Genomic DNA, 453,686 nt, shown 5'->3' with positions numbered 1-453,686 from the left:
TGGCGCCTTCACCTGGGGCCTCAATCCCGCTGGCGGCAACAAGGCCTATAACCAGTCGGTCATCTGGAATTTCTACGAAGCATCGAGCATCAACTTCACCACCATGTTCAACGGTTCGGTGCTGGCGCCTTATGCGACCATCTCCAACAACACGCCGATCGAAGGTTCGGTTGCGGTTCTCGGCTTCAACCAGGGCGGCGAAGTCCATCTCGGCACCTATGCCCTTGGCGAATCGTTCCTGACGTCGACGACGCCGGGTACCGTGCCCGAGCCGACGGTCTGGGCCATGCTGATCGGCGGGTTCGGGCTGGTCGGCGCGGCAATGCGCAAGCGCCGCGCCGCCATCGCCTGAAACGGGGTGCGCTGCTCTGGCGCACTGGTGTCGGGGCTGACGATGTGAAACAAATCTCCCCAACGGCAGCAAAAATGCCGGTGGGGAGATTTCGATGCGGGTTCTGATTGCAGTTGCAGCGGCTGTTGTCGCGTCGTTCGGCAGCCTGGCGGCGCCGGCACAGGCGACCAACGTCTATGTGTTCGGCGATTCGTTGGTCGATGCCGGCAATGTCAGCATCGCGACCGGCGGCGCCAACCCCAATCCGGCACAGGGCTATTATCAGGGTCGCTTCACCAACGGCCTCAACTATGTCGACTATCTCAACCAGCGTTTCGCCGGGGCGAACACGGCGCCCTCGCTGGCAGGCGGCAGCAACTATGCCTGGGGCGGTGCGCGCGCCATCGGGCCGGCCTATGGCGGATTTCCGGTCCCGGGCCTGCCGCAGCAGCTTGGCAGCTATCTTGCGGCAAGCGGCGGCACCGCGGACGGCAATGGCTTGTACGTCATCAACTTCGGCGGCAACGACTTGTTTGGCATCGGCGGGAACGACATCGGTGCATTGACGCCGGCACAGGCAGCCGGCCTGCTGATCAGCAACACCGTCACGGCGGTGCAGACGTTGAGCGCTGCCGGGGCCGGCAAGATCCTGGTGACGGGGATTCCCGTTGGCGGCGCCGCCGGGCTGGCGATCGAATCGCAGCTGCAATCCGCGCTGACCGCGGTCGAGCCGACGTTGCAAGCCGAGCTTTATCGCTTCTCCTATCTGGACTTCTACACGCGCTTTGCCGCGGATCCGACCGCCTATAATTTTCCGGCCACGGTCGATTTCGACACGCCGTGCGTTGCCGCCAACCCCGTGGTCAATGGCGGGATCAACTGCACCGGCTATTTCAGTTTCGACGGCACGCACTTCACCGCACAGGTCCAGCGCGGCATCGCACGCGACATCGTCCAGGTTCTCGGTGTTCCCGAACCGGCGAACTGGGCGATGCTCATTGCCGGATTCGGGCTAGTCGGTGCGTCGATGCGGCAGCGTCGTATGGTCCAGGATCACGCTGCGCGCTGAGGCCCGGCTGTCACGGCGCAGGCTATTGTCAGGCCAGGCGATCCATGAGACCTTTTCGTTAAAGGTTCTGGGGAGAATCGGCATGCGGTTGGGGGCAGGGTTTCTGGCAATGGCTGTCATGGCCATTGCGGTTCCGGCGGCGGCGCTGACACCGTCGACCTTTTACGTCTTTGGTGACAGTTTCACCGACGCCGGCAATATTGCCGCCGCGACCGGAAACACCATTCCCGATGCGTCCCAGGGTTTCTGGTACGGTCGCTTTGCCGATGGCCCGACCTGGGTCGACCGGTTGAGCTATGCGCAATATGGCGCGCCGACGGTGGCGTCGCTCAATGGCGGAAACAATTTCTCCTTTGGCGGCGCCCGTGCCGCGCAGGACGATATCATCAGCGCCGGACCGCCGGTGGTCGCAATTCCCGGCCTTGCGAGCCAGGCGGGGCTGTATTTTTCCCAGGTGGGTTTCGTCGACCCAAACGCGCTCTACATCGTCAATTTTGGCAACAACGACGTCAATGCCATCCAGGGGACCGATGCGGACCGCGAAGGGTTGACGGTGGCGCAGTATCAGGCGGCCTATGTCAACAACATGGTCGGTGCGGTTTCGACGCTGAGCGCCTTCGGCGCCCAGAACATCCTTGTGCTCGGCGTGCCGAATCCGCTCGAGGTCGAAGGGTTGGCGCTGCAGGGGCTGCTCGATACCGCGCTGGATGCAGTCGAACCCGGGCTGTCTGCCAACCTGTACCGCTACAGCTATTTCAGCTTTTTCACGCGGTTGCAGGCCGACCCCACGCAATTCGGCCTGCCGCAGAATCTCGATTTCAACACCCCCTGCCTCGCGGCGGTGACGCCTGGCCCCGGCATCGATTGCACCGGCTATCTCAGCTTCGACGGCATTCATGTCACCAGCAAGGTCCAGCAGGCGCTGGCGCGCGACATCGGCGGCTTCGTCGGGCTCAACGACGTTCCTGAGCCATCGACCTGGGCCATGCTCATCGCCGGCTTCGGCCTGGTCGGGACGGCGATGCGCCGCAAGGGGGCCGCTGCGAACGCCTGAGCCGCGCTCCCCAGCATTTCCAATCCGATCAGGCGCAGTTTTTGTAGTTTTATTGCGTCGAAACGGTTTGACAGCGCAACTAAACGCTCCTATGTCGCGACCCTTCCAAGTGTTGCGGTAAAGGATATCAACGTGGGCGCGGAGCTGACAGGCGCTGAAATCGTCGTACAGGCATTGGCCGACCTTGGTGTCGAGGTCGTGTTCGGTTATCCGGGCGGTGCCGTGCTGCCGATTTACGACGCCATTTTCGCGCAGGATCGCATTCGCCATATCCTCGTGCGCCACGAACAGGCGGCGGTGCACGCTGCGGAAGGCTATGCCCGGTCGACCGGAAAGGTCGGCGTGGTGCTGGTGACATCGGGCCCTGGCGCCACCAACGCCGTCACCGGCATTACCGACGCACTGATGGATTCGATCCCGCTGCTCGTGCTGACCGGGCAGGTGCCGACGCACCTGATCGGCACCGATGCCTTTCAGGAATGCGACACCGTCGGCATCACCCGGCATTGTTCGAAGCACAATTATCTCGTCAAGGACACGGCGCGGTTGGGGCCGGTGCTGCACGAGGCCTTTTACATCGCGCGCTCGGGTCGCCCCGGGCCGGTGGTCATCGATATTCCCAAGGATGTGCAGATCCTGAAGGCGCGGTACGACAAGCCGGGCGTGACGGGGCACAAGACCTACAAGCCGCAGGTGAAGGGCGACCGCGCCGCCATCGAGGCGGCGGTGGAGATGATCGCGGCGGCCGAGCGGCCGATCTTCTACACCGGCGGCGGCATCATCAATTCGGGGCCGGTGGCGACGCAGTTGCTGCGCGAATTGGCGAAGCTGACCGGCGCGCCGGTGACATCGACGCTGATGGGGCTGGGCACCATGCCCGATGACCATCCGCAGTTCCTCGGCATGCTGGGCATGCACGGGTCGTATGAAGCCAATATGGCGATGAACCGGTCGGACCTGATGGTGTGCCTGGGGGCGCGGTTCGATGATCGGGTGACGGGGCGGCTCGATGCCTTTTCGCCCGATTCCCGGAAGATCCATGTCGATATCGACCGCTCGTCGATCAACAAGACGGTGCGTGTCGACCTGGGCATCATCGGTGATGTCGGCGGCGTCATCGAGGACATGATCAAGATCTGGCGTGCGCGCGGCCACCGTGCGGCCGACCTGGCGGCGTGGTGGTCCGACATCGCCGGGTGGCGCGCGCGCGATTCCTTCGGCTATCGCCAGACCGGGCCCGAACTGATGCCGCAGCACGCCATCAAGCGGCTCTACGAGCTGACGCGGGCGCAAAAGCCGATCATTTCCACCGAAGTCGGCCAGCACCAGATGTGGGCGGCGCAGCATTTCGGCTTTCACGATCCCAACAAATGGCTGACCAGCGGCGGGCTCGGCACGATGGGCTATGGCCTGCCGGCGGCGATCGGCGCGCAGGTGGCGAACCCCGGTGCGCTGGTGATCGACATTGCCGGCGAGGCGAGCATCCAGATGAACATCCAGGAGCTCGGCACGGCGACGCAATATCGCCTGCCGGTGAAGATCTTCATCATCAACAACCAGTATATGGGGATGGTGCGCCAGTGGCAGGAGTTGAACCACGGCGGGCGCTATTCCGAAAGCTATTCGGACTCGCTTCCCGACTTTGTGATGCTGGCGCAGGCCTATGGCTGGAAGGGTATCGTCATCGAAGGGCCGGACGATCTCGACGCCGGGATTGCAGCCATGCTGGCGCATGATGGCCCGGTGATCGTCGATTGCCGGGTGTCGCAGACGGCGAACTGTTTTCCGATGATCCCGTCGGGGGCATCGCACACCGACATGATTCTCCACGCCAGCGAAACGCGCGGCGAGGCGGACGAAGATGCGAAGGCGCTGGTGTGATGGCAGGCCATTTCGAAACCGCCGTCCCGCACGCCGACGAGTTGATTTCGATGCGTGTCGCCTTCCTAACCGCACAGCGTTTTCTGGAGATGTTCTGGGAGCGCGGCCTGAAGCAGAATGAAGAAATGGGCATGTTGCTCAGTGCAATGGACATGTCGTTCTTCTCTGATGGCAGCCCGATCGACCCCGCCCAGTGGCATGATTTTGTCTTGGCGCGCGACGATGTGGTCGGGCGCCTCGTGCAATGAAACACCTTCCCTCGGAACGGCACACGCTCTCCATCCTGGTCGACAATGAAGCCGGAGTGCTGGCGCGCATCGTCGGGCTGTTCTCGGCGCGGGGCTACAATATCGACTCGTTGACCGTCGCAGATGTGTCGGGAGATCATGAAGTCAGCCGGATCACGGTGGTGACCACCGGGCCGCCGCCGGTGATCGAACAGATCATCGCCCAGCTCGACCGGATCGTGCCGGTGCACCGGGTGCTGGACCTGACGGCGCTTGGGCCCCATGTCGAACGCGAGATGGCGCTGGTCAAGGTGGCGGGCAAGGCGGGGCTGCGCGACGAGGCACTGCGGATTGCCGACATTTTCCGGGCGCGGCCGGTGGACACCACGACAGGCAGTTTCGTGTTCGAAGTGTCGGGGCCGACGTCGAAGGTCGACCAGTTCATCGCGCTGATGCGGGAAGTCGGGCTGGTCGAGGTGGCGCGGACCGGCGTGGTGGCGATCGCGCGCGGCGCGGACGCGGTGTGACGTCTCCCCTCCCGGGGCGGGAGGGTGTGGTGGGGTTTCAGCAATCAGGGATTTGGGCGTGGGGCATTTCCCACCCCCGACCCCTCCCGCTCCGGGAGGGGAGCAGAAAGAGGGACGAGAATGCGCGTTTACTATGATGCCGATGCCGATCTCGGCCTGATCAAGGGCAAGAAGGTCGCCATCGTCGGCTATGGTTCGCAAGGCCATGCCCATGCCCAGAACCTGCGCGACAGCGGTGTCGCCGATGTCGGCGTCGCGCTGCGCAAGGGTTCCGCCACCGCCGCCAAGGCCGAAGGCGCCGGCTTCAAGGTCATGACCAACGCCGAAGCCGCCGCCTGGGCCGATGTCATCATGGTGCTGGCGCCCGACGAGCATCAGGCCGCTATCTATGCCGACGACTTGCATGCCAACATGAAGCCCGGCGCCGCGCTGGCCTTCGCGCACGGCCTCAACGTGCATTTCCAGCTGATCGAGCCCCGCGCCGACATCGACGTGTTCATGATCGCCCCGAAGGGGCCCGGCCACACGGTGCGCAGCGAATATGCCCGCGGCGGCGGCGTGCCCTGCCTGATCGCCATCCACCAGGATGCCAGCGGCAATGCCCATGACGTGGCGCTGTCCTATGCCTCCGCCATCGGCGGCGGGCGTTCGGGGGTCATCGAAACCACCTTCAAGGAAGAGTGCGAAACCGATCTGTTCGGCGAGCAAGCCGTCCTGTGCGGCGGCCTCACCCACCTCATCCAGGCCGGGTTCGAGACGCTGACCGAGGCCGGCTATGCGCCCGAAATGGCCTATTTCGAATGCCTCCACGAAGTGAAGCTGATCGTCGACCTGATGTACGAAGGCGGCATTGCCAACATGCGCTATTCGATCAGCAACACGGCCGAATATGGCGACATCACCACCGGCCCGCGGATTATCACGGCCGATACCAAGGCCGAGATGAAGCGGGTGCTCGCCGATATCCAGGGCGGGCGGTTCGTGAAGAACTTCATCCTCGACAATCGCGCCGGCCAGCCCGAGCTGAAGGCGGCGCGGATCGCGGCGAAGGCGCATCCGATCGAGGAAGTCGGCGCGCAGCTGCGGGCGATGATGCCGTGGATCGGCAAGAACGCCCTGGTCGACAAGGCAAGGAACTGAGCGCCGCCGCGGCGGCGCGCTGATGACCGGCTGGCGGGGCAATCGCCCGCCAGCCGCCACCGGCTATTTCAGATCCTCGCCATCGACGAAAAAGGCGGCGCGGATGCGCACCGACCGCAACGCCACCTGGACTTCGAACAGGAACAGCATCAGCCCGGCGATGAGCAGCGTCATCGCGGCGATGAACAGCACCGGCACCGCCGCCGTGCCGCGCATCGGCACGAGTTCCCCGACGAACAAAACGGCGACGACGATGCAGACGAGCAGCGCCGAGCAAGTGCACAGCGCGATTGCCCAGTGCGACGCGGCCATGCGCCGGTCCAGGATCGCCAGCTCGGCGATCGCCATCCGCCGCCGTTCCGACGGATAGCCCGAGATATCGCCTTCGATCTTGCGGGCACGATCGGTGATGCGGCCGAGCCGGGTCGCCAGCACGTTGAGCATCGAACCGATGCCGGTGAGCAGGAAGACCGGCGCGACCGCAAGCTGGATGCTTTGCGCGATCGAATCGACTTGGAGCGGTTCGACCATGCCGGCTATTGCTGCGTTGCCCAGAAGGCGTTGCCCTTGGCGATGTTGCCCGGCACGTCGGCCAGCCACTTCTTTTCAGCCTCGTCGCTGCAGTTGAGATACAGCTTGGCGTCGACGATCTTCCACAGCCTGGGGTCGGGGGTCGCCAGCCGGCCCTGGGACGCGGCCCAGGCGCAATGGCCGCCGAATTGCGGTGTGTAGCGGGCCGGGTCGGCGATGAACGCATCGCGATTGGCGGCGCTGGCGAAGCGGAAGCTGGCTGTTCCGATGGTCGCGGTGAAGGCGGTATCGCCTGGCGCCGGCGTGCCGGTGAAATAGCTGACCGGATCCCAACCGCCGATGGCCGGCGCCTCGGCTTCGGTGCCGGGCCACGCCGGCACCGCCAGCAGCGGCGCCGGGACCGAAAGCGCCAGGGCAATGGCAAAGACGAGGGGGCGGTGCATATAGCGAACCTTCATACGGGTCTGTCGAACGGGTCTGTCGAACCGCACGGAACCGACGATAGGGCGAGAGTCGATACGATGAAAGGCCGCGCGTCGGCCGAAGTTCCCGGCGCGGGCGCGGTTTGCGCCAGATCAAAGTCCCTGGGTGCAAACGCGCCCATGCCGGCGCCACCTATAATGACGAACATGACCAAGGACCTCCCCATGACGCTTTCGCCACGCCTGCGCATCGCCAGCCTTTCGGCGGCGACCCTGTTGGCTGCCCTGGCAGCGACGCCGGCCACGGCGAAGGCCGGCGACGTGCTGGTGCGGCTGCGGGCGATCGCGGTGGTGCCCAACGAACGTTCGGGGCCGGTGCTGCCGACTTTTCCCGGCGGCAGCGTCGGAGTCGGCAACAGCTTCATGCCCGAAATCGATTTCACCTATATGGCCACTGATCATCTCGGGCTGGAACTGATCGCCGCGACCACTCGGCACGGCCTCAGCGGCCGCGGCAGCCTGTCGGGACTGTCCGATCTCGGCCACACCTGGGTGCTGCCGCCGACGCTGACGCTGCAATATCATCTTGCACCGGCCGCCAAGGTTCGTCCCTATCTCGGCGCCGGGATCAACTACACGATCTTCTATGGCGCCGGCACGTCGGACGCGCTCGACACGGCAATCGGCCGCACCGACCTCAGCCTGAAAAACAGCTTCGGCTGGGCCGCGCAGGCCGGGGTCGATTTCGACCTGACGGAGACGTTGTTCGTCAATCTCGACATCAAATATATCGACATGACCACGACCGCGCGGCTGACGACAGGAGCGCTGGTCAACAGTGTCGACGTCAAGATCAATCCGATCGTCGTCGGTGTGGGGCTCGGCATGCGTTTCTGAACCTTGGCGGGCGGTGCGTGACGGAACGCGCCGCCCCGATTTCCGGACCGTTGCGCGGCGCGGCTGGACAGCCGCGCCCGAAATGTGCATGATCCGGCCATGTTCAGGAACAGCCTGCCCCTGCTTCGACTTACGCGCCCTTAGGCGCGACGTTTCCGCTCGCCCACCGGGCTTGAGCCACCGCGCCTGAGGGACCTTCCGCCAAGCTCGAGATGCTTAATCCGGAACCCGATTGAAGGCAGGCCAATCCCATGAACGACCATATCATGATTTTCGACACGACCTTGCGCGATGGCGAGCAATCGCCCGGCTGTTCGATGAATCTCGAAGAAAAGCTGAAAGTCGCGGCGCAACTGGAGGCGCTGGGGGTCGACGTCATTGAAGCCGGCTTCGCCATTGCCAGCGAAGGCGATTTCGAAGCGACCACCGCGGTTGCCAAACAGTGCGAGACGGCGATCGTCGCCAGCCTGGCGCGGGCCGCTTTCCCCGATATCGACCGCGCCTGGGCGGCGGTGCGCCATGCGCGACGGCCGCGCATCCACACGTTCATCGCGACGTCGCCGCTGCACATGCGCGCCAAGCTCAACAAGACGCCGGAAGACGTGCTCGACGCCATCGCCGCGTCAGTCGGCCGGGCGCGCAACCTGTGCGAGGATGTCGAATGGTCGGCGGAGGACGCGACACGCAGCGACCCGGACTTTCTGTGCCGCGCCGTCGAAATCGCCATCAAGGCGGGTGCGACGACGATCAACCTGCCCGACACGGTCGGCTATGCGACGCCGGAAACCTATGGCGCCATGTTCCGCGACGTCATCAACCGGGTGCCGGGCGCCGACAAGGCGATCCTTTCCACCCATTGCCACAACGACCTGGGGCTGGCGGTGGCCAATACGCTGGCGGCGATCATGGCCGGCGCGCGCCAGTGCGAGGCGACGATCAACGGCATCGGCGAGCGCGCCGGCAATGCCGCGATCGAGGAGATCGCGATGGCGATCCGGGTCCGGCACGATGTGCTGCCGGTGCGCACCGGCATCGTTTCCACCGAAATCACCAAGGCGTCGCGGCTGGTCAGCGGCATTACCGGCATGGCGGTGCAAGCCAACAAGGCGATCGTCGGCGCCAATGCCTTTGCGCATGAAAGCGGTATCCACCAGGACGGCATGCTCAAGGATTCGAGCACCTATGAGATCATGACGCCGGAAAGCGTCGGCATGGGCGCGACGAATCTGGTCCTCGGCAAGCATTCGGGCCGCGCGGCGTTCCGGCAGAAGTTGGCGGAAATGGGCTATGACCTGTCGGACAACGAGTTCGGTGACGCCTTCAAGCGCTTCAAGGATCTCGCCGACGCCAAGAAGCAGGTGTTCGACGAGGATATCGTCGCGCTGGTCGATGACCAGGTGCTGCGCGGCCATGATCGCATCCAGGTGACCGAAGTCGAAGTCTATTGCGGCAGCAACGGCCCGCAGCGGGCGATCCTGACGCTGAACATCGACGGCGCGGAGGCAACCGCGGCGGTGCGCGGCAACGGGCCGGTCGACGCGCTGTTCAACGCGGTGCGCAAGCTGGTGCCGCACGACGGCGCGACGCTGCAACTGTACCAGGTCCATGCCGTGACCGCCGGCACCGATGCGCAGGCGGAGGTCAGCGTGGTCTTGTCCGAGGACGGCCGCACCGCGCGTGGCACCGGTGCCCACACCGACACGCTGGTGGCGAGCGCCCGCGCCTATGTGAACGCGCTCAACAAGCTGGTGGTCAAGCGCGGGCGCAGCGCACTGGTGGCGGCAGGCTAGGGGTCGTCTTGTTTGCCGGAGCCGACTCCACTTGAATCAAAGGAACGCTAGGGCTTCATCGCCTTGGTCACGGCGCTGACCAACTGGCCGCGCTGGCGGTTGGCCTTGCGGTTGCCGGCCATGTGCGCCAGCGCGTCGAGATAGGCGCTGTCCCACGCCGTCAGCGGCTTTACGGTCTCGGTCGGCGGCGACGTGAACAGCGCCAGGATGCTCGGTACCGCGGGCGGAGTCACCGTCAGCGGCGTCGGCGCCAGCGTCACCATGGCAACATAATTTGCCACCGAATCGAGCGAATGGCCGGTGGTCAGGGGAATATCCACTGCCGCAGCGGCATAGATGATGCCGATGCTGAGGTGCGTATCGATAAGGCTGGAAGAATAGCTGTTGGTCGAGTCGGTCTGCGGGCCGCCGACGCCGGTGCCGGTACCATCGGCATTGACGAACTGCGCACCGGCAGTGGCGCTGGCGGTGCGGGTCATGCCGCTGCCATCGCTGCTGCCTGCCTGGGTTGCGTGCCACCAACGCACCGGCATCGGCGCTTCAAGCAGGCGCTTGCGATCCTCCGGGCTCACGCCTTCGGCGCTTAGCGGCTTCTTGCCGAGGATCGCGGCGACATCGCGGCGGGCGTCCTGCGAGAACCACACGATCAGATTGGGGGTGCAGCCGTTCGGCGCAACGGCGATCCTGGCTTCCTGCGCAACGGCTGCGATCCGGCGCGTGACGCGGGCCGCGACGGCATCTTCCACGCCGATGATCTTCGGGCAGATCGGTGCCTGCCAGCGCGCATATTGGCCTTGCACGGGCACCGGCAGCATATTGTCGACAAAGGCGCGTGCGGCGGGCGCAATCGCTTCCGGCGGCAATTTGTCGGCAGTGACGGTAACGTCGTCGGACGGTGCCGCCGCGGCGGCGAGCAAGGTCAACATGGACAGGATCATGGCGTCTCTCCCCGTTCGCGATCATGCCATCGACGGCGCAAGACTGGCAAGTTCACTCCGTCATTGCGTCGGCCAACCGCTTCGCCATCTCGCCGCGCTGGCCCTCGCCCTTGCGGTTCATCGGAATGCGGTAAAGTGCCGCCAGCCAGGCGCGGTCCCAGCCGCTGAGCGTTTCGGTGGCGCGTGCGGGGTTGCTGAATAGTGCCAGAATGCTTGGCACGCCCGGGGCAGGCGGGGGCAGTTGCATCGGCGCCAGCGCCGCGAGCGCCGCATAATCGGCGACAGCGTCGAGTGGCTTGCCGGTTGCCAGCGTCACATCGATGACGACGACGCCGCTGGTGACCCAGACCGCGGTGTTGGTATCGATAAGGCTGCTGCTGCGACTGTCGGTCATCACTGCATCGGGGCCGACGGGCAGTGCACTGCTGAGGGGAACGCCGCCGTCCGAAAGCGCCGACATCAGCGCGGCGCTGCCATTGGCGCTGGCGCGCTGGCCGTCGCGGTCGCGCAGTTCGTAACCATGCCACCAGCGCACCGGCAGCGTTGCACCGCGCAGTGTCGCCCGCTGGTCCGCATCCAGGCGCGCGATCTGGCGCGGCTGGCGCGCGGTGATGACGCGGGTGGTAGTGGCGGCATCTTCGGTGAAGACGATCTCGAGATTGGGCTTGCAGCCGGGCTTGGCGAGTTTGACCGCCGCTTCGGTGGCGACCGCGCTGATGCGGCGCGTCACGCGCGCGGCAAGGGCGTCGTCGACGCCGGCGACGCGGATACAGACCGGGTCGGCCCAGCGGCCATATTGGCCATGGACAGGCGTTGGCAGGACGTTGCGGACATAGGCGCGCGCCGCGGGTTCGATCGCTTCGGGAGCAAGCCGATCGGCGGTGACGGTGATCGTGTCGCTCGCCGGCGCAGCAGCGGTAAGCGCCAGCGCGAGCGCCACCCAGGTCATGCGCCAGCTTTGCCCGATAGCAGCGTCGCCACCCATCGGCTGCCCGGCAGCTGGTCGCAGACGGTGATCAGCAGGATGACGATCGGGACGCCCAGAAAGGCGCCGGGGATGCCCCAGAGCAAGCCCCAGAAGAACACCGCCAGCAGCACGACAAACGGCGACATCGACAATGCCGCACCGGCGAGGATGGGTTCCAGATAGCTGCCGATGACGAATTGTGCCGCGGTGACGGTGACCAGCACCAGCGCAGGCACCTGCCAGGCGCCGAACTGCGCCGCCGCAAAAATCGTCATCAGCACGACGACGATCAGCGGGCCGATGAAGGGCAGGAAGTTGAAGGCGAAGGCCATTACCCCCCAGGCGAGGGGCAGTTCGACGCCGAAAAAGGCCGCGAGCCCGGCCGTCGCGGCGCCGGTCAACACGCTCGCCAATGCCCGCACGGCCATGTAGCGACGGAACTTGGCGATGATGAGATGGCCGGTGGCGACCGCATCCCAACTGGCAGCGGGACCCTGGATCCGGGTGATTCGGCCCGGAATCTGGTCGGTTTCCTTCAATCCCAGCACGATGAAGACGAAGGCCAGCATGATGAAGCCGATGACCGTCTGCAAGCTGGCCGCACCCGCCCGCAGCGGCCCGGTGATCCAGGCGATTTCGAAGCGCTGCGCGAAGATGCCCGGCACGAAGATGTCATGGGTTTCCAGCCATATCCGCAAAGCCGTGTAGCTCGCCTGAAAGCGGCCGACATTGAGGATGACCCAGTGGCCGATCTCGCCGATGCTCCAGACGATCGCCAGCACCAGCAGGCCGAGCACGCCGAGGGTGACGACGATGGTGGCGAGCAGCGCCAGCCCGGCGGGCATGACGCGCCGCAACCGCGTCTGGAACGGCGCCGCCAGGGCGACGATGAACAGGGCAAAAGCGACCGGTTCCATGACCGACCGGGTCAGGAACAGCGCGGCGACGACGAGCAGCAGCGCGATGATGACCGGCGAGGCGCTGCGCGTCACGATGCGGCGCCGGCTGTGGGGGCAACGCGATCGGCGAGATAGGGGAAGAAGGGATTCCAGGACAGCCGCAGCAAGGTGTCGAGGCTGATCGACAGGGTGCCGCGTTCGCCGCGGGCCGCCAGGGTGCCGAGGTGGACGCCAAAGGCATCGCCGGGGTCGGGCGCGGCCCCGTAAAGGCCGTCGCTGGCGGGGAACGGCAGGGCGATATGGGTCAGCGAATAGATCTGCGGGGGAAATGCCAGGTCAAGCGGGCGAGTCACTGCTGTGGTGGCGCCGGCCGCCGTGGTGCGCTCCACCACGGCATCGACATCGGGGGCAGCGTTGGTGAGGATGGTGACGCGATAAGGGCGAGCTTTGGTCGGCAGCATCGTCGCCAGCCGCCCGGCCACGGCGGGGCGCAGCATCGGGCCGAAATCGGCATGGCGATTGATGTCGAAGATCACCAGCTCGCTGCCATTGGCGGGGAGATGATCGTAGAGATCATGGACCACCGCAGGCGTGCTGACCGTGCTGTCGACCAGCGACTGGAAGGTCAGCACCGGCGGCAGGCGCCGAATGCTGCCATCGGCGATGGCGCTGTCGATCGTATCCCTGAGGGCAGCGGTAAGGGCGAAGGACTCGCGCGCGGCATTGACCGGGAAACTATTGTATTTGAACGGATTATACTCAGGGACGATGTCGAGCCAAGCGGCCTTGGCAAAGGCCGGGAACACTGCCGGCCAGCCGGCGACACCGGCGAAGCGGGCGAATTCGGTCAGGCCGATCATCGGTGACAGCAGCACGATGCGCCGGGCCTGGGGCACGCTGGGGTCGGCGGCTGCCGCCAGCGCATGGTGCATCGCCAAGGCGCCGCCGTTCGAATAGCCAATGATGTCGATGGGCGCGGTGCCGGCGCGGCGCCGGGCTTCGCGCATGGCGAGACGGGTCGCCGCGGTCCACTCCTGCCACCGCGCCTTGGTCAGCGCGGCGGGCACCGTGCCATGGGCGGGCATGCGGATGCCGATCGCGGTCCAGCCGCGCGCCTGGTAAAGCAGGGCGACGTGGCGCAGGCTGTATGGCGCGTCGGTCAGGCCGTGGAGGAGAACGACAACGCCCGCCGATGGACCCGCGGGTTCCAGCACGAACGAGCGGTTCCAGTTGCGGACGAGGCGGGGCGGGTAGATCGGACTGCCGCGGAAATAGCGGTTGATCGGCAAGCGGTCGCCGGGCGGCAGACGTTGCGTGACCTCGGCGTCCACGAAGGCGAAGGCGCGATCCTCGGCGGCGAGATAGCCTTTCCAGTCGGTCGCGTCGATCGCCGCCGCGTCGAGCTCCGGCGGCACGCGCGTGTGCCAGGCGGCGATCGGCGCGGCAGGCGCCATCAGCCAGGCGTGGGTGAAGGTGCCGCCGATGACGAGCAGCAGGACCGCGGCCGCTGCCACGGCAACCCAGCGCAGCAGCCGTGCCGGCAGCGATCGCCGCGTTGCCATTGCAGGTGCGCCCGGCGCCGGCGATCAGCCGACGAGGCGCGCGCGCAGGCTGGCGTGTTCGTCCGCCGAAATGCTTCCGGCCGCCTTCAACCGGTCCAGCTTTTCAAGTTCGTCAGCGGCGCTGAAGCCGACGATCGAGCGCAGCTCGTCGCGCGCCTTTTCGGCCTGCGCCATGTTGCGCCTGGCCATGCCCGAACCCTGCGTCAGCAGATAGGCGAAGACGCCGAGATATGGCAGCAACACCAGGAAGATGACCCAGATGACCTTGGCAAAGCCGCCGACGTCATGGCGCCGGAACAGGTCACCCATCACCGTGATGAGCAACCAGAACCACATGATGAAGACAAAGATGATCAGGACATCGAGAAGAAACGTCATGAAGTCCATCGTGACATCACCTTGAAATGCAACACATCCCGATGGTCCCCCTTGGACCGGGATCGTAACGCATCTGTTCCATAACATAGGGGGTTGGTAAGTCAATTGCGCGCCGCCGCAGTCGTCAGAACGTCATTTTCGGCGGCCACGAGTCATCGGATCGGGTTTCTTGGGGCGCTGCCAGCCTTCGGGCGGCAGCGGCCGCGGATGCTGGGTGCCGATGCCCATGGCGCCGGGCACCTGGGCATGGATTTCCGACGGATCGAAGGCGAGGGCACGCAATTCGTCCCGCAGCTTGGCCGCGCGTTCGAAGTCGTTGGCGGCGGCGGCTGCCTGCATTTCGGCTTCCAGTCGTTCGCGGTTCGTCGCCATCAATTGCTCCTGCCCTGGTCCAGGGTGTGCAACGCCCGGAACCGGCGGGGCGATGCATGGCCAGGCGCAGTCCCGGCCTATTTGGCGTCCGGCATGGCGTGGCCCATCGCGTCATGGTCGACCGGCGTGGTGACGGTGGCAGGCGCGCCGCTGGCGGGCATTTCCGCCAGCCAGGCCTGCATCTGGTCGATTTCGGCGCGCTGGGCGGCGATAATCGCCTTGGCCAGTTCGCGCGCGCGCGGATCCTTGCCATGCTCCAGCTCGATCCGTGCCATGTCGATGGCACCTTCGTGGTGGGGGATCATGCCGGTCAGGAAGGCACGGTCGGGGTCGGCCGGGATCGCGCCCATCGCCTGGTGCATCCGATCGTTGGCGGCCTTGTAGGCGGTCTGCGCCGGGTTGAGCGCAGGTGGCCCGGCAGTGGTCTTGGTCTCGGTAGGCGCCTTGCTGCCGCAGGCAGCCACAAGGACAGCGATGGTCAGGACAAGCATGGAGCGCATCAAGACATCCGGCGCTTGAGATCGGGGGGCGTGGCTTCGGCGACAAGCAGCGCAACCGCCTCGTCGAGGCGCATGACACGCTGTTCGCCGCCGGCGAGCGAGCGCAGCGCGACGGTGCCTTCCTCGGCCTCGCGGCGACCAAGGACGAGCATGTAGCCGGCCTTGGACAGGCTGTGCTCCCGCACCTTCAGATTGATCTTCTCGTTGCGCAGGTCGGTTTCGGTGCGAATGCCGGCCTTTTGCAGCGCCGCCGCCACCGTCCCGGCATAGTCGTCGGCATCGGACACGATCGTCGCCACCACCGCCTGTACCGGTGTCAGCCACAGCGGGAAGCGGCCGGCGTGATGCTCGATGAGGATGCCGATGAAGCGTTCGAAGGTGCCGAGGATGGCGCGGTGGAGCATGATCGGCCGGTGGCGGTTGCCGTCCTCCGCGATATAGCTGGCGTCGAGCCGGTCGGGCAGGACGCGGTCGGACTGGATGGTGCCGACCTGCCACGTCCGCCCAATGGCGTCGGTCAGGTGGAATTCGAGCTTGGGGGCATAAAATGCGCCTTCGCCGGGCAGTTCCTCGAACCTGTCCTTGATCGACTGGCTGAGGCCTGAGAGCATCACCGCCTGGCGCAGCTCGTCCTCGGCCTGGTCCCACATCGCATCGCTGCCGAAGCGCTTGTCGGGGCGCAGCGCCAGCTTGACGGCGTAATCGTCGAAGCCGAGGTCGCGGTAGACACTGTCGAGCAGTTCGCAGAACCCCTGCACCTCGGCGATCAGCTGGTCTTCGCGGACGAAGATATGGGCATCGTCCTGGGTGAACTGGCGGACGCGCATGATGCCGTGGAGGGCGCCGTGCGGCTCGTTGCGGTGGCAGCAGCCGAATTCGGCCATGCGGATCGGCAGGTCGCGGTAGGATTTGATGCCCTGGCGGAAGATCAGCACATGGGCCGGGCAGTTCATCGGCTTCAGCGCCATCAGGTCGGCGGTGCCGCTGAACACCGCTGCATCGTCGTCGGTGTTGGGGATTTCGTCGGGAACGACGAACATGTTCTCGCGATATTTGCCCCAATGGCCCGATTGTTCCCACTGGCGGGCATCCATCAACTGCGGCGTCTTGACCTCGTCATAGCCGGCGGCGTCGAGCCGGCGGCGCATATAGGCCTCCAGCTGGCGCCACAGGATGAAGCCGCGCGGGTGCCAGAATACACTGCCCTGCGCCTCGGGCTGGAGGTGGAACAGGTCCATCTCCTGGCCGATCTTGCGATGGTCGCGCTTGGCGGCTTCCTCGATGCGCAGCAGATGCGCGTCGAGCTGCTTTTTGTTCAGCCAGCCGGTGCCGTAGATGCGGCTGAGCATCGCGTTGTTCTGGTCGCCGCGCCAATAGGCGCCCGACACGCGCGTCAGCTTGAAGCCGTTGGGGTCGAGCTTGCCCGTCGACGGCAGATGCGGGCCGCGGCACATGTCGAGCCACGCATCGGGCTGGTTGCCGGCGCGATAGATCGTCAGCGCCTCGCCATCGGGAAGCTCCGCCGCCCATTCGGCCTTGAAGGTTTCGCCATGGGCGTTGAAGTGGGCGATCAGCGCGTCGCGGGTCCATTCCTCGCGCACCAGCGGTTCATTGCGCGCGATGATGGCGCGCATTTCGGCCTCGATTCCGGGCAGGTCTTCCTCGGTGAACGGCCGGTCCTTCGGCGCAAAGTCATAATAGAAGCCGTCGTCGGTCGACGGTCCGAAAGTGATCTGCGTGCCCGGAAACAGGTGCTGGACGGCTTCGGCGAGCACATGGGCATAGTCGTGGCGGGCAAGTTCGAGCGCTTCGGCCTCGTCCTTTGCCGTCACCAGTGAAAGCCGGGCATCGGCGAGAATGGGGCGCGACAGGTCGACGAGTTCGTCGTTGACGCGGGCGGCGAGGGCCGCCTTCAACAGGCCGGGGCCGATGCTGGCCGCCACATCGGCGCCGGTGGTGCCGCGCGGCAGGTCGCGCACGGAACCGTCGGGAAGCGTCAGCTGGATGAGATCGGACATTGAAAACGGGCCTGTGGCGCCGGAAGTGGCGCGGGCGCCACCTGCGGCAAGGCAGGGCGCGAAGTCAATCGGCGATGGCGCGCGCGTCAGCGCTCCACGGCGCGGGAATAGAGGTGCCAGGTGGCGTAGCCAAGCACCGGCAGGGCGATCATCAATCCGACGAACAGCGGCACCGCCGCGGCAAGCAGGATGACCCCGACGCGAATGCCCCAGCCGATCATCACGACCGGGCTGCGCAGAAAGGCGCGCACCGAGGTGGCGACGGCGGCGCTGGCGTCGACGCCGGTGGTCGATTTGTCGACGACCATCGGGAAGCTGAAGGCACTGAGCGCCAGGGTCACGACGGCGAACAGCGCACCGACCATGTTGCCGACGACGATCAGCGTCAGGCCCTGCGGCGTGCCGAACAGATCGCGCAGGAAGGCAGTGGTGTCGGCAGGCGCAAGCGTGCCGAGCGTGGCGCTGTAGATGGCCTGCGCCGCGCCCATCCAGGCGAGGAAGATCGCCGCCAGCATGAAGGTCAGCATGGCGATCGGTAGCCGCGACCGACCCTTCAGCGGATCGAGGAAATGCCACCAGCTGGCGTCGAGCCGGGCTTCGCGGCGGCGGGCGATTTCATAGAATCCGGCGGCTGCGATCGGCCCGACGAGCGCGAACCCGGCCGCGAGCGGGAAGATCAACGGCATCAGGTTGGTGTTGAAGGCAAATACCGAGGCGAGCACGCCGACGAGCGGATAGATGAACGGCAACAGGATAAGGTCGCCGCGTTTGGCCTTGAAGTCTGACCAGCCTTCGGCAAGCGCCCAGGACAGGTCATCGGTGGTCAGGCTGCGCACCGGTGCGGTATCCGGTGGTGACATTGTGAGGTCCATTGCGTGCTCCTTCGGGAAGGCCAGCGGGACTCGACGGTCAGTGACGCGATGATACGCCGATCGGACGCGGGTGCAATGGCAGTGGGTTATGCGCTAACAGCTGGGCCATGACGATGATGCAGATGATGGACCACCAGGGTGTGCAACTGGCATTCCGGCATGTCGCGGGGGCGGGGCCGCTGCTGGTGTTCCTGCCCGGCTATATGTCCGACATGACGGGATCGAAGGCGCAGGCGCTGGCGGACTGGGCGACGGCGGCGGGTCGGGCGTCCCTGCGGCTCGACTATTCGGGGTGCGGTGCCAGCGGCGGCGACTTTCTCGACGGGTCGATCGGGCGCTGGACGGGTGACGCGGCGGCGGTCATCGACCATGTTGCGCCCGGCCTGCCGGTGGTGCTGGTCGGGTCGTCGATGGGCGGATGGGTGGCGTTGCGGCTTGGCGAAAGGCTCCGGCACCGGCTGGCGGGGCTGGTCGGGGTGGCGGCCGCGCCCGATTTCACCGACTGGGGGCTGGACATGACCGACGCCGACCGCGCGGCGCTGGCGGCGCAGGGCTGGTTCGCCCGGCCTAGCGACTATGACGGCGACGGCTATCGCTATTCCCGGGCGTTGATCGCCGATGCACCGACGCAGCGCGTGCTGGGCGGTGCCATCGCCATCGATGCACCGGTGACGCTGCTCCATGGCCAGCGCGACGATGCGGTGCCGTGGCGGTTGAGCCTCGATATCGCCGAGCGGCTGCGTTCGGACCGGGTTAAGGTCACTTTGGTCAAGGATGGCGACCATCGGTTGTCGCGCCCGCAGGACATCGCCCTGCTGATCGCCGCCGTTGCCGAAATGACCGGAGAGACAGCGTGATCCTGCTGACACTGATGTTGATGGCTGCACCGCCGGAAGGCGTGACGGCGGGGCCGATGGCCGGTGATCGCAGCCGCTACAATGCCTGTCTGGCGCTCGCCAAATCGGCACCGGAACGCGCCATCGAAACGGCGCAGGCCTGGCGGATCGAAAACGGCGGCACCGGGGCGGTGCACTGCCTCGCCCTGGCGCAGTTTCAACGCAAGGATTACACGGCGGCGTTCCGCAGTTTCGAAGCAGCGGCGCAGGCGTCGCAGCGCGCCGGCGACGGCCAGGCGGTTGTCCTGCTGAGCCAGGGCGCCGATGCGGCGCTGCTTGCCGGGCAACCCGAAGCCGCCGTCAAATTCCTGGGTGAAGCGATCGACGGTGCCGGAACCGCGATCAGTCCGCGAGTCGAAGCGGCGCTGCGCGTCACCCGCGCCGAAGCCCTCGTTGACCTCAAGCGCGACAAGGAAGCCGCGGCCGACCTCGATCGCGCGACGGCGATCGACGGCCAGGTGGCCGATGGCTGGCTGTTGAAGGCCACGCTGGCGCGGCGCATGGGCGACCTGAAAACGGCCGAGGCAGCGATCCTGGCGGCGGCAGGGCAAAGCCCCGACAGCGCCGAAGTCCAGTATGAGGCAGGCAATATCGCCGCGGCACAGGGCAATATGGAGCTGGCGAAAACCGCGTGGACGGCGGCGGCGAGCGCAGGGGCCGATTCGATGGCCGGCGCCGCGGCTGCAAAGGCGCTGCAGGCAGCGGCGCGTCCCTGACACCCTGCGGGTGGTCGCAATTTGGCGCAAGGGTTGTTAGATTGCCCGCGAACGGTTTGCCCTTCCCGTGACGTCTTTCCGGGTTCGTGCAGTCCGGATCGAGGTCTTGAAGGAACGACGATGAAATATCTCCACACCATGATCCGCGTGTCGGACGTGCCGGCAACGCTGCATTTCTTCGACCTGCTGGGGCTGAAGGAGGTGCGGCGTATCGATAATGAAGGCGGGCGCTTTACGCTGATCTTCCTGGCGGCGCCGGGGGACGAAAGCGCCCAGGTCGAACTGACCCACAATTGGGATGAAAGCGGCTATACCGGCGGGCGCAACTTCGGCCATCTGGCCTATGCGGTCGACGACATCTACGCCACATGCCAGCGGCTGCAGGACGGCGGCGTCACCATCAACCGGCCGCCGCGCGACGGGCACATGGCGTTCGTGCGGTCGCCCGACGGCATTTCGGTCGAGCTGCTGCAGGCGGGCCCCCGCCTCGCGCCGGCCGAGCCCTGGGCATCGATGGCCAACACCGGCAGCTGGTGATGACGAGCGACCTGTCCATCGTCACGCAGGGTGCCGTCGCCACCGGCGCCACCGCCACCGGTGCAACGGCGACGGGGGCGAGCGCCACGGGCAGTTCGGCGCTGGGCGCGGCGGCGGTCGGGGCGCTGGCGGTGGGCGCTTTTGCCATCGGAGCGCTGGCGATCGGGCGGCTGGTCGTCGGGCGCCTGCGGGTGCGGCGGGCGCGCATCGATGACCTCGCCATCGGCACGCTGCGCGTCGATCGGCTGGTGGTCGGCGGAAGGGAATGGCCATGACGCTGGAGATCGTCCAGATTCCCGTGCTCAGCGACAATTATGTCTATCTGGCGCATGATGCGGCAAGCGGCGACACCGCCGTCATCGATCCGGCCGTTGCCGAACCGGTGCTGGCGGCCGCTGCCGAACGCGGCTGGACAATCAGCCAGATCCTCAACACCCACTGGCACCCCGATCATGTCGGCGGCAACCTGGCCATTGTCGCTGCCACCGGCGCGAAGGTGACGGGTCCGCGCGGCGAGGCAGCGCGGATTCCCGGCATCGACCGGGCCGTGGGTGACGGTGACACGGTGGCGGTCGGTGCTTCCGTGGCGCGGGTGTTCGATGTCGGGGCGCATACCGCCGGGCATATCGCCTATGCCTTCGACCGTGACGGCGTGCTGTTTCCGGGCGACACGCTGTTCGCCATGGGATGCGGACGGTTGTTCGAGGGCACGCCCGCCGACATGTTCGCGGCGCTGGGCAAGCTGATGGCGCTGCCCGATGCGACCCGGGTGTATTGCGCGCACGAATACACCCAGAGCAATGCGCGATTTGCCGTGACTGTGGAGCCTGAAAATGCGGCGCTTGCGGCGCGCGCCGTGTCAGTCGGCGCGCGCCGCGCACGCGCTTTGCCAACGGTCCCGTTCACCATTGGCGAAGAGCGTGCAACCAATCCCTTCGTCCGCGCCCGCGATGCGACCGAGCTCGGTCTGCGGCGTGCGGCGAAGGACAGCTTCGCAAGCTGAATATTTCTCCACGGTTAACGCGTACTGCCTGTTCGCGTGCCGCACGCTGCGTTCTCTGCAGGGTCCGACGGGATGGCTCGGGTGCGTCAAACCACATCGCCTTGCACCTGTTTCCTCGACGTGACGGCGTTATCCGGATTTCGACCGTGCCGTTACCCCCGTTCGGGGGGTATGCGCGCTTGGGTTATCCGGCCCATGCTGACCGAATCTGAGCGCGCAAAGGACCCTGATGCGCCGCACAGCGCGCGTCCGCCCGCGCGAGGCCGCCGGCCGGTGGGCTTTACGGCATTGGCGCAGGCGGCCGCGCGGTGATACGCTGTCAGGGGGGCAGAAAAGGATTGCGATGCAACGACTCGACCGCCTGCTGATTGTCGCGCTGGGCTGCGCTGTGGCGGCACCCGCCTTGAGCGCGCCGGCCCCGGCGCCGGCTCAGGCTGGGCAAGCGCGTGCCGATGCCGCGCCCGAAACGCAGCTGTGCCTGGAAAACAGGGCGTTGCGGGCCAAGGAACTGTCCGCCACCCACGGCTATTATGTGCGCACGTCGCAGGGTTGGTGGCGCAATACCGGGCCAGCCTGTCCGGCCTATGGCCCAAATCGCGCGCTGGCGACGCAATCGACGCAGAATCGCCAGTGCCGGGGCGATGTCGTCAATGTGTTCGACCCCTTCAGCCGCATCCAGTTCGGCGGCTGTGTGCTGGGGGCGTGGGAACGCGTGTCAGGGCCGCCCAAGAACTGACTGCCGCGGCGCAGCCGTCAGGTCCGGGCGGCGTGGCGCGCTTCGATGGCGTCCCAGATGCGCGCCGGCGTGTTGGTGCCGTTGAAGCGGTCGATCGCGACGATCCCGGTGGGCGAAGTGACGTTGATCTCGGTCAGATGGCCGGCGATGACGTCGATGCCGACGAAGACCAGCCCGCGGGCCTTCAGCTCCGGCCCGATACGCGCGCAGATCTCGGCTTCGCGGGGTGTCAGCTCGGTGGCGTGCGCCGCGCCGCCGGCGGCGAGGTTGGAGCGGATTTCCCCCGATTTGGGCAGGCGATTGATGGCGCCGGCGGGTTCGCCATCGACAAGGACGATGCGCTTGTCGCCCGCGCTGACCTGCGGGATGAAAGCCTGGACCATGAAGGGTTCGTTCCAAACCGTGCCGAACAATTCGACGAGCGCCGGCAAATTGCCGTCGGCCGTGTCGATGAGGAACACCGCGGTTCCGGCATTGCCGTAGAGCGGCTTGACGACGACGGCGCCGTGGCGGGCGCGAAAGTCCATCGCTTCATCGAGGCTGCGGGTGACGAGCGTCGGCGGCATCAGGTCGGGATAGCGCAGCACGAACAGCTTTTCGGGGGCGTTGCGGACCTCGGCCGGATCATTGACCACCAGCGTTTCGGGCTGGACCATCTCCAGCAGGTGGGTGGCGGTGATATAGCCCATGTCGAACGGCGGGTCCTGCCGCATCAGGACGACATCGGCATCCTCGCCCAGGTCGAGCGTGGCGGTGTCGCCGGCCCAGGCGAAATGCGCGCCCTTTTCGGGGCGCACGGTGAGCGGCCGGGCGCGGGCGCGGACACGGCCGTTTTCGGCGGACAGCGCCGTGGCGAGATAATGATGAAGGCTGTGGCCGCGCTTTTGCGCCTCCAGCATCAGCGCGAAGGTCGAATCACCGCCAATGTTGACGGCTTCGATGGGGTCCATCTGGACGGCGATGCGAAGAGACATGGAGCTTCCTGAACAGCGGCGTGCGGCTGCGGTAGCGCCTGGCGCCGGCGCCCGCCACCCCTGGCGGCAGCGCTGTCAGCTTTCGGAGCGGGCGAGCGCTGCCAGCGCGGCCTGGATGCGGCGCGACATGGCGGTGTCGTGGGTGGTTTCCAGCATCGCCGTCAGGCTGCCCCGCGCCGCGTTGTTGTGGCCGAGCAACTGTTCGAGCCGGGCGCGCTCCCACCACAGGCTCGACAGACGCGGCGCGATGGCGGTCATCCGTTCATACAGCCGCAGGGCGCGGACGGTGTCGCCGCCGCTGCGAGCGCGACTGGCCTGGTTGGTGATGAGGCGGATGAGCAGCTGACGGTTGGTCATCGGTTCGAACCGGGCCGTTGCGGCGTCGCCGCCGCCGTGGCGGGCGATTTCGACGGCGCGGTCGCGGGATATCCCCATGCCATGGTCGAACGGGTCGATCAGCGCGGTGTCGACGCCGCCCTTGATCTCGACGATGACATGGCCCGGCAGGTTGAGCGCGTTGGCGCGCCAGCCTACGCGGCGGGCGAGCGCGACATAGAGGATCGACAGAGCGACCGGCAGGCCGCGGCCGCGCTCGACCACGGCAATGAGATCGGCATTGAGCGGATTGTCGTAATCGTCGCTGGCGCCGGTCAGTCCCGCCTCGCTGGCGATGAGGTTGGAAAGGCGGCGGGCGCGGCCGGAGCCCGACACGGGGGGCGTGTCGCGCTGGAGGGCGATCGCCCAGCCGCTGACCAGCCGCCGCAGCCGCGACGCATCGGCTTCGGGCCGGTCGGCGCGGGCCAGGGCAATGCCGGCTTCGACGAGGTCGATATCGCCATCGTCGAGCAAGCCCAGATCGTTCAACTCCATCACATACGCTCCCGCCAGATCGCCACCATATGGACTGGCCACCCCCATGGCCGCACCAGCACCGCATCGATCCGCGTAGTGGTGCAGCCAGCGCCGAAACGGGGGGCAAGCACGCGCGACGCGGCTTCGATCCGCCGCAATGCAGCAGGATGCAGCGCAAATATCGCGCTGTCGAGTGTTCGCCGCGCCTTGACCTCGACAAATACCAGCGAGTCCCGTTGGCGGGCAACGATATCAATCTCTCCGGCCGGGGTGCGCACGCGCCGCGCAACAATATGATAGCCCTTGGCGCGCAAAAACCAGGCGGCGATGGTTTCGGCGCGGCGGCCACGCCGGTCGTTGCGCCGGCGCGCGGCCGAATCGGGGCGCTTCATGGGTGTTCAGTTCCGTTTCAACGCCAGTGCGCGCGCGTAAACGGTCGCCCGCGGCAGTTTCAGAGCGGCGCTGACACTAGCGACGGCCGTCTTCACGCTGGCGTCGGCGAGCGCTGCAAGCAGCGCCGCATCAAGTGTTTCGGCGTCCGCTGCCGGGGCGGCGCCGGGTGGTGCGATGGTGATGACGATTTCCCCGCGCGGCGGTGCGTCGACATAGCGGGTGGCAAGCTCGCTCAGGCGGCCGGTGACGGTCTCCTCGAAGCGCTTGGTAAGCTCGCGGCCCACGGCGGCGTCACGATCCCCAAGGCCCTGGGCCAGCGCCGCAAGGCTGGCGGCGAGGCGGGGCCCCGATTCGTACAACACGAGCGTGGCGCGGATCTCGGCAAGCTCGGCGATAGCGGTGGCGCGGGCGCCGGCCTTGGCCGGCAGGAATCCGGCGAACAGGAAACGGTCGGTCGGCAGGCCGGCAAGGGTCAGCGCGGCGATCGCGGCGCAGGGACCGGGGACGGTGACAATGTTGACGCCGGCGGCCCGGGCATCGCGCACCAGCTTGAAGCCGGGGTCGGAGATCAGCGGCGTGCCGGCATCCGATGTCAGGGCCACGGGTTCCTGCAGGGCGCGCGCGACGATGGCGCGCCGGACGCCGTCGTCGCTATGGTCGTGATAGGCGAGCATGGGGACGCGCGCGCCGATGTGGTGGAGCAAGCGCGCCGTTACCCGGCTGTCTTCGGCGGCGATCAATGCCACCCGCGCCAGCGTGGCAGCGGCGCGGGGCGACAGGTCGCCAAGATTGCCGATCGGCGTGGCGACGATGTAAAGCCCCGCGTCAAGAGCCGCTGGTGATTCGATGGACGGTTCGGGAGAGTGCAAATGGTGTTCCTGAATAGCGGCGTGGCCACCGGCTCGGGTGGCGGCGACGCCCGCAACATAATGAACGCGCAAGGTCGGCACACGCAAGCATCGCGGCGGGGTGCCGCCCTTGCCATCACGCTGGCGCTGCTCGCATCCGCCTGCGCGACACCCCGGAAAACCGGGGTGCAGACGCCGCCGCCGCCCGCCGCGGCGCCTGACAAGGCCGCCCCGGCGCCGCTGCCGGAGGCGGCGCAGAACCGCGTCGCGCTGCTGGTGCCGTTGACCGGGTCGAACGCACCGGTGGGCCAGTCGATTGCCAATGCCGCCAACATGGCGCTGCTCGATGCCGGCAACGCCCGCGTCAACCTGCGGGTCTATGATACCGCCCAGGGGGCGGAAGCAGCGGCAGCGCGGGCATTGGCGGAAGGCGCCGGGCTGTTTCTGGGGCCGTTGCTGGCCGGCGATGTGCGCGCCGTGCAGGCGGTGGCGGCGACCAAGGCAATCCCGGTCATCAGCTTTTCCAACGATGCCAGCGTTGCCGGCGGCGATGTCTATGTGATGGGGTTCCAGCCGGCACAATCGATCGCCCGGTCGGTCAGCTATGCGCGCAGCCGCGGCATCGACCGATTCGCGGCGTTGGTGCCGGCCGGTGTCTATGGCCAGCGGGCGCAGACCGCCTTCGTGCGCGCGGTGGAAGCGGCAGGTGGCCGCTCGACCGCTGTCGCAAGCTATCCGCGCGACCCGGCCAAGATGCTGGCGGCGGCACGCAGCGTCACTGCCTATGACGCGCGCACCAAGGCCGGCAAGCCGGTGATCCGTCCCGATGGCACGGTGGCGGCGGCAACGCCGGCACCGCTGCCGTTCCAGGCGCTGCTGATCGCCGACAGCGGCAGCGTGGCGGCGCAATTGATGCCGGCGCTGAACAAGATGGGCGTGACGCCGGGCGTCGCAATCGTCATGGGCACCGAATTGTGGAACAACGAACCGGCGCTGGCCAATGTCGGCTCGCTGCGCGGGGCGCTGTTCGCGTCGGTGTCCGACGAACGGTTCCGCAAGCTGGCGGAACGCTATCGCGCCAAATTCGGCAGCAATCCGTCGCGGCTGGCGAGTTTCGGCTATGATTCGGTGCTGCTGGTCAACAGCCTTGCCGGCAATTGGGTGCTCGACACGCCATTCCCGCGCGCCGCGCTGGGCAGCCGCGATGGCTTTGCGGGGATCGACGGTGCATTCCGCTTTGGCGCCGGCAACGTCGCGGAACGGATGCTGGAGGTCCAGCAGGTCGGCACCGGAGTGATCAACACGGTGTCGCCGGCGCCGAAGGGATTCGGGTCTTAACGCCGGCGTGACGCCGTGGGGAGGCAGGAATTGCGATGACCGGTCAAGCCCGAGAACGTGCCTGCAAGCCAGTGCCGACGCCGGCGAGCATCACCACCGCCGTCGACGGCTATCGCTGGGCGCGGGACACCGTCGGTGCGGCGGGTGCCGCCGTCTATCGATTGCATGGCAAGGCCGGGGCGCCGGACCTTTACCTCAAGCACGGCCATGGAACGCTGGCGGGCGATGTGACGGACGAGATGGTGCGGCTGCGCTGGCTGGCGGATCACCTGCCGGTGCCGAGGCTGGTGCAGTTTGTCGGCACCCCGGACGATGCCTGGCTGTTGATGACGGCCGTCGCCGGAGAGACGGCGTACCAGCAGCTGTGCGCCGGCGGTGGTGGCGAGATCGTCGACGCCCTGGCGCGCTTCCTGCGGCGGCTGCATGCGATCCCGCCTGTCGACTGTCCGTTCAATGCCGACCATCGCCTGCGGATGGCGCAGGCGCGGGTGCGGATCGACGCCGGATCGGTCGACCTGGACGACTTCGACGACGCGCGGCAGGGTTGGAGCGCCGAACGGGTGTGGGACGCGATGCAGGCGCTGCTGCCGCTGCACTCCGACCTGGTGGTGACACACGGCGATTTCTCGCTCGACAATCTGGTGATGGCCGGCGGCGAGGTCGTCGGGATGATCGACGTCGGGCGGGCCGGCCTCGCCGACCGCTGGCAGGACCTGGCGATCTTGTGGAACTGCCTCGACGATTTCGATGCGTCGCTGCAGGCGCGATTGTTGACGGCCTATGGCATCGCGCCCGATGCCGACAAGCTGACGTTCCATCTGCTGCTCGACGAGCTGTTCTGATCAGGCCGCGATCTGCTTGAGCACGGCGTCGACGAACGGCTGGCCGGCGGCCGTCAGCCGCAGGCCCTGTGTATCCTGTTCGAGCAGGCCCTGGTCGACCAGCCGGACGACACGGTCGGGGCGCAGGACGGCGGCTAGCGGCAGGCCGGTGCGGGCCTGGAAGCGCGCCGCGTCGATGCCGGCGGCGAGGCGCAGGCCCATGACCAGTGCCTCGGTGGCGCGCTCGTCGGGCGTCAGCAGGGTTTCGCTGCGGCCGCTGCCGGCAGCAACGCCCGCCAGCCAGGCTTCGGGCTTCTTCAGCCGTGCGGTGGCGACGCCCTGCCGGCGGCCATGGGCACCGGGGCCGATGCCGGCATAGTCGCCATAGGTCCAATAGGCGAGGTTGTGGCGGCTTTCGGCGCCGGGGCGGGCGTGGTTCGACACTTCATAGGCAAACAGGCCGGCGTCGGCGGTCATGGCGCGGGTCAGGTCGAACAGATCGGCCGAGGTGTCCGAATCGGGCATGTCGAGCTGGCCGCGGGCGTGAAGCGCGGTGAAGCGCGTGCCGGGCTCCAGGGTCAGCTGGTAGAGCGACAGGTGCGACGTGCCGAAGGCGATGGCGCGGGCAAGCTCGGGCGCCCAGCTGTCGGGCGTCATGCCGGGGCGATCGTAGATGAGGTCGAAGCTGACGCGGGCGAAATTCGCCTGGGCGATGTCCAGCGCGGCGAGGCCCTGGGCGAGGTCGTGCGGGCGGCCAAGGGCCTTCAGATCTGCGTCGTTCAGCGCCTGCAGGCCGAGGCTGAGGCGGTTGACGCCGGCGGCGGCGAAGCCGGCGAAGCGCGCGGCTTCGACCGAACTGGGATTGGCTTCCAGCGTGATTTCGATGTCGGGCGCGGCGGGCCAGTGGTGCGTGGCGGCGTCGATGATCGCCGCGACTGTGGCCGGCGGCATCAGGCTCGGGGTGCCGCCGCCGAAGAAGATGCTGGCGAGACGGCGGCCGGGCAGGCGCGCGGCTTCATGGGCGAGGTCGGCGAGCAGGGCGGTGCGCCAGGCATTGTCGTCGATGCTGGCGCGGACATGGCTGTTGAAATCGCAATAGGGGCATTTGGTGACGCAGAACGGCCAGTGGACGTAGAGGGCGATGGGGTCCGGCGCGGCTGGGATGGGGTTTCCCATTAGCGGGGGGGAAGAAGCGGCAGCAGCTGCGCAAACGCCCTTGCGCGGTGGTTGTCGGCTTCCTTTTCCGCCCGCGAGATTTCGCCGAAGCTGCGCGACTTGCCGTCCATGACGAACATCGGGTCATAGCCGAAGCCCTTGTCGCCGCGCGGCGGCCAGACGAGGCGGCCGTCGCAGCGGCCTTCCACGCTTTCGGTATGGCCGTCGGGCCAGGCGATGGTCAGCGCGCAGATGAAATGCGCGGTGCGCGGGCCGTCCTGGCCCATGGCGTCGTGAACGCGCGCCATGGCGATGGCGAAGTCCTTGCCAGGGCCGGCCCAGCGCGCCGAATAGATGCCGGGGGCGCCGCCGAGCGCATCGACGCACAGCCCCGAATCATCGGCGAGCGCCGGCAGGCCGGACGCCGTGGCAGCGGCAAGCGCCTTCAGTTCGGCATTGGCGATGAAGGTCTCGCCGGTCTCCTCGGGCTCCGCCAGGCCGAGGTCGCCGGCGGACACGATGTCGAGGCCGTGGGGCCCGAGCAATTCGGCGAGTTCCACCACCTTGCCGGGGTTGTGGGTGGCCAGCACCAGCCGACCGGGCGCAAGCTGGCGGCGCATCTACCGGCCGGTAGCCTTCAGCTGCGCGGCGAAGACCTCGTTGCAGCCGATGCGGGCCAGGCGGAGCAAGCGCAGCAGGGTTTCCTCGTCGAAGGGGGCGCCTTCGGCCGTCGCCTGGACTTCGACCATGCCGCCGCTGCTGGTCAGCACGAAATTGGCGTCGGTGCCGGCATCGCTGTCCTCGACATAGTCGAGATCGAGCACCGGCTGGCCGTTGTGGACGCCGCAGCTGATCGCGGCGACCTGGGTGGCGAGCGGATCACCGGCGAGCGGCGTCCCTTTTGCCGCGGCCTGGGCCATAATGCCGTCGATGGCGAGGCGCAGCGCCACCCAGGCACCGGAGATCGACGCCGTGCGGGTGCCGCCATCGGCCTGGATGACGTCGCAATCGAGGGTGATCTGGCGTTCGCCGAGCAGCTTCAGGTCGGTGACGGCGCGCAAGGACCGCCCGATCAGCCGCTGTATTTCCTGGGTGCGGCCCGACTGCTTGCCCTTGGCGGCCTCGCGGCTGCCGCGGGTGTGGGTGGCGCGCGGCAACATGCCATATTCGGCCGTCACCCAGCCGCTGCCCTTGCCGCGCAACCACGGCGGCAGGCGATCCTCGACACTGGCGGTGACAAGGACATGGGTCTGGCCGAACTTGACGAGGCACGATCCTTCGGCATGCGCCGAAAAACCGGGGATCATCTCGATGGTGCGCATCTGGTCGGGGGCGCGGCCGCTGGGGCGCATGGGCTTTCCTTTGGATATATGGGCGGTCGGTAGCGGGTTCGGCGGCGGGTCGCAACGGCAGCGCTCGGGTTCGGCGTTGCGGGGATGGGGGCGAGCGCCTACATTCCCGCCATGCAATCTCCTTCCGTGGCCGAGCTGAACGACCGCGCGCGTGAGGTCTTTCGGCAGATCGTCGATTCCTATCTCGCCACCGGCGCGCCGGTCGGGTCGCGCACCCTGTCGAAACTGGGCGCCCTGGGGTTGTCGCCGGCGTCGATCCGCAACACCATGCAGGACCTTGAAGAGCTGGGGCTGCTGGCAGCGCCGCACACGTCGGCTGGACGGTTGCCGACCCAGCTGGGGCTGCGGATGTTCGTCGACGGCATGATGCAGGCTTCCGAGCCGTCCGAGGACGAGCGCAACCTGCTCGATTCGGGGCTGTCCGGCGGCGCCGCGATCGAGGATGTGCTGGCACGCACCACCACCGTATTGTCGGGCCTGTCGCAATGTGCCGGGCTGGTGCTGGTGCCGCGCCGCGAAATGCTGATCCGGCAAGTGAGTTTCGTTGCGCTGTCGCCGCAGCGTGCGCTGGTCATCCTCGTCGGCGCCGATGGCAGTGTCGAGAACCGTGTCGTCGAGCTGCCGGAAGGCGTGCCGCCGATGGCGCTGGAGGCGGCGGCCAATTACATCAACGCGCGGCTGGCGGGGTTGACGCTGGCCGGCGCCAGCGATCGGCTGGCGACGGAGATTGCCGCCGACCGTGCCATGCTCGATGCGATGACGGCGCAGGCGGTGGCGACGGGGCTGGCAGCCTGGTCGTCGGATGGCGCGGCGCGGCCCGTGCTGATCGTGCGCGGCCAGGCCAATCTGGTCGAATCGAGCGTCGATCTCGACCGCGTGCGCCAGCTGCTCGGTGATCTCGAGGACAAGGAGGAACTGATCCGCGTTCTCGAACTGGCACGCAATGCCGACGCGACCAAGATTTTCATCGGCGCCGAATCGCAACTGTTCTCGCTTTCGGGGTCGAGCGTCATCGCGGCGCCCTATCGCGGGCCGGGCGGACAGGTGGTCGGCATTGTCGGCGTTATCGGCCCGACACGGTTGAACTATGCGCGGGTGATACCCATGGTGGATTATACCGCACGAACATTGAGCAGGTTGGTAGCATGAATGACATGAACGACGCGCCGGAAATGACCCCCGATATCGAAGCCGACGCGGTGCCCGAAGCAGCCGAGGCGAACCATGCCGAACTGCTGGACGCCAAGGACAAGGAAATTGCCGAGCTGAAAGATCGCCTGCTGCGCCAGGCGGCCGAGACCGAGAATACACGCCGCCGGCTGGAGCGCGACAAGGCCGACACCGCGGCCTATGCGATGACCGGCTTTGCCCGCGACCTGCTGGCGGTGGCGGACAATCTGCGTCGGGCCGTGGCGGCGTTGCCCGCCGAGGGCTTCGACGCGGTGCGGTCCGGAATCGAAGCGACCGAACGCGAACTGACCGCGATTTTCGGTCGTCACGGCATCACCAAGGTCGAGACGGCGGGCCAGAAGCTCGACCCCAATCGCCACCAGGCGATGATCGAGGTCGAGCATGAAACGCATGCGCCGGGCGCCATCGTCGATGAACTGCAGGCCGGCTATGTCATCAAGGACCGGTTGCTGCGGCCGGCGCTGGTCAGCGTCGCGAAGGCAAAAGCGTAGGATCGGTCGCGCGGCCGGCGTCGATGGTGACGCCGGTTGCTGCGGCAGCGTCTTTTTCGGCCTGTTCCTTCAGAATGCGGCCGATCGCCCAGGCACCGACAGCCATTCCGACCATGCCGAGCGGCCCGAAGCGCGGGGCAATGAACGGCAGGGCAAGCCCGACCAGGGCACCGGCGGGCCCCGCTGCGGCGCCGCCGAACTGGCGGGCAATCAAAGTCGTCGCGGTCGTGCCCATCAATTGTCGCAGCATTCTTCCGTCCTTGTCCTGATCATCGGGTTGGGATTTGCGCCTTAACGCCCGGCAATCAAGATCGGTCCCGAACCAAATTTGCAACGGCTGGCATCGTCGTCGGGTGGTGTGACGCGGACACTGGCTTTTCGCCTGAGCGCGGCGCCGACAAGGCCGAATCCGGCGATGAGCATCGCCCAGCTGGCGGGCTCCGGCACGGCGCCGGCAATGTGACTGTCCGAAATTGTCAGCGTGATCGGTGATGTGCCGGCGACGCGGATCTGGAACTGCGGCGGGTCGACATAGTGGAGCGTGGCGCAGACCACGTCGAAAACCCCGTTGAACGGGATGCAGTTGTTGTAGCTTGTCGGCGCCCGATAGAGGAGCCGGGCGGCATTGTTCTGCAGGCCGCCGTCGAGATTGACATGCTGGCAGCTGGTCGCGTCGAGGCGCAGATCGCAGCTGGGATCATAGGGGTAGGTGTTGCCGTTCAGGATGATCTCCTGATTGCCGAATTCGTCCTCGTCGATCAATTCCCACCAATAGCGAACGAATTGCGCCGCGATCCGCCAGTCGACTTCGCTCAAAATGCCCGATCCGACGCTGATATAGGTCCGGTGGTCACGATAACCCGACACGCTGGCGAGCGTGCCGGAGAAGGTTGCGCTGCCGTTGGTGGGCGACAGTGTCTGCTGGAACAGAATGGCCGATTGTGCCGAGGCGCTTCCCAGCAGCGCGGCCGCAAAGACGACCAGATTTTTCACAGATGCCCCTCCTCGATGAAGATTTGTTTACCACAGTGTCAGCTTCCTGCGGAGTCTCGCCGAAATGTCGCATTGCGCGGGAGAACAATGGAACATAGAAAGAACGGATGGCGCATCTGGACACACGCGAGAAGCTTGCCATTCTTGCCGATGCGGCCAAATACGATGCCTCCTGTGCGTCGTCGGGAACGGCGAAGCGGTCATCGGTGGGTGGCAAGGGCGTCGGGTCGACCGAGGGCATGGGCATATGCCACAGCTATGCGCCGGATGGGCGCTGTATCTCGTTGCTGAAGATCCTGCTGACCAACAGTTGCATCTTCGATTGCCATTATTGCATCAACCGGCGCTCGTCGAATGTGCGGCGGGCGCGCTTTACCGTCGATGAGGTGGTGCGGCTGACCCTGGCTTTCTACAAGCGCAACTATATCGAGGGGCTGTTCCTGTCGTCGGGGATCATCGGGTCGTCGGACCACACGATGGAGGCGATGGTGCGCGTGGCGCGGACGCTGCGACTGGAGCATGATTTCCGCGGCTATATCCATCTCAAGACCATTCCCGACGCCGCGCCGGAACTGCTCGAGGAGGCGGGACTGTACGCCGACCGGCTCTCGATCAACATCGAACTGCCGACCGAAACCGGCCTGGCGCGGCTGGCGCCCGAAAAGAACGGCGTGCGCATCCGCGGCGCCATGACCGGGTTGAAGACGGCGATCGACGACAACAAGGACGCGCGCAAACATTACCGATCGGCGCCGAAATTCGCGCCGGCGGGGCAATCGACGCAGATGATCGTGGGCGCGGATGGCGCCGACGACAGCGCCATCATGGGCACGGCGCAGGGTCTTTACGGGCGGTTCGGGATGCGGCGGGTCTATTATTCCGCCTTCTCGCCGATTCCCGATGCCAGCGCTGTGCTGCCGCTGGTGTCGCCGCCGCTGATCCGCGAGCACCGGTTGTACCAGGCCGACTGGTTGATGCGGTTCTACGGCTTCGGCGTGGCCGAGGTGCAGGATGCCACCGATGCCGGCCATCTGCCACTCGATATCGACCCCAAGACTGCCTGGGCGTTGAAGCAACGCGGCCAGTTTCCGGTCGATATCAACCGGGCGCCGCGCGAGATGTTGCTGCGCATCCCCGGGCTGGGAGTGAAATCGGTCAATGCGGTGCTGCGGGTTCGGCGGCAGCGGCGGCTCGATCTTGCCGACCTGGGGCGGCTGGTGCGCGGGATCGACAAGCTGCGGCCGTTCGTGATCGCGGCGGACTGGCGGCCGGTGGCGCTGGCCGATGCCGGCGGCCTGCGGGCGACCCTGGTCAAGCCGGAACGGGCGCAGCTGGAGTTGTTCTAAGGGCTGCCGGCGCCTCGATGGCTGGCACCGAACCGCCGTGGGCGTGTTTATCAAATGGGTCTGGGCCAATGGCCCAGCCGCCGGAGGCCCTGTTCTTGACAACCGTCACCCTCGCTTCTCCCGATGATTTCGACGGCTTCCGTACGGCCGCGCGGAGTTTGATCGCGGGCGGCATCGGGCCGGAGACGGTGTCGTGGCGGGTCGCAGGGGATGCGGGCGACCTGCTCGGCGGGGGTGATGCGGGGGCAGGCGGGGCGGAGTTGCGGGTGCCCAAGGCGTTCCCGGACCTGGCGCGGCGGGTGATCTGCCATTCGGACCCGGAGCGGTTCGCGTTGCTGCACGCGGCGCTGGTGGCGCTGCAGGCGCGGCCGAAGTTGCTGGAGGACAGTGCCGATCCGCTCGTTCGCCGGCTCGACATGCTGGCCAAGGCCGTCGGGCGCGATGTCCACAAGATGCGCGCGTTCGTGCGGTTTCGCGAGGTTCCTGACGATACCGGCGAGCGGTTTGCGGCCTGGTTCGAGCCGGAACATCATATCGTGCGGCTCAATGCCGGCTTTTTCACGCGGCGCTTCACGACGATGCGCTTTTCGATCCTGACGCCCGAGCTCTGCATGCACTGGGATGGGGAGGCGGTGGCCTTCAGCCCCGGCGCGGTCAAGGCCGATGTGCCGGGCGACGATCCGCTCGAGGCGACGTGGAAAACCTATTATGCCAGCATCTTCAACCCGGCGCGGCTGAAGATCAACGCGATGACCAGCGAGATGCCGAAGAAATACTGGAAGAACCTCCCCGAAGCAGCGCTGATCCCCGACCTGATCGCCGGCGCGGCGAAGCGAACGCGGACGATGATCGATGATGGCGGCTTGCCGAAGCCGGCCTCCCTCGATGGGGGTCCGGGGCCTCAGGCCTTGGCCGGCATCGACGCCCTGCGCGCTGACGCCGCCACCTGCCAGCGCTGCCCCCTGTGGGCGCCGGCGACCCAGACGGTGTTCGGCGAGGGTCCGGCGGATGCGGTGCTGATGTTCGTCGGCGAACAGCCGGGCGACCAGGAGGATCTGGCCGGGCGGTCGTTCGTGGGGCCGGCGGGGCAGGTGTTCGATGCGGCGCTGGCAGCGGCCGGGATCGACCGGGCCCGCGCCTATGTCACCAACGCCGTCAAGCATTTCAAGTTCGAACCGCGCGGCAAGCGCCGCATCCATGCCAAGCCCGGCGCGGGGGAAATCACCGCGTGCCGCTGGTGGCTGGATGCCGAACGCGCGGCGCTGAAGCCGCGGGTCATCGTGGCGCTGGGGGCGACGGCGGCGCGGGGCGTGACCGGGCGGGTGGTGACGATTTCGCGCGAACGCGGGCGGGCGATCGTGCAGCCGGACGGATCGGAGCTGTGGATCACCGTCCACCCGAGCTATCTGCTGCGTATCGAGGACCCGGCGGCGGCGGCAGCGGAGCGCGCCGCGTTCATCGCGGATCTGCGCGCCGTGGCGGCGCGGGTGACAGCGCTCAGCTGACCCCGGCCGCGATGGCGGCGACCTCGGCCTCGCGGGTGGCCAGGCGGCCGGCCATGGCGGCGCGGACCTGCGCCAGGATTTCCGGGCGGGCCGTCGCCGGGGTGCCGCCGCCGATCGGCTCCGGATCATATTCGAGCGCCAGCTGGATGGCTTCGGCGACGTCGCGGCCATGGGTCTGTTCGATGATGCGGAAGGCGAAGTCGATACCCGAAGTGACGCCGCCGGCGGTAATGCGGTCGCGGTCGATGACGACGCGATCGGCGACGAATGTCGCGCCGAACAGGACAAGTTGTTCGCCCGCAGCCCAATGGCAGCCGGCGCGATAGCCGCGCAGCAGCCCGGCAGCGGCAAGGATCAGCGAGCCCGTGCAGACGCTGGTGACGAGTTTCGCGGTTTCCGCCTGGCGGCGCAGCCAGGCCAGGACCTCGGCATCGCGCATGACGGGGGCGATGCCGACGCCGCCGGGGATGCACAGGATGTCGAGCGGCGGGCAATCGGCGAAGGTTGTCGTCGGCACCAGCGCGAGGCCGCAGTCGCTCATCACGGGGTCGCGGCTTTTCCAGACATAATGGAGCCGGGCGCCGGGCATGCGGCTGAGCACCTGCGCCGGGCCGGTCATGTCGAGCTGGGTCAGGTCGGGCCAGAGAAGGAAGCCGATGTGGGTGGGCTGGGGCATGGCGGTCTCCATCATCTGGCTTCCCTCCCGGCGGTGGAGGGAAGGCGGGGGTCAGGCAACGAACGGCAGGTCGAGCGCCTCGGCGACGGCCTTGTGGCGGATATGCCCGCCGGCGACGTTGAGGCCGGCGGCGAGATGCGGGTCGGCGGCCATGGCGGCGGCGGCCCCGGCGTCGGCGAGGCGCAGGACGAAGGGCAGGGTGGCATTGCCGAGCGCGAAGGTCGAGGTGCGGGCGACAGCGCCGGGCATGTTGGCGACGCAATAATGGATGATGCCGTCGATGACATAGACCGGGTCGTCGTGCGTCGTGGCGCGGCTGGTTTCGAAACAGCCGCCCTGGTCGATGGCGATGTCGACAAGCACGCTGCCGCGCTTCATCTTGGACAACATGCTGCGGCTGACCAGCTTGGGCGCCGCCGCGCCCGGCACCAGCACGGCGCCGATGACGACATGGGCGCTTTCAACCGCTGCGGCGATAGCGGCCCGTGACGCGAACACGGTCTTTACCCGGCCGTCGAACATCTGGTCGATTTCCGCCAGGCGTGCGGTCGAGATGTCGTAGATCGTCACATCGGCGCGCAGGCCCACCGCCATCTGCGCGGCGTTGACCCCCGAGACGCCGCCGCCCAGGATGGCGACGCGGCCGGGCGCCACGCCGGGGACGCCGCCGAGCAGGATGCCGCGGCCGCCGGCTTCCTTTTCCAGATAATGCGCGCCGACCTGGACGCTCATGCGGCCCGCGACTTCCGACATCGGGCGCAGCAGCGGCAGGCCGCCATTGGCATCCGTGACGGTTTCATAGGCGATGCAGGTGGCGTGCGAGGCCATCAGCGCCATCGCCTGCGGCTTGTCGGCGGCGAGGTGGAGGTAGGTGAACAGCACATGGTGCGGTTTCAGCCAGGCACATTCGTGCAGCTGGGGTTCCTTGACCTTGACGATCATGTCGCTGCCCGCGAACACCGCTTCCGGCGTGGCGAGGATGCGCGCGCCGGCGGCGATGTAATCCGCATCGCTGAAATCGATGCCGCCGCCGGCGCCGGTTTCGACCAGCACCGTGTGGCCACGCGCCGCCAGTTCCGCGACGGCGGCAGGGGTCAGTCCGACGCGATATTCGTGGACCTTGATTTCCTTGGGCACACCGATGTGCATGGCGACGTCCTTCATTGTGGAATTGTGCCTGCAATAGCGGGTCGCACGCCGCGACAACAGCCGTCATGGCCGCGACGTTGCCGCGAGATGGATGCTGCATTGCGGCAGCAATGGGGCTGTGGTAACGCCCGCGCCGCTTCCCTGCAGGGCCAATCCGACCATGTCGAGCGATTCGACCGCGACGACTTCCTCTTCTGCTGTCCATGGTCACCACGCGCCGCAGGGAACGGTTCGTCTCGCGGTCGGCGCCATCGGCGTGGTGTTCGGCGATATCGGCACCAGCCCGCTTTACGCGCTGAAGGAAACCTTCACCGGCCATCACAAGCTGGCGGTCGACGCCTTGCACGTCTTCGGCATCATGAGCCTGGTGTTCTGGACGATGACGCTGATCGTCACCGTCAAATATGTGCTGGTCATCCTGCGTGCCGACAACCGCGGCGAAGGCGGCAGCCTGTCGCTTTTGGCGATGATCTCCCGCCTGTCGCCCAACAACACGCGGGCGCGCTACCTGACGCTGCTCGGGGTGCTGGCGACGGCGCTGTTCTTCGGCGACTGCATCATCACCCCGGCGATCTCGGTGCTGTCGGCGGTGGAGGGGCTGACCGTGGTCGGGCCGGGCATGGACCGGCTGGTGCTGCCGATCTCCATCGTCATCCTGATCGCGCTGTTCCTCATCCAGGCACGCGGGTCGGACAAGGTCGGGCGGCTGTTCGCGCCGATCATGCTGGTCTATTTCGCCGTCATCTCGGTGATGGGGCTCAACCAGCTCATCGCCAATCCGGTCATCCTGCAGGCGATCAACCCGATCTGGGCGTGGCGGTTCTTCATGGTCGATCCGACGCTGGGGTTCCTGGCGCTGGGGTCGGTGGTGCTGTCGGTCACCGGCGCGGAGGCGCTCTATGCCGATATGGGGCATTTCGGGCGGCGGCCGATCCAGCTGTCCTGGCTGTGGTTCGTGATGCCGGCGTTGCTGCTCAATTATTTCGGCCAGTCGGCGATGCTGTTGCGGGCGCCGGAAACGGTGGAAAACCCGTTCTTCCTGATGGTGCCCGAATGGGGCCGGCTGCCGCTGGTCGGGCTGGCGACCTGCGCGACGATCATCGCCAGCCAGGCGGTGATCTCCGGGGCGTTCTCGGTCACGCACCAGGCGGTCCAGCTGGGCTTCCTGCCGCGGCTGAAGATCACCCACACATCGGCGTCGGCGGCGGGGCAGATCTATATCCCGCTGGTCAACTGGGGCCTGCTGGTCATGGTCATCCTGCTCGTCGTCAGCTTTCGCAATTCCTCGGCGCTGGCATCGGCCTATGGCATCGCCGTCACCGGCACGATGATCATCACGACGTTGATGATGGCGGTGCTGGTGCTGACGGTGTGGAAGTGGAATCGCTGGCTGGCCTATGGCTTTGTCGCGACCTTCCTGATCATCGACACCGCCTATTTCGCCTCCAACCTGACCAAGATTCCCGATGGCGGCTGGTTCCCGTTGCTGGTCGGCGCGATCGCCTTCACCTTCCTGACGACCTGGGCCAAGGGACGGTCGCTGATGCAGGAGCGGTTGCGCGAAAGCGCCATGCCGATGGAGGTGTTCATCAAGTCCGCTGCCAGTGCCGCGACGCGGGTGGCCGGTACGGCGGTGTTCATGACGACGGCGCCCAAGGGCGTGCCACCGGCGCTGCTCCACAACCTAAAGCACAACAAGGTGCTGCACGACCGTATCATGATCCTGACCGTGGTCGTCGATGAAGTTCCCTATGTGTCCGACGAGGACCGCATCGGCACCCACGACCTCGGCAACAATTTCTACCGCATCTTCGTCCGCTATGGCTTCATGCAGGAAATCGACATTCCGGCGGTGCTGAAGAAGGTGGAAAATTGCGGGCCCAAGCTCAAGATGATGGAAACCAGCTTTTTCCTGTCACGCCAGACACTGCTGGCAAGCGACCGCCCGGGGATGGCGCTGTGGCGCGAGCATCTGTTCAGCTGGATGATGCGCAACGCCGAAAGCGCGATGGATTTCTTCAAGCTGCCGACGAACCGGGTGGTCGAACTGGGGTCGCAGGTCGAAATCTAGCGTGTCCCGAACGCGCGATCCCGCTGGACTGTCGATGGACGATTCAGCATTGTGCCAGGGGGCAATGGGGGATTTCGGAATGCGCCAGATTTTGATTTCGGTGGCTATGGTCGCGATCGTGGCAACGCCGGCGCTGGCCGCAGGCGTTCACAAATCCACGGTGCCGCCCAAGGGCAACCCGGCAACCTGGGTCACTGCCGATGATGCCGACGGCGCCGTCCTCCAACTTGGCGGCGGCGTCGCGACCGTCGCATATGACATCACGCCGGAGGGGCGTGCCACCAACTGCCAGGTCACAAAACCAGCGCAGAGCGCGAAAATCGGCGATTACATCTGCAGGCTGGTGGTGCGGCGGGCGCGTTACCTGCCCGGCAGTGCCGGTACGGGAAGCTATACGATGGGCTGGGCCGACTGATGTCGTCCACTCCTGCAGCAACCTAGACTTCGAACAAGGCGGCCGCGCCCATGCCGCCGCCGACGCACATGGTGACGACGATGCGCCGGGCGCCGCGCCGCCGCCCTTCGATCAGCGCGTGGCCGGTCAGGCGCGACCCCGACATGCCGAAGGGGTGGCCGATCGAAATGGCACCGCCATCGACATTGATCTTTTCAGGGTCGATGCCGAGCTTGTCGCGGCAGTAAAGCACCTGCACCGCAAAGGCCTCGTTGAGCTCCCACAGGTCGATGTCGTTGACCGTCAGGCCGTGGCGGGCGAGGAGCTTTGGCACCGCGAACACCGGCCCGATGCCCATTTCCTCCGGCCCGCAGCCGGCGACGGCGAAACCGCGGAAGCTGCCGAGCGGGGCCAGGCCGCGCCGCGCCGCCTCCGCATCCGACATCACCACGCAGACGCTGGCGCCGTCGGACAACTGGCTGGCGTTGCCGGCGGTAATGAAGCCCTGGTCGCGCACCGGCTTGAGCGCGGCGAGGCCAGCCAGCGCCGTGTCGGGACGGTTGCCTTCGTCCCGGGCCAGGGTGATGGTCTCGAAGCTCACGGCGTCGTCGCGGCCGGTGATGCGCTTGCGGACGGTGATCGGGACGATCTCGGCGTCGAAGCGGCCGGCGTCCTGGCCGGCGGCGGTGCGGCGCTGGCTTTCGAGCGCATAGGCGTCCTGCGCGTCGCGGCCGATGCCGTATTTGGTCGCGACATGATCGGCGGTTTCGATCATCGGCCAGTAGAGCGCCGGCATGGTTTCGGCGATTCCGTCGGATCGATAGCGCGTCAGATTCTTGTGCGGCAGCACCAGCGACACCGAATCGAGCCCGCCGGCGACATAGATGCCATCCTCCCCCGCCTTCAGCCGCTGCGCCGCAAAGGCGATGGTCTGCAGGCCGGATGCGCATTTGCGATCGATGGTGGTGCCGGCGACGCTGACCGGAAGGCCGGCGGCCATGGCCGCGACGCGGGCGACATTGTTGCCGGTGGCGCCTTCGGGATGGGCGCTGCCGAGCATCACGTCCTCCACCTCGGCGCCGTCGACCCCGGCGCGGTCGAGCGCGGCGCGGATGACATGGGCGCCGAGCACCGCGCCCTCGGTATCGTTGAGCGTGCCCTTGTAGGCGCGGCCGATCGGCGTGCGCGCGGTCGATACGATGACGGCGTCCATGGTGATCGTTCCCCGATATTGTTTTGCCTATCGATAATGGGGCCTTGGCATTTGTGCCAGCAGGCTTGACGCCAGCGCCTGTCAGCCGCCACCAACGCCGCCATGATGGATGTTGCACCCGCGGAAATCGTCGTCACCGGCCAGGCGCTGCCGGCGCCATCGGGGGCGGCGGCCTATTCGACCGTCACCATCGATTCGGCGCGGCTGGCGACGACCGCCAGCGGGCGCATCGAGGATGCGTTGAAGGACGTGGCGGGGCTGGTGGCGTTCCGGCGCACCGACAGCCGCTCGGCGAACCCGACATCGCAGGGGGTGACGCTGCGCGCACTGGGCGGCAATGCCGCGTCGCGGGCGCTGGTGCTGCTCGATGGCGTGCCGGTGGCCGATCCGTTTGCCGGCTATATCCCGTGGAGCGCCATCGACCCGTCGCGACTGGCGAGTGTCAGCGTCGTGCGCGGCGGCGGTGCAGGGGCCTTCGGCGCCGGTGCGGTGGCAGGCACGCTCAACCTCAGCAGCGGCACGCCGGCGACGCTGGCACCGGTCAGCCTGGGGATCGCCGGGGGCTCGCGCGGGTCGTGGGAAGCGGCGGGCGGGGTCACGGCGCAGTTGGGGCAGGGGTTCGTTTCGGTCAGCGGACGGTATGACGAAGGCGATGGCTATGTGCTGCTGCCCGAAAACCAGCGCGGGCCGATCGACATTCCGGCGCGGTACAAGAGCTGGGGCGCCAGCATCCGCGCAGTGGTGCCGGTCAGCGATGCGACCGAAGTCCAGGTGACGGGGCGGGCGTTCGATGACGAGCGCGTGCGCGGGATCGAACTGGTCAATTCGCGGACCCGCGGTGCCGATGCCAGCGTGCGGGTGGTGCATCGCGGCGACTGGGGCGCGGAGGCGCTGGCCTATGTGCAGACGCGCGATTTCGCCGCCGGCTTTGCTTCGGTCAACGCCGCCCGCACCACGGCGACGCCGACGCTCGACCAGTATCGCACCCCGGCGACGGGCATCGGCGGCAAGATCGAGCTGCGGCCGCCGCTGGGCGCGGCGCACGACCTGCAGATCGGCATCGATGCGCGGCGCGGCGATGGCGCCAGCCATGAACGCTTCCGTCTGGTGAACGGGTTTTATACCCGGCTGCGCGAGGCGGGCGGCGCGACATCGACCGTCGGCGTCTATGCCGAGGACAGCTGGAAGCTGAACGACCTGCTGACCCTGACCGGCGGCGTCCGCGCCGACCGCTGGGCGATCGCGCAGGGTCGGTTGATCGAACGCGATTCGGATACGGGCGCCGTGACGCAATCGTTGCTGACTCCGGCGCGCGATGGCTGGCGGGCAACGGCGCGGGGCGGGGCGGTGGTGACGCTGGCGCCGGCGCTGGCGCTGCGTGGTGCCGCCTATACCGGCTTCCGGTTGCCGACGCCCAACGAGCTGTACCGCCCCTTTCGCGTCGGCGCCGATGCGACCGCGGCGAACCCGGCGCTGGATCTGGAACGCGCGCGGGGTGTGGAGGCCGGTTTCGACTGGCGGCCGATTCCGACGGCGCGCCTGTCGGTGACCGCCTATGCCAATGAACTGGCCGGCGCGATCGCCAATGTCACGCTGGGGCGCGGCCCGGGCAATTTTCCGCAAGTCGGCTTTGTGGCGGCAAACGGATCGTTCCGCCAGCGGCTCAACCTCGACCGGGTGGTGGTCCATGGCGTGGAGGCCGATGCGTCGGTCAGCGCGGGGCCGTGGAGCGCACAGGGGTCATTGGCGTGGGCCGACCCGCAGGTGCGGGCGAGCGGGCCGGCGGCGGGGCTCGACGGGCTGCGACCGGCGGCGTCCCCGCAGCTGAGCGCGTCGGGGACGTTGGCGTGGACCGGGACGCGGCTGGGCGCGGGGGTGACGTTGCGCCATTTCGGTGCGCAGTTCGACGACGACCAGAATCTGCGCCGGATCGCGCCGGCGACGACGCTCGATGCGAGCGCCCGGCTGGGGCTGTGGCAGGGCGTTTCCGTCGAGGTGCGCGCCGAGAATATCACCGATGCGACGGTGGTGTCGGGCGTGGGGGCGGACGGGCTGATCGACCGGGCGCAGCCGCGCACGCTCTGGCTGGGGCTGCGCTGGCAGGGGTAATGCCGCCCGTATCGGTGATCCGGCGCCCAGCGCGCGACCACCGATGGCCCCATTGCAGCAGTTCATCCCGTCGCATGCAAATCCGGTTGACTAGGAAACTTTAGCCAGATAGTTTCCTAGTCAACCAGAGGGGTTGCCGTGTCTTGCGATATTCCCGAACTCACTGCGCATCTTGGATACCGGCTGCGCCAGCTGTCCAACCACGTGTCCCAGGCCTTTTCCCGCAAGCTGGCGGCAAAGGACGTGACCGTCGCCGAATGGACGGTGATGCGCCGCCTCTACCCGGTGGAGTCGGTCGCGCCGAGCCAGCTCGCCGATGCAATGGGCATGACACGCGGCGCGATCTCCAAGCTGGCCGATCGCCTCGTCGCCAAGTCCCTGGTTGTGCGCGATGCCAGCGCCACCGACGGGCGCGCCCATTTTCTGCGGCTGACAGCGCACGGGGCGGAAATGGTGCCCGCGCTCGCGGCGCTGGCCGAACAGAATGAAGCGGAATGCTTCGCCCACCTCAGCAGCGCGGATCGCGCCGTTCTGGAGCGCATCCTGGCAAACGCGGTGGTGCAGTTGCGCATAACGGCCACGCCGGTCGAATGACGACGAAAGGACCGCATGATGGACCCACACCTGATCGACATCGCCACGGCCTGCCTGCGCGGCGCCGAGGACCATGCGATGACCTTCCCGCAGATTGTCGACACGCTGATGGCGGCAGGCTTTGAAAGCTATGCGGTCGACTATCGGCGCGCCACCGCGATCTATTACCACCCCGACGGCGACAGCTTGGCGTTGGCCGCGCACCGGCTCGACACGCCGGTTGCGGCGCAGTTCGACACGGCGGCGATCACGGCCGCCATCCGCGAAGCGCAGCAACTGGTGCCGGGTTATAGCTATGAAGGCTTTTGCCGAAAGGTCATGGATGCGGGGTGCGCTGGCTATATCGTGTCGTTCAGCGGACGTCGCGCCGTCTATTTCGGCCGCACCGCCGAGACGCATGTCGAGCATTTTCCGCAATAGCCTGCACCTTGCGGGGACGTGCGATGTCGATGTCGACGGGCCTGGCGTCCCGGCTTGCTGCGGCGGCGTTTGCCCGGCCCTATGCCCGATGCGCCGCCGTCAGATTCCGGCATACCATTCGTAACCGCGGTCTTCCCAATAGCCGCCATGGCCGCTGCCATAGCCCGCCAGGCTGTCGACCACATCGATCGCCATCAGATATTTGGCGTGCTTGTAGCCGAGCTGGCGTTCGACGCGCAGCCGCAGCGGGGCGCCATGGCCGATGCTGAGCGGGGCACCGTTCATCATGGTGGCGAGGATCGTCTGGGGGTGAAAGGCGTCGATCATGTCGATGCTTTCGTAATAGCGCGCGGTCGACTGGGGGCCGCCTTTGGAAACCTCCCCACCATAATCGTCGGCGCAGCGAAAAACGATGTAGCGCGCGCGGGTCTGCATGCCGGCGGCCATCAACACGCTGGCGAGTTGCGGTCCGGTCCATTCGCCGATCGCGCTCCAGCCTTCGACACAGTCGTGCCGGGTGATCTGGGTCCGCGCCGGCATGGCGCGGAGTTGCGCAAGGCTGAGCGAGAGCGGGTTGGCGACCAGCCCGTTCACGGTCAATCGCCAGTCGGCAAAGTTGCCGGCCTTGAGCGCCTGGTAATCGGCGTCGACCGGCTCGCGCGTGCCATTGACCTTGAACACCGGCGACATGTCGGCGCGGCTGAATTCGCGCGCCAGTGCGTCGCGGCCGGCAAAACGCTGGAAGCCGCGCGACGCATCCTCGGCCGACCGGACGATTCGCGCGAGTTTGTCATCGCTGGCAAGGTTGTCGCAGCCCGCGAGCAGCAGGCCACCGGCCGCGGCGCCGCCGACGCCGATCAGCCGGCGGCGCGACATCAGGATCATGGTGCGACCTCGGGCTTGGCAGGATCGATGCGGAAGCGGCCGGTGATCATCGATCGGATCTCGTTCCAGGGTCCGGCCAGCAGCACCATCAGCAGATGGACGATGATGAACAGGATCAGCAGATTGGCGAAGATCCAGTGCAGCGATCGCGCCGAGGCGCGGCCGCCGGTGGCTTCGATCAGCAGCGGCCAGGCGGCGTTCATGCCCGGCGACATGGCAAGGCCGGTGAAGATCATCCCCGGGATGAGCAGGAAGATGACGCCGCCATAGGCGAGCTTTTGCAGGATGTGATAATGCCGCGCGTCCTCGCCCCTGGGAAATCGCAGCCGGGCATGGGCGGCGACATCATTGGCGATATTGGCCGGCGCCAGTTCGGCGGCGCTGGGCGCCAGGTCGCGGCGGAAATGGCCGCTGAACAGGCCGTAGGCGAGATAGACCAGCCCGTTGACGACCAGCACCCAGGCGAAGAAGAAATGGAAATTGCGCGCCGTCGCCAGGTCGCGATAGCTGGGGAAGGTCGCCCAGTGCGGATAGGCGATGGCCTGCGGCGCGCCGGCCTTGCTGTCCGACAGGCCCAGGATGCCGGTGGTGGTGATGCGCAGGTCACCGATGCGGACGAAGCCGGCATCGCCGCTGCTGCCGATCTGCAGCCAGGCCTGTGCCGCATCGGGCGACGCGCCATATTGGCCCCATTGCAGCATCGGATAGGCGTTGAAGATGTTGAGCCCGGTCATCAGCAGGAAAAAGATCGCGATCGCGTTGATCCAATGGGTGACGCGCACGGCCAGCGCGTGACGGTGGAACAGATAGGGCGCACCGGGGGCGACCGCGGGCGGCGTATCGGCAGGTTGCATCAAGGCCATGGTATCGCTGCTCCCCCGCACGCGCATCAACGGACATTCGGGCCGGCAGCGTCACAGGTTACAAATGTTTTGCGATGCATATTGCCGATTGCCGTCATAAAAGCGGCGGCTGCCGACCGCACCTGTTCCAGTGTCGCAGAATGAAGGGCCCGAGCTGAATGTTGCGTGTCTTTGTCCCGGGCCAGCCCAAGCCGCTGACCGAAATCGATGCCAGGGGCGCGCTGCCATCGGGCGCGGTCTGGATCGACATGTTCAATCCGACGCATGACGAGGAAGCCTTTGTCGAAGCCGCAACCGGCATCGGCGTGCCGACCCGCGACGAAATGGCGGAGATCGAAACGTCCAGCCGCCTCTACACCGAGGATGGTGCGATCTACATGACCGCGACGCTGGCGACCGGCATCATGCGCGGCGCGGCGGAAAGCCATGCCGTCAGCTTCGTGCTGACACCGGCGCATCTGATCACCGTCCGCTATGCCGAAATCGTGTCGTTCGACCGCTTCGCCGGCCATGCCGAACGCGCCCCGGCGATGTGCGCGACACCGCCGATGGCGCTGGTCAATCTGCTCGATGGCGTCGTCGACCGGTTGGCCGACAGCATCGAGCATATCGGCCGCGACGTCGATGCGATCTCGCGCAAGGCCTTCGGGCGGGCGCGGGGCAATGGCTCGCAACGCCTGTCGAACCTGGTGCTGCAGACCCTGCTCGTGCGGCTGGGGTCGGCCCAGGATTCGCTGTCGAAGGCGCGCGATTCGGCGGTCAGCCTGTCGCGCGCGCTGGGCTATCTGGCGTTCGCGGCACCCAAGAATGCCGACCTGGGGCCGCACATCAAGAGCCTGACGCGCGACCTGGCATCGCTGACCGATCATGCGACCTATATGAACGGCAACATCACCTTCCTGCTCGATGCGGCGCTGGGGTTCATTTCCATTGAACAGAATGCGGTGCTGAAGATCTTTTCGGTCGGCGCGATCGTGTTTCTGCCGCCGACGCTGATCGCCGGCATTTATGGCATGAACTTCGATTTCATTCCCGAACTCCATTGGCATTTCGGCTATCCATGGGCGCTGATGCTGATGGTCGCATCGGCGGTGCTGCCCTATGTGTTCTTCCGCTGGCGGGGGTGGCTGTAGCGCTGTCGCAGCCGCTGCTAAGTTCGGTGATAGGGGTGGCCGGCCATGATCGTCGTGGCCCGATAGATTTGTTCAGCGAGCATGGCGCGGACGAGCATGTGCGGCCAGGTGGCGCGGCCGAAGCCGAGCAGCAGGTCGGCCGCGGCCCGAGTCGCGGCGTCATGGCCGTCGGCGGCGCCGATCAGGAAGCGCACTTCGCGGGCGCCACCGTCCTGCCACTGCCGCAGCCGCTCGGCGAGCGCGGGGGACGGCAGGTCGGCGCCGGTTTCATCGAGCACCACGGTGCGGCCGCCGGCAAAGCGCGGCCAGGGCGCCAGTTCCCCGATTTCGACGACGGACAGGTCACGCACGCGCGCGCGATAGCGATCGACAAGGTCGGCTTCGGGGGACTGGCCGATTCGGCCGCGGGCGACGATCGTCAGCCGCACGGGTTACGGCCGGGCGAGATTGCCGATGCGCGGTTCGCCGGGGTTGGCGTCGTCGCCGAACGCCCACATCTTTTCCAGATTGTAGAAGGCGCGGACTTCGGGGCGAAACAGGTGGACGATGACATCGCCGGCGTCGATCAACACCCAGTCGGCGGTCGGCAGGCCCTGGACTCGCGCCGGGCGGCCGAAATCCTGCTTGCACTTGTCGGCAATCTTGGCCGCCATCGATGCGACCTGCCGGCCCGACTTGCCGCTGGCGATGACCATGTAATCGGCGATGCTGGTCTTGCCGGCGAGCGGGATCGAAACGACTTCCACCGCCTGGTCGTCGTCGAGCGATTGCATGACCATGGCATGCAGCGCCTCGATATGGGCGTCGATTTCGGCAGCGCGGGTCTTGGTGGTGGTGTCAGTCAAAAAACGTCCGATCATCAGTCAGTGCCTGTGGTCCATCCGGCGTGGCCAATCCGGATCGCGGGCGCGAATCGCCGTCGCCGACACCGGGGTCGCCCGGATATCGAGCACCACGATTGCCGGCAAAGTCCAGCCCGGCCAGTCGGCGGCGGTGCCCTGGCGACGGCGCCAGCGCCGTGCCCAGGCCATTGCCGGGGAACGCAAGGCATCCCCCATGTAGCGCGGTCGCGCCAAAACGGCAATCGGCAGCCGTCGAAGCAGATCGCGCCAACGGTGCCAGCGGTGAAGTTCGGGCAGGATATCGGCGCCGGCGAGCCAGATGAACCGGCAGTCGGGGTGGCGATGCTGCAGCGCGGCTACGGTATCGATGGCAAAGCGCGTGCCGAGCCGGGCTTCGATGGCGCTGGCGCGGATCCGCGGATGACGGGCGGTGCGGCGGGCGGAGGCGAGGCGCGCCGGCAACGGTGCCATGTCGCTGCTGGACTTGAGCGGGTTCTGCGGGCTGACCAGCCACCAGACTTCATCGAGCCGCAGCCGCCGCATGGCTTCGATGCTGATGTGGCGATGGCCGGCATGCGCCGGGTTGAACGAGCCGCCCAGAAGCCCGATTCGCTTCAAGCGCGCACCTGCCCCGTGCCGCGGACCAGCGTCTTGTAGGTGGTCAGCCCTTCGAGGCCGACGGGACCACGGGCATGGAGGCGACCGGTGGCGATGCCGATTTCGGCGCCGAAGCCGAATTCGCCGCCATCGGCGAACTGGGTGGAGGCATTCCACAGCACGATGGCGCTGTCGACGGCGGCGAGAAAGCGCTCCGCCACCCCAGGGTCCTCGGCGACGATGGCATCGGTGTGCGAGGAGCCATGGCGGGCGATGTGGGCGATGGCACCTTCGACGCCATCGACCAGCGCCGCCGAAGCGATCGCGTCGAGATATTCGGTGTTCCAGTCCTGGTCGCCGGCAGGGCCGATGCGGGCATCGAGGCCGAGCACGTCGGGATCGCCGCGAACCTCGCAGCCGCCATCGACCAGCGCGGCGATGACGGCGTGCTGCAGGCCGGCGGGCGCGGCGCGGTCGATCAGCAGCGTTTCCATGGCGCCGCAGACGGCGGTGCGGCGCAGCTTGGAATTGACGGTGATGGCGACGGCCGTGGCGCGGTCGGCGGAGGCATCGACATAGACATGGTTGATGCCATCGAGGTGCGCGAGCACCGGCACCCGTGCCTCGGCCGCGACACGCGCCACCAGCCCCTTGCCGCCGCGCGGGATGATGACGTCGATCAGCCCCTGGGCGGCGAGCATGGCGCCGACCAGCGCGCGGTCACCGGCGGGGACCAGCTGGACGGCAGCGGCCGGCAGCCCGGCGCTGGCCAGCCCGGCGGCGACGCATTGCAGCAGGACGGCGTTGGACCGCCCCGCCTCCGACCCGCCGCGCAACAGGCAGGCGTTGCCCGCCATCAGGCACAGTGCGGCAGCGTCGGCGGTGACGCCCGGGCGGCTTTCGTAGATGATGCCGATGACGCCCAGCGGCACGCGGACACGTTCGAAGGCGAGGCCGTTGGGCTGCGTCCACGTCCTGATCGATTCGCCGACCGGGTCGGGCAGGGCGGCAACGGTGTCGAGGCCGGCGGCAATGGCCTGTACGCGCCCGGCGTCGAGGGCGAGCCGGTCGATGAGGGCCGCCGAAATGCCGGCGGTGCGGGCGTCCGTCACATCGGCGGCGTTGGCGGCGAGAAGATCGCCCGCCCGGGCGCGGATGGCAGCGGCAGCGGCGGTGATCGCGGCGGCCTTTTGCGCCGTCGGCGCGGCAGCGAGGTCCGAAAGTGCGGCGCGGGCGGCGGCGGCCATCGTGTGGATCGTCTGCACAGCGGTCACAGCAGCACCAGATGGTCGGCGTGGACGATGGCGGCGCGCGGCGCATAGCCGAGCACGGCGGCCTGGACGTCGCCGCGCAGCCCCTTGATGGCATCGGCATCGGCCGCGTCATAGCCGGCCAGGCCATGGGCGATCGTGCCATCGGGGCCGGTGATGGCAACGACATCCCCGCGCGCGAAATTGCCCGCGACCTGGGTGACGCCGGCGGCAAGCAGGCTCTTGCCGCGCGCCAGTGCGGCGGCGGCGCCGGCATCGATGGTCAGCGTGCCGGCGACGGTCAACCGCCCGGCGAGCCAGGCCTTGCGGGCGCGGGCGCCCTCGCCGGCGACGAACACCGTGCCATGGCCGGTGGCGGCGAAGCGGGCGAGCGGGTTGGCGATGCGGCCGTCGGCGATGGCGAGGGGGATGCCGGCAGCTGCGGCGATGCGGGCAGCCGCGATCTTGGCCGCCATACCGCCGGTGCCAAGGCCCGATCCGCTGCCGCCATCGGCCATCGCGGCGATTTCGGGGGTGATGCGGTCGACGATCGGAATCAAGCTTGCCGACGCGTCGCGGGCCGGGTTGGCGGTGTAGAGGCCATCGACATCGCTGAGAAGGATCACACCCGACGCGCCGGCGGCCTGGGCCGCGCGTGCGGCGAGCCGATCATTGTCGCCGAAGCGAATTTCGGTGGTCGCCACCGTGTCGTTTTCGTTGAGCACCGGCACCGCGCCCAGCGCCAGCAGCCGGTCAATGGTGGCGGCGACGTTGAGGTAACGGCGGCGGTCCTCGAGATCGCCCAATGTCAGCAGCACCTGCGCCATGGTCAGGCCGGCAGCGGACAGCAGCGCCTCCCAGACGGCGCTCAGCGCCACCTGGCCGACAGCGGCGGCGGCCTGGGCGTCCTCCAGGCTGGCGCGGCCGCCCTTTTCAAGGCCGAGGCGCCGGGCGCCGAGCGCAATGGCGCCCGACGAGACGACGACGATCTGTTGGCCGGCGGCGCGGCGTGCTGCAAGGTCGGCGACGACGCTCGCCAGCCACGCCCGCCGCACGGCGCCGGCCTCGATCAGCAGCGAGGAGCCGATCTTGACGACGAGGCGCGGGCAGGCGACCGGGTCGAAGCGGGCGGCGGACGCCATCGTTGCCATCAGAGCATCCTCCGCTCAATCCGCTCGGGATGAGCGAGGACCGGGCGCCCGCGCACAGCCCAGCGTCAAAGCGGGGTCCACGCCATTCCCTCCGCCTTGACGGCTTCGAGGTCGCGCCCGGCGAGGGTGATCAGCGCATCGAGAACGCCATCGACCCCCTGGCGCGTCGCCGCCGAGAGGACATGCACCGGCTGGCCGCTGGCCTTTTCCAGCGCGCGGCGCTTGGCCGACAGGCTGGCGGCGCTGACGAGGTCCGACTTGGACAGCGCCAGAACCTCGGGCTTGTCGATGAGGCCGCCGCCATAGGCGTCGAGCTCGTCGCGCACGGTGCGCCAGGCCTTGACCGGCGCCGGCGCGCTGGCGTCGACGAGGTGGAGGAGAACGCGGCAGCGCTCGATATGGCCGAGAAAGCGATCGCCGATGCCGACGCCATCGGCCGCGCCGGCGATCAGCCCGGGAATATCCGCCATCACCAGTTCGCGGTTCTTGTGGGCGACGACGCCCAGCTGCGGCTTCAGCGTCGTGAACGGATAGGCGCCGACCTTCGCGGCGGCGTTCGAGACGGCGTTGATGAAGGTCGACTTGCCGGCGTTGGGCGCGCCGAGCAGCCCGGCGTCGGCGAGCAGCTTCAACCGCAGCCAGATCCACATTTCGCCGCCTTCGAAGCCGGGCTGGAACTGGCGCGGGGCGCGGTTGGTGCTGGTCTTGTAATGGCTGTTGCCCTTGCCGCCATCACCGCCGCGCAGCAGCACGACGCGCTGGCCGGGGCGGGTCATGTCGGCGATCAGGCTGCGCTCGTCGTCGTCGGCGAGGATCTGGGTGCCGATCGGGACACGGATGATCGCGTCGTCGGCGCCGGCGCCGGTGCGGTTGCGGCCCATGCCGTGCTGGCCGCGCCCGGCCTTGAAATGCTGCGAATAGCGAAAATCGATGAGCGTGTTGAGGCCTGCGACGGTTTCGAAGATCACATCGCCGCCCTTGCCGCCGTCGCCGCCATCGGGCCCGCCGAATTCGACGAATTTTTCCCGCCGGAACGACACGCTGCCATCCCCGCCGCGGCCCGACGAAACGAAGATCTTGGCCTGGTCGAGAAACTGCATGAACGGTTCAATTCAAAGAAAAAGGGGGAGCCAGTTGCCCGGCTCCCCCCTTGAATGTCGCAAAAGGCGAAGGCCGGTTGGGCCTATTCGGCCGCGATCGCGAGGCTGGGAGCGACCGGCGACGGATCGACGCTGACGTACTTGCGGCCCAGCTTGCCTTCATGGAAGACGACGACGCCGTCCGACGTGGCATAGATGGTGTGGTCCTTGCCCAGGCCGACGTTGCGGCCGGGGTGGACGCGGGTGCCGCGCTGGCGAATGATGATCGTGCCGGCGAGCAGTTCCTGCCCTCCGAAGCGCTTCACACCAAGGCGACGACCTTCCGAATCACGACCGTTGCGCGAACTGCCGCCTGCTTTCTTATGTGCCATTGTCTCTTACCCGACAGAAGTGATCTTGAGGACGGTCAGCTGCTGGCGATGACCGTTCTTGCGGCGATAATTGTGGCGACGGCGCTTCTTGAAGATGATGACCTTGTCACCCTTCGTCTGCGCGACGATTTCAGCCGTGACGCTGCCGCCGGTGGTGATCGCACCGGCATCACCGAACATCAGCGTTTCGAGCGTGACGTTCGTGCCGGCTTCCCCGTCGATCTTTTCGACGAGGATCTTGTCATCGGTGGCGACCCGATATTGTTTGCCGCCGGTGCGCACAACTGCGAACATCGCTTAAACCCTGGCTTCAATTCATGTGAGCGGCGAGACTCGAAAGCCGTGCCGATGCGAAGGCGGGGCGATAGTCGAAGGCGGCGACCATGTCAACGAACGTGTCGCGGGCACAGGGATCGCAAGCCGGTGAAAATGCCGCGCCGCCACGGGTGCCGGCCCCTCGCCACGCGCGTTCGGCGTGTCTAGAAGTGGCGGGCATGGCTTTCAACGCGCATCCCGGCCGCATGTGGCCAACGGCCCCCGCCGACCATGGCTGACGTTGCGGGTCCGCCGCGTCGCCGCCGGCTCCTGCTGATCGGGGTCGCCATCGGCCTCGCCTTTTGCGCGGTGGTGCTGCTGTGGCGACGTGACATCGATGCGCCCACCGCCGCACGCCTCGCCGACCGGCTGCGGGCACAATATAGCCATGGCAGCGGCGAAGGGCTGGCGATGTTCGCCCCGCGCGAGGACGCGCGCTGGGCGGATGGCTGGGAGTTTCGCTGGCGCTATCGGCCCTGCCCGGAACGGGCCTCGTTGCGCATCTGGATCAGTCGCGATGGCCGCCGGGCGAGTTATGCCGAGCTGCCGGCGTGCGACGACGGCTTCGGCACCGGGCGGGCGCCCTTGAAGGTTTGAAAGGCCGGTCTAGCCGGCGCTCTGACCGTTGCGCGCAAGCGCGTGGCCGGCGAGGTGGAGCGAGCCGGCGATGAGCACCAGGGGCGGCTGCGCCGGATCGGCAGCGGCCGCGATCGCATCGAGGGCGGCGGGCAGATCGGCGGCGGCGCGGGCGCGAAATCCACAGTCACGGGCGGCGGCGGCAAGCGCATCGGGATCGTGATGGGCGTGGCCCGGAATGGGGACGGTATAGACCGCCGCGACGCGCCCGGTGAAGGCCTTCAGAAAGCCCCGGGCATCCTTGGGCGCCAGCATGCCGACGACGAGCGTGACGGGGCGGCCGCCGACCAGGTCCGGCGACAGGCTTTCGGCGAGCGCCCGGCCCGCGGCCGGATTGTGGCCGCCATCGAGCCATACGGGTGTTTCGGGCGGCAGCAGCCGTGTCAGCGGGCCGGGTTCCAGGCGTTGCAGCCGCGCCGGCCATTCGGCCCAGCCCATGCCGGCGCGCAGCGCCGCTTCGGCGACGGGCAACGCCGTCTGCGCACGCAGCATGGCGATGGCGAGGCCGGCGTTGTCGACCTGATGCGCGCCGGCAAGGCGTGGCAGCGGCACCGTCAGCCGGCCTTCGGCATCGCGGAAGTGGAGCGCGCCTTCATAGGCGGCGACGTCCCAATCTTCCCCTCGCACCCGCAGCGGTGCACCGGTGACACCGGCGACTTCGGCGATGCGCCCGCAGACGGCCTTGGGATAGCGCGAGACGATCATCGGCACGCCGCGCTTGGCGATGCCGGCCTTTTCGCGGGCGATGTCGAGGATGGTGGCGCCGAGCCATTGCTGGTGGTCGAGGCCGAGCGCGGCGATGCCGGTGACCAGCGGTGCCGCGATGACGTTGGTGGCGTCCATGCGGCCGCCCATGCCGACTTCGATGATGCAGGCGTCGGCGGGGATGCGGGCAAAGGCCAGGAAGGCCAGCGCCGTCGTCAGTTCGAAGAAGGTGATCGGCTGGCCGGCGTTGCGGGCCAGGATCTCGCGGAGCAGCTCGGACAGTGCTTCGTCGCTGATGACATGGCCGGCGATGCGGATGCGCTCGTTGAAGCGGATGAGGTGCGGGGAGGTATAGACATGAACGCGCCGGCCCGAGGCTTCGAGGCAGGCGCGCAGGAAGGCGACGGTCGAACCCTTGCCGTTGGTGCCGGCGACATGGAACACCGGCGGCAGCTTCTGGTGCGGGTTGCCGAGCCGCGCCAACAGGCGTTCGAGGCGGCCGAGGCTGAGCTCGATTTCCTGCGGGTGGAGCGCGAACGCCGCCTGCAGCAGCGCATCGAGAACGGCGTCGTCGGAGCGGGCGCGTTCCATGCGGGCGCCGGCTGCGGTTTCGGTATCGGCCGCTCCCGGCATCAGGCGGCGTGCGCCACGCGCCGCGCCATCAGCATTCCGAGCAGCCGGGCCAGCGTGTCCTTCAGCTCCGACCGGTGGACGACCATGTCGAGCATGCCATGGTCGAGCAGATATTCGGCGCGCTGGAAGCCTTCGGGCAGCTTTTCGCGGATCGTCTGTTCGATGACCCGCTGGCCGGCAAAACCGATCAGCGCCTTGGGCTCGGCAATCTGGATGTCGCCGAGCATGGCATAGCTGGCCGTGACGCCGCCGGTGGTCGGATCGGTGAGGACGACGACATAGGGCAGGCCGGCCTCCTTCAATTCGGCGATGCCGACCGTGGTGCGCGGCATCTGCATCAGGCTGAGAATGCCTTCCTGCATGCGCGCGCCGCCGGCGGCCGTGAAGACGACGAACGGCGCCTGGGCTTCGACAGCGGCGCGTGCGCCGGCGAGAAAGGCCTCGCCGACGCCCATTCCCATCGACCCGCCCATGAAGGCGAAATTCTGGATGGCGACAATGGCGCGCACGCCATTGATGCGGCCGTCGCCGACCGTCATCGCCTCGGGCTCGCCGGTGGCGGTCTTGGCGGCGCGCAGCCGGTCGACATAGCGTTTCTGGTCGCGGAACTTCAGCGGATCCTCGGGCACCCGGGGGACGGCGACGGAGGCGAATTCCCCGTCGAAGACCTGCGCGAAACGTTCGCGTGGCCCGATCCGGTCATGATGGTCGCAGCGTGGGCAGACCGAAAGATTTTCGTCCCATTCCTTCGTGTAGACCATCGTCCCGCAGTTGCGGCACTTGGTCCACAGATTGTCGGGGGTTTCGCGGCGCGACATGAACCCCGTCAGCTGCTGGCGGGTGCGGGTGATCCAGCTCATGCCGCTTGCTCCTTGGTTGGCCGGGCGCCGCGGACGGCGGCGGCAAGGTCGGCGACCAGCGCGCCGACGCGGGCGGGAATATCGTTGGCGCGCGCCTCGGCGGCAGCGCCGATGGTGTCGACGATCGCCGACCCGACGACGACGGCATCGGCATGGGCGGCGATGGCGGCGGCCTGGTCGGGGGTGCGGACGCCGAAGCCGACGGCGATCGGCAGGTCGGTCGATCGCTTCAACCGGGTCACGGCGTCGGCGATGTCGGTCGCGGCGGCGGCATTGGCGCCGGTGACGCCGGCGACGGCGACATAATAGAGAAAGCCCGAGGCGCCATCGAGAACGCGCGGCAGGCGGGCGGAATCGGTGGTCGGCGTCGCCAGCCGGATCAGGTGAAGGCCATGGGCGGACAGGTCGGGGACCAGTTCGGCAGCTTCTTCGGGCGGCAGGTCGACGACGATGGTGCCATCGAGGCCGGCGGCGCGGGCGTCGGCGGCGAAGCGTGACGGACCATAGGCGAGGATGGGGTTGAAATAGCCCATCAGGATGATCGGGGTGGCGTCGTCGCTGCGCCGGAAATCGGCGACCATGGCGAGGACGTCGCGCAATTTGGTGCCGCTGCACAGGCTGCGGATATTGCCGAGCTGGATGGCGGCGCCATCGGCCATCGGATCGGTAAACGGCATCCCGAGTTCGACGATGTCGGCGCCGCTGGCAACGAGCGCGCGCAGAATGGCGGCCGAGGTGGCCAGATCGGGGTCACCGGCGGTAACGAAGGTGACGAGCGCCGCGCGGCCCTGGGCGGCGCAAGCGGCGAAACGGGTGGACACCCGGTCCATCATGCAACCCTCCGCTCGCAGGCCGTCACAGCGTCACACCCAGCGCTTCGGCGACGGTGAAGATGTCCTTGTCGCCGCGGCCGCAGAGGTTGGCGATGATCAGCTTGTCAGCAGCCAGCGTCGGCGCGACGCGCATGACGGCGGCGAGGGCATGGGCCGGTTCGAGCGCCGGGATGATGCCTTCGACCTTGCAGAGCAGCTTGAACGCCTCGATCGCGTCGTCGTCGGTCGCCGACTGGTATTCGACGCGGCCGATGGCGTGCAGCCAGCTGTGTTCGGGGCCGATGCCGGGATAGTCGAGCCCGGCCGAAATGCTGTGCGCCTCGGTGATCTGGCCATCGTCGTCCTGCAGCAGCATCGTCTTGTTGCCGTGGAGGACGCCGGGGCGGCCACCGGCAAGCGAAGCGGCGTGTTCGCTGGTATCGAGACCGCGGCCCGACGCCTCGACGCCGATCATCCGTACCGAGGGTTCGTCGAGAAAGGGGTGGAACAGGCCGATGGCGTTGGAACCGCCGCCGATCGACGCCACCAGCACATCGGGCAGGCGCCCTTCGGCGGCCTGCATCTGGGCGCGGGCTTCGTGGCCGATGACGCTCTGGAAGTCGCGGACCAGCTCGGGATAGGGGTGCGGGCCGGCGGCGGTGCCGATGATGTAAAAGGTATCGCCCACATTGGTAACCCAGTCGCGCAGTGCCTCGTTCATCGCGTCCTTGAGCGTTCGCGATCCCGACTCGACGGCCCGGACCTCGGCCCCGAGCAGTTTCATGCGGAAGACATTGGGCGCCTGGCGGGCAATGTCGCGGGCGCCCATGTAGATGACGCAGGGCAGGCCGAAGCGCGCCGCGACAGTGGCAGTGGCGACGCCGTGCTGGCCGGCGCCGGTTTCGGCGATGATGCGGGTCTTGCCCATGCGCTTGGCGAGCAGGATCTGGCCAATGCAATTGTTGATCTTGTGGGCGCCGGTGTGGTTGAGCTCGTCGCGCTTGAGATAGACTTTGGCGCCGCCAAGCGTTTCGGTCAGGCGTTCGGCGAAATACAAGGGGCTGGGGCGCCCGACATAATGGGTCAGCAGGTCGTCGAACTGCGCCTTGAACGCCGGGTCGGCCTGGGCGGCGCGATAGGCCTTTTCAAGGTCGAGGATCAGCGGCATCAGGGTTTCAGCGACATAGCGGCCGCCGAACTGGCCGAAATGGCCATCGGCATCCGGCCCGGCCCGGAGCGACCGCGGCGGGGTCTGGATGTTCATCGGCCGTGCACCGCTGCGGCGAAGGCCCTGATCTTGGAGACTGATTTCACGCCGGGTTGATCCTCGATACCTGATGATACATCGACAAAGGCGGGGCGCAAAAGCGCAAGCGCATCCCCGACATTGCCGGCATCCAGCCCACCCGACAGTCCCCAGCCCGGCGGCAGATGCATTCCGTCGAGCAACCGCCAGTCGAACGCCTGGCCATTGCCTCCGGGAAGGGTCGCTTCCCTAGGCGCTTTGGCATCGAGGAGCAACCGGTCGGCAGGGCCGGCAGCGGCAATCGCCGCGGTGATATCGGCGCGGGTGGCAACCCCGGCGGCACGCCAGACCGGCCGGCCGGTGCGGGCTCGGACGGCGGCGATGCGGTCGGGCGTTTCGCGGCCGTGCAGCTGCAGCGTGTCGATCCCGGCGGCGAGGACGGCGTCTATGGTTTCGTCGTCGGCGTCGACGAGGACGGCGACCCTGGCCGTGGCGGGCGGCACGCGCGCGATCAGGCCGGCGGCGCGGTCGAGCGTCAGGTGGCGCGGCGAGGGCGGGAAGAAGACAAAGCCGAGATAGGCGGCGCCGGCGCCGATGGCGGCATCGACGCTGTCGGGCGTCGAAAGGCCGCAGAATTTGATCCGGGTCACGACAGGTCGCGCGCGATCGCGGCGGCTGCTGCCACCGGGTCGGCGGCGGCGGTGATCGGGCGGCCGATGACCAGCACCGAGGCCCCGGCGGCGCGGGCCTCGCGCGGCGTCATGACACGTTTCTGGTCGCCGACCGCGCTGCCCGCCGGGCGGACGCCGGGGACGACGATCAGCGCCTCGCTCCAGGCAGCGCGCACCGCTGCGGTTTCGTGCGGACTGGCCACGACGCCATCGAGCCCGGCAGCGCGCACCAGCGCCGCCAGCCGGGCGACTTGCGTGGCGGTGCCGCCAGCGACACCGATGGCGGACAGGTCGCCGTCATCGAGGCTGGTCAGCACCGTCACCGCGACGACCTTTGTGGCTGCCGGTGCTGCGGCGCGTGCCGCGGCCAGCATGGCGTGGCCACCGGCGGCGTGGACGGTGACGATGGCGGGCGCGAGGCCGGCGAGCGAATGGAGCGCGCCGGCGACCGTGTTGGGGATGTCGTGCAACTTGAGGTCGAGGAAAAGCGGCAGGCCCAGTGCGGCCATGGCGGCGACACCCGCCGGGCCCTGCGCGCAAAAGAACTCCAGCCCCAGCTTGAGGCCGCCGACATGCGGCGCGACGGCGGCGGCCAGGGTGCGGGCGGCGGCAAGGTCGGGCAGGTCGATGGCGACGAAAACGGGGTTGGTCATGCCCCGGTCAGGCCCCGGCAGGGGGCACGATGGTCGGCTGTGCCTGCGACGGCAGCGGCGACGGCCGCGGTTCCGCCGGCGCGACCCCGGTCTTGGCGAGCTTGCGCTTCCATTGTGCCTTGGCGCCGATGTGGACGAGCCAGGTCGGCAGCCAGCCGGCGACAAAGGCGGCGGCGAGCAACAGCGGCAGGCGGATGTTGACCATGGCCCCGTCCGGCAGGCGAAACGGCACCGGCGTCCAGTTGGCGACGGCCAGCAGCAGGAAGGCCACCGCCAGCGCCGTCACCAATATCCATCGCAGGACCGTCATTGCCGCTCCCCCTGTTCATATATGCCGGAGGTGTTAACACAGATGGCGACCGTCATGGCAAGTCAGAGTTCACCATCGACGGGATCGATGCCGATCGCTTGCAGCGCTGCCATCAAGGCGCTGGCGACGGTGGCAAGCATCGCCGGGTCGGTGGCGCGGATGACGAAATTGGCACCGGTGCGGCCATCCCGCCAGAACGGGTAGCTGCCGATCTGGACACCGTCATGCGCCTTTTCGACCGCGCCCAGCGTCGCGGCGACGGTGCTTTCCTGCGTCCAGGCGGCGATGGTGCGCGACAGCACGGGGGCACCGCCCGGCAGCACGCCATCGAGCGCGGCGAGCATGCCCTGGGTGATGGCGGGAACGCCGGCCATGATGAAGATGTTGCCGACGCGGATCCCGGGGGCCTTGGTGCGCGGGTTTTCGATGAGGCTCGCGCCCTGGGGTGTGCGGGCCATGCGCAGCCGGGCATCGGTCAGCTTGTCGCCATAATAGCCGGCAAGGATCGCCTGGGCGTCGGGGTGGACGATGACCGGCACGCCCAGCGCCGCGGCGATGGCATCGACGGTGATGTCGTCATGGGTCGGGCCGATACCGCCGGTCGTGAACAGATAGTCGTATGATGTTCGCAGCGCGTTCACGGCATCGCCGATCGCCGCCATGTCGTCGGAGACGACACGGACCTCCTTCAGGCGGATGCCCTGCACCCCCAGCCATTTGGCGAGATAGGCGAGGTTGGCGTCCTGGGTGCGACCGGACAGGATTTCGTCGCCGATGATCAGCAGGGCCGCGGTATAGATGCGTGAGGAATCGGGACCGGTCATGCCGCTTCGTTAGACGACCCGGCCGCCCGCGCAAAGTGGGGGAGCGCCGCACCGGCGGCGCAAGGTCGCCTGCACGGTCGCATGCGGGGTCGCATCCGGGGTCCGCGTCATGGACAGGCGCGGCGCGAGCGCCTATTTGTCGGGAACCATGACCATGACCGCCACCCAGGACTTCGTTACCGTTTCCGACCCGGGCGAAGGCACGATCCGCCTGCACACGCCGGCGGCGTTCGAAGGCATGCGCAAGGCCGGGCGGCTGGCCGCCGAAGTGCTCGACATGCTGACGCCGCATGTCGTGCCCGATGCCGTGACGATCGATCTCGACAAGCTCGCTTATGATTATGTCCGCGCGGCCGGGCACCATTCGGCGACGATCTTCTATCGCGGCTACAGCCATTCGCTGTGCATCAGCGTCAATCATGTCGTCTGCCACGGCATTCCGTCGGCGCGCAAGTTGAAGGATGGCGACATCGTCAACATCGATGTCACGGTGGTTGTCGATGGCTGGCACGGCGACACCAGCCGCATGTACCTGGTCGGCGATGTGCCGCTGAAGGCCCGGCGGCTCGTCGAGGTGACCTATGAATGTCTGATGCGCGGCATTGCCGCGGCGAAACCCGGCAACACGCTGGGCGATGTCGGCCATGCCATCCAGAGCCATGCCGAGGCCAATCGCTTTTCCGTGGTGCGCGACTTTTGCGGCCATGGCGTCGGCCGGCTGTTCCATGACGCGCCGAACGTCGTCCACCTCGGCAAACCGGGCAAGGGCGTGCTGCTGCGCCCGGGGATGTTCTTCACCATCGAACCGATGATCAACAGCGGCCGGCCGGATGTGAAGCTGCTCGATGATGGCTGGACGGCGGTGACGCGCGACCGGTCGCTGTCGGCGCAGTTCGAACATTCGATCGGCATCACCGACGATGGCGCCGAGATCTTCACCGGCTCGCCGATGGGCTTCACGGCGCCGCCGTACGGCGCCTGACCGGCTGCTACTGCCGACGCTGCCGGTGCGGCCGGCAAGGGTTGCGGCGGCGACATGCAGCCCGCAAAGTGACCGGCATGCGGTGCGGGGGCAAGGCGTGAGCGACGACAGCGGCGATATCGGGCACCGCCAGCGGCTGCGCGCGCGCCTGCTGGCCGGCGGCGGCGATGCGTTTCAAGACTATGAGTTGCTGGAATATCTTCTCGGCCTCGCGATACCGCGTCGCGATACCAAGCCGCTGGCGAAGCGCCTGCTGGCCGAGTTCGGCAGCCTGCCGGTGGTGATGGCGGCCACGCCGGCAGAACTGGCGCGGGTCGAAGGGCTGGGCGAGGGCGCCGCCGCCGCCATCAAGTTCGTCGAGGCGGCGTCGCTGCGATCGCTGCGCACGGCAGCGCTTGATCGGCCGGTGCTGAGCGGCTGGCAGGCGCTGACCGATTATCTCCACGCGGCGATGGCCCACCGGGTCACCGAAGAGTTCCGGGTGATCTTTCTCAACAATCGCAATGTGATGATCCGCGACGAAAGCATGTCGGAAGGGACGATCAACCAGGCGGCGGTCTATCCGCGCGAGATCGTCAAGCGCGCGCTGGAACTGGGTGCTGCGGGAATGGTGCTGGTGCACAACCATCCGTCGGGTGACCCGCAGCCGTCGCGGGACGATATCGTGATGACGAAGGCGATCATCGAAGCCGGACGACATCTTGCGCTGGTCGTACACGATCATGTCATCGTCGGGCGCGGCGGCCATGTCTCGATGCGGGCACAGGGCCTCATCTAGCGCGGTACGTCAGGCAATAAAAAGGGCCGCAGCACCGGCTGCGGCCCTTGGTAACCCGCTTACTGCGGACGATTGCGCTGATATTCAGCGATTTCGGCCTTGGAAGCCTCGCGGTCGCCGTTCCACCACTTGCCGTTCTTCTGGACCAGCGCCGGCGCTTCGGCGATCTTGTTGGCCGACGAGGCCGACGGCGGCGTGCCGGTCGTGGACGTCATCGGTTCCGTCGCCGTCGGCGAACCCGGCGACATCGATCCCGTCGCGCCCGGCGTCATCGCGCCCGGCTGCGACGCCGACGGAGTCATGGGGTCGGTCGTCGTCGCCGTCTGGGCGAAGGCGGCCGTGGCAAACATCATTGCGGCAATGCCGCCAAAAACAGTCTTCATCGGTCTTCTCCTAAGCAACGGGGTGCAAAACGAAGTCAATGTCTTGACCACACGTCATGTGCCGGTCGAAACGAAAGACGCGCCACCGACGGACCGGTTCCGGCGCTGCGGCGAACCGGGCAAGGTCAGCGACCAGCGGATGACATGCCGCTCGCTGCCTGCTACGCCGCGTCGGATGACAATCTATCTTCACGAAGGCGACCTTCCGCACGACGTTTTTGCGCCCGGCGCGATCGCCGTCGACAGCGAAACCATGGGGCTGCATCCGCACCGCGACCGGCTTTGCCTGTTGCAACTTGCCGATGGCCAGGGCGATGAGCACCTCGTCCGTTTCACCAAGGGCGTCTATGCAGCGCCGGTGCTGACATCGGTGCTCGCCGACCCCAGCCGGGTGAAGTTGTTCCATTTTGCGCGTTTCGACCTCGCCGTGATCAAACATTATCTCGGCATCGATGCGACTCCGGTGTTCTGCACCAAGATCGCGTCCAAACTGGTGCGCACCTACACCGACCGCCATGGCCTGAAGGACGTGCTGCGGGAAACCATCGGGGTCGATATCTCCAAGGCGCAGCAGTCGTCCGACTGGGGTGCGGCCGAACTGACCGAGGCGCAGAAGGACTATGCGGCGTCCGATGTGCGCTATCTGCACCGCGCCCATGCCGTGCTTGCCGAACGCCTGGCACGCGAGGGGCGCACCGAAATGGCGCAGGCCTGTTTCGATTTCCTGCCGACGCGCGCCGATCTCGATCTCGCCGGCTGGGACGAAACCGATATTTTCGCGCATATGTAGCCGATGGCGACGGCAAGTCTTCCCTATGGCGCGGCAGACGGCGCGCATGCGCTGACGGCGCGGCAGCGTGCGGCACGGCCGGGCGGGGCGCATGACACGCGCGTGCGGCTGCTGAAATGGTTGTTGCCGGTGCTGGCCTTTGCCGTGCTCGCAGCGATCGTCATCGTGCCGATGACCAAGGTCAGCGAGTTCAGCTTCCTGCTGGCCAAGGACAAGGTCGGCGTCGCTGCCGAGCGGCTGCGGATCGACAACGCCGTCTATCGCGGCGAAACCGAAAAGGGTGAAGCCTTCACCATCTCGGCACAGGGCGCCGTGCAGCGCAGCAGCGCGGTGGCGATCGTCGAGCTGACCGGGCTGAAGGCGAAGCTGGCGATGGCCGACGGCCCGGCGACGGTCACGGCCCCGGCGGGGCGCTACTTCATCGAGAATGACAGGCTGCAGGTCACGGGGCCGGTGCGGCTCGATTCGACCGCAGGCTATACGCTCGATTCGGACACGGTGGACATCGATCTCAACACGCGCCGCGTCTCCACGGAAACGCCGGTGACCGGCACGCTGCCCATCGGCAACTTCAGCGCCGCGCGCATGTCGGGCGATATCCAGGGGCGCACCCTGGTGATGGACGGCGGCGCCCACTTGCGAATCCGGGGTCGGACGGGCAGAGCGGGGCGATGAAACGCATCCTTCTCGCCGCCGCTCTGCTCGCCGCGCCGGTGCTGGCGCAGGTGTCGGCGCTCAAGGGGCTCGACAGCAGCGCGCCGGTCGACGTCGATGCAGCGCGGATCGAGGTGCAGGATGCTGCCAACCAGGCGGTGTTTTCCGGAGATGTCGTCATCCGCCAGGGCCAGCTGACGCTTTATGCCGACAATGTGAAAATCCTGTACACGCGCAAGACCGGCGACCCCGAGATGCAGCGGCTCGATGCGCGGGGCAATGTCCGGCTGATCAGCCCGTCGGAACGCGCCACCGCCAACAACGGCATCTATGACGTCGCGGGGCGGATCATCACCATGACCGGCAATGTGACGCTCGATCGCGGCGGCTCGATGCTCAAGGGGCAGCGGCTGGTGCTCAACCTCGACACCGGCCTGTCGAGCTTCGATTCGCGCGGGCCCGGCACGACGGGGACACCGGGGCGGGTGACCGGGCGCTTCGTGGTCCCGCAACGCAAATAGCCGGCGACAAGGTCATGCCACGTCCAATGGCATGACCGTGACGGATCAGAAGGGGCGGATCAGAAGAACGCCTGCAACCCCGTCTGGGCGCGGCCCAGGATCAGGGCGTGGACGTCGTGGGTGCCTTCATAGGTGTTGACGGCTTCCAGGTTCATGACGTGGCGGATAACGTGATATTCGTCCGAAATGCCGTTGCCGCCGTGCATGTCGCGGGCCTCGCGGGCGATGGCGAGCGCCTTGCCGCAGTTGTTGCGCTTCAACAGGCTGATCGCTTCGGGGGCAAGCCGGTGGTCGTCCATCAGGCGGCCGGCGGCGAGCGCCAGCGTCAGGCCCAGGGTGATCTCCGTCTGCATGTCCGCCAGCTTCTTCTGGATCAGCTGGGTCGCCGCCAGCGGCCGGCCGAACTGCTTGCGATCGAGCGTATATTGCCTGGCAGCGTGCCAGCAGAATTCGGCGGCACCCATTGCGCCCCAGCCGATGCCGTAGCGCGCATTGTTGAGGCAGCCGAAGGGCCCGGCGAGGCCGGTGACGCCGGCGAGGATGCGGTCGGCGGGCAGATGGACGTCGGCGAGGACGATTTCACCGGTGACGCCGGCGCGAAGCGAGAATTTGCCCTCGATCTTGGGGGTGGTGAAGCCCGCGTCGCCGCGTTCGACAACGAAACCGCGGATCTTGTCGTCATCGCACTTCGCCCAGACCACCGCGACGTCGGCCAGCGGGGAATTGGTGATCCACATCTTGGCGCCGTTGAGCACCCAGCCGCCGGGAACCTGGCGGGCGCGGGTCTTCATGCCGCCGGGGTCCGACCCTGCATCGGGCTCGGTCAGGCCGAAGCAGCCGATGAGGTCGCCCGACGCCAGCCCGGGCAGATATTTCTCGCGCTGCGCCTCCGAGCCGTACGCCCAGATCGGGTACATGACGAGGCTCGACTGGACGCTCATCGCGGAACGATAGGCCGAATCGACGCGCTCCACCTCGCGGGCGATGAGGCCATAGGCGACATAGGAGGCGCCGGCACCGCCATAGCCGTCGATGGTCGGGCCGAGCAGGCCGGCGGCGCCGAACTTGCGCATCAGGTCGGGGTCGAAGCTTTCGGTGCGGTTGGCCATCTTGACCACCGGCATCAGCTCCGCCTCGCAAAAGCCGCGGGCGCTGTCGCGGATCAGCCGTTCCTCGTCGGTCAGCTGGGCATCGAGCAGCAGCGGGTCCTGCCAGTCGAAGGCCGGCCACTTCGGCGCCATGTGCTGGGTATCGGGGGCGATCGGTTGATGGACGTTCATGGTGCAACACTCCCTGCCGGTGCGGCGTTCGCCGCCGTCACCCGCCACACCCTGTTGCCAGCGTCGTCGGCGACGAGCAAGGCGCCGGCAGCATCGAAGGCGACTCCGACCGGGCGGCCCTGCGCCTGGCCATCCTTGTTCAGAAAGCCGGTCAGCACATCGACCGGCAGGCCCTGCGGCTTGCCATCGGCGAACGGCACGAAGACGACGCGATAACCCGATGCCGGCTTGCGGTTCCACGATCCGTGCTGGCCGATGAAGGCGCCACTGGCGAATTGCGGGCCCAGCGCGGCCGTGGCCGGCGCAAAGGCCAGCCCCAGGCTGGCGGTATGCGGCCCCAGCGCATAATCGGGGGCGATCGCTTTCGCCACCATGTCGGGGCGTTCGGGTTTGACGCGGACATCGACATGGTTGCCGTACCAGCTCCACGGCCAGCCATAATGGGCGCCGGGCTTCACGCTCGTCATGTAGTCGGGAACCAGGTCGGAGCCGATTTCGTCGCGTTCGTTGACGCTGGTCCACAGCGCGCCGGTGACGGGGTTCCACGCCAGCCCGACCGGGTTGCGCAGGCCGGTGGCGAAGACGGCGGCGCCGCCGGTCGCCGGGTCGATGGCGAGAATGGCGGCTCGGTCCTTTTCGGCAGCGAGGCCGTTTTCAGCGACGTTGGAATTGGAGCCGACCGCGACGAACAAGGTCTTGCCGTCTGCCGATGCGACGACATTCTTGGTCCAATGGTGGTTGCGCGGGCCGCCGGGCAGGTCGGCGACCCTGGTTCCGGGGGTGGTGATGGCAGTGGCGCCGGGCACATAGGCGAAGCGGGTCAGCCTGTCGGCTTCCGCCACGAACAGCTGATCGCCGACCAGCACCATGCCGAAGGGCGAATGCAGCCCGGTCAGGAAGGGGGCCTGGACATCGGCGACGCCATCGCCATCGGTGTCGCGCAGCAGGGTGATGCGATCGGCCGATGGCACGGTGGCACCGGCGAGGCCCATGACCAGCTTCTGCACCTTGCCCTTGATGCCGGTCTCCTCCTCGGGTCGGGCCGGGCCGTTGGTTTCGGCCACCAATATGTCGCCATTGGGCAGGGCATAGAGCCAGCGCGGATGGGCCAGCCCGGCGGCAAAGGCGTTGACCGCAAGGCCGGGAGCGGCTGTCGGCGCCGCGCCATCCGGCCAGCCGACGCGCTTGGCGATGTTGACCGTCGGCAGCAGCGACGATGCGGGTGCCGGCAGCGTCGGGCTGGTGCCCTGGCCGGCGGTGATCGGCAGGGTGGCGGTGTCGCCGCAGGCAGCGAGGAGGATGGGAGCGAACAGGGTGAGACGGCGCATGTGAATCCTTTTGCCTCCGGCGGCTGGGGCCTTGGCCCCAGACCCCGATTGCGGAAGTGTAGCGCATAATCGAAGAATCGAGGTCTGGGGCCAATGGCCCCAGTCTTACCCCGCAACCGCCAGGATCGCCGCTCGTACCGCATCGCCGCGTTCCAGCGGCACGAAATGCGTCGTTCCCGCCAGCCGCTCTGCGGACCGGCAGCGGGGATGCGCGGCGAATATGGCGAACTCCGCGGGCGGCACGGTCGATCCGGTTTCCCCGGCGATGAGCGCGAACGGGCGGTCGAGCGCGGCAAGGGCGGCTTCGATGCCGTGACTGACGCCGCGAAAGGTTGCCGCTTCCCAGGCCGGGGCACAGGCAAGCGTGACGCCATCGGCCGTCGGGCGCAGGCCATCGGCGAGATAGGCGTCGAGGTCCGCGTCGCTCCAGCTGCGGAAAACGCCGCGGCCGGCATAGGCCGCGCGCGCGGTGGCGACATCGGGAAAGTCGGCACGGCGTTTCGCCGCCTGATCGGCCATCGGGTTGGCAACGATCGCATCTCCGGCGGCGCGGGCGATTGCGAACGGCACGAAGGGCGGATCGACGAGGACGAGGCCCGCGACGCGATCCGAATGCGCGGCAGCGGCGAGCAGCGAAACGGCGCCGCCCATCGAATGGCCGGCGAGCAGCCATGGCGCGGCGGGAGCGACCGCATCGGTGACGGCAACCAGGTCGGCGGCGACATCATCCCAGCGGACGTGGTCACCGACGGGGCCGCCCGGTGAATGGCCATGGCCGCGCGAATCGCTGGCGACGATGTGGAAGTGGTCCGCCAGCGGCGCGAGCAGACGCGCGTACAGCCCGCTGTGCATCCCGGTGGCATGGGCGAAATGCAGCCAGGGGGCGCCGGCGGGCGCGATATCCCAGACCAGTGCGGAGCGCGGGCCGGCCGCGGTGGCGAGTTCGATGCGGTGCATGGGCGTCCTCAGCAGCGCGAAACACGCGCCAATATGGCGTCGAGGCGGGCGATGGCGGCGGGGTCGCGGGCGTCGGGCGCGGTGATGATGGCGGTGTCGAGGATGGTGTCGATCGGCGAGGCCGGGCGTTCCGCCGGCAGGTTGCGGACCAGGTTGACGATGGCGGCGCGGGCGGTGTCGGCGTTGCCGGCCATGACGCGGAGTATCTCCGACACATCGACATCGCCGCCATCGTGCCAGCAGTCATAATCGGTGACCATGGCGAGCAGGGCGTAGGGCAGTTCGGCCTCGCGGGCCAATTTGGCCTCGGGCATCGCGGTCATGCCGATGACGCCGGCGCCCCACGACCGGTAGAGCCGACTTTCGGCGCGGGTGGAAAATTGCGGGCCTTCCATGGTGAGGTAGGTCGCCGGGCTGTGGACGGTGGCACCGGCGGCGCGCGCCGCAGCGAGGGCGAGGCCGGTCAGGCGCGGGCAGACCGGGTCCGCCATCGGCACATGGGCGACGAGGCCGGATTCGAAAAAGGTCGAGGGGCGGGCGCGGGTGCGATCGATGATCTGGTCGACGGCGACGAACTCGCCGGGCGCAAAAACTTCGCTGAGCGAGCCGACCGCCGAGACGGCGAGCACGTCCGTGCAGCCGAGGCGTTTGAGCGTGTCGATATTGGCGCGGGCATTGACCAGGTGCGGCGGCACGCGGTGGCCGCGGCCATGGCGAGGCAGGAAGGCGAGGGGGATGCCGGCAATGCTGCCGGTCAGCACGGCGTCGGACGGGGCACCCCAGGGGGTTTCGACGGTCACCCAGCGGGGGTTTTCCAGGGCATCGAGGGCGTAGAGGCCCGAGCCGCCGATGATGCCGAGATGCCAATGTGTCATGAAGTCCTCCGGGCGTCGATGGCCCAGCGTTGGAGATGGCCGGCCTCGTCGGCGACCCAATAGGCGTCGTGGAGGGCGACGGTGGGATCGACATGGCCGGGTTGCAGCCACACGATGGCGCCTTCGCGCGGGGTATCGGCGGGGCGGCCGCTTGTCGCGTCGATGCTGGCAACGCTTTCGCCGGCGGCGAGGCGGTCGGCGAAGCCGGGGTGGGTGATGGCGCCATGTTCGTCGCCCATGCTGCGCCAGCGGCTGCCGGGGGCGGCGCCGGCGACGACGCGGGGCGGCGGGCCGTCGCTGTGAAATGCCTTCAGCCCGGCGTCGCAGGTGACCAGCGGCACATGGTTGGCCGAAACGACCGTGGCGGCGAGGAACAATGCCGGCTGGAACGGCCATTCGCCTTCGCCGGCACCGGCGTTCGTATAGTCGACGTCCATCAGCGCATAGCTGCCGGCCTGGATTTCGGTGAAGACGCCGCCGGCGATATCGAGGCTGTAGGTGCCGGTGCCGCCGCCGCTGACCTGCGGCGGCGGCAGGCCCGCGGCGCCCAGTTCGGCGACGAGCGCCCGCAGCTGCGCGGTGAAGGCGGCGTTGGCGGCGGCGCGGCCGTTGTCGTGGTTGGGGGCGTGCTGCAAATGGCCGGCATAGCCCTGGATGCCGCCGAAGCGCATGTTCGGTGCGTTGGCAATGGCGGCGGCGAGCGCCGGGGCGTCGGCAATCGCGACACCGGCGCGGTGGAAGCCGGGGTCGATATCGACGAACAGGTCGAACCGGCCACCGCTGGCGACGGCGTTGGCGAGCTGCTGGTGCGAATCGATGACGGCGCTGATGCGGGTGGCGCTGGCCAGCGCGGCGAGACGCGGCCAGCCCCAGGGCGGGGTGGGCGCCGTGATCATCAGGTCGGCGATACCCGTAGCAGCATAAATTTCCGCTTCCCCCACCGTCTGGCAGCACAGGCCGATGGCGCCATGGGCAACCTGCAACTGCCCGAGCGCGGCGCATTTGTGCATCTTGCCATGGGAACGGAGGCGAACGCCGCCGGCGCTGCAGGCCGCCTGCATGGCGGCAAGGTTGGCATCGAGCGCGGCGCGGCGGATGACGAGGGCCGGGGTCTGGGGCGGCGTGACCCGGGCAAGAAAATCGGCGAGCGGCTGCATCGGGCCAGCGTTCGGGCAGCGCGCGGCGCGCGTCAAGCCGTAGGGTTGCGGAGGAGAAATGGTTGCGCCATGCGTGCGCCATGGACAGAACCGAGCCGAAAACCGTCATCGTCACCGGTGCCTCGTCGGGCGTCGGGCTGTGGAGCGCCAAGGCGCTGGCCGATCTTGGCTGGCATGTGGTGATGGCGTGCCGTGACCTGGCCAAGGCAGAAGCGGCGGCGGACGCGACCGGCATCGCCACGGACCGGCGGAGCCTGTTGCCTATCGACCTTGCCAGCATGGACAGCGTGCGCGGCTTCGTGGCGGATTTTCGCAAGACGGGCCGGCGGCTCGACGCGCTGCTGTGCAATGCCGCCGTCTATCTGCCGCGGCTGACCGAGCCGATGCGATCCCCCGAAGGTTATGAGATCAGCGTCGCCACCAATTATTTCGGCCATTTCCTGCTCGCCAACCTGCTGCTGCCCGATCTGCAGCGGGGGGTGGCGCCGCGGCTGATCACGCTCGGCACGGTCACGGCGAATTCGGAGGAGTTCGGCGGCAAGGTGCCGATCCCCGCGCCCGCCGACCTCGGCGACCTGGCCGGTCTGGAGGCCGGTTTTCGCGCCCCTGTGGCGATGATCGACGGCAAGGCCTTCAAGCCCGGCAAGGCGTACAAGGACTCCAAGCTGTGCACGATGATCATGAGCCGCGAACTGCACCGGCGGTTTCATGCCGACACCGGCATCGTCTTCAACACGCTCTACCCCGGCTGTGTTGCCGACACGCCGCTTTTCCGCCACGCGCCGGCGGCCTTCCGGACGATTTTTCCGTGGTTCCAGAAGAACATCACCAAGGGCTATGTCAGCCAGCCGCTGTCCGGCGAACGCGCCGCGCAGGTGGTGGCGGATGCCGGCTTTGCAGCATCCGGGGTGCACTGGAGCTGGGGCAACCGGCAGCGCGCCGGGCGCGAGGCATTTTCGCAGCCGCTGAGCGCGCGGGCAAGCGACGCGGCCCGCAACGCACGGCTGTGGGACCTGACGGCGAAGCTCACTGGGCTGGCATGACCATGTTGCGCCGCACAATGCGGACTGGATTTGTTCCACAGGGTCACCTATGCCGTGCGGGCCATTTGTAATGGCCGTTGAGGGTGAATGGTTCGTTTCGCGCAAATAGGCAGATATGTTCGCCGGGGTGCGGGATTTCGCTATGGTTTCGGCGTGGCGGCTTTTGCCATTGCCCTGGCGCTTCGGCTGAGCCTCGATCACGCGCTGCCACCGGGATTTCCGTTCCTCACCTTCTTCCCGGCGGTGATCGTCACGGCGTTTCTGGCCGGCACGCGGCCGGCAATCGTCTGCGCTGTGCTGTCGGGATTGGCGGCCTGGTATTTCTTCATCCCGCCGATCGCCAGCGTGGCGCTCGACAGGTCGACGGCGTTCGCGTTGGGATTTTATATCTTCATCGTCAGCGTCGATATCGCATTGTTTCACTTCGTGGCGCTTGCCGCCGACGAACTGCGCCGCGAACGCGAAGTCACGGCGCGGCTGTACGACCGCCAGCGGACGATGTTCCAGGAATTGCAGCACCGCGTCGCCAACAACATGAATTTCGTCGTCTCGCTGCTGCAACTGCAGAAGCGCATGGTGGCTGCCGATCCCGCCAATGCGTCGGTGGCACTGGAAGAAGCCACGTTGCGCATTGCGATCATGTCGCGCGTCCACCGGCGCCTTTACGACCCGGTGTCGAACGAGCTTCCCATCGGCCAGTATTTCCAGGACCTGTGCGCCGACCTGCTGGAGATGACCGGCACTCCGCATGTCGATTGCCGCGTCGAAATGGTGCCGGTGACGCTCGACATCGACCGGATGATGACCCTGTCGCTGCTGGTCACGGAGGTGGTGACCAACAGCCTGAAACATGCCTTTGGCGGCCGGTCGGACGGTACGATTCGGCTGTCGCTGGCGCATGGCGATCCTGGCTGGCTTGTCCTGACGATCGTCGACGATGGCTGCGGTCTGCCGCCGGGCAAAGAACTTGCCACGCGCAAGGGCCTGGGGACACTGATCGTCGCGGGTTTTGTCGGTCAGCTCGGCGGCACGCTCGATGTCGATGGCAGCCGGGGGATGACGACGCGACTGGTGTTTCCCGCCTGAGGTCTTGGCGCCCGGGGAGTTATCGCGCCGCCTTGTAGCGTGTGCGGACGATCTCCATTTGCGCCCGAGACATCAACGTGCCGTTGACGATCACGCGTTTTGCGAACGGCCACGACAGGGTCCATAATGACGAATTCTGCGTGATCTCGACCCGGTGGTCGCGTCCGGCGGCGTATGCGCTGCATGCACTGTTGACAGCCTCGACAAAGGCCGGGGCGGTTGGTGCCGCGACGCAAAGGCCCGGCAGGTCCGACCGTTCGACCTGCCACATGCCTGTTGGAATGTCGTAGCGTCCGGTGACCTTGTAGGTTTCCATGGCTCGCCCTCGCTGCTGGCAGGACAGGAAACGATATCCCATTGCGAAATGCAATCGCGTTGCCGGCGAGACCAATGGCACCGGAACACAGCCATTGCTTACGCGGTTTCGACGTTGCTCTGGATGCCAGCCGGCGCTGGCATGACTTCAGGCGGCGGGACGTGCCGTTCGGCTTCGGTCGGCACCAGCCCGTAGGGCGACACCAGCGCCCAGACGTGGTCGGGGACCATGTTCTTCACCATCGCCGGCTTTTCGCGGCGCAGGTGGAGGATGGTTTCGATCGCCTTCATCTCCACCCGGGCGCGGCCAAATTCGAGGCCCTTGGGGCCGACGATCGGCATCAGCCAGCCGACGATCGGCCGCACCCATTTCGGCATGCGGCGCAGCGGCAGGCCGCCGGCGGCACGCTCGGTGTTGGCCATGAAGCCCTTCACCGGCCCGGCGCGCTTGCCCGAATCGGCCGGGGCTTCGGTCTTGAGCTCGTCGCCGAGCAGCGCCACGAGTTCGGCGCCGCGGTCGTTGCGGACGACCAGCCATTGTTCGCCGGTGCCGGCCATATAGCCGACGGTGATGTCGGCCAGCGTGTTGGTGTAATCGACGCAGGTGCGGCAGGTCAGGGGGAAGAAGTCGGGGCGCAGGTCCGACAGCGGCAGCATCAGGAAGGGGATGGCCTTCACCCGGCCATCGCTGAAGCGCAGCTCGACATGATAATCGGCGCGAAATTCGAGATAGGTGATGCTGTCCGGATCGTCGGAGAGCAGCGCGAGGAATTCGTGGAAGTTGGCGGTGGTGGTGTTGTCCGAACAGGGCGTGCCGATGACGTAGATCCGGTCGAAGCCCAGGCTGGCCTCCAGCCGGCGCAGGGCGTGGACCTGGCAGGGGATGCCGATGATCGCGACGCGCTTGTGGCCGGCGGCGCGGGCGGGTTCGAGCAGGGCTAGCAGCGGCGCATAGCCCATGCGCATGCCGCGGACCTGCGCCATCCCTTCGGCCCTGGTGACGATGACGGGGACGGGCTTCCATTTGTCGTGCGGGTCCGGGGCCATGGTGAGGACGGCATCGACGGCGCCCGATTCGAGCAGTTTTTCGGCGATGCGGGTGGTGATGCCGGTCCATTGCGCGCCGGGGATGGGCGCCTTGAGCGAGGCGCGGAACATGGCCTGATAGGGGCCGAAAAAGGCCTCGTCGGGGCGCTGCGGGTCGCGCGTGCGCCCGTGGATGCGGGCCTCCAGCGCGGGATAGTCGGGCTTGATGAACTGGCAGGCGGCGCCGCAATCCTGCGGGGTGGCGGTGCGCGAGACGCCGCAATCGGTGCACAAGCCGCGCGGGGCGGGCGGGGCGAGGGGCGGGGTCCAAAGGGGTTCGGTCGGGGTCATGGGTGCCTTGTTCACATTTTCAGCGGCGCCGCATAGCCGGTCATTTCAAGATAGCCGCGGCCACCGGGAACGGTGACGGCGCCTTCCCAATAGACGGGGCCGCCGCCGCGGCGGCTGTCGAGCTCCTGGTCGTCGAACAGCGGCGTGATGGCGAGGACGCGATCGCTGCCGTTCAGCCGCACGACGACCTGCGGCGCCACCGGGTAGAGTGCGCCGGTGCGCGGCGAGCGCCAGCGGCGGCCGGGGCGGAAGCGGACGTCCGCTGGCCGCAATTTGGTCTGGCGTCCGGCCTTGTCGCGATAGGAGCCGCCGGCCCAGACATCCGCGCCCGCCTTGTCGCGGACGCGGAACAGCGTCAGCGCGCCGCCATCGTCCATGTTGAGGCCCAGCCAGTCCCAGCCCACGGCGCGCGGGTTGAGCAGGGTGGAGGACCATTCGCGGTCGAGCCAGGCGGTGCCGGTGACGGTGGCCGGCGTGCCATCGCGCGTCAGCGTGCCGCCGACGCCCAGGTGGGGCAGGCTGTAATAATGGCTGGCCTCGCGCGGGTCGGGGCCTTTCTGGCTATAGCCGGCGTCGCCTTGGAGGATCGCGGCCTGGCCGGGGGTGAAGACGAGGTCGAGCGCGAAACCGTCGCCGGCGACATGGGTGGTGAAATTGCCATCGGCGCGGCGTCTCAGCGTCCAGTCGTCGAGGACGAGGTCGGTGTCGGTGGTGCTGGCCTGCGCCAGGCCGAACCCGGCGCGGGCGATGCGCTGGGCGTGGCGCAGCTTGCCCGCTTTGGGGTCGGACAGGGCGGCATGGGCAAACAGGATCTGGCGCGGCGCGAATCGGCTGGGGTTGGCGGGGTCGGTCGCCAGCTTGCTGCGGAAGAAGGTGACCTGGAAGCCGAGGTTTTCGCCGGCATCGGTTTTCAGCCAGCCAGTGACATACCACCATTCGGTACGGAAATCCGGGTGGGCGCCGTGATCGCGGGGGAAGGAGATGGGCGTGGCCGGGGTCACGGGGGTGTAGGTCGGGGCGGCAGCGCCCAGCAGCATGGCGAAAAGCGCGAGAAACATGCGGATCGCCATCACCAATCGTCCCGTACTGCCCGAACCGCGTCGGCGGACAGGGCGCGGCGACCGGCAATGACCGCCGTGCCGGCGGCGGCAGCGACGAGGGCCATGACGAGCGCGCCGAACAGCCCCCAGGGCAGTTGCGTGTCCATCGTCCAGTGGAACGACTGCGGGTTGACGACATGGATAAGGACCTGCGCCATCACCAGTCCCAGCCCCAGCCCGGCGATGACGCCGACCAGGCCGAGCGCGGCGCCTTCGGTGGCGAGCATCGCCATGATCTGGCGGCGGCGGACGCCGATGTGGCGCAGCATGCCGAATTCCCGCTTGCGCGCCAGCGTCTGCGCCGAAAAGGTCGCGGCGACGCCGATCAGGCCGATGACGATGGCGATGGCTTCCAGCGCATAGGTAACGGCAAAGCTGCGGTCGAAGATCGCCAGCGCCATGGTCCGCATCTGGCGCGGTTCGGCGAACAAGGTCTGCGGCGCCAGCGCTGGCGGCAGGTGGCGGCGCAGCGCGGCGATGGTGGCCGCCGCGTCGGCACCGGGGGCGAGGGTGACGGCGGCTTCGGAGGTGCTGGCGTCGCCGGTCAGGCGCGCAAAGTCGGTATCGGCGATGGCGATGGCGCCGAACTGCCGGGCATAGTCGCGCCAGACGCCGGCCACGAACACCGGGCGCGCGGCGCCGCCGAGTGGCAGGCTGGTGCGGTCGCCGGGCTTCAGGCCATAGAGCCAGCCCATCGGTTCCGACACCCAGATGGCGGTGGCGCCGGCGGGAACGGCGACGCCGGGTCCGATCAGCGGCATCGATGCACCGGGGTCGGCCGGGTCGATCGGCTGGGCGCTGAGCATCACCGCGGGGCGGTCGGGGGCGAGGCGCAGCGGCAATTGGCGGACGAAGGCGATGCGGGCGACGCCGGGGGTGGCGGCAAGCCGGGCCTGTGCGGCGCGATCGAGCCCCCCGGCCTCCGCACCTTCGACATGGAGATAGATGTCGGACGGCAGCACCGCCGTCAGCCAGGCATCGACCGAACCGCGAAAGCTGGTCACCATGACCGCCATGGCGACCATCAGGCTGGTCGAGGCGACGATCCCGCACAGCGCCACCGCGGCCTGTTCCGGCGCGCCCCACAGACGCCGCACGGCAAGGTCGATGGCGGGTGGCCAGCTGGCGCCCTGCAGCGGCGACAGCAGGGCACGCGCCAGCGCCGGCATCACGGCGATGCCGCCGGCGAGGATGAGCGCCATGGCGGCATAGCCGAGCAATGGCAGCCCCCAGAGCGGCGGCCCGAGCGCCGCGAGCCCGCCGGCGGCGATGAGGGCGACGCCCGGCAATGCGCGTGGGCGGTGGCGCGGGTCGGTCAGGTCGCCGGCGGCCTTCAGCGCCACCGCCGGCTGGGCGCGGCCGGCGGCACGGGCGGGAACGAGGCTGCTGGCGACCGCCACCGCAATGCCGAGGCCGGTATAGGCCAGTGCGGCGAGCGGTGCGAAGGCGAGGTGGGCGGTCGCGCCGCGGAAATAGCCGCCGCCAAGATCGCCGCCCAACCGGGTGACGGCAAGGTCGGCAAGGCCATAGCCGAGCAGGATACCAGCGAGTGCGCCGACAAGGCCGATGAGGGCGCCTTCGATGACCAGTTGCGCCACCAGCGCGCGGCGCTGCAGCCCGAGAACGCGCAGCAGCGCGAACTGCGACCGGCGGCGGGCGACGGCGAGCGATTGCGCCGAATAGACCAGGAAGCCGCCGGTGAGCAGCGCCACCATCGCCAGCATCTCGAGGTTGACGCGATAGGCGCGCGACAGCGATTCGCTGCGCTGGCCCTCGCTGGCGGCGGAGACGAGCTCGGCGTCGGCGGGCAGGACGCGGGCGATGGCGGCAGCGGCGGCGCCGCGGTCGACACCGGCCTTCAGCTTGATGTCGATGCGCTGGAGGCGGCCAAGCTGCCCGAAGCGCCATTGTGCGTCGGCGATGTCGATGACCGCCAGCGCCTGGTCGTCTCCTGCACCGGACAGCAGGCCGGCGATGGTGAAATGCCGTTGCCGGCCGGCGGCGACGAGGCTGGTGCGGTCCCCGACCTTGGCGCCGAGGCTGGCGAGCGCCGCGCGCGAGACGAACAGGGCATCGGGGTCGAACGGACGCGGCGCGCCGACGCTGCCGAGCGGTGCGCCGACGAGACTGGGAGTGACGGTGACGGCGCGCAGCACGTCGAGCCCGAGCAGGGTGATGCGGCCGCTGCGATCCGCGACGGTGCGCTCGCGACCGCCGGCGCTGGCGGCCAATTCCACCACCGGGCTGGCGGCGGCGACTCCGGGCAGGCGGGCAACGCGCGGGTACAGGCCTTCATCGAAGCCGGCGGGGGTGGCGGCGTGGACCTGCAGGTCGGCGGCGCCGTTGACCGTGCTGACGGCGCTGGCGAAACTGTCGAGGGCCGAACGATTGACGAGATGGACGGCAAAGCCGAGCGCCACCCCGACGGCGATCGCCAGCGCGCCGATGATGGCGCGGCCGGGATGGGCACGCCATTCCCCGGTGACCATCCAGCGCGCCGCGACGGGCAGAAGCGCGGTCAACGCGGCGTCAGCCCCGCGGCCCCCAGCGCCAGCACGCGGTCGGCGACGGCGGCGGCGCGGTCGCTGTGCGTGACGATGACGGTGCCGGCGCCCGATGCCCGGGTTTCGGCGATGAACAACGCCAGCACGCGTTCTGCGGTTTCGGGATCGAGGTTGCCGGTGGGTTCGTCGGCGAGGATCAGCGACGGGGTGTGGATTAGGGCGCGCGCGATGGCGATGCGCTGCAGCTCGCCGCCCGAAAGCTGGGCCGGAAAGTCGCCGCCACGGTCCCCGAGCCCGACCTTGGCCATCATCGCCTGGGCGCGCGGCAGGGCGGCGGCGGCGGGACTATCGGCAAGCACCAACGGCAGCGCGACATTCTGGGCAAGGGTGAGGTGGGGCAGGATATGAAAGGCCTGGAAGACGAAGCCGATATGGTCACGGCGCAGCCGCGTGCGGGCGTCGTCGCCCAAGGCGGCGAAGTCGTGGCCGGCGATGGCGATGCGTCCGGAATCGGCGGTGTCGAGCCCCGCGACAAGGTTGAGCAGGGTCGATTTGCCGACGCCCGATTCGCCCATGATGGCGACGATTTCCCCAGGCGCGACGGCGAGCGACAGCCCGGTGAACAGCTGGCGGCCGCCGGGCACCGCCTTGCCGAGGCCGGTGACCGACAGCACGGGCGCGGAGGACACGGGCGCTGGGAACACGGGCGCGGAAGACTTTGGTGTCATGGCAGGGAGATAGCGCAGCCGCGCCGGCTTCGCATCAGGGTGTGGCAACATGGTTGCTGGCGCGATGGTCGATGGCGCGTGTTGTAGGCCTTGGGCGCTGTGCCCGTTTTGCGTCACCCATGGCAAAATGCGCAGGCCACCTTTCGAAATGCGCGATAAAGCGTTACATCGCGTTCAGCAACGCCACAGGAGACACTGCCATACCAACCCCCCCACGCCGCATGATGAACGCTCCCGCGCCGATGAACGGTCCGCGTTATGACGAGTTCATCACCGTTCCCAAGGTTCGGGTCATCGACCAGGACGGGGAAAATCTGGGTGTGCTCTACACCAAGGAAGCCATTGCGACGGCGCATGAGGCGGGGTTGAACCTCGTTGAAGTGTCCCCCGGTGCCGATCCGCCGGTGTGCAAGATTCTCGATGTCGGCAAGTTCAAGTACGAAGCGCAGAAAAAGGCCGCTGCCGCGCGCAAGAACCAGAAGACGCAGGAGATCAAGGAGATCAAGATGCGTCCGAACATCGACGACCATGATTATGATACCAAGATGAAGGCGGTTCAGCGCTTCATCGAGGAAGGCGACAAGGTCAAGTTGACGCTGCGCTTCCGCGGCCGCGAGCTTTCGCATGGCGAACTCGGGCTGGCGCTGCTGGAGCGGGTGCGCGACGATTCGGCCGAATATGCCAAGGTCGAGCAGACGCCGAAGATGGAAGGTCGGCAGATGTTGATGGTGATAGCTCCTCGCTAAAGCGAGGAGCGGGCGCGGCCGAGCGCAAGGCTTCTTGCGCGCGGACTCGCGCATCACCCGGCCGGCGGGGCGGCGGCGCCTTCCGCCGCCGAACCCGTCCGACGCCAGCACGGGCTTTGCCCGTGCCCCTTCCCTTCCCTCGCTCCCTAAAACACAATCCGAAACCGCAGCGCCTCGCCGCCGCCATAGGCCGGCAGCTTTTCGAAGCGATCGACCAATCGCCCGCTATTGGCCACTACGACCTGCTGGCACGCCAGGTTGTCGACATTCGTCGTCAGATCGACATGCGCCAGGCCGTGCCGGCGCGGTTCATCGAGAAACAGCGCCAGCGCGCGGGTGGCGTGACCTTGCCCGCGCCGCCACGGCACCACGGCAAAGCCGACATGACCCAGCACATGGTCCGGCAGCGCCGCCGTTCCCGGCTGCCAGCGAAAACCGATGCTGCCGCAAAAGCCATCGGACCAGATCCAGCGCGTAAGGCTGGGCAGGCGCGGCACCGTGCTGCCATCGGGCAGGCGGATCGGCGGGCCGGCGGCCCCGGGATCGTCGAGCAAGGCAAGAAAGGCCGCGGGGTCCGCAGCGATGGCCGCCAGCTGTTCCGCGGCGGCGGCGGCGCGGGTGTTGTCGGGCGACCAGCCGCGTTCGAGTGCGGCGGAATATTCGGGCAGGTCTGTCGCCGCGGGCACGCGCAGCGACGTCGCCGTCAGACCCATTCGGCTTCCTTGGCGGCCGCGCGCCGGGCCAGTTCGGCGCGGCTGACGATCTCGCTCGCCGATTTGAGCTGGCCGCAGGCTGCCATGATGTCGCGCCCGCGCGGACGGCGGATGGGGGCGGAGATGCCGGCGGCGAAGATGATGTCCGAAAAGGCCGCCACGCGTTCGGGGGTGGAGGTTTCGTAGATCGAACCCGGCCAGGGGTTGAAGGGGATCAGGTTGACCTTGGCCGGCAGGCGATATTTGCGGATCAGCCGGACGAGTTCATGGGCGTCCTCGTCCCGGTCGTTCTTGTCCTTCAGCATGATATATTCAAAGGTAATGCGCCGGGCGTTGTTGGCGCCGGGATAGGCGGCGCAGGCGGTCAACAGCTCCTCGATGCCATAGCGCTTGTTGATCGGCACGATCTCGTCGCGGATTTCCTTGGTGACGGCGTGGAGCGAGACGGCGAGGTTGACGCCGATCTCGGTGCCCGCCCGCGCCATCATCGGCACCACGCCCGAGGTCGACAGGGTGATGCGGCGCTTCGACAGGCCGAGGCCGTCGCCGTCCATGACGATGGCCAGCGCGTCGCGGACATTGTCGAAATTGCACAGCGGCTCGCCCATGCCCATCATGACGATGTTGGTCAGCATGCGGCCTTCGGAGGTATAGTTGCTGCCCGGCTGGTTGTGGCCGGGGATCCACGGCCGCTCGTCGTCATCGTCGTCGGTATCGGGCAGCGCCGGCAGCGAGGCGGTGCCGTTCGGCCATTCGCCAAGGGCATCACGGGCGAGCATGACCTGGCCGACGATTTCCGCCGGCGTCAGGTTGCGCACCAGCCGCATCGTGCCGGTGAAGCAGAAGCGGCAGTTGAGGGTGCAGCCGACCTGGCTGGAGACGCAGAGCGTGCCGCGATAGGCGTCGGGGATGAAGACGCATTCGGCTTCCTCGCCATCGTCGAAGCGCAGCAGCCATTTGCGGGTGCCGTCGACCGACACCTGGGCGGTGACGATTTCCGGGCGGCCGACGACGAAATGCTGGTCGAGGAGCGCGCGGGTATCCTTGGAGATATTGGCAAAGGCCGAAACCTGCGTGGCACCGCGCTGGTAGATCCAGTTCCAGACCTGCGACACGCGCATGTTCGCCTGTTTTTCGGGGATGCCGACGCCGATCAGCGCCTCGCGCAGCTTCGGCCGCGACAGGCCGAGCAGGACGCGCTTGCCATCGGGCCGCGGCGGTGCCTGCCGACGCGGGACGGTGTGGGGGTCGAACTGGCCGGGGATCTGCATGGTGCAGCATATAGGGGAGGAGGACGGCGGAAGAAAGGCGGGCGGGCGGGAGCGCCGGCGCGGGCGGGGCGTTGCGAAGGCATGACGATGATGACCCTGATGCTGGCAATCGCGGCGGCGGCCGCACCGCTGCCGCCGCTGGACGCGCTGCGCTGGCAGCAGCGGGTGCTGCTCGTCTGTGCGCCGACGGCCGATGATCCGGCGCTGGCGCGGCAGCAGGAGATTGTCGCCGGCATGGCCGGTGACGCGGCGGAACGCGACCTGGTGCTGGTGACCGTCGCCGGCGACCGGGTGACGGGTGCGGGCGATACGGCAGCGGCGTTGCGGCGGCGGTGCGGGGCGGCGCGCGGCTTTTCGGCGGCGCTGATCGGCAAGGACGGCGGGACGAAACTGCGCGCCCGGGGGCCGATTGCAGCGGCGCAGCTGGTGGCGGTCATCGATGCGATGCCGATGCGGCGGGGTGGTGGGGGCTGATCTGTCGGCAAGACGCGCGGGCCGAACCGCCCATCGGCCTCACATCGCCGATATGCCGCCATCCACATACAGCCCATGCCCTGTCACCATCTTGGCTTCGTCCGACGCCAGATAGACGGCGGCCCAGGCGATGTCGTCGGGCTCGCCGACTGCGCCGAGCGGGATCTGCCGGCCGAGCTTGGCAAGACCCTCTTCGCGGCCGAGGTGGCCGGTGAGGGCATCGAGGATCGGCGTGTCGATGAAGACCGGGTGGATGCTGTTGCAGGTGATGCCATAGCGTTGCTTGGCGCAGTGCAGCGCGACCGATTTGGTCAGGTGGCGGACGGCCGCCTTGGCGCTGTTGTAGGGGGCGCTGTTGTGACCGGCGATGACACCGGCGATCGACGAGATGTTGACGATCGACCCGCGCACGCCGGTGTCCCGGACCGTGCGCGCCATCAGCGGCAGCGCCAGCTTGCAGCCGAAGAAGACACTGTCGAGGTCGATGGCATGGACACGGCGCCAGTCTTCGAAGCTGGTCGCCTCGACGGTACTGCCCGCCGCGATGCCGGCGTTGTTGACAAGGATGTGGAGGCCGCCGAAGCGGTCCTCGGTAAAGGCCAGCGCCGCCTCCCACGCGGCGATGTCGGTGACGTCATGACCGATGCTGGCGGCGGCGTCGCCGATCTGCGCGGCCTGTGCGGCGGCGCCGGCGGCGTTGATGTCGGTCAGCACGACGCGGGCGCCTTCGGCGGCGAACTTGTGCGCCATGGCGGCGCCCAGTCCCTGCGCCGCACCGGTGATGAGGGCGATCTTGCCGGCCAGGCGGTTCATGTCATGGGCTCCCGTTTGTTGCGGGCACCATGGCGGCGCCGGCGGCCAGCGGCAAGTCCCGGCCGGTGTGGTGGCAAAAGCACAGACGCGGAATTCTTGATGGTGGCGCCGGGCGGCTCCATTGGCGACCGGGAATGATTGTTCTACCCATGAGGCCAACAAATAATCGTGCCGAAATCGGCGCGAAAACAAGCGCGAAAACTCTGGGGAGTCATCGATGAAGAGCATCTGGTTGGTGTCGGTTGCGTCCCTTGCGATTCCGGCGGCCATGGCGCCTGTCGCCGTGCAGGCGCGCCAGGCAGCCAACACCACCGCGGCCGCCCCCGTCGATGCCAACGAGATCATCATTTCGGCGACGCGGCGCAACCAGGTGCTGTCGGACGTGCCGATCGCGGTCAGCGCCATCAGCGCCGAACAGCTGCAGAATTCGGGCGGCACCGATATCCGCCAGCTCAACCAGCTGGCACCGTCGCTGCTGGTGTCATCGGCGACCAATGAATCAAACGGCGCGGCGCGCATTCGCGGCGTCGGCACGGTCGGCGAGAATGCCGGGCTCGAATCGTCGGTCGCGGTGTTCATCGATGGCGTCTATCGCAGCCGCACCGGCGTCGGCCTGACCGACCTTGGCCCGCTGGAGGGCATCGAAGTGCTGCGCGGGCCGCAGGGCACGTTGTTCGGCCGCAATGCGTCGGCGGGCCTCATCAACATCACCACGGCGCTGCCGCAGTTCGATGCCGGCGGCCAGGCCGAGGCGACCTATGGCAATTTCAACAACATCCGGTTGATGGGCAGCCTGACCGGACCGATCAACGACAAGGTCGCCTTTCGCATCGACGGCGTCTTCAACAAGCGCGACGGTTTTCTGACCGATGTGGTGTCGGGGCGCGACCTCAACAACCGCGACCGTTTCCTCGTTCGCGGCCAGTTGCTGCTGAAGCCCAATGACGACCTGACGGTCCGGCTGATCGGCGATTACAACCAGAAGAACGAGGAATGTTGCGGCGCCGCGATCATTTCCCCCATCCGCGGCCTGTCGCGCAACCCGGCCACCGGCGAAGTCATCATCGGCGCCAACGGTATCGCCAATCTGGTCACCAGCCTGGGCGGCATCTACCGCACCGCCACCAATGGCGATGCCTATGTCTATGAAACCTCGATCACGCCGGGCGTGAACTTCAACCAGCGCACGCGCGACTGGGGCGGGTCGGCCGAGATCAACTATGATTTCGGCGGCGCGACGCTGACGTCGATCACCGGCTATCGCGAGTTCAAGAACCGTGCCGGGCAGGATGGCGACTTCAACCGGATCGACCTGCTGGCGCGCAGCGACCAGAACCGCAAGTTCCAGACCTTCAGCCAGGAACTGCGCCTGCAGGGCAATGCCTTCAATGACCGCCTCGATTACCTGATCGGCGGCTATTATTCGAAGGAAACGCTGCGCACCGACGACGACCTGAAATATGGCGCCGATTTCGAACGCTATTACAACGCCCAGCTCGCGGCATCGACGGGCCTGCCGAACACCCTGCAGACCTTCGCCAATGCCATCGGCTATGTGACGCCCGCCGGGCAGAGCCTGCTGAACGGCACCGGCATCGTCCAGGGCGGCTATTTCAAGCAGAAGAGCACCAACTATGCCTTCTTCACGCATAACGTCGTCAGCCTGGTGCCCGACAAGGTCCTGCTGACGCTCGGGCTGCGCTACACCAACGAAAAGAAGGACCTGGAAAGCGTTTTCCTGTCCAACAACAATTTCTGCGGCGCCGTGCGGCGCTTCAACGGCAATCTGGGCGGCCTGGCGGCGTTGCGGCCGACGGTGACCAGCGTCGCCTGCGTCATCAACAACACCGCCGGCCCCGGTTTTGCCGCCGGCAGCGACGGCACCCAGCGCCGGGAGAACAAGCTGACCGGCACCGCCGTGCTGTCGGTTAAGCCGATCGACGAGGTGCTGGTCTATGGCAGCTATTCGCGCGGCTACAAGGCGGGCGGGTTCAACCTCGACACCTCGGCGCTCAACGCGCTGGCGCCATCGGCGCAGACGTTGCAGTTCGCGCCGGAAACGGTCGATGCCTTCGAACTCGGGGCCAAGCTCGACCTGCGCGAATTCAAGCTCAACGCGGCGCTGTTCTACCAGAAGTTCGATGACTTCCAGCTCAACACCTTCAACGGCGTCAATTTCGAAGTTGCCAATATCGAAGGCTGCAGCGTCGACCTGGGCGGCCGCGATCGTGACCTGATCGCCGGCAATTCGCAGTGCACCGGGAAGCGCAAGGCAGGGCTGATTTCCAAGGGTGTCGAGCTCGAAGCCTTCATGTTCCCGACCGACGACATCACCTTTGCCGCCGGCATGACCTATACCGACACGCGCTATGCCGACCAGCTGGCCGGTTTCAACGGGCTGTCGCTGGCACCGACGCTGTTCCAGCTGCCCGGCCAGCGCCTGTCGAACTCATCGGCCTATGTGGTGACGGGCAGCGCGTCATGGACGCCCAAGATCAACGAAACGCTGTCGGCGCTACTGTATTTCGACATGCGGTACAGCTCGGCGCTCAACACCGGGTCCGATCTCGACATCGAGAAGGTCCAGCCCGGCTTTGCGGTCGCCAATGCCCGTATCGGCCTTTATGGTCGGGACCGGATCTGGGGCATCGAGCTGTGGTCGCAGAACCTGTTCGACGCCGTCTACCAGCAGGTCGCGGCGGATGCGCCACTGCAGGGCAGCGGCACCTTCAACGCCGTGGCCCGCGGCCTGTCGGCGACGGCGAACCAGGTGTTCGTGACCTTCCCCGCCGAACCGCGGACGTTCGGGGTTACGGTCAGGACGAAGTTTTAAGCGCAGCGCCGCGCGCGCGTAGCGCGTCGCGACGCGCCGACAGGCGCAAGCTCGGCCAGCGCGGCGGACAGCCTTGCTGGCCGATAGCGTCTGACGTCAGCATGGGCTTTGCCCATGCCCCTTGCCTTGCTTGCTCACCCATCAAAGAAAATGCGCGGACAAAGCCCGCCGTCCGGCTTTGCGCCTGTCGGCGCGTAGCGCCCGCGCGGCGCTTCAGCTCACCCTGCCCTCGGTTTTGCGCATCGCCCCCGTCACCTCCGGCGGCATATATTTCTCGTCATGCTTCGCCAAGATCGTCTCGGCGGTGAACATGCCCGACGCCGGGTCGATCTTGCCTTCGGCGATCACGCCCTGGCCTTCGCGGAACAGGTCGGGGAGGATGCCGGTATAGGTAACCGGCAGCGTCCGGGCATTGTCGGTGACGACGAAGGTCACCGTCTGGCCATTGCGGACCAGCGAGCCCTTCTCGACCATGCCGCCCAGGCGAATGGCGCTGGTCGGCGCGGGGATGCCGGCAAGGTCCGACGGGGCATAGAAATAGGTCGCCTTGTCGCCCAGCGTGGAGAACGCCAGCGCGCCGGCGCCGCCGAGTGCCACCATGGCACCCACGACCAGCCACAGCCGCTGGGTCTTGGCCCTGATCCTCATTGGTCGCCTTTCACTTCGGTCACCGACGTTTCATCGTGTCGGCGCGCTTTTCCGCGCTGCGCATGCTGGTCCAGGCCCAGACCAGCAACGCCGCCATGCCACCGATGGTCAGGATGTAGGACGGCCAGATGTAGGATGCCCACAGATCGGCCTGGTGGACGACGCCGTCGATCATGCCCGTTTCCTCATGCGATCGCTTCCGCCAGCCGGCGCGAGCGCGCCTCGACGCGCTGTTCGGCGATCATGGCGCGCATCCGCATCAGCACGATGGCGGCAAACAGGAAGGTGAAGCCGGCGACCGACAGCAGCAGCGGCCGCAGCATCTCCGGCGCCATGGCGGATTTCGCCGACAGCACGCTGATGCTCGACCCCTGGTGAAGCGTGTTCCACCATTCGACCGAATATTTGATCACCGGCAGGTTGATGGCACCGACCAGCGCCAGGATGGCAGCGCCCTTGCGCTCGCCGCCCCGCTCCCCCTCCGACGCCGACAGCGCCAGATAGCCGAGATAAAGGAACAGCAGGACGAGCATCGAGGTCAGCCGGGCATCCCATACCCAATAGGTGCCCCAGGTCGGCTTGCCCCAGAGTGAACCCGACATCAGGCAGATGGCGGCGAAGGCCGCGCCGGCCGGCGCGATGGCGCGCGCGGCGATGGTGGCGAGCGGGTGGCGCCAGATCAGCGCGGTTGCCGAGGCGATGGCGAGCCCGAGATAGCCCCCCGACGCCAGCCAGGCCGCGGGCACATGGACGTACATGATGCGCACGCTTTCGCCCTGCTGATAGTCGGGCGGCGAGGCGAACAGGCCGATATAGAGACCGGCACCGGTGAGGATGAGGCCGAGCACCAGCGCCAGCGGCGTCGCCACGCGAGCGATGCGCAGGAACCGCGCGGGGTTGGCAAAGCGATGCATGTCGCCGCGCTTTTAGCATGCAGCGCGCGTGGGGGAAGGGGGCGCGTTGGCGCGGTCTAGTCGATGCCCGCAACCTCGTCGGTGTGGACGTCGAAGCGGACGAGCGAGGCGCGGCCGAACGCGTTGGTCAATGCCGTGTCGGTGGCGTCGCGGCCGCGTGCCATCAGGATGCGGCCGATGCGCGGACGGTTGTGGCGGGCGTCGAACGTATACCATTCGCCGCCCAGATAGACGTCGAACCACGCGGAAAAGTCCATCGGCGCGTCGACGGGGGGGATACCGATGTCGCCGAGATAGCCGGTGCAATAGCGTGCCGGAATGTTCATGCAGCGGCACAGGGTCACCGCCAGATGGGCGAAGTCGCGGCAGACGCCGGCGCCTTCCTGATAGGCGTCCCACGCCGTCTTGGTCGAGCGGGCGTGACCGTAGCCGAACTCGATATGGTTGTGGACATAGTCGACGATGGCCTGGACCCGCGCCCAGCCGGGGGCAATGCCGCCGAACAGGCTCCACGCCACATCGGAAAGCCGGTCGGTCTCGCAATAGCGGCTGCCGAGCAGGTAGACGAGGATATCGTCGGGCAGGTCCTCTACCAGGACCTGCGGGGCGTCGGGCGCCTGGGTGTCGGGCAGGCCCGAATCCTCGATGACGAAATCGCACGACAGGGTGACGCCGCCGGCGGGAATGACGAAGCGGGTGGTGTTGTTCCCGAAGGCATCGACATAATCGTACATCGGCACATCGGGGCTGGCGATGATGCGGTGGGGAGTCTTCAGATCCTTGTTGCGCGACGGGTGGATATTGAGCATCGCCAGCATGGGAGTGGTCGTTTCGCTGCTGAAGCTGATGTCATAACCGGCGCGGATCAACATGGGATGGGTTCTCCTTCGGTGGGGTCCAACGCGCGAGATTGCAAAATGATATCAACCGAAACGGTCATATCGAGAACGCTGTCGGGAAAGCCGGCCCAGGTGCCGGACAGCGGCACCGCCTGATAGGGATCGCGCGCCACGCCGACGCGGATCAGCCCGCGGTTGCCGACGATGCCGTTGGTGGGGTCGAATTCGACCCATCCCGATCCCGGCAGGAAGATGCGGACCCAGGCATGGGTGTTGCCGCCGCCGACGCGGCGCTCGCGCGTCGACGGGCTGTAGACATAGCCCGAGACGAAGCGCGCGGCGAAGCCCAGCGCACGCACCGCCTCGATCATCAGCACGGCGAAATCGCGGCAGGTGCCCTGGCGCCGTTCGAGCGTTTCGATGGGGCTTTGCGTGCCCTTTTCGCTGCGCGAGACATAGGCGAAGTCGCGGCGGATCGCCTGGGTCATGGCGGTGAGCAACGCCATGGTCTCGATCGTCGCCGCCTCCGGAACGAACTGCCGGGCCCAGCTGTCGATGATGCGTGCCGGATCATGGTGCTGGCGTTCGATGCTGCGGAGCAGGTCGGGCATGTCCTCCGACGAATAGGTGAAGGGGTAGCAGCGGGCATAATCCTCGATCTCGATCTCGGCGATCGACAGCGGCAGATGCTCGACGGTGGCGCGGCTGTGGAAGCGCAGCGTCGCGGCGCGCGTGTCGAAGGTGGCGATGGCAACCGAATTGCCGAACACGTCCTGCACCCAGCGCAGCGCGGTCGGCGGCGGATCGATGACGAGTTGGGAGTCGATCAGCCGCTGGTCGTGGCTTTCGCGCGGCCGCGTCATGATGCGATGCTCGCCGAAGGAAACCTTGCGCCGATAGCTGTAGGTGGTCACATGATCTATGGTCAGAACGATCATTCCGAAAGAATTGACGCGTGGCAGGCGATTTGCAACGACTATTGCTTTCCCGTGACTTGGACCCGGTTGAAATCGTCAACCCGGGCGGCCAGGCGGCGCTGCTGCTGATCGGCGATCATGCGGGCAATCTGGTGCCGGCGGCGCTGGGCGATCTGGGCGTTTCGGACGCCGACCGGGCGCGGCATATCGGCTGGGATATCGGGGTCGATGCGCTGGGGCGGCAGCTCGCCGACCGGCTCGACGCGGTCTTCGTGCGGCAGCGCTATTCGCGCCTGGTGATCGATTGCAACCGCGACCCGATGTCGGCGGAGGCGGTGCCCGATGCAAGCGACGGGACGCCGGTACCGGGCAATATGGGCGCCGACAGGGGGCCACGGGTGGCCGAAATCCACATACCCTACCAGGCGGCCATCGCGGCGGCGCTGGCGGGCAGGCCGACCGACCATGCGCTGGTATCGCTGCACAGCTTCACGCCGGTCATGGCCGGGGTGGTGCGGCCGTGGCAGATCGGCGTGCTGCACGCTGGTGGCAATGATCGGCTGGCGCTGCGGCTGCTGGCATGGCTGACGGCGCGCGGTGACCTGGTGGTGGGCGACAATGAACCCTATCGCATGGATGGCACCGACCATAGCGTGCCGCGTCACTGTTTTCCGGCCGGGCGCCCCTATGTCGAGCTGGAAGTCCGGCAGGATCTGATCGGCGATACGGCCGGGGTGGCGGCAATGGCGGCGGTGCTGGCCGAGGGGTTGCTGGCGGCCTTGTGATGAGGGGCGTCAGCCCCGCGCCAACCGCACCAGCGCCGCGTCGATCGCCTGGAGGAACCGCGCCCGGTCGGCCTTGGAAAAGGTGCCGGGGCCGCCCGGCACCACATCGCCGCCGGCGCGCAGGTCGGCCATGATGGCGCGGGTGGCGATCGCGGCGCCGATCGAGCTTGCCGTGAACGGCCGGCCGTTATGGGCGATGACCGTTGCCCCGGCCTTGAGCGCGCGGTCGGCAAGCAGGATATCGCCGGTGATGACCAGCGTGTCGGGCCCGGCCTGTGCGGCGATCCAGTCATCGGCGGCGTCGAAGCCGTCGCTGACGACCATCTGGGTGACAAGCGGATGGCCGGGCAGGCGCATGCCGCTGTTCGACACCACCACGGCGGGCACATTGTGGCGAACGGCAACCCGGTAGATGTCGTCCTTCACCGGACAGGCGTCGGCGTCGACAAGGATGCGGGGCATGCCCGGCGTCAGCCCTGGCGGAATTTGCCGCGCTGGGTCGGGTTGGCCGGGCCGGGGCGGGGGCCGCGCGGGCCGGTGTGCGTCGGGCGGCCTTCCGGGCCCAGGGGGCGGACGAGGACGGGGCGGTTCGGGCGGGCGCCACCTGGCCGCGGGCCGCTGCGCTGCGGCGCCGGCGGGCCATCGGCGGGGATGATGCGGATGCCACCTTCCGGGCTGCGGTCTTCGCCTTCGGTGCGGTGCAGCGCCTCGGAGAAGCGGTTGGCGAGGCCGCGGGGAATTTCGAACATGGTTTCTTCCGGCCCGATGCGGATGGCGCCGATCTCGTTCTTGGTCACATGGCCACGGCGGCAGATCAACGGCAGCAGCCAGCGCGGATCGGCGTTGAGGCGGCGGCCGACATCCATGCGGAACCAGACGGTGTCTTCGAAGCCGTCGCGCGGCGCGTCGCTGCGGGCGGCGCGCGGTGCCGGGGTGCTGTTGTCGAGCAGTTCTTCGACGGCAGGCATCTTGGAGCGGTGCATGCGGACGAGCGCGGCGGCGATGTCTTGCGGGCTGCGCTCGGCGAGCAGGCGATCGGCCAGCGCGCGATCCTCGTCATCGATTTCCGCCGGCACTTCCAGCAGCGCGCTGAGCAGGCGTTCATGGTCGTTGCGGCGGATGTCGTTCGTGCTCGGCACCGGCAGCCATTCGGCGTTGATCCGGGCGCCGCGCAGCATGGCATCGACGCGGCGGCGGGCGGGATAGGGGACGATGAGGACGGCGGTGCCCTTTTTGCCGGCGCGACCGGTCCGCCCAGACCGATGCTGGAGGATCTCGGCGTCGCGCGGCAGCTCGACATGGATGACGAGCGAGAGGTTGGGCAGATCGATGCCGCGGCTGGCGACGTCGGTGGCGACGCAGATGCGCGCACGGCGATCGCGCAGGGCCTGCAGCGCCTGGTTGCGTTCCGACTGCGAATGTTCGCCCGAGAGGGCGACGGCGTCGAAGCCGCGCTCGATCAGGCTGGCGTGGAGGTGGCGGACATTGTCGCGGGTGGCGCAGAACAGCATCGCCGTCGGGGCTTCGTGGAAGCGCAGCAGGTTGACGACGGCATTCTCGATATCGGCGGGTGCCACGGTGACAGCCTGATAGGCGATATCGCCGTGGCCGCGGTCTTCGCCCACCGTCGAGATGCGCAGCGCATCCTTCTGATAGCGTTTGGCCAGCGCGACGATCGGCTTGGGCAGGGTCGCGGAGAACATGAAGGTGCGGCGGGCGTCGGGGGTGGCATCGAGAATCTGCTCGAGGTCCTCGCGAAAGCCCATGTCGAGCATTTCGTCGGCTTCATCGAGCACGGCGACGCGGATCTGGCCGAGGTTGAGGGCGCCGCGCTCGAGATGGTCGCGCAGCCGGCCCGGCGTGCCGACGACGATATGGGCGCCTTGGCCGAGCATCTTGCGTTCCTTCGACGCATCCATGCCGCCGACGCAGGTGGCGATGCGCGCGCCGGTCTTGGCGTAGAGCCAGATCAGCTCCCGGCTGACCTGCAAGGCCAGCTCGCGGGTGGGCGCGATGACGATGACAAGCGGCGCGCCGGGGCGATCGGTGCGGCCATCGTCGCCGAGCAACTGGGCGGCCATGGCCATGCCGAAAGCAACGGTCTTGCCGGAGCCGGTCTGGGCGGACACGAGCAGGTCGCGGCCCTCGGCTTCGGGCTGGATAACGGCAGCCTGTACAGGCGTGGGCGCGGCATAGCCACGGGCGGTAAGCGCTTCGGTGAGAAGCGGCGGCAAGGTTTCAAAAGGCATAGACGAGTCGCTATGCCCGATATGCCCGAAAAAAGCGAATGCCGCGTTGCAGCATCGCCGGACGCGAGGAAGTGACTCGCGTCCGGCGGCCGATCAATAGACCTCGAACAGCCCGGCTGCGCCCATGCCGCCGCCGACGCACATCGTCACCACGACATATTTGGCACCGCGGCGCTTGCCTTCGATGAGGGCGTGGCCGGTGCAGCGGGCGCCGGTCATGCCATAGGGGTGGCCGATCGAGATGGCGCCGCCGTTGACGTTGAGCAGGTCGTGATCGATGCCCAGGACATCGGCACAGTGCAGCACCTGGACGGCAAAGGCTTCATTCAATTCCCACAGGCCGATGTCGTTCATCGTCAGGCCATTGGCCTTGAGCAGCTTGGGAATGGCGTAGATCGGGCCGATGCCCATCTCGTCGGGCTCCAGGCCGGCCACGGCCATGCCGCGGTAGGCGCCAAGCGGGGTGAGGCCCTTGCGCGACGCGACGCCGGCTTCCATCAGCACGCTCGCCGAAGCACCGTCCGACAGTTGCGAGGCGTTGCCGGCGGTGATGACGCCATCGGCGATGACCGGCTTCAGGCCCTTGAGGCCGTCCAGCGTGGTTTCCGGCCGGTTGCCTTCGTCCTTCGACGTGGTGACCTCGTGAAAGCTGACCTCCTTGGTCTCCTTGTTGACCATCGCCATGCGGCTGGTCATCGGCACGATCTCGTCGTCGAACTTGCCGGCCTGCTGGGCGGCGGCGGTGCGCATCTGCGAGCGATAGCTGTATTCGTCCTGGCGATCGCGGCTGATGTTGTAGCGCTTGGCGACGATCTCGGCGGTCTGCAGCATCGGCATGTAGATGTTGGGGTGCATGGCGACGAGGCTGGGATCACCCTCCACCCGCATCTTGTCGTTCTGGACCATCGAGATCGAATCGACGCCGCCGCCGATGGCGATGTCCATGCCGTCGACGATGATCTGCTTGGCCGCCGTGGCGATCGACATGACGCCCGACGAACATTGCCGGTCCATCGACTGGCCCGAAACGGTGACGGGCAGGCCGGCGCGCAGCAATGCGGTGCGGGCAATGTTGCCGCCCTGGACGCCCTGTTGCAGCGCCGCGCCCATGACGACGTCGTCGACTTCGGCGCCATCAATGCCGGCACGCTTCACCGCATGGGCGATGGCATGGCCGGCGAGCGTCGGCGACGGGGTGGCGTTGAACGCACCGCGATAGGCCTTGCCGATCGGCGTGCGGGCGGTGGAAACGATGACGGCTTCACGCATGAGAAAGTCCTTTTTTGGAGAATCAGGCTGCCGGAAACCGCGGCATGCCGGGTTCGCTGGGCAGCGCGATGGCGCCGGTGAACAGCGCGACGCCATGGTAGAAGGCGACGAGCTGGATGATCTCGATCAGCTGTTCGGTATCGAAATGCGCCGTGATGCGGGCAAATTCGTCGTCGCTGAGCTTCTTGTTGGCGAGCAGGGCGTCGACGGTGGCGATGACCGCTGCATCCTTTTCGTCCCAGTTGCCGTCGTTGGCGGCGCCGCTGTAGGTCGATTGGACCTGTTCGGGCGACAGGCCGGCCTTGGCGGCGAAGACCTTGGTGTGGATGCCCCATTCATATTCGCAGCCGGTCTGGGCCGCCGTGCGCTCGATGACGATTTCGCGGGTGTGGAGGTCGAGCGCGCCCTTGCCCGGGACGGCACCGGCGAGGAAGCGGTCCAGCGCCTTCTGGCTGTGGCCCATGGCGGTGAACAGCGACAGGGGCTCGGCGCCTGGCGCGGCGACCTTGGCGACGGTCGCTGCGAAGGCGTCGGGCCAGGGCTTCTGGAGCAGTCCGATACGGCTCATGGTCGGTCCCTTCAAAGATATTGCAGCGTGACCCATTCGGCGGCGAGCGCCGGCTTGGTTTCGCCGTCGATCTCGACGGTGACGTTCACCGTTGACTGCCAGGCGCCGTCGGGACGCTGGGTGACGTCGAGCAGCTTGAAACGGCCGCGCACGCTGCTGCCGCTTTTGACCGGGGCCATGAAACGGACTTTGTTGAGGCCGTAGTTGACGCCCATCTTGGTGCCCTTGATCCCGGGCATGACGCCATAGGCCATGACCGAGCAGAGGCTGAGCGTCAGATAGCCATGGGCGATGGTGGTGCCGAACGGCGTCTGCTTCGCCAGCTCGGGATTGACGTGGATGAACTGGTGGTCGCCGGTGACTTCGGCGAAGGCGTCGATTTTCGCCTGGTCGACAAGAATCCAGTCAGAAACGCCAAGCTCGCTGCCGACCAGCGCCTGATATTCCTCGATCGCAAGTGCCATGCGCTCCGTCCCCATCTGCCGTTTTTGTTGTCGGCAACCTAGGCGCCGGGTGACGCGAGCGTCAACCGCACACATGGAACAGGTGGGCATGCCGGGGAACCGGGATTCCGGCCGATCCGCCGACATTGCGCAAATGTGCGCCATATAGCGCCTGAAGTGACGGCCTGGTTTACACTTCCGAAATGATTAACCATCTAAACGATTGATTAACAAATGTGACACTTGTTGGCACGGTTCTTGCTACATTCTTAACGTCCGTACGGACGGTTAACGAATGGCTTGTGGGAGTTGAGAATGCGAACAAATCTGGCAAAATTGGGCGTTGCGGTTGCCGCGATGCTGGCGGCGTCGGGGGCGAATGCCGTGTCGTTCACAAGTGCAGCCGGGGCGCCCGATCCGGCCTTTGCAGCCGGTGAAACGGCCGTGGTGACTTTCGACGCGCCCAATGCCGCGGGCTATAGCTTTACCGCCGGCACTATCGGCACCGCCACCGGTACCTCGGGCGCGGCCGCCGCGCCGGCCGGCGATGCCACCACCTATGGCTATGTGTCGAGCAGCTTCGCGCCCAATTTCGCGACCCTGTCGACCCCTGGCCTTCGGTCGATCAGCTTCTACTGGGGTTCGATCGATGCCTATAATGAAGTCGATGTGCTCGGCGCCGGCGGGTCGTTGTTGACGACCATCGGTGGCAGCGCGCTGCCGCCGGCGAATGGCGACCAGGGTGACGCGATCACCAACCGCCGCATCTATATCACGGCCGGCGTCGGCGAGACCATTACCGGGCTGACCTTCCGGTCGACCGGCGTGGCATTCGAATTCGACACCATCGCCGCTGCGGCGGTTCCGGAGCCGCAGACCTGGGCGATGCTGATCGCCGGCTTCGGCTTCGTCGGCATTGCCGCGCGCCGTCGCCGCGCGCGGTACGTCACGGCGTAACGGGGGGGCCGCAGCGGCTGCCTTATTCGGTGGCCGCTGCGATCTGCCGATCGAGCCTTTGCAGGGCGGCGTCGAGGCCGGCGATGGCGTGGCGGCGCTCGTCGTCGGCCCAGGCGCCGTCGGTTATCATGGTGGCCCGCGCGGAATGGAGCGAGGCGCGCACCGACGTCCGGATCTGCTGCTGCGTTTCCGGGTTGCACGCCGCCAGCTTCGCCAGGTCCGCATCGACCACAACCGGCACGCCGGCCTTGTCGCACTCTGCCGCCATCTCGGCGCGGGCCTTGGCGAGGCCCTGCCGGGCTGCAGCCATGCTCAGCCGGGCGGCAGCTACGCCCTGCCGGGCGGCATCCGAAGCCAGTGCGGCGCGCTCCGCGGCAGCAGCCGCCTGGTCTGCGGCGGCATCGGCCCAGGCAGCGTCTGCAGCGGCGGCCGACGGGGCGACAGGCCGCGCCGGGGCCGGGGCTGCGGGCCATTCGGCCGCGGCCGGCGGGGCAACGGGTGCCGGTGCGGCGGCGGGGGCCGGTGGCGCAGGCGGAGCAACCGGAGCAGGCGGCGCGGGCGGCGCGGGCGGTGCCGCACTTGCGGTCAGCAGCAGCCCGCCGCCGACAAGGAATGCCGCCAGCAGGGCACCGATGGCATGGCGCAACAGGCCGATCGGGCGATGTTTCATCATCGCGATCCGCTGTTTCAGCTGCGCCTTGTGGTTCATCGCGCAGGCCGCCGTCGGCACGCGGCTGCACGCCGATTTGAGCACCGCGATGCCATAGGCTTGCCGGTCATCGGCATCGGTGCCGGCCAGCACGGTCGCGTCGCACGCCAGTTCCTGGTCGGCGCGAAAGGCGCGCCACGCGATGTGCGCCAGCGGGTTCCACCAATGGACCGCGACCACGGCGAGCCCGACAAGATTGGCGACAAGATCGCCGCGATCATGGTGCGCGCCTTCGTGGAGCAGCGCCAGGCGCCGCTCGGCCGGGGCATAGCGGGTCTTGAAATCCGCCGGCAGCAAGATGTGCCGGCGCAGGACGCCGGCCGCCATCGGGCCTGCCACGGCCGGAGTCAGCCAGATCTCCGTGCCGCCTTCGCGCGCCAGGAGCCGCGCCGGCGCCAGTGCCTGCTGCAGGAAACGCCGGTGGCGCAGCAACTGCCAGCCGATCCAGAGTACCGCGCCCGCGGCCCAAAGGCCCAGCATGGGCAGCGCCCAATCGACGCCGGCCGTGGCGGTGGCAGGAAGCTGTGCCGCGGTCGCCGGGTCCACCAGGCCGACCCTCACCGGGTCACCGACCTCGGCGACCGGCACGTAGAAGGTGGTCCAGCCCGGAAGCGCCGGCAGCACCAGCCGCAGCGGCGGCAGCAGCCACAGCGCATAGGCAACATGGGCGCCGAACAGCCGCGCCACCGGGCGGCGCACCGCCAGGACCAGCAGCATCAGCAGCGACGACCCGACAAGCGCTTCGACCAGCCAGCTCATTTGCGCAGTTCCTTCACCAGAGCTTCGAGTTCGGCGATATCGGCGTCCGACAGCGCATGATTTTCGGCCAGATGCGCCACCAGCGGCGCCGCGCGGCCGCCGAACAACCGGTCGACCAGGCGGCGGGTTGACCCGGCGACATGCGCGGCACGGGCGACCAGCGGGCGATACAGGTACCGCCGGCCATCTTCTTCATAGGCCAGCACGCCCTTGGCGAGCAGCCGGCCGAGCATGGTCTTGACGGTCCGGTCGCTCCAGCCCCGCGCCGGATCGATGCGTTCGGCAACGTCCATCGCCGTCAGCGGCGATTCGGCCCACAGGATTTCCATGACGGCAAGTTCCGCCTCGCTGATCCGTTCGCCCGTGTGGTCACTCATGCGATTCGCCTCTGATTACAGGCGTAGTCCTATGCGATTACGCCCGTAATCGTCAAGTGGCGATTCCGGGCGGGCCGTGTGGCGATTGGCGCCGCTTTCTTCGCATCGGCGTCGGCGGTAAGGACCGGCGATGACCAGCCTCGATACCGCGCGCACCATGATGCGCAGCCTCCACCGTGCCCCCGAACCGCAGGTTCTCGCCGGGCTGTTGCCGGCCGCGACGCTGGCGGCGCCAACGCGCGACGCCGTCGTCGGCCGCGCCCTCGGGCTGCTCGCCGACCTGCGCGCGGCGCAGGGCGATGGCTGGGTCAACCGCTTCCTCCATCAGTATCGCCTCAACACCGCCGAAGGCGTGGCACTGCTCAGCCTTGCCGAGGCATTCCTGCGCGTGCCCGATTCCGAAACCGCCGATGCGCTCATCCGCGACAAGATCGGCACCGCCGATTGGGCGCAGCACAAGGGCGAATCGGATTCGGCACTGGTCAATTCGGCGACTTGGGGCCTGGTGATGACGCGCGCGCTGATGGCCGATGACGGCAAGGCATCGGTGCTGAAGCGCCTTGTCGCACGCGCCGGCGAGCCGTTCGTACGGCAGGCGGTGGGCGCCGCGATGCGGATGATGGGCCAGGTCTTCGTGATGGGACGCACCATCGACGAAGCGCTGGAACGCGCGGGTGACAAGGACAATCGCGGCTTCACCGCCAGCTTCGACATGCTCGGCGAGGCAGCGCGCACCCATGACGATGGCGCCCGCTATTTCGAAAGCTACAAGGCTGCCATCCGCGACACCGCCAAGGCGGCGAAAGCCAACCACATCACCGATCGTCATTCCGTCAGCGTCAAGCTTTCGGCGCTGCACCCGCGCTATGAAACCGCCCATGCCGCTACCGCCGTGCCGGCACTGATCGACATGGTCGCCGAGCTGGCGCGGTCGGCAGCGGCCTCGGGGATCGGCCTGACCGTCGATGCCGAGGAATCGGAGCGGCTGATGATGAGCCTCGACATCATCGAAGCGGTGGCGCGGCTGCCCGAGCTGAACGGCTGGGACGGTTTCGGCATGGCAGTGCAGGGCTATGGCAAGCGCGCCCGGGCCGTCGTCGCCTGGGCCCAGGCGCTGGGTGCGGAGACCGGCCAGCGGTTGACGGTGCGGCTGGTCAAGGGCGCCTATTGGGACAGCGAGATCAAGCGCACGCAGGAAAGCGGGCTGGCGGATTATCCATTGTTCACGCGCAAGGCGGCAACCGACGTGTCGTACCTTGCCTGCGCCCGCGACATGTTGGCGGCGCCCAACATCTACCCGGCGTTCGCCAGCCACAATGCGTTGACGGTGGCAACGATCCTCGAATGGGCGGGCCCGTCGCGCGATTTCGAGTTCCAGCGGCTGCACGGCATGGGCGAAGGCCTGTTCGAGCGGCTGGTGCGCGAAGAGGGGTACAAGTGCCGGACCTATGCGCCGGTCGGCGGCCATCGTGACCTGCTCGCCTATCTGGTGCGGCGACTGCTGGAAAATGGCGCCAATTCGAGCTTTGTCCACCAGCTCGCCGACGCCAATGTCAGCGATGCGACGCTGCTCGCCGACCCCGCCGAGAAGATCGCGGCGGTCGGCGGTGCGGCGCATCCATCGATTCCGTTGCCGATCCGGCTTTATGGCGACACCCGGTCCAACTCGGCGGGGATCGACCTTGCGGATGAGCAGGTGCTGGCGCGGGTGGCGGGGGGGATCGCTGCCGCTGCACCCCCGGCCCCAATCGCGGTCGACGCGGCGCGCGATGTCGCCGCTGCCGTGGCGGCGGCGGCGAAGGCGTTTCCGGCCTGGGCGGCGACGCCGGTGGACGTGCGGGCCGCGGCGCTCGACCGTCTTGCCGACCTGCTGGAACGCGATTGCGAGGCGCTGATGGCGATTTGCGTCCGCGAAGCGCGCAAGACGATTCCCGATGCGCTCGGCGAAGTCCGAGAGGCGGTGGATTTCTGCCGCTATTATGCAGCGGAAGCGCGCGGCAAGTTCGGCACTTTGGTGCTGCCGGGGCCGACGGGGGAGCGCAACGAACTGCGGCTGGAAGGGCGCGGCGTCTTCGCCTGCATCGCGCCGTGGAATTTTCCGCTGGCGATCTTCATCGGCCAGGTCGCAGCGGCGCTGGTCGCCGGCAACAGCGTTGTCGCCAAGCCCGCGCCGCAGACGCCGGCCATCGCCGCGGCGGCGGTGCGGCTGGCGTACGAAGCCGGCATTCCGGCCGATGCGCTGCGGCTGGTGACCGGCGGCGGCGAGGTCGGCGACGCGCTGGTGCGCGACCCCCGCGTCATGGGCGTGGCGTTCACCGGCAGCACGGCGACGGCGCGGCGGATCGCCCGGGCCCTGCTGGATGACGAAACGCGGCCGCTGGTGCCGTTGATCGCGGAGACCGGCGGCATCAACGCGATGATCGTCGATTCGACGGCGCTGACCGAACAGGTCGTGCACGACGTCATCACCTCGGCCTTCCGCAGCGCCGGGCAGCGCTGTTCGGCGTTGCGGCTGCTGCTGGTGCAGGAGGATGTGGCGGAGCGGACGCTCGCCATGCTGAAGGGCGCGATGGATACGCTGACGATGGGGGATCCCGCCGACCCTGCCACCGATATCGGCCCGGTGATCGACGCCGCGGCGTTCGACCGCCTCGAAAGCTATCGCCAGAGCCAGCGGCCGCGCTGGGTGTATGCCCTGCCGGCGCCGGATGGCGAATATATCGCCCCGACGGTGATCCGGCTCGGGTCGGTCGCCGAGCTGACGCAGGAATGGTTCGGACCGATCCTCCACGTCGTCACCTGGCGCGCCGGCGACCTGCCGGCGACGATCGCGGCGGTCAACGCACTGGGCTATGGCCTGACCATGGGGCTGCACAGCCGCATCGCCAGCGTGGCGACGCTGGTGACCGAAACCGCGCATGTCGGCAATCTGTACATCAACCGGTCGATGATCGGTGCGGTCGTCGGGTCACAGCCGTTCGGCGGCGAGGGGCGGTCGGGGACGGGGTTCAAGGCCGGCGGGCCGCATTATCTGTTACGGTTTGTCCATGAGCGCACGGTGTCGACCGACACGACGAGCGCCGGCGGCAATGCGTCGCTGCTGAGCATCGAGGATGTTGCCGGAATCTGACAATGCGTTACGATTATTGTGCAGCTTGAGGAGTTGGTGATGCGGGCGATCGTGATCCTGGCGTTGGGCATCGGCCTGTCCGGCTGTGCAACCACCTACAGCGCGTCGAACGAATGCGCGCGGACCGCGGGCTGCACGTCAAGCTTTGCCAGCTCGGGCTATGGGCCGATCCAGGCGCAGGCGGCGGAACCGCTGGCGCCGTCGCGGTGGCAGCCGCAGCGCTGACTGCCGACGCCGGCTCAGCGTGCCGGCGGTGACGCCTTTTCCTCGTCCTCCTGCGCGGCCAATGACTGGCGTTCGCGCGGGTCGATCATCCGCCCATCGGGGGCCGCCGTGAAGCTGGTTTGCGTCGGATAGGCAAAATCGACGCCCATTTCGGCAAAACGGCGGACCAGGCCGAGGCAGATCGCCTGGCGGGCATCCATCATCAGCGCGAAATCGGGCTCTTCGACATGAAAGACGAATTCGATGTCGATCGATGACGCGGCGAAGTTGAAGACATGGGCGCGGTCGAACCGGCAATGCGGTGCCGCCCGGACAATCTCGCCGATGACCCCCGGAATCGCCTCGAGCACGTCGGGCGGCGTCTGGTAGATCACGCCGATCTGCATCACGACACGTCGTTCGACGATGCGCCGCATGTTCGAAACCTGTTGTTCGAGCAGCTTGGTATTGCCCATCACCAGCTGTTCGCCGGACAATGCCCGGATGCGCGTCGTCTTGAGCCCGATTGCTTCGACCGTACCGGTGTTGCCGCCATAGGAAATCGTGTCGCCGACGCGAAACGGCCGGTCGAACAGGATAGACAATGCCGCGAACAGGTCGCTGAAAATGCCCTGGGCGGCAAGGCCGATGGCGATGCCGCCGACACCGAGGCCGGCGACCAGGGCCGTGACATTGACCCCCAGATTGTCGAGGACGAGGATGATCGCCAGCGCCCAGACAACGACGTTGACCAGCACGGTGATGACGCCCATGGCGCTGGCGAGCGCGCTATGGTCCTCGCTGCCCGGCCCGGCGCGGCGCTCGACCAGCGCAAGGATGATCTCGCGCAGCCACAGCGCGCCCTGGATCGCGCAGGCGATGGTGAAGAAGAAGGTGACGAACGCCTGCAACGGGCGCGGCGTGTCGAACAGCTGCGCCGCGATATAGGCGGCACTGACCGCGATGAACGGGCCTTTCGTGCGCCGGACGATGCGCCCGACGAACCCCTGCCAGTTGGTGACCGCGTGGTGGGCGCCGAGCACGCGGCCGGCGCCCCAGCGCAGGCCGGTGAGAATGGCCCAGATCGCGACGGCGACGGCGACGGCCATCAGGGCGGTGCCGCTGTCCTCGGTGATCCATTTGTAGGTGTCGACGGTCAGCGCCTCGACCTGATGGCCGATGTCCTTTGCCGGCAGGGTTGCCGGCTTGGTGGCGGCCTGGGCGGCGGATTGCGCGGGCGGGGCCATCAGGCGGCACTCGCGGCGGCGATGGCGCCGGCCAGCCAGGCGGGACGGAGCGCGGTGGCGGGCACGCCACCGATGCTCAGCGTGCCACCGGCCGCTTCGAGGCGGAGATGGGCGATACCGGTGGCGCCGTGGCGGCTGCGCAGCGTCCCGGCGCTGCGGCCGGCGGCATCGAGGATTGCGCCCGTGTCGGTCGCGGCCTCGATGTGCAGCGGCACCAGCCGGCGGCGAACCTTGTCACGATGGTGCATGCGCGCGGTATTTTCCTGGCCGACATAGCAACCCTTGGTGAAGCTGACGCCGTTCAGCAGATCGGCACCGGTTTCGAGCCACAACAGCTGATCCTCGCCGATGTCGGCACTGTCGGGAACGCCGTGCTCAAGGCGGTGTTCGGTGTAACCATCCGCGAGCGGCCCCGATTCGGCGATCCAGCGGGCACCGAGAGCGGCAAGGCGCGGGTCGCGGGTGTGGCCTTCGCCCTCGCCGTCCCACGCAGCAATGACAACAAGGTCCGTCGGCGCGATCGTGACGGCCTTGCGCAGGCGGTACATGGTGAGGCGGCGCATCAGCGCTTCGGCGCGATCGGCGGCGACGTCGACAAGGACGTCGTCGCCATCGGCGAACAGCATCATGTCGAACAGCGCCTTGCCTTGCGGTGACAGCAAGCCGGCATAAAGCGGGTGGTCGGGCGTCAGCGTGTCGATGTCGCTGGTCAGCAGACCCTGAAGGAAACCGCGGGCGTCGGGGCCGGCGACGCGCACCACGGCGCGGTCTGGAAGGGTGGTGATGGTCATGGGGGCATGAGATAGGGCGGTGTCGCCCGCTTGCCAATCGCGCGCCGCAGCTTGACTTTTGGTGGCAGCGCCGCCATTGGACGCCGCTTCCCGTGCCCGGCCTGCCGCGCGCGTCAACACCGTCTTACTTCGGGACCTGTCATGGCCAAGCCGACAACCATCAAGATCAAGCTCGTGTCGACTGCCGACACCGGCTATTATTATGTCACCAAGAAGAACCCGCGGACCCAGACCGAAAAGCTGAACTTCCGCAAATATGACCCGGTCGTGCGCAAGCATGTCGAGTTCAAGGAAGCGAAGATCAAGTAGGTCGCCGCGCCGCGCGCGCAGCGAGACGTTGCGCGCCGACAGGCGCAAGACCGGCCAGCGGGGCGGTTGGCTGTGCCAATCCGAAGCCGTCTGACGCGAGCATGGGCTTTGCCCATGCTTTCTTTTTGCCTGCTTCTCCACAGTTTTGGGAAACGGTACGGGCGTCCGCAGCGATTCGCGCGTCCCGCCTGCGCCTGCCGGCACTCCATGCGCAGCGCGCGCCGCGCTGCGATCAGGCGGCCTCCGCCACCCGGTTCCGGCCATTTTGCTTGGCATGGTACAATGCCGTGTCGGCGCGGAGCAGCAGCGTTTCGGCATCGTCGGTGGCTTCGACCAGCGTCGTCATGCCGACGCTGATGGTGATGGCGACATTGTCCTTGCCGAGTTTCAGCGCGGCGACGACCGTGACCAGCCTGGCTGCGATTCGCCGAGCCGTTTCGATATCGGTATCGGGCATCACCACGGCCATTTCATCGCCGCCCAGACGCGCCACGGTATCGCTGGCGCGCAGGTTCGCCGTCAGGGCATCGGCAACGTTGCGCAGCATCCGGTCACCCGCGGCATGGCCCCACCGATCGTTGAACGGCTTCAGCGAATCGAGGTCGACCATCAGCACCGCCAGGGGCCGGTCCCCCGCGCGGGCACTGTCGATGGCGGCGGGCAATATCGTTTCCAGATGCTGCCGGTTGAACAGCCCGGTCAGCGGATCGATCACCGCCAGCCGCCAGGCGGCGCGCATTTCGGCGGCGCGGGCGGCGGCGACCATGCGGCGGCGGACCAGCGCCGCCAGCCGGGCGCGAACCTCGTGCGTGCAGATCGGCATGGCCGCGACATCGGCGACGCCCAGGTCGAACGCCCTGACCAGTGCCGCCGGGTCGTCGCGCGGCACGAGGCCGAAGACCACGGCACCGCATCGTTGCCCGACGGCGTGAAGATCGGTCATCATCGTCACGCTGTCGCGCCAGCAGCCGCTGTCGAGCGCGACGATCACCAGCGTCAGGCAACCGGCCTCCACCATTTCCAGCGCTTCGGGAATCGTCATCAGCACAAGATCGCAGCCGACCGGGATCAGCGGGCGCAGCGATTCGCCCAGGTCGAAGCTGTCGGTGCCGCGACAACCGACAAAGCCGATCCGGATCGTCATGTGACCGTTCCCGTCCGACGTCTCGTCATGTGATCGCATCCTGCCCCCAAGATTTGCACGCCTTCATCGTCACAGGCGCGACGCAACGCTTGGCAAGGCCCCCTCCGCCAGCCTAGGTCGGAAAGGCAGTAGCCAGGACGTTATACACGTGCATCCCAACCAAAGTGTTAACGCGTTTAACGACCCGTTTGTAATTGGTTTGCGTTTGCTTGCCCATGTCGTGGCGGATGACGATCTTGGCAGCCGATTCCTCGCATTGACGGGGCTCAGCGCGGATGATCTTCGCGCGCGCGCCGATGATCCCGGCGTTCTGGCGGCGCTTATTGAATTTGTTGCGGCACGGGAGAGCGACCTGGTCGCGGCCGCCGATGCGTTGGCCCTGCGACCGCAGACCATTGTCGCCGCCGGCGACGCGCTGGCGGGGGGACGCGCATGAGCCGGCCGCTGGTAATTTCGGACTGCGATGGCGTTCTGCTGGAATTCGTGGCGCCGTTCGTCGCCTATCTCGACAGCGTCCACGACCTGACGCTGCGGCTCGACACCTTTGCATTGACCGGCAATGTCCGCCGGCGCGACGGCAGCGCGGTGGCGCCGGCGGAGTTTCCGCCGCTGCTGGATGGTTTCTTTACCACCCATATGTCCACCCAGCGGCCGGTGGCCGGCGCGGCGGCGGCGCTCGCCGATCTGGCGACCTGGTGCGATGTCGTCGTGCTGACCAATATCGCCGACCATCATGCGCTGCGCCGCACCGATGAGCTTGCGCTTGTCGGCATGCCGTATCGCGTCATCGGCAATCACGGCACCAAGGGTGGCCCGATCAAGGCGCTGATCGACGAATACGGGCCGTCGGCGACGGTCTTCATCGACGACCTGCCGCCCAACCACAGCTCGGCACGCGACCATGCCCCCGAGGTCCACCGCGTCCACATGGTTGCCGAAACGTCGCTGCGCAGCCTGCTGCCGGCGGCGCCCGACGCCGATGTGCGCATCGACGACTGGCATCTCGCGCTGCCGCACATCACTTCCATCTTGAAAGGCCCGTCATGACCGATACGCCCGCTTCGCGCCTCGCCGCGCTCGGAATCACCTTGCCCGTCGCCGCGGCGCCCGCCGCCAATTATGTGCCGACGGTTGCGGTCGACGGGTTGTTGCACATTTCCGGGCAGATCCCCTTTGCCGAGGATGGCAGCCTGGTGCGCGGCCGGCTGGGCGATGGCATGGATGTCGCCGGCGGCCAGGCGGCGGCGAAGCGCTGCGCGATCGGTGTCATGGCGCAGATCCAGGCAGCGCTGGGCGACCTCGGCCGGGTGCGGCGCATCGTCAAGCTGGGGGTGTTCGTCGCCTCCCACCCCGATTTCACCGACCAGCCCGAAGTCGCCAATGGTGCGTCGGACCTGATGGTGGCGGTGTTCGGCGAGGCCGGCCGCCATGCCCGGTCGGCGGTCGGCGTCGCCGTGCTGCCGCGCGGCGTGGCCGTGGAGATCGACGCGATCGTGGCGTTCCAGGACTGATGTCCGGCCGCGTCGCGCGTATCCTCAGCGCCGCCGCCGATATGCCGGCGGCGCAGTGGGACGCCTGCGCCGGCGACGACAACCCCTTCACCCGCCATGCCTTTTTTGCAGCGCTCGAAGCCTCGGGCAGCGCCGTGGCGCGTACCGGCTGGCAGGCGGCGCACATCGTGGTCGATGACGCAGCGGGTGTGCCGGCGGGGATTTTGCCCGCCTATCTAAAATCGCACAGCCAGGGCGAATATGTCTTCGACCAGGGTTGGGCGGATGCCTGGGAGCGGGCGGGCGGGCGCTATTATCCCAAGCTGCAATGTTCGGTGCCGTTCACCCCGGCAACCGGGCCAAGGCTGTTGCTGCGCGACCCGGCGGCGGCGCCGGTCCTGCTCGCGGCAGCGGAGACTTTGGCGGTCCAGAACGGCTTTTCGTCGGTGCACGCGACCTTCCTGACCCCCGAGCAGCAGGCGCTGTTCGCCGCACAGGGTTGGCTGATGCGCACGGGCGAGCAGTTCCACTGGGCGAACGACGGCTATGGTGACTTTGGTGACTTTCTGGCGGCGCTGTCGTCGCGCAAGCGCAAGGCGATCCGCAAGGAACGCGAGGGCGCGCTCGCCGATGGCCTGGAGATTGTCCACCTGACCGGCGCCGCGATCACCGAAGCCCATTGGGATGCCTTCTGGCGCTTTTACCAGGACACCGGGCAGCGCAAATGGGGCCGGCCGTATCTGACACGGGCGTTCTTCACGCAGGTTGGTGCCACGATGGGCGACCGGGTGCTGCTGATGCTGGCGCTGCGTGACGGCCGGCCGATCGCCGGGGCGCTCAACTTCATCGGCGGTGACTGCCTTTACGGCCGCTATTGGGGTGCAACCGAAGATGTGCCGTTCCTGCACTTCGAGCTTTGCTATTATCAGGCGATCGATTGGGCGATCGCGCACGGTCTGGCGCGGGTCGAGGCGGGGGCGCAGGGGGCGCACAAGCTGGCGCGCGGCTATCGCCCGGTGGCGACGGTGTCGGCGCATTTCATCCCGGATCGTGGCTTTCGGGCGGCGGTGGCGGATTTCGTGGCGCGCGAGGGCGAGATGGTCGCCGCTGACATCGATGCCATGGACATGGCCACGCCGTTCAGGCGCGGCTAAGGTCTTGGGGTGAAAGCTGACCAGATGATCCGTTTCCTTGCCCTTGCCACCGTCCTGTGTGCCGCGGGGTCCGCCCTGGCCGCCGAACCGGTGACCGGCCCGCCGGCGCCGCAGGTTTACGGGCTGACGCCCGAACAGAAGGCGGCCGTCCTCGAAACGGCATCGCGGCGACCCGATGCCGATGATCCGGCGCTGTTGCCGGGGCTGCCCGACCGGCGGCCGCACGGTGAAGTCGGGATGATGGTCGGCACCGGCGGCGCACGCGGCATCTATGGTGTCGTCGGCGTCCCGCTCAGCGACAATGCCAGCGCGACCTTCGCCTTTTCGAACAGCCGGCTGCCGGGCTATTACGGCTATGGCCCCTATGGCGGCGGCAATGTGCTGGCGCAGCGCAATATGAGCATGGGGCTCGGGATGGGGATGGGCCTCGGATCGACCTTCGGATCGAGCCTGGGGCGCCAGCCGGCCTGGTAAGCGTCAGATCGCCAGATTGTCGATCAGCCGCGTCGTGCCCATCACCGCGGCCGCCATGATGCGGGCGCCGGGTACGGGCGCGTCGAGAGCGCCGAGCGTTTCGCCATCGACCAGTTCTACATAGTCGACCCTGGCAAAGCCGGCGGCGGCGAGTGCCGTCGATGCCGCGGCGAGCGTGGCTGCGACAGGCTCCCCGGTGCGCAGGGTCGCTTGTGCCGTTGCCAGCGCCCGCGGCAGGGCCAGCGCGCGTTGCCGTTCATCGGGGGTCAGGTAGAGGTTGCGCGATGACAGGGCGAGGCCATCGCTGTCGCGGACGATCCCGGCCCCGATGATCTGCGTGCCGAGGTCGAGATCGGCTGCCATGCGGCGGATGATCGCCAGCTGCTGCCAGTCCTTTTCCCCGAAAACCGCGACATCGGCGCGCGCCGCCGCCAGCAGCTTGGAAACCACGGTGGCGACGCCGTCGAAATGGCCGGGCCGGACGCGGCCGCACAACAGGTCGGGCAGGCCGGCGACGCGAACAAAGCTGGCGAACCCCGGCGGATACATGGTTTCGACGCTGGGGGCGTAGAGCAAGGTGCAGCCGGCGCCGACCAGCTTGGCCGCATCGCCGGCTTCGTCGCGCGGATAGCGATCGAGGTCTTCGGCGGGGCCGAACTGTTTGGGATTGACGAAGATCGAGGCGACGACGCGGTCGGCGTGGCGCAAGCCTTCGGTGACCAGCGCCAGGTGACCGGCGTGCAGCGCCCCCATTGTAGGCACGAAGGCGACGCGCAGCCCGTCGCGCTGCCAGGCGGCGACGGCGGCGGTAAGCGCGGCCGGCGTCCGCACGATCGCCATTGGCGCGGGAACGACGGGTGCGGCCATGATACGCCTTGCGATTGACATAGGCGCGCGGCTGTGTGCGAAACCGCCGCAGTTGGCAAGGCCATCAGGCAAGCACGGCGGGGCATCAATAGTGACAGGCAAGCGCGCGCACCTCATCGTGCTCGGCAATGAAAAGGGCGGATCGGGCAAATCGACGACCGCGGTCCACATCGCCGTGGCGCTGGCGCATGCCGGTTTCAGCGTTGCCATGCTCGATCTCGATTCGCGCCAGCGCACCGTGGCGCGCTATCTGGAAAACCGCGTGGCCTTTGCCCGCAAGCGCGACCTGGCGTTGCCGACGCCCGATGTCGCGGTGATCGCCGACGGGGACGGCGACGTGGCCGAACTGGCGCTGCGGCTTGAGCAGGCCCAGCCGCTCGACTTCCTCGTCATCGACACGCCGGGGCGCGATTCGGCACTGGCGCGCGCGGCGCTGGCGGCGGCCGACACGATCATCACCCCGATCAACGACAGCTTCGTCGATTTCGACCTGATCGGCCAGGTCGACCCCGAAACCTTCGCCGTCCGCCGGCCGAGTTTCTATGCCGAGCTGATCTGGGATGCGCGGCGGGCGCGGGCCAAGGCCGATGGCGTGACGGTCGATTGGGTGGTGCTGCGCAACCGCCTGTCGAGCCTGGAAGCCCGCAATCGCAAAAGAGTGGGCGCGGCGCTGGAGGCGCTGTCCGGCCGCGTCGGCTTCCGCGTTGTCGGCGGGCTGACCGAACGTGTCATCTACCGCGAGTTCTTCCCGCGCGGGCTGACGCTGCTCGACCGTGCGGCGCTGGAGGATTTCAGCCTCAGCCACGTCGGTGCGCGCACCGAATTGCGGGCGTTGCTGGCCGCGCTCAACTTGCCGGGGTGGGACCCGTCGCGGTTGCCGGCCGCATGAGCATCGCCCTGCTGCTGGCGGCAGCACTTGCCTGGTGGCTGCACAAGAAGGGCGAACTGGTCCCCAATCTGCTCCGCTTGCTCGGCACCGGGGCAGCGATGCGGGTGGCGGTGAAGATGCTGGAGGGCGGCAAGATCGTGCCGGCGCTGGTGGCGGCCGCCGTCGCCTGGGGCTGGTGGCGCTATAACCGGCCGGCCGACCCGGCCATCGCCGCGCGCCACACACTCGGGGTGGGGGAAAATGCCGACGCGGCGATCATCCAGGCGGCGTGGCGGGCCCGGATGGCAGCGGCGCACCCCGATGCCGGCGGCAGCGATGCCGCGGCACAGGCGGTGACGGAGGCGCGCGATCTGCTGCTGGCGCGGCTGGCGAAATAGATGAGCCGATGATGATGCACTGCAACATCGGCTTGGCAAGCCGGGGCCTGCCGGGCTAACGAAGCGGCGGCGAGGTGGGGCGCCGGAAACGTCATAACGGAGACCGAACTCGTGGCCCATATTTTCGATCCGACGACCCTGCGCGAATATGACATTCGCGGGCTGGTCGGCGACACCCTGACCGGCGCCGATGCGCTGGCGATCGGCCGCAGCTTCGGCACCATCGTCCGCCGCGCCGGCGGCAGCCGCGTCGCCGTGGGCTATGACGGCCGCGAATCGTCGCCGGGGTTCGAAGCCGAACTGGTCAAGGGGTTGAACGCTGCCGGCGTCGATGCGGTGCGGGTCGGCGTCGGGCCGACGCCGATGCTCTATTATGCAGTCTATGAACTCGGCTGCGACGGCGGCGTGATGATCACCGGCAGCCACAACCCGCCGGCATACAATGGCTTCAAGATGCTGTTGTCCGACCGTCCGTTCTTCGGCAGCGACATCCGCGCGCTCGGCGAAATGTCGGCCGCGGGCGATTGGGACAGCGGCGAGGGCAGCCACGAAACGGTGCCGATCATGGATCGCTATGTCGATCGGCTGCTGCAGGATTTCGATGCGACGACACCGTTCACCATCGCCTGGGATTGCGGCAACGGCGTCGCCGGCCCGGTGGTCGAAAAGCTGGTGAAGCGGCTGCCCGGCACCCATTATGTGCTGTTTCCCGAAGTCGATGGCACTTTCCCCAACCATCACCCGGACCCGACCGAGGAAAAGAACCTTGTCGATCTGAAGGCTTGCGTGGCCGAAAAGGGTTGCGACTTCGGCCTGGCGTTCGATGGCGATGCCGATCGCCTGGGCGCGGTCGATGGCCAGGGCCGCGTCGTCTGGGGCGACCAGCTGCTGGGTATCCTTGCCGAGCCGGTGCTGAAGGACCTGCCCGGTGGCACGATCATCGCCGATGTGAAGGCCAGCCAGGCGTTGTACGACCGCATTGCCGAACTGGGCGGCACGCCGCTGATGTGGAAGACCGGGCACAGCCTGATCAAGGCCAAGATGAAGGAAGTCGATTCGCCGCTCGCCGGGGAAATGAGCGGCCACATCTTCTTCAAGCACCAATGGTATGGCTTTGATGATGGCATCTATGCCGGCATCCGGCTGATCCGCGCCGTCGACCAGTTGGGCGGCTCGCTGACGGCACTGAAGGATGCCATGCCGGTGATGGTCAACACCCCCGAACTGCGCTTCCAGTCGAGCGAGGACCGCAAGTTCGCGGTGGTCACCGAAGTTCTGGCGCGGCTGAAGGCGGCGGGCGCGACGGTCAACGAAACCGATGGTGCGCGCGTGACGACGCCCGATGGCTGGTGGCTGCTGCGCGCATCGAACACCCAGGACGTGCTGGTGGCGCGGGTCGAGGCGCACGACCAGGCGGCGCTGGAGCGGCTGCAGGGCGAACTGAACGCGCAGCTGGCGGAATCGGGTGTCGAACCGACGGTGGTCGGGCACTGAGCGCCTGACGGAGCGGGGTCTGGACCGGATCCCGCTCGGTCAGCGGTCCGAGGGTCCCTCGACTTCGCTCGGGATGAGCGGGATTGTCATGGTTGCGGCGGGTTGCCGCCGTCACCCCCCGCCAACGCCTGCAGTTCCGCGAGCAGGTCGAGCGCCTCGCGCGGCGTGACCGAATCGATGTCGATGCCCGCCAGCCGGTCGCGCAGCGCGTCGCCGGCGGGCGCCGCGGGCGCTGCGCCGAACAGCGGCAGGTCGGACAGGCCGGCCGCTAGGCCGCCCGTGCGGTCGCGGTTGGCCTCCAGCCGGGCCAGCACGCTGCGGGCGCGGGCGAGCACCGGGGCAGGCACGCCCGCCAGGCGGGCGACGGCGAGGCCATAGCTTTTGTCGGCGGCGCCCGGACGAACCTGGTGGAGGAAGACGAGATCGCCCTTCCACTCGCGTGCCGCGACGCTGACCGTGGCGAGGCTGCGCAGCCGGTCCTTCAGCGCTACCAGCTCGTGATAATGGGTGGCGAACAGGCAGCGGCACTGCAGGTCGTCGTGGACCGCCTCCAGCACCGCCCAGGCGATGGCGAGGCCGTCATAGGTCGACGTCCCGCGCCCGACTTCATCGAGGATGACGAGGCTGCGCGGGCCGGCCCCGGACAGGATGGCGGCGGTTTCGACCATTTCGACCATGAAGGTGCTGCGGCCCTGCGCCAGGTCGTCGGCGGCGCCGACCCGGCTGAACAGGCGGTCGACGACGCCGATGTGCGCCGCGCGGGCAGGCACGAAGCTGCCGGCCTGGGCAAGGACGGCGATAAGGGCATTCTGACGCAGGAAGGTCGATTTGCCGGCCATGTTGGGGCCGGTGACGAGCCACAGCCGGGCGTCGGCGCTGAGATCGCAATCATTGGCGACGAACTGCCCGCGGTTGGCCTTGACGGCGGCTTCCACCACCGGGTGGCGGCCGGACTCGATGTGAAAGGCGGTGGTGGCGTCGACGCGCGGGCGGACCCAGGCTTCGGTCATCGCCAGTTCGGCAAGCCCGGCGGCAACATCGATCCGGGCCAGCGCGGCGGCGGTTTCGGTGATGGCGGCGGCCTGGGCGAGCACCTGGTCGCGCAGTTCCTCCAGATGCGCCGTTTCGGCGGCCAGCGCATGGTCGCCGGCCTGGGCGATGGCGGCCGCGAGCGCCGACAGGTCCATGCTGCCGAAACGGACGACCCCGGCGAGCGTCTGGCGGTGGATCAGGCCGGAATCGGCGCGCAGCAGCGGGTCGGCGAACTTGGCGGCGACCTCGATGTGATAGCCAAGGATCCCGTTGTGGCGGATCTTCAGCGCGGCGACGCCGGTTTCGGCGCGCAGCCGGGTTTCGAGCGCGACCACGGCGCTGCGGCCGTCGCGGGCGGTTTCGCGCAGCGTGTCGAGCGCGGCGTCATGGCCGGCGGCGATGCTGCCGCCGGCCCCGGCATCGACCGGCGGTTCGGCGACAAGTGCGCGGCGCAGGGCTTCGACAAGGCCGCCATGGGGGCCGATGCGGGCGAGGGTGGCGGTGAGCAGGGGTGGGGTGGTCAGGCTGGGCGCACCCAGGGCTGACTTCAGCGCCAGTGCCAGCGCCAGCCCGTCGCGCGTCGCGGCAAGGTCGCGCGGTCCCCAGCGGCCGACGGCGAGCCGGCCCAGCGCGCGGGCGACATCGGGCATGGCGGCGAGCGCATCGCGGCTGCGCGTGCGGACGCTGCCGGAGTCGGCGAACCAGGCAACAAGGTCGAGCCGTTCGCCGATGGCGGCGGCATCTGTCAGCGGTGCCGACAGGTCGGCGGCAAGCAGGCGGGCGCCGCCGGCGGTGACGGTCCGATCGATGGCGGCCTCCAAGCTGCCGGCGCGGCTGCCGCCAGCGCCGCGCGCCAGTTCCAGGCTGGTGCGGGTGGCGGCGTCGATCGCCATGGTGCTGCCGGGCACTTCGGGGCGCGGCGGGGCGAGCAGCGGCACGGCGCCCTTTGCGGTCGCCTCGACATAGGCGAGCAGCGCGCCGGCGGCGGCGATCTCGGCCGGCGTGAACTTGCCGAAGCCATCGAGGGTGAGGACGCCGAAGCGGGATTTCAGCAGGGTTTCGCCGCGTGCGGGATGAAAGTCGGCTGGCGGTCTGGGCGTTCCCCGGCTTCGCTCGGCATGAGCGAGCTGGGTATCGGTTGTGCCCTCCGGGTAGATCAGTTCGGCGGCGTTGAGCCGCGCCAGCTCTGCGGCGACTTCGCCCGGGGCGCAGGCCCGGGTTGCGAAAGCGCCGGTCGAAAGGTCGCACCACGCGAGGCCGGTGCAGGGCCCCGTGACCGGTCCGGGCGCGATTGCCGCCAGCCAGTTGGCGCGGCGCGGGTCGAGCAGGTTGCTTTCGGTCAGCGTGCCGGGGGTGACGATGCGGGTGATGGCGCGGGCGACGATGGTCTTGCCGGGGCGCTTGCGGGCTTCGGCCGGATCCTCGATCTGCTCGGCGATGGCGACGCGGTGACCACCCTTGATCAGCCGCGCCAGATAGGCATCGGCGGCATGAACCGGGACGCCGCACATCGGGATCGGCACGCCCTGATGCTCGCCGCGCTTCGTCAGCGCGATGTCGAGCGTGGCAGCGGCAGCGACGGCATCGTCGAAGAACAGTTCGTAGAAATCGCCCATGCGGAAGAACAACAGGCAGTCGGGCGCGGTCTCCTTCAGCGCCAGGAACTGGGCGATCATCGGCGAGGCGGTGGCGCTGGCGGCTGTCATTGCCCCGCTGTTACCGCGATCCCCGGCGGGCGCAAAGCCGCGCCCGGGCTGCTTTCGCTTGCCGGTGCAGGGGTCCACCCCCTATCACACGGGCGAGTTTGGAGACCCTGATGTCAGACGATACCGATCCCACCCTCGGCGCCCCCGATTTCGGCGACCGCGAGGCGCTGGCCTTCCACCGTATCGGCGGGCGGCCGGGCAAGCTGGAAATCATCGCATCAAAGCCGATGGCGACGGCGCGCGACCTGGCGCTGGCCTATTCGCCGGGCGTTGCCGCACCGGTGCGGGCGATCGCCGCCGATCCGGATGCCGCCTATGATTATACCATCAAGGGCAACCTTGTTGCCGTCATTTCCAACGGCACCGCCATCCTGGGGCTGGGCAACCTCGGCGCGCTGGCGTCGAAGCCGGTGATGGAAGGCAAGTCGGTGCTGTTCAAGCGCTTTGCCGACATCGATTCGATCGACATCGAACTCGCCACCGAGGACGTGAATCGCTTCATCGATGCCGTCGAACTGATGGAGCCGAGCTTTGGCGGCATCAACCTCGAGGACATCAAGGCGCCCGAGTGCTTCATCATCGAAACGACGTTGAAGGAGCGGATGAACATCCCGGTTTTTCACGATGACCAGCATGGCACCGCCATCGTCGCTGCCGCGGGCGTCATCAACGCGCTGCATCTGACCGGTCGCCGGCCGGAGGACGTCAAGATGGTCGTCAACGGCGCCGGCGCTTCGGCGATCGCCTGCACCGAGCTGATCAAGGCCTATGGCGTCCGCGACGTCATCATGTGCGACACCAGCGGCGTGATCTGGAAGGGCCGCGAAAAGGGCATGAACCAGTGGAAATCGGCGCATGCGTCCGATACCGCGGCGCGCACGCTGGCGGAAGCCGTGGTCGGCGCCGACCTGTTGCTCGGGCTGAGCCAGAAGGGCGCCGTCAGCGAGGCGATGGTCGCCAGCATGGCGCCCAACCCGATCATCTTCGCCATGGCCAACCCCGATCCCGAAATCACGCCGGAAGACGTCGCCAAGGTCCGGTCCGACGCGATCGTGGCTACGGGGCGCAGCGATTACCCGAACCAGGTCAACAACGTCCTGTGCTTCCCGTATCTGTTTCGCGGCGCGCTCGATGTGCGCGCGACGCAGATCAACGAGGCGATGAAGCTGGCCGCCGCCAATGCCATCGCGGCGCTGGCGCGGATGCAGGTGCCCGACGAAGTCGCCGCCGCCTATGGTGGCAAGGCGCGGATGTTCGGGCCGGAATATATCATCCCGGCGCCGTTCGACCCGCGGCTGATCGAGGAAATTCCGACGGCGGTCGCCAAGGCGGCGATGGCATCGGGCGTGGCGCGCAAGCCGTTCTTCGACGAAGCCGCCTATCGGCAGCAGCTGCGGTCGCGCCTCAACCCGACGACGTCGATCCTGGCCGGCGCGGTGGAAGCCGCGCGCGCCCGGCCGCGGCGGTGTGTGTTCGCCGAAGGCGAGCAGGACGTCGTGCTGCGTGCCGCCGTCAACTATCGCAACCAGGGCTATGGCGAGCCGGTGCTGGTCGGCCGCGAAGGGCCGATCCGCGAAGGACTGGCGCGGATCGGGGTGCCCGACATCGACGCCTATGAAATCCACAACAGTGCCAACAGTCCGTTGGTGCCCCGCATGGTCGAACGGCTTTACGCCCGGCTGCAGCGGCGCGGCCAGTTGCTCCGCGATGTCCAGCGGATGGTCAATCACGAACGCAACATCTTCGGCGCCATGCTGGTCGAACTGGGCGAGGCCGATGTCATGCTGACCGGCGTGACGCGCAATTTTGCCACCACCTACCGCCAGGTGCGCGCGGTCATCGACCCGGTGCCGGGGCGCCGGCCGTTCGGCGTCCATCTGTATGTCGGCAAGTCGGAAACCATCTTCATCGCCGACACGACCGTCAACGAACGCCCCGACGCGGCGATGCTCGCCGATATCGCCGAGCGCACCGCCGGCGTGGCGCGGCGCATGGGGCAGGAACCGCGCGTCGCCTTCATCAGCTATTCCAACTTCGGCAACCCGCCAGGCGAAATCATCGGCGACCTGCGCGCGGCCGTGAAACTGCTCGACGCGCGCGGTGTCGGCTTCGAATATGAAGGCGAAATGTCGGCGGATGTGGCGCTCAATCCGGCGATGCGGAGCCTCTATCCGTTCAGCCGGCTTTCGGGGCCGGCGAATGTGCTGATCATGCCGGGGCTGCATTCGGCCAATATCGCGGCCAAGCTGCTCAAGGAAGTCGCCACCGGCCGGGTCATCGGGCCCTTGCTGGTCGGCATGAGCCGGCCGGTGCAGATCGCGCCGATGACGGCGACAGCGTCCGACCTGGTGACGATGGCCGTGCTGGCATCGACCGACGTGGTTGGCTGATGCCGCTGGTCCTGGCCTTTGCGATGGACGCGGCGGGCTGATGGCCCGGGCGCTGTTCTTCATCCATGGCATGTGGTCGACGCCGGCGACGTTCGACCGGCTGCGTGCCCGGCTAGAGGCGGCAGGCCATGTCACGCGCGCGCCGGTGCTGCCTTGGCATGACCGCGATGCAACGCTGCCGCCGCCGGCCGAGATGGGCCGGTTGACGGTGGAGGATTATGTCCGGTTCCTGGTCGCCGAAGTGGCGGCGATGCCCGGCCCGCCGGTGATCATCGGCCATTCGATGGGCGGGATGCTGGCGCAGATCGTGGCGGCGCGAGTGCCGCACGCCGGGCTGGTGCTGCTGTCCACCGCGGCGACGGCGGCGACGGCGAAGCCGGCATTTTCGACGCTGCGCACGGTCGCCGGGGTGGTGACGAAATGGGGATGGTGGCGCGAGCCGACCTTGTGCGACGCCGACCAGGCGCGCTGGGGCATTTTCAACGGCGTTCCCGCCGATATCGCCGATGCCGAGATCGCGCAGCTGGTGTGGGATTCGGGACGGGTGCTGGCCGAAATGACGCTTCCGACCCTTTCGGCAACCGGCGCGACCAAGGTCGACTATGCGCGGCTGGGCCAGCCGGCGCTGGTCATCGTCGGTTCGGAGGACCGGACCACGGTGCCGGCCATTTCGCGGGCAACGGCGCGCAAACTGACGGGCCCCATTGATTATCACGAGATCGCCGGCGCCGGGCATTGGTTGTTCTGGGGCGCAACCGAGCTGCGCGTCGGCGCGCTGATCGCCGAGTGGCTGGGGCAGTTTGACCGATAACGCGGCACTGCGCCTCGGCCTTGCCGCCGAGGCCGAACGACTGGGCTTTGCCGCCTTCGGGATCGCACCCGCCGATGCGGCGCCGCTGGCCGGCGCGCGGTTGCGGCAATGGCTGGCGGATGGCTGCCATGGCGACATGCACTGGATGGCGGAAACCGTCGACCGCCGCGCCTCCACGACCGGGCTGTGGCCGGAGGTCAGGTCGGTGGTCATGCTCGGCACACGCTATGCGCCGGGGCTCGACCCGTTGCGCCATGCGGCGCATCCGGAAACCGGGGTCATCTCCATCTATGCGCTCGGCAGCGATTATCATGACGCCATCAAGAAGCGGCTGAAGGCGCTGGCGCGCTGGCTGGTGGCGGCGGTGCCGGACCAGCCGCTGAAGGTGTTCGTCGACACGGCGCCGGTGATGGAAAAGCCGCTGGCGGCGGCGGCAGGGCTGGGCTGGCAGGGCAAGCATACCAATCTGGTCAGCCGCAGCGAGGGATCCTGGCTGTTCCTGGGTGCATTGATGACGACGATCGCCCTGCCCGTCGATGCCCCGCACAAGGACCATTGCGGGTCGTGCGACCGTTGCCAGCAGGCGTGTCCTACCGGCGCCTTTCCGGCGCCCTATCGGCTCGATGCCCGGCGGTGCATTTCCTACCTGACCATCGAGCACAAGGGGCCGGTGCCGGACGAATTCCGGGCGGCGATGGGCAACCGCATCTATGGTTGCGACGATTGCCTGGCGGCCTGCCCGTGGAACCGTTTCGCCCGGGCGGCGCGGGACATGGCATTCCGGCCACGCGCGGAGCTGGTGGCGCCGCGGCTTGCCGACCTGCTGCTGCTTGATGATGCAGGGTTCCGGCAGCTGTTTTCAGGGTCGCCGATCAAACGCATCGGCCGCGACCGGATGGTGCGCAATTGCCTCTATGCCGCGGGCAGTTCGGGCAATGCGGGGCTGTTGCCGCAGGTCCTGGCACTGTGCGGCGATGCGGACGCCGGCGTCGCCGATGCGGCGGCATGGGCTGCGGCACGCCTGTCCGCGCCGCAGCCATCGGCACTCACGGCATCGGCCATTTCGACATGATCGTGTTGAGGTCGAAATAGTCGCGCCACAGGGTGATCAGCCCGTCGTGGACTTCGAAAACGCCGGTGACCGGCAGTTCGACCCAGCCGCTCTCCAGCTGGTGACGATCGAGGCGCTCCAGAAACACCAGCGGGCCATCGGCGAGGCTGCGCAGGATGTGGAATTCATTGGCGATCGTCGGCGCGAAGAAGGGCTGGAGCACGGCGCGGACGCCGTCTGGGCCGACGACCTTGCCCATCGGCACATTGTCATATTCGCAGGTCGGCGCGATGTACCGCAGCGCCGTGTCGTAATCCTTGACCGCGACCGCGGCCATGAAGGCGTTGATGGTTTCGATCGGCGTCGTCATTGCTGCTGCCTCCCGTTTATGTAGCGACTGCTACATTCGGCGCGCGCGGCGTTGGAGTCAAGATCGCAGCCTTTGCCGCTATTGCGGCGGGGGCGGCAGCGGTTCGGCGAGTTTCTCGTCGAGCCAGCGGTCGTCGATCCCCGACCGCACGTCCGACCGCTGCGGCGACGGCGGCGGCCGCAGGTCCTCGATGACCGGCGGCGCGCCGTCGGCGGTGTCGTTGACGCCGGGGGCGGTGGCATCGTCGGTGATGCCATAGACCTGGTCGTCGGGCTCGATGATCGCGGCATCGGTGCCGGTATCGGTCACCAGCGGTGCCGGCGGCGTGCCGCCGACGGCCCGGGCCATATAGGCGGCGAAGGCGCGCGCCGGGGCGCGGCCACCGGCAAGGCCGCCGACGGCGCGCGCGTCGTCACGGCCCATCCAGACGCCGGTCGTCAGCTCGTTGGTGAAGCCCAGGAACCAGCCGTCCTTGTTCGAACTGGTAGTACCGGTCTTGCCGGCCAGCGGGCGGCCGATCTGGGCGGCGCGTCCGGTGCCGGTTTCCACCGCCGCCTGCATCAGTTCGGTCATCTTGGCGGCCACATAGGGCGCGACGATGACGCGCGGGGCATCGGCCTCGCGCTCGTACAGCACCTTGCCCGACCCGGTGGTGATGCGGGTGATGGCATAGGGCCGCGCTTCCACCCCGCCGGCGGCGACGGCGGCGTAAGCCTGGGTCATTTCCAGCAGCGTGACGTCCGATGCGCCAAGGACCATCGCCGGGCGGCGGTCGATGGGCGTGGTGATGCCGAAGCGACGCGCCATGTCGGCCACCGTATCGAAGCCGACGCGCTGGCCGAGCTGGACCGCGACGGTGTTGATCGACTGGGCAAAGGCGTTGCGCACGGTGACGGTGCCGACGAAGCGGCCGTTGCTGTTGCGGGGGCTCCAGTTGCCGATCCGCGTCGGCCGGTCGACAAGCGTGTCGTCGGGGCCGATGCCATCTTCGATCGCCGCGGCATAGACGAAGAATTTGAACGCCGAGCCGGGCTGGCGGCGGGCGGCGACGGCGCGGTTGTAGTTGGAGGTGACATAATCGCGCCCGCCGACCATCGCCTTGACGGCGCCGTCGCGTGCCATCGCGACCAACGCGCCTTGCGCACCGGGCGGGGTTTCCGCGGCAATCGCGGCTTCGGCGGCGCGCTGGCCATCGGGATTGAGCGTGGTGGCGATCTGGAGCGATTCGACCGCCTCGTCGGTCAGGTTCTCGACTTCGGAGAGCACCCAGTCGGTGAAATAGCGGGCGCCGTTCTGGCGCGGCTGGGCGGCGAAGCGGACGACGTCCATTTCGGCCCCAGCGGCTTCGGCCGGGGTGATGGCGCCCGAATCGACCATGGTGGCAATGACGGTGTCGGCGCGGCGGCGCGCGGCCTCGGCATCGGCCGAAGGGGCGTAGCGCGACGGTGCCTTGACGAGGCCGGCGATGATCGCGGCCTCTTCGAGGCTGAGCGATGCTGCCGAATGACCGAAGAACTTGCGCGATGCGGCGTCGATGCCATAGGCGCCGCCGCCGAAATAGACGCGGTTGAGATAGAGTTCGAGCAAGGCCTCCTTGGTGAACTTGCGTTCCAGCGCCAGCGCCAGGATCAGCTCGCGCCCCTTGCGCGCATAGGTCTTGTTCGACGTCAGGAAGATGTTGCGCGCCAGCTGCTGGCTGATCGTCGAGGCACCCTGGACGCTGCGGCCGGCGCGGCTGTTGACGACGAAGGCGCGCGCCATGCCGATGGGATCGACGCCCGGGTGCATCCAGAAGCGGCGATCCTCCACGGCGATCATGGCGCCGGTCATCGTCTCGGGAATGCGGGCATAGGGCAGCCATTCGCCATAGCTGGGGCCCAAGGAGACGAGCACGCTGTTGTCGTCACCGCGAATTTCGACCGATTGCCCGTTGGGCGACCGCATCATCTCGTCAAAGCCCGGCAGCGTCGTATAGGCGATGGCGACGGCCACGACGAGCGCCAGCGCGCCGGCAACCGCAGCGAGCAGCACCGCCTTGGCGATGAACGCGAAAAATCGGATCACGGGTCCCTTTTGCGGCTTTGGACGGCGGGGAGAATGAGGGGCCACTGGCGCGCCAGATAAGGGGCGTTGCGATGGGCCACAAGGGCCAGTGCCGGGGATTTACGCCAGGCCGCAGCCCGGACACGCCGGATCCTTGGGCAGCCGGACCGTGCGCATGCGCGCGCCCATGGCGTCGTAGAGCAGCAGGCGGCCGGCAAGGCTTTCGCCAAAGCCGGTGATTTCGCGGATGACCTCCAGCGCCATCATCGCGCCGATGACGCCGGTGAGCGCGCCGATGACGCCGGTGTCGGCGCAGCTGAGCCCGTCGCGATCGACAGCGGCACCGACGAGGCAGCGATAGCAGGGCAAATCGGGTTCATGGCCCCTGAAGGTGGCGACCTGGCCGTCGAACGGGCCGACGGCGCCCGAGACGAGCGGGATGGCGAGCGCCTGCGCCGCGTCGGCGACCGCCAGGCGGGTGGCAAAGCTGTCGCAGCCATCGGCGGCATGGCTGTGACCCGACAGCAGGGTGCGGGCGTTGGCGGCGTCGAGCCGAACAGGCCTTGCGGAGACGGTGACATGCGGGTTGAGCGCTGCCAGGTGGGCCGCGGCGGTCGCGGCCTTGGGCTGTCCGACATCGGCGGTGGTGAACAGGACCTGGCGCTGCAGGTTGCTGAGCGCGACATCATCATCGTCGATCACGGTCAGCCGGCCGACGCCGGCGGCGGCAAGATAGAGAAGGCAAGGGCTGCCGAGGCCGCCGGCGCCGATGACCGCGACATTGGCGGCCCTGAGCAGCGCCTGGCCGCGACCACCGACTTCGCGCAGCACGAGGTGGCGCGCGTAACGGTCGAGTTCGTCGTCGGAAAGGCTGTTCACACGCCGGTGGAGCCGAAGCCGCCGGTGCCGCGGCTGGTGTCTTCGAGGCTGGCGACGGGAGTGAGCGCAGCGCGGGTGACGGCCGCCGGGACAAGCTGGCAGATGCGCATGCCGCGTTCGATGACAAAGGCTTCCGACCCCAGGTTGACGAGCAACGCCTTCACTTCGCCGCGGTAATCGCTGTCGATGGTCCCCGGCGCATTGGGAACGGTGAGGCCGTGCTTGAGCGCCAGGCCGGAGCGCGGGCGGACCTGCACCTCATAGCCGGCCGGAATCGCCATCGCAAAGCCAAGCGGGACGGCAAAGCGATCGCCAGGCGCGAGACGATAGGGGTCGGTGACGGCAGCGACAGCGTCCAGCCCGGCAGCGCCGGGGGTGGCATAGTCCGGCAGCGGCAGGCCTTCGCCGTGGGGCAGAATGTGGATGGGGATGGCGATCATGACAATTCCTGACGGCGGCGATCAGAAGGCAGCGGCGATCCGCTGCACAAGCTGTTCGGCGATGGCGGTCTTGCTGGCGGCGCCCCAGTCCTCGGTGCCGGCAGCTGTGACCAGATGGACATGGTTGGCGTCGGTACCAAAGACGCCGGTGCGGACATCATTGGCGAGGATCCAGTCGGCGCCCTTCCGTGCCAGCTTGGCGGCGGCATGGGCGAGCAGGTCATCGGTTTCGGCGGCAAATCCGATGACGAGCCGGGGCCGGTTGGCGGCATGGCCGATGGTGGCCAGAATGTCGGGGTTTTCGACCAGCGCGAGCACCGGCGGTGCGTCGCCGGACTTCTTCAGCTTGGCGGCTGCTGCGTCCACCCGCCAGTCGGCGACGGCGGCGACCATGACGGCGATGTCGGCGGGCAGGGCCGCCTCGGTGGCGGCGAGCATGTCGCGGGCGCTGGTAACGTCGATACGGGTGACGCCGGCGGGCGTCGGCAGCCCGACCGGGCCGGCAACGAGCGTGACGCGCGCGCCGGCGGCGGCGAGCGCGTCGGCGATTGCGAAGCCCTGCTTGCCCGAGGAGTTGTTGCCGATGAAGCGCACCGGATCGATCGCTTCGTGCGTCGGCCCGGCGGTGACGAGTGCGTGGCGGCCGGCAAGCGGCCGGGTGCCGAACTGCGCGGCGATTTCGGCCATGACCGCTGCAATGGTCGGCAGCCGTCCGGGGCCGAACTCGCCGCACGCCATTTCGCCGTCATCGGGGTCCATGACGCGCACGCCATCGGCGCGCAGGGTGCCCATATTGCGGCGCGTGGCATGGTGAAGCCACATGCGCACATTCATCGCGGGCACCATCAGCACCGGCGTGTCGGTGGCGAGCAGCAGCGTCGACGCCAGGTCATCGGCCTGGCCGGTGGCAGCGCGCGCCATCAGATCGGCGGTGGCCGGGCAGACGACGACGAGGTCGGCAGCGCGGCTGAGCTGGATATGGCCCATGGTCGATTCGGCCTCCAGATCCCACAGCGAGGTGCGGACATGCGCCTCGGCAAGGGCGCCGAGGGACAGCGGGGTGACGAACCGCGCGCCGTTTTCGGTCAGGACAGGGATGACGCGGGCCCCGGCGCGGCGCAGCTCGCGGACCAGTTCGAGCGCCTTGAAGGCAGCGATGCCGCCGCCGACGATGAGGAGGATGGTCTTGCCGTGCACGGCACGTCCTTAGCCGGGTTTGCCGGGTCGGGCATAGAGCGACGTCGCTTGGCAGGCCTCCCCGCGCTGTATTTACTGGCAGGCCAAAGCCGGCTAGCCTGCGACAAAATGTACACTTCAGGCGCCCGGCGGCATGGCTGGCATGGCGGCGGCGACCGAGTCGGGGGGAGGAACGGCACATGGCCGAAGATTGGGCGAGCGACGTCAAAATTTACTCACCCGACGCTGATGACGGCGTCATCGCCGCGATCGTGCGATATTGCGGCATCGCGTTGCAGAGCACCGACGGTTCGCTGGTGTCGTTCAGCGACCCCGCCGAAACCGACCGGGTCCGCGAAAACTATCTGAAGAAGAAGCTGGCGTTGACCGACAGCGATGCAGCGCTCGATGCGGCCATCGCCGCCGTCGGCCAGCGCATGAACGGCGACCGCACCCGCAATCGCGTCACCGTCTATTATCTGCTTGCCGAGCATTTCGGCCGGTCGGGGGTGTTCGGAGCCGACGCCGGCATCGCCGCTGCGGCGACCCGTTCGACCGCGCCGCTGGCCTTTGCCGCAATTCCGCCGGTGGCCACCGCCGGCGACCATGATCATCGCGGCGTCGCTGTGACGGGCTGGGGGGATTATGTGCCGCTTGCGGTCCTGGTCGTCGGCGGGGCGCTGCTGCTGTCCTATCTCGGCCGCCCGGAGCCGGTGATTGTTGCCGAGGCGATCGTGCCCGTGGCGGCGCCGCTGGCTACCGGCGTCCCCGAAGGCGCCGGACTGGTCAGCGAGAATGTCGACGGCAAGCCGTTCGTTTCGGTCTATTTCGAAACTGCCAAGACCGATGTGACGCCGGAAATCGCGCCCGCGGCGGCCGCGCTCAAGGCCTATGTCGACAGCCATCCGGGCAGCACGCTCGCCGTGTCGGGATACAATGACCCGCGCGGCGATGCGGCGATGAACGCCGAATTGTCGAAGAACCGCGCCATCGCGGTGCGCACCGTGCTGGTGCGATCGGGGCTGCCCGAAGCCGCCGTCACGCTCGAAAAGCCGGCAGAGACCACCGACGCCGGCACCACCCTGACCAATGCCCGCCGGGTCGATGTGCGGGTCATCGACACGCTGATCGGGACGGCACCGGGGGCTGCGCCCCCGGCGGCGCCGTCACCCCAATAGCCAGACCGCCGCAGCGCCGGCGCCGCTGGCGAGCAACAGCCACGGCGTTGACCAGCCGGTGCCGCGGCGCCGTGTCGGCAGCGGCGGCAACGCCGGGCCTTCGGGCGCTGCCCCCGGCACGGGGTGCGCAGCGACATATTGGCGAAACAGCCGCGGCAATTGCACCAGGGCGCGGACATTTTCGACAATCGAATCGGCGATGATTGCTTCGGGCCCCATTTCGTCGCGGACCCAGTCGCGGACATAGGGTTCGGCGACCTCCCACATGTTGACATGGGGGTCGAGCGTCAACGCCACGCCTTCGACCATCACCATGGTCTTTTGCAGCAGCAGCAGGTGCGGTTGGACCTGCATGTCGAAACTGCGGGTGATGGCGAACAGGCCGTCGAGCAACTGGGTGATGTTGACGTCCTTTGCGCGCTTGCCGCGGATCGGCTCACCGACAGCCCGCAGCGCGGTCGCGAAGGCGCCGACATTATGGTGCGGCGGCACATAGCCGGCTTCGAAATGAATTTCCGCGACCCGGGCATAATTGCCGGTGACGAGGCCATGCAGGATTTCGGCAAGGTACATGCGGGCGCGGCGGTTGATCCGGCCCATGATGCCGAAGTCGATCACGGCGAGCTTGGCGTGGTCGCTGCCATCGGCCGGGGGAATGACGAACAGATTGCCCTGGTGCATGTCGGCATGGAAGAACCCTTGCGCGATCGCCTGGGCAAGAAAGCCGTTGACCAGCACCATGGCGAGCCGGCGGCGGTCGAAATCGAGCGCTGCCAGTGCCGCCGAATCGTTCATCTTGATACCGTCGATCCAGTCGATGACAAGGATGCGGCGCGAGGAGCGCGACCAGTCGATCCCCGGCACGACGAAATCGGGTTCGGCCTGGACGGCCTCGGCAAGTTCGGACGCCGAGGCGGCTTCACGGCGCAGGTCGAGCTCGGCCTCGGTCCAGCCCTTGAAGGTGGCGATGACAGCGCGGGGACGCAGCCGTTCGAATTCCCCGCCGAGCAGCTCGATATGGCCAGCCGCCCATTCATAGGTGTCGATGGCGCGCGCCAGATCGGCGTCGATCCCCGGGCGCAACATCTTGATGGCGACGCGGCGGCCTTCGGTCGTGACACCGCGGTGAACCTGCGCCATCGACGCGGCGCCGACAGGCACCGGCTCGATCGCCTGGAAACGGGTGCGCCAGTCGCCATCATAGGCGGCGTTGAGCACCGCCTCCATCGTGCTGAACGGCAGGGGTGGCAGGGAATCCTGCAGGCGGACGAGATCGAGCGCCGCTTCGGGGCCGATGAGATCGGGCCGGGTCGCCAGCGCCTGGCCGAGCTTGACTGCGGCCGGGCCGACGGCGGCAAGGCCGGCGGCGAAATCGGGGGTAACGGGCGCCCGGGTGCCGACCCGGGCAATGCGCGCGACAGCGCGAATGCCGAGCGGGACCTTCGGCGATTCAAAGGGCCGCAGCGCGCCGTGGCGGGCCAGCGCCCGGCCCCAGACCAGCATGCGCCACAAATGGGTGACGGTGGCGGTCACAGCGCTTCCGGACATCCGGATCGAGCGCCGCGCGGGCAACGCACGTGGTCCCTGGCCCCAAGGGCTGGTGCTGGCACCTCAGACTTTCCAGCCGCTGTGGATGGCGACGGCGCCGCCCAGGATGGGCCGGTATTTGACGTTCCGAAAGCCTGCGGCTTCGATCATCGCGGCAAAGTCGGGCATGCGCGGGAAACGGCGGATCGATTCGATGAGGTAGCGATAGCTGTCGGCGTCGCCGGCCACCGCCTTGCCGATGCGCGGCACAAGCTTTTCGGAATAAAGGTCATAGGCCTCGCCGAAGCCCGGCCATTCGGTGGTGGAAAATTCGAGGCAGAAGAACCGCCCGCCGAAGCCGAGAACGCGATGGGCTTCGCTGAGCGCTGCCGGAATATCGGTGACGTTGCGGATGCCAAAGGCGATCGTATAGGCATCGAAGCTGCGATCGGGGAATGACAGGGTTTCGGCATTTTCCTCGCGCCAGACGAGGCTGGTGATGCCCTTTTTGGCGGCGCGTTCAATACCGACTTCGAGCATGTGCGGGTTGATGTCGGCCACCGTCACATCGGCGCCCGATCGGGCGATGCGGAAGGCGATGTCGCCGGTGCCGCCGGCCATGTCGAGGATGCGTTCTCCGGCGCGCGGCTTCAACGCGCGAACGAAATCGTCCTTCCAGACGCGGTGCATGCCCGCCGACATCAGGTCGTTCATGATGTCGTAGCGCTTGGCGACCGACGCGAAGACCTCCCCGACCCGGCGAGTCTTTTCCTGGGGGGCGACCTGGGTATAGCCGAAGCTGACGGTATCGGGGGTGTCGATCATGTCACGCCTCCTAGCTTGGCCTTGGCGCCACCGCAAACGCGCCCTATGTCGCGTGCCGCTGATTTGTCGCAGAAATGTCGCGGTGTTGGCCCGCACCTGACGGAACGAGACCGCCATGCCCGAACTGCCCGAAGTCGAAACGGTGATGCGCGGGCTGGCGCCGGTGTGGATGGGGCAGCGCTTTGCCCGCATCACGCTCAACCGCGCAGATCTGCGGCGGCCGTTCCCCGACGGCCTGGGGCAGCGGTTGACCGGCGCCGTGGTGACCGGCTGTCGGCGCCGCGCCAAATACGGGCTGGTGGATACCGACCGCGGCGACACGATGATCGTGCATCTGGGCATGTCGGGGCGGATGCGGGTCGATCCGGAGGCGATCGGCAAGCACGACCATGTGGTGTTCGAAACCGGCAACGGCCGGCAGGTGGCGTTCAACGACGCCCGCCGTTTCGGCTCGATCGACCTTGTCGAGACATCGGCAGTGGCGGCCCACCCCTTGCTGGCGGGGCTGGGGCCGGAGCCGCTGGGGCCCGATTTCGGCGCGGCGATGCTCGCGGCGGCGTTCCGGGGGCGAATGGCGCCGGCCAAGGCGCTGCTGCTCGATCAGCGTATCGTTGCCGGCCTCGGCAATATCTATGTCTGCGAGGCGCTATTCCGCGCCGGCATCCACCCGGGGCGGGCTGGCGGGCAGGTGGCGGCGCGGCGCATCAGTCTGCTGGTCGATTCGGTGCGCGCGGTGCTGCTGGAAGCGATCGCCGCGGGCGGATCGAGCCTGCGCGACCATGCGGCGCCCGACGGCACGCTCGGCTATTTCCAGAAGGGCTTTCAGGTCTATGGGCAGGAAGGCAAACCCTGCCCGGTGTGCGCGCGGCCGGTGCAGCGCATCGTCCAGTCGGGGCGGTCGAGCTTCTTCTGCGCGCGCTGCCAACGCTGATCCGGGCGGCGCGGGTCTTGACCCTGTGCCGGTCTGGGCTTATGCGGCTCCACTTCCGGTGCGGGTCGAGTCCCGCGCCGATACCGGTCATGTGCCGGGACAACCGGCAACATCAGACGAGAGTTCAAGGACACAATGGCCAATACGCCCCAGGCTGAAAAGCGCATTCGTCGCAACGCTCGCCGCGCCGAGGTCAACAAGGCGCGGGTCAGCCGCATCCGCACCTTCGTGAAGCGCGCCGAGTCGACGATTGGCGCGGGTGATCTGGCAGCCGCCGCTGCCGCACTCGCGGCGGCGCAGCCGGAAATGATGCGCGGCGTGTCGAAGGGCGTTCTTCACAAGAACACCGTGGCGCGCAAGATTTCGCGCCTCGCCAAGCGCGTCAAGGCGCTCGAAGCAGCACCTGCCCAGGGCTGATCGCGCCACCGGCTGCTGTTTTCCGGGCAGTCGTAACTATTAAGATTTGGTGAAGAGGCGCTGCGGTTGCGGCGCCTTTTTGCTGTCTGCCGCGCGGCGGTCCGATGACCTGCGGCGGTCGTCCGATTCGGCTCATGTGACAGGATGTTGCAGCGCACGCGCGCCCGGGGGGTGGCGTGATCGCCTGCCATGGCGCGGCGGAGGACGCTGAAGGCGCATTGCGCGGTGCCGAATCGGGTCGTCTGGCGCCACCAGAATTGTTATTAGAAATCAGCCTGTTAACATTTCAAGCTGCGCGAACCGTCATCCAATCGTCACGCCGATGTCACGAAAAATCAGCGCGTTGTCGTGGGTTGTCGGCGAATTGGCCCTTCTGCGTGTCAATGGAATTATTTGCACTTGGGGACAATTGTGACGCTTGCTTGGACGGCGTGTCCTTGCTTAATTCAGGCCCTGTCTGGCGCCACCGATGCAGTCTCTGCGTCTCCGGTTCGGTCAATACATCGTTCATATTGTCGTCGACCCCTGGTCAGACGTCGGGGACGCTTTGTCTTTGCATCGACCGCGGAAAAGCGACGCCAGAGCGGAAGGGTCGAAAGCCGAAACTGGCCGCCGCCGATACTTTGGGAGGAAGACGAGCGTGTCGGTTTTGGCGGTACCAACGAAGCAGCAGACGACCGTCAATCGCGCGGTGCCGGCACAGGCAGGCATGGCTGCGCCTGCGCGTGCAGCCGGCTGGGCGCCGGCGCTGCGGGCAGGTGATGCCGGCGCGCGCGACGCCGGTGCCCAGCAGGATGGACTTTTGCATGCCTGGGCGCGTGTGCGCGCGGCGCTGCGGGCCGAATCGGGGGACCATCATTTCGATGCCTGGCTGGCGCCGCTGGCGTTCCTAGGCTGCGACGGCGACACCGTGCGCCTGGCCGCGCCGAGCGCCTTTGTGGCGGATTGGGTCGGCGGCCATTATGCCGAGGCGCTTCGCCACCACTGGACCGTGCAGCGGCCGGGAACCCGGCAGGTGACGCTGACCGTGCAGGCCGCCGCCGCGCACGCCACCGCACCGACAATCGCCGCTACCGCGTCGGCGCCCGATACGGCGTCACCGCCGGTGGAAAACCGATATACGTTCGACAGCTTCATCGTCGGCAAGTCGAACGAGCTTGCCTATAATGCGGCGCTCGCCGTTGCCGAGCCGGGACCGGTGGGTTTCAATCCGCTGTTTCTTCACGGCACCACCGGGTTGGGCAAGACCCATCTGATGCACGCCATCGGCAACGCCTTGCACCAGCGGCAGCCCGACGCGCGCATCACCTATATGTCGGCCGAGCGCTTCATGGTCGAGTTTCTCGCCGCGCTGCGCGCCAAGGATACCATCGCCTTCAAGCAGAAGCTGCGCGCCGTCGACCTGCTGATGATCGACGATGTCCAGTTCATCGCCGGCAAGGAATCGACCCAGGAAGAATTCTTCCACACGATGAACGAGATCATCAGCGCCGGGAAGCGGCTGGTGATCACCGCCGACCGCAGCCCGCAGAACCTCGAGGGCATCCAGGAGCGGATCCTGTCGCGCATGGCCTGGGGGCTGGTCGCCGACATCAACCCGGCCGATTACGAGCTGCGTCTCAACATCCTCCACGCCAAGCTGGCGGGGATGACGCAGAATGTCACCGTTCCGGCCGATGTGATCGAGTTTCTGGCGCGCAAGATCACCGCCAACGTCCGAGAGCTGGAAGGCGCGCTCAACCGCGTCGTCGCCTATGCCGGGCTGGTCAATGCGCCGGTGACGCTGGAATTCACCCGCGAGACACTCGCCGACCTGCTCCGCGCGCACGAAAAGAAGCTGACGATCGACGAGATCCAGCGCAAGGTTGCCGAACATTATCACCTGAAGCTGTCGGACCTGATGTCCGCCCGCCGGGCCCGCGAAGTCGCCCGGCCGCGCCAGGTGGCGATGTATCTCGCCAAGAAGCTGACACCGCGCTCGCTGCCCGAGATCGGACGCCGCTTTGGCGGGCGCGACCACACCACGGTGATGCACGCCGTCAAGCGCATCGAGGAACTGCGCGCGTCCGACCGCGAGATCGATGCCGATGTGGTGCGGCTGACGCGGCTGCTCGACGCCTAGGCTAGAACTGGGGCGTTACGCCCCAGACCCCTTTTTCATTTCGTCGGCCGACTCTAAGGTCGGTGCATGACCAATTCTCCGATCGTTGCTGTCGATGCCGATGCGCTCGCCGGGCGGCAGCTGCGCTATTATGATTTCTGCATGGCGGCGTTCGCCGTCATCCTGATCTGCTCCAACCTGATCGGGGCGGGCAAGCCGGCGCAGGTGACGCTGCCGCTGTTCGGCCCGTTGACCTTCGGTGCCGGGATATTGTTCTTTCCGCTGGGCTATGTGCTCGGCGATGTGATGACCGAGGTCTATGGCTATGCGCGCGCCCGGCGTGTCGTCTGGGTGGGCTTTGCGGCATCGGTGTTCGCCGCCGGCATGGCGTTCGTGGTCGTCACCTTGCCGCCGTCGCCGGACTGGGCCGGGCAGGCGGCGCTGGCGGCGGTGTTCGGCCAGGTGCCGCGGATCTTCCTCGCATCGGTGCTGGCGTTCTGGGCGGGCGAGATGGCCAATGCCTTTGTGCTGGCGCGGATGAAGGTGATGACCGGGGGGCGGCATCTGTGGATGCGCACGATCGGGTCGACCATTGTCGGGCAGGGGGTGGACAGCCTGATCTTCTATCCGCTTGCCTTCCTGGGCGTGTGGGAGACGCGGCTGGTGTTCGTGGTGCTGTTCACCAACTATCTGCTCAAGGTGCTGTGGGAGGTCATCCTGACGCCGGTCACCTATCGCGTCGTGGCGTTCTTCAAGGCGGCGGAAGGCCTTGACGTGTTCGATACGCGAACAGATTTCACCCCGTTCAAGACCGGGGTCTAGCGCGGATTTCGTTCGATCGGCATCGACCCCGCACGCTGGATCGCTGTTTGCCGAATTGTCCTGCACCGTACGACCGGCGACCCTTCAGCCCAGCGCTGCCGCCAGTGCCTCGAACATGCGGCGGCCGTCGGTGCCGCCCTGTTCGGCCTCGATCAGCCGTTCGGGATGCGGCATCAGCCCCAGCACATTGCCCTGGTCGTTGACGATGCCGGCAATGTCGCGCGCCGAGCCGTTGACGGGCTCGGCGTAGCGCAGGACGACCCGGCCTTCGCCCTCCAACCGGTGGAGCGTGGCGGCATCGGCGACATAATTGCCGTCGTGATGGGCAACGGGAATGCGGATGGTCTCGCCGGCGTCATAGCGGCCGGTGAACATCGTCTGGCTGTTGGCGACGGTCAACGCCACGTCGCGGCAGACGAAGTCCAGCCCGGCGTTGCGCATCAGCGCGCCGGGCAGCAGGCCGGCTTCGGTGAGCACCTGGAAGCCGTTGCAGACGCCAAGGACGGCACGGCCCTGGCCGGCAGCGGCGATGACCGCCTGCATGACCGGCGACCGCGCGCTCATGGCGCCGGAGCGCAGATAGTCGCCATAGGAAAAGCCGCCGGGCAGGGCGATGAGGTCGAGCCCGTCCGGAAGGTCGGTGTCGCGATGCCAGACCATGGTCGGTGCCGTGCCGGTGATGGTCTCGATCGCCACCGCAAGATCCCGGTCGCAGTTGCTGCCGGGAAAGACGACCACGGCGGCCTTCACAGCAGCTCGATCCGGTAATTTTCGATGACCGTATTGGCGAGCAGCTTTCGCGCCATGTCGTCGATGACGGCTTCGGAGGTGCCGTCGGCGAGATCGAGTTCGATGACCTTGCCCTGGCGGACGCCGGCAACGCCGGTGAAGCCCAGCCCGTCGAGGGCATTGTGGATGGCGCGGCCCTGCGGGTCGAGCACGCCGGGCTTGAGGGTGATGGTGACGCGGGCTTTCATGCAGCAGGCTTTAGTTGCGGCGGCTGCGCAGGGCAAGCCGGTGCGCGGGAGCCGTGGCTCAGGCGTTGCCGGTCAACTGCAGCGGCAGCCGCTTGTTGAACAACACCACCGACGAACGCGGCATGGGCAAGGCATTGCCGCCGGCCGCGCAGGCGGCCAGCGCTTCCTCCGGCGGCAAGGCGCGCGACAGGAAATAGCCTTGCAGCTTCTGGACGCCCAATGCGCACAGCAAGTCATGCTGGGCCTGGGTTTCCACCATCTCGGCAGTGACCGGCGCGCCGATGGCGCGGCACAGGTGGAGGACGCCGACCAGCAGGTCATGGGCGGTATCGCTTTCCATCAGCGGCGTGATCAGGCTGCCATCGAGCTTGATGCCGTCGAAGTGCATTTCGCGCAGATAGCCGATCGAGGCATAGCCGGCGCCAAAGTCGTCGAGAAGGACGCGGACGCCGCCTTCCTGCAGGGCGCAAACGGCGGTGCGCGCCGCCGCAAAGTCGCTGAGCAACGCGGTTTCGGTGACTTCGATCGACAGCCGGCCAGGGTCGAAGCCATGGTCGGCGACCAGCTTCAGGATGCGCCGGGCAATCGACGGCGAGGCGAGTTCCTGCGCGCTGACATTGAACGACAGCCCGATATGGGCGGGCCAGGCGGATGCGGTGCGCAGCGCCATCGACAGCAGCTGGGTGGTCAGCAGCGTCGTCATTCCGGCCTGTTCGGCGAGCGGGATGAACTCGACAGGCGGGATCACCCCCAGTTTCGGGTGGGTCCAGCGCGCCAGTGCCTCGAAAACCGAAATGCGGCCGGTTGCGGCGTCGATTACCGGCTGGAAATATAGCGTGATCAATGCGCTGTCGGCGGGATTGGCGAGAGCGCGTTCGATCATCAGGCGGCGGCGGGTGCGCACCTCCATGCTCGGTTCGAACAGGCAGACGGTTGCGCCCTGGCGGCGCTTGGCCTCGTACATCGCCAGGTCGGCGCGGTTGATCAGGCCCATCGTCGTTGCGGATTCGGTCACATTATGTGCAAGGCCGATCGACGCCTTGAGCCGGAACGACTGGTCCCCGACTCGAAAAGGCTGGGCGAAGACGCCGGCAAGTTGCGCCAGCCGGAGCTGGGCATCGTCGATTCGCTCGATGTCGCGCAGGAGGACGGCAAACTCGTCGCCGCCCAGCCGCGCGATGACGGCATCGCCGATGCTGAGGTGGCGCAGCCGTTGTGCGGTCTCGACGAGCAGCGCGTCGCCGGTCTGATGGCCATAGGTGTCGTTGATGAGCTTGAAGCCATCGAGGTCGATCATCGCGATCGCCAGCGTCGACCGTTTCAGCGACACCGAAGCGACGCGCAATTCGTCGAGAAAGGCGCGGCGGTTGGCAAGGCCGGTCAGCGAATCGCTGTGCGCCAGGACACTTGCCTTCATCTGTTCGGCAGCGATCTCGCTGCGCGACGCCACCATGCGCCGCAATTGCTTGTGCTGGCGGTTGATCATGCCGACGACCAGCGGTGACACCAGCAGCATGTTGACCCCCATGGTGGCGAGGACCAGGTCGTCGGTCAGCAACAGCGAGATCGACACCGGCACCGTGCCGACGGCGACGACGATATAGGCCGCCAGCGGCAGGCTGGACAGGCAGGCCGCACAACAGATCGTGCACAAGGCCATGAACAGGCCGACATAGGCGCGCGGCTCGGATCCGCCCGACGCCAGGACCTGCTCGCTCCAGATGCTGAGTCCGACCGAGACCAGGCACGCGGTCACCAGCGTGCTGGTCATCGAACTGCGAATCTGGGCGATGCTGGGGCCGGCGTCGGGCGCGCGGGTGAACCACCAGAAGATCACGCGGCAGAGAATCAGGATGGCCACGAAGATCGGGACGATGAACGCATCGGGGCCGACCGTCCGCGACGAAACAAAGGCCAGCAGGATGATATTGATCAGGACCGCGAGGTACATCGTCGGGACCTGCGGCCGCAGGGCGCGATATTGTTCCTTGATCAGACTGTCGCTCGATTTCCAGTGCGACAGGCTTTTGAGAAAGTTCGGACACAAGCGTGGACGGTACATGCGCGTGACCCTCACTCCCGGACAAATCCGGCGCGCGAGATTGCCGATCTGGCCTCCCCGAAACGGATTATACCCGAAAAGTCTTGACCGTCGCTTTATGTGGATTCTACGGTTGTCGTTTCACCAATATTGCCAATATGTTAACGGTGAAACAATGACAGCGGGATAGAGTCGGCCATGGCACGGTAACCGGCCGCCGACGGGTGCAAACCATCGCCGGAATCATAGTCCTTGCGCATGCGTCGCGGGTCCGCCGGGTCGCGGGTCAGCGCGTCGAAATCGATGACGGCATCGAAATTGCCCGGCGTGCGGATCCAGGCGTTGACCGCTGCGCGGTCGGCTTCGTTCAGCGCATCGGGGTGGTAATAGCTCGACCCGCCGTCTGGCAGGATGGTGGCGCCATACGCCTTGATGCCGGCGGCGCGGGCGCGCGAAACGACCTGCGCGTAGGCGCCGGTGATGCGTGCGACGAGACGGTCATGCGCCGCCTGGTCGACCGGCGCCTCGCGGGTCAGCCCGCCGAGATCGTTGATGCCTTCGAGAAGGATGACATAGCGAACCCCGGGCTGTGCCAGCACATCGCGATCGAACCGGGCAAGAAGATTGGGTCCAAGGCCATCCTGCAGCACGCGATTGCCGCCGATGCCATGGTTGAGGACGCTGACGCTGCGCAACGCAGGTGCCGCCTGCAACCGTTCGGCGAGGCGGTCGGTCCAGCGGTCGTTGCCGTTGGTGGTGGCGCCATGGCCATCGGTGATCGAATCGCCGATGGCGACGATGGCGCGGGCGTCCCTGGGGGCGTCGACGGCGACGCTGGCGAGCTGATACCAGTGATCGACCGTGCGGGCGCCCGCGAGGTCGGCGGCGCCGACATGATTGCCCGCCAGCAGGTAGCTGGTGGCGCGCGACCCCGGATGGCTGGTCTGGCGCGCCGGCGGCTTGGGCAGATGCAGCGTGATTGCCAGCGTCGACAGCGGCGCGGCATCGATCGCGACCGGGTCGGACCAATAGCTGGCACCGGCGGGAATGGTGACGCCGGGGGCGCCGTCGAAGGTCAGCGCGCGGTCGCTTGCAGGGTCGATCCGGGCACTGTCGGGGGCGGGCGCGCGGGCGACATGGGCGGCGCCGATGTCGAGCGCTTCGGTGCCGAAGGCGTTGCTGACCAGCACGCGGACGCGGCGGCCGCCGGTCGACAGATGGACGAGCTGGCGCAGCGTCGTGTCGGTAAGGTCGGCCGGGGCGAGGGCATTGCGGTCTTCGGGGATCTGCTGCGAAGCGGCCCAGCTGGCGACCCAATTGCCCGGCGGCGGTGCCGCAGCGACAAGCAGCCCCGCGCCGGCGGCGAAGAGCAGAGCGCGCAATCCTGTCGTCAGGCGGTTCGTCATCATCGTCTCTCCCCAGCATCGCGCCGCGTCATCGATGCCTTGACAGCACGACCGCGCTGGTGTTGGTAGCGCTATCAAAACAAGAAGTCGAGTGGGGGGATGATGGCGGACGCGCGGCCTTTGGACGTTTCGGCGTTGCCGGCGGATTGGCAGTCGGGAACGTTTCTCGGTCGCATGCTGACCGATGCCGGGCCCAGCCCCATTCTCGTCATCAAGGGCCAGCTGATCGATATGGCGGGCGTCGCGCCGACCGTGGCGGCGCTTGTCGCCGGCGGTGATTTTTCGGGCGCCGGCGGCGCGGCGCTGGGACCGTTCGACATGGCGTCGGTGCGCCTGCTCAGCCCGGTCGACCTGCAATGCGTCAAGGCGTGCGGCGTGACCTTTGCCGTGTCGGCGATCGAGCGGGTCATCGAGGAAGGCGCCCGCGGCGACGCTTCGGCGGCGGCGGCGATCCGCGACCGGCTGGAAACGCGGGTCGGCGGCTCGATCCGGTCGGTGGTGCCGGGGTCGCCGGAAGCAGCGGCGTTGAAGTCGGCGCTGATCGACGACGGCCTGTGGTCGCAATATCTGGAGGTCGCGATCGGCCCCGATGCCGAGGTTTTCACCAAAGCGCCGGTGCTGGCCAGCGTCGGCCCCGATGCGCCGATCGGCATAAGGTCCGATTCGACCTGGAACAACCCCGAGCCCGAGGTGGCGCTGCTTGTCGATCCTGCCGGCAAGGCGGTGGGCGCGATGCTGGGCAATGACGTCAACCTGCGTGATTTCGAAGGCCGGTCGGCGTTGCTGCTCGGCAAGGCCAAGGACAATAATGCGTCATGTGCGCTGGGGCCGCTGATACGGCTGTTCGACGGCGGGTTCACCATCGACGATGTCCGCGCGGCCGAGATCAGCCTGCGCATCGAAGGTCCCGAAGGCTATGTGCTGCACGGTGTCAGCAACATGGCGGCGATCAGCCGTGATCCGCTCGACCTGGTCCGCCAGACCTTGAGCGAGCATCAATATCCCGATGGCTTTGCGTTGTTCCTCGGCACGTTGTTCGCCCCGGTGCAGGACCGCGACGACCCGGGCCGCGGCTTCACTCACAAGGTCGGCGACCGGGTCAGCATCGAAAGCGCCCGGTTGGGGCGGCTGGTCAACACGGTCACCACGTCGCGCGACGCCGCCCCCTGGGATTTCGGCATCGGCGCCTTGATGGCCAATCTGGCACGCCGCGGGTTGCTGGCGTGAGCGGACGCGCGGTTTACCCAAGTCTTGCCGGCAAGCGCGTGCTGGTCACCGGCGGCGCCACCGGCATCGGTGCCGGGCTGGTCGAGGCCTTTGCGGCGCAGGGCGCCCGGGTGGCCTTCATCGACATCGATGAAGCCGGTGGTGCCGCGACGGCGGCGCGTTTCGCGCCCGGTGCTTTCCATGCCTGCGACCTGCGCGACATCGACGCGTTGCAGGGCGTGATCGGCCGGATCGGCGACGAACTTGGCGGGATCGACGTGCTGGTCAACAACGCGGCCAATGACGATCGCCACAGCATCGAAGCGGTGACCCCGGCCTATTGGGACGACCGGATGGCGACCAATCTGCGCCACCTGTTCTTTGCAGCGCAGGCGGTGGTGCCGGCGATGCGGGCGGCCGGCGGCGGCGCGATCATCAATTTCGGGTCGATCAGCTGGCATCTGGGGCTGCCCGACCTCGTGGTCTACCAGACGGCGAAGGCCGCGATCGAAGGCATGACCCGGGCGCTGGCCCGCGATCTTGGCGGCCACAATATCCGCGTCACCACCATCGTTCCCGGCAATGTCGAAACGCCGCGCCAGGCGCTGTGGCACACGCCGGCCGATGCCGCCGAAATCGTCGCGGCCCAATGCGTCGATGGACGCATCCAGCCGGCGGACGTGGCGGCAATGGCGCTGTTCCTGGCCTCCGACGATGCCCGCATGTGCACGGGCCATGAGTATTTCGTCGATGCCGGCTGGCGCTGACATGGCAGGCACCGTGCAATCGGTCCTGGGCGTCGGCGCGACGCTGGGGGAAGGGCCGATCTGGTTCGAGGACGCGGTCTGGTTCGTCGATATCAAGGGCCGGCGCGTCCACCGCTTCGTCCCTGCCACCGGCGCCGCCCGGAGCTGGGACATGGGCGCCGAAGTCGGCTGGATATTGCCGGCGGCAACCGGCGGCATGATCGTCGGGCTGCAGACCGGACTGCACCGCTTTGATCCGGCCAGCGGCGCGTTGCAATTGCTGCACCGGCCCGAACCCGGGCTACCCGGCAACCGGCTCAATGACGCCACGACCGATGCGCAGGGGCGGCTGTGGTTCGGCAGCATGGACAATGGCGAGACGGCGGCGACCGGGCGGCTGCACCGCTGCGCCGATGGCCATTGCAGCGATGCCGGCCTGCCACCGGTGGTCATCACCAACGGCCCGGCGATCAGCGTCGATGGCAGGACGCTGTATCATGTCGATACGCTTGGGCGCACGATCTGGCGGGTGCCGATCCATGACGACGCCTCGCTGGGGACGCCGGTCCGCCATGTGACGATCGAGGACGGCGCCGGCTACCCGGATGGACCGACGATCGACGCCGAGGACCATTTGTGGATCGGGCTGTTCGGCGGCTGGGGCGTGCGGCGCTATGACCAGGCCGGCAAGCTGGTTGGCAGCATGCGCTTCCCGGTTGCCAATGTGACCAAGATGACCTTTGGCGGTGCCGACCTGCGCACCGCCTATGCGACGACGGCGGCCAAGGGGTTGCGCGCGGCGGAGCGCGCGGCGCAGCCACAGGCGGGCGACCTGTTCGCCTTCGATCCGGGCGTGCAGGGTATCAGGATCACGGCTGCAAAAATATAAAAAGCCAGGGGCGGAGTTGAGCATGACCGACGCAGCATATTCGAGTGACCATCCGGCCGACGACAGCCAGGTCAACATGGCCTTCATCACCGCGATCGTCGCCGTGGCCACGATTGGCGGCTTCATGTTCGGCTATGATTCGGGGGTCATCAACGGCACCCAGAAGGGCCTGGAATCGGCGTTCGACCTCGGCAAGTTCGGCATCGGCGTCAATGTCGGCGCGATCCTCGTCGGTTCGGCGATCGGTGCCTTTGCCGCCGGCCGGCTGGCGGACGGGATCGGCCGGCGCAGCGTCATGATGCTGGCGGCGGTGCTGTTCCTTGCCAGCGCGTTGATGGCCGGGGCGGCGAGCAGTTCGACGATCTTCATCATCGCGCGGATCATCGGCGGCTTCGGCGTCGGCGCCGCCAGCGTCATCTCGCCGGTCTATATTTCCGAGGTGACACCCGCGTCCATCCGCGGGCGGCTGTCGAGCGTCCAGCAGGTGATGATCATCAGCGGGCTGACGGGCGCCTTTGTCGCCAATTTCGCGCTCGCGCGCTATGCGGGCGGATCGACCGCGGCGCTGTGGCTCGGCCAGCCGGCTTGGCGCTGGATGTTCTGGTTGCAGGCCATCCCGGCGGCGATCTATTTCCTGGCGCTGCTGGCGATCCCCGAAAGCCCGCGCTACCTCGTCGTCAAGGGCCAGACCGAGCGCGCCCGCGCCGTGCTGACGCGGCTGTTCGGCGCCGTCGAGGCCGATCGCAAGGTTGCCGAAATCGGCGCCAGCCTCGCCAAGGACCATCACAAGCCCAAGCTGTCCGACCTCATCGACAAGTCCACCGGCAAGATCCGGCCTATCCTGTGGACCGGAATCGGCCTGGCGGTGTTCCAGCAGTTCGTCGGCATCAACGTCGTCTTCTACTATGGCGCGACGCTGTGGGAAGCGGTCGGCTTTTCCGAAGACAATGCCTTGCAGATCAACATCCTGTCGGGCGTGCTGTCGATTGCCGCATGCCTGGTCGCCATCGCGCTGATCGACAAGATCGGCCGCAAGCCGCTGCTGCTCATCGGCTCCGCCGGAATGGCCGTGACGCTGGCGGTGGTCGCCTATGCCTTTTCGACGGCGGTCACCGGACCATCGGGGGTCAGCCTGCCGGGCAACAACGGGCTGTTCGCGCTGATCGCCGCCAATCTGTACGTTATCTTCTTCAACGTCAGTTGGGGCCCGGTGATGTGGGTGATGCTCGGCGAAATGTTCCCCAACCAGATCCGCGGGTCGGGGCTGGCGGTCGCCGGCTTTGCGCAGTGGATGGCGAATGCGGCGGTGTCGGTCAGCTTCCCGACGCTGGCCGTGTCGCCGGGGCTGGCGGCGACCTACACCGGCTTTGCCACGTTCGCGGTCATCTCGTTCTTCTTCGTCAAGGCCATGGTCAACGAAACGCGCGGCCGCGAGCTGGAGGACATGGAAGGCTGATCCCGTATCAGCCTTGTGGGGCGGCGTCCGAATCGCGCCGGATCAGCGCATAGGCGGCGAGTACATGCGGTTCGGCGGCCTCGGCGACCCGGCCGGCGCGCGCATCGCGGATGGCATTGACCAGAAGCTCGACAGCGATGCGCGACATTTCGAGCACCGGCTGGCGGATGGTGGTCAGTTCGGGCCAGATCGTGGTGGCAAGCGCGGTGTCGTCAAAACCGCAGATCGTCAGGTCGCGCGGCACATCGAGCCCGCGGCGATGGGCGATCGAAACCGTCGCGGCCGCCATGTCGTCATTGGCGGCAAAGATCGCCGTCGGCGGTTCGGGCCGGTCGAGCAGCAGGTCGGCGGCGGCAAGGCCGGACCGGTAGGTGAACAGCCCGGGCGCCACCAGATCAGGCGCCGCGGGCAGCCCCAGGTCGGCCAGTGCCGCCTGATAGCCGGCGAGCCGCTCTGCACTGGCGGCCTGGTCGGGGTTGCCGGTGATGAAGCCGATACGGCGATGGCCGAGCGCCCCGAGATGGCGCGTCATTTCATAGGCGGCGGCACGATCATCGATGCTGACCGACATCGCCCAGCCGGGGGCGCCGCCGGTGGCGACGGCGACCACCGGCAGGCCGACCCGTTCGATCGCGGCGAGGACGGCGGGATCGTCGCTGAGCGGCGGCGGCAGCAGGATGCCGTCGACGCGGCCGGCGACGAGATGATCGATGGCGGCCGTTGCCTGATCGGCATCGTCGCATTTTTCGACGACAAGCTGGACGTTGCTGCGGCTGGCCTGGTCGAGACTGCCCATCAGCAAGGCGCTGAGATAGGCGAAGCTGGGATTATAGTGGAGCAGGCCGATCCGGATGTCCTCGCCGCCGGCCAGCGACTGGGCGGCGGCATTGGGAGCATAGTTGAGCGCGGCGATGGCGGCTTCGACACGGTCGCGCGTTTCGGGTCGCACGCTGGTCTTGGCGTTGATGACGCGCGACACGGTCATCGGCGACACGCCGGCGTGCGCCGCGACATCGCTGATTGTCGGCACGTTGCGCTGCCGACGCGACCCCCTTGGTTCTTTCATTCCAGCCCCTTTCGGGCGTCAGCTAGCGTTGATCACCACATGGCGGCAAGACCGGGATTGACCGGATGCAGCGGAGCGGCAGCGGCGAAAGGGGGAAGACCCGTGCCGTGCCATCGATGCTTGCCGATCAGCCGGGGTGGCCGGGCGCGCGCGGATAGGATTGCGCCTTGTACCATGCCAGGTCGTGCGCCGGCGGCGCGGCACCGGCGGGCAGCGGCAGGCCGTTGACCGACATCCAATAGGCGATGCTGGCATCGCGCCACCAGCGTGCCTCGCGCTCCTGGACAGCCAGGAAGGTGGCGGTCTTGGCAAAGCGGTCGGCGTCGATCTGCGGCTGCAGCGCCGCCCAGTCGCGGCGCATGGCGGCAACGGTGGTGACGCCGGCATTGTACCGGGTCACCAGTTCCTCCCACAATGTCCGACCCGACGCCATCCGATGCGTCCATGGCACATGGTGGAACCACAGCAGGTCGCGCGCCGGCGTTGTTGCCGGGTCGGCGAGCGGGCGAGCGAAAGCGGGGGCATATTGGGCGATGGCGTTGCTGCCGCTGGCAGTGCGATCGAAGCCGATGCCCTGGCGGTCGGCGCGGGCGTAATAGACCGGGTTCCATTCGGGACGCTTCAGGTCCGACACCCAGGGGCCGGGGCCATAATGATGGCCGGTGGCCATCTGGTGGGTCAAGCCGAGCGGCGACGTATAGTCGACGACCGCCTCGCGCGACCCGGCCATGATCCCCACGATCTTGTCGACCAGCGCCGGATCGGGACCGAAGGTCATGGCCGCCCATTCGCCGGCAACCGTGTCCGAATCGGCCGCGGGGTTCCAGGCGAACCGGCCGAAGGCGAACCAGTTGGCCTGGTTGAAGGTCGACCCGGCCCAATCGCGATCGCGCCCGACATTGGCGACGCCGGCCATGCCGGTCAGCGCATGGCCGTGCAGCGAGCCATCGACCACACGGGCGACGGTCGATCCCTTGCCCTTCTGCAGCGTGTCGCTGCGCAGGGTTTCCTCGAACATCGGCCCCAGCCAGGCGAGATGGGTCGCCATGCCGAGATATTCCTTGGTGATCTGGAATTCCATCATCAGCGGCGTCTGGGGCATGGCGCCGAACAGCGGGTGGAAGGGTTCGCGCGGCTGGAAATCGATGGCGCCGTTCTTGACCTGGACGATGACATTGGCCGCGAACTTGCCGTCGAGCGGTTTGAAATCGGCATAGGCCTGTTTGGCGCGGTCATCGGGATTGTCGTCGGCATAGACAAAGGCCCGCCACATGATGAGGCCCTTGTGCGGCGCGATGGCGGCGGCGAGCATGTTGGCGCCATCGGCATGGCTGCGCTGGTAATCGCGCGGCCCCGGTTGGCCTTCGGAATTGGCCTTGACCAGGAAGCCGCCGAAATCCGGGATGGCGGCATAGACCTCGTCGGTCTTGGCGCGCCACCAGGCGGCGACCGCCGGGTCGAGCGGGTCGGCGGTCTTCAGCCCGCCGATCTCGACGGGCGCGGAAAAGCGCACCGACAGATAGACCTTGATGCCATAGCGCCGGAACACATCGGCGAGCGCCGCCGCCTTGGCGAGATAGGGCGCGGTCAGGCTGTCGGCGCTGGCGTTGACGTTGTTGAGGACGGTTCCGTTGATGCCGATGGAGGCATTGGCGCGGGCGTAATCGGTATAGCGCGGGTCGGCGAAGTCCGGCAGCATCCACCAGTCCCATAGCGATTGGCCGGCGTATCCGCGCTCGACACTGCCGTCGAGATTGTCCCAATGGTTGAGCAGGCGCAGCCTGACCTTGGGCGCCGACGTCTCGGCGACATCGCTGCCGGTCTGCAGCCGGCGCAGCAGCGCAAAGCTGCCATAGAGCAACCCGCGGTCGCTGTTGGCGGTGACGAGCGTGACCGGGATGCCGGAAAGGCGGACGGCGCGGACCAGATAGCCTTCCTCCCCCAGCGCCGCCGTCGGGAGCTTGAGCGCGGTGACGGCGGGATCGCGCGCGCCGGCGACGACGATGCCGCCGGCGACAGCGGTCGGGGCCAGCGCGACACGCGTGCCCGACAGGCCCGACAGGCCGCGTTGCAGTTCGGTTGCGGCCGCCTGCAGCATCGGCGAATCGCCCTTGACGGTAATCGCGCCGACCCGCGGCGCCTGGGCGGCGGGCAATGGGCGGTAACGCAGCCAGAGGTCATAACCGTCCTCGGCGCGCGCCGGCCCGGCAAGGGCGAACGCCGCCAGGATCAGCGTCATCAGCCAGTGCAACATCCGCATCATATCATCCACCCCGGCGAATTGATTCGCATGCGATCGGCCACACGGTCGTTGACAAGCCGCGAGCGCCTCCGCATGTTAACGCTAACACGACGACGGCATCGACAGCAATGCCGCGTTGCGCGTGACGATCCGGGGAGGGAAAATCAGATGGTCCGGCCTGCCGACAGCGCAATCGCGCATGCAATGCCGCCGGTGGCGGCATGATCGACCGGCGCGCGCTGCTGCGGCTGAGCGGCACGGTGTCGGCGATGGCGATGTTGCCGGGTGCCGCCCTTTCGGCGACGGGCATGGTCTACCGAGACGCCAAGGCGCCGGTGGCGGTGCGCGTCAAGGACCTGCTCGGGCGGATGACGCTCGATGAAAAGGTCGCGCAGCTCATCACTTTGTCGACGACCAAGCGCGACATCATGGACGATCGGCTGGCATTCGACCCGCGGCGCGCCGACGCCGCCTATCCGCACGGCATCGGCCAGATCGCGCGGCCGTCCGATCGCGGCGGTGCCGCCACCGCCAATGACACCACTGCCGATGTCACCGGGCGCTGGCGGCCGCCGGCCGACACCATCGCCTTTGTCAACGCCGGCCAGCAATGGGCGCGCCGGACCCGGCTGGGCATTCCGATCCTGTTTCATGAAGAGGCGCTGCACGGGCTGATGGCGCCCGAGGCAACCAGCTTTCCGCAGGCGATCGCGCTGGCCAGCGCCTTCGACCGCGATCTGGTGCAGCGGGTCAACGCCGTCATCGCGCGCGAAACCCGCGCCCATGGCACGGTGCTGGCGCTGTCGCCGGTGGTCGATATTGCGCGCGACCCGCGCTGGGGGCGGATCGAGGAAACCTTCGGCGAGGATCCGTATTTGTGCGGCGAACTCGGCGTTGCCGCGGTGCTGGGGTTGCAGGGCACGGGCAAAACGCTGGCGCCGGGCAAGGTGTTCGCAACGCTGAAGCACATGACCGGCCATGGCCAGCCGATGGCGGGCAACAATGTCGCGCCGGCGTCGATGGGCGAGCGCGAACTGCGATCGGCGTTCTTTCCGCCGTTCCGCGATGTCGTCCGCCGCACGGGGATTGCTGCGGTGATGCCATCGTACAACGAGATCGACGGCGTCCCCAGCCACGCCAACCGCTGGCTGCTGGGCGATGTGCTGCGCGGCGAATGGGGCTTTGATGGCGCCATCGTCAGCGACTATGCCGCGATCGGCGAGCTCGACTATTTCCACCATGTCGCGGCCGATATCGATGATGCCGCGCATCTGGCGCTGGCGGCCGGCGTCGACAGCGACCTGCCCGACGGCAAGGCCTATCGCGGGCTGGCGGCGGCCGTGCGCGCCGGCAAGGTGCCGGTGGCGCTGGTCGATGCCGCCTGCGCGCGGATGCTGACGCTGAAGTTCCGCGCCGGGCTGTTCGAAGCCGGCGACAGCGACCCGGCAGCCGCGGCGGCGCTGACCGCCAATGCCGAGGCGCGGGCGCTGGCACTGGAGGCCGCACGGCGGTCGATCGTGTTGTTGAAGAACGACGGCCTGCTGCCGCTGGCGCCGGGGGCGCATCGCCGGGTCGCGGTCATCGGCCCCAATGCCGCGGTGGCGCGGCTGGGCGGTTATTCGTCCATCCCGCGCCAGACCGTTTCGCTGCTCGATGGCGTCAAGGCGCGGCTCGCCGGCAAGGCGGAGGTCGTCCATGCGCAGGGCGTGTTCATCACCCGGAGCGAGGATCGCTCGGCGAACGAGATCCTGCTCGCCGACCCGGCCACCAACCGCCGGCTGATCGCCGAGGCAGTGGCCGTGGCGAAGACCGCCGATGTCATTTTGCTGGCGATCGGCGATACCGAACAGACCAGTCGCGAAGGCTATGCCCGCACCCATCTCGGCGATCGCACCGATCTCGACCTGCTCGGCGAACAGAATGCGCTGTTCGAAGCGATGCAGGCGACCGGCAAGCCGGTGGTGGTCGTCGCCATCAACGGCCGGCCGCCGTCGTGGCCGCAGGTGTCGGCACAGGCGCGGGCGCTGCTCGAATGCTGGTATGTCGGGCAGGAAGGCGGCACCGCGATCGCTGAAGTGCTGTTCGGCGATGTCAATCCGGGCGGCAAGCTGCCGGTGACAGTGGTGCGCGACGTCGGCCAGGTGCCGTTTTACTACAACCACAAGCCGTCGGCGCGGCGCGGCTATCTGTTTGCCGACAATGCGCCGCTGTTCCCGTTCGGCCATGGCCTCAGCTACACGCGCTTCACGATTTCGCCGCCGCGGCTGTCCAGGCCGCGCATCGGGGTGGCGGACAGCGTCACGGTCGATGTCGATGTCACCAACAGCGGCGACCGCGCCGGCGACGAGGTGGTGCAGCTCTATATTCGCGACCAGGTGTCGTCGGTGACGCGGCCGGTGCTCGAATTGAAGGGCTTCGAGCGGGTGACGCTGCGACCCGGCGAGCGCCGCACCCTGCGCTTCACGCTGGGGCCGGACACCTTTGCGCTGTGGAACCTCGCCATGAAGGAAGTCGTCGAGCCGGGCCTGTTCGATATAAAGGTCGGCGCCAGTTCGGCGCGCCTGCAAACCGCCATTCTCGAAATCGTCTGAAGGGAGCATCATGCCCAGGATCGTTTCCGCCCGTGTCATCATCACCAGCCCGGGGCGCAACTTCGTCACGCTCAAGATCGAATGCGACGACGGCACCACCGGGGTCGGCGATGCGACGCTCAACGGCCGCGAGCTGGCGGTTGCCGCCTATCTGACGGAGCATGTCATCCCCTGCCTGATCGGCCGCGACGCGCACCGCATCGAGGATATCTGGCAGTATCTGTACAAGGGCGCCTATTGGCGTCGCGGCCCGGTGACGATGAGCGCGATTGCTGCGGTCGATACGGCGCTGTGGGACATCAAGGGCAAGCTGGCGGGGCTGCCGGTGTATCAGCTGCTGGGCGGTGCGGCGCGCGAAGGCGTGATGGTCTATGGCCATGCCAATGGCGTGTCGATCGAGGACACGGTGGCGGTGGCGCGCGATTACCAGCAGCAGGGCTACAAGGCGATCCGCATCCAGTGCGGCGTGCCGGGCATGGCCTCCACCTATGGCGTGTCGAAGGACCGTTATTTCTATGAGCCCGCCGATGCCGACCTGCCGACCGAAAATGTCTGGTCGACGAGCAAATATCTGCGCGTCGTGCCCGAACTGTTTGCGGCGGCACGCGAAGCGCTCGGCTGGGATGTCCACCTGCTCCACGACGTGCACCACCGGCTGACGCCGATCGAGGCAGGGCGGCTGGGCAAGGACCTGGAGCCCTATCGGCCATTCTGGCTGGAAGATGCGACGCCGGCCGAAAACCAGGATGGCTTCCGCCTGATCCGCCAGCACACGACGACGCCGCTGGCGGTGGGGGAGATCTTCAATTCGATCTGGGACGCCAAGCATCTGATCGAAAACCAGCTGATCGACTATATCCGCGCGACCGTGGTCCACGCCGGCGGCATCACGCATCTGCGGCGGATCGCGGCGCTGGCCGATCTCTACCAAGTCCGCACCGGCTGCCATGGCGCCACCGACCTGTCGCCGGTGTGCATGGCGGCGGCGCTGCATTTCGACCTGTCGGTGCCCAACTTCGGCGTGCAGGAATATATGCGGCACACGCCGGAAACCGATGCCGTGTTCCCGCATGCCTATAGCTTCGCCGATGGCATGATGCACCCGGGCGACGCGCCGGGGCTGGGCGTCGATATCGATGAGGAACTGGCGGCGGGGTACGAATACAGCCGCGCCTTCCTGCCGGTGAACCGGCTCGAGGACGGGACGCTGTGGAGCTGGTGACGCGGTGAGCGACACCGGCGCCACCGCGGTGACGACCAAGCCGCGCGGGCGCGTGCGCTGGGTGATCTGCGCGCTGCTGTTTTCGGCGGTGACCTTGTCCTACATCGACCGGCTGGTGCTCGGCGTGCTGAAGCCGCAGCTGACCGACCTCTATGGCTGGACCAACGCCGGCTATGGCGACATCACCGGCTATTTCCAGGTCTTCTACGGTTTCGGCTTCCTGGCATTCGGCTGGCTGGTCGATCGCATCGGGCCGCGGCTGGGCTATCTGATCGCGGTCGGCACCTGGACGCTGGGGCATTTCGCGCAGGTGCTGGTCACCTCCACGACCGGCTTCGCGCTCGCCCGCATCCCGCTGGCACTGGGCGAGGCGGGGACCTTCCCATCGGCGCTGGCGGCGATCTCGCAATGGTTTCCCCGCGCCGAACGCGCGCTGGCCATCGGCATCGTCAACGCCGGTGCCAATGTCGGCGCCATCGTCACGCCGTTGCTCATCGCCTTTCTGATCGCCGGGATGCAGTTCGACTGGCGCTGGGCGTTCGTCATCACCGGGTTGTTCAATCTGGTCTGGCTGGCAGCGTGGTGGAAATTCTATCGCAAGCCCGCCGACCACCCGACCGTCACGCGCGCGGAACGCGCCTGGATCGAGGCGGAGCCGCAGATCGACGCCGGCCGTGCCACCTTCCGGCAGGTGCTCGGCCATCGCCAGACCTGGGCCTATATGGCCGGTCGCTTCCTGATCGATCCGGTGTGGTGGACCTTCCTGTTCTGGCTCCCGGATTTCTTCAACAAGCAATATGGCTATGATCTGAAGAACTTCGGGCCGCCGCTGGTGGCGATCTATATTCTTGCCGATCTGGGGGCGGTCGCCGGCGGCTGGTATTCCTCGCATCTGATCGGGCGCGGCGGTGCCACCGGGCCGGCGCGCAAGCGGGCGATGTTCATCTGCGCACTGTTCGCGCTGCCGGTGATGTTCGCCATCCGCGCCGACGACATCTGGATCGCGGTCGGCTGCATCGGCCTCGCCTGCGCCGCGCACCAGGGGTTTTCGACCAATTTGTTCGCGATGCCGGGGGATTTGTTCCCGCGCTATGCGCAAGGGACGCTGATCGGCCTTGGCGGCTTTGCCGGGGCGGCAGGGGGCTTCATCGCATCGAAGTCGCTGGGGGCGCTGCTCGACCGGGTCGGCAGCTACGAACCGTTTTTCATCGCGTGCGGGCTGGCGTATCTGCTCGCCCTGCTCGTTACCCATGTGATCAACCCGCGCTATGCGCCCGTCAATATGAGTGCTCCTGCATGACCCGACCGCTCCGCCTCGACCCCGACCGGTTGTTCCCCGCCGATCCCGGCACCCGCGCTATCGCCCGGACGCTGTATGAAAAAATCGCGGGGTTGCCGATCATCAGCCCGCACGGCCACACCGACCCGTCGTGGTTTGCCAGCGATGCGCCGTTCACCGATGCCGCCAATCTGCTGATCGTTCCCGACCATTATGTGCTGCGCATGTTGATGAGCCAGGGCATCGGGCTCGACGCGCTCGGGGTGCCGACGGTCGATGGCAGCCCGACCGAAACCGACCCCCGCGCCATCTGGTCGCTTTTCGCCGCCAACTACCATTTGTTCCGCGGTACGCCGTCACGGATGTGGCTCGACTGGGTGTTCGCCGAAGTCTTCGGGCTTGACGTCCGGCTCGACGCCGCCACGGCCGACCATTATTTCGATGTCATCGGTGCGGCGCTGCAGACCGATGCCTTCCGCCCGCGCGCGTTGTTCGAACGCTTCAACATCGAAGCGATCGCGACCACCGAAAGCCCGCTCGATCCGCTCGCCCATCACGCCGCGATCCGCAACAGCGGCTGGTCCGGCCGTGTCATCACCGCCTATCGCCCCGATCCCGTGGTCGACCCCGAAGCCGCCAATTTTGCCGCCAATGTCGCGCGGTTCGGGCAGACCGCCGGGACCGACACGGCGACCTTTTCCGGTTACCTTGCGGCGCATCGCTTCCACCGCGCGCGCTTTCGCGAGGCCGGCGCCACCTCGACCGACCATGGCCACCCTTCGGCCGCCACCGCCGACCTGTCGTTCGACGACGCAGCGGCGCTGTATGACCGGGTGCTGGCCGGCAGCACGCCTGCGGATGCCGAGCTGTTCCGTGCCCAGATGCTGACCGAAATGGCGCGCATGGCGATCGACGACGGCATGGTGATGCAGCTGCATCCCGGCGTGCTGCGCAATCACAATCCCGAGGTGCTGGCGCGCTTCGGCCGCGACAAGGGTGCCGATATCCCCCTGGCCGGCGAATTCGTACGGTCGCTGAAGCCGCTGCTCGACCGCTTCGGCAATGATCCGCGGCTGACGCTGATACTCTTCACGCTCGATGAAGACGTCTACAGCCGCGAACTTGCGCCGCTGGCCGGCCATTATCCGGCGCTCCGGCTGGGGCCGCCGTGGTGGTTTCACGACAGCCCCGAAGGCATGCGGCGCTTCCGCGAGCGGGCCACGGAGACCGGCGGCTTCTACAACACCGTCGGCTTCAATGACGATACTCGCGCGTTCCTGTCGATTCCGGCGCGGCACGACGTGGCGCGGCGCATGGACTGCACCTGGCTGGCGCAGCTCGTCGCCGAAGGGCGGCTGGAGATCGACGAGGCGCATGAGGTGGCACGGGCGCTGGCCTATGACCTCGCCAAGGCGGCGTACAAGCTGTGAGGCTTTCGCGCGAGACCGCTGCCACGCTGCCGGACACCGTCGCCCGTCCGCCCTATGACCGGTCGGCGGCGCGCCGCGGCGTCGTCCATTTCGGCATCGGCGCCTTCCATCGCGCCCATCAGGCGGTGGTCTTCGACGATGCGCTGGCCGCGGGCGATCTGCGCTGGGGCATCACCGGCGTGTCGCTGCGATCGGCCGGCGTGCGGGACCAGCTGGCGCCGCAGGACGGGCTGTACACGGTGCTGGTGCGCGACGGCGCGGCGACGGCGATGCGGCTGGTCGGGTCGGTGCACGAGGTGCTGGTCGCACCCGAAAATCCGGCGGCGGTAATTGCGGCGCTGGCTGCGCCTGACACCCATATCGTCACGCTGACGATTACCGAGAAAGGCTACAAGCTCGACCGGGCGACGGGGTCGCTGGTGACCGGCGACGCCGATGTCGCGCGCGACGTGGCATCGCTGGCGGCGCCGGTGACCGCGCCGGGGTTCATCGTCGCCGGGCTGGCGGCGCGGCGCGCTGCCGGGCTGCCGCCGTTCACCGTCATTTCGTGCGACAACCTGCCCGACAATGGCCTGCTGCTGCGCGGCGCGGTGCTGGCGATGGCACGCGCGCATGATGCCGGCCTCGCCGACTGGATCGCGGACCACGGCGCCTTTCCGGCGACGATGGTCGATCGCATCGTTCCGGCAACGACGGCGGACGACGTCGCTGCGCTGGCGACGCAGCTGGGCGTCGAGGACGCAGCGATGGTCAAGACCGAGCCGTTCACGCAATGGGTGATCGAGGATCATTTCGCCGGACCGCGACCCGATTTCGCAACGCTGGGCGTGCAGCTGACCGCCGATGTGGCGCCTTGGGAGGCGGCCAAGCTGCGCCTGCTCAATGGGGCCCATTCGGGAATCGCCTATCTCGGCGGGCTCGCCGGGCTGGATTTCGTCCATCAGGTCGTGGCGCTGCCGGCCGGCCGAGGGTTTGTCGAGGCACTGTGGGACGAGGCGGCGCCGACGCTGTCCCCGCCGCCCGGCCTCGATGTGCCGGCCTATCGCGACGCGCTGATGGCGCGGTTTGCCAACCCGGCGCTGCAGCACCGGACGCGGCAGATCGCCATGGACGGGTCGCAGAAACTGCCGCAGCGGTTGCTCGCGCCGATCGCCGACCGCCGGGCCGCCGGACTGCCTGTCGACGCCCTGGCGCTGGCGGTCGCGGCGTGGATGCGCTGGCAGCGCGGCGTTGCCGATGATGGCGGCAGGTTCACCGTCGACGATCCGCTGGCCGCGGCCACGGCGGCGGCGTTGCGCGACGATGCCGCTGCCACCGTGGCGGCGCTGATGGCGATCGCCGCGATCTTTCCGCCGGCGCTCGCCGTCGATGCCGGGCTTCGCGACCTGCTCACCCGCCAGCTGGCTATGCTCGAACAGGATGGCGCGGCGGCAGCACTGGCGACCTTTCAAAGGAACTGATGTGATCCGTGCCCTGCTCCTCGCTGCGGCCCTGTCGGCGCCGGCGCTCGCCGATGTGCCGGCGTTGCGCAAACAGGGTACCGCGACGCAGCTGATCGTGGGGGGAAAGCCGCTGCTGATCCTCGGTGGCGAACTCGGCAATTCGAGTGCGTCGAGCGCCGCCTATATGGCGCCGCACTGGCCCCGGTTGAAGGCGATGCACCTCAACACCGTTCTGGCGCCGGTGGCCTGGGAACTGATCGAGCCGCGCGAAGGGCAGTATGACTGGTCGTCGGTCGACCAGATGGTCAAGGCGGCGCGGGCCAACGACCTGAAGCTGGTGATCCTGTGGTTCGGGGCGTGGAAGAATTCGATGTCGACCTATGTCCCGGCATGGGTGAAGCGCGACCAGGCGCGGTTTCCGCGCGCGCAGCAGCCCAACGGCCAGGGTGTCGACATCCTGTCGGCGATGGCACCGGAGACGCTGGCGGCCGATTCGCGTGCCTATGCGGCGCTGATGGCGCATCTGAAGGCGACCGACGGCACGGACAACACCGTCGTCATGGTCCAGGTCGAAAACGAGATCGGCATGTTGCCGGTGGCGCGCGACCATGGCCCGCTCGCCGAAGCCGCGTTCCGCCAGCCGGTTCCCAAGCAACTGATCGACTATCTGGTGGCGCATCGTGCCACGCTGGTTCCCGAAATGCAGCGGATGTGGGCCGATCGCGGTGCGCCTGTCGAAGGGTCGTGGGAAGCGGTGTTCGGACCGGGCGACGCGGCGGCGGAAGTGTTCACTGCCTGGCATTATGCGCGCTTTGCCGATGCGCTGACGGCGGCCGGCAAGGCGGCCTATCCGCTGCCGATGTATGTCAATGTCGCGCTCAACCGCCCCGGGCGCGAACCCGGCGTCGGTTATCCCAGCGGCGGGCCGCTGCCCCAGCTGATCGATGTCTGGAAGGCCGGGGCGCCGAGCCTCGACCTGATCGCACCCGACATCTACTTTCCGAACTTCGTCGACATCGTCGGTCGCTACAAGCGCAGCGACAATCCGCTCTTCATCCCGGAAGCCAACAATGCCGACCGTGCCGATGGCCCGGCCAACGCCATCTATGCGATCGGCAAGCATGACGCGATCGGCTTTTCGCCCTTCTCGATCGAATCGATCGACGGCGGTCCGAACCGCCTGGCGGACACCTATGCCGGGCTGGAACAGCTGGCACCGGCGATCCTGGCGGCCCAGGGGCTCGGCCGGATGTCGGCGTTCAAGCCGCGGGCGCTGTACGACGAGACCGTGGTGGCCGAGCCGGCCAGCGAGACGATCGGCGACTATCGCTTCACCGTGTCGTTCGCCGATATCCAGAAGCCGGTGATCACGCCCGAAACCGGCGGCTATGGCGGCATGATCATCCAGACCGGGCCGGAGGATTATCTCATCGCCGGGCAGGGGATAACGGTCACCTTTGCGCCTGTCGGCGACGGGCCGCCGCTCGCCGGAATCGATTCGGCTTACGAAGGCAAGTTCGTCGATGGGCGCTGGGTGGCAGGGCGGCTGCTCAACGGCGACCAGACCCACCAGGGACGGCATATCCGGCTGGCGCCGGGGCCCTTCCAGATCCAGAAAATTCGTCTTTACCGCTATCGTTGAGCCGGCTTGACAAGAATAACTCGTAGTAATAATCTCCCATGATAGCGCTAACAAAGCGCATGACCGACCAGCCGACAATGAAGCGGTGGTCGTACAGGGGGAGGCATCATGAATCGCATTTTGCACGCGCATTCCGTCCGCGCTTCGCTGCTCGCTGCAGTTTCGGTCGCCGGACTGTCGGCATCCACGGCAAAGGCAGCACCCACGCCGGTGCCGATGCCCGCAGCTTCCGGCGGCGTCACGACACCGGCGCCGGTCATCCTCAACGCCAAGGCCTATCCGGTGCTTGCCCAGGCAACCACGACCCAGGCGGCCCCGGCCAGCGGCCCGGGTGATTCCGCACCGACCGATCCGACCGCTGCAACGGCGGACGATACCGAAATCGTCGTGTCCGGCTTTCGCGCGTCGCTGGAACGCCAGACCGACGCCAAGCGCAACGCCGTCGGCTTCGTCGACACCATCTTTGCAGAAGACATCGGCAAGTTCCCCGACACCAACATCGCCGAATCGCTCAACCGCATTCCCGGCGTCACCATCAGCCGCGAAGTGACCGGCGAAGGCTCCAACGTCGCCATCCGCGGGCTCGGCACCAACTTCACCCGCGTGCTGCTCAACGGCGCGCCGGTGGCGATCGCATCGGTGCGCTTCGATGCGCAGAGCACCAATCGCGAAGTCGATCTCGACATGCTGCCGACCGAGCTGTTCACCCAGCTGACGGTCAGCAAGTCGCCGGTCGCCAGCCAGATCGAAGGCGGCGCCGCCGGCACCGTCAACCTGCGCACGGCGCGCCCGTTCGACAATCCCAAACCTTATGTCAGCTATGGCTTTCAGGGTTCCAAGGTCAGCGGTGCCGACAAATGGGGCTATCGCGGCCATGTCCTGGCCAGCGCCACCTTCGGCAATTTCGGCATCCTTGGCGGCGTTTCGGTGTCGAAGAGCCAGTTTGCCGTCGACGGCTTCGAAACCATCGGCTGGACCAACCCCAACCTGACCGCGGCGCAGAGCAGCAGCGCCACGCGCAACGCGACGGGTGGCGGCAACTTCACCATCCCGGCGACCGTGCCCGTCAACGCCGGCAACGGCCTTGTCACCGGCGCCGTCATCGACCAGGCATTCCTGCTGCGCAACAATCCCGGCGCCACCATCGATCAGATCGACAACGGCCTGATCCCGCGTCTTGGCCGGCCGCGCACCGAAGTCGGCTCGCGCGACCGCCAGAGCTATATCGCGTCGGCCGAATGGCGGCCGAGCGACGATCTGCATTTCTACCTCGATGGCATGTACGGAAAACGCACCACCGAATTCACCCGGACGGCAATGAACTGGGTCGGCCGCAACGGTGCCGTCATCCCGCTCAACACCAAATACGACCGAACCGATTGCGCCGCCGGGTGCGTGGTCACCGAGGGCACCTACGCCAATTCGCAGTTCTTCCTCGAATATCGGCCCTATCGCGACACCCAGGACTATTGGGGGATCAACCCGGGGCTGGAATTCAAGGTCAACGACTGGATCAGTGGTGATCTGCAGGCCAATTATACCAAGAGCAATTTCCGCCGCGAGAGCCCGACGGTGCTGGTCATCACGCCGGAACGCGCCGGTACCACGGTCAACTACACCAACGATGGCGGCATCCCGCAGATCCTGACCAATGTCGACCTCAACAACCCGGCCAATTTCGGCTGGGCGGGCGGTGGCCGGGTCAATCTGAACGGCGAGGAGCGCGCGACCGAAACCAAGGGCGTGCGCGGCAGCGTGCTGTTCGGCGACGCCAACCGGTTCAGCGTCCGCGTCGGCGGCGCCTATGATGATACCCAGCGGCGCATCACGCCGTTCGACAACACGGGCCCCTGGCAGAACGCCATTTGCGGCAACGGGCCCAATGTTTCGTTGCTGGCGCCCAACACCGGCACGACACCGTGCACCGGCCTGTTCCAGCCCGGCACGACGCCGCCCGCCGGCTTCCCGACCTTCCCCGGCTATGGCACCAACGCCACCGCGGGCGGACCGCCGATCGTCTATGCCGGCTCGCTGGTCCCCACCGCGCAGGTGCCGAGCTATCTCATGCCCGGCAGCAATGGCTACATCACCGTCGATTGGGAAAAGTTCAAGGCCGCCACCGGCTATGACGCGCTGCTGGCCAACGCGACCGAGATCGGCGCCGGCAGCAGCGGTGCCAATGGCGGCCTGATCCAGGAAAAGGTGACGGGTGCCTATGCCGAAGCCAATGGCGTCATCGATGTCGGCGACAACACGCTGCGGCTGAACGGCGGCCTGCGCTATGTCCACACCATCCAGATCGTCGGCGGCCGGGTCAGCGTTCCCGACCCGCGCAACACCCTGGCCAATGGCCAGCAGATCCCGGACGGCGGTCGCTATCCCAACACCAACACCTTCCCGACGACCCGCAGCTCGTACAACAACTGGCTGCCGTCGGCGAGCGTGGCGTTCGATTTCAACGGCCTCGCCGTGGCGCGCGCTTCGCTGTCGCGGACGATGTCGCGGCCCGATCCGAACGCGCTGCTGCCTGGCGCCAGCTTCGTCCAGCCGTCGGCGGATATCGGCACGGTCGGCAACCAGGAGCTCGATCCGTACATCTCCACCAACATCGACGTCGGTTTCGAATTCTACACCGGCGGCGAAGGCGTCATCGGCTTTGCCGCCTTCCGCAAGTCGATCACGGGCTTCACGGTCAACGGCCTGCGCACCGTGCCCTTCTCGTTCCTGGAACCCTATGGCATTTCGATCGACTCGCTGACCCAGGCGCAGCGCGACGCACTGGCGACGCGCGCCGCCCCGGGCCAGGCGCTCAGCGATGTACCGATCGTCATCCAGCAGCAGGTCAATTCGGACGGCAAGCTCAAGGTCAACGGGCTCGAATTCCAGCTGACCCAGCCGTTCGACTTCCTGACCAGCCGGTTCGGCGTCCGCGGCTTCGGCATCCAGGCCAATCTGACCTTGATCGACCAGAAGGGCGATGGCGCAGGGGCCCCGGCAATCGCCATCGGCGTTGCACCGACGACCTATGTGCTGACCGGCTATTACGACAACAACGGCATCTCGGCACGCCTCGCCTATACCTACAACCAAGGCTCGCAGGGGTCGGGGACAAACCAGAACGGCATCCCCGCTGCCGCCATCTTCGGCCGCGACTATGCGCAGCTCGACTTTTCGGGAAATCTCGATCTCGCCCGCCTGTTCGGCAAGGATTATCTGCCGACCGTGGTGCTCAACGTCATCAACATCACCAAGGAATCGCAGGGCGCCTACTTCCAGTTCCCCAATGCGACGTTCAATCAATACAATCCCGGCCGTACCGTTCTCGTCGGGTTGCGCGGCCGCTTCTGAGGCTTCCCAAAGTTACTCCCCAAATCGGGTCGGCTGGAAACAGCCGGCCCATTTTTTTGCCTGTCAGACGCAGCACACCGCATTGATCTTCCATTTGTCTGAGTTTATCCAATCGCCTTCGAAGCCGCGGAGTGCCAACAATGTCCAATACGAAGCCCAAGCTCCGCAGCCGCGCCTGGTTCGACAATCCCGACAACATCGACATGACGGCGCTGTATCTCGAACGCTATCTCAATTTCGGGTTGAGCCTTGAAGAGCTCCAGTCGGGCAAGCCGATCATCGGCATCGCGCAGACGGGATCGGACCTGTCGCCGTGCAATCGCCACCATCTCGTTCTTGCCGAACGTGTCCGCGAAGGCATCCGCGAAGCCGGCGGCATCGCCATCGAATTTCCCGTTCATCCGATCCAGGAGACCGGCAAGCGGCCGACCGCCGGGCTCGATCGCAACCTTGCCTATCTGGGCCTGGTCGAAACGCTGTACGGCTATCCGCTCGATGGCGTCGTCCTCACCATCGGCTGCGACAAGACCACGCCGGCGTGCCTGATGGCGGCGGCGACGGTCAATATCCCGGCCATCGCGCTGTCGGTGGGGCCGATGCTCAACGGCTGGCACAAGGGGGACCGCACCGGATCGGGGACGATCGTCTGGAAGGCGCGCGAATTGCTCGCCGCCGGCGAGATCGACGATGCCGAATTCATCCGGCTGGTGGCGTCGTCGGCGCCCTCGACGGGCTATTGCAACACCATGGGCACGGCGACGACGATGAACTCGCTGGCGGAGGCGCTGGGCATGTCGCTGCCCGGGTCGGCCGCGATCCCGGCGCCCTATCGCGACCGGCAGGAAGTCGCCTGGCGCACCGGCAAGCGCATCGTCGCCATGGTCGCTGACGATCTGAAGCCGTCGGACATCCTGACAGAAGACGCCTTTCGCAACGCCATCGCGGTCAATTCGGCGATCGGCGGGTCGACCAACGCACCCATCCATATAACGGCGATTGCCCGCCACATCGGCGTCGACCTGCCGTTGCAGACCTGGCAATCGCACGGCCTCGACATTCCGCTGCTGGTCAATCTCCAGCCGGCGGGCGAATATCTGGGCGAGGATTTCTACCGGGCCGGCGGCGTGCCGGCGGTCGTCGGCCAGCTCATCGGCCAGGGCCTGATCGCCGAAGGCGCGATGACCGTGAATGGCAAGACCATCGGCGAAAATTGCCGCGGCGTCGCCATCGAGGACGAAAAGGTCATCCGCCCGTTCGATGCGCCATTGATGGCGGCGGCAGGCTTTGTCGTTTTTTCGGGCAATCTGTTCGACAGCGCCATCATGAAGACCAGCGTCATCTCGCCGGAATTCCGCGAACGCTATCTGTCCGATCCCGCCGACCCCGACGCCTTTGAAGGACCGGTGGTGGTGTTCGACGGGCCGGAGGATTATCACGCGCGCATCGACGACCCCGCAACCGGGATCACCGACCGCACCCTGCTGGTCATGCGCGGCGCCGGGCCCATCGGCTATCCGGGCGCTGCCGAGGTCGTCAACATGCGCGCGCCGGCGCATCTCATCCTCGACGGCGTCCATGCGTTGCCGTGCATCGGCGATGGCCGCCAGTCGGGCACCAGCGGCAGCCCGTCGATCCTCAACGCCGCTCCCGAAGCGGCGGCCGGCGGCGCGCTGGCGGTGCTGGAAACCGGCGACCGGGTCCGCATCGACCTGCGGCGCGGCAGTGCCGATGTGCTGATCGACGCCGAAACGCTGGCGGCGCGGCAGGCGGCGCTGGCAGCGAAGGGTGGCTATCGCTTTCCGGCCTCGCAAACGCCCTGGCAGGAAATCCAGCGTGCCGTCGTCGGCCAGCTCGGCAACGGCGCGATCCTGGAGGGTGCGGAGGCCTATCAGCGCATCGCCCAGACGCGCGGACTGCCGCGCGACAACCACTGAGTGGTGGCGGACCGGGTTTCACAGCAGTGAAACCCGGTCCTTCATCAGCTTCGCAGCGCCAGCCCCATGTCGGCGAGCGCAAGCCTGAGCAGTTCGGCCATTGCCGCGCGCGCGGCGGCACCGTCCCGGTCGCGGATGGCGTCGAAGACGACAATATGGTCGGGCAGCGGGTCCCGGGGCAGGGCGCGTTCGCGCTGCTTGAACTGGGTCGTCCAGCGCACGGCGGCGCCGACGCTGCTCGCCAGCGCCGCCAGCGGCTCGTTGTCGGCAGCCGCGAGGATGGCGCGGTGGAAGCGCTGGTCGGCGTCGCGGCCGCGTGGGTCGGCAAGGCCATGCCGCTGCATTTCGTCGAGCGCCATGCCCATCGCGGCGACGTCCCCGTCGCTGCGCCGTCCCGCCGCCAGGGCGGCGGCGGCGGGCTCGATCAGGCTGCGCAGCTCGAACAGGTCGAGGATGAAGCGCGGGTCGGGCGCGCCTTCGAACGTCCAGGCGAGGACATCGGGATCGAGCAGGTTCCAGCGATGGCGCGGGTTGACGCTGGTGCCGGCCTTTGGCCGGCTCTCGATCAGTCCCTTGGCGGCGAGGATGCGGATCGCCTCGCGATAGGCCGTGCGCGACACGCCCAGGGCTTCGCTGGCTTCGATCTCGCCGCCGAAAATGTCGCCGGGCTTGCGCAGCCCGCTGACGATCTCGACGCCGATATCATGCGCGATGGTGCCGTGAATGCGCGGCAGCGGACGTTCCCTTGCCGCCACGCCTCAGCTCGACGGCTTCGATGCTTCGCGAACGCCGTCGATGCGCCGGGCGACGCGCCAGGGGTTGGCGTCGTGGAGCGCCGCCGGCAGCAGCGCCTGGGGCAGGTTCTGGAAGCAGACCGGGCGCAGGAAACGGAGCATTGCCAGCGTGCCGACCGAGGTGGTGCGGTTGTCGCTGGTGGCGGGGAAGGGGCCGCCATGGACCATGGCATGGCAGACTTCGACGCCGGTCGGCCAGCCATTGGCAAGGATGCGCCCCACCCGGTCGGCAATCGCCGGCACCAGCGTCGCCGCCTCCGCCTCGTCGGCGGGATCGACGTGCAGCGTCGCGGTCAGCTGGCCTTCGAGCCCGGCGATCACATGGGAGACTTCGCCGAGGTCGCGGCAGCGGACGATCACGGCCGAGGATCCGAAGACTTCGTCGCCCAGCGCGCGATCGGCCAGGAAGCTCGCCGCGTCGGTTTCGAACAGCGCCGCGACGGCTTGGTTCGGGCCGGTGTCCGGGCAACCGCGGGCCACGGTGCGAACGGCCCGGTGGCCGGCGAGCGCGTCCACGCCCTTTTCGTAATGGGCATGGATGGCGGGTGACAGCATCGTCGTGGCGGCACTTGTGCCCATGGTGGCGGCGGCAGCGGCGATGAAGCCGTCGAGCGCCGGGGTGTCGAGCGCCAGCACCAGGCCGGGGTTGGTGCAGAATTGCCCTGACCCCATGGTCAGCGACTGGACGAAGGCGGTCGCCAGCGCCGGGCCGCGCGCGGCAAGCGCCGCCGGGAACAGGATGACGGGATTGATGCTCGACATTTCGGCATAGACCGGAATCGGTTCCGGGCGCGCCGCCGCGATCCGCACCAACGCCAGCCCGCCGCCGCGCGAACCGGTGAAGCCGACTGCCTTGATGGCGGGATGCGCAACAAGGGCGCCGCCGAGCTCGTTGGTTTCGCCGGGCAGGTAGGAAAAGATGCCGGCCGGCAGGCCCGATGCAGCGATGGCGCCGGCGATGGCGCGCGCGACCAGTTCGCCGGTGCCGGGGTGCGATGGATGGCCCTTGACGACCACCGGACAGCCGGCGGCAAGCGCCGAGGCGGTGTCGCCGCCGGCAACCGAGAAGGCGAGCGGGAAGTTCGACGCGCCGAATACGGCGACCGGGCCGATCGCCATGTTGATGCGGCGCAGGTCGGGGCGCGGCAGCGGCGCGCGGTCGGGCAGCGCGGGATCGATGGTCGCGTCGAGCCAGTCACCCTGGCGGACGAACTGCGCGAACAGGCGCAGTTGGCCGGTGGTGCGGCCGCGCTCGCCTCCCAGCCGCGCGCGCGGCAGGCCGCTTTCGGCCATGGCGCGGACGATCAGGTCGTCGCCGACAGCCATGATCGCGTCGGCGATGGCTTCGAGCAGCGCGGCGCGCGTTTCGAGATCGGTCGCGGCATAGACGGGGAATGCAGCCGCCGCCGCGGCTGCAGCGGCATCGACCGCATCGCCGCGCGCGGAGGAAAAGCTGGGTGCGAGAACCTGGCCGGTGGCGGGGTCGATCGCGGTGAAGCGGTCGCTGGCCTGGCGCGTTTCGGCGCCGATCAATATTGCTCCGTCGATCACGAAATCACCTTCCAAAATAACTCAGACTTAATAGGATGGTGGCACGGCGACCGCAAGGCGGCGCAGGCGTGGGGAGCAACGATCTTGGCCAGAAGCGCGATCATCCTGGCGCTCGCGGCGCTGCTGGCGGCACCGGTCGTGGCGGCACCCGCCCGCTTCGCCTGGTTCGAATATCGCGGCACCGACGGGCCGCCGGCGGCATCCGGCCAATACCGCAACCCGATCCTTGCCGGCTTCTACCCCGATCCCAGCATCACCCGTGTCGGATCCGATTTCTACCTGGTCAATTCGACCTTCAGTTGGTTTCCCGGCATTCCGGTCTTCCACAGCCGTGACCTTGTTCACTGGCGCCAGATCGGCAACGCCATCGACCGGCCCGGGCAACTCGACTTCAAATCGCTGGCCATATCGCGCGGCGTCTTCGCGCCCGACATTGCCCATCACGACGGCCGTTTCTTCATCGTCAACACCTGCGTCGATTGCGGTGGCAACTTCGTCATCACCGCCACCGATCCGGCCGGCCCCTGGTCCGACCCGGCGTGGTTGCCGACCGTGGAAGGCATCGACCCGGGGCTGTTCTTCGACGATGACGGCAGCGCCTGGCTGGTCAACAATCGTGAACCCGTCGGCGGGTCGAAATATGCGGGGCACCGCGCCATCTGGATCGAAGGCTTCGACCCCAAAACGCTCAAGATGCGCGGCAATCCCAGGATGATCGTCGATGGCGGCGTCGACCCCTCCAAAAAGCCGATCTGGATCGAGGGTCCGCACATCTACAAGAAGAACGGCGCTTATTTCCTCGTTGCGGCGGAAGGCGGCACCAGCGTCAACCACAGCCAGGTGGTCCTGCGCGCCGACACGGTGACCGGCCCCTATGTCCCGGCCCCCGCCGGCATCAACCCCATCCTGACGCAGCGCGACCTGCCTGCCGATCGGCCCGATCCGGTCAGCGCCGCGGGCCATGCCGGGCTGGTCGACCTGCCGGATGGCGGCTGGTGGTCGGTGTTTCTCGGCACCCGGCCCTATGCCGCGGATTTCTACAACATCGGCCGCGAAACCTTCCTGCTGCCCGTCGACTGGTCGGGCACATGGCCGATCATCCTGCCGCGCGGCACGGCGGTACCGCGCCTGGCGCCGGTACCGCCGCTGCCGCCAGCGCCCGGCGCGCCGCCGACGACGGGTACGTTCACCGCGCGGGACGATTTCGACGGCCCCGGTCTCGGCCGCGAATGGATGTCGATGCGCGCGCCGAACCATCGGCTGGGCGGCGGCGACTTGCTCCTCGAACCAACCAGCACCGGCATCGGCGACTTCGGGCGGCCGGCGTTCGTCGCGCGGCGCCAGCAGCACAGCAACGCCGTCGCCACGACCGAAATCCGCTTCACGCCGGGCGAAGGGCAAGCGGCGGGTCTGGCGGCCCTGCAGAACGACGAATTCTTCCTGACCGTCGCGGTGACCCGTCAGGGTGGCCGGCCACTGGTGCGGGTGGCGCGGCGCGCCGGCGCGTCCGATCCGCGCGACGGTGTCACCATCGGCGCGGTGCCGCTGGCGGCGGCCGGCCCCGTCCAACTGCGCATCACGGCGCGCGGCGGCCGCTATGACTTTGCCTATCGCAGCGGCAAGGACTGGGTTGATGTCGCCCGCGACGTCGATGCCACCAACCTCAGCACCGCCAGGGCAGGCGGCTTTGTCGGCACGATGATCGGCCCGTTCGCGGTCGGACGCTGACGATCGCTCAGCGGGCGACGGGCTGCCCGAACATGTCGCCGAGATCGAGCGGCGGCTGCGCGCGCGCCCGCGTGCCATCGTCGAGGCCGGACAGGGTGACGCCGAGCAGGCGGATGCCCTGATCGACCGGCAGCAGCGATCGCAACAGGGCGTGCGCCGCGACCGCGATGGCGTCGCGGTCGGCCATCGGCAGCACCGTTGTCCGTGACCGCGCCACCAGCCGGAAATCGGCGAACTTGGCCTTGAGCGTCAGCGTGCGCCCCGACGCGCCGGCCCGGGCGATGCGGGCCCAGGCGGCGTCGATCACCGGTTCGAGCGCCCGTTCCAGATCGGCACGACCGGCGAGGTCGGTGCCGAACGTCCGCTCGGCGCCGATCGATTTCGATGGCCGGTCGGGCCGGACCGGGCGATCGTCCTCGCCATGGGCGGCGCGGTGGAAATAGCCGGCGCTGCTGCCGAAGTGCCGGGCCAGCTCGGCGATGCTGCGATCGCGCAGGTCGGCGCCGGTGTGGATGCCGAGGCGTTCCATCTTCGCCGCCGTGACCGGGCCGACCCCGTGGAATCGCTTCACCGGCAACGCGGCAACGAAGGCGGGCCCCTGCGCCGGCTTGATGACGCAAAGGCCATCGGGCTTGTTCTGGTCGGACGCGAGCTTGGCGATGAACTTGTTGTAGGAAACGCCAGCGGAGGCGGTGAGCCCGGTGTCGGCCTTGATCCGGGCGCGGATTTCGGCGGCGATCGCGGTCGCCGAGCCGATGCCGCGACGATCCTCCGTCACATCGAGATAGGCCTCGTCGAGCGACAGCGGCTCGATGAGGTCGGTATAGTCCGCGAATATGGCGCGGATCTGCTGCGATACGGCGCGATAGACATCGAAGCGCGGCGGCACGAACACCAGTGCTGGGCAGCGGCGCAGCGCCGTGACCGACGCCATCGCCGATCGGACCCCGAACACGCGCGCCTCGTAACTGGCGGCCGCGACCACGCCGCGGGCCCGGGCGCTGCCGACGGCCACCGGCTGCCGGCGCAGGGCCGGATCGTCGCGCTGCTCGACCGATGCGTAGAACGCATCCATGTCGATATGAACGATCTTGCGCAGCGACATGAGGTGGGGCGGGCCAGATTAATGCGCCGATCGGAAGCGGTGCCGGGACCGACGTTCACGACATGTTCTGATCGACTGCCGCAGCAACGTCAACCGGTTTTGGCGCGGCGCGCCTTGCGCCGCGGTGATGCAGCTGCGCCATCCGCGTTCAGCTCGATCCAGGCGGGCGCGTGGTCGCTGGGATGGTCCCAGCCGCGGACATCGCGGTCGACGCCGGCGCCGGTCAGACGGGGGACCAGCGCGGGGCTGAGCAGCAGATGGTCGAGCCGCAGGCCCGCATCACGGGCATAGGCGTTGCGGAAATAATCCCAGAATGTGTAGATCGTCTCGCCCGGGTGCAGATGCCGGATCGCATCGGTCCACCCCTGGGCAAGCAGCGCGGCAAAGGCCGCCCGCACCTCGGGCGCGAACAGCGCGTCGTCGTGCCAACGCTCGGGCTTGTAGACATCCGCCTCGGTCGGCATGACATTGAAATCGCCGGCGATCACCACAGGTGCGCCGCTGTCCATCAGCATTGTCGCATGATCGCGCAGCCGTGCCAGCCAGGCCATCTTGTAGTCGAACTTGGGGCCGGGGCGCGGATTGCCGTTGGGGAGATACAGCCCTGCCACCAGGACACCGTTGACGGCGGCTTCGATATAGCGGCTCTGGACGTCGCTCGCATCGCCGGGGAGTCCGCGGCGGGTCTCGATCGGGTCGCAGCCGCGTGCCAGCAGGGCGACACCGTTCCAGCTTTTCTGCCCCAGCCAGACGGCGCCATAGCCGGCGTCGCTGATCGCGGCTTCGGGAAAGCGCTCCTGCGGCGCTTTCAGCTCCTGCAGGCAGACGACGTCGGGCGTGGTCGCGGCCAGCCAGCGAAGCAGGATTTCGATGCGGCCGTTGATGCCGTTGATGTTGAATGTGGCGATGCGCACGGTCGTTATTCGCTTTTCCAGGGTTCGCGATTCCGACAACGTTCCGCGCGGCGTCGGCGCTCCGCTATGGCTTTCCGCAGCGACCGGCAGCGGCGCGGAAATTTACCATGGACTTCGCGCCGCCGGCGCGGATGATGGCGCGATGATCCAGACCGCGATGACCCGAACGACTCCGTTGCAGTGCCTCGTCATCCTTGCCTTCGCAGGCGCGGTTCCGGCGGCGGCCGCCCCGGTCGCATTGGTGCCCGAACAGACCGAAAGCGACGCCTACACCCGCTACGAACTGCTGGCGCCGGGGTCGGGGCGTTTTCGCATCCTGTACGATGTGACCGCCACGACACCGGGTGCGCGCTTCTACTTCAACCCGATCCGCAAGGGCAGCATCGCCACCGACGAACATGTCACCGACAGCGCGACCGGAAAGCCGCTGCGCTTCGCGGTGGTCGGCGCCGACATCGCCCGCGCCGGCGGCCTGCCGCGTGCCGAGGCGGGCAGCGCGTATATCCGCGTCGCGCTGGCGCGCCCGGTGCCCCCCGATGGCGAGGCGCGTATCCGGATCGACAAGACCTATACCGACCCCAAAAGCTATTTCGTCGACGGTGACACCATCACCTTCGACCGTCCGCTCGGCATCAAGCGCAATGCGATCGTGTTGCCGCCGGGCTATGAGCCGGTTTCGGTCAACTACCCCTCGCAGGTGCTGCAAGAGGCCGACGGGCGGATCAAGCTGAGCTTCTGGAACATCGGCCCGGCGGCGGCCCCGCTGGTGGTCAAGGCGCGCCGCACGCCCGCATCGGGCGCGACCCCAGCGGCGCTGGCCGGCCGGCTGCAGGAGCGCAGCAGCCAGTCGCGCGAGATCGTCTATTATCTGCGTGACCCCGAAACGCACAGTTTCGACCTGACGCATGACTATACCGAAACGCGCCCCGGCGTCGGTGTCTATACGAACGTCGTGCGGGCCGGCAGCCGGGTGTCCAACCCGTCGGCGCGCGATCTCGACACCGGCGCGGCCCTGCCGACCGAAACCTTGCGCGGCGCGGCGATCGCTGCGGCCGGCGGTGACGCGCCCGGCGCCACGGCCGATACCGAGGCCGTGCTGTTCCGCTTCCCGGCGCCCGCGCCGGGCGAGAGCCGTCGCCTCCGCATTGCCGAGACCTATACCGATCCCGATCGCTACAAGCTGGTCGGCGACACGCTGGTGTGGGAACGCGCCTTCGGGCGGCCGCTTAACGCCATCGTGCTGCCGGCCGGCTGGACGCTGACCAACAGTTCGGTGCCGGCGACGATCAGCCGGTCCGCCGACGGGCGGGTGCGGCTCGACTTCATCAACCCGCGCACCGACGAATTGTCCGTCCTGGTGACCGCCCGGCGCCGGTGAGGCCGGCGCCGCTGCCATCGGCTAGACGAAGCGGTTGACCAGATTTTCCAGCCGCTCCTGCTGGCCCGACCGCGGCTGCGGATCGATGGCGCTGCTGACGGCGAGATCGGCAATGCCCGCCAGGTCGAGCCCGGCGACCTGCTGGCCGAAGGCGCCGTCCCACCCGGCATAGCGTTCGGCGCGGGCGGCATCGATGCGGCCGTCCTCGATCAGCGCGGCGGCGTTGAGCAGGCCGCGCGCGACGGTGTCGATGCCGCCGATATGGCCGTGGAACAGGTCGACGGGTGCCATCGACTGGCGGCGGACCTTGGCGTCGAAGTTGAAGCCGCCGGTGGTGAAGCCGCCCGCGCGCAGGATTTCCACCATCGCCAGCGTCAGTTCGGGGACCGAATTGGGGAACTGGTCGGTGTCCCAGCCATTTTGCGGGTCGCCGCGATTGGCGTCGATCGACCCGAAGATGCCCAGCGCCGCCGCGGTGGCGATCTCATGCTCGAAGGTGTGGCCGGACAATGTGGCGTGGTTGGCCTCGATGTTGACCTTGACTTCGTTTTCAAGGCCATAGCGCTTGAGGAAGCCATAAACCGTCGCCGTGTCGAAATCATATTGGTGCTTGGTCGGTTCGTGCGGCTTGGGCTCGATCAGGATGGCGCCGGTGAAGCCGATCTTGTGCTTGTGCGCGACGACGAGCGACAGGAAGCGGCCGAAATTGTCGAGCTCGCGGCCGAGGTTGGTGTTGAGCAACGTCTCATAGCCTTCGCGGCCGCCCCACAGCACATAATTGGCGCCGCCGAGGCGATGCGTGGCTTCGATGGCGTCGCGCACCTGCATGGCGGCGAAGGCGAAGACTTCGGGGTCGGGGTTGGTCGCGGCGCCGGCGGCGAAGCGCGGGTGGCCGAACATGTTGGCGGTGCCCCACAGCAGCTTGCGGCCCGATGCGGCCTGGAGGCGTTCGAGGTCGTCGACGGCTTCGGCGAAGTTGCGGCGATGCTCGGCGACATTGTGCGCCTCTGCCATCACATCGACGTCGTGAAAGGCATAGAAGGGGATGTCGAGCCGGGTGAAGAAGTCGAAGGCGACGGCGCGCTTGTCGGCAGCGGCGGCGGCATCATTGGCGCCGCGATGCCAGGGGCGGTTGAAGGTGCCGGCGCCGAACACGTCCGAACCCGGCCAGCAGAATGTGTGCCAGAAACAGGCGGCGAAACGCAGATGATCCTCCATGCGCTTGCCGAGGACAACGCGGTCCTTGTCGTAGAAGCGATAGGCGAGTTCGTTGGTGCTGTCCGGGCCTTCGAAGGCGATCGGCGGGATATTGGCGAAGTAATCGGTGGCCATCGAAGGGCTCCTTACGGGTGATGCGGGGCAATGCGGGGGTAGGCGGCGCGGAACGCCTGGCGCTTGGGGGCGAGGCGGGCGGCGAGGTCGGGATCGGGGTCGATGACGTGCGCGGTCGGCGGCGGCGTGCAGATATCGGCGGCGCTGCCGCCGTCGACCGCCAGCTGCGCCAGCCGTGCCGCGCCAAGGGCCGGGCCGGCCTCCCCGCCGCGCAGGTAAACCAGCGGCGTGTCCATGGCGGCGGCGATGGTTTCCCCCCAATAGCGCGACCGCGCGCCGCCGCCGATGACGGCGAGCTCGCTGACCGTCGTGCCGGCTTCGCGCAGCACGTCGAGGCCGTCCGCGAGCGCAAAGGCAACGCCTTCGAGAACGGCCTGGGCAAGGCGGTTGGGGTTGGTGTCGTTGTCGAGTTGCAGGAAGGCACCGCGGACCTGGGGGTCGTTGTGCGGGGTGCGTTCGCCCGACAGATAGGGCAGGAACAGTTCGGGGCCGCTGGCGGGGCCAGCAAGTTCGGCGCGGGCGAAGAGTTCGGCGGCACCGCTGGCCCCCGTCAGCCGGGCCACCCAGTCGATGCAGGCAGCGGCGCTGAGGTGCACCGACATTTGGTGCCACAGATCGGGCAGGCAGTGGCAAAAGGCATGGACGGCGCGCGCCGGATTGGGCGTGAACCGGTCGTTGGCGACGAAGATGACGCCAGACGTGCCGAGCGACAGCAGCGCCTTGCCGTCGCGCACGACACCCACCCCGGCGGCGCCGGCGGCATTGTCGCCACCACCCGCAGCAACCGGCACCTGCGCCATGCCCCAGCGTTCGGCGACGTCGGCGCGCAGCGTGCCGCTGATGTCACTCCCTTCGAGCAGGCGCGGCATATGCGCCGTGGTTAGCGAGCAGGTCGCCAGCAGCGCGTCGCTCCACCGCCGCGCGGCGACGTCGAGCCACAGGGTGCCGGCGGAATCGGACATGTCCGACGCTTTTTCGCCGGTCATGCACAGCCGCACATAGTCCTTGGGCAACAGCACGGTGCGGATTTTGGCAAAGGTCGCGGGCGCATGGTCGCGGACCCAGCGCAGCTTGGGCGCGGTGAAGCCCGGCATGGCGATATTGCCCGAAATGGCGCGCAGTTTGGGAAGTTCGGCCTCCATCGCGGCACATTCGGCGAAGGAGCGGCCGTCGTTCCACAGGATGGCCGGCCCGAGCGGGCGGTCGTCGTCACCGAGCAGCGTGGCGCCGTGCATCTGGCCGGCCAGGCCAACAGCGCGCACGGCGCGGCGCATGGCAGGATCGATCGAGCCGATGGCGGCATTGGTCGCCGCCCACCAGTCGTCGGGGTCCTGTTCCGACCATGAGGGCTGCGGCCGCTGGACGGTCAGCGCCGCCGTGCCCTGGCCGACGATGGCGCCGTGGCTGTCGAGGACGATCGCCTTGACGCCCGACGTGCCGATATCGATGCCGAGGAACATGGCCTATTTGACGAACGGATCGATAAGCTTGATCGTGCCGTCGGCGTTATAGGACAGCTCGGTCATCTTGACATTGCGCAGCCGCGTCTGGCCCGACAATTGCGTATCGGCATACAGCAGCCAGGTCTTGCCCTGCCAGTCGACGATCGAATGGTGCGTCGTCCAGCCATCGACCGGCAGCAGGAAATGGCCCTTGTAGGTAAAGGGGCCATAGGGATTGTCGCCGACGGCATAGTTGAGGAAATGCGTGTCGCCGGTCGAATAGCTGAAATAATATTTGCCGTCGTGCTTGTGCATCCATGACGCTTCGAAGAAGCGCCGGTCATGGTCGCCGCCGGTCAGCGGCTTGCCGTTTTCGTCGAGGATGACGACGTCGCGCGGCGTTTCGGCGAATTCGGTCATGCCCGGCGCCATGGCGGCGACCTTGGCGGTCAGCGCCGGCTTGTCGTCGGCGCCAAGGTCGGTCTTGGAACCGTTGGGGTCATAGGTGCCGCTGGTGTTGCGCTGCAACTGGCCGCCCCAGATGCCGCCGAAATACATGTAGCTCTTGCCGTCGGTGTCGGTGAACACGGCGGGGTCGATCGAAAAACTGCCCTTGATCGGCTGCGGATTGGCCTTGAAAGGGCCCATCGGGTCCTTCGACGTGGCGATACCGATGCGGAAGGCGCCGGCTTTGTCCTTGGCCGGGAAATACAGGTAATAGGTGCCGTCCTTGAAGGCGGCGTCGGGGGCCCACATCTGCCGGTCGGCCCAGGGCACGTCCTTCACATCGAGTGCCACCGGGCCGATGACGGTCTTGCCGCCCGGCGTGTCCACGCGCAGCACGCGATAGTCACGCATTTCGAAGTGCGCGCCCAGATCGTCCTCGGCTGTCGGACCGTCGATATCGTGGCTCGGATAGATATAGAGCTTGCCGTCGAAGACATGGCCCGACGGGTCGGCAGTGTAGATTTCGCTGACCAGCGGCTGCGACAGATATGTCTTCGGCGGTGACGTCGGCTGGGCGAGCGCCCCGGTCGACACCGACACTAAGGCGGCCGCAGCGATGGCGCTGATCTTCATTCGTCTCTCCCAAGCCAATCCGCGATCTCCTGGTCGCTTGGGGTGAAAGGTAGCGCTAACAACAATGTTCCACAAGCGCTAAAGCCGTTGCGATCCGACCATGGCGAGATCGAGATCCTTGATCGTCCGGTGCCCGCTGCTGCGAAGGTCGCGGACATTTTCCAGCGCGAAGACCGTTCCCGGGGGCGTGCGCAGGCGGGCGATATCGATGGCGGCGACGTCCTTCAGATACAGTGCCGGGCGCGGATCGGTCCTGGCGACGGCGATCTCGACATTGCTGATGCTGACCCCGCGCGCGTCGCGGATGAAAAAGCCCGTGGCCGGCAGGTCGCCGAACATCGACGGTTCGGGATAGGCGAGCTCGTTGAGCGGCGGCTGCAGCGAGGCCCAGGCGGCGGGGGCGCCGCCGCGCTGGTGCAGGAAGACGTCGCTGATGTTGACGTCCTCGACCGGGTGGCCCGGCAGGCCGGCGATGATCGACGGCAATTGCGCGGCGTCCGAACTGGTAACGTTGGTGATGAGGACACGCTTCATCGTGCCGATGCGGGCACCGGCGGGCCCGCGCATGCGGCGACCGAGGCGCAGGAAGAAGGGTGAGCTGAAGTTGCCGCGCATGGCGATATTGCTGATGGTGATGTCCTCGAAATCGGCGCCATCGACGGTTTCCAGCGCCAGTCCCTGGCTGTCTTCGAACACGCAATTGGTGATGGTGATGTTCTTGAAGCCGCCGTTGGATTCGGTGCCGAACTTGATGCGGCCGTGGACAGAGGGCGCGAAACTGTCGGGCATTTTCTTGCGGGTGCCGTCGAGCAAGGTGCCAAGCTGATAATTGCCGGTGACGAAGCAGTTGGAAATCATCAGATTTTCGGTCGCCCGGGGGTAACCGAGGGCATAGCTGCTTTTCGGGCAGATGGCGTCGTCCCAGGGCGAATTGACGGCGCAGTTGGTGATGCGGACGTTGCGGCAGCAATCGAAGTCAAAGCCGTCGCGGTTGGTGTCGACGAGCAGATTGTCGATGGTGATGTTGTCGGTGCCGGTGGCGAGCAGTGCGAACCAGCCGCCTTCCAGCACCTTGAAATCGCGCAGCAGGACGTTGCGGCAATTCTTCAGTGCGATCGCCTTGTTGCCGGTGCCGGGGCCGTTGGGGTCCTTCAACCAGGCGTCCTTACCGTCGCCGCGACCAAGCCCCTTGCCCCAGATGAGGCCAGAGCCGGTGATGGCGATGTCGTGGAGGCCGTCGCCCCAGATCAGGCTGTTCTGCCAGTGGTTGTGGCCGAAATCCTGAAAGGGTTCGATCGCCGGGTCCTGCGGTTCGGCAAGGTCATAGCCGCCCCTGCCATCGGCGGGCGCGGGCGCGGCGAGGATGGTGGCGGCGATATCGAGGTGAAGTTCGATCTTGCTGCGCAGGTGGATGGAATGACAGGCATAGGTGCCGGGGGGGAAATGGATGGTGCCGCCGCCGCGCGCGGCGGCATGTTCGATCGCGCGGTTGACGGCCGGGGTGTCGAGGGTGTGGCCGTCGCCCTTGGCGCCGAAGTCGCGGACATTGAGCCAGCCGGCGCCGCCAGGGGTGACGGCAAACGCCGGGCGGCCGATCGATGCGGCGGCGAAGCCGGCACCGACGAGGAGCGAGCGGCGATCAAGCATTGGAAGCTCCAAGGGTTTGCACGTCGAACATGTCGACGTCGATGCTGCCGCCGGCGGTGCCGCGGGTGAAGCTGAACAGCGCCGGGCGCGCGCCCTTCCACCACGAGAATTTGGCCAGCGCAATGGGGTCGCCAAGGCGCTGGAAGCTGGCGCCGCCATCGGTGCTATAGGCATATTGCACCGTCTGGTCGCTGCCGACCTCGGCGCGCAGGTCGATGCTGGTCCCGGCCAGCACCGGCCCTGGGGTTTCCGCGCCTTCGATTCCCAGCGTCACGCGGGTCTGGCCGTTTTCGCGCACCAGCCCGATCCAGCTCGGGCGCACGCCGAACAGCGCCAGCCCGGCACGCTGGCCGTCCGCCATGCGCGACGCGTCGATGCGAGTCGTGATGCGGCTGGCGGGGCCTTGCAGGATCTGGGTCAGCGTGTTGCGCGCGGTGACGAGATGCTCGGCGGGAAGGGCGCGCAGCCGCAGGAAACCAGGGCGTTCGGTCAGGCTCCAGCCACTGTCATCGGGGTTGTGGTTCCATTCCCATTGCAGCCCGAGCGTACGGCCGGCGAAACTGTCTGATGCCTGGAGACGGTCGCGCGTCGGTGGGCTGCCGGTATCGGGCATGGCGTGGGTCGCCACCGGCTGGCCTGCGCTGGTGCCCGGGATGGGCGTGCCGATCACCGGCCAGTCATCGACCCATTTGACTGGTTGCAGATGGACGATGCGGCCGAAGGCGCCGGTGGAATTGAAATGCGCGAACCAGCCCTCGCCGGACGGCGTTTCGACCCAGCCGCCCTGGTGCGGGCCTTCCAATGCCGTGCTGCCCTGTTGCAGCACGACGCGGTGTTCGTACGGCCCTTCGATGTTGCGGGCGCGCAAGGCGACTTGCGCACCTTTTTCGACACCGCCGATGGGAGCGAAGATGTAATAATAGCCGTTGCGCTTGTAGAGCTTGGGGCCTTCAAGGATGGGCAGCCTGGCCTTGTCTTCGACGATGACCTTGCCGGCGTCGAGAACGCGGGTGCCGTCGGCGCTCATGCGGTGGAGGATCAGCGGTCCGGCGCCGTGGCGCGAATGGACAAGCCAGGCGCGGCCGTCGTCGTCCCAGAATGGCGCCGGGTCTTCGAGCATCGGCTGGTCGATGACCTTGACCGGCGCGCTCCACGGTCCTTCGGCGTGCCTGGCGGTGGCCATGAAGACGCCTTCGTCGGGCGTTGCCCAGTAAACGTAGAACTTGCCCTTGTGGTGGCGGATCGACGGTGCCCAGACGCCGCCGGCGTAGCGGGTGCCGCCGACGGGTTTGGAGACTCTATCGGTCAGGCTGTGCGGGCCGGGCATGTCATATTGCGGCGCGAAGGGCAGTTTCGGAAGCACATGGCCGATGATCTTCCAGTGCACCAGGTCGCGCGAGCGCAGGACCGGGATGCCGGGCGAAAAGTGAAAGCTGGAGGCGATCAGGTAGTAATCGCGTCCGACGCGGGTGATGTCGGGGTCCGAATAGTCGGCGTGGAGGATCGGGTTGGTATAGGTTGCGGGTGCAGCGGCAGCCAGCAACAGCGCCAGCAGGGGCAGGAAGCGTCGCATGGTCAGACCGCCATCGCATTGCCACGACCGGTGACGATCGTCGCTGTCACGCACGGACCGAGCCCGCGCCGCGCCAAGCGCCGTCCGCGCCGCGCCCCCGCCGGCGAAGGCGCCGAATTTTCAGGGCGTTTCCTGCGGCGCTTCCCCGAACGCGCGGGACTTGAGCACAGGCACCGCAATGCGATAATCGCTTCGTACCAGATGTTGGTACGGCTGGTCGTTGTCGCTGCGGGCAACCGTCGCGCCTCCCCGGGGCTCTTGTTTGCTTGTTTGTTCCATACTATGGGAAGGCATACTACGCAATGGGAAAAGCCAGCTTGGACAAGGACGCCGATGGCGGCGCGGATGGCAAGCCGAAGGCGGTCAGCCAGACGCTGTTGCGCGGGCTCGACGTGATCGATGCTGTCGTCGACGGGCCGCTGACGCTGGCGGCGCTGGCGGCCAAGCTGCAGCTGACGCGATCGACGACCCATCGCCTCGCGGCGGCGCTGATCGACCGGCGCTACCTCGTCTTCACGCCGCGCACCGGTTACCAGTTCGGGCCGAAGCTGCTCGAGCTGGGCTTTGCGGCGCAGCGGCAGACCGACATCATTCAGGTGGCGCGGCCGCATCTGGAAGCGCTTGCTGCCGATACCGAGGACACGGTGCATTTCGGCATCTCCGATGGCGACCGCGCCCTGTATCTCGACAAGATTCCGGGACGCCGGCGGGTGGAGATCAGCAGCCGCGTCGGCGATCGCCAGCCGTTGACGGCGACTGGCCTTGGCAAGGCGCTGCTGCTCGACGATGTGCCGGCGCGCTGGCGGACGCTGTTCGATGCTGACCGCGCCAATGGCGCGCCGGCGGCCGATTACGATATCTGGCTGCAGCGCATGGAAGCCTATGTCGCCGCCGGGCGCGCCTATGACCTTGAGGAGAACGAGGACCAGATTCGCTGCGTCGCGGCGCCGGTGCGCGATGTGAAGGGCCGCATCGTCGCCGCCATCAGCGTGTCGAGCGCAGCGCAATATATGGCCGATGGCCGGATGGCGGCGCTGTCGGACGATGTGCGCGGCGTGGCGGCGGCGATCAGTGCCGATCTGGGCTGGACCGGCCGCAAGCGATGAGCCCTGCTTGCCGCGTCAGATCCGGCTGACGGGCCTGCCATTGACGCGGACATTGTTCAGCCCGAGCCGGTCGATATGCGCGACGACGCTCGGCCGGGTCACCCCCGCAAAGCGACAGTCGCGCAGGGTGATGTCGGACACGGGCGCGCCGGGCAGGCCCTGGATGTCGGCGACCTGCGGTGCCCTGGCCACGTCCATCCGCTCGATCAGCAGGTTGGACAGCGACGGTCGAAAGCCGCCGTTGGCGCCTTCCTCATAGTTAAAGTCGCAGGTGATCGCGGCGCGCGCCACCTGGCCGACGCGGATGTCGCGGCAATGGACCTGGTCGACCGCACCGCCGCGCATGGCGTTGTTCTTGATGCGCACGGCATACCAGAGGTCGGGGCTGTCCATCGTGCAGCGTTCCATGAAGACGCGGCGGACATCGCCCGAGATTTCGCTGCCGATGACCAGCCCGCCATGGCCGGCGCGCATCCGGCAGTCGCGGATGACAATGTCCTGCGCCGGCCGCGCGACGCGCCGGCCATTGGCGTTGCGCCCCGATTTGATGGCGATGCAATCATCGCCGGTGTCGAAGGTGCAACGCTCGATCAACATGCGATCGACCGATTCGGGGTTGCAGCCATCATTGTTGGGGCCATGGCCGCGCACGGCGACGCCGCGCATGACGACATCGCGGCAGAGCACGGCATGGCAGTTCCAAAGCGGCGAATCGCGCAGCGTGACGCCTTCGACCAGCACGCGCGCGCAGTTCTGGAACTGCACCAGCGGCGGGCGCAGGTAGCCGCCCGCACCGAAGCGCCGCTCGGCGACGGGCACGCCGGCTTCGGCCATGGCGAACAGCCGGGTGCGGGCGGCGCGCTGGTCGGGCATGCCGGGTTTCCAGCCGAATTGCGGCCCGCTGCTCCACGGCCACCAGGCCGCCCCCTGGCCGTCGAGCGTGCCGGTGCCGGTGATGGCGACATCGGTTTCGCCGTCGGCAAAGACCAGTGGCGCATAGTTGACGCATTCGACACCTTCCCAGCGGGTCGCCACCATCGGATAATCGGCAGGATCGGTGCTGAACACCAGGGTGGCGCCGGCGGACAGGTGCAGCGCCATGTTTGACCCCAGCCGGATGGCGCCGGTGTGGAACCTGCCCGGCGGGACGACGACGCGGCCCCCGCCCGCCGCGGCGCAGGCAGCGATGGCGGCGGCGATCGCGGCGGTCGCCGGCGGGCCGCCCGCGACCGCGCCATGACGGGTGATCGGGACGTCGCGCCGGGGAATGGCCGGGGCGGGGATGGTGTCGGCGATGCGGCGCGCGGCCTGCCAAGGTGACGCGGGCGCGGCCGCCGTGGCCACGGGCCAAAGCGCGGCGGCGCCGAGCATGGTGCGCCGGTCGATTGTCGTCAGTGTGACTTTTCTGCCGCGCTGCATCGCCATTTTGCCCCTTCTACTGTCCCGCAAGCGCACGGCCACCGGGCGCAACCTATTGAAACATATACGTCGGCCCAAGTAGGGATAGCGCTAACATTTTTGGTTTCACAATATGCTGCGGCGTTGTATATGATGAGACGACGCCGCAGAGAAGCGGCGAACCGGACAGAGATCCGGCTTTTCGAGGGGGACGATCATGATACGCCAGCATCTTCTTGCGAGCCGCGCCAAGGCCGGTACCGCGCTCGCCCTCAGCCTTTTCGTCTGCCCGGCGATCGCGCTCGCGCAGGTCGCACCGGCAACGCCGGCTGCCGAAGCGCCTGCGGCTGCCGATGACGGCGCCGGCGAAATCGTCGTCACCGGCTCGCGTCTCGCGGCGCGCGGTTTCGAGGCGCCGACGCCGGTGACGGTGATCGGTGCGCAGGAATTCCGGCTTTCGGGTACGGCCAATGTCGAAACCCTGCTCAACGATACGCCGCAGTTCCTCGGCTCGCAGAACAATGGTCCGACCGCCAACACCGTTCCCGGCGGCACCGCGACGCTCAACCTTCGCGGCTTCGGCGCGCAGCGCAATTTGGTCCTGGTCAACGGCCGGCGCTTCACCATCACCGGGCCTGACCAGACGACCGATATCAACACGGTGCCGGCGGCGCTGATCGAACGGGTGGAGACCGTCACCGGCGGCTCGTCGGCGGTCTATGGATCCGACGCCATCACCGGCGTCGTCAACTTCATCCTGAAGAACAATTTCGACGGCATCGAGCTGACGGGCGGCATTCGCGCCGACCAGCATACCGGCACGCCGACCTACAATGCCTCGCTGACCTTCGGCACCAATTTTTCCGGCGACCGCGGCAACATCGTCGCGTCGTTCGACTACCTCAACCGCGGCGGCTTTTCGCGCGGCGACCGCGGCGGCTGGGCGACGCCGAACATGGCCGATGGCTGCGTGACCTCGGCCAGCTTCAGCGAGACGCGCCCCGGCACGCCGCTGGCGGTGCCGGCCGGCCAGACCTGCCTGACGGCGGGCGGTCGCCCCGGGCTGATCTTCGGTGGCAGCGGCACCATCCCCAACGGCCGCTTCGCCAATATCCCGTCGGTCGGCTCGGCCCAGTCGAATCCCGGGCTCGATGCCGCGCTGGTCGCCGCCGGTCTCGGCGGCATCGGTGGCCGCGGGTTCACCTTCAACGATGCCGGCACCGTGGCGCGCCCGGCGTTGACGCCGCAGGACGATTACGACCTGGGGCCGGCCGGCTATCTGGTCATCCCGCAGCGCCGCGTTGCGCTCAACCTGATGGCGCATTACGACTTTTCGCCGGCGCTGACTGCCTATGCCGAGGGCAATTTCAGCAACAACATCGTCGATGTCCAGCTCGCCCCCAGCGGCATCGGCGGCAACTTCCTCGTCAACACCAACAATCCCTATCTGACCCCGCAGCTCCGCGAGGTGATGCGCCAGCTCGACCTGCGCGAAACCGGCACGACGACGGTGACCAACGGCACCTCGCGGCTCAGCACGACGCCGGGGGATGGGCTTGCCGTCCTCAACGTCAACCGCCGCCTGCCCGATGTCGGCCTGCGCACCAACCGCAGCGACCGCACCGCCTATCGCGCCGCGCTCGGTTTCCGCGGCGACATCGGCAGCGTGTCCGAAGGCTTCATGCGCAACCTCGCCTATGATGTGTACGGCACCTACACGCGGACCACCGACACCAGCATCTCCACCGGCGCGGCGTCGCTCAGCAAGTTCCAGGCCGGGCTGCTGTCGGTCAACGGCGCAGCGCCACTGCTCAACATCTTCGGGCAAAATCTGTCGGCGGCCGGTGCGCAATCGATCGCGGTGGCATCGACCAACTATACCGAGGCCGACCAATATGTGATCGCCGCCAACCTGCGCGGCGAATTGTTCGACCTGCCGGCCGGCCCCGTCGACTTCAACACCGGCGCCGAATATCGCCGGGCTTCGGCGAACTTCGTTCCCGACAGCTTTCTGGCGTCGGGCGATGTGTCGGGGTTCAACGCCGCGCTGCCGACCAGCGGATCGTCGGCGGTGAAGGAGCTGTATGCCGAGCTGCGGGCGCCGATCCTGCGCGATTCGGCGTTCGGCAAAAGGTTCGGAATCAACGGCGCGGTGCGCTATTCCGACTATAATCTGAAGGGCGTCGGCAGCGTCTGGACCTATTCGGTCGGCGCCGAATATGCGCCGATTTCGGACATCACCATCCGCGGCCAGTTCCAGCGCGCCATCCGCGCGCCGAACGTCGGCGAATTGTTCGGCGGCAACACCGTCAGCGGCCCGTCGGCGACCGATCCCTGCTCCAGCCGCCAGCCGCTGGCGCAGCAGACCGCCGCCGTGCGCGCCGTCTGCGTCGCCACCGGGGTTCCGGCCGCCGCGGTGTTCACCCAGAATGTCCAGCCCAACGTCTTCATCAGCCAGGTGTCCGGCGGCAACCCCAATGTCGGCCCCGAAACCTCCAACACCAAGACGGTCGGCGTGGTGCTGGCGCCGCGTTTCATCCCCGGCCTGACCGCCAGCATCGATTATTACAACATCAACCTCGACGGCGCGATCGCCCCGCTGGGCGGCGGCATCTCCAACACGCTCAACCTTTGCTACAACGTCATCCAGAGCGCGACGAGCGAGTTCTGCCAGGCGATCACCCGTGACCCGTTGACCGGCCAGATCGCGGCGCCGGGCTTTGTCACCACCACCAACGGCAACACCGGCGGGCTGAAGACTTCGGGCATCGATTTCGAAGCCGGCTACCGGGTCAATTTCGACTGGACGCTGCTGGGTGACGAAGGCAGCACGCTCGATTTCGGCACCAATCTCAACTGGACCAACGAATTCACCGCGACGCCGGTGCAGGCGATCCCGACGATCAAGAACAATTGCGTCGGGTCGTTCGGGCCGACCTGCGGCCAGCCGATCCCCGAATGGAAGGGCATCACCCGCGTCACCTGGAAGACCGGGCCGCTGGCGCTCAGCCTGCGCCACCGCTTCATCGGCGCCGTGACCGTCGACACCTATGTCCTGCCGACCCGCGCCGGGACGACCGCACCCGCGCTCGATTCGCTGACGACGCCGCGGATCGGCACCCAGCATTATTTCGATCTGTCGGGCTCGTACGACTTCTCGCGCAAGCTCATCCTGACCGCCGGCATCCGCAACCTGTTCGACCGCGATCCGCCGATCCTCGGATCCTCGGCGCCGGCCAACAACACCTATGCCGCGACCTATGACATCGAAGGCCGGGTGTTCTATGCCAGCCTGACGGCCCGCTTCTAAAGGCCATTGCAACCACACGGCCGTGTCGTTCGCCCGGCCGGGTGCGCCATGAGGTGCCGCGTGTTCCGGAAAGCCATCACAGCCGCGATTGCCGCCGTGCTGGGCCTGGCGAGCGCGACGGTTGCGGCGGCGCCGATCGATCGTCCGGCGCTGGTGGCGCGGCACGACCCGGTGTTCACGGCCATCGACCGCCATGCGCCGGTGATGCTGGGCAATGGCGCGCTGGGCTTTACCGCCGACATCACCGGGCTGCAGACGTTTCCGGAGCAATATGCGCCGACGTCGCCATTGCTGACGATGGCGCAATGGGCGTGGCACAGCTTTCCCAACCCCAGGGGCTATACCGCCGCCGATGGCGAGGTTCTCGTGCCGGTGCCCGGGCGCGGCCGCCAACCCTATGCCTATATGCGCGATTTTGCCGAGGCGGCGCAGCGGCCGGCGCTGGCGTGGCTGCGCGAGAATCCGCACCGCATCTCGCTGGGCCGCGTCGCGCTGGCGCTGACGCTGCCGGACGGCACGCCGGCGACCTTTGCGGCGATTTCGGACACGCGCCAGCGGCTCGACCTGTGGACCGGGACGCTGCACAGCGACTTCCGTTTTGCCGGGGCGCCGGTGTCGGTCGTGACCCGCGTCGATGCCGGGCGCGATGCCGTGCTGGTGGAGATCCGGTCGCCGCTGGTCGCCACCGGCCAAGTCGGCATCGATGTCCGCTACCCCGGAGTCGCCGCCGGCCTGAACCCCGACCCTTCGGACTGGAACCACCCCGATGCCCACCGCACCATCGTCACCGGGCGGGTGCCGGGGGGGCTGACCGTCCGCCGCCAGATCGACGGCACGACCTATTATTCGGCGCTGGCCGCGGCGGGCGCGGTGATCCGGCCGGCCGGACCGCACGGGTTCCGCATCCTGGCGCGGTCGGGCGACCGGCTGGTGGCGTCGATCAGCTTTGAACAGACGGCGTTGCCGGCGCGGTTCGACGAAGCCGCGCGTGCTGCCGCCACGACCGAACATTGGCGCGATTACTGGACAAAGGGCGGCATGATCGACCTGTCGGGCAGCACCGACCGCCGCGCGCCCGAACTGGAACGGCGCATCGTGCTGTCGCAATATCTGGCGGCGATCAACCAGGCCGGCGCCGTGCCGCCGCAGGAGGAGGGGCTGTTTTCGAACAGCTGGAACGGCAAGTTCCATCTGGAGATGCACCCCTGGCACGCGGCGCATTTCGCCATCTGGGGCCGGCCGGAGCTGCTGGAGCGCAGCCTTGGCTGGTATCGCGCTGCACTGCCCGGCGCGATGGCGGACGCGCGGCGCCACCGGGTCGATGGCGCCTGGTGGCCCAAGATGTCGGGCCCCGAAGGCCGCAGCAGCCCCAGCCCGATCAACCCGTTCATCATGTGGCAGCAGCCGCACCCGATCTATCTGGCCGAACTGGCTTGGCGGGCGCAGCCGGACAAGGCGACGCTGGCACGCCATGCCGAAATCGTCGAGCAGACGGCGCGGTTGCTGGCCAGCTGGCCGCGGCTGGACCCGGCAACCGGCCGCTATTCGCTGGGCCCGCCGATCATCCCGGTGCAGGAAAACCATGATCCGATGACGACGGTCGATCCGGCGTTCGAGCTGGCCTATTTTCGCTGGGGGCTGGAAACGGCGCAGGCATGGCGCGTGCGGCGCGGGCTGGCGCGCGACGCCGGCTGGGACCGGGTAATCGCCGGGCTGGCGCCGCTGCCCGTGCGCGACGGCCTGTATCTGCCGGTGGCGACGGCGCCGGATTTCTGGCGGGTTTCGGCCAGCGCCGCCTGCCGACGCAACGCGGTGCTGCCGCAATGCCTCAACCGCGATCATCCGTCGTTTCTGATGGCGCATGGGCTGATCGCGGGGGCGGGTGTGGACGCCGCTGCCATGCGCGCGACGCTGGCGGCGACCGATGCCGATTGGGACCTGCGCCAGACCTGGGGCTGGGATTTTCCGATGATTGCGATGACGGCGGCGCGGCTCGGCGATCCGGAGGCGGCGATCGACTGGCTGCTGCGGGCCGAGGTCAACAACCAATGGGGGCCGACAGGGATGACGCCGCGTGTCGCGCTCGACCCCGCAGCGCGGGGCGGCCCCGACGGGCCGGGGTTCGTGCGCGTTGCCGACACCTATTTCCCATCAAACGGCGCGTTGCTGCTCGCCGTCGGCATGATGGCGGCGGGCTGGGATGGCGCCGAGGGGCCGGCACCCGGATTTCCGCGTGCGGGGTGGCAGGTGCGCAGCGAAAACATCCGACCGTTGCCATGAGGACGGCAGCCATCCTGTGCGCGATGCTGGCGACGGCAGCCGGGGCGCGGCCGGTGATCGCGCCCACCTTCGATGATCTCCCGGCGCACGGGGCGCTGCCGCCGGGCGAAACCCGCGCCGGGGTGGCGGGCGCGATCATCGCGGCGCTGAAGCAGGCGCGGGTGCCCGGGCCGCATGGCTTCGTTAATGGCGCGCTGGTCGGGGCCGATCCGGCGCCGCTGGCGATGTGGCGGGCGGCGGGGTTCCCGATCGGCAACCATGGCTGGTCGCATGCCAATCTCGATGTGACGCCGGTTGCCGATTATGTCGCCGACATCGATCGCAACGCGGTGCCGGGTGACGGGCGCTGGTTCCGCTTTCCGTTCCTCGCCGAGGGCAAGGACCCCAAGGTGCGGCAGGCGGTGCGGACGGCGCTGGCCGAGCGCGGCTACAGGATCGCTGCGGTGACGATGAGTTTCGGCGACTTCCTGTGGAACGATGCCTATGCGCGGTGCGCCGGCGACCCGGCGGCGGTCGCGGTCCTGGAACGCAGCTATCTTGCTGCCGCGTCGGAAGCGGCGGCGGCGTCGCGGGCGGCGGCGCGCCAGCGCCATGGCCGCGATATTCCCTATGTGCTGCTGCTGCATGTCGGCGCCTTCGATGCGCGGCTGCTGCCGCGGCTGCTGGCGCAATATCGCCGCGAAGGCTTTGGCTTCACGACGCTGGCCAGGGCGCAGCGCGACCCGGCCTATGCCAGCGACACCGATCCGGCGCGGCCGCCGGTGCCGGCGTTGCCCTTGCCGCAGGTGCATAATTATGGCCCGATGCTGGCGGCCCTGTGCCGCCCTGAGGAGAGTGCGCGATGATCGATCGGCGAGGCGTCTTGAAGGGTGCAGCGGCGGCGGCCGCGCTGCCGCTGCTGGGGGCGGCGACGGCGGCGGACTCGCTGGCGGCGGTGGCGGCATCGAAGGGCCTGCGCTTCGGCAGCACCGTCGGCGGCAAGAATTTCGAGGACCCGGCCTATCGCGCGCTCAATGTCGCGCAATGCGGGCTGATCGTTCCCGAAAATGCGATGAAATGGGTGGCGCTGCGCCCCGACGCCAAAAGCTTCGATTTCCGCGCGGCGGACGCGATCGTCAGATGGGCGGTCGACAATCGCATGGGCGTGCGCGGGCATACGCTGCTGTGGCATTCGCCGCAGTGGATGCCCGACTGGGTGACGCGCCATGACTACGGCGCCCAGCCGGCGCGCGAGGCGGCGCGGCTGCTCGCCGATCATGTCGGCACCGTCGCCGCGCGCTATGCCGGGGTGATCGACAGTTTCGACGTCGTCAACGAGGCAGTCGATTCGGACACCGGCGGGCTTCGCGAAACCGCGCTGTCGAAGGCGATGGGTGCCGAAAACGCCATCGACCTGGCGTTCCGCACCGCCCGGCAGGCGGCGCCCGGCGCGCAGCTGGTCTATAATGATTACATGAGCTGGCAGGACGATGGCGGCAAGCATCGCGACGGCGTCCTGCGGCTGCTCGAGGCATTGAAGAAGCGCGGTACTCCAGTCGATGCGCTGGGGGTGCAGGGCCATCTCGGCAGCAAGTACAGCGACACGCCAACGGGGCTGGGGTCGCTCGACGTGCGCGCCTGGCGGCGCTTTCTCGACGATGCGACCGGCATGGGGCTCGACCTGCTGGTCACCGAACTCGATGTCCATGACAATCCGCTGCCGGCGGACTTTGCCGTGCGCGACAAGCTCGTTGCCGATCACACACGCGCCTATCTCGACCTGATGCTGTCCTACCCGCAATTGAAGACGATCATGTGCTGGGGGTTGAGCGACAAATACAGCTGGCTGCAGGGCTTGCGCCCACGCCCCGACGGCCTGCCGAAACGGCCGCTGCCGTTCGACGCCGATTTTGCGCCCAAGCCGATGCGCGATGCGATCGCGGCGGCGATCAAGGCGGCGGCACCGCGCTGACGACGGGAAAACAGCGACTGTGTTGGTTAACGGATCTTCAGAAAGTCTCGAAAGTCACAGTGAATCGCTTGGGTGGCCTTGCACATGCGGGCTGTTCGGCCGGCAAGGCAGAATCGGCACGCGCGGCGCAGTGTAACCTATCTGGATCGTGTAGGACAGGCCTATCGGCTGTTCGCCATCTTGACCTGCAACGCGGGGCGTTCAGCGTGCCAAACCTGCGCCTTGAAGACGCCTGCTTTGTGAAAAAATGTTCACCAGTGTTGACCCGTTTCGACCGGAAACCGCGCCTTAGCTTCTGAACCCGGTCGGCGTCGTGCGGACCGGACAAAGAGGAGGGCATGTGATGCAGCGTGGACCGGTGGGCAATCTCTTGTTGGTGGCGGGTGTGTGTCTGGGGGCGGCAGGTGCGGCGCAGGCGGCGCCGACCAATCTTTCGACCTGGACCGCGGAAGGGTCGGGGGGCAATTGGGTCAGGGCCGCCGACAACAATTCGGTTACCCAGACGATCAACGGCACGCCGACGGTGTTCTACAGCGACTTCGACGGGCAGGGCGTGCGGCTGTCGGGCACGATCAGGGTCAATACATCCGGCGACGATGATTTCATCGGCTTCGTGCTGGGCTTCAACGGCGGCGACCTGGCCAGCACGGCCACCGATTTCCTGTTGATCGACTGGAAGCAGACGTCGCAGAATTACAACGGCTTCGCGCCCGCCGGGCTTGCGCTGTCGCGGGTGACCGGGGGCCTGCGCGACAATGCGGGGGCCTGGGCGCACAATCCCGCACTGGGCGTGACCGAGCTGGCACGCGCCAACACGCTGGGGGCGACAGGCTGGGCCGACTTCCAGACCTATACCTTCGACATTGCGTTCACGGCGAACAATGTCCGGGTGCTGGTCGACGACGTCCTGCAGTTCGACGTCAACGGGACTTTCGCCAACGGCAGCTTCGGCTTCTACAACTACAGCCAGTCCAATGTGACCTATGCCGGCATCACCGACGAAATCCTGCCGCCCCCCGCGTCGGCGGTTCCGGAGCCGGGTTCATGGGCGATGATGATCGCGGGCTTCGGCCTGGTCGGCGCGGCGGCACGCCGGCGCACGGCGGCGTCGGTCGTCGCCTGAGCCTTTGCAGCGCGGCCGCCTGGCCCCCGGCCAGGCGGGTCGCGCTGCGACGCGCGCGCGGATGCAGGCGGCGCGTTGACATTGCCACGGCTTGTGCCAGCTTTCGCTGATGGCATCCCGATCGCATTCCGCCCCCGGTCCGTCACTGGCGCTGATCGTCATGGTCGGGCTGGTGATCATGCTCAACTATATCGATCGCGGCGCGGTGAGCATCGCGGCACCGCTGATCAAGGACGAGATGGGACTGTCGGCGACGGGCTATGGCCTTGTCGTTTCGGCCTTTTTCTGGACCTATGTGCCGATCCTGGTGCTGGCGGGGTGGCTGGCGGACCGGATGTCGGTGTGGTGGCTGATGACTGGCGGCGTCGCGATCTGGGCGTTGGCGACGCTCTTGATGGGGTTTGCCGGCGGGCTGGCGACGCTGGTGGTGCTGCGGCTGCTGATGGGTGTGGGCGAAGGCGTCGCCTTTCCCTGCGCGTCGAAGCTGATGGCGCGCGCGCCGGAGGCACGGCGCGGGGTGGCGAACATCTCGCTGTCGGCAGGGCTCGCCATCGGCCCGCTGGTCGGCACGCTGATGGGCGGGCTGATCCTCGAACATTATGGCTGGCGGCCGATGTTCGTGGTGTTCGGGGTGATGACGCTGGCGTGGCTGGTGCCGTGGCTGTGGCGGCGGCGCGAGGTCGATGCGCCGCTGGCCGATGATGCGGCAGGGGCGGTGGGCTATGGCCGGCTATTGCGGACGCCGGCGCTGTGGGCGCTGTCGCTCTACCATTTTTCGGGCACCTATGTGCTGTACTTCGTCATCGCCTGGCTGCCGCTCTATCTCGTCAAGGCGCGCGGCTATGACATCGGCGACATGGCGCTGCTGACGGCGTTCTTTTACCTCGGCCAGGCGGCGGGCGCAGCCTTTTCGGGCGGCATCGGCGACCGGCTGATCGCGGCCGGGCGCACGCCGTGCCAGGTGCGGCGCGGCATCGGGCTGCTGGCCTCGGGCGTGTCGGCGGTGGGCATCCTGGCGATCGCGCAGACCGAGACGACATTGGCGCTGATGGTGTGGCTGGTGCCGACGAGCATCGCCATCGGGACGATCACCGGCATCCTGTTCGTCGTCGGCCAGACGCTGGCCGGGCCGGAATCGGCAGGGCGCTGGGTGGGGACGCAGACCGGCTTCGGCAATCTGTCGGGGGTGGTGGGTCCGGTCATCACCGGCGCGATCGTCGATGCCGCGGGCTATGGGCCGGCGTTCGTGGTGACGGCGGTGATCGTGGTGCTGGGGGCGATCGTGTTTGCGGTCGGGGTGCCGCGGGTCGTGGCGGTGGACTGGGGGCGAGCGACCTGAATCCGCTCGGGATGAGCGAGAACTCGGGAAGGGGCGTTTGCGGGTGAGGTTTGCCCCGCACGACGCGCCGCACACCCTCACCCGTGGCCGGCTTCGCCGTCTCTCGACCTCTCCCGCAAGCGGGAGAGGGGAGTCAGCGCCCCCGCGTCTTGCGGTGCTCCGCGAGGTTGAGGACTTCGGGTTCGTCTTCCGGCGTCAGGCCGAGGCGGCGGGCGACTTCCTGATAGGCTTCGGCCTCGCCGCCGAGGTCGCGGCGGAAGCGGTCCTTGTCGAGCTTTTCGTTGGTCTTCATGTCCCACAGGCGGCAGCCATCGGGGCTGATTTCGTCGGCGAGGATGATGCGGCTGAAATCGCCATCGAACAGGCGACCGAATTCGAGCTTGAAGTCGACGAGGCGGATGCCGACGCCGGCGAACAGCCCGGCCATGAAGTCGTTCACGCGGATCGCCATGTCGGCGATGTCGTGCATTTCTTCCTGAGTGGCCCAGCCGAAGGCGGCGATATGCTCCTCGGTGATCAGCGGATCATTGAGGGCATCGTCCTTGTAATAATATTCGAGGATGGTGCGCGGCAGGGTGGTGCCTTCCTCCAGCCCGAAGCGCTTGGCCAGCGAACCGGCGACGACGTTGCGGACGACGACCTCGATCGGCACGATCTCGACCTGGCGCACCAGCTGCTCGCGCATGTTGAGGCGGCGGATGAAATGCGTCGGGATGCCGATCGTCGCGAGCATGGTGAACAGATGCTCGGAGATGCGGTTGTTGAGCACGCCCTTGCCGCTGATCGTGCCCTTTTTCTGGGCATTGAAAGCGGTGGCGTCATCCTTGAAATACTGAATGATCGTGCCGGGTTCGGGCCCCTCGTAGAGGATCTTGGCCTTGCCCTCGTAGATCTGGCGGCGGCGCGACATGCCTGTCCTCCTCGGCGGGTCCAGCGCCAGGGCTGCGCGGGACCGATGGAAAGCAAATGCCCCGGAAAACAGCTGGTCGACAGCCGCGCCCGGGGCGAAGGGCGTCCATAGCGCGGGGGCGGCGATGCTGCAATGCTGACGATGGCGGGTCAAAACAGTGTTGGCGATTGAACCGGCGGGCGCGCGGCTCTATCTGGGGCAACGACACCTTGCGAGAAAGCCCGCTGCATGACGACGTTCGACGACCGCCAGACCGCCTTCGAGAACAAGTTCGCGCATGATGCCGACCTGCAGTTCAAGGTGGCGGCGCGCCGCGACAAGCTGGTCGGCCTGTGGGCGGCGACGCAGCTGGGCCATGACGGCGAGGCGGCGGACGCCTATGCCCGCAGCATCGTCATTGCCGACCTGGAAGAGGCCGGTGACGAGGATGTGGTGCGCAAGCTGGTCGCCGACCTGGCCGGCGCCGGCATCGACGAGGCGGCGATTCGCGCCCAGCTGGCGCTGGCGGCGACCGAGGCGCGGCGCCAGATCATGGATTCGATGTAACATGGCGATGGCGGCGAGCGAGATCGAAACGGCCATCGTCGCGGCGTTGCCCGGCGCGGTGGTGGAAATCACCGACCTTGCCGGCGACGGCGACCATTATGCGGCGCGGGTGACGGCGGCGCAGTTTGCCGGCCTGTCGCGGGTCAAGCAGCACCAGCTGGTGTACAACGCGCTCGGCGGGCGCATGGGCGGCGCGCTGCACGCCCTGCAATTGACGACGATTTCGGCCTGAGGAGGCATAGATGACCACAACGACCGTGCACGATCGTATCGAAACCCTGGTGTCGAACAACGACATCGTGCTGTTCATGAAGGGCACGCCGATGTTCCCGCAATGCGGCTTTTCCAGCCAGGCGGTGGCGATCCTGGAGCGGCTGGGAGTCGGCTTCGAGAGCGTCGACGTCCTCGCCGACCCGGAAATCCGCGCCGGGGTGAAGGAATATTCGGAATGGCCGACGGTGCCGCAGCTTTACGTGAAGGGCGAATTCGTCGGCGGGTCGGACATCATGATGGAGATGTACCAGGCCGGCGAACTGACGGCGATGATCGAGGCGGCCGGAATTTCGCGCCAGCCGTCCTGATCCGGTGTCCAGGGCGGGGCCACTGACGGTCGGTGCCATCTGGCAGGGCATGATCGACGCCCTGCGCCCGGATTTCGGCGTGTTGTTCGCGGTCGCGGCGCCGTTCACACTGCTGGTTTCGATGGCGCTGGCGCTGTTCGGCCCGGCGCCGCCGACAACGATGGCGGCGTTGACGCCGCGTGTCGTGATCCTGCTGCTGGTCCTGCCGAGCATCGTCGGCGCCATCGGCCAGCTGGCGGTGACCTGGCTGGTGGCCAATCCGGGCGGCACGCCGCGGCAGGCGCTTGCGGTGGCGGCCCGCGTCTTGCCGGCCTATCTCGGCGCGCTGCTGCTGGCCACGCCGGCGACGTCGCTGGGGCTGATCGCGCTCATCCTGCCGGGGCTGTACATCTTTGCGCGGGTCTTCCTGATCGGCCCGGCGGCGGTGATCGAAGGGCTCGGCCCGGTCGCGGCGCTGCGGCGCAGCTGGGCGATGACGGCGACCAGCGCCTGGACGATCCTGGCGTTCATCATCGTCGGGCTGTTGTTCATGTTCGGCGCCGCCGTGCTGTCGAGCGGGGTCGGCGCCGCGCTGGGGCTGTTGCTGACGACGCTGGGGTTGAAATCGGTCGGCGGCTTTGTCGGCGCGCTGATCGGCGCGGTCGTGTCGACGCTGTTCGCCATGGGCAGCGCGGCGGCCGGCGCGGTGGTGTTCCAGCGGTTGCGATAGCGCGCGCGTCCGCTTTGCCCGCGATGCAGGCGTCAGAGCAGCGGAATTCCGGGCGCGACGTCGCGGGCGTAAAGGCCGGTGGCGCGCGGATCGGGGTAGATTTCCACGGCGCGTTCGAAAGGCACGAAACCGTGGCGCTGGTAGAAGCCGAGCGCTGCCGGGTGATCGAGGTCGCAGGTGTGGACCCAGACGCGCTTGACCGCCGGCACCCAGGCCATGCGCAATGCATGCGCCATCAGCCAGGCGCCATGGCCGTTGCCGGTCATTCCCGGGACGAGGCCGAAATAGGCGATCTCGCAGGTGTGGGCGACGGAGAAATCGAGTTCCAGCAGGCCGACGGGCGTGCCGTCGCGGCGGGTGGCGACATGGACGGTGGTGGTGCGGGAATCGAGCACGGCGGCCAGCGCATCGGCGTCCATGACCAGCCGGCCACGCCACAGCCAGGGAGCGCCGATCTGGCGGAACAGCCAGAGGTAGCGGGTGCGGTCGACCGGCGCCGGCCAGTGTTCGAGACGCAACGCCGATTTGCGCGGTTCGCCGATGGGCAGCGGCGCCAGCATCTCGAGGCTGGTGACGATGGTGGCGATATGCCCGGTGGGCACGGGCGTGAAGCTGTGCCCTGCGGGCACGATATCTTGTCTGTGCCCTCCGGGCACGGGTGGCGGGACGATCAAGCTCAGTCCCAGCGTGCTTCGGGCGGCAGGCTCATCAGGATGGCGTCGACATTGCCGCCGGTCTTCAGGCCGAAGGTGGTGCCGCGGTCGTAGACGAGGTTGAATTCGGCATAGACGCCGCGATAGCGCAGTTGCGCCAGCCGCTGTTCGGCGGTGAACGGCGTGTGCATCCGCTCGCGGACCAGCCGCGGGTAGATATCGACGAAGGTGTTGCCGACATCGCGGGTGAAGGCGAAATCCTTGTCCCAGTCGCTGCTGAGATGGTCGTAGAAAATGCCGCCGACGCCGCGATGCCGGTTGCGGTGGGGCACCCAGAAATATTCCTCCGCCCATTTCTTGAAGGCGGGGTAATGCGCCGGGTCGTGGCTGTCGCACATCGCCTTGACGGCGGCGTGGAAGGCGGCGGTCTGCGCGTCGTCGGGGAGCGCCGGGTTGAGATCGACCCCGCCGCCGAACCAGCGCTTGGTGGTCACCAGGAACCGCGTGTTCATGTGGATAGCGGGAACGAGCGGGTTGCAGGGGTGGATGACGAGGCTGATGCCGGTGGCGAAGAAGCGCGGATCTTCGCCGGCGCCATTGATCTGCTTGGCGAAATCGGGCGAGAATTCGCCATGGACGGTGGAAATGTTGACCCCGGCCTTTTCGAACACCCGGCCCTTCAGCACCGACATGACGCCACCGCCGCCATGGCCGCCGCTGGCATCGGGCCGGTCCCAGGCGGTGCGCTGGAAGCGGCCGGCGGGGCCGGGGCCGGTGCCTTCGTCCTCCAGCGTCTCGAGGGCGGAGCAGATGGTGTCGCGCAGGGTGCGGAACCAGGTCTGGGCGGCGGTCTGCTGGTCATCGAGTGTGTACATGCGCGGTGTTTAACCGCATCGCCGCCGGCAGCGGAACCCTGATATTGCAAAGGGGTCGTGGAGACGGTGAAATTGGCGTGTCGGCACCGCCGCGCCAATTTGTCCGCCAAAAACATCGTTGCGTTGGCGGGCGCGACGCGTCTATTGCGGCACAATTGTCGGTACTGCGAAGGGGCACGCCGGCGCCAGATCGACGTGACATGTTTTCGGAAGGTTTCTGATGGCTAGCCAGACGCAGCGTCCTGCCGCTGCCGCGCTCCCCCCGGAGGGTGAGCGCCGCCGCGATTTCCTCTACATCGCCACCGGTGCCTTTGCCGCTGTCGGCGGCGCCGCGGTCGTGTGGCCGATGATCAACCAGATGAACCCGTCGGCCGACGTGCTGGCGCTGGCATCGATCGATGTCGACCTGGCGGCGGTGCAGCCGGGCCAGGCGATTAAGGTCAGCTGGCGCGGCAAGCCGGTGTTCGCACGCCGGCTGACGCCGGCCGAGATCGACGCCGCCAACAAGGTTGATGTGTCGACGCTGCGCGACCCGCAGACGCTGGCCGAGCGCACCAAGCCCGGCAAGCAGGAATGGCTGATCACCCTGGGCGTCTGCACCCACCTCGGCTGCGTGCCGCTGGGCGCCGGCACCGGTGAGAACCGCGGCGATTATGGCGGCTATTTCTGCCCCTGCCACGGGTCGCAGTATGACACGGCGGCACGCATCCGGTCCGGCCCGGCGCCGACGAACCTGGTCGTGCCGGACTATACGTTCCGGTCAGACACCGCCGTGACGATCGGCTGAGGAGGATCAGATGAGCTTTCCCTGGGCCAAGCAGTACGAGCCGACGACCGGCATCGGCAAATTTTTCGACCAGCAGCTGCCGCTGCCGCGGTTTGTCTATGGTGCCCTGGGCGCCGGCTATCCGACGCCGAAAAACCTCAATTATTTCTATAACTTCGGCGTTCTGGCCGGAGTTGCGCTGGTCATCCAGATCATCACCGGCGTCATCCTGGCGATGCACTATGCCGCCAATGTGACGGTCGCCTTCGACAGCGTCGAGCACATCATGCGCGACGTCAACGGCGGCTGGATGTTCCGTTACATGCACGCCGTCGGCGCGAGCTTCTTCTTTGCCGTCGTCTATATCCACATGTTCCGCGGTTTGTATTACGGATCGTACAAGCCGCCGCGCGAAGTGCTGTGGATGCTCGGGCTCGTCATCTTCCTGCTGATGATGGCGACAGCGTTCATGGGCTATGTGCTGGTCTGGGGGCAGATGAGCTTCTGGGGTGCGACGGTCATCACCGGGCTGTTCTCGGCCATTCCGATCGTCGGCGACTATATCCAGACGCTGCTGCTCGGCGGCTTCGCCCCCGACAATGCGACGCTCAACCGCTTCTTCTCGCTCCATTACCTGCTGCCGTTCGTGATCTTCGGGGTCATCATCCTGCACGTCTGGGCGCTGCACATCCCGGGGTCGAACAACCCGACCGGCGTCGCGGTGAAGACCGAAGCCGACACGGTGCCGTTCCACCCCTATTACACCGCCAAGGATTTCTTCGGCCTCGGCGTTTACCTGACGCTGTTTGCCGCCGTGGTGTTCTTCGCGCCGAACGCGCTGGGCGAGCCCGACAACTATATCCCGGCCAATGCGCTGTCGACGCCGGCACACATTGTCCCCGAATGGTATTTCTGGCCCTTCTACGCGATCCTGCGTGCCTTCACCGTCGACTTCCTGTTCATCCCGGCCAAGCTGATGGGCGTGCTGGCGATGTTCGCGGCGATCCTGCTGCTGTTCTTCCTGCCCTGGCTCGACACGTCGCCGGTGCGCTCGAACAGCTATCGTCCGCTCAACCGGATCCTGTTCTGGGTGTTCGTGGCGGTCTGCCTTGTCCTCGGGGTCGCGGGCGGCAAGCCGGCCGAAGAACCCTGGGTGCGGCTGAGCCAGGTGCTGACGGCCTATTATTTCGCGCATTTCCTCATCATCACGCCGCTGGTCGCGCGCTTTGAAAAGACGCTGCCGCTGCCCCGGTCGATTTCGGAGGCCGTGCTGGCGAAGTACGGCAGCGGCCCGAGCGGCACGCCGGGCGCTGGCCCGGCCGCCGTCGCGCAGCCGGCTGAATAAGGGTCAATCACATGGTTCGTCTTGGCGCTCTGGTCGTTGGCCTGTTCTTCTGCATCGCCGTCCTGTGGGGCGCTGTGCAGCCGCGCGAGGCCGTCGCGCCCGATCCGGTGAAGGAGGTTGTCCAGCACCCGGAAAAGATGGTGTGGGCACACAACGGTATCGGCAATCTGGGCATCACCGGCACCTTTGACCGCAAGCAGCTGCAGCGCGGCTTCCAGGTCTATCGCGAAGTCTGCTCGGCCTGCCATTCGATCAACCGCGTCGCGTTCCGCGATCTCGCCGCGCTCGGCTTTTCGGAAGCGGAGATCAAGGCGATCGCCGTCAGCTACGACATTCCGAGCATCGACGATGCCGGTGAGCCGACGACGCGCAAGGGGACGCCGGCGGACAAGTTCCCGCTGGTCTATCCGAACGAAGCTGCGGCGCGCGCGGCACAGAACGGCGCCTACCCGCCCGACCTGTCGCTGATGACCAAGGCACGCGAGGATGGCACCAACTATGTCCATTCGCTGCTGCTCGGCTATCGTGACGAAGTGCCGAAGACGCTGACGGCGCCGGAAGGGCTGTATTACAACCCCTGGTTCCATTCGGCCTTCATCGCCATGCCGCCGCCGCTCGCCGCCGACGAACAGGTGACCTATGCCGACGGCACCAAGGGCACCCGCGCGCAATATGCCGCCGATGTGTCGACCTTCCTGACCTGGACCGCCGAGCCCAAGCTGGAAGCCCGCAAGTCGACGGGTGTTGCAGCGGTCATTTACCTGCTCATCCTGACCGCGCTGGGTTATCTCAGCTACAAGAAGGTCTGGGCCGATGTGAAGGGCGACGCCCGTCGCAAGGGCGCGCACAGCAACGTCGTCGACAAGGTCTGACCTGCCGACGCGCATCCTGCCGGTGCCCTGCGGCATCGGCGGGACGCGCGGCACGGCATTTCCCCCTGGCAATGGCGGTCACCCGAGGTTAGCCTCCGACGCGACATCGGGGAGCGGGTGATGATCGGGAAAATGAGCATGGTGGCGGCGCTGGCCGTCGCAATCGGCGGGCTTTCGGCGCCCTTGGCGGCGGCGCCGTGCAAGGATGCCAAGGGCAAATTCGTCAAATGCCCGCCCGTCACCACCCCGGTCCGATGCAAGGACGCCAAGGGCAAGTTCACCAAGTGCAGCGCACCGGGTGCGGTGCCGATCAAATAGGACGGGTTGATGGCGAACGAGGATCTGTACGCACTCGTCCGCACCATCGCCGATTATCCCAAGCCCGGGATCCAGTTCCGCGACATCACCACCCTGCTGCTCGACGGCCGCGGCTTCGGCCTGGCGATCGAGCGGATGGCTGCTGCGGTCGGGCCGGCGCCCGATCTCGTGGCCGGCGTGGAGGCGCGCGGGTTCATCTTCGGCGCCGCGCTGGCGCACCGGCTCGGCTGCGGCATGGTCCTGCTGCGCAAGTCGAACAAGCTGCCGGGGCGCGTCACCGGGATCAACTACGCCCTTGAATATGGCCAGGACCGGCTGGAAATGCACAGCGACGCGGTGACACCGGAACAGCGCGTGCTGCTTGTCGATGATCTGATCGCCACCGGCGGCACGGCGTTGGCGGGCGTCGACCTGCTGCGCGGGGCCGGCGCGGTGGTCAGCGGCGCGTCGTTCGTGATCGACCTGCCGGACTTGGGCGGGGCGGAACGGCTGCGCCGTGCGGGCGTGGCTGTGTCGGCGCTGCTGGAATATGCGGGGGACTGAGAGCCTCCGGCGGGCAGGGCGTTACGCCCTGCACCCGATCATCGGGTAGCGCATAATCCTGAAAATCGAGGCACCATCGACGGGTGCAGGGCCGCCGGCCCTGCCCGCCGGAGGCTCTTGCCTGACGGCGTCAGCGGCCCTTCTTGCGGGCGGCGTAGCGGGCGTCGCGCGCGGCCTTCTGGGCGGCTTCGCGCGCAATGGCTTCAAGCCGGGCCTGTTCGGCCTTGACGATCGCTTCGGCTTCCTTGGCCAGCCGGGCTTCCTCGGCGCGCACGGCGGCTTCGGCGCGTTCACGCTTGCGCTGTTCTTCACGTTCGGCACGCTTTTCGGCGGCGCGAGCGCGGGCGGCCAGTGCCTCTTCGTTCGGCGGCGGCGCGCTCTTGAACTTGTCGAGGGCGGCCTTGCGGGCTTCAGCCGCGGCCTTGGCGCGGTCGGTGTGGTCGGGGAGTTTGAATGCCATATGGCGCGCTCTGTAGCCGCGACTTCATTCGGCTGCAACAGCGCTGCGCACCGGCGCGACATCGACGGGCGTGCCGACCAGCGCCGCATTGCCCGACAGGGGGTCGATGCGGTGGCGTTCGGTCAGGTCGTTGACCGAGGCGCCGGGGTGCGCCTGCGCCACGGCAAGGCGGACGCCGGGGCGGTGGTGGCCAAAGCCGTGCGGCATCGACACGACCCCCGGCATGACCGAATCGGTGATTTCGGCGGCAACTTCGACCGTGCCGGCGCCGCTGCGGACGACGACGCGATCGCCGTCGGCAATGTCGCGCGGCGCGGCGTCGCCCGGGTGGATCATCAGCGTGCAGCGCGGCGGGCCCTTGGCGAGCCGGTGCGAATTGCCCAGCCAGCTGTTGTTGTTGCGGACATGGCGGCGGCCGATGAGCACCAGGCCATCGGCGGGTGGCGCCGACAGCCAGTCCGCGAATCGCGCGGCTAGGTCGGCGATGAGCTCGGCCGGCGCGCAGGCGATGGTCTTGTCCGGCGTGCGCAGCCGGTCGGGCAGGCGCGGTTCGAGCGCGCCGAGGTCGAGGCCATGGGGGTGCGCCTCGACGTCGGCGAGGGTGAGGCCGCGCGGGGCGTTGCGCAGCATCCGATCGAGGCTGTCGCGCGGGGGGACGATGTTGGGCAGCGGCTGGCCCTGCGCGCCGGCGATGGCGCGGGCGAGTTCGGCAACGATTTCCCAGTCGCTCTTGCTGCCCGGCGTCGGCGGGAAGGTGGGCGGCGAATATTTGGCAAAATTGCGCACCGCGATCGGCGCCAGGAAAAGCGGGTAATGGTCCTTTTCCAGCGGTCCGCACGGCGGCAGGATGTAATCGGCATGGGCGCTGGTCGCGGTCACGTACATGTCGATGCTGACCATCAGGTCGAGCGTGGCGAGTGCCGCATCGAGCGCATTGCCATCGGGCACCGACAGCACCGGATTGCCGGCGATGGTGAAGAACGCCTTGATCTGGCCGGCGCCGGGGGTGGCAATTTCCTCCGCCATGGCAACGGCGGGAAATTCGCCGAGCACTTCCGGGTGGCCCGAGACGCGGCTGTGGAAGCGGCCGCGCGACCCCGACCCGGTCTGCCCGACGATATCGACGGCGGGGGTGGAGAACATCGCGCCGCCGATGCGATCGAGGTTGCCGGTGGCGATGTTGAGCAGGTTGATCAGCCAGTGGTTGAGCGTGCCGAAGGCGGCGGTGGACACGCCGATGCGGCCATAGACGATGGCGGGGCTGCCATCGCCGAGCTGCGCCGCGAGGTCGCGGATGACGGCGGCGTCGATACCGCAGGCGGCGGCGAGGCGGGTGATGTCGAAGCGGCGCAGCGCTGCCCAGGCGGCATCCCAGCCGGCGAGCATGGCGGCAAGGCGGCCGGGGGCGACCAGCCCGGCCTCGTCGAGCGCCAGCAGCAGCGCGATGAGCAGGGCGGGGTCGCTGCCGGGCCGGATGAAGTGGTGGGCGTCGGCGACGGCGGCGGTTTCGGTGCGGCGCGGGTCGATGACGGTCAGGCGGCCGCCGCGCGCCTGCAGCGCGGCGATGCGTGTGCGCACATCGGGAACGGTCCAGACGCTGCCGTTCGACGCCAGCGGGTTGCCGCCGATGATGACCATGTGCCGGGTGCGGTCGATATCGGGAATGGGGAACAGCGCGTTGTGGCCGTACATCCACAGCTGGACGAGCTGGTGGGGCACCTGATCGACGCTGGAGGCGGAGAACATCGCCTTGGCGCCCAGCGCCTTGCGCAGCAGCGGCAGTTGCGGGGCGATGCTGTAATTGTGTGCGTTGGGGTTGCCGGCGTAGATCGCCGTTTCGCCGCCGGCGGCGCGGATGGCGGCGACGCGGGCGGCGATTTCGGCGAAGGCCGTGTCCCAGGCGATCGGGTGCCAGGCGCCGCCGACGCGCTTGACCGGGGTGCGCAGCCGGTCGGGGTCGCTTTCCAGGTCGGCGATGGCGGTCGCCTTGGGGCAGATATGGCCGCGGCTGAGCGGGTCGTCGGAGTCGCCCCTGATCGACAGGACGCTGCGGCCATCGACGGTGACGATGATGCCGCAATTGGCTTCGCACAGGTGGCAGGTGCGCAGGTGCGTGGTGGGCATGGGGCGTCCCCTGATTGTGGATCAGATTACCCGGGTGCGCGGTCGGGGGGAAGCTGGTGGTTTTGCGTTGTGGCGGGGTGATTGAGAGTCGGCGTCGCAACGACTAAGCACCATCCATGCGCCGTATCCTCATCATCCTGCTGCTGGTCGTGGTCGCCGTGACGGTCGCGCTGTCCTTCTACCAGCCGCCGATGCGGTTGATGCCGACGCCGAAGCTGTTTCTGGATGGCGCGCCCGATGCCTTTGCCGCCAACCCGGCGCTGGCGAAGACCAATGGTATCGAGATCTTCTATGCCACCAACCGGTTGCCGGTCGGGCCGCGGACCAGCCGCACCTATGCGGTGGTGCCCGGGCGCGAGCTGAAACTGGGGGTGGCGACGATTCGCATCGGCGGGCCGGAAACCAGCTGGGAGACGATCTATGCCATGTCGACCAATGTCGTCGATGACCAGCGGCCGCGGCTGAACCTGCAGACGCTGGCGGAGATGGCGTCCGTCGACGAGGATGACCGGCGGCTGTCGCCCGGCACCCGCGCCTGGCTGGCGTTGGTCAACGCCGCCATCGACCGGTCGCCGGACAAGGACATCATCATCTATGTCCATGGCGCCAATTCGACGGTGGAGCGGGCGGCGGGGCAGGCGGCGCAGTTGCGGCACTTCACCGGGCAGAATTCGGTGGTGCTGCTGTTCGCCTGGCCGACGGCGGAAAACTTCCTGCGCTACCCGCGCGACATGGTGACGGCGTTCGGCGCGGCGCCGCAGCTGGCACGGCTGGTCGGCCTGCTGGCGCGGCAGACGCGCGCGCGGAACATCGACGTGCTGACCTACAGCGCCGGCGGCACGGTGGGCAGCGAGGGGCTGGCGCTGGTCGGGCGGCAGGCGCGGCTGGCGGGCGCCGCCGACCCGCGGCTGGGCGAAGTCTATCACGCCGCGCCCGATGCCGACACGCGCGGGTTTGTCGACGACCTTCGCGATTATGCCGGGGTGGCGCGGCGGGTGACGGTCGCGGCCAACATGGGCGATGTGACGCTGCGGCTGTCGCAGGCGGCCAATCGCGGCTCGCGCGCCGGGCGGCCCGACATCGCCGAGCTGAGCGCCAACCAGACGCGCTTCCTGCTCGATGCGACGCAGGCCAAGGGGGTTGAGCTGCTGCGGGTACGGCCCGAGGACATTCCCGACCTGTCGGACCGGTCGCACAGTTTCTGGTACAACGACCCCTGGGTCAGCAGCGACGTGCTGATCACCTTCCTGTTCCACCTGCCGCCGGGCGAACGCGGGCTGGTGGCGGGCGACGCCGGCGGCGCGGTTTACTGGGGCTTTCCGCCCGATTATCCGGCGCGGCTGCCGGGCGTGCTGGCCGGGTTGCGCGCGACGGTCGCCGATCAGCGGGCAAAGGCGCCGGTCGCCAGATAGGCGCGGACCTGGTCGATGACGGCGGCGTCATGGACCATGAAGGTGTGCTGGACCGGCAGCACGATATGGTCGCGCATGCCGTCGATGCGGGTGGCGGCGACCGAGACCTTGCCGTCATTGGCGCCGGGCAGCAGCCGCGGCGCGATGATCGGGTCGAACGGCCGGTCGCCGGCGATGATGCCGAGGTCGAAATCGACGGCACCCAATTGGGCCTGGTGATCGTCGGGGCGCAGGGTGCGCAGGTGCGGGCCGACCGGGCCGAAGATCAACGTGTCGAGGCCGAGGTCGAAGACGAAATCGGCAAGCTCGCTGCCGGCGTTGGGCGGCGCCAGCATGACCACCCGGCCCAGCGCCGGCGGGCGATGCGCGGTGATATAGGCGCGCGCCACCAGCCCGCCGAGCGAATGGGTGACGAAGTGGAGGGGACCGGGGTTGGCCGCGGCAAAGGCGGTGATGCGCGGGTGGAGGAAGGCGATGATCTCCGCCATCGACCGGCGCAGGCCATAGGAGGGCGACAATGTCGGGGTGCCGCCGCGGCGCAGGGCGGCGGCGATGCTGCGCAGCGAAAACCCGGTGCGGCCCATGCCGTGGAGGAGAACGACGCCGCCGCTGCCCTGGAACCTGTCGGTGCCGTTGCTATCGGCCGCTGGATCGGGAGTGGACGCCATGATGCGATGATGCGCGATGCCGGCGCCGGCGGCAACATCGCCGGACCGACACCACCGTTTCGAACGCAGATCAGGGCCATTACGGTTCCGGTTCGTCTTGCTTGCGGCTTTTGACAGGTCGATCTCGAAGGGGTGGAGGACGCGCTACGGACGGGCATTCCGGATGCGGCCATCCACAACAGCAGCGCGCAGCCGCGCGGTTGGGGGTCGTCCATGCAGAACATACGCGCGTCGGAAATCTGTCTCGGTGGACACGCCGCGGCGTCGGACACCGGCGCGTCGGGCCGCCGCCGAACACTCTGGTACCGGTTGCGCCTGGGGTGGCGCTGGTACCGGCGCAGCATCCGCAAGCCGATGAGCGAGGACGAGCGCATCCAGAGCCAGTGGTGACGCAATCGGCCCCGTGCTGATCAATAGTGCGGGGTAGGCGGCGGGGATCGCAGTGCCTAATCCGGCACGGTGCGTTCGACCGGCGGGCCGCGGGGGCAACCGCGCGGGGCATGGCCAGCGAATGCCCGATCGCCGGGGAGACATGATGCATCCGTTCGTCCACGCCGCCGCCACGCCCGACAAGCCGGCCATCATCATGGCTGGGACCGGCGAGACCATGACCTATGGCGCGCTCGAGGCGCGATCGAACCGGGTGGCGCAGCTGATGCGGGCGCAGGGACTGGTGCGCGGCGACACGATCGCCGTGCTGATGACCAATTGCGCCGATTACCTCGCCGTGTGCTGGGGGGCGCAGCGATCGGGGCTGGTCTATGTGGCGATGTCCACCAAGCTGACCGCCGAGGAAGCGGGCTATATCCTCGCCGATTCGGGCGCCAAGCTGATCGTCGCTTCGGCCTCGCTCGGCGCGGTTGCCGCGGGTGCGGCGGCGGGGCTGACGGCGCGCTATGCCAGCGGCGGCGCGATCGACGGCTTCGACGATCTCGACACGGCGCTGGCGGCCCAGCCGGCGACGCCGATCGCCGATGAAAGCTGCGGCCGCGACATGCTCTATTCGAGCGGCACCACCGGGCGGCCCAAGGGCGTGCGCGGGCCGTTGCCCGAAGGCGCGCTCGATGCCGGCGACGCGCTGACCGGGCTGGTGGCGATGCTGTACCAGTTCGGGCCGGACATGGTCTATCTGTCGCCGGCGCCGCTCTATCACGCGGCACCCTTGCGCTATTGCATGGCGGTACAGCGCTTCGGCGGCACCGTGGTGGTGATGGAACGGTTCGATCCCGAAACCTATCTGGCGCTGGTCGAGACATACCGCATCACCCACAGCCAGCTGGTGCCGACGATGTTCGTGCGGATGCTGAAGCTGGACGAGGACGTGCGCACACGCCACGACCTGTCGAGTTTGAAGGCCGCCATCCATGCCGCGGCGCCGTGCCCGGTCGATGTCAAGCACGCCATGCTCGCCTGGTGGGGCCCGGTCATCTACGAATATTATTCGGCGACCGAAGGCGCCGGCTTCACCACCATCAGCCCGCAGGAGTGGCTGGCGCGGCCGGGGTCGGTCGGCAAGGCGATCCTGGGCGAAATCCGCGTGCTCGGCGACGATGACGAATTGCTGCCGCCGGGGCAGACGGGGCGCATCTATTTCGCCGGCGGGCCGGGATTTTCTTATCACAACGACGCGGAAAAGACCGCGAGCGTGATGGGGACGCACGGCGCCACCTTCGGCGATATCGGCCATGTCGACGAGGATGGCTATCTGTTCCTGACCGACCGCGCCGCGTTCATGATCATTTCGGGCGGCGTCAACGTCTATCCGCAGGAGGCGGAAAATGCGCTGACGCTGCATCCTGAAGTCGCCGATGTCGCAGTGTTCGGGGTGCCCGATGCCGAAATGGGGGAGGCGGTGAAGGCGGTGGTGCAACCGCGTGACATGGCCCGCGCCGGGCCGGAGCTGGAGGCAGAACTGATCGCCTTCGTCCGGTCGCGATTGAGCCATGTCAAATGCCCCAAGAGCATCGATTTCCTGCCCGAGCTGCCGCGTCACGACACCGGCAAATTGTACAAGCGCCTGTTGAAGGACCGGTATTGGGCGGAGGCGGCGGCCTGAGGGCGCGGGTGGACAGGTGACATTCAGCGGGTGACGATTATACCCGCGGCCATGCGAATCCCTGCCTTTTTCCTCGCCGCCGTCCTTGCGTGGCTGTTGCTCGCCGTCCCTGCGACGGCCGCGCCCAAGGCCTGGGTGGTGCGCGACGGCGATACCGAAATCACCCTGTTCGGCACAATCCATGCGCTGCCCAAGGGCACCGAATGGCTCAGCCCCGCGGTGGCGCAGCGGCTGGATACCGCCGACACGCTGGTGCTGGAGGCGGTGCTGCCCGACGACCCGCAGGCGTTGATGCCGCTGATCGCGCGCGTCGGCATGCGGCCCGGGCTGAAGCCGCTGGCACAGCGGGTGCCGGCCGATGCGCTGCCCAAGCTCACCGCGGCAGCGGTCGCGGCCGGGGTGCCGATGGCAACGCTCGACCGGATGGAAAGCTGGCTGGCAGCGGTCACGCTGGGCGATGCGGCGTTGGCCGGAATCGGCGTGTCGTCGGACAGCGGGGTGGAGCCGGTGCTGACAGCGCGGGTGAAGAAGCGCGGCCGGCCGGTGATCGGGCTGGAAACGGTCGAGGAGCAGCTGCATTTCTTCGATGGCCTGTCGCAGGCCGACCAGACCGCGATGCTGCTGTCGACGATCGACGAGGTGGCGACGGCGAAGGCCAACATGGCGAGCGTCACCGGCCTGTGGCAGGCGGGTGACGTCGATGCCATCGCCCGCGATTTCGACACCGAGACGCGGGGGTCGCCGCTGCTGCGCCAGCGGCTGCTGGTCGGGCGCAACACGCGCTGGGCGGACTGGATCGTCGGCCTGATGCGACAGCCGGGCAAGACCTTCATTGCCGTGGGGGCCGGGCATCTGGGCGGGCCCGATGGCTTGCTGGCACTGCTGCGCGCGCGCGGGTTGGCGGTAGAGGCGGTCGGCTGATGCGCGGGGCTTGCTGACGCTTTTTTGCGCTTCCCGGGCGTCCCGCGACTTCGCTCGGGATGCGCAGGAATTATGGGCGCGGGTGAGCGCCATTGTGCCGGGCGCGACGCACGGGATCATGTCGCCCGGGACGCGCGGTTGCATGGCCGTGGCGCGGCGGGCATAGAGCCAGCGTCGACGCCATGTGAGATGCCATGCTGCCCTTGCGCTATCGCCTCCGCACCAAGCTTTACAATGCGTCGAGCTGGATGTTGCGGACCTGGTATGTCAGCGTGCTGGGCATGACGATCGGCGTCGATTGCCGGATCTCGCGATCGGCCAAGCTCGATCGCACCAACCCGCGCGGCGTCCATATCGGCGACCATACGCTGATCTCCTTCGACGCGGCGATCCTGACGCATGATTTCGTCGGGGGCCGGCATGTCGATACCTTCGTCGGCAGCAACTGCTTCATCGGCGCGCGGTCGCTGATCATGCCCGGCGTGCGGATCGGCAACCATTGCATCATCGGGTCGGGATCGGTGGTGACGAGCGACATTCCCGACAATTGCGTGGCGGTGGGCAATCCGGCGCGGATCCTCCACCGCAACATCGTCACCGGGCGCTGGGGCATCCGCAACCCCAAGTTCCTGGTCAAGGAAGGCATCATCGCGGCGCCGGCGGCGGACGGATTTTCCGCCGGCTAAGGGCTTTGCCTTGCATTTCGGGGACGCTTCGCCTATGCGCCACCGCTTCGCGTCGTCCCCGATTCTGCATCCCTGGAGGCCTGGGGGGCGCGAGCCATTATCTGGAGATGCGAGCAAATGAGCGAAACACTGAAGCTCGCGGCCGAGATGCGTGAACGGGCAGGCAAGGGAGCCTCTCGGGCAATGCGTCGTACGGGCCGCGTTCCGGCTGTCATCTATGGCGCCGGCGAAGCTGCTACCCCCATCCATGTCGAGGAAAAGCTGCTGGTCCGCCAGCTGTCGTCCGGGCATTTCATGAACTCGGTCGTCGAGATCGCCGTCGGTGACGGCAAGGCGATCCGCACGTTGCCGCGCGACGTGCAGTTCCACCCGGTCACCGACCGGCCGATCCATGTCGACTTCTTCCGCCTGCAGGGCAATGCGTCGATCACCGTCGAAGTGCCGGTGCATTTCAGCGGCGAAGAGGAATCGCCCGGCATGAAGCGCGGCGCGGTGCTCAACATCGTCCGTCACGAGCTGCAGCTCGATTGCCCGTCGAACGCCATTCCCGACCAGATCGCGATCAGCCTGTCCGGTCTCGATATCGGTGATTCGATCCACATCAGCGCCGTCACCCTGCCCAAGGGCGTGACGTCGCACATCACCGACCGCGATTTCACCATCGCGACGCTGGTCGCACCGTCGGCGCTGAAGAGCGAAGACGATGCCGCCGAAGCTGCGGCCGCCGAAACCGCCGCGGCCTGATGTCCTGAGACCGGCGAAGTGAAAATCTTCGCCGGGCCTCGTCTGGTTGGGCCGGCAAGATGAAGATTTTTGCCGGGCTGGGCAACCCGGGCGCGGCGTATGCGCTCAACCGGCACAATATCGGCTTCATGGCGGTCGACGCCATTGCCGCGGCGCATGGCTTCGGCCCCTGGAAGTCCCGCTTCCTCGGGCTGGCCAGCGACGGGCGGATCGGCGCCGACAAGGTGACGTTGCTCAAGCCGGCGACCTTCATGAACGACAGCGGCCGTTCGGTTGGCGAGGCAGTGCGCTTTTTCAAACTCGACGCCGCCGAGGCGCTGACGGTGTTCTACGACGAGCTCGACCTCGAACCGTTCCGCATCAAGGTCAAGCATGGCGGCGGCGCCGCCGGGCACAATGGCATCCGATCGATCGACGCGCATCTGGGGCCGGATTACCGCCGGGTGCGGATGGGCATCGGCCATCCGGGGCACAAGGACCGGGTGTCGCCATATGTGCTCGGCAATTTCGCCAGGGCAGAGATGGACCCGCTTGCCGATGTGCTGGGGGCGGTGGCGGCGGAGGTGCCGTGGCTGCTCGCTGGCGACGAGGCGCGGTTCATGAGCGAGGTCGCGCGGCGCTGACGCCTTCGCCTTCTCCCCTCCCGCTTGCGGGAGGGGTCGGGGGTGGGTAGTGGCAGCTTCGTTCGCCCCGAAAACCCACCCCCGACCCCTCCCGTGCCGGGAGGGGAGAAGAAAGACGTTTATGGCCATTCGCTGCGGGATTGTCGGGCTGCCCAATGTCGGCAAGTCGACGCTGTTCAACGCGCTGACGGAAACCGCCAGCGCGGCGGCGGCGAATTACCCCTTTTGCACGATCGAGCCCAATGTCGGCAATGTGCCGGTGCCCGACAGCCGGCTGGACGATCTGGCGCGGATCGGCGGGTCGGCGAAGATCATCGAGGCGCAGCTGGGGTTCACCGATATCGCCGGGCTGGTGCGCGGCGCGTCGAAGGGCGAAGGGCTGGGCAACCAGTTCCTCGCCAATATCCGCGAAACCGACGCCATCGTCCATGTCCTGCGCTGCTTCGAGGACGACGATGTCACCCATGTCGAAGGCCGCGTCGACCCGGTGTCGGATGCCGAGACGGTGGAAACCGAGCTGATGCTCGCCGACCTCGAGAGCCTGGAAAAGCGCGTGCCGGCGTTGCTGAAAAAGGCGACGCAGGGCGACAAGGACGCCAAGGTCCAGGGCCGCGTGCTCGGCGAGGCGCTCGATCTGTTGCGCGATGGCAAGCCGGCGCGGCTGGTGGTCCCCAAGGACGAGGAGGAAGCCCGCGCGCTGCACCAGGCGCAGCTGCTGACGACCAAGCCCGTCCTCTACGTCTGCAATGTCGAGGAAGCCTCGGCCGCCAGCGGCAATGCCCATAGCGCGGCAGTGCAGGCGATGGCGGCCAAGGTGGGTGCCGGCGCGGTGATCATTTCCGCCGCGATCGAAGCCGAAGTGGCGATGATGGAACCGGCCGACCGGCCCGACTATCTGGAAGCGCTTGGGCTGACCGAAACCGGGCTGACGCGGGTGGTGCGCGCGGCGTACGAACTGCTCGGGCTGATCACCTTCTTCACCGTCGGGCCGAAGGAAGCCCGGGCGTGGACGGTGACGCGCGGATCGAGGGCGCCCCAGGCGGCGGGTGCGATCCATGGCGATTTCGAAAAGGGCTTCATCCGCGCCGAAACGATGGCGTTTGCGGATTATGTGAAGTTCAACGGCGAGGCCGGCGCGCGCGAGGCGGGGAAATATCGGTCGGAGGGCAAGGATTATGTCGTGCACGATGGCGATGTGATGTTGTTCCGGTTCAACGTGTAGCGCCGCGAGCGCGCGTGCTGCGCGCCGACAGGCGCAAGCGCGGCCGGCGGGGCGGCGCGGCCTTCGCGCGCCGAACCCGTCCGACGGCGCGGCTTTGCCGTGACGCTGCCTTTTCCACGCAACTGGCGCGGTTCCGGACCCCCGCCTGCGCGGGGGTGACGGCGTTGGGCAGGCGGGCTACACCCCGCCCATGATCGCCCGTCGTCGCTTTCTCGCGCTGTCCGCTATGGCCGGGCCGGCATTTGCGCAGTCGGTCGACCTCCACCTGCCCGGCGGGCCGAGCTTGCGGCCGCTGACGACCGATTTTCCCGGCAAGGGACCGATGATCGTGCAGCGGACGATGGCGCCGCTGCTCGAAACGCCGATGGCGGTGTTCGATGGCGATATCCTGACCCCCAATGACCGGCATTATGTGCGCTGGCACTGGCCGTTCCCGACCGAGGTCGACCCGGTGGCGTTTCGGCTGACCGTGGGTGGCCGGGTAGCGCGGCCGCTGTCGTTGTCGCTCGCCGAATTGCAGCGGCTGCCGCAGGGCGAGATCACCGCGGTCAACCAATGTTCGGGCAATTCGCGCGGGCTGGTGACGCCGCGTGTTGCCGGTGCGCAATGGGGGCATGGCGCGATGGCCAATGCGCGCTGGACGGGGGTGCGGCTGCGCGATGTGCTGGCGCGCGCCGGGGTGCGGCCGGGGGCGGTGGTGGTGCGGTTCGGCGGGCTGGATGTGCCGCCGGTCGCGGGCGCCCCGCAGTTCCTCAAATCGCTCGCCATCGACCATGCGCAGGATGGCGAGGTGATGATCGCCTGGGCGATGAACGGCGCGCCGCTGCCGATCGTCAACGGCTTTCCGCTGCGGCTGGTGGTGCCGGGGTGGTTCGCGACCTATTGGGTCAAGGCGCTCGACCGGATCGAGGTGCTCGACCGGCCCGACGACACTTACTGGATGGCCAAGGCGTACAAGGTGCCGGCCAACCCCGCCGCCGATGTGGCGCCGGGGACGAAGGATTTCCCCGCCGAGCCGATCGGCCGGATGCCGCCGCGATCCTTCATCACCAGCATCGCCGACGGCGCGGTGCGGGCGTGGACACCGCGGCTGGCGGTCGGCGGGGTCGCCTTCGGGGGCGATTCGGGGGTGCGCGGGGTGGAGGTTTCGGGCGATGGCGGGGCGAATTGGGTGCCGGCGCGGCTGGGCGTGGACGCGGGGCGCTACAGCTTCCGGCGCTTCGATGCCGAGGTCGCGGTGGCGCGGGCCGGCGCCGTGCTGATGGCGCGCGCGACCAGTGACGCCGGGCGGGTGCAGCCGATGACGGCGAACTGGAACCCCGGCGGCTATGCCCGCAATGTGGTGGAGACGGTGCGGGTGGGGTTCGCATGATGCGGGCGATCGCCCTGTTCGTGCTGCTCGGCGCGGCGGCGCCGGTGCGGATCGACCTGCCCGATGCCTTTGTGCCCTTCGTCGACATTCCCGGCGGGCCGGCCGCCGATGCAGTCAACGCCAATTGCCTCGGCTGTCATTCGGCCGAGATGGTGCTGACCCAGCCCCGGCTGTCGCCGATCGCCTGGCAGGGCGAGATCGACAAGATGCGGGCCGCCTACAAGGCGCCGGTCGATCCCGGCGACGATGCCGCGATCCTCGCCTGGCTGGTGGCGATGCAGGCGCGTGATAACCGGACAGACTCTGGCGGTTGACCCGTTCGGCTTCGCGCCGCTACACGCGGGGCATATTTTGCACCTGCGAAGGGCCGTTCCGCTGAAGCCGCTGTCGTTCCAGAACATCATCCTGACGCTCCAGAATTATTGGGGCGCGAACGGCTGCGTCATCCTGCAACCCTATGACCTGGAAATGGGCGCCGGCACCTTCCACCCGGCGACGACGCTGCGCGCGCTGGGGCCGGACAGCTGGAACGCCGCCTTTGTGCAGCCGTGCCGGCGGCCGAGCGACGGGCGCTATGGCGAAAACCCCAACCGGCTGCAGCATTATTACCAGTTCCAGGTGATCCTGAAGCCGTCGCCGGACGACCTGATCGACCTGTATCTGGGGTCGCTCGACGCCATCGGCATCGACCGGCGGGTGCACGATATCCGCTTTGTCGAGGACGACTGGGAATCGCCGACGCTTGGCGCCTGGGGGCTGGGCTGGGAAGTCTGGTGCGACGGCATGGAGGTGACGCAGTTCACCTATTTCCAGCAGGTCGGCGGCCATGAATGTGCGCCGGTGGCGGGCGAGCTGACCTATGGGCTCGAACGGCTGGCGATGTATGTGCAGGGCGTCGAGAGCGTCTATGACCTCAGGTACAACGATGCCGGCGTCAGCTATGGCGATGTGTTCCTGAAACAGGAGCAGCAGTTTTCGGCGTATAATTTCGAGCATGCCAATACCGAGCGGCTGTTCCAGCATTTCAAGGATGTGTCGGACGAATGCCGGGCGCTGGTGGAGGCGGGGCTGCCGCTGCCGGCTTATGACCAGGCGATCAAGGCGAGCCATATCTTCAACTTGCTCGGCGCGCGCGGGGTGATTTCGGTCGCCGAGCGCCAGGCCTATATCGGGCGGGTGCGCGATCTGGTGAAGGCCGTCGCGGACGTGTGGGTGGCGCAGGCATGAGCGATTTCCTGCTCGAACTCGCCAGCGAGGAAATCCCGGCGCGGATGCAGGCGGCCGCTGCCGAGCAGCTGCGCACGCGCCTTGTCGACGGGTTGAAGGCGGCAGGCCTTCCGCACGGCGACGTTATTGCCGATGTGACGCCGCGGCGGCTGTGGCTGATCGCGCGCGATGTGGCCGACGCCAGCGCGGCGGCGAGCGAGGAGCGCAAGGGGCCGTCGGCGAGTGCGCCCGAGGCGGCGATCGCGGGGTTCTTGCGCTCCACCGGGTTGACCCGCGACCAGCTCGAGGAGCGGCAGACGCCCAAGGGCGTGGTGCTGTTCGCGCATATCCGCACCGAGGGCCGCCCGGCGGCGGCGATTCTGGCCGAACTGGTGCCGGCCATCGTGCGCGATTTCGCCTGGCCGAAGTCGATGCGCTGGGGGGCCGCATCGGCAGTGGCGGGCAGCCCGCGCTGGGTGCGGCCCTTGACCGGGATCGTGGCGCTGCTCGATGGTGAAGTGGTGCCGTGCGCGGTCCATGGCGTCACCAGCGGGCGGGTGACGCGCGGCCACCGGATCCATGCGCCGGAACCGATCGAAATTGCGGGTGCCGACAGCTATGCGGCGCAGCTGCGCGACGGCAAGGTGATCGTCGCATCGGCGGAGCGGCGGGCGGTGATCGAGGCGGGCGCGGCGGCCGTGGCGGCAGCGCGCGGGCTGGTGGTGCGCGCCGATGCCGGGCTGGTGGCGGAAAATGCCGGGCTGACCGAATGGCCGGTGCCGATGCTGGGGGCGTTCGACGCGGCGTTCCTCGCCGTGCCGCCCGAAGTCATCCAGCTGACGATGCGGACCAACCAGAAATATTTCGCCTGCGAGGATGCCGGCGGCGTGCTGGCGCCGGCATTCGTCTGCGTTGCCAATCTGGAAGCGACCGACGGCGGCACGGCGATCGTGGCGGGCAACGAGCGGGTGCTGAGCGCGCGGCTGGCCGATGCGAAATTCTTCTGGGACCAGGATTTGAAGGCGGAGCTGGAATCCTTCCTGCCCCGGCTGGGCGACATCGTCTTTCACGAGAAACTGGGGACGGTGGCCGACAAGGTCGCGCGGGTGGCGAAGCTGGCGCGCTGGCTGGTGGAAAGTGGCGCGATCACCTCTCCCCTTGCGGGAGAGGTCGGACTCGGCGCAGCCGAGCCGGGTGAGGGGGGTGCGGGCGACGACCCCTCACCCCGCTCGCCTTCGGCGAGTCGCCCTCTCCCGCAAGGGGAGAGGGAGGAACTGGCCGACCTTGCCGAACAGGCAGCACGGCTGTGCAAGGCCGACCTCGTCTCGGCGACGGTTGGGGAATTTCCCGAAGTCCAGGGCATCGCCGGGGCCTATCTGGCGCGGGCGCAGGGGCTGGACGCGCGCGTCGCCGACGCCATCCGCGATCATTACAAGCCGGTCGGGCAGGGGGATGATGTTCCGACGGCACCGGTGAGTGTGGCGGTGGCGTTGGCGGACAAGCTTGATACGTTGGTCGAGTTTTTCGAGGTTGGCGAGTTTCCGACTGGATCTAGAGATCCTTTTGCGCTGCGCAGGGCAGCGCTTGGTGTCATCGCCATCGTTGTGAAGAATGAACTTCGATTGCCGCTTTGGGATGTTGTGCTTGAACGCTTCGGCGCGGTTCACGCAGACTTGGTTACCCTGTCGAAGGTGGAAGTAGGCAGTGCTCCAGCGGATGAGGTTTCCCCAGCGGTCGCACTGGTGGCCACTAAAGCAGTCAGAAACGGACGTCTGTTGTCCTTCTTTGCCGACCGACTAAAAGTTCAACAGCGTGACGCGGGCGTACGGCACGATTTGATTGATGCGGTACTCGCAAATGGCATCGACGATTTGGTTCTTGCGCTCGCACGGGTGCGGGCGCTGCAGTTGGTGTTGGCGACCGAGGATGGGGCCAATCTGCTCGCCGGGGTGAAGCGCGCGGCGAACATTTTGCGTATCGAGGAAGGCAAGGAGGAGGCGTTCGCACCGCAGTCCGACGCTGCGCTGTTCGCCGAACCCGCCGAAACCGCCCTCGCCACGGCGCTCGACACCGCCGTCCCGGCCATCGCTGACGCCGTAGCCCGCGAGGACTTCACCGCTGCCATGGCGGCGCTCGCCGGCTTGCGTCCGGCCGTCGATGCGTTTTTCGATTCTGTCATCGTCAATGCACCCGATCCTGCTATCCGGGCCAATCGGTTGGGATTGCTCGCGCGGTTGCGCGCGGCGGCGAACAGTGTGGCGGACTTTTCGAAGGTCGAAGGGTGAATAGACGCCGTTATGGCATCAGTATCCCTCTCCCGCTTGCGGGAGAGGCGAGAGACGCGCGAAGCGCGGCCCGGGTGAGGGTGTTTCCTCGTCTTCGGCGCGTGGGTACACCCTCACCCGGCGCGCTGGCGCGCGTCTCGCCTCTCCCGCAAGCGGGAGAGGGAATATGGAGCAACAGATGACCAAGTCGGTGTTTCGTTTCGGTGGTGGCAGCGCGGATGGCGATGCGTCGCAGCGTGACCTGCTCGGCGGCAAGGGGGCCAATCTTGCCGAAATGGCGGGGATCGGGCTGCCCGTCCCGCCCGGCCTCACGATCGCGACGTCGGTCTGCGCTGCCTTTTACGATGCCGGCGGCAAGCTGCCCGATGATGTGAAGGCCGATACGCTGGCGGCACTGGCGCATGTCGAGCAGGTCACCGGCAAGACCTTCGGCGATGCCGCCGACCCGCTGCTGGTCTCGGTCCGCTCGGGTGCGCGCGTTTCCATGCCGGGGATGATGGACACCGTCCTCAACCTGGGGCTCAACGATGTCACCGTCGAAGGGCTGGCCAGGGCGTCGGGAAATCCGCGCTTTGCCTGGGACAGCTATCGCCGCTTCATCCAGATGTACGGCGATGTCGTTCTCGAGCTCGATCATTATCTGTTCGAAGATGCGCTGGAAATCGCCAAGGAGGACCGCGGCGTCACGCTCGACACCGAATTGACGGCCGAGGATCTGCAGGGGCTGGTGGCGCGCTACAAGGCGATCGTTGCCGAAAACTGGGGCGATGCCTTTCCGCAGGACCCGCACGAGCAATTGTGGGGCGCCATCGGCGCGGTGTTCGGATCGTGGCGGTCGGACCGGGCGCGGACCTATCGCCGGCTCAACGACATTCCCGAAAGCTGGGGCACCGCCGTCACCGTGCAGGCGATGGTATTCGGCAACCGCGGCGACACTTCGGCGACCGGTGTCGCGTTCACCCGCGATCCGGCCAATGGCGAGCGCGTCACCTATGGCGAATATCTGATCAACGCCCAGGGCGAGGATGTCGTCGCCGGCATCCGCACGCCGCAATATCTGACCAAGGCCGCCCGTGAACGGGCCGGCGCGCGGGCGGCGTCGATGGAAGAGGCGATGCCGGTGGTGTTCGCCGAACTCGCCAAGGTCTTCGCGTTGCTCGAAACCCACTACCGCGACATGCAGGACATCGAATTCACCGTCGAGGACGGGCGGTTGTGGATGCTGCAGACGCGCAGCGGCAAGCGCACCGCCAAGGCGGCGTTGAAGATCGCCGTCGACATGGCGAGCGAAGGGCTGATCACCGAGGCCGAGGCAGTGCTGCGGGTGGAGGCCGGCGCGCTCGACCAGCTGCTGCACCCGACGCTCGACCCCCATGCACCGCGCGACGTCATCACCCGCGGGCTGCCGGCGTCGCCCGGCGCCGCGTCGGGGGCGGTGGTGTTCGACAGCGACACGGCGGAGGCGCGCGCCAAGATGGGCGATGCCGTCATCCTGGTCCGCACCGAAACCTCGCCCGAGGACATTCACGGCATGCACGCGGCGCGTGGCATCCTGACGGCGCGCGGCGGCATGACCAGCCATGCGGCGGTGGTGGCGCGCGGCATGGGGCGGCCGTGCGTTTCGGGCGCCGGCAGCATCAGCATCGACCTGACGGCGCGCACCATGCGCGTCGGCAACCGCATGATCGGCGAAGGCGACCGCATCACTTTGGACGGCACCACCGGCGAGGTGATGGTCGGCGAAGTGGCGACGGTGGAGCCCGAACTGGCGGGCGATTTCGGCCTGCTGATGGAATGGGCCGACAAGCATCGCCGGCTGAAGGTGCGCACCAATGCCGAAACGCCGGCGGACTGCCGCACGGCGCGCGGCTTCGGCGCCGAAGGCATCGGCCTGTGCCGCACCGAGCATATGTTCTTCGAGCCGAGCCGCATCACCAGCGTGCGCCGGATGATCCTGGCGGAAGACGGCGCCGGGCGGGCATCGGCGCTGGCCGAACTGCTGCCCGAGCAGCGCGCTGACTTTGCCCGTATTTTCCGTGAGATGGCCGGGTTGCCGGTGACGATCCGCCTGCTCGACCCGCCGCTGCACGAGTTCCTGCCGCACGACGAGGCGGGCTTTGCCGATGTGGCGGAAGCGACCGGGCTGAGCGTCGGCACGGTGCGGCGGCGGATCGCCGAGCTGCACGAGTTCAACCCGATGCTGGGGCATCGCGGTTGCCGGCTGGGCATCACCTATCCCGAAATCTATGCGATGCAGGCGCGGGCGATCTTCGAGGCCGCGGTGGCGGTGGCGAAGGACACCGGCGAAGCCGTGGTGCCCGAAGTGATGGTGCCGCTGGTGGCGACGGCGCGCGAGCTGGAAATCACCAAGGCGGCGATCGATGCCGAAGCGCGTGCGGTGTTTGCCGAAACCGGCCGCACGCTCGATTACATGGTCGGCACGATGATCGAATTGCCGCGCGCGGCGCTGCGGGCGGCGGAAATCGCCGAATTCGCGGAGTTCTTCAGCTTCGGCACCAACGACCTGACGCAGACCGCGCTCGGCATCAGCCGCGATGACGCATCGCGCTTCCTCGGCGTCTATGTCGAACAGGGCATTTACCCGCGCGACCCGTTCGTCGGCATCGACGAGGAAGGCGTCGGCGAACTGGTGCAGATCGCCACCGATCGCGGCCGCGCGGCGCGTCCGGGGTTGAAGCTGGGCATCTGCGGCGAACATGGCGGCGACCCGGCGAGCATCGCCTTTTGCGAGCGGCTGGGCCTCGATTATGTCAGCTGCTCGCCGTATCGCGTGCCGATCGCGCGGCTGGCGGCGGCGCAGGCGGCGTTGCGCGCGAAGGGGTGAACGACCCCCGGGGAAGGCTATGAACCTCCGCTCGGGATGAGCGGGGGGATGATCGGCTGACCGGGCAGCCCGACCCGCTTCACCCGATCGCGTTGGCCTGTTCGACCCAGTTGTCGCGGGCGATGCGGCCCTTGAAGGCGCCGAGGCGGGCATCGACTTCGGCGACGTCCTCCTCTGACCAGGCGGCGATCTGGCGGACGTGGAAGATGCCGATATCGTTGAGCAAGGTCGCCAGCCGCGGGCCGATGCCGCTGATGACGGTCAGGTCGTCGGGTTCGCCGTCGGGCTCCGCCAGGAACAGTTGCGGCACCGGGCGGCCGGCGGCGGCGAGGCTGGCCTCCAGGGCCTTGATGCGGTTGCCGGCGGCGGCGATGTCGCTTTCGGCGCGGGCGAGCGCGCCGGCGCAGGAATCGAGTTCGCTGCGCAGGCGGGCGACGGTGCTGCCATCGACCGCGACCGGCGCCGGGGTGCGCGCCCAGGCCCACCAGCCGACAAGGACGCCGAGCAGGAAGCCGGCGAAGATCCACGCCCAGATTTCACCGAACAGCCAGATCATGTCGTCTCCTCGGCGCGCAGCCCGGCAGGGCCCTTGCTGATGCGGATGTCGATGGCAGGGGGCATGGCGGTGTCGCCGACGCCGGTTTCGCCGCGGCCGATGGCCTCGATCCGGCGGCGGTCGATGCCGCGATCGGCGAGCGCCACCGCGACAGCTTCGGCGCGCGCCTGCGACAGCGCCAGGTTGCTGGCGGCGGTGCCGGTGACCGGGGTAGCGCCGGTCACGGTGACGCGGTTGCCGGCGCAGGTCGAAAGGATGCGGGCGACAGCGGCAAGGGTGGCGTCGGCGGCGGCCGCGGGGCGGGGGTCGCCGGCGGCAAAGGCGATCGGCTGGGCGGCGAGCAGGGCCGATACCTGCGCCTGGCAGGTGTCGATGGTGGTGCGCACCGGCGCGCGGGGGGCGGCGGCGGGCGCGTCCTCCCACACGGCCCGGCCGACACCGGGCAGGTCGGCGACGGCGGCAAGGGTGCGGGCCCGGGTGGCGGCGTCGGCGGTGCCCGACAGGCGCGCGATGCGCCACGTCCAGCCGTCATCGGTCACCCAGGCGGCGCGGCCATCGGTGATGCCGTTGGCGGCCATGACCGCGGCCGTGCGGCTGCCGAGATCGGACAGCAGCGGCGACCGCACCAGCCGATAGGCGGCCGACGCCAGCAGCGCCGTGCCGGCGACTCCGACGACGAGCTTGACTAGCGGCGCCATGCGGCCGGTTTTCGCAATCGGTGCGTCATGCCGGGCCGAGTTTGCCGAACAGGGTTTCATATTCGGTGTAGCGGCCGCTGCTCAGCAGCACGGCCTGTTCGACCAGCCGGTCGCCGGCGATGCGGCCACGGAAATCCCCCATCTGGGCGTCCATGACCGCCACATCGGCGGCGCTCCAGCCGGCGATCTGGTCGATGCGGGTGATGCCGGCGGCGCGCAGCCGGTCGGCGAACTTGGGGCCGACGCCCTTCAACTGGTGCAGGTCGAGCGGGTCGATGTTGCGGTTTTCGATCGGCGTCGCGGCGGCTTCGCTGCCGGCGCGGGCGCGGGCGAAATCGCGGCGCAGCTTGTCGACTTCGTCGGCGAGCGGGCGAATCTGCGCCTCGCGCGCCTTCAGTTCGACGGCCAGCCGATCGCGTTCGGCGTGGGCGGCGTCGCGTTCGCGCGTCAGCCCGTCGCCGCGTTCCTGCAGGACGGCGACCTTGCGCTTCAGCGGTGCGCGCACGGCCAGGCCGATGAACAGGCCGAGCACCAGCGCCACGATGGCAATGGTGAGCAACAGCGGATCGATGGTGTAGGTCATGACGCAGAACTCCGCTGGAAACAGTCGTTGCGTTTCCATGCCCCGTCCGGGCCGCCTGTTGCAAGCCGCAGTGTCCAAGACGTCTCGACCGGAGCCCTGCTGCACGCTATCGCGGCGGCGACAATGTCGGTCCCCCATGTCTATACGGCGCCGGAAAGGCGCATGGCGCTGGGCGCAGTGCTGATCGTGCTGTTCCTGTCGGCGCTCGACCAGACCATCGTCGCCACGGCGATGCCGCGCATCATCAAGGAACTGTCGGGGCTCGATCGCATTGCCTGGGTGGGGACGGCGTATCTGCTGACCTCCACCGTCACCGTGCCGATCTATGGCAAGCTGGGCGACATCTATGGCCGACGGCCGGTGCTGGTGTTCGGCGTCATCATGTTCCTCGCCGGATCGATGCTGTGCGGGCTGGCCGGGGAGTTCGGCGATCTGGGTGTCATCGGGGACGGCATGAACCAGCTGATTGCCTGTCGGGCGCTGCAGGGGCTGGGGGCAGGTGCCTTGACCACCGGCGCCTTTGCCGTCGTCGCCGACATCGCTCCGCCGGCCGAACGCGGCAAATACACCGGCTATTTCGGCGCCATGTTCGGCTTTGCCGGGCTGCTGGGGCCGGTCGTCGGCGGTTTTCTGACCGACCATGCGACGACGAACGTGCTCGGCCATGTCGTCAGCGGCTGGCGCTTCATCTTCTATGTCAATCTGCCGCTGGGGCTGGTGGCGCTGTACATATTGCTGACCCGCCTGCCGGCCGGATCGCGCGGCGCCGATGCGCGGATCGACTGGGCGGGCAGCGGGTTGATCGTGGCGGCAACGGTGCCGCTGCTGCTCGCCTTGACCTGGGGCGGGCAGGGCGCCGGGCTGGCGGCGTGGACGTCGCCGCAGGTGCTCGGCGGGCTGGGCGTGTCTGTCGTGGCGCTGGTCGCCTTCCTCATGGTGTCGCGCGGCAAGAGCTGGGCGGTGGTGCCGCTCGACCTGTTCGACGATGCCGTGGTCGCGCGCGCCAACATCGCGCTGTTCCTTGTCAACCTGGGCTATATCGGCGTGCCGATATTTCTGCCGCTATACCTGCAGGTCGTGCGCGGGCTGTCGGCGAGCCAGAGCGGATTTGCCATGCTGCCGCTGCTCGGCGGCATCCTGACCGGGTCGGTCATCGCCGGGCGCACGGCGCGCAAGACGAAATTGTACAAGCCGGTGCTGATCGCCGGCGGCATCACCGCGCTGCTGGCGTGCGCGGCGATGACGCAGCTGACCGCTGCGACCCCGCGCTGGATGCTGAGCCTGACGCTGGCGGCGCTGGGGCTGGGGCTGGGACCGGCGCAGGGGATGTTCACCCTGGCGATCCAGAGCGCCGTCGACCATGCCCGCGTCGGCGTGGCGACGGCATCGGCACAATTCTGCCGGCAGATCGGCGCCACCATCGGCGTCGCCATGTTCGGCGCGTTGCTGACGCATCATCTGGCCGGGGAGCTGGACGTGCGCGTGCCCGAACTGGCGGTCGCCGGACAATCGGTGTCGCTGTCGCAGGCGCAGACGCTGGCGATGGACGGCGCCGCGCTCGATGCCACGCTGGCGCGGCGGGGCATCGCCGACCCGGCGGCGGCGGCGCGGGTGGCGGCCGGGCTGCAGACCAGCTTTGCCGGGGCGATCGAGGCGCTGTTCCCGGTCAGCCTGGTGCTGATGCTGGCGGCGTTCGGCTTCACCCTGGCGATCCCGGCGCGCGAACTGCGCGGCCGGGTCGAAGCCGAGCCGGCGGACGGCACGCCGGCGGCAGCGTGACCGATAGTGCCACCCGCCGGCGGACGTTGCCGGCCGGCGGCGCCACCGGGCTTCAGGTGATGGCCGATGGCGCGCGGTTGCGGACGATGGTCTGGCCGGGGCGCGCCGGCGGGCCGGGGTCGCTGCTGGTCCTGACCGGGCGTGCCGATTTCATCGAAAAATATGCCGAGACCCTCCATGACCTGGTCGATGCCGGCTGGGGCGTGGCGAGTTTCGACTGGCGCGGCCAGGGCCTGTCCGGCCGGGTCGGCGACACGGCGATGAAGGGCGCGGCGCCGGCGGGCGGGTTCGGCACCTGGCTCGCCGATCTCGATGCCATGGTCGGCTGGTTCCGCAGCGTCCTGCCGCCGCCTTGGAGCGCGATCGGCCATTCGATGGGCGGGCATCTGCTGTTGCGGCATCTGGCGGGTGAGAATGCCGAGTTCGCGGCGGCGGTGCTGACGGCGCCGATGATGGGCGTTTCGGCGCGGCCGCTGGGGGCGCCTTTGGCGCGGCGGCTGGCGCGGCTGATGACGATGCTGGGGCGCGGCGGCGACTATGTCTGGCGCGGCGGGGATTATGTGCCGGGCACCGCAGGGTCGGTGCGCCAGCGGCTGCTGACCAGCGATGCCGATCGCTACCTCGACGAGGCGTGGTGGATTGCGCAGAACCCGGCGCTGGCGCTGGGCAGCGCGACCTGGGGCTGGCTGGATGCGGCGTTCGCGTCGCTCGATGCACTGCTGGTGCCGCCGCCGGGGCTGCGCGGCACCGGCGAGGGGGCGCGGTCGGTGCCGGCGTTGCAGCGCATCACGACGCCGGTGCTGGTGCTGGTGCCGGAAAGCGACGGGCTGGTCGATGGCGACATCACCCGCACCGCGGTGGCGCGGATGGCGACCGGGCAGCTGGAGGTGGTGGCGGCCACGGGGCATGAGTTGCTGCGCGAAGCCAGCGACATCCGGGCGCGGGTGCTGGCGCGGGCGACGCAATTTCTGCAGGGTGCGGCATGACCTTCGATATCGCCATCATCGGTGCCGGCATCGCCGGGGCAAGCCTGGCCTGGTCGCTGGGCCGGCAATCGGGCGGCCGGCTGCGCGTCGCGTTGATCGAGATGGAATCGGCGCCGGGTTACCACACCACCGGGCGGTCGGCGGCGTTCTGGGTGGAGAGCTATGGCGGGCCGGGGGTGGTGCCGCTCAGCCGGGCGTCGCGGGCGTTTTTCATGGAGCCGCCGCCGGGATTCGCCGCAGCGCCGCTGCTGTCCCCGCGCCCGGGGCTGACGGTGGCGCCGCCCGATGATGCCGGTGACCTCGATACGCTGGCGGCCGCGTTCGACGCCGGCGGCACGGTATATCGCCGGCTCGATGCCGAAGCGCTCACGGCCTGGCCGATCCTGAAGCCCGAATGGCGGACGCGCGGGCTGTTCGAGCCCGACAGCTACGATATCGACGTGGCGGCGCTGCACCAGGGCTATCTGCGCGGCGTGGACGGGTGGAAACCGGCGGTGATTACCGATGCCGCGGTGTCGGCAATCGCGCGGGATGGCGATGGCTGGACGCTGGCGACCAGGGCCGGGCCGATCACCGCGACAATTGTGGTCAACGCCGCCGGCGCTTGGGCCGATGGCGTGGCGGCGCTGGCGGGGGCGCGGCCGCTCGGGCTGCAGCCGCTGCGGCGGACGATGGCGGTGCTGGCGATCGACCCGCCGCCGCCCGCCGACCTGCCGGTGGTGTTCGACGCCCGGGGACGGTTCTACTGCAAGCCCGATGGCGGCCGGCTGTGGTTGAGCCCGCACGACGAAACCCCCGATGTGCCGCACGACGTGCGCCCCGACGAGATGGACCTTGCCGTCGTCATCGACCAGTTCGAACAGGCGAGCACGGCGCGGGTGGTGCGGCTCGATTCGAGCTGGGCGGGGCTGCGCACCTTTGCCCCCGACCGTCTGCCGGTGTTCGGCTGGGACGGCGCGGTCGCGGGGCTGTTCTGGTGCGCCGGGCAGGGCGGCTTCGGCATCCAGACAGCGCCGGCGGCGGGGCAGCTGTGCGCGGCGTTGCTGCTGGGGGAAGCGCCGGCGGTCGATCCCGCGCCCTACCGGGCGACACGCTTCGAAAGAATTGATTAAGCATTTCGGTTCAAAAGGTTTTTTGCCACCGGCAAGGTTTTGCCGGTTGCCTTTTCGGCCGAATCCGTTACGGGTACGGACAACCTGCTAAGATTGGAAGAACGATGGTGGCTGTCCTCCGACCGGCTCTGATGTGCCTTGCCATGCTGTTGGCAGCCCCGGCTGCGGCCAAACAGGATTTCACCGACACGGCGATGGTCGTCACCGACCTCGGCGGGGGCCTTTATGGCTTTCGGCAGGGCGGCTGGTTTCAGAACGCGGTCGTTTCCGGCACATTTTATGGCGAGGATGCCAATGGCGACGGGCTGTTGCGCTATTCCGACTGGGAAATTCTCGACTTTTCGATGCGCTTTACCGGCAATGACAATGCCAAGGCGTTCACGCTGGGGTTCAATGACCTGTTCGGCCTCGACTATCGCCTCGATGGTTTTGGCGGCTTTGAGGGCCAGTCGTTCGACGGCGCTTTCGACGGGGCGCCGATCGGCGGGATTGCCGCTGGCAAGCGCAACCAGCGCTATTTGACCGGTGCCGGCATGTTCCAGGCTTGCGGCGATATCCAGTTGTGCGGGGCAGTGGCCAATGTGCCCGAGCCGTCGACCTGGCTGATGTTGATCGCCGGCTTCGGGTTGACCGGCGCGGTGCTGCGCCGCCGTTCCTATCGCGCGGCGTAACGCGCCAGGAAATCGGCGGCGAACCGGGCCAAGCTGCGCTCGGCGATCGCCGCCCGCAACCCGGCCATGAGCGCCTGGTAGAAGCCGATATTATGCTCGGTCATCAGCATGGCGCCGAGCATTTCCCCCGATTTGACGAGATGGTGGAGATAGGCGCGGCTGACCGCGGCCGGCCCGGTGCAGACCGGGCAGGGGCAATCCGCGTCGAGCGGCGCCAGATCCTCGGCATGGCGGGCGTTGCGCAGGTTGATCGGGCCGTCATGGGTGAAGGCCTGGCCGTTGCGACCCGACCGCGTGGGCAGCACGCAATCGAACATGTCGACACCACGCAGCACGGCGCCGACGATATCGTCGGGCTTGCCGACGCCCATCAGGTAGCGCGGCGCAGCTTCGGGCAGTTGTGCGGTGGCGTAGTCGAGGACGCCGAACATGGCGGGCTGGCCTTCGCCGACCGCGAGCCCGCCGATGGCATAGCCGTCGAAGCCGATCGCCTGCAGCGCGCCGGCGGATTCGGCGCGCAGGCGTTCGTCGAGCCCGCCCTGCTGAATGCCGAACAGCGCGGCGCGCGTCGCGTGGTCCGGGGCGGAATCGAAGGCGGCGCGGCTGCGGGCGGCCCAGCGCATCGATCGCGCCATGGCGGCTTCGACCACGTCGCGCGGCGCCGGCAGGGCGACGAGCTCGTCGAACGCCATGACGATGTCGGAGCCGAGCAGCCGCTGGATCTCGATCGAGCGTTCGGGGCTCATCATGTGGCGGGTGCCGTCGAGATGGCTGGCGAAGGCGACGCCGTCCTCACTGCGCTTGGTCAGCGCCGACAGGCTCATCACCTGGTAACCGCCGCTGTCGGTGAGGATCGGCCGGTCCCAGCCCATGAAGGCGTGGAGGCCGCCCAGTCGCGCGATGCGCTCGGCGCCGGGGCGCAGCATCAGGTGGTAGGTGTTGCCGAGGATGATGTCGGCGCCGGCGGCGCGGACTTCGGCGGGGCGCAGGCCTTTGACGGTGGCGGCGGTGCCGACCGGCATGAAGGCGGGGGTGCGGATGGTCCCGCGCGCCATGGTGATGGTGCCGGTGCGGGCGGCGCCGTCGGTAGCGGCGATGTGGAAGGCGAAACGGGGCATGGGGCGCGTCTAGCGGGGGGCGGGGGGGAAAGGAAGAACCACCCCCGGCCCCGCCTTGAAGAAAGGCGGGGAGAGGATAAGGGAAGGGGATGAAGACCCGGATCGATCAACTGCTGGCGGAGCGCGGGCTGGCGGAGAGCCGGACGCGGGCACAGGCGCTGATCCTGGCTGGGCTGGTGTACGTCGGCACGCGTAAGGTGGCCAAGGCCGGCGAGATGGTCGCTGCGGACGCCGAAGTGACGGTGAAGGGGCGGGACCACCCCTGGGTGTCGCGCGGCGGGGTCAAGCTGGCGCATGGGCTTGACCATTTCGGCTGGGAGGTGGCGGGCGCGGTGGCGATCGACGTGGGGTCGTCCACGGGGGGGTTTACGGATGTGCTGCTGTCGCGCGGCGCGGCGCGGGTCTTTGCGGTCGATTCGGGGACCAACCAGCTGGCGTGGAAGCTGCGCAGCGATCCGCGGGTGGTCGTGCTGGAGCAATTGAGCGCGCGGCTGCTGACGCCCGAGCATATCCCCGAGCCGGTCGACCTGATCGTCTGCGATGCCAGTTTCATCGGGCTGGCCAAGGTGCTGGCGGTGCCGATGGGGTTCGCCAGACCCGGGGCGCGGCTGCTGGCGCTGATCAAGCCGCAGTTCGAGGCCGGCAAGGCCGAGGTCGGCAAGGGCGGGGTGGTGCGCGACCCGGCGGTGCATGACCGCGTCTGCGCCGAGGTGGCGGCATGGCTGGGCGCGCAGGACGGCTGGCGGGTGCTGGGGGTGGAACGCAGCCCGATCACCGGGCCCGAGGGCAATGTCGAGTTCCTGATCGCGGGCGAACGCGGCTAGCGAAGGGTTTTGCGGCGGCGCAATATCGGCTATGCTCGCACCGATGGTAGCTGCCGCCCTTCCCCTTACCGGCCAGCGTGGGTCGATGTGGCGGGCCGGCATCGTGCTGGCGCCGCTGCTGTTGCTGCTCGGCGGCCTGTCGGCGCGGATCGCCGGGTCGACGGAGGACAATGGCTGGTACCAGACGCTGGTGCTGCCGGCGTTGCAGCCGCCGGGGCCGGTGTTCGGCATCGCCTGGTCGATCCTGTACACGACCATCGCCATCGCCGCGGCGATCGTCTGGGGGCACAAGCGTGCCGAGGGGCGCGGATTGGCGCTCGGGCTGTTCGCACTGGGCTTTGTCATCAACCTGGCGTGGTCGCCGGTGTTCTTCCGGATGCACCTGATCCTGCCGGCAATGGTCATCATCGCGGTGATGCTGATTGTCGCGGTGGCGACGACCTCCGCCTTTGCGCGGGTCAGCCGGGTGGCGGCGTGGCTGATGCTGCCCTATCTTGTGTGGCTGGGCTTTGCGCTGTCGCTCAATGCCAGTATCTGGCGGCTCAACCAGGCCGCCGACGCCACACAACTCGGGATTTGACCATGCAGACCGAAAACAAGCTGTTCGAGGATTTTTCCAAGGTTGCCACCGCCGCCATGGGCACGCTCGCCGGGGTGACCCGCGAAGTCAGCGAGGACGCCCGCCGCCGGGCGCGCGATTTCGTCGGCACCGCCGACGCCGTGGACCGCGATGAATTCGAAGCGGCGAAGGCCAATGCCGTCGCGGCGCGCGAAGCCGTGGAAACGCTGCGGACCGAGATCGCATCGCTGCGCACCGAAATCGCGTCGCTGAAGGCCGAGATCCGGTCGGCGCGCGTCGAGATCGCCGCGCCGGCCGTCGACAGCCCGCCGGCCGCATGATTATCCACAGCTTGTTCGCTGCGAAACGAATCGGCGGCTTGCCGAATCATCGGGGGGTTGCGAGCGTTCGGGCAAGCGCCGTGGACAGGAGACCGCATGGCCCTCGTTGACATCGATTACACGCCGGCGCCGGCAGCGCCGATCGACATGCTCGAACATGTGTTCGACGCCAATGGCTGGGCGTTCGAACGGTCGGGCGATGAGGAGATCAGCACCTCGATCAAGGCCGGCTGGGCGACCTATGAGCTGCGGGCCCTGTGGCGCGACGACGAGCGCGTGCTGCAGATCATTGCCCGCGCCGACCTGGTGGCGCCCGACGAACGGCGCCCGGCGGTCTATGAGGCGCTGGGCCGGATCAACGAACAGCTGTGGATGGGCCATTTCGAGCTGTGGTCGGCCGATGGCACGGTGATCTTCCGTCATGCGACGCTGCTCGACAATGACGACGACGAACATGCGCCCGACCTGACGATCGGCCAGGCCGAAGTGCTCGTCGAAGCCGCGGTCGACGAGTTCGAGCGTTTTTACCCGGTGTTCCAGCTGGTGATGTTCGCCGACCACAGCCCCGTCGATGCGCTGGCGGCGGCGCTGCTGGAAACCGTCGGAGAGGCATGACGGCGCCGATCTGGCTGCTCGGTTGTGGCCATATGGGCGGCGCACTGCTGGCGCGCTGGCTGGCCGAGGACATGGGGCCAGTGGCGGTGATCGACCCGAACCCGCGGTTGCTGCCCGATGGCGTCGAGGCGAGCGCGGTGCCGCCGGACGGCCGTCCCGATGTGCTGGTGCTGGCGGTCAAGCCGCAGGTCTGGCGCGCGGCGGCGGCGCCGCTGCTGGCGCAGATCGGTCCGATGACGCTGGTCGTGTCGGTGATGGCCGGGGTCACGACGGCCGATCTTGCGGCGGCCTTTCCGGGTGCCGCGATCATCCGTGCCATGCCCAACACGCCATCGGCGATCGGCCAGGGGGTGACGGCGCTGTTCACCACGGCCGGCGACCTGGCGGAAGGCGCCGGCGAGGCGTTGTTCAGCGCGGCGGGCGCGACGGTCTGGCTGGCCGACGAAGGGGATTTCGATGCGGTGACGGCGGTGTCCGGGTCGGGCCCGGCCTATGTCTTTGCCTTCATCGAGGCGTTGGCGGCAGCAGGGGTTGCGGCCGGGCTGGCGCCGGTTCTCGCGGACCGGCTGGCGCGCGCGACGGTGACCGGGGCGGCGGCGCTGGCGGCGGCCGAGGCGGCGGTGCCGGCGGCGGAATTGCGGACGCGGGTGACATCGCCCGGCGGCACGACGGCGGCGGGGCTGGCGGTGTTGCAGCCGGGCCTCGCGCCGCTGGTCGCGGCAACGGTATCGGCAGCGGCGGCGCGATCCCGGGCGCTCGGGTAGCCGGCTTTGGAAATCGTTTCGATCGTCCTGATCCTGCTGGTTGCGGTCGTTGTCAGCGGGGCGATTTCGCGGATGCTGCCGTTTTCGGCGCCGGCGCCGCTGGTGCAGATCGCGCTGGGGGCGATGGTCGGGCTGGTCGCCGATGTGCGGGTGGAACTGAACCCCGAACTCTTTCTGCTGCTGTTCCTGCCGCCGTTGCTGTTCCTCGATGGCTGGCGGATTCCCAAGGACGAATTGTTCCAGGACCTTGCCGCGGTCACCGGGCTGGCGCTGGGGCTGGTGCTGCTGACCGTCATCGGCATGGGCTTTTTCATCAACTGGATGATCCCGGCGATGCCGCTGGCGGTGGCATTCGCGCTGGCGGCGGTGGTGTCCCCCACCGATCCGATCGCGGTGTCCGCCATCGCGGCGCGGGTGCCGATCCCGAAGCGGATGATGCACATATTGGAAGGCGAATCGCTGCTCAACGATGCGTCGGGGCTGGTCTGCCTGCGCTTTGCCGTGGCGGCGGCGCTGACCGGCAGTTTTTCACCGTCCGCGGCGGCGGCCAGTTTTCTGTGGACAGCGGGCGCCGGACTGGCGGTCGGCGTGTTCGTGACGCTGGCGGTGACGCAGACCAAGGCCTGGGTGTCGCGGATTTATGGCGAGGACACCGGGTCGCAGGTGCTTGTCAGCCTGCTGATTCCCTTTGCCGCCTATCTGCTTGCCGAGGAAGTCCATGCATCGGGCATCCTGGCAGCGGTCGCGGCGGGGGTGACGATGTCCTTTGCCGATGTGGCGAGCGAGGCGATGGCGGCCACCCGGATGCGGCGCAATTCGGTGTGGGACATGATCCAGTTCACCCTCAACGGCATCATCTTCGTGTTGCTGGGCGAGCAGTTGCCGCGGATCCTGGCGAGCGCGCGGGCCACGGTGCAGTTGACCGACCATGTCGAGCCCTGGTGGTTGAGCGTCTATGTCCTGGCCATTGTCGCGGGGCTGGTCGTGTTGCGCTTTGCCTGGGTGTGGGTGTCGTTCCGGCTGACGCTGCTGCGGCGCCGGCGTGACGGCACGGCGGACGTGCCGCACAGCCCGGACTGGCGGCTGTTCGCGGCGATGTCGGCGGCCGGGGTGCGCGGCGCGATCACGCTCGCCGGCGTGCTGACGCTGCCGCTGGCCATGGCCGATGGCGCCGCCTTTCCGGCGCGCGACCTGGCGATCTTCCTGGCAACGGGCGTCATCATCGTGTCGCTGGTGCTGGCCAGCGTGGTGCTGCCACTGCTGCTGCGCGGGCTGACGATGCCCGCCGAGCCGTCGAAACAGGCCGAGGAGGACCGGGCCCGGGTGCTGGCGGCGGAAGCGGCGATCCGCGCCATCGAAAGCACCCAGCACCGGCTGGCCGAAGGGCGGAGCGACGCCGACATCTTCGCGGCGGCCGGCGCGCGGATCATGGGCATTTACCGCCAGCGGATCGAAAGCCGCAGCCGGCAGGGCCAGGCCGGCCGCGACGCCGCCCAGCAGGAGCGCATCGAGCGCGAGCTGCTGCTGGCCGCCGTTGCCGCCGAGCGCGGGGTGATCGCCGAGCACCTGCGCGAACGCCGGATCGGCAGCGCCGCCGGACACAAGCTGATCCGCGAGCTTGACCTGATCGAGGTCCGTTTCAAGGGCTGATCGGTCGGCGGTAATGGCGCCACGGGGTCGCGTTGGCAGACCCGCCTGTGAAATTTGCAATTTTCCCAATATGTTACGGATGTGGGACGATTGTCGGCAGGGTTTACACTGTCCTAACCCGTAACGATCTTTACGACCATGAAGGAAAGGATAATTTCACCATACTTTCATAGGTTTGCATCGACCATTACCGATACGTAACCAAGCTGGCATATTGCTTGCATAGATATGAATGCGGGGGACATTCGCAACAATCGGAGATCACATGAAGCGCGTACTGGTTAGCATTGCAGCACTTTTGGCAGCGACGACGGCGCACGCCAGCATCACGCCGACGCTCGTCGGCGGCCCGGTCGATGTCGGCAACGGCACCTATCGTTACACCTACAACGCCCTTCTGGCCTCTGACCAGGCTCTGGAAACCGGCAGCTACTTCACCCTTTATGACGTCGGCGGCTTCGTCGGCTTCGGCAACCTCGGCACCGGCTTCAGCGGCACGACGCAGCTGCTCGGCCTGACGCCCGGCAACACCATCCCGAACGACAGCGCTTCGATGCTGAACGTCAGCTTCATCTACAGCGGCCCGACGTTCAACTTCGATGGCCCGACGTCGGAGCGGGATCTCGGCAATTTCGAGATCTTCTCGACCCAGCTCGGCACGCGTTTCGATGACTTCACCTCGGAAGCCATGCGCAACGCCGGCCCGACGCGCGGTTCGCTGGTCGCCACCATCGGCACCAACGCCGTCACCGTTCCCGGCGCCGTGCCGGAACCGGCGATGTGGGGCATGATGATCGTCGGCTTCGGCATGGTCGGCCTGCAGATGCGCGGCCGCAAGGCCCGCGGCGCCGCCGTCTCCGCCTGAGACGATTGCGTTGCGAGATGGGGAGCCGGCCGGAAGGCCGGCTCCCTTTTTCATGGCGTCAAGGTTTGCGCAGGCTTTCCACCAGGGCCCGGTCTTCGGGCGCGATCAGGCCGATCAGCACCGACCAGAAGCCGGTGACGGCGGTTTGTCCGGCCTCGCCATAGGCGCGCGCCATGCCCTGCTCCAGTTCGGCGAACAGCGCCGCCTCCAGCTCGGCGCCGGCAGCGGTCAGCCGCAGCAACCGCTGCCGGCGGTCCTGGGTGCCGACCGTCAGTTCGACCAGCCCCCTTGCCTGCAACTCGTTGAGAACGCGGCCCAGCGACTGTTTGGTGATGGCAAGCAGCCGCAGCAGGTCGCCGACGGCAAGCCCCGGGCTGCGCGCAATGAAATACAGCGCCCGGTGATGGGCACGCCCGAAGCCTTCGGCCGCCAGGATGGTGTCGGCGCCGCGCACCATCGCCTGATAGCCGAAATAGAGAAGCTCGATACCGCGGCGGATTTCATCTTCGCGCAGGTAGAGCGGCGAGGCCGGCGCCATCGGCAGCGGCGCGATCAGGCGATCGGAGGCGCGATTTGGGACAGTCATGTTGACATATCTTGCACATTTCCCTAGCGCGAGGCAAGAAGCTGGCGATGGCGACGCGCCATCCGGAATATAATTGCTGCAAGGACCGACCGAAATGACCGATGCGACGTTTGACGACCGGGATGGCTTCATCTGGTTCGACGGCGCGCTGCGGCCGTGGCGCGACGCCAATGTCCATGTCCTGACCCACGCCATGCATTATGCCAGCGCCGTGTTCGAAGGCGTGCGCTGCTATGGCGGCAATGTCTTCGCGCTGTCCGAACACAGCCAGCGCCTGATCGATTCCGCCAAGATCCTGGGTTTCACCCTGCCATGGAGCCGCGACGAGATCGACGCCGCGATCAATGAAACGGTCGCTGCCAACGGCCTGACCAACGCCTATGTGCGCCCGATCGCCTGGCGCGGGTCGGAACAGATGGGTGTTTCGGCGCAGCGCACCAAGCCGCACATGGCGATCGCGTGCTGGGAATGGGGGGCCTATTTCGGCGCGGAGGCGCTCGCCAAGGGGTTGCGGCTCAACATTGCACCGTGGCGCCGGCCGGCACCCTATACGGCGCCGACCAAGTCGAAGGCGGCCGGGCTGTACATGATCTGCACCATGTCGAAGCACGCCGCCGAGGATGCCGGCTATAATGATGCGCTGATGCTCGATTGGCGCGGCCAGGTGGCGGAAGCGACCGGCGCGAACGTGTTCTTCATGAAGGATGGTGTGCTGCACACGCCGACGCCCGACTGTTTCCTCGACGGCATCACCCGGCGGACGGTGATGAAGCTGGCGCGGCGGCGCAATATCGAGATCATCGAACGCGTCATCTGGCCCGAGGAGCTGGAGAGTTTCGAACAGGCGTTCCTGACCGGCAGCGCCGCCGAAGTGACGCCGCTGGCCGAAATCGGGCCCTGGCGGTTCGAGGTTGGTGCGATGACGCAGCAGCTGGCGCGGGATTATTCGGACCATGTCAACGGCCGGCTGGCTCTTTGACAGGGCCGTTCGACGGGGCAGTTCGACAGGGCAGGGCCGGCGCGGCGTTGACGATATTCGGGCGTCGACCTAAACGCCGCTAGTGGTTTTCGAAGGCGGTTTGATGGTGACGAAGGTTCGGCGCGGCACGGCGTTGCTGACGGCGGTGTCCGTTGTGGCGCAGGCATTGCCGATCGCCGCGCTTCTTGCCACCCCCGGCGCCGCACAGACAATCGACCCCAGCGTGCTGTCGCGTGTCCAGGGCCAGCTCGGCGGCAACAGCTCGGCCAATGCCAGTGTCGACCGGTCGCGCGAAGCATCGGACTATCGCACCGCGGCGCCGTCGCTGCCGACATCGCCGATCGATACGCGCGAAGAGCAGGAACTGCGCCGGGCCCGCGCCCGTGCCAACCTGACGCGCTACTACACGCCATCGCCGGTGGAGCGCGAATTTCACGATCGCCTGGGCGATCCGACCCTGCGCCAGTTCGGCTATGACCTGTTCGCCAACGCGACCGGGTCGCCGGGGCCACTGACTGGCGCCGTGAGTGACGATTACATCATCGGCGTCGGCGACGATGTCGTCGTCCAGCTGCAGGGCGCGACCAACGACAGCCAGACGGCGCGTGTCGGCCGCGACGGCCGGCTGATCGTCGGGCAGTTGCCGCCGGTGCCGGCCGCGGGCCGATCGATCGCCGCGGTCAAGCGCGACCTGCAGGCGGCCGTGCGGCGCACTTTGCTGGGCACGGATGTGTTCGTGTCGCTCGGGTCGGTGCGCGCCGTCACCGTGTTCGTCGGCGGTGAAGTCGACCGGCCCGGCCAGTACAACCTGACCGCGCTCGCCGATGTCAGCGCGGCGCTGGCGCAGGCCGGCGGTGTGCGGCGATCGGGGTCGCTGCGCAACGTCCGCATCGTACGGGGCGGCAGCAGCATCAGCGTCGATCTTTACGGGCTGCTCGGCATAGGCAGCCCGCCGTCCGTGCGGCTGCGCGATGGCGACCGGGTGATCGTGCCGGTCATCGGCGATACGGTGGCGGTGTCGGGCGCGGTTGCCCGGCCGGGCATTTATGAAATCCGCCCCGGCGCCTCGCTGGCGACGGTGCTGGGCTTTGCCGGCGGCGCGTTGCGGCCGCGTGGCAATGCAATTGCCGTAAGCCGCATCGGCATCGACGGGCGCGAGCAGTATCTGCGCGTGCCGACGCTTTCGACGACCGTCGTCGCCGGCGATGGCATTGCGGTGACCGGCGGCAGCGCCGGCGGTGCCGTCGGCCGGGTGCAGCTGCGCGGCTATGTCTCCAACCCCGGCGCGCGGGCAATCGGCGCGGCGCCGACGGTGCACGACCTGCTCGGCGATGTCGCCGACCTGCGGCCCGACACCTATCTGCCGATGGCGGTGCTGATCCGCCGCGATCCGATGACGGCAGCGCGGGTGTTCGAGCCGATCAACCTGGCGACGGCGCTCGCCGACCGGCCGAGCGTGTCGCTGCGCAGCGACGACCGGCTGTACGTGTTCTCGCGCAGCGACATCGAATTCATCAACAGCGCGCCGGTGCGCCGCGTCGTGCTTGGACAGCCGCCCATTCTGCGCGATTGCACGGTGCTCGACCGGTTGGAGACGCTGGTGGCGGAGGGCCAGTCGGCGCGGTTCAACGTGGTGACGCGCGGCACGTTTGTCGTCGACCCCGCCACCCGCGATCGCAACCAGGACCGGAACCCCGACGGCACGCTGCGCCAGCCCGATGGACAAGCGCAGCCGCGGCTGGCGAGTGAACAATATCAGCCGCCTGTCACCGAACGTCCGGTGGACCAGGCGCGGCTCGATGCCGAGGCGGCCGAAGCCGAGCAGCGTCGGCGCGACACCGAACTGGCCAGCAACCGGCTCGCCTTCAGCCGCGGCGAGAATTTCGAAGCGCGCCAGCGGGTGCGCGACGCGCGCGAGGATGCAACCTGCCCGATCGTGTTCGAGGAAGAACCCGACCTACTGCCGGTGCTGATCGAACATGCCATCGCCGTGGGCGGCGCGGTGCGCCGTCCGGGAGCCTATCCGGTCGCCGGCACGGTCAGCGCCAGCGATGTCGCCGGCGTCGCCGAAGGGTTGCTGACCAACAGCAGCGGGCTGACGCTCGACGTCAACCGCGCCTCGGCAGCGGGCGGGCCATCGACGCGCGTGCCGGTCAGCGCCGACCCGATGGCGATGGCCGCGATCACCGTCAGCGCCGGCGACGATATCCGCTTCAACGCTGCACAGGCGCAGTTCGAACCCGGCGGCGTCCAGTTGACCGGTGAAGTCAACCGCCCCGGCCTTTATGCCATCCGGCGCGGCGAAACGCTGTCGCAGCTGATCGAGCGCGCCGGCGGCATGTCGCCCTATGCCTATCCCTATGGCACGGTGTTCACGCGCCGATCGGTCAAGGAGCTTCAGCAGGAAGGCCTGCGCCGCACCAGCCGCGAGCTGACGACGGCACTGCTGGCGGTATCATCGCGCAAGGAAACCACGGGAGACGCGGTCATCGCCGGGCAGCGACTGATCGCCCAGCTGGCAACGGTCGAATCCCCCGGCCGGGTGGTGGTGGAAGCCGACCCGCGCGTGCTGGCGCGCCGGCCGGACCTCGACACCGTGCTGGAAAGCGGTGACGCGATCGTCGTGCCGAAACGCCCCAGCTTCGTGCTCGCGCTCGGCGACGTCGCCAACCCGGGCGCGTTGCAGTTCGCCGCCGACAAGCCGCTGGTGAGCTATTTGCGCGAAACCGGCGGCCTGCAATCGACCGCCGACCGCCGCCGCATTTTCGTGGTGCTGCCCGACGGCACGGCAACCCCGATCGCATCGGGCGGCTGGAGCCGCACCGGCGGCACGGTGATCCCGCCGGGTTCGACCATCATCATCCCGAAGGACATCGACCCGCTCTACAAACTCGACCTGGCGCGCGACATCACCGGAATCGTCGCATCGCTGCTGACCTCTGTGGCAACGCTGGCCATCCTGGCGACACGTTAAGGACAAGGTCCGAGCGGCAGACGGTTGCCGCGTGTGGTGCGTAAGGTGTGACCGTGAATTGGTCGGATTCCAGCGCTCGTTTGCCGCCGTTTACTTGCCCGAAAATGGGACTGCTTTCAAGCGGGTAGCGCGAAGCGCACTGCTTTTGTGGGTCGGAACGCTGGGTCGCCGATCCGCTTATTTTCCCGTTCTGTTCCGAAAAAGGAAGCACATAGGTTGCACTGTTGGTCTGGCTACGCTGGGGGCAGACAGCGCCGGCTGTGCGCGCGGTCTTAATGCTGCCACCAGCATTGCAGACAGGGACGATTGGCTGCGTGTCACGCCACCTCAGTTTGCGATCGCAGCACCAAGGACTGGGTCGAAATTCTGGTTCTGTCCGCGAGGCACGGGTTCCTGTCAGCCGGGCGCCGCTTCAACCGCAAGCTTGTTGCGCCAAGTGTAAAGCTGCCCCGTCGAGATCTCGTGCCGCCGCGCCACCTCGGTCGGGCAAGCCTGGGGCGCGAACGCCTCTGTCAGGATCTGCAGCCGCTGTTCGCCGTTGCAACGCCGCCGGAGCTCCGGCCCCGAAAACACTGTGATCTGGCCCACCGTCCGCTTCCTTGTGCGCTCATACGAGCTCTCTTAAGAACGGGCCTGCTCCTGGACGACACTACGGCCTTCGGCGGATGAATACCAGCCACCTGTGACAGCCGAAAGTGTTGGACCGCCCAAGCGTTGAGTCCTCGCGGCCTCCGGCTACGACGGTCACGCATGCTTCAGAAATGCACTGCAAAGACTTACGAATCTCAGGGGCTTTGCATCATTAAGCTGGTGATCTGAGCTGCTCGAGTAGCTCTGCTAATATTAGCCGCACATACTCATGAGCCCCTTCAGGATACCAAATGGCGTCTATGCTCAGTCCAGCTAGGCGAGAGTTCCGGGCTACCAGATCGGCGTCCGATGCCGGGGCCTCAAGGACGGCAAAGTGGCGGGGCACGTTCGCGAGGCCGGCCTCCATCACGAGGTTTTCAAAAACGCTGATGGTTCGATCTTCAACAAGTCTGCAGCCAAGGAAGAGGAGTGATCCGTGTTCAAACACGTGTCTAAGCTTCCGTGGAAGTGCCAGCTTCATGTCTGGTACCCCTGCGCCGTAGCAATCGTCATATTGAGCGCCGCTTAAAATATAACTAGCCGGCGAGCGAATATCTCCGTGAATTTTGAGTAGAGCCCGCTGCCCATTTGATTGAGCTCGAATGATTCTGGCGTTATCTTCCGTAGCAGTTACTATTTCTGGAAAATGTTCCCCTAATGAACGCAATGCTTGCTCTAAGACACGATCATAGTTAGTGGTAACTATAACGCTTTTGGTTAATTGAACAACCATTGAGGCAAGACTGAAGTCAGTGACGTCGTGATCAAAGGCATCACGCATTTCTTGTAGAAAAAGGCCCCGGCCTCTTGATGCAATAATTTCATCTATAATTACCTCATACTCACCTCTTTTCAGTCGGCTCAGAACGACAGTTACGTCAAATCCTGCACTTTTGGCTTGGTGCAAAATGTGGGCGGTCCATGTCGGCAAGGATGCGGCGCACGAGATTCCTGCCCCGACGAAGGGCACTACGTGCTGCACTTTCAGTGGCTCTAGCAGGGCGTTAAAGTGTGCTCGGTTTTTTCCAAACCAGTGATCATCTAAGCGTCCGTAGCCGAGCGCGAACTCCAACCTACGCGTCTGAAAGCGCTCAAGTTCCTCACCGTATGCGACGCGATCCCCCGCAAACAATGCTTTGCTGGGAGCCACAACTTTTCCGATGCCCAGCGCCTTCAGGAGGTCGTTTGCCTCGTCGTCGTCGCTGTCAAGCCAAGCATTAAACATCTTGCGATGGTCATAGGCCGCATGATCGTCATCTGCACACCATTTACCCGTCAACACGCACCGATGCCTTCTCATCGATGGGAAATAACTGACTTAGTTCGAGCATCGCCGACTGAACGCTGAACTCGGTTAACCCCAACTTGGCAACCTTGTGGCGCCAGACCTCAAGATCACTGATGTATGCGAGAACGCGTTTCGGCGTGACCGGCTGAGCCTCGTGACCCAAGGCACATACGGCATAATCAACCGTCGCCAAGCGCTCCCATTCTTCATTTTTTCGCAGTGCAAACGTGTCACGGACCCATATGGCAATGGCTTGCAGCTTGCGATCGGCCCTCGCATAATCGGCGTTAACACCTTTGATATGGCCGAATCCAAATCGGCCTCTCGCTTCTCGGATCCAGCCTTGCGACTTGGCGACTGCGATTCCGCCGGAATAGCGCATCTTTGGATTGTAAGGACCAGCAGCCATTCGAAGGTAGTCACTGCTGACCCGGCTGTCCCCGATCCGGCGCCGCGCAAAATAAACCGCTTTCTGAAGACGGAAATTTCCAACCGGTTCAGCAGATCGATCAAAAAATGCACCAACTACGGCGGAAACGAGGACGGCCTCAAAAATTCTGTCATCGTCGTGCTTGAGGCTTAAGTCGAGCGGACGCCTTGAAGTGCTGCCTTCAACAGAGCTTGGCGTAGTCTCTCCTCTCGGCTCGATTAGACCATCGATTGCCGAGCTTTCCTCTCCCGTCCAACGAGCGCTATCTGTGCCGCCGGGATAGTCACCCGGGCCGCCATTACTCGCCCAAGCCGCTAGCAGCGCCAGCCCGTCTCTGGTCCTCTCCTCCATTTTCTGCTCGACGTTCGCGCAAAGTGCCATGATATCGCTGACTGCGGCAACCACTCGGCGCTGCTGCAGCAATGACGGCAGGCGTACAGGTATCGAGCGGACCGTCGCCTGATTGATTTTTGGCATTGTGCCTGACGTGCCGCTAGCCCGTTCTCTCATATGTGTTCGAGCCCTAGTGCACGATAATGCAAGGTGAAGAAAATGGCTGTCCACATCAGGGTTAGGCGTGATCCGCATGATTAGGTCTGGGTAAATAAAGTCTCCATGTTCGCCAGTGTATACGGCTGATACCCCAACGTATTCGATCGTGTTCGCACGCTGCAGCAGTATGTCATTAGGGCGGACCCAGAGATCAGACTCAATCGCCGGACGATCTTGAACGTACTTGAAAGCGCTGGCGTCAAACACGCCCTTCGTGATTGCTGACAAGGACATTGTCTTTGTGTCTGTAGGACCGAGGACCGGCTTGGGCGAGAAACCGTTCTTGGGGCCGAAACAGATCACTGCGGAGAGCGTCGTCTCCAGCGCAGGATTCCCGTCATCTGGAACGAGTGACCCCTTGATTGCCATGTCTATGATGGCAGCACGAAACCGTTTGAGGGAGTCGGTATCGTCGAACCACAAACCGAAGCGATCTGTAAGATGCGCCCAAGCGCGCTCAACTTCATCCGAGTCATCGGCTTGCACAAGGGAGGCAATTGCGGCTTCCACCGCACTCTTCCGGGCCTGTCGTTCGCGTTGGCCACAATTTTCGACGTCGTCGAGCTTTTTCTCCAACGTTCCCAAAGCTTCGACAGCGGTTAGCTGGTCCTTCAGCGAAGGAACATGGATCATGATTTCTTTGAATCTCTTCAGGGACACGCCCCCGATGATGCCAGACATATGACTTTGGAACTGTTCATAGAATGCCCGGCTTCTTGCAATGTAGCTGAGATACATCGGCGACAGCAGGGGGCCAGGAAAGACTGCATAAAGTTTGTTGCCGAAACAAACCGGCCGATCAACTAGCCCGACCTTTTTTCCCGCGCTTCCACCTTCTGCGCAAATCAGGACTGATCCTGCCGGCGCCACCTTGAATCCCGGCTCGCCAACAGGGATGCGGACGCCGTTTTCGTAGTCGATGACGCCCGTATTAAGCGCCACATCCTTTGTTGCGATGTAGGGCAGCCCTTCGCTCAAACCCGCGTAACGAAGCTCCTTCTCGGCGGCATTTACGCTCGTGCCTGTTAGAATCTCAGTCACCTCATCCAGTCGGACTGTGCTCACATCGTCATAGGAAGGCCGATCAGGGGTCAGCGCGCCGCTGACAGCTAGCTCCAGAGCAAGCCGGCGAAGGTAGAGACCTGCCCCTGGAAGGCCGCTTAAAGCCCCCAGGCGTTCAAGCAGAGCATCTATCATCGCCTCATCTGCCCGGCTTCGCCCAACGCTGACCCTAGTGCTGCTAGTAGGGCTGCGTTGGCATCCATTAGCTGGCGCCGGCTCCGATCGTATGCATGGGTCAGTTCAACTAGGCTGCGCTCATCAGCGTCCGGCTTGAATGGATTCGGAATGTCCAAGTTGTACCCGCGGGCCTTGATCTCCTCGATACCCACCTTCCAACTGCGGGGGGTCTGTTGCCTGCCACGACGCCCTGATTCGCCCCACCACGCCTTTTCCGCGCCAAATTCTTCGAGCCGGATCGGACGCGCTTTTGAGTAATTCTTGTACCCATCAGGATAAGGATGTTCATAGAACCAAACATCCTCAGTCGGTCCCGTCTTCTCAAAGAATAGGAGGTTAGTCTTTATGCCTGTATATGGATTAAATACGCCGTTCGGAAGGCGAACAATCGTATGAAGGTTGCATTCGGTTAAAAGCTTTTCCTTTATTCGAGTCTTCGTTCCCTCGCCAAAAAGCGTTCCATCCGGGAGCACGACGGCAGCGCGCCCGCCTTCTTTTAGGAGTTCAATGATCAGAACCAGAAACAGATCGGCAGTCTCGCGGGTCTGGTAAAGTTGCGACACGTTGCGTTCTATTCCGTCTTCTTCAATCCCACCGAACGGCGGATTGGTTAAAATAACATCGACTTTCCTTCTCAGCGGATGGTCTTTGATGGGTTTACTAAGCGTGTTTCCTCTGATGATATTAGTGGGGCTTTCAATGCCATGCAGCATCATGTTGGTGGTACAGAGCAAATGTGGCAGAGCTTTCTTTTCGACACCCCGAATTGACGACTGAAGTACTTCGTAGTCGTTCTCGCCCATCACATACAGATCGGTTTTGTGGTCCACCGCGCAGGCTAGAAAACCGCCAGTGCCGCAAGCGGGATCGAACACTATATCCGCGAGTTTCGGATCAAGCATTTCGACCATGAACTGGGTTAAAGCGCGAGGAGTGTAAAATTCACCAGCGTTACCCGCACTCTGAAGATCACGAAGAATCTGCTCGTACACGTCACCAAAGGTATGTCTATCGCCCAGGTTGTTAAAGTCTATCCCATTGATCTTGTTAATAACCTGACGAATCAATGTCCCCGACTTCATATAGTTTATTGCGTCCTGAAAAACGCCGTGAACCACAAGAGCGCGCGCACGCTCCGGCACATCAAGGCTGATATTTTTCAAACCGGGGAACAGCTTCTCATTTATGAACGACAGCAACTCGTCGCCCGTTATGCCCTCAGGGTTAGCAGCCCATGCGGACCATCGAAGCGCAGAGGGCATGGGTGAGCAGTAGTCGTCGTCAAGAAGCGCAAGCTCCTCTTCACGGTCGTCGAAGATCTTTAGGAAAAACATCCAGACTAGTTGCCCAATCCGCTGTGCGTCACCGTCCACGCCAGCATCTTTTCGCATGGTGTCCTGAATTGCCTTCAGGGCGCTCGATACATCCGCCATGATCAGGCCTCCGCGTAAATCTGAGATTCAAGCTCGCGGACCGCAGCTTGATATTGATCTTTGCCCCCAAAGACCCGTCGAATGATCTCGACCGGAGTGCCAATTTGATCGAAGGGCTTCAGGTGCAAGATCTTGCCGCTCTCCAGCGCGACGCCGTCATCGTCGGCGTACTTGTCGAGGAGCGCGTAGAGGACCGCGCGGGCACTCTCGCTGTATGTAGCGAAGGGGCCTCGATCTCGCACACGAGCCGCTCTCTCCTTGCGGGTCAGGAGTGGCTGGTCAAATGCAATGTGGCAGACCAGGTCAAACGCGTCGTATCGCGCGCCTTCGGGCGCTTCCTCGCGGAGCGCCTCCAGCGGAATACCTAACTCCTCCACTTCATTGAGGACGGCCTGTTTGCGATCAGCCTCGGACCATCGAGCAAGAAAATTCCCCAAGGTCAGGTACTTATCTCGTAGCTTCCTTTTGACGTAGGCGCTTAGGGCCTCCGTGATCAGCTTGCCCCCCTCGTCCAGGTACTGGACACGGCGTGCCAGGACCTCAACCTCGACCCCGTCGATGTAATATTTGCGTGGCTGGAGAGAGTTTTCCTGTTTTTCTATTTCACCAGCAGCTGGATCGCCGCGATCATTCCCAGATTCGAGATCTTCCAAATCGCTGCCAAGCGCAGGCTCGAAGATCTGTACCGGATCGCCATCAAAGCCGGGGTCCGCGAATAGCTCTGTTGCGCGCTTGAAATCCATTATCGTGAAGAACCGCTTCCCGTGTTCCTCATCAATTCGAGTGCCGCGCCCTATTATTTGCTTAAACTCGGTCATCGATTGAATTCTCTGGTCAAGGACGATCAGTTTGCACGTCTTGACGTCGACACCAGTCGTCAAAAGTTTCGAGGTCGTGGCGATCACTGGATAAATGGAGTATGGATCAATAAAGTTATCAAGCTCGGCTGTACCAGAGGGATCGTCACCCGTCATTCTAACTACGTAGCGATGATTGTCTGCAACAAGGTCCGCATTCGCGTTGGCCAGTTCGTGTCGCATGCGGTCTGCATGCTCGGTATCTTCACAGAATACTATGGTCTTTCCGAACCGATCGTTCCCCTTGAGAAACTCTGTTATCTTCTCTGCTACCAGTTTCGTTCGAGGGTCGAAGACGACCTTAGTATCGACATCACTCTGGACGTAGATACGATCTTTTACCTCGTGCCCAAAGCGATCGATCGTTCCAGCCTGGGGACGGTAGCCCGTCAAGTCCAGGTCCAGATCGTAGCGAATGACCTTATATGGCGCTAAAAATCCATCTTCAATGCCTTGGCGCAGCGAATAGACGTAGATCGGTTCCCCAAAATATTCCGTATTTGAGACATCAGCAGTTTCCCTGGGTGTCGCTGTCATTCCGATCTGCGTTGCGCTGCCGTAGTAGTTAAGAATTTCCCGCCAGCCCGAGTCTTCTGCGGCGCTTCCACGATGGCACTCATCAACAACTATTAAGTCAAAGAAATCCGGAGAAAACTGTTTGTAGATATTCTGCTCGTCGGTAGTGCCCGACACCGCTTGATAGAGGGCGAGATAAATCTCATACGACTTGTCGACTTGCCGATTCGCGATCTTCGTCATGGCTCCGCCAAAAGGCGTGAAGTCGTTGCCTTTGGTTTGGTCAACCAGAATGTTCCTGTCGGCCAGAAACAGAATGCGTTTTTTGGCTCGGGCCTTCCAAAGTCGCCAAATAATCTGAAAAGCTGTGTAAGTCTTGCCGGTGCCGGTCGCCATAACTAGCAAAACTCGATTTTGGCCGCGAGCAACGGCCGTGACGGCTCGATTAACGGCCGTAGCTTGATAGTAGCGTGGAGACTTTCCGTCCGCGGCTGCATGGTAACTCTGCTCAACAAGCTGAGCGGCTTCGGAGTCGAGGCCTTTCCATGCTTGATACTTTGCCCAGAGCAACGCTGGGCTCGGGAAGGCATCCATCTCAATTTCGCGTTCAAGCTGGCCAGTCGTCGCGGTCCTATCGTGGAAAACGAAGCGCGAGCCGTTCGACGAGAAGACGAATGGGACGTCGAGCATCTCGGCATAGCTCAAGGCCTGCTGGATGCCTGCTGCCGGGCTGTGAGAGGCATCTTTGGCCTCAATCACTGCCAGCGGGACATTTGCACGATGATAGAGAACATAATCGGCTCGGAGCTGTCGTCCGCGCGTGGACAGCTTACCACGTACGATGACCCGTCCATCCGTTAACGTAACCTCTTCTCGAAGCTGCGTGTTCAGATTCCAGCCAGCCGCAACCACCGCGGGGGTGATCAGCTTCGTGCAAATATCTCTTTCACTAAGACTCAAAGTCCTTTGCCCCCGTTTTCGCCGTAGCGCATGGAACCCGCCTCAGCCACCAGCAATCTGAGCAAGCGAACTACGCCCGCCAGGAATATGACGATAAAGGGTTGAGGGTTGCACGCCCATTTGCCGGGCGACTTCCTCCACCGTGACGCTCAAGTCCATAAGCATCGCTTTTGCGCGCTTGATTTCCGCTGGCCCCATTGCTGGTTTTCGGCCGCCACGGCGGCCGAGGGCCTTGGCAACGGCTAGTCCTGCATACGAGCGCTCTAAATTGAGCTCCCGTTCAAACTCGCCCACTGTCTCGAAGACGCGAAAGATTAGCTCCCCATGCGCTGTATCGGTGTCCAGTTCCTGAGTTAGAACCTTTAAGCCCACGTGACGTCGTCGGAGATCGGCTAGCGTTTCGACCAGCTGACGGACTGAACGCGCCAGTCGGTCAAGCTTCCAAACGACCAGCGTGTCGCCGCTCTGGGTCGATTGAAGAGCAGCCTTCAGCTCAGGCCTGTCTCTCTGGGCACCTGACACCTTTTCCACGAAGACGGTCGCACAACCCGCTGCCATCAAAGCGTTGAGCTGGACACCTGACGATTGATCGCGGTTTGAAGGGCGTGCATAGCCAACGAACACCAAGAAATACTCCGAGAACTCGTCGTAGCATGAACCGAACGGGAGAGAGAAACAAGAGACGGTTTTGCGAGGGCGAGGGGCCATTCTGGGAGGGCGTATGGCGGCGATTGACAAAGCAGGTGCAGCCGAACGCATGGTAATAAGTGCGATTATGATGGCTGAGCGTGGCGAAGATCCTCTGGCGATTCACGTCGTGGCAGCGTCAGCCCTTAGTATCCTGCGCGATCTGATTGATAAAGCTGGCCAAGACTATGTGGACCAGGTCCTCAGAATCGGCGCCTTCACGGTGGCCTCCGCGCGTGTGAACGGGGAACCAGTTATGCTCCCCACCAACCCAGGCATGGATGCTTTGGTCGAGCGAGTTGCCTGCGGCATCAAGGTTGGCGAAGTGACCAATGCGTCTGACTTGATCATCGGGTTGACGGCCGCGGAGCGGCGACAGTTACTCAACTACATCATACAGCCGTACAACTTCTTGAAGCACGCAGACCGTGATCCTCTTGCCACTTTGGACGATAGCGACATCGACCCTCATGGCGCTATCGCGCACGCGTTGACCGCTTTAGGCATGGTTAGTCCAGGAAAGTCGCTCCCCGATGAAATTAAGCCGTACTTGGTGCGACACCACTTATCGGTGCCGGACTAAAATCCCAAGAACGTGATGAGCTGCCGTTTCGGGTGTCCGCAAGGCGATCCCCGACAGAGATTGGACGTTCGCCTATCATGAGCTCCGCGCTGCATGGCAGTCCGACAGCCGATCAACCTAGATTTCGTATCTTGCGTATTCCCCGTATTCTCCGTATTCACCGTTTACCGGCAACATGGAGATGAGGCGAACGTCATGACTCTCGCAGTTGAACTATCACCCCAGACCTTCGCCCGCCTGCAATCTCACGCAGTTCCCCTCGTCGACAGCATCGAGACAGTGATCGGCCGGCTTATCGATTTCTACGAAGGCAAAGACGGCGCACCTGCGCGGTCGACGGGAGACGGCGCCGGGGGTCAGGTGCGCCAGTTCAATCCGCTGTCGCCTCCCTCGCTCACCCATACCAAGGTCCTGGCTGTCGAGTTCGCCGGGCGGTCCTTGGACCATGGGCAGATCAACTGGAACGGCCTGCTCAACGCTGCCGTCAAAATCGCCAAGTCGAAATCCAATACCGTGGCGGAGCTGAAGCAGCTTGTTATCATTCCGTATGTTGAAGGGCAGAAGACCGACGAGGGCTACCGCCACCTCACTGACCTGAAGCTCTCTGTGCAGGGTCAGGACGCTAATGGCGCATGGAAGGCAGCCTGCTACATTGCCCAAAAATTGAGTCTGTCGCTCACGGTGCGATTTGTGTGGCGCGAGAAGGACGGCGCTGCATTCCCCGGAGTTACTGGTCAGTTCACGATCGAAGGGCAGTGACGGATAGAAGCGAGCTTAGTGGACACCAGGCAGTGATGCCGAAGACCCCTGTGGCCTCACGGTTCCTGTTGCGGTTGATCGACGTCGGCGATCAGATTTGCTTCTCGGCACTCAGGCAATGGGAATTCGACAGGATTTTGTCCGGCGTGGCAGCCCAGAGTCCGAAGGACTTTACGCCGGCGGTTTTCGCGGCGAACCCTTTCTCCAACCGAATCTATCGAAGGGTCGGCGATCTCCCGCAGTTCTCCTCGGACGCCGAGCAGGTTGCGTTGAAGATGGGCGTCATCGCGAGCGTAGAGCACGTCCTTGCCTGCCTAGAGGAGATGCAGACCTTCCGGGCCGCCCTTGCATCGACGAACGCCGATGCGATCAGCAATGACGCAGAGGAAGAACAGCTCCGCCTCAAGATCGAGGCGTGGTCAGGTGCGAAGGCCACTGCGGCGTACTTTCGGACGATTGGTCTCTTCAGATTGCTACGGAACCACTACGCGCACCTCAACGACAAGCCGCATCCGGCACTTAAGTCGTACATCGCGGCAAACGCCACGACCCTGAACCGCTTCTGGGCCAAAGCTCCAACGCAGCTGCACACCTCGACTTCCACACGATTTCAGGGATACCGCTTACCTTCGAACTGGCGATAGCGGTCGTGAACCTGCTTCGGGTCAGCGTGCTGCACATCGACGAGATGCTGGCGGCGACGCTGAAGTTCGAAGAAGTCGTGGGCTGGCTGCTCGCTGAAGTACGGAAGCATCCGCGAAGCTCGGGGCTTACGTTGGATCGGCTCACGTCCAAAGTGAGGCTTCGCCTCGAAATGGAATTCGCGCACGCCTGCGGGACGGACGCGGTCAAGGCCGCCATCCAGCAGCTACGCTGAGGTGGGTAACCATCGCGCACGCGCTCGCTTGCGGAGCTTGGCTCGAGATCAAGATTCTGCCGTTGGCGCTCTAAAGTAGCTCAAGTTGCACCCTCCGGCCTACAATTGCCGCAGCCCTCTGCAACGTCTCGATCGTCACATTCCCGTCATTCGGGTCCAGCACCCGGTCGACCTGCGTGCGGCTCGTGTGCATCAGCGCCGCCAAGCGCGTCTTGGTCAGGCCCCTCTCCCTCATCGCGTCGGCAAGCTGCCAGGCAATGACCTCCTTGATTGCCTTCGCCTGAAATTCCGCCAGCACACCTTCGTTTTCGAGGAAGCTGTCGAGGGTCGAGCCGCGGTGTTTGTTGTCAGCCATTTTCAACCTCCTTCTGACGTTTGCGGGCCGTTTCCAGGTCCGGCGCCGGTGTTTTCTGGGCCTTCTTGATGAAGGCGTGGAGCGCGTAGATTTCGCCGCCGTGAAAGCAGAACAAAACCCGTGCCGTCGTTCCGTCGGGCAGTGGCGTTCGAACCTCGAACAGCCCTTTGCCCATCGGCCTGACCAGCGGCATTCCGACCGGCCAGCGATATTGGACGCGCTGAAGGTCTTGCCCGACCGCGCGCCGGTTGGCTTCGGGGAGATCGATCAGCCATTCGCGGACGGGCTCGTTGCCCGACATCGAACGGTAAAAGACGACCTCGATCCGTTGCGGCACATCCATGACCATGTGTACCTTATATCCTGCAATGCACCTTTTAAGGTGCGAATGTCAACGGGCATAGGTAAAGCAGCGGCCGGGTTGTGTCGCCGGCCGCTGCCCATGCGCGTCACCGGGTAAAAGGCCGACCCTCATTGGCGAACGGAATCGGCTTGCCGGCCAGTGCTGCTGCGAGGAACCCGCTTACCACTTCGGCCGCCTCGATGGCCGGCTTGTCGCCGAGATGCATGTAGCGCTCCGAGTTTCTGACGCGGCTGTGACCGAGCAGCCTGGCGATGGTTGGCGTGTTCTCGCTTTCCAACGCCGCGTGGCTGGCGAAGGTATGGCGGATGTCATGGAGGCGAAGCGGCGGAATGCCGTTCGGCGCCAGGACCTCCTTGCGCCAAAAGTTGATAACCGATTTCGTGTGCCCGTCCTTCCTGCAGCGTGCCGGAAAGACCCAAGGGTTGCCGCGAAGGCGCGGTATGCGTCGCAACGTCTCCTGGGCGGCATCAGCAAGGTCGATCTGCCGGGGGCCGGTCTTGCTGTCGTAAAGGTGCATGTAGCGCCCGACGACATCCTCCCATCGCAAGCTGAGGATCTCGTTGCGTCGGCATCCGGTGTACAGGAACATCCTGATCGCGCCGACATGCAACGGCTTCGTTTTCTCCAACTTGTCGAGCGTGGCGCCGACGCGCTTGAGTTCAGCCTCGCTAAGATACCGTTCAAATTTGCGGCGAGGGTTATGCTTGATCGCCGGGCATGGGTTCGAATGCGGTGGCAGCACGCCCCAGTCTTCGGCTTTGCGGAACATGTGCGACAGCATGCCGAGTGCCCGGTTGGCGCCGCCCGGTGATGTCTCGGTGTATTTGACGAACCATGCCAGCACGACCTCCTCGTCGATCTGGTCGAGGAACAGCTTACCGAATGTCGGCAAGAGCTGGGTGTCGCGATAAACGTCGTTCGCCTTGATCGTGCGCGGCTTCCATTTGACCGCCCATCGCCGCCAGTACGTCGCGCAAAACTCGTGGAACTGCGGTGTCGCGCGCGCCTGCTTGCGCCGTGCCAACGGGTCGCGCCGCACCTTTGCTTCAAGGATCAGCAGCTGCGCCTTGCCGCGCGCCTCCGCCTCGGTGACGACAGCGGCGTTGCCAAGATGGATCTTGCTGACGACACCCCGGATACGTGTGAAGACGATCCAGGTGCGCCGGCCACTGGCGTGAAAGCGCAGGCCAAAGCCCGGTAGCGTCTGGTCCCAGACAACGCGGTCATCCTTGATTAGCGGGTAGAGGTCGCGGCGCGGGAAGCGGCGGGTGGCGAGCTTGGTCGCCGGCGGGAATAGCAGTTCGCTCATTTGCCGGCTCCCTTCGCTTCAAAGCCGGTGGCGCGGGCCATATGGCCTACGACGCGGCCGGCAGCGGCGCGCACGCTGCTATCGCTGAGGTGAGCATAGCGCTCGGTGCTTTCGAGAACGCCGTGGCCCAACAACCGGCTGATCGTCGGCATGCTGACACCGTTCATGACAGCATAGCTGGCGAAGGTGTGCCGAAGGTCGTGAAGCCGGAAGTCCTCCAGCCTCGCCCGCTTTCGGATGGCATTCCAGACGAACTGCGGCATTTCAAAATGCTCGGAGCTATCGGCCTTTTTGAATATCCAAGGTGCCCTCTGGTTGATCGGCACGCGATTGATGACGGCCTGGGTTGCCGTGCCGATGTAGACGGGTCGCGGCCCGGTTTTGCTGTCCTTCAAATGGAAGAACCCATCATCGACCTCATCAGGCTCCAACCCCTCGATTTCGTCCGAACGGGCGCCAGTTAGCAGCAGCAGCCGAATGACGTTGCAGGCCTCGGGGTGCTCGTCCTCGAAGTGATCAAGCGTTTCGCCAAGCCGTGCCAGCTCGTCGATCGAGAGGAAGCGAATGCGGTTGTTTGCCTTGTACCGCGTGATGTTGCGGCACGGGTTCGATTGGCGCGGGCGCAGTTTCAGCGTCTCGGCAAATTTCATCATACCTGACAGCACCGGCATGCCACGGTTGGCGAGACCTGGTCGATCGCTCATATTGTCGAACCAGTTGAGCACCATTTCGCGATTGATGTCGCAGACGGCGGTCGCGCCGAACTCGGGAACGAAGATTTTGTCGATCATCCTGCGGGTGGTTCTGCGGGTTGATTCCTTCCAGCGCCGCTCCTCAGCGGCAAGATAGAGCGGAACGAGGTCTGCAAAGCGCATTGCGCTCGTATCGGTGACGACCTTGAACGGATCTTCCACCCCGAGGCCGATAGAGACCTCACTCAGGATTTTGCGGGCGCGGCGACGTGCGGTGCGAGCCTCGATCTCCTCCACCGCCGCGATCGTCCGCCGCCTTGTCCTCCCGCGCTCGCGGTACTGCACGAAATACACCCGGCGGCCGGTCGCATAGGCGCGAACGCCGAATCCCGGCAACTCACTGTCCCAAAAGATCGATTCAACGGGTTTCGCCGGAACGCTGATTTTTTGTTTATCGACAGGTATTTGCGCTTGACGCAAGAGTTCGCCAAACATAGATCTATGTTTGGACTTTCCAGTTGTACGACCAATTCTTTTAGAACGTGCGTTATCCATAGCATCGTCTCCGAACACGGAAGCAAATGGGTTGCCGACGATGACAGATTTATTTGCCTGTGGATAACTATCGCTTTTGGATTTCAAGGCGTTGAAGTTGCGAAGTTTTTGAGTCGATTCGGGTGATTTTCCGTGCTTTCTCATGGTAAAATACGCCTTCTATCATATTGATAAAAAGGCAAAAAAGCACTGAAAGTGCGTAAGGTGTGACCGCCCTGACAAAGGCCGTGCCCTGTGGCGGCGGGGTGGCCTTCAGGCCGTTGCGGTCTGCGTGATCTGGGCGGTGCCGATGGGGGCGGGGCGGAGGCCGTCGGTTTTGCCGGCGAGGATGAGGTGGTGGCGGTCGGGGATGGTTTCGATGCGCCAATCAAGTGGTTCGAACATGGCGTCTTCGAGCTGCGATCGCAGGTCGTCCTCCAGCCAGCCGGGCGATGCGAGTTGCCAGGGGCGGCGCGCCTTCACGACGAACACGATCAGCGCGGCGGGGCAGAGGATGCGCCAGAGTTCGCGCAGTTCGGCGCGGGCGTCGGCGGCGGGGAGCGGGGTGGTGACCAGCAGCCGGTCGAACAGCGCCTCGACGAAGGGCAGGCACCGGGGCGCGGCGACGGCGTGGGGCAAGCCAGCGAACGCCGTCGAGGCCTGATCCGGCAGCAGGATGCGCCCGACCTGGTCGAACGGGCTGGTATCGCCGAGCGCCAGCCCGGCCGGCGGATCGCCGAGGATGAGCAGCCGGTTGTGGGCGCCGCCCGACAACAGCCGGGCGAGTGGCGCGTCATCCTCCTTCGGCCGGGCCGGCGTCATGGCGGCGCGGCCGTCAGCGTTCGACGCAGATCGCGATCCCCATGCCGCCGCCGATGCACAGGGTCGCAAGCCCGCGGCGGACGTCGCGGCGGATCATTTCGTGGATCAGCGTCGTCAGCACGCGCGCGCCCGAGGCGCCGATCGGGTGGCCGATGGCGATGGCCCCGCCGTTGACGTTGACCTTGGCCGGGTCGAGCCCGAGCTCTTGCCCGACCGCCAATGCCTGTGCGGCAAAGGCTTCGTTGGCTTCGATGAGGTCGAGATCGCCGACACTCCAGCCGGCCTTTTCGAGCGCCTTCTTCGACGCCGGAACCGGGCCGATGCCCATATAGGCGGGATCGACGCCGACGGAGGCCCAGCTGGCGATCCGGGCCAGCACCGGCGTGTTGCGACGGGCAGCGGCCGCCTCGCTCATCACCACCAGCGCCGCGGCGCCATCGTTGAGGCCCGAGGCATTGGCGGCGGTGACGCTGCCGTCCTTCTTGAAGGCGCCCCGCAGGCCGCTGACGCTGTCGATGGTGACGCCGTCACGGATATATTCGTCGGTATCGACGATGGTGTCGCCCTTGCGGCCCTTGACCGTCACCGGAGCGATCTGGCCGGCAAAACGGCCTTCGCTGCGTGCGGCGCTCGCCTTGTTCTGGCTGGCAACGGCAAACGCGTCCTGCGCGGCACGGCCGATCTGGTAGCGTTCCGCCACATTTTCGGCAGTAATGCCCATGTGATAGCCGTTGAAGGCGTCCCACAGTCCGTCCTTGATCATCGTGTCGACGAGCTCGATGGCGCCCATCTTGGTGCCGGCGCGCAAATTCTGGGCGTGCATGGCGAGGCTCATCGATTCCTGGCCGCCGGCGACGATGATTTCGGCATCGCCCGACTGGATCGCCTGCGACGCGAGCGCGACGGCGCGGAGCCCCGACCCGCAGACCTGGTTGACGCCCCAGGCCGGGGTCGATTCGGATACGCCGGCGGCGATGCTGGCCTGGCGCGCCGGGTTCTGGCCATGGCCGGCGGTCAGCACCTGGCCGAGGATGACCTCGTCGATTTCGTCGGCCGATACGCCGGCATCGGCGAGCACGGCGGCGATGACGGTGCGGCCGAGTTCATGCGCGGGCACATTGGCGAAGGCGCCCATGAAGCTGCCGACGGGCGTGCGGCGGGCGGCGGTGATGACGGTTCCGGTCATGGCGAGGCTCCAATGGCTGCCGGCAACATTTAGGCGGTGACCCGGCGAAACGCCAGAGCGTCGCACGCGCGGGGCAGGGCTGGCCAAAGCGCCGACCCCGCGCCATGGTCGCCGCCACGCCGGACAAAGGGGACGAACCATGACGCTGACCAAAATTGTTGCCGCCGCATTTGCCGTGGCTGCGTTGGCGGCCACGCCGGCGATGGCCGCGCTTGCCGTGGGTGCGCCGGCGCCGGATTTTCGTGCCGAAGGCGCGCTGGGCGGCGCGCCGTTCAAATTCCATCTCGCCGAAGCGTTGAAAAAGGGCCCGGTGGTGCTGTATTTCTTTCCCGCCGCCTTCACTTCGGGCTGCACCATCGAGGCGCATAATTTCGCCGAAGCCGCCGACAAGTTCAACAGGATGGGCGCCACGCTGATCGGCGTCACCGCCGGCAACATCGATCGCATCGCCGAATTTTCCAAGTCCGAATGCCGGTCGAAATTCCCGGTCGCCGGCGACCCCAAGCTGAGGATCGCCAAGGCCTATGACGCGACGATGGCGCTGTTCCCGGGCCATTCCAACCGCACCTCCTATGTCATCGGCACCGATGGCCGCATCAGCACGGTTTATTCGAACCTGTCGGCGCAGCATCATGTCGAGGAAATGCTGGCCGGCGTGACCGAGTGGCGGGCAGCGCACCCGCGTTGAAGTGGGTCTGACTTGCACCGGCGACACGACTGACGCATCGAAGCGCGCATGTTGCGTCTGTTTCTGTGTCTGATCGTCATCGGGGCGACACCTGCGGCCGCCCGGCAACTGCCACCGGTCATCCCCAACGCGACGATCGACGACAATCTGGAAATCAGCGGCGAGGAGATCGACGCCGAGCAGCGACGCAACCGGCTGTTCATCGATGTGCGGATCAACGACCAGGGGCCGTTCCGCTTCCTTGTCGACAGCGGTGCCGACCGATCCGTGGTGGGTGCGGCCCTGGCGGCCCAGCTCGACCTGCCGGTGGAGGATGCGCTGCGGGTGCAGGGCATGGCCGGCACCGCGGTGGTGGCCAGCGTGACGATCGACCGGCTGCTGATCGGCCGGTCCGAAGTCGGGCCGATCCGCGCGCCGGCGCTCAGCGAGCGTGACCTGGGGGCGCAGGGGCTGATCGGCATCGACGCGCTCGCCGACCAGCGGTTGCTGCTCGATTTCGACGCGCGCACGATCACCGTGCAGGATTCGCGCACGCCGTTGCCGCCGCGCGAGGCCGCCGACGTCGTGGTGACGGCGCGGCTGCGCAAGGGCCAGCTGATCATCACCCAGGCCAGCATCGACAACCAGCGGTTGAGCGCGGTCATCGACACGGGCTCGGAAGTGACGCTGGGCAACATGGCGCTGCGCCGCAAGCTGCTCGGCGAGTCGGCGCGCCGCGAGGACCGGGTGGTGACGCTGGTCAGCGTGACCGGGCAGACACTGTTGGCCGAGGCGGTGACGGTGCCGCGCATCCGCATCGGCGGCATCTATCTCGACAATGTCACCGTCGCCTTCGCCGATGCGCCGCCGTTCGCGCTGTTCGGTCTCGCCAACCAGCCGGCGCTGTTCCTGGGCAGCGATCTGTTGAAGGCGTTCAAGCGCGTCTCGCTCGATTTCCACGATCGCAAGGTGCGATTCTCGTTGCGGCGGTGAGGCGGCGCGGAGCCGCCGCGCCCCGAGGCAAGCCACTCTTGTGTTGTGCAATTGCCACACCATATCGGGGCCGAACGGAGTTCCCAGACCCATGAACATCGAAAAATTCACCGATCGCGCCAAGGGGTTTCTCCAGTCGGCGCAAACCGTGGCGATCCGCAACAACCACCAGCGGGTGGCGCCGGAACATGTGCTGAAGGCGTTGCTGGAGGATGAGGAGGGCATGGCGTCCAACCTCATCCGCGCCGCCGGCGGCAGCCCTGCGACGGCGATGCAGATGACCGACCAGGCGCTTGCCAAGATCGCGCAGGTATCGGGCGCCGGCGCCCAGAACATCAGCTGGGACAATGACACGGTGCGCGTGCTCGACAGCGCCGAAGCCATCGCCACCAAGGCGAAGGATTCGTTCGTGACCGTCGAGCGGCTGTTGGTGGCGCTGACGCTGGCGACAACGACCGCCGCCGGCAAGGCGCTGGCGGCGGCCGGTGTCACCGCGCAGGCGCTCAACACGGCCATCGAAAGCGTGCGCAAGGGCCGCAGCGCCGACAGTGCCGGCGCCGAAGCCCAGTTCGACGCGCTGTCCAAATATGCCCGCGACCTGACCCAGGCGGCGCGTGATGGCAAGCTCGATCCGGTCATCGGCCGCGACGAGGAGATTCGCCGCACGATCCAGGTGCTGGCGCGGCGCACCAAAAACAATCCGGTGCTGATCGGCGAACCCGGGGTCGGCAAGACCGCGGTGGTCGAAGGCCTGGCACTGCGCATCGCCAATGGCGACGTTCCCGATGGCCTGAAGGACAAGCGGCTGATGTCGCTCGACATGGGCGCGTTGATCGCCGGTGCCAAATATCGCGGCGAGTTCGAGGAGCGGCTGAAAGGCGTGCTCGACGAGGTGCGCGCCGAAGGCAGCGACGTGGTGCTGTTCATCGACGAGATGCACACGCTGGTCGGGGCCGGGGCGTCGGAAGGTTCGATGGATGCATCGAACCTGCTGAAGCCGGCGCTGGCGCGTGGCGAACTTCATTGCATCGGCGCGACGACGCTCAACGAATATCGCAAATATGTCGAAAAGGACGCAGCGCTCGAACGGCGGTTCCAGCCGGTGATGGTCGGCGAACCGACCGTCGAGGACACCGTCTCGATCCTGCGCGGGTTGAAGGAGAAGTACGAGCTTCACCATGGCGTGCGCATCACCGATGGCGCGATCGTGGCGGCGGCGACGCTGAGCAACCGCTATATTTCCGATCGCTTCCTGCCCGACAAAGCCATCGACCTGATGGACGAAGCGGCGTCGCGCCTGCGCATGGAGGTCGAATCCAAGCCCGAGGAGATCGAGAATCTCGACCGGCGGATCGTCCAGCTGAAGATCGAGGAAGGTGCGCTGGCGCGCGAGACCGATACCGCGTCGAAGGACCGGCTGGCGGCGCTGCGCGGCGAGCTGGCCGACCTGGAGGAACAATCGCGCGCCCTGACGCTGCGCTGGCAGGGCGAGCGCGACAAGATGGCGGCGGCGACGCAGATCAAGGAAAAGCTCGATGCCGCGCGGCTCGAGGTCGAGCAGGCGCAGCGCGGCGGGGATTATGCCAAGGCCGGCGAGATCACCTATGGCCGCATTCCCGATCTGGAACGCCAGCTTGCCGAAGCCGAAAGTGCGACGGCGAATGCTATGACACGCGAGGAAGTGACCGGCGACGATATCGCGGCGGTGGTGTCGCGCTGGACCGGCATTCCCGTCGACCGGATGCTGGAGGGCGAGCGCGACAAGCTGATGAAGATGGAGGACATATTGTCCGCCCAGGTCATCGGCCAGTCGGCGGCGGTCCATGCCGTGTCATCGGCGGTGCGGCGGGCGCGGGCCGGGTTGCAGGACCCCAACCGGCCGCTCGGCAGCTTCCTGTTCCTGGGGCCGACGGGCGTCGGCAAGACCGAATTGACCAAGGCGCTGGCGAACTTCCTGTTCGACGACCCGCGCGCCATGGTCCGCATCGACATGTCGGAATATATGGAAAAGCACGCCGTGGCGCGGCTGGTCGGGGCGCCTCCCGGCTATGTCGGCTATGAAGAGGGGGGGGTGCTGACCGAGGCGGTGCGGCGGCGGCCGTACCAGGTCGTGCTGTTCGACGAGGTCGAAAAGGCGCACGGCGATGTCTTCAACATCCTGCTGCAGGTGCTCGACGATGGCCGGCTGACCGACGGCCAGGGGCGGACGGTGGACTTCACCAACACGATCATCATCCTGACGTCGAACCTGGGCAGCCAGTATATTGCCGCGCTGCGCGACGATCAGCCGGTCGCCGATGCCGAGGCGCAGGTGATGGAAGTGGTGCGCGGGCATTTCCGGCCCGAATTCCTCAACCGGCTCGATGAAATCGTGCTGTTCCAGCGGCTGGGGGTCAGCGCCATGGCGCCGATCGTCGACCTGCAGGTGCTGCGCGTCCAGGCGCTGCTGAAGGATCGCAAGGTGACGCTCAACCTGACCGATGCCGCACGGCGCTGGCTGGCGCGTGTGGGATATGATCCGGTCTATGGCGCGCGGCCGTTGAAACGGACCGTGCAGAAGCATCTGCAGGACCCGCTGGCGGAACTGATCCTGTCGGGCGCGGTGGCGGACGGATCGACGGTCAACGTCGATGAGGGCGATGGCAGGCTGGCGTTGACGCCAGCCTGAGCGCCGGAGCCTCAGTTGCCGCCGGAGCGGGTGCGCATCTCATCGGCCATGGTGCGCGTCTGGTTCTGGTTGACGTCGTCTATATAGGCCCATTGGGCGCGGCTGTGGCAGGTCTTCTTCGACTTCACCAGGCTGCCGGTTTCCTTTTCCTTGCGGCAGACGATCTCCTGGTTCTTGTCGGTCGTGGCGCCGGCGACCACCGGGGCCGGGGTCTGCGCTGTGGCGGCACTTGCGGCAAGCAGAGACAGGAACGAGAGGGTGACGATCAGGCGCATGATGGTTTCCTCGGATGATGTTGCGGCGCAAAATATCAGCGGCAGTCGGTATCGGCAAGAGGTGAACGCGCCGTAACGATCGGCCGGGGTTGCGCCGATGGAACAGGGTGGCCAAATGCGCCGATGACAAGTCCCGCTGCCATCGTGCGCGACCCCCTGTGGTTTGCCCACCGCTATGACCCCGGTCATGATGCCTTTCAGTTCCGGCGGTTGTCGCGTGACGACCATCGCGCCGCGACCTTCCTGACCGACGATTATCTGGGGGTGGCAGTGCCGACGGCGGTGCGGCGTTCGGATGCGCTGGCGGCGGCGCCGGCAACGGGGCCTTTGCACTTCATCTTTCATTCGGCCTTTTGCTGTTCGACCGTTCTCGCGCGCGCCTTCGATGTTCCGGGCGCGGCGATGGGGATCAAGGAGCCGGTGCTGCTCAACGACCTTGTCGGCTGGCAGCATCGCGGCGGCTCGGCTGCGCAGATCGCGCCGGTTCTCGATGCCGGGCTGACGCTGCTGGCGCGGCCGCTGGGCGCCGGCGAAGCCGTGATCGTCAAGCCCTCCAATGTCACCAACGGCCTGGCGCCGGGGATGATGACGATGCGGCCCGCGGCGCGCGCGCTGCTGCTGTACGCGCCGCTGCGCGTGTATCTGGCGTCGATCGCGCGCAAGGGCATGACCGGGCGGTTGTGGGTGCGTGACCTGCTGGTCAAGCAGCTGCGCGAAGGGCTGCATCCCTTCGGCTTCACGGGGGAGGATTATCTGGGCCAGACCGATTTGCAGGCGGCGGCCATCGGCTGGCTGGCGCAGCATGCACTGTTCGCGCGGATGGCCGAAACGTTCGGCGACAGGGTCCGAACCGCCGATTCCGAGCGGTTGATGACGGACCCGGTGGCCACGTTGGCGGCGTTGGCGACGCTGTTCGGCGTGACGCTCGATGCGGCGGAGATCGCGCAGGGGCCGGCCTTTACCCGCCATTCAAAATTCGGCGGGGCGTTCGGTGCAGCGCAGCGCGTCGACGAGCAGGTCCAGGGCACGAGCGGCCATGCCGACGAGATCGACAAGGTGGTGGTCTGGACCGAAGCGGTGGCCGCGAGTGCCGGCGTGCCGATGGAGCTGCCGCAGCCGTTGCTGCGCTGAGGCAGGGCGGATCCCGAAGGACGGATGCTCTGCCACCGGATACGATGAGCTTTCCATAAACAGAAAAGGGCGGGTCTTGCGACCCGCCCTTTCCTTTGCCGATGTGGCGTTCGCTTAGAAGCGGACGTTGATCTGGGCAGCATAACGGCGGCCCAGCGCGTCGTAGGTCGACGGATAGGTGTTGCCGCTGTTGAAGCTGGTCGAACCAGCCGACGAACCGACGAGCGGGGGCTTCTTGTCGCCGAGGTTGGTCACGGTCAGGATGAGCGCGATGTTCTCGACGATGGTGAAGCGACCGGTCAGATCGAAGTAGTTGTACGACGGGATGCGACCGAAGCTGCCGAACAGGGGATCCTGCTCAACCGCGTCGAGCGGCTCCTGCTGCACCTTGTCGATGTGGCGCCACAGCAGCGACACGTCGAAGGTGTTGAAGCCCAGCGTGGTGCGCAGCGACGACTGCCACTTCGGCTGGATCGACCCGGTGAACGAGCAGTTGACCGAGTAATAGCCAACGCACTCACGTGCAAAGCCGGTCGGCGAGGTGACATCGGCGTTGAAGGTCGAGCTGAAGGTGTAGTTGAAGTTCCCCGTCAGACCCAGCTTCGCAAAGCCGATGTCGCGCGAGTAGAACGCCGTCACGTCGAGACCGTCGGTCTGGATGCGACCCAGGTTCGACTGCACGGCGAACAGACCGCGGGTGGTCGACGGATCGCCGTCGAGACCGCCGCTGGCCGGGTTGCGCCCGATGGCCTGGCACGCCGCGCTGTTGGCGTTGGGGCTGGTGTACGGCGGCGCACCGAAGCAGGCGGCGACGATGTCACCCGGCAGCGGCGACGACACGGCGTCCTTCACGGTGATGTTGTAGTAATCGGCCGTGATGGCAAGGCCCGGCGCGAACGACGGCTGGAACACTGCACCGACGGTCCAGGTGTTGGCCGTTTCCGGCTGCAGGTTGAGGTTGCCACCGGTGGTCAGGTTGGCCTGGCCGGCCGTCGGCTGCTGGATGCCGCCGATCGACGTGGCCGGAGCGCCCTGTGCAAGGCAGACCGTCCGCAGTGCGGTGTTGGTGACCGGGTTGGCACCGGCGCAAGGATCGACGCTGAGGTTGGTCAGGCCGGTCGTGACGGGCGTGAACAGTTCACCGATGTTCGGAGCGCGGACAGCGCGGCTGTAGTTGCCGCGAACCTTGAAGCCCTGCACCATTTCCCAGGTGCCGCCGGCCTTCCAGGTGAAGGTGTCGTAGCTGGGGTTGCCCGGGGCATCGACCTTGTAGTCCGAATAGCGCGCACCGGCTTCCAGAGTCAGGTTTTCGAAGAAGGGCTTGTCCTGGACCAGCGGTGCGATCAACTCGCCATAGACTTCCTTGACGTCATAGCCGCCGTTGATGTCCGGAGCGGCACCACCGGCACCACCCAGCTCGCCTGGCGTCTTGGCGAGCGAGTCGGCGCGCTGCGAGGCGGTGTACTTGCGATATTCACCACCGATGGCGAAACCGATCGCGTCGGTCGCCGACGGCAGAGCGATGCCGATGTCCCCCGAGATCAGGGCGCGGGCCTGGGCCAGCGACGTCTTGATGACCGTGCTGCTTTCCGCGGTCAGATAGGCAGCCTGTGCCGGCGAGATCGAGCCGGCGGGGCCGAACCAGTTGACCGGAACGCAGCCGGGATCGGAGCTGATGCAGTTGGTGGTGTTGTTGGCGAGCAGCGTGTTGCGCGCCTTCGAAGTCAGCACATAGCCCTGGAGCGCCTGACGGTTCTCCGATTCGCCGTAGCCACCCGACAGGTCATAGTCGATCGAGTCGGTGATCGCACCGCGCACACCGGCGCGGTAATCGAAGATCGTCGTGGTATATTCGGAGATACGCGGACCCAGCTCGGTCGTACGACGCGCGAGCGCCGTTTCCACCGTGCGGTAGTTCGGATCCGTCGGGCCGGTCGCGGTCGCGGCGGCGGCGCACTGCGCCGGCGTGAAGCGCGCCTGATAGGCCGTGGTGCTGCCGACGTTGGCGGCGCAGAACTGGTTGCGCAGGCCGGCGGGCAGATACGGGTTGTTCAGGTTGATCGTGACCGGCGAACCGAAGACACCCGATGCAGCGATGACGGTGTTGACGGTGTTCTTCGAGAACAGGCCGCGTGCATAGACTTCGAGGTGGTCCGAAACGTCGTACTTGGCCTGGGCGTACATGTTGAAACGCTCGAACGGCGTCTGGAAGATGTTGGCCGGGTTGAAGTTGAACGGCGCGAACAGCGCGCGTGCCGTGCCGGTGGTCGGATCGAGCTGCAGGTTGCCGTTGGCAACCGCGGGGTTGGTGCTGGGCAGGCCGGTCGTGGCGTCGATCGGGCGGACGCCGGTGAAGCGCGACGGGATGGCCGTGCCCGAACCGCCGGCAGCGCCGGTGAACGAATCGACGTTGTTGGCGGAGAATTCGCGTGCGCCCTGATAGACCGGATCGGCCTTCTGGTAGCCGACCGACAGCACGGCGTTACCGCGGCCGCCATCGAAGTTGCCACCGATGGTGAGATCGGCGCGGACGGTCTGGCCGTCGCCCTGTTCGGTCAGGCTGGTGCCGAGCTGCAGGTCGATGCCCGAGAAATCCTGCTTGGTTACGAAGTTGACGACACCCGAGATGGCGTCGGCGCCATAGGTGGTCACGGCCGCACCGGTCAGCGAGTCGACGCGCTCGACGAGTGCCAGCGGGATGTTGTTCAAGTCGACGCGGCCGGCGAGGCCCGACGGCGCGATACGGTTGCCATCGAGCAGGACGATGTTGCGGATCGAACCGATACCGCGAAGATCGACGTACGAAGCGCCGCCGTTGCCGTTGTTGACGGCCGAACCGATGCTGGGGACGACGCCCGGAATGTCACGCAGAACTTCTTCGGCGACGTTCGACGCGCGCAGCTGGATGGTTTCGGCGGTGGTCACGATGACCGGCGCTGCAGAGACGAGGTTGGGGTTGCGGATCAGCGAACCGGTGACGACGATCGCGGCGTCTTCGTCGGCGGCCGCTGCGGCCGTCGTCGTGCTGCCGGTGGTGCTCTGGGCGTAGGCCGCGGCGGGCATGGCCAGCATCGCGATGGCGAGCGTGGCGACGCCACCCTTCAGGGCAGCCCGGTTGAGCGAGGTCTTCGCAACAATCACAGTGGGATCCTTTTCAAGAAAATTGATGATGCGACGATCGCAGCAACTCAGCGCGTGCCGAAGCCCGCCTTCCTCACCTTGATTTCACCCTGCCCCTCAGCAGCGCATCGCTTCAGCCGTTGTAGCTGGGATGATGTTTCCCTGATTCTAAGGGGAGTTGTAAAGCGATCGTCACATGAACGCGCTATTCGCCGCCAAAGTGTTGCGCTGCGGCAACATCCGCTGCATGCGGCGAAGGCTTAATTCGGCGTGAACGGCTGCCACGGGCCTCAGCCGGCGCCGAACGTCGCCATGCTGCGGCCCTGGGCATCGAGGACAGCGACGTAATCGCGCAAAAGGTCCCGCTCCACCGGCGTCAGATAGGGGTTCCAGGTGTCGATGATGAGCACGGCGCGGAGCTTGTCGGAGCCGTTGCGTGCCTCGTGCTCGATCGAGTCGTCGAAGGCAAAGGCTTGGCCCTCCACCCAGGGGCGGCTGTCGTTGCCGACCCGAAAGCCGCACAGTTCCGGAACGATCAGCGGCAGGTGCACGATCGTCCGGATGTTGGTCGCGCCGGTGTGCGGCGGAATATGGGTGTGGGGTTTCAGCAGCGAAAAGAACGCCACCGGGCCGCGACCGGGCAGGTCGAACAGCGGCAGCGTATCGAGCAGCGCCGCCGTTCGCGGGCAGCGTGCGCGGATCGCCGCGTTGGGGATCCCGTGCTGGATGAGGAACTGTGCCGCCCAGGCATCGCTGTGGTTGAGCGTCGCCCATTGGTTGACCGGCGCCCCGGGCGGATAGGCGACGTAGGGGGCGAACCCTGCATCGCCCGCCGCCAGCAGCGCCTGGAGTTCGGCGCGGATGACGGGGGTCGCCGCTTCCAGCTGCGACAGCCAGGGGAAATGGGCGCGGTCGAAGAACTGCACCGGGGGCAGATAGGGATAAGCCAGGACAAGCGGCTGTGGGTGGTAGATGCGGCGCCGGCCCAAGCCGATTTCCACGGCGTGCCGAAAGCGCTCGGTCGCCTGCGGCGATTCGGCGTCGAGCCGGTCCCCGAGCACCGTTTCGAGCCGCACTTCGAGCGCGTCATTGGCGGCCTGCAGCACGGCGCGGGCATGGGCGACACCAGCCGCGAATCCGGGCCCCATCGGCGCCGCCGGGTCGAGCGCCGCGATCAGGCGCTGGTAATGGGTGATCGCGCCGACGCCGTCCCCGCGCGTTTCGAGCAGCCGCGCCTTGGCGAGCAGGGCATGGGCGAAATAGGGGTCGCGGGTCAGCGCCTCATCGACCGCGGTTTCGTGCGACGCGGCGTCGCCGGCGGCGTGAAGGGCGGTAGCGAGATTGTAGAACAGCAGTGGCGACGCGGGATCGGCGACGACGGCGCGGCGCAACAGCGCGACGGCAGAGGCGACCTGCCCCTGGGACAGCGCGCGCAGCCCGGCGGCGTTGAGGCCGGCGGCGTCGTCGGTCAACGGCCGCACGCCGGCCGAAACGAAGCGGCGGCTGCCTTCAAATGCGGCCCTTTGCCTGCATCTCGGCGAAGCGGTTGGTGGCGACCACCGCATCGGCATAGGCTTCCTGGAACTCGTGGCTCCAATAGCGCAACGCCGGCAGCGGAATGCGCCGGCCGGTGACGGCGCAGGTGACGAAGTCCCCCGGGGCAAGCACCTGGTAGCTGCCGGACAGGTAGCGCAGGCGAGCGGGGCGACCGAGCGAATCGAGCATCAGAACAGACTTCCTTGCGGCGGCGGGGCCTTGATCGGCTTGGGCCCCGCATTGCCGGGCGTGGCGAGAGTTTCGCCATCGGCGAAGCGGATCGTCAAGCGGCTTTGTGTGCGGGCACGGTCAGCGCTGGCGACGAGCGTGCCGTCGGCGGCGAAGACCAGCGCATAGCCGCGCGCCAGCACCTGGTCCGGGCCGAGTGACGCCAGCAGCCGCCCGGCCTGATCGACACGGGCCCGGGCCCGCGCCGTGGTGGTGGTCAGCAACAGCGGGCGCAGTCGCGCGGCGCGCGCCGCCAGTTGCGCCGCATCTCGTGCCACAAGTCCGCGGGCGGCGCGATCGAGCCGCAGGCCGGCGGTGTGCAGCGCCGCCGCCGCCCGGTCGCGGCGGGCGCCGAGCATGGCCGGGCGCAGCGCCGCGCCGGCGCGTTCCGCACGGGTGCGCCAATGCGCCGCAGTGGTGCGCAGCCCGCGCGGCAGTCGGTCCGACAGTTCGTCGGCGCGCTGTGTCGGCAAGGCCAGCAGCGTGCGCGGCGCGGGCAGGCGGCGCGCGGTGGCGGCGGCGCGCTCGCGGCGCAGGTCGACGAGTCGCGCCATGGCGCGATCGAGGCGGGCAGCGGCCATGGCGACCGCGGCGGTCAGTTCGGCGCGCACCGGTACCGCCCGCTCGGCGGCGGCGGTGGGGGTGGGGGCGCGCCAGTCCGACGCGAAATCAACCAGGGTCGTGTCGGTTTCATGGCCGACGGCGCTGATGACGGGGATGACGCTGTCGGCAACGGCGCGGACGACGATTTCCTCGTTGAAGGCGGCGAGGTCCTCGATCGAGCCGCCGCCGCGGGCGACGATGATCAGGTCGGGGCGGGGCACGCGGCCGCCGCCGGCAATGGCGTTGAAGCCGCGCACGGCGGCGGCGACCTGGGCGGCCGCGGTCTCGCCCTGCACCGCCACCGGCCAGACGAGGACATGGCGCGGAAACCGGTCGGCGAGGCGGTGGAGGATGTCGCGGATGACGGCGCCGGTCGGCGAGGTGACGACGCCGATGACCTGCGGAATGAAGGGCAGGGCGCGCTTGCGGGCGGGGTCGAACAGCCCTTCTGCGGCCAGCTTCAACCGGCGCGCCTCGATCTGTGCGAGAAGGGCGCCGACGCCGGCGGGTTCCATGCGATCGACGATGATCTGGTATTTGGACCGGCCCGGAAAGGTCGTCAGCTTGCCGATGGCGATGACTTCCAGCCCGTCTTCGGGGCGGAACACCAGCGTCGCGGCGCTGCCCTTGAACATGACGAGGTCGATGCAGGCGCGATCGTCCTTCAACGTGCCATACCAATGGCCGGAGGCATGGCGCTTGAACCCCGATAGTTCGCCGCGCACGCGGACCTGGCCGAACGCCGTCTCGACGGTGCGTTTGAGCGCGCCGGCGATCTCGCTGACCGAATATTCAGGGGTGTTGCCGGGGGGTTCGCTCACCGGCGTCTCATAGGATGGAAGTGCGGAGCGCGAAAGGCTTGGCGTCGTCGGTCGCCCGCCTGCCACCGCCCGGCCCGGAGTTGCTTGCCCCTGATGGTGACGCTGTTATGAGCCTGTTGCATGACCACGCCCGCAACCATCGACATCCTCGTTCTGGGCGGCGGCGGCCGCGAACATGCGCTGTGCTGGAAACTGCACCAGTCGCCGCGCGCCGGGCGGATCGTCTGCGCGCCGGGCAACGCCGGTATCGCCCAGGTGGCGGAGTGCATCGACCTTGCCATCGCCGATCCGGGCGCCGTGACGGATTATGCCCGCGACCACGACATCGGCCTTGTCGTCGTCGGCCCCGAAGGCCCGCTCGTCGCGGGCGTCGTCGATGCACTGCGCAGCGCGGGCATCCCGGTGTTCGGACCGACGGCGGCGGCGGCGCGGCTGGAGGGATCGAAGGGGTTCACCAAGGACCTGGCGCGCGCCGCCGGCATTCCCGGGGCAGGCTATCGCCGCTTCGCCAGCGCTGCCGATGCGCATCATTATGTCGCCGTCCATCCGCTGCCGGTGGTCATCAAGGCCGATGGCCTGGCATCGGGCAAGGGCGTCACCATCGCCGAGACCAACGAGGAAGGTCTGGCGGCGCTCGCCGACATCAATGGCCCGGTGGTGATCGAGCAGTGCCTCGAAGGCCCCGAGGCCAGCCTGTTCGTGCTGACCGACGGCAAGACGGTGTCGATCTGGCCTTCGGCGCAGGACCACAAGCGCGCTTTCGATGATGATACCGGCCCCAATACCGGCGGCATGGGCGTGATTTCCCCGGCGCCGGCGCTGACCGACGCGCTGCTGTCGCAGGCGGTCGCCCAGATCATCAAGCCGACGCTGAAGGCGCTGTCCGATGCCGGCACGCCCTATACCGGGGTGCTCTATGCCGGGCTGATGCTGACGGCATCGGGGCCCAAGCTGATCGAATATAATTGCCGCTTCGGCGATCCCGAGGCGCAGGCATTGATGTTGCGGCTCGACAGCGATCTGGTCGAGCTGCTGCTCGCCTGTGCCGAAGGGCGGCTGCACGATGTGACGGCACGCTGGTCGCCCGAAACCGCGGTCGCCGTCGTCTATGCTGCCATGGGCTATCCCGGCACGCCGGTCAGCGGCACGGTGATCGACAACATCGACGGCGCCGAGGCGCTGGGTGTGCAGGTCTTCCACGCCGGCACCCGGCGCAATGCTTCCGGCACTTTGGTCGCCGCCGGCGGCCGGGTGCTCACCATCGCGGCGCTGGGCGCCGATATCGGCGAGGCACGGTCGCTCGCCTATGCGGCTATCAGAAAGATCCGCTGGCACGGCGGCTTCTATCGGCGCGATATCGGCAAGCGATAGCGATCGGGCCAAGCGGGAGTGCGTGCCGTGGAGATGAGTGAACGTCAGCAACAATTTTCAGGCACCGGGGACATCCGCCAGGGCCAGGAAATCGACATCGCACGGCTGTCGGCGTGGATGGCCGACAATGTCGCCGACTTTGCCGGGCCCTTGTCGGTCGCGCAGTTCAAGGGCGGCCAGTCGAACCCGACCTACAAGTTGATGACGCCGCGCCAGAATTATGTGCTGCGCCGCAAGCCGCCGGGCATATTGTTGCCCTCCGCCCACGCCGTCGACCGCGAGTATCGCGTCATTACCGCGCTCCACGGCCAGGGGTTCCCGGCGCCGCGCACCTTCGGCCTGTGCATGGACGACGGGGTCATCGGCACGGCCTTCTACATCATGGACTGCGTCGAAGGCCGGGTGATCTGGGACGCGACCTTTCCGACAGCGACGGTCGAAACGCGCGGTGCCTATTTCGACGCGATGAACAAGACCATCGCCGATCTTCACATGATCGATATCGAAAAGGCCGGGCTGTCGGATTTCGGCAAGCCCGGCAATTATTTCGCGCGCCAGATCGGCCGCTGGTCGCGGCAATATCTGGAAGACCCCGACGCCGGGCGCGTGCCGTCGATGGACAGGCTGGTGGAATGGCTGCCGGCCAATATTCCGCCTGGCGACGAAACCAGCGTCGTCCATGGGGACTATCGCTGCGACAACATGATCTTCCATCCGACCGAGCCCCGGGTGCTGGCTGTTCTCGATTGGGAGTTGTCGACGCTGGGCCATCCGCTGGCCGATTTCAGCTATCACCTGATGATGTACCGGATGCCGCCGGCGACGACGACCGGCCTGATCGGTGCCGATCTCCCGGCGCTCGGCATCCCGACGGAGGCGGAATATGTCGCCGCCTATTGCAGGCGCACCGGACGTGACGGCATTGCCGACCTCGATTTCTATGTCGCCTACAACATGTTTCGGCTGGCGGGCATCATCCATGGCATCCGCGGCCGGGTGATCCGCGGCACCGCCGCCAGCGCCCATGCGAAGAAAAGCGCCGAAGGCGTCGAACTGCTTGCAGACCTGGCGTGGTCGCAGGCGCAAAAGTGCGGCGCGCGCTGATCTGACGAAAAAGGGCGGCGCCTTGCGGCACCGCCCTTTCCGTTCTTGTCGCCGACCGCGTTACTGCGGCGTGGTCGGCGGCGTCGTCACCGGCGGCGGGGCCTGTTCGGCGCCCGGTGCCACCTGCGGCGCCGGCATCACACCCGGCTGGCTCGTATCCGGACCCATCTGGCCCGACATCGGCGCCTGTGCGGCCGACGGCGACGAGCCCGTGCTGGCGTAATTGCCGGCCGATGCGAGCTGCTGCTCGTTCAACTGCCGCGTTGCGGCGCGCTGGTCGTTCATCGCGGACTTGGCCGACTTCTTGTGCTGACCGGCCATGGCGCCGCTGCTTGCGAGGCCTGCCACCATGGTGGCGATCACGAGTGTCTTGCTGATCATGACATATCTCCTGTGATGTGCTGCCCTGTTCGTCATGCTCAACCCATGTCGCGTCGCTCGGGTTGCATGGCGGCCGACGAGCTGTGCCGGATCACCGACGAAGTGTTGCCGGTCGAAATGGCATTGCATGCGCCGCCGGCGCGGTTACCAAGGCGCTGGAGCGACGGGGATTATCGATGAAAACTTGGGCGGCGCTGCTGGTGACGCTGGTGGCGGCAATGTTGCTTGGCATTGTTGCCGCGCAGCCACCGGGGCCGCTGGGCACCGATGCACCGGCGGACACCTTCTCGGCAGGGCGCGCCATGGCCGATGTCCGCGCCATGGCGCGGGAGCCGCATCCGACAGGGTCACCCGCCAACGATGTGGTGCGCGCGCATCTGACCGAACGACTGCGGGCGATGGGGTTCAGCGTGCGCCAGGTCGCGGTGCCGCTGCCCGCCAAGGCCGTCGCGCGCGCCCGGCAATGGGGTGTCGTCGACGCCGATGCAGCGAGCGCGGTCAATATCGTCGCATTGCGCCCCGGCGGCGACCCGGCGGCGCCGGCGGTGGCGATGATGGCGCATTACGACAGCGTCGGTTCGTCGCCCGGCGCGGCCGACGATGCCGCTGGCGTCGCCGCGGCGCTGGAAATCGCCCGGGCGATCCCGCGCGAAGCCCAGACACGCGACCTCGTCGTCCTGCTGACCGATGGCGAGGAACTGGGGCTGGTCGGCGCGCGCGGCTTTTTCGCCGAAGGCACCACGGGCGATCCGCTTGCCGGTCGCATCGGCGCCATCGTCAACATGGAAACCCGCGGCGGCGGCGGCCGCGCCTTCATGTTCGAAACCGGGCCCCAGGCGGGACGGATGATCGACTTGTATCGCAATGTCGTGCGGCAGCCCTCGACGACGTCGATGGCGGTGAAACTCTATTCGCTGCTGCCCAATTCGACCGATTACACGGCGGCGCTGAAGCGCGGCATTCCGGGCTTCAACCTCGCCTTCACCGGCCGCGCCGGCCTGTACCATTCGCCGCTGGCGACGCCTGACAATCTGGAACAGGGGGCGCTCCAGCATCTGGGATCGCAGGGCCTCGACCTCACCCGCGCGCTGCTGACGGCGGCCGACCTGCCAGCGGCAGCGCCCGACGTCGTGTTCGGCGACGTGCTCGGGGCGTTCACCTTCGCCTGGCCGCCGGCGTTCGGCTGGCTGTTGATCGGCGCAGCGGCGCTGCTGACCATCGCCGCCGGGCGGCGTGCGCAGGGCCAGTGGCGCTGGTCGGGGGTGGCCGGCGGGGTGCTCGACGGGCTCGGGTTCGCGGCGGCAGCGGCGGCCTTGCTCTATTTTGGCAACCTCCTGTCGGGCGCCGATGGCGAGACAAATTATTACGACCGGCTGGCGGCGCTGCCGCGGCTGGAAGTCCAGGCGCTGCTGCTGTTCGCCGCCGGGCTGGCGGTTGCGCTGGCGCTGCTGCCGCGCCGGCGGACGCGCTGGGATGGCTGGCTGGGGCTGGCAGCGCTTAATCTGGGTATCGCGCTGGCGGTGCAGGTCATGCTGCCCGCGGCCGGCGCGATCTTCACCCTGCCGCTGCTGCTGGCGACGCTCGTCATGGCGGCGGCGGCATCGCGCCCGACACTGGCGACGCCGCTGGCGATGGGTGTCGCGGTCCTGGCGCTGGCGTGGCTCGGCGGGCTGGCGCACAGCGTGCTGCTCGGCATCGGTGCCGGCATGCCATCGGTGGCGGCGGTGTTCGCGCCGCTGACCTTGCTGCTGCTGTGGCCGCTGCTGCCGCGTGTGTCGCGGCGATCGGCGGCGGTGGCGGCGCTGCTGCTGGTGGCGGTCGCCGGCGGGCTGGCGCTCTGGGTGCGGCTCGACCCGGTGGCCGCGAGCGTGCCGCCGTTTCCGCCCAAGGGGTAGCGGCGTCAGTCCAGCGGCCCCGGTGCACTGCGCACCGGCACCGCCAGCACCTTGTCGACCTTGCGGCCGTCCATGTCGACGATTTCGAACTTCCAGCGCTTCAACGTGAAGGTCTCGCCGGTTTCCGGCAAGTGGCGGAAATGTTCGAGGACGAAGCCGGCGACGGTTTCATAATCCCGGTCGGCAGCGAGATCGAAGCCCAGCCGGTCGGCCATTTCATCGGCCGGCAGCGCCCCCGAGAACAGCCATGACCCGTCGTCGCGCTCGACTGCCGGCGGGTCGTTGGCATCGTCGACATCGGAGCGGAATTCGCCGGCAATGGCGGCAAGTAGGTCGGCGGGGGTGACGATGCCTTCGAAATGGCCATATTCGTCATGGACGAGGGCGATGGGGATCGGCGCATCGCGCAGCACCGCCAGCGCATCGACGGCGTCGATGACATCGGGAATGACCGGCGCCGGTCGGGCCAGCGCCGCGATGTCGAGCGGCCGGCCCTCGATCAGCGCCTGGACGACGTCGCGCGCCTGCAGGACCCCGATGATATTGTCGACGGTGCCGCGCGCCACCGGCAGGCGGGTGTGCGGGCTGGCGGCGAGATGGGCGCGGATGGCGGCTTCGGTCATGTCGGCGTCGATCCAGTCGACCGCGCCGCGCGGAGTCATGACGCCGCGCACCCGCCGGTCGGCGAGGCGCATGATTCCCGAAATCATCTGGCGCTCGCTTTCCTCGATGACGCCGGCGGTCTCCGCCTCCTGCACCACCGATCGCAATTCCTCCTCGGTGACGCGGTTGTCGCCATCGCGGGCCTGGCCGAGCAGCTTGAACACGGCCGCGCTCGAGCGGTCGAGCGCCCACACCGCCGGCGTCGCCACCCGCGCCACGATCTTCATGACCGGCGCCACCGCCGATGCCAGCTTTTCGGGCGACCGCAGTGCGAACTGCTTGGGGACGAGCTCGCCGACGATCAGCGACAGATAGGTGGTGATGACGATGACGACACCAAAGCCGATTTCCTGCGCCAGCGCCTCGCGAAAGCCGAACAGCGCCGACAGCCGCTGGCCGACCGGCAGGGCCAGCGTTGCCCCCGAATAGGCACCGTTGAGAATGCCGACGAGCGTGATGCCGATCTGCACCGTCGACAGGAAGGCGCTGGGGTTTTCGGCAAGGCCGAGCGCCGTGCGGGCGCCGCGGTGGCCGGCGGTGGCCATGCCACGCAAGCGAGGGCGGCGGGACGAAACGATCGCCATCTCCGACATGGCGAAGAAACCGTTGAGCAGGATCAGCGCCAATATGATGGCGACATCCAACCAGGGGAAAGGCTGCATCGGCTCCGGAACGCGGCGCGGGGCCGCAGTGCCCGCTCATGGTCACCATAGGGCCAAAAGCGGCCGGCGCGAAGGGATTCCGTTCATCGACCACTCAGCCCGGCGGTGGGATGGGGCGTTGTGATCGTTTCACGCGGCGACTATGTCGCTGTCAGCTATCAAAGGGAGGCACCCATGCCCATCAAGACACGAATCCTGCTGGCGGTCACCGCGTCGAGCCTGGCGCTGGCGGCCTGCGTCACCGACCCCGAAACCGGGCAGCAGGGGATCAGCCGTGCCGGTGGCGGCGCGCTGGCCGGTGCCGGGGCCGGTGCCTTGCTCGGGGCGCTGCTCGGCGGCCGCAACAACCGCGCCGAAGTGCTGATCGGCACCGGCATCGGCGCCATCGCCGGCGGCGCGATCGGTGGATACATGGACCGGCAGGAGCGCGAATTGCGCGCCCGCACCGCCGGCACCGGCATCGAAGTCGAGCGCCAGGGCGACGAGATCAACCTGAAGCTGCCCGCCGGTGTCACCTTCGACTTCAACTCGGCGGCGGTGAAGCCCGACTTCCGCCCCGCGCTCAACCAGGTCGCACAGACGCTGGCGTCCTTCCCGTCGACCTTCGTCGATGTGTCGGGCCATACCGATGCGATCGGGTCGGTGGCGGTCAACCAGCGCCTGTCGGAACAGCGCGCCCAGTCGGTCGCCGATTATCTGACCTACCAGGGCGTCGCGCGCCAGCGTATCGCGACACGCGGCTTCGGCAAGTCGATGCCGATCGCCAGCAACGATACCGACGAAGGCCGCGCCCAGAACCGCCGCGTCGAAATCAAGATCTCGCCGGTGACCGAGCAGGACATGCGCAGCCCGGGCGGTGCCCCCGGCTATAACAACCCGCCGCCGCGCCCCGGCACGCCGGTGCGGCCTTACCCGAACTGAGGTTTGCCGGGGGCCTGGTCCGGGCCGCGCCCGACCAGGCCCCTTGCGGCCGTCAACCCCGCAACGCGGCGCCCAGTTTTCCGGCCGCGGCAATCACCTTGGCCGAAACCGCCTCGATGTCGGCATCGGTCAAAGTCGCTGCGGTCGGTTGCAGCGTCACTTCGATGGCAAGGCTGACCTTGCCGGCGCCCAGCCGTTCGCCGGCGAAGCGATCGAAGACGCGGACGCCGGTGATCAGCGCCTTGTCGGCAACGGCGGCGGCGCGGACCAGGGCATCGGCCGCGAGGCTGTCGTCGGCAACAAAGGCGAAATCGCGCGTGACCGCCTGCAGCGCCGGCGGCGCATAGGGTCCGCGCGCCTTGCGGCCGCGCGGCGGCGGCAGCGCGTCGAGATAGAGTTCGACGGCGGCAACGGCGCCCTTCAGATCGAACAGTGCCAGCGTCGCCGGATGGACAAGCCCGAAGTCGGCCAGCACCGCCTTGCCGAGCACCAGCCGGCCGCTGCGACCGGGGTGCCACCAGGGGTCCGCCGGGGCCGCAACGGTCAGGCGATCAACGGGCGCACCGGCGGCAGCGAGCGCTGCCAGTGCTTCGGCCTTGGCGTCATAGGCGTCGAAGCCCAGCGAGGCCGCCTGCCAGCCGCGCGGACGCGCTTCCCCGGCGAGCAACAGCGCCGCCGTGGAGCGTTCGCCGCTGGCCAGATAGCGCTGGCCAAGTTCGAACAATCGCACCGAAGATGCGCCGCGGTCCTGGTTGCGCCGTGCTGCCGACAACAGGCCGGGGAGCAGCGACGGCCGCATCGCCGCCATGTCGGCCGAGATCGGGTTGGCGAGGGTGAAGGCCGCGCCGCCGAAATGGTCGGCCTGTGCCGGGGGCAGAAAGCTCCAGGTCACCGCCTCGTCGGCCCCGCGGGCGGCAAGGGCGCGGCGCAGTTTGCGCTCCAGCTTCTGCGCCGGTGTCGCGGTCGGGCGCGCAACGCCTTCGGCACGCGGCAACGGCGCCGCCAGCACCCGGTCGAGGCCATGGATGCGGACGACTTCCTCCACAAGGTCGGCCTCGCCATCCCAGCGCTCGCTGGCGCCGGCGACGCCGACGTCGCGGCGCCAAGACGGGACCGTGACCGACCAGCGTTCGCCGCGCGTCACGCCGAAGCCGAGCCGGGTCAGGATATCGGCCTGCGCGTCCTCCGGCACGTCGATCCCGGCAAGGCCGAGGACGCGCGAGGGGCGATAATGGACGGTCTTTTCGGCAACAGGCGGCGTGCCGGCGCGTGTCACCGCGCTGGCCGTGCCGCCGCACAGGGCCAGCACGAGGTGCGTGGCGACGGCCAGCCCGTCATCGAGGAAGGCCGGGTCGACACCGCGTTCGAAGCGGGACCGCGCATCGCTGGTGAGCGTGAGCTTCTGGCCGGTCAGCGCGATGCTTTCCGGGTCGAAATAGGCGCATTCGATCAGCACGTCGGCGGTGCTTTCGGAACAGCCCGAGTGCATGCCGCCCATGATGCCGCCGATATCATGGACCATGGCGTTGTCGGCGATGACCGTCATCGTCGGATCGACGCTGTAGGTCTTGCCGTTGAGGGCGAGCACCTGTTCGCCGGCATGCGCCTTGCGCGCCACCAGCCCGCCGTCGAGTTTGGCGCGGTCATAGACGTGGAGCGGCCGGCCGAGGTCAAACATGACGAAGTTGGTGATGTCGACAAGCGCGGAAATGGGCTTCTGGCCGATGGCGCGCAGCTTGGTCTGCAGCCAGGCGGGCGACGCGGTATTGGTGACGCCGCTGACGGTGCAGGCGAAGAACGCCGGGCAGCCGGCCGGATCGTCGGTGCGGACATCGGGGCCGGAACCGTGGCGCGGCACGTCGAAACCGGCGACACGATAGGCTTCGGCGAGCGGCTTCAGGCGGCCCAGACCGAGCGCCGCCAGGTCGCGGGCGATGCCGCGCACGCCCATGCAATCCTGCCGGTTCGGCGTGATCGCGACGTCGAAGACCGGGTCGGCAAGGCCGGCATAATCGACATAGCGTGCGCCCACGGGTGCGTCGGCGGGCAGGTCGATGATGCCATTATGCTCGTCGGACAGTTCGAGCTCGCGCATCGAGCACATCATGCCGCGCGATTCGACGCCGCGGATGGCAGCGACCTTCAACGTGATGTCGCTGCCCGGCACATAGGTGCCCGGCGCGCCGAACACGCCCTTCATGCCGGCGCGGGCATTGGGCGCGCCGCAGACGACCTGCATCGGTTCGCCGCCGGTCGACACCGACAGGATCTGCAGCTTGTCGGCCTGCGGGTGCGGCGCCGCGCTCAACACTTCGGCGACGGTGAACGCTGCCAGCTTTGCCGACGGATCGTCGATCGCCTCGACTTCGAGGCCGAGTGTCGTCAGCGCGGCCGACAGGTCGTCGACGCCGGCATCGGTGTCGAGATGCTCCTTGAGCCAGGACAGGGAGAATTTCATGACGATACGCCAGCAGACAGGGTGGGGACATCGAACGCCGAAAAGCCGTGGTGCTTCAGCCAGCGCAGATCGGCATCGAAAAAGGCGCGCAGGTCGGTCATGCCATATTTGAGCATGGCCAGCCGATCGATGCCGACGCCGAAGGCAAAGCCCTGATATTCCTCCGGATCGAGTCCGCAGGCGGCGATGACGCGCGGATGGACCATGCCGCTGCCGAGCACTTCGAGCCATTTGTCGGCATCGGCGCCGGCGGCAGGCTTGCCGGTTTTCGACGAATAGCCGACATCGACCTCCACCCCCGGTTCGGTGAAGGGGAAATAGCTGGGGCGAAAGCGCAGCGTCACGTCATCGACTTCAAAGAACGCCTTGATGAAGGTTTCCAGCGTCCAGCGCAGTTGCGCCAGCGTCGTGCCGCGGTCGATGACCAGCCCTTCGACCTGGTGGAACATCGGCGTGTGGGTGGCGTCGCTGTCGCTGCGATAGACGCGGCCCGGCGCGATGATGCGAATGGGCGGCTTCTGCGACATCATCGTGCGGATCTGCACCGGCGACGTATGCGTGCGCAGCACCAGCTTGCCGGCGGTTTCAGGCGGTTGCGCGATGTAGAAGGTGTCGTGCATCGCCCGCGCCGGGTGGCTTTCGGGAATGTTGAGCGCGCTGAAATTGTGCCAGTCGTCCTCGATCTCCGGCCCGGTGGCGACAGCGAAGCCCAGGTCGGCGAAAATCTCGGCCAACTCGTCCATCACCTGGCTGACCGGATGAATCGAGCCGACCGGCGTCGCGGCGACCGGCAGCGTCATGTCCTGGCGTTCGGCGGCGAGGCGGGCGTCGAGCGCGGCGGCCTCGAGCGCGGTCTTGCGTGCCGACAGGGCAGCGGTGACCGCTTCGCGCAGGCCGTTGAGGATGGGGCCCTGCGTCTGGCGTTCCTCCGGCGACATCTGCCCGAGCGTCTTGAGCAGGGCCGTGACCGTGCCGGATTTGCCCATGGCCGCGACCCGCACGGCCTCGATCGCGTCGGGGGATCCGGCCTCGGCGATGCGGGTCAGCAGGTCGGCCTGCAGGCTGTCGATGGTCTCGGAACTTGTCATGGGCGCGGGGTCTAGCGGCGAAGCCGGCGGAACGGAAGGGGGTGGTGGTTTGCCGCAAGGCGGGAACCGTGCCGGTCAGGCTTCGTTACTTTTCGGACACGCCCCGAAGCAATCTTCTGAAACGATCTTCCGCAGCAATCTGGAGCAACGTCATGGATCGAAGCCAACTCCTGCCCGCGCTCAACATGTTCACGTTGGTCGCGGTCCTCCTCGTCCTGGTGATCGGCTTTGCCTTTTACTGGTCGAAGCGGTCGAACCGCCCTCCCAAAGACGGCGGCACGCCGACCGACGACGGTTCGGTCTGAACAAAAAAGGGGCGCGGAAGGCAAAACCTTCCGCGCCCCTTTTTTCGCCCGCTGCTGTTAAGCGGCGACCTTGGCGTCGAGTGCCGACTGTGCCTGGGCGATGATCGCCTTGAACACTTCGGGCTCGTGCATGGCGAGGTCGGCCATGACCTTGCGGTCGATTTCGATCCCGGCGAGCTTGGTGCCGTGCATGAACACGCCGTAGGTCAGGCCCTGTTCGCGCACCGCAGCGTTGATGCGCTGGATCCAGATGGCGCGGAAGCTGCGCTTTTTGACCTTGCGGTCACGATACGCATATTGGCCGGCCTTTTCGACCGCCTGCTTGGCGATACGGATCGTGTTCTTGCGACGGCCATAATAGCCCTTCGCCTGTTCAAGGATCCGCTTGTGACGAGCGTGAGTCGTCGTACCACGTTTGACGCGTGCCATTTACCTGGCCTCCTTACTTGAGACCATAGGGGGCCCAGAGCTTCACCCGGGGCGTATCGGCCTCGGACAGCACTGAAGTCCCGCGATTCTGGCGGATATACTTGGCATTGTGGCTGATCAGCCGGTGACGCTTGCCAGCGACGCCGTGCTTGATCTTGCCGGTCGCGGTGATCTTGAATCGCTTCTTGACACCGCTCTTGGTCTTGAGCTTGGGCATTTCGTCTCCTTAAGACGCATCATTGAACAGCCACGGCAGCCCATTCAGCCGGGCGGTTCGGTCATGCGAAGCGCGGGGCTATAGCGGCAAGGGGGCAGGCGCGCAACCGCCATCACCGTCATGTTGCCAGCGCCCGGCCGGTCGGTCACGCTTCGGCGGTCAACAGGCAGGATGCGCGCGATGGATTTCGATGTTCCCCCCCAGCTGGCCGCCTATCTCGCCGAGCTCGATGCCTTCATCGAAGCCGAGATCAAGCCGATCGAGAATCGCGACGACAATATGCGCTTCTTCGACCATCGCCGCGAATATGCGCGGACGGACTGGGAGGCCGGCGGTCTGCCGAAACATGAGTGGGAGGCGCTGCTCGCCGAGGCGCGCGATGTCGCCGACAAGGCCGGTCATTACCGCTTCGCCTGGCCGGAAAGCATGGGCGGCAAGGGAGGCAGCAACCTGGCGATGGCGGTCATCCGCGAACATCTGGCGGCGCGGGGCCTCGGTTTGCACAACGACCTGCAGAACGAACATTCGATCGTCGGCAACAATCCCTTCATCCTGCTGTTCAAGGAATTCGCGACTCCCGAACAATATGCCCGCGATGGCGAGGCGGTGATGTCGGGAGCGATGCGGACGGTGTTCGGGCTGACCGAGCCCAACCATGGCAGCGACGCGACCTTCATGGAAACCCGCGCCGTGCCCGAAACCCGCGACGGTGTCGAAGGCTGGCGCATCGACGGCGAGAAGATGTGGTCGACCGGCATGCACGTCGCCACCCATGCGATGGTCTTTGCGCGGACCAGCGGCAAGGACGGCGATGCGACGGGGATCACCTGCTTCATCGTGCCGGCGACGACGCCGGGGGTGAAGGTGGAGGAATATCTGTGGACCTTCAACATGCCCACCGACCATCCGCGCGTCAGCTTCACCAATGTCTGGGTGCCGCATGACGCCTATTGGGGGCAGATCGACCGCGGGCTGGGCATCGGCCAGTCGTTCGTCCACCAGAACCGCATCCGCCAGGCGGCGTCGTCGCTGGGGGCGGCGCATTATTGCGTCGAGGAATCGGTGAAATATGCGCGTTCGCGCAAGCCGTTCGGCAAGCCCTTGTCCGACAACCAGGCGATCCAGTGGCCGCTCGTCGAACTGGCGACGCAGATCGAGATGCTGCGCCTGCTGATCCGCAAGACGGCGTGGCAGATGGACCGGATGGAGCACAAGGCGATCGAGCGCGAATTGTCCGACAAGGTCAGCATGTGCAACTATTGGGCCAACCGGCTGGTCTGCGAGGCCGCCGACCGTGCCATGCAGGTGCATGGCGGCATCGGCTATTCGCGCCACAAGCCGTTCGAGCACATCTATCGCCACCACCGCCGCTATCGGATCACCGAAGGATCGGAAGAAATCCAGATGCGCAAGGTGGCGGCGTTCCTGTTCGGCTATCTGGGGCCGCGCCGGGCGCTGTTCGCGGGGTCCTAGCCGATCGCCGCCTGCGGCCCTGGGCGCCGGCCGGGACCGTGTTCGCCGAACCGTTCGCGGTCCTGCCTTCAGATGCAGGTGGCCAGAGTGGACGATCCGCGCTAGGCAGCCTTGCGGGGAATTCGACAGGGTCAACAGAATGCAAGGCGATGTAGCGGCCGGCGCGCTTTCCCAACATGTCTGGAGTGCCCAGCATCTGCGGCTGGCGATCGATGCCGCCAGTGTCGCGCTGTGGTCGTGGGACCTTGTCGACGACAGTTTCGCGATGGACGATCACGCCTTCGAGCTTTGGGCCATTCCCTGGGCGCTGGCGGTCAGTTTCGAAACCATGTCGGCGCGCATCCATCCCGCCGACCGCGACCGGGTGCGGGCTGCGTTCACCGCCACGCGCTCGGTGCCCGGCCCGTTCGAGATCGATTTCCGCATCATCGTCGATGACGACATTCGCTGGATTTCGGCGCGCGGCCACGCGCCGGAGGCAGGGGACGGCGAGACGATGATGTACGGCGTGTTCCTCGATGTCACCGGCCGCAAGCAGGCCGAGGAAGGCAATGAGCTGCTGGCCGGCGAGATGAGCCATCGTGTCAAGAATCTGCTCGCCATTGCCGGCGCCTTGACCAGGATCAGCAGCCAGTCGGCATTGAGCGTGGAAGAGATGACGCAACAGCTGATGCAGCGCCTCAGCTCGCTGGGCCGTGCGCACGACCTGGTGCGACCGCTGCCGGGCGAACAGGGGACGGCGGCGCTGCTGGGCGACCTGTTGTCGGTGCTGCTGTCGCCTTATGACGACAGCGGTGCCTTTTCGGGGCGCATCCGGGTTGCCGTGCCGCGCATGGGGGTCGGCGAATCGACCGCCAACACCCTCGCCATGGTCATTCATGAACTGGCGACCAATTCGGTCAAGCATGGCGCCTTGTCGGCGGAAGACGGCATGCTCGACGTTTCGGGTCATACCGAAAACGACATGCTGCACATTGTCTGGGCCGAAACCGGTGGCCCCGATGTCGACCATATCCCCGAAATGACCGGCTTCGGCAGCCGCATGATCCAGCGCAGCGTCGCCACCCAGCTCGGCGGGTCGCTCGATTACGACTGGCAGGAAAGCGGGCTGGTGGTGACGCTGAGCATGCGCAAGGACCGGCTCGACCGCTGACCTGGCGGCTTTGCTGCACTGCCACATTTTCGTCATGACACGCGCCTAAGGGGCATGAGCCGGATTTCACGCGGCGGTGTGTTCCCGTTCATGCGGGCGATGGCAATGTGTGCAATCCGTCTTTGTCGCCGCCGTTAAACACGCTCAGCCGCGCCCTGCCCAAGAGTTTCCTTGTCATGAAGATCATGTTCGGCCGTTGGCTGGCGCTGCTGATCGCGGCGCTGGCAATGCCTGCCGCCGCGGGCGCGGCAGCCCCGCGCATGCCGTCGGCCGCCACCGCCGCCGAGCCCTATATCGTCCTTGGCTATCACGACATCGCGGCGCACGGCCAGAAAACGCCGCCGTTCGACCGGATGGCGGTCGCCGACCGCAATTTCGAGGAGCATATCGACTGGCTGCTGGCGCATGGCTATCATTTCATCAGCCTGCAGCAGGTCATCGATGCCCATGACGGCAAGGCAGTGTTGCCAGCAAAGGCGATCCTGCTGACCTTCGACGATGGCTTCGAGAGCTTCTACACGCGCGTGTTCCCGGTGTTGAAGGCGCGGCGGATTCCCGCCATCGCGGCGTTGATCGGCACCTGGATGGATGGCGCCGACAAGCCCGATGTGCCCGGCGTCAAGCCGGTGCTGAACTGGCAGCAGGTGCGCGAACTGCAGGCGTCGGGGCTGGTCGAGATCGCCTCGCACAGCTTCGACATGCACCGCAGCGTCGATTCGAACCCCGAAGGCGGCCGCGGCGCCGCCGTGACCACTCGCCGCTACCTGCCTGCCGACCGCCGCTATGAAAGCGATGTCGAATATGCGGCGCGGCTGGCCGCCGGCATGAAACGCAGCAGCGACTTCATCTTCAAGCACACCGGCAAGCGGCCGCGCGCGCTGGTCTGGCCGTTCGGCGAATATAATGCGCTGTCGGTCGCTGCCGCGAAAAAGGCCGGCATGCCGATTACCCTGGCGCTCAACGATGGCGCCAATGATGCGCGCGACAGCCTCGCGGTCATCGACCGGCTGATGATGGCCGATGATCCCGAGGTGCCGGCCTTTGCCGACATCATCACCACCCTGCGCGCCGACCGGCCGCAGCGGGTGATGCATGTCGATCTCGATTATGTCTTCGACACGGACCGGGTCCAGCAGCGCCGCAACCTCGACGCGCTGATCACCCGGGTGGCGGCAACAGGCGCGACCACCGTCTATCTCCAAGCCTATTCGGACCCCGATGGCGATGGCAATGCCGATGCGCTGTACTTTCCCAACCGCCACCTGCCGGTGAAGGAAGACCTGTTCGGCTATACAGCGGCACAGTTGAAGAACCGCGCCGGCGTGAAAGTCTATGCCTGGATGCCGATGATGGCCTTCAAGGCCGATCTGCCTGATGCCTGGTATGTGAAGGAATGGCGCGACGGCAAGGCCCGGACGCCGCGCCACATCTATACCCGCCTGTCGCCGTTCGTGCCGGCGGCGCGGCGCTGGGTCGGCGATCTCTACGAGGATCTCGCCAAATATGCCGCCTTCGACGGCGTGTTGTTCCACGACGACGGCATATTGTCGGATTACGAGGATGTGTCGCCCGCGGCGCTCGCCTGGGGCCGCAAGGCCTGGGGCCTGCCGACCGATGTCGAAACGCTGCGCGCCACACCGGCGTCGCGGCTGGCCTGGGGGCGGCACAAGGCCGAGCTGATGGCCGATTATACCGACGAACTGGCAGCGCGGGTGCGCGTCTATCGGTCGTATATCAAGACCGCGCGCAACATCTATTCGCGGCCGATCCTGCAGCCCGATGCCGAGGAATGGTATGCCCAGTCGCTGCCGGTGTTCCTGAAACATTATGACTTCGTCGCCGTGGAGGCGATGCCCAGGATGGAGGAAGCCGGGGACGGCGACGCCTGGTTGAAGACGCTGGTCGCCACGATCGCGGCGACGCCCGGCGCCATCGACCGCACCGTGTTCGAGCTTCAGTCGGTCGACTGGCGCCACAAGACGCCGGTGCCGGGGGCGGCCTTTGGCGCCGAAGTCGCGCTGTTGAAGGCGGCCGGCGCACGGCACTTCGGCTATTACCCCGATGACGGCCACACCAACACGCCGCCGCTGGCCACGGTGCAGGCGGCCTTTGCCCGGGGCGCGTTGCCGTGACGATGCTGGCCTTACTGGGCGATGGCGTCGATCTGGCGCGCGGTGTCGCGCACGACCTGCTGACCGACATGCGCCTGATCTTCTATTATCCGCTGGTCATGGCCTATGTCTGGATGATCGGCGCGATCATCTTCTACATCCGCCGGGAACGCGGCAAACCCGATGTCTTCGGCCCGTTGCCGCAGCTGGCGCGATACCCCAGCGTCGCCATCGTCATCCCATGCCACAATGAAGGCGACAATGTCCGCGATACCATCGCGTTCGCGGCGCGGCAGGCCTATCCGGACTTCGAGATCATCGCCATCAACGACGCCAGCCGCGACGACACGCTGGCGGTGTTGACCGAGCTGGCGATGCGGACGCCGCGGATGCGCGTCATCAACCTTGCCACCAACCAGGGCAAGGCGATGGGGCTGCGCACCGCCGCGATGCTGTCCGACAGCGAGATCATCATCGGCATCGACGGCGATTCGCTGCTCGCGCCCGAGGCCACCGCCTGGATGGTCGGGCATTTCGTGGCCGATGAAAGCGTCGGCGCGGTGACAGGCAACCCGCGCGTGCGCAACCGCACCACCTTGCTCGGCCGCATCCAGGTCGGCGAATTTTCCGCCATCGTCGGCATGATCAAGCGCGCGCAACAGGCCTATGGCCGCATCTTCACCGTGTCGGGCGTCATCGCCGGCTTCCGCCGCACGGCGCTGGCGCAGGTCGATTACTGGTCGACCGACATGGTGACCGAAGACATCGACATTTCGTGGAAGCTGCAGCTGGCCGGCTGGCGGATCCGCTTCGAACCCAATGCCCTGTGCTGGGTGCTGATGCCGGAAAGCGTGCGCGGCCTGTGGCGGCAACGGGCGCGCTGGGCGCAGGGCGGCGCCGAAGTGATGTTGCGCTATACGCCCAAGATCCTGCGCTGGCAGTCGCGGCGGCTGTGGCTGCTGTGGGCCGAATATTGGGTCAGCGTCGTCTGGTCCTATCTGCTGGCGCTGGCGCTGGTGGCTGCGGTCGTCCACATCATCGAACCCGATCCCTTTGGCTGGGCGGTGGATTTCATGCCGCGCTGGTTCGGCGTGCTGCTCAGCATGACGTGCCTGTTCCAGTTCGGCGTCAGCCTGTTCATCGATTCCCGCTATGAAGCACGCAACGGCGGGCTGGGCCGCTATTACTTCTGGATCATCTGGTACCCGGTGGTCTATTGGGCCATCGGCGTCAGCACCAATCTGGTGGGTGTATACCGCGCGATCGTGCGCAAGCGCGGCGTACCCGCCATCTGGGGTGCCAGCGACAGAGGATTGCACGCATGACCTCGCTGATCATCAACCTGCCGCACCTGCAGAGCCGGCGGCAGCGCCATGGTGCGCTGCTGCTGTCGCTGCTGTGCTGGGCGTGGTTCGTCATGCCGCTGGTGATCGTCGGCGGCTGGCTGATGGGCCTGCCCATGGCGCAGGAGGTCGTGTGGCTGGGCGGCTGGCAAAGCCTGGTCCGCCTGGCCGGCATTGCCGCCACCATCGTCGTCGCGCTGCTCGGCGTGTGGGCGGTCTGGACCCTGGTGGAAATCCGCAGCGAACGCCGGCCCGGCCGCGCGCCGGCGGCGACCGCAGTCGCCGATTTCGGCATCGACGCGGAATCGCTGGCCTTCGCCCGCGCCGCGCGGCTGACGACGGTCTATTTCACACAGCAGGGTAGCGTCGCCGATATCGTCATCGGTGTGCCGACGCCGGTCGTGCCGATCGCCCGGCAGCGCGCCGCCTGAGCGGCGGTTACGCCCGCCCCGACTCCGCGCTCAACCGGCCGACGGCGATTCCCAGCCGGTCATAAGCCGTCGCCCAGCGATCGTCGCGCGGCACGTCGAACAGGATGTCGGCATCGCCCGGCGCCGCCTGCCAGCCATGGCGCAGCATTTCGGTGTCGAGCTGCCCGGCGCCCCAGCCGGTATAGCCCAGTGCCGACAGCCAGCGCCGCGGTCCCTTGCCCGCGGCAATGTCGGTCAGGATGTCGATGGTGGAGGTCAGCCCCCAGCGGTCACCGACGGAGATGGTGCTCTGCCGCTGGTAATCGGCGCTGTGGACGACAAAGCCGCGCGACGGTTCCACCGGGCCGCCGGCCATGACCAGCGTCTCGGCCGGCGTGACGCCCGGGTCGACATCGAGCTGGGCCATCAGATCGCGCACGGTCAGATCGCCGAACGGCTTGTTGGCGACGATGCCGAGCGCGCCATCGTCGTCATGGAGGCACATGGCGATGACGACGCGTTCGAAGCGCGGATCGCCGATCCCGGGCATCGACAGCAGCAGTTGACCGGACAGATAGGGAGGCTGCGACATCGGCGAACCTATACGATGCCGTACCGGTTGCGGCAACGAAGACCGCCGGTGCGTGGTGCCGCAGCCTTGGCCAGGCGTGCGGCGCCGTGCTGGACGCTGGCGGCAGCGGAGGCTATCGGGCAGGGCGCAACCCCCGCCAGACAAAGGACCAAGGACCATGACGATCAAGGTAGGCGACACGATTCCCGCCGCGACATTGACCAAGGTCACCGACGCCGGCCCCGAGCCTGTTTCGACGACGGACTTCTTCGGCGGCCGCACCGTGGCGCTGTTTTCCGTTCCCGGCGCCTTCACGCCGACGTGTTCGGCCAAGCATCTGCCGGGCTTCGTCGGCAATGCCGAGGCGATCAAGGCGCAGGGCGTCGATGAAATCGCCTGCCTGTCGGTCAACGACGCCTTTGTCATGGGCGCCTGGGGCAAATCGGCGAACGCCGGCGAGGCGGTGACGATGCTCGCCGATGGCAGCGCCGAATTCACCACCGCGCTTGGCCTGACCATGGATGCCAGCAAATATGGCATGGGCATTCGCGGCCAGCGCTTCTCCATGCTGGTCAAGGACGGCACCGTCCTGCAACTGCACGTCGAGGAACCCGGTGCGTTTTCGGTGTCGTCGGCCGAATATCTGATGAGCCAGCTCAAATAATCATGGCCGTCACGCGCCGCGCCCTGTTGGTTACCGCTGCTGCGGGCACCGGCCTTGCCATCGGCTGGGCGGTGTGGCCGCGGACGCGCGCCACCAACTGGGCGGTGGCGGAGGGCGAAACGCCGCTCGGGGCCTTTCTGAAGATCGGCGTCGATGGCCGCGTCATCGTCGCGGTGCCCCAGGCCGAAATGGGGCAGGGCGTCTGGTCGGCGCTGGCGCAGATCGCCGCCGATGAACTGGGTGCGGACTGGAATGCCGTGGGCGTCGAACCCGCACCGCTCGGCCCCGATTACGGCAATCGCGGCATGCTGATCGACACCCTGGGCGGGATGCCGGCAGTGGTGCGCGGCGCCGCCGGCTGGGCCGGCGGCAAGGTCATCGAATATTTCGATTTCCAGATCACCGGCGGCAGCACGTCGGTGCGCGGCTTCGAAGCGCCGTTGCGCGCGGCCGGTGCGTCGGCGCGCGAGATGCTCTGCCGTGCCGCGGCGCGCCGCTGGGGTGTCGATTGGCAGGATTGCGACACGCAGGGCGGTTTCGTCGTCCACAAGGCCAATCGGCTGGCCTTTGCCGATGTCGTAAAGGATGCCGTTGCCGAGGATGCGCCGGCATCGCCGACGCTGCGCAGCGCACCGCAACTGGCGGGCAAGCCGCTGTTGCGCCTCGATATTCCATCGAAGACCGATGGTTCGGCACGCTTCGGTGCCGATGTCCGCCTGCCCGGCATGATGTATGCCGCCATCCGGCACGACCCGATCGGTGCCGTCCGCACCGGCATCGACCGCAAGGCGCTGCCGGCGACGGCGCGGCTGGTCGAAGGCCCGGACTTTATCGCCGTGGTCGCCGATGGCTGGTATGCCGCAAGGACGGCGCTCGACGGCGTGACGCCGGCCTACAAGCCTACCGCCAGGCCCGCCGGGCCGTGGATCGAGGCCGGGTTGAAGGCGGCGCTGGCGACCCCCGGCGACGTCGTGCAGGACGTCGGCGATGTGGCCGCGGCGTCGGGGCAGGGCGCCATCACCGCCGATTATTCGCTGCCCTTCCTCGCCCATGCGGCGCTGGAACCGATGACGGCCACGGCGCGCATCGACGGCGGCAAATGCGAGGTCTGGGCCCCCACCCAATCGGCGACACTGAGCAACTGGGCAGTGGCGCGGGCGCTGGGGTTCGAGGACAGCGCGGTTACCATCTATCCGACCCTGGTCGGCGGCGCCTTCGGCCGCAAGATCGAAACCGATGCGGTCGTCGCAGCGGCGCTGATCGCGCGCGCCGCCGGGCGGCCGGTACAGCTGATCTATGCGCGCGAAGACGATTTCGGCCATGACATGTGGCGTCCGGCGGTCGCGGCACGCCTGAAGGGCGCCGCCGGTCCGCAGGGGGTGACGGCATGGGACGGGCATGTCGCGGTGCCCGATGTCGCCGCCAGCGTGGTGGCGCGCAACCTGCCGCGTCTGGCGGGGGACCCCAAGACCGGCGCCGCCGCCATCGAAGGATCGGTGCACCTGCCCTATGCCATCCCCAATTTTCGCGCCGCCCACAGCCTCGCTGATTGCCCGGTCCCGCTGGGGTTCTGGCGGTCGGTCGGCAACAGCTTTTCGGGCTTCGTGACCGAATGTTTCATCGATGAACTGGCCGGTGCCGCCAATGCCGATCCGGGCCGGTTCCGGCTGGGGATGCTGCAGGATCGCCCGCGCCATGCCGCGGTGCTGCGCGCCGTTCTGAAGGCAGGTGGCCCGCTCGGCCGCCAGGCGCCGGGCATCGGGCGCGGCGTGGCGCTGGTCGAATGTTTCGGCAGCATTGTCGCCGAAGTCGCCGAAGTCGTTGTGACGCCCGAAGGCTTCAGCGTGCCGCGGGTGTGGGCAGCGATCGATTGCGGGCGCACGATCAACCCCGACACGGTGCGCGCGCAGGTCGAAAGCGGCATCTGCTACGGGTTGTCGGCGGCCCTGACCGGGCGCACCAGCTTTGCCGATGGCATGGCGGTCGAACGCAATTTCGACAGCCAGCCGGTGCTGACACTGGCCGATGCGCCGCGCATCGAGGTCATCATCATCGCGTCCGACGCGGCACCCGGCGGGGTCGGCGAACCCGGTACGCCGCCGATCGCGCCGGCCGTCGCCAATGCGCTGTTTGCCGCCACCGGCCGGCGCCATCGCGACCTGCCGCTGGTCCGCCCGCAGGCGCTGGCGGCATGAACAGCGTCTTCCCCGCGCCTTCGCTGCGCACCGCCAACCACCCGCCGGTGCGGTCGGGCCGCGTCGGCGTGCTCATCGTCAACCTGGGGTCGCCCGACGCCCCCGATGTGCCGTCGGTCAAGCGGTTCCTCGGCGAATTCCTGTCGGACAAGCGAGTCATTGAGATCCCGGCGTTCCTGTGGCAGCCGATCCTCAAGCTGCTCATCCTCAACCTGCGGCCGCGCACCACGGCGCAGAATTATGCCAAGGTGTGGACTCCCGAAGGCTCCCCGATCACCGCCATCACCCGCGCGCAGGCCACGGCGCTGCAGGGCGCCTTCGGTCCCGATGTCATCGTCGACTGGGCGATGCGCTATGGCACCCGCTCGATCCCCGAACAGCTGAAGGCGCTAATGGACCAGGGCTGCGACCGCATCCTGCTGGCGCCGATGTATCCGCAATATTCGGCCGCGACCAACGCCACCGTCGTCGATGCCGCCAACGCCGCCATCGCCGATTGGCGGTGGCAGCCGGCGCTGCGCACGCTGCCGCCCTATTACGACAATCCCGATCATATCGATGCCTTGTCCGACAGCGTCCGCGCGGCCGTGGCGGCGCTCGATTTCGTGCCGCAGCTGATCGTCACCAGCTTTCACGGCATGCCGCAACGCACGCTCGATCGCGGCGACCCCTATTTCTGCCAATGCCAGAAGACCGGCCGGCTGTTGCAGGATGCGCTGATGCGCGACGGGCTGACGACGCCGGTCAAGGTCACCTTCCAGTCGCGCTTCGGCCGGGCCGAGTGGTTGAAGCCCTATACCGATGCGACGCTCGAATCGCTTGCCGACCAGGGCATCCACCGTATCGCCGTCGTCTGCCCGGGCTTTGCCGCCGACTGCCTCGAAACACTCGAGGAAGTGGCGATGGAGGGGCGCGAGACCTTCCTGGAACATGGCGGCACCCATTTCGCCTATCTGCCATGCCTCAATGCCGGCGATACCGGAGTCGCAATGCTGAAGACTTTGCTAGCACGGGAACTTGCAGGCTGGGTTTGAGCCGCTAGTGTAGGTCCCAGCCCGGACAACAGGGCGGGGAGATGACTGAATGGCACGCGTCGCGATCGTAACCGGCGGCACCCGCGGTATCGGCGAGGCGATCTGCCTCGCGTTGCAGCAACAGGGCGTCACCGTCGCTGCCAATTACGGCGGTGACGATGTCAAGGCCAAGGCCTTCACCGACCGCACCGGCATTGCCGCCTTCAAATGGAATGTCGGCGACCACCAGGCCTGCCTCGATGGCGTCAAGACGGTGGAGGCCGCGCTCGGCCCGGTCGACATCGTCGTCAACAACGCCGGCATCACCCGCGACGGCACCTTGATGAAGATGAGCCATGAAGCGTGGGACGAAGTCATCCGCGTCAACCTGGGCGGCTGTTTCAACATGGCGAAGGCGACCTTTGCCGGAATGAAATCACGCGGCTTCGGCCGCATCGTCAACATCGGCAGCATCAATGGCCAGGCCGGCCAATATGGCCAGGTCAACTATGCCGCGGCCAAATCGGGCATCCATGGCTTCACCAAGGCGCTGGCACAGGAAGGCGCGCGCTTCGGCATCACCGTCAACGCCATCGCGCCGGGCTATATCGATACCGACATGGTCGCTGCCGTGCCGGCCGATGTGCTCGAAAAGATCGTCGCCAAGATCCCGGCCGGCCGCCTGGGGCAGGCAAGCGAGATCGCGCGCGGCGTGGTGTTCCTGACCGGCGAGGACGCCGGCTTCGTCAACGGCTCGACACTGTCGATCAACGGCGGCCAGCACATGTATTGATGGGATTGGCGATGACGCGCGGTGCACCTTCGCTCTGGTATCTGTGGGCGGCGCTGTTCGGCGTCGTCGCGGCGCTGGTTGCGGCGCTGGCGGCGATGGCGTGGATCAGGCTGGGCATCGACCCCTGGCTGGCGGCGCGCGGCGTGCCCGGCTGGGCCGGCCATGGCGCCGTCGCCATCGCGGTGATCGTCGCGGTCGGCTGGGCGATGCGGCAGGTGCGGGCGCCGCATTGACGGTCAAGCATTCGCTGACCATCGCCGGCCATGCGACGTCGCTGACGCTGGAACCGATCTTCTGGGAGGCGCTGCAGGCCGCGGCAGCGGCCGAGGGCCGGCCGCTGGCGGCGCTGGTTGCCGAAATCGACGAGGCGCGCACCACCAATTTGTCGAGCGCGGTGCGGGTGTGGCTGTTCGAACGGGCCCTGGCGAATCGCGGCTGACGCTATGCCGTGCGGTCGGCGCGGTCCTTGGCGTTGGTCGACTGGATGGCGCCCTTGATCATGTCCCAGTCGCCGCGGTCGAGCGCCGACAGGCTGTGGAAATTGCCGTTCGACGCCAGCCACTGGCCGCCGTCGAGCGCGATCACCGCGCCGGTCAGATAGGCGCAGCCCGGCGCCATCAGGAACACCGCGAGATTGTCGAGTTCCTGATGCTCCCCCATCCGCCCCATCGGTATGCCGGCGGCGCCGGTGCCGGCGCCGGTCTTGGCGGCAAGCGGCGCCGGCATCAGCCGTTCCCACGCGCCCTTGGTGGGGAAGGGGCCCGGCGCGATGGCGTTGGCGCGGATGCCCTTGGGTCCCCATTCCTGCGCCAGGCTCTGCGTCATCACCGCCACCCCGGCCTTGGACATGGCGCTGGGCACGGTGAAGGGGCCGCCGGTCCATACCCAGGTGGTGACGATCGACAGGATGTTGCCCCTCAGGCCGCCGGCGATCCAGCGCTTGCCGGCAGCGATGGTGGTGTTGAAGGTGCCGGCCGCCACGATCGAGGCGATGGCGTTGAAGGCGTTGGGCGAAAGGTCCTCGCTCGGCGAGATGAAGTTGCCGGCGGCATTGTTGACCAGCCCGGTCAGCGGCCCCGATTCGAAAATCGATTCCATGGCCTCGTCGATGGCGCCGCCGTTGCGGATGTCGACCGCCATCGCCGTCACCTTGCCGCCGGTGGTGGCAGCGATGTCGCCTGCGGCTTCGGTCAGCACCGCACCGCGGCGGCCCCAGATCACCACTTCGGCGCCCAGGGCGGAAAAGGCCGTCGCCATGGATTTGCCTAGCCCGGTGCCGCCCCCGGTGACGAGGATCTTTTCGCCGGCCATCAGGCCATCGGCAAACATCTGCATGGTGGAATCTCCCCGCGAACCGCCGATCAATGCGGCAGTGGCCGGGGCGGGGCAACTATCAGCAAGCGCAGCGTCAGGTCGGAACGCGCGTCCAGACCTGGTTCCGGCAGACGACGCGCGCGGCACAGCCTTCGACGCGGATGGTGTTTTCATCGATCAGCGTCGCAGTGCCGGTGACACGGCGGTTCATGTCGGGGACGAACACCCGCCCGCGCCACTGCCGCGGACCGCGCGCGGCAAATTCCTCGAACAATTGCGTCCCGATCAGTGGGTCGGTGCCGCCGCGCCGAGCATCGGCCCTGGCCTTGTCATTGGCGTGGACGACCGTCCCGCACACCTGCTCACCGCAGCGCGCGGCACGAATGTGGACGGATCCTGACGGGTTCTTCCAGGTGCCGAGATAGGCGCCATCGGCCAGTCGCGCGACAGCCGCCGCCGGGTCCGCGCTTCGCGCCGGAGACTGCGCCAACGCCGCGCCGGTCGCCGCCAGCGAAACCAAGATCATCAACGCCCCGGACATCCGCATGGCACCGCGCTCCCCCGCTACGAACGACGGCAGGATACAGGATTGCCGCGGGCGTGTCAGCTACCGCCGCGCGCTGACCGCCAGCCGGGCGAGCGGGTGGCTGCCGGCGTGGTTCGCGCTCCAGCCATCGACGCGCGGCGAGACCAGCGCCCAGCGCAAGGGGGTGAGCAGCGGTATCATCGGCGGCCCCTCCATCCATTTGGCCTCGGCGGCGGCGAGCAGCGCCGGGCGATCGGCCGGGGGTGCGGCGCGGGCGGCGGCGAACAGCGCATCGGCCGCCTCGTTGCACGACGGCCCGGCCCCGCAACGCCAGCGCGCCAGCAGCGCGGCGGCATCGGGCACCGCCAGGCTCGCCTCGGTCAGCGCCAGGTCGAACTGGCCGCGGCGCACCTTGTCGGCGATGGTGGCGGCGTCGGCTTGCGAAATCACCAGCGTGATGCCGAGCGCCTGCCAGTCGGCGGCGACCTGTTCGGCGATGACGCGGTGGTCATGGCCCGGCGGCAGCAGCAGCGTCAGCCGCAAGGGCGGCCGTGTGCCCACGCCCAGCAAGGGGTCGGCCATCAGCAACTGCCGGGCCAGCAGCCGCCGACCGGCCATGTCGAGCACCGGCGGGGCGGCGGGTGTGGCGCGCAGCGACGCCGGCAGCAGGCCGTCCACCGGGGCCATGGCAGCCAACCCGACGCGCGCCGCCAGCGCCTGGCGATCGGTGGCGAGGTCGAGCGCCAGCCGCAGCCGCGGGTCGCTGAGCGGGCCCTTCAGGCCGTTGGCGACATAGCCATAGACACCCCAGAGCGCGTCGACCTGCAGCGTCTGCGGCCGGGCCACGGTGCGCGCCTCGCCAAGCCCGGCCAGCCCGTCGCCGATGACGATATCGGTGGTGCCGCGCGAAAAGCTGGCGATGGCCGCAACAGGGTCAGGGTCGCTGGCGATGACGATTGTCGCCGGGCGCGCGGCATCCGATGCGACGCCGTCGCGGCGCGTCAGCGTGCGGCGCGTCGCCGGCCCGGCGGCGCGATAATCGGCGAGCGTCGGCGCCGGCCCGGCGCGCGTCACGGCCAACGACGGATCGGCAAGCCAGCCGAGCAGCAGCGGCGATGGCGTCGTCAGCCGGATTTCCACGACGCGCGAGATCGGCGCCAGCACCCCGAGCTTTCCCGGCGGCGTTGCACCGATGACGCCGGCATGGTCCAGCGCCGGTTCACGCCGCTTCGCCGCGCGCCCGAAGGCGGCCACGACCTCGCCGGCGGTCAACGTGGTGCCGTCGCTCCATTTCATCGGCCGCAGGCGCAGGATCAGCGCGCGGTCATCATCGACGAACCGCCAGCTGGATGCGAGGCCGGGGACCACGGCGCCGCTGCCGTCGTGCGCGATCAGCGTCGGCTGCGTCGCCTCCGCCTCCAGCCGTGCCGCCAGCCCGCCGCTCCAGGGCGTGCCGATCACGGTCGTCGTCAGCCGCGACGCATCCTGCGGGGCCGTGCAGGAGGCAAGCAGCAACGCTGCCAGCGCCATTGGTTTTCCGCCGGTCATCGGCCAGCCATAGCCCGGCAGTGCCGTCGGAAACCAGAGCTTCCTTGCCCGCGTGGCTGCCAACACCTACATCCACGCCATGTCAGACCCGACCCCTGCCGACGCCATCGCCCCCGATATTCTCGCCCTGATCGGCAATACGCCGCTCGTCACGCTGAAGGGACCGAGCGCCGAAACCGGCTGCACGATTTTGGGCAAGGCCGAGTTTCGCAACCCCGGCGGCAGCGTCAAGGACCGTGCCGCGCTCGGCATCATCGAGGACGCGGAGGCGCGCGGGCTGCTGCAGCCCGGCGGCGTCATTGTGGAAGGCACCGCCGGCAACACCGGCATCGGGCTGGCCGTGGTCGCTTCGGCTCGCGGCTACCGCACCATCATCGTCATGCCGGAAACGCAGAGCCGGGAGAAACAGGACACGCTGCGGGCGCTGGGCGCCGAACTGGTGCTGGTGCCGGCGGCCGCCTATTCCAACCCTGCGCATTATGTCCACACCTCGCGCCGGATCGCGGAGGAAACCCCGGGCGCGATCTGGGCCAACCAGTTCGACAATGTCGCCAACCGCATGGCGCACATCAAGACGACGGCGCCCGAAATCTGGGCGCAGACGCAAGGGCGCGTCACCGGCTTCACCTGCGCCGTCGGCACCGGCGGCACGCTCGCCGGGGTGGCGCTCGGCCTGCGCGCCGAAAATCCCGACATCGCGATCGCGCTGACCGATCCGGACGGCGCGGCGCTGTACAATTACTTCGCCCATGGCGAGCTGCGTGCCGAAGGGTCGAGCGTGTCGGAAGGCATCGGCCAGAGCCGCATCACTGCCAACCTCGACGGCCTTGCCGTCGACGCCCAGTTCCGCATCTCCGATGCGGAAGGGCTGGCGTGGGTGCGGCGTCTCAATGCGGAGGAGGGGCTGTGCCTGGGGCTGTCGTCAGGCATCAATGTCGCCGGTGCGGTGCGGCTGGCGCGGCACATGGGGCCGGGCCAGGTCATCGTCACCATCCTGTGCGACAGCGGCCTTCGGTACCTGTCGACGATCTTCAATCCCGAATGGCTGGCGGCCAAAGGTCTCGGCTGACGCGCCAATATTGGCAGCGGGGCGCCCGGGGCGTATAGGCATCGGCATGGCTGACCGTGAAGGACTGCGCTTGCCCGCAATGTCGCTGCCGAAATCGCCCCCCGCAGTGCTGCGCCGCAAGACCCATCGAAAGACGCGCCGGGCCGAAACCCCCGACCGGCCGCTGCGCAACGGCGAGCGCATGCGCCTCGGCCTGACCGGGCTGGGTGCCATCTTCCTCATCGTGATGATCGTGGCGGCCGGCCTGCGCCCGCCGCCGCGCCCGGCAGCCCAGGACCCGCAAGGGGAATCGCTGGCCGTGCTCGGTGTGGCGCCCGGGGCGAGCACGCCGCCGGTCGGGACCGCGGCGAAACCCTGACGCCCCGGCGCCTGTCGCCACTCTGCCTGTCGTCACTAAGCCTGTCCCCACGGCGCCCCCAGCTCTTCCCCCCGCCGATCCCCGGTCCGTCCGGAGGTTGACCACAGACTTATCCACAGGAGCATGTGCACAGTAATACTACCATATCGGATCCGAAATCGCCGGCTTGTCCCATGGATATCCCCATGAATCGCAGTCGCGGACCATCAAGTGCCATTGAATACCATGGTATCCCATGTTAGACCTTGTCCACAGTCGGGCGGGGTCGTGCCGCATGGGTGAGTCTAGGATCGCAACCGGGGGACTGGGAACGATCTGAGGCCTGTTCATCCGCCCACTGCGGGGTGGAAGGCCAAAGTCTCGCGTGTCCGATTATTTCATCAGCTGCGCGTTGAACGCGATCGACGGCAAGAACCGCCTGTCGATCCCGGCCGACTATCGGCAGGTGATCTTCGCGCGCACCGCCACCAAGGATCTGCGGCTGGCGCCGTCGCGCAACGCCACCTGCCTCGTCGGCTTCGACCGCGACCGTCCCGACCAGCTGATGGCCGACCACCGCGCCCGCTTCGCCAGCGAGAACAGTCGCGAGCGCGACCGCGATGCGACGCAGATCTTTTCCGGCATGGTGCCGCTGACCATCGATGATGCCGGCCGCGTCGTGCTGCCGCCGGTGCTCAAGCGGCTGCGCAAGATCGAGGGCCATGCCTTTTTCATCGGCCTGGGTGACTATTTCGAGATCTGGGACCCCTGGGTCTATCTCGCTACCGACGATGCCGATGAAGTCGCGCTGGAAACGCTGCGCGAGGAACTGCTGGCCCGCAAGCTGCCGATCGATGGCCCGCCGGCATGACGGCGCCGCACACCCCCGTGCTGCTTGCCGAAACGCTGGCGGCGCTCGCCGTCCGGCCGGGCGACCTCTACGTCGATGCGACGCTGGGCGCCGGCGGCTATCTGCGCGCTGTCCGCGCGGCCGGCGCCGGCCATTGCTATGGGTTCGACCGTGACCCCGACGCGCTGGCGCTCAATGCCGATCTTGCCGACGCTCCCGATGTGACGCTGATCCACCGGCCCTTCGCCGACCTCGTCGCCGGGCTTGCCGCCGAAGGCGTCCACGCGGTCGACGCCATCGCCTTCGATATCGGCGTCTCGTCGATGCAGATCGACCGGCCGGAACGCGGCTTTTCGTTCCAGTCGGACGGCCCGCTCGACATGCGCATGGCGCAGGACGGGATGACCGCGGCCGATTTCATCAACACCGCGACCGAGGCCGAAATCGCCGATGTGCTGTTTCACCTGGGCGATGAACCCGGCGCCCGCCGCATCGCCCGCGCCATCGTCAACGACCGGCCGCTGACCCGCACGTCGGAACTGGCGCGGCTGGTGCGATCGGTGCTCGGCCATCAGCCGGGTGGCAAGGATGCGGCGACGCGCAGCTTCCAGGCGCTGCGCATCCATGTGAACGACGAACTGGGGCAGCTCGATGCCGGGCTGGCGGCAGCGGAGCAGCTGCTCCGCCCCGGTGGCCGGCTGGCGGTGGTGAGCTTTCATTCCGCCGAGGACCGGCGGGTCAAGACCTTCCTGCGCGACCGGTCGGGCGGTGCCCCGTCCGGGTCGCGCCACATGCCCGTCGTCGCCCGCGCCGCGCCGGCGTTCCAGCGGCCGGCCCGCGCGGTGCGGGCTACGCCCGCCGAAGTTGCCGCCAATCCCCGCGCCCGCTCCGCCACGCTGCGTTCGGCGGTGCGGACGGCAACCCCTTTTGCACAAGCGAGGTCCGCATGAGACATTATGCCGGTTCGGCCATGATGCTGCTGGTCACCACCGCGGTGATCGTCGGCAGCTACACCGTTAACCTGAAGGTGTCCGCGGAACGGGCGCAGGTCGAAAAGCTGCGCCGCACGCTGGTCGCCGACGCGCGCAACATCCGCAACCTGGAGGCCGAGCTTCGCACCCGCGCGCGCCTGCCCGAAATGCAGCGCTGGAACGACAATGTGCTGATGATGTCGGCGCCCGCCGCCGGCCAGTATCTGCGCAGCCCGGTGCAACTCGCGGGTTTCGTGCCGCTGCCCGCCGCCGAGGCACCGGTGCGCAACGCCGTGACGGCGCCCGTGCCGGCGACAGCGCCGAGCGTTGCCGCCCCGATCGTCCGCGCCGCCTATCGCCCCGATCCGGCCCGCGCCGAACCCGCCCGCACCCAAACTGCCCGCGCTGAACCGGCCCGCGTCGAACCGGCGGCCCGCCTGGTTGCCGCGGCCTGGCGTCCGGCGCCGGTGCGCGCCACCCAGCCGCTCGTCGTCATCCCCGATGCGCCGCCGGCGCACACGCCCGTCGACCTGTTGCAGGACGGGGGGCAATAGCGCCGCATGGCCACCCCGCTGACGCCTCCGATGATGCTCGCCGGCGCTGCCGTGCCGCCCGCCCGCCTCGCCGGGCAGCGGCAGGCGGCGCAGGCGTTGGCGCGGCAGCGGCTGGTCGTCATCATGCTGTTGTTCGTCGCGGTGCCGGCAGTGCTGCTGGTGCGGCTGGTCGACCTGTCGGTGATCGAGGCGACGCCGATCGCGGCGCGCTCCACCTCCAGCGCCGCACCGCCGCGCGCCGATATCGTCGATCGCAACAAGGTCGAATTGGCTCGGACCTACGAAGGCTATGCGATCTCCGTGGAGCCGCGCAAGCTGACCGGTGATCCGCGCGTGCTGGCGCGCAGCATCGCTGCGATCCTGCCCGGAAAGTCGGAGGCCGACATCTATGCCGAACTGACCCACAAGGGCAGTTTCCGCTATCTGTCGCGCAGCGTGCTGCCATCGGAGGCCAAGCGCATCAACGCGCTCGGCGAACCCGCGATCAACCTGGTGCGCGAGGCGCAACGTCTCTATCCCAACTACAACCTCGCCTCGCATGTCATCGGCTATGCGGACGATGCGGGCGTCGGTGCCGTCGGCATGGAAAAGGCGCTCGACGCGCGGCTGTCCGACAAGGACAGTCGCGGCACGCCGCTGCCACTGTCCATCGACGTCCGCGTCCAGCAGGCGCTGGAACATGAACTGCGCGCGCTCTACATCGACCAGCGCGCCAAGGGCGCGGCCGGCGTGGTGCTCGACGTCAACACCGGCGAGATCCTGGCGATGACCTCATTGCCCGATTTCAACCCCAACTCGCCCGGCAAGCGCGAGGACGGCACCGTCTATTCGCGCGAGACCGACGACGGCAGCCGCTTCAACAAGGTGACGTTCGGCGGCTATGAACTGGGCAGCACCTTCAAGGCGCTGACCATCGCCAGCGCGCTCAACGCCGGCACCATCAAGTCGATGAACCAGAAATATGATGCGACCCGGCCGATCCAGGTGGCGCGGTTCCGCATCCATGACGACCATGCCCTCAACCGCTGGCTGACGGTGCCGGAAATCTTCATCCACTCGTCGAACATCGGCACCGCCCGCATCGCCATGGAAGCCGGCCGCGATGTCCAGCGCGCCATGCTCGAACAGCTCGGCTTCTTCAAGCCGATCGCCGTCGAACTGCCCGAACGGGCTCGCCCGCAATATCCGGCGCTGTCGAACTGGGGCGACCTGGCGCTGATGACCATCTCCTACGGCCATGGCATTACCGTGTCGCCGCTGCACCTGGCCAATGCCTATGCGACATTGGTCAACGGCGGTCTCTATCGCGACCCGACGCTGCTCAAGCGCGCGCCGGGCGAAGTGCCGGCGGGCCGCCGGGTCTTCACCTCGGCGACATCGGATACGATGCGCGCACTGCTGCGGCTGACGGTGACCAACGGCACCGGGCGCAAGGCCAATGCACCGGGCTATCGCGTCGGCGGCAAGACCGGCACGGCCGAAAAGATCGAGAACGGCCGCTATGTCCGCGGCCAGAACGTGTCGACCTTCGCCGCCGCCTTCCCGATGGACGCGCCGCGTTATGTCGTCGTCGCGATGATCGATGACCCGCGCGGCAGCAAGTCGACTTTCGGCTTCAAGACCGCCGGCATGGTCGTGGCGCCGGCCATTACCCGCATCGTCGAGCGCATCGGTCCGATCCTCGGCGTCCGCCCCGACCCCGAAAAAGACATGGACGTCAGCAGCATGCTCGCCAATACCAACGACATGCCGAAGGAATAGCGGTGCGCCTCGGCGGCCTTTTCGAAGGAGGCGGCGAGGCCGTGGTGACCGGCTTTGCCCTCGATCACCGCAAGGTTGCGCCCGGCACGGTGTTCGGCGCCTTCCGCGGCGCCCGCGTCAATGGCGAGGATTTTATCCCGGCCGCAATCGCCGCCGGCGCCGTGGCGATCGTGACCCGCACCGGCGTGCCGGTGGCCGGCGCCGTCGCCATCCATGCCGATGAACCGCGCGCCGTGTTCGCGCGGCTGGCGGCAAAGTTCTTCGCGCCATTTCCCGCCGTCACCGTCGCCGTCACCGGCACCAACGGCAAGACCTCGACGGCGGAACTGACCCGGCAGTTGTGGCACCAGGCCGGACATGTCGCCGCCAGCATCGGCACGCTGGGCGTCACCACCGCGACCGACCAGGTCACGACCGGCCTGACCACCCCCGACGTCGTCACTTTCCTCGCCAACATGGCCGGGTTGCAGCGCGAAGGCATCAGCCACGCCAGCTTCGAAGCGAGCAGCCACGGCCTCGACCAGTTTCGCACCGAAGGCCTGCCGGTCGCTGCCGCCGGCTTCACCAATTTGTCGCGCGACCATCTCGATTATCATGGCACGATGGAGGCCTATTTCGCCGCCAAGCTGCGGCTTTTCACCGAAGTCGTCGACGCTGGTGGCGCTGCCGTCGTCTGGGCCGACGACGGCGACTGGTCGGCGCGCGTGGTCGCGGCGGCCAATGCGCGCGGGCTGCGCGTGCTGACGGTCGGGACCGGCGGGGACAGCCTGCGGCTTGTCGCGCGCACCGCGACTCCGCTCGGCCAGACGCTGGAAATCGTCGCGGACGGCCGGACCCACATGATCGCACTGCCGCTGATCGGCGCCTATCAGGCGGCCAATGCGCTCGTGGCCGCCGGGCTCGTCATCGCCACCGGCGGCGATGCCGCGGCGACGCTGGCCAATCTGGCGCGGCTGCGGCCGGTGCGCGGCCGGCTGGAGCGCGCCGTCATCACCCGGGCCGGCGCGCCGGTCTATGTCGATTACGCCCATACGCCCGACGCCATCGCGGCCGCGGCCGCCGCGCTGCGCCCGCACACCAGGGGCCGGCTGATCCTGGTCTTCGGTGCCGGCGGCGACCGCGACATCGGCAAGCGGCCGCTGATGGGCGCCATGGCAGCCCGGGTCGCCGACAGCGTCATCGTTACCGACGACAACCCCCGGTCGGAAGCGCCCGGTGCCATTCGCGCCGCCATCCTGGCGGCATCGCCCGCGGCCCGGGAAGTCGCCGACCGGCGCGAAGCGATCGCTGCCGCCATTGCCGATGCCGGGTCCGACGATGTCGTGCTGGTGGCGGGCAAGGGCCATGAACAGGGCCAGGTCATCGGCGACCGGGTGTTGCCGTTCGATGATGTCGCCGTGGCGCGGGAGGCTGCGGCATGACCCCGCTCTGGACCGCCGCCGAAATTGCCGCCGCCACCGGCGGCACCGCCCATGGCGACTTCACCGCCAACGGCGTCGCCTTCGACAGCCGGGAGATCATCGGCGGGGAACTGTTTGTCGCCATGCCCGGCGCCGCCATGGATGGCCATGCCTTTGTGCCACAGGCGCTCGAACGGGGCGCTGCCGGGCTGCTCGTCAGCCAGCCCGCGGACGCGCCGCATGTGCGCGTGGCGGAACCGGCGGCGGCCCTTACGGCGCTGGCCGAAGCGGCGCGTGACCGCAGCGCTGCACGGCGTATCGGCGTCACCGGGTCGGTCGGCAAGACCGGAGTCAAGGAAGCGATCCGCGCCGCGCTGACCCGCTTCGCCCCCGACACCGTCCATGCCTCGGTCAAAAGCTACAACAACCATACCGGCGTGCCCCTCAGCCTGGCGCGGATGCCGCGCGAGACCCGCTTCGGCATCTTCGAGATGGGGATGAATCATGCAAGCGAATTGACCGCGCTGGCGGCGCTGGTGCGTCCGGACATCGCCGTCGTCACCTGGATCGCGTCGGCGCATATCGAACATTTTGCCGATGAAGCCGCCATCGCCGATGCCAAGGCGGAAATCTTCACCGGCCTGCAGCCCGGCGGCACCGCGATCATCCCCTTCGACAGCCCGCACCACGCCCGGCTGCGCGCCGCGGCCGAACCCCATGCCGCCCATATCGTCAGCTTCGGCATCGCCGCCGGCGCCGATGTCCGGGCCGAAAGCGTCGCGCTCCATCCCGATTGCTCATGCGTCACGGCACGCGTCGGCGACCAGCGGCTGACCTTCAAGGTCGGCATGGCGGGCCGCCATTGGGTCGGCAATGCCCTGGCAGTGCTCGCCGCCGTCGCTGCCGCCGGGGGCGATCTGGCGCTCGCCGGGCTGGCGCTGGCGGAACTGACCGACCTGCCCGGGCGCGGGCAACGGTTGCGCGTCGCGGCCCGCGGCGGCAGCGCCGTGCTGATCGATGAAAGCTACAACGCCAATCCGGCGTCGATGGCGGCGTCGCTGGCGGTGCTCGCCGAAGTGGTGCCGCGCCATGCCGGCCGCCGGCTTGCGGTGCTGGGCGCGATGCGCGAACTGGGCGACCAGTCCGATCGCTTTCACGCCGAACTGGCCCCACATATAGTGGCGGCCGGCGTTTCATGCATAATTCTTGTGGGTAACGAGATGAAACCGCTGGCGGGAGCCCTGGCACGCCAGCTAGAGATATTGCACGTCACCAGCGCCGATGCGGCCACCGCCGAGGTCGAGCGCCTGCTGGCTGCCGATGACGTGCTGCTGGTCAAAGGCTCGAACAGCGTGCGGCTTGGCGATGTCGTGGCGACGCTCAAGGGCCGGGAGGACGCCAGTTGATCAATGCACTTGCCAACTGGATCGGCTTCGACGGGCTGTTCAACCTCTTTCGCTACATCACCTTCCGGTCGATGGGGGCGCTGGTCACGTCGCTGGTGATCGCGCTGCTCATCGGCCCGCGCTTCATCGGCTATCTGCGCACCCGCCAGGGCAAGGGCCAGCCGATCCGCGAGGATGGCCCGGCGTCGCATCTGCTGACCAAGAAGGGCACGCCGACGATGGGCGGGCTGATGATCCTGATCGCGCTGACGGTCGCGACGCTGTTGTGGATGGACTTCGGCAACGGCTTTGTCTGGGCGGCGCTGCTCGTCACCCTGGGCTTCGGCGCCATCGGCTTCATGGACGATTACGACAAGGTGACGAAGCGCAGCCACGCCGGCCTGTCGGGGCGGACCCGGCTGCTGCTCGAATTCTTCATCGCCGGGCTGGCCTGCACCTGGATCGCCAGCCGCACCGGCACGACGCTCTACCTGCCGTTCCTCAAGGATGCCGGGCTGGCGCTGGGGCCGTTCTACATCCTGTTCGCCGCCTTCATCGTCACCGGCTTCGGCAATGCGGTGAACCTGACCGACGGGCTCGACGGGCTGGCGACGATGCCGGTGGTGATCGCCGCCGCCGCCTTCGCGATCATCGCCTATCTGGTCGGCAACATCCGATTTGCCGATTATCTGGGGGTCCATCATGTGCCGGGGTCGGGGGAACTGGCGGTGTTCGGTGCGGCGCTGATCGGCGCCTGCCTCGGGTTCCTTTGGTACAATGCCCCGCCGGCGGCGGTGTTCATGGGCGACACCGGCAGCCTGGCCCTGGGCGGGGCGCTCGGCAGCATCGCCGTCATCACCAACCATGAACTCGTGCTGGTCGTGATCGGCGGACTGTTCGTTCTCGAAACCGTCAGCGTCATCGTCCAGGTCGTCAGCTTCAAGACCACCGGCAAGCGGGTGTTCCGCATGGCGCCGATCCACCATCATTTCGAACAGCTCGGCTGGGCGGAATCGACCGTGGTCATCCGCTTCTGGATCATCTCGATCATGCTGGCCCTTGCCGGGCTGGCGACGTTGAAGCTGCGGTGATCACTGCCCCCGCCTTTGCCGGGAAAACCTATGGCGTCTTCGGCCTTGCCCGCAGCGGCGTCGCCACTGTCGCGGCGCTGACCGCATCGGGCGCGGCGACGCTGAACTGGGATGATGGCGAGGCGGCGCGCGCGCGCTTCGACGGCACCGTCACCAACCTCCACGATACCGATCTTGCCGCCCTCGACGCCCTCATCGTCTCCCCCGGCGTACCCCATGATGCCCCGCTGTTCGCCAAGGCTGTGGCCGCCGCGATCCCGGTGATCGGCGATATCGAACTGTTCGCCCAGGCGCGCGCCGCGCTGCCACCGCACAAGGTCGTCGGGATCACCGGCACCAACGGCAAGTCGACGACGACCGCGCTGGTCCATCATATCCTCACCGCGGCGGGCCGGCCGGCGCGGATGGGGGGCAACATCGGTCTGCCGATCCTGTCGCAGGAGCCGCTGCCGGACCACGGCGTCTATGTGCTCGAACTGTCATCCTATCAGCTCGACCTGACCTTCAGCCTCGATTGCGACGTCGCGGTGCTGCTCAACATCACCCCCGATCATCTCGACCGCCACGGTAGCATGGCCGCCTATGTCGCCGCCAAGGCGCGGCTGTTCGCCATGCAGTCCCCCGGCCGCGCCGCCATCGTCGGCGCCCTTGCCGAAGCCGATTTCGATGTGCTGGACGGCGCCGAGGACCCGGTCATCACCTTCATCGAGGATGTCGATATCGGGCCGCAGGCCGACTGGCCGGCGCTGCAGGGGCCACACAACCTGCAGAACGCCCGCGCCGCGGCCGCCGCCTGCGCCGCGCTCGGGCTCGATGGGGACGCGATCGCAGCCGGCCTTGCCAGCTACCCCGGTCTCGCCCACCGCATGGAGCGGATCGCGACCAGGAACGGCGTCCTTTATGTCAACGACAGCAAGGCAACCAACCCCGACAGCTCGGCGCCGGCGCTGGCGGCCTTTCCGCGCACGCACTGGATCGCCGGGGGCCGTGCCAAGGGTGCCGATCTCGATGCCGTGCTGCCGCACCTCGGCGGCCTTGTTGCCGCCTATCTGATCGGGGAAGCCGCGCCGGTGTTCGCGCCCATCCTGCAACCGCACGTGCCGGTCGTGATGGCGGGCACGCTCGACGCCGCCGTTGCCGCTGCCACTGCCGCCGCCCGTGCCGGCGACACCGTGCTGCTGTCACCGGCCTGCGCCAGTTTCGACCAGTTTCGCGATTTCGAACAACGCGGCGACGCCTTTCGCGCGCTGGTGGAGGCCCTCTGATGGCATCGCGTCCCTGGGCTCCGGCGGCAACCACCTTCTCGCGCGGCGATCGCACCGCGCTCGGCCGCTGGTTCTGGACAGTCGACAAGTTGCTCGTCACGCTGGTGCTGGTGCTTATCGCCTGCGGCATCATCGCGGTGGCGGCGGCGTCGCCGGCCGCGGCGCAGCGCCTTTCGGGCCGCAACTTCAAATATGAGGACCTGTTTTTCCTCAAGCGCCAGATCTTCTGGGTGGTCGCCGGCCTGCCGGTGATGTTCGGCGTGTCGATGCTGCCGATTGCCTGGGCCAAGCGCTTTTCGATCGTCGGCACCGTCGTCCTGCTCGTCTGCCTGATGCTGGTGCCGTTCTTCGGTGCCGGCGCTAACGGCGCGCAGCGCTGGTTGCTGATCGGCAGCTTCCAGTTCCAGCCGTCGGAGTTTTTCAAGCCGCTGTTCATCGTCACCACCGCCTGGTTGCTGGCGCTGCGTTTCGAAGATCGCAGCCTGCCGACGATGCAGCTCAGCTTCGGCCTGGTGATCGTTGTCGCCGCACTGTTGATCCAGCAGCCCGACTTCGGCCAGACGGCGCTGATCATGGCGGTGTGGCTGGTGCAGGCAATGCTGGCCGGAATGTCGATCTGGGTGCTGGTGGCGCTGGCGACGGTCGCGACGCTCGGAATGGGCCTTGCCTATCTGACCGTCGACCATGTCGCCTCGCGCATCGACAAGTTCCTGACCGGCGGTGGTGACACCTACCAGATCGACAAGGCGCTCGATTGCTTTCGCGCCGGCGGGCTGTTCGGTGTCGGTCCGGGCGAGGGGCAGATGAAGTTCCGCCTGCCCGAGGCGCAGACCGATTACATCTTCTCGGTGATCGGCGAGGAGTTCGGCATGATCGCCTGCCTCGTCATCGCCATGCTCTACATCGCCATCGTCGTCCGCACCTTCATCCTGCTGCTCGACGAGGAAGACCCCTTTGCCTTCCTCGCTGCCGCCGGCCTTGCCACGCAGTTCGGCCTGCAGGCGACGATCAACATGATGGTCAACCTCAAGCTGCTGCCGTCCAAGGGCATGACGCTGCCGTTCATCAGCCACGGCGGGTCGTCGTTCCTGGCGCTGTGCATGGGCATGGGGCTGTTGCTGGCGCTCACCCGGCGCAACCCCTATCGCAATGCCTCGCCCTATGCCGAGCGCTGGCGCGCATGACGGCGCTCTATGTCCTCGCGGCGGGCGGCACCGGCGGGCACATGGTGCCGGCGCATGTGCTGGCGCAGGAATTGCGCGCCCGGGGGGCTGCCGTGCACCTGGTCACCGATGCCCGCGGCCTGCGTTTTCCCGGCCTGTTCGACGGCGTGCCGCGCACCGTCGTCGACAGCGGCTCGCCGGGGCGATCGGGGTGGAAGACATTGCCTGCCGTGGCGCTGAGCATCTGGCGCGGCCGCAGCGCGGCGCGGGCACTGTTCCGCGATTTGAAGCCCGCCGCCATCATCGGCTTCGGTGGCTATCCGGCGCTGCCGTCGCTGCTGGCGGCGCTGTCGCTGCGGCTGCCGAGCCTTGTCCATGAACAGAACGCCGTCCTCGGCCGCGTCAACCGCTTCCTGGCGCCGCGGGTCGCCCGCATCGCCACCAGCTATGCCAGCGTCCGCCGGCTCGATGCCGGCTGGGCCGGCAAGACGGTGATGACCGGCAACCCGGTGCGCGCCGATGTCATCGCCGCCCGCGCCGTGCCGTTCGATGCCGATGCGGCCGATCTGCATCTGCTCGTCACCGGCGGCAGCCAGGGCGCCGCGATCCTCAACACCATCGTCCCCGCCGCCGTCGCGCTGCTGCCCGAGGCGCTGCGGGCCCGCCTCCATGTCGTCCACCAGGGCCGCGACGAGGATGCGGCGATGGTCGGCGCCACCTATGCCGGCGCCGGCGTCGCCGCCGACATCCGCGCCTATTTCCCCGATCTGCCGCGCGCCATCGCCGCTGCCCATGTCGTCATCGCCCGTTCGGGGGCATCGACGGTGGCCGAACTCGCCGTCGCCGGCCGTCCGGCGATTCTGGTGCCGCTGCCGATCGCGACCGACGACCATCAGACCGACAATGCCCGGGCGCTCGCCGCCGCCGGCGGGGCGGTCGTCATCCCCCAGCCGCAGTTCACCGCAGAACGGCTCGCGCAGGCCTTGACCGACTGGCTCGGGCACCCGAAAGCGCTCGGCCTTGCGGCCGCCGGCGCGCGCAGCGTCGGTCACCCCGATGCGGCGGCGCGGCTCGCCGACCTCGTCATCGCCATCGGCGACAACCCTCCTCCCACCGGAACCCGCTCATGAACGTCGCCGGCAAAGCCTCGGGCTTCCGCACCGATATCGGCATCATTCACTTCATCGGCATCGGCGGCATCGGCATGTCGGGCATCGCCGAAGTGATGGCCAACCTGGGCTTCACCGTGCAGGGCTCGGACAGCGCCGAAGGCTATGTCATCGCCGGGCTGCGCGAAAAGGGCATCAAGGTCTTCATCGGCCAGGACGCTGCCAATGTGGCCGACGCCGCCGTGGTCGTCACCTCGACAGCGATCCGCCGCGACAATCCCGAAGTCGTCGCGGCGCAGGCGAAGCGCATCCCGATCGTGCGCCGTGCCGAAATGCTCGCCGAGCTGATGCGGCTGAAGTCCTGCGTCGCGGTGGCGGGCACCCATGGCAAGACGACGACGACGTCGATGGTGGCGGCGTTGCTCGATGCGGGCAACCTCGACCCCACCGTCATCAACGGCGGCATCATCAACACCTATGGTTCGAACGCCCGGCTCGGCGAAGGCGAATGGATGGTGGTGGAAGCCGATGAAAGCGACGGCAGCTTCCTGCGACTGGGCGGCACCATCGGCATCGTCACCAATATCGACCCCGAACATCTCGACCATTGGGGGGATTTCGACAAGGTCCGCGAAGGCTTTCGCCAGTTCGTCAACGCCGTGCCCTTCTACGGCGCCGGCGTGCTGTGCATCGACCACCCCGAAGTGCAGGCGCTGCTGTCGCGCGTCCCCGACCGCCGCATCATCACCTATGGCTTTTCCGCCACCGCCGATGTGCGCGGCGATGATGTGACGCCGGTGCCGGGCGGCAACCGCTTCGACGTGACGGTGCGGCTGCGCGACGGGTCGCGGCGGATCGAGGCGCTGATGCTGCCGATGCCCGGCCGTCACAATGTGCAGAACGCGCTGGCGGCGGTTGCGGTGGCGGTCGAGCTCGGCATCGGCGACGACGCCATCCGCGATGGTTTCGCGCGCTTCGGCGGGGTCAAGCGGCGTTTCACGAAGGTCGGCGAGACCGGCGGCGTGACGATCATCGACGATTACGGCCATCATCCCGTGGAAATCCGCGCCGTGCTGGCGGCAGCGCGCGAAGGCGTCGGCGTCGGCCGCGTGCTCGCTGTGGTGCAGCCGCACCGTTTCACGCGGCTGCGCGACCTGATGGCCGAATTCCAGGGCGCCTTCAACGACGCCGACGCGGTCTATGTCGCCCCGGTCTATGCCGCCGGCGAAGCGGCGATCGACGGCGTCGATGCCGCCGCGCTGGTGTCGGGCCTGCAGGGCGCCGGCCACCGCGCCGCCAGCGCCGTCGCCGGCGCCGACGAACTGGCGCGCCAACTGGCGATCGATGCCCAGCCCGGCGATCTTGTCGTCTGTCTCGGCGCCGGCGACATCACCAAATGGGCGGCTGGCCTCGCCGACGCCATCGGCAAGGCGCGCGACGGATGACGGCTGCGGACGTCTTGTCGCCCCGTGCGCTGCCGCCACTTGCCGGCAGCACCGAACCCGACGCGTCCTTTGCCGATTTCATCTGGTTCCGCACCGGCGGCGCGGCGCAATGGCTGGTGCGGCCGCGCGACGTCGCTGACCTCGCGCAATTTCTCGCAGCGCTCGATCCGGCGGTGCCGGTGTTTCCCGTCGGCGTCGGCTCCAACCTGATCGTCCGCGACGGCGGCTTGCCCGGCGTCACCATCCGACTGCCCAAATCCTTCGCCAGGGTCGCGATCGAAGGCGTGCACATCCGTGCCGGTGCGGCCGCCATGGGCATCACCGTCGCCAGCGCCGCGCGCGATGCGTCGCTGGCTGGCCTCGAATTCCTGCGCGGCATCCCCGGCACGGCCGGCGGCGCGGTGCGGATGAACGCCGGCGCCTATGGCCGCGATGTCGCCGACATCCTTGTCGAGGCCACCGTCGTCCGCCGCGACGGCACCATCGAAACGCTCCCCGCCGGCGATTTCGGCTTCCGCTACCGCCATTCGGCACTGCCCCCCGGCGATATCGTCGTCGAGGCGCTGTTCCGCGGCACGCCCGGTGACAAGGCGGTCATCGGCGCCGAAATGGACCGGATCGCCGCCGAACGCGAAGCGTCGCAGCCGCTGCGTTCACGCACCGGCGGGTCGACCTTCAAGAACCCCATGGGCCACAAGGCCTGGCAGCTCGTCGATGCCGCAGGGTGCCGCGGGCTGACGATCGGCGGCGCCCAGGTCAGCGAAAAACACACCAATTTCCTTATCAACACCGGCGACGCCACCAGCGCCGATATCGAGGCGTTGGGCGACGAAGTCCGCGCCCGGGTAAAGGCGCAGTCGGGGGTCGATCTGGAATGGGAAATCGAGCGGGTAGGGGTCAAGCTGTGAAGGTCGCGGTGCTGATGGGCGGCTGGTCCGCCGAACGCGAAGTGTCGCTGACATCGGGTCGCGGCATTGCTGCCGCCTGCCGCGCCCTGGGCCATGACGTGACCGAGATCGACATGGACCGCGACGTCGCCGCCGCGTTGACGGCGGCCGCACCCGATGTGGTGTTCAACGCATTGCACGGCACACCGGGGGAAGACGGCAGCATCCAGGGGCTGATGGACATTCTCGGGCTGCGCTACACCCACAGCGGAGTCACCACCTCGGCCATCGCCATCGACAAGGAACTGACCAAGCGCATCCTGGTGCCGCAGGGCGTGCGCATGCCCGAAGGCGTGATGGTCGCCTCGGAAGCGCTGTTTGTGCAGGATCCGCTGCCGCGGCCCTATGTCCTCAAGCCGGTCAACGAGGGGTCCTCGGTCGGCGTCGCCATCGTGACCGATGCCTCCAATTACGGCAACCCCATCGGCCGTGCTGTCGCGGGCCCCTGGCAGGCCTTTGCGACGCTGCTCGCCGAGCCCTTCATCGCCGGCAAGGAACTGACCGTCGCCATCCTGGGCGACGAAGCGCTGGCGGTGACCGAACTGATCCCGACGACCGGCTTTTACGATTATGACGCCAAATACACCGATGGCCTGACCCGGCACCAATGCCCCGCCGACCTGCCTGCACAGATCACCGCCGCCTGCCTCGACATGGCGCTGGCTGCCCATCGCGCGCTCGGCTGCAAGGGCACGTCGCGATCGGACTTCCGCTGGGACCCGGACCAGGGGGAGGCGGGGCTCTATCTGCTCGAGGTCAATACCCAGCCCGGAATGACACCGCTCAGCCTGGTCCCCGAACAGGCGAAATATCGCGGCATCTCGTATGAAATGCTTGTCCAACGACTGATCGACGCGGCGCTCGAATGACGACGACCGTCCTCAAACGCGGTGCGAAGGCACCAGTACGCAAACCCGTCGCGCGCCCGGCGCCGCGGCCGGCCACCGTCGCGTTGCCGGTCAGCCGGCCGGCCCTGCGCCGCAACGTCGCCATCACCGTCGGCGTGCTGGCGGCGCTTGCGGGCATCGTGGTTGCCGGCCTGATGGGCGTCTGGACGCGCGCCGGCGAGGAAATCGTCCGCCAGAGCGCGGTTGCCGGCCTTGAAATCCGCCATGTCGAAGTCACCGGCACCCGCGAACTGGCACTGTTGCCGGTCTATCAGGCGGCACTCCCGGGTCGGGACAACGCCATGCTGACCAGCGATCTCGGCGCCATTCGCGACCGTTTGCGCAACCTGCCCTGGGTGGCCGACGCCAGCGTCAGCCGCCGGCTTCCCGATACGCTCGCCATTGCCATTACCGAACGCCGCCCGGTGGCGCTGTGGCAGCATCGCCGGCGCCTGCAGGTGATCGACATCAGCGGCGTGACCTTGACGCACGATCGGCTCGAACGTTTCGCCAACCTGCCCCTCGTGGTCGGGCCCGGCGCCAACACCCGGGTGCGCGAGTTCCTGACCCTGGCGGCAACGGCGCCGACTTTGGCGCCCAAGGTCGATGCCGCGGTGCTGGTCGGCGGCCGCCGCTGGGACCTGAAGTTCAAGACCGGGGAGACGCTGTCGCTGCCCGATACGCCGGCGGCGGCCGGCCATGCCCTGGCGACATTCGCCCGCCTCGACCAGGGGTCGGCAGGCGGTGCGGACGGGTCCGGGCTGCTCGGCCGTCGCTTCGAACGCTTCGACATGCGCCTGCCTGGTCGCATGATTGTCGGCGGTGCGGCGGTCAAGGATGCGCTCGACGCCAATGCCAAGGCCGCAAAGGCGGCCGCGGCTGCCAAGGCAAAGCCGTTGACGATATGACGCCCCCCCGATGGAAATGACCTGACCCATGGCCATCCTCACCCCCAAGGTGCCACTGCTGCCGCCGCGCGGCGGGGAACGCACCATCGCCGTCCTCGATGTCGGCACCTCCAAGGTCGCGGCGCTGATCGCCATTGCCGGGCCCGACGGGGAACCGCGCGTCATCGGCACCGGCCAGAAGCCCTGTGCCGGCTTGCGTCGCGGCCTGGTCACCGATTTCGAACGCACCGAAGCCGCCATTCGCGGCGCCATGGACCAGGCCGAACGCGCCGCCGGGGTGCAGGTCGAATATGTCTATGCCTCCATCTCGGCGGGCAATCTGGGCAGCGATGTCGCCACGGCCGAGATCGACATCGCCGGGGCCAGCATCACCGCCGCCGACATGGTGACGCTGCGCGAGGCCGGCCGCGCCCGGATCAACCCCGGCAGCCGTACCGTCGTCCACGCCCAGCCGGCGCTTTACGCGCTCGATGGGCAACCGGGGGTGGAAAGCCCGCTCGGTTTTCATGCCGACCGGCTGGGCATGGACATCCATGTCGTCACCGCCGACACGCCGCCGCTGAAGAACCTCGATCGTGCCATTCGCAACGCCCATATCGGGCTGAAGTCGCTCGTTGCCTCGCCGCTCGCCGCCAGCCTGTCGACGCTGGAGCGCGAGGAACGCGAACTGGGCGTCGCGCTGATCGAGATCGGCGCCGGGGTGACGACCATCGCCGTCCACATGTTCGGCATGCTCGTCGGCGTCGCCGCCATTCCGATGGGCGCGCACGACATCACCAACGACCTTGCCGCTGCCTTTTCCACGCGCCGCAGCCACGCCGAGCGGTTGAAGGCGCTCGATGGCGCCGCCGTGACCGTGCCCAAGGACAATCACGACGCCGTCGAAGTGCCGCCGATGACCGACGATGGCATGGCCGAACCGACCCGCGTGCCCAAGGCGCAGATCATCGGCGTCATTCGCCACCGGCTCGACCTCTTGTTCCGCGAAGTGGCGATCAAGCTCGACATGCTCGGTTTTGTCGGTCCGCAGGCGCGGCAGGTGGTGCTGACCGGCGGCGGGGCCGAACTGCGCGCCATCGCCGATTTCGCCGCCGGCGCGCTCAACCGCAACGTCCGCATCGGCCGGCCGCGCGGGCTGACCGGGCTGCCGCCGGCGCAGGGCGGGCCGGCCTTTGCGACGCTGGCCGGGCTGGTGCTGTTCGCGGCCAACGAGGTCCCCGACGTCTGGCATGCGCCGGCCTTGCCCAGTTCGACGCGCAGCGGCGGGCGTCTGGCGCAAATGATCGAAAAACTACGGGGCAGCCTGTGATCCCGCTTGGAACATGAATCGCTTATATAGTATGCAACCCTGAAGGGGAGACACGAGATGCTGGAATTCGAACGTCCCGAACTGACCGAGCTGAAGCCGCGGATCACCGTTGTCGGGGTCGGCGGCGCCGGCTGTAACGCGGTGGCGAACATGATCGCCGCCGATCTTCAGGGTGTCGACTTCATCGTCGCCAACACCGACGCCCAGTCGCTGGCCGCCAGCAAGGCCGAAACGCGCATCCAGCTCGGCATGAAGATCACGCAGGGGTTGGGCGCCGGCGCCCGGCCGGAGATCGGGCGGGCAGCGGCGGAAGAAACGCTCGACCAGCTCGAAACCAGCCTCGAAGGCGCGCACATGTGCTTCATCGCCGCCGGCATGGGCGGCGGTACCGGCACCGGCGCCGCCCCGGTGGTCGCCCGCGCCGCGCGCGAAAAGGGCATCCTTACCGTCGGCGTCGTCACCAAGCCCTTCACCTTCGAAGGCAACAAGCGCATGCGCGCCGCCGAGGAAGGCATTGCCGAGCTGCAAAAGCATGTCGACACGCTGATCATCATCCCCAACCAGAATTTGTTCCTCATCGCCAACGCCAACACGACCTTCAAGGACGCGTTCGCCATGGCCGACCAGGTGCTGCACCAGGGCGTGCGCGGCATCACCGACCTGATGATCATGCCGGGCCTCATCAACCTCGATTTCGCCGACATCCGCACCGTCATGTCCGAAATGGGCAAGGCGATGATGGGGACGGGCGAAGCGACCGGCGAGCGCCGCGCGCTCGAAGCCGCTGAAAAGGCCATCGCCAACCCGCTGCTCGATGAAGTTTCGATGCGCGGTGCCAAGGGTGTCATCATCAACATCACCGGCGGCGAGGATCTGCGCCTGATGGAGGTCGACGAGGCCGCGACCTATATCCGCGACATGGTCGACCCCGAAGCCAACATTATCGTCGGATCGGCGTTCAACAAGAACCTCGATGGCATCATGCGCGTCTCCGTCGTCGCCACCGGCATCGACGCCGCGACGCGCGCGGCGGCGCCCGCACCGGCACCGGCGTCGCGCCCCCGGGTGGATTCGGGCTTTGCCGCGCAGCCGAGCATCTTCACGATGCCGCCCGTTGCTGCCGCCGCCCCGGCGACAACCCCCGCGGTATCGGTGCCGGAACCTGTTGCCGCCGCCGTGACCGAGCCCGTTGCGGACGTTGTGCCCGAGCCGGTCGAGATGGACCTGGGTGTCGTTGCCGAGCGCATCGACGAGGACGAGGTTGCGGCGCCGGTTCCCGAGCCGGTTGCTCCCGTCGTCGTGCCGATCGCACCCCCGGTCGCCGTCGAGGAAGAACGGCCGATGTCGCTGTTCGAAAAGATGCTGAATATGTCGCGCGGTCCCAAAGCCCGTCCGGCACCGACCCCGACGCTGGCGCCCGAACCGACGCCGCCGGCGGCATCCGACGTCGACATCCCGCCGTTCTTCAAGCGCCAGGTCAACAACTGATCGCCTGACCCCCCGGCCTTGGCCGGGGGTTTCCTGCCTTCGGGGGCGTAAGGTCATCATGGCTCCCCCGTCGCCTGATACGTTCGCAATTGCCGGCAACCGGTTCGGCCTCGGCTTGCGCGCCGACGACCCGCCGCCGGCCGATCCCCGCGCCGACCTGCTGGCCCAGTTCGATCGCTTCGATCCGCGCCCGCCGGCCATTGCCGCGCTGCCCGGCTCTGCGCAGATGGCGGCGCATTTTCGCAGCTTTCTGGAACAGCAGCGGCTGAGGCTGCGGCGTGACATGGTCGCGGCGTCCATGGCCGCCCCCACCGCGACGGCGACCAGCGCGACGCCGCCCGACGAGGCCAATCGGCGGCAGGAACTGCGCCGGCTCTACACGCGCGCCTATGGCGACCAGGTCAATGGCCGCATCGCTGCTGCACTGACGACACCGGCACCGTTTCCGGAACGGCTTGTCCATTTCTGGTCGAACCATTTTTCCGTGTCGATCGAAAAGCTGCAGACAGCCGGCCTTGCCGGGCCGTTCGAATTCGAAGCCATCCGCCCGCACATCGCCGGGCGCTTCGTCGACCTGTTGCAGGCGGCGGCGCGCCATCCGGCGATGCTGCTCTATCTCGATCAGGCGCAGGCGATCGGCCCGGAATCCCCGGTCGCGGACGCCGCCCGCCAGCGTGGCGCGCCGCGGCAGCCCGGCCTCAACGAAAATCTCGGCCGCGAAATCCTGGAACTGCACACGCTCGGCGTCGGCAGTGGCTACAGCCAGGCCGATGTCCAGGAAATGGCACGCGCGCTGACCGGCTGGAGCGTTGGCGGCTTCGTGCGCGGCCCGGCCGGGCAGGCGGCGCCGGACGGTGCCTTTGTGTTCCAGCCGGGCTGGCACGAGCCCGGGCCCCGGCAGTTGCTGGGTCAGCGCTATGCCGGCACGGGTGAAGCGCAGGCCCGTGCCATGCTCGCCGATCTCGCCGTGCACCCGGCGACAGCGCGGCACCTGGCCACCAAGCTGGCCCGGCATTTTGTTGCCGATGTGCCGCCGCCAGCGCTGGTCGATCGGCTGGCAGCGGCGCATGTTGCCAGCGGTGGCGACCTGATGGCCGTCTATCGCGTGCTCGTCGCGTCGCCCGAGGCGTGGGCGCCGGCGCAGCCCAAGTTCAAGACGCCGTGGGACTGGACGATTTCCGCGCTGCGCGCCACCGGTGCGACGGCGACACCGGACCTGCGCCTGGCGGGGGCCTTGTCGGAACTCGGACAGCAGGTCTGGCGGTCGGGCTCGCCGGCGGGATGGGACGACATCGCCGCCAGCTGGGCCGCACCGGATGCGCTGCTGCGCCGGGTCGAAGTTGCCGGTCGCCTTGCGGCGCGGATCGGCGACCGGATCGATGCCCGCGCGCTCGCGCCGCATATCCTGCCCGGCGTGCTGACGGCGGCGACGGCGCAGGCCGTCGGCCGCGCCGCGTCGCCGCAGCAGGGGCTGGCGCTGCTCCTCGCCGCGCCGGAATTCCTGAGGCGATGACATGATCGACCGCCGGCTTTTCCTCGGATTGGGTGCCGCGACATGGCTGACGCCGCAGCTGGCGCTCGCTGCCGCTGCCACCGACCGGCGGCTGGTCTTCATAATCCTGCGCGGCGCGATGGATGGGCTCGCGGCGGTGATGCCGGTCGGCGATCCCGCTTATGCGGCGCTGCGCGGCAATTTCGGACCACCGCCCGATGCCGGGGTGCCGCTGCCGCTGGGTCCGGATTTCGCCCTGCATCCGGCGCTGGCGCAGACCGGCGCACTTTATGCCCGGGGCGAGGCGCTGTTCGTCCACGCCATCGCCTCGCCCTATCGCGAGCGCTCGCATTTCGACGCCCAGAATGTCCTCGAAACGGGGGGTACGGCAGCCTATGCGCGCAAGGACGGTTGGCTCAACCGGTTGCTGCCGCTGCTGCCGGCAACGGGGGAGCCGGCGATTGCGCTCGCGCAGACACTGCCGATGGCGCTGCGCGGCACTGCCACGGCGACAGCCTTTGCGCCGTCGCAGCTTGCCACCGCCGATGACGACCTGCTCGCGCGGGCCGGCATGCTCTATGCCGCCGATCCGCAACTGCACAGGCTATGGTCGGACGCGCTCGCGGCCCGCACCCTTGCGGGCGCCGATGCGCGGGGCAAAGCCAATCCGGCCGGGCTCGGCCGCCTGGCAGCGACCTTTCTGGCCAAGCCGCACGGTGCCCGCATCGCCGTGATCGAATTGAACGGCTGGGACACGCACAGCGGCCAGGCCGGGCGGCTGAACGCCCAGTTGCGGCAGCTCGACACGGTCATCGCGGCGCTGAAGGATGGGCTCGGCGCCGACTGGGCGCACACCGTCGTCATCGCCGCCACCGAGTTCGGCCGCACCGCGGCGCCGAACGGCACCGGCGGCACCGATCACGGCACCGGCGGCGTCGCGATGGTTGCCGGCGGTGCGGTAAAGGGCGGGCGGGTCGTCACCGATTGGCCGGGGCTGGCGCCGGCAAAGCTGTTCGACGGCCGCGATCTTGCCGCGACCACAGACTTGCGTGCACTGTTCGCCGGGCTTGCCGCCGAACATTTCGCGCTGGATCCGATGCGGGTGGCGCGGCGGGTGTTCGCAGGGTCGGTCAGGCCGATGTCGGGGCTGGTGCGGGGTTGAACCAGCGTCGCCCGAGCCAGAGCGATACGCTGACCAGCAGCACGAGCACCGGCACTTCGACGAGCGGACCGATGACCGCTGCAAAGGCCACCGGTGACGCCAGGCCGAAGCTGGCGATGGCGACAGCGATCGCCAGTTCGAAATTGTTGCCCGCCGCGGTGAAGGCGATGGCGGTGGTACGCGGGTAATCGCCGGCGATCCAGCGGCCGAGGACGAAGCTGACACCGAACTGGATGAGGAAGTACAGCGTCAGCGGCACGGCGATGCGCAGCGCGTCGAACGGCAGGCGCGTGATGTCGTCACCCTTCAGGCTGAACATCGCGGTGATGGTGAACAGCAGCGCCGCCAGGGTGATCGGCGCGATGCGGGGCAGGAAGCGATTTTCATACCAGTCGGTGCCGCGCCGCGCCGTCAGCACGGTGCGGCTCAACCAGCCCGCCGCGAAGGGCAGCCCCAGATAGATCGCGACAGCGATCGCGATGGTGGCAAAGTCGATATCGACAACGCTCGCTTCCAATCCGAACACCGGCGGCAGGACAGTGAGGAAGAACCAGGCATAGCCGCTGAAGAACAGTAGCTGGAACACCGAATTGAATGCCACCAGCCCCGCCACATATTGGTTGTCGCCGCGCGCCAGCTGGTTCCACACCAGCACCATGGCGATGCACCGCGCCAGCCCGATCAGGATCAGCCCGGTCATATATTCGGGCTGGTCACCAAGGAAGAATGCGGCCAGCGCGAACATCAGCACCGGGCCGATGATCCAGTTCTGCACCAGCGACAGGACCAGCACACGCTTGTCGGCGAACACCCGCGGCAGTTCTGCATAGCGGACCCGCGCCAGCGGCGGGTACATCATCAGGATCAGCCCGGCAGCGATCGGTATGTTGGTCGTCCCGATGCTGAGCGCATCGAGCGCCGCGGGCAAGCCGGGCACCAGAGTCGCCAGGGCGAGCCCGAGCGCCATTGCTGCAAAGATCCAGAGCGTCAGCCAGCGGTCGAGAAAGGACAGGCGTGCAGGCTTGCCGGTCATGCGCCGATCCCGCGCTGCATATAGACGACATCGAGCCAGCGTCCGAACTTGTGCCCGACGTCGGTCAAGCGGCCGACCTCGGCAAAGCCGCATGCCCGGTGAAGCCCGATCGAGGCGGCATTGCCGCTGTCTCCGATCACCGCGATCATCTGGCGAAATCCGGCGTCCGCAGCTGACGTGACCAGCGCCGCCATCAGGGCGCGTCCGGCTCCGCGTCGTTGCAAGGCCGGCGCGATATAGACCGAAGTTTCGCAGCTGTGCGCATAGGCCGGGCGGTCGCGGAACTGGCTGGCATAGGCGAAACCGCCGATGGCGCCGGCGTCCTCGTGGACCAGCCACGGCCAGCCGGCCGCCGCAACGCGTGCCATCCGCCGTGCTATTTCGGTCGCATCGGGCGCGTCGATCTCGAAGGTCGCGGTGCCGCCCAGCACTTCAGGTGCATAAATTGCGGCGATGGCGGCGGCGTCGCCGGGCAATGCCGGCCGGATCATGCGGGTGGCAATGCCGGCGCGCCGTCTTCCTTGCGGAAATCGGCGGGCAGGGCACCGCCAAGCAGTGGCAGCACGGTTTCGGACGGCCGCGCTAGCACGGTGCCGCGCGGCGTGATCACCACCGGACGGTTGATGAGGATCGGCTCGCGCGCCATCGCCGCCAGGATCGTTGCATCATCGGCACCGACAAGGCCCATCGCCTCGGCGGGCGTGCCCCGGGTCCGCAACAGCGCCGCGGCGCCGCCGATCGCGGCCGCGACCTGCGCCAGCGTCGCCGCATCGGGCGGCGTCCTGATATAGTCGACGATGACCGGCTCCACACCGGTCGCGCGGATCATCGCCAAGACGTTGCGCGAGGTGCCGCAGTTCGGGTTGTGCCAGATGGTGACGGTCATGCGCAGCATCCGGATTGTGTCGGCGTCGGCGTCGGCGTCGGTGTCAGCACCGGCGCGCAGCACGACCCCGGCGCGGCATTGGGCGACGCGAGGACAGCGAGCGCGGGGTCGCTGCCATAGTCGGTCGTCTCGCCATGGGTCAGGAATGCCTCCCAGACTATTTCCTGCGGGTCGCTGATCCAGTTCTTTTCCGACGTCGCATAGCAGCAACGCGCGGCACCCTCTTCCAGCACCGGACGCCCCGCCGCCTGCAACCGGCCGTAGACTTCGGCCAGCTCCGCCGGCGTTTCGACCTGGATGCCGAGATGTTCGATGCCCCGGCCGGCATGGCCGACCGAGATGGCGAAATTCACGCAAGGGTCGTCGAGCATCCACTTGGCATAATCGGTGCGCGCGACGCTGGGCTCTGCGCCGAACAGCGCCGTGTAGAATCGGGTGGAAGCGGCGAGGTCATCGACGCCGACATGAACATGCATTCGCTTCATGCGATCAGCCTTTCCAGATCGGGGCCACATGCCGCCCCGGCACAGCAATTGTCGGTCAGGAAATCGACCAGCCCGCGCATGGCGCCGAAATCGGCAGCATAGCGCAGCGACCGGCCGTCGCGCACGGCCGTCACCAGCCCGGCGCGTTTCAGGTGCGCCAGATGGAACGACAGGGACGACGCCGGCAGGCCGATCGCATCGGCGATGTCACCGGCGGCCCGACCCTCCGGGCCGGCAACCACCAGCAGGCGGAACACCGCCAGCCGGTGCGGCTGCGCCAGCGCCGCCAGCCGATCGACCATGGCTGATATTTCCATAATTCCGGAAATATCGAATCGTGTTCACACCGTCAACCACCTGCCCAATCGAACTGCTTGACGTGCGCGGCACGGCTGGCAGGGAGGGGCGACACGCCGTTGGGGAGATCAAGGACATGGCCGGACCGCTTGCAGGCCTTCGCATCATCGAACTCGCGGGCATCGGGCCGGGGCCGTTCGCCGCGATGATGCTCGCCGACCATGGCGCGGAGGTGATCCGTGTCGATCGCTCCGGGGCGCGGATCGACGCGCGTGATCCATTGCTGCGGTCCCGCCGGCTGGTCGGGGTCGATCTGAAATCGGCCGAGGGCAAGGCAAAGGTGCGCGATCTGGTCAAGTCCGCCGACGGCTTGATCGAGGGGTTTCGCCCCGGCGTCACCGAACGCCTCGGCCTCGGCCCGGACGTGCTGCTCGCCGACAATCCGCGGCTCGTCTATGGCCGGATGACCGGCTGGGGACAGTTCGGGCCCTATGCCCAGGCGGCCGGGCATGACATCAACTATATCGCGCTCGCCGGCGCGCTCCACGCCTATGGCCGCGCCGGAGAAAAACCGACACCGCCGATCAACATGGTGGGGGATTTCGGCGGCGGCGGCATGATGCTGGCTTTCGGCATGGTCAGCGCGCTGCTGCACGCGCAAAAGACCGGCCGGGGCCAGGTCATCGACGCCGCGATGACCGACGGTGCCGCAACCTTGATGAGCATGATCTGGGGGTTCCGCGCCAACGGCATGTGGACGGACGACCGCGGCACCAATCTGCTCGATACCGGCGCCCACATGTACGACACCTATGAAACCGGCGACGGCAAATGGATCAGCATCGGCAGCCTCGAACCGCAATTCTATGCCGAGCTGCGCCGCCTTGCCGGCCTGGCCGACGATCCGGCGTTCGACGCCCAGATGGACCGCAGCCAATGGGGGCCATTGAAGGCGCGGCTGACGGCGCTGTTCCTGACCAAAAGTCGCGACGAATGGTGCGCGCTGATGGAGATGACCGACGTCTGCTTCGCTCCGGTGCTGAGCATGGCCGAAGCGCCGTCGCATCCGCACAATGCGGCGCGCGGCACCTTCATCGAAGTTGGCGGCGTCATGCAGCCGGCGCCGGCGCCGCGCTATTCGGTCACTGTCACCGACACGCCGGTCATGACGACAGCGTTCGACGCGGACCTCGCCAAATGATGTGCATGTGACCCCCTACGCCACCGATCCCGCGCAATCGCGCGGGCGCCGCCACCCCGAACCGGCGTCCGCCACCCGGACGCCGTTCCAGCGCGACCGCGACCGCATCATCCATTCCAGCGCCTTCCGCCGCCTGCGTTACAAAACGCAGGTGTTCGTGGCGCCCGATGGCGACCATTTCCGTGTCCGCCTGACGCACAGCCTAGAGGTCGCGCAGATCGCCCGCACTCTGGCGCGCGCGCTCGGCCTTGATGAAGACCTCACCGAAGCGCTGGCGCTGGCGCACGATCTTGGCCACCCGCCGTTCGGCCATTCCGGCGAGGACGCGCTCGAAGCCGCACTCGCGCCCTATGGCGGTTTCGATCACAACGCCCAGACGCTGCGCATCGTCACCCGGCTGGAAAGCCGATACCCGGGCTGGGACGGTCTCAACCTCAGCTGGGAAACGCTGGAGGGGCTGGCCAAGCACAATGGCCCCATCCTGGCGCCGACCTGGGCGATGGCGGAGGCCGATGCCCAATGGCCGCTCGATCTTGCCAGCCATGCGGGACTGGAGGCGCAGGTCGCGGCGCTCGCCGACGACATCGCCTATGACAATCACGATCTCGACGATGGCATCCGTGCCGGCCTGTTTGGCATCGATGACGTGGCCGCCGCCGTGCCCTTCACCGCTGCCAGCCTCGCTGCCGTCACCGCGCGCTGGCCGGGGCTGACGGCGCGGCGCCGGCTGGTCCCCGAACTGGTGCGCGAACAGATCGGCCGGATGACCGCCGACCTGCTGACCGAGACCCGCGCGCGGCTGGCGGCGGCGGCCCCCCAATCGGTCGCCGATGTGCGCTCTGCCGGACGACCTTTGGTGGCGATGTCGGCGGCCATGGCTGCCGAAGCCGCGGTGCTGAAGGGTTTTCTGCGTGCCCGCATGTACCGGCACCCGCAGGTCGCAGCGCTGCGTGATCCGTCGCGCGATGTCGTCACCGGGCTGTTCGCGGCCCTCCATGCCGACCCCGCCGCCATGCCCGGCGACTGGGCCGCTGCCACGCCCGCCGACGAGCCCGCCCGCGCCCGCCATGTTGCCGATTTCATCGCCGGGATGACCGATCGCTATGCCCTGAAAACCCATGCGCGGTTGATCGGCCCGCCGCCGCTGCCTGCCGAAATCTTCATCTGACCGCACCGGAGAGACCCATGCAGATCCACGGCCATGTCGACCCGCGTTACGACGCCGTCCGTTCCGCCTTTGCGGCCAATTTCGCCGGGGCGGGCGATGTCGGTGCCAGCTTCTGCGCGACCAAGGATGGCGAGATCGTCGTCGATCTCTGGGCCGGGGTCGCCGATGCCGAAACCGGCAAACCCTGGGAACGCGACACGATCGTCAACGTCTATTCGACCACCAAGACGATGTGCGCCCTGACCGCGCTTTTGCTCGCCGACCGCGGAGAGCTCGATTTTTCGCGCCCGGTCGCCGATTACTGGCCCGAATTCGCCGCCAACGGCAAGGCCGCCGTGAACGTCGCGCAGCTGATGTCGCACAGCGCTGGCCTGTCGGGCTTCAAGGAGCGGGTGACGAAGGACGACCTCTACGATTGGGACAAGGTCACCGGCCTGCTCGCGGCGCAGGCCCCGTTCTGGGAGCCGGGCACGGCGCCTGGCTATCACGGCATCACCCAGGGCTATCTGGTCGGTGAAGTCGTCCGCCGCATCACCGGCGCGACGCTCGGCACGGTGTTCCGCACCGAAATCGCCGCGCCGCTGGGTGCCGATTTCCACGTCGGGCTGCCGGCCAGCGAGGATGATCGCGTCGCCGTGCTGATCCCGCCGCCGGCGGGCCAGGGGATCGCCGACATGTCCGACCGGCCGCTGACCGCCAAGATGGCGACCAACCCCGCCGTCAACCCGCTGGAAACCCGGACCCGCGCCTGGCGCGGCGCCGAAATCCCGGCGGCCAATGGCCATGGCAATGCCCGATCGGTTGCGGTGGTGCAGTCGCTGGTCGCCAATGGCGGTGTCTCGAACGGCACCCGCATCCTCAGCGAGGCCGGGGTGCGCCGGGCGCTCGAATTCCAGATCGAAGGCGATGACCGTGTTCTCGGCATGCCGGTCCGCTATGGCCTGGGTTTCGGCCTTGCCGGCGGACAGCTGCCGCTGCCCAATGCCGACTGCTGCTATTGGGGTGGCTATGGCGGTTCGCTGGTCATCAACGACCTGCAGGCGCGGACGACCTTTGCCTATGCGATGAACAAGATGGCCGGCACCACGACCGGCGATATGCGGGCGTTCAGCCTGGCGATCGCCATGTGGCAGGGGTTGGCGCCCGGTTAGGCAGCTAGAGTTTGTCCTGTTCAGTCGGCACCGGCCCGCTCCCCCGCCCGGCCACCCACAGCGTAAACTGGAATTGGGTGGCCGGGCGGGGGAGCGGGCCGGTGCCGACTCTAGTTGAACCAACAAACTCTAGACGCGTGCCAGCAGGTCGTCCGCGTTCAGCCCCAATTGCTCGATGCGCGCCTGCACCCGCGGCCATTCTTCGGTCAGGAACAGCGCCCGCTCCGTCTTCAGCAGCACCTTCGCCGCGCCATCGGAGGCGAACAGGCCGACGCCTTTCCTGGCTGTCACGAGTCCGTTGGCCTGCAGATCGTGATAGGCCTTGGCGACGGTCAGCGGGTTGACCCCGGCCTCGGCTGCCAGCGCGCGCACCGAAGGCAAAAGCGCGCCGTCGCCGCTCGCCAGGATGCGGTCGACGATGACGTCACGGATCTGGCGATAGATGGGGCGTTCGTTGGAGAACATGGTGTCTTATTGCAATGGCACAGTGAGTCGTCAAGTTTTTGCACCCGCAGCGCCGCCGTGGCTGCTATAGCGCTGCCGTTTCCTGGAGGTTTCCGCCCGATGCGTATCGCCATTGCCGTTCTCATGCTCGCGGTCAGTGCGCCCGCCGCCGCCCAAGCGCCCGCCGACCTGATGGCTGGCTGTATCGGCATCGCCCGCGATGCGGACCGGCTGGCCTGTTTCGACGCGGCGCTGGCCAAGGTATCGCCGCAGGCGCGTGCCGCTTCGGAGGCGCGCGCTGTCGAAACGGCGCGGCTGAAGGCGGCAGAAGCAGCAGCCGAGGCCGAAGCCAAGCGCGACAGCTTCGGTGCCGAAGGCGTCGCGGCACGGGGGGAAAAGCGGTTTGCGCCGCCGCCGGGCGAAATGCAGGAGGTGGAAACCGCGATCACCGAGGTGCTGACCAACAGCTCGGGCCTTGGCGTCTTCCTGCTCGAGAACGGCCAGCTGTGGAAACAGGCCGATACCGCGCGCCTGCCCAACGTTCGTGTCGGCGATCGCGTCAAGCTGACCCGCGGTCCGCTGGGGGGCTACAAGCTCAATTTCCTGAAGCAAAAGGGCTGGGTGCTGGTCAAGCGCGTGCGCTAGAGCGGCTCAGATGAGCCACAGCGACTGGAGGTCGCGGACCATGCCGGCGGGCAAGCCGTCGCCCGATCCGGCGTCGGCATCGGCTGGCGCATCGGCGGCCTCGAGATAGCGCCAGCCCTGGTGGGCGCGCTTCGGCAGCGCCACCACCGGAACCGGTCCCGGCAGCAGGCCGATACGGCATTTGGTACCCCACTCGGTCGTCACCATATCGAGCGACAGGATCGTCTGCCGCGCTACCAGCCGGTGGGCAATGATCCAGAACAGCGACCCGCCGATCAGTTCGTCGCTGCGCTTGGGCATGAACCGCGTCAGCGAGCAGGCAGCGTCACCCCAGCGCTCGCGCTGCAGCCGCGTCAGGGTTTCGATATCGGGGCAGCCGACCGCCACCTTGCTGAGATGCAGCATCAGGACAGCGTGCTGACCCCGACCATGGTCGCCAGCCCGAGGAACGCCAGGAACCCCATGGTGTCGGTGGTCATGGTGACGAACACCGAGGAGGCGACCGCGGGGTCGGCGCCGAAGCGATCGAGCGCGACCGGCACCAGCACGCCGGCCAACCCCGCCACCATGATGTTGAACAGCACCGCCGATGCAATGACGACACCCAGCGTCACATTGCCGAAGATCAACCCGGTCCCCAGGCCCATCAACAGCGCGATGGTGCCGCCGTTGAGCATCGCCACCCGGATTTCGCGCCAGATCGTCCGGCGGGTGTTGGTTTCGGTCAACTGGTTGGTGGCGAGCGCGCGCACCGCCACGGCCATCGTCTGGGTGCCGGCGTTGCCGCCGACGCTGGCGACGATGGGGGTCAGCGCCGCCAGCACCACCAGCTTCTCGATGGTCGGTTCGAACGCAGCGATCACCGATGACGACACCATCGCGGTGCCGAGATTGGCGATCAGCCAGCGGATGCGCGCCTTGTAGGTTTCGAGGACCGGCTCGTTGATGTCGCCATCGCCGGCGCCCGACAGCTTCAGCGCGTCCTCGCCGGCTTCCTCCTGGATGATGTGGACGATGTCATCGACGGTGATGACGCCGACCAGCCGGTTGTCGCGATCGACGACCGCGGCAGAGATCAGCGCGTATTTCTGGAACTGCAGCGCCACTTCCTCCTGGTCCATGACGACGGGGATCAGCGTCTGTTCGCGCTGCATGATGTCCGACACGGCAATGTCGGGGGGCGTCGTCAGCAACCACGACAGCCGCATCGTCCCGACCGGACGCCGCGCCGCGTCGATGACGAAAATCTCCCAGAAGTCTGTCGCCGGGTCGATGGTGGCGCGGACCCGGTCGATGACCTCGCCGACGGTCATCGCCTCAGTCACCGCGACCAGCTCGCGCTGCATCAGGCGGCCGGCGGATTCTTCAGGATAGCCCAGCGCGGTTTCGATGTCGGCGCGGTCTTCGGGCGTCAGCGCGTCGAGGACTTCGCGCTGCTCGTCGGCTTCCAGATCCTCGATGACCGCGACCGCATCGTCGGTGTCGAGCTGGGTGAGAACATCGGCGACGGCGGCCGGCGACAGTGCCGCCAGCACATCTTCGCGGACGTAATCGTCGAGTTCGGCGACCACTTCGGCGTCGAGCAGGTCGCCGATCGCCCGGGCCAGCGGGGCGCGGTCGCCTTCGGCGATCACCGCGAACAGGTCGGCGATGTCGGCCGGGTGCAGCGGCGCCACGAGCGCGCGTGCGGCCTCGTCGTCGCCGGCGGCGACGGCGGCATTGACCTCCTCGACAAAGGCGCGGCTCAGCCGGCCCTCCTCGAGCGGATCGCGCGGGGTGTCCGCGTCCAGATGCAGATCATGCTCCACAGCCGCGCTTATAGCCCCGCAGGCCGGCAGCGCCAGCCGCGCCCTGCCGCAGTCCCTGTCAAAGCTGGTGGGTGGGCGGCCATGGACAGGCGCCGTCCGGTTGCGGCAAGACACGGCATGACCTTGTCCGGACCCACGTCGCGCAGCTTTGTTTCGCAGCGGCTGCGGCTGCATTATGCCGATTGGGGCAATGCCGCGGCGCCGCCGCTCATCCTGGTCCATGGCGGCCGCGATCATGGCCGCAGCTGGGACTGGGTCGCCGAACAGCTGCGCGGCGACTGGCACATCATCGCGCCCGACCTGCGCGGCCATGGCGACAGCCAATGGGCCGCCGACGGCAATTACCCGATCACGTCGTTCGTCTATGACCTGGCGCAGCTGGTGCACCAGCTCGATGTCGGACCGGTGACGATCGTCGCCCATTCGCTCGGCGGCAATGTCGCGACGCGCTTTGCCGGATTGTTCCCCGACCAGGTGAAAAAGCTGGTCTGCATCGAAGGGCTGGGGCCGTCACCCAAGCAGATGGCGGAACGCGCCGCCGTGCCGCACGCCGAACGCTGGCGCAACTGGATCGCCGCCAAGCGTGCGGCTGCCGGTCGCCTGCCGAAACGCTATCCGACGTTCGACGATGTGCTCGGGCGGATGATGGCCGAAAACGCCTATCTCACCGCCGACCAGGCGCGGCACCTGACCTTGCACGGTGTCAATCGCAACGAGGACGGCAGCTGGAGCTGGAAGTTCGACAACCATCTCAACGTCTGGCCGTTCGACGATATTCCGCAGGCCGAGATCGAGGCGCTGTGGCAGGCGATCCGCTGCGAAGTGCTGCTGCTTTATGGCGCCGACAGCTGGGCGTCCAACCCGGCGCTCGACGGGCGCGACCGCAATTTCCAGCGCGGCCGGGTGGTGGAGTTCGAAAATGCCGGCCACTGGCTGCACCACGACCAGTTCGAGCGGTTCATGGCGGAGCTTCGGGCTTTCCTCTAGGCCGGATTGTCCTTCACATGGGATTCGAGTTCGTCGAAGAACCGCTCCAGATTGTGCAGCACATTGACCTTGAATTCGTAGTTCACCTCGGGCGAGTTCGATTCGATGATCGGTGATGCGTCGACCTTTTCGGCATAGGCGGCGGCGACCCCCTTCACATATTCGGGAGTCAGCTTGATCTCGCCCATCCGGTCGAGGATGCGCAGCTGGACGATCATCATCTGCCGCACCAGCATTTCGAGCGCGGTGATCCGCGCCACCGCGGCGACAGCATCGAGCTCGACGGATTCGTCATCATTCATGCGTTCAGTCTAGGACCGCCGAAGCCTGTCGGCCAGCACTGACGATTGCGAATTGAACCCCCTCGCCAGCGCTGCAAGCGCAAAACACCCGGGAACTTTACACATGTCGGCGCAGGCCGTCGCCCAACCTGCTGATTCTGTTCAGACGTGGCTATTGGCACAACACTTGCAACAACCAAGGAGTTGCATTTTAGCAATGATAACAGGGAATTAATATGCGTCTGTCCTTTCGCCGCACACTGTCGCTGGCACTCGCAACGTCGATGCTTGCCGCTGCTGTTCCGGCCAGTGCCGCTTTGATCACCTTCGACGACCTCGGCACCGACGCCTTCGAGGCAATTCCGAATTCCTACCACGGCTTTACCTGGGACTTCTGGGCGAGCATCAACGCCGCCAACTATGGCCCCAGCGGATACGCCAACGGAGTGGTCCCCGGCGGCAATTCTGCCTGTGCCTGTGCCAGCGATTTCGGTCAAACGACGCAATCGATCTCGAGTGTCGGCAAGTTCACGCTTGGCAGCGGCTATTTTACCTCGGCGTGGAATGACGGCGCGACGCTGAGCGTCGTTGGCCTCAGCGGCGCGACGACACTGTTCTCGACAACGGCCGTTCTCGATACGTCCGGCCCAAGCCTGCTGACCTTCAACTGGTCGGGCATCGACAAGGTGACGTTCGCCATCGCGGGCGGCAGCTCGGCGGGTATGGGCGGAAGCGGCAATTACTTCGCACTCGATAACCTGACTGTCACATCGGACGTTCCCGAGCCGGCATCCTGGGCGATGATGATCGCGGGCTTCGGGCTCGTCGGCGCGGTGATGCGCCGCCGCCGCATCGCTGCCTTCGCCTGATCCTTCATGGTGGAGCAAAGGGGTCGCCTGTCGGGCGACCCCTTTCTCGTGTCAGTCGGGGAGCAGCATCTCGCCTTCCGGTCCCAGCGGCACGAAGGGATTGCAGGCAACCTCCCATGGATGTCCGTCCGGATCGCAGAAATAGCCCGAATAGCCGCCCCAGAACGCCTTGTGCGCCGGCTTCTGCAAGGTTGCGCCATGGGCGACTGCTGTCGCGAGCAGCGCGTCGACCTCGGCCTCGCTCGCCACATTATGGGCGATGGTGAAGCCGCCGAAGCCCGGGCCCCCGCGCCGGACGGCGCCAGCATCAATGCTTCCAGCCATGCCGCAATCTTCGGCGAGCTTGTCGAAGGGGTAGATGGCGAAGGCGATGGCACCGCACTGAAACATGGCGATGGAATCGAAGGCCTTCGCCCGGCGCGGCCAGCCCATGGCCTCCCAGAAGGCGACGGCGCGGGCCAGGTCGCTGGTTCCCAGCGTGACGATGCTGATGCGTTGGTCCATAGCTTTTCCCCTTTGTCGGGGAGCCTTGCCATGACGGCACTTGAAATGAAACGCATCGTGCTGGTGCGGCATATCGAAGGCGTTCCGACGCCCGATGATTTCCGGGTGGAACGGCTGCCGATCCCGGCGCTCGGTGATGGCCAGTTCCTGGTGAAGAACGATTTCGTGTCGTGCGATCCGGGGACCCGGTCGCGGCTGTCGCCCGGGGCGAGCTATGCGCCGCCGCTGGCCGTGGGCGCACCGGTCGATGGCTTTTGCGTCGGCGAGGTGATCGAAAGTCGCAACGCGCGTTTTGCCGTGGGTGAACGGGTGATGCTGAGCGGCTGGGCAACGCATGTCGTTTCGAACGGGCGTGGGTATTGCCTGAAAGTGCCTGACCTCGATGTGCCGGAATCGCTGTGGATCGGGCTGCTCGGTGTGCCGGGGATGACGGCCTGGTTCGGGCTGCGACGGGTAGCCCAGTTGCAGGCGGGGGACCGGGTGCTGGTGACCAGCGCTGCCGGCCCGGTGGGGGCAACGGCGGGGCAGTTGGCGAAGTTGTGGGGTGCATCCGAAGTCGTCGGCATTGCCGGCGGTGCGGAAAAGTGCGCCTGGCTGACCGAGGTGGCGGGGTTCGACCGCGCCATCGATTACAAGGCGCCGGATTTCGAGGCGACGTTTGCCGACGCTTCGGCCGGCGGCTGGGACGTGATGTTCGACAATGTCGGCAATGCGATGATCGACCGGGCGCTGCCGCACATGAAGCTGCGCGGACGGATCGTCGTGTCGGGGCAGGTCGCCGATTACAATACGCCGGTCGACCGGGTGCCGGGGCTGAAACATACGGCGCAGTTCATCGCCAAGCGGCTGCGGATGGAAGGGCTGGTGGTGTTCGACGATCTGCCGGGCTTTGCCGGGGCGCAGGCGGAGCTGGCGGGGCTGATCCGGAGCGGTGCTGTGGTGTATCGCGAGGAGGTGTTCGAGGGGCTGGCGAGCCTGCCGGCGGCATTCTGCGGGCTGTTTTCGGGGGCAAGTTTCGGGCGGCGGGTGGTACGGGTCTGAAAAGCCCCTCTCCCGGGCCACGCTCCGCGCGTCTCTCGACCTCCCCCCGGCGGGGGGAGGTTTAAAGCGCGTCCGCGTCGGTCGGCAGGCCGAGCAGGACGCGGCCGGTGAGTTCCCAGGTCGGCGGAGCGATCATCATGTGCTGGGTGGCGACCTGTGCGTCGCGGAGGCGGCGTTGCAGCGGGTGGCCGGCATAGACGGCGGTGCCGCCGGCGAGATCATAGGCGGTGCGCGTCACCTCGGCAGCAGTGCGGGTGAGGTGGGTGGCGGCAAGCCGCAGCCGGGCGCGGATGTCGGTGGTCAGGCAGCCGGTCTGCGCTTCGTGCCAGGCCCTGGCGACGGTGGCTTCGGCGAGCGCGCGGGCGGCGTGGAGACTGGCTTCGGCGCGGGCATACTCGGCCTGGACGGTGCCGCGCTCGGCGAGGCTGCGCGACGATCCGGCGGCTTTCTTGGTGACCGCAAGAGCGCGGAAATCGTCGAGGGCCGCCAGCGCATTGCCACTGGCGACCGCGGCGATGCCGAGGGCGAGCAGGCCGAAGGGCGGGAAGGCGTAGAGCGGGCCGGGGTGGCGGGGGCTGTCGGTGAGGAAGGAGACGCTGCGGTCCTGCGGGACGCGGACGTCGCTCGCTGCCATGTCGCCCGATCCCGTGCCGCGCAGCCCCATGCTGTCCCATGTGTCGATGAGGGTGATGTCGGACGCCGGCATGAACATCATGCGATGGTCGGGCGCGCCGTTCGGCAGGGTGCGCAGCCGGCCCGCGTCGAAGATCAGCGCGCCGCCGATCAGCCATTGGCAATTGGCGCTGCCCGACGCCCAGGCCCAGCGGCCGGTGACGCGGTAGTCATCGCCGTCGGCGATCGCCTTGCCCATGGGCGCGAAGACGCCGCCGGTGATGGCGCGCGGGTCGGCGAAGACGGCTACGGCATGGGCCGGGGGCAGCCAGGCGGCGGCGAGCGCGGTGGTGCCGGCGATCATCGCGCACCAGCCGGTGGCGGCGTCGGCGTGGCCCAGGATTTCGAGCGCGGCGAGGATATCGGCCGGCGGGGCTTCGGCGCCGCCAAGCTCGCGCGGGACCGCCATGCGGAACAGGCCGGCATCGGCGAGCTGCAGCGCCAGGTCGGCGGGCAGGCGGCGCTGCGCCTCGGTATCGGCGGCGCGCGCGGCGATCATGGGGGCCATCGCGCGGGCGGCGGTGATGATGCAGGTCACAGCTTGAGCAGACTCGCGAGGTTGTTCTTCTGCATGTCGCTGCTGCCTCCGACGATCGGCATGCCGAGAAGGTCGCGAACATGGCGTTCCATGTCAAAGGCGTCGGTCAGGCCATAGGCGCCGAGGATCTGCTGGCAGGTGAGGGCGATTTCGACTCCGGTGTCGGCGACGAACAGCTTGGCCATGCTCGTTTCGACGCTGCACGGCCGGCCTTCGTTGGCCAGCCAGGCGGCGTGGTAGAGCATGTGGCGGGCGGCTTGCAGCCTTGTCTTCGCGGTGACGAGCTTGTGACGGACGCTCTGGTGCTGGGCAATGGGCTTGCCGAACTGGACCCGCGTCCGGGCATAGTCCCAGGCTTCGGCCAGCGCGGCGCGGGCGATGCCGAAGGCGACCGCGGTGATTTCCAGCTTTTCGACATCGAGGGCGCGGCCGGCGAGCAATGACCAGCCGCGGTTCCACATGTCGGGGCCACCGACGATATTGGCGGCGGGGACGCGGACATTGTCGAAATAGACGTCCTGGCTGGCCATGTAGCGCAGGTTCGAATGTTCGATGCCGTGCATGGTGATGCCCGGCGTATCGGTGGGGATGAGGACGAACGACAGGTTGCGATAGCGGTCGCCGGGTTCACCCGAGCGGACGAGCGTATAGAGGACATCGGCCCAGTCGGCGCCCGAGCACCAGCGCTTGGCGCCGTTGACGACGATGTCGTCGCCGTCGCGGTTGGCGCGGGTGGTGACGCTGGCGAGGTCGCCGCCGACATCGGGTTCCGACAGGCCATAGGCGAAGAACAGCTCGCCGCGGGCAAGGCGGGGCAGATATTCGCGCTTTTGTGCCTCGCTGCCGTTTTCGGACAGGTTCATCCCGCCATAGAAAGCCGTGTGAATGAACGGCCCCGCCAGCGCCGGGCCGACCTGGGCGAGTTCCTCGATGACGGCGATGGCGGCGACGATGTCCTGCCCGGCGCCGCCATATTCGGTGGGGATGGTCAACGCCGTCAGGCCGAGCGTGTTGAGTTCGGCATAGACGTCGCGCGGCCAAGTGTGCGCCTTGTCCCAGGCGACGCGCGCGGCGTGCGGGGCATGGGCGGCGACAAAGCGCGCCACCGTGTCGCGCAGCTGGGTGACGTGCTCGGGCTCGTCGGTGAAGGTCGGCAGGCTCATTCGCCGGTCAGCCTGGGCGCGCGCCTTTCGCGAAAGGCGGTGACCGCCTCGGCGCGGTCGTGCGCGAGGTTGGACAGGGTCTCATAGGGGATCGACGCGTCCATCAGCTGCTGCGCCAGCACCCGCAGCGGCTGGTTGGCGACGACCTTGGTCCAGCGCACCGCCCATTTCGGGTTGGCCTGCAGTTTTGCGACGATCTCCGCTACCTTGGCATCGAGATCGGCGGTGGGAACGGCGTGGTTGATCAGCCCCATGCGCGCCGCCTCCGGCGCCTTGATGAGGTCGCCGGTCATCAGATATTCCTTGGCGCGGGCATAGCCGATCAGCTGCGGCCAGATGACGGCGCCGCCGTCGCCGGCGACCAGCCCGACCTTGACATGCGGGTCGCCGATCACGGCGCGATCATCGGCGATGATGATGTCGCACAACAGCGCGATGGTGGCGCCAAGGCCGGCGGCGGCGCCGTTCATGCGGCAGATGATCGGCTTTTCCATCTCCAGCAGCGTCGTGACGACACGTTTCGCGTCCCAGCCGATGTCGCGGAAGCGGTCGGGGTGGGCGATCTGTTCGTCGAACCAGTCGAAGTCGCCGCCGGCACAAAAGGCGCGGCCGGCGCCGGTCAGGATGATGATGTCGCTGTCCGGGTCGCGCTGCAGGTCGGTGAAGACGCGAGCGAGTTCGTGGTGCATCGCTTCATCGACACCGTTCACCGGGTTGGGGCCGGTGATGGTGGCGGTGAGGACGCGATCGTGCCGGGCGAAGGTGAAGCGGGTGTAGGTATCGAAGTCCATAGCAGTCCCCCGTCTTATGCCGGCGGCACCCTCACCCGGGCCGGCTTCGCCGTCTCTCGACCTCTCCCGCGGGCGGGAGAGGTCATCTACCACTCCAGACAGATCTTGCCGAAATGCGCTTGCGAGGCCTGATGGCGGAAGGCGGCGGCGATGTCCTCGAGGGCAAAGCTGCTGTCGATCACCGGGCGGATGCCATTGGCTTCGATGGCGCGGATCATGGCGGTCTGCTGGGCGCGGCTGCCGACGGTCAGCCCGGCGATGCGCACATTGCCCGACATGATCGCGGCCGTCGCGACATTGCCGGCAACGCCTGCCAGCACGCCGATCAGCGCGATGCTGCCCGACAGGCGGGTGGCGGCGATCGACTGGGTCAGCGTGCCGGCGCCGCCGATCTCCACGACATGGTCGACGCCGCGGCCGCCGGTCAGCGCGCGCGCGGTGCGGCCCCATTTTTCGTCCTCGCGATAGTTGATGAGGTGATCGGCGCCGAGATCGGCGAGCCGGTCGAGCTTGGCCTTCGACGAGGAGGTGGCGATAACGGTGGCGCCGGCGGCCTTGGCGAATTGCAACGCGAAGATCGACACACCGCCGCTGCCCTGGACGAGGACGGTTTCGCCCGGTTGCAGCGACGCTTCGACGAACAGCGCGCGCCAGGCGGTCAGCGCGGCGCAGGTCAGCGTTGCCGCTTCGGCGTGGCTATAGCCCTTGGGCGCATGGGTGAAGGCATTGGCGGCAGCGACAACCTCCTCCCGCGCATAGCCGTCGGTGCGGTCGCCCGGCACCTCGGCCATGTTGGCGAGTTCGGGCTGGCCGGCGAGCCAGAGCGGGAAGAAGGTCGACACGACGCGGTCGCCGACGGCGAAATCGGTGACGCCCGCGCCGATTTCGGTGACTTCGCCGGCGCCGTCCGACATCGGGATGCGGCCATCGGGAGTGGGGATGCCGCCCAGGACGACGATATAATCATGATAGTTGAGCGAGGAGGCGTGGAGGCGGACGCGGATCTGGTGCGGGCCGACGCTGCCGGTTTCGGCGGTGCCGACGGTGAGGTTGTCGAGCCCGGCGGGTGATTTCAGTCGGATTGCGCGCATCAGTGTCTCCCCTTGTCGCCGCCGACCCTAAGGCCGGGGGCGGCGGGTGTCGCCTATCCGTAGCGCAAGGCCGTTTGCCTACTCGTAGCGTAGCGCCAGCGCCGGGCTCTGGCGGGCAACGCGCAGGGCATGGCCGATGATGGTGGCGGCGGCGATGCCTGCGGCGAGGACGCCGGCGCCGATGAACCATTGCGGTCCCAGGTCGATGCGGGCGTTGAAGCTGTCGAGCCAGTCGCGCATCAGCCACCACGCCACCGGCCAGGCGATGAGGTTGGCAACCAGGACGGGCCGCGAGAACTCCCAGACCAGCAGGCGGACGATATCCCGGCCGCGGGCGCCGAGCACCTTGCGGATGCCGATTTCCCGCGTCCGGCGTTCGGCGGTGAACGCGGCGAGGCCGTAAAGCCCGAGGCAGGCGACGACGATGGCGAGGCCGGCAAAGGCAGCAAAGGTCTTGGCGCGGGCTTCGTCGGCGTCATATTGCTTGCGGACGATCTCGTCGGTGAATTCGGCCTGGAACGGCACTTGCGCCGCATAGCGTTTCCATACCGCCTCCACCTTGTCGCGGATGGCCCCGGCTTCGCCGGCCTTCATGCGGACCATCATTTCGGTCATGTAGCCACGGTCGTAATAGAACATGATCGGGTCATAGGGATCGCGGAAGGAGCGCAGCCGCAGGTCGGCGACGACGCCGACGATGGTGACCGGCACCAGGCCGAACTTGTCGTCGACAAGGCCGACACGGATGGTCTTGCCGATGGCATCGGCCGGCGTTTTGAAGCCGAGCTTGGTCAGCGCCTCGACGGTGATGACGGTGTTGGCGCCGCGCGCGGCAATGGTGGCTTCGGCGGCCTCGTCGCCCGGCGGCAGGCGCGTGTCGTCGCGCGGGTTGTTGGTATCGAGCAGCCGGCCGGCGAGGGGCTTGAGGCCCATGGCATCGAAGAAGCCCGGATCGACATTGTACATGCCGAGATTGATCGGCGCCGGATTGCCTTCGATGCGCACCGAGGTGTTGATGCTGCTGTCGGTGTTGACGCCGATGCTGGTGCGGCCGACCGCCTCGACACCTGGAATATTTGCGGTGGCGGTGACAATCTGGTCGGCAACGGCCTCGATCTGCTTGCGGCCGATGCCGGTGACCTGCAACAGCCCGGCGCGGTTATAGCCCGGGTCCGCCGAGCGGGCATAGATCGTCTGCGCGGTGACGACGGCGGTGCAGATGACCAGGGCGATGGACACGGCGAACTGGGCGACGACGAGCGCGCTGCGCAGCTTGCCGGACCCCTGGCTGTCGGTGCCGCTGCGGTTGGACTTGAGCACCGGCGCCGGGTCGAAGCGGGAGAGCACGAAGGCCGGGTAGAGGCCGGCGGCGAGGCCCACGATAACGACAAGGCCGATGATCGGCAGCAGGACGCCGCCTTGTCCGAAATAGCTGAGGTTGAGGTCGGCCTGGAGGAAGGCGGAGAGCGACGGCAGCGTGAGTTCGACGATGGCCAGCGCGACGAGCATCGACAGCGCGGCGACAACCATCGATTCACCCAGGAACTGCACGATCAGCTGGCGGCGCGACGCCCCCATGACCTTGCGCAGCGCGACTTCGCGGGCGCGCTGGCCGGCGCGGGCGGTGGACAGGTTGGTGAAGTTGATGCACGCCATGGCGAGGATGAGGATGGCAACAAGCGCGAAGGTGGCGATGCTTTTCGGGTCGTTGCCGGGCGTCTGGCCATCCACGGCATTGCTCAGGTGGATGCCGGCGACGGGGGCGATCTTCCAGTCGACATCATCGCCTTCGCTGACCATGACGTCGCCGACGGGTTCCTTGGGGATGTTGCGTTTTTCCCACGCCTGCATGCCGTCGTTGACGGTGGCCATGGAAGCGCCGGAACGCAGCCGCAGATAGTTGGAACCGCTGTTCCAGCCGAATTTGGTGAAGAAGCCTTCGCGCCCGACATAGGGGAGGCGGCTGAACGGCACCAGCATCTTGACGGCGAAGTGCGAGTTCCGGGGCAGGTCGCGCAATATGCCGGTGATGGTATAGTCGGTGGTCCGGCCGGCATTGATGATCGACAGCGTCTTGCCGATGGGATCGACCCCCGGATAGCGGCGCTGCGCCTCGGTTTCGGTCAACAGCAGCGAATTGGCACCGCGCAGCGCGGTGCGGGCATCGCCGCGCGCCAGCGGCAGCTGCAGGATATCCAGGATTTCGGGGTCGGCCATGGTGACGCTGCCGGTGCTGGCGACGCCATCCTGCATGATGACGGGGTTGCCGACCGTGACATAGGCGATCTTTTCGATCTGCGGGAAATCCTTCGCCAGCGTACGGCCGACGACATAGGCCGACATCTGCGAGGTCTTGCCCCGGCCGGTGTTGCGGCCATGATAGGTCGTGTTGACCTGATAGGCATTTTCATGGCCGGGCAGCCACTGGTCATAGCTGGTTTCATAGCGGACGAAGAGCAGCAGCAGGATGCACGCGGCCATGCCGATGGCGAGGCCGAGAATGTTGATGGCGGCAAAGGCACGGTTGCGCAGCAGCGAACGCAGTCCGGTGGTGAGGTAATTGTGGAGCATCTGGCCAGGCCTTTGCGCAAGACGAAGGAAGCAGGAGTCAGGCAGCGCGCCGTGTTTCGACAAGCACGCGCCCGTCGAGCATGTTGACCACGCGCCCGGCGTAATCGGCATGGGCGGGAGAATGGGTGACCATGACGATGGTGGCGCCGTCCTCGTTGAGCGCGCGCAGCATCCGCATCACTTCCTCGCCATGGGCGGTATCGAGATTGCCGGTGGGTTCATCGGCGAGGATCAGCGGCGGCGCGGCGACAACGGCGCGGGCGACGGCGACGCGCTGCTGCTGGCCGCCCGAAAGCTGCGACGGCCGGTGATTGGCGCGGTGCCCGATGCCGACCTTGTCGAGAACCCGGTCGACCCGTTCCGCACGCTCGGTGCGCGAGATGCCGTGATAGAGCAGCGCCAGTTCGACATTCTCGCGGACCGACAGCTCGTCGATGAGGTTGAAGTTCTGGAAGATGAAGCCGATCCGCCGCTTGCGGATGTCGGTCAGGTCGTTTTCCGACAGATTGGCGACTTCGCGACCTTCCAGGGCATAGCTGCCGCTGGTCGGCCGATCGAGCAGGCCGATCATGTTGAGCAGGGTCGATTTCCCGCAGCCCGATGGCCCCATGATGGCGACAAACTCGCCGGCGTCGATCTGCAGGTCGATCGCGTCGAGCGCCGTCGTTTCGACGCTTTCGGTGCGATAGGCTTTGCGCAAGGCCGACAGACGGATCATTTTGTGTCTCCAGAAAGCTTGAGGCGGGTCTTGTCGGCAAAGCCGGTATAGGCGGAGGTGATGACGCGGTCGCCGGGGACGAGGCCGCCGATGACTTCGATGCTGTCCGGATTGCGCCGGCCGAGGCGGATGGGGCGTTTTTCGGCGGTGGTGCCGTCCCTGGCCAGCACAAAGGCATAGGCACCGGCCGAGTCCTGGTAGAAGGCGCCATTGGCGACGAGCGTCGCCGGTACCGGGTCGCCAAGGGTCAGCTTGGGTGCCAGCGACTGGCCGCGCTGCAGCGTGGCGGGTTCCGGCCCGTCGAAGGTCAGATCGGCGGTGAAGGTGCCGCCCTTTACCTGCGGATAGATCTTGGCGACGGTCAGCGGCCAGCGCTTGCCGTCCCATTCGACCGCGGCGCGTTGCCCGGTGCGCACCCGGCCCAGGTAGAATTCGTCGATGTCGGCGACGAGCTTGTTGCGGCCGGTCGAATCGACCTGTCCGAGCCGTTCGCCGCGGTTGAGGCTTTGGCCGACCTGCGGGGCGAAGCCCGACAATTGTCCCGCGACAGGGGCGCGGATGGTCAGCGCGTCGAGACTGGCGCGGGCGAGGCGCAGATTGGCGGTCAGGCCGGTGGCGGCAGCGCGCAGTTGCGCCAGCTGGCTGGCCTGCAGCCGTTCCTCGGTGACAAGGGTTTCGGCGGTGATCTTGCGGCGTTCGGCGAGATAATCGGCTTCGGCCTGCGAATCCTTGAGCGCGCGGCCCGAAACCCAGCCGCCGGCTGCCAGGCGACTATCGCGGTCGAGCTGGCGTTCGGCCTTGCGCATCTGCCAGTCGACCTCGCCCAGGCTGCGGCGGTTGTCGAGCCGGCTGCGTTGCAGCGCCAGTTCCTGGCTGCGCAGATTGTTGAGCTGCTGGCTGACATCGGCCTCGCGGGCGATGACATCGAGCTGCAGCGTGGCGTTGGAGAGCACGGCGAGCGGCTGGCCGGGGGTGACCTGGACGCCGTCTTCGACCAGCACCCGTTCGATGCGGCCGCCTTCGACAGCATCGAGAAAGACGGTGACCGATGGCGTCACCCGGGCGCGCAGCGGCACAAAATCATCGAAGGTGCCGCGGCGGACGGTGGCGATGCTGAGGTTCGCCGCTTCCACCGTCTGCGACCCGGCGCTGTTGGCGACGAGCCAGACGGCGCCGATGGCAAATACGGTGGCCGCGGTGGCGCCGATGACGATGCGGGTGCGCAGCGGCAGGCGCTTCGTCGTCACCGCCCGGTCCATGCCGGCGCCGCTGGCGGTGGCAGTGGCTTCGGGCGTTTTCAGGGTGACGACGCTCATCTCGGGTCCGATCGGAAAGGTGGGGCCGGCGGGCGCAGGCGGAGGGGACGGCTGGCCCGCCGGCGGGCGAAGGTCAGCGGGCGACGGACGTCGGCGCGGCCTCCGCCAGGCTGGTCCGCGCCTCGATGGCGGCGGCAGCAAGGCTGGCAATCTGCGGCTGGGCGCTCGCCAGCGCCGCGTCGATGCAATCGTGCCGGGCGAGCGTGGCGGCAAGCGAGCGATCGCTCGTGGCGCAGACCCGGCGGGCGGCGCGGCGAACTTCGTCGTTGATGCGCGCCGTGCCATGAACGCTGGCGAAGTCGATGCCGCGGGTGGCGACAGTGGCGGTGCGGGCCGTCGCGGCAGCCGCCGGCGCAGCGCTGCCGGCGACGACGAGCGCGGTGGCCGAAGCGGCGATGGCGAAGGCGAAGGTGGAACGGAGCAGGTTGGCGATCATGGGGCGGGTCCTTTGTCTGGGTGGCCGGGGGCAGCCACGTCACATACTTTGCAGGAAGCGTGCCAACCGCCCAAGTGCCTGATAAACAAGCCGATCGCCGCAGACTGGCGGCAAGACGCGATTTGGGACTGTTCGCATCCGGACATTCACTGTACGTTTTCGGACAGTTGCAGGAGCGGTAATGGCGGGCACGGCGCTGATCATCGACGACGATGCGGATGTCGCGCTGTCAGCGCGGCTGCTGCTGCGGCCGATGTTCGCCAATGTCGTCGTCGCGCATGACCCGGCGGCGCTGCCGGCGCTGATGACCGCGCATGATCCCGATGTCATCCTGCTCGATATGAACTTCGCGCGCGGCCAATCGAGCGGCGCCGAAGGCTTCAAGGCGCTGGAGGTGATCCGTGCGCGCGATCCGAATGCCGTCGTGGTGGTGATCACCGCCTATGGCGGCGTCAATATCGCGGTCGAGGCGATGAAGCGCGGCGCCACCGATTTCGTCACCAAGCCGTGGGACAATGAACGGCTGGTGGCGACGGTGACGACAGCGGCGGCGCTGCGCGCCAGCCGGCGCGAGGCGACCGTCGCCGAAGCCAAGGTCGCCGAAGTTACCAATGCGCGCCCGGACAGCCCGTTGCTGGGATCGTCGCCGGCGATGCGCAGCATATTGGCGCTGATCGACCGGGTGGCGCCGACCGATGCCAATGTGCTGGTGCTGGGGGAGAATGGCACCGGCAAGGAACTGATCGCGCGCGAGCTTCATGCCCGGTCGAAGCGGGCGGGCAAGCCGTTCCTGTCCGTCGACCTGGGGGCCGTGGCCGAAAGCCTGTTCGATTCGGAGCTGTTCGGCCATGTGAAGGGCGCCTTCACCGATGCCAGGACGGACCGCATCGGGCGCTTCCAGGCGGCCGATGGCGGCACGTTGTTTCTCGACGAGATCGGCAATCTGCCGCTCAACCTGCAGCCCAAGCTGCTGACCGCGCTGGAACAGCGGCGGGTGACGCCGGTGGGCAGCAACCGCGATGTCGGGTTCGACGTGCGGGTGATCGCCGCCACCAACATGTCAGCGGCAGCGCTGGCCGATGAACGGCGGTTCCGGCCCGACCTGCTGTTCCGGCTCAACACGGTGGAAATCCTGCTGCCGCCGCTGCGCGAGCGCGCCGCCGATGTGCCGCTGCTGCTGCGCCATTACCTGGCGCTCTATGCGCGCAAATATGGCAAGCCGCTGCCCGACTTGCCGGAGGCGCTGGCGGCACGGCTGGCGACCTATGACTGGCCGGGCAATGTGCGGGCGCTGCGTCACGCCGCCGAACGCGCGGTGATCCTGGCGACGGGCGCACGCTTCGGCGATGACGATTTTCCGCTGCCGCAGCGTGCCCCGCTGGTCGCCGTCGCCGCACCCACGCCGGCCGAAACGGACATGAACCTGGAACGCAGCGAGCGCCGGATCATCGAGCGTGCCTTGCAGAAACACGCCTGGAACATCTCGACGGCGGCGAACGAACTGGGGCTGACAAGGGCCTCCCTGTACCGGCGCATGGAAAAGCACGGCCTGTGACGGGCAAGGCCGCATGAAATCGAGCCCGCTCGGCACCCGCTTCGAAGTCGGGTTGACGCTGCGAATCGCGGTGCTGCTCGGTGCCGGGGCGGCGCTGGCCTGGGCGATCAACCAGCCGGGGCTCTACGCCACGACCCTGCTCGCCGCGATCGTCACCGGCGCCGCGCTCGCCGAGCTGTGGCTGTTCGTGCGGCGCACCAATTTTGCCGTGGCGCGCTTTGTCGAGGCGTTGGCGCATGACGACTTCACCCAGGGGTTCGTTGGCGCCGGCGGCGGTTTCGGGGCGCTCGCGGACAGCCTGAACGGCGCGATCGGGCGATTGCGGGCCGAACGTGCGGCGATCCAGGACGACAATCGCTATCTCGCGGCGCTGGTCGACGATGTTCCGAGCCCGCTGGTCAGCATCGATGGCGACGACCGGGTGGTGCTGGTCAACAAGGCGGCACGGCGGCTGCTGTCACCCACGGTGGCGCGGCTGGACGACCTCGCCATTCACGGCGCGGATTTTCAGGCCGACATGGCGGCGATGCGGCCGGGGGAGCGGCGGGCGACCCGGCTGTTGATCGGCGGGGCGCCGACCGCGGCGCTGTTGTCCATGGCCGAAGTCCGCCAGGCGCGGGGCAGCATCCGGGTCGTGGCGATCCAGCCGATCCAGGCCGAGCTGGACCGCGCCGAGCTGGCGGCCCAGACCGACCTGGTGCGGGTGCTGACTCACGAGATCATGAATTCGATGACGCCGGTGACGTCGCTGTCCGCGACCGCGGCGCAGCTGATCGCAGCGGCGGACAAGGGTGACGACCCGGCGATCGCCGATGCCCGCGCTGCAATCGAGACGGTGGCGCGGCGGTCGGAAGGGGTGATGCACTTCGTGCGCACCTATCGCCAGCTGACGCGGCCGCCCGAACTCCACCGCCGCCCGGTCGACGTGTCGGCAATGTTTGCCGAACTGAAGCGCCTGTTCGAAAGCGATTGGCCCAACCTGCCGCTGGCAGTGGCGGTCGCGCCGCCGGGATTGCGCATCGATATCGATCCCGATCTGGTGGCGCAGCTGCTGATCAACCTGCTGCGCAATGCGGCCGCCGCCGTGGCCGATGTGGCGGCACCGGCGGTGCGGCTGGAAGCACGGGCGCTCAAGGGTGGGCGCACGGCGATCGACGTGATCGACAATGGCACCGGGGTGCCCGAGGCGCTGCGCCAGGATATTTTCCTGCCCTTTTTCACCACCAAGGCCGACGGCACCGGAGTCGGGTTGAGCCTGGCGCGCCAGATCGCGCTGGCCCATGGCGGTGCGCTGACCTGCGAACCGGCGCCGGCAGGAGGAACGCAGTTTCGGCTGCTGGTCTGATCGGTTGAGCAATCGCGCACCGCGACCATTCATACCCTGTTGCGATTTATTGCCGGCGTGTCATGAGGTTGTCATTGCCGACCGGTAAGCCGCCGGGGCAATTCAGGGGAAGACATTCATGACAACGACGCGCCATCTGCTCTCCAGCGGCACCTTTTCGCAGGATTGGAGCGACGCTGGTCTGATCAGCACGGCCGATGATTGGTCGGGTGTTGCCAGCATCGTCGGCTATCGCGGTGACAATGTGGTGTCGGCGACCGGCGTCGATCCGCGCAACATCACCAATGGTGCGACGCCGCCGGGGCCGGTGCAGGTGCTTGCCAACCAGTCCAACCCCAATACGCTGTCGACCGGCGGTGTTGCCGAGTTCGCCATCGCCAATCCGGTCGTGGGGCTGAATGGCTCGGGCACCGCCGACGCGCCCAGCCTCGTGCTGTACATGGACGCGACCGGGCGGGAGAATATTCGTTTCCAGGCCAATATCCGCGATCTCGATGCGTCGACCGACAATGCGATCCAGCAGGTGGCGGTGCAATATCGTATCGGCGGCGGCAACTGGGTCAACGCGGCCTATGTCGCCGATGCCACGTCGGGGCCGAGCCTGGCGACGCAGGTGACCGCCATCGACGTGACGCTGGGCACCGATGCCAACAATGCCGCCGACCTGGAAATCCGCATCATCACAACCAATGCCGCCGGCAATGACGAATGGGTCGGCATCGACGACATCGTCGTGTCGAGCGAAGGCGCCGGCGCCGATGTGACGCCGCCGACGCTGGCCGCGGTCAACCCGGCCGACCCCGATGATGGCGCCGTCGCCGTGGCCGCCGACAGCAACATCGTGCTGCGCTTCACCGAGACGATCACCGCCGGCAGCGGCAGCTTCACCCTGTCGAACGGCACCGACACCCGCACCATTGCGGTGACCGACCCGCAAGTCAGCATCGTCGGCAATACGCTGACCATCAACCCGGACGCCGACCTCGAAGCCGGCACCGCCTATTCGCTGACCGCCGGCGCCGGCATCGTCACCGACCTGGCAGGGAATGCCTTTGCCGGGCTGGACAATGGCGTGCTCGATTTCACCATTGCCGCGCCGCTGGTGACCATCACCATCGGCGAGATTCAGGGGCTGGGCCACGCCAGCCTGTACGCAGGAAGTGCCGTGCGCACCGAAGGCGTCGTCACCGCAGTCGACAGCAACGGCTTTTACATCCAGAGCGCCAGTGGCGCGACCGATGGCGATTCCCGCACGTCGGACGGCATCTTCATCTTCACCAGCGCCGGGCCGACGGGCATCGCCAAGGGTGACCTGGTTTGGGTCGATGGCACGGTCAGCGAATTCCGCCCCGGCAACGACGCGAGCAACCTGACGATCACCCAGATCATCACCCCGACCTATGCCAAGCTCGGCACGGCGGCGTTCGACACGATCATCATCGGCGACGGTTATCTGCTGCCGCCGACCTCGGTCATCGATGATGACGGCTTTGCCGCCTACGAGCCGGCGACCGATGGCATCGATTTCTGGGAATCGCTGGAGGGCATGCAGATCACTGTCGACACGCCGCTGGTGGTTTCGAACACCAACAGCTTTGGTGAAACCTATGTCGTTGCCAGCGGCGGTGTCGGCGCCACCGGCATCACCGAACGCGGCAGCATCGCCATTTCCCAGGGGGATTCGAACCCCGAGCGGCTGCAGCTCGACAACGACAACGGGCTGTTTGCGGGCTTCAACGACAGCTACACGATCGGCGACCGGTTGAGCAGCGTCACCGGCATCATCAACTATGCCTTTGCCAGCTATGAACTGCTTGTCACCGAGGCGGTGACGACGACCACCGATGTGACGCTGACCAAGGAAGTCACGACCCTCACGGAGGCGGCGGACAAGCTCTCCGTGGCCGACTACAACGTCGAAAACCTGTCGGCGGTCGACAGCCCGGCCAAGATCGCGTCGCTGGCGTCCGACATCGTCAACAACCTCAAGTCGCCCGACATCATCGGCGTCCAGGAAATCCAGGACGGCAACGGCGCTGCCACCGGCGGCAGCCTGTCGGGCGCGCCCACCGCGGCCGTGCTGATCGCAGCCATCACCGCTGCAGGCGGACCGACCTACGCCTATGTCGAGGTCGCACCGACGGTGGCCAATTCGACCGGCGGTGAACCCGGCGGCAACATCCGCAACGGCTTCTTCTATGATCCGTCGCGCGTCACCTATGTCGAAGGGTCGGCCGAATTGATCGAGGCCGCAGCCTATGCCGGCAGCCGGCGCCCGCTCGTCGCTGACTTCGTCTTCAACAACGAGGTGGTGACGATCATCAACGTCCATTCGACGTCGCGTGGCGGGTCCGACCCGCAATGGGGCGCCACCCAGCCGCCGGCCGATGCCGGCGATACCGCCCGCACGGCGCAGGCGGTGGCAGTGCGCAACTATGTCGATGCGATGCTGGCGGTCGATCCGTCGGCAAAGATCATCGTGCAGGGCGATTTCAACGGCTTCGCCTGGGAGAATGCGATTTCGGCGCTGACGGCGGGCGGGGTATTGTCGGACCTGGCGTCGCTGTTGCCGGAGGCCGAGCGCTATTCCTACCAGTTCGAAGGCAACAGCCAGCAGCTCGATCACATGCTGGCGACGAACAATCTGCGCCAGGTGGCCCAGTTCGACGCGGTCCATCTCAATTCCGAACTGCCCGAAGCGCAGCAGCTGTCCACCGACCATGATGCGCTGCTGGCGGTGTTCGAATTCCCGGTGCAGACCACGGCCACGGAAGGTCCCGATGTCATCAATGGCACCAGCGCCAGCGAGATCATCCGTGCGCTGGGCGGCGATGACAAGGTCTATGGCAACGGCGGCAATGACACCATCTTCGGTGGCGACGGTGCCGACACATTGCAGGGCGGTGCCGGGCGCAACAATTTGTTCGGGGGTGCCGGCAACGACATCATCGGCGGTGACGTGGTGCAGGGCGTCCATATTGTCGATGGCGGTGCGGGGTCGGATTATTTCGTCGCCAGCTCGTCGGGTGAAAAGGTCATCATCGATCTCAATGCCGGCACGGTGACGGGCGGCTATGCCGATGGATCGACGCTGACCGGGATCGAGATGCTGCGCGCGACGCGCGGCGGCTTCGCGGTCGAATTCTACGGTGACAACGGCGTCAACAACCTGATGGGCACCAACAACGACGACATCCTGTCGGGTGGCGGCGGCAACGACCGGCTGACCGGCGACGGAGGTGCCGACATCCTGATCGGCGGCGGCGGCAACGACAAGTTCATGTTCGCGGTCGGCGATGTCGCGGGTGACACGATCCTCGACTTCGACGGCAAGGGCTTCGCCGTCGGCGATACGCTGAACTTCTACGGCTTCGGGGCCGGGGCGTTCCTGACCAACGAAGGCACCAGCTGGACGATCAACTATGGCGGCGGGCTGACCGAAGTGTTCACGATGAACGTGACCGAACTGACCGCCGGCGACGTGGTGTTCGGCTGATCCGGGCGGCCCGGGTCACGACCCGGGCCAACCTGCCGCGCTCAGGCCGGCAGCACCTTGTGCCAGGCGGTGATCGACCGGCTCTCGAACAGCCCGGCCAGATGATAGGGGTCGGCGGCGGCGAAGGCGACGGCGGCATCGCGGTCATCGAAGGCAATGATCATCAGCGACCCCATGGCGCGGCCATCGGGGCGCAGCAACGGCCCGGCGACAAGCACATCGTCGCCGAGCGCGGTAATGTGCGCAAGGTGCGCCGGCCGCGTGCTGGCACGCAGATCGGCCGAATCGGGCCTGTCGATGCAGTGGATGGCAAAAAAGGGCATCGCCGCAGGCTCCCGGGGATGGCAACAAGGTCTGGTCCGACCGGTCTAGCCCGGCTTGGATGCAGGGGGAAGGGGGGCATGCGCAGGCCGGCGACGGCCGATGCCTTCGCTGCCACGGTGCGGGGTTGCACCATGCCGGTGGTTGACCGGAAGGGCCAGAACGGCTAATGGCCGCCGCTCGCTGTTGCACCTGTGGGTGCATGGCTTCGGATTCGATATCAAGGACTGTTCATCATGTCGCGCGTCTGCGAACTGACCGCCAAGGGTCGCCAGGTCGGGAACAACGTTTCCCACGCCAACAACAAGACCAAGCGCACCTTCCTGCCCAATTTGCAGAATGTGACGCTGATCTCGGACGCGCTCGGCCGTTCGGTCAAGCTGCGCGTGTCGATGAACGGCCTGCGCTCGGTGGAGCATGTCGGCGGCCTCGACAATTGGCTGCTCAAGACCCGCGTCGAAAAGCTCAGCGTGCGCGCCGCGCGGCTGAAGCGCGAAATCGCTAAGAAGGTCGCCGAGACGGCAACGCCGGCGGCCTGAACCTTCGGGTTCGTGATTCGGAAAACGGCCCGGTGACCCCGGGCCGTTTTCCTATGGGCCGCCTCAGGGTTTGATCCCGGCCTGTCTTGGCAGGACCAGTTCGAACTTCATCAACAACGTGCGCTGCAGGCTGCTGAGATTGTCGTCGGAGACGATGTAGAGGAACACGCGATCGCCGTCGCGGCGCAGCGCCAGGCCCTCCATATTGTCGAGCGTGACGGGAGACTGCCATTGCGCCAGCAGGCGCGCCGGCAACGCCCCCGGCGCCCCCGCGATCGCCGGGGCGAGATCGACGAGCGTGACGGCGGCGCCCTGGCCGGACAGGTCGAAACGGCGGTGCAGGACCAGAAGATGCGTCGCGTCCAGCGCGACGGCATCGGTCGGGCTGTGATCGGCCACGCCCGCGACGGCGATGTCGCGAGTCCGGCCGTCGATCGTCAGCAGCCCGGCGTGGTGACCGTCCTCGGTCATCCGGCGCTCCGACAGCACGACACGGGCGCCGCCCGGCAGGATCGCCATGGCTTCGCCGCCGCCGTTGAGCGGCCAGCCGGTCATCGCGGTCAACCGCTCGATGCGATCGGGCTGGGCCGAGAATGTGCCGGGGTCGGCGGGATCGATGCCGGCGAAATGCGCGATGCGGTGATCCTGTTCATAGACGATGGCGGCAGTGCCGGTATCGGGGTTCCATTCCAGCGCCTCGGCGTCGCCCTGCGCCTTGGTCGCCGCCGGCCGGCCATCGGCGCCGCGGATGGGGACGAGCGTGACGTTGCGCACGCCGGTCAGGCGGCCGCCGCTTTCGATCGTTTGCAGGGTGATCCAGTTGCCGGTGTCGGTCACGCCGAGCAGCTGGGCACCGTTGGGGATCGTGCCCCCGAAGCGCAGGCCCGATATGCCGCCGAACAGCGGGTCGGTGGCGCGCAGTTGCACCGCGCCGCGGAACTGCAACGCGCCGATCGCCGTGGCGCCGGGATCGTCGCGGTTGAGCGGCAGCGGCGTCGTGGTGACGGCAACGGCGGTCGCGGCGGGCGCGGTCAATGCATGATCCGGCGCCAACGCCGACGCGCCGAGCGCCAGCGCGGTGGTGATGGTCAGGGCAGCGACGATCTCGTTCAGCGGCATGTTCTCGACATAGGCGGGAACCGCGACAAATCAAATCATGCCGGAAAGGCTGGCGGTGACGGGGTGCAGTCGCTATCGCTCCGCCGTCCATGCTTGCCGCTGCAACCCCTCACGATGCCCTGCGATCGGTGTTCGGTTTTCCGGCGTTTCGCGGCCAGCAGGAAGGCATCATCACCGATGTCTGCGCCGGGCGGGATGTGCTGGCGATCATGCCGACGGGCAGCGGCAAATCGCTGTGCTACCAGATCCCGGCGCTGGTGCGGCCCGGCTGTGGCCTGGTCATCTCCCCGCTGATCGCGCTGATGGAGGACCAGGTCCGGGCGATGCGCGCCGTCGGCGTGCGCGCCGGCGCGCTCAACAGCCAGTCGAACGACAGCGATGCGGTGGTGGCGGCGCTGCGCAACGGCGAGCTCGACTTGCTGTATGTGGCGCCCGAACGTGCCGCCAACGACGGCTTTCGCACGCTGGTAGCGCGTGCCGAGATCGCGCTGATCGCCATCGACGAGGCACATTGCGTCAGCCAGTGGGGGCATGATTTCCGCCCCGAATATCGGCAGCTGCGATCGCTGTGCGACGCCCTGCCCGGCGTGCCGCGCGTCGCGTTGACGGCAACGGCGGATGTCCAGACGCGCGCCGATATCCTCCAGCAGCTGGGCATTGCGCCCGACCGGATGGTGGTGGCGGGGTTCGACCGGCCCAACATCCGCTATGAAGTCCGCGCCAAGGACGAGCCGCGGCGCCAGCTGGCGGCGTTCATCGCCGCCAATGCCGGGCAGCCCGGGATCATCTATGCACCGACGCGGGCGGCGACGGATACGGTCGCGGCGTGGCTGGTCAAGGACGGTGTCAATGCCCGCGCCTATCACGCCGGGCTGGACGCCGCCGTGCGCCGGCGCAACCAGGCCGATTTCGTCGCCAGCGAGGACATGGTGATGGTGGCGACGATCGCCTTCGGCATGGGCATCGACAAGGCCGATGTGCGCTTTGTCGCCCATATCGGCCTGCCGAAATCGATCGAATCCTATTATCAGGAAACCGGCCGCGCCGGCCGCGACGGCGACCCCGCCGTGGCGCACCTGCTGTGGGGGGCAGAGGATATCGCCCGCGCCCGCCAGTTCATCGCGCAGAGCGACGCCAGCGACGTGCGCAAGGCCGAGGAGACGCGGCGGCTGGGCGCGCTGATCGCGTTCCTGGAAACCGGCGGCTGCCGGCGGATCCCGCTGCTTGAATATTTCGGCGAGCCGACGCCGGCGCCGTGCGGCAATTGCGACAATTGCCTGGAACCGCCGGCCCTGCAGGACGCCACCGAGGCGGCGCGCAAGCTGTTGTCCGCCGTGTTCCGCACCGGCCAGCGCTTCGGCATGGGGCATCTGATCGATGTGCTGACCGGCAAAGCCGGTGAAAAGGTCACCAAATTCGGTCATGACCGGCTGAGCGTGTTCGGCATCGGCAAGGAACTGTCGCCCGACGGCTGGAAAAGCCTGGCACGCCAGCTGGAGGCCGGGGAGGCGCTGGTGCGCGAGGGCGAATATGGTGGCCTGACCCTGGGGCCGGCGGCGCGGGCGATCCTGAAGGGCGAGGTGCCGGTCAGCCTGAAAGTGGTGGCAGAGCGGCCGAAGCGCGGACGGGCGACGTCCGGTGCGGCAGCGTCATTGGCCGCGGTCGCCGATGAGGATGTGGGGCTGTTCGAGGAATTGCGCCGGGTCCGCCGCGAACTGGCGGCGGCTGCAAACCTGCCCCCCTATGTCATCTTTCACGATTCGACGCTGCGCGCGATGGCAGCGACACGGCCGCGCAGCGCGGCGGCGCTGGCGCGCATCCCCGGCGTCGGCGACCGCAAGCTCGCCAGCTATGGCGAAGCGTTTCTGGCGGCCATCAACGCCGGGTAGGGAAATTTGCTTCAGTAGCCGCAGCGGTTGTTGCGTTCGATCGCGGTACCGGCCACGGCGCCGATGCCGGCGCCGACAATGGTGCCCAGACCACGGTCGTAATAGCCGGCGACGCCATTGCCGACGAGGCCGCCGGCGATGGCGCCGATGACCGCACCAGCACCGCTCGAGCGGCAGGGATCATAGTAGCCGCCGTTATAGCCATAGCCGCCGCCATAGGCGATCGGCGCGACGACCGGTGGCTGGTAATAGCCCCCACCATAGCCATAGCCGACGGGGCCACCATAGATCGGCGCACCATAGAAGCCGGGGTTGTAATAGCCGCCGCCATAGATCACCGGGCGAAAGCGCGGCGGCGCATAGATCACCGGCCGGCCGTAAACCGGCCGCGGATAATAGGCCGGCCGATAGCCATTGCCGCGGAAGCCGACCGGCACGACATAGCCATAGCCCCGTTGGCCGTAATAGGTCTGACCATAGCTGCGTCCATAGCCATTGCCGCGGTTGGGGGCATAATAGGCCTGCTGCCGGCCGCGGTCATAACCGCCGCGATAGCCGTCACCGCCCCGGTAACCATCGCCGTTACGATAGCCACCACCACCCCGATAGCCGTTGCCGCCGAAACCCTGGTTGCGGTCGCCGCGATAGCCGCCTCGGTCGCCGCCGCGCTCCCCGGTCGCATAGCCGGGCCGCCCGCGATCGCCGCCGCGATCCTGGGCAAAGGCCGGCGTCGCGGCGGTGGCGACGAGGGCAGCAGCAACGGCGGTGGCGAGAATCTGCGTCGTCATCGAAGGATTCCTCAACAAGGGACGTCTGTAATGCAGACTGGTCGCATCGCCGCGGTGAACAAGGTCTGAATTGTTTCGGCTATTCGTGGACGGCCGCTCTAATGCGCCGTCCAGCCGCCATCGATGACGAGCTCGCTGCCGGTCATGTAGCGCGACTCGTCCGATGCGAGGAAGACGATGCCGTCGGCGATGTCCTGCGGCAGCCCGGCAAAGCCGAGCGGCGTGCCGATGGCGGCGATGGCATCGGCCGGCGGCGCGTTGCTGCCTTCCCCGACAATCGCGGTGACGATGCCGCCAGCATCCATCTTCTGCCAGATGGCGGTATCGATGATCCCGGGATGGACCGAATTGACGCGGATCCCGTCCCCGGCCGCAGCGCATTCCATCGCCACCGCCTTGCTGAACAGCCGCACGCCGCCCTTGGTGGCGCAATAGCCCGCAAGACCCGCCGAACCGACCAGACCGGCCACCGACGAGATGTTGATGATCGAGCCGCCCCGATAGCTGCCTTCGGGCTTTTGCGTGCGCATCGCCGGGATCGCGTGCTTCATGCCGAGAAAGACGCCGGTCAGGTTGATCGCCAGCTGTCGGTTCCACTGGTCGAGCGACATTTCGGTGATCGGTAGGCCGATGGCGATGCCGGCGTTGTTGACGAGGATGTCGAGCCGTCCGAACAATGTGAGCGTGCGGGTCATCAGTTCGGCCCAGCGATCCTCCTCCGTCACGTCCTGTCCGCGGAACTGGCCCTCGCCGCCGGCGGCGGCGATCATGGCGGCGGTGGCGCGGCCGCCCTCGGCGTCGATATCGGTCAGCATGACTCGGGCGCCTTCGCGCGCCAGCGCCAGCGCCGCGGCGCGCCCGATGCCGGCGCCGGCGCCGGTGACAAAGGCCACACGGCCATCGATGCGTCCCATCCCCGTCTCTCCCCTTTTTGCCCCGATCTGCGTCAGTGGCGGACCAGCAGGAGACGATGGTCGGCGTCCTTGCGCAAGAGGATATCGGCGGTGTCGCGTGCCGCTGCGATATGATCTGTCAGGTTGGGGAGGTTGATCGTCGCCCAGGTGTGGCGCGCCAGCGCTTCGGCCTGTGCCTCGGGCAGCGCGGCGAACCGATGGTAGAAGGATGCCGGGTCACTGGCCCCGGCGCGCCACAGGCGCAGGAAACGCGCGACATACCAGCGCTCGATGTCGGCGACATCGGCATCGAGATAGACCAGAGTGTCGAGGGCCGGCCGGATGCCCGCGCCGGACAGGCCGAGGCCTTCGATCAGGACCAGATCGGCAGGGCCGACGCGCCGCGTCAAGGCCGGATCGATATCGTAGCTGACATGGCTGTGGACCGGGATCTCGGCGACGCCCGTGCGCAGGGCGGCGAGCGCATGCGCCATCGCGCCCTCGTCATAGCTTTCGGGAAAGCCCTTGCGCAGCAGCAGCCCGCGCGCTTCGAGAACGGCGTTGGGGAAGAGAAACCCATCGGTCGAGATCGCGGCGACGCGGCGCGACCCAGCCATTGCCACGGCAAGATCGCCGGCCAGCGTCGACTTTCCGGCTGCGACCGAGCCGGTGATGCCGATGACGGGCGGGTGCCCGGCGCGGCGCAGCAACAGCGCCGAAAGGCCGGCGGTATCGATCGGGATGGGCGGCATCGCCGCGAGACAAGCGCAAAGCCAAGGGTGCGGCAAGCGACTTTGTGATTGGAGCGCGGCGGAAAACACCCCAAAACAGTCAGGTCGCCGATTCGGGCGCGTTCGCCGTGGATGTTAGATGACCCCGATTTGCGTTGTGTCGACAGGATCAGGATTGCCAGGCGCGAGCGGCAGCGGACGGGGGCAACGCCGATGATGGGCTGGAAGCCGGCGCAAGGGCCGTCGTCCTGGTACGGCGAGGAGCCGATCCGCGAGGAGATGTTCGGGGTCGAGCGACTGGAAGACCATGCCCGCAGCCTGGCGCGCGCGCAGGTCGTCGCATCCGGCACGGTGCGCGGCGTATCGCTGAAGGAGCGGCTGGCCGACAATGAACATGTGCTGCGCCAGGCCTATCGCACCACGGTGGCGGCGGCGGAGGCCGATTCCGCGATTACCCCGGCGGCGGAATGGCTGATCGACAACTTCCACCTCGTCGAGCGCCACATCCGCGAAATCAACACCAACCTGCCGCCGTCCTTCTACAAGCAGTTGCCCAAGCTGGTGACGGGGCCGTTCAACGGCTGCCCGCGGGTGTTCGGCATCGCTTGGGCCTATGTCGCCCATACCGACAGCCGGTTCGACCCCGAGGTGCTGAAGCGCTTTATCCGGGCCTATCAGACGATCGAGCCGCTCACCATCGGCGAGCTGTGGGCGGTCGCCATCACGCTGCGCATCGTGCTGATCGAAAATCTCCGGCGTTTTGCACTGCGCATCGAGCGGAGCCAGGGCGAGCGGCGGGCGGCGGACGCGATGGCCGACCGGCTGCTCGGCACCGAAACCGGGTCACCCGAACCGGCAGCGCAAGTGCTGGCGGCGCTGAGGGATCCCGGCAACAGGGCCGCCGGCCGCGCGGTGACCGATTCCTTTGCGGTTCAGTTCGTGCACCGGCTGCAGGACCAGAACGAAGGCGTAGCGGCCGCGCTCGCCTGGCTCGACGAGCGCATGGCCGAGCGCGGCACCAACATGCAGGCCGCGATCCTGTCCGAACAGGAGCGCCAGATCGGCGCCACCGTCACGGTGCGCAACATCATCACCAGCATGCGGGTGATTTCGGAAATCGACTGGTCCGAACTGTTCGAACGCATGTCGCCGATCGACGACCTGCTGGCGCGCCACGAAGGCTATGCGGCGATGGATTTCACCAGCCGCAACCATTATCGCACTGCCGTCGAGGACCTGGCGCGCAGCTCGCCGCTGTCGGAAAGCGAAGTCGCGCGCCGGGCGATGCAGGCGGCGGTGCGCGCCGCCAACCCCGATGGCTCGCTGGACCGGCGGCGTGCCGACCCGGGCTTCCACCTGATCGGCGACGGCCGCGCCGCGCTGGAACGCGACATCGGCTATCGGCCGCCGGTCCGGCAATGGGTTCCGCGCGTCGGCAAAACGCTCGGCCTGCGCGGCTATGGCGGCGTGATCCTGCTGCTGGGTGCACTCATGCTGGCAGTACCGATCCTTGGTGTGCTGCCATATGGTCCCGGTATCGCGATCGTGATCCTGCTGGCGCTGCTGGGGTCGATCCCGGCGCTCGATGCCGCGGTTGCGCTGGTCAACAGCGGGGTGACACGCAGCCTGTCGGCCACGGTGCTGCCGGCGCTGGAACTGCGCGGCGGCGTGCCGCCCGAACTGCGCACGCTGGTGGCGGTGCCGGTGATGCTCACATCGGCGGCCGGCGTCGCCGAACATATCGAGACGCTGGAAATCCATCACCTCGCCAGCCTGGAGGGCGAGGTCTATTTCGCCCTGCTGTCCGACTGGGCCGATGCGCCGAACGAGACGATGCCCGATGATATGGCGCTGCTGGCGACGGCCGAAGCCGGGATCGCCATGCTCAACGCCCGCTATCCGGCGCCATCGGGCGGGGACCGGTTCTTCCTGTTCCACCGCCATCGCCGCTGGAGCGAAAGCGAGCAGCGCTGGATGGGGTGGGAGCGCAAGCGCGGCAAGCTGCACGCGCTCAACCGCCGCCTGCGCGGGGCGACCGACACCGATTTCGTCACCGCGCACGGCCAGCCGGTCGTGGCGCCCGAAGGCGTCGCCTTCGTCATCACGCTCGACAGCGACACGCGGTTGCCGCGCGACACCGTGCGGCGCCTGATCGGCAAGCTCGGCCATCCGCTCAATGCGCCGCATTTCGACGAGGCGAAGGGCCGCGTCGTCGAAGGCTATGGCATCTTGCAGCCGCGGATCACCCCGGCGCTGGCGATCGGCCGCGACGGATCGATGTTCCAGCGGCTGTTCGCCGGCCATAGCGGGATCGACCCCTATGGCGCCGCCGTTTCCGATGTCTACCAGGACCTGTTCGGCGAAGGTTCCTATGCCGGCAAGGGCATTTACGCCGTCGATGCCTTTGAAGGCGCCTTGCAGGGCCGTGTGCCCGAATCGTCGCTGCTCAGCCATGACCTGTTCGAAGGCGTGTTCGCGCGCGCCGGCCTGGCCAGCGACGTCGAGGTCGTTGAGGATTTTCCGGTCCGTTACGACGTCGCGTCGCGGCGCAACCATCGCTGGGCACGCGGCGACTGGCAGCTGCTGCCATGGATCCTAGGCTTCGGCGATGGGCCCAAGGCGGCCGTTCCGCTGGTCGGCCGCGCCAAGATGGTCGACAATCTGCGGCGCAGCCTGACCGCGCCGGCCTGCGTGCTGTCGCTGATCATCGCCTGGGCGTTGCCGGCACCGGCGGCGCTGCTGTGGACGGCCTTCATATTGTTCATGCTGGCGGTGCCGGCGCTGATCCCGCTGATCGAAAGCCTGTTCCACATGCCGCCGGGCGCCAGTGGCGCGTCGAAGCTGCGCGCGCTGGGCGCCGATGCGCGGTTGGCGCTGGCGCGCTGGGCGCTGGTGGTGACTTTCCTTGCCGACCAGGCCTGGGTGATGACCGATGCCATCGTGCGCACGCTGGTGCGGTTGACGATCACGCGGCGCAACCTGCTGCAATGGGTGCCGGCGGCGCAGCTGGCGGCGGGGCTGGAGCTGTCGACGGTGGCCTTTTACCGCCGCATGCCGGGGGCGACGGTCCTGTCGCTTGCCGGCTTTGCGGTGGCGCTGGTGGCGGGCAACGGTGGCTGGCCGCCGGCGCTGTTGATCGGGCTGCTGTGGCTGGCCTCCCCGGCGGTCGCCTGCCGGATCAGTGCGCCCCCTGAAACGTCGGCGCGGCTGACGATCGATGCCGCCGAAGTGGCGACGCTGCGCGGCATTGCCCGCCAGACCTGGCGCTATTTCGAGTTCGTGGTGACGCCGACGGACAGCATGTTGCCGCCCGACAATTACCAGGAGGACCCGGCGGCGATCGCGCATCGCACCTCGCCGACCAATTTCGGCCTGTACCTGCTGTCGGTGGCGAGTGCCCGCGATTTCGGCTGGATCGGCACAATGGACGCGATCGACCGGCTCGACATCACCATGGCGGTGATGGGGCGGCTGGAGCGCTATCGCGGCCATTTCTACAACTGGTACGACACCCGCGACTGCCGCGTGCTCGACCCGCATTATGTGTCGTCGGTGGACAGCGGCAATCTCGCCGGCCATCTGATCGCACTGGCGAATGCCTGTGACGAATGGCGGGCCGCAGCGCCGGCGCCGGCGGTGCGCAGGGCCGGTATCATCGACGCGCTGGCGCTGGCGCGGCGTGCATCCACCAAAGCGCCGCGCGCCACGATCGATGCGGCCTTCGCCGATATCGAGGCGCAACTAGCGCGCGAGATCGATTGGGACGTGCTGGCAGTGACGGCGGCCAAGGCCGAAGCAACCGTCTTCGCGGCGACCACCGACACAGACGATGCCGATCTGCGCTTCTGGATGACCGCGATCAGCGCGACCATCGAAAGCCATCGCCGCGACCTGGCGCCCGAATGCGATGTGGTGGCGGCGTCGGACCGGCTGTCGGCGCTGTCGGCCGCCGCGCGGACAATGGCGCTGGCGATGGATTTCGCCTTCATGATGCACCCCGAACGCAAGCTCATTTCGATCGGCTATTCGGTATCGCAAGGCGTCCTCGACGAGAACTACTACGACCTGCTCGCCTCCGAGGCGCGGCTGGCGAGCTTTTTTGCCATTGCCAAGGGCGACCTGCCGGCGCGGCACTGGTTCCGCCTTGGCCATGCCGTGACCGAGGTGACCGCCGGGCCGGTGCTGCTGTCCTGGTCGGGATCGATGTTCGAATATCTGATGCCGGCGCTGGTGATGGCGCCACCCGAAGGCAGCCTGATCGAGCGCACCGAATGCCGTGTCGTCAGTCGCCACATGGAATATGGTCGTCAGCGCGGCGTGCCCTGGGGGATTTCGGAATCGGCTTTCAATGCGCGCGATCTCGAATCGACCTATCAATATTCCAATTTCGGCGTGCCGGGGCTGGGGCTGAAGCGCGGACTGGGCGACGATCTGGTGGTGGCGCCCTATGCGACGGCGCTGGCGGCGATGATGCAGCCCCACGCCGCCATCGCCAACTTCGCGCGGCTGGAAGCGATCGGGGCACGCGGCCGGTTCGGCTTCTACGATGCGCTCGACTATACGCCGTCGCGGCTGCCGCTGGGGGAAGAGGTGGCGATCGTGCGCAATTTCATGGCGCACCACCAGGGCATGGCGATCGTGGCGCTGGCCAATACCGTGCTGGGCGGCCCGATGCGCCGGCGCTTCCACGCCGAACCGATGGTCAAGGCCGCCGACCTGCTGCTGCAGGAACGCATGCCGCAATTGGTCGAGGGCGCGTTCGCGCCGCCGACCGAGGAACCCAAGCCCCAGCTGCGGGTGCGCGGTGTCGAGCGGCCGGCGGGACGGCGTTTCACCAGCGCGGCCACGCCGACGCCGGCGACGCACCTGCTGTCGAACGGGCGCTACACGGTGATGCTGACGGCGGCCGGATCGGGCTACAGCCGCTGGCGCGACATGACGGTCTCGCGCTGGCGCGAGGACCCGACCAGCGATGGCTGGGGGTCCTGGCTGTTCCTGCGCGATGTCGGCAGCGGCGATGCCTGGTCGGCGGGCTTCCAGCCGACGCGCTGCGAACCCGACAGCTATGAAGTGACCTTCAACGAAGACCGCGCCGACTATGTGCGCCACGACGGCGACCTGGTGACGGCGATGACCGTGCTGGTCTCCGCCGAGGACGACAGCGAAGTGCGGCGGGTGTCGGTCACCAACAATGGCACCGCGACGCGGGTCATCGAAGTCACCTCCTGTGCCGAGCTTTCGCTGGCGCCGCAGTCGGCCGATGTCGCCCACCCCACCTTTTCCAAATTGTTCATCGAAACCGAGCATGTCGCCGATTCGGGCGCCTTGCTGGCGCATCGCCGCAAGCGCGAACCGCATGAGCCGGACGTGTGGGCGGCCCATCTGGCGGTGGCCGATGCCCATGCTGTCGGTTCGCCCGAGTTCGAGACCGATCGCGCCCAGTTCATGGGTCGCGGCTATGGCGCGCGCAACCCGCGTGCCATCGTCGACGGCCGGTCGCTGACCGGGTCCGTGGGTGCGGTGCTCGACCCGGCCTTCGTGCTGCGAACGCGCCTGCGCATTCCGCCGGGCGAGACAGCGCATGTCAGCTTCTGGACCATGGCGGGGTCGAGCCGGCAGGCGGTGATCGACATGATCGACAAGCACAACGCTCCGACGGCGTTCGATCGTGCCGCCACCCTGGCCTTCACCCAGGCGCAAATCCAGCTGCACCACCTGCGGCTGGGCGCGGGCGAGGCAGCGCAGTTCCAGCGGCTGGCGGGGCGGATGCTGTATGCGTCAGCCGGCATGCGGCCGCCCGCGGAGACCGTGGCGCAGGGGCTGGGCCCGCAACCCGGCCTGTGGTCGCTGGGCATTTCCGGTGACCTGCCGATCATCGTGCTGCGCATCGCCGACATCGAGCAGGTCAATGTGGCCCGCGAGATCGTCCAGGCGACCGATTACTGGCGGATGAAGCAGCTGCCGTTCGACCTCGTCATCATCAATGAACGCGGCACATCCTATATCCAGGACCTGCAGAGCGCGCTGGAAGGGCTGGTGCGTGCCAGCCAGTCGCGCGCCCAGTTCGGCGAACGCAGTCCGGGCACCGTGTTCGTGCTGCGCGCCGACCTCATTCCGGACGAGACCAAGGCGCTGCTGCTGGCGGTGGCGCGCGTGGTCATCGATGCGCACAAGGGGCGGCTGTCCGATCAGCTCGATGCGCGGCGCGAGGCGGTGCTGCCGCCGCGGCCGCCGCAGCGGGCGGTTCCCGTGCCCTTGGGCCGGCAGGCGCAGGTGCCGCCGCCCGACCTGGAATATTTCAACGGCGTCGGCGGCTTTGCCGACAACGGGCGCGAATATGTCATCGTCCAGGGGCCGGGGCAGGTCACGCCGCTGCCGTGGATCAACGTCATCGCCAACGACGGGTTCGGGTTTCAGGTATCAGCCGATGGCGCCGGCTTCACCTGGGCCGAAAACAGCCGCGAACACCCCCTGACACCCTGGTCGAACGATGCCGTCCAGGACCCTTCCGGCCAGGCCTTCTACATCCGCGACGATGACGATGGCGCGTTGTTCAGCCCGACGGCGGCACCGATCCGCGACCCCGCCGGCACCTATGTCACCAGCCATGGCTGGGGTTACAGCCGTTTCGAACATGCAGCGGCGGGGCTGGATTTCGACCTGGTCGAATATGTGCCGATCGCCGATCCGGTGAAGATTTCGCGGCTGACCATCCGCAACCGGTCGGGCCGGACGCGGCGATTGACGGTTGCGGCCTATGTCGACTGGGTGCTGGGGCCGTCACGCGCGGCGGCGGCGCCGTTCACGGTAACATCGATCGACCCCGAAACCGGGGCGATGTTCGCGGCCAACCACTGGTACCCGGCCTTTGCCGGGCGCACCGCGGTGTTCGACATGGTCGGCCGCCAGACCAGCTGGACCGGTGACCGGCAGGAATTCATCGGCCGCAACGGTGGGCTCGACGATCCCGAGGCACTGGCGACGCGGGCGCCATTCTCCAACCGCGTCGGCGCCGCGCTCGACCCGTGCGGGGCGATGCAGACGCAGGTCGAACTTGCCGACGGCGCCAGCATCGAGATCGTCTGCCTGCTCGGCGAAACGGTGGGCGAGGATGCGGCGCGCGCGCTGGTCAGCCAGTATCGCGACACCGACCTTGACGCGGTGCTGACCGAAGTGCGCGACGACTGGGAGGCGGTGCTCGGCACCGTGCAGGTACGCACACCCGACCGCTCGCTCGACATCATGCTCAACGGCTGGCTGCTCTACCAGACGCTGGCCTGCCGCATCCGGGCGCGCGCCGGCTTTTACCAGGCAAGCGGCGCCTATGGCTTCCGTGACCAGCTGCAGGACGTCATGGCGTTGATGCCGGTGCGGCCGGCGATCGCGCGCGCGCAGCTGGTGCGCGCGGCCGGGCGGCAGTTCGTGGAAGGCGATGTCCAGCATTGGTGGTTGCCGCAGGCGGGCAACGGCGTGCGCACCCGCTTTGCCGATGACCGCGTCTGGCTGGCGCTGGTCACGGCGCACTATGTTGCCACCACGGGCGACGGGGCGGTTCTGGAAGACGATATCGGCTTCCTCGACGGGCCTTTGCTCAAGCCCGGCGAGATGGAGAATTTCTTCCAGCCGACCGCCGCCGCCGAAACCGCCAGCCTGTACGAACATTGCGCGCGGGCGCTCGATGCCAGCCTGAAGGTGGGTGCCCATGGCGTCCCGCTGATCGGCGGCGGGGACTGGAACGACGGCATGAACCGTGTCGGTCATCTCGGCACCGGGGAAAGCGTCTGGATGGGCTGGTTCCTCGATGCCAGCTTGAAGGCGTTCCTGCCGATCGCGCAGGCGCGCGGCGATGGCGCGCGCGTGGCGGCGTGGACCGCGCACCGCACGGCCTTGCAGACGGCGCTCGATGCCCAGGCCTGGGATGGCGACTGGTATCGGCGCGGCTGGTTCGACGATGGCTCGCCGCTGGGGTCCGCGGCCAACGCCGAATGCCGGATCGATTCGATTGCCCAGTCCTGGTCGGTGATTTCGGGCGGTGGCGACCCGGCGCGGGCGCGGCGGGCGATGGCGTCGGCGAGCCGCGACCTCGTCCTGCCCGAAACCGGTTTGGCGCTGCTGTTCACCCCGCCGTTCGATCACAGCCCCCACGACCCCGGCTATATCAAGGGCTATCCGCCCGGGATTCGGGAAAATGGCGGCCAGTATACCCACGCTGCCCTGTGGTCGGTGATCGCGCTGGCGATGCTGGGGGAAGGGACACAGGCTGGCGCCCTGCTGGCGATGCTGAACCCGGTCAACCACAGCCGGACACCGTCCGAAATGCACCGGTACAAGGTCGAACCCTATGTGGTGGCGGCCGACATCTCGTCACGCCTGCCCAATATCGGGCGCGGCGGCTGGACCTGGTACACCGGCGCTGCCGGCTGGATGCAGCGGGCCGGAGTCGAATATCTGCTCGGCATCCGGCGAATGGGGACGATGATCGAGATCGATCCTTGCATTCCGGACCATTGGCCGGGCTTCGACGTGACGCTGCGCGCCGGCGGCGCGGTGCATGTCATCCATGTCGAAAACCCCGCCGGTGTCAGCCGCGGCATCGCCAGCGCTGTCCATGACGGCGTGGCGATGACGCCGCGGCCGTTGCGCATTCCTGTCGGCGGTGTCGGCGAAACGCATCGAACAAATATTGTGCTGGGCCATGACGTGCGCTGAACGAAGTCGGATCCGGTGCGTTATGGTGTTTGGGGAGCCGTAGCGTAGCCAGGAGCCGGATCATGATCGTGTTCGAAGTCGTGAAAGATGCCAATGGCTGGGCTGTTCGCCGCGATCGCACCATGATGATGCCGGCCTCCTGCCGCGACGCGGCCGTTGCCGCCGCCGAACGCATGGTCAACGCCTGCGCCAGGCACGGACAGATCGCCCAGCTGCACATGGTCGGCCTGTCCTGACGCGTCGAGGTGCTGCGGCTTCGTAGCGGTAGCAGCAGTTGTAACAGGGCGTTTGTCGGACGATTGGCCGCCCTTCGATTTGTTATCCGTGCAAACGATCGAGTGGCCAATCCCGATAGGGGCCAAGTTGTCGACGTCACGGTTCGTGCGGCCGATAAAGCGGCGTTGCGTCAGTCCCCTCCTCGCCGGGATTTACGCCTGGGGCGCCGACGTCTTGCGATTTCGGGGCGCACCCTGTGGCTTCAGCAATTCCGGCTCGACCGGCTCCCAACTGCCTTGCGGAAGGCCGTCAAGCGTCCACGCCCCGATGCGCCACCGGATGAGGCGGAGCGTCGGGTGACCCACGGACGCTGTCATCCGTCGCACCTGCCGGTTTCGCCCTTCGGTAATGGTCATCTGCAACCAACAGTCGGGAATGGACTTGCGGAAGCGCACCGGCGGGTCGCGTGGCCACACGGCGGGCGCCGCGATCAGCTCGACCAGCGCCGGCCGGGTCGGCCCGTCGTTCAACAGCACGCCATGGCGCAATTGGCCCAAGGCCGCAGCGTCCGGCACGCCCTCGACCTGTACCAGATACGTCTTGGGCAGTTTGAACCGCGGGTCGGCGATCTGCGCCTGCAGCCTGCCGTCATTGGTCAGCAGCAACAGCCCTTCGCTGTCGCGATCGAGCCTGCCGGCGGGATAAAAGCCCTTCAGATCGATAAAATCGGACAGCGTGTGTCGAACGGCGCCCGACCGCAGGTCCGTGAACTGCGACAGCACGTCGAAAGGCTTGTTGAAACGGATCAGACGCACGCCACCAACACCTTCGACAGCCGTGCATGAACGCGGGTTCCCTCTTCCACGGACACTGCCCTTCTTGCAAGCAGTCGCCGAGCCGTTGCGGGCGTTGGTCCCTTGACGCTTATCGCCGTCACAGCCGATGAACACGGCCGCATCACGTTCAGACGGATTCCCATGATAGTCGATTCCGTACCCCGGCTAAGCTTGATCATTCGCGAGGTTCGCGTGCCGTTGACGGTGCTGTTCGTCTGGGACGTCGCGGTGACGCTTGCCTATTTCTACCTGCCGTTCACGGCACCGGCACTGCCGCTGACGCTTTTCGGCTCGGTGCTGGCGCTGTTCCTGGGCTTTCGCGACAATTCTGCCTATGCGCGATGGTGGGAGGGGCGCGTGCTGTGGGGCGCGATGATCAACGCCTCGCGCAGCCTGGCCCGCGCCACGCGCAACTTCCTGCCGACGGGCGAAGGCAATGGCGGCGCCGACGCGATGGCGCGCATGATCATCCTGCGCCAGATTGCCTATGTGAATGCGTTGCGTTGCCAGTTGCGCAAGCAGGACCGTGATGAGCCGGTGCTCCGCTTCGTCGGGCTGGCCGAAGCCGAAGTCGCGCTCGACCGGACCAATGCCGCCAACGGCTTGCTCGACAATACCGGGCGGCAAATCGACGAGGCGCGCTGCCGTGGCTGGATCGACACCATCCAGCAATGCCAGCTCGAAGCCGTGCTGGTCGACATCGCCAATGCGCAGGGCGGGATGGAGCGGCTGAAGAACACCCCGCTGCCCAACCAATACCGCTTCTTCCCGACCTTCTTCACGCGGCTGTTCTGTATCCTGCTGCCGATCGGCCTGGTCGAGACGCTGGGTTTTGCGACGCCGATCGGATCGACCATCGCCGGGCTGATGTTTCTGGCCGTCCTCCAGATCGGTGATGACCTCGTCGATCCGTTCGCCAACACCATCCACGACGTGCCGATGACCGCTATGTGCCGGACGATCGAAATCGATTTGCTCGAAGCGCTCGGTGATGTCGCGCCGCCGCCGGTCCGGCCGGTCAAGGGCGTGCTCTGGTAACGGCGCACGGGCGTCCGCAGCCGGATCATCAGTCGCCGCCTCGTCGTGGGACCTGGCGTCAGGAACGAAACGAGGCGGTAAAATAATTGGCGGAGTCGGAGGGATTCGAACCCTCGGATCCGGTTACCCAGATCGGCAGTTTAGCAAACTACTGGTTTCAGCCGCTCACCCACGACTCCGCGAAGGCGCGCCTATAACCGGCGCGGCCCGTTGGCGTCAAACGGCTTATCGACCGATCGACGAATAGGTGATGCCGCGCCGGGCCATTTCTTCGGGGCGATAGACGTTGCGCAGGTCGACCAGCGCCGGCGTCTTCATGACCGACTTTACACGGTCCATGTCGAGCGCGCGGAAAACGTCCCATTCGGTCACCAGCACTGCGACATCGGCACCGGTCAGGCAATCATAGGGATTTGCCGTGTAGTCGACGTTGTTGAGCACCAGCTGCGCCTGTTCGGTGCCTTCGGGATCGAAGGCGCGAACCGTGGCGCCGGCGTCCTGCAGCGCCTGGATGACGGCGATGGCGGGCGAATCGCGCATGTCGTCGGTGTTGGGCTTGAAGGTCAGGCCCAGCACGGCGACGGTCTTGCCGCGGATGTCGCCACCGGCCGCGGCGATGACCTTCTTGGCCATGGCGCGCTTGCGCTGGTCGTTGACGGCGGCGACCGTTTCCACGATCCGCACCGGCGCGCCGGCGTCCTGCGCGGTCTTGACCAGCGCCAGCGTGTCCTTGGGGAAGCACGAGCCGCCATAGCCGGGGCCGGCGTGGAGGAATTTGCTGCCGATGCGATTGTCGAGGCCGATGCCGCGCGACACGTCCTGGACGTCGGCGCCAACGGCTTCGCACAGGTCGGCGATTTCGTTGATGAAGGTGATCTTCGTCGCCAGGAAGGCGTTGGCGGCATATTTGATCAATTCCGCCGTCCGGCGTGCGGTGAACAGGATCGGCGAATGGTTAAGGAACAGCGGGCGGTAAAGCTCCGTCATCACATCGCGTGCGCGCATGTCCTCGGTGCCGACGACGATGCGGTCGGGCCGCTTGAAGTCCTGGATGGCGGCGCCTTCGCGCAGGAATTCGGGGTTGGAGACGACCGCGAACTGCGCGTCTGGGTTGGCTTCGCGGATGACGCGCTCGACCTCGTCACCGGTGCCGACGGGAACGGTCGATTTGGTGACGATGACGGTATAGCCGGTAATGGCGGCGGCGATTTCGCGCGCCGCGGCATAGACATAGGACAGGTCGGCATGGCCGTCGCCGCGGCGCGACGGGGTGCCGACCGCGATGAAGATGGCTTCGGCACCGGCGATGCCGGTCTTGAGATCGGTGGTGAACTTCAGGCGGCCGGAGGCGGCGTTGCCGGTGACAAGCTCGGCGAGCCCCGGTTCGTAGATCGGCATGATGCCCTGGTTGAGGCGGTCGATCTTGCCGGGATCGAGATCGACGCAGGTCACGTCATGGCCGAAGTCGGCAAAGCAGGCGCCGGACACAAGCCCGACATATCCGGATCCGATCATCGCGACACGCATGTGCAAGATATCCTTAAGACTTTGACTGTGCCTTGCAGCCGGGACAGAGGCGGCTTTGCTGCGCTGCGGCGATTAGCATGGCGCCTTGATGGTGTGAAGGCGCCGGCTGTGGCTCATCGGTGGTTCAGATGCGATTGTGCAGGTCGGCCGTCGCGCTTTTTAGGGGACATGCGGATGCGGACGTTGGCGATTGCGATGGTGATGGTGGCAGCACCGTCGGCGGCCCAGCCGGCGCTGCCCTATGCCGTTCCCAATTCCGCCGCGCCGGTTGCCGGCGCCGCGACCAGCCCTGATGCCGCAACCGCGGCTGGCCCGGATGCCGCAACCGCGGCCGGCCCCGATGCCGCCGCCCAGACGGCGGCAGAGGCCGATGCGACCTTGCAGCATGCGCCGAAGGACGGTGTCACTTTTGCCGAGGATGACGTGCTGGGCGCCGCCGAGGAGGTGTTCGGCAAGGGCGCCAAGGGCCTGGCGGAGATCGTCCAGCGCTCCTTCAAGCAATATGGCCAGCCCAACGCCTATATCGTCGGGCGCGAGGCGGGCGGCGCCTTTGTCGTCGGGGTGCGCTATGGCTCGGGGACATTGCATCACAAGATCGAGGGCCAGCGGCCGGTCTATTGGACGGGGCCGTCGGTCGGCTTCGACGTCGGCGGGGACGGGTCGAAGGTGTTCGCGCTGGTGTACAATCTCGACGATGGCGAGGATCTGTTCCGGCGCTATCCGGCGGCTGAGGGCAAGGCCTATCTCGTCGGCGGCTTTGCCGCCAACTATCTCCAGCGCGACAATGTCATCATCGTGCCGATCAAGCTGGGGCTCGGCTGGCGGCTGGGACTCAACGCCGGCTATCTGAACTTCACCAAGAAGGGCACGGCGAACCCGTTCTGAGCGGCCGTACGGTCCCCACTTCCCGGGCCGGCTTCGCCGTCAGACGGCGCCCAGCAGTGGCTCGCCGGCCTGGAGACGGCGGATATTTTCCGCCAGGCGCTCGAAAACGCGGCGCATGGTCTCGCTCGAACTCCACGACAGATGCGGGGTAATGCGGGCGCGGGGGTGGGCGAAAAGCCAGTGGCCGGGCGGCAGCGGTTCCGGATCGGTGACGTCGAGCGAGGCCCATAGCCGCCCGGCGTCGAACTGGGCGCGCAGCGCGTCGGTGTCGATGATCGCGCCGCGCGCGACGTTGACGATATGGGCGTCGGGCTTCATCCGGCCGAGCAGGTCGGCGCCGAGCAGGCCGCGGGTGGACGCGCCGATGGGGGCAGCGATGACGAGATGGTCGGCGCGCGCGACGAGCTCCGGCAACGGCACCAGCGTCACGTTCGGATCGGGTGACGGCGCATCAGAAGCGCGGGTGGCAATGATCGTCATGTCGAACGCGGCGGCAAAGCGTGCGACCTGCCGCGCGATCTGGCCAAGGCCGAGCAGGCCGAGGGTGCGGCCTTCGAGGCTGGCGAGCGGCTTGTCCATCTGCATTTCGCGCGTCGGCCATTCGTCGCCCGCGTTGAGCGTGATTGTCGGCAGCCGCTTGGCGTGGTTCAGCATCACCGCCAGTGCATATTCGGCGATGGGGCGCGCGGTGGTGCCCGATGCCGTGGCGACCTGCGGCGCGTCGAACAGCCAGGTCGGGTAATCGTCGATGCCGGCGCTGGCGATCTGGACCAGCCTGACCGATCCGGGCCAGCCGGCGGGGCGCGGCAGGCCTTCGTCATGGCTGCGCGAATCGCCTTCGCCATGGAGGACGAACAGCACATCGGCGTCGGTCGGCAGGTTCCAGCGCTGGTCGAGCGGGATATGTTCGGCGCTGGTGACGCCGGGCAGGCTGGCGATCATTGCCGACATGGCCGGTGCGAACTGGTGGACGACGCGCATTCTGGCTCCCCTGTTTTGGTGGCTGCATATCGCGTCGCAGCCATGGCCGCCATCTTGTCCTTTGCGGCCCGCCCCCGCTAAGGACAGGCAGATTGTCCGAACTGGAATTGTCATGGCCGAAATCATCGTCACCACTCGCGAAGGCCAGCATCTGACGCTGGCGGCCAAGCCCGGCCTGTCGGTAATGGAGATCATCCGCGACGGCGGCGTCGATGAACTGCTGGCGCTGTGCGGCGGCTGTTGTTCGTGTGCGACGTGCCACGTCTATGTCGATGCGGACTTTGCCGCCGCCACTGGCCAGCCGGGTGCCGATGAGGCCGACCTGCTCGATTCGTCGGATCACCGCACCCCGGCGTCGCGCCTGTCGTGCCAGATCGCCTTCACCGCGGCGCTCGATGGCCTGAAGGTCACCATCGCGCCGGAAGATTGATGACGGCGCTGCCGCCGGGCGTGGCAAAGGCCTTTGCCGGCCAGGCGCATTGGTGCCGGTCGAACGGCGCGCCGCTGACGGCGGCGGTCTGCGAAGCCGCGCTGGATGCCTGCGATGCCCGCAGCGCCACCGGCCGCGCGCTGATCGCATGGCCGGGGGAGCCGCGCGCCGACGCGCTGGCGCTGCGCTTTGCCGGTGGCTGCAACGGCCTGGTGCGCGCGGGGCTCGCACCGGGGCTGGCGGCGCTGTATCCGCCGATGCCGGTGCCGCCCGTGCCGGTGCTGGCGGCGGCCTTGCGGGACGTGCTCGCCAAATCCGCGCGCGATGCCGAGCTGTGCCGCTGGCTCGAAGGCCCACCGCAGACCAACGAGGTGGCGCGGTCCGGCGTGCTGATGCCCGGGTTGATGGCCATCGCAGCGGCGACGGGCCTGCCCCTGCGCGTGTTCGAACTCGGGTGCAGTGCCGGCCTCAACCTCAATCTCGACAAGTTCGGCTATGACCTTGCCGGTGTCCGCGTCGGTGACGCGGCGTCGGCGGTGCAGCTGGCGCCGGCATGGACCGGGCCGCCACCGCCGGTGGCCGAGGTTCGGATCGCGGCGCGGCGGGGGGTCGATCTCAACCCGCTCGACGTGGCGGATGCCGGCGTCCGTGACCGCCTCCTGGCCTATGTCTGGCCCGACCAGCCCGACCGGCTGGCACGGGCGCGTGCGGCGATCGCGCTGGCGCAGGCCCAGCCGCCGCCGATCGATCGCGGCGATGCCGCCGGTTGGACGGAACAGCATGTGGCGCCGGTCACCGGCAGCGTCGCAGTCGTCTATCATTCGATTGCGTTCCAGTATTTCCCGCCGGTGACCAAGGCGCGGATCGCCGCGCACCTTGCCGGTCTGCCGGCCCATGCCGAAGCGCCGGTGGCGTGGCTGCGCTTCGAAATGGACGATGCTGCCGCCGCCCATCTGCCGACGCTGCGGCTGACCCTGTGGCGGGGCGGTGCCGCCCAGGACCATCTGCTGGCGCGGGCGCATCCCCATGGAGCATCCGTCGCATGGCATTGATCCTGGCCTCCGCAAGCCCGCGGCGCGTCGCGCTGCTGGCGCGGCTGGGGGTGGTGCCCGACGCCATCGACCCCGCCGACATCGACGAAACGCCGGCCAGGGGGGAGGTGCCGCGCACCCATGCCGAGCGGTTGGCGCGCGCCAAATGCACGGCGGTGGCCGCGCGCCATCCGGGCGCCATCGTGCTGGCGGCGGACACGGTCGTGGGCGTCGGGCGGCGCATCCTGCCCAAGGCCGAGGACGAGGCGACGGCGCGCGCCTGCCTCGCACTGCTGTCCGGCCGGCGCCACCGCGTGTTCACCGCCGTCGCCGTTGCCGATGCCGGCGGCACGATTCGCGTCCGGATGAGCGAGACGGCGGTGATCTTTCACCGTTTGCAGGCCGGCGATATCGACGCATTGATCGCGGCCGGGGATTGGCGCGGCAAGGCCGGCGGCTATGCCCTGCAGGGGGCTGCCGAGGCCTGGGTGCGTTTCATCGGCGGCAGCTGGTCGGGCGTCGTCGGCCTGCCGCTGGCCGAAACGCGGACGCTGTTGGAGGCATCTGGCCATGGCTGAGGCCCTGGTCGAACGCGGTATCGGCGCGACGCGGGCGCTGGTGCTGGATGGCGACAGGGTGGTCGGCGCGCATGTCGAGCGCGGTGATGGCAGCGCGCTGCCCGGCGCCATCCATGTGGCGCGGTTGACGCGCATCCTGCAGCCGGGCCGGCGCGGGATCATGCAGCTGGGGGACGGCGAGGGGCTGATCGAACCGCTGCCCTATTGCCCCGAAGGCGGGCTGCTGCGCGTCGAAGTGGTGCGCGGCGCGATCCACGAAGCCGGCCGGCCGCGGTTGGCGAAGCTGCGCAATGTGGAAGGCGATTCGGCGGCCGCCGGCATGGTGCGGGCCGGACCCGACCTTGTGGCGCGGCTGAAGGCGGCGGGCCATCGGGTGACATTGCTGGGCGGTCCGGGGGAGGACCGGCTCGAAGCGGCGGGATGGGGCGAGCAGGTCGATGCGGCGCAGACCGGCCATGTGGCGTTCGACGGCGGCCTGCTGACGATCAGCCCGACGCCGGCGATGACCGTGATCGATATCGACGGGCCGGGTGACCTGGCAGCTCTCGCCGAGGCGGCAGCGCTTGCCGTCGCGGCGGCGATCGGGCGATTCGACATCCAGGGCTCCATCGGCGTGGACTTTCCCAGCCTGGAAGGCAAGGTCGTGCGGACGCGGCTGGGCGAGTTGCTCGATGCGCATTTGCCGGCGCCGTTCGAACGTACCGCGGTCAACGGCTTCGGCTTTGTCCAGATCGTCCGTCCGCGCCTGCGCGAATCGTTCGTCGAAGCGGTGCGGGCGCCCGGTTTCGCAGGCCTGGAATTGTTGCGGCGCGCGGCGCGCGGGGCGCCCGGCGGCTGCACGCTGGTGGCGCCGCCGGCAATCATCGCCTGGCTGGCGGCGCGGCCGGCGCTGCTGGCCGAACTGGGGCGCGCGACCGGGGGCGAGGTGCGGTTGCGCGCGGATGCGGCGCTGCCCATATCGGGCGCCTATGTCGAACCCTGAAAAGCCCTGCGCCTATTGCGGCAAGGTCCCGCGCATCGCCGCCTTTGCGCCCTTCTGCTCGCGCGGTTGCCAGGACCGTGACCTCGTCCAGTGGATGCGCGAAGGTTATGTCGTTCCGGCGCGCGATAACGAGGACGAACTTTCCGATACGCCGCGTCTGGACAACGACGGTCGGGACGGCTAGTCACCTGCCTCCGCTATGGCCCACCCCGCCGCAGCGATGGTGCGCCCGGGTAGCTCAGGGGTAGAGCAGGGGATTGAAAATCCCCGTGTCGGTGGTTCAAATCCGCCCCCGGGCACCATTTCCCACGATCATGCTGAAAACGTTGGAAAACCGTTCTCGCAACGGTCGTTGCCGCGTCCTTGTTACACAACACTGCTACACAATCGGGGACGACGATCGCCAGTAAGTTCTCGGAATGACTGTGAAAAAGGTCGTCGCGACTGCTACACAACGCTGTTACACAAGCTGCCCCAAGGCATGGTTGTTCGAGCCGGAAAATTCTATGTGCGTCGCCGCATCCCTCAAGATGTCGAGCTTGTTGTTGGGCGGACCGAAATTTGGCGTTCGCTTCAAACTGATAGCCTAATTACGGCCCTTCGACGGCTTCCACTGGTCGTATCAAAGATAGAGGCGTTAATCGCTCAGTCGAGGTTTGAGGCTGGGATCAGCGTCGATGCTATGTTGCTGGAGTCAGAGAGTGCCGACGACTTTCTTGCCAGACGAAAGACTGCCTTGAAGTCAGCGGCCATTCCGCCCTCGACACCGAGCACGGACTATACTGCGCCGCTTCCGCGTCGGCCAATCTCGGGTCCAACATTCGGGGAGGCCTACGAGAGCTACGTCAGCGATCCTACTCAATCTTGGTCAGACCGAACGCGCGAGAGCTACCACACCTGCCGAAAAGTCGCAGTGTCTGTAATCGGCGAGGACCTGCCCATCGCAGACGTCTCGCGGACTCACATCCGAAATTTCATCGATGTCCTTAGATTTCTGCCGAAGAATGCTTCAAAGCGTTTTCCAAAGCTGTCGCCACGGGAAGGCGCTGACCTGATGAGGTTCGAAAGCGCGCCGAGTCTGATCAGCGCTGCGAACGCAAACACCTACCTGACTTCGCTGTCTACTTTTCTAAACTGGTCGGTGAACGAGGAGCTTCTCCATCGCAATCCGGCTCGCGGACTCCGCCTCCCTGACGAGGTTCAAAAGCGGGATAAACGACGTTCGTTCTCTCCCGGACAATTGAAAATGATTTTCGATGCGCCGCTGTTCCGTGGCTGTCTCAACGGTGAGCGAGGTTATCTCATGCCGGGACCGGAGCGTCCTCAAAATGCACGGTACTGGGTGCCTCTTATCGCCCTCCACACTGGGATGCGGCTGAACGAAATCTGCCAGCTTGATGTGGTGGACATAGAGCACATTGATGACACGGCCTGCATTGCCATCAGGAGCGAATCGACCGTCGGAAGCGACGACAAAAGATTGAAAACAGGCGCGAGCAGACGGGTTGTCCCTATACATCGAACGCTGCTCGATCTTGGTCTTCTTGCATTCGTCGAGGGCCAGCATCGTGACCACCAGATCAAACTCTTCAGCGAAATCGGACAGGGTCCGAAGGGTGCTCGATCGGTCGCGTTTTCCAAATGGTTCACGCAGTTTTTGCGGCATTCTGGAGCAAGTAAAGACCGTACATGTTTTCACTCTTTCAGGCACAATTTTCGAGATGAGTTGAGGGCCGCTCGGATCGACCACGATGTTGCTATGGCTCTCGGAGGCTGGACTAGTGGCTTGTCTGGACGGAACAAGGTCTCTGAAAACTACGGCAACGGTCATTGTATTGGTACACTCCGCGAGGCCGTAGACCGTCTCGAATTCGCATGTATCGACTTCTCCCATCTTCGACGGTAACGACCGCTGACGGCCTATCTGGCGCGCCATTGGGATTGTGTTACATAGCGCAACAACTGACACTGTCAGACGTAAAGCGCAGACGCGACAACAACATTAACGTTCGTCGGTTTTCCGACTAAACACGGAATCCGACATGCCGTTCGAACGTTTTAACGCTCCAACAGATTTTAAGAAGAAGAAGATTAGGGATAAGCTATTCGCGAGACTCGCAGAGGCTCCCATCTGGCAGAATCCCAAGGGTGGGTCTGCTAAAAATGTTCCGTGTCGGGAACTTGAGGGCACCCGTGGAGAAGCGTTCTTTGGCGCGGTGATCGGCAGCTTTCCTCCGCCATCAGGCTGGAAACCAGAAGGGCGGCGGCTTATTTCGCATGACGCGGCTGACTGTTCCTCGATCTACATGGTCAACGATGTCCATGGCCCTTCAGGCTATCGACCTTGGTCCGCCCTATTTGAGACATTCGATATCGGTGCGCAAAGCTTGTACGCCCGACTGTTGCTCCAGCTGCGGACGGAAGCCGTATTGGCATTGCTCAAGCTGCTAGATGAGCAGCGAATGGGCGCACCAAAGAACAAGGCAGGTTTCCGGCGGATCGATCTTGGCGATATAGATGCCCTGCTGCAATGCAATATCAACATCTACAAGTCGAGCGATCGATTACCGTGGCATCGTGACGACACCGATTATAAAGGGCAGCCTACAACCAATACTTTCCAACCTGCTGCTGTGACGTGGATGCTGGCTGCAAGCAGATACGCTAGCGAGCCGGGAATTCGCCTTGTCGATCCGAAAGGGAACGAGGTGGTAAATATCAACCTTGATGACGCGCGGGGCAAGGAGGCCGTTTGCGGGACAGGCAGTGATCACCTATTTGGCATCAATAAAGCCAGCTACCAACGCGGCGTTCATACGGCGGCAACGAAGTGGTCTTCGGAGCATCCTGACCAATTTGAGCGTATCAGCTTCAATTTCAGGTTGGTTCGGGCTAACACTTGGCAGAGACTTCTCGGCGCAGTCGCTCCTTAAGCAGCACGCTGGGCAGCGGCGGACGGGCGGCGCTCATGAACTGCCTGTCCACGAGCGTCCGATGGCCATGTCAGGTTTGTTAGGTCGGGAGCGCAAGATCAGACTTTCGCTTACTCAGGCGATCGCAGAGTATCGCGGCCTAAGGTGTTACCAAGCAGTCGCGACGACCTTTTTCACAGTCATTCTCGGAACTTACTGGCGGTCGTCGTCCCCGATTGTGTAGCAGTGTTGTGTAACAAGGACGCGGCAACGACCGTTGCGAGAACGGTTTTCCAACGTTTTCAGCATGATCGTGGGAAATGGTGCCCGGGGGCGGATAGGGATTGGCACGATTTTCGAGGCCTTCGTTCGAAGCCCGTTTGATCGTTTTTTGACCCTCGGCGGTATCGTTGGCGGACGCTTTGCCAGCCTTCAACAAGCGTCCGCTGATGCTCTGCGCCATGATCCCGTCCCGGTCATCGATCACAGCATCACCAGACGCTGAGGGAGGCTGTGTGAGCGTGGTGCCACCATGTTCTCCAAGGTTGTCGCCAGCGTCCAGCAAGCCGTCTCCGGGGCGTCCTGCCATCATCTCATCTCGATGATCGATGACGCCTTCCTTGACGGTGATATTGACGCTGGCATCAACCCTTTGCTGATCGTTGGCGGGATCGTGGTCGGGATGCTGGTTCATGGTAGATACCGTTTTTCGAGATTGATGAAGGGTCAGGGATGACGATCGCCGATTATGCCGCCATCGCCATGGCGGTCTTGCTGCGATGCACGGTGCCGACCCCGACGTTGGTTCCTGCTGCGGTCTTGGCGATGCTGATGCCTCGGCCAAGCATCTTCTCGACAGCATCAACCTTGCCCTGTGGCAACGTTGGGCGACCGGCTTTCTTGGTGCTGCGGGATAGACCGCTCATGATTCGTGCCCTGATCATTTCGCGCTCGAAGTCGGCGAAGACCGAGAGCATTCCGAACATGGCCCGGCCTGATGGCGTGCTGGTGTCGAGCGCCTGTTGATGAAGATAGAGGTCGACGCCTTTGGCGTTGATCTCGGAGAGGAAGCCGATGAGATGCTGAAGCGATCGGCCTAGTCGATCCACGGACCAGCACGCCACCATATCGATCTCGCGCCGGGTAATGGCTTTCATAAGCGCATCGAAGCCGGGTCGTTGATCCCGGCCCTTGGCCCCCGAGATGCCCCGGTCGTCATAATCAGCAATGATGGTCCAGCCATTGCGCTCGGCTACGGCCAGCAGTTCGCGGCGCTGGTTCTCGACAGTCTGATGATCGGTGGAGACCCGGCTGTAGAGTGCAATGCGTTTGTTCATCGGCCGACGGTGCCAGAGATCGAGATTCCGTCAATAACTTCGTCGCTTCAGGTGATCTGGGTCAACTTCGATGCCGGTGTTAGATAAATGGAGACGAGATCAGCCTACCCTCGATGAAGGGCGGTGAACCGTAACTCGACGTGGGTGACGGCACCGCATCGGATCATCGGCGGCAATGCCCAGAACGCATCTGCCGGGAGATATGCCAGCGTCGATCGATGGTTCTTGCGCAACGCGATGCCATGGAGAACGGGGCGATCCGTCACCGGAGTTTGTTCTTTTCCCGCAAAGCTCCTCGCGCAGATCAGCGTGATCTCGATCTGCTCACCAAGATGCGCATTATGGCGAGGACTGATCCGTTCGATGCGGCAGACGATATCGATGATGGCCTCGTCGCCGATGGGCATGTCGCCCTGTTGATGATCGGCGATGTAATAGGTCTGCTCCATCGTCTCGATGATCGCGGTCAAGCCTTCGGGTTGAGGCTTCGGAGTCTTCTTCGCTCTCGCCATCGCGTTCTGCCTCCAGTGATGTCACCGGTGGCGATCGTATATCAGGCAAAACCCATTGGGGGAGCCCACGCACATCCATCGCTGTCGTCACCCCTCGACTATCATCTGGTTCTGGAAGGGTAGGAATAGGCATCGCCGAGGCACGCAAATCCGCCGATTATCGAGGAGGGTTTTCGAAGGGGTTCTGGAATGGGTTTGGCGAGGGTCTTGGGACATGGCAATGGGGTTCATCGGCCGCTGGCAGACCGAGGGGCACGATCGTCGGACCGATCCTAAGAGCGTGAGCCCAACAGCTCCGCGCTGTCATGCCAACGGCTCGGACTGATGAGGCTTGGTGGTGGCGGAGAAAGCGCTCCGGCAATGTCTGCGTCAGCGCTGGTGCCAACGCCTGCGTAACCTTGAAACATCGTCGTCGAAGGTGGGCGTGCAGGTCGCCTCCTTTGTGATACGTTACAAACGCGCCCCGATCTCAATTCCCATGTCGCTGAAGAATTCTGATACCGGCGTCACTGTGCTCAACGACAGGCGATCCCTCGCCCGTGTGCATGCTACGTAGAGTAGACTCCGCTCAGTGTCGAAAACTTCCCGCAATTCGCTTTCGTCTGCTGCTCCGTCCACGCGACTTTGCAGAGGCAAGACCTCATCATCGCAAGCCATTACAACGACGGCTCGAAACTCAAGCCCCTTCGCGAAATGCATCGTCCCGATGGACACATAGTTCTGCAGTGCCTCAACGCGTTCAGATAGTTGACGGCATTCTAAGCCAGCGGCAGCAATTGCGTTTCGCGCCCGCGAAAGCAGGGAAGTTGATCGGACGAATACACCAATGGCCGATGGCGGTATTCCTTCGGCAGTTGCACGCAACAGAAATTCAGCGATGTAGCGCTCTTCTGATCGCTCGTCGGCAAATTCGGCAACAGAAGGCACGGGACCGTCGAAGACCGACTGTGCACCGGTCCGATCATCCTCTGCCCCATACGCATCACGCGCTATCGAAGGCAAAAGCTTATCCGCAGCCTCCCTGATCTGGCGCGACATCCGGTAGTTCACTTTCAGGCTTGTCGATCGGCCACGAACATCGACCCCCAGTCCTGTCCAAGAAAACGGTGATTGAAATATGCGTTGCCCAAGGTCGCCCGCAAAGAAATGAGCATTCGGCCCGCTTGCAAGCGCGCCCACCATCTGCAATTCGGCGACGCCCAAGTCCTGCGCTTCATCAACGATCACGTGCGTGAACGGCTTGTCCGTCCTCGCTTTCGCGTCCGCTTCCACCGCAGCGAACAATTGTGATGGGGTGATGAACCCCCGCGCCGCGAGCATGAACCGTGCCGCTTCAAAGACCGGCCACAGGGCTTCGCGTTGTTTTGACCCAAGGCGAGTGCGCCGCCCAATGCGAAGCACATTGGTGTAGCTGGCAACGTCAGGAAGGTTCCACGCATCTACAATCTGCCGCCATTCCGAGAATACGAATCGCGTTGGCAGGTCCTTGTAGCCCAGATCGGCGATTGCGCGCTCCAGCGCGGGCAGCTGGGCATCAATCGGGGCAAGTGTGGGCCTCCGGCCAGTCGCAAGTTGAAAAAGCTCTGACGCAGCATCTTCGAAGGAAGCAATCGACACGCGGGCGAGCTTGACCGGATCATCGGAAAGCAAAATCGCCAGTTTAGCCCGCAAAGCGTTGGCGAGCGGCCGAGAAAAGCTGGTCAGCAGGACGCGAGCTTGTGCATCCTCCCGGACGGCTCGGGCAGCCCGGTGTAGGGCGACGATAGTCTTCCCTGTGCCAGCCGTGCCCGTGACACGGGCAGGGCCAGAATAGTCGCGACCCACAACATTGCGTTGCGATGGGTGGAGGAACACGCTCCACTTGTCCCACGGGAAGTCGAGCGCCAACCGCAGTTCGTCTTCGCTTGTGATAGTATAGACCCGGCGCAGAGTGTCCGGGTGTGCAAAAGGATCGGTAGGCGCAGCCTCCGGCGTCGGCAACCGCCCGGTTGCAGCATAATCCAGCAACGCCTCGCCGACTTCGGCGGGCAGCCGGTCACTCATTTGGAAGAAACGTTCCTCAGTCCAGCCTTGGATATCGGAAGTCCAGTCAGCCGGTGCACCGATGTTCAATAGAGCGTCTTCGGTCAGGTTAGCGAAGATGGCCGGTGCAACGGGTTGAAATGGTGCGGGAGCAGGCTGCGGTTGCGCGTTCGTGGTATCGGGCTGACTCGGCGCGAACAATGGGCCAGCATCCTCGATCCGCTCATTAACCTCCACGATCTGGATGGCACCCGTGCGAGGATGGGCTTCGATTCGGCGACGTTCCGCCCACACATAGGCTTTGTCGTGGTGATCGACATAGGCCAGCATGAAGCTCGCCTCGGTTTTGTGGACGATGATCCGGACGTCCTGATTGACGCGTACCGACCAGAAGTTCGGATCACGGCTATTGGTAAGCCGGTGCATTTGCAGGCCGGGATGCGCAGGGTTCAGTTGCAGGTCAAACGCCGCCGTCTTCGCCTGCTTTTGCTCCTGCCCGGAAAGGCGGGCGAGTGCGGCAGTGAAGCTGTCAGCGATGTGGAACTGCATGTGGATCAGCCAAGGTCCATCAGACGTTGAAGGCGAGGACGAATATCGGCGTGGAGCTTCGCAAGCCCTTCGGCGTCCGCTGAATAAGCGAGTGCCCGGCGATGCCTTAAATCGAATGGCAGCCCGTCGATGTTTTGAGTGATCGGGATCACATGTCTTCCCAACGTGTGAGCGATCCCGGCTTCATAAAAAACATTTGGGTTTTGTGTCGTGAAGTCGCAGACGACGACCTTTGATCGATAAATCAGGGAAAAAATATCTTGGATGATCTCGTCGTGGTCCCATACTTCACTGGCGTTGCGGCAGGTGAAGCCAATTTCCTGACTTGCCGCCCTAATGGCTGCCAGCGTCCCATCGAACTCTGGTCGAAACGGCATCATGACCGACACCAGAAGTGGATCGGGCTGTTCATCAGGTATACGAAACGCAGTCGGCAAAATGCGGATCGGAACAGGAGCTGGAAGCTCGTGAAGCTCAACATCATCCTCGTGGGCCTCGCCAGCGGCAACTAGGCCCTGCGCCTCCAAGAATTCAATCATATCAACGTCTTTTACGGCCCAATGGGCCCGGTTCAATTCCCAATCGCCGATATCGAGACTGCGTTTCCTATCGAGGAGCATTTGATGTGGGATCGGCGCAATATTCTTATCAAATCGGTAGCTTACGACAACTTCGCGATTTCGGACTCGAATTGAGGTGATTTGACCAACGCGGGCGTCCTTCTCCCTCCCGCTTTCAAAAGCAAACACTGAGGGCAGTGAGCGAAGTCGCTCAAGCGGTCTTCGCGCAGTTCGTTGAAGCGACCAACAATGGCATCCTCGGTGTATTCAAAGACGCGGCTGCGCTCATATGCGTAGGGCTCCCCATTCCACGCCTCGTCATCACCGCTGACTAAAAAATTGAACATCGCGTACACCCCAAACACCTTCATCAATTCGTCCCCGAAGTGGTTGATGACCTTCACTGCAATCCGTCCGCTTTCCGGCCTGTCGAAAGGGCGTGAGGTGGCGCGGTTAAGCGTGGCCCATGCCTCTTCGTCGATTTCGGCTTTGAGTGCGGTTTTGAGCTGCTTGTACGGTTCATTCGCGCCGAGGAAGTAGGCGTGGCGGACGAAGAAGCTCTCTTCGTTGTAGGCCGTGTCGATGAACCATGCGGCGATCCCTTTCACGTCGTTGGAGCGAACCTCGCCGGTATTGGGATCATAGATGTCTACGCCGTTGACCCGCACGGCGATGCGGCCATCCGCTTCTTCCAGAATGTCGATGTCCGGCTCGCCGAATACGACGAAGAGGTTGCCCTTGCCGGTGTTCTTGAGTTCTCCTGCCATGTGCAGGTCGGGGTTCATCTTGGCTTTCAGGATCGACAACGGGCCAAGCCGGGTCAGTTCCGAGGCATGGGCGTCGAATGCGAAGCTGACAGCGATCAGCACATCAAACCGGCTTTCGGCGGCTTCGCGCGCGGCGGCAGTGAAATCGACGCGGGAGAGTGTGCCGAACTCCGGCCCGATGAAGATCGCGGCGCGCCGCTCAGTCTCGCCTTCCATGAAGCGACCCTCTGCGCCGATGTATCCGCGTCCAGCGAATGGTGTCAGGCTCGTAAACTCGATGCGGTCTGCGCGCTCCTGCTGGTGAACGCCAGCCGACTTTAGGTGCTCGATCACCATTGTCGCGAAGTCAGTTTCCGAATTGGACAGCGGTCCCTTCATCTTTTTGCCGCTTACGGCATCAATGGCAGCGAGCTGGTCCTCGGCATCGGCAGGGACGATACGGTGCGGGGAGAGGTTTTCGACCGTGAACGGCCCGGCCACGCGCACGCGGTTGGGGTCGGCATAGGGCTTGTCATAGAGGTATTCGACATCCGCCGCGCGGGCGATGGAAGCGTCAATGTCCTTTTGCCGTGCAATGCGTGCATTCCGACCTCTTCATCACTTCCTCCGTCCACTGGCCCACCAATCCTAAACTGGAATTTTCCAGCTCAAAACGGTCCAGAAAACGGGCAGCAGGTCAATTGCCATAGCTTTTGTTGACATTGCCGACCGATGGCCCGCTCCTGGCGTCAGCCCCGCAGCGACCTCGGTCGGAACGCGTGTCCGACCGCCGGCATCAACTTCGGCCTTCTTCGCCCGGTTATGCAGCGTCTGCGCCGCACAGCCGATCTTGGCCGAAATCGCTACCACCGCCACCTGTTGCAACTCATGATTGCGGTCACGTACCAACACCAACCGTACCGCGCGTTCCCGCACCTCGGCCTTATTCTTGTTCTTGGTCTTCCTCATATGGGCTCCACCGTCTCAGGCGTTGGAATCTCTGCGGTACCCGGCGCGGTTCAGTCAGCCTCGATGTTGATTCATGATTTTGACCCGGCAACGTCTGCCTGGAGCGTAGTGATTGAATGTAACATCTTGCATTGAATTTTGACTGTGGTTGCGCATTATGTTGTCTCGCCCTTTCGGGCGATTGCGATTTTGAGGGGAAATCACGTGAAGATATACTTGCGCGCGGCGCTGCTTGCGGCAGTGGCGACAACGCCAGCCTTCGGCCAGGCGCTCGGCCATGTGCACACGGCCGTGTGCAACCACCAATGGGAGGACAACCAAGGCGCCTATGACGCCGGTGGCCTGACCTTCACGACCGGCAGCACGGCGGGCGGCGGCGGCTTGACGTTTGTCCTGAACGATCTGGGCGGTGTCGGTATTGGCACCGACGCCCGCGCTGGCTTCGAAGCCGCCGGCGCGCTATTCTCCGGGCTGTTCAGGGACAATATCACGATCCGCCTCGACGTGCGGTTTTCCGCACTTGGCCCCGGCATTCTCGGGTCGACCGGATCGACGACCAATACCGTCGGCTACAATAACGTTCAGACTGCCTTGGTTAGCGACTCCAAGACGTTCTTCGACAACATTGCAGTCGGTACGCTCGGTGCGGCGCCGATCAGCTTCGTGACGAATGAGCCGCCGGCCGCCGGGGCCATCGATTCGCGCCTGCGTTTCTTCGATAACAACAACACCTTCGACAACAACAACCTCAATGTGAATACCGCCCAGATGAAGGCGATGGGCCTGACGCCGACTTACGCCGCAAACAATCCTGGCCAGCGCGACGGGTCAGTCTCGTTCAGCAGCGCCTTCACTTGGGATTTCGATCCGACCGACGGGATCACGCCCGGTTCGTTCGATTTCGTCGGCGTCGCAGCCCATGAAATCGGCCATGCCCTCGGCTTCCGGTCGGGCGTGGATCTCGCCGATGTCAACGCTCTGCCAGGCGTGGCACTCCCCGGCGCGCGCGGCCTCAACAATATCGCCTGGGGCACTGTGCACGACCTTTTCCGTTACGGCGACTTCGAAGGCGATTTCGTGCGCGACTGGTCAATCGGCGGAGGGCCTTGCTACACCATCAACGGCACAAGCTGCCTCGCCCCGCTTTCCACCGGCCGGCTGAACGGCGATCTCCGTCAGGCCAGCCACTGGAAGGACGATCAACTGCTGAACATCGCGCCGCCGCTGGGCCTGATGGACCCCACCGCGACCGGCCCGAACGGCACCCGTCCGTTGCAACTTTTCACCAAGTTCGACCTGATCGCGTTCGACGCCATGGGCTATGACTTGGCGTCGGCAGTGCCCGAACCGCAGAACTGGGCGATGCTGATAGCTGGCTTTGGTCTGATCGGCGCCCTGGCGCGCCGAGAGCGCCGCAGCGTCACCGTTTAAGGTAACACCGAGACAGCAAAGGGCCGGCGACGCGCGAGTGTCATCGGCCTTTTTCTGTCACCAAGCGATGGTAGTGCCCTGTAATTGAGACAGTGATGACCCGGCGCGGTTTCGCGCTTTGATGATATCGGCGCACCGGCAGCAAACCAGGGGTCAAAGGTTCCGACCAATGCCGCAGCAATCCTGCTGCTTAAATGCTCGCCATTCTGCTGACGCGCTCCAAGCGTCTTCGTACGAACAAACGCGCGGATGTCGGCTTTCGCTAGAAGCCGTCGCTCAGAGGCTCCGTCTAGAACGGCCGTATTATGCCGATCCAAGTCGTTCCGAGCGCCCAGTTCCGCCCGCCAGAGAGCAAGCAATAGTCTCAAAACAATGGGAGTCCGGTTTCGGGGAGCGACCACTCAGCCCTGAAGACGAGGATTGGGTCATTGCGGCTCTCGAATCAGACGTCAGGAGTCGGGCCAAAAACCGGTCGTCAGTGCCGACGCTTCCACAATATGATAGCGGCCGATCGCTCCTCGTCGCTTCGATCACGGCTCTCAGTTACGCACGCGTAGCGTGAAGCAGCCGCGTATCGCCTATACCGCTTCTAAGTCGACGATGCCGCGGAGCGGTCATATAATCGAAAGGCTTCGGCAATAGACATTTGCCATTTTTCGATGGCATGGCATAACGGTGATAGCGAACCCTTGAATGCAATAGTGTTGGCCACCCGACCATTGCAACGATCGCTGCCGGGCGGACATATGCAAGAGCGTTCACAAGTTATCAGTCAACGCTTTGCCGTGGCTATTCGCTTAAGCGCGCCGTTCGATCTATACTGGGAACTGTGCCGTGGCGGGTTACCTCGCCGGCACCGGTCCGAGGACGGGTTTGGAGGTTGCTCTGCTTTCATATGCCGACGGGACCAATAGATATGGCTCGACGGCAGGGATCAACAGCACCGCTCAGACATCAGACGTCTATCTGCCGATTCCCTCACCCGACCGGCTCTACCGCTTTGGCAAGCGTTGCAACGCCCCGATGACAGCCGATGAGACGCCTTGCCCACCCATCCGGCTTTTGCTCGTCGATGACCATCCTATGCTGCGCGACGGGATCGCAGCGCTGGTTGATCGGGAGACGGATATGGAGGTGGTTGGCGAGGCTGCAAATGGAACAGACGCCATAGCGATGTTTGAGGCACTGGCTCCGGACGTGACGTTGATGGATGTGCAGATGCCGGGCTTGAGCGGGATCGGGGCAATCGAGGCAATCATGCAAGCATCGCCCGAGGCAAGGATATTGGTGCTCACGACCTATCCGGGTGACGCGCAGGCTTTGCGGGCCATCCGGGCAGGGGCCGCCGGCTATCTGCTCAAGAACTGTATCCGCAAGGATCTGCTGGATGCGATCCGCTCACTGCATTCGGGCGGACGTGCGATGAGTGCAGAAGTTGCCCACACGCTTGCGGCGCATTCGCTCAACGATCATCTGACACCGCGCGAGCTCTCGGTGCTTAAACTGGTGGCGGAGGGACATCCGAACAAGCAGATCGCCTGGAAGCTCGAATTATCGATGGATACTATAAAGGCACATCTCAAGAGCGCCTTTGCAAAACTCGGGGTCGATGATCGCACGCACGCCGTGACCATCGCTAGACGGCGCGGCTATATCGATCCCTGACTGATATAGCCCTACGGACAGTTACGTTGTCATGACCATCCCGCCATGTATCGACGGCCTCAGATCACCTACAAAACGATACCCTCGCCCTACCACTGTGGCAATGTATTGCGGCGTAGCGGGGTGGTCGCCCAGTATGCGTCGCAGACTGGCGACGTTGACTTTGAGATTGGCTTCCTCGACCAGTGTATCGGGCCACACCCGCGAAACCAGCTCACGCTTGCCTACGACCTTACCGGGCCGTTCCACCAGTGTTGTCAATATATCGAGCGCGCGCCCGCCGATACGCATCGGGCAGCCGTCTTTCAGTAGCGTTTGCCGCTCCGGCTCCAGCGTGAACGGTCCGAACCGGAAGCACCGTGCAACGGATCGGCGTTTCGTGCTCTGCCAGTCTCCAGCATGGAAGCGATAGTGCACAGAATAGGCAATCGGCGTGTTGGATATCGACATCGACGGAATCCCCGGCTCGTTGCGGCCATGGGATCGGGATGGCCGCCGTTCCATGACTTTCCCAGACTAGCCGATGTTCGTGGTCGGCAAATTGCCCCATTCGGGCCAATCGGTCTACCCGAACGGGTGTTTGCGATCGCGTTGCGGGTAGCCATCGCATTGGTCAGGCTCGGCATCCCGTCCCAGCGCAACTCCATATTGTAATTTAGTCCACCGCGGATGACGTGGATGTGGCTGTCGATCAGGCCCGGAATCAGGCGGCGCCGTTTACAGTCGATGACCACGGCATCGGTTGTGGCGAAGGCGCGCACCTCGGCTTCACTTGCCACCACCAAGAACTGCCGTCCCGGATCGCGACTGCCTCGGCTATAGGATTAGCAGGGTCCAGTGTCCGTGATCTTGGCGTTGACGAGGATCGTGTCGGGCATCTTGTCGCTCCCAAAAGCGGCGGTCGGGCCGGTAAGAAAGGTTGCCGGGTCAAGTATCGCGGCGGTTGAGGGTCACGGATTGCTCCCTGCTTCATCGGCCTGCGCGTGCCGGTCGATGGCAGTCCGCAAGCCTTTCGGCACGGCGTTTGCGACAATCGAACGGCGCTCAATCATCCCCTTTGCTCGCGACACGGCCTGCTCGCCAATCAGCATCCCGAGCAACCCCAGCAACGCGATGACCGGGGGCGCCGGCGAGCGGATGCTGAGCAGCGCATACAGCGCACCTGCCAGCGTCCCGACACCCAGCGAAAGAAGATAGGCTTTCATCGCTCGCTCCATCGGGGCGGGCACCCGTCACGTCTCGGCTAAGCTGCACGACGGGTGCACGACCAGGCCGTTGTTTCAGCCTGGGGCCTTCGCGGCTTGCCGGGCGCGGACATAGCTCTCGATCACCGCTGCATAATTCGGCGCGACGAGGCCATAAAGCTGTGCCAGATCGGCGGCCTCCGGCCGGGCCCAGGTCCGGTGCAGTTCGGAGAGGATCGAATTGGTGGTGGTCGGCTTCACACCGCCCTGGACGAAGCGAGCAAGCGACACACGCGATGCCATCTCGCTTGGGTCTCCGGAGGCATCGACGACCGCATACACTTCATAACCGGTAGCGCGCGCATCGAGCGCGGGGAACATTACGCACACGCTCGTCCACACACCAGCCATCAGCAGGGTCTTGCGGCCGGTGGATTTCACTTGAGCGACGAAATCGTCATTGTCCCACGCATTCACCTCGCCCTTGCGCGGCACATAGACGGCGTGGGGTGCCAGCTCATGGATTTCCGGCATTAGCGGCCCATTGGTGCCGTTCGGCTCCGAGGCGGTCGTAATGACCGGGATGTTGAGCAGCGTCGCCAGACGCGCGATCATTTCGACGTTGCGGCGCAGATCCGCGACGGGAATGTCCTTCACCGTTTGGAACAAGCCGGACTGATGATCGAGCAGCAGGATCACCGTGTCGGACGGATCCATCAGCATGGCGCCGCCGCCGCTGGGAAGGACGCTGGATTTGGTCGTGGTCGAGGATTCCATGATCATTCTCCTGTTCGGGGGTTGCGATGAAAATGGTGGGTGAAGGGTGTCAGCCAGCCGAGGCGGCTGCGGCAACGATGAAGTCGGTCACTTCGCGCGGATGCGACAACATCACGGCATGGCCGCTGTCTATTTCGGACACCCTGGCTCCAGCGCGATTGGCCATGTTGCGCTGCGCGCTTGGCGGGACCATCCGGTCGGCTGCCGCTACCATGTAGAATGTCGGCTTGACCCTCCACCCGACACGGCCGACCGTCGCCATCACCGCGCCGAGTCCCCAGGGCACTTGGGATGCCGCCATAAAGCGTGTGATCGCCGGATCGACATCAACTGCGAACGCCTCCGGAAACTTGGCCGGATCGACGATCAGATAGCCATCCTCGGGCGGCAGCACGGGCGCTTTGTGTTCACCGGCCTCCGCAGGAGCCTCGTTCAGTGCGGCCACAGATTCGCCGGCATCCGGCACGAACGCGGCGATGTAGGCGATGGCCTTCACCTTGGGATGGGTGCCCGCCTCCGTCACGACGGCGCCGCCATAACTGTGGCCGACGAGCACCACGGGGTGCTGGGCTGCCGCAATAGCGCGCTCGGTCAGCGCGACATCGCCTTCCAGTGTTGTCGTTGGGTTCTGGACGACGAGGACCTCATGGCCTCGGGCGGAGAGTTGGTCGTGCACCATCTTCCACCCCGATCCATCGACGAAAGCGCCGTGGACCAGGACGTACGACGTGAGCGGATCGGGTCCGGTTTGGGTGTCGGACATGCGGTTTTCCTTTCAGTTTCGGGGGAGCGACAAGGCGGCCGCCAAGCGCACGCGCTATTTGCAGATCTTGCGATCGAGGAAGTCGCGGATCAGTGGCGCCACCACGTCGAGCTTGTCCTCGAGCGCGAAATGGCCGGTATCCAGGATATGCTTCTCGGCATCCGGCAGATCGCGAAGATAGGGATGCGCGCCGGCCTCCGGGAAAATCTTGTCGTTCTTGCCCCACACGATCAGCGTCGGCGGCTTGTACGTCCGGAAGAATGCCTGAAACTCGGGATAAAGCGGAACGTTGGTCCCATAATCGCGAAACAGGTCGAGTTGGATGTCGCGGTTGCCGGGCCGGTCGAGCCCTGCCTGATCGATCGTCCAGTTGTCCGGACTGATCCGCGCGACATCGCCCATGCCGTCGGTGTACTGGAACCTCGTGATCTCCGGCGTGACGAGCCCGTTGAGCGCATCGCGCCGTACCTTGGTAGGCTCGGCCCAATAGGCCTTCACCGGCGCCCAGAAATCATTGTCGATGCCCTCGACATAGGCGTTGCCGTTCTGGACGATCAGCGACTGGACCCGTTCGGGGTGCTTCAGCGCGAGCCGGTATCCGACCGGCGCGCCATAATCCATCACGTACATGCTGTAGCGATCCGCGCGCAGTTGCATGGTCAGCTTGTCCATCAGGTCCGCCATGCGGGCAAAGCTGTACGCGAATGTCTGGTGGTCGGGCGCATCACTCTGACCGAAACCCGGATAATCCGGCGCGATCACGCGGTAGCGATCGGCCAGCAGCGGGATCAGGTTGCGAAACATGTGCGACGACGTGGGAAAGCCGTGCAGCAGCAGCACGACCGGCGCGCCGGCTGGACCCGCTTCGCGGTAGAACAGTTTCACGCCGTCGACAGTGGCGGTCTTGTAATGGATGACTGGCACCAGGCGTCCGGGCAGTTGCGGCCGGACAGGCTCACATGTGTTTTGTGCTACCGCTGGCGTTGCGATGATGGCGCTTGCAATCATGGCCAAGAAAAGTCGCTTCATACGTCCCTCCGTTGAAGTACCGTGGCTGGCGACTTCATGTTCCCATCACCGCAGCGTGCAGCTTCGCTAGCATGGCTCCCGTCCGACCTCGCGTTAATCGCGGTAAATTGAAGGGATAACGTCGGGCTTCCGAATGCCTACGCGGAAGGTGACCTCGCCCTTGCTCCAACACTGGGTCAGCAATACAGCGCCTGATGTGCTGCGGGCAGTTCCAGTAGAACGCTACCAGCCGCCCCAGCGCGGCACCTTCACTGCCCCGTGACACCGCGTTCGGTTTGGGGGAGAACGCGGCGCATGTCGTCCGTCGCGAAATTCATTCTGCTGGCGACACTCGCCCCGTTCGCGAGCGTGGGCGACGCGTTCGCAAAGGATGCGCCGCGCAGCCTCGGGCAGCTGCAACATACCACCTGGAGCGCGCGCGAGGGCGCGCCGCCCGAGATCTGGGCACTTGCCCAGTCGAACGACGGATATCTCTGGCTGGGCACGGGGAGCGGGCTCTACCGGTTCGATGGGGCGAACTTCGAGAAGTTCCGCCCCCGCAAGGGCGAGCACCTTCCCTCGCTCAACGTCAACTCCCTGCTTGCCACCCGCGGCGGCGACCTTTGGATCGGCTTTGCCTCCGGTGCCGTGGCGCGACTGCGTGGGGGGCATCTAACCCTTTTCGACCTGGGGCTGCCGCCGGTCCCGGTACTGGAATTGTCGGAGGACCGCGGAGGTGCGATCTGGGCAGCTCTGGGCGAGGATGACAGGGGCGGTGTGGCGCGCTTCCGTCAGGGCCGGTGGGAACGTATCGGTCCTTCGTATGGCGTGGCCGCCGGTGCGGCGACCAGCGTCCTGGGCGCGCGCGACGGGTCTGTCTGGGCTGCGGCCGGCGGCGAGCTTGCAGTGTTGCGTCGCGGTGCCCGTCGCTTTTCCCCCGTCCTCGCCTCTGCTTCGGATCGGCCAAGGCTGAAGCAGTCGCCGGACGGTGCGATCTGGCTCACGACCGGTGCCCGCTCTGGTCTCCAGCGTGTCACGGGATTGCCTGCCCCCGCCGCGGCGATGTGGTTTGTCCCGCCGATGACGGCCAACCCGCGGGCAGAAAGCATCCTGTTCGATCGATACGGCAGTTTGTGGGGAACCTATGGCAGCGGCGGCGTCTTCCGTCTCGGCGGCGTTGGCCTTTGGGGCTGTGCGGGCGTTGCCAATGGCGAGCGCGAGAAGTTCGGTGCGGAGCGCGGCCTGACGTCCAACCTCGCCAACCCTATTCTCGAGGACCGCGAAGGCAATATCTGGGTGGGGACGAACCTCGGTCTCGACCAGTTTCGCGAAGCAAGCGTGGCGGTGGCCACCGGACTCCCGACGGATTCGCGCAACGGTTTCCGTATCGCACGCGGGCGCGGTGGCGCGATGTACATAACGTCGAACGAGGCCCTTTTCATGGCCCATCCGCGGCATGCCGCCCGGATGCTGGTGCGGCTGCCGCGTCGCACCCTGATCCTGCACACCGACGCGCTGTCGCGGACCTGGATCGGCACGGACGGGACTCTGGGCATTCTGTCCGGCACCGCCGTTCGAGACGTGCCGTTGCCCTGGGCTAGGCGCAGGCCCTTCGCGCTGGTCGAGGATGGCCCGGGTCGCATCTGCATTTCGTCTCTCGAGGGAGCCTTCTGCCGCAACGGACGCGATTGGGCACCCGAACCGCGCCTTGCGACCCCCGGCACTTTGCCGATGCAGATGCTCCGCGATGCGGCCGGGCGGATATGGATCGCGGAAGGTGGCCGCATCGAGATGGTCGATGGCGCCAGGCGTCGGGTGTTCTCCGCGCGGCACGATCTTGCGCTAGGGACCGTCATGGTAATGGCCGCACGGGGGCGGCATGTCTATGCGGGCGGGGATTTCGGCTTGGCGCGGTTCGATGGCCGTCGCTTCGTCACCCTCCGATCCGACATTAATCCGTTCTTGAGCCGGACCGCCGGGATCGTCGAAACGTCCGACGGCGACCTATGGCTCAACACCGTTGCCGGCGCGGTCAGAATTGCCCACGCCGATGTGGACGATGCGTTCGCGCATACCGCTCGCCCGGTGAAGGCACGGGTATTCGATCGAAATGACGGCATGCCCGGTGCGGCGCAGCAGGATTCCTGGTCGCAAACGGTGATGGAGGCCGCCGATGGGCGTCTTTGGTTCGTGACCAGGCTCGGTATTGCGTGGATCGACCCAAAGCGATTGTCGTTCAATACGCTGCCACCGCCGGTGATCGTCAGATCCCTGATTTCCGGAGGCAGCCTATATGCGACCGATGCGCCGATTCGGCTGCCCAAAGGCGCGTCCAACCTCCAGATCGCCTATACCGCAACGAGCCTTTCCGTGCCGTCGCGCGTGCGGTTCCGCTACCAACTTGAAGGCGTAGATGACGGCTGGGTGGATGCGGGTACCCGCCGTGAGGCCTTCTACACGGGGCTGAAACCGGGCACCTACCGGTTCCGTGTCATCGCATCCAACAATGACGGTGTCTGGAACCGAACCGGCGCAATGGTCGAGTTCACCATCCCACCGACATTCTTACAGAGCGAGCTGTTTCTTGCACTGTGCGGACTGGCGCTGTTCGGGCTGTTGTGGCTCGCCTATTCGCTGCGGTTACAGGCCATGGCCAGCCGCATCCGTATGCGGATGGCGGAACGGCTGGAGGAGCGCGAAAGGATCGCACGCGAGCTCCACGACACGCTGCTTCAGTCGTTTCAGGCGCTGACGCTGCGGTTTCAGCTTGTGGCGGATGAATTGCCGATCACGGCGACCGCCCGCCCTTCACTGGAAGCAGCACTCGACCGGGCAGACCAAGTGATCGCCGAAGGTCGAGACCGTGTGCTGGAGCTGCGATCGCTTCAGGAAACGCGAGAAATCGCGGTCGTGATAGGCGATCTGATCGAGCGACAGGACTTTGATCCTGCGGTAACGGTGAAGGTCGTTACCGTCGGCAAGCCGCGTGCGCTATCCCGCATGGTCATGGACGAGCTTTGCTATCTGGCAAGCGAAGCGATTTTCAACATTCGACGTCACGCATCGGCCAAGCAGGTTCATGTTGAGATCGGCTATAATTCGGATTTCAGCCTTCGGTTTATTGACGACGGCATCGGTATGGACCCGGCGGTCGCGCTTGGAGGGACCAAAGGGCATTTCGGCCTTTCCGGAATGCGCGAACGCGCGCGGAAGCTCCGAGGCAATTTGCTCGTTCGGCGGCGAGCCGAAGGCGGCACCGAGGTTGCCCTTACCGTGCCGGGCGCCGTTGCCTATGAGCCGAGCCGACGAGGGCTGTTCGCGCGACTGCGCAAAGCGGTTTGACGTGACGTGCACCCCTGAATTGGCGCCATTTTTGAGTAGAGTCCGTTTCTCGAGGAGACGGACGAATGAAGCGGAGCAGGTTTTCGGACGAGCAGACCATCGCGATCGTGAAGGGGCAGGAGGGGGGCATGGCGACCGCCGAGGTCTGCCGGCGGCACGGGATCAGCGGTGCGACGTTCTACAAATGGAAGGCCAAGTACGGCGGGCTGGAGGTCTCTGAGGCCAAGCGGCTGCGGTCGCTGGAGGACGAGAACGCCAAGCTAAAGAAGCTGCTGGCCGTAGCGATGCTGGACATCGCGGTGTTGAAAGACATCTCATCAAAAAAATGGTGACGCCCGACGCGAAGCGGAATGCGGTCGCCCATGCCCGAGAGAAGTTCGGGCTGAGCGAGCGGCGGGCGTGCAGTCTGATCGGTGTGGCGAGGCGGGTGGTTCGTTATGAACCGACCCGTCCAGATGACGCAGGCTTGCGCGTCCGGCTGCGTGAGTTGGCCGGCGAACGGCGGCGGTTCGGCTATCGGCGCCTGGGTTATCTGCTGGCGCGTGAAGGGCTGGTGCCGAACCACAAGAAGCTGCTGCGGATCTACCGGGAGGAAGGGTTGAAGGTGCGCCGCCGCGGCGGCCGCAAGCGGGCGCTGGGCACCAGGGCGCCGATGACGATGCCGCAGGGGCCAAATCAGCGCTGGAGCCTCGACTTCGTATCCGATGCCTTTGCGTGCGGCCGGCGCTTCCGCATCCTGTGCGTGGTCGACGACTTCTCGCGGGAGTGCCTGGCGCTGGTGGGCGACACGTCGCTGTCCGGTGCCCGGGTGGCACGAGAACTGGATGGGTTGGTGGCCGTCCGCGGCAAGCCGCTGCCGGTGGTCAGCGACAATGGCACCGAGCTGACGTCAACATCGATCCTGCGCTGGTCGCAGGAACGCCAGGTCGAATAGCATTACATCGCACCGGGCAAGCCAACGCAGAACGCCTTCGTGGAATCGTTCAACGGCCGGCTGCGCGACGAATGCCTCAACGAGACTTTGTTCAACTCGCTGGCGCACGCCGGATCGATCCTGGCCGCCTGGAAACACGACTACAACACGGTTAGGCCGCACTCGAAACTGGGCGGTCGCACCCCCGCCGAGATCGCCGGCCAACGGGGTTGGGGGCAGGCCCCCAACCCCGTTGCCATCACATCAACCATCAGCCATCAACGCAAAGGGCTCTACTTCTGAACGGTACCAATCAGGGGTGCACGTCAGGTGGACCGACTGGATGGCCAATTTTGTCCTTCAACTGCTCAAATCCGCGCGAAAAGTCTGGTGAATTCCCGGTGAGTCGTTCCCGGAATTCGTAAGGAAGTTCCGGAAAATTCAATTCTGAGTAAATTATTGGTTTCTGGCGTTTTTTAGTCGTTTTCGGAACCATCCGGACCCCGCTTTTCCGCAATTGAAACCCCCGTGTCGGTAATTCAAACCCGCCCCCTGGGCACCATTTCCGACATAGCTATTGCTTATTTGTCCACGCCGCGCCTTGGGTTCCGGTGCTTTGCTGCGCACTGCCGAGATTGGCAGCGTGACGGCACGCCGATCCTGCGCCAGAAAGCAGGCAGACCATCAACAAGGGGGGACGTCCATGTTTTCGCATATCATGATCGGCACCAACGACCTCGAAAAGGCGAAGGCCTTCTACGATCCATTGCTGGCGACGCTGGGCGTTCCGCCGGCGCATATGGACGGGCACCGGATGTTCTACATGACGCCGACGGGCATTTTTTCGGTGTCGAAGCCGATCAACGGCGAGCCGGCCTGTTACGGCAATGGTGCGACGATCGGGTTTGCGGCCGAATCGCCGGAACAGGCCGATGCCTGGCATGCGGCGGGCGTCGCTGCCGGCGGCACGGCGTGCGAGGACCCGCCCGGCGTGCGCGAAGGGTCGAACGGCAAGCTCTACCTCGCCTATCTGCGCGACCCCGACGGCAACAAGCTGTGTGCCTTGCATCGCATGTGACGCAGGCGGCGGCGCCCCGCAGGCAGGGTTCAGGCCACCTGCGGACGTGACCGCGGGTTGAGCCGGACGATGGTGAGGTTGAGATAGGCGGCGAAGCTGACCCAGGCCAGATACGGCAGGATCAGCAACGCCGCCATTTCCGAGATCGGCCACAAGCCGATGGTCATGGCGACGAGCGAGGCCCAGAGAAAGGGAACCTCGACCAACGCCCAGTCCGGGCGCTGCATCTTGAAGAACAACGGGCTCCACAACAGGTGGAACAGCCCGTTGACGGCAAAGACGATCAGCACCGTGCGCTGGTCGGCCGTCGTGCCGGCGGCGTTCCAGGCGATGACGGCGCTCCAGGCGGCAAGGCCGAGGATGATCGTCCACGCCGGGCCGAACAGCCAGCCGGGCGGCTGCCACGATGGCTTGTTGAGCGATTCGTACCAGCCGGCGCGCGGCGTCATCAACCCGCCGATCAGGCAGAGGCCGACTGCCCAGGCGATGGCGGCAGCGACCGGCGTGTTGAAATCGTCCATCATCGTCCGACCCTACCATGGTTTGGTGGTTTCGCGCGCATGGTTGCATGGCGGCCGTGCAGCGGGCATGGCGGGGGCATGAACCTCGCCCGCTTCGCTCGCCGCCGCTACACCCCCGGTTTCACCCCGCTCGAACCCCTGCCGCGCCTGTCGGCGGCGCTGGGCGGGCCGGACATCTGGATCAAGCGTGATGACCTGCTCGGGCTGGCGGCCGGCGGCAACAAAACTCGCAAGCTGGAATTTCTCGTCGCCGAGGCGCTGGCGCAAGGGGCGGACACGCTGATCACGGTGGGCGCACCGCAGTCCAACCATTGCCGCCTGACGCTGGCCGCGGCGGCGAAGGAAGGGCTGGCGTGCCGGCTGATCATCGAGGAGCGTGTTCCTGGAACCTATAACGATGCGGCGCTGGGCAACAATTTGCTGTTCGACCTGATGGGCGCGCAGAATGTGCGCGTCGTGCCGCTGGGCACCGACCTGGCCGCGGAAATGGCCGAGGAGGCGGCGCTGGTGCGGGCGGAGGGCGGCGTGCCCTATGCGATCGCCGGCGGCGGTTCGACGCCGCTGGGTGCGCTGGGCTATGCCGCGTGTGCGGCGGAGATCATGGCGCAATCCTTCGACATGGGGGTGGCATTCGACGCCATCGTCGTGGCGAGCGGCAGCGCCGGCACGCATTCCGGCCTGCTGGCGGGGCTGGTCGCGCTCAACGCCGGCGTGCCGTTGACGGGCATCAACGTGCGGCGCGCGCGGGCCGAGCAGGAAGGCAATGTCCACCGGCTGGCGGTTGCTACCGCTGAACTGATGGGCACGCCGGCGCCGGCGCGCGATGCGGTCATCGCCCTCGATGACTGGGTCGGGCCGGGCTATTCGCTGCCGACAGCCGATATGGTGCGGGCGGTGCGGATGCTGGCGGCGCAGGAAGGCATTTTGCTCGATCCGGTGTACAGCGGCAAGGCGATGGCAGGGCTCATCGGATTGGTCGAACGCGGCGATTTCACCGCCGGACAGCGCCTGTGCTTCGTCCACACCGGCGGCAGCCCGTCGCTCCATGCCTATGCGCGCGACCTGCGCGACCCCGCGCTCAACGGCTGAGCGGCCGATGGCCGGGTGGCGGACAATCGGCGTCATCGGCGGCATGGGCCCGGCGGCGACGGCGGATTTCCTGCGGCTGCTCGTGGCCGGCGTCCCGGCGGCCCGCGACAGCGACCATCCCCGCATATTGATCGATTCGAACCCCCAGGTGCCCGACCGCAATGCGGCGCTGGCGGGCAGGGGGCCGTCGCCGGGGCCGGTGCTGGCAGAGATGGCGCAGCGGCTGATGGCACAGGGTGCGCAGGTGCTGGCGATGCCGTGCAACGCGGCGCATGGCTGGGCCGGCGCGGTGCGCGCGGTGGCGGACGACGCCTTCATCGACATCGTCGATGCCGCACTGGCGGCGGCGATGGTGCACCGGCCGGCGCGGGTCGGCGTGATCGCGATCGGAGCGACGCTTGACCTGAACTTGTATGGACGCGGGGCGGTGCCGGTTGTGGCTGCGGACCCGGCCCGCGTGCAGCCGCTGATCGACCGCATCAAGGCCGGCGACACCGGGGCCGAGGTCGTGGGTGCCATGAATCAGATCGCCGCCGACCTGGTGGTCGACGGCGCTGATGTCGTTATCGCAGCGTGCACCGAAGTGCCGTTGGTCTTGTCGGCTGGTGCCGTGCCGGTGCCGTTCGTCGATACGACGGCGGCGTTGGCGGCGGCAACGCTTGCCGCGGCGCGCCTTGCCTAAACGCTGCGGCCCTTGACCAGCGACATGATCAGGCTGATCGCGAACAGCACGACGAAGATGAAGAAAAGGATCTTGGCAATGCCGACGGCTGCGCCGACGATGCCGCCGAAACCGAAGACGGCGGCGATGAGTGCGATGACGAGGAAGATAATGGCCCAGTTGAGCATGAATGCGATCCCTTTGCGTTAGACGTTGATGACAGAATAACGCACCGAGGGCGGGATCGTTCCGTGCGCGCGATCATGGATGCAGGAGCCTGGATGAAGACCATCGCCGCCGTTCTGGATGCCGGCAATGCCACGCGGCCGTTTGCCGATACGCGGCCGCTGCGGATGGCAAGGCTCGACCTGGCGCCGCCGCGCGCCGGCGAATTGCTGGTGCGGATCGACGCGGCGGGCCTGTGCCATTCTGACCTGTCGGTGGTGAACGGCGACCGCAACCGCCCGGTGCCGATGGCACTGGGGCATGAGGCCTGTGCGACGGTGGTGGCCATGGGCGAAGGCGCGCGTTTCGCCGTGGGCGACCGGGTGGTGCTCGCGTTTCTGCCGGCGTGCGGCCATTGCGTCGCCTGTGCGTCGGGAACCCCCTGGCTTTGCGCGGAAGCCGCAGCCGCCAATGGCCGCGGCGAGCTGATCGGCGGCGGCTGCCGGCTGACCGAGGACGATCATGCCGTCCACCATCACCTGGGCGTTTCGGCCTTCGCCGGCCATGCCGTTATCGACCAGCGCTCGGCGGTGCGGATCGACGGTGATGTGCCGCCGGAAATTGCGGCCCTGTTCGGTTGCGCGGTGCTGACCGGCGTCGGCGCCGTGTTCAATTCGGCGATGGTGCGACCGGGGGAAGGCGTGGCGATCTGGGGCCTCGGCGGCGTCGGGCTGGCAGCGCTTCTCGGCGCCGTCGCGGCGGGGGCGGAGCCTGTCATCGCCATCGACCCGGTGGCGGAGAAACGCGCGTTGGCACTGGAACTGGGCGCCCGCGCCGCCGTCCACCCCGACGCGGCGGAGACGACGATCGCGGCGCATGGCGGCGTGGCGGTGGCGATCGAAAGCGTCGGGTCGGGCAAGGTCCTCGCCGAGGCCTATCGGCTGACCCGGCGCGGCGGGCGGACCGTGACGGTGGGCCTGCCCAACCCCGCTGACCCGCTCACCATTCCGGCGATCTCGCTCGTGGCCGACGCCAAGACGCTGGTCGGCAGTTACATGGGGTCGGCAATTCCGGCGCGCGATGTGCCGCGCTATATCGCGCTGTGGAAGGCCGGGCGCCTGCCGGTCGAACGGCTGTTGTCGGGGGTGCGGCCGCTGGCGGAGATCAACGCGGCGCTGGATGACCTGGCGGCCGGCACGGCCATTCGGCAGATCCTGCTGCCGGCGGAATGACGGCAGGCTTGCGCGTGTGGTCTTTCCGGACGCGCTGTCTAGATCTGGCCCTCGCGCGACAGCGCCACGCCGGTGCTGGTCGCTTCGAACCCCGCTGCGATCAGCAGCATGCGCGCCATGGCCGGCAGGCTGTCGACAGTCAGAACAGCGCGGTATCGCCGGTCGGCGGTCAGCGACAGGTCGAGATGGGCGTCGCCCTGTTCCGGCGTGAGTGCGGCGCGCAGCACGCCGGTTTCGCACCGCAACGGCCCTGAAAAGGCGCCCAGTTGCGGCAGCGGCTGGGCGTAGACCGCGACCTCGCCGCGGGCGCTGGTGCAGCCGGCGCGGTCGAGCAGCACGGTGACATTGTCGACAGCGATCTGCGCTAGCGGCAGGCCCTCGATGTCCTCGATCGTGCCGCTCAGATCGGCGACGCCGGTCGGGGTCAACCGGCCGCGCAGCACCGGGCCGGCAAAGTCCATCGCCGGCGGCCACAGGCGTGCCCGGGTGTCGAGATCGCCGAGGTCGATGCCGTGCCAGCGGGCGTTGGCGATACGGCCGCGCCAGACCGAGCCGGACACATCGTCGGCAACGATGCCGCTGCTGCCGAGCACCAGCCGCAGCGGGAACAGCGTGACGGCGGCAACGATGGCGAGCGCCAGAACGATGACGATCCAGCCCCGGCGCCGCATGATGATTGCTCCATTGACTTTTGTGCAGTGCGCAACGATATGCACCTCGGCTTCAGCGCGGACCAGAGGGTTCGGTGCCCACGCCGGGTGCGTGATCGGGCAACGTTGCAAAACACCGCCCCAGACCCGGATGTTCAGAGGCCAGCCCCAAGGGCCACCCCATCACGCGGGTTGTCAAAACCCGCTCGTCCAGCCGCAAATCGCCGCTGGCAGCCATGCGAATCCGTCGCGTGTCCGTTGCAAAGAAAACCGATGACCTATTTTACCGACTTCGGCCTTGCCGAACCGCTCGCCCGTGCGCTTGCCGACAAGGGCTATACCGAACCGACCCCCATTCAGGTGCAGGCGATTCCGCCGGCGCTCGAAGGCCATGACCTGTGCGGCATCGCGCAGACCGGCACCGGCAAGACCGCGGCGTTCGCGCTGCCGATCCTGCATCGCCTCGCCGCCAACCCAAAGCATCGCCTGAAATATGCCACCCGCGTGCTGGTGCTGGCGCCGACGCGCGAACTGGTCTCGCAGATCGCCCAGTCGTTCACCGACTATGGCAAATATCTGAAACTGACCGTCACCACCGTGTTCGGCGGCGTGCCGATCCCGCGGCAGGAACGTGCGATGAGCAGCGGCGTCGATGTTGTTGTCGCGACGCCGGGCCGGCTGCTCGACCTTGTCGAGCGCGGCAGCCTCGACCTCAAGCTGGTCGAGATCCTGGTGCTCGACGAAGCCGACCAGATGCTCGACCTGGGCTTCATCCATGATCTGCGCCGCATCGTCGGCCTGCTGCCGCGCAAGCGCCAGACGCTGTTCTTCTCGGCAACCATGCCCAAGGCGATCGAGGACCTGGCTGCCAAATATCTGACCAACCCGGTCAAGGTCGCGGTCAAGCCGGCCGCGACGACGGCGGAGCGGGTCGAACAGGCCGTCATCCACGTCAACCAGGCCGAAAAGCCGGCGCTCCTTCAGCTGGTGCTCAAGGACAAGTCGATCGACCGCGCGCTGGTGTTCAGCCGCACCAAGCACGGTGCCGACCGCATCGTCCGCCAGCTCGGCAATGCCGGGATCGTCGCCGAGGCGATTCACGGCAACAAGAGCCAGCCGCAGCGTGAGCGGGCACTGGCGGCGTTCAAGGCCGGCACCTGCAACGTGCTGGTGGCGACCGACATCGCGGCGCGCGGCATCGACGTGACGGGCGTCAGCCATGTCATCAACTATGAATTGCCGAACGTGCCGGAATCCTATGTCCACCGGATCGGCCGGACGGCGCGCGCCGGCGCCAATGGCCAGGCGATTGCGTTCTGCGCCGAGGACGAACGGCCGTTCCTGCGCGATATCGAAAAGCTGATCCGCCAGAAGATCACCGTTCTGGCGCTGCCGGCCGACTTCCGTGCTGCCGTGCTGGCAGCGCAGAAGGTCGAACGCGCCGCACCGCCGGCGCCGCGCGAAGAGGAACGCCGCGACCATGCGCGCCGCCCTTCGGGTGGCGGTCGTCCGGGGCGCGACCCGCGGGCCCAGGTGACGCCGCATCGTGGCCAGGGCGGTGGCCGCGGCGACGGCGGTCGCCAGGGCCAGGGCCGTGCCGGATCGGGCGGCGGGTATCGCGGCGGGCGCTGAGCGCGTCCGACGCCGACACAAAAAGGGCCGCCCCGGGTATCCGGGGCGGCCCTTTTCATGCCCGGTCCATTGCGTCAGCCGCGTGACCCGTCATCCACGCTGGTGCTGCCGTCGTCGATCGTCTCGCCGACCTCTTCTTCCTCGAACAGCACGGCGACGTCACCATTGGCCGACAGGCGGACCCGATCACCCTCGACGCCGGCAACGAGGCCAAGCGAAATATAGTGATGGTGGTTTTCGTGGCCACCGCCGAAGCCGGCGCCGCCGCTGTCCTTCTTGGTCAGCTTGATGCGGCCGCCCTCGACGCCATCGACGGTGCCGATGTGGACGCCATCGGCGCCGATGACGTTCATATGTTCGCGAATTTTGTCGTGCATCACATGCTCCCTTTCATCGTTCAATCCGACCTGAAACGCCCGGACAGCGCGAGGGATGCATCGTCCGCCGCCGAACGGGGCGCGGAGGCGAGCGGACGGAGCCAGCGGCACCGCCCGCCCGCAACGGCTCAGGCCGCGACGGCCTTGACGATCTTGCCCGGCGTGCGCGGCGGCTCGCCCTTGGGCAGCGCGTCGACAAATTCCATGCCCGAGGTGACTTCGCCCCAGACCGTGTACTGGCCGTCCAGAAACGCCGAATCCTGGAAGCAGATGAAGAACTGGCTGTTGGCGCTGTTCGGGTTCGACGAGCGCGCCATCGAGCAAGTGCCGCGAACATGCTTCTCGCGCGAGAATTCGGCCTTCAGGTCGGGCTGCTTCGATCCGCCCATGCCGGTGCCGGTGGGGTCGCCGCCCTGCGCCATGAAGCCGGGGATGACGCGGTGGAACACGACGCCGTCATAGAAACCTTCGTTGGCGAGCGCCGCGATGCGCTCGACATGGCCGGGGGCGAGGTCGGGGCGCAGGTTGATCACGACATCGCCACCCGAATCGAGGGTGAAGGTCAGCGTCGAGGGAAGTGTGGTCATGCAATATCTCCTGGGGGGTCGCGCGCTTTACCCCGCCAGCGGAAAAGCCTCAAGCCGGATGCGCAATTCCTCCGGCAGCGGGGCCGGGCCATCGGGGCCGCGGTGGACCAGCACCGAATCGCACAGCGCGATGCAGGCGCCGTTCTGGAACATGCCCATCAGGCAGCGAAAGCTGCTGCGACCGATGCCGCCGACGGCATAGGTCATGGTGACCGGCGCCGGATAAGCGCCTTCGCCGAGGTAATCGACCGCGACATGCGCCACGAGATAGCGCGGGCGGGCATCGGCCTTGCCGGGGCTGATCAGATGCCAGTTGAAGCGGATCCGCGCCTCTTCGAAAAAGCGCGTGATGGCGACATTGTTGAGGTGGCGGTTGACGTCCATGTCGGCAAAGCGGGTTTCCATCACCACCGACCAGGGATAGGCGGCAAGGTCGTGGCGGCGCGGGTCGGCCTTCATCGCCCGGTCCTCAACGAAATGTGTACCGGATCGGCAGCGTCTTGCGACCCGACACGAAATTGGCGATCGAGTTCTTCGGCTCGCCGGCGAGTTCGACCGTCTTGATGCGCGGCAGCAATTCGGCAAGCAGCAACCGGATTTCCAGCCGTGCCAGATGCAGCCCCAGGCACATGTGAACGCCGTTGCCGAACGCGGTCTGCGGATTGGGGCTGCGATCGACCTTGAACGCAAAGGGGTCGGCAAAGACACGCGCGTCGCGGTTGCCCGACCAGTAGAACAGGCACAGCCCGTCGCCGGCGAGGATCTTGCGGCCGCCCAGTTCGCAATCTTCGGTCGCGGTGCGCATGAAATGCTTCACCGGCGTCACCCAGCGGATCATCTCCTCGACCGCCGACGGCAGCAGCGACAGGTCGGCCTGCAGCCTGGCGAGCTGGTCCGGATTGCGCACCAGCTGCTCGAAGCCGCCCGCGGCGGTGGAGCTGGTGGTGTCGTGCCCGGCGGTGGCGGTGATGACATAATAGCTCATCGCCTCCTTCTCGCCGATCGGCTCGCCGTCGACGGTGCCATTGGCGATGATCGTCGAAAGGTCGTCGCGCGGGTTGGCGCGGCGATCGGCGGTGATGGCGCCGAAATAGGCGAAATACTCCTGCGCCAGCTGGAACAGGTCGACCTGGGGGTTGCCGCTGCTGCCCGACAGGGCGCCGATGCCGGTGGTGATGAGTTTCGACCGAGCGACGACATCGGGGTCCTGCGCGCCGAACATCTCCTGCGTCATCCGCAGCATCATCGGTTCATCGGATTCGGGCACGCCGAGGATGCGCATGATCACCCGCAGCGGGTAGAACAGCGCCACCTCGTTGACGAAGTCGCATTCACCGCCCAGCGCCGCCATGCGATCGACATGGTCCTTCGCCACGGCGCTGATCATCGGTTCCAGCTTGCGCAGATTGGCAGGCAGGAACCAGTCATGCGTCAGGCGGCGCAGCTTCATGTGGAGCGGATCGTCGAGATCGACGAGGCTGCGGAACAGATGCGTGTCGCCGATGGTGTCGAGCGTCCATTTTTCGGCGTCCGCCGGGGCGAGATAGGTGCGTTTGGAGTTGATGAAGCGGTTGTTGGCCTTGCTGACCGTGGTGATGTCGGCATGGCGGGTGACGGCCCAGAACGGGCGGTAGCCGGTGGGGGCGCACCAGTGCACCGGGTCCTCGTCGCGCAGCCGGTTGTAGACGGCGTGGACGCTTTCGTCCGCCATCGCTTCGGGGTTGACGAGGATATTGTCGTCGCTGGCCCGGTCGAAACCGGGGAAGGGTATGACGGGGTCGGCAAAGGCAGTGGCCATGACGGGGGTCCTTTGTTGCGCGCGGCCGCGCGTCTTGCGTTATCGCGCGCGGCCGCGCGGCTTTCGCTATTGCGCGCGGCCGCGCGCCTGGACGGCGGCGCGGGCGGTTTCGACGGCAGCGGCGGAGACCTGCGCATTGGCAGCAATTGAGCGTTCCGTCTCCAGCGCCATGCCGGCTTCGAACGTCGTGGCATAGCCATCGCCGATAAGCTTCTTGTAGGCGGCGCTGAACGCCGGATCGATCGTCGCCATGTCGGCGGCGAGGCGCCTGGCCACGGGCAGAAGTTCGTGCGGGGCGACGACACGGTTGACCAGGCCCCAGGCGAGGGCCGTTTCGGCGTCAAGGAAATTGCCGGTCAGCGACAGTTCGCGGGCGCGATAAGGGCCGATCAGGCGCGACAGTTTTTGCGACAGGCCCCAGCCGGGCATGATGCCGACGCGGGCATGGGTGTCGGCGAAGCGCGCGCGGTCGCTGGCGATCAGCACGTCGCAAGCCAGCGCCACTTCGAAACCGCCGGTGATGGCGACGCCGTTGATGGCACCGATACAGGGTTTGGTCAGCAATTCGATGGCCTTGACCGGATTGTCGTCGGCGCCGTCGGCATTGGCGGCGGCAAGGCCTTCGGTGCCAAGCTCCTTCAGGTCCAGCCCGGCCGTGAAGGCGCGGTCGCCGGCGCCGGTGAGGATGACGACGCGGACAGTATTGTCGGTCTCCAGCGCGCGCATCGCGGCGGCGAGTTGGCGGCGCAGGTCGCCCGACAGGGCGTTCATGGCGCCGGGCCGGTTCATCGTGACGACGGCGACGGCGTCGGTGATGGCGATGGTGACGGTGTCTTCGGACATGCTGAGTCTCTCCCCAGCGCCGGTTCTACCCCAGGTGCGACGGCGGTGTCCGCCGCAAGATAAGATAGTGGGCGCCGCCGCCGCCGTGGCGCGGATGAGCGGGGCGCAGCGCGGCGATGCGGCTGCGAAAGGCACCGCCGCCGAGCCAGTCGGCAAGTTCGGCCTTGATCCGGGACGGGCGGTCGCCGCGGCCCTTGCCGGTAATGACCAGCAATACCCGCGCGCCATCGGCGACGGCGTCGTCGAGCGCCATCGCCAGAACGCCATGGGCATCGGCGAGGGTATAGCCGTGCAGATCGATGACGCGGTCGGGGATGACCTGGCCGCGGCGCAGGCGCTGGTCCCAGCTGCCGTCGAGCGTGGCGCTGGTGACGGGCGGCGGCGGGCGCCTGGCCGGCGGTGGCGGGGGCGGCACGGGGGCGGCACGGGGCTTGGGCAGGGGCCTTGGTGGGGGCGGGAGGGGGCTTTGCGGGGCAGCAGCAGGGGCCGCGCGGGCGACGGCGCTGCCGGGCAGCGGGCGCACGGTGGCGGCGACCCGTTTCCACAGTGCGATTTCGTTGGCCGTCAGCCGGCGCGACATCAGCGTGCCAGCAGCCGGGCGGCGGCGGCGCGGGGCAGCAACACGGTGACCTGCGCCGCTGCCGCCTGGGCGCTGGCGTCGGCGCGAGCCTCCGGCCCCGCACCCATGAACAGGTCGATGCGGTTCGCACCCTTGATGGCGCCGCCGGTGTCCTGCGCGATCATCACCGCGTTGAGCGGGCGGTTGCCCGGAAGGGTGGTGGCAACCGCAAGCGGCGCGCCGAGCGGGATGAAGGCCGGGTCCGCCGCCACCGAAATGCGCGGGGTGACGGCGACGCCCATGGCGCCGATCGGGCCGTCGCCCGTGATTTCGCGGAAGAAGACGACGCTGGGGTTGGCGGCAAGAATGGCCGGCGCCTTGGCCGGGTTGGCGCGCAGCCACGCCAGGATCGATTCCATGCTGACGCCGCCCTTGGGCAGTTCGCCCTGGTCGAGCAGCACCTTGCCGATGGCGACATAGCCGCGACCGTTCTGGCTGTCGTAACCGATGCGCATGATGCTGCCATCGGGAAGGCGCAAGCGGCCCGATCCCTGGATTTCGAGAAAGAACGCCTCATAGGGGTCGGCGGCGAAGGCGAGTTCGAGACCCTTGCCGGCGAGCGCACCGGCCATGATCTCGGCGCGCGCGGGATAGGGAACGAGCGCCGTGCCGGCGAGGCGGCCGCGCAGCTTTCGCCCCTTGAGGTCGGGCGCAAAGGCACCGAGGTCGGCTTCGACCAGGTTGGGCGGGCGGCGGTAGAAGGGGGCAGCAAACCCCGGTGCCGCCGTGCGGCTGCCGGCGATTTCGGGTTCGAAATAGCCGGTCGCAAATCCGTTGCCGGCAGCGATGGTGACCGGGGTGAAATTGGCGGCGAAGAATTCGCCGGCATCGGTGGCCGCGGCGGCGGCAGCGCAGGGCGCCGTCCAGTCGCCGGCAATGGTCAGGCCGCTGCGATCCTCGCGCTTGCGCAGCGACGGGCAGGAGCGGCGAAACGCGGCGAGCGCAGCGTCGGTGCCGGGTGGGGTGGTCGTGCCGGGGGCGATGGGAAGGTCACGCGCGTGCAATGGCGCCGGGGCCGGCGGATTGGCGGGGGCAGCCGATGGCGGCGCTCCGGCGGGCTGGGTGGTGGTGCAGGCGGCGAGCGCCAGGCAACAGAGTCCGAGATGGACGCGTCCGATCACGCGTCGCACCGGGATCAGGCGTCGAGGTTGCCGTCGCCCGGCGTATCGTCGTCGGTGGCGATGAGCAGCCAGGCCGGGTCGCGGCTGCCGATGTGGCGGCTGAACGTCCAGACATCGACCGTGTTGGTCGGCGTGCCGGCGATGGTGACACGCGCGTTGAAGCGCACCGTGACTTCGGCCATTTGCCCGATCATCTCGGCATTGACGATTGCGGCACTTTCGATCGAGTCGAGGCTGTTGGCGAGGCGGGCGCCGTCGCGTTCCCCGATCGCAGCGCCGAAATTGTCGGCAATCTCGTCCGAGACCAGACCTTCGAGGGCACGCGAGTCGCTCGCCCAGAATGCCGAAAGGATCATGCCATAGGCCGACCGCGCCCCGGCAACGAAGCGTTCCGGGTTGAATTCGGGGTCGGCGTCGACGATCGCCTGCAACTTGGGCGCCAGCGTGCCATCCGTGCCGGTCGGCACGGCGACAACGCCGCGCAGCTTGGCGGCGGGACGCTGGCTGGGGGCGGTGATTTCGGGCGCGCCGGGGCGGAAGGCATCGCCGACGGCCCGTTCATGGCCGGTCCGTTTGCCGAGCACGCTGACCAGGCGCAGACCGATGAAAGCCGCCAGCATGGCCAGCAACACGATCTCGATCCACGAACTCCCGTCAGACATTGGTTTCGTCCTGTTCCTTGCAGATGCTGGCATAGCCCTTTGCGCTCGGCCGGTCCATCATCATAGTACACTGCGACAACGGCCACAGTGCCATGCGCCTAACATCATGCACAATGGCGACGGTTGCAAGGCCCGATCAGGACAGGACCAACAGGAGCGGGACGATCATGTCCCGATGACGGGCTGGTGCGGACGGCGGGACTTGAACCCGCACTCCCGGGGGGAAGCGGATTTTAAGTCCGCTGCGTCTACCAGTTTCGCCACGTCCACAATGCCCGTCAAACCCTGCGCCCGTCGAACCCTGCGCCCGTCGAACCCTGCGCCCGTCGAACCCTGCGCCCGCCGAACCGTGAGTCTGTCCGCACGGCCGCCGATCGGCCCCAGGGGCCGACACCCTTTAGGCGGTGTTGAGGCGCTCGCGCAATTCCTTGCCGGGCTTGAAATAGGGCACGCGCTTGGCGTCCACCTTGACCGCAGTGCCGGTGCGCGGGTTGCGGCCGGTGCGGGCATCACGGTCGCGAATCGAAAAGGCGCCGAAGCCGCGCAATTCGACGCGGCGGCCTTCGCTGAGTGCCGCGGTGATCTGGTCGAAGATGACGGCGACTATCGCTTCGACGTCGCGCAAGGTCAGATGCGGATTGCGCTCCGCGACTTTTGTCACCAGCTCAGACCTGATCATAGGCTCATCCTGTTTTGGCGATCGGCGATTTGCGCCCCAGCCCCCGAGACATGAAACGATGGCCCCCGCCGTTACCACGGTCAAGATCCCCGCCCGAATTCGGTAACAAGCTGGCAAGAATATCGCCGGCTGTGACTATAATGGCACCACCAACGTCGTAATACTTTAGCGAAACGCCGCCCGATTGCGCAATGCAATCGAGCGGCGCTCGTTTTCGATCCCGATCTGGTCGATCAGGACTTGTCGGCGTCTTCCTTGGCCTTGTTGAAGGCGGCGCCGAGGATGTTGCCCAGCGTGGCGCCCGAGTCGGACGTACCATATTGCGCAACCGCGGCCTTTTCTTCGCTGATCTGCATCGCCTTGATGCTGAGCATCGGCTTGCGGCCCTTTTCGAAGCCGATGATCATCGCGTCGACCTTCTGGCCGGGCTGGAAACGCTCGGCCTTCTGCTCGTCGCGATCGCGGCTGAGGTCGCCGCGCTTGATGAAGACCACGGCGCCATCGTCGCCGACCTGGACATCGATGCCGCCATCACGGGCCGCCACGACGGTGGTGGTGATGATGTCGTTCTTCTTGAGGCTGTCGTTCGCCGCAGCGCCTTCGGTGCTGGCGATAACGCGCGGACCCTGGCTTTCGTCGAGCTGCTTGATGCCGAGGCTGATGCGTTCCTTTTCGACATCGACTTCGAGCACAACGGCCTGGACGCGTTCACCCTTGTGGTGACGGGCCAGTGCCTGTTCGCCGGTAAGGCCCCAGGCGATGTCCGACATGTGGACCATGCCGTCGACTTCGCCGTCGAGGCCGATGAACAGGCCGAATTCGGTGCTGTTCTTGACTTCGCCTTCGACCTTGGTGCCGACGGGATGGTCTTCGGCGAAGACTTCCCACGGGTTGCGCTGGGCCTGCTTGAGGCCAAGGCTGATGCGGCGCTTGTCTTCATCGACTTCGAGCACCAGCACTTCGACTTCCTGGCTGGTGGCGACGATCTTGCCGGGGTGGACGTTCTTCTTGACCCACGACATTTCGGACACGTGCACCAGGCCTTCGATGCCGGCTTCGAGTTCGACAAAGGCGCCGTACTCGGTGATGTTGGTGACGCGGCCCTTGTGCTTGGTGCCGACAGCGTATTTAGCGGCCGCCGTCGTCCACGGATCGGCTTCGAGCTGCTTCATGCCGAGGCTGATGCGCTGCGTCTCGCGGTTGATGCGGACGATCTGGACGCGCAGCACGTCGCCGATGTTGAGCACTTCGGACGGGTGGTTGACGCGCTTGTAGCTCATGTCCGTCACGTGCAGCAGGCCGTCGATGCCGCCGAGGTCGACGAACGCACCATAATCGGTGATGTTCTTGACGGTGCCGTCGACGATCTGGCCTTCGGCGAGCGACAAGATAAGGCCCGAACGCTGTTCGGCACGCGATTCTTCGAGGATCGAACGGCGCGAGACGACGATGTTGCCGCGCTTGCGGTCCATCTTCAGGATCTGGAAGGGCTGCGGCAGGTTCATCAGCGGGGTGACGTCGCGCACCGGGCGGATATCGACCTGCGAACCGGGCAGGAAGGCAACGGCGCCGTTGAGGTCGACGGTGAAGCCGCCCTTGACGCGGCCAAAGATGATGCCTTCGACACGCTCGCCAGCGGCGTACTGCGTTTCGAGCGCATCCCACGACGCTTCGCGGCGGGCGCGATCACGGCTCAGCATCGCTTCGCCATTGGCGTTTTCGACGCGGTCGACAAACACTTCGACTTCGGAGCCAATGACGAGGCCGTGCTGGCCGTCGAGGCCGGCGAATTCCCGCAGCGGAATGCGGCCTTCCGACTTCAGGCCGACGTCGATGACGGCAAGGTCGTTCTCGATGCCGGTGACGACACCCTTGACGACGCGGCCTTCAAAACTCTGGTTCTTGCCGAGGCTGGCTTCGAGCATTGCTGCGAAGTCGTCGCGCGTCGGCTGGGGGGCAGTTGCCATATAGTTCGTTCGTCTTTCGTCTCTGGAATCGGCACCGGTCATCCCGGTGAAACTCCGCAGGCGGCACCATTGCCACCTGTTCTGCGCTGGCGCGGCGACACCATGTCGTCCGCTCAACTGGTCGTGACCGGCTGTGCCGAAAGGCAGGGCGTAACCCCGGCAGCTTTCAGACCTGTTGCTGGCCGCCCGCCGCGATTGCTGATTCAACAAGAGCAATCGCGCGCTGGACGGCAGCATCTATACCCAATTCCGTGGTGTCGAGCAAGGCAGCGTCGCCGGCGCGGACCAGCGGCGCGGTGCTGCGCCCTGAATCGCGCGCGTCGCGTGCTTCGATGTCGGCAAGGACGGTGGCAAGGTTGCGGGGGTCGCCGCTGCGCGCCAGTTCGGCGTGGCGGCGCTGGGCGCGGCACAGCGGCGTGGCGGTGACGAACAGCTTGGCCGGCGCATGGGGCGCGATGACGGTGCCGATATCGCGGCCATCGAGGACGGCGCCGCCCGGCTGCGCCGCAAAGGCACGCTGGACCGCGAGCAGGGCGGCCCGCACGCCCGGGTGCGCCGAGACGATAGAGGCGGCCTGGGCGTTCTCGCTGCTCATCAGGTCGGGATCATCGAGCAGCGCCGGGTCGAGCCCGCGCGCCGCGGCGGCGGCGAAGTCCGCATCTTCGGGAGCGCCGCCGGACAGCCGGACCGACAGGCCGGTGGCACGGTAGAGCTTGCCGGTATCGAGATGCGGCAGGCCATAGCGATGGGCCAGCGCCCGGGCGATGGTGCCCTTGCCGGAGGCAGCGGGGCCATCGACGGCGATGATGAGCGAGGCGGGGTGGGTCACGCGGCGCTCATAGGCGGAGAAGGGCGGGGGGTGCAATCGGGCCCGGTGGCATTTGTCCCGGCGGGGCGGAGGCCGGCGTCGGCGGGCTGTCGCTGTGGCGCCTAACGGGATCGAACCGTTAACCTCTAATATGCCCCCACCATCGCGCGCCGGAACGAGAAAGGGCGCCTCCGTTGCCGGAAGCGCCCTTCTTGTCTTGGTGGAGCCTAACGGGATCGAACCGTTGACCTCTACAATGCCATCGTAGCGCTCTCCCAGCTGAGCTAAGGCCCCAGAACTCTGCTGCATCCGGTGGGGCGGATGCGGGACGCGCCGGTTAGGACAAAGCCGACCGGCGCGCAAGCCGATTTTTCAACTTTCCTCGTCTTCGCCATTGGTCACGACGGTGCCGAGGTCGTCGTCATCGCCCAGGTCGACGTCCGGTGCTTCGGCATCTTCTGCGGCATCGAGATCCAGATCCTCGTCGACGGCGACGTCGCTGGCATCGGCATCGGTGGTGGCGAGCGGCTTGGCCTGCTCGAACGGCGTCGTCTGCTTCGACTTGAGCATCGGTTCGGGTGCCCAGGCATAGCCGCAGGCGATGCAGGTGACGGGTTCGTCCTTCGTCAGGTCATAGAAGCGCGTGTTGCATTTCGGGCAGGCACGCTTGGTGCCCCATTCAGCCTTGACCACAATATTCTCCGTGAACCGGGGTTTCGCATGCACCTCCGGGAAGCGGCGCGCATTGCCACAGGAAGCGTCGCCTGTCAAAGCGCCGGGCCATGACCGGACCCGCCCAGCCCTCCTCCGCGCCCCTGCCGCTATCGCTTGTCGCCGAGGGGCCGTTGACCGGCACCACCGGCGTTCCGGGCGACAAGTCGATCAGCCACCGGTCGCTGATGCTGGGGGCGCTTGCGGTGGGGGAAACCGTCATCGACGGCCTGCTGGAAGGCGAGGACGTGCTGGCCACCGCCGCCGCCATGCGGGCGATGGGGGCCGATATCACGCGCCGCGATTCGCGCTGGCACGTCCATGGCGTCGGCGTCGGCGGGCTGCTGCAACCGCAGGTGGCGCTCGACATGGGCAATTCGGGGACATCGACCCGGCTGCTGATGGGGCTGGTCGCCAGCCACCCGATCACGGCGACGTTCATCGGCGATGCCTCGCTGTCGCGCCGGCCGATGGGGCGGGTGATCGACCCGCTGGCGCTGATGGGCGCGCGCTTTGCGGCCAGCCCGGGCGGGCGGCTGCCGCTGACGATGACCGGCCTGTGTCCGGCGGTGCCGCTGACTTACACGCTTCCCGTCGCCTCGGCGCAGGTCAAGTCGGCGGTGCTGCTGGCCGGGCTCAACACGCCGGGCGAAACCACCGTCATCGAGCCGGTGGCGACGCGCGATCACAGCGAGCGGATGCTGGCGGGCTTCGGCGCCGTGCTGCGTATCGAAGGCACGGCGCAGGGCCGGGCGATCACCCTCACGGGCGAGGCCGAACTGCGGCCCCAGGCGATCACCGTGCCGGGCGACCCGTCGTCGGCGGCGTTTCCGATGGTGGCGGCGCTGGTCGTGCCCGGATCGGCGGTGACGATCACCAATGTCGGGATCAACCCGACCCGCGCCGGGCTGATCGGCGTGCTGCAGGCGATGGGCGCCGACATTGCGGTGGTGAACGAACGCAGCGTCGGCGGTGAGCCGGTGGCCGACCTGGTGGTGCGCCACAGCCCGTTGACCAGCATCGAGGTGCCGCCGGACGTGGTGCCGTCGATGGTCGATGAATTTCCGGTGTTGTTTGTCGCGGCCGCCTTTGCCAACGGCCGCACCGTGATGCGGGGCCTTGATGAGCTGCGCGTCAAGGAATCGGACCGGATCGCCGTGATGGCGCGCGGGCTGGCGGCGTGCGACGTGACGGTGGAGGAACTGCCCGACGGGTTGATCGTCAGCGGATCAGGCGGCGAGGCCGTGGGCGGCGGGGCGACCATCGCTACCGAACTCGATCATCGCATCGCCATGAGCTTCGCCGTGCTCGGCCTCCATGCCCGCCAGCCGGTCACCATCGACGATGCCCGGCCGATCGCCACCAGCTTTCCCGGCTTCGTCGCCATGCTGCAGGGGCTGGGTGCCCGCTGAGCCGAAGCGCGCCGCCAGCAGGCCGGCGATGCGCACCGCGGCGTCGCCGGCGCCATAGGGCAACGCCGGTTCCGCCATCCGCCCGAGCGCGCCGGCATCGGCGAGCAGCGCCCGCACGGCCGTGACGATGGCGGCGGTATCGGTGCCGACCAGCCGGGCATTGCCGCTGGCGACGCCTTCCGGACGCTCGGTCGCCTGGCGCAGCACCAGCACCGGCACGCCGAGTGCCGGTGCCTCCTCCTGGACGCCGCCCGAATCGGTCAGCGCCAGCGTCGCCTGGCCGAGCAGCCAGACGAACGCCGGATAGTCGAGCGGCGGCAGCAGATGGACCCCGGTAACCCCCGCCAGCCGCGCCTGCACCGGCCCGGCGACGTCGGGGCTCGGGTGGACGGGCAACACCACCTCGGCGATTTCGGCAAGGGCGGTGATGGCATCGAGGATGGCGGCGAGCGGCCGGCCATGGTTTTCGCGGCGGTGGACGGTGGCGACGACCAACGGCCGCCGCCGGTCGATGGCGGCAAAGCGCATCGCGAGGCGGTCGCGGGCGTCGGCATCGCCGGCCAGCCGGCGCCGGGTTTCGTGCAGGGCGTCGATGCCGGTGTTGCCGGTGACATGGATGGCGGCGGCGGCAATGCCCTCCCGCGCCAGGGCCTGCGCTGCCGCCGGCGTCGGTGCGAAGTGCAGGTCGGCGAGCTGGGCGATGGCGCGGCGGTGCATTTCTTCGGGAAAGGGGTCGCGCTGGCCCGACCGCAGCCCGGCCTCCACATGGGCGATCGGGCAGCCGGCATAGGCGGCAGCGACGGCACCGGCAAAGGCGCTGGCGGTGTCGCCCTGGACGATCACCGCCGCCGGCCGGGCGCGGGCGCATTCGGCGCTCAGCAGCGGCACCAGCGCGCCGACGACGTCGGCCGGCGACTGGCGCGGACGCATGATATCGAGGTCAAGATCCGGCGCGAGGTCGAATCCCGCCAGTGCTTCGATGAACAGCTGGCGATGCTGGCCCGTGGCGACAAGTCGTGTGGCAAGGCCCCGGGCGTGCAGGGCAAGGATAACCGGCGCAAGTTTTACCGCTTCGGGGCGCGTTCCCGCCACGAAGAGATACGCATTTTGTTGCTGTGCCCCCACAACCATTTCGAAAGGCTAGGCCAGGTCTGGAATCGCTGCAAGTCGCATTCCTGGCGGGGCTCAGCCGCGATCGGCGGCGCCTTCGCACAGGGCGCGGACGAGGTCGCGGCCCCAGGTGCTGGCCGACCAGCCGGTGGCGGCCTTCAGCGCGGCGGGGTCGATGGCGGCGACGGCGCTGCCGGTGCCCTCGATGCGGATATGGTCGGCGGCGCGGCGACGAAAATAGCCGAAGGCGGCGTCGGCGATTTCGGCGGCGGTCAGCGTGTGGCCACTGGCGACGACCATGTCGACCAGCCGTTCGCGGGTGGCGAGCCGCTGGACGGCGTCGACATATTCGGGGGTCCAGCCCCAGTCGCGCGGGCCGGTCTCGATGATCGTCGTCATCGTCGGCTCCGCACTGCCGGCGGCAGCGATGATCCGTGCCGTCAACGTGTCGCGGCGACCGAAGCGCGAATCGTGCGATTCGAGCAGGACGTTGGCGGTTTCGACCCCGCCGGCGCGAGCAGCGGCGACCCGGCGGACGCTGTCGCGAACCGCAGGTGCCGCAAGGTCGGCGACGTCGGCGACATGGATCAGCCGCGGCGGTGCGGGCGCTGCCGCTGCGGCGTAGAGCGCCCGCGCCAGCGTGTCGGCACGTTCGGCGCTGCCGTCGCCGATGGCAAAGACCAGCCGGGCATCGGCAACGGCAGCGGCAAGGTCACCATCGGCAACACTGGCCACCGCATCGGCAATGCCGAGGCGCGCGAGCAGGCGGCCGTCGCTTGCAAGCGCGGCGAGGGCGAGGCCGCGCGCATCGAGCAGGCGGGCGAGATAGGCGCCGACGTGATCGTCGGTGCCGATGATGAGGCAGGCGGGGGTGGTGGCAGGCGTGTCCATGGCCGCCATGTCGGAAACCCGCGCGCCAGCGTCAAGCGCCGGATGGCCAACGAAAAGGCGTTGAAGGCTGGCCACTTCGGCCGTATTGGTGCATCGCAGCGCAAGATGTCCGGTGCCATGGGCGCCGATTGCCCTTGCGGACGGGTGGCAAGAGCGGGCAGGCGGCACGAGCGGGCAGGCGGCACGGGCGGGCAGCAGACGAGCGGGCAGGCGTAGCGACAGGCGAACCAGTGGCATCGACGATCCTCAAACCCTACGAACAGCGCAAGGAGCCTGGCCCGATCAGCCGGATCCTGTTGTTCGCGCTGCTCTTGCTGGTGGCGGTGATCTATGGGTTGATGTCGGCGGTGTTGCCGATGCAGTTGATCACCTATCCGCTGGTACCGTTGCTGATCCTGATCGCGATCATCCTCTGGATGCTGCCCGACCTGGGCGGGATCCGGCAGGATTCGATGTCGTCCCTGATGATCTGGTACGTCGGCCTTGGCATCGTCTGGCCCAATTACGTCGCCTTCGACTTCCCGGGCCTGCCGTGGATCACGCCGGTGCGGATTGCGGTGTTCTCGATGCTGGCGATCGTCGTCATCAATTTTTCGACGTCGAAGGAATTTCGCGGCCGGATGAAAGAAACGATCGCCGAGCCCAAGTTGCTGAACTGGGTATTCTGGCTGTTCTGGGCGTGCACCACCTTTTCGCTGGTGTTTTCGAACAAGCCGGGCGAATCGATCAATCGCTACGCCAACAACCAGATCTTCTGGACGATGATGTTCCCGCTGGCGGCGTTCCTTGCGACCCGTCCGGGTTTCGTGATGAAGCTGGCCAAGGTCATCGTCGTCGCGACCGCCATCGTCATGGTCGCCGGGGTCTATGAATATCGCATCGAGCGGGTGTTCTGGCTCGACCATCTGCCGGCGTTCCTGAAGGTCGACCCCGAATATCTGGCGCGGGTGATGAAGTCCCAGGCGCGTGCCGGCACCGACATCTATCGCGTCCGCGGCACCTTTGCGACGAGCCTCTACTACAGCGAATTCCTCGCCATGGTGTTCCCGTTCTTCCTGCACTTCACAGCCAAGGAACGCCGGTTCTGGCCGTTCGTCGCGCTGCTGCTCGGCACGATCGGGATGATTGTCGTCATGTACCTGACCAATGCGCGGTCGGCGATGGTCGGGCTGCTGGCGGCATCGATCCTGTACCTGCTGTTCGTCTCGATGCGGCAGCGCACGCTCAACAAGCAGTCGATCTTCGGCACCGGCATGGTGCTTGCCTATCCGGCCGCCGTCGCGGTGCTGGCGGTGCTGGTCAATTTCTGGCCGCGCCTGCACGTCATGGTGCTCGGCGGCGGGCAGCATCAGGCAAGCTCGGATGCGCGCAAGGTGCAATGGGCGATGGGCTGGCCGAAGATCTTCTCGCACCCGTTCGGCTATGGCGTGTCGCGCAGTGGCGAGGCGCTCGGTTATTACAATCTTGCCGGCGAAATCACCGTGGACAGCCATTACCTGTCGATGATGCTCGACAGCGGCATCCTGGCGCTGCCGCTGTTCCTGATGTGCTTCTTCATCCCGGCGTGGTTGTGCTTCGTCAATTACAGCAATGCGCGAACGCCCGAGCAGGAACTGCTGGCACCGCTGGCGTTGGGGCTCATCAACTTCACCATCGTCAAGATGGTGCTGACGTCGGAAGGCAGCGTGCCCCTGGCTTTCATCATGAGCGGCTGTGCCATGGGGCTGATCTGGCAACGTTCGCATGCCAAGGCCGCGGCCGGTGTCGTCGATGCGCCCGCCGGGTCGCGGGCGCTGCCGCCACCGCACATGGCGCCGGCGCTCACCTACCGCGGATGAGCGGCGGCGCGCGGGACGGTTACCGCGCCTTTCGCACCATTCCGACCCGATGGGCCGACAATGACGCCTACGGCCATGTCAACAATGTCGTCTATTACAGCTGGTTCGACACGGCGGTGAATGCGCTGCTGGTCGAACGCGGCCTGCTCGACATCCGGGCCGGCGCCACCATCGGCCTCGTTGTCGAAACCGGCTGTCGATACCACCGATCGATCGCCTTTCCGGAAGACGTCGAGGCCGGTGTCCGCATCGCGCGAATGGGGACGTCGAGCGTGCGCTGGGAAGTCGGGCTGTTCACCGCCGGCCATGCGGCGCCGGCGGCCGAAGGCTTTTTCATCCACGTCTATGTCGATCGCGCCAGCCGCCGCCCGGCACCGCTGCCGCCGGACTGGCGGGCGGCGTTGGCGGGGCTGGCGGCCCTGCCTTCGGATGCCGGGGGCTGACGCTCCGGCTCTCTGGACAGCATCGGCCGGGCGCATTAATCGCCGCCGATGACCCAGCCCAGCGAATCCGTCCTGATCCTCGATTTCGGCAGCCAGGTGACGCAGCTCATCGCGCGCCGCATCCGCGAGGCCGGGGTCTATTCTGAAATCGTGCCGTTCGCCAAGGGCGGCGAGGCGTTCGAGCGGCTGCAGCCGCGCGCGGTGATCCTGTCGGGCAGCCCGGCATCGGTGTCCGACGACGGCTCGCCGCGGGTGCCGGACGCGGTGCTGGCCGCCGATGTGCCGATCCTGGGCATCTGCTATGGCGAACAGGTGCTGTGCGAGCAGACCGGCGGCAAGGTCGGCGCCTCCGGCCATCGCGAATTCGGTCGGGCCGACATCCAGGTTGTCGACGATTGCGCGCTGTTCGACGGCGTCTGGGCCAAGGGCGACCGGCCGCATGTGTGGATGAGCCATGGCGACCGCATCGAAGCGATCCCGCCCGGGTTCCGGCCGGTGGCGGTGTCGGACGGCGCCCCCTTTGCCGCCATCGCCGACGACGATCGCCGCCGTTACGGCGTGCAGTTTCATCCGGAGGTGGTGCATACGCCCGACGGCGCGGCGCTGCTCGCCAACTTCGTCCTCAAGGTCGCGGGCATGGCGCCGACCTGGAGCATGGCGGGCTTCCGCGCCGCCAAGATCGCCGAAATCCGCGAACAGGTCGGCAAGGAAAAGGTGCTGTGCGGCCTGTCGGGCGGGGTCGATTCGTCGGTGGCGGCGCTGCTCATCCATGAAGCCATCGGTGACCAGCTGACCTGCGTGTTCGTCGACCATGGCCTGTTGCGGCAGGGGGAGGCCGAACAGGTCGTCAGCCTTTTCCGCGAACATTACCACATCCCGCTGGTGCATGTGGATGCGTCGGACGTGTTCATGGCGGGCCTGGCCGGCATCACCGACCCTGAAAAGAAGCGCAAGTTCATCGGCGGCGCCTTCATCGACGTGTTCGAGGCGGAAGCGAAGAAGATCGGCGGCGCGCGCTTCCTGGCGCAGGGCACGCTCTATCCCGATGTCATCGAAAGCGTGTCGTTCACCGGCGGGCCAAGCGTGACGATCAAGAGCCACCACAATGTCGGCGGCCTGCCGGCGCGGATGAACATGGCGCTGGTCGAACCGCTGCGCGAGCTGTTCAAGGACGAGGTGCGCCGCCTTGGGGTGGAACTCGGCCTGCCGCCGGCGTTCGTCGGGCGGCACCCGTTTCCGGGGCCGGGGCTGGCCATCCGCATTCCCGGCGAAGTGACGAAGGAGGCGTGCGACACGCTGCGCAAGGCCGACGCCATCTACCTCGAGGAAATTCGCAAGGCCGGGCTGTACGACGATATATGGCAGGCGTTCGCGGTTCTGCTGCCGGTCCGCACCGTAGGCGTGATGGGCGACGGCCGCACCTATGACAAGGTCTGCGGGCTGCGCGCCGTGACCAGCGTCGATGGCATGACGGCGGACGTCTATCCGTTCGACAGCGCCTTCCTCAGCCGCTGCGCGACGCGCATCGTCAACGAAGTCCAGGGCATCAACCGGGTCGTCTACGACTATACTTCGAAGCCGCCGGGCACGATCGAGTGGGAATGACGCGAGCCACGCCGACTTTTCGATAAACTCGAACGGTCACGGCAGGATTATCCCACTGAACCGGGGGGTGGCGGCGCGCTACATCGGCGTCAGCAAGAACGCTCCTTTTGGCTTCAGGAGACACGCCATGACAACTGCAACACAGAACCCCGGCCTGGCGGTCGGCGAGCGCGGCCTTCAGGCCTATCTGCCCGCCATCGGCCGGGTCGGCATCGCCGCCATCTTCATCCTCAGCGGCATCAGCAAGCTGACGGCCCCCGAAGGGACCATCGGCTATATCGCGTCTGCCGGGCTGCCGCTGCCGCAGGTCGCGCTGGTGCTGGCGATCCTCCTCGAGCTGGTCGGCGGCGCGCTGCTGGCGATCGGCTATCGTACCCGGCTGGTCGCGGCGGTTCTCGCCGTGTTCACCGTCGCGGCGGCGATCTTCTTCCACGCGGCGCTCGACGACCAGAACCAGTTCATCCACTTCTTCAAGAACCTCGCCATCGCCGGCGGCCTGCTGCAGGTCGTGGCCTTCGGCGCCGGGCGGTTCAGCGTCGACAACCGCGGCTGAGCCCCAGGTTACGTCCGATCGACCATCGGCCAGGCAGCGAGCGCTGCCTGGCCGATGGCGTTGAGGCGATCCCGCGGCACACCATCGCGGGCCAGGACCGACAGGCCCTGGATGACGGCGATGACGAGCCCGGCGAGCGCCGCTGCATCCGTACCGGGCGGCAGCACCCCGGCGCCGATGTCGCGGGTGATCGCGTCCTGCAAATGCCCGGCGATGGCGGCGCGGATATCGGCGATGGCGCGCTGGACATCGGCGGCGGCGTCGGAACCGCTGGCAGCGGCGCTGGCAAGCAGGCAGCCGCCGGGAGTCGTCGCACCGGTAAAACCCGTCGCAGCGGCGGCCAGCAGATCCTGCGCTGCGGCGCGTGCGGTGGCGGCGCCGGCAATGCGCGCGGCCATGTCGGCGGGATCGCCGGCGTATCGCGCCACCGCGGCGAGGAACAGCCGCTTCTTGTCGCCGAACGCCGTATAGAGGCTGGGCGCCGTGATCCCCATGGCGCGGGTCAGATCGGCGATCGACGTCGTTTCATAGCCATGGCGCCAGAAAGCGAGCATGGCCTGTTCCAGCGCCCGATCGCGATCGAACGACAGCGGGCGGCCGGTCTTGCGGCGGGACGCCTGGTTTGATTCCATAGTGACCATTCCGAAACTGGTTGACCTTTGGTGACCCAGGTAGCAGGTGTTTGCTATCGATCGCTAGGAAAGTCTTGACCATGTCCCTCACCGCCTATCGCACGCTCGGCTGCTCGGGCCTGGTCGTCAGTCCGCTGGCGCTGGGGACGATGACCTTCGGCAGCGGTGGCTGGAACGCCGATGCGCCGACGGCGCGCGCCATCTTCGACGCCTATCGCGGCGCCGGCGGCAATGTCATCGACACCGCCGACATCTATGCCGGCGGCGAAAGCGAGACGCTGGTCGGGCAGTTCATCCGGGACAGCGGTGCGCGCGACGCGGTGGTGCTGGCGACGAAGTTCGGGTTCAACGCCACTGCGACGGCATCGGGCGGCGGCAACCCGCATGCCGGCGGCGCCGGCGCCAAGAACATCCACCGCGCCCTCGATGCCTCGCTGCAGCGGCTGGGGACCGATTATGTCGATCTTTACTGGATGCATGTCTGGGATGGTGTCACGCCGGTGGCGGAGATCGTGCAGACGCTTGGTGACCTCGTGCGGGCGGGCAAGATCCGCTATTTCGGCTTTTCGGACATGCCGGCCTGGGTGGCGATGCAGGCCGCGACGATCGCTGCCGAACGCCATGTGCCGGGGCCGATCGCCATGCAGCTCGAATATTCGCTGGTGGCGCGCGATATCGAGGCCGAACATCTGCCGGCAGCCCGCGCCGCCGGCATGGCAGTGATGCCGTGGAGCCCGCTGGCCGGGGGCTTTCTGACCGGCAAATACCGGCGCGGCGCCACCGGCGACACCGGCCGGCTGAGCGGCGCCAATCCCTTCGGCAACAGCAAGTTCGCCGACCGAAACTGGGCGATCCTCGATGTCGTCAAGGCGGTCGCCGGTGAACTCGGGCGGCCGGCGGGGCAGGTGGCGCTGGCCTGGGCGATGGCGCAGCCGGGGGTCGGTTCGACGTTGGTCGGCGCGCGCACGCGCGAGCAGCTGGACAGCAATATCGCCGCCGCGACGATCCGGCTCGACGACGACCAGCTGGCGCGGCTCGATGCTGCCAGTGCCCCGACACCGGGGTTCACTGCGGCGCTGGCAGCACCAGCGGTCCGGCGGTTGATATTCGGCGGGCATGACGTGGCAGGCTGGTAGGCCCGCCGGCGCTATTCCTTCGCCGGATGGAGCTGCACCCAGCGGGAATCGAGCCGCGCCTGCAGGTTTTTGGGCGCACGCTGGACCAGCGTGATGCCTTCCAGCACCGGCATGTCGCGTTGCAGCAGCCGTTCGCGCCAGCCATGGCCGATGTCGTAGATGGCGGTGTCCTCGCGCTCCGTGCCATTGTCGGTGTAGCGGGTGACGACGCCGATCGGCAGGCGGCCGGCCTTGCGGTCGTCGCCGACGGCCTTGTGGAGGGCCGCTGCGAACCAGTCCGCCTCGATCCGCGGGTTGCCAACGGTATCGACGCTGGCAACGCCAAGTGCGGCCGGGAAAACGATGGTCTGCGTCTGGATCACGCGCTCGGCGTTGGGGGAGGCGAGGCGCAGCGTTTCGCCGGCGGCGTCGGCGGTCGCGGTCAGCACCAGCGGCGCGACGGCGGCGGGTTTGGCCCGGGCAGCGGCAGCGGTGGCGGCGCGGTTGGCGACCCGGTCCTGGTGCGAGTCCCACAGGCTGATGCCCGAGATGACCAGCGCCAGGATGCCGACGGTTTCGCCGATGCTGATCCAGCGGCGGCGCTTGGCGGCGGCGGCGGGGGTTTCGGTCATGGTCGGGATCCGGTTGATGGCACTGGCACGGCTTATGCCCGACGCTGCCTTAACGCGGCAAGACAGCCAGGATCATCGCGGCAACGTCTTCGGGCGGCTTGACCGTCTGCGGGTCTTCGCCGGGGAAGGCGCGCGCCCGCATTGCGGTCCGGGTGGCACCCGGGTTGACGACATGGGTGCGGATGCCGGTGATCGCCTCGACCTCCAGCCCGTAGATGGCGATCATGCTTTCCAGCGCCGCTTTCGACACTGCATAGGCCCCCCAATAGGCGCGCGGTTCATGGCCGACGGTGGAGGTCAGCGCCACGACATCGGCGGTCGGGCTCTGCCGCAGCCACGGGTCGAAGGCGCGGACCAGCCGCCAGTTGGCGGTCAGGTTGAGGTTGATGACGCTGTTCCATTCCTTGACCTCGATATGCGGCAGCGGTGCCAGCGTGCCGAGCTGCCCGGCGTTGAGGACGAGGAGGTCGAGCCGGCCCCAGCGGGCGCCGATGGCGGCGGCGAGGCGATCGATGGCGTCGCTGTCGGCAAGGTCGAAGGGGGCGATGGTGGCGGTGCCGCCGGCGCCGTGAATCTTGCCCTCGACTTCGGCAAGATGCTGCTCGCTGCGCCCGGTGAGGATGAGGTGATAGCCGGCCTGGGCGAGCGCCAGCGCCGTGGCGGCGCCGATGCCGCGGCTGGCGCCGGTGACGAGAGCGATCTTCTGGGTGGATTCGGCGGTGTCGGTCATCGGTGACTTCTCTGCTCCCCTCCCGGGACGGGAGCGGGTTTATTTCGGGGATTGTGGGGGCGGCAAGGCCCACCGACCCCTCCCGTTTCGGGAGGGGAGAAGGGAAAGGGCTAGATCACGCGTTCGGCGAGCAGGCTCAGCTGGTCGGGGATTTCGACATCCTCCTGGTCGGTCAGGCGGGTGGGATAGTCGCCGGTGAAGCAGGCGTCGCAATATTGCGGGGCATTGTCGTTGCGCTTGGCTTCGCCGAGGGCGCGATACAGGCCGTCGGTGGACAGGAAGGCAAGGCTGTCGACCTTGATATAGTCGCGCATCGCCTCGACGTTCATCTGCGCCGCCAGCAGCTTCGACCGTTCGGGCGTGTCGACGCCATAATAGCAGCTGTGGCGGGTCGGCGGGCTGGCGATGCGCATGTGCACCTCCTCGGCGCCGGCTTCGCGCAGCATCTGGACGATTTTCAGCGACGTGGTGCCGCGCACGATCGAATCATCGATCAGCACGATGCGCTTGCCGGTGATCATCGCGCGGTTGGCATTGTGCTTGAGCTTGACGCCCAGGTTGCGGATCTGGTCGCCGGGCTGGATGAAGGTGCGCCCGACATAGTGCGATCGGATGATGCCGAGTTCGAACGGCAGGCCCGATTCCTGGGCATAGCCGATGGCGGCCGGGGTGCCGCTGTCGGGCACCGGGACGACCATGTCGGCATCGATGGCGCTTTCACGCGCCAGTTCGGCGCCGATGGCCTTGCGCACCTGATAGACGCTGTTGCCCTCCACGACCGAATCGGGACGACTGAAATAGACATGTTCGAAGATGCACGGGCGCGGCCGCTGGGCCTCGAACGGGCGCAGGCTGCGCAGGCCGCGGGGCGAGATGATGATGAGTTCGCCCGGCTCGACAGCGCGCAGGAAGGTGGCGCCGACGACATCGAGCGCGACGGTTTCCGAGGCAAGGATGTAAGAATCGCCCAACCGGCCGAGCACCAGCGGGCGGACGCCGAGCGGGTCGCGGCAGGCGAGCATGCCTTCCGGCGTCAGGCAGATCAGGCTGTAGGCGCCTTCGACGCGCTTCAGCGCATCGATGAAACGGTCGAGCAGGGTGCGATAGCCCGAGGTCGCGACGAGGTGGATGATGACTTCTGTGTCGCTGGTCGACTGGAAGATCGAGCCGCGGCGGACGAGATCGCGGCGCAGCGTCATGGCATTGGAGATATTGCCATTGTGGCAGATGGCGAAACCGCCCGACGACAGTTCGGCGAACAGCGGCTGGACGTTGCGCAGCGCGGTTTCGCCGGTGGTTGAATAGCGATTGTGGCCGATGGCGATCTCGCCCTTCAGCTTGCGGATCACCTCGTCCGAATCGAAATTGCCCGCGACATGCCCCATGGCGCGATGGGTGTGGAAATCGCGGCCATCGAAGGTGGTGATGCCGGCGGCTTCCTGGCCGCGATGCTGGAGGGCGTGGAGGCCGAGCGCCACCAGCGCCGCGGCGCCATCGGCGCCATAGACTCCGAAGACCCCGCATTCCTCATGCAGATGGTCGTCCTCCCACGGGTCGGTGGTGAGCATGTGATCGGTCATTGCAATGGGAGCCTCGTCAGCGCCGCGCCTTGGCGGCATATAGGGGCGGGCAGCGCGCTTGTCGCCCCCCAAACCGTCCCGGAAGTGTCACATGAGCCATGAAAACAGCCTGTCGCTCGAACCCCGCTGGGATGCGGCGGGGTTGATCACCGCTGTCACCACGGATGCCGAGACCGGCGACCTGCTGATGGTGGCGCACATGAATGCCGATGCGCTGGCCGCGACGATCGCCACCGGCGAGGCGCATTACTGGAGCCGGTCGCGGCAGCAATTGTGGCACAAGGGCGCGACGTCGGGGCATATCCAGCGCATTGTCGAGATGCGGGTCGATTGCGACCAGGACGCGATCTGGCTGAAGGTCGCGCCGGCGGGGCCGGCGTGCCACACCGGCGAACGGTCGTGTTTTTACCGGCGGTTGACCGACGGCGGGCTGGTGCGGGATGCAGTCGGATGACGGCGCTGATCGCCGGCGCGACGGGGCTGGTGGGGTCGCGGGTGCGGGCGCTGGTGCCGGGCGCCATTCCGGTCGGGCGTCGCGCCACCGGCGTGGCCGGCGAGGTGGTCGCGGATTTTGCCGCGCTGCCGCCGCTGCCCGCCGCCGAAGTGGCGATCTGCGCCTTGGGCACGACGATCCGCGCCGCGGGCAGCGAGACGGCCTTTCGTGCCGTCGACCATGACGCGGTGCTTGCCTTTGCCCGGGCGGCGCAGGTGGCCGGCGTTTCCCGCTTCATCGTCGTGACGGCAGTCGGTGCCGATCCAGCCTCCCGCGTCTTCTATTCGCGGGTCAAGGGCGAGGTCGAGCGCGACCTGGCGGCGTTGGGGTTCGCCCGGCTCGATATCATCCGGCCGGGGCTGATCCTGGGGCCGCGCGACGACCGGCGGCCGGTGGAGGCGGTGCTGCAGGTCATCGTGCCCTGGCTCGGCCCGTTGCTGGTCGGCAGGCTGGCGCGCTACGGCGGAATCCCGGCCGAAGTCGTGGCCGGCGCCATCGCCGTGCTCGCCGACCGCGTGGTGTCGGGGCGCTTCGTCCACGAAAACCGGGCGCTGGTGGCGCTGGCTGCGGCTTGACCCTTACGTTAACGTAAACTAGAATCATTCGCATGTCCGACGCCGTGCATGCCTTCGCCGTTCTGCAGCTGCCGCACGGCCCCGGCACGGCCGAAAGCTTCACCATTACCGAGCTGTCGACGACCTTCAACGTCACGCCGCGCGCCATTCGCTTCTACGAGGACCAGGGGCTGATCGCGCCGGAGCGGCAGGGACAGAACCGGGTCTATTCGCGCCGCGACCGGGCCCGGCTGGCGTGGATCCTGCGCGCCAAAAATGTCGGTTTCAGCCTCGCCGAAATCCGCGAGATGATCGACCTTTACGATCTTGGCGATGGCCGCTCGACGCAGCGGCGGGTGACGCTCGACAAATGCCGGGCGCGGATCCAGGCGCTTGCCGAGCAGCGCGCCGATATCGACGCGACGATCGAGGAACTCGAAATGTTCTGCACGCTGGTCGAAACGGTCTCGCCAAAGGCCGCCAACCAGTAATATTCGTACAGTATAAGGGAAATCATGCCAGCCTATCGTGCCCCGGTGAAGGACACCCAGTTCGTCCTCGACGCCGTTGTCGGCCTTGAAAAATATTCGAACCTGGAAGGCTTTGGCCAGGCGACGCCCGATGTCGTCAAGGCGATCCTGGAGGAAGGCGGCAAGTTTTGCGAGAATGTGCTGGCGCCGATCAACCTGTCCGGGGACATCGAGGGCTGCACCCGCCACGACGACGGCAGCGTGACGACGCCGGCGGGGTTCAAGGCCGCCTATGACCAGTTCGTCGAGGCCGGTTGGGGGACGCTGATGGCCGACGAAGCCTTTGGCGGCCAAGGCCTGCCCTATGTCGTCGGCACCGCTTTCAGCGAATATATGTCGAGCAGCAACATGGCGTTCGGCATGTATCCGGGGCTGAACGAAGGCGCGCAGGCAGCGATCGAGGCGGTCGGCAGCGCCGAACAGAAGCACCGGTTCCTGCCCAACATGGTCAAGGGCGTTTGGACCGGGACGATGAACCTGACCGAGCCGCATTGCGGCACCGACCTCGGCCTCATCCGCACCCGCGCCGCGCCGCAGGACGACGGCAGCTACAAGATCACCGGCACCAAGATCTTCATTTCGGCCGGCGAGCACGACCTGTCCGACAATATCATCCATCTGGTGCTGGCCAAGACCAGCGGGGCGCCCGACAATGTGAAGGGCATTTCGCTGTTCATCGTGCCCAAGTTCCTCGTCAACGACGACGGGTCGCTGGGGGCGCGCAACGGCGTCGTCTGCGGGTCGATCGAGCACAAGATGGGCATTCACGCCAACGCCACCTGCGTGCTCAACTATGACGGCGCCACCGGCTATCTGCTGGGGGAGGAGAATAAGGGCCTGCGCGCCATGTTCATCATGATGAACGCGGCGCGGCTCGGGGTCGGCGTCCAGGGGCTGGCGATGGGCGAGGTCGCCTATCAGAACGCCGTGGACTATGCCCGGGACCGCACCCAGGGCCGGGCGCTGACCGGGCCGGCGGACCCGGCGGCCAAGGCCGACCCGATCATCGTTCACCCCGACGTGCGGCGGATGCTGATGGACGGCCGCGCTTTCAACGAGGGTGCGCGGGCGCTGATCCTGTGGGGGGCGTTGCAGGTCGATCTGGCCGGTAAGGCGGCGACGCCCGAGGAACGCCAGCTCGCCGACGACCTGATCAGCCTGCTGACGCCGGTGATCAAGGGCTATTGCACGGACCTCGGCTACCGCATCGCCACGGAGAGCCAGCAAGTGTTCGGCGGGCATGGCTATATTCGCGAATGGGGGATGGAGCAGTTCGTCCGCGATGCGCGGATCGCGCAGATCTATGAGGGCACCAACGGCATCCAGGCGATGGACCTTGTGGGGCGCAAGCTCGGGGCAAATGGCGGGCGCGGGACGCAGGCCTATCTGGCGCTGGTCAATGGCGCGCTGGCCGATGCCAGGGGTGACGAACGGCTGGCCGAAATTGCCGCGCCGCTGGAAAAGGCGCTGGGCGATCTGCAGGCGGCGACGATGTGGCTGTTGCAGAACGGCCTGGCCAATCCGAACAATGCCGGCGCCGGTGCGACGGCCTATCTGCACCTGATGGGGATCGTCGCCCTCGGTCACATGTGGCTTTTGATGGCCGGGGCGAGCCATGCGGCGCTTGATGCCGGGACGACCGATACCGACTTCCATACAGCGAAGCTGGTGACGGCGCGCTATTACGCCCAACGCTATTTTCCGGATGCGCGGGCGTTGCGGGCCAAGCTGGAGGCCGGGAGCGAGGCGATGATGGCGATGCCGGTTTCGGCGTTTTAGCTCCCCTCCCGCTTGCGGGAGGGGCTGGGGGTGGGCAGTGGGGCCCACGACCAGCAGCACAATAGAGAACCCACCCCCGACCCCTCCCGCAAGCGGGAGGGGAGCAGAAGGATCGACCATGGCTGAAGCCTATATCTACGACGCCGTCCGCACGCCGCGCGGCAAGGGCAAGAAGGACGGCAAGCTCCACGAGATCACGCCGATCCAGCTCGGCACCCAGGTGCTGCAGGCGGTGCGTGACCGCACCGGCATCGACACCAGCGACGTCGACGATGTGATCTTCGGCTGCGTGTCGCCCGTTGGGGAGCAGGGCAGCGACATCGCGCGCGTCGCCGTGCTCAACGCCGATTATGCCGAAACGACGGCGGGCGTGCAGATCAACCGCTTCTGTGCCTCCGGCCTCGAAGCCGTCAACATGGCCGCGGCCAAGGTGATGACCGGCGAGGCGCTGTTCGCCATCGGCGGCGGTGTGGAGAGCATGAGCCGGGTGCCGATGGGCAGTGACGGTGCCGCCTGGGCGATGGACCCGGCGGTGGCGTGGAAGACCTATTTCGCGCCGCAGGGCATCGGTGCCGATCTGATCGCGACGAAATATGGCTTCAGCCGCGCCGACGTCGATGCCTATGCGATGGAATCGCAGAAGCGCGCGGCCCGGGCCTGGTCGGAAGGCCGGTTCAAGGGCTCGGTGGTGCCGGTCAAGGACGTCATCGGCGAAACCGTGCTCGACCATGACGAGCATATGCGCCCGCAGACCGACATGCAGTCGCTCGGCGGCCTGGCGCCGGCGTTCGCCGCCATGGGCGAGCAGATGCCCGGCTTCGATGCCATCGCGTTGATGCGTTACCCCGAGATCGAGAAGATCGACCATGTCCATCACGGCGGCAATTCGTCGGGCATTGTCGACGGCGCGTCGGCGGTGCTGATCGGATCGAAGGCGATGGGCGAGAAATACGGCCTGCGGCCGCGCGCGCGCATCCGCGCCATGGCGTCGATCGGGTCGGAGCCGATGATCATGCTGACCGGCCCCGAGTTCGTCGCCGCCAAGGTGCTGCAGCGCGCCGGGATGACCACCGACGATATCGACCTGTTCGAGCTCAACGAAGCCTTTGCGTCGGTGGTGCTGCGCTACATGCAGGCGATGAACATCGACCATGACCAGGTCAATGTGAACGGCGGCGCGATTGCCATGGGGCACCCGCTCGGCGCCACCGGCGGGATGATCCTCGGCACGGTGCTCGACGAGCTCGAGCGGACGGGCAAGGGCACGGCGCTGATCAACCTGTGCGTCGGCGCCGGCATGGGCACCGGGACGATCATCGAGCGAATCTGAACCGCCTTCCCGCTTGCGGGCGAGGCCGGCGGATCCTGCCACAGCTTGCCCGCGCTCCCCCACCCCCGACCCCTCCCGCAAGCGGGAGGGGAGCAGTGGAGACCCCAAATGACCGATACCGCAATCCGTTCCGAACTCGATGCCGATGGCATCCTGCTGCTCACCATCGACGTCCCCGGCCAGTCGATGAATGTCATCACCCCCGAAGTGCAGCGCGACCTCGCCGCCGCGATCGTGCGGCTGAAGACCGATGACGCCGTAAAGGGCGCCGTGCTGACCAGCGGCAAGCCGTCGGGCTTCATGGCTGGCGCCGACCTGAAGGGCATGGGTGCGCTGTTCGGCGGCGGTGTGGCATTGCCCGCCGGAGCCGGAGGCGACCCGCAGACTGCTCCCAAATCGAAGATGGCGGCGTTGTTCGACGGCGTCTTCCAGCTCAACCGCCTGCTGCGCGACCTCGAAACCTGCGGCAAGCCGGTGGCGGCGGCGGTCAACGGGCTGGCGCTCGGCGGCGGGCTGGAGTTCGTTCTCGCCTGTCATTATCGCGTCATCGCCGACAATCCGAAGATCACGCTGGGCCTGCCCGAAGTCATGGTCGGGCTGTTCCCGGGCGCCGGCGGCACGCAGCGGCTGCCGCGTCTGATGGGGGTGCAGCCGGCGCTGATGTACCTGCTGCAGGGCAAGAACATGTCGCCGCAGGAAGCGCTCGGCTTCGGCGTCGTCCAGGCGGTCGTGCCGGCCGACCAGGTGGTCCAGGCCGCCAAGGATTGGGTCAAGGCCAACCCGACCAAGGGCGTGCAGCCCTGGGATGAGAAGAATTTCAAATTCCCCGGCGGCGTCGGCGCCTTCAACCCCGCCTTTGCCCAGACCTTCATGGCCGGCACCGCGATGACGCATGTCAACGCCGGCGACAATATGAACGCCCCAAAGGCGATCCTCAGCGCCGTCTATGAAGGCACGCAGCTGCCGATGGACACCGCGATCCGGGTGGAGAGCAAATATTTCGCCAAGGTCGTCGCCGACCCCCAAGCCGGCAACATGATCCGCAGCCTGTTCGTGTCGAAACAGGCCGCCGAAAAGGGCGCCCGCCGCCCCGCCGGCGTGGCCGCAATGCCGACGAAGAAGATCGGCATGCTCGGCGCCGGGCTGATGGGGGCCGGGGTGGCGATGGTGACGGCGCAGGCCGGCATCGCGGTGGTGCTGCTCGACCGTGATCTGGCCGCGGCCGAAAAGGGCAAGCAGTACACCGCCGACCGGCTGGCGAAGAAGCGCACCGACCCGGCCAAGGCGCAGGCGATCCTCGACCGCATCCACCCGACGGCCGATTATGCCGACCTCGCCGGTTGCGACCTGATCATCGAAGCGGTGTTCGAAACCCGCGAGATCAAGGCCGATGTGACCAAGGCCACCGAGGCGGTCGTCGGTGCCGACACAATCTTCGGCTCGAACACCTCGACGCTGCCGATCACCGGCCTTGCCACCGCCTGGTCGAAGCCGGCGAACTTCATCGGCATCCACTTCTTCTCGCCGGTCGAAAAAATGCCGCTGGTGGAAATCATCGTGGGCAAGGAGACGGGGCCGGAGGCGATCGCCAAGGCGCTCGACTATGTCGCCGCGATCCGCAAAACGCCGATCGTCGTCAATGATTCCCGCGGCTTCTACACGTCGCGTTGCTTTGGCACCTATGTCCAGGAAGGGCTGGCGCTGCTCGGCGAAGGCACGGTGCCGGCGCTGATTGAAAATGTCGGCAAGCAGATGGGCATGCCGGTCGGGCCGCTGGCGGTGAACGACGAAGTCGGGCTCGACCTGTCGTATAAGGTCGGGCAGCAGACCAAGGCCGATCTGGGCGACAAATATGTCGAACAGCCTGGCGTCGCCGTCATCGAGACGATGCACGAGCTTGGCCGGCAGGGGCGCAAGAACGGCAAGGGATTCTATGTCTATCCCGAGGGCGGCAAGAAATATCTGTGGCCCGATCTGGTCGCCACGGTCAGTGACGGCCTCGCGCCGACACAGCCGACGCCGGAGGCGGTGCGCGAGCGGCTGCTCTACCGCCAGCTGGTGGAATGTGCGCGCTGCTTTGCCGAAGGCGTGCTCGAAACGCCCGAGGATGGCGACCTGGGCGCAATCTTCGGCTGGGGCTTTGCGCCGTTCACCGGCGGGCCGTTCAGCCATATGGACACGATCGGCCTCGCCAATGTCGTCGCCATTCTCGACGGGCTGGCGCAGCGCCACGGCGAACGCTTCGCCCCGCCGCATCTGCTGCGCGACATGGCCGAAAAGGGCGAGACCTTCTACGGCCGCGCCCGGTTGAAGGCGGCGGCATAGGTGTAGGGTCAAGCGACCCATCATCGTCACCCCCGCGAAGGCGGGGGTCCATCTCCCGAGTTCTGGAAATGGACCCCCGCCTTCGCGGGGGTGACGGGGTGGTTGGGGCGAAGGCGTGCGTCCCTCGACTTCGCTCGGGATAAGCGGAACTGGAGCCGTAGCCAGTGAGCAAGCCCGCGGTTGACGCTGCCGCGGCGGCGGGGCAGGTGGCGCCATGCCTCGCATCCTGTTGATCCTGCTCGCCGCCGCGCTGGCGTTGCCGGTGCTGCTTGGCGCCTGGGGCGTGATGTCGGCGGTGCAGGACCCGCGCATCGCCCGTTACACCGTGGCGATGCCGGGCCTGCGGGCGCCGCTGCGCGTCATCCAGCTGTCGGACAGCCATGCCAGTGCCATCGACATGCCGCCGCAACGGCTGCAGCGGGTGGTGGCGATGATCAACGCGCGGAAGCCCGACCTGATCGTGCTGACCGGCGATTATGTTTCGGGCAACCCCGACAGCTGGACGCCGGCGCAGACCCGTGCCGCGCTGGCGCCGTTCAACGACCTCGCGGCGCCGCTCGGCGTCTATGCAGCGCTGGGTAACCATGATGATCGCGCCAAGACCGCGCCCGCGCTCGTCGCCGGTCCGGTGCGACTGCTTGTCGGCACGCGCGCCGATGCCGGGCCGGTCACCATCGTCGGTGCAGACGATGTCATGCGCGGCAGCCCGGCGGTGGAGGACATGCGCCGCGCCATCCGACGCGCGCCCCGTGACAAGCCGGTGCTGGTGATCGTCCACGAACCGACCTATTTCCAGTGGCTGCAGACGCGCCCGGTGCTGATGCTGGCCGGGCATACCCATGGCGGACAGATCAAGCTGCCGATCCTGGGCGCCTGGTCGATCAATGCCTATTATGCCGCACACCAGCGCGGCCTGTTCCGCGCCGGTGCCCAGACGATGATCGTGTCATCGGGGCTGGGCACCACCAATGTGCCGGTGCGCATCGGCGTGCCGCCCGAAATCGTCGAGCTGACGTTGGTTCCGGGCGGCCAGCCGTTGGCGTCGGGCGGCAGTCCGCCGATGCCGGCGGATCAGCCGGGCAGGAAGTCCGGCACCGACAGATAACGTTCGCCGGTGTCATAGTTGAAACCCAGCACCCGGCTGCCGGCGGGCAGGTCGGGCAGCTTCTGCGCGATCGCCTGCAGCGTCGCCCCCGATGAAATTCCGACCAGCGTGCCTTCTTCGGTCGCAGACCGCAGCGCCATGGCCTTGGCGGCGCCGGCATCGACCTGGATGACGCCGTCGAGCAGCTGGGTGTGGAGGTTGGCGGGGATGAAGCCGGCGCCGATGCCCTGGATCGGGTGCGGGCTCGGCTGGCCGCCGGAAATCACCGGCGATGCGGCCGGTTCGACGGCAAACACCTTCAGCGCCGGCCAGGCCTTTTTCAGCACTTCGGCGACTCCGGTGATATGCCCGCCGGTGCCGACCCCGGTGATCAGCACGTCGATCGGCGTATCGGCGAAATCGGCGAGGATTTCCTCGGCCGTCGTGCGGACATGGACGTCGATGTTGGCGGGGTTTTCGAACTGGCCGGGCATCCAGCTTCCGGGCGTTTCGGCGACCAGCTCGGCGGCGCGGGCGATGGCGCCCTTCATGCCCTTTTCGCGCGGCGTCAGGTCGAAAGTGGCACCATAGGCGAGCATCAGCCGGCGGCGTTCGAGCGACATCGATTCGGGCATGACGAGGACGAGCTTGTAGCCTTTCACCGCCGCGACCATGGCGAGGCCGATGCCGGTGTTGCCGCTGGTCGGTTCGATGATGGTGCCGCCGGGTTGCAGCGTGCCATCGGCCTCGGCGGCCTCGATCATCGCCACGGCGATGCGGTCCTTGATCGATCCGCCGGGGTTGGCGCGTTCGGACTTGATCCAGACTTCGGCATCGGGGAACAGCCGCGCGACGCGGATATGCGGCGTGTTGCCGATGGTATCGAGGATGCTGCGGGCTTTCACGTGCGACTCTCCTGAATTCGTTGCTGCAATCTATACCGCAACGCTCGGTTTTTCGTCACCCGCCATATCGACGGGACGCGGTTCGGGCACGTCGAAGCGGTCGGCGCGGCGCAGTTCGGGAAAGCCCCAGGCCCAGGCGAAGGTGACGATGATGGCGCCGATGCCGCCGGCGACGACGGCTTCCTCCGGCCCCAGCCACGCCGCGGTGACGCCGCTTTCGAACTCGCCCAGCTCGTTGGAGGCGGACACGAACAGCATCGACACCGACGATACCCGGCCGCGCATGGAATCAGGCGTGTGCAGCTGGATCAGCGAGGCGCGGACGTACATGGAGATCATGTCGGCGGCGCCGAGCACGACCAGCGCCGCCAGCGAGATGCGGATGTCGGTCGACAGGCCGAAGACGATGGTGGCGACGCCGAACAGCCCGACGCAGACGAACATCACCGGGCCGACGCGGCGGCTGAGCGGGCGAAAGGCCAGCACCAGCGCCGTCAGCGCGGCGCCTACCGCCGGCGCGGCGCGCAGCGGCCCCAGCCCTTCGACACCGACATGGAGGACATCGCGGGCATAAACGGGCAGCATCGCGGTGGCGCCGCCGAGCAGCACCGCGAACAGGTCGAGGCTGATGGCGCCAAGAACGATGCGGTTGTTGCGGACATAGCCGAGCCCTTCGACCAGGCTGCGCCAGGGCGAGACGGTCGACGGTTCGGGGCGCGGCACCGGGCCGATGCGGAACAGCGCGATCAGCGTCGCGGTGAACAGCCCGGCCGCGGTCAGATAGGGAATGGCCGGCGCCGCGGCATAGAGGAACGCCCCCAGCGGCGGCCCCGCCACGGCGCCGGCCTGCCAACTGATCGAATTGAGCGCGATCGCCGAGGGCAGGATGGCGCGTGGCACAAGGTTGGGGGCGAGTGCGGACAGCGAGGGCCCGGCAAAGGCGCGGGCGACGCCGAACAGGAAGGCGACGACGAACAGCGCCCGGATAGTGATGTCGTCGTGCAGCACCAGCCAGGCCAGCGCCGCCGCACAGCCAAGCTCCAGCGCGGTTGCGGCGCGGGCGATATGGCGGCGGTCGACGCGGTCGGCGATGACTCCGACGACAAGGGTCAGGCTGAACATCGGCACGAATTGCACCAGCCCGACCATGCCGAGCAGGAAGGCGGCATCGCGCGGGCTCATGGTGGCGCGGGCGATGTCATAGACCTGCCAGCCGATGACGATGACCAGCATCATGCTGGCGATGGTGCCCATGAACCGCGCCGCCCAGAAGGCGCGATAATTGGCGATCCGGAACGGTGCGGGGATGTTGGCCACGGTGCGACGATCTAGGGGCGGGACGCGGGATCGGCAAGGAACCCGGACCGCCGCCGATCCGATTGCGTCGCGGAATCGGCTATGGCAGGGGGTGGATGGGGGACGATCACGATGGCCGGCTATCGCTGTCAATGCCTTGAACGCGGCCGCACGCGCATCGGCGCGCGGCGGGAAAGCAGATTCCCATGTTGCAGGAGGCAGATCGTCGGTAAACCCCTTGTGCCGATGGCGGTGCCGAGCCTTGTATGTTGAGCCTTCAGCCGCTGCGCATTCCCGGCGGATGGATCATCGAATGGAATACACTTTACGAAACCAGTCGCGCCGAACGGGGAGACTTCGGGGGATCGTCGGTATTTCGGGCCGTCAATGAACGGCAACGGTTTTCCGTCGATGTCGAATTTCGTCCGGAATTCGATCCGGACGGCAAATTTCATCTGGTCGTGGTCTATCAGCCATGGCCGCGCACCGAACGCGGGCGGCGCCGCACCAATCTGCCCTTTCTGTTCGATGGGTCCGCCGAAACCGTCCATGATGCCGAAATGCCGGATTATGCGACGATGATCGCTGAACTCGAGCGCTGGCTGGCACGCTGCAGCGGCTGGATGCGGGAAGGCAATTAGGCGCTTGGCCCGCCGGATTGCGGCGGGCCGACAACCACGAAGCCATCGCGCACGTCCGCGGCGCGGATTGTGCGCGAAATCGCCAAAACGGCAATCGCGTACCAGACGGACCGGAAGGCGGCATCGTGCCCACCATCGCCTGACCCGCGACGATGGCGGGCCGGCGGCGGGTGCTGGACGGCTCGTTACGGCATCGTCTATCCTTGGGCATGGCCGACCTGCGCCACCAGATTTCCGGCCATGCCATCGGATCGCGGTGCGTGGCGGTGCTGTTGGCGGTGGCCGAGGCGGGCAGCATCCGCAGGGCGGCGGCGGCGCTGGGCATCACGCCGGCCGCGATCAGCAAGATGGTGCGGCAGGCCGAAGCGCGGCTCGGCGGCCCGGTCTTTGCCCGGTCGGCGGCCGGCGTCGAACCGACGCCGGTCGGCCGGCGGTTTCTCGATGCCGGGCGCGACGCGCTGGGCCAGTTGGCGGCGGCGCAGGAGGCGTTCGAGCGCGAATGCGGGGGGCCGGGCGGGCGGCTGCGCATCGGCACCGGGCCGTTCGCGGCCGGTGCGGTCGCCGCGCGGCTGATTCCGCAGGCGCGGCTGCGCTGGCCCGACCTGCAGATCAGCATGACCCTAGGCAGCGCCGACGCGCTGTTGCGCGGCCTGTGCCAGGGCGTCCACGACATTGCGATCTGCCATCTGGAAGACCTCAGCGTGCCACAGGGGTGCACCGCGCATCGCATCCAGACGCTGCGGTCGGTGGTGCTGGCGCGGCCGCAAAACCCGCTCGCCGGGCGCGCGTGCGTCGCCTGGCCCGACATCGCCCCCTATGCGCTGGCCGGTTTCGAACAACCCTATAGCCGCTTCCTGCGCTGGTATCGGGAGCAGGTCGGCGTCGATCCCCGCATCGCCTTCATGGGTCCGGACTTCGACCTGCTGGCGCAAAGCGTGCTCGAATCGGACGTGCTGCTCATCACCGCCGCCGGGATCGGTGCCCGGCTGTGCGCTTCGCACGGGCTGGTCGAACTGCGCATGGCGGGCCCGCGTTTCGACCATGACGTGTTCTGCGTGCTGGCGGACGGGGCCCGGACTCCCGCCGTGACCGCCATCGCCGCGCTGATCGACGAGACGATTTCGTTCGACGAGCAATGACCGTCAGGGTGTGTCCTGCCGGTTGACACCCCGGCAACCGCACCGCGTCTATTCAGCGCCTCCCCAGGGCCTATTGCCGGTTGCGCCGCGCGCCCGTCGCGCGGGTCGGCATGGGGGGAGACGGACATGCGCCGCGTCATCTGGTTTCGCGATGCCCTGCTGGCGGGGGCGTCGCTCGCCCTGCTGGCGGCGCAGCCCGCGCAGGGGCAACCCGCGCAGGCGCCGGGCGCTGCCGCCAATCCGCTGCTGGACCCGGATGCCGCCGCAAACCGGCATTTTCACCCCGAAGGCAAGCCGCCATCTGCGGCCACGCTTGCCGTCCGCGCGCAACTGGCCGCGGCGCTGCCGTTCAGCGACACGCGCGACCTGGCGGAAGCCCGGCGCGGTTTCATTGCGCCGCTGCCGGCGAACACGGTGATGGCCGACGCGGGCCATATCGCCTGGGACCTCGACAGCTACAAGTGGCTGCTGCAGGACCACGACTTCACCAGCATCAACCCGTCGCTGCTGCGCATGGCGCGGCTGAACATGAACGCCGGCCTGTACGAAGTCCTGCCGGGCAAAATCTACCAGGTGCGCGGGCTCGACCTCACCAACATCACCTTCGTGAAGGGCGCGACCGGCTGGATCGTCTTCGACCCGCTGACGACGCAGGAAGTGGCGCGTTTTGCGCTGAAGTTCATCAACGACCGGCTGGGCCGCCGGCCGGTGGTCGCGGTCGTCTATTCGCACAGCCACATCGACCATTTCGGCGGCGTCCGCGGTGTCGCGTCCGAAGCCGATGTCCGCGCCGGCCGCACCCGGATCATTGCCCCCGACAATTTTCTGCGCGAGGCGATTTCGGAAAATGTCTTTGCCGGCAATGCGATGAGCCGTCGCAGCCGTATCCAATATGCCACCATCCTGCGGCGCAGTCCCTTCGGCCATGTCGACCAGTCGCTCGGCAAGAATGTGTCGGCGGGAATGCCGACGCTGATCGCGCCGACGACGTCGATCAAGGCCGATCTCGAGGCGCTGACGATCGACGGGGTCAAGATGGTGTTCCAGAACACCCCCGATACCGAGGCGCCGGTGCAGATGCACACCTGGTTCCCCGAATGGAAGGCGTTCTGGTCGGCGGAGAATGTCACCGGCACTATCCACAATGTCTACACGCTGCGCGGCGCGCCGGTACGCAACAGCATGGAATGGTCCAAGCAGATCAACCTGGCGATGAACCTGTTTCCCGACATGGAGGTGATGTTCGCGTCGCATCACTGGCCACGCTGGGGCAATGCCCGGGCGATGGAGGTGCTGCGCGCCCAGCGCGACCTTTACGCCAACATGCATTCGCAGGTGCTGCACCTCGCCAACCAGGGGGTGACGATCAACCAGGTCCACAATGTCTATCGCGTGCCGAAATCGTTGGAGCAGCAATGGGCCGCCCGCAGCTATCATGGCGCGCTCGGCAACAATGTCCGCGCCATCGTCAACCGCTATCTCGGCTATTGGGATGGCAACCCGGCCAATCTGGAACCGCCGTCCCCCACTGCGATCGGCCCGTTGTTCGTCGAGATGATGGGGGGTGCCGATCCCATTCTCGCCAAGGGCCGGACGCTGAACGGCAACGGCCAATATCGCGAGGCGGCGCAGATCCTCCAGCATCTCGTCTATGCCCAGCCGACCAACCAGGCGGGGCGCAACCTGCTCGCCGACGCCTTCGAACAGCTGGGCTATCAGAGCGAGAGCACCAGCTTTCGCAATTCCTACCTGCAGCTCGCCGCCGAACTGCGCAGCGGCATCGCCGATGTGGCGGTGGCCAATTCGTCGAGCCCCGATATCGTCAGCAGCATGACGACGGCGCAATGGCTCGATTTCCTCGGCATCAGCATGGACAGTCGCAAGGCCGAATCCATGGCATGGACCGTCAACCTGGTGACGCCCGACAATGGCGAGCGCTTCAAGATCGAGATGTCGAACGCGACGTTGCACAATATCCAGGGGTTCACCGACCCCAAGGCGGCGCTGACGATCACCGTCAACCGCGCCGACCTGACGCAGGTGATGATGGGGACGAACACGTTCGAGGAACTGGAACAGGCGGGCCTGGCGCGATTCGAAGGCGATCGCCGGCCGTTCGACGAACTGCGGTCGACCCTGACCGTGTTCACGCCGGATTTCGAGATTTTTCCCGGCACCCGCAACGCGCGGCCGGTGCAGACCGGTGCCAAGCCGTTCCAATATGTGGTCGATCGGCTGGCGATTTCGGAATGAGGGGACTTACAGCGGTTTTCGAAAGCCGCTCTACCCGACGATCTCGATGAAGCTGTCGAGCACGCGCTTTGCGCCGGCATGTTCGAAATCGATTTCCAGCTTGTTGCCGTCGATGGCGGTGACGGTGCCGTTGCCGAATTTGGTGTGGAAGACGCGGGCGCCGACGGCGACGTCGCTGCGGCCCTTCAGACCGACCGACACGGCGCTGGCGCGGACTTCGATGGCGGGCGTGCGGTTGGCGGCAAGGCGGCCCCCGCCCGCGTCGCGGGCAAAACCGCCGTGCTGGGCAGCGCGGGCCCAGCCCGGGCCTCTGCCGGTGCCGCGCTGGACGTCGCCGAACGGGTCGCCGCCGGCGCCGGAATTGGCCAGCGCGGCGCGCCACAGGCTGGGCCCGCCGCTCATCGTGCTGCTGACGTCGACATGCGCCGGCGGAATCTCGCTGATGAAGCGCGACGGGATGGCGGCGGTCCACTGGCCGTAAATCTGGCGGTTGGCGGCGTGGATGATCGTCGCGCTGCGGCGGGCGCGGGTGATGCCGACATAGGCCAGCCGGCGTTCCTCCTCCAAGGCCTTGGTGCCGCCTTCGTCCATGGCGCGCTGGCTGGGGAAAACGCCTTCCTCCCAGCCAACAAGGAAGACATGGTCGAATTCCAGCCCCTTGGCGGCGTGGAGCGTCATGATCGTCAGCTTTTCGGACGCATCGTTGGCGTCATTGTCCATGACCAGGCTGACATGTTCCAGAAACGCCGTCAGCGACGGATAGTCCGCCATGGCGCGGGTGAGTTCGATGAGGTTTTCGAGCCGGCCATCGGCCTCTACCGACTTGTCGGCCTGCCACATCGCGACATAGCCCGATTCCTCGAGGATGACGCGCGCCAGCTCGGCATGGGGCAGGTCGGCGGCCTGTTCGCGCCACCGCGCGAGATCGGCGAGAAACGCCTTCAGCGAGCGCCGCGCCGCCGGAGTCAGTTCGTCGGTATCGACCAGCGATGCAGCGGCCTGCGGCAGCGGCCGGTCCATCCGCCGCGCCTGGGCGTGGAGGGCGCCCATCGCCTTGTCGCCCAGCCCGCGCTTTGGCACATTGACGATGCGTTCGAACGCCAGCGCATCGTTGGGCGACGCGACGATGCGCAGATAGGCCAGCGCATCGCGGATCTCGGCGCGTTCGTAGAAGCGGAAGCCGCCGACGATCTTGTAGGGCAGGCCGATCGACACGAACCGGTCCTCGAACGCCCGCGTCTGGAACTGGGCGCGGACGAGGATCGCCATGTCGTTGAGGCTGCTGCCGTCGCGCGCCAGCTGTTCCGCCTTGTCACCGACCAGGCGCGCTTCCTCCGGCCCGTCCCATACGCCGATGACCTTGATCGGTTCGCCGGCGGACGTGTCGCCGGTGAACAGCGCCTTGCCGATGCGGCCCTTGTTGTGGGCGATGAGGCCATTGGCGGCGGCGAGGATCGGCGCCGTCGAGCGGTAATTCTGTTCGAGCTTGATGACGGTGGCGCCGGGGAAATCCTTTTCGAAGCGCAGGATGTTGGCGACTTCGGCGCCGCGCCAGCTGTAGATCGACTGGTCGTCGTCCCCGACACAGGCGATATTGCGGCGATCGGCGGCAAGCAGCGTCAGCCAGCGATACTGGGCGCTGTTGGTGTCCTGATATTCGTCGACGAGGATATATTTGAAGCGCTTGCGCCATTCCGCCAGCACATCGGGGTGCTGGTCGAAGATCGTCAGCATGTGGAGCAGCAGGTCGCCGAAATCGGCGGCGTTGAGCGCCGCCAGCCGCTGCTGGTAACGGGCATAGAGCGTCGCGCCGGCGGTGCCGGGCGTGCCGTCGCCGAAGCTGAGCGATTCACCCGGCGGAACGTCCGTGGGCAGCTCGCCGCGGTTCTTCCAGCGGTCGATCATCCCCGCCAGCTGCTTGGCCGGCCAGCGCTTTTCCTCCAGCCCGGCTTCGGCGACCACCTGCTTGAGCAGGCGCAGCTGGTCGTCGGTGTCGAGGATGGTGAAATTGGCGTCGAGCCCGACCAGCCCGGCGTGGCGGCGCAGCATCCGCGCCGCGATGGCGTGGAAGGTGCCGAGGAACGGCATGCCCTCCGCCATTTCGCCGACCAGCATCTCCATGCGGTGGCGCATCTCCCGTGCGGCCTTGTTGGTGAAGGTGACGGCGAGCACTTCCGACGGCCAGGCGAGGCGGCTGTAGAGGATATGCGCCAGCCGCGCCGTCAGCGCCCGCGTCTTGCCGGTGCCGGCGCCGGCAAGGATCAGCACCGGACCCTCGGTGGTCAGCACCGCCTGCCGCTGCGGCGGGTTGAGCCCGTCGAGCCAGGCCGGCGAAGTGAGGGCGGGCGAGGAAGCCATGGTGAACACTTAGGGAACAAGGAACGCTTTGCCAAGCACGGCTTAACCCACCGCCGCCCTCGCCGTTGTTCTGCCGGTAGTGCCGAACGCGGCGCCCGACGCAAGGGGGAGGGACGCGATGACTGCAATATTCAAGCCGCCGATCGCGGCGGGCACCGCTGTCGGCTGGCACCAGGTGTTCGGCTTCGGCCAGGGCGATGACCCGTTTTTCGCGCAGGTCCGCGCGGCGCAGCTGCATGCGCTCAACCGCTATGTGCCGTTCAATGTCGCGTTGATGATCGTGAATGTCGTCGCCCTGCTGTTCAGCTTCAACGGCGTTGCCGAGCATGATTTCCGCATCGCCTGGGGGCTGGTGATGGCCGGGCTGGCGCTGTTGTGGACGCTGCGTTTCCTGACCATCCGCCGGCGCGGCGAGATCGCCGTCGCCGGTGCGGCGCTGTTCTGGGCGATCACCGCCGAGGTGGTGGCCTTCGGCGCCTGCTGGGCGGCGATGCTCGCCCATCTGATGCCGGCTGCCGATCTCGACAAGCAGGCGCTGCTGCTGTTGCTGTCGTTGACCGCGATGGGGGCGTGCGGCTTTGCCGCGGCGGTGATGCCGGTCTGCGCCATCGCGCTGGTGGTCATCATCGGCGGCGGTGCGCTGCTGGCGATGCCGGCCGGGTCGGCGCTGCTGTCGCCGGCGGTGGTGCTGGCCTTCGTGACCTTTGCGCTGCTCATCGTCCGCGGCGTCATCGTCACCAGCTTTTCGATGATGGCGCGGATGCGGACGCAGATCGAACTGGGCGATCGCAACGAGGTCGTGCGGCTGTTGCTCAACGAATTCGAGGCCAATGGCTCCGACTGGCTGATCGAGGTCGATCACGAAGGCCGGCTGACCCATGTCTCGCCGCGGCTGGCGGATGTGGCGCGGCGGCCGCGGTCGGACCTGCTCGGCCAGCCCCTGCTGGGCCTGCTCGGCCGTGACCGGCAGGGGGAGGCGCGGGCGGCGATCCGCACGCTGACGACGACGTTCGAAGCGCGGCGCGGCTTTCGCGATATCACCGTGCCGGTCGATGTCGGCGGCGAAACACGCTGGTGGGCCTTGTCGGGCACCCCCAAGTTCGATTCGGCCGGGATGTTCACCGGCTATCGCGGCGTCGGCCGCGATGTCACCGAGGCGCGGCGCAGCCATGAACGCATTGCCCAGCTGGCGCGGTTCGACCCGTTGACCGGCCTCGCCAACCGGGCGCTGTTCCGCGAAGCGCTGGAGGATGCGCTGGCGCGGGCGGTGCGGACGGGGAAGTCGTGCGCGCTGCTGTTCATCGATCTCGATCGCTTCAAGGCGGTCAACGACACGCTGGGCCACAGCGCCGGCGACAGGTTGCTGCGCGAAACCGCCGGGCGATTGCGCGATGCCATCGGCGGCGGCGCCACCATCGCCCGGCTGGGCGGCGACGAGTTCGCGGTGATGCTGCCCGATTGTTCGGCCCGGCGTGTCGACCATGTCGCCCGGGCGATCGTGGCGACGCTGGCGCAACCGTTTCCGCTCGATGGTGCCAGCGCCACCATCGGCGCCAGTGTCGGCTATGCGCTGGGCCCATCCGATGGCGGCAGCGTCGACAAGCTGTTGAAAAGCGCCGACCTGGCGCTGTACGAGGTCAAGTCGAACGGCCGCGGCGCCGCTTGCCGCTTCATTCCCGCCATCCGCGACAAGGCGGAGGAACGCCGCGCGCTGGAGGCGGACCTGGCCCAGGCGCTGGCGCGCGGGGAATTGTCGCTGGCGTTCCAGCCGGTGGTCGAGGCGTCCGACGAACATATCGTCGGCTTCGAGGCGCTGCTGCGCTGGAACCATCCGGCGCACGGCAAGGTGCCGCCCGACAAGTTCATCCCCGTCGCCGAAGCCACCGGGCTGATCATCCCGATCGGCCATTGGGTGATCCGCAATGCCTGTGCCTGGGCGGCGCGCTGGCCCGACCATGTCCGGGTCGCGGTCAACCTGTCGCCGGCGCAGATCGAGGATCCATTGCTCATCGAAACGGTGCAGCGGGCGCTGGCCGACAATGATCTCGACCCTGCACGGCTGGAGCTGGAGATCACCGAAAGCCTGTTCCTCAATGAAAAGCCGGCGACGACGGCCAAGCTGGCAGCGCTGCGCGGCCTTGGGGTCAGCTTCGCGCTCGACGATTTCGGCACCGGCTATTCGTCGCTCGGCTATCTGCACAAGGCGGCGTTCAGCCGGATCAAGATCGACCGCAGTTTCGTGTCGCGCGCCGTCCAGCCGGGGTCCGAAGCCGGCGCCATCATCCAGGCCATCGTCAGCCTGGCGCATTCGCTCGACATGGCGACGACGGCGGAAGGGACCGAAACCCGCGAGGAGTTCGAATTCTGCCGCGCCCTGGGGTGCGAACAGATCCAGGGTTACCTGTTCGGCCGGCCGATGCCGCCGGAGGAGGCAACCGCGCTGGTGCGGCCGGCGACGCGGCTGCGGCTGGTGGCGGAGTGAGGCCGCTTTCGGCCGTTTCGCGAACGGCGCGACGTCACGTCGATGACAGGACGACATAGCCGCCCACCGCGATCACGACCGCGGCAAAGCCGCGCTCCAGCAGGCCCTTGCGCGCGCCGATCACCCTCGTCAGTATGATGCCGGCGATCGTCCCGCCGAACCCGCCCGCGACCAGCAATCCGGTCACGCCCCAATCGACCAGCCCCGATGTGGCATAGGAGGTCGCCGTGGTCAGCCCAAGGGCGCCGACGACCACCAGCGAGGTGCCGATCGCATAAGGCAGGGGCATGGCGGTCGCCAGGATCAGCCCCGGCACGATCAGGAAACCGCCCCCGATGCCGAAGAAGCCGGCGGCGAGGCCAACGCCCAGGCCGATCGGAACGAGGCGTGGCAGCAGCACCCCAGCACTGTCCTGCGTCAGGCGGACATCGGGCGCTTCCGCCGTCCGGCGCTTCCGCAGCATCGACAGGCCGACGCCGATCATCAGCAGCCCGAACAGCAGCAGCAGCTTCTTGCCGTCGAACGCCTTGCCCAGCTCGGCACCCAAGGCCGCGCCGACCATGCCCGACACGGCGAATACCCCGGCGCACCGCCACTTCACCCGCCCGGCGCGGGCATGGCCGATCAGGCTGCCGAAGGCACTGGCGGTGACCGCAACGGCGGCTGTGCCGATCGCGGCATGGGGCGATTGCATCCCGACAACATAGATCAGCAACGGCACGGCGAGGATGGACCCGCCGCCGCCGACCAGGCCAAGGATGAGGCCGATGACGCCGCCCGAGGCGAGCGCGCCCATGATGGTGGCGGTGTCCATGATCGCATCAGGCCGGCGCGCGCCGGTTCCACGGCATGATGCCCAGCAGCTTCGCCATTCCGCACCAGCCCGTCACCCCTGCGAAGATCAGCCCTGCGCCGACGAATGCCGACAGGCCGAAAAAGCCGGGCGCCACCAACAGGCCCAGCAGCACCCCGGCGAGCACGAGCGCGCCCGCGGTGATCTGCACCTGCCGCATGATCTCCAGCGGCCGGGTCCGGTCGGTGATGACGGTCTGTCCCGCGCCGCGCCACGCATCGATCCCGCCCGACAGGATATGGGCCGGGGCGCCGTGCGCAGCCGCCGCCAGCTTTGCGGCGCTGGCCGACGTGCGCATCCCGGACTTGCAGTGGAAGATGATCGGGCGCCCGTCAGGCTGCAGGTCGCCGATCCGGTCGAGCGGCAAATTCACCGCGCCGGGGATCCGCGCGCGCGCATGTTCGTCGGGACTGCGAATGTCGATCAGCCGAGCGCCGGCATCGATCGCGGCGCGGGTGTCGGCAGGGGAAAGGGTAGCAAGTGTCATCGCATCAATCCTTGCAGTAAAGCTGGTAAAGGGTGCCGAGCAGCGTTTCGACGCGGGGATCGGCGATCGCGTACCAGAGCACCTGGCTTTCCCGCCGGTAGGTGACGAGCCCTTCGTCGCGCATCTTCGCCAGATGCTGCGAACAGGCCGATTGGGACAGGCCGACCTCGCGCGCCAGGTCGCCGACCGTCACCTCGCCATGCTCGACGAGCTTGCACAGCAGCATCAGCCGCCGCGCGTTGCCGATCGCCTTCAGCGTTTCGGCAACCTGCCCGGCCTTTGCCTCGAACGTGGAGAGATCCATCATCACCATTCCATTACCTATTGCTAATTTAGCACTATCTAATATATATTCAAGTCCCAGTGGAGGACGATCATGACACAGCCATTCATCAAGGCATTCTTCGACGCGCCGACGAACACGATCAGCTACCTGGTCGGCGATCCCGCGACGCGCACCGCTGCGGTGATCGACCCGGTGCTCGATTTCGATATGGCGAGCGGTGTCGCCGACACGCGATCTGCCGAGCAGATCCTGGCCTTTGCGCGCGACGATGACTGGCGGATCGCGATGGTGCTAGAAACGCACGCGCATGCCGATCACCTGTCGGCCGCGCCGTTCATCAAGGCCCATAGCGGGGCATGGATCGGCATCGGCGCGCATATCCGCGACGTGCAGAAGATCTTCCGCCCGGTTTTCGCGATGGACGATCTGAAGACGGACGGATCGGATTTCGACCGGCTGTTCGACGATGGCGAGCGCTTCGCGATCGGCGCGCTTACGGTCGAGGTTCTGCATGTGCCCGGGCATACGCCTGCCGATATCGCCTATCGGATCGGCGATGCGGCGTTCGTCGGGGATACGCTGTTCATGCCGGACTATGGCACCGCGCGCGCCGACTTTCCGGGCGGCGATGCGCGCACGCTCTATCGATCGATCCGCCGCCTGTTGGCGCTGCCCGACGAAACCCGGCTGTTCATGTGCCACGACTACAAGGCGCCGGGCCGCGACGATTATCGTTGGGAGACGACCGTCGGTGCGCAGCGCCGGTCGAGCGTGCACGTCCATGACGGCGTGAGCGAGGACGATTTTGTCGCCATGCGCGAGCAGCGCGACGCCGGCCTGCCGGTCCCCAAGCTGCTGCTGCCCTCGATCCAGGTCAATATTCGTGCCGGCCATTTCGACCAGGCGCACGCGAACGGCGTCACCTATCTGCGCATTCCGGTGAAGTGGAAGCAGCGCCGGGAATCACCCGATATGCCGTGACAGCGGGCCGCCACCGCCGGATGCGTTCCCCGCCCTATGCCACCCATGCCTGCAAAAGCGTGTGCGCGATCGCCATCGGCGGCGGCGCCAGCCAGTCGCCGGTGCCGGCGAGCGCGGCGCGCACCTCGTCCTTTGTCACCCAGCGGGCTTCCTCCAGCTCGTCGGTGTCGAGGGTGATGTCGACATTGGTTGCCTCGGCGAAGGCGGCAACCATCAGCGACGACGGGAAGGGCCAGGGCTGGCTGGCGAGGTAGCGGACGCGGGCGGTGCGGATGCCGGCTTCCTCGAACAGTTCGCGCGCCACGGCTTCCTCCAGGCTTTCGCCGGGCTCCACAAAGCCGGCCAGCGCCGAGAAGAAACGCTTGGGGAAATTGGGCTGGCGGCCGACCAGCGCATGGTCGCCGTTGATCGCCAGCATGATGACGACCGGGTCGGTGCGCGGGAAATGCTCGGCACCGCAGCCCTGGCAGCTGCGCGCATAGCCGGCCTTGTTGAGGACCGTCGGCGCGCCGCAATTGGCGCAGAATTTGTGGCGGGCGTGCCAATCGAGCAGCGAGCGCGCCTGTGCCACGATTTCGGCGCGGCCATCGCCGAGCATCACCGCGGCGGCGCGGGCATCGACGACCTTGCCGCCAAAGTCGGCAACCAGGTCGGCGGCGGGGGCGGCAGCGGCGAAACGCGGCGCGCCGCCATCCTTGCTGCCCGCCAGCCCCAGGAAGACGCTGACCGCATCGTGCGGCACGTCGGAGCGATAGGCCCAGAGGATATCGGGATGTTCGCCCTGCGTCAGCACCGGCTTCAGATCGTCCATCACCAGCCAGCGCGCGTCGGGCCGGCTGCGCAGCGCCACCATCGCGCCGGGGTCGCGCCGCAGATGGTCGGCGCGGTCGAGCGGCGAGCCGGTGAGGCCCACGGCGGGAACATTCCAGCCGTCGAACATTGTCTTGCTGTCGGTCATCGGGCCTCCATCCTGTCCGGCTGCGACCGTGCCAGCACCGCCGCCTTGGCGAAAAGCGTCGGCAGGCCGGCGCCGTCAAGCTGTGAAATCGGCAGCCAGTCGCCGTCCAGCGCCGGCCGCGTTGCCAGCCGCTGCCCCAGCACCTGCAACTGCAACGCGAAATGGGTGAAGCCGTGGCTGACCGTTCCGAGGTCGTGCCAGTCGCCGGGCAGCGGCGGCGCCGCTTTGCCCTGCCAGTCGCACGACGGCAGCGCGCGCATGCCGCCGAGCAGGCCGCGCGCCGGCCGGACGACGGTGAGCACCGCGCCGCCGGCTTCGATCCACCATGTCGTGCCGTGGCGGACCGGGCGGGCGCGGCGCGGTGGCTTGACCGGATACTCCTCCGGATTGCCGGCCGCCGCCGCAGCGCAATCGGGGCGCAGCGGACAGGCTTCGCAGCGCGGCGCGCGGGGCGTGCAGATGCGCCCGGCGAGATCCATCATCGCCTGGGCGAAATCCCCCGCGGCGGCGGGCACCAGCGCCGCCAGCCGGGACCGGATCACCGCGCGCGCGGCGGGCAGCGGCGTGGCAATGGCGAACAGCCGGGTGGTGACGCGCTCGACATTGCCGTCGATGACGATGGCGTGGCGGCCGAAGCCGAAGGCGGCGACGGCGGCGGCTGTATAGTCGCCGATTCCCGGCAGGCTGCGCAGCACGGCCTCGTCGCCAGGGAACCGCCCGCCATGATCGCGCACCACGGCGCGGGCGCAGGCGAGTAAATTGCGGGCGCGGGCGTAATAGCCCAGCCCTGCCCAGGCCTGCATCACGTCGGCATCGTCGGCAGCGGCGAGGGCCGCGACATCGGGCCAGCGCGCGGTAAAGGCGGTGAAATAGGGCTGCACGGCGGCAACGGTCGTCTGTTGCAGCATGATTTCGGACAGCCAGACGCGGTATGGCCAATCGGGGTCGGCCGGCAGCGGCGCGCCGGGCGGCGACCGCCAGGGCAGGGTGCGGGCATGGCCGGCATACCAGTTCAGCAGACGTGTCGCGCTATCGGTCACGCGCCGGCTATGGCATGGAAACGCCAATGGCCAAAAAACCCGAATCTCCACCGCCGGAACGCTCGCGGCGCCCGCGCCGCGTCGCCGACCTGGTGCCCGCCATCGGCGGCCAGGCATTCCGGCGATTCGGTTTCACCCAGAGCGTCGTCGTCGCGCGCTGGGCGGAGATCGTGGGGGACCGCTACGCCCGCCACAGCCGGCCCGAATCGTTGACCATGCCGCGCGGCAAGAAAGACGGCGGAATCCTGAAAGTCGCCGTGTCGGGCGCGCTGGCGCCGATGCTGGCGCATGTCGAACCGCAGGTCATCGAGCGGGTCAACCGCCTGCTCGGTTATAACGCCGTCGCCCGCATGCAGCTGCGCCAGGCCGATATCGATCCGCCGGCGCGTCGCGGCGCGGTGCCGGTACCGGCCGAACTGTCCGACGAAACGCGATCGACCCTGCGCGACATCGCCGATCCCGATCTGCGCGCCAGCCTGCAATCGCTCGCTGAAGCCCTGTCGACCAGCCGCGGCCCGCCGATCGTGCGCTGACCGCCATCCCCCTTTTCAGGGTGTTGCGGCAAGATTCCCGGCCTTTATCAGACCTTTCCCAACCGCCCGATCCCGGGTGGCCAAGGGGACATGACGATGGTTGCGACAACAGGGTTTCGAACTGACGGGTTTCGCATTGGCGTGGCGCTGGTGGTGGCGCTGATTCTGGGCTGCGCGGGGGCGGCGCGGGCAACCGAGACGGTCGATTTTTCCGACCAGCCGGCGAATGTGGCGCTCACCGGCCCGGTGACGTATGGCGATGCGACCTTTTCCTCGGCCAATGGCATGCGCTTCTTCACCTGGGCCGGCTATACCAACACGGCATTGTGCCCGCATGCGACCAACGCCTGCCGGTCGACGCTGACCATCGATTTCGCGACGCCGGCCGACAATCTGTCGTTCGACGTCTATCAGGTCGATACCACCGGCATCCTTGCGATCAGCCTTGTCGGCAGCGCCGGCGCCGACAGCTTTTCGCTGACGCTGCCGCGCGGTTTTGGCCCGCGCCGGGTCGAACTGACCGGTTACAGCGGGCTGACGCAGGTCATCCTCGACGGCCGGCCGGATGAGGAAGGCATGTTCTTCGACAATTTCCGCTACGATCTCGCCAGCAATGGCGGCGGTGCCGGGGCGGTGCCGGAACCGGCGAGCTGGGCGATGATGATCGCGGGCTTCGGCCTGACCGGGGCGATGATGCGGCGGCGCACGGCACTGGCGGCCTGAACCGGGCCAATTGCAAACGGGCGCCGGCGGCGAACAGGGTGCGTGCTGCACCCTGTTCATCGCCGGTTGGCGTGCCTAAGGTATCGGCAAGTTGTTCGACTTGGAGCCTTGCCTGATGATTGCACGCCGGCCTGCCTTGATGTTGCTTGCCGCGGCGTTGCTTGCCACGCCGGCGCTGGCCAAGACCGACTGGGCGAACACCGTGGCGGCGACCCCGTCGGGCGGGCTGTTGATCGGCAACCCGGCGGCGAAGGTAAAGCTGGTCGAATTCGCGTCCTATACCTGCAGCCATTGCAAGGCCTTTCACGAAAGCGGCCTGCCCGCGCTGAAGGCGAAATATCTCGCCACCGGCAATGTTTCGTTCGAACAGCGCAGCTTCGTGCGCAACGGACCCGATTTTTCGGCGTCGCTGCTCGTCGCCTGCCAGGCGCCGCGCCCGGCGCTCGCCTTCGCCGGCAAATTGTTCGCCGAACAGGGCGAATGGACCAAGGGCTTCGAAGCGATGACCGCCGCCGACAACCAGGCGATCAGCGCGATGCCGCCCGAACAGCAGCCGGCCGAAATGGCGACGCGTTCGGGGCTCGATCGCTGGGCCGATGCGCGCGGCGTGCCGCTGGCGCGCAGCCCGGCGTGCCTCGCCGACAAGGCGGCGCAGGCCCGGCTGCTCGCCGTGCGCAACGACGCGCTGACCAATTACAAGCTGGAAGGCACGCCGACCTTCGGCATCAACGGCGTGCCGGTGCCCGGGGTGTTCGACTGGGCCGGGCTGGAACCGAAATTGCAGGCGGCGCTGAAGTCGCCTAAACCGTAACAGTCGCCCGGCGCGCCGCCGGCGACAGCCGTTTGCGCCGCTGGCGACACGCCGTATTGAGGGTATTCGATGACGATTGCATTGCGTTCGATCCTGCTCGCCGGCCTTGCGCTGGCCACCGCCGCCTGCGGCGACAAGACCGCCGAGACGGCCAAGACCGAGACCACGACGACGACCACAGGCGCCGCTGCCGTTCCCGCCGGCACCGACTGGACCAAGGTCACGGCGGCGACGCCGGAGGGTGGCTTTCGTATCGGCAACCCCGACGCCAAGGTGAAACTGCTCGAATTCGCTTCGCTGACCTGCCCGCATTGCAGCGAATTCCACGAAGCGGCGATGGCAACGATTCGCGACAAATATGTCGCCAGCGGCAATGTCTCCTATGAATTCCGCAACTTCGTCCTCAACGGTCCCGATTATGCCGCTTCCATGCTGGCGCGCTGCCAGGGGGCGGAGCCGTTCTTCGGCCTGCTCGCCGCCTTCTTCACCGACCAGACGAGCTGGACCGAGCCGTTCACCAAGCTGACCCCGGAGGACAGCAAGCGGCTTTCGGCGCTGCCGGAGGACCAGCAGATCGCCGCGCTCGCCGAACTCGGCAAGCTCGACGAATATATGCGCACCCGCGGCATGCCGCGCGCCAAGTTCGACCAGTGCCTCGCCGACAAGGCGGCGCTGGAAAAGCTGGCGGCGCTGCGCACCCAGGCGACCGACACCTACAAGCTGACCGGAACGCCCGGCTTCATCATCAACGGCGTCACGCAGGAAGGCGTGTTCACCTGGGACGCGCTCGAGCCCAAGTTGAAGGCAGCGCTGTCGTAATGGCGGCGCGCCTTCGGTTTCGCTGACGTTGGAATTCCGCGCGCTCAGGCTGGCGGGGTTCAAATCCTTCGTCGAAACGACCGAATTGCGAATCGAACCGGGGCTGACCGGCGTCGTCGGCCCCAACGGCTGCGGCAAGTCCAACCTGCTCGAAGCGCTGCGCTGGGTGATGGGGGAGGGCAGCCCCAAGTCGATGCGATCGGGCGGGATGGACGATGTCATCTTCGCCGGCACCGGCAAGCGGCCGATGCGCAGCCTGGCGCAGGTGACGCTGGCGCTGGCCGGCAGCGCCGGGGAGGAAGTCGAGGTCAGCCGCCGCATCGAACGCGGCGCCGGGTCCGACTATCGCATCAACGGGCGCGATGCCCGCGCCCAGGACGTGCGGCTGCTGTTCGCCGATTCTGCCACCGGGGCGCATTCGCCCGCCATTGTCGGCCAGGGCCGGATCAGCGCGATCATCGCCGCCAAGCCGGCCGAGCGGCGGATGCTGCTGGAGGAAGCCGCCGGCATCGCCGGCCTCCACGTGCGCCGCCGCGAAGCCGAAATCCGCCTGCGCGCCGCTGAAGCCAATCTGGAACGGATCGACGATGTCGTGCGCGGCATCGAAACCCAGGCCAATGCACTGCGTCGCCAGGCGCGCGTGGCCGAACGCTATCGCGGGCTGAGCGACCGGTTGAAGGTTGCGGAAGCGGCATCGCTGTTTGCGCGCTGGACGGCGGCCCGGTCCGGATCCGAAGCAGCGCGGGCGGCAGCCTCGGATGCGGACGGCAAGGCTGATGACCTGACCCGGGTGGCGGCGCGGCTGGCAACGGACGCGGCAGCAGCAAATGCCGCGCTGCCCGACCTGCGGCTGGCGCAAGCCGAGGCGGCAGCGGCCGTGCAGGCGCTGCGCCAGTCGCGTGCGCTGCTCGACGCCGAACGGACCGCGGCGGTGCGGCGGCGCGGCGACATCGATGCGGCGCTGGCGGCAGTAGCGCGGGACATTGCGCGCGAACAGGCGCTGGGCGCGGATGCCATGGCGGCCGAGGCACGGCTCGAAGCGGAGGTGTCGACGCTGGCGGCGGCCCTGGCGGCAGCCGAGGCGGCGCTGCCGGGGCAAGCGACGGCGGCTGCGGCGGCCATCGCTGCCGGCGGCGCGGCGGAAGCGGCACTGGCCAGCGCGGTCGACGCCCATGCCGCCGCAGCAGCCGGGGCGCGCGCTGCCGAAGCGAATGTGGCGGCGGCAACGGCGCGGCTGGCGCGGGCGCAGGGGGAGGCGCGCGATCTGGCGGCGCGGCAGGCACGGCTGGCGCCGGCCCCCGATACGGCGGCGCTGGCGGAGCGGGTCGCTGCGGCGACCGACGCGCTGGCCGCAGCCGAGGCCGGCCTCGCCGAAGCCGAGGCGGCGCGCCCGGGTTGCGAGGCGGCGCGTGCCGAGGCGGCGGCGCAGCATGCGGCGGCGCGGGCGACGCTCGCCGGCCTCGCCGCGGAGGCGGATGCGCTGGCCAAGCGGCTGGCAGCCGATGCCGTCAAGGGTCCGCGCATGGCCGAACGGGTGGAGACGCAACCGGGTTATGAGGCGGCGTTGGCGGCAGCGCTGGGCGACGATCTCGATGCCGGCCCCGCCGACAGCGCCGCGCCGCGCCGCTGGGCCGGTGCGGCAACGGGCAACGACCCGGCGCTGCCCGAAGGCGTGATGGCGCTGGCGACGCATGTGACGGCGCCGCCGGAACTGGCGCGGCGGCTGGCGCAGATCGGCGTCGTGGCGGCCGCCGACGCGCCGGCGCTGGCACCGCGTCTGCACCCCGGCCAGCGGCTGGTGACGATGGCCGGGGCACTGTGGCGCTGGGATGGCTTTGTCGATGCCGGCGGTCGCACCGAGGCGGCGGCGGCGCAGCTTCGGGCGCGGCGCCGGCTTGGCGAAGTGCAGCGCGAGCGCACTGCGGGGCAGGCTGCGCTCGATGCGGCAGCGGCGGCGCTGGCAACCGCAGTGACCGCGGCCGCGGCGGCGCAGGAGGCCGAACGGCGGGCGCGGGCGGGGCGCGAGGCCGCCGCGCGGGCATTGGCCGAAGCACGGGCGGCGCTTGCCGCCGCCGAAACCGCCGCCAGCCGCCGCGCCGGCGAGGCCGCGAGCCTGGCATCGGCGATCGAACGCGCCGCTGCCGAAGGCGCGCGCCTGGCGGCCGAGTGCGAATCGGCGCGCGCTGCCGTGCCGGCTGCGGGGGTTCTGGCCGGCCTTGCCGAAGCGCTGGCGGTCGCCCGGCGCGATGCGGATGCAGCGCGTTCCGCCGTCGGCACCCGCGCCGCAGCGGTGGACGCACGGCGCCGCGAGATCGAATCGGCGCAGCGGCGCATTGCCGCCATCGCCGGCGAACGCGCCGATTGGCAACGGCGGCGCGACGCCAGCGCCGGGCAATTGGCCGAACTGGCCGGGCGCGGCGACGCGGCGCGTGCCGAACGCGCCGGGCTGGCGGCACGCGAGGCGGCGATCGCTTCCGAAATTGCCGCGCTGGCGACCCGCAGCGCCGATGCGGACGCGGCGCGGGACGCGGCTGCCGATACCCTCGCCCGCGCCGAAACCGCGCTGGCGGCGCTGACGGCACAGGCGCGCGCCGCCGATGAGGCCGTGGCGGCGGCGCGGGAAGCGCGGGCGACCGCCCGCGCCGAAGCCGAGCACCAGGACGCGGCGCGGCTGGCGGTGGAGCGGCTGGCGGGGGACCGTTTCGGCGTGCCGCCGCCGGTGCTGCCGGGGCGGCTGGGGTTTTCGCATGTTGCCGAGGATCCCGACGCCGCGGCGGCAGCCCATGACGTTTTGTCGGAGGAGCGCGACCGACTCGGCCCCGTCAACCTGCGTGCCGATATCGAACTTGCCGAGCTCGAGGCGCAGGCAGAGGCGACGCTTGCCGAAAAGGCCGAGCTGGAAACCGCCATCGCCCGGTTGCGCGGTTCGATCGGCAGCCTGAACCGGGAGGGTCGGGCGCGGCTGGCGGCGGCGTTCGCCGCGGTCAACGGCCATTTCCGCACCCTGTTCACCGATTTGTTCGGCGGCGGCGAGGCCGAGCTGGCGTTGATCGAATCGGACGATCCGCTGGAGGCCGGGCTGGAGATCATGGCGCAGCCGCCGGGCAAGAAGCTGCAGTCGCTTACGCTTTTGTCGGGCGGCGAGCAGGCGTTGACAGCAACGGCGCTGATCTTCGCGCTGTTCCTCGCCAACCCGGCGCCGATCTGCGTGCTCGACGAAGTCGATGCGCCGCTGGATGACGCCAATGTCGAGCGCTTCTGCGACCTGCTCGACCGGATGGCGACCGAAACGGCAACGCGCTTCCTGATCGTCACCCATAATGCCGTGACGATGAGCCGGATGCACCGGCTTTACGGGGTGACGATGGGAGAGCCCGGGGTTTCGCAGCTGGTGAGCGTCGATCTTCAGGCTGCCGCAAGCTTACTGGCGGTAGGGTGACGGACCCGGCTGGCCTTGTCGGTCGTTATAGTGGCAGGGTGCAGGCCATGTCTGCCCCATTCAGGAGTTGCTTGATGTTGCGTAAATTCGTGCTTCGCGCCGCCGTCATCGGCGCTGCTGCTCTTGGCCTTGCCGCCTGCTCGACGGGCTATGGCTATGGCGGCGGCTTCGGTGGCGGCAACTATGGCGGTTACGGCGGCCTGCAATATGGCGACGCCTATGACAATTATTATGGCGACCCCTTCGGCTATCGGTCGGTGCCGTTCGGCTATGTCGGGACGGGCTTCGGCTGGTCGCAGGGCTATTACTACCCCGGCAACGGCTATTACGTGTACGACCGTGTCGGCAACCGCCGCAACTGGTCGCAGGCGCAGCAGCGTTTCTGGCAGCAGCGGGTTCGGCCCAACGGCTATGTCCCGCGGCCCGCTGTCGGCGGGCCCGGCTATGGCCGGCCAGGTTATGTCCGCCCCGGCTATAACGGCCCGCGCCCCGGCTATGCGGGCCAGGGCCGGCCCGGTGGTCCGGGGCAGGTGCGTCCGGGCTATTCGGGGCAGGGCCGGCCGGACGCCGTCAGCCGCGGCATCGCCAATGGCATTGCCGGGGTGCCTCAGGGCCAGCGGGCCTTTCGCAGCAGCGAACAGCGCCAGGCCTATCGCGAGAATCGTGCCGCCCGGCAGCAGCAGCGGACCGACATGCGGCAGCAGGGCGGCCAGCCGTCGCGCTCGGGCGGACCGCGCATGGAACGCCCGCGCTGATCGCACTGGCGTCGCGCCGGGGCCTGTCCGCCCCGGCGCGACGCGACATGCCGCGTTGCAGCGCGGTTGACAGTTCGGCCCCCCCTATATAGAGCGCGGCCAAGCTTTGACGGCGTTGCTGTCAGGGGCCATCGGCCTGTTTCAGACCTTTTGTTGCAGCCGATTCTTTTCAGTTACGCAGGGGTTCCCCCGTCTTGGCCAACCACCACGATGATGATGCGCTTGCGCGCCGCATCGCCGCGGCCCGCGAAGCCGAACCGTCACGCCGTGACGGCCGGAAGCGCGAGGAAAGCCAGGGCTGGTCGGTCGCGCTCGAATTCGTGGGTGCGATGCTGGTCGGCGGGTTCCTCGGCTGGGTCATCGATCGCTGGGCCGGCACCGGTCCGTGGGGAATGATCATGTTGTTGTTGCTGGGGTTTGCGACGGGCCTGCGCTCGGTGTTGCGCCAGCAGAAAAAGATCGACGGGGAATAGACGCGCAATGGCCAACCCGATGGAGCAATTTTCGATCGAACGGATCGTGCCCCTCGCCGTGGCCGGGAACGACGTGTCGTTCACCAATTCGTCGCTGTGGATGCTCGTCGCCATGCTGGCGATCGCGGCGTTCCTCTACATCGGCACCGCCAAGCCGCAGCTTGTCCCCGGCCGCGCCCAGGCCGCCGTCGAATATCTTTATGATTTCATACGTGACATGTTGCGCGAAAATGTCGGCCGCGAAGGGCTGAAATACGCGCCGCTGATCTTCGCCGTTTTCATCTTCGTCCTGGCCTGCAACCTGCTCGGGCTGATCCCCTTTCTCCACGCCTTCACGCCCACCAGCCATATCGCGGTGACGTTCGGGCTTGCGGCGATCGTGTTCGTGCTCGTGCTCATCGTCGGCTTTGCCAAGCACGGCCTGCATTTCTTCACGCTGTTCCTGCCCGAAGGCACGCCGATCTTCGTCCTGCCGCTGGTCGCGGCGATCGAATTCCTGTCCTTCCTGTCGCGCCCCTTCACCCTGGCGATCCGGTTGTTCGCCAACATGACCGCCGGCCATGTGCTGTTGAAGGTCTTCGGCGGCTTCGTCATCGCCCTCGGCTCGTTCGAGGCGCTGCCCTATGTGTTCGGCCTGGTGCCGCTGACGGTCAACGTCGCGCTGACGGCGCTGGAACTGCTGATCGCGGTCGTCCAGGCCTATGTGTTCGCGCTGCTGGCGTCGATCTACCTCAACGATGCCGTCAACCTCCACTGACGCTTCATCCCCCATCACCCCAAAACTGATTTACTGAGAAGGACTTATAATGGACGTTGCATCTGCCAAGCTGATCGGTGCCGGTCTTGCCGCCATGGGCGCCGGGTTCGCCGCCATCGGCGTCGGCCTCATCTTCGGCATGTTCCTGTCGGGCGCGCTGCGCAACCCGGCCGCTGCCGACAAGCTCGGCGCCCGCCTGATCTTCGGCTTCGCCGTGACCGAAGCGCTCGGCCTGATCGCGGCCGTCGTCGCGCTCGCCCTCGCGTTCGGCTGACCTGATCCGTGCCGCAGTTCGACCCGACAACCTGGCTGCCCCAGCTGGCGTGGCTGGCCGCGATTTTCGCGGTGCTCTACTTCGCCGTCATTCGGCCGACCTTGCCCAAGGTCGGCCGGGTCATCGACGAACGCGAGACTCGGGTCGCCGGCGATCTCGATGCCGCCGAAGCCGCCAAGGCGGAGGCGGATGCAATCCGCACCCGCTATGACACCGGCATGGCCGCGGCCCGCGACGCCGCCCAGGCTCGGGTCGCAGCGGCGCAGGCCGATGCTGCGGGCGCAGCCGAGGCGCGGTTGAAGGACCTTGCCGCGGTGCTCGATGGCAAGGCGACCGATGCCGCGGCGCGGCTGGCCGGGGCGCGCGACGCGGCACGCGCCACGCTCGCCGCCACCACCACCGAATTGACGGCGGAAGCGGTGACGCGGCTGACCGGGCTGTCGGTGCCGCCGGCCGAAATCGAAGCCGTGCTTTCGGCACAGAAATAGGACCGGCTTGTGGTCGAACCTTCCATCGATACCATCGAAACCCAGGCGATGACCGCCGAGGGCGCGCATGAGGGCCCCTTGCTCCTCGGGCTCAACGCCGAGGCCTGGGTCAGCGTTTCGATGTTCATCTTTTTCGCGCTGGCGATCATCCTCGCCAAGCTGCCGCAGCGCATCGCTGGCGCCCTCGATGACCGGATCGCCGGCGTCAAGCGCCAGCTCGACGAAGCCAAGGCGATCCGCGCCGAAGCCGAAGCGCTGCTCGCCGGTGCCACCCGCGCCCGCGATGCCGCGACGCGCGATGCCGAAGCGATCGTCGCCCGTGCTGAGGCGGAAGCGGCCGAGCTCATCAACGAAAGCCGCCGCGCCGCCGAACTGACCATCGAACGCCGCACCGTCGCTGCCGAAGCCAAGATCGCCGCCGCCGAGCGCGCCGCCGAAGCCGATCTGCGCGCCGATGTGGCGCGCCGCGTCACCGCCGCCGCCGCCACGCTGATCGCGGCGAAGGCCGACCCCGCCTTGCAGGCGCGGATGACCGACGACGCCATCCTGGGCCTGGAGCGTCGGCTGCACTGATCCCCGGCAGGGCGCTCTGCCATTGGAACGTCCCCCGACTTCGCTCGGGATGAGCGGGGCCTTTGCTTCCCCGGCGACATCGGCACCGCACAGCTGGTGCTGGGTGTTGAACGCTATACCTCCCCCCGCCGGGGGGAGGTCGAGAGACGTGCGCAGCGCGGCCCAGGAGAGGGGTTTTCTCTTCCGCGCTCGAGCGCTCATCACCCGGCTCGGCTGCGAATCCGACCTCCCCCCGGTGGGGAAGGTTTCAAGCGCTTGCCTTGACCCAGATTGCGGCGACGGCTTCGATACCTGCGCGATCCGCATCATCGAACCGCCCCGCCACCGGACTGTCGAGATCGAGCACACCGAGCAGCGTGTCGCCATGCAGCAGCGGCACCACCAGTTCCGACGCCGAGGCCGCATCGCAGGCGATATGGCCGGGAAAGGCGTGGACATCGGCGACGACCTGCGATGTGCGGGTGGCTGCCGCCGCGCCGCAGACGCCCTTGCCGATGGCGATGCGGATGCACGCCGGCTTGCCCTGGAAGGGGCCGAGGACGAGTTCGCCGTCCTTCAGGAAATAAAATCCCGCCCAGTTGAGGTCGGGCAGCAGGTCGAACAGCAGCGCCGCGGTGTTGGCGGCATTGGCGATGGCGTCGCGCTCATCGCCGATCAGTGCGGTAAGTTGCTGGGCGAGGTCGCGATAGGCTTCGGCCTTGTCGGCTGCGAGGGGCTGGGCGGTGAAGGACATTCAAATTGCTTCCATTCTTCTCTCGTCATCCCGGGCTTGACCCGGGATCCCGCTGCTTCTGCCGGCGTGCGAACAAAGCGGGATCCCGGGTCAAGCCCGGGATGACGATAATTACCCTAACCGCGCCAGCGCCGCTGCCAGCCGCTCGGCCTCGGCGCTGCGCGCGGCGTGATCCTCGCGGGCCTTTTCGACCGCTTCGGGTTTGGCCTTTTCGGTAAAGCCCGGGGAGGCGAGGCGGCCGGCCAGCGCATCGCGTTCCTTGACGGCGGTGGCGATGGCCTTCTCCAGGCGCGCCCGTTCGGCGGCGAGGTCGACGGCATCGCCGACGTCCATGACAAACAGAGCTTCACTCGATACAACCTCAATGATTGCCGAGAAGCCATGTTTGTTTTTTAGCGAAGTAAGAAGGTTCTGCGATCCGCCTTGTCCATGGACCAATTCGTTATACACGCCGCCCAGAAATCCGACGCCAGCTAGCGTTTCGACTAAAGCTTGGCACCGGTTTGCCCTAAATTCGGCATCAACAGAGTTTACGATCATAAGCGCAGGCAAACGACGTCTTACTGCGATGCCCAAATCAGATTTGGCAGTTCTGATGCCCGTGACTGCTGAAATCAGCCATTCGATATCCGCACTGGCGTCCGCATCGACCGGCAGGTCGGCGGCGACCCAGTCGGACACGATGAGGTCGCGCGTTCGCGTCCCCAGCTTGTGCCAGAGTTCTTCGGTCAGGAACGGCATGACCGGATGGAGCATGACGAGGATCTGGTCGAGCGCCCAGCCGGAAACGGCGCGCGTTTCGGCGGCAACGCCCGCGTCTGCGCCCTCGGCCAGCAGCGGCTTGGTCAGTTCCAGATACCAGTCGCAGAAGCGGTTCCACGCGAAGCTGTAAATGGTGTCGGCATAGGCATCGAAGCGGAAGGTCTGAATCGCGGTTTCGAGCGCGCGCGCGGTGGCAGCCACTTCGCCGATTATCCAGCGGTTGACGGCGTTCTGCGCCGGTGGCGGGGCGATGCTGGTCGAGCCGCTGATCCCGTTCGACTGGCAGAAGCGTGCGGCGTTCCACAGTTTGGTTGCGAAGTTGCGATAACCTTCGACGCGCTTTTCATCGAGCTTGATGTCGCGGCCCTGGCTTTCCATCGCGGTCAGGGTGAAGCGCAGGGCGTCGGCGCCATATTTGTCGACGAGCACCAGCGGGTCGACGGTGTTGCCCTTCGATTTCGACATCTTGGCGCCCTTGGCGTCGCGGACGAGGCCGTGGCAATAGACGGTCTTGAACGGTGGAACGTCGTCCATGAAGTGCAGGCCCTGCATCATCATGCGCGCGACCCAGAAGAAGATGATGTCGAAGCCGGTGACGAGGACATCGCCGGGGTAATGGCGGGCGAGGTCGGGTGTTTCGTCGGGCCAGCCGAGGGTGGCGAAGGGCCAGAGCGCCGACGAGAACCAGGTGTCGAGGACGTCTTCGTCGCGGGTCAGGAAAAGCGTCGGTAGTTGACTGTCGCCTTGTATTGTTTCCCAAGCGGCCCCGCTCGCGTCCGCTACATGCCATTCAGGACCGTAATATTCTTGCGCTTGTTGAAGCGCATCTGCAGCGGTTTCAGCAACAAAACAATTGGGTTCTGACTTGACCCCGGAGAAGAGCTCCCGGCTGATCTCGTGCATGCTCTGCGTGGACCGGCGCTCCAACTCATCTTTGGACGGACCATACCACGCCGGAATCTGGTGCCCCCACCACAACTGCCGGCTCACGCACCACGGCTGGATGTTCTCCATCCAGTTGAAATAGGTCTTTTCCCAGGTTTTCGGCACGAACTGGGTTTCGCCCGAGCGCACCGCTGCCAGCGCAGGCTTCGCAAGCTCGGCGGCGTTCACATACCATTGGTCGGTCAGATAGGGTTCGATGACCACGCCGGAGCGGTCGCCATAGGGGACCTGGTGGCGATGCGGTTCGATTTTGTCGAGCAGGCCAAGGGCTTCGAAATCGGCAACGACTTTTTTACGCGCGTCCTCGCGGGTCAGGCCGCGATAGGCTTCGGGGCAGGCATCGCTCATCGTGCCGTCGGGGTTCATCAGGTTGATGACCGGGATATCGGCTTCAGGATGGCGCTTGTAGACTTCGAAATCGTTGAAATCATGCGCGGCGGTAATCTTGACGGCGCCCGAACCGAAATCGGCTTCGACATAGCTGTCGGTGATGATCGGGATCAGGCGATCAACGAGCGGCAGCCGGCAGCGCTTGCCGACGTAGTGCGCCATTTTTGGATCGTCCGGGTTCACCGCCACGGCGCCATCGCCAAGGATGGTTTCCGGGCGGGTGGTAGCGATGGCGATGAAGCCCGAGCCGTCCTCCAGCGGATAGCGGAAGTGCCACAAATTGCCTTCGACTTCGCGAAATTCGACTTCCAGGTCCGAAATCGCGGTCTTCAGCTTGGGGTCCCAGTTGACCAGCCGCTTGTCACGATAGAGCAGGCCCTGATTGTAGAGCGTCACGAACACGCGCGTCACCGCGGTGTTGAAGCCTTCGTCCATGGTGAAGCGCTCGTGCGCCCAGTCGCAGCTGGCGCCCAGGCGGCGCAGCTGCTGAGTAATCGTGCCGCCGCTTTCACGCTTCCAGTCCCACACGGTCTCGAGGAAGCGCGCGCGCCCCATCGCCTGGCGCGTCGTCGGCGGCGCCGCATCGGCGAGCCGGCGTTCCACCACCATCTGCGTCGCGATGCCGGCATGGTCGGTGCCGACCACCCAGCGCGCGTCGCGGCCATTGAGCCGGTGCCAGCGGATCAGCAGGTCCTGCAGCGTGTTGTCGAGCGCATGGCCGATGTGCAGCGACCCGGTGACATTGGGCGGCGGGATGATGATGGTATAGGGTTTGGCATCGGGCCGATCGGGGCGGAAGGCGCCCGATGCTTCCCATTGCGCATAGAGCCGCTGTTCGAAGTCGGCGGGGCTGAAGGTCTTGTCGATGAGGGTCTCGGGAGCGTTCATGGCGATGCTGTTAGCGGCAGAAGCCGCGACGGGGAAGCATTGGCAACACAGCCGGTGCCGACGCCGCGCTCCGGGCACATCCGACATACTCCCTTTGCGTATCTTTTAACACAAATTAACAACTGCTAGCCCTTTGAGAAGGGGGAAGGTCGGCGCGACGGCTCAACCAACCAGTTGATTTCGTTATACTCTATCCGGAGACGATGCGTCATGACGGCCCATGTTCCGACCGCCGATCTTCTCGAACGCACCGTCGTCGACCTGCATCCGACGGCGCGCGCCCAACAGGTCCGCGTCGCGGTCATTCTGCCCTGCTATAACGAGGAAGTCGCGATCGGTGCGACCATTGCCGGCTTTCGCGCCGCGCTGCCCGACGCCGACATCTATGTCTTCGACAACAATTCCAGGGATCGTACCTGCGAAGTCGCCGCCGCCGCCGGCGCGATCGTGCGCAGCGAACGCCAGCAGGGCAAGGGTGCCGTGGTGCGGCGGATGTTCGCCGATGTCGATGCCGATGTCTATGTGATGGCCGATGGCGATGCCACCTACGACCCGGAAGCCGCGCCCGAAATGATCCGGCGGCTGGTCGAGGAACGGCTCGACATGGTCGTCGGCGCGCGCGCCAGCCAGGTCGACGCCGCCTACCGCCGCGGCCACCAGTTCGGCAACAAGATGCTGACCGGCCTTTTGACGTCGATGTTCAAACAGTCGTTCACCGATATCCTGACCGGTTACCGGGTCTTTTCGCGGCGGTTCGTCAAATCCTTCCCGGTGCTGTCAGCGGGTTTCGAGATCGAGACCGAAATCAGCATCCATGCGCTCGAACTGATGATGCCGGTGGCCGAAGTCACCACCCGCTACGGGGCGCGGCCCGAAGGCTCGACGTCGAAGTTGAGCACCTACAGCGACGGGTTCCGCATCCTGATCACCATGCTCAACCTGTATCGCGCCGAACGGCCGGTGCGCTTCTTCGGCATCATCGCCGGCGTGTTGCTGCTGGTGGCGCTGGTCCTCGCGGTGCCGCTGGTCGTCACCTTCATGGAAACCGGGCTGGTGCCGCGCTTTCCGACCGCCATCCTGGTCACCGGGCTGGTCATCATCGCGGTGTTTTCGGCCTTTGCCGGCGGCATTCTCGATACGGTGACCCGGGGCCGCCGCGAAATGAAGCGGCTGTTCTACCTGCAATTGTCAGCGGACCCCGTCGGCCGCGGCTGAACCCCGGCGCCGCTGCAACCGGCTGGCGAGATCGGCGGCGAAGAACACCGACAGCGCGTAGATGATGTAGCGATAGCGCAGCACCGGCTGGACGATGACATAGGGCAGCGTCGGCACCACCAGCATGAGGATCGCGAAACGGTAGCGCCGCCACGCGGCGATGCCGGCGACCAGCGCCCCGGTCAGCGCCGCTGCCGACAGCAGGGCGTTGATGACGACCTTGACCATCGTGCCACGGCTGGCGCCCGAATAGACGTTCCACAGCCAGGCGGGCGGGAAGAAGAAGTCGCGCAGGTGCCGCCCGCACAGCCGGGCGAAATCGGCGGGGTGGCTGGTGATCCAGTCCTTCGCCGTGGTGCCGAGGCCCCGGGCATAGGCAATCTCGCCGCCCGCGGCCTGCATCGCGGCAAAGGCGCTGTCGCTTTCGAACGGGTGGATTTCGTCCAGCCGGGCCTTGAAGACCGCGCGCGGATCGCCGGGGCCGGCCGCCGCCGGGTGGTTGCCCAGCGCCAGTTCCAGCCCGGCATTGCTGCGCAGCGGCAACGCCTCGCCCATCACCTGCTGGTTGCGCCAGGCCCAGGGCGCGATCAGCAGCGCCAGTGCCGCCACCGCGATGCCGGCGGCACCCGCCCAGCGGCGCAGCGGCAGCCGACCGATCAGCAACAGCAGCGCGCCGAGATAGCCGGCGAGCCCCAAAGGCGGGCTGATGAAGAACAGCAGCGCCGCCAGCAGCGCCATGGCGATGATGGCGCCCCAGCCGACTTCGGCACGGCGCTCCAGCGTCAGCAGGCCCCACAGGAACAGCGCCGCCACCGCGACGCTCAACCCGCCTTCCCAGATGCGGAAGGTTTCGATTTCGAGCTGCATGTTGAGCGGCACCAGGCACAGCGCCGCCAGCGCCGCGATCCGCCACGGGCGCGGCATGCCCATCAGCCCGAAGGCGCGATAGAAGAGGGCATAGCCGGCCATGACCAGCGCAATGGCGCTGCCGGCGAGGACCAGTTCCGCCGCCGGCGCGTGCACGCCGAGCGCGCGGTAGATCAACCCGGCATAGACCGGCGGCAGCGGCAGCACATGCGCCGTCGGGCCCTGGCCGGGGCGAAAGGCATCGGCGAGCACGCCGGTGTGCGCATAGGCGATGGCGACATTGGCGATTTCACCGCCGGCATGGCTGCCGGGCAGTGTCGCCACGGCCCAGACCAGCCGCAGCAGCGCGCCGGCGAGCAGCAGCAGCACGGGCAGGCGACGCCAGGCCAACGCCCGAGAGACTGCGGCGAACGGCGAAGCCATCGAAAACCCCCTATTAACCTTCGACCGTCTGCCATGCCGTCCGCACACAGTCCACCGTCCGTTCCAGTCCCCCCGCGGTCATTGTTCCGTCACTGCAAACCGGCAATAACGCGCCATGCACGCTGCTCCGCTCTCGAACCTGCGCCGGTCCCCATGGCGCTGACCTTGCCCCCAGGCTGGGCCGATGGCTGGCAGGGCCAGGCGCTGCGTTTCATCGGTGTCGGTCTGACGACGGCGGCAATCGATTTCGGCGTTCTCGCCGGGCTGGGGGCGGTCGGCATGTCGCCCTATCTGGCGCGGATCGCCTCAATCCTGGTGGCGCTGGTCGTCGCCTGGTGGCTCAACCGGCAATTGACCTTCCGCAGCGCGGCGCCGCCCAGCTGGCGCGAATTCGCCGCCTATGCCGCAACGGCGGCGGTCGGTGCCGCGATCAACTATGCGCTGTATTCGGCCGGGCTTTATATCGGCCTGCCGATCTGGCTGGCCTTTGTCATCGGCACCGGCGTGTCGGCGGTGTTCAACTTCCTGCGCTACCGGGTCATCCTCGCGCCGCGCTGATCCTCTTATTCGCCGATGATCAGCACCGCGGCGACGACGATCAGCGCGAACCCCGCCGCCTGCCGCGGCGTCACCGCCTGGCCCAGGACGGTCGTGGAAAACACCGCGAAGACCAGCAGCGAGATGATCTCCTGCATGCCCTTCAACTGCGGCGCCGTCAGCGCGCCGGAGCCGATGCGGTTGGCCGGCACGGCGAGGCAATATTCGAAAAAGGCAATGCCCCAGCTGACCAGGATGACGGTCAGCAGCGGCGCGCCCTTGAACTTCAGATGGCCGTACCAGGCGACGGTCATGAAGATGTTCGACACCAGCAGCAGCGCCGCCGCCGTCCAGCCCGGGGACAGGGCGATCATGTGTCCCGCGACTGTGCCGTGAGACGCCGGATTTCCTGCTGTGCCACCCGCTCGCAGATTTCGGGCAGGTTGGCGTCGATCCACTGGCGCAGCAACGGTTCGAGGATCGATGTCACCAGCGCGTCGACGGTGGTGCCCGTGCTCGCGGCCGGCGGCGGGACCAGCGGCGCCTTGCGCAGCGGCGGCGGCGCCGCGACCTGCGGTGGCGGCGCTGCGGGGGGTGCCGCGTCGCCCGTCATCCGCAGGCGGATCGATTCGAGGATGGCGTCGAGGTCGGGCGTTTCGGTCATCGCACCAGTTTATGGCTTCGGCGGGCCGATGACCAGCGACTGGGTCGCGCGGTCGGCGACCGGCACCGGCAGCGCCGGGACATTGGGGTCGCCGCCTTCGCCGAGCAGGCGGCGAACGCGCTTGGTGTTGGCGGTCGGATCATAGCGTTCCACCGGCACGCCCAACGCCACCGCTTCGGCGGCACCGACGGCGGACAGCAGCGAATAGGCCGCGACCTGCTCGTCGCGGCGCGCCGTGACCAGATTGACCTCCGAATTCAGCCGTTCCTGTTCGGCGTTGAGGACTTCGATGATGGTGCGGGTGCCGACCTGATTCTCCTGCTTGACGCCTTCGGCGGCGAGCGCATTGGCATCGGCGGCGACCTTGTTGGCCTCGATGACGGCGCGGGCGGCGCGCAGCTGGTTGAAGCTGTTGACGACGCTTTCCTCGGTCTGGCGGTCGGTGGAGGTGATCAGCGCCGCCAGCTGGCTGCGGCGCTGCTGTGCCTGGCGGACCTGGCTGCCGACCAGCCCGCGCTGCCAGATCGGCACGGTCGCCGTGACCAGCGCGTCCTGGGTGATGAAGCTGCCCTGGCGGACGAAGTTGGCGCCGCCGCCGCCGCCTTCGAAGCGCGAATAGGCACCGCTCAGCTGCATGTCGACCGTCGGCAGCCGCTGCTGCTGCAAGTTGGTGACATCATAGCGCGCCGCGGCCTCGTCGAAGCGGGCGGCGAGCAGATTGGGGGCGTTCTCGCGCGCCAGGTCGACCGCTTCGCCGGCGTTGCCCGGCAGGATCGGCAGCGGCGGCAACGGTTCCAGGTCCTGCGGCAGCCGACCGACGACGCGCAGATAGGCCTGGCGAGCGGCGGCATACTGGTTTTCGGCGACGACGAGGTTGGACTGGGCATTGGCCAGCCGCGCCTGGCTCTGCGCCACGTCGGTGCGCGTCAGGTCGCCGACTTCGAACCGGTCGCGCGACTGCTGCAGCTCGCGGTCCAGAACATTGACCTGGCTCCTGTTGAGCTCGACGACGCGCGCGAAGCGCAGCACATCGGCATAGGCCGTCACCGTGTTGAGGACGATCTGGTTTTCGGTGGCGCGAAGGCGGGCGCGGGCGGCCAGCACCCGGTTTTCCGCCGCCGTGGTCGCCGACCGCGTGCGGCCGCCGCGGTACAGCGACTGCGACAGGCTCAACCCGGCGCGATAGGTGCGGCCGTTGTCGGTGAAGGCGTCGAGCGCGGCCTGGTCGGCGGTCAGCTGTGCCCCGACCTGCGGCCGCGCCGGCGCCAGCGCCTGCGGGATCTCCTCGTCGCTCTGGCGCACCAGCGCGCGCTGCGCCGCGATATCGGGGTTCTGTTCATAGGCTGCCTCCAGCGCCGCCGCCAGATTGTCGGCACGGGCGGGGACAGCAATGATGGCGGCGGCCAGCAGCAGGGCCGTATAGGGTCGGGTCGGCGACATCAGTTGGTCTTTCGCATCAAAAGGCAAAGCGGCGCGGCCGTTCGAAACCCGGAAGCGGACGCGCCGCAACCTCCAGAAACGCCAGCCCGCCGATGCTGCCGTCCGCCAGCACCGGCCCGGCATGGGCACTGCCGACGGCGCCATCGCGCACCACCGCCGCGGCGCGGCCGCCGGGCGCCAGCTGCGCGGCGATCGCCGGCGGCACAAGCGCGATGGCGCCTTCGAACACCACCAGGTCATAGGGGGCATCGGCTGCCCAGCCATCGACCAGCGGACCGCTGACCACAGCGACACCCGCCGCCTGCGCCAGCGCGGCGAGCCCGGCATCGCTTTCCAGCGCCGTCACCCGCGCGCCGATTTCGGCAAGGATCGCAGCGGTGTAGCCGGTGGCGGCACCGACGACGAGGACGCGGTCCGACGGCATCACCCGGGCGTTCTGCAACAACAGGCCGAGTGTCATCGGTTCCAGCAGCCACCGGCCGGGCGCGACCTCGATCGCGGCATCGGCATAGGCAAGCCCCACCGCCGCCGCCGGCATGAAGCGTTCGCGCGGCACGGCGCCAAAGGCCCGCACGACATCGGCGTCCATGATGCCGACTGTGCGCAACTGGCTGTCGATCATCGTCTGGCGCAACACGGCCGAAGCACCCGCCGCCGGGGCGGCGTCGGCGGCAGGGGCGGCGGCAGGCGTGGTGTCAGTGGTGGAGGCAGGGGTCACGGGCGGTTCTCGCAGCATTGACTGTCTGATAATAGTAACACAGCTGAGCCGCAATCGAATTCGTATCAGCGCCGATACCGTCTAGCTATCAAGCTTGCCCGCGCCAAGCGGCATTGCTATGGAGCGCCTCCGACGCGCGGCCCCGGCTGTGTTTCGGCACGGCCCGATGGCGGAGTGGTGACGTAACGGACTGCAAATCCGTGAACCCGGGTTCGATTCCCGGTCGGGCCTCCAGTTGCTTCGGCGCGATGCTTCGGCATGACGGCCGCGGCCGCGGCAGGCGGGTGTAGCTCAATGGTAGAGCTTTTGCTTCCCAAGCAAGTGACGAGGGTTCGATTCCCTTCACCCGCTCCAACCGCCGATCAGCGGCGACGCCCCCCGAGCAGCACCAGGGCCAGGGCCGGGACCAGCCAGGTGAGCCGCCCCTGATAGCGCGGCGTCGGCCCCGACAGCACGCCGCACATCACCGCGTTGAGGACGAAGATCGCCAGCAGCGCCAGCACCAGCCCGACCAGCTGCCGCCGTGCCATCAGGTCAGGGTCGTCCGCGCCGCTGTGGTGCCACACGGCCCGGTTTTCGGCGCGCAGCAGGAACACCGCCAACCCTGCCAGCCCCGCGACGAACCCGGCGATCTGGACAGGGTCGACCACGGCGAAGGGATAGCTGCCGCGAAAGCCCCGGCTGTCGGTGATCTGTTCGCCCGCCGATGGAATGGCGGCGTTCAGCATCGTCTCCCACGACCGTTTCGTCGCGCCGATCTCGCCGGCGATGGCGAAGGTGGAAAGTTGCGCCGCGGCGTTGTGGACCGCGGCGTCGAGCGCGAGCCGCGGGGAATGCGCGACGGCGCCGAGTACGAAGCGCAGTTCCTCGCGCTTCAACTGCCGCTTGGTGGCATAATCGGCCGCCTGGAACACCGATCGCTCGGCTTCCGTCGACCATAATATGTCGTTGTGATTGTCGAGCCGCTTGTCCTTGAAAGCGCAGATGGCGGGTGCTTCGGTGCGCCCGCAGACATCGGCGAGATACACCCGCCCCGGCCCGTCAGCGAGCACCCGGGCGACGAGATAGGGCGGGCTCTGCGGTGTGTCGCCGAGCGCCAACAGGCATGCCAGCGCGAACAGCGGCGCGCCGAGCAGGCCGAGGCCGAGGGCGGCGCCGGCCCATTTCAACCGCGCGCCGGTTGCCCGCCAGCGCAGCCCCGACCAGCGCAGCACGACGGCGCCGAACACCACCGCCATCACCGCCAGCGCCAGGTTGGTGGCGTGCGCCAGCACCGAAAATATGGCGATGGCGGTCAGCGCGACCCGGTGCGGCACCGGCAGCAGCGCCGGCGGCACCATCAGCAGCGCCAGCGCCACCAGCGCATAGCCGGCGTAGATGTCGGGCATCACATAGCCGACGAAATAGGGCAGGGTCGACGCGATGGCGAGCAGCGCGAGCAGCGCCAGCAGCCGCGCCGCCCGCAGGCGCTGGGTGCCGCCGCCGAGCGCGACCACGCGCCAGCCGAGATAGCTGCCGATCAGCGCCTGGACGAAGACCGCGCCCCACAGGCCGATGACGCCGACCAGCAGCACCAGAACCACCGAATAATAGGGCGATCGGCCACCGATATAGGCGAGCGATTCATGCTGGTCCGGCCCTGTGGACATCGCCGCTGCCGGCGGGGTGGCAACTGCCGGGGCCGCGGGCGTCGCCGCGGGTGCCGCCCTGTCGAAAATCGCGAAGCGCAGATGCGCCGGCGCCAGGATCGACTGGCCGACTTCCAGATAATGCGTCGTGTCGTAAAAGATGAACGGCGCGCGGTTGATCGCCGCCGGCACCAGCAGCAGCACGGCCCCGACCAGCACGGCGAGGCATGCGACCAGGCGCTCCCGCATCATCGCGTCCGCGCCCCGACATCGACAATGTCCTCGGCCATGCCATCCCCCCGGTAAACAGCGCGATACGCTTACAGGCGAAGACGATGGCTCCGGCGCAGCCGCGATTCATAAGGTCTTGCCGCGCCTCGACAAGCTAGCCGAAAGACTTAGCGGCGTGCCGACCCTCCAAAGCGCTAATTGCCGGGTCGGAAGCCAGGGTCTAGCACCCGGGCACAGGCATCGCTGGGGAGACGGCATGAAGACGCGCATCACCGAATTGTTCGGCATCGAGCACCCGATCATCCAGGGCGGCATGCATTTCGTCGGCTTTGCCGAGATGGCGGCGGCCGTATCGAACGCCGGCGGCCTCGGCATCATTACCGGCTTGACCCAGCGGACGCCCGACGATCTGGCCGCCGAGATCGCCCGTTGCCGGGCGATGACCGACAAGCCGTTCGGGGTGAACCTGACCTTCCTGCCCAGCCTCGCGACCCCGGATTACCCGGGCTATATCAAGGCGATCATCGACGGCGGGGTGAAGGCGGTCGAAACCGCCGGCAACAACCCGGCGAAGTGGCTGCCGGCGATGAAGGAGGCCGGGATCAAGGTCATCCACAAATGCACCAGCGTCCGCCACAGCCTGAAGGCCGAATCGATCGGCTGCGACGCGGTGTCGGTCGATGGTTTCGAATGCGGCGGCCACCCCGGCGAGGACGATGTGCCCAACTTCATCCTGCTGCCGCGCGCCGCCGAGGAACTGACCATCCCCTTCGTCGCCTCGGGCGGTGTCGCCAATGGCAAGCAGCTGGTCGCGGCGCTGGCCATGGGGGCGGAAGGGATCAACATGGGCACCCGCTTCATCGCGACGGTGGAGGCGCCGGTGCACGACAATGTCAAACAGGCGATCCTCAACGCCAGCGAGCTCGACACGCGGCTGGTGATGCGGCCGCTGCGCAATACCGAGCGCGTCCTCAACAACCCCGCCGTCGAACGGCTGCTCGCCAAGGAAAAGGAACTGGGGGCGGCCATCAAGTTCGAGGACATCATCGAGGAGGTCGCGGGCGTCTATCCCAAGATCATGAAGGACGGCACGATGGAGGCCGGCGCCTGGTCGTGCGGCATGGTCGTAGGGCTGATCCATGACATCCCGACCTGCAAGGACCTGATCGACGGCATCATGGCGGAAGCGCATGCCATCATCACCGGCCGCCTGGCGCGCTTCGCTGCATGAACGCGGCGATCCTCTATGCCGTCGAGGCGGGGGTGGCGACGATCACGCTCAACCGGCCGGACAAGCTGAATGCGCTG

The 453,686-nt window shown here is 67.2% G+C and carries 429 protein-coding genes, 6 tRNA genes and 7 pseudogenes (2 of these 442 only partly in view); 230 read left to right on the top strand and 212 right to left on the bottom strand.

Annotated elements, in window-relative coordinates; translation table 11 throughout:
- The 7 genes from GGQ62_RS07910 to ilvC form a co-directional block, all read left to right on the top strand.
- A protein-coding gene (locus GGQ62_RS07910; protein ID WP_167649529.1) for a collagen-binding domain-containing protein crosses the window boundary here: on the top strand, positions 1-352 show its end. It extends 803 nt beyond the left edge of the window; the window shows 352 of its 1,155 coding nt (coding positions 804-1,155); the start codon falls outside the window, past its left edge; the stop codon is at positions 350-352.
- A gap of 94 nt (positions 353-446) precedes the next feature.
- Positions 447-1,400: an SGNH/GDSL hydrolase family protein gene (locus tag GGQ62_RS07905; protein ID WP_152578536.1), complete on the top strand. Its 954-nt coding sequence runs from the start codon at positions 447-449 to the stop codon at positions 1,398-1,400.
- Between the two features lie 82 nt (positions 1,401-1,482).
- Positions 1,483-2,454: an SGNH/GDSL hydrolase family protein gene (locus GGQ62_RS07900; RefSeq protein WP_152578535.1), complete on the top strand. Its 972-nt coding sequence runs from the start codon at positions 1,483-1,485 to the stop codon at positions 2,452-2,454.
- Between the two features lie 132 nt (positions 2,455-2,586).
- Positions 2,587-4,335 (top strand): acetolactate synthase 3 large subunit, encoded by a 1,749-nt coding sequence (locus GGQ62_RS07895; protein ID WP_152578405.1) that lies wholly within the window; start codon positions 2,587-2,589, stop codon positions 4,333-4,335.
- Positions 4,335-4,583, top strand: a complete 249-nt coding sequence (locus tag GGQ62_RS07890) for a hypothetical protein (RefSeq protein ID WP_152578404.1) — start codon at positions 4,335-4,337, stop codon at positions 4,581-4,583. Before GGQ62_RS07895 ends, GGQ62_RS07890 begins: the two co-directional genes overlap by 1 nt.
- Positions 4,580-5,089 (top strand): acetolactate synthase small subunit, encoded by a 510-nt coding sequence (gene ilvN, locus GGQ62_RS07885; protein WP_152578403.1) that lies wholly within the window; start codon positions 4,580-4,582, stop codon positions 5,087-5,089. Before GGQ62_RS07890 ends, ilvN begins: the two co-directional genes overlap by 4 nt.
- 120 nt (positions 5,090-5,209) lie before the next feature.
- Positions 5,210-6,229 carry a ketol-acid reductoisomerase gene (gene ilvC / locus GGQ62_RS07880; protein WP_152578402.1) on the top strand — a complete coding sequence of 340 codons (1,020 nt, stop codon included), beginning with the start codon at positions 5,210-5,212 and terminating at the stop codon, positions 6,227-6,229.
- A gap of 63 nt (positions 6,230-6,292) precedes the next feature.
- On the opposite strand, the gene GGQ62_RS07875 is transcribed toward ilvC, so the two are convergent.
- Together GGQ62_RS07875 and GGQ62_RS07870 are read right to left on the bottom strand one after the other, a co-directional pair.
- Positions 6,293-6,760 (bottom strand): DUF2721 domain-containing protein, encoded by a 468-nt coding sequence (locus tag GGQ62_RS07875; protein ID WP_152578401.1) that lies wholly within the window; start codon positions 6,758-6,760, stop codon positions 6,293-6,295.
- A gap of 5 nt (positions 6,761-6,765) precedes the next feature.
- Positions 6,766-7,203 carry a YHS domain-containing (seleno)protein gene (locus GGQ62_RS07870; RefSeq protein WP_207790522.1) on the bottom strand — a complete coding sequence of 146 codons (438 nt, stop codon included), beginning with the start codon at positions 7,201-7,203 and terminating at the stop codon, positions 6,766-6,768.
- Positions 7,204-7,407: 204 nt separating this feature from the next.
- Here GGQ62_RS07870 and GGQ62_RS07865 point away from each other — a divergent pair, with 204 nt between their 5' ends.
- Both GGQ62_RS07865 and GGQ62_RS07860 read left to right on the top strand, forming a co-directional pair.
- Positions 7,408-8,079 carry an OmpW/AlkL family protein gene (locus tag GGQ62_RS07865; protein ID WP_152578399.1) on the top strand — a complete coding sequence of 224 codons (672 nt, stop codon included), beginning with the start codon at positions 7,408-7,410 and terminating at the stop codon, positions 8,077-8,079.
- Positions 8,080-8,330: 251 nt separating this feature from the next.
- Complete coding sequence (locus GGQ62_RS07860) at positions 8,331-9,869, top strand: 2-isopropylmalate synthase (protein ID WP_152578398.1); 1,539 nt, start codon at positions 8,331-8,333, stop codon at positions 9,867-9,869.
- A gap of 47 nt (positions 9,870-9,916) precedes the next feature.
- Here the strand turns inward: GGQ62_RS07860 and GGQ62_RS07855 are convergent, their stop codons facing one another.
- The 9 genes from GGQ62_RS07855 to GGQ62_RS07815 form a co-directional block, all read right to left on the bottom strand.
- A complete protein-coding gene (locus GGQ62_RS07855; RefSeq protein ID WP_152578397.1) occupies positions 9,917-10,807 on the bottom strand; it encodes a hypothetical protein in 891 nt (296 codons plus the stop codon).
- A 52-nt stretch (positions 10,808-10,859) separates the two neighbouring features.
- On the bottom strand, positions 10,860-11,756 hold the full coding sequence (locus tag GGQ62_RS07850) for a hypothetical protein (RefSeq protein WP_152578396.1): 897 nt from the start codon (positions 11,754-11,756) through the stop codon (positions 10,860-10,862).
- Positions 11,753-12,766: an AI-2E family transporter gene (locus GGQ62_RS07845; protein WP_167649527.1), complete on the bottom strand. Its 1,014-nt coding sequence runs from the start codon at positions 12,764-12,766 to the stop codon at positions 11,753-11,755. The genes GGQ62_RS07850 and GGQ62_RS07845 overlap by 4 nt, the downstream gene beginning before the upstream one ends.
- A complete protein-coding gene (locus GGQ62_RS07840; RefSeq protein WP_152578394.1) occupies positions 12,763-14,235 on the bottom strand; it encodes an alpha/beta hydrolase in 1,473 nt (490 codons plus the stop codon). Before GGQ62_RS07840 ends, GGQ62_RS07845 begins: the two co-directional genes overlap by 4 nt.
- A 24-nt stretch (positions 14,236-14,259) precedes the next feature.
- Entirely contained in the window at positions 14,260-14,613 is a 354-nt protein-coding gene (locus GGQ62_RS07835; RefSeq protein ID WP_207790566.1) for an SHOCT domain-containing protein, read from the bottom strand.
- A gap of 132 nt (positions 14,614-14,745) precedes the next feature.
- Positions 14,746-14,985: a UvrB/UvrC motif-containing protein gene (locus GGQ62_RS07830; protein WP_152578392.1), complete on the bottom strand. Its 240-nt coding sequence runs from the start codon at positions 14,983-14,985 to the stop codon at positions 14,746-14,748.
- Between the two features lie 77 nt (positions 14,986-15,062).
- Positions 15,063-15,485, bottom strand: coding sequence for a CopM family metallochaperone (copM, locus tag GGQ62_RS07825; RefSeq protein WP_152578391.1), 423 nt, complete (start codon positions 15,483-15,485; stop codon positions 15,063-15,065).
- Positions 15,485-17,503 (bottom strand): threonine--tRNA ligase, encoded by a 2,019-nt coding sequence (gene thrS / locus GGQ62_RS07820; RefSeq protein WP_152578390.1) that lies wholly within the window; start codon positions 17,501-17,503, stop codon positions 15,485-15,487. The genes copM and thrS overlap by 1 nt, the downstream gene beginning before the upstream one ends.
- An 86-nt stretch (positions 17,504-17,589) precedes the next feature.
- Positions 17,590-18,375: a DUF2189 domain-containing protein gene (locus GGQ62_RS07815; RefSeq protein ID WP_152578389.1), complete on the bottom strand. Its 786-nt coding sequence runs from the start codon at positions 18,373-18,375 to the stop codon at positions 17,590-17,592.
- Positions 18,376-18,482: 107 nt separating this feature from the next.
- Here GGQ62_RS07815 and GGQ62_RS07810 point away from each other — a divergent pair, with 107 nt between their 5' ends.
- The 6 genes from GGQ62_RS07810 (at position 18,483) to GGQ62_RS07785 (ending at position 22,263) form a co-directional block, all read left to right on the top strand.
- Positions 18,483-19,232 carry an alpha/beta hydrolase gene (locus tag GGQ62_RS07810; RefSeq protein WP_152578388.1) on the top strand — a complete coding sequence of 250 codons (750 nt, stop codon included), beginning with the start codon at positions 18,483-18,485 and terminating at the stop codon, positions 19,230-19,232.
- Entirely contained in the window at positions 19,229-19,987 is a 759-nt protein-coding gene (locus GGQ62_RS07805) for a tetratricopeptide repeat protein (RefSeq protein ID WP_152578387.1), read from the top strand. Before GGQ62_RS07810 ends, GGQ62_RS07805 begins: the two co-directional genes overlap by 4 nt.
- 120 nt (positions 19,988-20,107) lie before the next feature.
- Complete coding sequence (locus GGQ62_RS07800; RefSeq protein ID WP_152578386.1) at positions 20,108-20,524, top strand: VOC family protein; 417 nt, start codon at positions 20,108-20,110, stop codon at positions 20,522-20,524.
- Positions 20,524-20,799, top strand: a complete 276-nt coding sequence (locus GGQ62_RS07795) for a hypothetical protein (protein WP_243446229.1) — start codon at positions 20,524-20,526, stop codon at positions 20,797-20,799. The genes GGQ62_RS07800 and GGQ62_RS07795 overlap by 1 nt, the downstream gene beginning before the upstream one ends.
- Positions 20,796-21,527, top strand: coding sequence for a hydroxyacylglutathione hydrolase (gene gloB, locus GGQ62_RS07790; RefSeq protein WP_152578385.1), 732 nt, complete (start codon positions 20,796-20,798; stop codon positions 21,525-21,527). The genes GGQ62_RS07795 and gloB overlap by 4 nt, the downstream gene beginning before the upstream one ends.
- 343 nt (positions 21,528-21,870) lie before the next feature.
- Positions 21,871-22,263 carry a hypothetical protein gene (locus GGQ62_RS07785; RefSeq protein WP_152578384.1) on the top strand — a complete coding sequence of 131 codons (393 nt, stop codon included), beginning with the start codon at positions 21,871-21,873 and terminating at the stop codon, positions 22,261-22,263.
- 17 nt (positions 22,264-22,280) lie between these two features.
- Here the strand turns inward: GGQ62_RS07785 and gshB are convergent, their stop codons facing one another.
- The 4 genes from gshB to rsmI all read right to left on the bottom strand — a co-directional run bounded on the left by gshB (position 22,281) and on the right by rsmI (position 25,351).
- Positions 22,281-23,237, bottom strand: coding sequence for a glutathione synthase (gene gshB, locus GGQ62_RS07780; protein WP_152578383.1), 957 nt, complete (start codon positions 23,235-23,237; stop codon positions 22,281-22,283).
- Positions 23,238-23,312: 75 nt separating this feature from the next.
- Positions 23,313-24,107, bottom strand: a complete 795-nt coding sequence (locus GGQ62_RS07775) for a transglutaminase family protein (protein WP_167649526.1) — start codon at positions 24,105-24,107, stop codon at positions 23,313-23,315.
- Positions 24,107-24,481 carry a YraN family protein gene (locus GGQ62_RS07770; RefSeq protein ID WP_152578381.1) on the bottom strand — a complete coding sequence of 125 codons (375 nt, stop codon included), beginning with the start codon at positions 24,479-24,481 and terminating at the stop codon, positions 24,107-24,109. Before GGQ62_RS07770 ends, GGQ62_RS07775 begins: the two co-directional genes overlap by 1 nt.
- Before the next feature lie 6 nt (positions 24,482-24,487).
- On the bottom strand, positions 24,488-25,351 hold the full coding sequence (rsmI, locus tag GGQ62_RS07765; RefSeq protein ID WP_153401396.1) for a 16S rRNA (cytidine(1402)-2'-O)-methyltransferase: 864 nt from the start codon (positions 25,349-25,351) through the stop codon (positions 24,488-24,490).
- On the opposite strand from rsmI, the gene GGQ62_RS07760 reads away from it, so the two are divergent.
- A complete protein-coding gene (locus GGQ62_RS07760) occupies positions 25,352-26,668 on the top strand; it encodes a penicillin-binding protein activator (RefSeq protein WP_243446228.1) in 1,317 nt (438 codons plus the stop codon).
- Positions 26,669-26,703: 35 nt separating this feature from the next.
- Positions 26,704-27,510, top strand: a complete 807-nt coding sequence (locus tag GGQ62_RS07755) for an APH(3')-I family aminoglycoside O-phosphotransferase (RefSeq protein ID WP_152578380.1) — start codon at positions 26,704-26,706, stop codon at positions 27,508-27,510.
- Here the strand turns inward: GGQ62_RS07755 and hemW are convergent, their stop codons facing one another.
- Genes hemW through rph form a run of 3 tightly spaced genes read right to left on the bottom strand, consistent with a single transcriptional unit; the run spans position 27,511 to position 29,996 of the window.
- Positions 27,511-28,665 (bottom strand): radical SAM family heme chaperone HemW, encoded by a 1,155-nt coding sequence (gene hemW, locus GGQ62_RS07750; RefSeq protein WP_152578379.1) that lies wholly within the window; start codon positions 28,663-28,665, stop codon positions 27,511-27,513. It lies immediately after the preceding gene.
- Complete coding sequence (rdgB, locus tag GGQ62_RS07745; RefSeq protein WP_152578378.1) at positions 28,665-29,264, bottom strand: RdgB/HAM1 family non-canonical purine NTP pyrophosphatase; 600 nt, start codon at positions 29,262-29,264, stop codon at positions 28,665-28,667. Before rdgB ends, hemW begins: the two co-directional genes overlap by 1 nt.
- The gene (gene rph, locus GGQ62_RS07740) at positions 29,265-29,996 is read right to left on the bottom strand and encodes a ribonuclease PH (RefSeq protein WP_152578377.1); all 732 of its coding nucleotides are present in this window, start codon (positions 29,994-29,996) and stop codon (positions 29,265-29,267) included.
- 111 nt (positions 29,997-30,107) lie between these two features.
- On the opposite strand from rph, the gene hrcA reads away from it, so the two are divergent.
- Together hrcA and GGQ62_RS07730 are read left to right on the top strand one after the other, a co-directional pair.
- Complete coding sequence (gene hrcA, locus GGQ62_RS07735) at positions 30,108-31,145, top strand: heat-inducible transcriptional repressor HrcA (protein WP_152578376.1); 1,038 nt, start codon at positions 30,108-30,110, stop codon at positions 31,143-31,145.
- Positions 31,142-31,678: a nucleotide exchange factor GrpE gene (locus GGQ62_RS07730; RefSeq protein ID WP_152578375.1), complete on the top strand. Its 537-nt coding sequence runs from the start codon at positions 31,142-31,144 to the stop codon at positions 31,676-31,678. The genes hrcA and GGQ62_RS07730 overlap by 4 nt, the downstream gene beginning before the upstream one ends.
- Here GGQ62_RS07730 and GGQ62_RS07725 read toward each other — a convergent pair.
- Complete coding sequence (locus tag GGQ62_RS07725) at positions 31,653-31,928, bottom strand: hypothetical protein (RefSeq protein WP_152578374.1); 276 nt, start codon at positions 31,926-31,928, stop codon at positions 31,653-31,655. The two genes, GGQ62_RS07730 and GGQ62_RS07725, sit on opposite strands and share 26 nt — an antisense overlap.
- Positions 31,929-31,969: 41 nt before the next feature.
- On the bottom strand, positions 31,970-32,671 hold the full coding sequence (locus GGQ62_RS16350; RefSeq protein ID WP_243446674.1) for a PEPxxWA-CTERM sorting domain-containing protein: 702 nt from the start codon (positions 32,669-32,671) through the stop codon (positions 31,970-31,972).
- Positions 32,672-32,778: 107 nt separating this feature from the next.
- Between GGQ62_RS16350 and GGQ62_RS07715 the strand changes: the two genes are divergently transcribed.
- Positions 32,779-34,017 (top strand): putative DNA modification/repair radical SAM protein, encoded by a 1,239-nt coding sequence (locus GGQ62_RS07715; protein WP_152578373.1) that lies wholly within the window; start codon positions 32,779-32,781, stop codon positions 34,015-34,017.
- A gap of 95 nt (positions 34,018-34,112) precedes the next feature.
- Entirely contained in the window at positions 34,113-35,522 is a 1,410-nt protein-coding gene (locus GGQ62_RS07710) for a UdgX family uracil-DNA binding protein (protein WP_152578372.1), read from the top strand.
- Here GGQ62_RS07710 and GGQ62_RS07705 read toward each other — a convergent pair.
- Entirely contained in the window at positions 35,515-36,198 is a 684-nt protein-coding gene (locus GGQ62_RS07705; protein WP_152578371.1) for a DJ-1/PfpI family protein, read from the bottom strand. The two genes, GGQ62_RS07710 and GGQ62_RS07705, sit on opposite strands and share 8 nt — an antisense overlap.
- Positions 36,199-36,249: 51 nt before the next feature.
- On the bottom strand, positions 36,250-37,347 hold the full coding sequence (gene ald, locus GGQ62_RS07700; protein WP_152578370.1) for an alanine dehydrogenase: 1,098 nt from the start codon (positions 37,345-37,347) through the stop codon (positions 36,250-36,252).
- 160 nt (positions 37,348-37,507) lie between these two features.
- Here ald and GGQ62_RS07695 point away from each other — a divergent pair, with 160 nt between their 5' ends.
- Together GGQ62_RS07695 and GGQ62_RS07690 are read left to right on the top strand one after the other, a co-directional pair.
- Positions 37,508-39,418, top strand: a complete 1,911-nt coding sequence (locus GGQ62_RS07695) for a potassium transporter Kup (RefSeq protein WP_152578369.1) — start codon at positions 37,508-37,510, stop codon at positions 39,416-39,418.
- Between the two features lie 79 nt (positions 39,419-39,497).
- Entirely contained in the window at positions 39,498-39,833 is a 336-nt protein-coding gene (locus GGQ62_RS07690; protein ID WP_152578368.1) for a hypothetical protein, read from the top strand.
- A gap of 22 nt (positions 39,834-39,855) precedes the next feature.
- Here the strand turns inward: GGQ62_RS07690 and GGQ62_RS07685 are convergent, their stop codons facing one another.
- The gene (locus GGQ62_RS07685) at positions 39,856-41,025 is read right to left on the bottom strand and encodes an acetyl-CoA C-acyltransferase (protein WP_152578367.1); all 1,170 of its coding nucleotides are present in this window, start codon (positions 41,023-41,025) and stop codon (positions 39,856-39,858) included.
- Between the two features lie 102 nt (positions 41,026-41,127).
- On the opposite strand from GGQ62_RS07685, the gene GGQ62_RS07680 reads away from it, so the two are divergent.
- From GGQ62_RS07680 to GGQ62_RS07670, 3 genes are all read left to right on the top strand, one after another.
- Positions 41,128-43,134 carry a TonB-dependent receptor gene (locus tag GGQ62_RS07680; RefSeq protein ID WP_152578366.1) on the top strand — a complete coding sequence of 669 codons (2,007 nt, stop codon included), beginning with the start codon at positions 41,128-41,130 and terminating at the stop codon, positions 43,132-43,134.
- Positions 43,135-43,377: 243 nt separating this feature from the next.
- A complete protein-coding gene (locus tag GGQ62_RS07675; protein WP_207790521.1) occupies positions 43,378-43,728 on the top strand; it encodes a MarR family winged helix-turn-helix transcriptional regulator in 351 nt (116 codons plus the stop codon).
- Between the two features lie 15 nt (positions 43,729-43,743).
- Positions 43,744-44,148, top strand: a complete 405-nt coding sequence (locus GGQ62_RS07670; RefSeq protein ID WP_207790520.1) for a DUF1398 domain-containing protein — start codon at positions 43,744-43,746, stop codon at positions 44,146-44,148.
- A 99-nt stretch (positions 44,149-44,247) separates the two neighbouring features.
- Here the strand turns inward: GGQ62_RS07670 and GGQ62_RS07665 are convergent, their stop codons facing one another.
- Both GGQ62_RS07665 and GGQ62_RS07660 read right to left on the bottom strand, forming a co-directional pair.
- Positions 44,248-45,033, bottom strand: a complete 786-nt coding sequence (locus tag GGQ62_RS07665; protein ID WP_207790519.1) for a molybdopterin-binding protein — start codon at positions 45,031-45,033, stop codon at positions 44,248-44,250.
- Positions 45,030-45,896 (bottom strand): cytochrome b/b6 domain-containing protein, encoded by an 867-nt coding sequence (locus tag GGQ62_RS07660; protein WP_152578364.1) that lies wholly within the window; start codon positions 45,894-45,896, stop codon positions 45,030-45,032. Before GGQ62_RS07660 ends, GGQ62_RS07665 begins: the two co-directional genes overlap by 4 nt.
- 158 nt (positions 45,897-46,054) lie before the next feature.
- On the opposite strand from GGQ62_RS07660, the gene GGQ62_RS07655 reads away from it, so the two are divergent.
- Positions 46,055-47,029, top strand: a complete 975-nt coding sequence (locus GGQ62_RS07655; protein WP_152578363.1) for a magnesium transporter CorA family protein — start codon at positions 46,055-46,057, stop codon at positions 47,027-47,029.
- Positions 47,030-47,046: 17 nt separating this feature from the next.
- On the opposite strand, the gene GGQ62_RS07650 is transcribed toward GGQ62_RS07655, so the two are convergent.
- From GGQ62_RS07650 to rplU, 8 genes are all read right to left on the bottom strand, one after another.
- Positions 47,047-47,457 (bottom strand): 23S rRNA (pseudouridine(1915)-N(3))-methyltransferase RlmH, encoded by a 411-nt coding sequence (locus GGQ62_RS07650; protein ID WP_152578362.1) that lies wholly within the window; start codon positions 47,455-47,457, stop codon positions 47,047-47,049.
- A gap of 3 nt (positions 47,458-47,460) precedes the next feature.
- Positions 47,461-47,889, bottom strand: coding sequence for a ribosome silencing factor (rsfS, locus tag GGQ62_RS07645; protein WP_152578361.1), 429 nt, complete (start codon positions 47,887-47,889; stop codon positions 47,461-47,463).
- A 3-nt stretch (positions 47,890-47,892) separates the two neighbouring features.
- Entirely contained in the window at positions 47,893-48,489 is a 597-nt protein-coding gene (locus GGQ62_RS07640) for a nicotinate-nucleotide adenylyltransferase (protein ID WP_152578360.1), read from the bottom strand.
- Entirely contained in the window at positions 48,486-49,742 is a 1,257-nt protein-coding gene (locus tag GGQ62_RS07635) for a glutamate-5-semialdehyde dehydrogenase (RefSeq protein WP_279379637.1), read from the bottom strand. The genes GGQ62_RS07640 and GGQ62_RS07635 overlap by 4 nt, the downstream gene beginning before the upstream one ends.
- Positions 49,739-50,860 carry a glutamate 5-kinase gene (gene proB / locus GGQ62_RS07630; protein WP_152578528.1) on the bottom strand — a complete coding sequence of 374 codons (1,122 nt, stop codon included), beginning with the start codon at positions 50,858-50,860 and terminating at the stop codon, positions 49,739-49,741. The genes GGQ62_RS07635 and proB overlap by 4 nt, the downstream gene beginning before the upstream one ends.
- Before the next feature lie 74 nt (positions 50,861-50,934).
- Entirely contained in the window at positions 50,935-51,969 is a 1,035-nt protein-coding gene (gene obgE / locus GGQ62_RS07625) for a GTPase ObgE (RefSeq protein WP_152578359.1), read from the bottom strand.
- Positions 51,970-52,052: 83 nt separating this feature from the next.
- On the bottom strand, positions 52,053-52,340 hold the full coding sequence (gene rpmA, locus GGQ62_RS07620; RefSeq protein ID WP_152578358.1) for a 50S ribosomal protein L27: 288 nt from the start codon (positions 52,338-52,340) through the stop codon (positions 52,053-52,055).
- A 6-nt stretch (positions 52,341-52,346) separates the two neighbouring features.
- Positions 52,347-52,634, bottom strand: coding sequence for a 50S ribosomal protein L21 (gene rplU, locus GGQ62_RS07615; protein ID WP_152578357.1), 288 nt, complete (start codon positions 52,632-52,634; stop codon positions 52,347-52,349).
- Between the two features lie 252 nt (positions 52,635-52,886).
- Between rplU and GGQ62_RS07610 the strand changes: the two genes are divergently transcribed.
- Positions 52,887-53,252 carry a hypothetical protein gene (locus GGQ62_RS07610; RefSeq protein ID WP_152578356.1) on the top strand — a complete coding sequence of 122 codons (366 nt, stop codon included), beginning with the start codon at positions 52,887-52,889 and terminating at the stop codon, positions 53,250-53,252.
- Positions 53,253-53,261: 9 nt separating this feature from the next.
- On the opposite strand, the gene GGQ62_RS07605 is transcribed toward GGQ62_RS07610, so the two are convergent.
- The 8 genes from GGQ62_RS07605 to GGQ62_RS07570 all read right to left on the bottom strand — a co-directional run bounded on the left by GGQ62_RS07605 (position 53,262) and on the right by GGQ62_RS07570 (position 60,005).
- The gene (locus tag GGQ62_RS07605; RefSeq protein WP_243446227.1) at positions 53,262-54,629 is read right to left on the bottom strand and encodes a bifunctional folylpolyglutamate synthase/dihydrofolate synthase; all 1,368 of its coding nucleotides are present in this window, start codon (positions 54,627-54,629) and stop codon (positions 53,262-53,264) included.
- Positions 54,629-55,489 carry an acetyl-CoA carboxylase, carboxyltransferase subunit beta gene (gene accD, locus GGQ62_RS07600; RefSeq protein ID WP_152578355.1) on the bottom strand — a complete coding sequence of 287 codons (861 nt, stop codon included), beginning with the start codon at positions 55,487-55,489 and terminating at the stop codon, positions 54,629-54,631. The genes GGQ62_RS07605 and accD overlap by 1 nt, the downstream gene beginning before the upstream one ends.
- Positions 55,486-56,322 (bottom strand): tryptophan synthase subunit alpha, encoded by an 837-nt coding sequence (trpA, locus tag GGQ62_RS07595; RefSeq protein ID WP_152578354.1) that lies wholly within the window; start codon positions 56,320-56,322, stop codon positions 55,486-55,488. Before trpA ends, accD begins: the two co-directional genes overlap by 4 nt.
- A 22-nt stretch (positions 56,323-56,344) precedes the next feature.
- Entirely contained in the window at positions 56,345-57,565 is a 1,221-nt protein-coding gene (gene trpB, locus GGQ62_RS07590) for a tryptophan synthase subunit beta (protein ID WP_152578353.1), read from the bottom strand.
- Positions 57,562-58,197, bottom strand: coding sequence for a phosphoribosylanthranilate isomerase (locus GGQ62_RS07585; protein WP_152578352.1), 636 nt, complete (start codon positions 58,195-58,197; stop codon positions 57,562-57,564). Before GGQ62_RS07585 ends, trpB begins: the two co-directional genes overlap by 4 nt.
- Entirely contained in the window at positions 58,194-58,871 is a 678-nt protein-coding gene (gene pyrF, locus GGQ62_RS07580) for an orotidine-5'-phosphate decarboxylase (RefSeq protein ID WP_152578351.1), read from the bottom strand. The genes GGQ62_RS07585 and pyrF overlap by 4 nt, the downstream gene beginning before the upstream one ends.
- Positions 58,872-58,878: 7 nt before the next feature.
- Complete coding sequence (locus tag GGQ62_RS07575; protein ID WP_152578350.1) at positions 58,879-59,181, bottom strand: hypothetical protein; 303 nt, start codon at positions 59,179-59,181, stop codon at positions 58,879-58,881.
- Between the two features lie 62 nt (positions 59,182-59,243).
- Positions 59,244-60,005, bottom strand: a complete 762-nt coding sequence (locus tag GGQ62_RS07570) for a competence/damage-inducible protein A (RefSeq protein ID WP_152578349.1) — start codon at positions 60,003-60,005, stop codon at positions 59,244-59,246.
- A 154-nt stretch (positions 60,006-60,159) separates the two neighbouring features.
- Here GGQ62_RS07570 and map point away from each other — a divergent pair, with 154 nt between their 5' ends.
- Both map and radC read left to right on the top strand, forming a co-directional pair.
- Positions 60,160-60,987 carry a type I methionyl aminopeptidase gene (map, locus tag GGQ62_RS07565; protein ID WP_152578348.1) on the top strand — a complete coding sequence of 276 codons (828 nt, stop codon included), beginning with the start codon at positions 60,160-60,162 and terminating at the stop codon, positions 60,985-60,987.
- A gap of 97 nt (positions 60,988-61,084) precedes the next feature.
- On the top strand, positions 61,085-61,765 hold the full coding sequence (gene radC, locus GGQ62_RS07560; RefSeq protein WP_194163387.1) for a RadC family protein: 681 nt from the start codon (positions 61,085-61,087) through the stop codon (positions 61,763-61,765).
- 59 nt (positions 61,766-61,824) lie between these two features.
- Here the strand turns inward: radC and GGQ62_RS07555 are convergent, their stop codons facing one another.
- Positions 61,825-62,148, bottom strand: a complete 324-nt coding sequence (locus tag GGQ62_RS07555; protein WP_152578346.1) for a hypothetical protein — start codon at positions 62,146-62,148, stop codon at positions 61,825-61,827.
- Between the two features lie 175 nt (positions 62,149-62,323).
- Between GGQ62_RS07555 and GGQ62_RS07550 the strand changes: the two genes are divergently transcribed.
- From GGQ62_RS07550 to lptA, 3 genes are read left to right on the top strand one after another with little or no spacing between them, the layout of a single operon-like run.
- The gene (locus GGQ62_RS07550) at positions 62,324-62,938 is read left to right on the top strand and encodes a ribonuclease D (RefSeq protein WP_152578345.1); all 615 of its coding nucleotides are present in this window, start codon (positions 62,324-62,326) and stop codon (positions 62,936-62,938) included.
- Positions 62,939-62,941: 3 nt separating this feature from the next.
- Entirely contained in the window at positions 62,942-63,613 is a 672-nt protein-coding gene (lptC, locus tag GGQ62_RS07545; RefSeq protein WP_152578344.1) for an LPS export ABC transporter periplasmic protein LptC, read from the top strand.
- Positions 63,610-64,113 carry a lipopolysaccharide transport periplasmic protein LptA gene (gene lptA / locus GGQ62_RS07540; protein ID WP_152578343.1) on the top strand — a complete coding sequence of 168 codons (504 nt, stop codon included), beginning with the start codon at positions 63,610-63,612 and terminating at the stop codon, positions 64,111-64,113. The genes lptC and lptA overlap by 4 nt, the downstream gene beginning before the upstream one ends.
- Positions 64,114-64,172: 59 nt before the next feature.
- Here lptA and GGQ62_RS07535 read toward each other — a convergent pair whose 3' ends face one another.
- The 5 genes from GGQ62_RS07535 to GGQ62_RS07515 form a co-directional block, all read right to left on the bottom strand.
- Entirely contained in the window at positions 64,173-65,393 is a 1,221-nt protein-coding gene (locus tag GGQ62_RS07535; RefSeq protein WP_194163386.1) for an acyl-CoA dehydrogenase, read from the bottom strand.
- Positions 65,390-66,721, bottom strand: a complete 1,332-nt coding sequence (locus tag GGQ62_RS07530) for a PQQ-dependent sugar dehydrogenase (protein WP_152578342.1) — start codon at positions 66,719-66,721, stop codon at positions 65,390-65,392. The genes GGQ62_RS07535 and GGQ62_RS07530 overlap by 4 nt, the downstream gene beginning before the upstream one ends.
- Positions 66,722-66,826: 105 nt before the next feature.
- Positions 66,827-67,678, bottom strand: a complete 852-nt coding sequence (locus GGQ62_RS07525; RefSeq protein ID WP_152578341.1) for an alpha/beta fold hydrolase — start codon at positions 67,676-67,678, stop codon at positions 66,827-66,829.
- An 8-nt stretch (positions 67,679-67,686) separates the two neighbouring features.
- Positions 67,687-68,553 carry an S-methyl-5'-thioadenosine phosphorylase gene (mtnP, locus tag GGQ62_RS07520; RefSeq protein WP_152578340.1) on the bottom strand — a complete coding sequence of 289 codons (867 nt, stop codon included), beginning with the start codon at positions 68,551-68,553 and terminating at the stop codon, positions 67,687-67,689.
- Positions 68,550-69,710, bottom strand: a complete 1,161-nt coding sequence (locus GGQ62_RS07515; RefSeq protein ID WP_152578339.1) for an alanine racemase — start codon at positions 69,708-69,710, stop codon at positions 68,550-68,552. The genes mtnP and GGQ62_RS07515 overlap by 4 nt, the downstream gene beginning before the upstream one ends.
- A gap of 80 nt (positions 69,711-69,790) precedes the next feature.
- Between GGQ62_RS07515 and GGQ62_RS07510 the strand changes: the two genes are divergently transcribed.
- Both GGQ62_RS07510 and GGQ62_RS07505 read left to right on the top strand, forming a co-directional pair.
- Positions 69,791-70,753 carry a protochlorophyllide reductase gene (locus tag GGQ62_RS07510; protein ID WP_152578338.1) on the top strand — a complete coding sequence of 321 codons (963 nt, stop codon included), beginning with the start codon at positions 69,791-69,793 and terminating at the stop codon, positions 70,751-70,753.
- 153 nt (positions 70,754-70,906) lie between these two features.
- Entirely contained in the window at positions 70,907-71,839 is a 933-nt protein-coding gene (locus GGQ62_RS07505) for a sensor histidine kinase (protein WP_243446673.1), read from the top strand.
- A 19-nt stretch (positions 71,840-71,858) separates the two neighbouring features.
- Here the strand turns inward: GGQ62_RS07505 and GGQ62_RS07500 are convergent, their stop codons facing one another.
- The 5 genes from GGQ62_RS07500 to GGQ62_RS07480 form a co-directional block, all read right to left on the bottom strand.
- On the bottom strand, positions 71,859-72,155 hold the full coding sequence (locus GGQ62_RS07500; RefSeq protein ID WP_152578336.1) for a hypothetical protein: 297 nt from the start codon (positions 72,153-72,155) through the stop codon (positions 71,859-71,861).
- Between the two features lie 98 nt (positions 72,156-72,253).
- On the bottom strand, positions 72,254-73,546 hold the full coding sequence (locus GGQ62_RS07495; protein WP_243446672.1) for a Coenzyme F420 hydrogenase/dehydrogenase, beta subunit C-terminal domain: 1,293 nt from the start codon (positions 73,544-73,546) through the stop codon (positions 72,254-72,256).
- Positions 73,543-74,589, bottom strand: coding sequence for a lipocalin-like domain-containing protein (locus tag GGQ62_RS07490; protein ID WP_243446226.1), 1,047 nt, complete (start codon positions 74,587-74,589; stop codon positions 73,543-73,545). The genes GGQ62_RS07495 and GGQ62_RS07490 overlap by 4 nt, the downstream gene beginning before the upstream one ends.
- 11 nt (positions 74,590-74,600) lie before the next feature.
- Complete coding sequence (locus GGQ62_RS07485; protein ID WP_243446225.1) at positions 74,601-77,153, bottom strand: FtsX-like permease family protein; 2,553 nt, start codon at positions 77,151-77,153, stop codon at positions 74,601-74,603.
- Positions 77,150-77,824, bottom strand: a complete 675-nt coding sequence (locus GGQ62_RS07480; protein WP_243446671.1) for an ABC transporter ATP-binding protein — start codon at positions 77,822-77,824, stop codon at positions 77,150-77,152. The genes GGQ62_RS07485 and GGQ62_RS07480 overlap by 4 nt, the downstream gene beginning before the upstream one ends.
- Positions 77,825-78,084: 260 nt before the next feature.
- Between GGQ62_RS07480 and infC the strand changes: the two genes are divergently transcribed.
- The gene (infC, locus tag GGQ62_RS07475; RefSeq protein ID WP_152578333.1) at positions 78,085-78,609 is read left to right on the top strand and encodes a translation initiation factor IF-3; all 525 of its coding nucleotides are present in this window, start codon (positions 78,085-78,087) and stop codon (positions 78,607-78,609) included.
- 146 nt (positions 78,610-78,755) lie between these two features.
- Here infC and GGQ62_RS07470 read toward each other — a convergent pair whose 3' ends face one another.
- Positions 78,756-79,322 (bottom strand): GNAT family N-acetyltransferase, encoded by a 567-nt coding sequence (locus GGQ62_RS07470; RefSeq protein WP_152578332.1) that lies wholly within the window; start codon positions 79,320-79,322, stop codon positions 78,756-78,758.
- A complete protein-coding gene (rlmN, locus tag GGQ62_RS07465; protein ID WP_152578331.1) occupies positions 79,313-80,593 on the bottom strand; it encodes a 23S rRNA (adenine(2503)-C(2))-methyltransferase RlmN in 1,281 nt (426 codons plus the stop codon). The genes GGQ62_RS07470 and rlmN overlap by 10 nt, the downstream gene beginning before the upstream one ends.
- Positions 80,594-80,674: 81 nt before the next feature.
- Here rlmN and GGQ62_RS07460 point away from each other — a divergent pair, with 81 nt between their 5' ends.
- A complete protein-coding gene (locus GGQ62_RS07460) occupies positions 80,675-81,067 on the top strand; it encodes a DUF4174 domain-containing protein (protein ID WP_152578330.1) in 393 nt (130 codons plus the stop codon).
- Positions 81,068-81,106: 39 nt separating this feature from the next.
- On the opposite strand, the gene GGQ62_RS07455 is transcribed toward GGQ62_RS07460, so the two are convergent.
- A complete protein-coding gene (locus GGQ62_RS07455; protein ID WP_152578329.1) occupies positions 81,107-81,880 on the bottom strand; it encodes a glucose 1-dehydrogenase in 774 nt (257 codons plus the stop codon).
- A 268-nt stretch (positions 81,881-82,148) separates the two neighbouring features.
- Between GGQ62_RS07455 and GGQ62_RS07450 the strand changes: the two genes are divergently transcribed.
- Entirely contained in the window at positions 82,149-84,713 is a 2,565-nt protein-coding gene (locus GGQ62_RS07450) for a TonB-dependent receptor (RefSeq protein WP_243446224.1), read from the top strand.
- A gap of 213 nt (positions 84,714-84,926) precedes the next feature.
- On the opposite strand, the gene ccmE is transcribed toward GGQ62_RS07450, so the two are convergent.
- From ccmE to GGQ62_RS07425, 5 genes are read right to left on the bottom strand one after another with little or no spacing between them, the layout of a single operon-like run.
- The gene (ccmE, locus tag GGQ62_RS07445; protein ID WP_194163393.1) at positions 84,927-85,355 is read right to left on the bottom strand and encodes a cytochrome c maturation protein CcmE; all 429 of its coding nucleotides are present in this window, start codon (positions 85,353-85,355) and stop codon (positions 84,927-84,929) included.
- A 25-nt stretch (positions 85,356-85,380) separates the two neighbouring features.
- Positions 85,381-85,536, bottom strand: a complete 156-nt coding sequence (ccmD, locus tag GGQ62_RS07440) for a heme exporter protein CcmD (RefSeq protein ID WP_152578326.1) — start codon at positions 85,534-85,536, stop codon at positions 85,381-85,383.
- A 10-nt stretch (positions 85,537-85,546) separates the two neighbouring features.
- On the bottom strand, positions 85,547-86,275 hold the full coding sequence (locus GGQ62_RS07435) for a heme ABC transporter permease (RefSeq protein WP_152578325.1): 729 nt from the start codon (positions 86,273-86,275) through the stop codon (positions 85,547-85,549).
- A gap of 56 nt (positions 86,276-86,331) precedes the next feature.
- Complete coding sequence (locus tag GGQ62_RS07430; RefSeq protein ID WP_152578324.1) at positions 86,332-87,147, bottom strand: transglutaminase-like domain-containing protein; 816 nt, start codon at positions 87,145-87,147, stop codon at positions 86,332-86,334.
- On the bottom strand, positions 87,141-88,052 hold the full coding sequence (locus GGQ62_RS07425; RefSeq protein WP_152578323.1) for a transglutaminase family protein: 912 nt from the start codon (positions 88,050-88,052) through the stop codon (positions 87,141-87,143). The genes GGQ62_RS07430 and GGQ62_RS07425 overlap by 7 nt, the downstream gene beginning before the upstream one ends.
- 56 nt (positions 88,053-88,108) lie before the next feature.
- On the opposite strand from GGQ62_RS07425, the gene GGQ62_RS07420 reads away from it, so the two are divergent.
- Positions 88,109-88,816: an N-formylglutamate amidohydrolase gene (locus GGQ62_RS07420; RefSeq protein WP_167649525.1), complete on the top strand. Its 708-nt coding sequence runs from the start codon at positions 88,109-88,111 to the stop codon at positions 88,814-88,816.
- A gap of 9 nt (positions 88,817-88,825) precedes the next feature.
- Here GGQ62_RS07420 and GGQ62_RS07415 read toward each other — a convergent pair whose 3' ends face one another.
- From GGQ62_RS07415 to GGQ62_RS07395, 5 genes are all read right to left on the bottom strand, one after another.
- Positions 88,826-89,278, bottom strand: a complete 453-nt coding sequence (locus GGQ62_RS07415; RefSeq protein WP_152578321.1) for a YaiI/YqxD family protein — start codon at positions 89,276-89,278, stop codon at positions 88,826-88,828.
- Between the two features lie 8 nt (positions 89,279-89,286).
- Positions 89,287-91,065, bottom strand: coding sequence for a DEAD/DEAH box helicase (locus GGQ62_RS07410; protein ID WP_152578320.1), 1,779 nt, complete (start codon positions 91,063-91,065; stop codon positions 89,287-89,289).
- A gap of 93 nt (positions 91,066-91,158) precedes the next feature.
- Entirely contained in the window at positions 91,159-92,334 is a 1,176-nt protein-coding gene (locus tag GGQ62_RS07405) for an acetyl-CoA C-acyltransferase (RefSeq protein WP_152578319.1), read from the bottom strand.
- A 22-nt stretch (positions 92,335-92,356) separates the two neighbouring features.
- Positions 92,357-92,902, bottom strand: coding sequence for a carboxymuconolactone decarboxylase family protein (locus GGQ62_RS07400; RefSeq protein ID WP_167649524.1), 546 nt, complete (start codon positions 92,900-92,902; stop codon positions 92,357-92,359).
- A gap of 11 nt (positions 92,903-92,913) precedes the next feature.
- Complete coding sequence (locus GGQ62_RS07395; RefSeq protein ID WP_152578317.1) at positions 92,914-93,366, bottom strand: MaoC family dehydratase; 453 nt, start codon at positions 93,364-93,366, stop codon at positions 92,914-92,916.
- A gap of 294 nt (positions 93,367-93,660) precedes the next feature.
- Between GGQ62_RS07395 and GGQ62_RS07390 the strand changes: the two genes are divergently transcribed.
- Positions 93,661-94,302: an Npun_F0296 family exosortase-dependent surface protein gene (locus GGQ62_RS07390; RefSeq protein WP_152578316.1), complete on the top strand. Its 642-nt coding sequence runs from the start codon at positions 93,661-93,663 to the stop codon at positions 94,300-94,302.
- A 22-nt stretch (positions 94,303-94,324) separates the two neighbouring features.
- Here GGQ62_RS07390 and GGQ62_RS07385 read toward each other — a convergent pair whose 3' ends face one another.
- Entirely contained in the window at positions 94,325-95,770 is a 1,446-nt protein-coding gene (locus GGQ62_RS07385; RefSeq protein ID WP_152578315.1) for a M56 family metallopeptidase, read from the bottom strand.
- On the bottom strand, positions 95,767-96,147 hold the full coding sequence (locus GGQ62_RS07380; protein WP_152578314.1) for a BlaI/MecI/CopY family transcriptional regulator: 381 nt from the start codon (positions 96,145-96,147) through the stop codon (positions 95,767-95,769). The genes GGQ62_RS07385 and GGQ62_RS07380 overlap by 4 nt, the downstream gene beginning before the upstream one ends.
- A 130-nt stretch (positions 96,148-96,277) precedes the next feature.
- Between GGQ62_RS07380 and GGQ62_RS07375 the strand changes: the two genes are divergently transcribed.
- Both GGQ62_RS07375 and GGQ62_RS07370 read left to right on the top strand, forming a co-directional pair.
- Positions 96,278-99,277, top strand: a complete 3,000-nt coding sequence (locus tag GGQ62_RS07375; RefSeq protein ID WP_243446223.1) for an L-glutamate gamma-semialdehyde dehydrogenase — start codon at positions 96,278-96,280, stop codon at positions 99,275-99,277.
- Between the two features lie 39 nt (positions 99,278-99,316).
- A complete protein-coding gene (locus GGQ62_RS07370) occupies positions 99,317-99,502 on the top strand; it encodes a hypothetical protein (RefSeq protein WP_152578313.1) in 186 nt (61 codons plus the stop codon).
- Between the two features lie 14 nt (positions 99,503-99,516).
- Here GGQ62_RS07370 and GGQ62_RS07365 read toward each other — a convergent pair whose 3' ends face one another.
- Together GGQ62_RS07365 and ygfZ are read right to left on the bottom strand one after the other, a co-directional pair.
- Positions 99,517-100,728 (bottom strand): mechanosensitive ion channel family protein, encoded by a 1,212-nt coding sequence (locus GGQ62_RS07365; RefSeq protein WP_152578312.1) that lies wholly within the window; start codon positions 100,726-100,728, stop codon positions 99,517-99,519.
- The gene (gene ygfZ, locus GGQ62_RS07360; protein WP_152578311.1) at positions 100,728-101,519 is read right to left on the bottom strand and encodes a CAF17-like 4Fe-4S cluster assembly/insertion protein YgfZ; all 792 of its coding nucleotides are present in this window, start codon (positions 101,517-101,519) and stop codon (positions 100,728-100,730) included. The genes GGQ62_RS07365 and ygfZ overlap by 1 nt, the downstream gene beginning before the upstream one ends.
- A gap of 141 nt (positions 101,520-101,660) precedes the next feature.
- On the opposite strand from ygfZ, the gene rpmG reads away from it, so the two are divergent.
- The gene (rpmG, locus tag GGQ62_RS07355) at positions 101,661-101,828 is read left to right on the top strand and encodes a 50S ribosomal protein L33 (protein WP_152578310.1); all 168 of its coding nucleotides are present in this window, start codon (positions 101,661-101,663) and stop codon (positions 101,826-101,828) included.
- A 232-nt stretch (positions 101,829-102,060) separates the two neighbouring features.
- On the opposite strand, the gene GGQ62_RS07350 is transcribed toward rpmG, so the two are convergent.
- Complete coding sequence (locus tag GGQ62_RS07350; protein ID WP_167649522.1) at positions 102,061-102,972, bottom strand: GGDEF domain-containing protein; 912 nt, start codon at positions 102,970-102,972, stop codon at positions 102,061-102,063.
- A 148-nt stretch (positions 102,973-103,120) separates the two neighbouring features.
- Here GGQ62_RS07350 and GGQ62_RS07345 point away from each other — a divergent pair, with 148 nt between their 5' ends.
- Genes GGQ62_RS07345 through GGQ62_RS07325 form a run of 5 tightly spaced genes read left to right on the top strand, consistent with a single transcriptional unit; the run spans position 103,121 to position 106,090 of the window.
- On the top strand, positions 103,121-103,408 hold the full coding sequence (locus GGQ62_RS07345; protein WP_243446670.1) for a DUF3572 family protein: 288 nt from the start codon (positions 103,121-103,123) through the stop codon (positions 103,406-103,408).
- On the top strand, positions 103,405-104,019 hold the full coding sequence (locus GGQ62_RS07340) for an HAD family hydrolase (RefSeq protein WP_152578308.1): 615 nt from the start codon (positions 103,405-103,407) through the stop codon (positions 104,017-104,019). Before GGQ62_RS07345 ends, GGQ62_RS07340 begins: the two co-directional genes overlap by 4 nt.
- Positions 104,016-104,483, top strand: coding sequence for a RidA family protein (locus GGQ62_RS07335; RefSeq protein ID WP_152578307.1), 468 nt, complete (start codon positions 104,016-104,018; stop codon positions 104,481-104,483). Before GGQ62_RS07340 ends, GGQ62_RS07335 begins: the two co-directional genes overlap by 4 nt.
- Positions 104,483-105,616, top strand: a complete 1,134-nt coding sequence (locus GGQ62_RS07330; RefSeq protein ID WP_167649521.1) for a GNAT family N-acetyltransferase — start codon at positions 104,483-104,485, stop codon at positions 105,614-105,616. The genes GGQ62_RS07335 and GGQ62_RS07330 overlap by 1 nt, the downstream gene beginning before the upstream one ends.
- 24 nt (positions 105,617-105,640) lie before the next feature.
- Positions 105,641-106,090, top strand: a complete 450-nt coding sequence (locus tag GGQ62_RS07325; protein WP_152578905.1) for a hypothetical protein — start codon at positions 105,641-105,643, stop codon at positions 106,088-106,090.
- Positions 106,091-106,093: 3 nt separating this feature from the next.
- On the opposite strand, the gene panC is transcribed toward GGQ62_RS07325, so the two are convergent.
- The gene (panC, locus tag GGQ62_RS07320; RefSeq protein WP_152579014.1) at positions 106,094-106,930 is read right to left on the bottom strand and encodes a pantoate--beta-alanine ligase; all 837 of its coding nucleotides are present in this window, start codon (positions 106,928-106,930) and stop codon (positions 106,094-106,096) included.
- Positions 106,931-107,048: 118 nt separating this feature from the next.
- Between panC and GGQ62_RS07315 the strand changes: the two genes are divergently transcribed.
- From GGQ62_RS07315 to pgmG, 3 genes are all read left to right on the top strand, one after another.
- Complete coding sequence (locus tag GGQ62_RS07315) at positions 107,049-107,846, top strand: division plane positioning ATPase MipZ (protein ID WP_243446691.1); 798 nt, start codon at positions 107,049-107,051, stop codon at positions 107,844-107,846.
- On the top strand, positions 107,843-108,223 hold the full coding sequence (locus GGQ62_RS07310) for a molecular chaperone DnaJ (protein WP_152578907.1): 381 nt from the start codon (positions 107,843-107,845) through the stop codon (positions 108,221-108,223). The genes GGQ62_RS07315 and GGQ62_RS07310 overlap by 4 nt, the downstream gene beginning before the upstream one ends.
- A 111-nt stretch (positions 108,224-108,334) precedes the next feature.
- A complete protein-coding gene (pgmG, locus tag GGQ62_RS07305) occupies positions 108,335-109,717 on the top strand; it encodes a phosphoglucomutase/phosphomannomutase PgmG (protein WP_152578908.1) in 1,383 nt (460 codons plus the stop codon).
- An 86-nt stretch (positions 109,718-109,803) separates the two neighbouring features.
- On the opposite strand, the gene mutS is transcribed toward pgmG, so the two are convergent.
- On the bottom strand, positions 109,804-112,455 hold the full coding sequence (gene mutS / locus GGQ62_RS07300) for a DNA mismatch repair protein MutS (protein WP_243451558.1): 2,652 nt from the start codon (positions 112,453-112,455) through the stop codon (positions 109,804-109,806).
- A 110-nt stretch (positions 112,456-112,565) separates the two neighbouring features.
- On the opposite strand from mutS, the gene GGQ62_RS07295 reads away from it, so the two are divergent.
- Genes GGQ62_RS07295 through queG form a run of 3 tightly spaced genes read left to right on the top strand, consistent with a single transcriptional unit; the run spans position 112,566 to position 116,728 of the window.
- Positions 112,566-114,845, top strand: coding sequence for an NADP-dependent malic enzyme (locus GGQ62_RS07295; RefSeq protein ID WP_152578910.1), 2,280 nt, complete (start codon positions 112,566-112,568; stop codon positions 114,843-114,845).
- Between the two features lie 40 nt (positions 114,846-114,885).
- Positions 114,886-115,656: an alpha/beta hydrolase gene (locus GGQ62_RS07290; protein ID WP_152578911.1), complete on the top strand. Its 771-nt coding sequence runs from the start codon at positions 114,886-114,888 to the stop codon at positions 115,654-115,656.
- Positions 115,646-116,728, top strand: a complete 1,083-nt coding sequence (gene queG / locus GGQ62_RS07285) for a tRNA epoxyqueuosine(34) reductase QueG (RefSeq protein WP_152578912.1) — start codon at positions 115,646-115,648, stop codon at positions 116,726-116,728. Before GGQ62_RS07290 ends, queG begins: the two co-directional genes overlap by 11 nt.
- On the opposite strand, the gene GGQ62_RS07280 is transcribed toward queG, so the two are convergent.
- The 5 genes from GGQ62_RS07280 to coaBC all read right to left on the bottom strand — a co-directional run bounded on the left by GGQ62_RS07280 (position 116,703) and on the right by coaBC (position 121,636).
- Positions 116,703-117,077, bottom strand: a complete 375-nt coding sequence (locus tag GGQ62_RS07280; protein ID WP_152578913.1) for a limonene-1,2-epoxide hydrolase family protein — start codon at positions 117,075-117,077, stop codon at positions 116,703-116,705. The two genes, queG and GGQ62_RS07280, sit on opposite strands and share 26 nt — an antisense overlap.
- Before the next feature lie 78 nt (positions 117,078-117,155).
- Positions 117,156-119,141 carry a transglycosylase domain-containing protein gene (locus GGQ62_RS07275; RefSeq protein WP_243446692.1) on the bottom strand — a complete coding sequence of 662 codons (1,986 nt, stop codon included), beginning with the start codon at positions 119,139-119,141 and terminating at the stop codon, positions 117,156-117,158.
- A gap of 99 nt (positions 119,142-119,240) precedes the next feature.
- Positions 119,241-119,999, bottom strand: a complete 759-nt coding sequence (locus GGQ62_RS07270) for a HesA/MoeB/ThiF family protein (protein WP_152578914.1) — start codon at positions 119,997-119,999, stop codon at positions 119,241-119,243.
- The gene (dut, locus tag GGQ62_RS07265) at positions 119,996-120,439 is read right to left on the bottom strand and encodes a dUTP diphosphatase (protein ID WP_152578915.1); all 444 of its coding nucleotides are present in this window, start codon (positions 120,437-120,439) and stop codon (positions 119,996-119,998) included. Before dut ends, GGQ62_RS07270 begins: the two co-directional genes overlap by 4 nt.
- A gap of 21 nt (positions 120,440-120,460) precedes the next feature.
- Entirely contained in the window at positions 120,461-121,636 is a 1,176-nt protein-coding gene (gene coaBC / locus GGQ62_RS07260; protein WP_152578916.1) for a bifunctional phosphopantothenoylcysteine decarboxylase/phosphopantothenate--cysteine ligase CoaBC, read from the bottom strand.
- A 179-nt stretch (positions 121,637-121,815) separates the two neighbouring features.
- Between coaBC and GGQ62_RS07255 the strand changes: the two genes are divergently transcribed.
- Positions 121,816-122,793 carry a DUF2853 family protein gene (locus tag GGQ62_RS07255; RefSeq protein ID WP_167649520.1) on the top strand — a complete coding sequence of 326 codons (978 nt, stop codon included), beginning with the start codon at positions 121,816-121,818 and terminating at the stop codon, positions 122,791-122,793.
- Here the strand turns inward: GGQ62_RS07255 and GGQ62_RS07250 are convergent.
- Both GGQ62_RS07250 and GGQ62_RS07245 read right to left on the bottom strand, forming a co-directional pair.
- A complete protein-coding gene (locus GGQ62_RS07250) occupies positions 122,782-124,326 on the bottom strand; it encodes an AarF/UbiB family protein (protein WP_152578917.1) in 1,545 nt (514 codons plus the stop codon). The genes GGQ62_RS07255 and GGQ62_RS07250 overlap by 12 nt on opposite strands.
- A 78-nt stretch (positions 124,327-124,404) precedes the next feature.
- Positions 124,405-125,145 carry a class I SAM-dependent methyltransferase gene (locus tag GGQ62_RS07245; protein ID WP_152578918.1) on the bottom strand — a complete coding sequence of 247 codons (741 nt, stop codon included), beginning with the start codon at positions 125,143-125,145 and terminating at the stop codon, positions 124,405-124,407.
- A 115-nt stretch (positions 125,146-125,260) separates the two neighbouring features.
- Between GGQ62_RS07245 and mutM the strand changes: the two genes are divergently transcribed.
- The 4 genes from mutM (at position 125,261) to GGQ62_RS07225 (ending at position 129,416) form a co-directional block, all read left to right on the top strand.
- Positions 125,261-126,076, top strand: coding sequence for a bifunctional DNA-formamidopyrimidine glycosylase/DNA-(apurinic or apyrimidinic site) lyase (mutM, locus tag GGQ62_RS07240; protein WP_152578919.1), 816 nt, complete (start codon positions 125,261-125,263; stop codon positions 126,074-126,076).
- Positions 126,077-126,211: 135 nt separating this feature from the next.
- Positions 126,212-126,493 carry a 30S ribosomal protein S20 gene (rpsT, locus tag GGQ62_RS07235; RefSeq protein WP_152578920.1) on the top strand — a complete coding sequence of 94 codons (282 nt, stop codon included), beginning with the start codon at positions 126,212-126,214 and terminating at the stop codon, positions 126,491-126,493.
- Positions 126,494-127,202: 709 nt separating this feature from the next.
- Positions 127,203-128,615, top strand: a complete 1,413-nt coding sequence (gene dnaA, locus GGQ62_RS07230) for a chromosomal replication initiator protein DnaA (RefSeq protein WP_152578921.1) — start codon at positions 127,203-127,205, stop codon at positions 128,613-128,615.
- 66 nt (positions 128,616-128,681) lie between these two features.
- Positions 128,682-129,416 carry a queuosine precursor transporter gene (locus GGQ62_RS07225; RefSeq protein ID WP_152578922.1) on the top strand — a complete coding sequence of 245 codons (735 nt, stop codon included), beginning with the start codon at positions 128,682-128,684 and terminating at the stop codon, positions 129,414-129,416.
- A gap of 84 nt (positions 129,417-129,500) precedes the next feature.
- Here the strand turns inward: GGQ62_RS07225 and purQ are convergent, their stop codons facing one another.
- The 4 genes from purQ to GGQ62_RS07205 form a co-directional block, all read right to left on the bottom strand.
- Positions 129,501-130,166, bottom strand: coding sequence for a phosphoribosylformylglycinamidine synthase subunit PurQ (gene purQ / locus GGQ62_RS07220; RefSeq protein ID WP_152578923.1), 666 nt, complete (start codon positions 130,164-130,166; stop codon positions 129,501-129,503).
- Positions 130,163-130,393 (bottom strand): phosphoribosylformylglycinamidine synthase subunit PurS, encoded by a 231-nt coding sequence (purS, locus tag GGQ62_RS07215; RefSeq protein ID WP_152578924.1) that lies wholly within the window; start codon positions 130,391-130,393, stop codon positions 130,163-130,165. Before purS ends, purQ begins: the two co-directional genes overlap by 4 nt.
- A 58-nt stretch (positions 130,394-130,451) precedes the next feature.
- Complete coding sequence (locus GGQ62_RS07210; protein WP_152578925.1) at positions 130,452-132,455, bottom strand: putative bifunctional diguanylate cyclase/phosphodiesterase; 2,004 nt, start codon at positions 132,453-132,455, stop codon at positions 130,452-130,454.
- 140 nt (positions 132,456-132,595) lie between these two features.
- On the bottom strand, positions 132,596-133,843 hold the full coding sequence (locus GGQ62_RS07205; RefSeq protein ID WP_152578926.1) for an SGNH/GDSL hydrolase family protein: 1,248 nt from the start codon (positions 133,841-133,843) through the stop codon (positions 132,596-132,598).
- 171 nt (positions 133,844-134,014) lie between these two features.
- Between GGQ62_RS07205 and GGQ62_RS07200 the strand changes: the two genes are divergently transcribed.
- From GGQ62_RS07200 to GGQ62_RS07185, 4 genes are read left to right on the top strand one after another with little or no spacing between them, the layout of a single operon-like run.
- Positions 134,015-135,067 (top strand): fumarylacetoacetate hydrolase family protein, encoded by a 1,053-nt coding sequence (locus GGQ62_RS07200; RefSeq protein WP_424022223.1) that lies wholly within the window; start codon positions 134,015-134,017, stop codon positions 135,065-135,067.
- The gene (gene xylB, locus GGQ62_RS07195; RefSeq protein WP_167649519.1) at positions 135,064-135,813 is read left to right on the top strand and encodes a D-xylose 1-dehydrogenase; all 750 of its coding nucleotides are present in this window, start codon (positions 135,064-135,066) and stop codon (positions 135,811-135,813) included. Before GGQ62_RS07200 ends, xylB (GGQ62_RS07195) begins: the two co-directional genes overlap by 4 nt.
- A 1-nt stretch (position 135,814) precedes the next feature.
- A complete protein-coding gene (locus GGQ62_RS07190; protein WP_152578927.1) occupies positions 135,815-136,681 on the top strand; it encodes an SMP-30/gluconolactonase/LRE family protein in 867 nt (288 codons plus the stop codon).
- A gap of 22 nt (positions 136,682-136,703) precedes the next feature.
- Positions 136,704-138,137 (top strand): sugar porter family MFS transporter, encoded by a 1,434-nt coding sequence (locus GGQ62_RS07185; protein ID WP_152578928.1) that lies wholly within the window; start codon positions 136,704-136,706, stop codon positions 138,135-138,137.
- Positions 138,138-138,144: 7 nt separating this feature from the next.
- Here GGQ62_RS07185 and GGQ62_RS07180 read toward each other — a convergent pair whose 3' ends face one another.
- On the bottom strand, positions 138,145-139,203 hold the full coding sequence (locus tag GGQ62_RS07180; protein ID WP_152578929.1) for a LacI family DNA-binding transcriptional regulator: 1,059 nt from the start codon (positions 139,201-139,203) through the stop codon (positions 138,145-138,147).
- 127 nt (positions 139,204-139,330) lie between these two features.
- A complete protein-coding gene (locus GGQ62_RS07175; protein WP_424022235.1) occupies positions 139,331-141,463 on the bottom strand; it encodes an alpha-glucuronidase family glycosyl hydrolase in 2,133 nt (710 codons plus the stop codon).
- Between the two features lie 203 nt (positions 141,464-141,666).
- Here GGQ62_RS07175 and GGQ62_RS07170 point away from each other — a divergent pair, with 203 nt between their 5' ends.
- The 8 genes from GGQ62_RS07170 (at position 141,667) to GGQ62_RS07135 (ending at position 156,333) form a co-directional block, all read left to right on the top strand.
- Entirely contained in the window at positions 141,667-144,036 is a 2,370-nt protein-coding gene (locus tag GGQ62_RS07170; protein WP_152578931.1) for a glycoside hydrolase family 3 N-terminal domain-containing protein, read from the top strand.
- Between the two features lie 10 nt (positions 144,037-144,046).
- Positions 144,047-145,258: a D-mannonate dehydratase ManD gene (manD, locus tag GGQ62_RS07165; RefSeq protein WP_152578932.1), complete on the top strand. Its 1,212-nt coding sequence runs from the start codon at positions 144,047-144,049 to the stop codon at positions 145,256-145,258.
- 4 nt (positions 145,259-145,262) lie between these two features.
- A complete protein-coding gene (locus GGQ62_RS07160; protein WP_243446693.1) occupies positions 145,263-146,558 on the top strand; it encodes an MFS transporter in 1,296 nt (431 codons plus the stop codon).
- On the top strand, positions 146,555-147,967 hold the full coding sequence (gene uxaC, locus GGQ62_RS07155; protein ID WP_152578933.1) for a glucuronate isomerase: 1,413 nt from the start codon (positions 146,555-146,557) through the stop codon (positions 147,965-147,967). Before GGQ62_RS07160 ends, uxaC begins: the two co-directional genes overlap by 4 nt.
- Complete coding sequence (locus GGQ62_RS07150) at positions 147,964-149,427, top strand: mannitol dehydrogenase family protein (RefSeq protein WP_152578934.1); 1,464 nt, start codon at positions 147,964-147,966, stop codon at positions 149,425-149,427. Before uxaC ends, GGQ62_RS07150 begins: the two co-directional genes overlap by 4 nt.
- Before the next feature lies 1 nt (position 149,428).
- Positions 149,429-151,051 carry a GH35 family beta-galactosidase gene (locus GGQ62_RS07145; protein WP_207790541.1) on the top strand — a complete coding sequence of 541 codons (1,623 nt, stop codon included), beginning with the start codon at positions 149,429-149,431 and terminating at the stop codon, positions 151,049-151,051.
- 108 nt (positions 151,052-151,159) lie between these two features.
- Positions 151,160-154,399, top strand: a complete 3,240-nt coding sequence (locus GGQ62_RS07140) for a TonB-dependent receptor (protein ID WP_243446293.1) — start codon at positions 151,160-151,162, stop codon at positions 154,397-154,399.
- Between the two features lie 140 nt (positions 154,400-154,539).
- On the top strand, positions 154,540-156,333 hold the full coding sequence (locus tag GGQ62_RS07135) for an IlvD/Edd family dehydratase (protein ID WP_152578936.1): 1,794 nt from the start codon (positions 154,540-154,542) through the stop codon (positions 156,331-156,333).
- A 44-nt stretch (positions 156,334-156,377) separates the two neighbouring features.
- Here the strand turns inward: GGQ62_RS07135 and GGQ62_RS07130 are convergent, their stop codons facing one another.
- The gene (locus GGQ62_RS07130; RefSeq protein WP_152578937.1) at positions 156,378-157,088 is read right to left on the bottom strand and encodes a FadR/GntR family transcriptional regulator; all 711 of its coding nucleotides are present in this window, start codon (positions 157,086-157,088) and stop codon (positions 156,378-156,380) included.
- A gap of 3 nt (positions 157,089-157,091) precedes the next feature.
- Positions 157,092-158,678: an aldehyde dehydrogenase (NADP(+)) gene (locus tag GGQ62_RS07125; RefSeq protein WP_167649518.1), complete on the bottom strand. Its 1,587-nt coding sequence runs from the start codon at positions 158,676-158,678 to the stop codon at positions 157,092-157,094.
- An 84-nt stretch (positions 158,679-158,762) separates the two neighbouring features.
- Between GGQ62_RS07125 and GGQ62_RS07120 the strand changes: the two genes are divergently transcribed.
- Positions 158,763-160,406, top strand: a complete 1,644-nt coding sequence (locus GGQ62_RS07120) for a glycoside hydrolase family 43 protein (RefSeq protein WP_167649517.1) — start codon at positions 158,763-158,765, stop codon at positions 160,404-160,406.
- 7 nt (positions 160,407-160,413) lie between these two features.
- Here GGQ62_RS07120 and dinB read toward each other — a convergent pair whose 3' ends face one another.
- Together dinB and xth are read right to left on the bottom strand one after the other, a co-directional pair.
- A complete protein-coding gene (gene dinB / locus GGQ62_RS07115) occupies positions 160,414-161,511 on the bottom strand; it encodes a DNA polymerase IV (protein ID WP_152578939.1) in 1,098 nt (365 codons plus the stop codon).
- An 89-nt stretch (positions 161,512-161,600) separates the two neighbouring features.
- On the bottom strand, positions 161,601-162,425 hold the full coding sequence (xth, locus tag GGQ62_RS07110; RefSeq protein WP_152578940.1) for an exodeoxyribonuclease III: 825 nt from the start codon (positions 162,423-162,425) through the stop codon (positions 161,601-161,603).
- On the opposite strand from xth, the gene GGQ62_RS07105 reads away from it, so the two are divergent.
- Complete coding sequence (locus GGQ62_RS07105; protein WP_167649516.1) at positions 162,412-163,803, top strand: hypothetical protein; 1,392 nt, start codon at positions 162,412-162,414, stop codon at positions 163,801-163,803. The genes xth and GGQ62_RS07105 overlap by 14 nt on opposite strands.
- Before the next feature lie 21 nt (positions 163,804-163,824).
- Here GGQ62_RS07105 and xylA read toward each other — a convergent pair whose 3' ends face one another.
- The 5 genes from xylA to GGQ62_RS07080 all read right to left on the bottom strand — a co-directional run bounded on the left by xylA (position 163,825) and on the right by GGQ62_RS07080 (position 170,931).
- Positions 163,825-165,135 carry a xylose isomerase gene (gene xylA, locus GGQ62_RS07100; protein ID WP_152578942.1) on the bottom strand — a complete coding sequence of 437 codons (1,311 nt, stop codon included), beginning with the start codon at positions 165,133-165,135 and terminating at the stop codon, positions 163,825-163,827.
- A gap of 11 nt (positions 165,136-165,146) precedes the next feature.
- A complete protein-coding gene (xylB, locus tag GGQ62_RS07095; protein ID WP_152578943.1) occupies positions 165,147-166,595 on the bottom strand; it encodes a xylulokinase in 1,449 nt (482 codons plus the stop codon).
- A 3-nt stretch (positions 166,596-166,598) separates the two neighbouring features.
- Complete coding sequence (locus GGQ62_RS07090; RefSeq protein ID WP_152578944.1) at positions 166,599-167,657, bottom strand: glycoside hydrolase family 43 protein; 1,059 nt, start codon at positions 167,655-167,657, stop codon at positions 166,599-166,601.
- A gap of 78 nt (positions 167,658-167,735) precedes the next feature.
- Complete coding sequence (locus GGQ62_RS07085) at positions 167,736-169,304, bottom strand: rhamnogalacturonidase (protein ID WP_152578945.1); 1,569 nt, start codon at positions 169,302-169,304, stop codon at positions 167,736-167,738.
- Entirely contained in the window at positions 169,297-170,931 is a 1,635-nt protein-coding gene (locus tag GGQ62_RS07080; RefSeq protein ID WP_243446694.1) for a glycoside hydrolase family 43 protein, read from the bottom strand. Before GGQ62_RS07080 ends, GGQ62_RS07085 begins: the two co-directional genes overlap by 8 nt.
- A 248-nt stretch (positions 170,932-171,179) precedes the next feature.
- On the opposite strand from GGQ62_RS07080, the gene GGQ62_RS07075 reads away from it, so the two are divergent.
- Positions 171,180-171,983, top strand: a complete 804-nt coding sequence (locus GGQ62_RS07075) for an IclR family transcriptional regulator (RefSeq protein WP_152578946.1) — start codon at positions 171,180-171,182, stop codon at positions 171,981-171,983.
- 15 nt (positions 171,984-171,998) lie between these two features.
- On the opposite strand, the gene GGQ62_RS07070 is transcribed toward GGQ62_RS07075, so the two are convergent.
- Complete coding sequence (locus tag GGQ62_RS07070; protein WP_243446294.1) at positions 171,999-173,408, bottom strand: glycoside hydrolase family 28 protein; 1,410 nt, start codon at positions 173,406-173,408, stop codon at positions 171,999-172,001.
- A gap of 190 nt (positions 173,409-173,598) precedes the next feature.
- Here GGQ62_RS07070 and GGQ62_RS07065 point away from each other — a divergent pair, with 190 nt between their 5' ends.
- The 6 genes from GGQ62_RS07065 (at position 173,599) to GGQ62_RS07040 (ending at position 183,384) form a co-directional block, all read left to right on the top strand.
- The gene (locus tag GGQ62_RS07065) at positions 173,599-176,691 is read left to right on the top strand and encodes a TonB-dependent receptor domain-containing protein (RefSeq protein ID WP_152578947.1); all 3,093 of its coding nucleotides are present in this window, start codon (positions 173,599-173,601) and stop codon (positions 176,689-176,691) included.
- A 60-nt stretch (positions 176,692-176,751) separates the two neighbouring features.
- Positions 176,752-178,971: a hypothetical protein gene (locus tag GGQ62_RS07060; RefSeq protein WP_243446695.1), complete on the top strand. Its 2,220-nt coding sequence runs from the start codon at positions 176,752-176,754 to the stop codon at positions 178,969-178,971.
- Positions 178,968-179,816, top strand: a complete 849-nt coding sequence (locus tag GGQ62_RS07055) for a polysaccharide deacetylase family protein (protein WP_152578949.1) — start codon at positions 178,968-178,970, stop codon at positions 179,814-179,816. The genes GGQ62_RS07060 and GGQ62_RS07055 overlap by 4 nt, the downstream gene beginning before the upstream one ends.
- On the top strand, positions 179,813-180,922 hold the full coding sequence (locus GGQ62_RS07050) for an endo-1,4-beta-xylanase (protein ID WP_152578950.1): 1,110 nt from the start codon (positions 179,813-179,815) through the stop codon (positions 180,920-180,922). The genes GGQ62_RS07055 and GGQ62_RS07050 overlap by 4 nt, the downstream gene beginning before the upstream one ends.
- Before the next feature lie 340 nt (positions 180,923-181,262).
- Positions 181,263-182,045: a PEPxxWA-CTERM sorting domain-containing protein gene (locus tag GGQ62_RS16345; RefSeq protein WP_424022254.1), complete on the top strand. Its 783-nt coding sequence runs from the start codon at positions 181,263-181,265 to the stop codon at positions 182,043-182,045.
- Between the two features lie 109 nt (positions 182,046-182,154).
- A complete protein-coding gene (locus GGQ62_RS07040) occupies positions 182,155-183,384 on the top strand; it encodes an MFS transporter (protein WP_152578951.1) in 1,230 nt (409 codons plus the stop codon).
- A 133-nt stretch (positions 183,385-183,517) separates the two neighbouring features.
- Here the strand turns inward: GGQ62_RS07040 and purC are convergent, their stop codons facing one another.
- Positions 183,518-184,294, bottom strand: coding sequence for a phosphoribosylaminoimidazolesuccinocarboxamide synthase (gene purC, locus GGQ62_RS07035; RefSeq protein ID WP_152578952.1), 777 nt, complete (start codon positions 184,292-184,294; stop codon positions 183,518-183,520).
- Between the two features lie 228 nt (positions 184,295-184,522).
- Here purC and GGQ62_RS07030 point away from each other — a divergent pair, with 228 nt between their 5' ends.
- The 4 genes from GGQ62_RS07030 to GGQ62_RS07015 are packed head-to-tail and all read left to right on the top strand — an operon-like array spanning position 184,523 to position 186,130.
- Positions 184,523-184,840: a DUF1476 domain-containing protein gene (locus GGQ62_RS07030; RefSeq protein WP_152578953.1), complete on the top strand. Its 318-nt coding sequence runs from the start codon at positions 184,523-184,525 to the stop codon at positions 184,838-184,840.
- A 1-nt stretch (position 184,841) separates the two neighbouring features.
- Positions 184,842-185,072 (top strand): BolA/IbaG family iron-sulfur metabolism protein, encoded by a 231-nt coding sequence (locus GGQ62_RS07025; protein ID WP_152578954.1) that lies wholly within the window; start codon positions 184,842-184,844, stop codon positions 185,070-185,072.
- A gap of 10 nt (positions 185,073-185,082) precedes the next feature.
- Complete coding sequence (gene grxD / locus GGQ62_RS07020; RefSeq protein WP_152578955.1) at positions 185,083-185,421, top strand: Grx4 family monothiol glutaredoxin; 339 nt, start codon at positions 185,083-185,085, stop codon at positions 185,419-185,421.
- A 49-nt stretch (positions 185,422-185,470) separates the two neighbouring features.
- Complete coding sequence (locus GGQ62_RS07015; RefSeq protein WP_152578956.1) at positions 185,471-186,130, top strand: glycerophosphoryl diester phosphodiesterase membrane domain-containing protein; 660 nt, start codon at positions 185,471-185,473, stop codon at positions 186,128-186,130.
- Positions 186,131-186,162: 32 nt separating this feature from the next.
- Here the strand turns inward: GGQ62_RS07015 and GGQ62_RS07010 are convergent, their stop codons facing one another.
- On the bottom strand, positions 186,163-186,732 hold the full coding sequence (locus GGQ62_RS07010) for a GNAT family N-acetyltransferase (protein WP_341533838.1): 570 nt from the start codon (positions 186,730-186,732) through the stop codon (positions 186,163-186,165).
- A 74-nt stretch (positions 186,733-186,806) separates the two neighbouring features.
- Positions 186,807-187,658, bottom strand: coding sequence for an oxygen-dependent coproporphyrinogen oxidase (gene hemF, locus GGQ62_RS07005; RefSeq protein WP_152578957.1), 852 nt, complete (start codon positions 187,656-187,658; stop codon positions 186,807-186,809).
- A gap of 220 nt (positions 187,659-187,878) precedes the next feature.
- Between hemF and petA the strand changes: the two genes are divergently transcribed.
- The 5 genes from petA (at position 187,879) to GGQ62_RS06980 (ending at position 191,502) form a co-directional block, all read left to right on the top strand.
- Positions 187,879-188,445, top strand: a complete 567-nt coding sequence (gene petA, locus GGQ62_RS07000; RefSeq protein ID WP_152578958.1) for a ubiquinol-cytochrome c reductase iron-sulfur subunit — start codon at positions 187,879-187,881, stop codon at positions 188,443-188,445.
- Positions 188,446-188,455: 10 nt separating this feature from the next.
- Positions 188,456-189,769: a cytochrome b gene (locus tag GGQ62_RS06995; RefSeq protein WP_152578959.1), complete on the top strand. Its 1,314-nt coding sequence runs from the start codon at positions 188,456-188,458 to the stop codon at positions 189,767-189,769.
- Between the two features lie 11 nt (positions 189,770-189,780).
- On the top strand, positions 189,781-190,641 hold the full coding sequence (locus tag GGQ62_RS06990) for a cytochrome c1 (RefSeq protein WP_152578960.1): 861 nt from the start codon (positions 189,781-189,783) through the stop codon (positions 190,639-190,641).
- 120 nt (positions 190,642-190,761) lie between these two features.
- Positions 190,762-190,959: a hypothetical protein gene (locus tag GGQ62_RS06985; protein ID WP_152578961.1), complete on the top strand. Its 198-nt coding sequence runs from the start codon at positions 190,762-190,764 to the stop codon at positions 190,957-190,959.
- A 9-nt stretch (positions 190,960-190,968) separates the two neighbouring features.
- Complete coding sequence (locus GGQ62_RS06980) at positions 190,969-191,502, top strand: adenine phosphoribosyltransferase (protein WP_152578962.1); 534 nt, start codon at positions 190,969-190,971, stop codon at positions 191,500-191,502.
- A 130-nt stretch (positions 191,503-191,632) separates the two neighbouring features.
- On the opposite strand, the gene GGQ62_RS06975 is transcribed toward GGQ62_RS06980, so the two are convergent.
- Both GGQ62_RS06975 and GGQ62_RS06970 read right to left on the bottom strand, forming a co-directional pair.
- Positions 191,633-191,962 (bottom strand): DUF6481 family protein, encoded by a 330-nt coding sequence (locus tag GGQ62_RS06975; protein ID WP_152578963.1) that lies wholly within the window; start codon positions 191,960-191,962, stop codon positions 191,633-191,635.
- A gap of 24 nt (positions 191,963-191,986) precedes the next feature.
- Positions 191,987-194,086 carry a molybdopterin oxidoreductase family protein gene (locus GGQ62_RS06970; RefSeq protein ID WP_167649515.1) on the bottom strand — a complete coding sequence of 700 codons (2,100 nt, stop codon included), beginning with the start codon at positions 194,084-194,086 and terminating at the stop codon, positions 191,987-191,989.
- 116 nt (positions 194,087-194,202) lie between these two features.
- On the opposite strand from GGQ62_RS06970, the gene GGQ62_RS06965 reads away from it, so the two are divergent.
- A complete protein-coding gene (locus GGQ62_RS06965; RefSeq protein ID WP_152578965.1) occupies positions 194,203-195,498 on the top strand; it encodes an alpha/beta hydrolase in 1,296 nt (431 codons plus the stop codon).
- Here GGQ62_RS06965 and GGQ62_RS06960 read toward each other — a convergent pair.
- Positions 195,468-196,166, bottom strand: a complete 699-nt coding sequence (locus tag GGQ62_RS06960; RefSeq protein WP_152578966.1) for a lipase family protein — start codon at positions 196,164-196,166, stop codon at positions 195,468-195,470. The two genes, GGQ62_RS06965 and GGQ62_RS06960, sit on opposite strands and share 31 nt — an antisense overlap.
- Before the next feature lie 213 nt (positions 196,167-196,379).
- Between GGQ62_RS06960 and GGQ62_RS06955 the strand changes: the two genes are divergently transcribed.
- The 12 genes from GGQ62_RS06955 (at position 196,380) to ppdK (ending at position 210,126) form a co-directional block, all read left to right on the top strand.
- On the top strand, positions 196,380-196,556 hold the full coding sequence (locus GGQ62_RS06955; protein ID WP_153401475.1) for a hypothetical protein: 177 nt from the start codon (positions 196,380-196,382) through the stop codon (positions 196,554-196,556).
- A 142-nt stretch (positions 196,557-196,698) separates the two neighbouring features.
- On the top strand, positions 196,699-198,222 hold the full coding sequence (locus GGQ62_RS06950) for an acyl-CoA synthetase (RefSeq protein ID WP_152578967.1): 1,524 nt from the start codon (positions 196,699-196,701) through the stop codon (positions 198,220-198,222).
- Positions 198,223-198,273: 51 nt separating this feature from the next.
- Positions 198,274-199,143, top strand: coding sequence for a TraB/GumN family protein (locus GGQ62_RS06945; RefSeq protein WP_152578968.1), 870 nt, complete (start codon positions 198,274-198,276; stop codon positions 199,141-199,143).
- A 194-nt stretch (positions 199,144-199,337) separates the two neighbouring features.
- Positions 199,338-199,829 carry an acyltransferase gene (locus GGQ62_RS06940; RefSeq protein WP_243446295.1) on the top strand — a complete coding sequence of 164 codons (492 nt, stop codon included), beginning with the start codon at positions 199,338-199,340 and terminating at the stop codon, positions 199,827-199,829.
- Between the two features lie 117 nt (positions 199,830-199,946).
- Entirely contained in the window at positions 199,947-200,573 is a 627-nt protein-coding gene (locus GGQ62_RS06935) for a 50S ribosomal protein L25/general stress protein Ctc (protein WP_152578969.1), read from the top strand.
- Between the two features lie 59 nt (positions 200,574-200,632).
- The gene (gene pth, locus GGQ62_RS06930) at positions 200,633-201,196 is read left to right on the top strand and encodes an aminoacyl-tRNA hydrolase (protein WP_152578970.1); all 564 of its coding nucleotides are present in this window, start codon (positions 200,633-200,635) and stop codon (positions 201,194-201,196) included.
- A gap of 121 nt (positions 201,197-201,317) precedes the next feature.
- Positions 201,318-202,418 (top strand): redox-regulated ATPase YchF, encoded by a 1,101-nt coding sequence (gene ychF, locus GGQ62_RS06925; protein ID WP_167649514.1) that lies wholly within the window; start codon positions 201,318-201,320, stop codon positions 202,416-202,418.
- 190 nt (positions 202,419-202,608) lie between these two features.
- Positions 202,609-203,790, top strand: a complete 1,182-nt coding sequence (locus GGQ62_RS06920) for a molybdopterin-dependent oxidoreductase (protein WP_152578972.1) — start codon at positions 202,609-202,611, stop codon at positions 203,788-203,790.
- Positions 203,787-204,104: a cytochrome c gene (locus GGQ62_RS06915; RefSeq protein ID WP_152578973.1), complete on the top strand. Its 318-nt coding sequence runs from the start codon at positions 203,787-203,789 to the stop codon at positions 204,102-204,104. The genes GGQ62_RS06920 and GGQ62_RS06915 overlap by 4 nt, the downstream gene beginning before the upstream one ends.
- A gap of 61 nt (positions 204,105-204,165) precedes the next feature.
- On the top strand, positions 204,166-205,017 hold the full coding sequence (locus GGQ62_RS06910) for a glycine--tRNA ligase subunit alpha (RefSeq protein ID WP_424022225.1): 852 nt from the start codon (positions 204,166-204,168) through the stop codon (positions 205,015-205,017).
- Positions 205,014-207,281, top strand: a complete 2,268-nt coding sequence (glyS, locus tag GGQ62_RS06905; RefSeq protein ID WP_167649513.1) for a glycine--tRNA ligase subunit beta — start codon at positions 205,014-205,016, stop codon at positions 207,279-207,281. Before GGQ62_RS06910 ends, glyS begins: the two co-directional genes overlap by 4 nt.
- 178 nt (positions 207,282-207,459) lie before the next feature.
- On the top strand, positions 207,460-210,126 hold the full coding sequence (ppdK, locus tag GGQ62_RS06900; RefSeq protein WP_152578976.1) for a pyruvate, phosphate dikinase: 2,667 nt from the start codon (positions 207,460-207,462) through the stop codon (positions 210,124-210,126).
- Between the two features lie 79 nt (positions 210,127-210,205).
- On the opposite strand, the gene GGQ62_RS06895 is transcribed toward ppdK, so the two are convergent.
- From GGQ62_RS06895 to GGQ62_RS06885, 3 genes are read right to left on the bottom strand one after another with little or no spacing between them, the layout of a single operon-like run.
- Positions 210,206-210,682 carry a hypothetical protein gene (locus GGQ62_RS06895; RefSeq protein ID WP_152578977.1) on the bottom strand — a complete coding sequence of 159 codons (477 nt, stop codon included), beginning with the start codon at positions 210,680-210,682 and terminating at the stop codon, positions 210,206-210,208.
- On the bottom strand, positions 210,679-211,380 hold the full coding sequence (locus GGQ62_RS06890; protein WP_194163405.1) for an OmpA family protein: 702 nt from the start codon (positions 211,378-211,380) through the stop codon (positions 210,679-210,681). Before GGQ62_RS06890 ends, GGQ62_RS06895 begins: the two co-directional genes overlap by 4 nt.
- 25 nt (positions 211,381-211,405) lie before the next feature.
- Positions 211,406-211,963 carry a hypothetical protein gene (locus tag GGQ62_RS06885; protein WP_167649512.1) on the bottom strand — a complete coding sequence of 186 codons (558 nt, stop codon included), beginning with the start codon at positions 211,961-211,963 and terminating at the stop codon, positions 211,406-211,408.
- A 27-nt stretch (positions 211,964-211,990) separates the two neighbouring features.
- Here GGQ62_RS06885 and GGQ62_RS06880 point away from each other — a divergent pair, with 27 nt between their 5' ends.
- The 4 genes from GGQ62_RS06880 (at position 211,991) to GGQ62_RS06865 (ending at position 216,511) form a co-directional block, all read left to right on the top strand.
- The gene (locus GGQ62_RS06880) at positions 211,991-213,742 is read left to right on the top strand and encodes an MDR family MFS transporter (protein ID WP_279379641.1); all 1,752 of its coding nucleotides are present in this window, start codon (positions 211,991-211,993) and stop codon (positions 213,740-213,742) included.
- Positions 213,739-214,728, top strand: coding sequence for an alpha/beta hydrolase (locus tag GGQ62_RS06875; protein ID WP_152578980.1), 990 nt, complete (start codon positions 213,739-213,741; stop codon positions 214,726-214,728). The genes GGQ62_RS06880 and GGQ62_RS06875 overlap by 4 nt, the downstream gene beginning before the upstream one ends.
- Positions 214,725-215,840 carry an NAD(P)/FAD-dependent oxidoreductase gene (locus tag GGQ62_RS06870; RefSeq protein ID WP_152578981.1) on the top strand — a complete coding sequence of 372 codons (1,116 nt, stop codon included), beginning with the start codon at positions 214,725-214,727 and terminating at the stop codon, positions 215,838-215,840. Before GGQ62_RS06875 ends, GGQ62_RS06870 begins: the two co-directional genes overlap by 4 nt.
- Before the next feature lie 149 nt (positions 215,841-215,989).
- Entirely contained in the window at positions 215,990-216,511 is a 522-nt protein-coding gene (locus tag GGQ62_RS06865) for a PEPxxWA-CTERM sorting domain-containing protein (protein WP_243446296.1), read from the top strand.
- Here GGQ62_RS06865 and tgt read toward each other — a convergent pair.
- Positions 216,496-217,629, bottom strand: a complete 1,134-nt coding sequence (gene tgt / locus GGQ62_RS06860) for a tRNA guanosine(34) transglycosylase Tgt (protein ID WP_152578983.1) — start codon at positions 217,627-217,629, stop codon at positions 216,496-216,498. The genes GGQ62_RS06865 and tgt overlap by 16 nt on opposite strands.
- Before the next feature lie 89 nt (positions 217,630-217,718).
- Here tgt and GGQ62_RS06855 point away from each other — a divergent pair, with 89 nt between their 5' ends.
- From GGQ62_RS06855 to GGQ62_RS06825, 7 genes are all read left to right on the top strand, one after another.
- A complete protein-coding gene (locus tag GGQ62_RS06855) occupies positions 217,719-218,453 on the top strand; it encodes a TlyA family RNA methyltransferase (RefSeq protein ID WP_152578984.1) in 735 nt (244 codons plus the stop codon).
- Between the two features lie 43 nt (positions 218,454-218,496).
- Entirely contained in the window at positions 218,497-219,033 is a 537-nt protein-coding gene (locus GGQ62_RS06850; protein ID WP_243446297.1) for a TspO/MBR family protein, read from the top strand.
- A gap of 2 nt (positions 219,034-219,035) precedes the next feature.
- Complete coding sequence (locus tag GGQ62_RS06845; protein ID WP_152578985.1) at positions 219,036-219,353, top strand: accessory factor UbiK family protein; 318 nt, start codon at positions 219,036-219,038, stop codon at positions 219,351-219,353.
- A gap of 96 nt (positions 219,354-219,449) precedes the next feature.
- The gene (locus GGQ62_RS06840) at positions 219,450-219,968 is read left to right on the top strand and encodes a type III secretion system chaperone family protein (RefSeq protein WP_152578986.1); all 519 of its coding nucleotides are present in this window, start codon (positions 219,450-219,452) and stop codon (positions 219,966-219,968) included.
- The gene (gene proC, locus GGQ62_RS06835; protein WP_152578987.1) at positions 219,965-220,732 is read left to right on the top strand and encodes a pyrroline-5-carboxylate reductase; all 768 of its coding nucleotides are present in this window, start codon (positions 219,965-219,967) and stop codon (positions 220,730-220,732) included. Before GGQ62_RS06840 ends, proC begins: the two co-directional genes overlap by 4 nt.
- Positions 220,733-220,738: 6 nt before the next feature.
- On the top strand, positions 220,739-222,382 hold the full coding sequence (locus tag GGQ62_RS06830; protein ID WP_194163406.1) for a Na+/H+ antiporter: 1,644 nt from the start codon (positions 220,739-220,741) through the stop codon (positions 222,380-222,382).
- A gap of 265 nt (positions 222,383-222,647) precedes the next feature.
- Complete coding sequence (locus tag GGQ62_RS06825) at positions 222,648-223,247, top strand: PEPxxWA-CTERM sorting domain-containing protein (protein ID WP_167649510.1); 600 nt, start codon at positions 222,648-222,650, stop codon at positions 223,245-223,247.
- A gap of 58 nt (positions 223,248-223,305) precedes the next feature.
- Here the strand turns inward: GGQ62_RS06825 and GGQ62_RS06820 are convergent, their stop codons facing one another.
- A complete protein-coding gene (locus tag GGQ62_RS06820) occupies positions 223,306-223,833 on the bottom strand; it encodes a MarR family winged helix-turn-helix transcriptional regulator (protein WP_243446298.1) in 528 nt (175 codons plus the stop codon).
- A 94-nt stretch (positions 223,834-223,927) separates the two neighbouring features.
- On the opposite strand from GGQ62_RS06820, the gene GGQ62_RS06815 reads away from it, so the two are divergent.
- Positions 223,928-224,812 carry a branched-chain amino acid aminotransferase gene (locus GGQ62_RS06815; RefSeq protein WP_152578989.1) on the top strand — a complete coding sequence of 295 codons (885 nt, stop codon included), beginning with the start codon at positions 223,928-223,930 and terminating at the stop codon, positions 224,810-224,812.
- A gap of 103 nt (positions 224,813-224,915) precedes the next feature.
- Complete coding sequence (locus tag GGQ62_RS06810; RefSeq protein WP_152578990.1) at positions 224,916-227,786, top strand: SLBB domain-containing protein; 2,871 nt, start codon at positions 224,916-224,918, stop codon at positions 227,784-227,786.
- 396 nt (positions 227,787-228,182) lie between these two features.
- On the opposite strand, the gene GGQ62_RS16340 is transcribed toward GGQ62_RS06810, so the two are convergent.
- The 6 genes from GGQ62_RS16340 to GGQ62_RS06780 all read right to left on the bottom strand — a co-directional run bounded on the left by GGQ62_RS16340 (position 228,183) and on the right by GGQ62_RS06780 (position 236,315).
- Positions 228,183-228,374, bottom strand: a complete 192-nt coding sequence (locus GGQ62_RS16340; RefSeq protein WP_152578991.1) for a transposase — start codon at positions 228,372-228,374, stop codon at positions 228,183-228,185.
- Between the two features lie 214 nt (positions 228,375-228,588).
- Positions 228,589-229,698 (bottom strand): SIR2 family NAD-dependent protein deacylase, encoded by a 1,110-nt coding sequence (locus GGQ62_RS06800; RefSeq protein WP_167649509.1) that lies wholly within the window; start codon positions 229,696-229,698, stop codon positions 228,589-228,591.
- Positions 229,685-231,883, bottom strand: coding sequence for a restriction endonuclease subunit S (locus GGQ62_RS06795; RefSeq protein ID WP_152578993.1), 2,199 nt, complete (start codon positions 231,881-231,883; stop codon positions 229,685-229,687). The genes GGQ62_RS06800 and GGQ62_RS06795 overlap by 14 nt, the downstream gene beginning before the upstream one ends.
- Positions 231,880-233,358, bottom strand: a complete 1,479-nt coding sequence (locus GGQ62_RS06790; RefSeq protein ID WP_152578994.1) for an N-6 DNA methylase — start codon at positions 233,356-233,358, stop codon at positions 231,880-231,882. Before GGQ62_RS06790 ends, GGQ62_RS06795 begins: the two co-directional genes overlap by 4 nt.
- 2 nt (positions 233,359-233,360) lie before the next feature.
- Entirely contained in the window at positions 233,361-235,691 is a 2,331-nt protein-coding gene (gene hsdR / locus GGQ62_RS06785; protein ID WP_152578995.1) for an EcoAI/FtnUII family type I restriction enzme subunit R, read from the bottom strand.
- A gap of 42 nt (positions 235,692-235,733) precedes the next feature.
- Complete coding sequence (locus tag GGQ62_RS06780) at positions 235,734-236,315, bottom strand: recombinase family protein (RefSeq protein WP_207790573.1); 582 nt, start codon at positions 236,313-236,315, stop codon at positions 235,734-235,736.
- 97 nt (positions 236,316-236,412) lie between these two features.
- Between GGQ62_RS06780 and GGQ62_RS06775 the strand changes: the two genes are divergently transcribed.
- From GGQ62_RS06775 to GGQ62_RS06760, 4 genes are all read left to right on the top strand, one after another.
- Positions 236,413-236,961 (top strand): hypothetical protein, encoded by a 549-nt coding sequence (locus GGQ62_RS06775; RefSeq protein ID WP_152578997.1) that lies wholly within the window; start codon positions 236,413-236,415, stop codon positions 236,959-236,961.
- A 195-nt stretch (positions 236,962-237,156) separates the two neighbouring features.
- Positions 237,157-237,720: a T4SS efffector SepA family protein gene (locus tag GGQ62_RS06770; RefSeq protein WP_152578998.1), complete on the top strand. Its 564-nt coding sequence runs from the start codon at positions 237,157-237,159 to the stop codon at positions 237,718-237,720.
- Between the two features lie 32 nt (positions 237,721-237,752).
- Positions 237,753-238,364: a hypothetical protein gene (locus GGQ62_RS06765; RefSeq protein WP_152578999.1), complete on the top strand. Its 612-nt coding sequence runs from the start codon at positions 237,753-237,755 to the stop codon at positions 238,362-238,364.
- A gap of 5 nt (positions 238,365-238,369) precedes the next feature.
- Positions 238,370-238,597, top strand: a complete 228-nt coding sequence (locus tag GGQ62_RS06760; protein WP_152579000.1) for a hypothetical protein — start codon at positions 238,370-238,372, stop codon at positions 238,595-238,597.
- A gap of 70 nt (positions 238,598-238,667) precedes the next feature.
- On the opposite strand, the gene GGQ62_RS06755 is transcribed toward GGQ62_RS06760, so the two are convergent.
- From GGQ62_RS06755 to GGQ62_RS06730, 6 genes are all read right to left on the bottom strand, one after another.
- Positions 238,668-238,952 (bottom strand): XRE family transcriptional regulator, encoded by a 285-nt coding sequence (locus GGQ62_RS06755; protein ID WP_152579001.1) that lies wholly within the window; start codon positions 238,950-238,952, stop codon positions 238,668-238,670.
- Positions 238,945-239,253 (bottom strand): type II toxin-antitoxin system RelE/ParE family toxin, encoded by a 309-nt coding sequence (locus GGQ62_RS06750; protein ID WP_243446300.1) that lies wholly within the window; start codon positions 239,251-239,253, stop codon positions 238,945-238,947. Before GGQ62_RS06750 ends, GGQ62_RS06755 begins: the two co-directional genes overlap by 8 nt.
- Positions 239,254-239,401: 148 nt before the next feature.
- The gene (locus GGQ62_RS06745) at positions 239,402-240,625 is read right to left on the bottom strand and encodes a site-specific integrase (RefSeq protein ID WP_152579003.1); all 1,224 of its coding nucleotides are present in this window, start codon (positions 240,623-240,625) and stop codon (positions 239,402-239,404) included.
- Positions 240,622-242,016, bottom strand: a complete 1,395-nt coding sequence (locus tag GGQ62_RS06740) for a tyrosine-type recombinase/integrase (RefSeq protein WP_152579004.1) — start codon at positions 242,014-242,016, stop codon at positions 240,622-240,624. The genes GGQ62_RS06745 and GGQ62_RS06740 overlap by 4 nt, the downstream gene beginning before the upstream one ends.
- 108 nt (positions 242,017-242,124) lie before the next feature.
- A complete protein-coding gene (locus GGQ62_RS06735) occupies positions 242,125-242,673 on the bottom strand; it encodes a hypothetical protein (RefSeq protein ID WP_152579005.1) in 549 nt (182 codons plus the stop codon).
- A gap of 13 nt (positions 242,674-242,686) precedes the next feature.
- On the bottom strand, positions 242,687-244,000 hold the full coding sequence (locus GGQ62_RS06730) for an acetyl-CoA C-acetyltransferase (RefSeq protein ID WP_152579006.1): 1,314 nt from the start codon (positions 243,998-244,000) through the stop codon (positions 242,687-242,689).
- Between GGQ62_RS06730 and GGQ62_RS06725 the strand changes: the two genes are divergently transcribed.
- The 3 genes from GGQ62_RS06725 (at position 243,999) to clpB (ending at position 248,187) form a co-directional block, all read left to right on the top strand.
- Entirely contained in the window at positions 243,999-244,547 is a 549-nt protein-coding gene (locus tag GGQ62_RS06725) for a peroxiredoxin (protein WP_152579007.1), read from the top strand. The two genes, GGQ62_RS06730 and GGQ62_RS06725, sit on opposite strands and share 2 nt — an antisense overlap.
- A 48-nt stretch (positions 244,548-244,595) precedes the next feature.
- Complete coding sequence (locus GGQ62_RS06720) at positions 244,596-245,519, top strand: aspartyl protease family protein (RefSeq protein WP_152579008.1); 924 nt, start codon at positions 244,596-244,598, stop codon at positions 245,517-245,519.
- Between the two features lie 91 nt (positions 245,520-245,610).
- Positions 245,611-248,187, top strand: a complete 2,577-nt coding sequence (clpB, locus tag GGQ62_RS06715) for an ATP-dependent chaperone ClpB (RefSeq protein ID WP_152579009.1) — start codon at positions 245,611-245,613, stop codon at positions 248,185-248,187.
- Positions 248,188-248,198: 11 nt separating this feature from the next.
- On the opposite strand, the gene GGQ62_RS06710 is transcribed toward clpB, so the two are convergent.
- Complete coding sequence (locus tag GGQ62_RS06710; RefSeq protein WP_152579010.1) at positions 248,199-248,462, bottom strand: hypothetical protein; 264 nt, start codon at positions 248,460-248,462, stop codon at positions 248,199-248,201.
- Between the two features lie 123 nt (positions 248,463-248,585).
- On the opposite strand from GGQ62_RS06710, the gene GGQ62_RS06705 reads away from it, so the two are divergent.
- Positions 248,586-249,593 carry a hypothetical protein gene (locus tag GGQ62_RS06705; RefSeq protein ID WP_152579011.1) on the top strand — a complete coding sequence of 336 codons (1,008 nt, stop codon included), beginning with the start codon at positions 248,586-248,588 and terminating at the stop codon, positions 249,591-249,593.
- Between the two features lie 114 nt (positions 249,594-249,707).
- On the opposite strand, the gene GGQ62_RS06700 is transcribed toward GGQ62_RS06705, so the two are convergent.
- From GGQ62_RS06700 to xseA, 4 genes are all read right to left on the bottom strand, one after another.
- On the bottom strand, positions 249,708-252,665 hold the full coding sequence (locus tag GGQ62_RS06700; RefSeq protein ID WP_152579029.1) for a TonB-dependent receptor domain-containing protein: 2,958 nt from the start codon (positions 252,663-252,665) through the stop codon (positions 249,708-249,710).
- Positions 252,666-253,003: 338 nt separating this feature from the next.
- Complete coding sequence (locus GGQ62_RS06695; RefSeq protein ID WP_167649508.1) at positions 253,004-254,185, bottom strand: aspartyl/asparaginyl beta-hydroxylase domain-containing protein; 1,182 nt, start codon at positions 254,183-254,185, stop codon at positions 253,004-253,006.
- A gap of 37 nt (positions 254,186-254,222) precedes the next feature.
- Positions 254,223-254,438: a DUF2093 domain-containing protein gene (locus tag GGQ62_RS06690; protein ID WP_152579013.1), complete on the bottom strand. Its 216-nt coding sequence runs from the start codon at positions 254,436-254,438 to the stop codon at positions 254,223-254,225.
- Positions 254,438-255,901, bottom strand: coding sequence for an exodeoxyribonuclease VII large subunit (gene xseA / locus GGQ62_RS06685; RefSeq protein ID WP_167649507.1), 1,464 nt, complete (start codon positions 255,899-255,901; stop codon positions 254,438-254,440). Before xseA ends, GGQ62_RS06690 begins: the two co-directional genes overlap by 1 nt.
- 138 nt (positions 255,902-256,039) lie before the next feature.
- Here xseA and purD point away from each other — a divergent pair, with 138 nt between their 5' ends.
- Together purD and GGQ62_RS06675 are read left to right on the top strand one after the other, a co-directional pair.
- Positions 256,040-257,272, top strand: coding sequence for a phosphoribosylamine--glycine ligase (gene purD / locus GGQ62_RS06680; protein ID WP_152578903.1), 1,233 nt, complete (start codon positions 256,040-256,042; stop codon positions 257,270-257,272).
- 33 nt (positions 257,273-257,305) lie between these two features.
- Positions 257,306-258,376 carry a phosphotransferase family protein gene (locus GGQ62_RS06675; RefSeq protein ID WP_152578889.1) on the top strand — a complete coding sequence of 357 codons (1,071 nt, stop codon included), beginning with the start codon at positions 257,306-257,308 and terminating at the stop codon, positions 258,374-258,376.
- Positions 258,377-258,436: 60 nt separating this feature from the next.
- Here the strand turns inward: GGQ62_RS06675 and GGQ62_RS06670 are convergent, their stop codons facing one another.
- Positions 258,437-258,757, bottom strand: a complete 321-nt coding sequence (locus GGQ62_RS06670) for a hypothetical protein (protein WP_152578888.1) — start codon at positions 258,755-258,757, stop codon at positions 258,437-258,439.
- Positions 258,758-258,802: 45 nt separating this feature from the next.
- Here GGQ62_RS06670 and GGQ62_RS16590 point away from each other — a divergent pair, with 45 nt between their 5' ends.
- Entirely contained in the window at positions 258,803-258,937 is a 135-nt protein-coding gene (locus tag GGQ62_RS16590) for a hypothetical protein (protein ID WP_279379640.1), read from the top strand.
- The gene (locus GGQ62_RS06665) at positions 258,934-260,652 is read left to right on the top strand and encodes a M28 family peptidase (protein WP_152578887.1); all 1,719 of its coding nucleotides are present in this window, start codon (positions 258,934-258,936) and stop codon (positions 260,650-260,652) included. The genes GGQ62_RS16590 and GGQ62_RS06665 overlap by 4 nt, the downstream gene beginning before the upstream one ends.
- Before the next feature lie 5 nt (positions 260,653-260,657).
- Here the strand turns inward: GGQ62_RS06665 and GGQ62_RS06660 are convergent, their stop codons facing one another.
- Positions 260,658-261,977, bottom strand: a complete 1,320-nt coding sequence (locus tag GGQ62_RS06660; protein WP_152578886.1) for a hemolysin family protein — start codon at positions 261,975-261,977, stop codon at positions 260,658-260,660.
- A gap of 174 nt (positions 261,978-262,151) precedes the next feature.
- Here GGQ62_RS06660 and GGQ62_RS06655 point away from each other — a divergent pair, with 174 nt between their 5' ends.
- Positions 262,152-262,898, top strand: a complete 747-nt coding sequence (locus tag GGQ62_RS06655) for a YiaD family glycine zipper/OmpA-like lipoprotein (RefSeq protein ID WP_152578885.1) — start codon at positions 262,152-262,154, stop codon at positions 262,896-262,898.
- Between the two features lie 52 nt (positions 262,899-262,950).
- On the opposite strand, the gene pheT is transcribed toward GGQ62_RS06655, so the two are convergent.
- Positions 262,951-265,356, bottom strand: coding sequence for a phenylalanine--tRNA ligase subunit beta (pheT, locus tag GGQ62_RS06650; protein ID WP_152578884.1), 2,406 nt, complete (start codon positions 265,354-265,356; stop codon positions 262,951-262,953).
- The gene (gene pheS / locus GGQ62_RS06645; RefSeq protein WP_152578883.1) at positions 265,353-266,444 is read right to left on the bottom strand and encodes a phenylalanine--tRNA ligase subunit alpha; all 1,092 of its coding nucleotides are present in this window, start codon (positions 266,442-266,444) and stop codon (positions 265,353-265,355) included. The genes pheT and pheS overlap by 4 nt, the downstream gene beginning before the upstream one ends.
- Positions 266,445-266,596: 152 nt before the next feature.
- Here pheS and GGQ62_RS06640 point away from each other — a divergent pair, with 152 nt between their 5' ends.
- Positions 266,597-266,749, top strand: coding sequence for a hypothetical protein (locus tag GGQ62_RS06640; protein ID WP_153401461.1), 153 nt, complete (start codon positions 266,597-266,599; stop codon positions 266,747-266,749).
- A gap of 57 nt (positions 266,750-266,806) precedes the next feature.
- On the opposite strand, the gene rplT is transcribed toward GGQ62_RS06640, so the two are convergent.
- Together rplT and rpmI are read right to left on the bottom strand one after the other, a co-directional pair.
- The gene (rplT, locus tag GGQ62_RS06635) at positions 266,807-267,178 is read right to left on the bottom strand and encodes a 50S ribosomal protein L20 (protein ID WP_152578882.1); all 372 of its coding nucleotides are present in this window, start codon (positions 267,176-267,178) and stop codon (positions 266,807-266,809) included.
- Positions 267,179-267,191: 13 nt separating this feature from the next.
- The gene (gene rpmI / locus GGQ62_RS06630) at positions 267,192-267,395 is read right to left on the bottom strand and encodes a 50S ribosomal protein L35 (RefSeq protein WP_152578881.1); all 204 of its coding nucleotides are present in this window, start codon (positions 267,393-267,395) and stop codon (positions 267,192-267,194) included.
- A 180-nt stretch (positions 267,396-267,575) separates the two neighbouring features.
- Here rpmI and GGQ62_RS06625 point away from each other — a divergent pair, with 180 nt between their 5' ends.
- The 5 genes from GGQ62_RS06625 to pgaD all read left to right on the top strand — a co-directional run bounded on the left by GGQ62_RS06625 (position 267,576) and on the right by pgaD (position 273,906).
- Positions 267,576-268,868 carry an acyl-CoA dehydrogenase family protein gene (locus tag GGQ62_RS06625; protein WP_152578880.1) on the top strand — a complete coding sequence of 431 codons (1,293 nt, stop codon included), beginning with the start codon at positions 267,576-267,578 and terminating at the stop codon, positions 268,866-268,868.
- 139 nt (positions 268,869-269,007) lie between these two features.
- Positions 269,008-270,021 (top strand): sensor histidine kinase, encoded by a 1,014-nt coding sequence (locus GGQ62_RS06620; protein ID WP_152578879.1) that lies wholly within the window; start codon positions 269,008-269,010, stop codon positions 270,019-270,021.
- Positions 270,022-270,197: 176 nt separating this feature from the next.
- Positions 270,198-272,153 (top strand): poly-beta-1,6-N-acetyl-D-glucosamine N-deacetylase PgaB, encoded by a 1,956-nt coding sequence (gene pgaB, locus GGQ62_RS06615; RefSeq protein ID WP_152578878.1) that lies wholly within the window; start codon positions 270,198-270,200, stop codon positions 272,151-272,153.
- 2 nt (positions 272,154-272,155) lie between these two features.
- Positions 272,156-273,457 (top strand): poly-beta-1,6-N-acetyl-D-glucosamine synthase, encoded by a 1,302-nt coding sequence (gene pgaC, locus GGQ62_RS06610; RefSeq protein WP_152578877.1) that lies wholly within the window; start codon positions 272,156-272,158, stop codon positions 273,455-273,457.
- The gene (pgaD, locus tag GGQ62_RS06605; RefSeq protein WP_152578876.1) at positions 273,454-273,906 is read left to right on the top strand and encodes a poly-beta-1,6-N-acetyl-D-glucosamine biosynthesis protein PgaD; all 453 of its coding nucleotides are present in this window, start codon (positions 273,454-273,456) and stop codon (positions 273,904-273,906) included. Before pgaC ends, pgaD begins: the two co-directional genes overlap by 4 nt.
- 7 nt (positions 273,907-273,913) lie before the next feature.
- Here the strand turns inward: pgaD and GGQ62_RS06600 are convergent, their stop codons facing one another.
- Positions 273,914-274,477, bottom strand: a complete 564-nt coding sequence (locus tag GGQ62_RS06600) for a YqgE/AlgH family protein (RefSeq protein ID WP_152578875.1) — start codon at positions 274,475-274,477, stop codon at positions 273,914-273,916.
- A gap of 157 nt (positions 274,478-274,634) precedes the next feature.
- On the opposite strand from GGQ62_RS06600, the gene GGQ62_RS06595 reads away from it, so the two are divergent.
- Genes GGQ62_RS06595 through GGQ62_RS06570 form a run of 6 tightly spaced genes read left to right on the top strand, consistent with a single transcriptional unit; the run spans position 274,635 to position 279,560 of the window.
- Positions 274,635-275,120, top strand: a complete 486-nt coding sequence (locus GGQ62_RS06595) for a peroxiredoxin (protein WP_152578874.1) — start codon at positions 274,635-274,637, stop codon at positions 275,118-275,120.
- Between the two features lie 2 nt (positions 275,121-275,122).
- On the top strand, positions 275,123-277,315 hold the full coding sequence (locus GGQ62_RS06590; protein WP_152578873.1) for a xanthine dehydrogenase family protein molybdopterin-binding subunit: 2,193 nt from the start codon (positions 275,123-275,125) through the stop codon (positions 277,313-277,315).
- Positions 277,312-278,349: a ferrochelatase gene (gene hemH / locus GGQ62_RS06585; RefSeq protein WP_152578872.1), complete on the top strand. Its 1,038-nt coding sequence runs from the start codon at positions 277,312-277,314 to the stop codon at positions 278,347-278,349. Before GGQ62_RS06590 ends, hemH begins: the two co-directional genes overlap by 4 nt.
- Positions 278,350-278,398: 49 nt before the next feature.
- Entirely contained in the window at positions 278,399-279,121 is a 723-nt protein-coding gene (gene phbB, locus GGQ62_RS06580) for an acetoacetyl-CoA reductase (RefSeq protein ID WP_152578871.1), read from the top strand.
- Between the two features lie 11 nt (positions 279,122-279,132).
- Positions 279,133-279,354 carry a hypothetical protein gene (locus tag GGQ62_RS06575; RefSeq protein WP_167649506.1) on the top strand — a complete coding sequence of 74 codons (222 nt, stop codon included), beginning with the start codon at positions 279,133-279,135 and terminating at the stop codon, positions 279,352-279,354.
- Positions 279,351-279,560 (top strand): ribbon-helix-helix domain-containing protein, encoded by a 210-nt coding sequence (locus tag GGQ62_RS06570; protein WP_152578869.1) that lies wholly within the window; start codon positions 279,351-279,353, stop codon positions 279,558-279,560. Before GGQ62_RS06575 ends, GGQ62_RS06570 begins: the two co-directional genes overlap by 4 nt.
- A 2-nt stretch (positions 279,561-279,562) precedes the next feature.
- Here GGQ62_RS06570 and GGQ62_RS06565 read toward each other — a convergent pair whose 3' ends face one another.
- The 3 genes from GGQ62_RS06565 to GGQ62_RS06555 form a co-directional block, all read right to left on the bottom strand.
- Complete coding sequence (locus tag GGQ62_RS06565) at positions 279,563-280,456, bottom strand: SDR family oxidoreductase (RefSeq protein ID WP_207790539.1); 894 nt, start codon at positions 280,454-280,456, stop codon at positions 279,563-279,565.
- A 73-nt stretch (positions 280,457-280,529) separates the two neighbouring features.
- Complete coding sequence (locus GGQ62_RS06560; RefSeq protein ID WP_152578868.1) at positions 280,530-280,961, bottom strand: DUF2147 domain-containing protein; 432 nt, start codon at positions 280,959-280,961, stop codon at positions 280,530-280,532.
- An 81-nt stretch (positions 280,962-281,042) separates the two neighbouring features.
- Entirely contained in the window at positions 281,043-282,572 is a 1,530-nt protein-coding gene (locus tag GGQ62_RS06555) for an ABC transporter substrate-binding protein (protein WP_152578867.1), read from the bottom strand.
- Positions 282,573-282,588: 16 nt separating this feature from the next.
- On the opposite strand from GGQ62_RS06555, the gene GGQ62_RS06550 reads away from it, so the two are divergent.
- The 20 genes from GGQ62_RS06550 (at position 282,589) to GGQ62_RS06455 (ending at position 305,102) form a co-directional block, all read left to right on the top strand.
- Positions 282,589-283,578 carry a cysteine synthase A gene (locus GGQ62_RS06550; RefSeq protein WP_152578866.1) on the top strand — a complete coding sequence of 330 codons (990 nt, stop codon included), beginning with the start codon at positions 282,589-282,591 and terminating at the stop codon, positions 283,576-283,578.
- A 46-nt stretch (positions 283,579-283,624) separates the two neighbouring features.
- A complete protein-coding gene (locus GGQ62_RS06545) occupies positions 283,625-283,936 on the top strand; it encodes a hypothetical protein (protein WP_152578865.1) in 312 nt (103 codons plus the stop codon).
- Positions 283,937-284,300: 364 nt separating this feature from the next.
- Complete coding sequence (locus GGQ62_RS16690; protein ID WP_152578864.1) at positions 284,301-284,786, top strand: division/cell wall cluster transcriptional repressor MraZ; 486 nt, start codon at positions 284,301-284,303, stop codon at positions 284,784-284,786.
- On the top strand, positions 284,783-285,715 hold the full coding sequence (gene rsmH, locus GGQ62_RS06535; RefSeq protein ID WP_152578863.1) for a 16S rRNA (cytosine(1402)-N(4))-methyltransferase RsmH: 933 nt from the start codon (positions 284,783-284,785) through the stop codon (positions 285,713-285,715). Before GGQ62_RS16690 ends, rsmH begins: the two co-directional genes overlap by 4 nt.
- A complete protein-coding gene (locus GGQ62_RS06530) occupies positions 285,712-286,290 on the top strand; it encodes a hypothetical protein (protein WP_152578862.1) in 579 nt (192 codons plus the stop codon). The genes rsmH and GGQ62_RS06530 overlap by 4 nt, the downstream gene beginning before the upstream one ends.
- A gap of 6 nt (positions 286,291-286,296) precedes the next feature.
- Positions 286,297-288,051, top strand: a complete 1,755-nt coding sequence (locus tag GGQ62_RS06525; RefSeq protein ID WP_243446281.1) for a peptidoglycan D,D-transpeptidase FtsI family protein — start codon at positions 286,297-286,299, stop codon at positions 288,049-288,051.
- Between the two features lie 2 nt (positions 288,052-288,053).
- Positions 288,054-289,472 (top strand): UDP-N-acetylmuramoyl-L-alanyl-D-glutamate--2,6-diaminopimelate ligase, encoded by a 1,419-nt coding sequence (locus GGQ62_RS06520; RefSeq protein ID WP_152578861.1) that lies wholly within the window; start codon positions 288,054-288,056, stop codon positions 289,470-289,472.
- Complete coding sequence (locus GGQ62_RS06515) at positions 289,469-290,857, top strand: UDP-N-acetylmuramoyl-tripeptide--D-alanyl-D-alanine ligase (protein WP_152578860.1); 1,389 nt, start codon at positions 289,469-289,471, stop codon at positions 290,855-290,857. The genes GGQ62_RS06520 and GGQ62_RS06515 overlap by 4 nt, the downstream gene beginning before the upstream one ends.
- A complete protein-coding gene (mraY, locus tag GGQ62_RS06510; RefSeq protein ID WP_152578859.1) occupies positions 290,854-291,927 on the top strand; it encodes a phospho-N-acetylmuramoyl-pentapeptide-transferase in 1,074 nt (357 codons plus the stop codon). Before GGQ62_RS06515 ends, mraY begins: the two co-directional genes overlap by 4 nt.
- Positions 291,924-293,192 carry a UDP-N-acetylmuramoyl-L-alanine--D-glutamate ligase gene (gene murD, locus GGQ62_RS06505; RefSeq protein ID WP_152578858.1) on the top strand — a complete coding sequence of 423 codons (1,269 nt, stop codon included), beginning with the start codon at positions 291,924-291,926 and terminating at the stop codon, positions 293,190-293,192. The genes mraY and murD overlap by 4 nt, the downstream gene beginning before the upstream one ends.
- A complete protein-coding gene (locus GGQ62_RS06500; RefSeq protein ID WP_152578857.1) occupies positions 293,192-294,376 on the top strand; it encodes a peptidoglycan glycosyltransferase FtsW in 1,185 nt (394 codons plus the stop codon). The genes murD and GGQ62_RS06500 overlap by 1 nt, the downstream gene beginning before the upstream one ends.
- Positions 294,373-295,485 (top strand): undecaprenyldiphospho-muramoylpentapeptide beta-N-acetylglucosaminyltransferase, encoded by a 1,113-nt coding sequence (gene murG / locus GGQ62_RS06495; protein WP_152578856.1) that lies wholly within the window; start codon positions 294,373-294,375, stop codon positions 295,483-295,485. Before GGQ62_RS06500 ends, murG begins: the two co-directional genes overlap by 4 nt.
- On the top strand, positions 295,482-296,909 hold the full coding sequence (gene murC, locus GGQ62_RS06490) for a UDP-N-acetylmuramate--L-alanine ligase (protein ID WP_152578855.1): 1,428 nt from the start codon (positions 295,482-295,484) through the stop codon (positions 296,907-296,909). The genes murG and murC overlap by 4 nt, the downstream gene beginning before the upstream one ends.
- Positions 296,906-297,817: a UDP-N-acetylmuramate dehydrogenase gene (gene murB / locus GGQ62_RS06485; protein WP_152578854.1), complete on the top strand. Its 912-nt coding sequence runs from the start codon at positions 296,906-296,908 to the stop codon at positions 297,815-297,817. Before murC ends, murB begins: the two co-directional genes overlap by 4 nt.
- The gene (locus GGQ62_RS06480) at positions 297,814-298,725 is read left to right on the top strand and encodes a D-alanine--D-alanine ligase (protein WP_424022221.1); all 912 of its coding nucleotides are present in this window, start codon (positions 297,814-297,816) and stop codon (positions 298,723-298,725) included. Before murB ends, GGQ62_RS06480 begins: the two co-directional genes overlap by 4 nt.
- Positions 298,722-299,651, top strand: a complete 930-nt coding sequence (locus tag GGQ62_RS06475; RefSeq protein ID WP_152578852.1) for a cell division protein FtsQ/DivIB — start codon at positions 298,722-298,724, stop codon at positions 299,649-299,651. The genes GGQ62_RS06480 and GGQ62_RS06475 overlap by 4 nt, the downstream gene beginning before the upstream one ends.
- A 28-nt stretch (positions 299,652-299,679) precedes the next feature.
- Positions 299,680-300,960, top strand: a complete 1,281-nt coding sequence (gene ftsA / locus GGQ62_RS06470; protein ID WP_153401457.1) for a cell division protein FtsA — start codon at positions 299,680-299,682, stop codon at positions 300,958-300,960.
- A 57-nt stretch (positions 300,961-301,017) separates the two neighbouring features.
- Entirely contained in the window at positions 301,018-302,448 is a 1,431-nt protein-coding gene (gene ftsZ, locus GGQ62_RS06465) for a cell division protein FtsZ (protein WP_152578851.1), read from the top strand.
- A 58-nt stretch (positions 302,449-302,506) separates the two neighbouring features.
- The gene (locus GGQ62_RS06460) at positions 302,507-303,961 is read left to right on the top strand and encodes a DUF1800 domain-containing protein (protein WP_152578850.1); all 1,455 of its coding nucleotides are present in this window, start codon (positions 302,507-302,509) and stop codon (positions 303,959-303,961) included.
- Between the two features lies 1 nt (position 303,962).
- Positions 303,963-305,102: a DUF1501 domain-containing protein gene (locus GGQ62_RS06455; protein ID WP_152578849.1), complete on the top strand. Its 1,140-nt coding sequence runs from the start codon at positions 303,963-303,965 to the stop codon at positions 305,100-305,102.
- Here GGQ62_RS06455 and arsB read toward each other — a convergent pair.
- From arsB to GGQ62_RS06430, 5 genes are read right to left on the bottom strand one after another with little or no spacing between them, the layout of a single operon-like run.
- Positions 305,071-306,135, bottom strand: coding sequence for an ACR3 family arsenite efflux transporter (gene arsB / locus GGQ62_RS06450; protein WP_152578848.1), 1,065 nt, complete (start codon positions 306,133-306,135; stop codon positions 305,071-305,073). The genes GGQ62_RS06455 and arsB overlap by 32 nt on opposite strands.
- A complete protein-coding gene (locus GGQ62_RS06445) occupies positions 306,132-306,626 on the bottom strand; it encodes a GNAT family N-acetyltransferase (RefSeq protein WP_153401455.1) in 495 nt (164 codons plus the stop codon). Before GGQ62_RS06445 ends, arsB begins: the two co-directional genes overlap by 4 nt.
- On the bottom strand, positions 306,623-307,021 hold the full coding sequence (locus GGQ62_RS06440) for an ArsC/Spx/MgsR family protein (RefSeq protein WP_152578846.1): 399 nt from the start codon (positions 307,019-307,021) through the stop codon (positions 306,623-306,625). The genes GGQ62_RS06445 and GGQ62_RS06440 overlap by 4 nt, the downstream gene beginning before the upstream one ends.
- The gene (locus tag GGQ62_RS06435) at positions 307,018-307,506 is read right to left on the bottom strand and encodes an ArsI/CadI family heavy metal resistance metalloenzyme (RefSeq protein WP_152578845.1); all 489 of its coding nucleotides are present in this window, start codon (positions 307,504-307,506) and stop codon (positions 307,018-307,020) included. Before GGQ62_RS06435 ends, GGQ62_RS06440 begins: the two co-directional genes overlap by 4 nt.
- A complete protein-coding gene (locus tag GGQ62_RS06430; RefSeq protein WP_152578844.1) occupies positions 307,503-307,823 on the bottom strand; it encodes an ArsR/SmtB family transcription factor in 321 nt (106 codons plus the stop codon). The genes GGQ62_RS06435 and GGQ62_RS06430 overlap by 4 nt, the downstream gene beginning before the upstream one ends.
- 116 nt (positions 307,824-307,939) lie before the next feature.
- On the opposite strand from GGQ62_RS06430, the gene GGQ62_RS06425 reads away from it, so the two are divergent.
- The 3 genes from GGQ62_RS06425 to GGQ62_RS06415 are packed head-to-tail and all read left to right on the top strand — an operon-like array spanning position 307,940 to position 311,323.
- Positions 307,940-309,004, top strand: a complete 1,065-nt coding sequence (locus GGQ62_RS06425; RefSeq protein WP_152578843.1) for a CaiB/BaiF CoA transferase family protein — start codon at positions 307,940-307,942, stop codon at positions 309,002-309,004.
- Positions 309,005-309,011: 7 nt separating this feature from the next.
- Complete coding sequence (locus tag GGQ62_RS06420; RefSeq protein ID WP_243446690.1) at positions 309,012-310,172, top strand: deoxyguanosinetriphosphate triphosphohydrolase; 1,161 nt, start codon at positions 309,012-309,014, stop codon at positions 310,170-310,172.
- Positions 310,173-310,189: 17 nt separating this feature from the next.
- Entirely contained in the window at positions 310,190-311,323 is a 1,134-nt protein-coding gene (locus tag GGQ62_RS06415) for a serine hydrolase domain-containing protein (protein WP_152578841.1), read from the top strand.
- A gap of 129 nt (positions 311,324-311,452) precedes the next feature.
- Here GGQ62_RS06415 and GGQ62_RS06410 read toward each other — a convergent pair whose 3' ends face one another.
- Positions 311,453-311,788 (bottom strand): GntR family transcriptional regulator, encoded by a 336-nt coding sequence (locus GGQ62_RS06410; RefSeq protein ID WP_152578840.1) that lies wholly within the window; start codon positions 311,786-311,788, stop codon positions 311,453-311,455.
- Between the two features lie 123 nt (positions 311,789-311,911).
- Between GGQ62_RS06410 and GGQ62_RS06405 the strand changes: the two genes are divergently transcribed.
- Positions 311,912-312,412, top strand: a complete 501-nt coding sequence (locus GGQ62_RS06405; protein ID WP_152578839.1) for a hypothetical protein — start codon at positions 311,912-311,914, stop codon at positions 312,410-312,412.
- Between the two features lie 6 nt (positions 312,413-312,418).
- On the opposite strand, the gene GGQ62_RS06400 is transcribed toward GGQ62_RS06405, so the two are convergent.
- On the bottom strand, positions 312,419-312,817 hold the full coding sequence (locus tag GGQ62_RS06400; RefSeq protein ID WP_167649505.1) for a DUF1489 family protein: 399 nt from the start codon (positions 312,815-312,817) through the stop codon (positions 312,419-312,421).
- Entirely contained in the window at positions 312,817-314,220 is a 1,404-nt protein-coding gene (mgtE, locus tag GGQ62_RS06395) for a magnesium transporter (protein WP_424022220.1), read from the bottom strand. The genes GGQ62_RS06400 and mgtE overlap by 1 nt, the downstream gene beginning before the upstream one ends.
- Positions 314,221-314,337: 117 nt before the next feature.
- On the opposite strand from mgtE, the gene GGQ62_RS06390 reads away from it, so the two are divergent.
- Complete coding sequence (locus GGQ62_RS06390) at positions 314,338-315,207, top strand: alpha/beta fold hydrolase (RefSeq protein WP_152578837.1); 870 nt, start codon at positions 314,338-314,340, stop codon at positions 315,205-315,207.
- Here the strand turns inward: GGQ62_RS06390 and GGQ62_RS06385 are convergent.
- Positions 315,204-315,509: a hypothetical protein gene (locus GGQ62_RS06385; protein ID WP_152578836.1), complete on the bottom strand. Its 306-nt coding sequence runs from the start codon at positions 315,507-315,509 to the stop codon at positions 315,204-315,206. The two genes, GGQ62_RS06390 and GGQ62_RS06385, sit on opposite strands and share 4 nt — an antisense overlap.
- 215 nt (positions 315,510-315,724) lie before the next feature.
- Here GGQ62_RS06385 and GGQ62_RS16330 point away from each other — a divergent pair, with 215 nt between their 5' ends.
- Positions 315,725-316,357 carry a PEPxxWA-CTERM sorting domain-containing protein gene (locus GGQ62_RS16330; RefSeq protein ID WP_152578835.1) on the top strand — a complete coding sequence of 211 codons (633 nt, stop codon included), beginning with the start codon at positions 315,725-315,727 and terminating at the stop codon, positions 316,355-316,357.
- Between the two features lie 51 nt (positions 316,358-316,408).
- On the opposite strand, the gene GGQ62_RS06375 is transcribed toward GGQ62_RS16330, so the two are convergent.
- A complete protein-coding gene (locus tag GGQ62_RS06375) occupies positions 316,409-316,861 on the bottom strand; it encodes a VOC family protein (RefSeq protein WP_152578834.1) in 453 nt (150 codons plus the stop codon).
- A gap of 30 nt (positions 316,862-316,891) precedes the next feature.
- Here GGQ62_RS06375 and GGQ62_RS06370 point away from each other — a divergent pair, with 30 nt between their 5' ends.
- The gene (locus tag GGQ62_RS06370; protein WP_243446280.1) at positions 316,892-317,902 is read left to right on the top strand and encodes an NADP-dependent oxidoreductase; all 1,011 of its coding nucleotides are present in this window, start codon (positions 316,892-316,894) and stop codon (positions 317,900-317,902) included.
- 61 nt (positions 317,903-317,963) lie between these two features.
- Here the strand turns inward: GGQ62_RS06370 and GGQ62_RS06365 are convergent, their stop codons facing one another.
- The 8 genes from GGQ62_RS06365 to GGQ62_RS06330 form a co-directional block, all read right to left on the bottom strand.
- Complete coding sequence (locus GGQ62_RS06365; RefSeq protein ID WP_243446689.1) at positions 317,964-319,112, bottom strand: acyl-CoA dehydrogenase family protein; 1,149 nt, start codon at positions 319,110-319,112, stop codon at positions 317,964-317,966.
- Positions 319,109-320,275 (bottom strand): acyl-CoA dehydrogenase family protein, encoded by a 1,167-nt coding sequence (locus GGQ62_RS06360; protein WP_152578833.1) that lies wholly within the window; start codon positions 320,273-320,275, stop codon positions 319,109-319,111. The genes GGQ62_RS06365 and GGQ62_RS06360 overlap by 4 nt, the downstream gene beginning before the upstream one ends.
- Positions 320,272-321,066, bottom strand: coding sequence for an enoyl-CoA hydratase/isomerase family protein (locus GGQ62_RS06355; RefSeq protein ID WP_152578832.1), 795 nt, complete (start codon positions 321,064-321,066; stop codon positions 320,272-320,274). Before GGQ62_RS06355 ends, GGQ62_RS06360 begins: the two co-directional genes overlap by 4 nt.
- Before the next feature lie 86 nt (positions 321,067-321,152).
- A complete protein-coding gene (locus GGQ62_RS06350; protein ID WP_194163401.1) occupies positions 321,153-322,157 on the bottom strand; it encodes a zinc-dependent alcohol dehydrogenase family protein in 1,005 nt (334 codons plus the stop codon).
- 78 nt (positions 322,158-322,235) lie between these two features.
- Positions 322,236-324,728 carry an ABC transporter permease gene (locus GGQ62_RS06345; RefSeq protein ID WP_152578830.1) on the bottom strand — a complete coding sequence of 831 codons (2,493 nt, stop codon included), beginning with the start codon at positions 324,726-324,728 and terminating at the stop codon, positions 322,236-322,238.
- Between the two features lie 37 nt (positions 324,729-324,765).
- A complete protein-coding gene (locus tag GGQ62_RS06340) occupies positions 324,766-325,446 on the bottom strand; it encodes an ABC transporter ATP-binding protein (RefSeq protein WP_167649504.1) in 681 nt (226 codons plus the stop codon).
- Complete coding sequence (locus tag GGQ62_RS06335; protein WP_152578828.1) at positions 325,443-326,762, bottom strand: efflux RND transporter periplasmic adaptor subunit; 1,320 nt, start codon at positions 326,760-326,762, stop codon at positions 325,443-325,445. The genes GGQ62_RS06340 and GGQ62_RS06335 overlap by 4 nt, the downstream gene beginning before the upstream one ends.
- Before the next feature lie 73 nt (positions 326,763-326,835).
- Positions 326,836-327,198 carry a UrcA family protein gene (locus tag GGQ62_RS06330; protein ID WP_152578827.1) on the bottom strand — a complete coding sequence of 121 codons (363 nt, stop codon included), beginning with the start codon at positions 327,196-327,198 and terminating at the stop codon, positions 326,836-326,838.
- Between the two features lie 181 nt (positions 327,199-327,379).
- On the opposite strand from GGQ62_RS06330, the gene GGQ62_RS06325 reads away from it, so the two are divergent.
- The 3 genes from GGQ62_RS06325 (at position 327,380) to GGQ62_RS06315 (ending at position 333,594) form a co-directional block, all read left to right on the top strand.
- The gene (locus tag GGQ62_RS06325; RefSeq protein WP_152578826.1) at positions 327,380-328,753 is read left to right on the top strand and encodes a sigma-54-dependent transcriptional regulator; all 1,374 of its coding nucleotides are present in this window, start codon (positions 327,380-327,382) and stop codon (positions 328,751-328,753) included.
- A gap of 13 nt (positions 328,754-328,766) precedes the next feature.
- Positions 328,767-330,098 carry a sensor histidine kinase gene (locus GGQ62_RS06320; protein ID WP_152578825.1) on the top strand — a complete coding sequence of 444 codons (1,332 nt, stop codon included), beginning with the start codon at positions 328,767-328,769 and terminating at the stop codon, positions 330,096-330,098.
- A 118-nt stretch (positions 330,099-330,216) separates the two neighbouring features.
- Positions 330,217-333,594, top strand: coding sequence for an Ig-like domain-containing protein (locus GGQ62_RS06315; RefSeq protein WP_152578824.1), 3,378 nt, complete (start codon positions 330,217-330,219; stop codon positions 333,592-333,594).
- Between the two features lie 41 nt (positions 333,595-333,635).
- Here the strand turns inward: GGQ62_RS06315 and GGQ62_RS06310 are convergent, their stop codons facing one another.
- Positions 333,636-333,917: a YciI family protein gene (locus GGQ62_RS06310; RefSeq protein ID WP_152578823.1), complete on the bottom strand. Its 282-nt coding sequence runs from the start codon at positions 333,915-333,917 to the stop codon at positions 333,636-333,638.
- A gap of 234 nt (positions 333,918-334,151) precedes the next feature.
- Here GGQ62_RS06310 and rpmB point away from each other — a divergent pair, with 234 nt between their 5' ends.
- Positions 334,152-334,454: a 50S ribosomal protein L28 gene (gene rpmB / locus GGQ62_RS06305; RefSeq protein WP_152578822.1), complete on the top strand. Its 303-nt coding sequence runs from the start codon at positions 334,152-334,154 to the stop codon at positions 334,452-334,454.
- A gap of 63 nt (positions 334,455-334,517) precedes the next feature.
- On the opposite strand, the gene GGQ62_RS06300 is transcribed toward rpmB, so the two are convergent.
- A complete protein-coding gene (locus GGQ62_RS06300) occupies positions 334,518-335,573 on the bottom strand; it encodes an esterase-like activity of phytase family protein (protein ID WP_152578821.1) in 1,056 nt (351 codons plus the stop codon).
- An 89-nt stretch (positions 335,574-335,662) separates the two neighbouring features.
- Between GGQ62_RS06300 and recQ the strand changes: the two genes are divergently transcribed.
- The gene (gene recQ, locus GGQ62_RS06295; RefSeq protein WP_152578820.1) at positions 335,663-337,462 is read left to right on the top strand and encodes a DNA helicase RecQ; all 1,800 of its coding nucleotides are present in this window, start codon (positions 335,663-335,665) and stop codon (positions 337,460-337,462) included.
- Between the two features lie 11 nt (positions 337,463-337,473).
- On the opposite strand, the gene GGQ62_RS16325 is transcribed toward recQ, so the two are convergent.
- The 3 genes from GGQ62_RS16325 to GGQ62_RS06280 form a co-directional block, all read right to left on the bottom strand.
- Complete coding sequence (locus GGQ62_RS16325) at positions 337,474-338,250, bottom strand: glycine zipper 2TM domain-containing protein (protein ID WP_152578819.1); 777 nt, start codon at positions 338,248-338,250, stop codon at positions 337,474-337,476.
- A gap of 98 nt (positions 338,251-338,348) precedes the next feature.
- Positions 338,349-339,164: an SDR family oxidoreductase gene (locus GGQ62_RS06285; RefSeq protein ID WP_152578818.1), complete on the bottom strand. Its 816-nt coding sequence runs from the start codon at positions 339,162-339,164 to the stop codon at positions 338,349-338,351.
- A 32-nt stretch (positions 339,165-339,196) separates the two neighbouring features.
- Positions 339,197-339,895 (bottom strand): type I pantothenate kinase, encoded by a 699-nt coding sequence (locus tag GGQ62_RS06280; protein WP_152578817.1) that lies wholly within the window; start codon positions 339,893-339,895, stop codon positions 339,197-339,199.
- Between the two features lie 192 nt (positions 339,896-340,087).
- Here GGQ62_RS06280 and GGQ62_RS06275 point away from each other — a divergent pair, with 192 nt between their 5' ends.
- Both GGQ62_RS06275 and GGQ62_RS06270 read left to right on the top strand, forming a co-directional pair.
- Entirely contained in the window at positions 340,088-348,583 is an 8,496-nt protein-coding gene (locus tag GGQ62_RS06275; RefSeq protein ID WP_207790538.1) for a glycoside hydrolase family 94 protein, read from the top strand.
- A 62-nt stretch (positions 348,584-348,645) separates the two neighbouring features.
- A complete protein-coding gene (locus GGQ62_RS06270; protein WP_153401453.1) occupies positions 348,646-348,819 on the top strand; it encodes a hypothetical protein in 174 nt (57 codons plus the stop codon).
- Between the two features lie 192 nt (positions 348,820-349,011).
- Here GGQ62_RS06270 and GGQ62_RS06265 read toward each other — a convergent pair whose 3' ends face one another.
- Complete coding sequence (locus GGQ62_RS06265; RefSeq protein WP_152578895.1) at positions 349,012-349,614, bottom strand: pseudouridine synthase; 603 nt, start codon at positions 349,612-349,614, stop codon at positions 349,012-349,014.
- Between the two features lie 162 nt (positions 349,615-349,776).
- Here GGQ62_RS06265 and GGQ62_RS06260 point away from each other — a divergent pair, with 162 nt between their 5' ends.
- Positions 349,777-350,673, top strand: coding sequence for a bestrophin family protein (locus tag GGQ62_RS06260; RefSeq protein WP_152578816.1), 897 nt, complete (start codon positions 349,777-349,779; stop codon positions 350,671-350,673).
- 87 nt (positions 350,674-350,760) lie between these two features.
- Here the strand turns inward: GGQ62_RS06260 and GGQ62_RS06255 are convergent.
- Both GGQ62_RS06255 and GGQ62_RS06250 read right to left on the bottom strand, forming a co-directional pair.
- Positions 350,761-350,852, bottom strand: a tRNA-Ser gene (locus GGQ62_RS06255).
- A 46-nt stretch (positions 350,853-350,898) separates the two neighbouring features.
- Entirely contained in the window at positions 350,899-352,200 is a 1,302-nt protein-coding gene (locus GGQ62_RS06250; RefSeq protein ID WP_152578815.1) for a UDP-glucose dehydrogenase family protein, read from the bottom strand.
- Between the two features lie 174 nt (positions 352,201-352,374).
- On the opposite strand from GGQ62_RS06250, the gene GGQ62_RS06245 reads away from it, so the two are divergent.
- Entirely contained in the window at positions 352,375-353,085 is a 711-nt protein-coding gene (locus GGQ62_RS06245; RefSeq protein WP_424022234.1) for a DUF1134 domain-containing protein, read from the top strand.
- Between the two features lie 39 nt (positions 353,086-353,124).
- On the opposite strand, the gene GGQ62_RS06240 is transcribed toward GGQ62_RS06245, so the two are convergent.
- Positions 353,125-354,066, bottom strand: a complete 942-nt coding sequence (locus tag GGQ62_RS06240) for an NAD(P)-dependent oxidoreductase (protein ID WP_167649503.1) — start codon at positions 354,064-354,066, stop codon at positions 353,125-353,127.
- A gap of 112 nt (positions 354,067-354,178) precedes the next feature.
- On the opposite strand from GGQ62_RS06240, the gene GGQ62_RS06235 reads away from it, so the two are divergent.
- The 9 genes and pseudogenes from GGQ62_RS06235 (at position 354,179) to GGQ62_RS06200 (ending at position 360,020) form a co-directional block, all read left to right on the top strand.
- Positions 354,179-354,496 (top strand): 2Fe-2S iron-sulfur cluster-binding protein, encoded by a 318-nt coding sequence (locus GGQ62_RS06235; protein ID WP_152578812.1) that lies wholly within the window; start codon positions 354,179-354,181, stop codon positions 354,494-354,496.
- Positions 354,496-355,548 carry a DUF2332 domain-containing protein gene (locus GGQ62_RS06230; protein WP_152578811.1) on the top strand — a complete coding sequence of 351 codons (1,053 nt, stop codon included), beginning with the start codon at positions 354,496-354,498 and terminating at the stop codon, positions 355,546-355,548. Before GGQ62_RS06235 ends, GGQ62_RS06230 begins: the two co-directional genes overlap by 1 nt.
- Positions 355,539-356,105 (top strand): Maf family protein, encoded by a 567-nt coding sequence (locus tag GGQ62_RS06225; protein WP_152578810.1) that lies wholly within the window; start codon positions 355,539-355,541, stop codon positions 356,103-356,105. Before GGQ62_RS06230 ends, GGQ62_RS06225 begins: the two co-directional genes overlap by 10 nt.
- The gene (locus GGQ62_RS06220; RefSeq protein WP_152578809.1) at positions 356,098-357,087 is read left to right on the top strand and encodes a ribonuclease E/G family protein; all 990 of its coding nucleotides are present in this window, start codon (positions 356,098-356,100) and stop codon (positions 357,085-357,087) included. The genes GGQ62_RS06225 and GGQ62_RS06220 overlap by 8 nt, the downstream gene beginning before the upstream one ends.
- On the top strand, positions 357,074-357,271 hold the full coding sequence (gene yacG / locus GGQ62_RS06215) for a DNA gyrase inhibitor YacG (protein WP_152578808.1): 198 nt from the start codon (positions 357,074-357,076) through the stop codon (positions 357,269-357,271). Before GGQ62_RS06220 ends, yacG begins: the two co-directional genes overlap by 14 nt.
- Positions 357,272-357,314: 43 nt before the next feature.
- Positions 357,315-357,389 (top strand) — tRNA-Phe (locus tag GGQ62_RS06210).
- A 179-nt stretch (positions 357,390-357,568) separates the two neighbouring features.
- A pseudogene (locus GGQ62_RS16765) lies at positions 357,569-357,730 on the top strand (DUF6538 domain-containing protein); the annotation flags it as partial.
- Between the two features lie 411 nt (positions 357,731-358,141).
- Positions 358,142-358,993 carry a site-specific integrase gene (locus GGQ62_RS06205; RefSeq protein WP_167649502.1) on the top strand — a complete coding sequence of 284 codons (852 nt, stop codon included), beginning with the start codon at positions 358,142-358,144 and terminating at the stop codon, positions 358,991-358,993.
- 136 nt (positions 358,994-359,129) lie between these two features.
- Positions 359,130-360,020: a hypothetical protein gene (locus GGQ62_RS06200; RefSeq protein ID WP_152578806.1), complete on the top strand. Its 891-nt coding sequence runs from the start codon at positions 359,130-359,132 to the stop codon at positions 360,018-360,020.
- 139 nt (positions 360,021-360,159) lie between these two features.
- On the opposite strand, the gene GGQ62_RS06195 is transcribed toward GGQ62_RS06200, so the two are convergent.
- The 7 genes from GGQ62_RS06195 to GGQ62_RS06165 form a co-directional block, all read right to left on the bottom strand.
- The gene (locus GGQ62_RS06195) at positions 360,160-360,693 is read right to left on the bottom strand and encodes a hypothetical protein (protein ID WP_167649501.1); all 534 of its coding nucleotides are present in this window, start codon (positions 360,691-360,693) and stop codon (positions 360,160-360,162) included.
- A gap of 52 nt (positions 360,694-360,745) precedes the next feature.
- Entirely contained in the window at positions 360,746-361,336 is a 591-nt protein-coding gene (locus tag GGQ62_RS06190; protein WP_152578804.1) for a recombinase family protein, read from the bottom strand.
- Positions 361,337-361,440: 104 nt separating this feature from the next.
- Positions 361,441-361,806, bottom strand: a complete 366-nt coding sequence (locus tag GGQ62_RS06185) for a hypothetical protein (protein ID WP_152578803.1) — start codon at positions 361,804-361,806, stop codon at positions 361,441-361,443.
- A 492-nt stretch (positions 361,807-362,298) separates the two neighbouring features.
- Positions 362,299-364,419: a 3'-5' exonuclease gene (locus GGQ62_RS06180; protein ID WP_152578802.1), complete on the bottom strand. Its 2,121-nt coding sequence runs from the start codon at positions 364,417-364,419 to the stop codon at positions 362,299-362,301.
- 5 nt (positions 364,420-364,424) lie between these two features.
- A complete protein-coding gene (locus GGQ62_RS06175) occupies positions 364,425-365,039 on the bottom strand; it encodes a hypothetical protein (protein ID WP_152578801.1) in 615 nt (204 codons plus the stop codon).
- Positions 365,040-365,080: 41 nt separating this feature from the next.
- A complete protein-coding gene (locus tag GGQ62_RS06170; protein WP_152578800.1) occupies positions 365,081-366,226 on the bottom strand; it encodes a hypothetical protein in 1,146 nt (381 codons plus the stop codon).
- Between the two features lie 147 nt (positions 366,227-366,373).
- Complete coding sequence (locus GGQ62_RS06165) at positions 366,374-366,694, bottom strand: hypothetical protein (protein WP_152578799.1); 321 nt, start codon at positions 366,692-366,694, stop codon at positions 366,374-366,376.
- A 144-nt stretch (positions 366,695-366,838) separates the two neighbouring features.
- Between GGQ62_RS06165 and GGQ62_RS06160 the strand changes: the two are divergent.
- The 3 genes and pseudogenes from GGQ62_RS06160 to GGQ62_RS06155 all read left to right on the top strand — a co-directional run.
- A pseudogene (locus tag GGQ62_RS06160) lies at positions 366,839-368,008 on the top strand (NF038122 family metalloprotease); the annotation flags it as partial.
- Positions 368,009-368,017: 9 nt separating this feature from the next.
- A pseudogene (locus GGQ62_RS16760) lies at positions 368,018-368,125 on the top strand (PEPxxWA-CTERM sorting domain-containing protein); the annotation flags it as partial.
- Between the two features lie 834 nt (positions 368,126-368,959).
- Complete coding sequence (locus GGQ62_RS06155) at positions 368,960-369,790, top strand: response regulator (RefSeq protein ID WP_341533756.1); 831 nt, start codon at positions 368,960-368,962, stop codon at positions 369,788-369,790.
- 21 nt (positions 369,791-369,811) lie between these two features.
- Here the strand turns inward: GGQ62_RS06155 and GGQ62_RS16320 are convergent, their stop codons facing one another.
- From GGQ62_RS16320 to GGQ62_RS06130, 6 genes and pseudogenes are all read right to left on the bottom strand, one after another.
- Positions 369,812-370,294, bottom strand: a complete 483-nt coding sequence (locus GGQ62_RS16320) for a winged helix-turn-helix domain-containing protein (protein ID WP_243446279.1) — start codon at positions 370,292-370,294, stop codon at positions 369,812-369,814.
- A 71-nt stretch (positions 370,295-370,365) separates the two neighbouring features.
- A pseudogene (locus GGQ62_RS16315) lies at positions 370,366-370,668 on the bottom strand (amidohydrolase family protein); the annotation flags it as partial.
- Positions 370,669-370,740: 72 nt separating this feature from the next.
- Positions 370,741-370,995: a DUF1427 family protein gene (locus GGQ62_RS06145; RefSeq protein ID WP_152578796.1), complete on the bottom strand. Its 255-nt coding sequence runs from the start codon at positions 370,993-370,995 to the stop codon at positions 370,741-370,743.
- 75 nt (positions 370,996-371,070) lie between these two features.
- Complete coding sequence (locus GGQ62_RS06140) at positions 371,071-371,751, bottom strand: isochorismatase family protein (RefSeq protein ID WP_152578795.1); 681 nt, start codon at positions 371,749-371,751, stop codon at positions 371,071-371,073.
- Between the two features lie 49 nt (positions 371,752-371,800).
- Positions 371,801-372,514, bottom strand: a complete 714-nt coding sequence (locus GGQ62_RS06135) for an alpha/beta fold hydrolase (RefSeq protein ID WP_152578794.1) — start codon at positions 372,512-372,514, stop codon at positions 371,801-371,803.
- Between the two features lie 54 nt (positions 372,515-372,568).
- Positions 372,569-373,543 carry an alpha/beta fold hydrolase gene (locus GGQ62_RS06130; protein ID WP_152578793.1) on the bottom strand — a complete coding sequence of 325 codons (975 nt, stop codon included), beginning with the start codon at positions 373,541-373,543 and terminating at the stop codon, positions 372,569-372,571.
- Between the two features lie 294 nt (positions 373,544-373,837).
- Between GGQ62_RS06130 and GGQ62_RS06125 the strand changes: the two genes are divergently transcribed.
- The 3 genes and pseudogenes from GGQ62_RS06125 (at position 373,838) to GGQ62_RS06115 (ending at position 378,855) form a co-directional block, all read left to right on the top strand.
- Complete coding sequence (locus GGQ62_RS06125; protein ID WP_152578792.1) at positions 373,838-376,864, top strand: sensor histidine kinase; 3,027 nt, start codon at positions 373,838-373,840, stop codon at positions 376,862-376,864.
- Between the two features lie 65 nt (positions 376,865-376,929).
- A pseudogene (locus GGQ62_RS06120) lies at positions 376,930-378,080 on the top strand (IS3 family transposase).
- A gap of 400 nt (positions 378,081-378,480) precedes the next feature.
- Positions 378,481-378,855 (top strand): VOC family protein, encoded by a 375-nt coding sequence (locus GGQ62_RS06115; RefSeq protein ID WP_152578791.1) that lies wholly within the window; start codon positions 378,481-378,483, stop codon positions 378,853-378,855.
- 29 nt (positions 378,856-378,884) lie between these two features.
- On the opposite strand, the gene GGQ62_RS06110 is transcribed toward GGQ62_RS06115, so the two are convergent.
- Positions 378,885-379,379: a TspO/MBR family protein gene (locus GGQ62_RS06110; RefSeq protein WP_341533755.1), complete on the bottom strand. Its 495-nt coding sequence runs from the start codon at positions 379,377-379,379 to the stop codon at positions 378,885-378,887.
- A 75-nt stretch (positions 379,380-379,454) separates the two neighbouring features.
- Here GGQ62_RS06110 and cuyA point away from each other — a divergent pair, with 75 nt between their 5' ends.
- Both cuyA and cuyB read left to right on the top strand, forming a co-directional pair.
- Complete coding sequence (gene cuyA, locus GGQ62_RS06105; RefSeq protein WP_152578790.1) at positions 379,455-380,465, top strand: D-cysteate sulfo-lyase; 1,011 nt, start codon at positions 379,455-379,457, stop codon at positions 380,463-380,465.
- Positions 380,466-380,472: 7 nt separating this feature from the next.
- Positions 380,473-381,147 carry a cysteate racemase gene (gene cuyB, locus GGQ62_RS06100; RefSeq protein WP_167649500.1) on the top strand — a complete coding sequence of 225 codons (675 nt, stop codon included), beginning with the start codon at positions 380,473-380,475 and terminating at the stop codon, positions 381,145-381,147.
- On the opposite strand, the gene GGQ62_RS06095 is transcribed toward cuyB, so the two are convergent.
- Entirely contained in the window at positions 381,144-381,314 is a 171-nt protein-coding gene (locus GGQ62_RS06095) for a DUF1328 domain-containing protein (protein ID WP_152578788.1), read from the bottom strand. The two genes, cuyB and GGQ62_RS06095, sit on opposite strands and share 4 nt — an antisense overlap.
- Positions 381,315-381,407: 93 nt before the next feature.
- Between GGQ62_RS06095 and GGQ62_RS06090 the strand changes: the two genes are divergently transcribed.
- Positions 381,408-382,523 (top strand): zinc-binding dehydrogenase, encoded by a 1,116-nt coding sequence (locus GGQ62_RS06090; RefSeq protein WP_152578787.1) that lies wholly within the window; start codon positions 381,408-381,410, stop codon positions 382,521-382,523.
- A 38-nt stretch (positions 382,524-382,561) separates the two neighbouring features.
- On the opposite strand, the gene GGQ62_RS06085 is transcribed toward GGQ62_RS06090, so the two are convergent.
- Complete coding sequence (locus GGQ62_RS06085) at positions 382,562-383,194, bottom strand: type II secretion system protein N (RefSeq protein ID WP_152578786.1); 633 nt, start codon at positions 383,192-383,194, stop codon at positions 382,562-382,564.
- A 252-nt stretch (positions 383,195-383,446) separates the two neighbouring features.
- Here GGQ62_RS06085 and GGQ62_RS06080 point away from each other — a divergent pair, with 252 nt between their 5' ends.
- A complete protein-coding gene (locus tag GGQ62_RS06080; protein ID WP_152578785.1) occupies positions 383,447-384,805 on the top strand; it encodes a DEAD/DEAH box helicase in 1,359 nt (452 codons plus the stop codon).
- A gap of 74 nt (positions 384,806-384,879) precedes the next feature.
- Here the strand turns inward: GGQ62_RS06080 and GGQ62_RS06075 are convergent, their stop codons facing one another.
- The 14 genes from GGQ62_RS06075 to GGQ62_RS06010 form a co-directional block, all read right to left on the bottom strand.
- Positions 384,880-385,182, bottom strand: coding sequence for a DUF2171 domain-containing protein (locus GGQ62_RS06075; RefSeq protein WP_152578784.1), 303 nt, complete (start codon positions 385,180-385,182; stop codon positions 384,880-384,882).
- A gap of 128 nt (positions 385,183-385,310) precedes the next feature.
- Entirely contained in the window at positions 385,311-385,769 is a 459-nt protein-coding gene (locus GGQ62_RS06070) for a peptidylprolyl isomerase (protein WP_152578783.1), read from the bottom strand.
- A 27-nt stretch (positions 385,770-385,796) separates the two neighbouring features.
- Positions 385,797-386,228 carry an acyl-CoA thioesterase gene (locus GGQ62_RS06065; RefSeq protein WP_152578782.1) on the bottom strand — a complete coding sequence of 144 codons (432 nt, stop codon included), beginning with the start codon at positions 386,226-386,228 and terminating at the stop codon, positions 385,797-385,799.
- A gap of 10 nt (positions 386,229-386,238) precedes the next feature.
- A complete protein-coding gene (locus tag GGQ62_RS06060; RefSeq protein ID WP_152578781.1) occupies positions 386,239-387,567 on the bottom strand; it encodes a cytochrome P450 in 1,329 nt (442 codons plus the stop codon).
- A 66-nt stretch (positions 387,568-387,633) separates the two neighbouring features.
- Positions 387,634-388,410 carry an enoyl-CoA hydratase gene (locus GGQ62_RS06055; RefSeq protein WP_152578780.1) on the bottom strand — a complete coding sequence of 259 codons (777 nt, stop codon included), beginning with the start codon at positions 388,408-388,410 and terminating at the stop codon, positions 387,634-387,636.
- Positions 388,411-388,435: 25 nt separating this feature from the next.
- Positions 388,436-388,990: a Smr/MutS family protein gene (locus tag GGQ62_RS06050; protein WP_152578779.1), complete on the bottom strand. Its 555-nt coding sequence runs from the start codon at positions 388,988-388,990 to the stop codon at positions 388,436-388,438.
- Entirely contained in the window at positions 388,990-390,150 is a 1,161-nt protein-coding gene (gene mltA / locus GGQ62_RS06045; RefSeq protein ID WP_152578778.1) for a murein transglycosylase A, read from the bottom strand. The genes GGQ62_RS06050 and mltA overlap by 1 nt, the downstream gene beginning before the upstream one ends.
- A gap of 14 nt (positions 390,151-390,164) precedes the next feature.
- Positions 390,165-390,812: a Tim44/TimA family putative adaptor protein gene (locus GGQ62_RS06040; RefSeq protein ID WP_167649499.1), complete on the bottom strand. Its 648-nt coding sequence runs from the start codon at positions 390,810-390,812 to the stop codon at positions 390,165-390,167.
- A 184-nt stretch (positions 390,813-390,996) separates the two neighbouring features.
- Positions 390,997-391,082, bottom strand: a tRNA-Leu gene (locus GGQ62_RS06035).
- A 127-nt stretch (positions 391,083-391,209) separates the two neighbouring features.
- On the bottom strand, positions 391,210-391,491 hold the full coding sequence (locus GGQ62_RS06030) for an integration host factor subunit beta (protein ID WP_152578776.1): 282 nt from the start codon (positions 391,489-391,491) through the stop codon (positions 391,210-391,212).
- A gap of 233 nt (positions 391,492-391,724) precedes the next feature.
- Positions 391,725-393,458, bottom strand: a complete 1,734-nt coding sequence (gene rpsA / locus GGQ62_RS06025) for a 30S ribosomal protein S1 (protein ID WP_152578775.1) — start codon at positions 393,456-393,458, stop codon at positions 391,725-391,727.
- Between the two features lie 166 nt (positions 393,459-393,624).
- Positions 393,625-394,287 carry a (d)CMP kinase gene (gene cmk, locus GGQ62_RS06020; RefSeq protein WP_152578774.1) on the bottom strand — a complete coding sequence of 221 codons (663 nt, stop codon included), beginning with the start codon at positions 394,285-394,287 and terminating at the stop codon, positions 393,625-393,627.
- A gap of 197 nt (positions 394,288-394,484) precedes the next feature.
- Positions 394,485-394,560 (bottom strand) — tRNA-Ala (locus GGQ62_RS06015).
- A 78-nt stretch (positions 394,561-394,638) separates the two neighbouring features.
- Positions 394,639-394,959 (bottom strand): FYDLN acid domain-containing protein, encoded by a 321-nt coding sequence (locus GGQ62_RS06010; RefSeq protein WP_152578773.1) that lies wholly within the window; start codon positions 394,957-394,959, stop codon positions 394,639-394,641.
- A gap of 89 nt (positions 394,960-395,048) precedes the next feature.
- Between GGQ62_RS06010 and aroA the strand changes: the two genes are divergently transcribed.
- The gene (aroA, locus tag GGQ62_RS06005; protein ID WP_152578772.1) at positions 395,049-396,389 is read left to right on the top strand and encodes a 3-phosphoshikimate 1-carboxyvinyltransferase; all 1,341 of its coding nucleotides are present in this window, start codon (positions 395,049-395,051) and stop codon (positions 396,387-396,389) included.
- Positions 396,390-396,416: 27 nt separating this feature from the next.
- Here the strand turns inward: aroA and wecB are convergent.
- Positions 396,417-397,520: pseudogene (gene wecB / locus GGQ62_RS06000) on the bottom strand (non-hydrolyzing UDP-N-acetylglucosamine 2-epimerase); the annotation flags it as partial.
- Positions 397,521-397,574: 54 nt separating this feature from the next.
- Entirely contained in the window at positions 397,575-398,390 is an 816-nt protein-coding gene (locus GGQ62_RS05995; RefSeq protein WP_152578771.1) for a GDP-mannose 4,6-dehydratase, read from the bottom strand.
- 230 nt (positions 398,391-398,620) lie between these two features.
- On the opposite strand from GGQ62_RS05995, the gene GGQ62_RS16685 reads away from it, so the two are divergent.
- The 4 genes from GGQ62_RS16685 to GGQ62_RS05975 all read left to right on the top strand — a co-directional run bounded on the left by GGQ62_RS16685 (position 398,621) and on the right by GGQ62_RS05975 (position 402,829).
- The gene (locus GGQ62_RS16685; RefSeq protein WP_152578770.1) at positions 398,621-400,228 is read left to right on the top strand and encodes an O-antigen ligase family protein; all 1,608 of its coding nucleotides are present in this window, start codon (positions 398,621-398,623) and stop codon (positions 400,226-400,228) included.
- The gene (locus GGQ62_RS05985) at positions 400,225-400,671 is read left to right on the top strand and encodes an acyl-CoA thioesterase (RefSeq protein WP_152578769.1); all 447 of its coding nucleotides are present in this window, start codon (positions 400,225-400,227) and stop codon (positions 400,669-400,671) included. The genes GGQ62_RS16685 and GGQ62_RS05985 overlap by 4 nt, the downstream gene beginning before the upstream one ends.
- Before the next feature lie 48 nt (positions 400,672-400,719).
- On the top strand, positions 400,720-402,276 hold the full coding sequence (gene guaA / locus GGQ62_RS05980) for a glutamine-hydrolyzing GMP synthase (protein WP_152578768.1): 1,557 nt from the start codon (positions 400,720-400,722) through the stop codon (positions 402,274-402,276).
- Between the two features lie 127 nt (positions 402,277-402,403).
- Complete coding sequence (locus GGQ62_RS05975) at positions 402,404-402,829, top strand: DoxX family protein (protein ID WP_152578767.1); 426 nt, start codon at positions 402,404-402,406, stop codon at positions 402,827-402,829.
- Positions 402,830-402,837: 8 nt separating this feature from the next.
- On the opposite strand, the gene GGQ62_RS05970 is transcribed toward GGQ62_RS05975, so the two are convergent.
- Entirely contained in the window at positions 402,838-403,461 is a 624-nt protein-coding gene (locus tag GGQ62_RS05970) for a TetR/AcrR family transcriptional regulator (protein ID WP_152578766.1), read from the bottom strand.
- 80 nt (positions 403,462-403,541) lie between these two features.
- On the opposite strand from GGQ62_RS05970, the gene GGQ62_RS05965 reads away from it, so the two are divergent.
- Positions 403,542-404,597, top strand: a complete 1,056-nt coding sequence (locus GGQ62_RS05965; RefSeq protein ID WP_152578892.1) for an aldo/keto reductase — start codon at positions 403,542-403,544, stop codon at positions 404,595-404,597.
- 11 nt (positions 404,598-404,608) lie between these two features.
- Here GGQ62_RS05965 and GGQ62_RS05960 read toward each other — a convergent pair whose 3' ends face one another.
- The 3 genes from GGQ62_RS05960 to purF all read right to left on the bottom strand — a co-directional run bounded on the left by GGQ62_RS05960 (position 404,609) and on the right by purF (position 407,506).
- Positions 404,609-405,208 carry a hypothetical protein gene (locus tag GGQ62_RS05960; protein WP_152578765.1) on the bottom strand — a complete coding sequence of 200 codons (600 nt, stop codon included), beginning with the start codon at positions 405,206-405,208 and terminating at the stop codon, positions 404,609-404,611.
- Between the two features lie 49 nt (positions 405,209-405,257).
- Positions 405,258-405,938 (bottom strand): SDR family NAD(P)-dependent oxidoreductase, encoded by a 681-nt coding sequence (locus GGQ62_RS05955; protein WP_152578764.1) that lies wholly within the window; start codon positions 405,936-405,938, stop codon positions 405,258-405,260.
- A gap of 110 nt (positions 405,939-406,048) precedes the next feature.
- On the bottom strand, positions 406,049-407,506 hold the full coding sequence (purF, locus tag GGQ62_RS05950; protein ID WP_152578763.1) for an amidophosphoribosyltransferase: 1,458 nt from the start codon (positions 407,504-407,506) through the stop codon (positions 406,049-406,051).
- A gap of 103 nt (positions 407,507-407,609) precedes the next feature.
- On the opposite strand from purF, the gene hisI reads away from it, so the two are divergent.
- The 7 genes from hisI to GGQ62_RS05915 all read left to right on the top strand — a co-directional run bounded on the left by hisI (position 407,610) and on the right by GGQ62_RS05915 (position 415,634).
- Complete coding sequence (gene hisI / locus GGQ62_RS05945) at positions 407,610-407,972, top strand: phosphoribosyl-AMP cyclohydrolase (RefSeq protein WP_152578762.1); 363 nt, start codon at positions 407,610-407,612, stop codon at positions 407,970-407,972.
- A complete protein-coding gene (locus tag GGQ62_RS05940; protein WP_152578761.1) occupies positions 407,969-408,586 on the top strand; it encodes a Rossmann-fold NAD(P)-binding domain-containing protein in 618 nt (205 codons plus the stop codon). The genes hisI and GGQ62_RS05940 overlap by 4 nt, the downstream gene beginning before the upstream one ends.
- Before the next feature lie 32 nt (positions 408,587-408,618).
- Entirely contained in the window at positions 408,619-409,056 is a 438-nt protein-coding gene (locus tag GGQ62_RS05935; protein WP_152578760.1) for a MerR family transcriptional regulator, read from the top strand.
- 24 nt (positions 409,057-409,080) lie between these two features.
- On the top strand, positions 409,081-410,874 hold the full coding sequence (locus GGQ62_RS05930; RefSeq protein ID WP_152578759.1) for an acyl-CoA dehydrogenase C-terminal domain-containing protein: 1,794 nt from the start codon (positions 409,081-409,083) through the stop codon (positions 410,872-410,874).
- 118 nt (positions 410,875-410,992) lie between these two features.
- On the top strand, positions 410,993-412,204 hold the full coding sequence (locus GGQ62_RS05925; RefSeq protein WP_152578758.1) for an acetyl-CoA C-acetyltransferase: 1,212 nt from the start codon (positions 410,993-410,995) through the stop codon (positions 412,202-412,204).
- A 108-nt stretch (positions 412,205-412,312) separates the two neighbouring features.
- Complete coding sequence (locus GGQ62_RS05920; RefSeq protein WP_152578757.1) at positions 412,313-414,529, top strand: 3-hydroxyacyl-CoA dehydrogenase NAD-binding domain-containing protein; 2,217 nt, start codon at positions 412,313-412,315, stop codon at positions 414,527-414,529.
- A 214-nt stretch (positions 414,530-414,743) separates the two neighbouring features.
- Positions 414,744-415,634, top strand: a complete 891-nt coding sequence (locus GGQ62_RS05915; protein ID WP_152578756.1) for a metallophosphoesterase — start codon at positions 414,744-414,746, stop codon at positions 415,632-415,634.
- On the opposite strand, the gene cysK is transcribed toward GGQ62_RS05915, so the two are convergent.
- Both cysK and GGQ62_RS05905 read right to left on the bottom strand, forming a co-directional pair.
- Positions 415,601-416,518 carry a cysteine synthase A gene (gene cysK / locus GGQ62_RS05910; protein ID WP_152578755.1) on the bottom strand — a complete coding sequence of 306 codons (918 nt, stop codon included), beginning with the start codon at positions 416,516-416,518 and terminating at the stop codon, positions 415,601-415,603. The genes GGQ62_RS05915 and cysK overlap by 34 nt on opposite strands.
- Positions 416,519-416,548: 30 nt before the next feature.
- Positions 416,549-417,835, bottom strand: a complete 1,287-nt coding sequence (locus GGQ62_RS05905; protein ID WP_152578754.1) for an MFS transporter — start codon at positions 417,833-417,835, stop codon at positions 416,549-416,551.
- 245 nt (positions 417,836-418,080) lie between these two features.
- Between GGQ62_RS05905 and GGQ62_RS05900 the strand changes: the two genes are divergently transcribed.
- The 3 genes from GGQ62_RS05900 to GGQ62_RS05890 all read left to right on the top strand — a co-directional run bounded on the left by GGQ62_RS05900 (position 418,081) and on the right by GGQ62_RS05890 (position 421,847).
- The gene (locus GGQ62_RS05900; RefSeq protein WP_152578753.1) at positions 418,081-418,455 is read left to right on the top strand and encodes a hypothetical protein; all 375 of its coding nucleotides are present in this window, start codon (positions 418,081-418,083) and stop codon (positions 418,453-418,455) included.
- A 209-nt stretch (positions 418,456-418,664) separates the two neighbouring features.
- Positions 418,665-419,594 carry a LysR family transcriptional regulator gene (locus GGQ62_RS05895; RefSeq protein WP_167649498.1) on the top strand — a complete coding sequence of 310 codons (930 nt, stop codon included), beginning with the start codon at positions 418,665-418,667 and terminating at the stop codon, positions 419,592-419,594.
- 126 nt (positions 419,595-419,720) lie between these two features.
- Positions 419,721-421,847 (top strand): alkyl/aryl-sulfatase, encoded by a 2,127-nt coding sequence (locus tag GGQ62_RS05890; protein WP_152578751.1) that lies wholly within the window; start codon positions 419,721-419,723, stop codon positions 421,845-421,847.
- 30 nt (positions 421,848-421,877) lie between these two features.
- Here the strand turns inward: GGQ62_RS05890 and GGQ62_RS05885 are convergent, their stop codons facing one another.
- Positions 421,878-424,205, bottom strand: coding sequence for an ATP-dependent helicase (locus GGQ62_RS05885; protein WP_152578750.1), 2,328 nt, complete (start codon positions 424,203-424,205; stop codon positions 421,878-421,880).
- Between the two features lie 118 nt (positions 424,206-424,323).
- On the opposite strand from GGQ62_RS05885, the gene GGQ62_RS05880 reads away from it, so the two are divergent.
- Positions 424,324-426,687, top strand: a complete 2,364-nt coding sequence (locus GGQ62_RS05880; RefSeq protein WP_152578749.1) for a putative bifunctional diguanylate cyclase/phosphodiesterase — start codon at positions 424,324-424,326, stop codon at positions 426,685-426,687.
- A 34-nt stretch (positions 426,688-426,721) separates the two neighbouring features.
- Here GGQ62_RS05880 and GGQ62_RS05875 read toward each other — a convergent pair whose 3' ends face one another.
- Genes GGQ62_RS05875 through GGQ62_RS05865 form a run of 3 tightly spaced genes read right to left on the bottom strand, consistent with a single transcriptional unit; the run spans position 426,722 to position 428,331 of the window.
- A complete protein-coding gene (locus GGQ62_RS05875) occupies positions 426,722-427,501 on the bottom strand; it encodes a sulfite exporter TauE/SafE family protein (protein WP_152578748.1) in 780 nt (259 codons plus the stop codon).
- Positions 427,502-427,508: 7 nt separating this feature from the next.
- Positions 427,509-428,027, bottom strand: a complete 519-nt coding sequence (locus GGQ62_RS05870) for a rhodanese family protein (RefSeq protein ID WP_152578747.1) — start codon at positions 428,025-428,027, stop codon at positions 427,509-427,511.
- Positions 428,028-428,031: 4 nt separating this feature from the next.
- Positions 428,032-428,331, bottom strand: coding sequence for an ArsR/SmtB family transcription factor (locus GGQ62_RS05865; protein WP_424022222.1), 300 nt, complete (start codon positions 428,329-428,331; stop codon positions 428,032-428,034).
- A gap of 72 nt (positions 428,332-428,403) precedes the next feature.
- On the opposite strand from GGQ62_RS05865, the gene GGQ62_RS05860 reads away from it, so the two are divergent.
- Positions 428,404-429,294, top strand: coding sequence for an MBL fold metallo-hydrolase (locus GGQ62_RS05860; protein ID WP_152578745.1), 891 nt, complete (start codon positions 428,404-428,406; stop codon positions 429,292-429,294).
- Between the two features lie 34 nt (positions 429,295-429,328).
- On the opposite strand, the gene nudC is transcribed toward GGQ62_RS05860, so the two are convergent.
- Both nudC and GGQ62_RS05850 read right to left on the bottom strand, forming a co-directional pair.
- Complete coding sequence (nudC, locus tag GGQ62_RS05855) at positions 429,329-430,252, bottom strand: NAD(+) diphosphatase (RefSeq protein WP_243446278.1); 924 nt, start codon at positions 430,250-430,252, stop codon at positions 429,329-429,331.
- A complete protein-coding gene (locus GGQ62_RS05850) occupies positions 430,249-431,292 on the bottom strand; it encodes an A/G-specific adenine glycosylase (RefSeq protein WP_243446687.1) in 1,044 nt (347 codons plus the stop codon). Before GGQ62_RS05850 ends, nudC begins: the two co-directional genes overlap by 4 nt.
- 26 nt (positions 431,293-431,318) lie before the next feature.
- Here GGQ62_RS05850 and GGQ62_RS05845 point away from each other — a divergent pair, with 26 nt between their 5' ends.
- From GGQ62_RS05845 to GGQ62_RS05795, 11 genes and pseudogenes are all read left to right on the top strand, one after another.
- Positions 431,319-431,825 carry a DUF721 domain-containing protein gene (locus GGQ62_RS05845; RefSeq protein ID WP_243446277.1) on the top strand — a complete coding sequence of 169 codons (507 nt, stop codon included), beginning with the start codon at positions 431,319-431,321 and terminating at the stop codon, positions 431,823-431,825.
- 627 nt (positions 431,826-432,452) lie between these two features.
- Positions 432,453-432,548: pseudogene (locus GGQ62_RS16755) on the top strand (PEPxxWA-CTERM sorting domain-containing protein); the annotation flags it as partial.
- A gap of 139 nt (positions 432,549-432,687) precedes the next feature.
- Positions 432,688-433,359, top strand: a complete 672-nt coding sequence (locus GGQ62_RS05835) for a DsbA family protein (protein ID WP_243446282.1) — start codon at positions 432,688-432,690, stop codon at positions 433,357-433,359.
- A gap of 69 nt (positions 433,360-433,428) precedes the next feature.
- On the top strand, positions 433,429-434,178 hold the full coding sequence (locus GGQ62_RS05830) for a thioredoxin domain-containing protein (RefSeq protein ID WP_152578741.1): 750 nt from the start codon (positions 433,429-433,431) through the stop codon (positions 434,176-434,178).
- A 28-nt stretch (positions 434,179-434,206) separates the two neighbouring features.
- Positions 434,207-437,617, top strand: a complete 3,411-nt coding sequence (gene smc, locus GGQ62_RS05825) for a chromosome segregation protein SMC (protein WP_167649496.1) — start codon at positions 434,207-434,209, stop codon at positions 437,615-437,617.
- A 74-nt stretch (positions 437,618-437,691) separates the two neighbouring features.
- Positions 437,692-438,372 carry a peptidase gene (locus GGQ62_RS05820; RefSeq protein WP_152579108.1) on the top strand — a complete coding sequence of 227 codons (681 nt, stop codon included), beginning with the start codon at positions 437,692-437,694 and terminating at the stop codon, positions 438,370-438,372.
- 194 nt (positions 438,373-438,566) lie between these two features.
- Complete coding sequence (locus GGQ62_RS05815) at positions 438,567-438,845, top strand: AtpZ/AtpI family protein (protein WP_152579109.1); 279 nt, start codon at positions 438,567-438,569, stop codon at positions 438,843-438,845.
- A gap of 7 nt (positions 438,846-438,852) precedes the next feature.
- Complete coding sequence (locus tag GGQ62_RS05810; RefSeq protein WP_167649495.1) at positions 438,853-439,602, top strand: F0F1 ATP synthase subunit A; 750 nt, start codon at positions 438,853-438,855, stop codon at positions 439,600-439,602.
- A gap of 49 nt (positions 439,603-439,651) precedes the next feature.
- Positions 439,652-439,876 (top strand): ATP synthase subunit c family protein, encoded by a 225-nt coding sequence (locus tag GGQ62_RS05805; protein ID WP_152579110.1) that lies wholly within the window; start codon positions 439,652-439,654, stop codon positions 439,874-439,876.
- Positions 439,877-439,884: 8 nt separating this feature from the next.
- Entirely contained in the window at positions 439,885-440,364 is a 480-nt protein-coding gene (locus GGQ62_RS05800) for a F0F1 ATP synthase subunit B family protein (protein ID WP_152579111.1), read from the top strand.
- A 9-nt stretch (positions 440,365-440,373) separates the two neighbouring features.
- A complete protein-coding gene (locus GGQ62_RS05795; protein WP_152579112.1) occupies positions 440,374-440,937 on the top strand; it encodes a F0F1 ATP synthase subunit B family protein in 564 nt (187 codons plus the stop codon).
- Positions 440,938-441,184: 247 nt separating this feature from the next.
- On the opposite strand, the gene GGQ62_RS05790 is transcribed toward GGQ62_RS05795, so the two are convergent.
- Positions 441,185-441,670 carry a GAF domain-containing protein gene (locus GGQ62_RS05790; protein WP_152579113.1) on the bottom strand — a complete coding sequence of 162 codons (486 nt, stop codon included), beginning with the start codon at positions 441,668-441,670 and terminating at the stop codon, positions 441,185-441,187.
- Positions 441,671-441,781: 111 nt separating this feature from the next.
- Positions 441,782-444,655, bottom strand: coding sequence for a valine--tRNA ligase (locus GGQ62_RS05785; protein WP_152579114.1), 2,874 nt, complete (start codon positions 444,653-444,655; stop codon positions 441,782-441,784).
- 210 nt (positions 444,656-444,865) lie between these two features.
- Here GGQ62_RS05785 and GGQ62_RS05780 point away from each other — a divergent pair, with 210 nt between their 5' ends.
- The gene (locus tag GGQ62_RS05780; RefSeq protein WP_152579115.1) at positions 444,866-445,870 is read left to right on the top strand and encodes a glycosyltransferase family 2 protein; all 1,005 of its coding nucleotides are present in this window, start codon (positions 444,866-444,868) and stop codon (positions 445,868-445,870) included.
- Here the strand turns inward: GGQ62_RS05780 and GGQ62_RS05775 are convergent.
- On the bottom strand, positions 445,844-447,160 hold the full coding sequence (locus tag GGQ62_RS05775) for a hypothetical protein (RefSeq protein WP_167649494.1): 1,317 nt from the start codon (positions 447,158-447,160) through the stop codon (positions 445,844-445,846). The genes GGQ62_RS05780 and GGQ62_RS05775 overlap by 27 nt on opposite strands.
- Before the next feature lie 153 nt (positions 447,161-447,313).
- Between GGQ62_RS05775 and GGQ62_RS05770 the strand changes: the two genes are divergently transcribed.
- The gene (locus tag GGQ62_RS05770) at positions 447,314-447,718 is read left to right on the top strand and encodes a GtrA family protein (protein ID WP_167649493.1); all 405 of its coding nucleotides are present in this window, start codon (positions 447,314-447,316) and stop codon (positions 447,716-447,718) included.
- Positions 447,719-447,723: 5 nt separating this feature from the next.
- Here the strand turns inward: GGQ62_RS05770 and GGQ62_RS05765 are convergent, their stop codons facing one another.
- The 4 genes from GGQ62_RS05765 to GGQ62_RS05750 are packed head-to-tail and all read right to left on the bottom strand — an operon-like array spanning position 447,724 to position 450,537.
- On the bottom strand, positions 447,724-448,071 hold the full coding sequence (locus GGQ62_RS05765) for a DMT family protein (protein WP_152579118.1): 348 nt from the start codon (positions 448,069-448,071) through the stop codon (positions 447,724-447,726).
- Entirely contained in the window at positions 448,068-448,361 is a 294-nt protein-coding gene (locus tag GGQ62_RS05760; RefSeq protein ID WP_152579119.1) for a DUF2497 domain-containing protein, read from the bottom strand. The genes GGQ62_RS05765 and GGQ62_RS05760 overlap by 4 nt, the downstream gene beginning before the upstream one ends.
- 9 nt (positions 448,362-448,370) lie before the next feature.
- Positions 448,371-449,801, bottom strand: coding sequence for a TolC family outer membrane protein (locus GGQ62_RS05755; RefSeq protein WP_167649492.1), 1,431 nt, complete (start codon positions 449,799-449,801; stop codon positions 448,371-448,373).
- A 16-nt stretch (positions 449,802-449,817) separates the two neighbouring features.
- Complete coding sequence (locus GGQ62_RS05750; protein WP_152579121.1) at positions 449,818-450,537, bottom strand: protein-L-isoaspartate O-methyltransferase family protein; 720 nt, start codon at positions 450,535-450,537, stop codon at positions 449,818-449,820.
- A gap of 142 nt (positions 450,538-450,679) precedes the next feature.
- On the opposite strand from GGQ62_RS05750, the gene GGQ62_RS05745 reads away from it, so the two are divergent.
- Positions 450,680-450,753 (top strand) — tRNA-Cys (locus GGQ62_RS05745).
- A 46-nt stretch (positions 450,754-450,799) separates the two neighbouring features.
- Positions 450,800-450,873 (top strand) — tRNA-Gly (locus GGQ62_RS05740).
- Positions 450,874-450,881: 8 nt separating this feature from the next.
- On the opposite strand, the gene GGQ62_RS05735 is transcribed toward GGQ62_RS05740, so the two are convergent.
- Complete coding sequence (locus GGQ62_RS05735; protein ID WP_152579122.1) at positions 450,882-452,399, bottom strand: hypothetical protein; 1,518 nt, start codon at positions 452,397-452,399, stop codon at positions 450,882-450,884.
- 235 nt (positions 452,400-452,634) lie between these two features.
- Here GGQ62_RS05735 and GGQ62_RS05730 point away from each other — a divergent pair, with 235 nt between their 5' ends.
- Positions 452,635-453,609: an NAD(P)H-dependent flavin oxidoreductase gene (locus tag GGQ62_RS05730; RefSeq protein WP_152579123.1), complete on the top strand. Its 975-nt coding sequence runs from the start codon at positions 452,635-452,637 to the stop codon at positions 453,607-453,609.
- Positions 453,606-453,686, top strand: partial view of an enoyl-CoA hydratase-related protein gene (locus GGQ62_RS05725; RefSeq protein WP_152579124.1) — the 5' end (the start) only. 744 nt of this gene lie beyond the right edge of the window; the window shows 81 of its 825 coding nt (coding positions 1-81); its start codon is at positions 453,606-453,608; its stop codon lies off the right edge, out of view. The genes GGQ62_RS05730 and GGQ62_RS05725 overlap by 4 nt, the downstream gene beginning before the upstream one ends.

Source organism: Polymorphobacter fuscus, assembly GCF_011927825.1.
In the GTDB taxonomy this organism is placed as follows: domain Bacteria; phylum Pseudomonadota; class Alphaproteobacteria; order Sphingomonadales; family Sphingomonadaceae; genus Sandarakinorhabdus; species Sandarakinorhabdus fusca.
Note: the sequence above shows the minus strand (reverse complement) of the source record. Positions and strands in the feature narration are given on the sequence as shown.

Bases quoted from the DNA above. Each gene is read 5' to 3' on its own strand.
- arsB (WP_152578848.1), bottom strand. From the start codon at position 306,135: ATGACCGGCAAGCCTGCACGCCTGTCCTTTCTCGACCGCTGGCTGACG.
- GGQ62_RS06660 (WP_152578886.1), bottom strand. From the start codon at position 261,977: ATGCAGCCTTTCCCCTGGTTGGATGTCGCCATCATATTGGCGCTGATC.
- GGQ62_RS06335 (WP_152578828.1), bottom strand. From the start codon at position 326,762: ATGAGCGTCGTCACCCTGAAAACGCCCGAAGCCACTGCCACCGCCAGC.
- GGQ62_RS05870 (WP_152578747.1), bottom strand. From the start codon at position 428,027: ATGACACTTGCTACCCTTTCCCCTGCCGACACCCGCGCCGCGATCGAT.
- GGQ62_RS06165 (WP_152578799.1), bottom strand. From the start codon at position 366,694: ATGAGGAAGACCAAGAACAAGAATAAGGCCGAGGTGCGGGAACGCGCG.
- GGQ62_RS07325 (WP_152578905.1), top strand. From the start codon at position 105,641: ATGATCCGTTTCCTTGCCCTTGCCACCGTCCTGTGTGCCGCGGGGTCC.
- GGQ62_RS05890 (WP_152578751.1), top strand. From the start codon at position 419,721: ATGCGCCGCGTCATCTGGTTTCGCGATGCCCTGCTGGCGGGGGCGTCG.
- rpmI (WP_152578881.1), bottom strand. From the start codon at position 267,395: ATGCCCAAGCTCAAGACCAAGAGCGGTGTCAAGAAGCGATTCAAGATC.
- ilvN (WP_152578403.1), top strand. From the start codon at position 4,580: ATGAAACACCTTCCCTCGGAACGGCACACGCTCTCCATCCTGGTCGAC.
- GGQ62_RS07015 (WP_152578956.1), top strand. From the start codon at position 185,471: ATGATCGACGCCCTGCGCCCGGATTTCGGCGTGTTGTTCGCGGTCGCG.
- ccmD (WP_152578326.1), bottom strand. From the start codon at position 85,536: ATGATCGACGGCGTCGTCCACCAGGCCGATCTGTGGGCATCCTACATC.
- ald (WP_152578370.1), bottom strand. From the start codon at position 37,347: ATGCACATCGGTGTGCCCAAGGAAATCAAGGTCCACGAATATCGCGTC.
- GGQ62_RS06745 (WP_152579003.1), bottom strand. From the start codon at position 240,625: ATGAGCGAACTGCTATTCCCGCCGGCGACCAAGCTCGCCACCCGCCGC.
- GGQ62_RS06375 (WP_152578834.1), bottom strand. From the start codon at position 316,861: ATGGACCAACGCATCAGCATCGTCACGCTGGGAACCAGCGACCTGGCC.
- cuyA (WP_152578790.1), top strand. From the start codon at position 379,455: ATGAACCTCGCCCGCTTCGCTCGCCGCCGCTACACCCCCGGTTTCACC.
- GGQ62_RS07375 (WP_243446223.1), top strand. From the start codon at position 96,278: ATGACCAGCCTCGATACCGCGCGCACCATGATGCGCAGCCTCCACCGT.
- GGQ62_RS06460 (WP_152578850.1), top strand. From the start codon at position 302,507: ATGGCTCCCCCGTCGCCTGATACGTTCGCAATTGCCGGCAACCGGTTC.
- GGQ62_RS07055 (WP_152578949.1), top strand. From the start codon at position 178,968: ATGAGGACGGCAGCCATCCTGTGCGCGATGCTGGCGACGGCAGCCGGG.
- GGQ62_RS06300 (WP_152578821.1), bottom strand. From the start codon at position 335,573: ATGCCGCTGAACGAGATCGTCGCTGCCCTGACCATCACCACCGCGCTG.
- lptC (WP_152578344.1), top strand. From the start codon at position 62,942: ATGGCGACGGCAAGTCTTCCCTATGGCGCGGCAGACGGCGCGCATGCG.
- GGQ62_RS06195 (WP_167649501.1), bottom strand. From the start codon at position 360,693: ATGAACCAGCATCCCGACCACGATCCCGCCAACGATCAGCAAAGGGTT.
- GGQ62_RS07660 (WP_152578364.1), bottom strand. From the start codon at position 45,896: ATGGCCTTGATGCAACCTGCCGATACGCCGCCCGCGGTCGCCCCCGGT.
- GGQ62_RS06840 (WP_152578986.1), top strand. From the start codon at position 219,450: ATGGCCCTCGTTGACATCGATTACACGCCGGCGCCGGCAGCGCCGATC.
- GGQ62_RS07770 (WP_152578381.1), bottom strand. From the start codon at position 24,481: ATGAAGCGCCCCGATTCGGCCGCGCGCCGGCGCAACGACCGGCGTGGC.
- GGQ62_RS06730 (WP_152579006.1), bottom strand. From the start codon at position 244,000: ATGGTTCGTCCCCTTTGTCCGGCGTGGCGGCGACCATGGCGCGGGGTC.
- guaA (WP_152578768.1), top strand. From the start codon at position 400,720: ATGACCCAGCCCAGCGAATCCGTCCTGATCCTCGATTTCGGCAGCCAG.
- GGQ62_RS07410 (WP_152578320.1), bottom strand. From the start codon at position 91,065: ATGCCTTTTGAAACCTTGCCGCCGCTTCTCACCGAAGCGCTTACCGCC.
- GGQ62_RS05900 (WP_152578753.1), top strand. From the start codon at position 418,081: ATGTTGAGCCTTCAGCCGCTGCGCATTCCCGGCGGATGGATCATCGAA.
- GGQ62_RS06285 (WP_152578818.1), bottom strand. From the start codon at position 339,164: ATGGGACGCATCGATGGCCGTGTGGCCTTTGTCACCGGCGCCGGCGCC.
- GGQ62_RS07255 (WP_167649520.1), top strand. From the start codon at position 121,816: ATGGCCGAAGATTGGGCGAGCGACGTCAAAATTTACTCACCCGACGCT.
- GGQ62_RS07340 (WP_152578308.1), top strand. From the start codon at position 103,405: ATGAGCCGGCCGCTGGTAATTTCGGACTGCGATGGCGTTCTGCTGGAA.
- GGQ62_RS07670 (WP_207790520.1), top strand. From the start codon at position 43,744: ATGATGGACCCACACCTGATCGACATCGCCACGGCCTGCCTGCGCGGC.
- GGQ62_RS06270 (WP_153401453.1), top strand. From the start codon at position 348,646: ATGATCGTGTTCGAAGTCGTGAAAGATGCCAATGGCTGGGCTGTTCGC.
- proC (WP_152578987.1), top strand. From the start codon at position 219,965: ATGACGGCGCCGATCTGGCTGCTCGGTTGTGGCCATATGGGCGGCGCA.
- mtnP (WP_152578340.1), bottom strand. From the start codon at position 68,553: ATGACACATTGGCATCTCGGCATCATCGGCGGCTCGGGCCTCTACGCC.
- hrcA (WP_152578376.1), top strand. From the start codon at position 30,108: ATGCAATCTCCTTCCGTGGCCGAGCTGAACGACCGCGCGCGTGAGGTC.
- GGQ62_RS06815 (WP_152578989.1), top strand. From the start codon at position 223,928: ATGACCGATGCGACGTTTGACGACCGGGATGGCTTCATCTGGTTCGAC.
- GGQ62_RS06790 (WP_152578994.1), bottom strand. From the start codon at position 233,358: ATGGCGGATGTATCGAGCGCCCTGAAGGCAATTCAGGACACCATGCGA.
- GGQ62_RS05875 (WP_152578748.1), bottom strand. From the start codon at position 427,501: ATGGACACCGCCACCATCATGGGCGCGCTCGCCTCGGGCGGCGTCATC.
- GGQ62_RS06940 (WP_243446295.1), top strand. From the start codon at position 199,338: ATGCTGCCCTTGCGCTATCGCCTCCGCACCAAGCTTTACAATGCGTCG.
- GGQ62_RS06710 (WP_152579010.1), bottom strand. From the start codon at position 248,462: ATGCGCCTGATCGTCACCCTCTCGTTCCTGTCTCTGCTTGCCGCAAGT.
- GGQ62_RS05770 (WP_167649493.1), top strand. From the start codon at position 447,314: ATGGCGCTGACCTTGCCCCCAGGCTGGGCCGATGGCTGGCAGGGCCAG.
- GGQ62_RS05970 (WP_152578766.1), bottom strand. From the start codon at position 403,461: ATGGAATCAAACCAGGCGTCCCGCCGCAAGACCGGCCGCCCGCTGTCG.
- lptA (WP_152578343.1), top strand. From the start codon at position 63,610: ATGAAACGCATCCTTCTCGCCGCCGCTCTGCTCGCCGCGCCGGTGCTG.
- GGQ62_RS07840 (WP_152578394.1), bottom strand. From the start codon at position 14,235: ATGGCAACGCGGCGATCGCTGCCGGCACGGCTGCTGCGCTGGGTTGCC.
- GGQ62_RS06675 (WP_152578889.1), top strand. From the start codon at position 257,306: ATGAGTGAACGTCAGCAACAATTTTCAGGCACCGGGGACATCCGCCAG.
- GGQ62_RS07200 (WP_424022223.1), top strand. From the start codon at position 134,015: ATGCTGACCGATGCCGGGCCCAGCCCCATTCTCGTCATCAAGGGCCAG.
- dut (WP_152578915.1), bottom strand. From the start codon at position 120,439: ATGATCGCCATCCCCATCCACATTCTGCCCCACGGCGAAGGCCTGCCG.
- panC (WP_152579014.1), bottom strand. From the start codon at position 106,930: ATGGCGATCGTGCGGACGCCGGCCGCGCTTACCGCCGCCGTCGCCGCC.
- GGQ62_RS06205 (WP_167649502.1), top strand. From the start codon at position 358,142: ATGAGGTTCGAAAGCGCGCCGAGTCTGATCAGCGCTGCGAACGCAAAC.
- GGQ62_RS07690 (WP_152578368.1), top strand. From the start codon at position 39,498: ATGCGCCAGATTTTGATTTCGGTGGCTATGGTCGCGATCGTGGCAACG.
- pgaC (WP_152578877.1), top strand. From the start codon at position 272,156: ATGCTGGCCTTACTGGGCGATGGCGTCGATCTGGCGCGCGGTGTCGCG.
- GGQ62_RS06130 (WP_152578793.1), bottom strand. From the start codon at position 373,543: ATGAAGCGACTTTTCTTGGCCATGATTGCAAGCGCCATCATCGCAACG.
- GGQ62_RS05785 (WP_152579114.1), bottom strand. From the start codon at position 444,655: ATGAACGCTCCCGAGACCCTCATCGACAAGACCTTCAGCCCCGCCGAC.
- GGQ62_RS07435 (WP_152578325.1), bottom strand. From the start codon at position 86,275: ATGCATCGCTTTGCCAACCCCGCGCGGTTCCTGCGCATCGCTCGCGTG.
- GGQ62_RS05790 (WP_152579113.1), bottom strand. From the start codon at position 441,670: ATGTCCTTCACCGCCCAGCCCCTCGCAGCCGACAAGGCCGAAGCCTAT.
- GGQ62_RS07680 (WP_152578366.1), top strand. From the start codon at position 41,128: ATGATGGATGTTGCACCCGCGGAAATCGTCGTCACCGGCCAGGCGCTG.
- GGQ62_RS07795 (WP_243446229.1), top strand. From the start codon at position 20,524: ATGACGAGCGACCTGTCCATCGTCACGCAGGGTGCCGTCGCCACCGGC.
- GGQ62_RS07090 (WP_152578944.1), bottom strand. From the start codon at position 167,657: ATGAAGATCAGCGCCATCGCTGCGGCCGCCTTAGTGTCGGTGTCGACC.
- GGQ62_RS06145 (WP_152578796.1), bottom strand. From the start codon at position 370,995: ATGAAAGCCTATCTTCTTTCGCTGGGTGTCGGGACGCTGGCAGGTGCG.
- GGQ62_RS06340 (WP_167649504.1), bottom strand. From the start codon at position 325,446: ATGATCCGTCTGTCGGCCTTGCGCAAAGCCTATCGCACCGAAAGCGTC.
- GGQ62_RS05830 (WP_152578741.1), top strand. From the start codon at position 433,429: ATGACGATTGCATTGCGTTCGATCCTGCTCGCCGGCCTTGCGCTGGCC.
- GGQ62_RS07605 (WP_243446227.1), bottom strand. From the start codon at position 54,629: ATGCCGGGAGCGGCCGATACCGAAACCGCAGCCGGCGCCCGCATGGAA.
- GGQ62_RS06405 (WP_152578839.1), top strand. From the start codon at position 311,912: ATGCTCGCGGTCAGTGCGCCCGCCGCCGCCCAAGCGCCCGCCGACCTG.
- GGQ62_RS07190 (WP_152578927.1), top strand. From the start codon at position 135,815: ATGGCAGGCACCGTGCAATCGGTCCTGGGCGTCGGCGCGACGCTGGGG.
- gshB (WP_152578383.1), bottom strand. From the start codon at position 23,237: ATGTCTCTTCGCATCGCCGTCCAGATGGACCCCATCGAAGCCGTCAAC.
- GGQ62_RS06440 (WP_152578846.1), bottom strand. From the start codon at position 307,021: ATGACCGTCACCATCTGGCACAACCCGAACTGCGGCACCTCGCGCAAC.
- GGQ62_RS06530 (WP_152578862.1), top strand. From the start codon at position 285,712: ATGAGACATTATGCCGGTTCGGCCATGATGCTGCTGGTCACCACCGCG.
- GGQ62_RS06595 (WP_152578874.1), top strand. From the start codon at position 274,635: ATGACGATCAAGGTAGGCGACACGATTCCCGCCGCGACATTGACCAAG.
- obgE (WP_152578359.1), bottom strand. From the start codon at position 51,969: ATGCAGTTTCTCGACCAGGCCAAGATCTTCGTTTCGTCGGGCCGCGGC.
- hemH (WP_152578872.1), top strand. From the start codon at position 277,312: ATGAACAGCGTCTTCCCCGCGCCTTCGCTGCGCACCGCCAACCACCCG.
- GGQ62_RS06115 (WP_152578791.1), top strand. From the start codon at position 378,481: ATGTTTTCGCATATCATGATCGGCACCAACGACCTCGAAAAGGCGAAG.
- GGQ62_RS07065 (WP_152578947.1), top strand. From the start codon at position 173,599: ATGATACGCCAGCATCTTCTTGCGAGCCGCGCCAAGGCCGGTACCGCG.
- murG (WP_152578856.1), top strand. From the start codon at position 294,373: ATGACGGCGCTCTATGTCCTCGCGGCGGGCGGCACCGGCGGGCACATG.
- GGQ62_RS05940 (WP_152578761.1), top strand. From the start codon at position 407,969: ATGACGGCGCTGATCGCCGGCGCGACGGGGCTGGTGGGGTCGCGGGTG.
- GGQ62_RS07395 (WP_152578317.1), bottom strand. From the start codon at position 93,366: ATGGCACTTGCGATCGAGGAATATCAGGCGCTGGTCGGCAGCGAGCTT.
- pth (WP_152578970.1), top strand. From the start codon at position 200,633: ATGAAGATTTTTGCCGGGCTGGGCAACCCGGGCGCGGCGTATGCGCTC.
- GGQ62_RS05865 (WP_424022222.1), bottom strand. From the start codon at position 428,331: ATGGATCTCTCCACGTTCGAGGCAAAGGCCGGGCAGGTTGCCGAAACG.
- GGQ62_RS06070 (WP_152578783.1), bottom strand. From the start codon at position 385,769: ATGACCACACTTCCCTCGACGCTGACCTTCACCCTCGATTCGGGTGGC.
- xylA (WP_152578942.1), bottom strand. From the start codon at position 165,135: ATGGCCACCGATTACTTCGCCAATATCCCGCCGATCGCCTTCGAAGGC.
- GGQ62_RS06810 (WP_152578990.1), top strand. From the start codon at position 224,916: ATGGTGACGAAGGTTCGGCGCGGCACGGCGTTGCTGACGGCGGTGTCC.
- GGQ62_RS07685 (WP_152578367.1), bottom strand. From the start codon at position 41,025: ATGGACGCCGTCATCGTATCGACCGCGCGCACGCCGATCGGCCGCGCC.
- GGQ62_RS06455 (WP_152578849.1), top strand. From the start codon at position 303,963: ATGATCGACCGCCGGCTTTTCCTCGGATTGGGTGCCGCGACATGGCTG.
- GGQ62_RS06430 (WP_152578844.1), bottom strand. From the start codon at position 307,823: ATGGAAATATCAGCCATGGTCGATCGGCTGGCGGCGCTGGCGCAGCCG.
- GGQ62_RS07135 (WP_152578936.1), top strand. From the start codon at position 154,540: ATGTCCAATACGAAGCCCAAGCTCCGCAGCCGCGCCTGGTTCGACAAT.
- GGQ62_RS07085 (WP_152578945.1), bottom strand. From the start codon at position 169,304: ATGCTTGATCGCCGCTCGCTCCTCGTCGGTGCCGGCTTCGCCGCCGCA.
- GGQ62_RS06640 (WP_153401461.1), top strand. From the start codon at position 266,597: ATGGATCGAAGCCAACTCCTGCCCGCGCTCAACATGTTCACGTTGGTC.
- GGQ62_RS07815 (WP_152578389.1), bottom strand. From the start codon at position 18,375: ATGGACCTCACAATGTCACCACCGGATACCGCACCGGTGCGCAGCCTG.
- GGQ62_RS06955 (WP_153401475.1), top strand. From the start codon at position 196,380: ATGCAGAACATACGCGCGTCGGAAATCTGTCTCGGTGGACACGCCGCG.
- GGQ62_RS07430 (WP_152578324.1), bottom strand. From the start codon at position 87,147: ATGTTGATCCGCGCCGGTTATGACATCAGCTTCAGCAGCGAAACGACC.
- GGQ62_RS07280 (WP_152578913.1), bottom strand. From the start codon at position 117,077: ATGACGACGCCGATCGAAACCATCAACGCCTTCATGGCCGCGGTCGCG.
- GGQ62_RS07050 (WP_152578950.1), top strand. From the start codon at position 179,813: ATGATCGATCGGCGAGGCGTCTTGAAGGGTGCAGCGGCGGCGGCCGCG.
- dinB (WP_152578939.1), bottom strand. From the start codon at position 161,511: ATGTCGCTGCGCAAGATCGTTCATATCGACATGGATGCGTTCTACGCA.
- GGQ62_RS07875 (WP_152578401.1), bottom strand. From the start codon at position 6,760: ATGGTCGAACCGCTCCAAGTCGATTCGATCGCGCAAAGCATCCAGCTT.
- GGQ62_RS06140 (WP_152578795.1), bottom strand. From the start codon at position 371,751: ATGGAATCCTCGACCACGACCAAATCCAGCGTCCTTCCCAGCGGCGGC.
- GGQ62_RS07295 (WP_152578910.1), top strand. From the start codon at position 112,566: ATGTCAGACGATACCGATCCCACCCTCGGCGCCCCCGATTTCGGCGAC.
- GGQ62_RS07175 (WP_424022235.1), bottom strand. From the start codon at position 141,463: ATGCGGATGTTGCACTGGCTGATGACGCTGATCCTGGCGGCGTTCGCC.
- gloB (WP_152578385.1), top strand. From the start codon at position 20,796: ATGACGCTGGAGATCGTCCAGATTCCCGTGCTCAGCGACAATTATGTC.
- GGQ62_RS07450 (WP_243446224.1), top strand. From the start codon at position 82,149: ATGGCGCCTGTCGCCGTGCAGGCGCGCCAGGCAGCCAACACCACCGCG.
- GGQ62_RS05975 (WP_152578767.1), top strand. From the start codon at position 402,404: ATGACAACTGCAACACAGAACCCCGGCCTGGCGGTCGGCGAGCGCGGC.
- GGQ62_RS06240 (WP_167649503.1), bottom strand. From the start codon at position 354,066: ATGCGCGTCGTCCACCAGTTCGCACCGGCCATGTCGGCAATGATCGCC.
- copM (WP_152578391.1), bottom strand. From the start codon at position 15,485: ATGCGCTCCATGCTTGTCCTGACCATCGCTGTCCTTGTGGCTGCCTGC.
- GGQ62_RS07835 (WP_207790566.1), bottom strand. From the start codon at position 14,613: ATGACGTTTCTTCTCGATGTCCTGATCATCTTTGTCTTCATCATGTGG.
- GGQ62_RS06755 (WP_152579001.1), bottom strand. From the start codon at position 238,952: ATGGCTGACAACAAACACCGCGGCTCGACCCTCGACAGCTTCCTCGAA.
- GGQ62_RS06425 (WP_152578843.1), top strand. From the start codon at position 307,940: ATGGCCGGACCGCTTGCAGGCCTTCGCATCATCGAACTCGCGGGCATC.
- mutM (WP_152578919.1), top strand. From the start codon at position 125,261: ATGCCCGAACTGCCCGAAGTCGAAACGGTGATGCGCGGGCTGGCGCCG.
- GGQ62_RS07075 (WP_152578946.1), top strand. From the start codon at position 171,180: ATGGGAAAAGCCAGCTTGGACAAGGACGCCGATGGCGGCGCGGATGGC.
- cuyB (WP_167649500.1), top strand. From the start codon at position 380,473: ATGGCCGGGTGGCGGACAATCGGCGTCATCGGCGGCATGGGCCCGGCG.
- GGQ62_RS07530 (WP_152578342.1), bottom strand. From the start codon at position 66,721: ATGCGCCGTCTCACCCTGTTCGCTCCCATCCTCCTCGCTGCCTGCGGC.
- GGQ62_RS07575 (WP_152578350.1), bottom strand. From the start codon at position 59,181: ATGACGGTCCTGCGATGGATATTGGTGACGGCGCTGGCGGTGGCCTTC.
- GGQ62_RS06825 (WP_167649510.1), top strand. From the start codon at position 222,648: ATGAAGCGCGTACTGGTTAGCATTGCAGCACTTTTGGCAGCGACGACG.
- GGQ62_RS07725 (WP_152578374.1), bottom strand. From the start codon at position 31,928: ATGCTGCGACAATTGATGGGCACGACCGCGACGACTTTGATTGCCCGC.
- GGQ62_RS07705 (WP_152578371.1), bottom strand. From the start codon at position 36,198: ATGCCCCAGCCCACCCACATCGGCTTCCTTCTCTGGCCCGACCTGACC.
- GGQ62_RS07425 (WP_152578323.1), bottom strand. From the start codon at position 88,052: ATGATCGTTCTGACCATAGATCATGTGACCACCTACAGCTATCGGCGC.
- GGQ62_RS06075 (WP_152578784.1), bottom strand. From the start codon at position 385,182: ATGCACGACAAAATTCGCGAACATATGAACGTCATCGGCGCCGATGGC.
- GGQ62_RS06055 (WP_152578780.1), bottom strand. From the start codon at position 388,410: ATGTCCGAAGACACCGTCACCATCGCCATCACCGACGCCGTCGCCGTC.
- GGQ62_RS07185 (WP_152578928.1), top strand. From the start codon at position 136,704: ATGACCGACGCAGCATATTCGAGTGACCATCCGGCCGACGACAGCCAG.
- GGQ62_RS06775 (WP_152578997.1), top strand. From the start codon at position 236,413: ATGGCGGCGATTGACAAAGCAGGTGCAGCCGAACGCATGGTAATAAGT.
- GGQ62_RS07905 (WP_152578536.1), top strand. From the start codon at position 447: ATGCGGGTTCTGATTGCAGTTGCAGCGGCTGTTGTCGCGTCGTTCGGC.
- grxD (WP_152578955.1), top strand. From the start codon at position 185,083: ATGACCACAACGACCGTGCACGATCGTATCGAAACCCTGGTGTCGAAC.
- purS (WP_152578924.1), bottom strand. From the start codon at position 130,393: ATGAAAGCCCGCGTCACCATCACCCTCAAGCCCGGCGTGCTCGACCCG.
- ygfZ (WP_152578311.1), bottom strand. From the start codon at position 101,519: ATGACCATCACCACCCTTCCAGACCGCGCCGTGGTGCGCGTCGCCGGC.
- hemF (WP_152578957.1), bottom strand. From the start codon at position 187,658: ATGTACACACTCGATGACCAGCAGACCGCCGCCCAGACCTGGTTCCGC.
- rdgB (WP_152578378.1), bottom strand. From the start codon at position 29,264: ATGCGCCGCCAGCTTGCGCCCGGTCGGCTGGTGCTGGCCACCCACAAC.
- GGQ62_RS05955 (WP_152578764.1), bottom strand. From the start codon at position 405,938: ATGACCGACACCGCCGAATCCACCCAGAAGATCGCTCTCGTCACCGGC.
- GGQ62_RS06330 (WP_152578827.1), bottom strand. From the start codon at position 327,198: ATGATCGCCAACCTGCTCCGTTCCACCTTCGCCTTCGCCATCGCCGCT.
- rph (WP_152578377.1), bottom strand. From the start codon at position 29,996: ATGCGCCCCAGCGGCCGCGCCCCCGACCAGATGCGCACCATCGAGATG.
- GGQ62_RS07040 (WP_152578951.1), top strand. From the start codon at position 182,155: ATGGCATCCCGATCGCATTCCGCCCCCGGTCCGTCACTGGCGCTGATC.
- GGQ62_RS06565 (WP_207790539.1), bottom strand. From the start codon at position 280,456: ATGCAGATGTTTGCCGATGGCCTGATGGCCGGCGAAAAGATCCTCGTC.
- infC (WP_152578333.1), top strand. From the start codon at position 78,085: ATGATGAACGCTCCCGCGCCGATGAACGGTCCGCGTTATGACGAGTTC.
- GGQ62_RS06410 (WP_152578840.1), bottom strand. From the start codon at position 311,788: ATGTTCTCCAACGAACGCCCCATCTATCGCCAGATCCGTGACGTCATC.
- rplU (WP_152578357.1), bottom strand. From the start codon at position 52,634: ATGTTCGCAGTTGTGCGCACCGGCGGCAAACAATATCGGGTCGCCACC.
- GGQ62_RS07535 (WP_194163386.1), bottom strand. From the start codon at position 65,393: ATGAACGTCCATCAACCGATCGCCCCCGATACCCAGCACATGGCGCCG.
- GGQ62_RS07370 (WP_152578313.1), top strand. From the start codon at position 99,317: ATGCGGGCGATCGTGATCCTGGCGTTGGGCATCGGCCTGTCCGGCTGT.
- GGQ62_RS06670 (WP_152578888.1), bottom strand. From the start codon at position 258,757: ATGATCAGCAAGACACTCGTGATCGCCACCATGGTGGCAGGCCTCGCA.
- thrS (WP_152578390.1), bottom strand. From the start codon at position 17,503: ATGTCCGATCTCATCCAGCTGACGCTTCCCGACGGTTCCGTGCGCGAC.
- GGQ62_RS06060 (WP_152578781.1), bottom strand. From the start codon at position 387,567: ATGGCCACTGCCTTTGCCGACCCCGTCATACCCTTCCCCGGTTTCGAC.
- GGQ62_RS07210 (WP_152578925.1), bottom strand. From the start codon at position 132,455: ATGTACCGTCCACGCTTGTGTCCGAACTTTCTCAAAAGCCTGTCGCAC.
- GGQ62_RS07180 (WP_152578929.1), bottom strand. From the start codon at position 139,203: ATGAAAGAACCAAGGGGGTCGCGTCGGCAGCGCAACGTGCCGACAATC.
- GGQ62_RS07140 (WP_243446293.1), top strand. From the start codon at position 151,160: ATGAATCGCATTTTGCACGCGCATTCCGTCCGCGCTTCGCTGCTCGCT.
- rlmN (WP_152578331.1), bottom strand. From the start codon at position 80,593: ATGCAGATCCCCGGCCAGTTCGACCCCCACACCGTCCCGCGTCGGCAG.
- GGQ62_RS06550 (WP_152578866.1), top strand. From the start codon at position 282,589: ATGTCAGACCCGACCCCTGCCGACGCCATCGCCCCCGATATTCTCGCC.
- GGQ62_RS06820 (WP_243446298.1), bottom strand. From the start codon at position 223,833: ATGACTGTCCCAAATCGCGCCTCCGATCGCCTGATCGCGCCGCTGCCG.
- yacG (WP_152578808.1), top strand. From the start codon at position 357,074: ATGTCGAACCCTGAAAAGCCCTGCGCCTATTGCGGCAAGGTCCCGCGC.
- GGQ62_RS05805 (WP_152579110.1), top strand. From the start codon at position 439,652: ATGGACGTTGCATCTGCCAAGCTGATCGGTGCCGGTCTTGCCGCCATG.
- glyS (WP_167649513.1), top strand. From the start codon at position 205,014: ATGAGCGATTTCCTGCTCGAACTCGCCAGCGAGGAAATCCCGGCGCGG.
- GGQ62_RS06735 (WP_152579005.1), bottom strand. From the start codon at position 242,673: ATGACGCCGGCCCGGCCGAAGGAGGATGACGCGCCACTCGCCCGGCTG.
- GGQ62_RS07515 (WP_152578339.1), bottom strand. From the start codon at position 69,710: ATGCAGCCGCTCGCCGATTTTCTTGCCCGGGTCACGCCGCCCCAGACC.
- GGQ62_RS07730 (WP_152578375.1), top strand. From the start codon at position 31,142: ATGAATGACATGAACGACGCGCCGGAAATGACCCCCGATATCGAAGCC.
- GGQ62_RS07380 (WP_152578314.1), bottom strand. From the start codon at position 96,147: ATGAGTGACCACACGGGCGAACGGATCAGCGAGGCGGAACTTGCCGTC.
- GGQ62_RS06725 (WP_152579007.1), top strand. From the start codon at position 243,999: ATGACGCTGACCAAAATTGTTGCCGCCGCATTTGCCGTGGCTGCGTTG.
- GGQ62_RS06515 (WP_152578860.1), top strand. From the start codon at position 289,469: ATGACCCCGCTCTGGACCGCCGCCGAAATTGCCGCCGCCACCGGCGGC.
- GGQ62_RS07025 (WP_152578954.1), top strand. From the start codon at position 184,842: ATGGCGATGGCGGCGAGCGAGATCGAAACGGCCATCGTCGCGGCGTTG.
- murB (WP_152578854.1), top strand. From the start codon at position 296,906: ATGACGGCTGCGGACGTCTTGTCGCCCCGTGCGCTGCCGCCACTTGCC.
- GGQ62_RS06280 (WP_152578817.1), bottom strand. From the start codon at position 339,895: ATGCCGCCCATCCCGATCGATACCGCCGGCCTTTCGGCGCTGTTGCTG.
- GGQ62_RS05845 (WP_243446277.1), top strand. From the start codon at position 431,319: ATGGCCAAAAAACCCGAATCTCCACCGCCGGAACGCTCGCGGCGCCCG.
- GGQ62_RS06230 (WP_152578811.1), top strand. From the start codon at position 354,496: ATGACGGCGCTGCCGCCGGGCGTGGCAAAGGCCTTTGCCGGCCAGGCG.
- GGQ62_RS06235 (WP_152578812.1), top strand. From the start codon at position 354,179: ATGGCCGAAATCATCGTCACCACTCGCGAAGGCCAGCATCTGACGCTG.
- GGQ62_RS07755 (WP_152578380.1), top strand. From the start codon at position 26,704: ATGACCGGTCAAGCCCGAGAACGTGCCTGCAAGCCAGTGCCGACGCCG.
- GGQ62_RS16590 (WP_279379640.1), top strand. From the start codon at position 258,803: ATGTCGCGTCGCTCGGGTTGCATGGCGGCCGACGAGCTGTGCCGGATC.
- GGQ62_RS05925 (WP_152578758.1), top strand. From the start codon at position 410,993: ATGGCTGAAGCCTATATCTACGACGCCGTCCGCACGCCGCGCGGCAAG.
- xylB (WP_152578943.1), bottom strand. From the start codon at position 166,595: ATGTTCCTCGGCATCGATATCGGCACGTCGGGCGTCAAGGCGATCGTC.
- GGQ62_RS06700 (WP_152579029.1), bottom strand. From the start codon at position 252,665: ATGCTGGCCATGCCCGCCGCGGCCTACGCCCAGAGCACCACCGGCAGC.
- GGQ62_RS06370 (WP_243446280.1), top strand. From the start codon at position 316,892: ATGACGGCACTTGAAATGAAACGCATCGTGCTGGTGCGGCATATCGAA.
- GGQ62_RS06315 (WP_152578824.1), top strand. From the start codon at position 330,217: ATGACAACGACGCGCCATCTGCTCTCCAGCGGCACCTTTTCGCAGGAT.
- GGQ62_RS06040 (WP_167649499.1), bottom strand. From the start codon at position 390,812: ATGTCTGACGGGAGTTCGTGGATCGAGATCGTGTTGCTGGCCATGCTG.
- GGQ62_RS06245 (WP_424022234.1), top strand. From the start codon at position 352,375: ATGCGGACGTTGGCGATTGCGATGGTGATGGTGGCAGCACCGTCGGCG.
- GGQ62_RS05775 (WP_167649494.1), bottom strand. From the start codon at position 447,160: ATGGCTTCGCCGTTCGCCGCAGTCTCTCGGGCGTTGGCCTGGCGTCGC.
- dnaA (WP_152578921.1), top strand. From the start codon at position 127,203: ATGGCTGCGCCTGCGCGTGCAGCCGGCTGGGCGCCGGCGCTGCGGGCA.
- pgaD (WP_152578876.1), top strand. From the start codon at position 273,454: ATGACCTCGCTGATCATCAACCTGCCGCACCTGCAGAGCCGGCGGCAG.
- GGQ62_RS06895 (WP_152578977.1), bottom strand. From the start codon at position 210,682: ATGATCTGGCTGTTCGGTGAAATCTGGGCGTGGATCTTCGCCGGCTTC.
- GGQ62_RS05895 (WP_167649498.1), top strand. From the start codon at position 418,665: ATGGCCGACCTGCGCCACCAGATTTCCGGCCATGCCATCGGATCGCGG.
- GGQ62_RS05750 (WP_152579121.1), bottom strand. From the start codon at position 450,537: ATGCTGCGAGAACCGCCCGTGACCCCTGCCTCCACCACTGACACCACG.
- GGQ62_RS07310 (WP_152578907.1), top strand. From the start codon at position 107,843: ATGAGCATCGCCCTGCTGCTGGCGGCAGCACTTGCCTGGTGGCTGCAC.
- GGQ62_RS07385 (WP_152578315.1), bottom strand. From the start codon at position 95,770: ATGAGCTGGCTGGTCGAAGCGCTTGTCGGGTCGTCGCTGCTGATGCTG.
- aroA (WP_152578772.1), top strand. From the start codon at position 395,049: ATGACCGGACCCGCCCAGCCCTCCTCCGCGCCCCTGCCGCTATCGCTT.
- GGQ62_RS05760 (WP_152579119.1), bottom strand. From the start codon at position 448,361: ATGACCGAAACGCCCGACCTCGACGCCATCCTCGAATCGATCCGCCTG.
- GGQ62_RS06750 (WP_243446300.1), bottom strand. From the start codon at position 239,253: ATGTCGGGCAACGAGCCCGTCCGCGAATGGCTGATCGATCTCCCCGAA.
- GGQ62_RS06965 (WP_152578965.1), top strand. From the start codon at position 194,203: ATGCGCCGTATCCTCATCATCCTGCTGCTGGTCGTGGTCGCCGTGACG.
- GGQ62_RS06095 (WP_152578788.1), bottom strand. From the start codon at position 381,314: ATGCTCAACTGGGCCATTATCTTCCTCGTCATCGCACTCATCGCCGCC.
- GGQ62_RS07865 (WP_152578399.1), top strand. From the start codon at position 7,408: ATGACGCTTTCGCCACGCCTGCGCATCGCCAGCCTTTCGGCGGCGACC.
- GGQ62_RS07350 (WP_167649522.1), bottom strand. From the start codon at position 102,972: ATGACGATCCGGATCGGCTTTGTCGGTTGTCGCGGCACCGACAGCTTC.
- rsfS (WP_152578361.1), bottom strand. From the start codon at position 47,889: ATGATCGGACGTTTTTTGACTGACACCACCACCAAGACCCGCGCTGCC.
- GGQ62_RS07170 (WP_152578931.1), top strand. From the start codon at position 141,667: ATGATCGACCGGCGCGCGCTGCTGCGGCTGAGCGGCACGGTGTCGGCG.
- GGQ62_RS07415 (WP_152578321.1), bottom strand. From the start codon at position 89,278: ATGCCCCGCATCCTTGTCGACGCCGACGCCTGTCCGGTGAAGGACGAC.
- rpmG (WP_152578310.1), top strand. From the start codon at position 101,661: ATGGCCAAGCCGACAACCATCAAGATCAAGCTCGTGTCGACTGCCGAC.
- GGQ62_RS05960 (WP_152578765.1), bottom strand. From the start codon at position 405,208: ATGACCGAAACCCCCGCCGCCGCCGCCAAGCGCCGCCGCTGGATCAGC.
- GGQ62_RS05880 (WP_152578749.1), top strand. From the start codon at position 424,324: ATGACTGCAATATTCAAGCCGCCGATCGCGGCGGGCACCGCTGTCGGC.
- ftsA (WP_153401457.1), top strand. From the start codon at position 299,680: ATGGCCATCCTCACCCCCAAGGTGCCACTGCTGCCGCCGCGCGGCGGG.
- GGQ62_RS06915 (WP_152578973.1), top strand. From the start codon at position 203,787: ATGATGCGGGCGATCGCCCTGTTCGTGCTGCTCGGCGCGGCGGCGCCG.
- proB (WP_152578528.1), bottom strand. From the start codon at position 50,860: ATGGCGTCCGCCGCCCGCTTCGACCCGGTCGCCTGCCCGCGCCTCGTC.
- GGQ62_RS07830 (WP_152578392.1), bottom strand. From the start codon at position 14,985: ATGGCGACGAACCGCGAACGACTGGAAGCCGAAATGCAGGCAGCCGCC.
- GGQ62_RS06855 (WP_152578984.1), top strand. From the start codon at position 217,719: ATGAAGACCCGGATCGATCAACTGCTGGCGGAGCGCGGGCTGGCGGAG.
- trpB (WP_152578353.1), bottom strand. From the start codon at position 57,565: ATGAACATCCAGACCCCGCCGCGGTCGCTCCGGGCCGGGCCGGATGCC.
- GGQ62_RS07400 (WP_167649524.1), bottom strand. From the start codon at position 92,902: ATGAGCCGTATCGGACTGCTCCAGAAGCCCTGGCCCGACGCCTTCGCA.
- GGQ62_RS05820 (WP_152579108.1), top strand. From the start codon at position 437,692: ATGTTGCGTAAATTCGTGCTTCGCGCCGCCGTCATCGGCGCTGCTGCT.
- GGQ62_RS07550 (WP_152578345.1), top strand. From the start codon at position 62,324: ATGACAATCTATCTTCACGAAGGCGACCTTCCGCACGACGTTTTTGCG.
- GGQ62_RS06945 (WP_152578968.1), top strand. From the start codon at position 198,274: ATGCGAATCCCTGCCTTTTTCCTCGCCGCCGTCCTTGCGTGGCTGTTG.
- ychF (WP_167649514.1), top strand. From the start codon at position 201,318: ATGGCCATTCGCTGCGGGATTGTCGGGCTGCCCAATGTCGGCAAGTCG.
- mutS (WP_243451558.1), bottom strand. From the start codon at position 112,455: ATGACAGCCGCCAGCGCCACCGCCTCGCCGATGATCGCCCAGTTCCTG.
- GGQ62_RS06050 (WP_152578779.1), bottom strand. From the start codon at position 388,990: ATGTCGCGCCGGCTGACGGCCAACGAAATCGCACTGTGGAAACGGGTC.
- GGQ62_RS06980 (WP_152578962.1), top strand. From the start codon at position 190,969: ATGGCGAACGAGGATCTGTACGCACTCGTCCGCACCATCGCCGATTAT.
- GGQ62_RS06355 (WP_152578832.1), bottom strand. From the start codon at position 321,066: ATGGACTTCGATACCTACACCCGCTTCACCTTCGCCCGGCACGATCGC.
- pheS (WP_152578883.1), bottom strand. From the start codon at position 266,444: ATGACAAGTTCCGAGACCATCGACAGCCTGCAGGCCGACCTGCTGACC.
- GGQ62_RS07900 (WP_152578535.1), top strand. From the start codon at position 1,483: ATGCGGTTGGGGGCAGGGTTTCTGGCAATGGCTGTCATGGCCATTGCG.
- GGQ62_RS06795 (WP_152578993.1), bottom strand. From the start codon at position 231,883: ATGATAGATGCTCTGCTTGAACGCCTGGGGGCTTTAAGCGGCCTTCCA.
- GGQ62_RS07525 (WP_152578341.1), bottom strand. From the start codon at position 67,678: ATGCACCGCATCGAACTCGCCACCGCGGCCGGCCCGCGCTCCGCACTG.
- GGQ62_RS07405 (WP_152578319.1), bottom strand. From the start codon at position 92,334: ATGCGTGAAGCCGTCATCGTTTCCACCGCCCGCACGCCGATCGGCAAG.
- GGQ62_RS07555 (WP_152578346.1), bottom strand. From the start codon at position 62,148: ATGAAGACTGTTTTTGGCGGCATTGCCGCAATGATGTTTGCCACGGCC.
- GGQ62_RS07330 (WP_167649521.1), top strand. From the start codon at position 104,483: ATGTCCGGCCGCGTCGCGCGTATCCTCAGCGCCGCCGCCGATATGCCG.
- hemW (WP_152578379.1), bottom strand. From the start codon at position 28,665: ATGGGAAACCCCATCCCAGCCGCGCCGGACCCCATCGCCCTCTACGTC.
- GGQ62_RS07715 (WP_152578373.1), top strand. From the start codon at position 32,779: ATGGCGCATCTGGACACACGCGAGAAGCTTGCCATTCTTGCCGATGCG.
- GGQ62_RS06500 (WP_152578857.1), top strand. From the start codon at position 293,192: ATGGCATCGCGTCCCTGGGCTCCGGCGGCAACCACCTTCTCGCGCGGC.
- GGQ62_RS06065 (WP_152578782.1), bottom strand. From the start codon at position 386,228: ATGAAGGCCGACCCGCGCCGCCACGACCTTGCCGCCTATCCCTGGTCG.
- GGQ62_RS06845 (WP_152578985.1), top strand. From the start codon at position 219,036: ATGCAGACCGAAAACAAGCTGTTCGAGGATTTTTCCAAGGTTGCCACC.
- GGQ62_RS06190 (WP_152578804.1), bottom strand. From the start codon at position 361,336: ATGAACAAACGCATTGCACTCTACAGCCGGGTCTCCACCGATCATCAG.
- GGQ62_RS05915 (WP_152578756.1), top strand. From the start codon at position 414,744: ATGCCTCGCATCCTGTTGATCCTGCTCGCCGCCGCGCTGGCGTTGCCG.
- GGQ62_RS06560 (WP_152578868.1), bottom strand. From the start codon at position 280,961: ATGATCTTGGTTTCGCTGGCGGCGACCGGCGCGGCGTTGGCGCAGTCT.
- GGQ62_RS06665 (WP_152578887.1), top strand. From the start codon at position 258,934: ATGAAAACTTGGGCGGCGCTGCTGGTGACGCTGGTGGCGGCAATGTTG.
- GGQ62_RS05755 (WP_167649492.1), bottom strand. From the start codon at position 449,801: ATGTCGCCGACCCGACCCTATACGGCCCTGCTGCTGGCCGCCGCCATC.
- GGQ62_RS06350 (WP_194163401.1), bottom strand. From the start codon at position 322,157: ATGCGCGCAATCCGACTGAAATCACCCGCCGGGCTCGACAACCTCACC.
- GGQ62_RS05920 (WP_152578757.1), top strand. From the start codon at position 412,313: ATGACCGATACCGCAATCCGTTCCGAACTCGATGCCGATGGCATCCTG.
- GGQ62_RS05765 (WP_152579118.1), bottom strand. From the start codon at position 448,071: ATGATCGCCCTGTCCCCGGGCTGGACGGCGGCGGCGCTGCTGCTGGTG.
- GGQ62_RS16325 (WP_152578819.1), bottom strand. From the start codon at position 338,250: ATGACGACGCAGATTCTCGCCACCGCCGTTGCTGCTGCCCTCGTCGCC.
- GGQ62_RS06260 (WP_152578816.1), top strand. From the start codon at position 349,777: ATGATAGTCGATTCCGTACCCCGGCTAAGCTTGATCATTCGCGAGGTT.
- GGQ62_RS06655 (WP_152578885.1), top strand. From the start codon at position 262,152: ATGCCCATCAAGACACGAATCCTGCTGGCGGTCACCGCGTCGAGCCTG.
- GGQ62_RS06770 (WP_152578998.1), top strand. From the start codon at position 237,157: ATGACTCTCGCAGTTGAACTATCACCCCAGACCTTCGCCCGCCTGCAA.
- GGQ62_RS05730 (WP_152579123.1), top strand. From the start codon at position 452,635: ATGAAGACGCGCATCACCGAATTGTTCGGCATCGAGCACCCGATCATC.
- GGQ62_RS07785 (WP_152578384.1), top strand. From the start codon at position 21,871: ATGCAACGACTCGACCGCCTGCTGATTGTCGCGCTGGGCTGCGCTGTG.
- GGQ62_RS06590 (WP_152578873.1), top strand. From the start codon at position 275,123: ATGGCCGTCACGCGCCGCGCCCTGTTGGTTACCGCTGCTGCGGGCACC.
- rsmH (WP_152578863.1), top strand. From the start codon at position 284,783: ATGACGGCGCCGCACACCCCCGTGCTGCTTGCCGAAACGCTGGCGGCG.
- GGQ62_RS07030 (WP_152578953.1), top strand. From the start codon at position 184,523: ATGACGACGTTCGACGACCGCCAGACCGCCTTCGAGAACAAGTTCGCG.
- GGQ62_RS06390 (WP_152578837.1), top strand. From the start codon at position 314,338: ATGACCTTGTCCGGACCCACGTCGCGCAGCTTTGTTTCGCAGCGGCTG.
- GGQ62_RS07890 (WP_152578404.1), top strand. From the start codon at position 4,335: ATGGCAGGCCATTTCGAAACCGCCGTCCCGCACGCCGACGAGTTGATT.
- GGQ62_RS07810 (WP_152578388.1), top strand. From the start codon at position 18,483: ATGACGATGATGCAGATGATGGACCACCAGGGTGTGCAACTGGCATTC.
- rpmB (WP_152578822.1), top strand. From the start codon at position 334,152: ATGTCGCGCGTCTGCGAACTGACCGCCAAGGGTCGCCAGGTCGGGAAC.
- GGQ62_RS06310 (WP_152578823.1), bottom strand. From the start codon at position 333,917: ATGCCCTTTTTTGCCATCCACTGCATCGACAGGCCCGATTCGGCCGAT.
- GGQ62_RS16330 (WP_152578835.1), top strand. From the start codon at position 315,725: ATGCGTCTGTCCTTTCGCCGCACACTGTCGCTGGCACTCGCAACGTCG.
- GGQ62_RS05780 (WP_152579115.1), top strand. From the start codon at position 444,866: ATGACGGCCCATGTTCCGACCGCCGATCTTCTCGAACGCACCGTCGTC.
- phbB (WP_152578871.1), top strand. From the start codon at position 278,399: ATGGCACGCGTCGCGATCGTAACCGGCGGCACCCGCGGTATCGGCGAG.
- GGQ62_RS06180 (WP_152578802.1), bottom strand. From the start codon at position 364,419: ATGCAGTTCCACATCGCTGACAGCTTCACTGCCGCACTCGCCCGCCTT.
- GGQ62_RS05885 (WP_152578750.1), bottom strand. From the start codon at position 424,205: ATGGCTTCCTCGCCCGCCCTCACTTCGCCGGCCTGGCTCGACGGGCTC.
- GGQ62_RS06950 (WP_152578967.1), top strand. From the start codon at position 196,699: ATGATGCATCCGTTCGTCCACGCCGCCGCCACGCCCGACAAGCCGGCC.
- GGQ62_RS06320 (WP_152578825.1), top strand. From the start codon at position 328,767: ATGAAATCGAGCCCGCTCGGCACCCGCTTCGAAGTCGGGTTGACGCTG.
- rplT (WP_152578882.1), bottom strand. From the start codon at position 267,178: ATGGCACGCGTCAAACGTGGTACGACGACTCACGCTCGTCACAAGCGG.
- GGQ62_RS07855 (WP_152578397.1), bottom strand. From the start codon at position 10,807: ATGATCCTGTCCATGTTGACCTTGCTCGCCGCCGCGGCGGCACCGTCC.
- GGQ62_RS06475 (WP_152578852.1), top strand. From the start codon at position 298,722: ATGACGACGACCGTCCTCAAACGCGGTGCGAAGGCACCAGTACGCAAA.
- GGQ62_RS06985 (WP_152578961.1), top strand. From the start codon at position 190,762: ATGATCGGGAAAATGAGCATGGTGGCGGCGCTGGCCGTCGCAATCGGC.
- GGQ62_RS06125 (WP_152578792.1), top strand. From the start codon at position 373,838: ATGTCGTCCGTCGCGAAATTCATTCTGCTGGCGACACTCGCCCCGTTC.
- GGQ62_RS06600 (WP_152578875.1), bottom strand. From the start codon at position 274,477: ATGTCGCAGCCTCCCTATCTGTCCGGTCAACTGCTGCTGTCGATGCCC.
- GGQ62_RS06345 (WP_152578830.1), bottom strand. From the start codon at position 324,728: ATGCTCCACAATTACCTCACCACCGGACTGCGTTCGCTGCTGCGCAAC.
- GGQ62_RS07500 (WP_152578336.1), bottom strand. From the start codon at position 72,155: ATGGAAACCTACAAGGTCACCGGACGCTACGACATTCCAACAGGCATG.
- purC (WP_152578952.1), bottom strand. From the start codon at position 184,294: ATGTCGCGCCGCCGCCAGATCTACGAGGGCAAGGCCAAGATCCTCTAC.
- GGQ62_RS07610 (WP_152578356.1), top strand. From the start codon at position 52,887: ATGGCTGACGTTGCGGGTCCGCCGCGTCGCCGCCGGCTCCTGCTGATC.
- GGQ62_RS05985 (WP_152578769.1), top strand. From the start codon at position 400,225: ATGAGCGGCGGCGCGCGGGACGGTTACCGCGCCTTTCGCACCATTCCG.
- GGQ62_RS06200 (WP_152578806.1), top strand. From the start codon at position 359,130: ATGCCGTTCGAACGTTTTAACGCTCCAACAGATTTTAAGAAGAAGAAG.
- GGQ62_RS06135 (WP_152578794.1), bottom strand. From the start codon at position 372,514: ATGTCCGACACCCAAACCGGACCCGATCCGCTCACGTCGTACGTCCTG.
- GGQ62_RS06625 (WP_152578880.1), top strand. From the start codon at position 267,576: ATGGATTTCGATGTTCCCCCCCAGCTGGCCGCCTATCTCGCCGAGCTC.
- map (WP_152578348.1), top strand. From the start codon at position 60,160: ATGACCGCCACCCAGGACTTCGTTACCGTTTCCGACCCGGGCGAAGGC.
- petA (WP_152578958.1), top strand. From the start codon at position 187,879: ATGGCTAGCCAGACGCAGCGTCCTGCCGCTGCCGCGCTCCCCCCGGAG.
- GGQ62_RS07455 (WP_152578329.1), bottom strand. From the start codon at position 81,880: ATGAACCGCCTGGCCGGCAAGATCGCCCTCATCACCGGTGCGGCGCAG.
- ftsZ (WP_152578851.1), top strand. From the start codon at position 301,018: ATGCTGGAATTCGAACGTCCCGAACTGACCGAGCTGAAGCCGCGGATC.
- GGQ62_RS06960 (WP_152578966.1), bottom strand. From the start codon at position 196,166: ATGGCGTCCACTCCCGATCCAGCGGCCGATAGCAACGGCACCGACAGG.
- rpmA (WP_152578358.1), bottom strand. From the start codon at position 52,340: ATGGCACATAAGAAAGCAGGCGGCAGTTCGCGCAACGGTCGTGATTCG.
- GGQ62_RS07510 (WP_152578338.1), top strand. From the start codon at position 69,791: ATGGACAGAACCGAGCCGAAAACCGTCATCGTCACCGGTGCCTCGTCG.
- uxaC (WP_152578933.1), top strand. From the start codon at position 146,555: ATGACCCGACCGCTCCGCCTCGACCCCGACCGGTTGTTCCCCGCCGAT.
- GGQ62_RS07490 (WP_243446226.1), bottom strand. From the start codon at position 74,589: ATGTTTCTCGCGCTTTTCGCCATGCTGCTGGGCGCTGCCGCCCCGACC.
- clpB (WP_152579009.1), top strand. From the start codon at position 245,611: ATGAACATCGAAAAATTCACCGATCGCGCCAAGGGGTTTCTCCAGTCG.
- rpsT (WP_152578920.1), top strand. From the start codon at position 126,212: ATGGCCAATACGCCCCAGGCTGAAAAGCGCATTCGTCGCAACGCTCGC.
- GGQ62_RS07335 (WP_152578307.1), top strand. From the start codon at position 104,016: ATGACCGATACGCCCGCTTCGCGCCTCGCCGCGCTCGGAATCACCTTG.
- tgt (WP_152578983.1), bottom strand. From the start codon at position 217,629: ATGCCCCGTTTCGCCTTCCACATCGCCGCTACCGACGGCGCCGCCCGC.
- GGQ62_RS07470 (WP_152578332.1), bottom strand. From the start codon at position 79,322: ATGGGTCTGACGGCGACGTCGCTGCGCGTGCCCGCGGCGACAGACCTG.
- manD (WP_152578932.1), top strand. From the start codon at position 144,047: ATGCCCAGGATCGTTTCCGCCCGTGTCATCATCACCAGCCCGGGGCGC.
- GGQ62_RS07870 (WP_207790522.1), bottom strand. From the start codon at position 7,203: ATGCACCGCCCCCTCGTCTTTGCCATTGCCCTGGCGCTTTCGGTCCCG.
- GGQ62_RS06445 (WP_153401455.1), bottom strand. From the start codon at position 306,626: ATGATCCGGCCGGCATTGCCCGGCGACGCCGCCGCCATCGCCGCAATT.
- GGQ62_RS06110 (WP_341533755.1), bottom strand. From the start codon at position 379,379: ATGATGGACGATTTCAACACGCCGGTCGCTGCCGCCATCGCCTGGGCA.
- GGQ62_RS07365 (WP_152578312.1), bottom strand. From the start codon at position 100,728: ATGGCCCCGCCCGCGCAATCCGCCGCCCAGGCCGCCACCAAGCCGGCA.
- GGQ62_RS06325 (WP_152578826.1), top strand. From the start codon at position 327,380: ATGGCGGGCACGGCGCTGATCATCGACGACGATGCGGATGTCGCGCTG.
- GGQ62_RS05810 (WP_167649495.1), top strand. From the start codon at position 438,853: ATGGCCAACCCGATGGAGCAATTTTCGATCGAACGGATCGTGCCCCTC.
- GGQ62_RS06360 (WP_152578833.1), bottom strand. From the start codon at position 320,275: ATGAGCCTGCCGACCTTCACCGACGAGCCCGAGCACGTCACCCAGCTG.
- GGQ62_RS06885 (WP_167649512.1), bottom strand. From the start codon at position 211,963: ATGACCTACACCATCGATCCGCTGTTGCTCACCATTGCCATCGTGGCG.
- purF (WP_152578763.1), bottom strand. From the start codon at position 407,506: ATGCTCACCACCGACCCGTGGGAGGACGACCATCTGCATGAGGAATGC.
- accD (WP_152578355.1), bottom strand. From the start codon at position 55,489: ATGAGCTGGATCACCCGCACCCGCCAGCAGCTGACGGGGTTCATGTCG.
- GGQ62_RS06080 (WP_152578785.1), top strand. From the start codon at position 383,447: ATGACCTATTTTACCGACTTCGGCCTTGCCGAACCGCTCGCCCGTGCG.
- GGQ62_RS05735 (WP_152579122.1), bottom strand. From the start codon at position 452,399: ATGATGCGGGAGCGCCTGGTCGCATGCCTCGCCGTGCTGGTCGGGGCC.
- GGQ62_RS06690 (WP_152579013.1), bottom strand. From the start codon at position 254,438: ATGCTCGATTCGCTCGGTCGCCCCGCTCGCCTGCGCTACCTGTCCGGC.
- GGQ62_RS06575 (WP_167649506.1), top strand. From the start codon at position 279,133: ATGACGCGCGGTGCACCTTCGCTCTGGTATCTGTGGGCGGCGCTGTTC.
- GGQ62_RS06220 (WP_152578809.1), top strand. From the start codon at position 356,098: ATGGCTGAGGCCCTGGTCGAACGCGGTATCGGCGCGACGCGGGCGCTG.
- GGQ62_RS05995 (WP_152578771.1), bottom strand. From the start codon at position 398,390: ATGGACACGCCTGCCACCACCCCCGCCTGCCTCATCATCGGCACCGAC.
- GGQ62_RS06870 (WP_152578981.1), top strand. From the start codon at position 214,725: ATGACCTTCGATATCGCCATCATCGGTGCCGGCATCGCCGGGGCAAGC.
- GGQ62_RS07860 (WP_152578398.1), top strand. From the start codon at position 8,331: ATGAACGACCATATCATGATTTTCGACACGACCTTGCGCGATGGCGAG.
- GGQ62_RS06030 (WP_152578776.1), bottom strand. From the start codon at position 391,491: ATGATCAGGTCTGAGCTGGTGACAAAAGTCGCGGAGCGCAATCCGCAT.
- GGQ62_RS06995 (WP_152578959.1), top strand. From the start codon at position 188,456: ATGAGCTTTCCCTGGGCCAAGCAGTACGAGCCGACGACCGGCATCGGC.
- GGQ62_RS06090 (WP_152578787.1), top strand. From the start codon at position 381,408: ATGAAGACCATCGCCGCCGTTCTGGATGCCGGCAATGCCACGCGGCCG.
- GGQ62_RS06525 (WP_243446281.1), top strand. From the start codon at position 286,297: ATGGCCACCCCGCTGACGCCTCCGATGATGCTCGCCGGCGCTGCCGTG.
- GGQ62_RS07460 (WP_152578330.1), top strand. From the start codon at position 80,675: ATGACGATGATGACCCTGATGCTGGCAATCGCGGCGGCGGCCGCACCG.
- GGQ62_RS07070 (WP_243446294.1), bottom strand. From the start codon at position 173,408: ATGGCGATGCAGCGCGGCAGAAAAGTCACACTGACGACAATCGACCGG.
- murC (WP_152578855.1), top strand. From the start codon at position 295,482: ATGAACGTCGCCGGCAAAGCCTCGGGCTTCCGCACCGATATCGGCATC.
- GGQ62_RS07390 (WP_152578316.1), top strand. From the start codon at position 93,661: ATGCGAACAAATCTGGCAAAATTGGGCGTTGCGGTTGCCGCGATGCTG.
- GGQ62_RS05965 (WP_152578892.1), top strand. From the start codon at position 403,542: ATGTCCCTCACCGCCTATCGCACGCTCGGCTGCTCGGGCCTGGTCGTC.
- nudC (WP_243446278.1), bottom strand. From the start codon at position 430,252: ATGACCGACAGCAAGACAATGTTCGACGGCTGGAATGTTCCCGCCGTG.
- GGQ62_RS06975 (WP_152578963.1), bottom strand. From the start codon at position 191,962: ATGGCATTCAAACTCCCCGACCACACCGACCGCGCCAAGGCCGCGGCT.
- rpsA (WP_152578775.1), bottom strand. From the start codon at position 393,458: ATGGCAACTGCCCCCCAGCCGACGCGCGACGACTTCGCAGCAATGCTC.
- GGQ62_RS07760 (WP_243446228.1), top strand. From the start codon at position 25,352: ATGGTGTTCCTGAATAGCGGCGTGGCCACCGGCTCGGGTGGCGGCGAC.
- GGQ62_RS06935 (WP_152578969.1), top strand. From the start codon at position 199,947: ATGAGCGAAACACTGAAGCTCGCGGCCGAGATGCGTGAACGGGCAGGC.
- GGQ62_RS06415 (WP_152578841.1), top strand. From the start codon at position 310,190: ATGCAGATCCACGGCCATGTCGACCCGCGTTACGACGCCGTCCGTTCC.
- GGQ62_RS07655 (WP_152578363.1), top strand. From the start codon at position 46,055: ATGTTGCGTGTCTTTGTCCCGGGCCAGCCCAAGCCGCTGACCGAAATC.
- pheT (WP_152578884.1), bottom strand. From the start codon at position 265,356: ATGAAATTCTCCCTGTCCTGGCTCAAGGAGCATCTCGACACCGATGCC.
- GGQ62_RS07775 (WP_167649526.1), bottom strand. From the start codon at position 24,107: ATGGAGTTGAACGATCTGGGCTTGCTCGACGATGGCGATATCGACCTC.
- pyrF (WP_152578351.1), bottom strand. From the start codon at position 58,871: ATGACCAACCCCGTTTTCGTCGCCATCGACCTGCCCGACCTTGCCGCC.
- GGQ62_RS06250 (WP_152578815.1), bottom strand. From the start codon at position 352,200: ATGCGTGTCGCGATGATCGGATCCGGATATGTCGGGCTTGTGTCCGGC.
- GGQ62_RS06385 (WP_152578836.1), bottom strand. From the start codon at position 315,509: ATGAATGATGACGAATCCGTCGAGCTCGATGCTGTCGCCGCGGTGGCG.
- GGQ62_RS05860 (WP_152578745.1), top strand. From the start codon at position 428,404: ATGACACAGCCATTCATCAAGGCATTCTTCGACGCGCCGACGAACACG.
- trpA (WP_152578354.1), bottom strand. From the start codon at position 56,322: ATGATGGACCGGGTGTCCACCCGTTTCGCCGCTTGCGCCGCCCAGGGC.
- GGQ62_RS07800 (WP_152578386.1), top strand. From the start codon at position 20,108: ATGAAATATCTCCACACCATGATCCGCGTGTCGGACGTGCCGGCAACG.
- GGQ62_RS06085 (WP_152578786.1), bottom strand. From the start codon at position 383,194: ATGCGGCGCCGGGGCTGGATCGTCATCGTTCTGGCGCTCGCCATCGTT.
- pgaB (WP_152578878.1), top strand. From the start codon at position 270,198: ATGAAGATCATGTTCGGCCGTTGGCTGGCGCTGCTGATCGCGGCGCTG.
- GGQ62_RS06275 (WP_207790538.1), top strand. From the start codon at position 340,088: ATGATGGGCTGGAAGCCGGCGCAAGGGCCGTCGTCCTGGTACGGCGAG.
- GGQ62_RS07665 (WP_207790519.1), bottom strand. From the start codon at position 45,033: ATGATCCTGATGTCGCGCCGCCGGCTGATCGGCGTCGGCGGCGCCGCG.
- GGQ62_RS06400 (WP_167649505.1), bottom strand. From the start codon at position 312,817: ATGCTGCATCTCAGCAAGGTGGCGGTCGGCTGCCCCGATATCGAAACC.
- GGQ62_RS06620 (WP_152578879.1), top strand. From the start codon at position 269,008: ATGCAAGGCGATGTAGCGGCCGGCGCGCTTTCCCAACATGTCTGGAGT.
- ilvC (WP_152578402.1), top strand. From the start codon at position 5,210: ATGCGCGTTTACTATGATGCCGATGCCGATCTCGGCCTGATCAAGGGC.
- GGQ62_RS07850 (WP_152578396.1), bottom strand. From the start codon at position 11,756: ATGACCTGGGTGGCGCTCGCGCTGGCGCTTACCGCTGCTGCGCCGGCG.
- GGQ62_RS06705 (WP_152579011.1), top strand. From the start codon at position 248,586: ATGACAAGTCCCGCTGCCATCGTGCGCGACCCCCTGTGGTTTGCCCAC.
- GGQ62_RS07290 (WP_152578911.1), top strand. From the start codon at position 114,886: ATGGCCCGGGCGCTGTTCTTCATCCATGGCATGTGGTCGACGCCGGCG.
- GGQ62_RS07695 (WP_152578369.1), top strand. From the start codon at position 37,508: ATGTCGAGCGATTCGACCGCGACGACTTCCTCTTCTGCTGTCCATGGT.
- GGQ62_RS05935 (WP_152578760.1), top strand. From the start codon at position 408,619: ATGTCCGACGCCGTGCATGCCTTCGCCGTTCTGCAGCTGCCGCACGGC.
- GGQ62_RS07245 (WP_152578918.1), bottom strand. From the start codon at position 125,145: ATGATCGACACCCCCGATACCGTCAGCTTCGGCTATACCCAGGTCGCC.
- GGQ62_RS06970 (WP_167649515.1), bottom strand. From the start codon at position 194,086: ATGCCCACCACGCACCTGCGCACCTGCCACCTGTGCGAAGCCAATTGC.
- GGQ62_RS05930 (WP_152578759.1), top strand. From the start codon at position 409,081: ATGCCAGCCTATCGTGCCCCGGTGAAGGACACCCAGTTCGTCCTCGAC.
- GGQ62_RS06175 (WP_152578801.1), bottom strand. From the start codon at position 365,039: ATGCTCCTCGATAGGAAACGCAGTCTCGATATCGGCGATTGGGAATTG.
- recQ (WP_152578820.1), top strand. From the start codon at position 335,663: ATGCTTGCCGCTGCAACCCCTCACGATGCCCTGCGATCGGTGTTCGGT.
- GGQ62_RS06720 (WP_152579008.1), top strand. From the start codon at position 244,596: ATGTTGCGTCTGTTTCTGTGTCTGATCGTCATCGGGGCGACACCTGCG.
- GGQ62_RS07225 (WP_152578922.1), top strand. From the start codon at position 128,682: ATGACCAATTCTCCGATCGTTGCTGTCGATGCCGATGCGCTCGCCGGG.
- GGQ62_RS06850 (WP_243446297.1), top strand. From the start codon at position 218,497: ATGGTAGCTGCCGCCCTTCCCCTTACCGGCCAGCGTGGGTCGATGTGG.
- GGQ62_RS06920 (WP_152578972.1), top strand. From the start codon at position 202,609: ATGATCGCCCGTCGTCGCTTTCTCGCGCTGTCCGCTATGGCCGGGCCG.
- GGQ62_RS16320 (WP_243446279.1), bottom strand. From the start codon at position 370,294: ATGGAACGGCGGCCATCCCGATCCCATGGCCGCAACGAGCCGGGGATT.
- GGQ62_RS06225 (WP_152578810.1), top strand. From the start codon at position 355,539: ATGGCATTGATCCTGGCCTCCGCAAGCCCGCGGCGCGTCGCGCTGCTG.
- GGQ62_RS07570 (WP_152578349.1), bottom strand. From the start codon at position 60,005: ATGACCGGTCCCGATTCCTCACGCATCTATACCGCGGCCCTGCTGATC.
- GGQ62_RS05835 (WP_243446282.1), top strand. From the start codon at position 432,688: ATGTTGCTTGCCGCGGCGTTGCTTGCCACGCCGGCGCTGGCCAAGACC.
- GGQ62_RS06740 (WP_152579004.1), bottom strand. From the start codon at position 242,016: ATGAGAAAGCACGGAAAATCACCCGAATCGACTCAAAAACTTCGCAAC.
- GGQ62_RS06890 (WP_194163405.1), bottom strand. From the start codon at position 211,380: ATGGCGCCGCTAGTCAAGCTCGTCGTCGGAGTCGCCGGCACGGCGCTG.
- GGQ62_RS06545 (WP_152578865.1), top strand. From the start codon at position 283,625: ATGGCTGACCGTGAAGGACTGCGCTTGCCCGCAATGTCGCTGCCGAAA.
- hisI (WP_152578762.1), top strand. From the start codon at position 407,610: ATGAGCCATGAAAACAGCCTGTCGCTCGAACCCCGCTGGGATGCGGCG.
- ppdK (WP_152578976.1), top strand. From the start codon at position 207,460: ATGACCAAGTCGGTGTTTCGTTTCGGTGGTGGCAGCGCGGATGGCGAT.
- GGQ62_RS06990 (WP_152578960.1), top strand. From the start codon at position 189,781: ATGGTTCGTCTTGGCGCTCTGGTCGTTGGCCTGTTCTTCTGCATCGCC.
- GGQ62_RS07205 (WP_152578926.1), bottom strand. From the start codon at position 133,843: ATGATGACGAACCGCCTGACGACAGGATTGCGCGCTCTGCTCTTCGCC.
- GGQ62_RS06435 (WP_152578845.1), bottom strand. From the start codon at position 307,506: ATGAAGCGAATGCATGTTCATGTCGGCGTCGATGACCTCGCCGCTTCC.